This window comes from Neorhizobium sp. T25_13 (assembly GCF_002968675.1).
GTDB lineage: Bacteria > Pseudomonadota > Alphaproteobacteria > Rhizobiales > Rhizobiaceae > Neorhizobium > Neorhizobium tomejilense.
This window is the reverse complement of sequence record NZ_PVBI01000005.1, coordinates 111,873-472,086: the sequence shown is the minus strand read 5'-3', so window position 1 is coordinate 472,086 and position 360,214 is coordinate 111,873. Positions and strand designations below refer to the sequence as shown.

The following is a 360,214-nucleotide window of genomic DNA, read 5'->3' as shown; positions in this document are numbered from 1 at the left end:
CTATGATGCCACACCCCTTCGACATCCGAGCATGGCCGCGTGACCAGATACGGTTGGGTGATACCCATCGCCACTATCGGTGGGGGATATTGGCAATCTCCAAGGGATATCCTAAGAAGAGGCAGAGCGCAGACGCGGCGCTCCAGGGCTGGAAACCCTCAGTCTAGCGGTAATGGCTCCCACCGGAAGGGAACCATCCTTGACCTTAAGTTGGTCCGGGGGCCTTGGTTATGTCCAGGTTCCACCGAACTAAAAGCTTAGGGCCGACTAGACTCGGTTTCCAACCCCGGATCAGGGGGTCATGGAGGCAATGCTTGCGGGGGCGGACCGCAGGCCAATGCCTCAGGGGAAACGGCTATGTCTGATAAGCTCACCACTAGTAGACCGAAGGTCGATACAGAGGACGCCATCAGCGGTCCTCCCCGTGCGGGGTTATCCCCACTCGCGATAGTCGCTCTGAGCAGCCTTGGTGGGTTCGTGGCGTTAGCCCTGGTGCTCAACTCTACTCAGTTCGGATCAATCGGCAGGTATCAGATGATTGGTTCAGCTAATGGCCAGATGGTTGTTCGTATGGACACCACCACCGGCGAGCTTTCTGCATGCTTTGGGTTCGGTCTCAAACCTCCGCAATGTTTCCCCTGGGCGCATGACAAGCGGGCCTTCAAGACAGTCCCTCCCGCGCAAGCCGGTCAACAGGGAGGTCACGAATGAGAAAGACAGCGCCGCTCTTCTGTATTTCCTTACTGGCTTTAGCTTCGTGCTCAGCCGATGAGTTGGCGGATCGAAAGCACGCCTGTGCCGACTACGTTAAGTTCGAGGTGCTGAGTCAGGAGGATAGGTCTCAGTGCATCGCCGACGAGCAGACCTTCAAGGCCGCCGCAGACAAGATCGCTACTAGGATGGCGGAGAACGTTTATCCTATCTTGACGGAAACGGCTCGGCGCACGGCAGCATCGGTCAGCAGGATCAACCACGACGTATACTCAGAGCTTTCTAGCGACGTGGATTCCATTTCGGCATCCTTAGACGGTGAGGGATTGCCGCCCCATTTCTACGTCGATATCGAGCAGGTAACTTTCGCTCCGCCAACAGATAATGGCGACTCTCCGCATAGTGCTTGGCAGATAGGCGGCTCTCGTAGAAACATCGCGCAGGACACGTGGATGCTCGACATTTCCGGCGTCGGTCCGCACGACTTTGAGCAGGCTGACGAAGTGTGCTCGATGCTTGCCTATTCAAGCACGCTCCCCGGCTGTAGCGCTCGTGTTTTCGTAGACGCTGAACCCGGCTCGATCTCGCAGATGCCAGAATTGAAGGTGATGGCTATTAAATTCGCCCCACCGACAATTGACCAGGCCCGGGAAATCTTCCTCGAAAGCGAGATGAGCCGGTGGCCGCCGAGGCCAGCTAGTTAGTGCTGACCGCGTTCGAGCCTAAGGCGTCTTTTACTATGCGGAAGTAACTGGCACGACTTATACCGAGTTCAGTTTGTATCTGGGCGGGCGTTTTGCCATCGCGCTTCAGGGCGAGCACTTTGTCGGCTTGCCGTCTCGCGGTGGGTACCCTGCCTGTGTATTTGCCTTCTGCTTTGGCCTTGGCAATTCCTTCCTTCTGTCTCTCCAGCATCAGCTCTCGCTCAAACTCAGCGATCGACCCCAAGAGGTGCAACATGAGCTTTCCTGTTGGCGTTGAGGTATCCAGATTGAGGGCTAGTATCCGCAGCTCGACGCCTTTATCGCGTAGCCGCGTCGTGATCGCCATGAGGTCCGCCACTGAGCGGGCGAGGCGGTCAAGCTTGGTAACGACCAGAACGTCTCCCTCGCGAACGTAGTCCAGAGCGCGCTCCAATTCCGGGCGACTGCTTGCCACCGAGGAGATTTCCTCTCTGAAGATCTTGCTGCACCCAGCCGCCTGTAAATCACGGAGCTGAGATTCAAGGCCCGCCTTTTGGTCCGCTGTTGACGTACGGCCGTAGCCAATCATTGCACTCGTCATCGTCCCTCCTTGACGTCTCACTAGGGTCATAGTGGGGCGATAAATGAGACGATTAGTATCAAAAGTCAATAGTGCATTTTTGTGAGACTGGTTGAAGGCACCAAAAGCCAGACTCACAAGGGCTTGGCCTATTGAGACAGGGCGTCAGCCTGCTACTCTCGTCCCGAAATAGAATCCGATTACCACTAAAGCCAAGTCCTTCAGCACAAGCGCTGGGTTCTCGCTCAAGAAAGCAGCAACGCAGAAGGCACCAACTACGAAAAAGGCAAGCACCGTTTTCACGTCCACCTGAGCAAGCTGAGAGGTGAACTGCGCATCGAAGCCAATAGTTTTGCCAAACCAATAAACGACGAATGCGATTATTATGAGCTGCATGATCGGGCGGGCAAAAGTCCACACGGCCCCAATAGCTGAGGATAAATCATTGGCAAAAGATTGAACCAGTTGGTCCGGTCGCGGCTCGCCGTCCTCCCGCGTCTTCTGCTGAAATCTCAAGTATATTGAGAGAGCATAGAGCGCAATGTGTGCCAATCCCATAAATACGAGAGCCGTAATCAACCAACCTATTAGCGCGTTCGGCGAAAACTCTGACATTTACTCCCCCAAATCTTCGATATCTCGCCGATATCTCTATCTCGGATAGCGAATAACCCGCAATAGGTGACAGAGGCGCTTGTGATGCGGAACACAGCAGGCTGGTCAGTCCGGAGTGCAGCGAGGCGATCGGGGTCGGTGGGGTGTGTCAAGTAAGCGAAATCGGGTCCCATCGAGGGGTACCGGGGGGAAATCGCGCGGTCGCTGGCACGTAGGTGGCCTCTGAGATGGGCGACCCCCATATTTCATTCAGGCCACGGCGATCAACTCATTCCGAGGGCGGTAGATATCTTCAACCTGTTCGTCCAGAAGTGGCTTGATCCGCGATATCTCAGCGTCTAGGAGACCCTGTGTCCGGTCGGTAGAGCTCCACTGGCGACGCTGGCGGAAACGGCCCCCGGTGCCTCCCTCCTCGACAAACCCAAAGGCAGATAGCTCCGCACGATCGGCAAGGGTCTCGGCGAGTGATCCTTCGATACCATCACCCCCTTCAGCAGCCAGCCAATGAAGGTTTCTTAGCCTCTTTGAATATTGCACGATTCGACTAACGCTTCCGCTCGCGATCGACGTTGCCGAAAGCGGAATCCGCATGACGCTCTGGCCACCACCTTCCAAATAGTCCTCCGCCGTCTGCGAATTATAAATCCCCGCAAGGTAAAACAAGAAGTCGTCCCGGTAAAAGCCCCCAGCCACCATAGCAGCATGGAACCCACTTGCATCGGCACCGAGGTTGTTCGGCCCAGTTAGACTAAGCTCTTTCAGCGGGTTATCGAGACCCGTGTAGTGGAACTGTTGACTCTCTCCCCCGTGTGATTTCACCATCCAGTCGGCTGGCACGATAAAGGATTTAAGGCCGCTGTCAGGGTTGGTGCCCGTCGTGAAAACGAACTTTGGGCCAATTGCATGGCTTTCGTGTTCTCTCCACTGCGACATGGTGCCGTAACCGGGGTCTCTTCCCTCATGCACGTTTCGGGGAATTCGCAGGCTGGGTTCATAATAAAGCCAAGAGCACAAACGCTCATCAGGGTACCACGCGACCTCATTCGGGGCGCTCCCTGTGATCACTCGCCTAACTTTTCCGATGTCGAAAGTTAACCGTCTGTCATGGGCGTCCTGAGCCATCAGTGAAAGACGCGTGCGAGATTTTGCGGAGCTTGCGCGAATTGCGCTTGCGAAGTCATCAAGCTGCGCTTCTCTTCGGGCTAAATCGGCGACATCTGCAATTTCTATGAATCTCTGAGCCTTTTCCGCAATTTCTTCGCGCGTGTCACTTCGGAACAGCTCATCAAACGCAGTTATCAACCCCGGCCATTTTTTGATGAAAACCCTGCGGGGGCTTTCCCCCGAGAGGATATTGGGAAATTCTTCGACATCTCTGACAATGTCGGCTTCCGGAAACAAAATAAAGTTTCGCTTTCTTGTCGGCGTAAACTCAAGTCGAGCGGGCAAGTTCCCAGCCTCTAGAGCGATCAAGCGCCCGTCAAGTTCCGTTCCGTTAGTTGTTGTGTCTCCTGCGAGTGGCCGAAGATCGAAAACCCCAAAGCTTTCAACGTCGTCGGCTCGCGCCAAATCCCCTTGTCGCCGTTCGAGAACTATAATCACGAACTGGGTTCTCGGGCTGACATCGCGAAAAATCGAAGCACCAAGAATTACCAGCTGCCTTATCTTGTAGCGACGCAGCAAATCTTCCCGGAAAAAGCGGTAGGAACTGGCATAGCAAAAGCTGTCCGACACAACGAACGAGATTAGCCCTTGGTCGGCAACGTAATGATCAGCTGCCGCAAAAAACCAGGCATAATCATCTCGTATATTTCTCTTCCGGGCGCGGGCATTCAACCGTGACGAACGGAGCATAGCTGGGAAACGTTCGGCAACCTGCGCCAAGGTCTGGTTTGAATTATTGCGGTACGGCGGGTTGCCGATGACTAGCGGGAAATGCGCTTGTTGCTTTACCGTCTCGCTGAGGTCGATACGAGATCGAACAAATAACCGCGTGCTTTCGTCCGTCAGCAAGGGCATCATCGTTCGTAGCCGCGCCCCGTTTCGGGGGTCCAAAGCGTCCGTTGGATAAAGATGCAGAGTACCTACAGCCTCAGCCTCTTGACGATCCAGGTAGGCTAGCACTGCGAGGTAGACGTTGATCTGGGCGATGCCGATTGCTTGCGGCGAAATATCGAACCCGTAGAGCCTCTCCCAAAAACGCTCGAGTTTCGCATGGTGGAGCTGCCGGGCACCTTCAATAAGGAAAGTACCCGAGCCGACACCGGGATCGAGAGCGACAACGTCGTTTACCACATTCTTCTCTCGCAAGATCTCCATCGCAGTGCGCCACATATGTTTGACGATGGGGACAGGCGTATAGTATTGGCCTAGCTGCCTTCTCTTGCGGCGATCTACTCGCTGAGCGTATAGCTCAACGAAGCGGCCCAAGAGGTCTTCGTCCAGATTGGCGAAATCGTGGGATGAAAACATCGCGACCAAACGGCGGAAAGCTGCTCCATCAATTTGAGGAGCTAACCAGTCGTAAAACCGACCGGTTGCCGCAAGGTCTCTAATGGCGGGGTTCTCAACTTTCGACAGCTCAGCCATCCGACTGAAGAAAGCCGCAGGAAGATCAGCCAGTGAGGTCGTGTCGAACACCTGCGAGTGAAAAACCCAATGGTTTTCGGGGATGAGCGCCGGATTGACACCCACGCAGAAGTTATCTTCGATAGCCTTGATTGCGAACAAACGGCCAATGAGGGAATGCGCGCTCGCCGTTACAAACTCCGACCATTCATCTTGCCAATGGGTCGCGATGTAAGCCTGCGCGGCATCAAGAGACATGCCTCCGTGGGCCGCCATGGTGAAGACAACCAGGGCCCGCTGAATCTCCGGCGTTAGGTCGTCGAAAATTCCGGGCGCATTGATAGTCTGGATGAGAGCGCCAGCTCCGCCTCGCCCCTCGGTTCCGACAACGATATCGGCGAGATCGCTTGCGAAGACTTGTAGAGCGTCAGCACCGTCGATCGACCGAAGATCCAGGATGCTCGATAGTCGAGGTGGATTGATGGACGCCTTTGAAAGGTGGCTTTCACACCATTGTTCAAACGCGGTGGCTTGAGCGGGGACCGTAAGGTCAAACGAAATGCCGCTTGATACGATTGTTTGGCGAAGCGCTTGGTCTGTCGCCGTCTGGCCATTAGAAACTGCGTTCCTTGTTTCGACGGAGATCGGAACGATCAAAAATCTCTCGAAGGTGGTCAGAATGAAATATGAGACACGTGCTATGTGTGCGCTCACGTACGGGACCATCTTATCGAGCCACAATCCATCATGAACAAGAGCTTCGCTCAAAGATGAGAAGGCTGATATCTCGCCGGGCTTCTTAGATTCGATTACGACGTCGGCCGCAGACCCTACGTCCGCTGCTTCCCGCTCAGTGTACAGGGCAATGTCCGGGCGTTTCAATCGACTCGTCCCTGATGCCGTATCGATGACTCCAAACAAGCCAAAGCTGGCGAGGGCATTCTTTAGGTTGGACGAGAGGTCGTTTTCACTTCGATTAATCCCACCTTCACCCAACCGTTGGACAAGATGCAAATATTCAGAAAATGCGGACATCGAACAACCTTGAGATGGAATCGCCCATTAATGACGTTGAATCACAACTAGCCGTACGACACAATGTAATTCAGTCTTGGATAATGGCGCGACTCTACCCGTAGCTCCTGAGCCCACAATCAACCGGGATCCAAAACTGTAACCTGCTGAGACAAAACTATCGATTGAGTGAATTGATGGCGCTACTTTCGCCCCGGGAACTCAAAAGAGCCCGCCTGTGCCGGTCGCCTTGCGCCGCGCTTCCGCCGTACGCTCATCCCATACTTCCTGCCAGATGCGATAGGTAGAGCCCACCATGCCTTCCAGCTCGTCCAGCGAATAAAGGTCAACGCTATCATCGGTGAACAGCTTTACCGCCCGGTCGCCGTCATCGTCATCAGCACCGAAGCGGATGATAGCAAGGTTGATGTCTGAAAAATCGTCATCGGAGGCCCGAATGCGCTCATGCATCATGGAGAATGCAAAGCGCCGCGCTTCTTGGGTCAAACCTCGGGTTCGGCGAGGGTCTATAAAGACTGCATAGGGCTGCTGCTCTAGCACCAAGACCATAGGTAGCCAAAAGCTTACCTTGCGGCCAATTCCCATCGCCAGCGGGAAGAAATCATGGTGCCTACCTGTCACCCCGCCTGACGTGGCAAACGCGTGTAGCGCCTTAGCAATCTGTCGATTGTTCTTTAGCTCGGCACCTGCCTTGCAGACCCGGATTAAACGCTCATCAATCTTGTGGTAAGGTGTCGCCTCGGAGAGGCCGAACATCGCAGGCTGTATGTTGAAGAGGTCGCTGAAGCAAGAGCGAACATGCTTGTAGGAGAAAGTAGAGAAACCGGACTTCATTTGCCTTAGAGCAACCCGCTTCACGTCGTCCGAGAGGGGAGCTATCCGCGCCAGATCGGTGTCAGGCAAAAGGGGTGTCGTCACTTGGGTCTCCAGATAACGGTTCCGCACCAATCGAGACCTTGTGATGCCGGAATCGATCAATGATCACAGTATCAGAGATTCGCAAACCGAATGCAACTTCTGCCTTTGCGCGGTCCACCACATGCGACCATGGAGAGTCCTTTGCGTGAGAAAGGTCTACGAGACGGCCGGTGGGCATGCGACCATACGAATTGAGAACCTGCTGAAGCAAGCCGGTCAACCGAACATCGTTAGGGGTCGCTATCGCGCGAGGTCGGCCTGTGAGGATGTCTTGGCCTGTAGCCCGAGACGTGATTGCCGATGAACCGGCGTCCTTGAATGCGCGATAGGCGGACGGATGCACCGGACCATACTGCCATGCCTCGAAATAGCCTGAGACAAGTGGCGCCTTGGTCTGCATCAGGTAAATGCCATGGGCGAAGTAAAGCAGCTTTTGAAGGGAGAGGTTCGTGAGCTGAATGCCAAGCCTATCCGCCTCATCCAGCATGAGGTTCGCTACAGCCCGTGGGTCATATCCCCCGCTCATGACATAATGCTCATCTCTCCGGTTGGCCTGAAGTTTCGCCTAACGCGAATCAAAAAGCTACGCTGCTTCCGGTTAACATCCTCGATACCCACAGCGATGGGTACTCCCCGTGGGTACTTTCTTGGGTACCTGGTCGACTTGAGGGCTTGTCGCATCCCATTGATTTCAATGAAAAAAGTCGAATGCGAGGAGATTTGGTGGAGCTAAGCGGGATCGAACCGCTGACCTCTTGCATGCCATGCAAGCGCTCTCCCAGCTGAGCTATAGCCCCATCAGGGTGGTCCGGTATTTGCCGGTCCTGGGAAACTCCGCCGGGCGCCTGTAAGGGCTGCCCCGTTGGAGTGGCGGCTTATTACTTCCGGTTTACGGAGAGTGCAAGCCGTATTTTGTGCGCCCGGCAATTTTTATTGAATTGCCGGGCCTTAACTTGGAATATCGGATCAGACTTCGTCGTCGTCGCCGGTTACGCCGATGATGCCGGACATGTCGTCGTCGTCTTCATCTTCGTCGGCTTCCAGGAAGGTATCGTCGTCGTCATCGCCGATATCGACATCGTCGTCATCGCCGATATCCGGGATATCGTCGCCGCTGGCCGCTTCGTCGCCCTCTTCGAGCGATACGAGTTCGACTTCCGGATTTTCGGTATCGACTTCCTGGACGTCTTCTTCCTCGGCCTGTTCCATCTTCTTGGCGGCGCTGTGCTCCTCGAAGAAGGACAGCGGCCAGGATTTGCCGGAATAGGGGGAAACGACCGGATCGCGGTTCAGGTCGTAGAATTTTTTGCCGGTATCGGGGTCGGTTCGCTTGGTTCCGAGTTCCGCTTTTGCCACAGTCAGAGCCTCATGGGATGGCCGAATAGTTCGGCGCGCCGCTTGTATCGCGGCTTTATAGGGTGAAAATCTAAGCCGGTCCCCATAAAGCCTGCGCTCTTTGATGTCAAAGACAAACTTTTCATGGACCGCATAAGAGCGAAAGCGGTGACCGGTCGAAGGCTTTATGTTAGTCACGACGAGAAATTTCCGCCGCAAGGGGCCGGCCTCGCCGCCTCCCCGCTCGGGACTGATAAGAGGTTGAAAAACATGTACCAGCCGCCGCATTTTCGCGAAGAGGATCTCGGAACTCAGCATGCGCTGATCCGAGCCCATCTGCTCGGTCTGATGGTCACATCCGGGGCGATACGGGAAGCATGAGTTTGACGTCCAAGCCCGCAATCGTCATCGCCATCGACGGTCCCGCAGCCGCCGGCAAGGGCACGCTGTCGCGGCTGATCGCCGACGCCTATGGTTTCCATCATCTCGACACCGGGCTGACCTATCGCGCCACCGCCAAGGCGCTTCTCGATGCCGGCCTGCCGCTCGACGATGAGGAGATTGCCGGGAAGATGGCGCGTGAGGTCGAACTCGCCGGGCTCGATCGCGATATACTGTCCGCCCATGCGATCGGCGAGGCGGCCTCGAAAATCGCGGTCATGCCGTCGGTCCGCCGGGCTCTGGTCGAGGCGCAGCGTGCCTTTTCCCTGAGGCAGCCCGGAACGGTGCTCGACGGGCGCGATATCGGTACGGTCGTCTGTCCCGATGCGCCGGTGAAGCTTTATGTCACCGCGTCGGCGGACGTGAGGGCAAGGCGCCGTTACGACGAGATCGTCGGCAAGGGCGGCGAGGCGGATTACGGTGCGATCTTCGCAGACGTGAAGAAACGCGACGAACGCGACATGGGCCGGGCCGACAGTCCTCTGAAGCCCGCCGACGATGCGCACTTGCTTGATACCTCGGAAATGAGTATAGAGGCCGCGTTTCGGGCAGCGAAGACCATCATCGACGCCGTCCTGAAGAGACAATCGAGTTAGAATAGAATAGCCCGAAGTTCGGTCCCCGCGCCGGATTGCCTCCCCCGGATCATTCCGATGAGGGAGGCGGACCTGAACATTGGGCATGTGCAACACGAACCACCGGCGCTGTATGGGCCCGTATAGGGTACCTCAGGAGATTTCATGGCAGTATCTAACCCCACGCGGGAGGACTTCGCAGCCCTCCTCGAAGAATCCTTCGCTACCAACGATCTGGCTGAAGGCTACGTCACCAAGGGTCGCGTCACCGCGATCGAAAAGGACATGGCAGTCGTTGACGTCGGCCTCAAGGTCGAAGGCCGCATCGCGCTCAAGGAATTCGGCGCCAAGGGCAAGGACGGTTCGCTGAAGGTCGGCGACGAAGTCGAAGTTTACGTCGAGCGCATCGAAAACGCGCTGGGCGAAGCAGTTCTGTCGCGCGAGAAGGCTCGCCGCGAAGAGAGCTGGGTCAAGCTCGAACTCAAGTTCGAAGCTGGCGAGCGCGTTGAAGGCGTCATCTTCAACCAGGTCAAGGGTGGCTTCACCGTCGATCTCGACGGCGCCGTTGCCTTCCTGCCGCGTTCGCAGGTCGACATCCGTCCGATCCGCGACGTCACGCCGCTCATGCACAACCCGCAGCCCTTCGAAATCCTCAAGATGGACAAGCGTCGCGGCAACATCGTGGTTTCGCGCCGCACGGTTCTCGAAGAGTCCCGCGCCGAGCAGCGTTCTGAAATCGTTCAGAACCTCGAAGAAGGCCAGGTTGTTGACGGCGTCGTCAAGAACATCACCGATTACGGTGCGTTCGTTGACCTCGGCGGCATCGACGGCCTGCTGCACGTCACCGACATGGCATGGCGCCGTGTGAACCATCCGTCGGAAATCCTGTCCATCGGCCAGCAGGTCAAGGTACAGATCATCCGCATCAACCAGGAAACCCACCGCATCTCGCTCGGCATGAAGCAGCTCGAGTCGGATCCGTGGGATGGCATTGCCGCCAAGTATCCGGTCGGCAAGAAGATTTCCGGTACCGTCACGAACATCACCGACTACGGTGCATTCGTCGAGCTGGAGCCGGGCATCGAAGGCCTCATCCACATTTCCGAAATGTCCTGGACCAAGAAGAACGTCCATCCCGGCAAGATCCTGTCCACGACGCAGGATGTTGACGTGGTCGTTCTCGAAGTCGATCCGTCCAAGCGCCGTATCTCGCTTGGCCTGAAGCAGACGCTCGAAAATCCGTGGCAGGCATTTGCCTACAGCCATCCGGCCGGCACTGAAGTCGAAGGCGAAGTCAAGAACAAGACCGAATTCGGCCTGTTCATCGGCCTCGAAGGCGATGTTGACGGCATGGTCCACCTCTCCGACCTCGACTGGAACCGTCCGGGCGAACAGGTCATCGAGGAGTTCAACAAGGGCGACGTCGTCAAGGCTGTCGTTCTCGACGTGGACGTCGACAAGGAGCGCATCTCGCTCGGCATCAAGCAGCTCGGCAAGGACTCGGTCGGTGAAGCCGCCGCTTCCGGCGAACTGCGCAAGAATGCCGTCGTCTCGTGCGAAGTCATCGCCGTCAACGACGGTGGTGTAGAGGTTCGTCTCGTCAACCACGAAGACATCACCTCGTTCATCCGCCGCAACGACCTGGCACGCGATCGTGACGATCAGCGTCCGGAGCGTTTCTCGGTTGGCCAGGTCTTCGATGCCCGCGTCGTCAACTTCTCCAAGAAGGACCGCAAGGTCATGCTGTCGATCAAGGCTCTCGAGATCGCAGAAGAGAAGGAAGCAGTCGCTCAGTTCGGTTCGTCCGACAGCGGCGCTTCGCTCGGCGACATCCTCGGTGCGGCTCTGAAGAACCGCGGCAGCAACGAGTAATCGAAGCTTCTCTGAGAATCAAAAACCGCCGGATGCAAGTCCGGCGGTTTTTTCATGCGCAGTTTTTGGGATCGAATTACGTCCAGCCGGCCATGCGCCAGTAGAGGTCGTTGGCCCGGTCGGCATCTTCGACGGCTTCCTTCGAAGCGTCGTCGCCCTCGTCATCCTGGGCGTGGTCCTCGTCCTGACGCTCTTCGCTGAACGCTTGCTCGCCGGCCGAATGCTGCTGTTCGCCGTCTTCGTCGGTCTCCGAAATCGCCTTGGTCTTGCGCTCCTCGGGGTCCCGCTCGCGCTCTTCCGGTGGATAGGCGACGTAGGGCAGGGCAACGCCTTCGCGAAAGGCATGCGGCATGGCGATCGGGAGAGCGAGCTGTTCGGCGAGTACCGTCGCGGCCGTGGCCTGGCTGCTTGCGTTCGCGGAAGGACCGGTCGTGCTGCCCGTTGAACCGGTGCTGGCCGGCTCGTCGGTGGCCGGCGGCACGGATTTCGCCGCGGCGGCACTCGCTGCCTCGTTCGCCTGCATGGCTGATTTTCCGAAAAGCTCCTTGTCGGTCAGTTGCTGCAGCGCCTGCTGTTCCGGCAATTGCCTTGCCGCAACCGGCAGGCCCTCGAGAAGTTCGCTGGTGGCCTCGGCAAGCACTTCCGCGAGCCATACGGTCGTCGCCCCGTTCGCCATCTTCTCAGCGTTCGGCCCGCGAACGCCGTTTTGCTGTTCGAGGCCGCGCTGGGAAAGCCGGGCCAGGGCCGGACCATCGTAAAACACGGGTTGAGACATGCGCCGATCGCCGGCGGCGGCGCTTGCGGTTTGCCGGCCGTCGTCCGGGCGCGCCGGGGATGGGTTCTCCGTTGTCTCGTCGGCACGAGCGGCTGCAATTTCCGGCATCTCGCTCTCCGGGAGCTCGACCGCTCCCTGCGCGGATACCGACACGGATGCCGCGTCGAGATCGTTCTCGACGCTCATCTGAGATGCATTGTTGTCGGTTGGCGTCGGCAGGGCCTCGGCTTCCGCCGAAAGCATGGTCGGATCTGGAGTGGTGCTGGACGTTGCCGTCGAAACACGCGGTACATCCGGGTCCTGGGTATCCGCATTCGAGGCCATAACCTCAGGCGACGCTCCGTCGATCGCAGTTTCGGCGCCGGGTTGCGCGGCTTGGCCCTCGGCCTCTGGCGTGGGCGCGGGCACCGAAGCCTGGCCGGGTGCTGATGGCGCAGCATTTGCCGGCTGCGGCAAGGTGCTCGGCACCTGTTCCGCCCCGGCATTCTGCCGGTAGGAGCTGACGACGGCCTTTGCCACGAGGTCGCGCTCGAGCAGCTGCGCGGTCTCCAGCTGTATGGCGACGCGGGCGGCTTCGGGACCTGCCGGATTGTTGAGGATTTCAGTGAGCAGGCGCAGCGAAATGCCTTTGACGAGCTGGTTGAGCGTGCGCTCGAGGGCCACCTTTTCGGCCGGGTTCATCGCCTTGACCGCCTCGGAAAGGCGTTGGGCATAGTCCGCCAATGCCTCGCCTTCGCGGCGTGGGACCTTGATCAGCCTGCCGATGGTTTCGGCGAAGATGGAAAAACCCTGGGCGAGCTGGAGCTGCGCCGAAAGCGAAAGGATATCCAGCCGGCCTGCCGACATCGGCGAGGAACCGATCAACCCGCTATTCGCCGCGGTATTGGCCATGTCGATCCGCTGGCGCAGCATCGGTTGTTGCGACTGTGTCTGATAGTCGACGAATGAACTGGTACGAACCGGGGGCAGCATCGTCCGCTCCAATGTCTGATAGAGACGATAGGACAGCTCGGCTGAACGGGTTCTTGTCTTTTCGCAACGAGCGGCGTTGCGACCGGAACGCCTCATGGCGTCGCCAGTGCCGATACACAGATATGACTGTGGGGCAAAAAGGTTAACAACTCGCTAACGGGTTCCGCCTTCCGCTGGCAGCTCAGCGAAAATGATCCATTCCGATGCAGATGAGGGTGGGGCTGGGGGTTATTGCACTGTCACGCAGCCAACTTCTTCTTCAACAATTCATAGATGCCGATCTCGTCCACATGCACCGGCACAATGTCGGCATAGGATTGGTCGGCGTTCTCGGCTGCGAGCTCTTCGATCGCTTTCGCCGCCATTTCATTGGTCGGCGCTTCGTTTTCCGCCAGCACGGCGTCGGAGGATTCGTCCTTGCTGGAGCTATCGTCGGAAACGAGGCTGTCGGCAGCGTCGCCGGTATCGGAACCGGCAGCCTGTTCGGCGGCGGCAGCAAACAGGGCCAGTAGCGCCGTATCGTCCACGGATGCCGTGTCGGTCGCGCCATCGGCAGCCGGTTCGGCATTCGCCTTGTCATTCTTCTTTTCGATGACATCCTGGATTTTCTGGACGTCTTCGAGTTTCCTGCCGGCTTCGGCCGCCTCGATGTCGGCCTGGCGCTCGGCGCGGGTTTCGGCATCCTCGACACGGGTGGGATCGTAGCCCTGCGGGCCGATTTTCAGTTCTTCGAGCGTCTTCGGATCGGCGACATCCTCCAGCCTTTGCACGACGCGCTCGACTTCCGTGTCGAGCTTGCCGCCATTGGCCTTCCGGTTGAGGCCGTCCATGAGGCGCTGGTTGTCGTCGCCGTAAGGGTTCTTGATCGCCGAGAGCAGCGTGTCCATCGAGATGCCGATGTCTTCGAGGCCGAGATCTTCGACGAGTTCGCCGATCTTGTCCGGCATCATCTCTTTCAGCGTGTCTTCCAGCGCTCTTCCGAGCTTGTAGGACGAGCGCGCTTCGTCGGTATCGATGCCGAGCTTGGCGGCCAGGCGGTCGACGAGTTCGATCTTCAGTTCGTTGGGGTCTGTCTTGGTGACGCCGAAAAGAGCGGAGGTGATCTTGTCTCGGGCGCGCCGGGCGTCTTCGCTGGCGCTGATACGGGCTTCGGTAACCGGGTCGCTCTTCTTGCCGGTCCGCTGCTCTTCGTCCTTCTTGCGTTGCTCCTCGATGCCGTCGAGCATCGACTGCATCATATTGGTCGCGGCAAGCCCATAAGTCTGCTGGGTAGGAAGCAACATGGCCCGAAATCCGGTCTCGTCGAGAGGTATACCGCGGGCAAAATTAGATTCGAACAGTTAACGGAGCGTTACCGGACAACTAGAGGTTATGCCGCTCTTTCTCAGATTCGGCGGGCGAATATTTGGGCGGAGGTCCTTCGTGGACATCAGCTATGGGCGAAGATATCGGCCTCTTCCCAGCCCAGCAGGTCCAGCTTCGCCCGCGTCGGCAGGAATTCGAAACAGGCCTGGGCGAGTTCGGCACGCCTGTCGCGCACCAGGCGGTAGGTCAGCTTGTCGCGGAGCGCATGCAGGTGCAGCACGTCGGAGGCCGCATACTCCAGCTGCGCCGGAGAAAGGACCTCGGCCGCCCAGTCGGATTGCTGCTGCGCCTTGGAAACGTCGACATCCAGCATTTCCTTCAGATTGTCCTTCAATCCGTGCCGGTCGGTGTAGGTGCGGGTCAGCCGCGAGGCGATCTTGGTGCAGAATACGGGCGTCGTGGTCACGCCGAACGTATGGAAGAGAACGGCGATATCGAAGCGGCCGTAGTGGAAGATCTTCTGGCGCGTCGGATCGGCAAGCATGGCGACGAGGTTTGGGGCTTCGTTCTGCCCGGCAGCGATGCGGATCACGTCGGCGGAACCGTCCCCGGGCGAAAGCTGTACGACGCAAAGCCGGTCGCGGCGGGGCACGAGGCCGAGGGTTTCCGTATCGATGGCGATCGCCCCCGTATAACGCGCCGCATCCGCTGCCGGAATATCGCCTTCGTGATACCTGATCTCAGCCATGTCCGTCTCCATCCGTCTGTCTGCCGCGAATTCGCTATAAACCACGTTTTTCCCGAGCGATATGGTGATCTTAAGGGGGCGGCGCTGCAGGGGAGCAAAAGTTTCGCCGAGCGATCGGACCGGCCTCGGGCATTTGCTCAGCTCTGCACTCAGCGCATTGCTGCATTGCGGCAGATTGGGTTGGCGTGATTAAACGATTAGCCTATATCTTTGGTCATCGAGCGACGCACTCCTCCTCCCAGTGTTGCTCGATACGGATCGACGACATCCTCCTCCTCCCAGTTGTCGATCAAGTTTAAAGCCTGGCGCACCCTCCTCCCGCGCCAGGCTTTTTCCGTTTCTGGAGCAGGATTTCCCTTCAAAAAATTGTTTTTTGCGTAGCCGCCGCCGAGCTCTTCCTGCTGGTGGCGCTCGGCCTCGGCCTCGGCTTCCTGACCGGCCAGCCGCCGGCAGCGGGCTCCGGGCCTAGACCAGCGCCTTGATCGCCGAAATCACCTCGTCCTCGACATCGAGCCCCTGCTCGATCGCCCTCCGACGCGCGTTCTGGCCGCGCCGTCCGGGCAGGCGCACACCTTCTTCGGAAGCCATCTCGTGGGCGAGTTCGGCGATCCGCTCCGCAGCCGAAGCCGTGCTTGCGGAAGGATCGATGACAACAAGCGTCTGGCCAACCGAGGGCGGCGGGCCTTTCTCGTCCATGAACGAGCTTGCCTCGTAGGAGAAGTTCGAGCCGGTGAGGCCCGCCGAGAGAATTTCCACCATCAGCGCCAGCGCCGCACCCTTGGCACCGCCTGAGGGCGCCATCAAGCCCTTGTGGGCCGCGTGCGGATCGGTGGTCGGCTTGCCGTCGGCGTCGAAGGCCCAGCCTTCGGGAATGCTCTCGCCCTTCTGGCGCGCCGCCATGATCTTGCCGGCGGCGACGGTCGAAAGCGCGAGATCGATGACCAGCGGCTCCTCGCCGGCGACCGGTGTCGCAAAGGCGATCGGATTGGTGCCGAACAGCCGCTTCCTGCCGCCCCAGGCGGCCATGGAGGCGGGCGCATTGGCAAACATCAGCGCCACGAGCCCCTGCTCGGCAAACCGTTCCACGGTCAGCGCCATGACGCCCGCATGGTGGGAGCGATGGATGGCGCCAAGCGCGATGCCTTGTTCCCGGGCGATTTTCGGGAGTTCGGCGACTGCGATATCGAAGGCCGGGTAGGCGTAACCGAGCGCCGCATCGACGACAAGCACGGCCGGGCGCGGCCGGGTAACGATGGGTCTCGCCTGCCCGTCGACCTTGCCGGTGCGTGCCTGGCCGATATAGGCGGGAACGCGGCGCAGGCCATGACCGTACTGCCCGGCAGCTTCCGCGTGCACGAGCGCATGGGCGACGGATCGCGCGGTCTCGGCAAGAACGCCATTGGCTTCGAAAACGCTTCTGACGAGCGTTTCGGCGGCTTCGAGGGTCATGTGCATCGGGCAAATCCGGAGAGTTGTTGGGCGGTTGCCATACCTATGCCCGCCGCCGGAAATGCAATCAAGTTTCTACTGGTCACATGGGTGAACCATGAAAGCGCTCGGGCGTGCTATTCATTGGCATTCAATCGGCTGATCAAGGTGGCGGTGGGTGACAATGGAAGGCGGAGCCGGTATCGGGGAAGCACGTTGCACGGCGGAAAGGATATATTCGTCGATCTTCGAATTACCGGAAGAGCGCGAAAGTGATGCGCTGGTTATGTTACCGCTGCTATCGAAGTTAAAACGTACCCACGCCACGCCCTTATCGTTGCCGGGGCAGCGACGGACAGATCTGGCCAGCTTCCCCTCCACGCGAGATTTCCACTTGGCCGGTGAGACGGAGGGCGAGAAGAAACCGGTGGAATTCTGGCTCGCCGCCGTCCGCTCAGATTGTTTGACCTGCACCTTCGCCTCGGCCATGTCCGGACGGGCCTGCTGCTGCTGTTGCTTCGGCTTCTGGACCTTCTTCACCGGTTCCTTTTTGGGCTCCGGCTTTTTCGGCGGTTCCGGCGGCTTTTCCGCGACCGGCGGCGGCAGGGGCCGCATCGCCGGCAACGGCACTTCGACATTTTCCAGCGCCGCCGTCATCTGCTCGTCGATCGGCTTGATCTCCTCGATCGGTTCCGGCGGCGGTTCCACCATGGGCGGCTGCACCGGTTCAGGCTCGACCGGCTCGGCGACTTCCTGCGGCGGTGGTTCGACCGGCTGCTCGACGGGTTCGGCAACGGGCTCCGGCTGCGGTTCCTCGACCGGCTCCGGCTGCTCGCTCATCACCTGTTCCTGCTCCTGCGTGTTGGGAGAAATCTGGTCCTCCTCGGTATTGGCGGCTTCCGGCTCTGGCGCAAGCTCGATCATGATCGCCGCCGGCGGTGCGTTGTCAGCGGGCACTTCCGGTTGTTCGCGCATCAGATAGGCCGCGGCGCCGAAATGCACCGTCAGCATCAGCAGTCCGGCAACGCCCCACAGCGCCAGCTCGCCGACGCGTCCGCCCGGACCTGTCTGCGAGACGACGAGGCTCATGGATTGCCTCCGGTTGCCGGTACGGCGGGTGCGGCCGCAGGAGCATTTCCAGCGGGCGTCATCGCGGCTGGGGCGCCTGGGGCGGCCGGTGCCGGCAGCGTTTCAAGCCCGACCAGCGCGATCTTGAGGTAGCCGGAATCGCGCAGCAGGTTCATGACCTCCATGAACTGCCCGTAGCCGACCGCCTTGTCGGCGCGCAGGAACACGCGAGTGTCCTTCTTGCCCTCCGTAACGCGGTCGAGGGTCGCAGCGAGCTGCTCGCGCCCCACCGCGTCATTGCCGATATTGAGGCTCAGGTCTTCCTTGACCGTCAGGTAGAGCGGCTCGTCCGGCCGTTCGGCGGGCTTTGCGGTCGAGGCGGGAAGATCGACATTGACGTCCACGGTCGCCAGCGGCGCGGCCACCATGAAGATGATCAGCAGCACCAGCATGACGTCGATGAACGGCGTCACGTTGATTTCGTGATTTTCGGAAAGCTCGTCGCCGTGCTGTTCGCGGATGCCGCCGGCCATGTCAGCCTCCTGCCACCAGCGAGACCGGCGCCTTGCGGCTGCCCGGGGGAACCTTGCGGAAATCGAGGTCGCGGCTCACCAGCCGTTCCACACCCGCCGCGGCATCCGCCAGCAGCTGCCGGTAGCCGGTGATCGAACGGGCGAAGACGTTGTAGATGACAACCGCCGGAATGGCCGCAACGAGGCCGATCGCGGTCGCCAGCAGCGCTTCGGCGATGCCGGGCGCGACGACGGCAAGGTTGGTGGTCTGTGATTCCGAAATGCCGATGAAGGCGTTCATGATGCCCCAGACGGTGCCGAACAGGCCGACGAACGGAGCCGTGGAGCCGATCGTCGCAAGCACGCCGGTACCGCGCGACATGCGCCGGCCGGCATAGGCCTCAATGCGGGAAAGCGCCGAGCCGACCCGTTCCTTCACCCCATCGCCATGGGCATGGTCGAGGGCTGCTTCTGAAAGCTGCATTTCTTCTGCCGCGGACCGCAGCATCAGCGCGGCGGGGCCGCCGCGGCCACCGGCGGCGCCGACGGCTTCCGAAAGCGTGCGCGAGGTGCGGATGACCTTCAACGTGCGCCCGGCGCGGGCGCGGGCGCCTGCAAGTTCCAGCGTCTTCGCGAGCCAGACTGTCCAGGTCACCAGCGAGGCGAACGCAAGTCCGATCATCACCCCTTTCACGACCCAGTCGGCCGCCATGAACATGCCCCACGGCGAAAGGTTGTGCGGCAAGTCCGAACGCTGCTCAGGCTCCAGGAACTGCGTGAACATGTCGATCGGCTGGCGTGCCGCCGGCGGTTGGGTGGGTGCCTGGGCCGGGTTGGCAGGCGCGGGCTGAGCGCTGTTGCTCGGCGGCGCTTGCGTCGAAACGGCGGGTTGCGAAGCGGAAGCTTCCGGCTGTGGGGTGGTAGGATTGCTCGGTTGCGCGGCGGGCGGTACCGCAGTCGGCGAGGCTGCCGGCTCGTTCGGCGCCGTGCGGGAGGTTGTCGGCGCGGCCTGCGCGGCAGGGGCGGGGGCCGCCTGGGTCGGCTGCGCACCGGAAGGCGAGGCCGCCTGCGGCGAGGGCGGTGCTTGCGTCGACGCGTCCGGTGCAGGCGTCTGCGCCATCACCGTCGAAGCCGTCAGCACCATGGCCGCGAGAACGATCGGGAACCGGCTCCTGATTGGCTGGCGCATCGAAAAGGCGGGCTTCAGGGCAGCAGGCATGGCAGGCGATACTCCGGACTGTTCGGCATCGCGGACGGCGCCCGGGGGGCGCTGTTCGACAATGACGGAAACGGGACACCGGAACGCCGCCGGCGACTGCCGCCGGGTTCGCGATGTTGCAGCTACCGGATAATAAACATGAGTAGAAATGGCAACTAATAAATCTGCGAGATGCCGATCAAATTTATGCGTGTTGGGGCAATTGCCCCCTTCGCGCATGGGATGAGCGTTCCGTTACCCGGAGAACAGGGCGGTCGGACGAGGTTAGCGGGCCAACCAGCCGCCATCGACCGGCAGCACGACACCATGCACATAGTCGGATGCCGGCGAGGCGAGGAATACGGCAGCTCCGCCCAGCTCTTCCGGCTGGCCCCAGTGCCCGGCTGGAATACGGCTGAGGATCGCCGCGTTGCGGTCCGGATCGTCGCGCAGCGCCTCCGTGTTGTTGGTCGAGAAATAGCCGGGCGCGATGGCATTGACGTTGATGCCCTTGCCTGCCCATTCGCAGGCGAGCAGCCTGGTCAGGCCGGCAAGACCGCTCTTCGAGGCCGTATAGGAAGGGATGCGGATGCCGCCCTGGAAGGAGAGCAGGGAGGCAATATTGACGATCTTGCCGCCCTTGCCCTCGGTAATCAGCCGGCGTGCAAACGCCTGGGAGAGAAAGAACACGGTCTTCAGGTTCACGTCCATCACCGCATCCCAGTCGGCCTCGCTGAAATCGATCGCGTCGGCCCGGCGGATGATCCCGGCATTGTTGACGAGGATGTCGGCACGCCCGGTCCAGGCGACCGTTTCGCTGATGATCCGATCGACCGGCTCGAGCGTCGAAAGGTCCGCTTGGATCGACAGGCTGCGCCCGCCGGCCGCGCTGACCGCGGCTTCCGTCTCGGCCATCAAGGAGCGGCCGACCAGCGCCACATCCGCGCCGGCCTGCGCCAGCGCCACGGATATCGCCTGGCCGAGGCCCGTATTGGCGCCGGTGACGATCGCCGTCTTACCCGTCAGGTCGAATGAAATCGGCATGGTGTCCTCCTCGGAAACTGAAAATGCGGATATGGTAGATGCTTACCGTCGCGAACTCTCCGATAGAAGCTGAAAATTTTTGCCACGGCACAAGTCGATGCCGAAAGCGGATAAAAGCGTTGGATGTCCGGCGCGCTGGCGACGGCGTATCAGGCCACGAGCATGGCTGATGTAATGTCCGGCCGTGGTGTCGTCTCGCCCGAGGGCATCGGAAAACCCCGGCAATCCCATCAGCTTTTGCCGTCTCTCGAAATGGCATCGCATGACAAAATGATGCCGTCCTCGAGTTCCGTATCGGAAAGCACTTGGTCAAAATGCCAGGAGCCGCCCGTGAATGTCACGGACGGCTCCTGTAATTGTTCGGGCTGTTCGCCGGAGGTCACAGCGTGCGCGTGATATGCTCCACGCGGAAGCATTCGATGACGTCGCCTGCGCGCATGTCCTCGTAATTTTCGAACGCCATGCCGCATTCCTGACCCATCGGCACTTCGCTGACTTCGTCCTTGAAGCGCTTGAGCGTCTTGAGCTTGCCTTCGTGGACGACGACGTTGTCGCGGATAAGGCGGACGCCCGCTCCACGCTCGACCTTGCCCTCGACGACACGGCAACCGGCGACCTTGCCGACCTTGGTGATGTTGAACACTTCCAGGATCTCGGCATTGCCGATGAAGGTTTCGCGGCGTTCCGGAGACAGGAGGCCCGACATCGCCTGCTTCACGTCATCCACCAGATCGTAGATGATGTTGTAGTAGCGAATCTCGAGACCTTCGCGTTCCGCAGAGGCACGTGCCTGCGGGTTGGCGCGGACGTTGAAGCCGATGATCGCCGCGTTGGATGCCTCGGCGAGCGAGATATCCGACTCAGTGATGCCGCCGGCACCCGAATGAACGATGCGGGCACGGACTTCGTCGGTGCCGAGCTTGTCCAGTGCGCCGATGATCGCTTCGATCGAGCCCTGCACGTCACCCTTGATGACCAGCGGGAATTCCTTGAAGCCGGTATTCTGGAGCTGCGACATCATCTGTTCGAGCGAACCGCGCTGTCCGGACTGGCGGGCAGCCGCCTTGTCGCGGGCAAGCCGCTGGCGATATTCGGAAATCTCGCGAGCGCGGCTTTCGTTTTCGACCACGGCGAACCGATCGCCGGCAGCCGGCGTGGCGGACAGGCCGAGCACTTCGACCGGCATGGCCGGGCCGGCTTCCTTCACATGGTCGCCCTTGTCGGTGACGAGCGCGCGCACACGGCCCCACTGGTCGCCGGCAACGATGATCTGGCCGGGCTTCAGGGTGCCCTTCTGGACAAGAACGGTGGCCACGGAACCACGGCCACGGTCGAGCTGGGCTTCGATGACGATGCCTTCGGCCGTCCGGCTCGGATCAGCCTTGAGGTCGAGGATTTCGGCTTGCAGCAGGATGGCTTCGAGCAGCTTGTCGAGATTGACCTTGTTCTTGGCCGACACTTCGACGTCGAGCACTTCGCCACCAAGCGATTCTACGAACACTTCGTGCTGCAGAAGCTGCTGGCGAACCTTGTCCGGATTGGCTTCGTGCTTGTCGATCTTGTTGATCGCCACGATGATCGGAACACCCGCTGCCTTGGCATGGGCGATCGATTCGATCGTCTGCGGCATCACGCTGTCGTCAGCTGCGACCACCAGGATGGCGATATCCGTCGCCTGCGCACCACGAGCACGCATGGCCGTAAAGGCGGCGTGGCCGGGGGTGTCGATGAAGGTGATCTTCTGGCCGTTATGCTCCACCTGATAGGCGCCGATATGCTGGGTGATGCCGCCGGCTTCGCCGGAGACCACGTTCGCATGGCGGATGGCGTCGAGCAGCGAGGTCTTGCCGTGGTCGACGTGACCCATGATGGTGACGACCGGCGGGCGCGAAACCATTTCGCCTTCGTCGTCGGCAACGTTGAAGATGCCTTCTTCGACGTCGGATTCCGAGACGCGCTTGACGGTATGGCCGAATTCGCCGGCGATGATTTCGGCGAGGTCGGCGTCGATGACGTCGCCCGGCTTCATCATCTGGCCTTCCTTCATCAGGTACTTGATGACGTCGACGGCGCGTTCGGACATGCGCTGCGACAGTTCCTGAATGGTGATGGTTTCAGGCAGGATGACTTCGCGCATGACCTTTTCGCGCGTTTCCTGCATCTGGCTGCGGCGGAACTTCTCCTGCCGGCGGCGGGTCGCGGCCATCGAACGGCCACGGGCATTGCCGTCTTCGTCCGTGCTGACCGTGGTCACCGTCAGCTTGCCGCGGCGGCGTTCGTCTTCGGTCTTCGGGCGGGCCGGAACCTTGGCGGGAGCAGCGACGGGGACTCGGCCACGGCCGGGTGCGCCACGCGGCGGGCCGCGATCTTCGTCTTCTTCGTCAGCGCCCTTGCGGCGGCCGGCAACCGGCAGTGCCGCAGGTGCGGCGCCGGGAGCTGCAGGCCGGGGAGCCTGGGGACGCGTTTCGCCCGGACGGCCGGCAGGGGCGCCAGCGGCGCGCTCGGCCGGCTTTTCGGCGGCTACGGGTGCAGGTGTCTCAGCCGGGGCCTCGACCGGTTCGACCTTGGGTTCGGCAGCGCGGCGGGCAGCCTCGGCGGCTTCCTCGATCTTGCGGCGTTCTTCCTCGACCTGGCGACGTACCTCGTCTTCGGCGCGCTGCTTGGCCTCGATGACTTCGCGCGCCTGCGCTTCCATCAAAGCGCGGCGACGGGCTTCCATCTCGCCGGCCGAAAGGTCGTGCAGGACGGCTCCGCCCTGACGCTGCTGCGGACGCTGCGGCTGGCTGGATTGCTGCGGACGCTGCGGCTGGTTAGGCTGCTGCGGGCGCTGCGGCTGATTGGATTGCGGCGGGCGCTGGTTCTGCTGCGGCCGTGCGTTCTGAGAGCCCGGCTGGTGGACGCGCGCCGCCGGAGCGGCCGGCTGCTGCGGTGCTGGGCGCTGGGGAGCGGCCGGCTGTGCGACAGCCTCTACCACCCGCGGCGCGGGCGCCGGGGCTGCGGGCGTGATTACCGGCTTTTCGTCCAGCGGCCGGGTCGGCCGCCGCTTGACTGTTTCGACGACGACGGCCTTGGTGCGGCCGCGACCCATGTCCTGGCGGACGGTACCCTGGCTCATCCCAGATGGCTTCAGTGTAAGGGTCTTCTTTACGCCGAGTGTCTTATCGTCTTTGTTGTCGGTCATTCCGTTCCTGTTCCTTCGGACAGGAACGGATGGAAGCCATCAGAACCCGTCGTTTAATCCGTACATATCGATGTGCGTCCGGCTAAAGCCGGTGACCGCGTCATTGTTTCGGCATGTCAGCGACACCTTTTGTCTGGGACAGACCGCCCATGCGGTACTGTTCAAGTAGGTTTGCGCGCTTCACTACACCCTCACCCGCCTGCCCCGCAAGCGCGCAGGCATGGATAAAAGCATTCTGGCCCATCACTTCGTCCAATTCAGCGCTCGTGAAGAGCGAAAAGGACGGAATGTCTTCCCCGGTATTCGAACCGAGCTTCCAGGCCTTGCGGGCCTGGTCTATTTTTCTCACTCCGTCGGCGGCCGCATCGGCCGCATGGAACACTGCAAGCGCCGCGCCGGAGCGCACGGCGGCATCCACCTTCGTCGCGCCGGTGACGAATTGGCTCGCTTTGCGCGCCATGTTCATCATGCCGACGAGATCGGCGGCGAGCAGGCGATCCACCAGCGCGCCGAGATCCGCATCCGCCTTCGCCTCGGCCTTGAGGGCCCGGGCGAAAAGCTTTTTCTGGACCGCCCGGTCGACGAGCGACCGTTCGGCCTTGATCCAGCAGCCGCGGCCCGGAAGCTGACGCTTCAGATCGGGCACGACCTGACCGTTCGGGCCGGCCACAAAGCGGATCAGCGTTTCCGGTGATCCCGCCTCGCGAGTGACGATGCAGGTACGGTCGTTCACGACGATCTCGTCCAGGTCATCATCGACAGGTCCGTCTTCGTTCTCGTCCGGCTCATTCGCGAGCGGGATCATTCCTGCTCGACGGCGTCCGCCTCCTCCGCTTCAGCTTCCGGCTCGGCGGCACCCTTTGCGAGATCTTCCTCGGTGATCCAGCCTGCGGACAGGCGGGCCTGGACGATCATGTTTTCAGCTTCGACGCGGGAAACGTCGAACTTCGAGAACAGGCCTTCGAACTTCTTCGTCACGCCGTCCTTGCGTTCGCTCCAGCCGACGAGATCGTCGGCGGCGCAGCCGGCAAAATCCTCGATCGTCTTGATGCCGTCTTCGCCGAGCGCGACGAGCATCTGGCCGTTCAGGCCGTTGATCTGGCGCAGTTCGTCTTCGACGCCGAGCTCCTTGCGCTTGGCGTCCATCTCGCCTTCGATCCGCTCCAGGTATTCGCGGGCGCGGGTCTGGATTTCGGTGGCGGTGTCTTCGTCGAAACCGTCGATCGAGGAGATTTCGTCGAGATCGACGTAAGCCAGTTCCTCGACCTGGGCAAAACCTTCCGAAGCCAGCACCTGGCCGACCATTTCGTCGACGTCGAGGGCGTCCATGAAGAGGTTGGTGCGCTCGTTGAATTCCTTCTGGCGGCGCTCCGATTCCTCGGCTTCCGTCATGATGTCGATGTCCCAGCCGGTCAGCTGCGAGGCGAGGCGGACGTTCTGGCCGCGGCGGCCGATGGCAAGCGACAGCTGCTCGTCCGGAACCACGACTTCGATCCGCTCGGCATCCTCGTCGAGAACCACCTTGGCGACTTCAGCCGGCTGCAGTGCGTTGACGATGAACGACGCCGGATCCTGAGACCACGGGATGATGTCGATCTTCTCGCCCTGCAATTCGCCGACGACCGCCTGGACGCGCGAGCCGCGCATACCGACGCAGGCGCCGACCGGGTCGATCGACGAGTCGTTCGAGATCACGGCGATCTTGGCGCGCGAACCCGGATCGCGGGCGACCGACTTGATCTGGATGATGCCGTCGTAGATTTCCGGCACTTCCATGGTGAACAGCTTCACCATGAACTGCGGATGGGTACGCGACAGGAAGATCTGCGGGCCGCGCTGTTCGCGACGGACATCATATACGTATGCACGGACGCGATCGCCATAACGCATGTTTTCGCGCGGGATCATTTCGTCGCGGCGGATGATGCCTTCGCCGCGGCCGAGATCGACGATGACGTTGCCGTATTCGACGCGCTTGACGGTGCCGTTGATGATTTCGCCGACGCGGTCCTTGAATTCGTCGAACTGGCGGTCGCGCTCGGCTTCACGCACCTTCTGGACGATGACCTGCTTGGCCGACTGGGCGGCGATGCGGCCGAAATCCATCGGCGGCAGCGGATCGGCGATGAAGTCGCCGATCTTGGCATCGACGTTGCGGTCGAGCGCCAGTGCCAGCGGGATCTGCGTTCCGTAGTCCTCGGCGTGATCGACGACTTCCAGCAGGCGCTGGAGCCGGATTTCGCCGGTCTTGGAATTGATGTCGGCGCGGATGTTGGTTTCCGAGCCGTAGCGGGAGCGGGCAGCCTTCTGGATGGCGTCGGCCATCGCAGCCAGCACGATCTCGCGGTCGATGACCTTTTCGCGCGCCACTGCATCCGCGATCTGCAGAAGTTCAAGCCGGTTCGCACTCACTGCCATTGTCGTTGGTCTCCGTAGGTCAAACGATGAGGCCTTTCCTAGGGAAAGGCACAAGTCTCTGTTCGGTTTATTCGTCTTCTGCTTCTTCGTTCTGGTTCGCGGCCTGCGCCTTGGCGAGCTTGTCGGCCCGAAGCGCGTCGCGGATCAGATCGTCGGTCAGAATGAGCTTTGCCTCGGCCAGTGCCGAAAACGGGATCGTTACCCGTGGTTCCTCGCCATAGGCGACCTGGTCCCGCTCGATCGTGAAACCGTCCGCATCGCTTTCGGTGATCCTGCCGCGGAACCGCTTGCGGTTGTCGATCATGATCGACGTTTCGCATTTGACCAGATGGTTCAGCCAGCGGGTAAAATCCGACTTGCGGACCATCGGGCGGTCGATGCCCGGCGAGGACACTTCCAGATGATACTCCCGATCGATCGGATCTTCTACATCCAGGACCGGCGAAATCGCCACGGATACGGCTTCGCAGCCCTCGACATCCATGGTGCCGTCGTTGCGCTCGGCCATGATCTGCAGCGTCGCGCCGTTCTGGTTCAGCATCCTCACACGCACCAGGCGATAATCCATGGCGGTCAGGACTGGCTCGATGATTTCGGCGACCCTCAGGTCAAGCCCGGTCTCGATGATGAGCCGCGGCTCGTATTCGGTTTGCGGCATAAGCTCTCCGGCAATCATTGCCCCATAGCTGGGCCCAATGTCTGGGTTACAGTGATCGCCTAACAAAAAAGAGCGGGTCCGGTGGGGCCCACTCTTCATCGGACGATCAAGAATATGGGGTGCATATACGCTTTCAGGCCCCCGAATGCAAGAGTCGCATATTCCGGGGCTCCGGCGACTGGAATTTGCTTCCGTCGGGTCTATAACCGTTTGGTACGACGCACGAAAGAACGAGGACAAAGTGCCCGATCGGATATCGACCCTGGCTCCCTTCAGGCACCAAACCTTCCGAACGATCTGGATCGCCAGCCTCGCCTCCAATTTCGGCAGCCTGATCCAGGCGGTCGGCGCGGCGTGGATGATGACCTCGATCACCGATTCCGAGGACATGGTCGCGCTGGTCCAGGCTTCGACGGCGTTGCCGATCATGCTCTTTTCGCTGATCGCCGGCGCGCTTGCCGATAACGTCAACCGCCGCACGCTGATGCTGACGGCGCAGTTCTTCATGCTGGTCGTGTCGTTGACGCTGACGCTGTTTGCCTATCTCGACCTCCTGACGCCCTGGCTGCTCTTGGCATTCACATTTCTGCTCGGCTGCGGCGTGGCGCTCAACAATCCCGCCTGGCAGGCGTCGGTCGGCGACATGGTGCCCCGCGAGGTCCTGCCGGCGGCGGTGACGATCAACAGCGTCGGTTTCAACATCACCCGCAGCGTCGGCCCCGCGATCGGCGGGGCGATCGTTGCGGCCGCAGGCGCCGCCGCTGCGTTCGCTGCCAATTCCATGAGCTATTTCGCTCTGATCTATGCATTGATCCGCTGGAAGCCGGAAGGCCGTGACAATGCGCTGCCGCGCGAGACGCTTCTGCGGGCGCTTTCGGCCGGTCTCGGCTACGTCGTCATGTCGCCGAACATTCTCAACGTGCTGTTCCGCGGTCTTGTTTTCGGCCTTTCGGCAAGCGCCGTGTTGGCGCTTCTGCCGATCGTCGCGCGCGATCTGGTCTCTGGCGGCCCGTTGACCTACGGCATCATGCTCGGAGCCTTCGGGGTCGGTGCGATCGCCGGCGCAATGGGCAATTCGCGGCTGCGCGAAAAGCTGTCGAGCGAGGCGATCGTCCGCCTGTCCTTTCTGGGTTTTGCCGCGAGCGCCGCGATCATCGCCATGAGTTCAAGCACGCTGCTGACCGCGATCGTCCTGCTCGTGCCCGGCGCCTGCTGGGTGCTGGCTTTGTCGCTGTTCAACACGACGGTGCAGCTTTCGACGCCGCGATGGGTGGTCGCCCGCGCGCTTTCCTTCTACCAGACGGCGACGTTCGGGGGCATTGCCGGCGGAAGCTGGGTGTGGGGTATCCTGTCCGATACGTTCGGCGTCTCGATCGCGCTGACACTGTCGAGCCTGGTCATGTTGCTTGGCGCCGTGGTCGGCATGCGGCTGCCGCTGCCGCAGTTCAGCGATGCCAATCTCGATCCGCTCAACCGCTTCAACGTGCCGATGCTGAGCCTCGACCTGCAGCCGCGCAGCGGACCGATCGTCTCCCTGGTGGACTATACTATCGCCGACGAGGATGTGCCGGAATTCCTCACGCTGATGTCGCAGCGACGCCGTATTCGCATCCGCGATGGTGCGCGGCAGTGGGCGCTGATGCGCGATCTGGAACATCCGGAAATCTGGACGGAGACCTATCACACCGCCACCTGGGCCGATTACGTGCGCCACAACCAGCGCCGCACCCAGGCGGATGCCGAGGTCTGGGACGCGATCCGCATTCTTCATCGCGGCGAAGAAGGCCCGCGCGTCCACCGGCTGATCGAGCGTCAGACGATCCCTCCGAGCGACGATATTTTCCATAAATCGCCGCCCGACCTGCACCACTAGATCCCATGGTTTCTTTCCGAAAAGCCCACCGCTCCGATCTCCTCGCCATTGTCGAACTGCTCGCGGACGATGCGCTTGGCCAGGCTCGCGAAGTCGTGTCCGATCCGGTCGATCCGCGTTACGAGCAGGCCTTTGCAGCGATCGAGGCTGACGGAAACCAGCTTCTGGCAGTCGCGGTGAACCGGGAAGACAAGGTGGTGGGCTGCCTACAGCTCTCCTTCATTCCCGGCCTGTCGCGCGCCGGCATGTGGCGTGGCCAGATTGAAAGCGTGCGGATCGCTGCAAGCGAGCGCGGTAGTGGACTGGGATCGCAGTTCATCGAATGGGCGGTGGGAAAGTGTGTCGAGCGCGGCTGCAAGCTGGTGCAACTCACCTCCGACAAGGCGCGGCCGGATGCAATCCGCTTCTATGAGAAGCTCGGGTTCACCTCGAGCCACGAGGGCCTGAAGCGCAGCCTCTGACTAGCGGATCTTTCCCTTGAGCGACGGATCGGGAAAACACGTTGGAGCAAGGCCGTTCTTTGCCTGCCAGTCGCCGAGCGAACGGCGGGTCTTGTAGCCCGGCAGGCCATCGACATTGCCCACGTCATAACCCTTGGCGACCAGCGCCTTCTGCATGGCAAGCACGTCGGAGCGCAGCATCTTGCCGACATCGCCCCAGGGTGCCTGGAACGGTCCTGCGTCCGACGCGATCCGGTCGGCGAGATTGCCGATGAACAGCGCGTAGAGGTCGGAATTGTTGTATTCCTTGATCACGTAGAAATTCGGCGTGACGACGAATTCCGGTCCGCTGCGCCCCGCCGGCACCAGCATCATGCCGTCCGCCTTGAGATCTGCCGCGGGAAACGCCTTGCCGGAAATGCGGGTGATGCCGGTTGCCGCCCAGGCCGAGATCGGCTTGGCGAGATCCGGCCCCTCCTGCGCGCAGGAAACCTTTGCGGGGATCGTCACTTCGAACCCCCAGTCGCGGCCGCGTTGCCAGCCTTCCTTCTGCAGGTAGTGGGCGATCGAGGCAAGCGCATCCGGTACCGAGTTCCAGATATCCGGGCGACCGTCGCCGTCGAAGTCGACGGCATATTTCAGGTAGCTCGACGGCATGAACTGCGGCTGGCCGAGCGCACCCGCCCAGGAACCCTTCATCGTCGCCGCATCCACATCGCCCCGCTCGATCATTTTCAGCGCTGCGATCAGCTCTTCGCGGAACATGTCCTTGCGCGTCGACATGAAGGCCTTGGTCGCCAGAACCTGCACGGCGGAATAGGGCATCCGCGCCTTGCCGAAACCGGATTCGCGCCCCCAGATGGCGACGACGATCTCGCCCGGCACGCCATAGGCCGCCTCGATCCTCTTCAGCGTCGCCGAATAGGTGTCCGCCAGCCCGCGCCCGGTGGCGGCCAGCCCCTGCAGCCGCTTTTCGGAAAAATAGGCGCCGGGAGAGGAAAATTCCGCCTGGCTCTGGTCCTGCTGCTTCGGCGGCTCTGAACCCGGCGGCACCAGGTCCGGCAGGTCCCAATTGAGCGTCACGCCCTGGAAGGCAGCCTTCAGCGTCCTCTCGGAAATACCGGCCTTTTTGGCCACCGGAGCCAGATCGCTGCCGATCCACCGCTGGAACTGCTTCTCGACGTCGGGGCGATTCTGGGCGAGCGCGGGGAGGGGGAGCAGGGTTGTGAATATAGCGAAAGCCAACGCTACCGTTCGCCTGGAGATACCCCCCTCTGTCCTGCCGGACATCTCCCCCTCAAGGGGGGAGATCGGATGGGAGCGAAGCCCCATTCCCATTAAAAGTATGAGCCTGCCGAAGCTCCTTTCGATACGTTTAACGATACGGGAGAACGGCGCCTCTGGCCGATCTCCCCCCTTGAGGGGGAGATGCCCGGCAGGGCAGAGGGGGGTACGTCTCCACATACTCAATGCCTTCCTCTAAATCACCGTCCGCGCCCGAAGCGCCGCCGTCAGTGTGCCCTCGTCGAGATAATCGAGCTCCCCGCCGACCGGCACGCCATGCGCCAGCCTGGTGATCTTCACGTCGATGCCGGAGAGCTGGTCGGTAATATAATGGGCCGTGGTCTGCCCCTCGACGGTCGCGTTGACGGCGATGATGATCTCGCGGATGACGCCTTCGTTGACCCGGTCGATCAGCCCGCGGATGTTGAGGTCGTCGGGGCCGATGCCGTCGAGCGGCGAGAGCGTGCCGCCGAGCACGTGATAGGCGGTGTTCATCGCGCCCGTCCGCTCTAGCGCCCAGAGGTCGGAGACATCTTCGACGACGATCAGCATCGTCTGGTCGCGGCGGATATCGGTGCAGACCGTGCAGGGATCGACGGTATCGACGTTGCCGCAGCGCGAACAGATCTTCACCTTGTCATAGGCCTCGCCCATGGCGCTCGAAAGCGGCCCCAGCAGCTGTTCCTTCTTCTTGATCAGATGCAGCGCCGCCCGGCGCGCCGAGCGCGGCCCGAGGCCCGGGACCTTTGCCAGAAGCTGGATGAGTTTTTCGATTTCGGGGCCGGTGACTCGCTTTGCCATTTTCTCCCTTTAGCCCATATGCTCAAAAAACGGAATCGCGGAAGGGCCGCTTATGAAACTTCTCGCCGTCTGCCTCGGGCGCCCGGAAAGGCTGCCGGGCAAGAGCTTCAAGACCGGCATCTACAAGTCGGCCGTCAATGCCGCCGTCATGATCGACAGCCTCGGCCTCGTCGGTGATGCGGTCTGCAACACGAAACACCATGGCGGCGAGGATCAGGCGATCCTGCTCGAAGGCTCGCTGACGCTGGACTGGTGGGCGGTCGCGCTCGGCCGTGATTTTTCGCCCGGCACGTTCGGCGAAAACTTGACTATCGAAGGTCTCGACAACCGCGATGTCGCCGTCGGCGACCGTTTTCATATAGGCGAAGTCGTGCTTGAGGCGACGTGCGCCCGCTCTCCCTGCAACACGCTTGCGGTGAAGATGGGCGATCCGAAATTCCTGAAGACCTATAGTAAAGCCGCCCGCCCCGGCATCTATTGCCGGGTCGTTAAGCCTGGCATGGTCTCCCCCGGCGATCTCGTCCGCCACGAACTCTATGCCGGCGATCGCGTCATGATCGCGGAAATGCTGGCGGCTGTCGGCAGGAACCTGTCGGAAACCGAAAGAGCCCGCTTCCTGGCCGCACCCATCGGCCACCGTTGGCGGCCGACGTTCGAGACCTAGCGGGTCGCGATCGCCGCTGCCGCACTCGCCATGGCGCCTGCCGAAACCCGGTTGGCGATCTTCACGGCCCGAGGGCTCCTCAGGAACTGACGCGCCTTGGCGGCAAGCAGCACCCATGCGAGATCGACGACCACGAGCACCAGGAACATCGCGGCGACCAGTTCCAGCCAGCCGGTCAGCGTCACGCCGCCGAGATCGATGATCGAAGGCAGCAGCGCCACATAGAACATCATGATCTTCGGGTTGCCGAGCGTCACGGTGAGGCCGGCGAAAAACATCTTCAGCGCTGAGCGATTTTCCGGAAGGTCTTCGCCGGAGCCGGCGGGTTCGGTGAACCACATCTTCCATGCGAGATAGAGGAGATACGCGACGCCGATCCACTTGATGGCCACGAAGACGGCATGGAAGCTCTCGGCGATGGCGGCAAGACCTGCGACCGCAAACGAAAGCCATATGGCCTCGCCGACCCACATCGCCGCGAGAAACGGCAATACGTCGCGATACCCCTTGGACAGAACGCGGGCCACGAGCGCGGCTATGCTGGGACCAGGCGAACCTGCAGCGACAAAAAGTGCCGCCGCGAAAACCAGAAGTGATGTCAACGTCATCGGAACCTCCCTATTCCATCGGACCCAGGGTCAGAACGGCATCTATTGCCGGGGCGTCACGGATGGCGTGGCCGAAGCCGGGACGCCGGTGGAATATCAACCCTTTCCCGGAGAAAGGGTGACGATGCCGGAGCTAATGGAAACCTTCGGCCGGCGGCTTTCGGAGTCGGACCGGGCGCGATATCTCGCTGCTCCCATCCACTACAAGCTGCGGGCGATGTTGGAGCCCGGAATATAAGGGCAATGCACAGCGACAATGACGCCCCGTACTTACGCTGGCGAACGGCGATCTATTCCTGGCATGAATCTAGCCGAACAAAAGGCGGCAACAGAAAGCCATTTTTCCGCTCGTCCTTGGTTAGCAGATCCTTCCGCTTAACTTGGACGGCCATGTGCTTGCTGCAGGCGATGGAGAGGGCGGTCAAATTCCGAAGGCAATGTACGGCGTTTGATCACCGGAGGAAATGTCGGTGACCGGGATCAGGAACGGTGCCATCTGTTCATTGGATGTAGCCGGACCATTGACTTCTTTAAAGCATTCGTAAGCGACGGATTTGTCACTATTTTTCTTGACGGTAGGCAAGTCTAAATTGCACATGGGTATCACATCGCCGCATATGACAACGCCATCGATAGACCAAACCAGTTTGGATTTTCGCCAAGTTTCAAATCTTACCAGCTCCGCGTAGAATGGGTGTTCTCCAGCGCGCACCTTATAGAAGATTTTAGTGTCGTCGCCCGTATTAGACTGATCAAAGACATAAACACGCTTGTTACGATCGCACTGGCTCGCATTGACAACCGTCGGCGTGAATAGAGTAGCTGCGAGGCAAAGGCGAAAAACGCCGGCGATCTTCATGAAAAACCTTATGAGATCTGTGGAACTACTGGTGAAATATGAGAGCAATTCCAGCAAAAGTATGGCGCTGTTTTGCGCCGGGAATTGCTTGAAAACAAAGGGATAGAGCCTTTCCGCAATCCGAAGAAAGCAGGAATGCCTTAAAGACCGAATTGCGTGCTTTCAGAACGGCATCTTGAAGCCGGGCGGGATCGGCAGGCCGGCGGTCAGTTCCTTGGTCTTTTCGGCGGCGATCGCCTCGGCGCGCTCCTTGGCGGCCTTGTGGGCGGCGACGATCAGGTCCTCGAGGATCTCGACATCGTCCTCCTTGAACAGCGACGGATCGATCTTGAGGCCGAGCATGTCGCCCTTGCCGTTGAGCCGCACGGTCACCAGCCCGCCGCCGGATGTGCCTTCGACGTCGAGAGCGGCGATTTCCGCCTGCATCTGCTCCATCTTGGCCTGCATTTCCTTGACCTTGCCCATCATGCCCATGATGTCGCGCATCTGTCTCGTCCTCTTCTCTTATAGCTCGATGTCGTCGCCGGGCAGGATGTCGCCCTCTTCGGATTCCGCGGTCGCCGCCGCCGGCAGGTCCTCGGTCTCTGTCTCATCCTCTTCCGTCACGCGGATACGCACGTCGGTGATCCTGGCGCCGGGGAACTGGGCGAGGATCGCCGCCACGTCCGGGTCGGCGCGGGCGTCGGTGAACTGCGCTTCCCGCACGCTCTTTTCGGATTCGACCAGCGTCGGCTCGCCGGCCTCGTTGCTGAGCGTCACCCACCAGGTAATCCCGGTCCATTCCTCCAGCCGCGCCTTGAGGTCGCCGGCAATGGTCTTCGGCGCGTCGCCGGACAGGTTGATCTCCAGCCGGCCCGGCTCGATCTTCACCAGCCGCACGAAATTGCGCAGCAGCGCCTTTAGCCGCGGGTCGCGGTTCTTGGAGCAGAGATCGGCGATATCCGAGATCGAATTGACCGGGACCTTCGGCACAGGCTTTTCGGCCGGCTGTTCTTCCGCGCGGCCGACGGGTATTTCCCGCGGTACGGTATTCGGCACGGCCTGCAGCATCGCGGTCGGCCCACCGGCCGGTATCCGCGGGCTCGACATTTCGGTGCCGCGGGCATTGACCGGCGATTGCGGCGGCGAAACGGGACGTCCGCCGCCATTGCCGTTCGGTACCGGCGCCCGCTGGCCGTCGCCATTGGAAAATTCGGCAAGCCTGCGGGCGGCATCCTCGGGGGAGGGAAGATGGGCCGCATGCGTCAGCCGGATCAGCACCATTTCGGCCGCCCCCGCCGGGCGCGAGGAATTTTCCACTTCCGGAATGCCCTTCAGGAGCATCTGCCAGATGCGCGACAGCGTACTCACCGCCACGCCTTCGGCAAATTCGCGGCCGCGCACGCGCTCCACTTCGCTGATCGAAGGATCGCTGGCGGCGTCAGGGATATATTTGAAACGGGTGGTCAGATGGGTGAAATCGGCAAGGTCGGTCAAAACCACGACCGGATTGGCGCCAGCCTCGTATTGCTCCGTAAATTCCGAAAGCGCCGCCGTCACGTCACCGCGCACGATATGTTCGAAAAGATCGACGATGCGGGCGCGGTCGGCAAGTCCCAGCATGCCGCGCACGGTCTCCGTGATCACCTGGCCGCCGCCATGGGCGATAGCCTGGTCGAGCAGCGACAGGCCGTCACGCGCCGAACCTTCCGCCGCACGCGCGACCATGGCGAGCGCTTCCGGTTCAGCCGGAATGCCTTCCTTTTCCAGGATCGAGGTGAACAGGTGAACCAGGTCAGCGGCGCTGATGCGGCGCAGGTCGAACCGCTGGCAGCGCGACAGCACGGTGATCGGAACCTTGCGGATTTCGGTCGTCGCGAAGATGAATTTCACATGCTCCGGCGGCTCTTCGAGCGTCTTCAACAGGCCGTTGAAGGCCTGCGTCGAGAGCATGTGCACTTCGTCGATGATGTAGACTTTGTAGCGCGCTGAGACCGGACGGTAGCGCACCTGCTCGATGATCTCGCGGATGTCGTCGATGCCGGTATGGGAGGCGGCGTCCATCTCGATCACGTCGACATGCCGGCCTTCCATGATCGCCTGGCAGTGTTCGCCGGGGATCCTGAGGTCGATCGTCGGCTTGTCGATGTCGGATGTCTTGTAGTTCAGCGCGCGGGCGAGAATGCGGGCGGTCGTCGTCTTGCCGACCCCGCGAACGCCGGTCAGCATATAGGCCTGGGCGATGCGGCCGGTCTCGAACGCGTTGGTCAGAGTACGGACCATCGGCTCCTGACCGACCATCAGGTCCGAGAAATCCTTGGGACGGTATTTGCGGGCGAGCACCCGGTATCCGCTGCCTGCGGCGGGATTGGCGGCGGAGGTGCTTGAAGATGTGGGCCCGGTATTGCTCATTCAGTCCTGCCAGCCTGCGCGGGCCAATCCTGAGCACGGTCTTGACCGGGCCGGAAGCTGACCAAGATGGTAGTACAAGTAAAAGGGTGGGAGGCTGGCACGGCGACCCGTGCCTGGCTCGTTAGGGCTGCTTCCTTCCGGACCTGACCCGGTTGGCGAGTGGCTCGTCCACCACCAACCTCCCGCTTCCCATATCGTCAATAACGCTTCCAAATGCAAGCCAACCCTGTAAAAAACTGCTATCGAACAGAAAAACAAGGGAGGAAAGTTTGAGCGAATTCGAACTGGATGGCAGGATTGCCCGCGATTCCGATCTTGTGACGGTGCTGGGCCTCTGCCAGTTGCGCTTCCAGAACGACAGCCGCTGGCCGTGGCTGGTCCTGGTGCCGCAACGCGCCGGCATGACCGAGATCTTCGATCTTTCGCCAGCCGAACAGGCGCTGCTCTCGGTCGAGGTCAACAGGGTGGCCGCTGCCCTGAAGACGGTGACCGGCGCCACCAAGATCAATGTCGGCGCACTCGGCAATATCGTCCGCCAGCTGCATGTCCATGTCATCGCCCGGTTCGAGGAAGATCCGAACTGGCCCGGCCCGATCTGGGGTTTCGGCCAGCCGGTGCCCTATGGCGGGCAGCAGAAACAAGATTTTCTCAACAAACTGGTTGAAGCCCTTTCATGACAGCGAACCTTTTCGACACCGACGCACCCCATCCCGAACCGAGCAAGCTGACGGCCTTTTCCGGCAACAAGCTGGATCGCCGCGCCGAATACCGTGAGGACGATTGCGTCGAGAAGGCGCTCGCCGTGGAGGGCGCCCATATCCTCGCCTTCACCGGCAGCCGGTTGATCCTGAAGCACGACAGCCAGATCCTCGACCCGCTGTTTTCGCCCTACGAGCTCGCGGAACTCACGCCGGATTTCGACAACGCTGTGCTGCTCGGCTATCGCGAGACCGGCGAACCGCGCATCGCCGTGCCGATGCTGATCCCGGCGGAGGAACTGGCAAGCCACTACAAGCCGACCGAGGCGCGGGCGCTCTTTCGCGACCAACTCATCGAAGGCGAACTGCAGGGCGAGGTGGCGCAAGCCGTTGCACTGCTCAACTGGAATGCGGCCAACAAATTCTGCGGCAAATGCGGCTCGCCGACCGAAACCAGGATCGGTGGCTACAAGCGGGTCTGCACCCAGTGCCAGCACATGACCTTCCCGCGCACCGACCCGGTGGTGATCATGCTGACCGTCGATATCGAGCGCGACCGCTGCCTGCTCGGCCGCAGCCACCACTTTCAGGAAGGCATGTATTCGTGCCTCGCCGGTTTCGTCGAGCCAGGCGAAACGATCGAGGATGCGGTGCGCCGCGAAACCTTCGAGGAATCTGGCATCGAAACCGGCCGGGTCCGCTATCACGCCTCGCAGCCCTGGCCGATGCCGCATTCGCTGATGATTGGTTGTTACGCCGAGGCAAAATCCACCGAGATCAAGATCGATCCGCAGGAAATGGCCGATGTCCGCTGGTTCGAGCGGGCCGAAGCCGCCGCCATGCTCGATGCCGGCCCGGACGCTCCGGTTTTCGCGCCGGTCAAGGGAGCGATCGCCCACCGCCTGCTGCGCGACTGGATCGAGTGGAGCCGGTAGAACTATGACCGTCGCGAGGTCGGAGCGCCTGCTGGCTCTTCTCCAGACGCTCCGGCGCTACCGCCAGCCCGTCAGCGGCGCCAAGCTCGCCGCCGAGACCGGCGTCAGTCTGCGCACGCTCTACCGCGATATCGCCAGCCTTCAGGCTCAAGGTGCCTTCATCGAAGGCGAGGCGGGTCTCGGCTATGTGCTCAGGCCCGGTTTCATGCTGCCGCCGATGATGTTTTCGGAAGAAGAGATCGAGGCGCTGGTGCTCGGCTCCCGCTGGGTCGCAAAGACTGCCGATCCGCGGCTGGCCGCCGGCGCGGTTGATGCGCTCGCCAAGATCGCCGCCGTCCTGCCGGCAGATCTCAGGCAGGAACTCGACAGTTCGACGCTGCTTGTCGGAGCGCCGCGGCGAGGTGAGGACAGGGCCGATCTCGGCCTGATCCGAAAGGCAATCCGCGCCGAGCATATCCTTGAGCTCGCATATGAGGACGAAAAAGGGGCGCTGACCCATCGAAAAGTCTGGCCCTTCGCCCTCGGCTTCTTCGACAGCGTCAGGGTGATGGTTGCCTGGTGCGAACTGAGGCAGGACTTCCGGCATTTCCGCACCGACCGCATTTCCTCTGCGGCTTGGACGGAAACGCGTTATCCGCGCCGCCGGCCGGTCTTGCTCAAGGAGTGGCGAGAGGCTGAAGGAATTCCGGCCCAGCCATGAACACTACTGCCATTATCTGACAGTAGGCTGCGATAATCTACGGTCAGTCCCAACCAGGAGCAGTTCCCGGAAGAGGGAATTGCGTCACAAGGAGAACTGACATGGTCCATCCCGATTTTACCATCCTCTTCGTCGACAACCCGCTCGCCAGCGCGGATTTCTACCAGTCCCTCTTCGGCGTAGAACCCGTGGAAAGATCCCCGACCTTTACGCTCTTCGTGCTGAACACCGGCATGAAGCTCGGCCTGTGGTCACGCCACACGGCTGAACCGCCGGTGAAGGGCGAGTGCGGCGGCGGCACGGAAATCTGCTTCAGGCACGGGGACGCAGCCGGCGTGGACAAGACTTATGCCGACTGGTCGGGCCGCGGCCTGCGCGTACTCCAGACGCCGGTCGAGATGGATTTCGGCGACACGTTCGTCGTGACAGATCCGGACGGGCATAGGCTGCGGGTCTATGCGATGAGCGCACAGTAAGCGTAAACAGCCGTGGGGGTTGGGCGGGTGTGGCACCCGCTCTGCCCTGCCGGGACTCTCCCCTCGAGGGGAAGATCGCAACCCGACGTGTCCAGGCCGATCCTCGGGTTCAACACGAAGGCATTAGCGTGTCCCGTTTTCTACGGCCGCTCTCAGGCTCGCCTCTCACCCCTTCTGCAGCGCCCCGCGCATCGGGTGGCCCTTATACGTGCCGAGAACCCTGACCTTTTCCGAGAAGAATCGCAGTTCTTCCAGTGCCCGGCGCACGGGGGCGTCGTCCGGATGGCCTTCGATATCCGCATAAAACTGGGTCGCCACGAACTTGCCGCCGAGCTGGTAGCTCTCGAGCTTCGTCATGTTGATGCCGTTGGTCGCAAAACCGCCCATCGCCTTGTAGAGCGCGGCGGGGATATTGCGGACGTTGAACACGAAGGTGGTGACCAGCACCTCGTCCGGATCGTTCCGCTGCACCCATTTTTCGTCGCGGGAGAGCACCACGAAACGGGTGACGTTGTCGTCCCGGTCCTCGACATTCTCCGCCAGGATCTCGAGACCATAGAGATCGGCCGCAAGCCGCGGCGCCAGTGCCGCCATCGTCCGGTCGCCCTTTTCCGCCACCATCTTGGCGGAGCCGGCCGTGTCGCCTGCGACGACGGCCTTCCAGCCGTTCGAGCGGATGATCTTTCGGCACTGGCCGAGTGCATGGATATGGCTGTGGACGGTGCGGATTTCCTCGTGGGTCACGCCCGGCAGCACCATCAGCTGGAAGCGGATCGGCATGAAATATTCGCCGATGATATGCAGCCGCGATTCCGGCAGTAGGTGATGGATATCGGCGACGCGTCCGGCGATCGTGTTCTCGATCGGGATCATCGCCAGGTCCGCATCGCCGTTTTCGAGCGCCTGGAAGGCGTCTTCGAAAGTCGGGCACGGAAGCGGTTCCATGGTCGGGAACATGTCGCGGCAGGCCATGTCGGAATTGGCGCCGAAATCGCCCTGGAAGGCGATGCGATTGGTGAGTGCGTTCATGGGGTTATCCGTTACGAGGAGGCACGGGCAAACAGGATCGCACGGGCCTTTTCAAGGTCGGCGGGAGTATCGACGCCTAACGGAACCGAGTCAACGATCTCGGCATCGATGCGCATGCCGGCTTCGAGCGCCCTCAGCTGTTCGAGCGATTCGCGTTTTTCGAGCACGGACGGCCCGAGCGACACGAACTTTTCGAGCGCGGCGCGGCGATAGGCGTAGAGCCCGATATGGTGGTAGAGCGGCCCGTTGCCGTAGGGCGCGGTGGCGCGGGTAAAATAGAGCGCCTTCAACCGCGTTGCGGAAATCGGCGAGCCGACGATTTTCACCACGTTCGGATTGGTCTTTTCGTGTTCGTCGGTGATCTCGACGGTGAGGGTGGCGATGTCGGTCGAGGGATTGTCGAGCGGGCGCAGCGAGGCGCGCACCGCTTCCGGCTCGATCGTCGGCAGGTCGCCCTGAACGTTGATCACGAAGTCCATCTGCGCGTCCGGATCGGCCTTCTGGACGGCCTCGAAAATCCGGTCAGAGCCGCTTTGATGGTCCTGCCGGGTCATCACCACGTCGAAGCCCGCAGCGGCCACGGCGTCGTAGACGTCCTGGTGGTCGACGGCGACGATGATTCGCCCGACTTGCGCTTCCTCGGCGCGTTTTGCTACCTGCACGATCATCGGCAGGCCGGCAATATCAGCCAGAGGTTTTCCCGGCAGGCGGGTCGATGCCATTCGCGCCGGGATCAACACCAGCGTCCGGTCAAAAGCCGAATTCTTCATGAGAGACCCTTCTATTCCCGCGTAAACAGTGTCAAAAAGTCTCACGCGCGGGACGATAATCGTGTTGCAACAACCATGCAAAAGACATAGGTTCCGCGCGATTTCAAGATGGTCCGCTTTCCCACAAGCGGTTGCGAAGGAGCTTTTGCGGATGAACCCCAATGTCAACATGGCGGCAGGCGCCCTGCTTGCTACTGTTTTCGTCTTGATGTCGGTGTCCATTGCCTCGGAAGGCATTTTCCACTCCGAGGTACCCGAGAAGGCAGGATTTGCCATCGTCGCCGCCGAAGAGCCCGCAGCCGGTGAAGCCGCGGCACCCGCTGCCGCCGCCGTTCCGATCGCGCAGCTGCTGGCGAAGGCCGACGCCAAGGCCGGGGAAGCCGCATTCAAGAAGTGTCAGAGCTGTCATTCCGGGGAGAAGGGCGGACCGAACAAGGTCGGCCCCGATCTCTGGAGCATTGTCGACCGTCCTATCGCCGGACATGAAGGCTTTTCCTATTCGGCCGGCATGAAGGAGTTTTCCAAGGGCGGTGCCGAGCACTGGACCTTCGACAACCTCAACCATTTCCTGACCGCTCCGAAGGCTTTCGTGAAGGGTACGGCGATGGGCTTCGCCGGTCTGAAGAACGATGCCGAGCGCGCCAACCTGATTGCCTACCTGCGCACGCTGGCTGATTCGCCGGTTCCGCTTCCGGACCCGAATGCAGCCGCTCCGGCGCCCGCCACCAACTGATCGGCAATTCTCACGAATTTCAATCGAAATGCCCGGCGTCAGTCGGGCATTTTTGTTTTGGGCTTTCGTAATCGGAGATGCGGCTTGGCTCAGCCGAGCAGCCATGCCCAGAAGCCGACGGTGAAGACACCGAATGCGGTGGTCATGCTGATCACCGAGGCTGCAAGGCTATGGCCGGAGCGGAAGCGCTGGGCGATCAGCCAGGCATTGATGCCGGTCGGCACCGAGGCGGTCAGCACCAGCGCCGCGGTCCAGTCCTTCGGCAGGGCAAACAGATAACTTATCAGGAAGACGAGCGCCGGCAGCACCAGCAGCTTCAGCACCGCAGCGGCGCCCGAAAGGCCGATATCGCCCCGGATCGGATATCTGGTCAGCGCCATGCCGATCGATATCAGTGCAACCGGGCTCGCCGCGGCGGAAATCTGGTCGATGACGATGGCCGCCGCCGACGGGAGATGCAGGCCGAGGAAATTGAAGCCGACGCCGACGATGAGCGCGATCACCAGGGGGTTGCGGGCAAGGTTGGAGCCCACCTGCCCGAGGACCGCTGCGATGCCGCGCTTTTCGCCGCCGTCGACCTTGGCGGCCGCGCCCTCCATCAGGATCGTGCCGGCCACCATCATCAACGGCAGGTGGATCGCAAGCAGGATGGAGATCGCCACTAGGCCATCCTTGCCGACGACCTGGGCGACCAGCGGCAGTCCGATGAAGACGTTGTTGGCGAACGAGCCGGACATGCCGGCGATCACGCCGATCTTCGCATCCCGGCCAAAAACGCGGGTGGTGAGCATATGACCGATCCCCCAGGTCATGGCGACCCCGAGGAAATAGACGGTCCACAGCCGGAACGGCGAGGCTCCTTCGAAATGCGCATCCGCCAGCGTCCGGAAGATCAGCATGGGGACCGCGATCTTGAATACGAACTCGCCGAGCGCGTCGCCGGTCTCCTCCTTCAAGATCCCGGTCTTCGCTGTCATCCAGCCGATCAGGATCAGGATGAAGAGGGGCACGACATTCAGGAAGACGGAGGACAAGGGGCAGGCTTTCTGTGGAGACGTTTTTATGCGTCTAACGCATGTCGCGGCTTGCGACAAATGCGTTGGTGCAGAGAAACTGTTCGGCTGGAAGGCGCGGCGACGGCGCCCAACAAAAAAGCGGGGCAATCCCCGCTTTCCCTCCTGGTCTCGTCCAGGACATCCGGTGGTCGGCCGCCAGTTCATCCGTGGTCGGCAACACAACCGGATCGTCGAGTGTATAACCTGTGATCGTGACAGCAGAGTGACGGCCCGTGATCGGCCTTGGGAGACTTGGGGCAAAATGCCCCGGATTGCGGGCGTCGCGGTTATTTTCCCTTCCAATCTGGCCAAAACCCGAATACCGGTTTTCGCGACCAACTGCTTCCCAAGAGGATCAAGACCGGATGCCCAAGTTCGACGTGCTCGCCATCGGCAATGCCATCGTGGATATTCTCGCCCGCTGCGACGACAATTTCCTGAGCGACAATGCGATCACCAAGGGCGCGATGAACCTGATCGATGCCGAGCGCGCCGAACTCCTCTATTCCAAGATGGGTCCCGCAGTGGAAGCGTCCGGCGGTTCGGCCGGCAACACGGCAGCCGGCATTGCCGGTTTCGGCGGCAAGGCCGCCTATTTCGGCAAGGTTGCGGAAGACCAGCTCGGCAACATCTTCCAGCACGACATCCGTGCCCAGGGCGTACACTACCAGACCAGGCCGGAAGGCACCCACCCGCCGACCGCCCGTTCGATGATCTTCGTGACGCCGGATGGCGAGCGTTCGATGAACACCTATCTTGGCGCCTGCGTCGATCTCGGCCCGGAACATGTCGAAGAGGATGTCGTTGCCGAAGCCAAGGTCACCTATTTTGAAGGTTACCTCTGGGATCCGCCGCGCGCCAAGGAAGCGATCCGCGAATCGGCCCGCATCGCCCATGAGCATGGCCGCGAAGTGTCGATGACGCTGTCCGACCCCTTCTGCGTCGGCCGCTACCGTGCCGAGTTCCTCGACCTGATGTGTTCCGGAACGGTCGACATCGTCTTCGCCAACAGACAGGAAGCGCTGTCGCTCTACGAGACAGAGGATTTCGAACTGGCGCTGAAGAAGATTTCGCAAGACTGCAAGCTGGCGGCCGTGACGCTCAGCGAGGAAGGCGCGATCATCATTCGCGGCGACGAGCGCGTGAAGATCGACGCCTATCCGATCAGGGAACTGGTCGATACGACCGGCGCCGGCGACCTCTTCGCGGCCGGCTTCCTGTTCGGCTATACCCAGGACCGTTCGCTCGAGGATTGCGGCAAGCTCGGCTGCCTTGCGGCCGCCATCTGCATCCAGCAGATCGGCCCGCGCCCGATGGCGTCGCTCATTGAAGCTGCGAAGAAGCAAGGCCTCCTTTGAGGTTTGAGGCCTCGCAGGGAAGAGCTTATTTAAAGGCCTCGCCGGGATAGGCGCCCCAGATTTCGGCCTGGGCGATCCAGCCCTCGGCGCCGTTGGTTTCGGCGCGGCACCAATCGCCGTTGCATTCCTTGATCTGTAGCACGACCCCCGGCTCCAGCTTGGCGAGGACGGCGGCCGTCGCCTGCGGGTCGCGGCGCATGTTGACGTAGATATCCTTGCCCTTGCCGCGCATCCACGGGGCGGCGACCGCAGTCCGGTCGCCCGAGAGCAGGGCCTGGTTCACCCAGCCCTCTGTGCCCTCGGCGTCGCGGACCCGCCGCCAGTTTTCGTATTCCTGGATGATTTCCATCGGCGTGCCGGACTTCATATACATCCAGGACACCGCATAGTCCGTGCTCGGGCCGATGCGGATATTGACCTTCCTCGACTTGAGGCTGACGAAACGCGGCAGCGGCAGGCCACTCGGACCCTTGGCGGCACCCTGAGCGTAGCTCGGGGCGGGTGCGGACAGGGAGGCGACAAGCCCGAAGGAAAGAGCGATGAAGGAGCTGAGTATGGCGCGACGCATGTGTTTGGTTCCGGCTGAGCGATCTCGGGCTTTCGGGAACCTCGCGAGGTTTTGTTTGTCTTCGCTGACGGGTCTGGTAGAAAACGCCCTGGATGAATTGAATATCGCGCGACTTGGTTAAGGACCTCCTAAAGCAGGTCGCCCGAAAGCGGGTGCCGGTTTCGGGATAACGACATATGTCGAACAAAGCTTGAGGCACGCACCCCGGATACGTTCAGGTTCGTGCTTCAGGGCGTCAGGCAGAGAGTTTCATGACGGCGAAGAAGAAACCCAAGGTCTACATTACCCGTAAGCTGCCGGATGCGGTGGAAACCCGCATGCGCGAGCTGTTCGAGGCCGAACTCAATATCGACGACACGCCCCGGTCGCGCGAAGAGCTGGCGGCCGCCATGAAGTCAGCCGACGTGCTGGTGCCGACGGTGACCGACCGTATCGACGAGGCGCTGATCGAGGAGGCCGGGCCGCAACTCAAGTTGATCGCCAGCTTCTCCAACGGCTTCGACCATATCGACGTCGATGCCGCCGCGAAGAAAGGCATCACCGTCACCAACACGCCGAACGTACTGACCGAGGACACGGCAGACATGACCGTGGCGCTGATCCTCGCCGTCAACCGGCGGCTCGCGGAGGGTTCGCGCATCCTGACCGACAAGCCGGGTGAGTGGACGGGCTGGAGCCCCACCTGGATGCTCGGCCGGCGGATCTGGGGCAAACGTATCGGCATCGTCGGCATGGGCCGCATAGGCACCGCTGTCGCGCGCCGCGCCAAGGCTTTCGGCCTGTCGATCCACTACCATAACCGCAAGCGCGTCAGCCCCGCGACGGAAGAAGAGCTGGAGGCGACCTATTGGGACAGCCTCGACCAGATGCTCGCCCGCGTCGATATCGTCTCGGTCAATTGTCCCTCGACGCCGGCGACCTTCCATCTTCTGTCGGCGCGGCGCCTGGCGCTGATGCAGCCGACCTCGATCATTGTCAACACCGCCCGCGGCGACATCATCGACGAGGCGGCGATGATCCAGCTTTTGCGCGACAACAAGATCGCCGGCGCCGGTCTCGACGTCTACCAGAACGAGCCGGCGGTGAACCCGAAACTCGTCAAGCTCGCCCATCAGGGCCGGGTCGTGCTGCTGCCGCATATGGGCTCGGCAACGATCGAGGGCCGGATCGACATGGGTGACAAGGTGATCATCAACATTCGCGCCTTCTTCGACGGCCACCGCCCTCCGAACCGGGTGCTTCCGGGCCGCAACTGATCTTTTACCCCAGCCGCTTCTGCATCTCGATGGAGGTGATGCGGGTGAAGCCCGGATGAGAGTTTTCCGCCGTCTTGGCGAAGCCCCATCGTGCGAAGGCCGCGTGATTGGCGGTCAGTTCAATGCGGGTTTCGAGCCGCAGCGCCGGAAGGCCTCTTTCCCGGGCGATCGCTTCCGCCACCGACAGTAGCCGGCGGCCGATGCCCTTGCCCTGGCTGGCCGGGGCGACGGCGAGCTTGCCGATATAGAGGAAGCCCGGCTCCGGTTTGCAGAAGACGCAGCCGGCGAGCCTGCCGCCTTCGATCGCCGCAAACGCGATCTCGTCGCGGGCCTTCCGGGCGAGCGAGGCGAGCGTCAGGCGATGTGCGGAGGAAGGCGGATCGATGACGTCGTCCATATAGGCGAAGGAGGAGAGGATGAGTGCCAGAAGCTCGTCCCAGCGCCCGAAATCGTCGTCGATGCGGACAATCTCAACCGCGGCGTGCTCCATCACTCGGCGGCAGCCTTGGCCGTGCGGCGCTTGTATTTGATCATGTCGAAGCGAGCCGACAGCGAATCGTAGAGCATCAGCCGCCCGATCAGGGGCTCGCCGATGCCGGTCACGAGCTTGATCGCCTCCATCGCCATCAGCGTGCCGACCACCCCCGTCAGTGCACCCACGACGCCGGTCTCGGCGCAGGACGGGATCAGTCCCGCCGGCGGTTTTTCCGGAAAGAGATCGCGATAGCCGGGATTGAGAACGCCGTCCGGTCCCGTCTCGTACGGCTTCATCACCGTCACCGAGCCGTCGAACCGGCCGACCGCGCCGGTCACCAGCGGAACCCGGGTGGTTTCCGCGGCATCGGCGGCCGCATAACGGGTGTCGAAATTGTCGGAACCGTCGATCAGCAGATCGAACAGGGCGAGCTTGCGGGCCGCCCATTCGGCGGAAAAACGCTCCTCGAAATCGACGACGCGGACATGCGGGTTGAGCCGGGCGATCGCCTCGCGGGCGCTCCTGGTCTTCATCTCGCCGATCGTGCCGGTATCGTGGATGACCTGCCGCTGCAGGTTGGAAAGGGAAACGCGATCGTCGTCGATGATCCCGAGCGTGCCGATGCCGGCGGCGGCCAGATACTCGAGGATCGGCGCACCGAGCCCGCCGGCGCCGATCACCAGCACGCGGGCATTCTTCATCTTCTGCTGCCCCGCGCCGCCGATTTCCGGCAGCAGGATATGACGGCGGTACCGCTCGATCTCGTCTTGGCTCAATTTTTCCGGGGTCAGGCTTTCCATGATGCAATCATATCACTGGCCGCCGGGCCGCGTAAGGTGGATTTCAAACGCTGATGCCGCCATGCGCGACGGTAAAGAACTGTGCCCGGTCGGCCAGCGCGGAAAACATCGCCCGGTCCGTGCCGGTCATGAAGGACTGACCGCCGAGACCGTGAACGAGATCGAAGAGAGCAGCCCGCCGGCCTTCGTCGAGATGGGCGGCGATCTCGTCGAGCAGCAGGATCGGCGCGTAACCGGTCATATCGGCGGTGAGCCGCGCATGGGCGAGCACGAGGCCGATCAGCAGCGCCTTCTGCTCGCCCGTCGAGCAGCGCTCGGCCTCCATGTCCTTCTCGCGATGGCGCACCAGCAGGTCGGAACGGTGCGGTCCGTCGAGCGTGCGGCCGGCGGCGGCATCGCGGCCGCGGCCGTTGCGCAGCATGTCGAGATAGTCTTCTTCGAGATCGGCTGACGGGCGGTCCATCGCGCCATCCATGAAACCTTCGAGCGCCAGCACCGGCGTCGGGAACGGCGTCTCGCCGGAACTTGCCGATAGCCTTCTCAGAAGCCCGAGCATCTCCTGCCGGGCGGCGGCCATGGCGATGCCGAGACCGGCCATCTGCGCCTCGATGGCCGACAGCCAGGAAGGATCGAAACGGCCTTCCGACAATAGCTTGTTGCGGCTACGCATGGCGCGCTCGAAGTCGCTCGCCCGCCGGCCATGCCCGGGATCGAGCGACAGGACGAGGCGATCGAGGAAACGGCGGCGGTCCGACGAGGCACCGGTGAACAGCCCGTCCATCGCCGGCGTCAGCCACAGGACGCTCAGGTGGTCGGTAAGCTCCTCGGTCGATTTGGCCGGGGTGCCGTTGATCCTGAGCTTGCGGGTAACGCTTTCGCCTTCGCCCGGCTCGATGCCGGTGCCGATCGAAACCTCGCCGTCCATGCCGTCGACATCGGCAAAGATGGCGAACCCGCCGGCGGCGCCAACGCGCGTCACGTCGGACAGCACGGCGCGGCGCAGTCCGCGGCCGGGCGACAGGAAGGAAACGGCTTCCAAGAGATTGGTCTTGCCCGCGCCGTTCTCGCCGGTCAGCACCACATGCCGCCCGTCGAGCGGCAGCGCCGCTTCCGCATAATTGCGGAAATCGGTGAGCTTCAGCCGGGAAAGGGAGGTCTTCTGTGCCATCGGGAATCTTAGGGTTTCGTGAAACAGGAGCTAAGGGCTCGAAGCCTGGATGGCAAGCTTTTGCTTGGAGAGCGTCATCCCTCAGCCTAAGCCGTTCTCGGGGGGAGTTGGCGAGCCTAACTGCTTGTTGGTATCTGTCCGCCTTAAGCTGGACAAATTTCGGTGGGGCAGGCGGCGGCCTCGCTCGCGAACATCTTGAGAGAAGATTTCATTAGAATGGGCATTTTCAATGCAACTCTAATTTATAACTACCCAAAACTGAGGGGTTATGGCTAACAAGAAGTTAAAGGTTGGCTGTTAGAAATGACCATGCACGCATACGCATGTCATATCCGATTGGCCGCGTGGACCCTTTCAATTCCGGAGACCTCCCATGGAAGACCAGAACCACAAAGCCGATCTCGCCGAGCGCCTGGAATTTATCGGCCTTGGTCAGGAGCAGCGCCGGTCTCTGGCCGAGGTCCGGCCCGTCATCAAGGAAACGGTCGGCGACGCGCTCGATGCGTTCTACCGCAAGGTGAAGAGCAACCCGCACACTGCCAAATTTTTCTCCAACGATGCGCATGTCGCCCACGCCAAGAGCCGTCAGGCTGCCCATTGGGAAGGCATCGCATCCGGCAAATACGATGACAATTATGTGGAGGCGGTTTCCACGATCGGCCGCACCCATGCCCGGCTCGGTCTCGAACCGCGCTGGTATATCGGCGGTTACGCGCTGATCCTCGACGGCATCATCCGCGCCGTGGTGGCCCGCGAGATGACCGGATTGTTTCAGGCGAAGAAGGCGAAGGTTCTGTCCGAACATCTCTCGGCGGTGGTCAAGGCTGCGCTGGTGGACATGGACTACGCCATCTCGGTCTATCTTCAGGTGTTGAGCGACGAGCGCCAGAAAGCCGAGGCAGAGCGGGAGAATGCCAAGGCCGAGCAGGACACGGCGCTTGCCGCGCTCGATGGCGCCCTGAAGAGCCTTTCCGATGGCGACCTGACATCCGAACTCTGGCAGGAACTGGCGCCGAGCTTCGCCAAGCTGCAGCAGAACTACAATTCGTCGATCTCCGAGCTTGACGCGGCGATGCGCGAGATCAGCACTTCGGTTGAACAGGTGCGCGCCGAAGCCGGCGGCATTTCGTCGGCTTCCGAAAACATCGCCAGGCGCGCTGAACAGCAGGCTTCGGCGATTGAGCAGACGGCGGCGGCACTCGAAGAAATCACCACGATTTCCGGCCAGGCCGCGCAGCGGACCCGCGAAGTGCAGGAGATCGTGCGCGAATCCGCCTCAGAGACGGTTCGATCGGGCAAAGTGGTCGAAGAGGCGATTGCCGCGATGGGCGATATCGAGCAGTCCTCGCAGAAGATGACCCAGATCATCGGTGCCATCGACGAGATCGCCTTCCAGACCAATCTTCTGGCGCTCAATGCCGGCGTGGAAGCGGCCCGCGCGGGCGAGCAGGGCAAGGGTTTTGCCGTCGTCGCGCAGGAAGTCCGCGAACTGGCGCAGCGCTCTGCCGCCGCCGCCAAGGAGATCAAGGAGCTGATCGACCAGTCTTCGTCTGACGTTCACCGCGGCGTCGAGCTGGTCAACAGGACGGGGCAGGCGCTGGTCGGCATCGGCGGGCGGGTGAAGTCGATCGACGACCATATCTCGTCGATTGCCCGCTCGGCCCAGGAACAGGCTTCCGGCATCGAGGAAATCAATTCCGCGATCCGCAGCATGGACCAGATCACCCAGCAGAACGCCGCTCTGATGGAAGAGACCAATGCCTCGACCCGGAGCCTCGTCGGCATCAGCAGCCGGCTGGCGTCGCTGCTCGGCCACTTCAAGACGAAGGCCGTGCGCGAGACGCGTACCGAGCGTCCGCGGCTGCGTGCCTGATCTTCGGCCCGGAATCCGGTCCAGAATTCGGCCAGAAACATGGACCGGGCGGCGCCGGTCGGCTAGTGTCCTGTGGTTTTCCGAAGGAGGCCGCGACATGACCGACAGAGACCGCCCGTCCTGCATCGCCCATTGGGCCGAAGTGGAAAAGCCCGAGGAAGGGCATTACCGCGGCGACGACGAGCTGATGGGGTTCGGCGCGCCGCTGGCCCGCCATTTTGGCCTGACGCGGCTCGGCATCCATCATGAGCGGTTGCCGCCGGGGCGACGCACCTCCTTTCCGCATGCCGAAAGCGCCGAGGAGGAGTTCGTCTACGTGATCGAGGGAACGCCGGAAGCCTGGCTGGATGGCGAGGTCTATCCGCTGAAGCCGGGCGACTCGGTGGGCTTTCCGGCCGGCACCGGCTTGGCGCACACCTTCATCAACAATACCGATGCGGAAGTACGGCTGCTGGTGGTGGGCGAGGCTTCCACGCATGCGAACCGTATAGTTTATCCCAAGCATCTCGACATGAAGCCGATCCGCTCCGACTGGTGGGATGATGCGCCGGTGCGGCCGCTCGGACCCCATGACGGCATGCCGGACGCGGTTCGTGCCGAAAAAGCGGCCAGGAAGGCCGCGAAGGAAGATTCAGGTGAGTGACGAACAAAGACTGGTTAAGCTCGAGGAGCTGGCCGCCCATCAGGCCAAGGTGATCGAGGAATTGTCCGATCAGCTCGCCGAGCAATGGAAGGTGATGGAACAGGCACGTGCCAAGCTCGACCGGCTGACCGAGCGGTTCCTGTCGCTGGAGGAGACCTCGCTGGAAGCGCCGGCCGTCACCAGACCGCCGCATTATTGACCGCCCGGTTGCCGCTCAGGCGGCGCGGGGCATGCGCCGCCTGAGCGCGACATATTTCCTCGACCGATTGGACACGGACGGACGGATATTCCGGAGACCTACTGTGCCTTTAAGCCGTGCACGAGGTGGCGAACCACGAGGCGCAGCTGTTCAGGCGCAATCTCCAGCCGGTCGGTGAGCAGCCGTTTCCACACGAAGCTCGTTATGATCTCCATGGCAAGCTCGGGTACGACCCAATCGGCCACTTCGTCTCGGGCCTTTGCCCGGCGGAATATCTCGCCGCCCTGCTGGTATCGCTCGGCCATGTAGCCCGCGAGCGCCTTGCTGGCCGCCGGGTCGGTCTGGGCCTCGGCGATGACGGAGCGGAAAACCGCGCCTCCATGGCCGGTGTTCCAAAACTCGAGCAAGTCGCTCAGGAGCTGGAAGATATCCGTCTCGATCGCGCCGGTATCAGGTGCGATATCGACGAATTTCTGGCGGTGGTAGACATCCAGAAGCAGGATCGTACGCGTCGGCCACCACCGATAAATCGTCGGTTTGCCTGCGTGGGCTCGCCGGGCCACGGCCTCGATCGAAAACGATCCCAGCCCGCCCTCGACAAGAATTTCCTCCGCAGCCCGGAGAATGGCGTCCTGGCTGGCGGGGTTGCGCTGGGCGCCGATCGACGTGCGGCGCGCCTCCGCCGCCTTTTTCCCCGTCATGCGGACCCCCCAAGCAAAATTTTATTCGACATCACAAGAGTCCTACTTGAACGAAACGGCTCGTTTCGTTATATGAGCTCCATGGAAACGGACCGTTTCTATGGAGCTCATAGTGACCACAGCAACTTTAACCCTCAGTTCCGATAGCAGAAATCAAGCCATGGAGGCGCAATTGCAGACCGTACCCGCTCGCGTCAACCCTTCGAAGGCGCGTCTCGCCCTCGTAATGATCCTCGCCATCTATCCGTTGATCACCGTACTTCTCTATATCCTCGCGCCACTCACCGAAGGTTGGGCCGTGTGGCATCGAACGATCCTGATCGCGCCGATCATGGTGCTGTCGATCGTATTTGTCGTCTCGCCGGCAATCCAGAGATATTTCGGCTGGTTCGTGGCCCGCATGCCTTCGCCGACAAAATAAGCAGGTTTGACGGGTGTCAATCGGCATGCTGAAAATGCTGATAGAGAGGAAGAGGCCGGACCGTGCCGGCCACTTCGACAGGCAGTTGCATGACCCTTCCGGAATTCACCCTCGCCATCCTCCTGCTTCTCTGCACGCCGGGGCCGACCAACACGCTGATGGCGCTTGGCGGGTATGCGCGCGGCTGGCTGAGGGGCCTGCCCCTGATCGCCGGCGAACTCGGCGGCTATCTGCTGGTGATCGTGCCGGCGGCAACGCTTGCGGCGCCTTTCTTCGATGCCTATCCGCAGGCGCTGGTCTGGGCGAAGCTCGCGGCGGGTATTTGGGTTCTTTATCTCGGCTATCGCCTGTGGATGTCCGAAAAGCAGGCGAAGGAAGCGGTGGAAGTTTCCGTCCGCCAGGTCTTCGTCACGACGGTGCTGAACCCCAAGGCGCTGATCATCGCGCTCGTCATCATGCCGCATGGCAGCCTGCCGGAACTCGCGCCCTGGCTCGCGCTATTTGCCGGACTGGTAATCTGTGCCGCCAATGGCTGGATCGCCTTCGGCAGCCTGATGCGGCGAACGGAGCGTTTCGAGGTGAAGCCGATCGTCGTGCGCCGCGCTGCCGCTGCCTGCCTCGTCCTCTTCGCAATGATCCTCGCCAGCGGATCGATCCAGTCGCTGGCCTGACCCCCTCGCTTGCGATCGTCGATGTCGAGCACAATCCGGAAGAGATCGCCCGCCCCTGGAGGCGAACCGCGCGGGCCGGCATCTATGAGCCGCATATGGTGAGCGATCCGCGCAGCGGTGTCCACGACACCTTCTAGGCGCCCAACGAAAAAGCCGCCCGCAACGGCCTGTTGCGGGCGGCTTCAAAATTTAGGATTGAGAAGCTCAGCTCTCGAAGAATTCCTTCATCCGGGCGAAGAAGCCCGTCGATTCCGGATTGTTGTCCTTCGAGGACAGTTCCTCGAATTCCTGCAGCAGCTCGCGCTGCCGCTTGGTGAGCTTCTGCGGCGTCTCGATCTGGATCTGGATGTAGAGATCGCCCGTCTGGCTGGACCGCAGCACCGGCATGCCCTTGCCCTTCAGGCGGAACTGCTTGCCCGGCTGGGTGCCTTCCGGCACCGTCACGCGGGATTTGGTTCCATCCAGAGTGGCCACGTCGAACGTGCCGCCAAGGGCGGCCGTCGTCATCGAGATCGGCACGGCGCAATAAAGGTCTGCGCCGTCGCGCTGGAAGAACTGGTGCGGTTTCACCGACAGGAAGATGTAGAGATCGCCCGCAGGCCCGCCGCGCGTGCCGGCTTCGCCTTCGCCCTGAAGGCGAATGCGGGTGCCGTCTTCGATGCCGGCCGGGATGTTGACCGACAGCGAACGTTCTTCGGTGACGCGGCCCTGGCCGTGGCACTTGCCGCAGGGATCGGTGATCGTCTGGCCGCGGCCGTGGCAGGTCGGGCAGGTGCGCTCGACCGAGAAGAAGCCCTGGGATGCGCGCACGCGGCCGGAGCCCTGGCAGGTGCCGCAGGTCTTAGGCTGGGTGCCGGGCTTGGCGCCCGAACCGGAACAGACGTCGCAGGTGATCGAGGTCGGTACCCGGATCTGCGCCGTCTTGCCGGAAAAGGCTTCTTCCAGCGTGATTTCCATATTGTAGCGAAGATCGGCGCCGCGTTCGCGACCGCCGGTCGAGCGCCGGGCACGACCGCCGCCCATCATTTCGCCAAAGATATCTTCAAAGATGTCGGAGAAACCGCCGGCGCCCGCGCCCGAGAAGCCGCCGCCACCGCCCATTCCGCCCTGTTCGAAGGCGGCATGGCCGAAGCGGTCATAGGCCGCGCGCTTCTGGGGATCCTTCAAGGTCTCGTAGGCTTCGCCGAGCTCCTTGAACTTCTTTTCGGCTTCTGCGTCGCCCGGATTCTTGTCGGGATGATATTTCATCGCGAGCTTGCGGAAGGCGCTTTTCAGCTCCTTCTCATCGGCTGTCCTGCCGACACCCAGCGTTTCGTAAAAGTCTGCTTTTGCCATGGAGGTAACCGGCTCCGGAAAGGATTCCGGCTGCACGAAGGCAGCCGGATACTCAAGTCAACTATGGTCGAGGTCTGGCCATCAGGCAACCGGCGGATCAGGCGGACTTCTTGTCGTCCTTGACTTCCTCGTAGTCGGCATCGACGATATCGTCCTTGCCACCCTCGGAGCCTTCGCCGCCTTCGGCCTGCTGGGCCTCATAAATGGCCTGACCAAGCTTCATCGATACTTCCATCAGGACCTGCGTCTTCGCCTGGATGTCATCGGCGTCCGGCTCGGAGGCTTCGATGGCGGTCTTCAGCGAAGCGATCGCATCCTCGATCGCCTTGCGGTCGGTCTCGGAAACCTTGTCGCCATATTCCTTCAGCGACTTCTCGCTGGAGTGAACGAGGCTTTCGGCCTGGTTCTTGGCTTCGACGCCGGCGCGGCGCTTCTTGTCGGCTTCGGCATTGGCCTCGGCGTCCTTGACCATCTTTTCGATCTCGGCGTCGGAGAGACCGCCGGAAGCCTGGATGCGAATCTGCTGTTCCTTGCCGGTGCCCTTGTCCTTGGCCGAAACCTGGACGATGCCGTTGGCGTCGATGTCGAAGGTGACTTCGATCTGCGGCATGCCGCGCGGCGACGGCGGCAGGCCGACGAGGTCGAACTGGCCGAGCAGCTTGTTGTCCTGGGCCATTTCGCGCTCGCCCTGCGATACGCGGATCGTCACGGCCTGCTGGTTGTCCTCGGCGGTCGAGAAGACCTGGGACTTCTTGGTCGGGATCGTCGTGTTGCGGTCGATCAGGCGGGTGAAGACGCCACCGAGCGTTTCGATGCCGAGCGACAGCGGGGTCACGTCGAGCAGCAGAACGTCCTTGACGTCGCCCTGCAGAACGCCGGCCTGGATGGCGGCGCCGAGAGCGACGACTTCATCCGGATTGACGCCCTTGTGCGGCTCCTTGCCGAACAGCTGCTTGACGACTTCCTGGACCTTCGGCATGCGGCTCATGCCGCCGACGAGAACCACTTCATCGATTTCGGCGGCGGTGACGCCGGCATCCTTGAGGGCTGCCTTGCACGGTGCGATGGTGCGCTGGACGAGATCGTCGACCAGGCTTTCGAATTTGGCGCGGGTCAGCTTCAGGGTCAGGTGCTTCGGACCGGAAGCGTCGGCCGTGATGAACGGCAGGTTGATTTCGGTCTGCTGCGAGGAGGAGAGTTCGATCTTGGCCTTTTCGGCAGCTTCCTTGAGGCGCTGCAGGGCGAGCTTGTCGTTCTTCAGGTCGATGCCCTGGTCCTTCTTGAACTCGTTGGCAAGATATTCGACGAGACGCATGTCGAAGTCTTCACCACCGAGGAAGGTGTCGCCGTTGGTCGACTTCACTTCGAAGACGCCATCGCCGATTTCGAGGACCGAGATGTCGAACGTGCCGCCGCCAAGGTCGTAGACGGCGATCGTCTTGCCGTCCTTCTTGTCGAGGCCATAGGCGAGAGCGGCTGCCGTCGGCTCGTTGATGATGCGCAGCACTTCGAGACCTGCAATGCGGCCGGCATCCTTGGTTGCCTGGCGCTGTGCGTCGTTGAAGTAGGCCGGTACAGTGATGACGGCCTTTTCGACCTTTTCACCGAGGTAGGATTCAGCGGTTTCCTTCATCTTCTGAAGGATCATCGCGGAAACCTGTGCGGGGGAATAGTTCTTGCCCTGGGCCTTGACCCATGCATCGCCATTGTCGCCCTTGACGATATCGAAGGGGACGAGGCCCTTGTCTTTTTCAACCGTCGGATCTTCGTAGCGGCGGCCGATCAGGCGCTTCACGGCGAAGAGGGTATTGGTGGGGTTGGTGACCGCCTGGCGCTTGGCCGGCTGGCCGACGAGGCGTTCGCCGTCATCGGAAAATGCGACCATGGAGGGCGTGGTACGCGCGCCTTCGGCGTTCTCGATCACCTTTGCATCTTTGCCGTCCATGATGGCGACGCAGGAGTTGGTGGTACCGAGGTCGATGCCAATTACTTTTGCCATTTTCTTCTCTCTCCTTTAAGCGAACCATCGGAACCCCTCAAAGGCATTCCACTGACAGTTCCTCGACTGGGATGGTACGCAGCATCGGCTGCGGTCATGCGGCGTATATAAGGACGGGTTTTTAGGACTGCAAGGCGAGAAATCGCCCGGATCCTAGCAAAAAGAACAGTTTGCCGAGCAATACTGTCAATACGCTTCACTGCCCCATGATCAGGTCGAAAAGCGTTGTCTGCCGCGGCTGGTCTCTGGAGCCCGCAACGCCTACGTCGCCGGGCGGAACGGGGCCGCCGCCGATCGCTCCCGGCGGCACCGGAGCGGACGAATCATAGGGGCCGCGATACTGGCGATAATCACGGACCGGAACGTCGCCGGGCGGCACTACATCGCCACGGCGGCCGCGGTCGCCATAGACCGGCCTGTTGTCGTAGATCTGTCCGTTGTTCCTGTTGTCGTATCCCTGGTTGTCGCCATAGACGGGCCGCACGCGGGCGGGTTCCCGTTCGATCGAGGCGGAATCCTGGGCGGGAGGGCGCGGCGCCGGCGGATAGTCGGCGGGGAGTTCGTCCTGGGTTCGGCGGCCACCGGGCAGGATGCCGGAAATAATATCGCCGATCGTCGTTGACGGCGAATCCGGCTGGACTGCGGCCGGCGGCGGCAGATCAAGGGCGCGGCCGGTGCCGAACAGCGGCGTCGGCGTATAACCCTTCATCGCGGACGTCATATATTCCTTCCAGGCCTTTGCCGGCAGACCGCCGCCGGTTACCTTCTTCATGAAGGCGCCGTCGTCGTTGCCGAACCAGATGCCGGTCGTCATGATGCTCGTATAACCGACGAACAGCGCATCGCGGAACGATTGGGTGGTGCCCGACTTGCCGGCTGCCTGCCAGCCGTCGATCCTGGCGGCCTTGCCGGTACCCTCGTTGATGACGCGGTTCATCATGCCGTTCATCGTCGCCGCCACCGGCTCGCTGAGCACGCGCGGCGGGTTGGCGTAATCGGCCTCGTAAAGCACCTTGCCGTCCGGATCGATGATACGCTTGACGATATGCGGCGTCGCCTTATAGCCGCCGTTCATGAAGGATGCGTAGGCAGACGTCAGCTCGACCAGCGAGACTTCCGAGGTGCCGAGCGCGATCGAAGCATTTGCCTGGATGTCGGAATCGATGCCGAGCCGGTGGGCGAGGCTCACCACCTTGTCGGGACCGACCTGCATGGCCAGCTGCGCGGCAACCGTATTCAGCGATTGCGCGAAGGCCGAGGCGAGCGTCACCGGGCCGCGGTATTTCTCGTCGAAATTCTCCGGCGACCAGTTGCCGATCTTGACCGGTGTATCGTTGACCATCGAGTCCGGCCGGGCGCCGGCTTCGAGTGCGGCGGCATAGACGAAGGGTTTGAAAGCCGAACCCGGCTGGCGCTTTGCCTTGACGGCGCGGTTGAACTGGCTCGTCGCATAATCGCGGCCGCCCACCAGCGCCCGGATCGCGCCGGTCGCATCGACCGAGACGAGGGCCGCCTGCGAGGCGTTGAGCTTGCCGCCCTCCTTCTTGAGGACATCGTTCAGCGACTTTTCGGCGGCGGCTTCGAGGCGCATGTCGAGCGTGGTCTCAACAGTCACATCGACTTTCGGCTCACCGATCAGGCTCTTCACCTCGTCGACGACCATGTCGGCGGCATAATGCTGGGCGCCGGTCCAGTAGCGCTTCGCCTTGGCCGGCGGCTGCGACATGGCACTCTTGAGGTCGCTGTCGGTGATGTAACCTTCCTCGCGCATCGTGCCGAGCACGACCTGGGCGCGCGCCTCCGCTGCCTTCGGATCGCGGGCCGGCGACAGGCGGGAAGGTGCCTTGAGGAGGCCGGCAAGCGTTGCCGCTTCGCCGAGATTCGCGTCGCGGGCGGACTTGTTGAAATACCGCCGCGAGGCGGCCTCGACGCCATAGGCGTTCGAACCGAAGAACACCCGGTTCAGGTACATGGCGAGGATCTGGTCCTTGGTGAACTTGTGCTCCAGCCAGAAGGACAGGAGCACCTCCTGGATCTTGCGTTCGAACGTGCGGTCCGGCGACAGGAACAGGTTCTTGGCGAGCTGCTGGGTGATCGTCGAACCGCCCTGGATCGGCTGGCCGGTCAGGTTGTTGACCAGGGCGCGCGCCAGGCCCAACGGATCGACGCCGAAATGCGAATAGAAACGCCGGTCCTCGATGGCGATCACCGCCTGCGGCAGGTAGGGCGACATCTCCTCAAGCGCCAGGGCCTCGCCGCCGGTCGAGCCGCGATTGGCGACGACCGAGCCATCGACCGCGGTGATCTTCATGTTCGCAGGGCGGTCCGGGATCGACCAGGTACTGGCGGCCGGCATTTTAGCGCCGTAATAGAGCACCAGCCCGCCGACTGCGATGCCGGCCCAGATGCCGAGCACGAAACACCAGTAGACCAGCCGCTTGAGCGGCGAGAAGAGCCCGCCGCCCTGGCGACGGATGGAGGCTTTCCTGTCGCGGGAGGGACGGGCGCGTTCCGGGCGATCGGAACGCTCGTCGCTTTCGGCTTTCGATGGACGTCTGCCAGGCCGGCCGTTGCCCACGATCCGCTCATCTGCGTCGAGCCGCAAATCGCCACTCGGCCGCGAACCTTCGAACGACGGTTCAACGCGTTTGTCTGATTTGCCTCTGGCTGCCATGGTGAGCCGGCATACCCCCGTTACGCGCCTGTCAAAACAGGCTGTTACTCGAATGTCTGATCGCCCAAGCCTTTGGCTGGACTCTAAATGCGGCGATTTAAGGAGGCGTAAAGGACGCGCTTATTTGGCCGGGTCTTGAACCGCTTGACTTCCGTCTCCATTTATGAGAACAAATAGAGAACATTTGGAGGTACTGATGAGCAGAACCGAACAGGTGATCGAACGTGCAATGGCCGCAGTCGCGGCATCGAAGGCTCTCCGCGAGGCTGAAGCGCAGCGTCGGCGCGAGACGTTCCAGAAGATACAGATCGCCAACCAGCGACGCCCGAATATTCCCAAAGGAATTCAACTGCCGCTGGATCTCCATTGAAATGCCGCAACGCCCTGGAGGGCCGGGCGTTGGCCTATGTCACAAAAGCTGCCCGATACCGCATCCAACCTTAAAAAAATCCGATTCCTGATGGAACAAGGAGGCAAGATCCGCGTTACGACGGATTCCACCTTGGAGGAGGGGAGGACATGCAGAAAATAGTCGAGGCAGTCGTCCGAAATGGCGACCAGCGCGTCCCGGTCGGGCTGGTCAGCGTCAAGCAGGCACTTGAAATGCCTGAAAGGGGAATGCTGGAGTTCAGCCACCCCGCTTATGAAGCCGGGAAGACTGATATTTTCGTCAATCGCGAAACCCTTTCAAAACTGATGTAATCGCCGCGAAGCGATGAAACAGGCCGTATGAGGCAACCTGAAAACGCGAATTCGTGATTTCGGGTTCATCGCACTACGGGTTACCTTTGCACCCGCAACCACAGCGAAAGGAGAATGGCATGAAGACAGTTCTCGTAATCGCCGCCGTGCTCGGCCTGTCATCCACCGCAGCCCTTGCGGAATGCGCCGGCCACGACGTCACGGCTTCCGCCAAGGTGGACAAGGAAGTCACTACGGCAAGCATCGCGCCTCCGAAAGTGGACCCGCGCGAGGAAGCCGTCGTGCTAAAGCAGTCCGAAGGACAGGCTAAAGTCACCGAATAATGGTTTTGCCCGCGCCGGCCCTGTCGGCGCGGGTTTCCATTCCCTTCAGACAAAGGCCTGCCCTTTCAGATGGGAAGCTGGAGACGGAACCTCGCGTTCCGTTTGGGTGTTGTTTCCGAAAAGGAGACTTCAATGGCCAAAAAACCTCTCGCTGCCGGCTTTACCGGTGATGTCGCCGAAGAGACAGGCGTTGGTGCCCGTACGAAATCTGCCGTTCATCATGTCAAGGACGAGGCGGGCATGGTCGCCGCCCACGCCATCGACCATCCGGCCGCTACCGGCTCGGCAATTGCTACCGTCGGTCTGCTCGGCCTGGCGATAGGCTACATGCTTGGCATGTCGTCCGCCTCCCGCGACCGGCGCCGGTATCGCTGAAGGCGAGTGAGGTTTTCTTCGGGAATACTGGCCGCCCCGCGGAACCGTGGCTGGCCTCAGTCGTTGGTTTCCTGACAGGAAAAGGAGGCCATCATGCCCAATCGAGACCCTATCCCCGCTCCGAGCCCTCAGCCGCGCGGGCCGACACCGGCGGGCGGCGTACCCGATCGAACCCAGGAAAAACCGCCATTGACGCCTGCACAGGATCCGGGCGACAGCAAGAACCCGCAGGATCCGACGCTCAATCCCGCCCTGATGCCGACCGGCGATCCGGCGGGCATGGCATAAGCCGTCATTGGACCTTCATGCCTCGTCCTTAGACACCTGGAGGACCCGTATAGGTAGTAACCCGTACGGGTCCACCCTTATATTACACCCGTCTATTATTGTTATTGTCAATTTATTAGCCAAGGCTCAAAATCCTCCCTCCTGTGGCTTGTAGACCTTTTTGTTCCTCGGGCGCCGACAAGGCCGGCGCAAGTCTGTCGCAATAGAAGGCCGCTGGTAAGTTTCTCCAGCCGCCATTGTAGAGCAGGGCGAGGAGAATGGTCCGCCGGTCGGGCACCGTATGATCGGGAGGGTTATATGCCTACACAGATGGTTAGAAATCCTGTCAATCCGGACCAGCTCAGCTTGCTGCAGCAGGTCTTTGACCAGGCTTGCGCCGAACACCAGATCGACAAGGCGAGCCCCGATGCCGAGGCACTCGCGCTGATCCTCGTGAACTCCCTTCAAAAAGGCTCGGACGACAAGCAAAAGCTCTCGGCGCTGGCCGAGGCGCTGGCGAAAAGCCGATAGGTTCTTGCTTTAAACGAGGAACCTATCAGTCCTTCGGCAGTTGAACGGTCTCTTGAAAAACGCAAGGAGGCCGTAATGGCAGAGCCCGTCAGAAACCTGAACACCCCCGCGAAATCGAATACGCCCTCTTTCGATCACGAACCCGGCGAAAACGTCAGGACCGAGATCGCGACGCTGCGTTCCGAGATTGCCAACCTGCGCGAAATGCTCTCCGAAAAGACCGGTGCCGCCTATGGCAAGGTCACTGAGCGCGCCGGCAATGCTGCGCATTACGTACAGAACGAAGCAAGCTCGGTTGCCGGCACCATCCGCGAACATCCCGCCGCGACCACGACGCTGTTCACCCTGATCGGCGCGATCGGTTTTGCCATTGGCTATGTGGTTGCAACCGCTTCGGCGGAAAGCAAGCACGCCTGGTACGACCGTTACTTGAGCGGCCGCCTCTAAACCGGATCCTGACCGACATCGATCCAGGTCGCTGCGGTCAGGTCCGCCATACGGTCGGGGCTGATGCGCACAGCGGCATTGGTGGCGCCGGCCGCAGGCACGACTTCCGGGAATTTCCGAAGCGACACGTCGCAATAGATCGGGATCCGGGAAGGCAACCCGAACGGACACACGCCGCCGATGGGATGGCCGGTGATCTCGGCCGTCTCGTCACCGCCGAGCATGCGCGGCTTGGCGCCGAAATGATCCCGGAATTTGCGGTTGTCCAGGCGGCTGGTTCCCGACATCACCACGAGCACGATGATTTCCCCGGCGCGCACGCAGATCGTCTTGGCGATCTGCTCGGGCGCCACCCCGTGAGTGAGGGCGGCAAGCGGCACGGTGGCCGAGCTTTGCTCGGTAATGATGACGTGGACATCGGGGGCGTTGGCGGCGAAGAAGGCGCGGACGGATTCGAGGCTCATGCCACTCAAACTGGCTCAGGACGGCGCGGGCTGCAAGAGGACAAAGGAGCTATGCGACAATTGCAATGCTGCACTGCGATATCGTGACTGTTTTTTAAGCTTCGCTCCTGTATGTTCAATTCATCGACGGGCGCACTCCTCCTCCCAGCGCCCCAGATGGGACCGACAACACCTCCTCCTCCCAGTTGTTGGTCAGTTTCGGAAGCCCGGCGCACCTCCTCCCGCGCCGGGTTTTCTGTTTTACGCGCCTTGAAATCGCTGGCTATTTCGCCTTTGAAAGCGCGGCTTAATTTTCCCGATCTTGACCTTTTTGACCGGAGCCATTATCTGGTTCGCCATCGATATTTGTTTGATAGCCAGCACTATGCGCCTCGCGGCGTTTGCGACGATCTCTCTTCAAATACGAAACTTCAACGTTCCAAGCGCTCGAGCGTGGAATAGTCGGTCATATTTGCAAGGGAAAGGCATCGTTATGGCTACCGGTACTGTAAAGTGGTTCAACGCAACCAAGGGCTACGGCTTCATTCAGCCTGACGACGGTTCGCAGGACGTTTTCGTTCACATCTCCGCCGTTGAGCGCGCTGGCCTCGGCCAGCTCAAGGACGGCCAGAAGATCTCCTACGAACTCGTCAGCGACAAGCGTTCTGGCAAGGTTTCCGCAGACCGCCTCCAGGGCGCATGATCTGCTGAAGACCTCAGAGTCGAACTCGCGAAAGGCCGGCTTGTCCGGCCTTTCTGCTTTTCTGGAGCAGGCTCCTCCAGTGTTTAGAGCGATTCTAAACTTAACCCCTTGTAAACGGAAACCTTAGCTCCCATCTTGGGTTCAATAGCGTTTCCGACGCACCGCATGGTCGGGGCTCCAAAGGCCTGAGCGAGCATGTGTGTTACGGCAAATACGGGCGACCGTGCCGTCTTGAGGCAGTTTTCATATCCGCGTTAACGGGATGTTTACTTAACCGAGGGACGATGACCGCTAGAGCCGCAGTGATCTGAAAAGGTCGAAGAGCGGCCGCGTCGGAAATGCTTGTCCCATTTCGAGTGACCACGGATGTACTGGCACCAGTGAATGGGAGTGGAAAGGTCGGGCTTGCCCCGGCCTTTTTGTTTTTAAGGGCCTGACGCGGAGACGCGTCGGGCCCTTCTCCGTTTCAGGCCTGCAGAGGTCAGTCAGCCAGCGCCGCGATGATGCGCGCCCACGAGCGGATACCCTTGTGGAAGGAGCGCAGGTCGTATTTTTCATTCGGCGAGTGGATGCGGTCGTCGCTGAGGCCGAAGCCGACGAGCAGCGATTCCATGCCGAGCGTCTTCTGGAAATCGCCGACGATCGGGATCGATCCTCCGACGCCGACAACCAAGGCCGGCTTCGGCCACTCCTCGGAAAGCGCCGTCTTCGCCTTGGTGAGCACCGGCGAATCGTAACCGAGCTGGATAGCCGGCGAGCCGCCATGCGTCAGGAACTCGACCGAGCAGTCAGCCGGGATCTTCGAGCGCACATAGGCGCGAAAACTCTCGCGGATCTTTTCGGGGTCCTGGCCTCCGACGAGACGGCAGGACACTTTGGCCGACGCCTTAGATGCGATGACGGTCTTGAAGCCCTGGCCTTCGTAGCCGCCGCTGATGCCGTTGAATTCGCAGGTCGGCCGCGCCCAGAGCAGTTCGAGCAGCGAACGGCCCTTTTCTCCGGCCAGTTCCGACAAGCCCACCTCTCCCAGAAAGTCGTCGCGACCGCTGACCAGGTTTTCCCAGGCGGCCTTGATATTGGACGGTGTCTCCTCAATGCCGTCGTAAAAGCCTTCGAGCGTCACGCGGCCGTTATCGTCATGCAGTCCGGCGAGGATTTTCGACAGGATCTGGATCGGGTTTGCCGCAGCGCCGCCGTACATGCCGGAATGAAGGTCGCGGTTGGCGGCGGTGACGATGATTTCTTCGCCGACCAAGCCGCGCAGCGACGCGGTGATCGCCGGCGTATCCGCATCCCACATGCCGGTATCGCAGACGAGCGCGTAATCGGCCTTCAACTCGGCGGCATTGGCGTCGAGGAAGGGTTTGAGCGACGGCGAGCCGGATTCTTCCTCGCCTTCGAAGAGGATGGTGACGCGCACGGGCAGCGAGCCATGCACATCCTTGTAAGCCCGGCAGGCTTCGACGAATGTCATCAGCTGTCCCTTGTCGTCGGCAACGCCGCGGCCCGTCACCACCTTGCGGCCAGCACCGAGTTCCTTGACCTTGGGATCGAAGGGATCATCCTCCCAGAGATCGATCGGATCGACCGGCTGGACATCGTAATGACCGTAGAACAGCACGTGCGGCGCATCGGTGCTGACGCCCGGGTGGTGGCCGACGACCATCGGATGACCGGTCGTATCGCGAACCGACGCCTCGAAGCCGAGATCCTTCAGTTCGGCCACCAGCCACTCGGCCGCCTTGCGGCAATCGGATTTGAAAGCGGGGTCGGTGGAGATCGACTTGATGCGGACGAGGCCGAACAGGCGCTCGAGGCTTGCGGGAAGGTTCTGGTCGGCGCGGTCGAGGACAGCGGAAAGATCGGTCATGGGAAATCCTGTCTTTGAAATGCGAGACCTCGAGCCCAGGAGGCAAGAACGGCCCATCGTTTCGAATGCCCGACCTTGTTAGCAAGTCAGGGGCAGCGGAGACAATGGCAAAGACGCCAACGCCGTTGGCTTAGATCTTGCGTGCGTTCTCGACGATCATCCGCATGTATTCGATCATCAGCTCGCGCTCGAAGCGACGAAAGCCTGAGAACAGGGCCGCATCCGCTTCGGAGGCAGCTTCCACGGCCTGGACTTCTAGCTCGCGGCCGAGCGAGGTCAGCGTGATGATCTGTGCCCGGCGGTCGTTCGGATGGGGGGTGCGCTGAATAAGGCCGTCCCGCTCCATGCGAGCGAGCGTGTTGGCGAGCGTCGCCTGCTCGACCTCCAGCTTGTCGAGGAGCTGCTTCTGTGTCAGCCCGTCTTCCTGCCAGAGTTCGAGCAGGACGGGAAACTGGCCGGGGGAAAAGCCAAGCACCATCGCCCGCTTCTGCAAGGAGCGCGCAAAGCCTTTGGCGAGTTGGCCCGCCAGGTATGTCGCAGAATGCGAGCGGTCGAATCCCATGGCTGGTCTTCATCCCTCCCTGAACGAGCCCGTTTGCGAGCAATATCTGCCAGATATATCGCACGCCATGCTTTCGCCAAGCCTGTGCGAAGATGGGGTAAATGACAAGTCTTTCCTGCGAAAGAGCAATAAAAAACCGCCACGGCAGGGAGGGGACAGCCGTGGCGGTTTCTGATGGAAGGACAAAGGCCCGGAGAGGGGGATAGGCCTTTGTCCGGCCTGGTTCGGCGGGGGACATGCCGGCTGCCAGACTGCGGCGTGATCAATCGCCGGTGAGTAGGAAATGTGGGGTCGAACCGGGCTTTTCAAGAGAAAGCATATTACAAATCGGTAACGTTCCGGTGAGGGGCGGGAGGCTTCGCGGCAGCGAAGTTTTCATGGACGGATCAAATGCCCCACGCTATTCCTTGCGCCATGAAAAAAGGCGATCATCTTTTCCTTATCGACGGTTCCGGCTTCATTTTCCGCGCCTTCCACGCGCTGCCGCCGCTCACCCGCAAATCCGACGGCCTGCCGGTCGGCGCCGTCTCCGGGTTCTGCAACATGTTGTGGAAGCTGCTGACCGATGCGCGCGACACGTCGGTCGGCGTGACGCCCAGCCATTTCGCCGTCATTTTCGACTATTCCGCCAAAACCTTCCGCAAGGAGCTCTACGACGCCTACAAGGCGAACCGTTCGGCGCCGCCGGAAGAACTGATCCCGCAATTCGGCCTGATCCGCCAGGCGACCCGCGCCTTCAACCTGCCCTGCATCGAGACCGAAGGTTTTGAGGCGGACGACATCATCGCGACCTATGCCCGCCAGGCCGAGGCGACCGGCGCCGATGTGACCATCGTCTCGTCGGACAAGGACCTGATGCAGCTCGTGACGCCGAACGTCCATATGTACGACAGCATGAAGGACAAGCAGATCGGCGTTCCGGACGTCATCGAGAAATGGGGCGTGCCGCCGGAGAAGATGATCGACCTGCAGGCGATGGTCGGAGATTCTGTCGACAACGTGCCGGGCATTCCGGGCATCGGCCCCAAGACGGCAGCCCAGCTTCTCGAAGAATTCGGCGATCTCGACACGCTGCTTGCCCGCGCCGGCGAGATCAAGCAGGTGAAGCGCCGCGAGAACATCGTCGCCAATGCCGACCTCGCCCGCCTTTCGCGCCGGCTCGTCTCGCTTCGGCTGGACGTGCCTCTGGACCTCGATCTCGATGCGCTGGTGCTGGAGCCGCAGGACGGCCCGAAACTGGTCGGCTTCCTGAAGACCATGGAATTCGGCACGCTGACGCGCCGCGTCGCCGCCGCCTGCAATTGCGATGCCGATGCTATCGAACCCGCCGTCGTCAACGTCGAATGGGGCCAGGCCGCCCGCGGCCCGGACCTCGATGCCGGCGGCGTGGCAGCGGTCGACACCGGCGAGGCGGCGGCAGAAGCGCCCGCTCATCCCGCCAAGGCGCCGGTCGCCAAGGGCACGGAGGCGGCAACGCCGGCCGGACTTGCACAGGCCCGCATCGAAGCCTTTGCCAAGGCCAAACTCGATCCGAGCTGCTACGTGACCATCCGGGACCTGACGGTGCTGGACGACTGGATCCGCGCGGCCCAGGAAACCGGTCTCGTCGCCTTCGATACGGAGACCACGTCGCTCGATCCGATGCAGGCGGAGCTGGTCGGGTTTTCGCTGGCGCTCGCCGATAATATCGCCAATCCGTCCGGCCTTGAGGTCCGCGCGGCCTATGTGCCGCTGATCCACAAGACCGGAGTGGGCGATCTGCTCGGCGGCGGGCTTGCCGAAAACCAGATCCCGACCCGGGAAGCGCTGGCGCGCCTGAAGCCGCTTCTGGAGGACCCGTCGGTCCTGAAAGTGGCGCAGAACCTGAAGTTCGACTACCTGCTGATGAGGCGTCATGGCATCACCGTCGAGGGTTACGACGATACGATGCTGATGTCCTATGTGCTGGAGGCTGGCAAGGCGAACCACGGCATGGACGCGCTGTCGGAGCGCTGGCTGAACCACAAGCCGATCACCTTCAAGGAAGTTGCCGGCAGCGGCAAGGCGGGCGTCACTTTCGATTTCGTCGATATCGACAAGGCGACCGCCTATGCGGCGGAAGACGCCGACGTGACGCTGCGCCTGTGGATGGTGCTGAAACCGCAGCTGGCGGCCGCGGGCCTGACCCGCATCTATGAACGGCTCGAGCGGCCGCTGGTCTCGGTGCTCGCCCGCATGGAAGAGCGCGGCATCACTATCGACCGGCAGATCCTGTCCAGGCTTTCCGGCGAGCTTGCCCAGCGGGCCGCCGCCTTCGAAGACGAGATCTACCAACTGGCAGGAGAAAAATTCACCATCGGTTCGCCGAAACAGCTCGGCGACATCCTGTTCGGCAAGATGGGCCTGCCGGGCGGCGCCAAGACCAAGACCGGCCAGTGGTCGACCTCGGCCAGCGTGCTGGAAGACTTGGCTGCCGAAGGTCATCCCCTGCCGCGCAAGATCGTCGACTGGCGTCAGCTAACAAAGCTGAAATCCACCTACACGGACGCGCTGCCGGGTTACGTTCACCCGGAAACGAAGCGGGTCCACACCTGCTATTCGCTTGCCTCCACCACCACAGGCCGCCTTTCCTCTTCGGAACCGAACCTGCAGAACATCCCGGTGCGTACGGCGGAAGGTCGCAAGATCCGCACCGCCTTCATCTCGACGCCCGACCATAAGCTGGTCTCGGCCGACTACAGCCAGATCGAGCTGCGCGTACTTGCGCATGTGGCGGACATTCCGCAGCTGCGCCAGGCCTTTGCCGATGGGATCGACATTCACGCGATGACGGCCTCGGAAATGTTCGGCGTTCCGGTGGAAGGCATGCCGAGCGAAGTGCGCCGCCGCGCCAAGGCGATCAACTTCGGCATCATCTACGGCATCTCGGCCTTCGGGTTGGCCAATCAGCTGTCGATCGAACGCTCTGAAGCGGGCGACTACATCAAGAAGTATTTTGAGCGCTTCCCGGGCATCCGCGATTACATGGAAAGCACCAAGACTTTTGCCCGCGAGAACGGTTACGTCGAGACGATCTTCGGCCGCCGGGCGCATTATCCGGAGATCAAGTCTTCCAACCCTTCGGTGCGTGCCTTCAACGAACGTGCGTCGATCAATGCGCCGATCCAGGGTTCGGCCGCCGATATCATCCGCCGGGCAATGGCGAAGATGGAATCGGCGCTGGAAACGACCGGACTGAACGGAAAGGCCCGCATGCTGCTGCAGGTGCACGACGAACTGATCTTCGAGGTCGAGGATGAGGAGATCGACAAGACCTTGCCAGTGATCATCTCGACCATGGAGCACGCGGCCATGCCCGCGATCTCGATGCGGGTGCCGCTGAAGGTCGATGCTCGCGCCGCCAGCAATTGGGACGAAGCGCACTGAGCCTAAGGCTCAGTGTTCCTGCGGATAGAGAGACAGAAGCGCGGTCGAAAGCAGTTCGTCCGCATAGGTGCAGGCGGTGAGCCGCGCATCCTCCGGCATGTTCATCTCGTGACAGCGCTGGTGCACGGCTTCGAGAACGAGGTTGCTGATCCCGCGGGCGTGTTCGATGTCCGCGTTCTCGGACGTGTCCATGGCAAGCGCCAACGCCGTCATGGAGACGATTTCCAGAACAACGACGCGCGCTTCCAGATCGATGGCAGTTGCCCTATCGGGACGTTGCCCTTCGCGCGGCTTGCTCTGGCCCATGGCTTTTGCCTTTCCTAATATAAGGAAAGGAACATAGAGCCGGACCCGGGGCTTTAAAGAAGGATCGAACGTTTTTCGCTAACCAATCGGGTGACTCGCAAGGCAACCGTTGAGAGCCTCGACCAAGGCCCTGCCGGCCTCTTCCAGCGATCCGCTATTGTCGATCGTCACCACCTCGTAGTCGCCGGTCACGGTCAGCGAGCTGCGTTCGAGACGCCGAAGTATCTCCTCGCGCGTTTCCCGTCCGCGCGCTTCGAGCCGGGCCGCGAGCACGTCCAGGCTGGCGGTGATGTTGATGACCACCAGCGACGGATAGACATCCTTGAACCGGGCAAGCGCGGAACGCGAGCCGTTGGCAACGACCAGCTGGCCTCTTGCTATGGCCGCTTTCGTCTCGACGGGAATGCCGTATCGCAGGCCGTGGGCACCCCAGGAGACCGCAAAACGGCCTGCCTGTTCCAGAGCCTCGAATTCCGCTTCGGAAACGCCATCATGGTCTTCACCGCCGGCGGCCGCGTTGCGGGTGATGACGCGCCGTACGAAGACGACGTCATCGCGGCCCTCGAAGAACCGGGCGGCATAGGCCATCAGCGTGTCCTTGCCGGCCCCGCTCGGGCCGACGACCGCGACCATGCAGCCGCTTCGCTCTGGTTCCGTTGCTGTCGGCCTGGCGTCCATCAGGCGACCCGCCGGCCTTCCCGCCAGACGGCGCGGGAGACGGGAACCCCCTCCTCGTGATGGACGCGGACGATATCGGCACGCAGGCCGGTCGCGATCCGGCCCCGGTCGTCGAGGCTGACGGTGCGGGCAGGGGTCGATGTTACCATGGCGAGCGCCTTCGGCAGCGAGATGCTTTCAACCTCCGAGGCGAGCACGAAGGGCGCATGCAGCAGGCTGAGCGGCACGTAATCGGAGGAGAGCACGTCGAGCACGCCACGCTCGGCAAGGTCGCGAGCGGCGATATTGCCGGAATGCGACTTGCCGCGAACGATGTTCGGGGCACCCATCAGCACGCTCATGCCCGCTTCGTGCGAAGCCTTTGCCGCATCGAAACTGGTCGGGAATTCCGCCAGCCGAACGCCGTTGTCGATCGCTTCGCCCACATGGGAAAGCGTCGCGTCGTCATGGCTTGCGACTGTAATGCCATGCTCGGCGCAGATCTTGGAGATCGCAACGCGGTGCGGCGTCGCATTGCGTGCCGATTCTTCCTGGCGTTTGGCCACGAAAGCGGCGAATGCCTCGTCGCTGAGGCCGCGCTTCTTCTGGTAGTAGAGCGTGTATTGATCCATCGTCTGGAACTGCCGCTGGCCCGGCGCGTGATCCATCAGCGAGACGAGCCGGACATGCGGATCGTTCTCGAAGTCGACGAAATGCTCCATGCAATTGTCGGCGGAGACTTCGCAGCGCAGATGCAGGAAGTGTTCTGAGCGCAGGCGGCCATAGGCGGCGGCAGCGGCAATCGCGTCCGCCATGTCGCGCATTTCGCCATGGGCAAAGCCGCCGTCCTCATCGGCGCCCATGCGCAGGCAGTCGAAGACGGTGGTGATGCCGGAGGTTGCGATCTGTGCGTCATGGGCCTGGATCGCCGCCGTGGTGTTCCAGCGGACGCCCGGACGCGGCGAATAATGCTGTTCCAGATGGTCGGTATGAAGTTCGACTAGGCCCGGGATCAGATAATCGCCCTCGAAATCCTCGCCGGCATGGACATTGCCTTCCGAGATATCGGTGATCTTGCCGTTCCGGATCTGGACGGAACCGGAGATCACGCTGTCCTCGAGCACGATGCGGGCATTGGTGAGCACGAGTTCGGCGGTCATGATGCGGTCTTTCTGTTTTCGAAGGCGGACGCCAGCGGAAGCCAGCGATGGGCGATGAAGGGTGCGCCGCGCTCCGGCTCTACGAAGATGGCGAGCCCATCGACGGTCAGCGGCGCGTTGGCGAAATCGGCAAAGCGGCGGTCGAGCTCGCGGCGCATGATGGGCGCCTGCTCGGGCGGAACCTGCCCGGTCAACGTCATGTGGAAGCGGAACTCGTCCATGACATAAGGATAACCCCAGCGGTCGAGATTGGCGCGCTGGGCCGAGCTTAACATATCAGGTTTACGCCGCGCGATGTCGGCCTCAGACAACGGCGCGCGAAAATGTTCGAACTCTTCGACGACGCGTCCGGCAAAATGCTGGAGCTCCGGGTAAATGGTATCGGGAACCAGCGCGAAGAACCGCCCCAGTTGGCCGACGATGACGTTCGGGATGTCGAACGCCGTGGTCTCTGCGGCAAAGCGTTCGGCGGCCCTGATCAGCTCGGCTTCCGTCCGGTCCGGATGCAGCTCGAACGGCGCCTTGAGCGTCGCGTGAAAGGCGTAGCGCCGCGGATCGGCAGTCAGTTCATGGACGGTGTCGCGGGACAGGCCTTCGACATCGGGCGTCGGAAACGTCTCAGCAGTAAAGGCGTCATGGCCGAGCCAACGCGCTGCCGCCTTCGTCAGCGGATGGTTCTCGGCGGGCGAAAAATAGAGAGCGTAGCGCAAAACGGGGTTCCGGAATCAGGAGAAGGCCGGCCGACTTTACCTGTGCGCCGGCCCGCGAAACAGGACCCTCGGCTAAAAGATTTCCATGACAGAATGATGATAATCCGGCCGGTCAGGAGCCCTTTTTGCCCATGACGCGCGAACGCAGCGCATTGGAGAGATTGTCGAAGACGAAGACCACCAGAAGGATCAGCAGGACCATGTAGGCAACCTTGTCCCAATCGGCATTGGTCTTCATGGATTCGAGCAGCTTGAGGCCGATGCCGCCCGCGCCGACAGCGCCGATCGCGGTTGCCGAACGGGTGTTGGACTCCCAGAAATACAGCGATTGCGAGATGAAGATCGGCAGGACCTGCGGCACGACGCCGTAACGCTGCACGATGACCGGCGCGGCACCCACGGACTTGACGCCTTCGCGCTGCTTGTCGTCGACATTCTCCAGCGCTTCCGAATAGACCTTGCCGAGCGCACCGGTATCCGTGAAGAAAATGGCGGCGATCCCCGGGAGCGGCCCCGGCCCGAAGGCGCGGGTAAAGAACAGGGCCCAGATCAGCATGTCGATCGAGCGCAGGAAGTCGAAGAAGCGCTTCATCCCCCAGTTCATCGGCCGGCTTGTGGTGATATTGCGCGCCGCGACGAAGGCGAGCGGGAAGGCGATGAGGGTGGCGAACAGCGTGCCGACGAAGGCCATGACCAGCGTCTGCATCAGCTTGGAGAGAATATCGCCATGCTGCCAGCTGCTATTGTTCAAGAAGTTGTCGAGCGCCAGCGAGGGATTGGACTGGCTCGGGTCGAGCCGCTCGCCGAAGAGCATCAGCCCGGCCACGCTGGTGAAGCTGCGGCCCCAGAACGGCGATTGCGTGTCGAAGAAGAAATTCGCCCAGCCGAGGAAACGCCGCTGCACATAGACCTGGCTGTTGCGGATTTCCGCCTGGCCGGCAAAGCCGAATCGGACATTGACCTTGTTGCCGTCCTGCACCATGCGCGCCGGCGCACCGGCAGGCAGTATCGCCCGGTCCCCTTTGATCGCGACGGGATAGAGCTTGCCGTCGAGATAGACATCGACCTGGCTCGGGGTCACGTCGAGCCGGTCGTCGCTACCGAAGATCACCGTGTAGCCGCCGTTGGAGGTCGGCTTCAGCCAGTCGATCGCCGCGCCGTCCGGATATTGCCCGCGGCTCGTCCACTGCGGCACGACCTGGCCGTTCTGGAAGCGCAGGCGGGGCTGCGCGCGCCATGAATACCAGTCCTGCAGGTAGATCGCCGCGCGATCCCAGTTGCCGTTGACGAAGGTCGGGATGACGTTGAAGAAGGAAAAGCAGAAAGCGAGGTAGACGAAGACTGCGACGGCGGCGATCGCCAGGCCCCAGCGCTGCATGACGCTGCGGTGAAAGACTTCCGGATAGGCGGCGAGCAGGCGTTCGCGATCGGCGGCATTGACGGCGAGATTGGACATCAGGCAGCTCCCCGGCCGAATTCGAACGATTGCTTGCCGATCAGCCGGCGGCGCAGCCAGGCCGAGAACTGGTCGACGCAGATGACCGTAATCAGAAGTAGAATGATGATCGCATAGGTCTTGGCGGCATGGTCCCGGCCGATCGACAGGCTGAACACTTCCCCGATGCCACCTCCGCCGACGGCGCCGATAATGGTCGAGGCGCGCACGTTGATCTCGGTGCGCAGCAGCGTGTAGGAGACGAAATTCGGCAGGACCTGCGGCAGGATCGCGAAGCGGACGCGCTCCAGCCAGCTGGCACCGGAAGCGCGCAGGCCTTCGTCCGGCTTCATGTCGGCATTCTCGACCACTTCGAAGAACAGCTTTCCGAGCGCGCCTATGGTGTGGATCGACACGGCAATGATCGCCGCGATCGGACCGATCGACAGGATTGCGGCCAGCAGGCCTGCCACGACGATCTCCGGAAAGGCGCGCAGGATTTCCATGATGCGCCGCACCACCCAGCGCGTTAGACCGGCGCCGACGAGATTGGTGGAGGCGAAGAAGCACAGAAGGAAGGCACCCGTGGCGCCGAGGATGGTGGAAACGATGGCGATGTTGATGGTGATCGCCAACTGGTAGAAGAAGTTCGGAATATAGAAACTGTCGGTGATCCAGACGCGGTCGCTCGTATAGTCGAACTTGATCGATCCGTCCGCATAGGGCGACGGCAGGTCGAACATGGCGCGGAAGATTTCCAGCGGGCTGTTCGGCACGAAACTCTTCAGGAAATCGAAGAGATAAGGAAGGCGTTCGAAGAACTTGCCGGAATTGGCTTCGTTGGCGAAATCCAGCGACGCGCCGAGCACGATCAGGAAAACGACGATGGAGACGACGGTATAGATCCGCCGGGTCCGCACCTGTTGCTGATAATGATCGAGGATGGTGCGGGAGCTTTCCTGCAGCCCGCTGACTTGAGCGGGTCCGGCCACGTGCGCCATTCTGGGTATCCTTGTTGAACGAGCGGCGGCATCGTCATGATGCCGCCGCCAAGATATTGATCAGACGTTGGATCAGCCGCCGATGACAGCCTTACGAGCGTCGATGATGGTCTGGTAGAACTTCTGGTCGACCGGCGACCAGTCGACGTAACCGCCGCCCGTGAAGCTCTCGAAGCAAGTCTTGTCCTTCTTCGGCAGTTCGGCGAAGTAGGCGGTCACCTTCTTCTTCATGTCGTCCGAAAGCTTGTTGGAAACCATCAGCGGGCCGTTCGGGATGAGCGGCGACTTCCAGACCTGGACGATGTCGTCCATGTCGAGCAAGCCCTTGGAGACCATGATGTGCAGGTTGCCGGATGAGTAACCCTGTGCCCAATCGCCGACGGCCGAACCGAAGGTGGTACCGACGTCGAACTTCTTGTCGAGAATGCCGAGAACGAGGTTCTCATGGCCGCCGCCGAAGCCGGTTTCGGAGAAGTACTGCTTGACCGGCATGCCGACGTCCTTCGGCAGGGCGACGTTCGGCACGAGGTAGCCGGAGGTCGAGTCCGGATCGGCGAAACCGATCTTCTTGCCCTTGGCGTCGGCGAGCGTCTTGATGCCCGAATCCTTGCGCGCAACCATGATCGAATAGTAGCCGGTCGAACCGTCGGCCTGCTTGGTGGTCAGGACCGGGGTAACGGCGTTCGGGTCCTTGATGTAGATCGAAGCGTAAGAGGCAGCGCCCATGACGGCGAGGTCGATCGTGCCGCCGAGCAGGCCCTGGATGACGCCGTTATAGTTCGGCGAAGGGAAGAGCTTGACGTCCGAGGCGCCGGTCGCGGCGATCAGGCCCGGCTTGACGCATTCGGTGCGGCGGATCTGGTCGGCTTCGTTTTCGCCGCCGTCGAGGCCGATGCGCAGAACCGGTGCGCTCTGGGCGTGGGCCTGGCCAGCAACGGCGGCGACGGCGATCGTCGCCATCAGGATCTTGCGGAATGCAGACATGGAAGTCTCCTTTGGTGATTGGGTTGGTCAACCCGGAAAGGGCGTCAGTCTTCCGGCCGCGGATCGCAGCCGGAAACGGGTCAGCGCATGGCGGCGGCTTCGGTCACCATGCCGGATGTGTCGATCGCGACCGGAGCCTCGCCGCGGCGGGCGGGGGCAAGGCTGGTCGATGTCATGGTCTCGTCGATGCCGGCGCCATCCTTGTCGGAACCGTAGATCTCGCGCACCGCATTGGCGTTGAGCTGCTGTGGCGGGCCGTCGAAGACGACGCGGCCGCCCGCCATGCCGATGATCCGCTCGCAATAGCTGCGGGCCGTATCGAGCGTGTGCAGATTGGTGATGACGGTGATGCCTTCGCGCTCGTTGATGTCGCGCAGCGCATCCATGACGATCTTGGCGTTGAGCGGATCGAGCGAGGCGATCGGCTCGTCGGCGAGCATCATTTTCGGTGCCTGCACCAGCGCCCGGGCAATTGCCACGCGCTGCTGCTGGCCGCCCGACAGCGTTCCGGCCGCCTGCAGTGCCGTCTGTTCGATGCCGAGCCGCTCCAGCGCCGCCATCGCCATGACGCGCTCGTCGCGGCTGAAGATCTTCAGGAGACTCATCGTCGTCGAACGGTGATTGAGACGGCCGAGCAGCACGTTGGTCATAACGTCGAGGCGCGGGACCAGGTTGAACTGCTGGAAGATCATCGCGCAGTCGCGCTGCCAGTTGCGCAGCGCCCGGCCCTTGAGGGAGGAGACTTCGGCGCCGTTGAAATAGATGGAGCCTGAGCTCGGCTCCTGCAGGCGGTTGATCATGCGCAGCAGGGTAGACTTGCCGGCGCCGGAGCGGCCGATGATGCCGACCATCTGGCCCTGGGGAATCTCGACGTTCACGGCACTCACCGCGATACGATCGCCGAAACGGCGGGTGATGTCCCTCAATTCGAACTTCATGCTCTCTCGCCAATTCAGCTTTTTTTCTGAGAGCTCGATAGCGATGGTTGATGAAGTCTGAATGTCGGATTTATGTCGGTTTTATTATATTCCGGAAGCGCCCGCCGCGCTTCCGTTACCTGGCATGACGGGACACGAATTCCTCTGCCGAAAGTGACCGGAAATCGTCGAGAGCAGCCCTCAGTTTCAGGTGATCCCAGTCCCACCAGGCAAGCCGGTCCATCGCTTCGCCGATCGTTTTCGTGAAGCGCTCGCGGATGAGTTTTGCCGGCACGCCGCCGACGATCGTATAGGGCGCGACATCCTTCGACACGACCGCGCCGGCGCCGATCACCGCACCGTTGCCGACGGTGACGCCCGGCAGCACGGTGGCGCCATGCCCGATCCAGACGTCATGGCCGATCGTGACACGATTGTCGCGCCGCCATTCGAAGAAACTCTTCTCGTCTTCGGCATCGTCCCAGTAGCTGGCGGCGCGATAGGTGAAGTGGTGCAGCGTCGCCCGCCACGTCGGATGGTTGGTGGCGTTGATGCGCACGGAAGCCGCCATGTTGACGAACTTGCCGATCGTCGCACACCAGATCGAGCCGTCCTGCATGATGTAGGAATAGGCGCCGATCTCGGCCTCGCTGATGCGGCAGCGCTCGGAAACTTCGGTATACGGGCCGAGCGTCGAATTGCTGACGTTTGCCGTTTCGTGGATCGCGGGCTCGAGCCCGACCTTGGCGCTCATGCAGCAACTGCCTTTCGCGGAGAAAATTGGGATACGTCGAGAACGCGGTCGGCCACCGCCTCGCGCACTTCCTCGTCGTGGAAAATGCCGAGAAGGGCGACGCCCTCGCGTTTCTTGTCCGCGATCATGTCCACGACGACGCGCCGGTTGACCGCGTCGAGTGAAGCGGTCGGCTCGTCGAGGAGCAGGATGCGGTGGCTGGTGATGAAACCGCGGGCGATGTTGACCCGCTGCTGTTCGCCACCCGAAAACGTGGCGGGCGGCAGGGTCCAGAGCTCCTGCGGCAGGTTGAGTTTGGCCAGAAGCTCGGCGGCCTTGTCACGCGCTTCCGGGGCTGCGATGCCGCGGGCGACGAGCGGTTCGGCGACCACGTCCAGCGCGGAGACGCGCGGAACGGTGCGCAGGAATTGGCTGACATACCCGAGCGTATGGCGCCGCACGTCAAGCACCGTGCGCGGATCGGCGCGGGCGATATCGACGATCCGGTCCTTGTGATCGACGAGGATCTGCCCGGCATCGACGGCGTAGTTGCCGTAGAGCATCTTCAGGATCGAGCTCTTGCCGATGCCTGACGGGCCGCCGAGCACGACGCATTCGCCGCTCGCGACGGAAAAATTCACATCCCTGACGACCGGCAGCTTGATGCCGTCGCGCAGGTGCATAGTGAAGCTCTTGAAGACTTCGGAAACGACGAGAGGGGTGGCCATCGGTATTCTCCTCAGACCTGAAGGATGGAAGAGACGAGAAGCTGGGTATAAGGCTCGCGGGGATCGTCGAGCACCCGGTCGGTCAGCCCATGTTCGATCACATGGCCGTCCTTCATCACCATCATCCGATGGGACAGAAGGCGTGCAACCGCGAGATCATGGGTGACGACGATCGCCGACAGGCCGAGATCGTTGACGAGGCCGCGCACCAGGTCGAGCAGGCGGGCCTGGACCGAGACGTCGAGACCGCCGGTCGGCTCGTCCATGAACACCAGGCGCGGGCCGGTCACCAGGTTGCGGGCGATCTGCAGGCGCTGGCGCATGCCGCCGGAAAAGGCGCGGGGCTGGTCGTCGATGCGGTCGGTGCCGATCTCGACACGGGTCAGCCAGTCGCTCGCCGTCTCTCGGATATTGCCGTAATGCCGGTCGCCGACGGCCATCAGCCGCTCGCCGACATTGGCGCCGGCCGAGACCGTCATGCGCAGGCCGTCGGCCGGGTTCTGGTGCACGAAGCCCCAGTCGGTGCGCATCAGGAAGCGGCGTTCGGCCTCGCTCATATGGTAGAGGTCGCGGAATTTGCCGTCGCGCATCCGGTATTCCACACTGCCGGTCGTCGGCATCAGCCGGGTCGACAGGCAGTTAAGCAGCGTCGTCTTGCCGGAGCCCGACTCTCCGACGATGGCGAGCACTTCGCCCGGCCACAGATCGAAGGAAACGTCCTTGCAGCCGATCCGGCTGCCGTAGAATTTCGAGACGCCGCTGACTTTGAGAAGAGGGGTGTCGGTCATTCCGCTGCCTCCTTGGCAGGCGCCAGCATGGCGCCGACATGGCCGTGTTCGCGGCGGTCCTCGCAATTGTCGGTGTCCGAACAGACGAACATGCGGCCGCCCTTGTCGTCCAGCACCACCTCGTCGAGATAGACGTTCTCGGCGCCGCAGAGCGCGCAGGGTTTGTCGAAGGTCTGGATTTCGAACGGATGATCCTCGAAGTCGAGGCTGACGACATCCGTATGAGGCGGCACGGCGTAGATGCGCTTCTCGCGACCGGCGCCGAACAGTTGCAGCGCTTCCGACCGGTGCATTTTCGGATTGTCGAACTTCGGCGTCGGCGACGGGTCCATCACGTAGCGGCCCGCGACCTTGACCGGATAGGCATAGGTCTTCGAAATCCGGCCGTTATGGGCGATGTCCTCGTAGAGTTTTACATGCATGAGCCCGTATTCTTCGAGCGCATGCATCTTGCGGGTTTCGGTCTCGCGCGGCTCGAGGAAGCGCAAGGGCTCCGGGATCGGCACCTGGTAGACCAGGATCTGGCCCTCGGCGAGCTTGTGCTCGGGAATGCGGTGGCGGGTCTGGATGATCGTCGCGTCCTTGGTGTGGGTGGTGACGGCGACGTTGGCGACCTTCTGGAAGAAGGCTCGGATCGACACCGCATTGGTCGTGTCGTCGGCGCCCTGGTCGATCACCTTCAGCACGTCTTGCGGGCCGATGATCGCTGCCGTCACCTGCACGCCGCCGGTGCCCCAGCCATAAGGCATCGGCATTTCGCGCGACGCGAAGGGCACCTGGTAACCGGGGATGGCGATCGCTTTGAGGATCGCGCGGCGGATCATCCGCTTCGTCTGCTCGTCGAGATAGGCGAAGTTGTAAGTGGCGAGGTCCGTCATCTTGGAGTATCCTGTGACTGCATGAACCAACTAGAAGGAAAGGCTGTCATGGACGCCATCACTTCGAACGGATTGCTGGGCGTGGCCGTCTTCGCGGCCTTCGTCGCCTGCGGGATCATCATTCCCTTTTATGTCATCAAGCCGCCGAGAAACCGCGGCCGGGCCAACGCGAGCAGCGAGGGCGGCGGGGTCGGGGCCTACGGGAGCGGCTGCGACGGCGCCAACGCGGGCGGCGCCTGCGATGGTGGCGGAGGTGGTGACGGGGGAGGCGGCGGAGGCGACTGATCCGCCCCCGAACTGCGGCCGAACCGGCATCATTCGGCGGCCTCCTGCAGGCCATTGCCGCCATTGCGCGCCGTCTCGATGTCCGATCGCATCTTGCGCACAAGCGCAAGTTCGGCCTGGAAGTCGACGTAGTGCGGCAGCTTCAGGTGCTCGACGAAACCGGTCGCCTGCACGTTATCCGAATGCGAGATAACGAATTCCTCGTCCTGCGCCGGCGCGGTGATGTCCTCGCCGAGCTCTTCGGCTCGCAACGCCCGGTCGACCAGCGACATCGACATCGCCTTGCGCTCGCTCTGGCCGAACACCAGGCCGTAACCGCGGGTGAACTGCGGCGGCGCCTTCGACGAACCCTTGAACTGGTTGACCATCTGGCATTCGGTGATCCGGATGCGGCCGAGCGAGACGGCAAAACCGAGTTCTGCAACTTCGATCTCGACTTCCACTTCCCCGATGCGGACTTCGCCGACGAATGGATGGTTGCGGCCGTACCCGCGCTGGGTGGAGTAGCCGAGCGCCAGCAGGAAACCCTCGTCGCCGCGGGCGAGCGCCTGCAGGCGCAGATCCCGGCTCATCGGAAACTCCATCGGCTCGCGGGTGAGATCGCCGGCCTGATGGTCCTCGGAAAACTCGCCATCCGCCTCGATCAGGCCTTCATGGGCGAGAATGTCGGAGACCCGCATGATGTGCTCCGCCGGCGTGTCGCGACGTTCCGGCTCGTCGACCGGTTCGTCGGTGAGCAGAGAAGGATCGAGCAGCCGGTGGGTATAGTCGAACGTGGCTCCGAGAAGCTGGCCACCCGGGAGATCCTTGTAGGTCGCCGAAACGCGCCGCTCGACCTTCATGACTGCCGTATCGACCGGAACGGAGGAGCCGAAGCGCGGCAGCGTGGTGCGATAGGCCCGCAGCAGGAAGATCGCCTCGATCATGTCGCCGCGCGACTGGCGGATGGCAAGCGCTGCGAGCGCCCGGTCATAAAGCGAGGCCTCGGCCATCACCCGGTCTACGGCAAGGCCCAGCTGCTCGACGATCTGCTCGATGGTCACGGAAGGAAGCGAGCGATCGCCCCGACGCCGGTCGGCCAGCAGCCTGTGAGCATTGTTGATGGCGGCCTCGCCACCCTTGACGGCAACATACATGGTTCATTCTCCTGGCCATTACCGGCATCCCATCAAGATGCGGGAAGGTTTGGTCGTTTGGCCCCAAGCGGCGGCCCCAAGCTTAAAAAGTGGTCGACCGTTCATTGGGTGGCGATGCGTACGGTCCGCGGCAGGCACAACAGGTTTTTGCCAGCCGTCAGGATGACATCGACGCCCCGTGGGAAGAGCGCCCGGTTATCGGCCCACAGCCGCAGAAAAACTTCCGGAAGGCCCTTCACTAGGACAGTTGTCGCGTGCGGAATGCCAGGACCCGTCAGTGTCAGCGGCAGGCCTTCGCCAAGTGCTGCCACCTCGATCACTAGCGTCGTTGAACGGTCGGGATATTCCTGCGTGCCGGCCGAGAAGAGGCCGAACGAGGCAAGCGCCGCGCCGGCCTCCACGAAGGCGAAGCGGGCCTCGGCCTTCTCGCGGGTGATCGGCGCACCGGTGTGGAAGCCGATCCACTCGCCGACGGCGGACTTGAAAAGCCCGGCGCTCAGCCACACGGGCGTTTCATGGTCGCAGAGCGTCACGGCAATCGCCCCGGCCGCTCCTCCAAGCGGCTCCGGCTGGCCGACATCCGGTCCGACGGTACGGATCGTTCCCGGACGGGCCATGCTGTCCATCAGCATGCGGAACACGTCCTGGGATTCGAAGACCGGTTCTCTAAATCCGCCGGAAAGCGCTTGCGTCTTGATGTTCATCAGTCGTCCCCCCGTACCATGGTGAAGAAATCGACGCGGGTCGCGGCCGTCTCTTCCGCCTTCTGTTTATCTTCCGTTGCGATGCGGGCCTCTATCGGACGGAGCAACGTGGCCTCCACGAAATCGCGCGTGGCGTCCTCCTGCCAGAGCGCGTCGAAAATGGCTGCGAGCCGGACATTCGCCTTCGCGGTGCCGAGCGCTTGCGCATGGCCGGCAGTGCCGGATGCCAGAAGCACGGTCGCACGCGTCACGGTCGCCTCGCCAAGATTGAAGGGTGCGCCGCCGCCGCCGATGCGACCGCGGACCATCACCAGTCCGGTCTCGGGGCCGCGCACCGGCTTCACCTCCGGTTTGGCCGGAAGCTTTTCCCAGGCGGCATGCAGTTCGTTCGTCGTTGCGCGCGCAAGAAGCCCAGCGGCGCGACGGCGCGCGGCGGTTTCTGCATTCGGCTCGATTTGTTTCGCCAGGTCCATTGCCAAGCTCCTAAATGTCTATTGATATAGACAACCATACAAGTTATATGTACTACTAACTTTCTGATATAACAAGCGTGTGACATGGATACCGGGCAGACAAACGTTCACCGACAAAACGGCGTAGCGCTATGGCGGCAGATCGCCGACCGCATTCGCGCCTCGATCGCCAATGGCGACTACGACGCGACCGGCAAGGTGCCGCCGGAATTCACGCTGGCCGCGCGGTTCGGCGTCAATCGCCATACGGTCAGGAGCGCGCTTGCCGCCCTTGCTCAGGAGGGCATCGTTCGTTCGGTACAGGGGCGCGGTACGCTGATCGAGCGCAAGGAACGGCTGAACTTCCCGATCACGCGGCGCACCCGGTTCAGCGAGGGCATCGGCGACCAGGCGCGGGAAAAGGAAGGCCTGTTGCTGCATTCGGTCCAGGAACCGGCCACAGTCGACCTGTCGACCCGGCTGTGCATTCCTGAAGGTGCACAGGTGATCCGGCTGGAAACGCTGAGGAAAGCGGATCGCCGCCCGGTTTCCCGCTCGACGACCTGGTTTCCGGCCGACCGTTTCGGCGGCATCGGGGAGGCCTACGGCAAAAGCGGCTCGATCACGGTTGCATTCCGGATGCTCGGCCTTTCGGATTATCTGCGCGTCTCGACGGAAGTGACGGCTACTCATGCGGACGGCGCGGATCTTGCCGACCTGCAGCTATCGCCGGGAGCCATCATCCTCGTGGCCCGCGCGCTCAACACCGATACGGAAGGCGTACCGATCCAATACGCCGTCAGCCGCTTCCCGGCCGACATGGTGCAATTCACGATCGAAAATTGAAGTCGCCTATTCGGGCGGCCATTGGCGGGCGGTATGGATGATGCTTAAAATCCGCACCGCGCCTTCGCGCACGTCGTAGATCATCAGATAGCTGGGATGGGCGAGGAGCTCGCGCGTTCCAGAAACACGGCCGGGACGCCCCGAATAGGGATGGCGGGAGAGCTGGCCTGCCGCTATTGCAAACTGATCGTCCATGGCGACTGCGGCCATCGGATTTTCAAGGCGAATGTAATCGAAAATTGTTCTGCGATCGCGACGCGCTTGCGGCGTCCAGAGAAGCTTCATTGAGCGGACGATTTCCGCGCCTCTTCCCGTAAGGCAGCGAATTCGGTTTCGACGTCTTCTTCGGAAAGAAGGTCACCGGCATTCGCCGAATCTATCGCCTTCTGGACCTTTTGGCGAAACCAAACATCGTAATCCGCAGCTTCTTGCTGCTGCTTGATATAGTCGCGCATGAACTTGCGCAACAACTGCGCGCTTGTCTGATCGTCCGCTTTCGCAGCCTCGGTGAACGCGGCTTTCAGCTCTTCCTCGACGCGGAACGTGAATGTGGCCTCAGTCATCTTCAAACCCATGTGTTACGCTGTCAATGCAATGTAACACATGGATCTTCTGGAGGCAAAGCTCAGTGCGCGCCGGACATGTCGCCGAGAACGTCCTTAGAAGCGACGGTCGAATCGGCTTTGAGTGTGTAGACCATCGGCACCCCGGTCGCGAGGTTGAGCTTGAGGATCTCTTCCTTGCTGAGCCGGTCGAGAACCATCACCAGCGAGCGAAGCGAATTGCCGTGGGCGGCGACGAGGACCTTTTCGCCGCGCAGCACCCGCGGCAGGATTTCCGTCATGTAATAGGGCCAGACGCGGGCGCCGGTATCGCGCAGGCTTTCGCCGCCCGGCGGCGGGATGTCGTAGGAACGGCGCCAGATATGCACCTGCTCCTCACCCCACTTGGCGCGCGCATCGTCCTTGTTGAGGCCGGAAAGATCGCCGTAGTCGCGCTCGTTGAGCGCCTGGTCGCGAATCGTCTCGAGATCCGGCTGGCCGACCTTGTCGAGGACGATCTTCAACGTGTCCTGGGCGCGCTTCAGCACCGAGGTGAAGGCAATGTCGAACTTGATGCCCGTTGCCGCAAGCGCTTCGCCGCCGGCTTCGGCTTCCTGGATGCCGAGCGGCGTCAGATCCGGATCGCGCCAGCCTGTGAAAAGGTTCTTGAGATTCCAGTCGCTCTGGCCGTGGCGAACGAGGACGAGAGTTCCGCTCATGGGATGAATTCCTCCGGGAAGATTTTCAGGAAAGCCCGAGCACGTCGAGCATGGAATAGTGGCCGGGCTTCTTGTCGCGCGCCCAGAGCGCCGCGGCAACCGCGCCGCGGGCGAAGATCGAGCGGTCGCGCGCGCTGTGCGAGAGCGTCACCAGTTCGCCTTCGCCGGCAAGCACGACGGAATGGTCGCCAACGACCGAGCCGCCGCGGAGCGTCGCAAACCCGATCGTGCCGGTCGGACGGGCGCCCGTATGGCCGTCGCGCACCCGAACGGATTGGCTTGCGAGATCGACGCCGCGGCCTTGCGCTGCCGCTTCGCCGAGCAGCAGTGCCGTTCCGGATGGCGCGTCGACCTTGTGCTTGTGGTGCATTTCGACGATCTCGATATCCCACCCGGCAGCCGGCAAAGCCTTCGCCGCCTGCGCGACGAGCACGCCGAGCAGATTGACGCCGAGGCTCATATTGCCGGACTTGACGACGCGCGCATGACGGCCGGCCGCCTTGAATTTTTCCTCGTCCTCGACCGAGCAGCCGGTCGTGCCGATCACATGGACGATCCGTGCCTGCGCGGCGAGGACCGAGAAGGCGACGCTGGTCGCCGGCGTGGTGAAATCGAGGACGCCATCGGCATCGAGAAAAGCCTTCAAGGGATCGGAGGTTACGGGAACGTCAAGAGTTCCGACACCCGCAAGTTCGCCGGCGTCCTTGCCAATGAAGGGCGAACCCTCGCGCTGAACGGCCGCGTGCAGTGTCACGCCTGCTGTTTCATGGATGACCCGGATCATGGCCTGGCCCATCCGGCCTGCAGCACCAACCACCACGAGTTTCATGTCATTTGCGGTCATGCGCGGCGCAGTCCTTGCTTCGTCGGTCAGTCTTTTGGAGCGGTTACAGCTTGTCGGGGCGAGCGTAAAGGCCGCTTCCGCACTGCGCAAGCATCTCTTGCAGGTCGTATCCAGGAAACCGAGCCTCGCCCGCGACGATCATCTCGGGCCGCATCTAACGTTGCCAGCGGCGGCCATCCATGGAAAGACCGTAGGCGGAAGGCGTGCGGGCAAAGCTTGCAAGGCCGGCCAGCGCCGCCTGCGGATGGGTCACCACGAAGGTCGGGATCGTGCGCATCAGCTCCGTATGCGGCGCTTTATCCTCGAAGGCGGCGCGGAACTCCGGGCCTTTCAGCGCCGGAACGATCTTCTGCGAGATGCCGCCGGCGAGATAGACCCCGCCGCGCGCCATGAAGATCAGCGCCATGTCGCCGGCGACCCGACCGAGATAGGTGGCAAACAGCGAAAGCGTTTCGACGGCCTGGGAATTGGAACGGTTCAGGCCGTGGGCCGTGATATCCGCCGGATCGGAAAACGCCGGCTGCAGACCGTCGGCCGCACAGACGGCCTGGTAGATGTTGACGACGCCGCGCCCGCTCAGGATTTCTTCCGCGGAAACGCGACCCTCGATGCGCTTGAGGTGCGGAAAGATCTCGAAATCCCGTTCCGAGCGTGGGCCGACATCCACATGTCCGCCTTCGCCGGGAACCGGAAACCACATGTGCCGCGCATAGACGAGGCCTGCGACGCCGAGGCCGGTACCCGGGCCGAGCACCACGCGCGAGGCCATATGCGGCTCGCTGTTGGGCCCAAGCGTCTCGCGGTATTCGTCGGGCATGGCCGCGATGGCAAGCGCCTGGGCTTCGAAATCGTTGACGACGAGCACGTCCTCGAAGCCGAGATCGGCGATCATGCCTTTCGGCCGCACCACCCAGTCGCAATTGGTCAGGTCGATCTCGTCGCCATCGATCGGCCCCGCGATGGCAAGGATCGCCGAACGGGGCTTTACCGAACTCCTGTCGAGCACGATTTTCTGGATCGCGTCATCGATCGTCGGGTAGTCGGCGGTGCGCACGTTCGGGAACGGCTTCGGTTCCGCATCGGCGTCGTGGAGGATCGAGAAGCGGGCATTGGTGCCGCCGATATCGCCGATCAGGATCGGAAAGGGCAGCTTGTCGGTCTTCATGTTATCGGCCATCGGGAAGCTTAGTCCTTCTGAAAGTCGATGAGTTTTTCGGCGGTGGCGCGGTTGAGCGCCATCGGTATGTCATAGACCGTTGCAAGCCGCGTCAGCGCCTTGACGTCGACATCGTGGGGAAGCGCGCTCAAGGGGTCGATGAAGAAGACCAGCATGTGGACCTCGCCGGTGGCGATCATCGCGCCGATCTGCTGATCGCCGCCGAGCGGGCCGCTCTTCAGCCGCGTCACGTCGAGGCCGGGGCAGGCATCCTGAACCCGGCCGCCCGTCGTGCCGGTAGCGACGATGCGGAACCGCGAAAGCGCCACCTGGTGATGGCGGGCAAAATCCGCCATGTCGTCCTTCTTCTGGTCGTGCGCGATCAGCGCGATGCAGGGCTTGGCCGACATGATTGGGTATCCTCACCAGAACGATATTCAATCGATTTGTGACGCGTTCTAGCGTGCCGCTTCGCTCTTGGAAAGGTGGCGTCGAGACAGGCGTTTTCGATTGCCGGCCTCATCCGGAACTATTGCAGTGGACGTGGCGTCGGGATCGGCATGTCGTCGGAAGCAGCCGGCGGATCGTTGACGATCGCCTCGATGGTCTTTGCCGGTGCCGACGCGGCAGGCTGAGCCGTGTAGGCCACGGCGCTGCCGCCGAAGGTGGCGTCGTCTTCGGAGCGCGCGCGGGCGGCAAGCACGGCTGCGCACGCTTTCGGCAGATCCGAGAGCATGACTTGGCGAGGCTTGACCGGCTTCTTGTTCGGGTCTGGCTTCGGCGGCGGCGCCCACGGCTCCTTGCTGAACCACCAGGCGAGGGAATTGTCGCAGCCGTCGCCCTTGGTGACCGGCGCCTGGCTCTGGCAGGCCGTGGCGCCGGCCGGGCAGTGGATGCGGATATGGAAATGTTCGTCATGGCCGTAGATCGGCCGCACCTTGCCGAGCAGGCTTCGATCGCCGGTCCAGGTTTCGCAAAGCTTCTTCTTGATGGCCGGGTTGACGAAGACCCGCTCCACCTGCGGATAGCTCGCCGCCTGCATGACGACCTTGGCGTGGGTGCTGGTCCAGCGGCTGGGATCGACGGTCAGGAACTTGCTCTTGTCGAGCATGGAGGTGAACGGCAGGCTTTCGCGTTGCTGTGGGCTCAGAGGCTGGGCAGGCTTCGGCGTGAACCAGATATCGGCGTCGAGGCCGATCTGGTGTGAGGCATGGCCTGTGAGCATCGGGCCGCCGCGCGGCTGGGAAATGTCGCCGACCAGAATGCCAGAACCCCAGCCGAGCCTTGCGGCATCGCCGGAGAACCGTTCGAGCAATGAGATCATTGCCGGATTACCCCAGCGGCGATTGCGCGAGAGGCGCATCGCCTGCCAGGTCGGTCCGTCGGTCGGCAGCGCCACGGCACCGGACATGCAGCCCTTCGCATAGAAACCGAGCGGCTCCGCCTCCGCCATGCTCGGGAGCTTTACGGTGCCAAAAAGCTGTTTCGCCGGCGTGCCTTCCTGCGCTGCCACCGGCCCTACAGAGGTGCCGCAAAGGAAAGCGGTCACCGTCAGCCGCAAAATAGTACCCGAAATCGATTTCATGCCCATCCGCCGCAAATCACCTGATCGCCTCGAATCTACCGTGAAACAGGATTTTGGTGAAATGGAGATGGTGGAAGCCTTGCCGATTTCCGGGAGATAAACGCCGGATAAAACGGATGTGAGCGCCGAACTCCTGTTTTTCGCCGCCTTTTGTCCTATGCTTCACCGCAACACAGAAACTCGGAAGAGGTAACGAATGGTTCTGGCTCGGTTGAAGGTAGGTTTCGCGATCGTCCTGGCGACGGTTCTCGCAGCGTCGAACGTGCCGGCCCAGGAACCGAAATGGCGGCATGGCATGGCCGTTGTCGGTGACCTCAAGCTCCCGGAAGGCTTCAAGCAGCTCCCCTATGTCGATGTAAACGCGCCGAAGGCCGGCGAACTGCGCCTCGGTGATGAGGGCACGTTCGACAACCTCAACCTGGTGATCGACCGGGGTGCCGTGGCTTCAGGTGTCAGCCTGATCTACGACACGCTCATGAAGCGCTCGGAGGACGAGGTTTTCGGCACCTACGGCCTTCTGGCCGAGGCGGTGTCCTATCCGGACGACGTGTCTTCGGTGACGTTCCGGTTGAGGCCGGAGGCGAAATGGTCGGACGGGCAGCCGGTCACTCCGGAAGACGTGATCTTCAGCCTGGGGAAGCTGAAGGAGCACAGCGCCCTCTATTCCGGCTACTATCGGCACGTCACCGGTGCTGAAAAGACCGGCGATCGCGAAGTCACCTTCCGCTTCGACGAAAAGAACAACCGCGAACTGCCCTCGATCGTCGGCGACTTCCCGGTCCTGCCGAAGCACTGGTGGGAAGGCAAGGACGCACAGGCCAACCAGCGCGACATTTCCCGCACCACCCTGGAGCCGCCGATCGGGTCCGGACCCTACAAGATTGGTGCCGTTCAGCCGGGCTCCACCATTCGCTACGAGCTGCGCGACGACTACTGGGGCAAGAACCTGCCGATCAACCTCGGCCAGTATAACTTCCGGACGATCAGCTATACCTATTTTTCGGACGCCGACGTGGAATTCGAGGCCTTCCGGGCCGGTACGATCGACTACCGCCAGGAAAACAGCTCGAGCCGCTGGGTCACGCGTTACGATTTCGATGCGGTGAAGGACGGGCGGGTGATCAAGGAAGCACTGACCAATCCGTTCAAGGCCGTTGGCGTCATGCAGGCTTTCGTGCCGAACATGCGGCGTGACATCTTCAAGGACGCGCGGGTCCGCGAAGCGCTGAACTACGCCTACGATTTCGAGGATCTCAACAAGAACCTTGCCTATGGCGGCCTGAAGCGGGTCGATAGCTTCTTCTGGGGCACCGAGCTTGCTTCATCCGGCCTGCCCCAGGGAAAGGAGTTGGAGATCCTCAACGGGTTGAAGGACAAGGTTCCGGCAAGGGTGTTCACAACGCCGTATACCAACCCCGTCGGTGGTGACCCCAACAAGGTGCGTGACAATCTGCGCACGGCCGTCAGCCTGCTGAAAGGGGCCGGCTGGGAGCTGAAGGGCAACCGGATGGTCAATGCCAAGACCGGGCAGCCCTTGGGTTTCGAAATTCTCCTGAACAGCCAGTCGCAGGAGCGCACCGTGATGCCCTATGTGACAAGTCTCAAGAAAATCGGCATCGATGTCCGGCTCCGGATCGTCGACGCCTCGCAATATATCAATCGAATCCGCAGCTTCGACTACGACATGATGTACGGGGTTTGGGCTCAGACCATGAACCCCGGCAACGAACAAGCGGACTACTGGGGATCGGCGTCCGTCAGCCGGCCGGGATCACGCAACTATGCAGGCATCGCCGATCCAGCGGTGGATCAGCTGATCACCATGATCACCTTTGCCGAGAAGCGGGAGGATCAGGTGGCAGCCGTCAAGGCGATGGACCGGGTGCTGCTCGCCAACCACTACGTGGTCCCGATGTTCTATTCCGGCGAAGCGAGGATCGCCTACTGGAACCGCATCACGCATCCGCAGCGACTGCCGGAATACAGCACGGGTTTCCCCGACACATGGTCGGCCAGAAGCGCCGCGAAGTGAAGAATTGGGCGCGGACTTGCGCCGCCGACCGGCACCTGTTCCAAATGAACCCGTATGATTCGCACCGGAAAAGAGGAAAGAGCCATTTGATCGGCATTGGGATATGCGGTGAGACAAGCCCGGCAGCCACGGGCAGGGAGCTCTGATGGGCGCCTATATTCTCCGCCGTCTTCTGCTGATGATACCGACGATCGTCGGCATCATGGCGATTTCCTTCCTCGTCGTGCAGTTCGCGCCCGGCGGCCCCGTCGAGCAGGTGATCGCCCAGATCCAGGGCCAGGATACCGGCGACCGGCTTTCCAGCGGTGGCGGCGACCTGCTCCAGCAACAGGGCGGAGGCGAGGAAAGCCGTTATCGCGGCGCCCAGGGCCTCGATCCGGAATTCATCGCCAAGCTCGAGAAGCAGTTCGGTTTCGACAAGCCGCCGGCGACGCGGTTCCTCGAAATGATGTGGAACTACATCCGCTTCGACTTCGGCGAGAGCTTCTTCCGCAACACCTCGGTGCTCGATCTGATCATCGACAAGATGCCGGTGTCGATCTCGCTCGGCTTCTGGATCCTGATCGTCTCCTATCTGATCTCGATTCCCTTGGGCATCCGCAAGGCGGTCAAGGACGGCTCGACCTTCGACGTCTGGACCTCTGGCGTCATCATCATCGGTTATGCGGTGCCGAGCTTCCTGTTCGGCATCCTGCTGATCGTGCTCTTCGCAGGCGGTTCGTTCTTCGACTGGTTCCCGCTGCGCGGCCTGGTTTCCGACAACTTTGCAGAACTTTCCTGGTGGGAAAAGGTCATCGACTATTTCTGGCACCTGACATTGCCGTTGATCGCCATGTCGCTTTCGGCCTTCGCCACCACCACCCTGCTGACCAAGAATTCGTTCATCGACGAAATCAAGAAACAGTATGTGACGACGGCGCGCGCCAAGGGCCTCAACGAGCGGCAGGTGCTCTACGGCCACGTCTTCCGCAACGCCATGCTGATCGTCATCGCAGGGTTTCCCGGAGCCTTCATCTCGGCCTTCTTCACCGGCTCACTGCTGATCGAGAACATCTTTTCGCTGGATGGACTGGGGCGTCTCGGTTATCTCGCGATCGTCAACCGCGACTACCCGATCGTTTTCGGCACGCTCTACATCTTCTCGCTGATGGGCCTGTTCGTCAGCCTGATTTCGGACCTGATCTATACCTGGATCGATCCGCGCATCGATTTCGAGCGGAGGGATGTCTGATGGAGGCGACCGCCGCAAAGACCACCGTACAGACGGCACTGCCGCAGAAGCGGCCCTGGATCTCGCCGACCAACCGGCGGCGGCTCGCCAATTTCCGCGCCAACAAGCGCGGTTACTGGTCCTTCTGGCTGTTCATGGTCCTTTTCGTGCTCAGCCTGTTTGCGGAATTCATCGCCAACGACCGGCCGATCGTCGCCTCCTACAAGGGCGAGATCCTCTACCCGGTCCTGGTGGACTATCCGGAAGAGAGGTTCGGCGGCTTCCTGGCGACGACCGATTACCGCTCCGACTATATCCAGCAGGAAATCGAGACAAACGGCTGGATGGTCTGGCCGCCGATCCGCTATTCCTACCAGACGGTCAATTCCAACATCCCCCATTCGGCGCCGACCGAACCCTTCTGGCTGATGGAGAAGGCGGATCGCTGCGCCGCCTATCCGCAGAAGGATGGGGACCCGAACTGCATCCTCGGCAACCTGAACTGGCTCGGCACCGACGACCAGGCACGTGACGTGACCGCTCGCATGATCTACGGCTTCCGCATCTCCGTCCTGTTCGGCCTGGTGCTGACGATCTGCTCGGCAGTAATCGGGGTGACGGCCGGCGCGGTCCAGGGTTATTTCGGCGGCTGGACGGACCTGCTGATGCAGCGGTTCATCGAGATCTGGTCGTCCATGCCGGTTCTCTACATCCTTCTGATCATCGCCTCGATCCTGCCGCCGGGCTTCTTCGTCCTGCTCGGCATCCTCCTGCTTTTCTCCTGGGTCGGTTTCGTCGGCGTGGTGCGCGCTGAGTTCCTGCGGGCCCGCAATTTCGAATATGTCCGCGCCGCCCGCGCACTCGGCGTCGGCAACTGGACGATCATGTCCCGGCACCTGCTGCCGAATGCCATGGTCGCAACGCTGACCTTCCTGCCCTTCATCCTGTCGGGTTCCATCGCGACGCTGACCTCGCTCGACTTCCTGGGCTTCGGCCTGCCGGCAGGCTCTCCGTCTCTCGGCGAGATGATTTCGCAGGGAAAGAACAACCTTCAGGCGCCATGGCTCGGCTTCACCGCCTTCTTCACAATGTCCCTCATGCTTTCGCTGCTGATCTTCATCGGCGAGGCCGTGCGCGACGCCTTCGATCCCAGAAAGACGTTCGGGTGATGGCGGGTCGTAATTGCATGATCGATGGGCTAGATTGTCGGGGATATCAGCGAGCGTGACGCCATGAACAAGATCGTCAGAGAGCATTACCCGGTCGCCAACCTTCCCGAGGATCTGCGGGAGGGATTGGAGAGGGACGCGACTGTCAGGGTCGTTGTTGAGGTGGAGGAGCGCGGAGAACGTGATGATCTCGGTATGGCCGAGCGCAAACCCATTCCGGCAAAAGACCTCATGGAGCTGCGGCGCCGGCTGCTTTCGGACGGCAGGCCGTCAGTGTCTGCGGAGGAAGCCGTGGCGCAGATTCGCGAGTTGCGGGACGAGTGGGACTACTGATGGAGGATGTAGGTCGCATCTATATCGACACCAATATTTTCATTGCTGGATTTGAAACTAGAAGTGACCTTGCAGAACGGATCGCAATGCTCTTCTCCTCCGCATTGATCCAAACGCCTCCGCGTTTCGTGACCAGCGAGTTGACCTTAGCGGAACTGCTTGTGCGGCCCTATCGCAATCATGACGCCGTCTTGATCGATTTGTACTATAGTTTGATTTCTTCCAGTCCCTGGTTGGAGGTTTGGTCGGTTACCCGCGAAGTTCTCTCCGCGGCCGCGAGTCGGAGGGCCGGTGATTCCTCGCGAAAATTGCCGGATGCGGTCCATATCGCGACGGCTGGTCTTGCCGGTTGCTCCCATCTTTTGTCCGCTGACAAAGGGATAGGGCCGGCGCAGGGCGAAAGTCTGCCTTTTTCACGCCTCCAGCCGGATCGTCAGACAATCGAAAAACTTATCGAAAGCCTTGGCCGATGACAGAGCCGCTTCTTTCCGTCCGCGATCTCTCCGTCGCCTTCCACCAGGGCAGCGATACCTCGATTGCCGTCGATCGGGTCTCGTTCGATATCATGCCCGGCGAGGTGATGGCGCTGGTCGGGGAATCCGGCTCCGGCAAGTCGGTGACGGCGAATTCCATCCTCAAGCTGCTGCCTTATCCTTCGGCAAGCCATCCGTCCGGGGAGATTCTGTTCGACGGCAAGGACATGTTGAAGGCGTCCGAGCCGGAACTGCGCCGTGTGCGCGGCAACGACGTCACGATGATCTTCCAGGAGCCGATGACCTCGCTTAATCCGCTTCATTCGATCGAGAAGCAGATCGGCGAAATCCTTGAGCTTCATCACGGAATTGCCGGTCAGGCAGTGCGCATCCGCACGCTTGAACTGCTGAACCAGGTTGGCATACGCGAGCCGGAAAAGCGGCTGAAAGCTTATCCGCACGAGCTGTCCGGCGGCCAGCGCCAGCGCGTCATGATCGCCATGGCGCTCGCCAACCGCCCGAAACTGCTGATCGCCGACGAGCCGACCACGGCGCTCGACGTCACCGTGCAGGCGCAGATCCTCGATCTTCTGCGCGGGCTGAAGGGCGAGCACGGCATGTCCATGCTGTTCATCACCCACGACCTCGGCATCGTCCGGAAATTCGCCGATCGCGTCTGCGTCATGACCAAGGGCAAGATCGTCGAGACCGGCACGGTGGAGGAGGTCTTCACCAATCCGCAACACGCCTATACGCGCCATCTGCTCGCCTCCGAACCGCGCGGCGAGCCGCCGCCGACCGATCCCTCGAAGCCGGTGGTGATGGAAGGCAAGGACATCCGTGTCTGGTTTCCGATCAAGGCCGGTTTCTTGCGCAAGGTGGTCGATCATGTGAAGGCGGTCGATGGCGTCGATCTCGAACTGCGGGCCGGCGAGACGCTCGGCGTCGTCGGCGAATCCGGTTCCGGCAAGACCACGCTCGGTCTGGCGCTCGCAAGGCTCATCTCCTCCAAAGGCCGCATCGCCTTCGTCGGAACGGACATCGACAAGTTCTCCTTCAAGGAAATGCGTCCGTTCCGCGACCGTCTTCAGGTCGTCTTCCAGGATCCCTATGGGTCGCTGAGCCCCCGCATGTCGGTCGGCGATATCGTCGCCGAGGGGCTGAAGGTGCATGAACGGTCGCTCTCCGCCGATGGCCGCGACGAGCGTGTCGCCTGGGCCTTGAGCGAAGTCGGCCTCGATCCGGCGACCCGCTGGCGTTATCCGCACGAATTTTCCGGCGGCCAGCGGCAGCGCATCGCAATCGCCCGCGCCATGGTGCTGAAACCGCGTTTCGTGATGCTCGACGAGCCGACATCGGCGCTCGACATGACCGTACAGGCGCAGGTCGTCGATCTCCTGCGCGACCTGCAGAAGAAGCACGATCTCGCCTATCTCTTCATCAGCCACGATCTGAAGGTCGTGAAAGCGCTCGCCAACCACGTCATCGTCATGCGGCTCGGCAAGGTGGTGGAAGAAGGTCCCGCGGACCAGATTTTCCAGGCGCCGAAGCAGGATTATACCCGCGCCCTGATGGCCGCCGCCTTCAATCTGGAAGCCGTCGAAATCGAAGCCATCAACCAGTAATCACAGCAATCAAGGTCAATCAGTCCATGCCTGCCAAACATCCGGTCGTCGTTGATCTTAAATTCGAGCGCCGCGAGATCGATGCCGCACTCGCCAGCGCCTTCACCGGCCGCACGGTGCTGCACGCTTCCGATCCGGGAGCGGACATTTCAGAGGCGCGCTACGCGGTGATCTGGAAGCCGGACGCGGATCTGTTCCAGCGGGCGCCGAAGCTGGAGGTGTTGTTTTCCGGCGGCGCCGGCGTCGATTATATCCTCACCATGCCCGGCCTGCCGGATATCCCTATCGTTCGTTTCGTGGACGAAAGCCTGACGACGCGGATGAGCGAATGGGTCGTGCTGCAGGCCCTGAGCCACCTGCGGCAGGTACCGGCCTATCTCGGGCAGCAGCGCGAACGCCAGTGGCGCGAACTCTCCCAGCCGGAAGCAAAGGACCTGACCGTCGGCGTGATGGGCCTTGGCGTGCTCGGCCAGGACGCGGTCCGGAAATTGAAGATCATGGGTTTCGATGTGATCGGCTGGTCGCGCAGCAAAAAGACCATCGAAGGCGTCGAGACCTTCGATGGCGGCGAGCTCGATGCTTTCCTTGCCCGCACCGACATTCTTGTCGGCCTCCTGCCGCTGACGCCCGAGACGCGCGGCATTTTCAATGCCTCGCTGTTTGCGAAGCTTCGCCAGGGCGGGGCCTTGGGCAAGCCAGTCTTCATCAATGCCGGACGCGGCGGCAGCCAGGTGGAGAGCGATCTTGTTGCCGCGCTCGATAACGGCATCCTCGGCGGCGCGTCGCTGGATGTGTTCGAGAAGGAGCCGCTCGGTGCGGATAGCCCGCTCTGGACGACGGACAACGTCATCATCACCCCCCACGCGGCCTCCGCGTCCGATGTGAGGGCGCTGTTTCGCAATGCGGAGACCCAGATGGAGCGCTATGAGGCGGGCGACCCCTTGCAGCACGTCGTGGATCGCCGGGCGGGCTACTGAGCCCTCCTGCCGGAACATTCGTTTCCGCCGACCGTTTCTTGTGCATGAGCCGGGCATTCCGGCCGAACAAGGAGCGAAATCATGAACACTCGTTTCGATCCCCAGGAAGCCGAGCCCCGTCATCCGAACCCGATCGGCTCGCCGCCGGTTGTTGAGACCGCTACGGAAGCGCGGCAGGGAAGCTGGGGTGCACCGGTCCTGAAGGTGCTGATTGCCGGCCTTATTCTGGCAATGGTCGCCTGGGCCGGCGCCGAGTGGTACGGCCAAAGCACCGCGCCGCCGGACGAACAGACCGCTACGCCGCCAGCCGGAAGCACGACGCCCGCAAACCCCAATGCGCCGCCGACTGCCAATCCTTCTGCGCCGCCGGCCGCCGCGCCACCGGCAACCAACTCGCAATCCGGCAACTGACTGCATCATTCCTGATTTTTTCGGCCGCGATCCTTCGCGGCCGAATTGCGTCTGGACTTGTTCTGCATTTTTTTCGATAAAAATGCCCGGAGGTTGATCAGCCGCTGCCTCCATACGCATCGAAATCGGCGGAGCCGGCCCGGAAGGGCCGGGGCAGGGGCAGGCATGACCAAGACCGATATCGCGAGCAGGGTTTATAATCACACCTGGAAGCTCGACCCGATCATCCGCAGTCTGATCGATACGGATTTCTACAAGCTCCTGATGCTGCAGATGATCTGGAAGCTCTATCCGGACGTGGACGCCACGTTCTCGCTGATCAACCGCACGACCAGTGTCAAGCTGGCGGAGGAGATCGACGAGGGCGCGCTGCGCGAGCAGCTCGACCATGCCCGCACGGTCGGCTTGTCGAAGAAGGAGATGATCTGGCTCGCGGGTAACACGTTTTATGGCCGCAAGCAGATTTTCGAGCCGGAATTTTTGAACTGGCTGTCCACCTACAAGCTGCCGGAATACGAACTCTCGAAGCGCGACGGCCAGTACGAACTGACCTTCCACGGCAAGTGGATGGAAACGACGCTCTGGGAAATCCCCGCACTCGCGATCATCAACGAGTTACGCTCGCGTTCCGCGATGCGCTCGCTCGGTTTCTTCACGCTCGACGTTCTCTACGCGCGGGCCAAAGCCAAGATGTGGGAAAAGGTCGAGCGGCTGCAGGCATTGCCGGGCCTGCGCATTTCCGATTTCGGTACGCGCCGCCGTCACAGCTTCCTGTGGCAGCGCTGGTGCGTCGAGGCGCTCAAGGAAGGCATCGGCCCGGCGTTTACCGGCACCAGCAACGTCCTGCTTGCGATGGACTCCGATCTCGAAGCCGTGGGGACCAATGCGCACGAGCTGCCCATGGTGGCTGCGGCAATCGCAGAGACCGACGAACAGCTGCGCGCCTCCCCTTACCAGGTCCTGAAGGACTGGAACCGGCTTTATGGCGGCAACTTGCTGATCGTGTTGCCGGATTCCTTCGGCACGGCGGCGTTCCTGCGCGATGCGCCGGACTGGGTGGCCGACTGGACCGGTTTCCGCCCCGACAGCGCGCCGCCGATCGAGGGCGGCGAAAAGATCATCGCCTGGTGGAAGAAGATGGGCCGCAACCCTAAGGAAAAGCTGCTGATCTTCTCCGACGGGCTGGACGTCGATGCGATCATCGACACCTACCGGCATTTCGAAGGCCGGGTGCGCATGAGCTTCGGCTGGGGCACCAACCTGACCAACGATTTCGCCGGCTGCGCACCCCACGAGATTGCCGGCCTGATGCCGATCTCCATCGTCTGCAAGGTAAGCGAAGCGAATGGCCGTCCGGCGGTGAAACTTTCCGACAATCCGCGCAAGGCGACCGGAGATCCGGCCGAGGTGGAACGTTATCTGAAGTTCTTCGGCCAGGAAGACCGCGTCGATCAGGTCGTCCTGGTCTAGCCGACTGCTCGAACGGGAACAGGCCCCGCCGGAAGTGGCGGAGCCTGTCTGGGTTGGCTGGCTTAAGGGAAATGCGAAACCTTCGCTTACCGGATGACCTGCACGACGGTGTGGGTCTGCGGATCGACGATCACGCGCTGATTGTTGACCACCGTATAGGCGTATCTCGGGTTGCTGGGCACCGGTGTAACGACGACGCTCTGCGGCAGCGGCTTGCCGACCACGATCGGCTGCTCGACGATTACGGAAGCGGTCGGGGCGGGCTGTTCCTCGACGTAAGTGACGACTTCGCGTGGTGGCGGATCGATCGCGGTACCGGCTACGGCGCCGACGACCCCACCCACTGCGGCGCCGACTGGACCGCCGACGATCGCACCGGTAACGGCTCCGCCGGCTGCACCATTGACGGTGCCCTGCTGGGCTCCGGCCTGTGTGGCGAAGGAAGCGGCGAGAATGGCGCAGGACGCGAGAATGATCTTCTTCATGGGTCTTCTCCTTTTCTACTAACTTCCGAAGGGCTAACCCACCAGTTTTTGCGTGGTTCCTGTCTGCCGGTCACCTTTCGTAAGTGTCTGAAATCTTGAGCGAGGAGGTATTCGGGAGGTGTAGCCATGTTCCGCTTGCCGAACCTGAGCCGGCAACGTGGCCCTCACCGCCTCTGTGCGGCAAATCAATCACCAAGCGCCCCGTGCTGCGGCTCGACGCCAGGGGGAGCTAGATCAAAAATCGATATCCGGCCCCGCTCCTATTGCCAAGCGACGATCGGAGTCTATTTGCCTCCTTCAGTCCGGGAGGATCTGCCGTTGGAATATCGTTTCCTGATCGTCGAAGACAGTTTGCTGGTCGCGATGGATATCGAGGACGCCGTCCATCGAAGCGGCCATGACGTCGTCGGAATAGCACCCGACATGACCGTGGCGCTGAACTATACCCGCGACACGGATATAGCCTTCGTGGACGTGCGCCTTGCCGACGGCGAGACCGGCCCCGAGATCGCCAAGGCACTGGCGGAATACGGCATCGTGGTGATCATGATCACCGGCAATCCGGGCCTTGTGGCGGCGGGCGTCTCCGGGGTCCTCGGCGTGATGGCAAAACCGCTGACCGACCAGGCTTCGATGGACCTCATCCAGTTCGCCGTCGATCGCAAGAATGGCCGGCCCGGCGTGCCGCCGGCGCGGCTGCGGCTCTTTCACTGAAAGCGGCCTGATTGTTGGGCGGTTCAAATAACTTCTGTCCCTGAGATGACAGGGCCGGATATCCGCGCTATGGGATCGCCCCAGAGCGACAGCGGGTCATACATGCGTTACTTCATCACCGGGACGGCAGGCTTCATTGGTTTCCACTTGGCGCGACGCCTGCTGGAGGACGGCCACGAGGTTCTAGGCTTCGATGGAATGACGCCCTATTACAGCCTGCGCCTCAAGGAAGCCCGCAATGCCGGGCTCACACAATTCCCTGCCTTCCGCCCGGTCATCGGCATGCTGGAGGACAAGTCGCTGGTCGACAAGTCGGTCGAGGACTTCAAGCCGGATGTGATGATCCACCTCGCCGCCCAGGCCGGCGTGCGATACAGCCTTGAAAATCCCAAGGCCTATCTCGATTCCAATCTCATCGGCTCCTGGAACATCCTGGAGATTGCTCGCAACTACGGCGTCGGCCATCTGATGCTCGCCTCGACATCGTCGGTTTACGGCGCCAATCCGGATATTCCCTTCCGCGAAAGCGACCGCGCCGACGAACCCTTGACTTTCTATGCCGCGAGCAAGAAGGCCATGGAACTGATGGCGCACAGCTACGCCCATCTCTACAAGGTGCCGATTACCGCCTTCCGCTTCTTCACGGTCTACGGGCCCTGGGGCCGGCCGGACATGGCGCTCTTCAAGTTCGTCAAGGCGATCATCGAGGATCGCGAGATCGAGATCTACGGCGAAGGCAAGATGAGCCGGGACTTCACTTATATCGACGACCTGGTGAATTCGATCATTGACCTATCCAAGGTCTATCCCGGTGAGGACAATCGCGTCGCGGACATCGATACGCTCTCCCGTCAGGCACCGTTCCGCGTCGTCAATATCGGCGGCGGCCAGCCCTCGGGCCTCATCGACTTCGTCGAAACCATCGAACGGATCATGGGAAAACCGGCCAAGCGCAAGATGCTGCCGATGCAGAAGGGCGACGTGCCGAGAACCTTCGCCAGCCCCGATCTTCTCGTGGCGCTGACCGGCCGCAAGCCGGAGATCGGCCTGGAAGAAGGCGTCAAGGCCTTTGTCCAATGGTATCTCGACCATCGCCACGAGATCGACTGAGCCGATATTCGCCGAGGCGCCTCAGCCGCGTCCGAACTCGTCGACGATGCGGATGATGTCGTCCTCGCCGAGATAGGAACCGGTCTGCACCTCGATCATCTCGAGCATGATCTTGCCGGGATTGGCGAGCCGATGCACCTCGCCCTGCGGGATGTAGACGGACTCGTTTTCCCTGACGACCCGGGTTTCCTCGCCGATCGTCACTTCCGCGGTACCCTTGACGCAGATCCAGTGTTCCGAGCGGTGGTGATGTTTCTGCAGCGATAGCTTCTTGCCGGGCGTCACGAACAGCCGCTTCACCTGGAAACGATCGCCGTTGAGCACCGACGTATAGCCGCCCCAGGGACGATAGGAAGTCGGATGGGTTTCGGTCAACGCTGCAGTCGCCGTGGCCGCGGCGAGCTGCTTGACGATCTTGCCGACGTCCTGGCTGTCTTCCAGTCGGCCGATATAGACGGCGTCCTCGCTGGCGATGACGGCGACGCCATCCAGGCCCTGAACGGCGAGATGGCTGGTGCGCGACATCACGAGCGAGTTCCTGGTGTTGATCAGCGTCGTCTTGCCGGAGGTGACGTTGCCGGCCTCGTCGCGGGCGCCGAGCTTCCAGACGGCGTCCCAGCTTCCGAGATCGGACCAGGTGAATGACGAGGGCACGACCGCCGCGTTGGAGGTCTTCTCCATCAGGGCGTAGTCGACGGAGATATCCGGGCTCGCGGCAAATTCCTGCGCGTCGAGGCGGGTGAAGTCGAGGTCGCTCGAAGCCTTGGCAAGTGCGGCTCGCGCGGCCGCCTCGACCTCGGGCGCGAAGGCGGAAAGTTCACTCAGCACCTGCCCGGCCTTGAACATGAAGATACCAGAGTTCCAGACAAAGCCACCGGTCGATAGCATCTTCTCGGCCTCGGCCAGCACCGGCTTCTCGACGAAGCGCTTGACCTTGCAGGCGCCGGAAGGCAGCGCCTCGCCAATCTCGATGTAACCATACCCGGTGGCGGGTTCCGTCGGAGCAATGCCGAAGGTGACGAGCTTGCCGGCAAGGGCCGTCTGTCTGGCAATGCCGATCGCATCGAAATAGCCGGCATCCGCGGTAATCTCGTGGTCCGACGCAAGCACCTGCAGGATGGCATCCTCGCCGAAGCGGCCTTCGACAAAGGCGGCAGCGGCGGCGACTGCCGGGGCGGTGTTGCGGGCGACGGGCTCGAGCAGGATGCCGGAAAGCTTGATACCGAGCTCGCGGGCCTGTTCGGCCACCAGGAACCGGAAATCCTCGTTGGTGATGACGACCGGGGCCTCATAGAGCGTCTTGTCCGATACACGCGACAGCGTCGCCTGAAACAGGGTCTTGTCGCCGATGAACTGGATGAACTGTTTCGGCGCGCTTGCGCGAGACAGCGGCCAGAGCCGCGTTCCCTTGCCGCCTGCCATGATGACGGGGATGATCTTGCTATTCATTCCAATATCTCCGGCAGTTATCGTCCGATTATCGTTCAAATTTTTGCAGCCCAGGCGCGGATGAGGTTCAGCCCCTCGTGCAACAAGGCCTTCGCCGCGTCTTCCGTCCCGGCTTCCACATAACAGCGCATTTCCGGTGCGTTGCCCGATGGTCGGAAATGCACGATCCGGCCATCTTCAAGCACCACCCGCAGGCCATCGATATCGCTTTTCGCAACGACTGTCGAAATCGGCGCGAGGAAGGCAGCGAGATTGTCGTCGGATTGCCTGAGATGCGCCATCAGCGCGGCGCTCGTTTCCACGGGAAAATTCTCCAGCCGGTCGGCCGCCGCAAACGGCAGGCGGAAACCGGCGGCGATTTGGGACAGGGGCTTCTTCTCGCGCGCAGCCAGCACAAGTGTCGCCAGCACCGGCAGGAAACTGTCGCGGGTGGGAAGTGGTGAGAGCGTGCCGGTGCCGGTTTCGAAAGGCGAGGCGGTCAGAAGCCCGCCATTCGCCTCGAAACCCATGACGCCCGTCTTGCCGGCTTCGAGTGCTGCGAGCATGCCGGAGATGACGAACGGCGATCCGACCTTGGTGCGGGCGGTCTCGAAATCCCCAGCCGCCTCGATGCCCGAATTGGAGGTGACCGGCGTTACGACGACCTGCGCCTTCAGGGACTTTGCCGCAATCAGGCCTAGAAGGTCGCCGCGCAGCGGTTCTCCCGTCTCGTCGGAAACCAGCGGCCGGTCGCCGTCGCCGTCGGCAGAGATGATCGCGTCGAGCCCATGTTCATGCGCCCAGCCCTTGAGGAGGTCGATCGTCTCGATCGAGACCGCCTCCGTGTCGACCGGAATGAAGTCTTCGGAACGGCCAAGCGGCACGGCGTCTGCGCCATAGCCCTCAAGAACCCGCACCATGAGATCGCGGGCGACCGTCGAATGCTGATAGACCCCGACCTTGAGGCCGGCGAGCGCGCCTGCGGGTAGCATTGCCATATTGCGGGTGAGGAACAGCGTTTCGGCTTGCACGGAATGATCCGGCGCTTCGCCGGGCGTCGTGTCGATCTCGCTTCTGTCCAGTTCGGCAGCGATCGCGGTGATCCGCATCTCGTCCTTTTTGTCGATCTCGCCGTCGGGTCGATAGAACTTGATGCCGTTGCGGTCAGCGGGGATATGCGAGCCGGTGATCATCAGCGATGCGGCCTTGAGCTGAAGCCCGTAGAGCGCCAGCGCCGGCGTCGGCACCGCGCCGCAATCGATCGGCGAAAGACCGACGCGCTTCAGCGCCCCGATGCAGGTGGCGGCAATGTCGGGGCTAGACGGGCGGAAATCGCGGCCGACCAGCACGGCATCATCAGGTTTTGCCGCGCCCGTTTCCAGGAGATGCCGGGCAAAGGCCTGGGTGTAGAGCGATGAAGCCCGCCCCTCCAGGTCAGTCACAAGGCCCCGAAGACCGCTCGTTCCGAATTTCATGCGCTACCCATCAAGGAGACTCCAGGGATGATCGTCCTAGTGCATTTCCTATGAAGATAAAGTTGAAATTGGCAATACCCCAAATCGGCGGTGTACCGCCATAAGCTCTTTCCGCAAAGCTTGGCGAGCCAGTCCAAATGATGTTATCCTTTATGGCATGATCAGGCCTTGTTCCGGATATTTAGGCCCTGTTCTTGAGTTCGGCTGCTTCGGGTTCGAAGCTTGGGAGAGCCGTGATGCGAGCGAATATCGCAAAAAGCGTTGCCTTCGTGGTGCCGATTGCCGGCCTCGCGTTTCTCATGGCCGTGGGCGAGCCGGCCGACGAGGCGTGCCCGGGAAACCTCGCGTTTGAGAAATCCCGCCAGCTCGTTGAACAACGCCCCGATATCGTCGATGTCGCCTGGGGCAATCTTCGCTGGATCGCCAATTGCCGGTTCTCCATTGGCGGCCATGCCGACATCAACACCGACAAGGGCCTGGACCGTAGGGATTTCGAACTCGTGATCGCTTTCGATCCGCAGCTGCGCCGTTGGCAGCAGGTCAGCTTTTCGATCTCCCAATAATGCAGAGTGCGCCGCGAACCAGCCGACCCCGCAAGCCATGTCGGGGTCTAGCGGGTCGGGATCGATTTATCTGCCTCGACAGACGCGCGTGGTCTTGGTGACCCACCGCCCATGATGGCGGTACTCGACGCTCCGGACCCTGCAGTGCGGACGGTAATGGTGCCTGGAATACTGCCGGTAGTAGGGGCGATGGTAGCGATGGTACGGCCGATAGTGGTGTCCGGGCCGATATCCTCGATCGCCAATCGTTATGCTGAAACTATCGGCGAGGGTCGGGGCCGCGGTCGTGGTGAGACATCCAAGCCCGATGATGCAGGCGGCAATGAACTTTTTCATTCTCTCCTCCTTCGGATTGGCCGCTTGATTGGCGGTTTCCGTGAAGGTAGGCCGCGGAAAATGAACGAAGGCTGAGGGCTGCGTTCATGTTCCGTGAGAGTTGCCTGCCGCGGCAGAGCTTTCCGATGAAAACTCCGTCCGTATCGACAGCGAAACGCCCTGCGGCGGCGCCTGTCTCAGGCAGCCCGGCCCGATCTGGTGCGGGATTGCCCCCGATTGTCGATGCGGAACAGATTGACGATCTCGGCCAGGGCCTCCATTTCCCGGCTTGTCCTCTCGGTGGAGGCTGAAAGATCACCGACGAGCCGGTTGCTATGGGCATTGAGCTCGTCGAGATCTTTCATCGCGCTCGACAATTGCCGAAGGTTGGCACTTTGGTTGTTGCTCTCGCTGGTTATCTGGCTGGAAAGCGAAGAGACGAATGCGATGGACGAGACGATCTGGGAAAACTGCTCGCTCGCCTGGCGGACCAGTTCGGCACCTGCCTTCACCTCCGCCTGGCTTTTCTGAATGAGCGCTTTGACTTCGTTGGAAGCATTGGCAGTCGACTGGGCGAGGGAGCGCACCTCGGTTGCGACGACCGCGAACCCCTTCCCGCTTTCGCCTGCACGCGCGGCTTCGACCCCGGCGTTGAGCGCCAGCAGGTTTGTCTGGAATGCGACATCCTCGATGACCCCGATGATTTCGGAAATCTTGCCGGAGGAGACGGTGATCTGGGCCATGGCGCTTTCCGCGCCGTTCATGACATGGCTGCCGTTTTCAGCCATCTGGCTGGTATCCGAAATCACGCTGGTGGCCTCACCCGCACGCTTGGAGTTCTGGCCGACGGTTTCGGCAACAGCATTCGTTGTCACAGCCGTTGTCTGAAGCATCGACGACTGACGCGTAGACCGCCCGTTCAATTCCGTGGTTCCGCGCAGAATCTCGTCGCTGGATGCCGATACGGACGCGCAAGCATCGGCCAGTCGTGACACGACCGCCGAGAGACGGCTCGTCACCGCGTTCGCATTGTCCTGCAGCTCGGCAAAGGCGCCTTTGTGGACACCTTCGAACCGGATCGTCAGGTCGGCATTGGCAAGGGCATTCAGGACGCGGCTGGTTTCGTTGAGCCCGCCTTCGAAGCTCGATATCAGCGTATTGAGACTCTGGGCCAGCTCGTGATGTTCGGGACGGTCGAACGGGCCGTTGACGCGACCGGAGAAATCGCCCTCGGTGGCCTTGTTGACGACGCCGCGCACCTGGCTCTGCAGCAGCCGGGCTTCGGCCGAGACATTGGCGAGGCTGGTGGTCTGGGATTGCGCTTCCTTCTTCAACGTATCACGCATTCGGGCATTTTCACGGAACACGGCCAGGGCATCGATCATGGCGCGAATTTCCTTGGCGCCCCGACGTTTTGGCACGACGACCTCGATGTTGCCGCCCGCAAGCAGCTTCATCGACGCGGTGATCCGCACGATCGGACCGGCAATCCGCTGGGCGACGAACAGCAGAATGACGACGCCCACGACCGCGAGAGCGGCGGCGGTCGTCAGTTCGTTGCGTATCTCGGTCTCAAGCGTGTCGCCGGCTGACACAACCCTGTCGGACGCCGCCTTGTCCACGATCGTGTTGATGTCGAGAATCCTTGCCAATATGGCCGTGCGCGAGCGGGTAAGCTGCTCGGCCGTCGGAATAGCGTTCGCCCGATCGAGTCCGAGCATGATGCGCACATTGCTGCGCCATGCCGCATGCAGTTCGGTGAGATTTCTGACGTTGTCGGAAACGCCAGGCGACAGCGAATTGCGGCTGAATTCGGCAAGCGTCGCCTCCAAGGCGCCATTTGTCGTGTCAAACCGCTTCTTGACCTCTTCGACCGAAACAAACGTCGTCATCGCCAGGAGATTTGCGACCACGCCCGACACATTCTCGAACTGTGCTCCGGTCCTCGCAGCGAGCGTCTTGGCGGCAATCGCGTCTTGCACGACGCGTTCCACATGCGCCTGGCCGTCGATCGCCTGCGATCCGACGAGAGCGGCAGCTCCAAGGCCCGCGAGAATGGAGAGAATGAGGGGAAGAAGGATCTGGAATCGGACTGAAAGTGCCATGGCGTGCTACTCAGTTTGGTAATGTCGGCAGGAGCAAATCCTGCTGCTCGGGAGTGAGGGTCTTGAGGAAAGCGATCAGGTCTTCCCGCTCGTGATCGGTCACGAAAAATGGAGATATGTGATCCGAGCGTGACGGGCTTTCGGTACCGCCGCTTTCGTAGTGAGCAATTACGTCCTCCATGGTCGCCAGGCTGCCGTTATGCATATACGGGCCTCGATAGAGGGTGTTGCGAAGGCTGGGAGTCTTGAAAGCATACAAGGCTTTGGGATTGTTCGGCTCCACCTTGGCCCGCCCTATGTCGCCTGTGGGCAGCCCGGTATTGTGAAACTTGTGGTCGGTGAAATTCCAGCCCGTGTGACAGACCGAGCATTTTGCCTTGCCGGTAAACAGTTCAAACCCGCGCTTGGCACTGTCTGAGACCGCGGCCTGGTCGCCGTCCACCCAGCGGTCGAATGGCGACCACGCGGAAACAACGGTGCGTTCATAGGTCGCGATCGCCGCCAACAGCGTCTCCTGGGTAGCACCCTTGTCCGGGAATACCTGCTTGAACCAGCTATCGTAGTCGGAAATTGAGCGCAGATCGGCGACGATCTGGTCAAGCTTGCCATTCATCTCCGCGGGTGCCGTGATTGGCCCTGCGGCTTGCGCCTCGAGCGTTGGCGAACGACCATCCCAGAACAGCGAGGTGGTCCACGCAACGTTCAGGATTGTCGGTGCCTGCCGGGACAGATGGGTGTTGGCTGCACCCACCGGCGTCTTGACCGGCACTTCGAAGCCGAAGGACGGATTGTGACAGCTGGCGCAGTTCATGTTTTTCGCGCCCGACAGCCGCGGATCGAAAAACAACATCTTTCCAAGCGTCGCCAGCTGCAACGAATAGGGCGTCACCTTGTCGAAGGGGATAGCGAGGGGCCGCTTGAAATCGGCAAGATTGCCAGCGGTCGCGCCTTGCAATGACACGGCTGAGAGGAGGGCGATGCAGAGAACCGAACGGCGCATGGCTGAATTATCCAGAAGGTGAACTTAGCGCTCGATGACCGGATTAGCCTGGTTGGAGCCATCTGGTTGTCGTCTGAGAGGAAAGTAACCAAAAAGAGTAAAATCTTTGCATAATGAATTTCTAACTCAACCTATTATTGAAAAAGTGGCAATTGATAAGAAACGGCTTCAACCCGGCGTTCGTATCGGGCGGGGCGTATATCCAGTTGAAGGGCCTGACATGCCTCGGTTCGACAGCATCGCGTGATGCGCATCCTTGCGTCTTTTGCCTTCCATCCCCGGATGGCGATACGGCTGCAGACACACAACCGATGCCGGCCGAACCGAAAACTCTTTGGATGATGGCTCGAACAATTCCCGGAAATTTCGCGATGGTTCCGCGGAATGGGGCCACTGCTCGGCCCGAACACCATCCGAGCGGCGATGTGGAGCAATCAAGGGCATCAGCCCCCGGCCAGCAGGTACGCAGAAGAAAAAGTTATTTAGAAAGCCAATGGCGGACAAGGTGGCCGCCAAATTACAGTCCAGACTGGACCGCCTTTGTGCAATAATGCAACGAAATCAATATACCTTTCACTGCCGTTTGTACAATCGTGCCTTTACAATTCAGCCAAAGCCAGCTCAAAATGTGGGGTGAAACGTGGGGCACGGGGGCGGAAACGGCATTATGAAAAGGGGCAAGCATCCCGAAAAAGCGCTCAATGCGATGAAGGTCAACAAGGTGTCCGAGCCCGGGCGTTATGCCGATGGAAACGGGCTCTATCTTGTCGTTGACCCAAGCGGAGCCAAGCGGTGGCTTCTCCGGGTGGTGGTGCATGGCAAGCGGAAAGACATCGGACTTGGCGGCGCGGGCCTCGTGACCTTAGCCGAAGCGAGAGAGCGAGCGCTAGAGTATCGGAAGCTGGCCCGATCAGGCGGCGACCCGTTGGCGGCCAAACGTGCAGCAAGCAAGGTCGTGCCGACGTTCAAGGCGGCCGCCGAGACCGTTCACACTGAAAACAAGGCTGTTTGGAAAAATGGAAAGCACAACCAACAGTGGATCAACACGCTGACTGAATACGCCTTCCCGACCATAGGCGAGGTGAGGGTTGATCGAATTGACACGCCCGACATTCTTAAAATCCTAGCTCCCATCTGGCTGACAAAGGCCGAAACAGCGCGAAGAGTTCGTCAGCGCATTAGCACGGTGATGGACTGGGCTAAAGCAGCAGGTCATCGCGTCGGCGACAACCCCGTCGATGGCGTCGCAAGGGGCTTGCCGAAGCAGCCAAAGAAGGACGGTCACCACACGGCCTTACCCTATTCCGCCGTGCCTCAATTTCTCAAGGACATGAAAGCCAGCGACAGCGGTGACATCGCGAAGCTCTCGTTCGAATTTCTTATTTTGACAGCGACGCGAACTAGCGAAACGCTTGAAGCCAAATGGGATGAATTCGACCTGAAGGCGGCGCTTTGGACCGTTCCCGCAGAGAGGATGAAGGCAAAGCGAGAACATCGGGTGCCCCTATGTGACCGTTGCGTCAAAATCTTAGAAGCCGCGAAAACCCTCTCAACCGGTAGCGAATTCGCGTTCCCGGGCCGCTCTGGCAAGGCGCCGCAGTCGAATATGGTGTTCTTGAAGGTTATTAAGACGATGAAGGCGAAGACCACGGCCCATGGGTTCCGCTCATCATTTCGCGATTGGGCGTCCGAGGCCACGGCGTTTCCCCGTGAAATTGCTGAGATGGCGCTTGCCCACACTATCGAAAATAAGGTCGAAGCAGCCTATCGTCGCGGTGATCTTCTTGAAAAGCGCCGGGAGATGATGGGCGAATGGACGAAATACGTGACATTTTCGAATCTGACGAATTACGTGAAGCTGTAAGAGCGATCGAAGATCTGATTGCGAGGGGAAACCTTATTCGCGGGGCCTCGGATCAAAAAACCTTTAGAGAACTTGCCCTAGGCAACCGTTTTCACGCATCGGAAATTCTTAGAATCATGCTCGGCGAGCACCCTGTGTATCCGGGCTTACGGGAGGTGCTCGCAGCGGGTTTTGTGGGCTGGGTGCTTTTTCCTGACCTAAAGGAAGTACGGTATGTCCTGATGATACAGGAAGTTCTGTGGCACTTGGATGGGGCAGAAAGAAGGGCTGGGCTCGTAACGGAAAAATTAAATATAGAACGCGACATTGTTGCAAGGTATGTCCTAACGAGCTTCGACTTTCTCAAAGAAATATACAGCGAATTTGGTGGATATGAAGCTTTCACACGTATAAATAATATTGAAACAATGAACTCGATTATTAGCGTCGAAAAGAAAACGGTCGAAACCATCGTTCGTGCGCTGCTATATCTTCACCACGGAGCGGATTTATACAGAGATATAGAATATGATTTTGCGCCAAGTCTCAACCGTGCTGTAACTATATTATCCGAACTGAAAAAGGTTCCTGAGGAGTTTGCATATAGGGATCATTTTGTCTCGCGGTCATTGCTCCACAGGCGCTGGAGCGAGACGAAGCAGACGCTCGCGTTGGTGTATGCAGCATCGACAATAAGGGTCGGCAGGACGACTTTACTGCAAATCATCTTGAACCTGCAGTTTTCATACGGTGCCCACTCTAAGTTTCTTCAAGTTTGGGTTGGGCGAGCAAGGTACGTTTCAGATCATGTCTTTGGCAAAATGGGCGACGAGGAACTTCAAATTAAAACTGAACAGCTCCTTGCTGACATTCAACCCCAGCCCTTCAAGACTCCCGCCCTGCCAGCGCTCGAAACGAAAATTCTGACATCTCAATTCCGTAAGAAATTTAAAAATAACCCATCCAACTAGTTGAATTACTTCAAGTTAACTTATCCGCGAAATACGCGCTTGTTTATGTACAGGCGGATAATTTTAAACAGCCGCGGCTGCTGTCATCTTTGTTTCGTGTTCAACACACATCACGGAGAAACGACGATGACACGCATCTTAATCAACGTAATGAAGGGCGGCGAACTTTCCGCCCAAGTCGTGGAATTCCCCGCCACCGGGTACGTTCGCCTGAGGCAGATTCTCGGCCCCTACGGACCGCTGCCTATCAGCCGATCGGGGTTCTGGGCCGGGGTGAAGGACGGCAAGTTTCCCAAGCCCCGTAAAATATCGGCAAGGGTGACGGTTTGGCGCGCCGAAGACATCCATGAGCTGCTTGATAAGATCGAGCAGAGCGCGGCTTAGCCACTGAAATTCAGCAACTTCTGATCGGCAACGAAGCGCCGGTGGAATGAGCGTTGAGGCGCGATCCACCGTCCCTTCCCCTTTCTGCGCCGATACACATCAACCCCTTTTTGCCGCCGCCGCCGGAGAGCCCTCAGCCTTCGATCGCGGACCCGAGGCCAACGGAGTGATTATGGTTTCCTTGAAAAACCGACCAACACTGGACCAACAGATGGAGGCACACGACGCTTCCATCAACCGCGCTGTCAAACGACGAATTCCGAAATCCGAGCTCAGCGTCAAGTCGATACCGCGCCAGCAGATCCGCCGTAAGCGGCTTCTGGCCAACCGGGTGTCTGCGCTTCACGCCACGTGGAGCAGCCTCGATCGCGGTCGCCGCAGCGCGGCATGCCGCTTCGAGTGGGCACGGCTGCAAGTCTTCATGGCGGGGGAGGTGCTACCCCGCCTGCAGGAACTGGATACCGAACTAGTCTTTCTGACACTCGCTGATAAGCGCTGGCGAGTAGCGCCAACGGCCGCCGTCGATGCTTTCAAACGTCCTCGACGCAAGTTTCGGGCCGCGATCCAGTCGCTTCGCGAGGAAGGCTTCAAGCCGGTCTTTGTTGTCGCCTATGAAATATCTGGCGACCGCAATCTCGAAGCTAACTACGCTTTCGAACCGCATGCCCATGTCCTGATCGGGGGCGTCCCCGAACCGGCCTTGAAAGCTGCATTCAATGTGCGGCTCCCGCGCATTGCGCGTGGCCGCGACAAGCCGATTTCCGCACGATCGGTTTCGGCTTCCCAGATCGGGAACATCCTCGGTTACCTGACCAAAATGAAAGCTCAGGATCGGGTCGAATTCGTCCGCTCGGACGGACGTCGCGACCGCACATCGAACCGCATGACCCTCGAACAAGAAACTCTTTGGCTTCGCTGCATGGCGGCGACGCCGATTGCGCAGGTCATCCAATTCGGCGGCTTCGCCGAGTCGATGACATCGCGCTTCATCCATTGCGAAATGGCAACCATGATCGGAGATATGAAATGAAAGATGCAGTAACTCGTCACTTCGAAGGTCTACAAAGGTACGCCAGGAGGGTTAAGGGCGGCGGCGGCAAAAAGGGGTTGCCAACTGCACCTAGTAGTACTGCAAAGTCATCGCGTCCTTCCGAGAAAGCGGGCCTAGGCCCAGTTTCTGGGCAAGCAACGAAAGCTGCGGCCCGTGAGGCGAAAGCCGTACCCACAAAAAAGTCGGGCCTAGGCCCAGTTTTCGATGATGGAGAGAGCCCTAGCCGACCGTCGATAGGAGATTTGGTGGTTGAGTGTATGGATGGCGATGACGGGCTGCTCTACTATCTGTTTGCCGCAAAAGGCGGCAAGTTCGTGCTACCTCTTACGGAACTAGCCGCTACCCCGCAGAAAGTCCTAGTCGAACTCGCCAAGATCAGAGTTCGGGTGAACGGTAGAGCTGCCCGGGACCAACTCAACGCAAAAATCGAGGCGGCCGGGTCGAATAAATCAACCGTTGCGACGATCCAGGGCTACGAGCGAGTTACCCGCCCGCGATATTTTGTCTACGGCGACGGCCATGTGATTCTCGGCGAGCGTCGGCTTGTAGTCCACCCCCGAACCACAGGCAGCCAAGCTTTCGAGAGAGCTGGCGAGCTCGAAGCCTACGAAACCGGTGTCGCGCCTGTTCTACGCGATCAGGCTATCCCCCTCACCGTATTTTTCTTTGGGTTGTCGCAGGTGATCAAGCCCTTTGCGAAAGCCGCGGGGATCAACGCCGAAAACATGATGATGGATCTTGTCGGCAGGAGCACGAACTACAAGACGGCTCTTACATCGACCGTCGCTGGTTCAATATGGGGTAAGCCTGATCGGGTGGGTGGCTATGCCCACAGATGGAATATGTCGGCGCAGAAGATCGAGGAGTTCTTCAGGGAACACGACAATCACCTTCTGATTCTGGACGAGGCCACGCTCGCTGACAAGGATCCGAAGAAGCGAGGCGACGTGATCTTGAACGTTGTACATCGGCTTTCGTCGGGTGAGAGCCGGGCGAGAACGGGCGAGGCCATTACGGCACATTCGCTGAGCATGTTATCGAACTCGAACGAGCCGATGAGGACAATCCTAGCCGCCAGTGAGGACGTAACCGAAGCGTTGGAAGCGCGGTTGATATCCTTCAAACTTCCGACCCGCGAAACTGGGTTTTTCGACAGCGTTCCCGAGGGGTTTTCATCGTTGGGCGCAGCCATGAAGCAGATTTTCACGGTCACTCAAGCAAATCACGGGCTGTTGGCACGGAAATTAATCCTTGAAGTCCTTCGCTATGTTCACCGAGATCATGCTGGCTTGCTTGAGGTGATAAAGGGTGCAGTCGGCAAGTTTATGAAAGCCGCAGGCCAAGGTGAAGCTGAGATGGCGACGTTGCCATATCGGCGGGTGCAGTCATTCGCTCTGGCATACGCCACTGCGGTGATTGCATTCAAAACGAAGACCCTTCACAAAAAGCAGTGGGGCCGCGTCAAGCGCACCCTTCTGCGAGCTTGGAACGAGCACGCCAACGCGCTGGAGAGTGATGGCGATCTTCGCTTTAACGAGTACATGACCGATCCTTCTCACGTCTTCGCCGATGCGCGGGGAAGCGAAAAACCCGAGGTCTCGGACAAAGCTTTTAAGAAGATAGACGGAATCGTATTCACGGCGAAGGACAAGACGCTGTGCCTCGCTGTCCCTCTCCATGCAATCGGCAAGCTGAACTACTCGACTGCCAAGCTCAAGCAACTCAAGAAAGACGGGATTCTCCGGGCCGGAGGAAACCTCCAGAGCAAACTGCGGCTGCGCAGGGTCGGTCGTGAGGAAAGGCGCGACGTTTTTTACGTGTTCAGGGTGACCGCCATCAACTCTCAAACGCGGTTCAACGAATGAGCGAAAAACTCAGAATACGCTAAGATGTTGATTTTCAATAGAAAATGTGCATAATGGCGGCTGTTCGGCACTGAGGCCTTACCTTATTCAACCTTTGCCGAGCAGCCGATGAAAACAACAATTGAGCGCCCCCGTGGCGCTCTCATTCGTTTAGGAGCCGCCATGCACATGCCTTCAACAGCCCCGGTCGTTCAAAACTCCAAAAATGTGTCGCTACCGCACGTGTCGATCCTCAACGGGCCGCGACAAACATTGGTCGTCGCTCAGCCCCGCGCGAAGTCAACCGCGCCGACGAAAACAGGCGGCGCGCCGCATGTCCTGCTGGTTGGCCTTGATGATCAGGGTAAGCCACATGCCTCGTGGTTCGAGGAAAATCAAGCCGACGCCGCCGCAGTCGCCGCTGATATTATGGGAATGGCGCTTATCGGCGTGGCCTCCGACGAGCTCGCAGCGATCGCCTCGAAGCTGCCGCGTGGCAAACTGTTCGAGAGCGGCAAGGCGTTCGTGCCGTTCGTCAAGCGCACGGTCTACGACCAGCTCGCGACGTATTTCGATGAGGAGTTCGCGGCCTCGACCGCTGCCCGGGTCGAAGCTGCACAGGCGGCAGCAGCCGAAGGATATGCCAAGGCCAGCAAAGGCGAGGTGCCACCACGCCAGCCTGAGGACTGGTCGAAGATCGTGGTTGGCGATTTGGTTCTGGCGGAAGACGCACCATCGGAAGGCTGGTTCGAGGCCGAGGTGATCGAACAGGCTGCTAACGAGCAATTTCGTCTGAAGTGGCGTGATTGGCCCGATCTTCCGAATTTCACCCGGGGCATCACCGATATCGCCCTGCTGCATCCCAAGCATGTGGCCGCGTGAGGCGTTCATGCAGACGATCACGATATTGCCGATGATCGATATCGGTCCAGGCCCTTACAGCAACCTTCGGCAGCGCACGGCGATGAACCTCGACAGGACCCGGCTGATCAGCGAACTCAACGATCGGCTAAGAGAAACGTTCGCCGGCGGGCGGGTGATGCTGACGCGGTGCGTTCAAGGTCTCCCCGACGATGAGCGGGCGCAGTTGCTGCGAGCCGTGAGGGAGTTTGATGCCTTCGATGCGGCGAACGATCCGCAACGCGAACATGACTTCGGTCGCGTGCTGGTCGCAGGGCAAGGGTACTTTTGGAAGATCGACTATTTCGATAGCGACCTAGAGTACTTATCACCCGATCCAGCCGACCCAGCGGTGACGACGCGCGTCATAACAATCATGCGGGAGGACGAATATTGAGCCTCCTGCTTCAAGTGGACGTTGACCCCCAAAGCCGCGATCATTTCGCGGCTTCTTTTTTGTCAGGTGTTGCTCGGTTTTCGTCCTGCTCGCATTGCCGCAGGCCGGGGCCGGGCGGGGTCAACCTCAGCGAAAAAACGGCCGACCTTGACATCCAGGGCCGCTGCCAGAGCTTCCAAAACCGAAATAGTGACGTTCTCCTCGCCCCGTTCGATTCGGCCCACGTACGACCGGTCAATCGCCGCCTCAAGCGCAAGCCTTTCTTGAGAAAGGCCTCGCTCGACGCGCAGCTCGCGCAGATTCCAGCCGATGAGTTTGCGGGCGTCCATGATGGCGCACAAGGCCACATTGAGTGCTTGACAATCGACGGACTGTCAGTCCCATATTCGTTGCTACAAGTTCCACCTCGCAACCGAACAGATGCCTCTGAGGGAGGCGATCATATGCGGTTAGGCAAGGTATCTAAGGGAATTCCACGATGACCGCCTACATTGACGCCATGCGCCGCTACGTCGACTTCTCGGGGCGATCAACGCGAGCTCAGTTTTGGTCCTACCACCTCGCCCTCCTGGGGATCGCGGTGGGCACCTTCATCATCGACATCGTGATCAGCGGAGGCCGTGAGCCGCAGCCGCTGGTCTCCGCACTGGTCGTGATCGGCCATTACATCCCGTCGCTGGCGATCATCGTCAGACGCCTGCATGATTCCGGCAGCAGCGGCTGGCTGGTGTTGTTGTGCCTGATCCCCGGAATCGGGATCGTGGCCTTCATCGCGTTCGGCTGCTTCACACCGACCCCGGGGCCGAACCGGTACGGCCTACCCCTTCAGCCTCACTCGCAATCCGCCCCTGCTACCGCCCCAGCAGCATCTCAAGCCGCCAACGGGTCAGTGGTCGATCGCATCGAGAAAATAGCCGCGCTGCGTGCGTCTGGTGCGATCGATGACGCGGAGTACGCACAGCTGAAGAACCAGATCTTGAGCGGCATAGCTCGCTGACGGACGCTGCGGACCTTTGCCTTGCCGCCCGCTCGGGCGGCGTGCTCATTTGGAAATCAAAAAGTTCGGAAATTTGGAGGGACAATGAAAATCGCGATCGGTATTATTTCGATGTTTTTGGGGCTGCTGGTGCTACTGCAATCCTGCACCGTGGGCACGGCTTCCCATATGCTTGGGGAGCAAGCCACGGCCGATGCCGGTGCAGTCGGCATGCTGGTGGGTGTTCTCTACTTCGTCGGCGGAGCATTTTCGTTCGGCCTGCCGGTGGTGGCGATGGGCGTGTTCGCGGTGGCCTCGCTGCTGGCTTTGGCGGCCGGTGCGAGCGGAAACTTCAGCGACATGACAGTTTGGGCCGTGGTGGCCTTTATTCTCGCTGTAGGGGCATTTTTCTCGTGGCGTTCGGCCCGCAAGGGGAAGGTAGCGGCGAACAATGCGTAATGTCTCCAGTGCCGCTCTGATCTCGATTGGCTTGCTGGCCGGGGCAGGCAGTGTTCGCAGCGAGGACTTGCCCTATTTCGTTGGCAACGTCTGGGGCGTGTGGCAGCACCTACCCCCGAAAAATGCCAAACCCGACGACAAGCCTCATTGCAGGCTGGGAACCATGACGTGGCCGAACAGGGGGCTCAACTTCGTGTACGTCCTTACCAGCGCCGAATATATCGAGCCTTGGCTCCAGATTTATTCTGAGAATTGGGAGCTACCGATCGGCAACAAGACGAACGTCGATCTCATAACCATTGCCGGACGGCTGAGCTTCGAGCTGGCGGCGGAGAGCAACAATTCCCTGACTGGCTCAACCGACCCCAAGGTCGTCGGGAAGGACAAGTCTTTCAGTGTCGAAGTTGCCCTGTCCTACATGCTGGACTCGCGCCGCAAGGGCATCAGCACACGCATCACGTTCGCCGGTAGCGAGCCGGAATGGCATGTTCCGCCAATGGGCCAGTTTGAAACGTATCAGGTCAATGCCAATCTCAACGGCTGTATAGCCGACCTTCGTGGCAAAGCGGCTGATCTCTTCAGGCGCGGCAGCGGCAAAGCTGACGGCAAAACCTCACCCTTCGCGCAGTAGTTTTCCGACATCAGTGTCTATTGTTCTAGAGATGACGCGGAGTTACCAGAAATATAGCGAACGTTACTTATCTTGGATGTTGATCCTCACAGCAAAGCAAGATATATCTATACATATTACTTAAACCTCCTTGGTGAAATAATATTGCAGGCAGTGCATAATAACGACCCTATCGTTGATCACGGACAGGTTCTTGTTGTGACATCATCGTCGCCCGGCATTGTCTTGACATTCTGGCAATTGTCATATCGGATATTGTTCCACAAGCCAACGCGCCGCACGTTTCCTTGGCTACTATTCGGGGGTCTGAGATGACGCGTGCAATCTGCATCAAATGCGGGAATGAGAAACATGGCTCGTGGACACCCTGTCGAGAGTGCCGCTACCAGCCGTTCGGAGTTCCCGATGTCGCATGGTCGTTGATACTTTCGGACCATTACCTATCCGGGGATACACTGGACTGGATTGGCCAGTACATTGTGGCAAACAAGCGTCTTCCCCTGTTTGAAGCGGAGGAGATCAATACTCTCTATCAACGCGCGGAAGAGACCGTACTAGCTTCATCGCGGTCGTTGTCAAAGCGTGGATTGTTGCCTAAGACTTAGTAAGATTGCAACATATGCCAAACGACAGGGCGCACATGAGGAAGAGATATCTCGTAATTCTGGCCGTTATACTAGTCTTTCCCATGGCAGTTCTTGCGGAAGAAGAGCCTACGATGGAGGATCTTGTCAGGGATGCGAAGCAGAACTCCACGCTGAAACAAATGATATCGATGTCAGCTCAAACACTCCGGTGGGTGAACGCTAGGCTCAGTGAAGAGAAAAAGCCTCTTCTATTCTGCGAGCCGAGGGGTACAGCGATAACAGCGAACGACGCTCTTGCAATTATCGCATCCCAAGTCCGAGACTCAGAGTGGATCCGCAAGGACAAATCATCGAATATGCCCATGCATCTCCTCTCTGCCCTTGTCGAAAGATATCCGTGCTAATTCTGCTTCGCTGCGCGAGATAGAGCTTCATTGAAGCGAGCATCCCGGCTTGAATGACACGGTCTTTGTTTGCTCAAAGCCCTTGTCGTGGATATTTTTTCCCTTCTCCCTGAGGTCTGCTTTTATAAGTTTGCATGACGGGCCCTGGATTTCGATGGAGATATCCACCCGGACCTCATAATCGGTACCGATAGTAGAGTACTTCCCCATCCACTCAAACGGCTGGCGTTGCTCGTCGCGCAGAACGCTGGAGAGCGTCAAAATTCCGTCCCTGAAACTGCTTGAGGTAGACATTGTAATCTTGTTCGTCTCGCCGGGCTTAGAAGGGTCGCTGCATGAAATGCGGTCCGAGGTAGTTTTGCCGATGTCGAACAAGGGGCTGATAGATGACCACCTGCCATTGACCTTGCAGCCTCGTCCGAATGGTCCACCATATGCGAAAGTGTAGAATGTTTTCCCCTCGGATCGAACGGGCTGAATATATGCTCCGCCAGAAATTGGGTGTTTGTAGGCGTTGAAATTATTTTTCAGCGTGTTCCATGTATATTTATCGGTGTGGGTGGTGATATTCGATAGCTGAATATATTGAAACGCTGGCTTCGCAGTATCAGCTTGGGCGACGGACGTCGTGACCGCAAGCGCCGTAAGGGTGACGCAGAATATTCTCGTGCGGATGAATAATATCGATTTTTTCATCTTGCCCATACCGAAATTCGTTGCTCTGAGGGGGTGTGATCTATTTCAGCGTAGCGCGCAATTCTTCGAATACGAGACTGTCCTGTAACTTGTATAATCTTTGGAGGTGAAAGACTTATCCGCCGCACTGAGATTAAGTTCGAGCACCGCGCATTTGCCTCCTTCGATTTTTATTACTACATGAACCGACGCTACTACATCATTGCCCCAATGCGATGTGCGTTGCTTGGTTTTCATAGTGCTTGAAAGGGAAATCGTGTCGCCACTATGATTACTTGAAGACGCCATCGTGATTTCGGTCGTAGAGCCGGGCTCGATTGAATCTCTACAAACTAAACGATCTGATGTTTTGGATCCGATGTCATACAGCGGCGTGGCGTGAGAAAAACGCCCGTTAACCTTGCAACCGGCACTCCAGGGCGTCGAGTACCCAAGCGTATAAAAGGTTTTCCCGTCTATCCGCGTAGCAGTTATCATTGCGGGAGCAGATATCTTATCTCTTTGGACGAGGGGCCTATTTGTCAAAACCTCAAGATAGCGCCTTTCGGTCTGGACGGTTACATTTGGGATTTCAATTCCGTACCGTACCGGAAGAACCGACTCTGCCTTGGCAGGCACAAATTGTGTTGCCGCCAGCAACGCTGCGATGATGGCTGACGAGCTGATATTCGACATAAGGGGCCAGATGGGTCGCATAGGTTTCTCAGTAGCAGGCATATTTGCCGTTAACGAGCATGCAGTTGTTCTTTTGAGAAGGTATCATACTGCTACCTGAATTATTCTTGATCAACGCGTCGTTTGCCTTCCGTAATTTGGAGACTAGGCTTTCATTTCCTGCACGCGTCGCTGCATCTATCCCCATCCGGTAGGCAATGTTCGCCCGCGTCGGCTTTCCTGCTTTTTCGGCGTCGTACCCACTGCGCAGCCAATGCAAGGCATCCGCTATCTCGGCATTTTTCTGATTGATCTTTGCCTCTCGCTGATTTCCCGCAATCACCGCTTCGTCCGCGGCCTTTAGAAAGGCAATGCGCGCGCCATCAAACTTCCCGGCCTGCTGAAGTGCAATTGCTTGTCGATTGAGCTGTCGGCTATTCGTGCCATGTCGTTGTTCGTCCAGATCTGCCCTTCCGACATTATCGGTGGCTTGGGTTTGGCTGGCTAGGGATTGGACGATGGAAAGAATTGCTCCGCCTACTGCCAAGCCCGCTGCGATCTGCCCGCCGGTGACCTGACCGGAATTTCTGGTTCCCGAACCTCCGTTCCCCGATACGCAGGCCCAAGCATTTGTAGCAAGTTGCTTTCCCGGGCCGCAAACCGAATCCGCCAAGGCGAATTCTGACGTGGCGCAGGATGAAAAGGCGACAACAGCTGAAAAAAGATAGGTTAGTCGCTTCATTTTCAATCCCCCCGTAAGAACCCTATCGAGGACACAATTTATTACTACAGTCAATTCCCGCCGAACGTAAATTTAAACGCGTGGCCGGCACTAACGGTATTGGGTCTAGCACTACATTTCTTCACTAGTTCTGACCCTATCATGAGTCTATCCACGCGTGCGGTTTGTTGTCAGCGAGCTCCCTCGTATGCGGTCTGCTGGGCAGATGCCACGGTTGTGCTACAAGCTGGCTCGATAAGACGACAAGGCTCACACCCATGATACGGCTGCAACAGCGGGGCTTACTTGGATTTCTGGTAAATCCCTTCAATTCGACTGCCCGAATAATAGAACTTGATGGGCACCACCTTCGGGTCACGAGATTGGGCGAGACGTCGTCCATCTCTTTGGAAGCCATGACGTCGCCACCATCGGTGCGAAAGGGCTTGTTTGGTGCAACGCTGACGCTCTCAACAGCAGGAAGCGGGAACATTATCCTGCGCTGCGCCGGACACCCTGAAGCCCGTGATTTCTCCATTGAGGTCAAAAAAGCTTGGATTGACTTCAACCTTTCGGCTTTTGCTCGCGAGGCGGACCGCTTCTCCCGAGTTCATGCCGTTGTCGCCAACCTCTTCAATCCAACCTCCTATCCGGCGGCCTGCCATGTTGCACCCTTTCTTGCCGAAGCGAGAGCCCTCGATGACGCACTTCTATCGAAGCTCCAGCCAGATGCCATTGGCTCCGAGGCGGCCGCTGGTGTCGCATTGGTCAGAAAGTTTGCAAGCGAACCTCGATTAGGGAGAGCAAGTGCCATTGCAATATTCGTGACGGCTGCGCTGGACCGGTGGAAGGACTTCTTTGATACGATTGAGAGCAAGCCTCTGACGCCGGAACAGCGTCTGTCGGTCGTGGTGGACGAGGATGCAACATTGGTCCTCGCCGGTGCCGGGTCCGGCAAGACTAGCGTGATCACCGCGAAGGCAGCCTATCTGGTCAAGGCCGGTATACGCAAGCCGGAGGAAATCCTGCTGTTGGCCTTCGCGAAAAATGCCGCCAAGGAGATGTCTGAACGAGTGGAAGCGCGCTCAGGTGTTTCAATCGCGGCACAAACGTTTCACGCAATTGCCTATGACATCATCGGGATAGTGGAAGGGACAAAGCCCGCGCTGGCCGATCACGCCACCGATGACTTGGCGTTGAACAATATGATCAAGCAGATACTGAAAGACCTCGTTCTCACGAGACCGGAGGTGTCTAAGGCAATCATCCAATGGTTCGCCCACTTTCTGGTGGAGCCCAAGACCGAATGGGACTTTCAGACGAAACACGACTTCCACACCCACATGGAGCAGCAAGACCTGCGTACGCTGCAAGGGGAAAAGGTCAAGAGCTACGAAGAGTTGCAGATAGCTAACTGGCTTTACGAAAACGGCGTGGAGTATGAGTACGAACCCGTCTACGAGCACAAGACTTACGACACCGGGCGCCGTGAATATTGTCCGGACTTCCGCCTTACGGAAAGCGGCATTTATATCGAGCATTTCGGTGTGCGACGCCAGCAAATGTCTGATGGTAGCGAGCGGCTGACGACAGCTCCCTTCGTTAACCGCGAAGATTACCTTGCAGGCATGGAATGGAAGCGTCAGACCCACGCCGCACATGAGACGACCCTCATCGAAACCTACAGCTACGAACGGCAGGAGGGCCGCCTGCTGGCGGCCCTAGCCGAAAAGCTAGCCCCGCATGTAAATCTCCTGAACCCTCGCTCGGCTGAAACTCTCTACGACCACATTGTCGAGCTCAATCAGATCGATGCGTTCTCGCAGTTGCTCGGGACATTCCTGCGGAAGTTTAAAGGCGGTGGCTACAGCCTCGCGGCCTGCGACGCCAAGTCCGAGCGCATGAAACTAAGCAAGCGAGGCAAGGCGTTCCTTGCAGTATTTGAGCCTGTCTTTCAGGAATATCAGCAACGGCTTGGCAAGCGGATCGACTTCGAGGACATGATTCTCAGGGCCGCGCACTACGTTGAAACAGGCCGGTACGTGAGCCCGTTCCGCCATATCCTCGTCGATGAATTCCAAGATATCTCGCAAAGCCGAGCCCGGCTAGTGAAGGCTCTAAAAGCCCAGCACCCAGACGTTCGCATCTTTGCCGTGGGCGATGATTGGCAATCTATCTTCCGCTTTGCCGGGTCCGATATTCATCTCATGCGCCACTTCGGCGGTGAGTTCGGGGGAAGCTTCGATGGGCAATCCGGCATACACCGGACGGTCGACCTTGGTCGCACCTTCCGTTCCGTTGATAAGATCGCGTTCGCGGCTCAAGCCTTCGTTCTCAGGAATCCGGCGCAGATCCAAAAGCAAATAATTCCCGCCGGGATTGCGACAGAACCGGCGATCAAGATCATGATGACATCGAAGGGCGAGGAAGGACTGGGGGAAGTACTGGCCGCGATGTCCGCTAAGTTGGACGCCGGGCATACAGCCAGCGTGCTCCTTCTGGGGCGCTATCGGTTTATCGAGCCGGACATGCCGAATCTCCAGCGGCGGTTTCCAGGACTGCGTATTAGTTTCAAAACCATCCATGCTTCGAAGGGCCTCGAGGCCGACCATGTCATCCTCTTGAACGCAGACAGCGGCCGCACAGGCTTTCCCTCTGAGATCGTCGATGACCCCTTGCTTGCTTTGGTCTCACCTGAGGAAGAGGTGTTCCCAAACGCGGAAGAGCGGCGAGTGATGTACGTGGCGATGACGCGGGCGCGTCACAGCTTGACGATCCTTTCCTCCAATTCGAGACCCTCGTCTTTTGTCACTGAGCTCAAGAAAGATCCCGTCTATGGCGTTGCTGCGGCGGTCGGCGCCGAACAAGAAGCTTACCAGTGCGGTGAATGCAGCGGGCGGTTGCTGGGTGCACGAGGAAAAAATGGCCGCACCACATATCGCTGCGAGCACGTTCAGTATTGCGGCAATCTGCTGCCCGCCTGCCCGTCCTGCGGCGCTGGCACGCTACGTCGCGCGGCGGGATCGACTGAAGCTCGGTGTAGCTGTGGTGCCAGCTACCCAGCGTGCCCCGAATGCTCGGATGGATGGTTGATCGAACGAACCGGGAGATACGGCCCTTTCCTCGGTTGTGTTCGATACCCCACCTGTGACGGGAAAATGCATACTCCCCGCCCTGTTCGGCGCGAGCGGAAGGTCAAGTCTAAACTTTAGTGTACTCTTCGACAGGAGAACATCGCGTCCCTGCTGCGCCAATATTGGCAATGCAAGGATGAGCAGCGCAATGCAGCGAAAGGTCGCTCTCCCTGAGAACTAGCCTCTTGCGGGAAATTTCTACCTGCCATTTCTCCGCTCTGATAGCGCGATGGTAGGGAGGGAGCCTTCTGCAAGGTGATGTCCGGCGCCAGCCGCGCACTGTTAATTCAGCCTCGCTCACACGGCACAAAAAACATCACGGTCTCAGGCAAAGTTTTTCATGCTTCTTCACCCCTGACATGTCGCAGACGATGTGCTTGACTTGGAAGGGGTGGGAGCGGACGTCCGCCACGCTGGTTACCGCCTTGCCCGGAAGAATCGTGTCGGTTGTTCCCCATGTCTTACTTGTGCAGTCGTTCCCATCGCCGTTCATGTGGTAACACATCACCACCTGAATAGGTACAGAGCATCTATTCTCGATACGAACGTAGTCCCAATCGACCGCTCCTTTGCCAGCTTGGCTAAATTTTGCGCAGTCGCCACGAATTACCGGCGCTCGATTATCTTTCGCAGCATTCTTTTCGGGTTTGCTTGACCAAGGATCAAGGGTTGGGTCGCGATCTGCCTTGGACTGAAAGTTCTCTATTATTCGCTTGTTATCAGTAGCCGATTTCGTCGTATTAGATGGCGCCGGGATCTGGACGGCCGGTCTCGATGGCGATTTCGGAGGGTTACGTTTTCTAGCAACACATTGGTCCAACAGATCTGGATCAAGCCCCTGAGGTGTTTGCGATTCATCTACGCACTGACGGTGAATCATATCCGGCTTGTATTCACGCTCTGCTGCAGCGTTGCCAACGGTTAGCCACAGGGAAGCAATCGATATAAAAATCACGGGCCGTCTAAGGGTTTTTGAGAAGGTCATGTCGCGCACCTGCCGTCAAAATTCTTGTATCTTAAAACCGCTTTACTCAAAGTTCCCCTTCTTTCACAAATCTACTCTTAGCGTACTCGTAGTACTTCCGCCAAGAATCAAGAAAGCTACAAAACTCTTCCGCGTATCCATCTTTTCGGCATTGAGCAGCCGCATGCCTGTAAACTGATATTTCCTTAGCAAGGCGCTCAACCTTTGCCTTATCAGTCTTGGTCACTCCGTCTTTAATTATTACTTTGCTTTGCCTGACGTTATAAAGCACGTCCATTATTTCGGTCATAAACCGTTCCCCGTCATATTGGGGAGATTCCCCATAATAGGGCCTCAGAAATTTCGCAAACTCTTTGGCATCCAGGGGCTCGCTTGTAAAATTGTGAGGGTCCCTCGTACCCCCCGCCTGACACAAAAAGGCGCGCATTCCGCTATTCTTTGCTGCGGGGGAATCATCACGCTTGTCTAGGTAGTAGACAAGGGCGTTGTATTCCCACCAAATTCCATATCCCGACTTTTCGTAACCCCGCCCCTCTTCAAAGCATGGCATGCCCGGATAGCTCTCTTCGTTGTATTTTTTCAGGTATTGAGCAATACGCCTTGCACCCTTCAGGTCATCAACCTGAATATACTTTTGTGCAATGGTAAATAGATCCCCGAGGCACCCGTTGTCTTCCGATTTAAATCTTCCACATATCTTCAACGTCGCCCCTTCTTCATGACGATAAATACTTTTTATTTTGTTTTGGATTCCCTGATAAGGAGATATTATTTTGTATTCTTCGGCATCTGCTATTGTTGCAGTCAAAAATAGAAAAGCGGAAATTAACAATATTCGCATTTGTATTCCTCACTTGAATCTAAACTATACTGCGCAAAGTGGAGAAGTTCGTCAATAGCGAGCTGGAGGCGATGAGTGGCAAAGGCAGGCGATCTTCCTGAGGGGGCGAACTCTACCGCTTTTGGTACCGTAGTGACTGCTGCTTGCGTGAACCGTCCGCTGTCGAACCACCTACAGCCCCCGCTGTCACCTCGGGGTATACCCTCGCGTGACACGTCACCCGTTACCGCCCTTTATGTAACATCTGGGTTGACTACGCCTATTTGTGACAAGGTAGCCTCGGCTGTAAAGCTTGAGGTTACACATGGCCCGCATAGGCTACGCCCGCGTCAGTACCATCGATCAAGATTTACAGGTCCAACTTGACCGCCTCCGAAGCGAAGGCTGCGAGATCATACGGTCTGAAAAAGTTTCGGGCGCTAGCCGTGAAGGTCGCACTGAGCTAGAAACCATCATCGAGTTTTTGCGTGAAGGCGATGAACTTATAGTTACGAGGCTTGATCGCCTCGGGCGCGACACCCGAGATGTACTCAACATTGTTCACGATTGTCAGCAACGCAACGCATTCGTAACGATCCTCGACCCTCATGTTTCCACGCGCGGCGAAATGGGGCAAGTCATCCTGACTGTTCTCGGTATGGTCGCCCAGATGGAGCGCCGCTTCATAAAGGAGAGGCAACGCGAAGGCATTACGCGGGCAAAGGCCGCAGGGGTATATAAGGGCGGCAAATCCCGCTTCGATCATGACTGGATTAGGAAACTCCATATTAAGGGAGCGCGGCCGTCAGCAATTGCAAAGATTGTGGGATGCTCGCGGATGCAGGTCTATCGCGTACTTCGCGTGCTTGGCTAGTGTTGCAGGCTGGAAGGGCGCCACGTGTTTCGGCGACTCCTACTCGAAAGCACGCGAGCCCGCTATGCCAGTTTAAACTACGTTCTCACATCACTATTTTTGTTGATGAAGTCCGGTCTGCCTTGTCGATAGCTCCGTTACAAACTAGCGTTGTGCCCATAGGGGCGGAAGTACAATGGCTGCACGCAACAATCATATAATCACCCGCGATATTCGAGTTGGAAAGAATGCAGCGGAAGAGGACACCGAATTATTGTTCGACTGCTTCGTAGATAGCCGTGCGCTCAATGAGGCGATGGACCCCAACAGCAATGCTTCCATTATTTCGGGTCGGACCGGCTCAGGAAAAAGCGCCATCATCCAATATCTGCATCGCAGGGAAAAAACAGCGTACCTGTCTCCAATAGACATGGCGATGACGCATATTTCGAACTCAGATGTAATGCGTTTCCTCAACGATATCGGCGCAGATCTAAATTTATTCTTTCAAGCTATTTGGAAGCACGTTCTATTGGTTGAATATATTCGCCTGAAATACAGGATTGAAGATGAGACAAATTCACGAAAATGGGTAAATTCGATTTTTGAAAGATTCAGCACCGACAAGGGGAAGTCGAAAGCTGTCGCTTATCTGGAGAAATATTCTGGAAGTCTTTGGGTGACTATAGATGAGAACGTGCGCCAACTAACGGAGAGCTACGAAGGTCAAATTAGAGCGGAATTGGGCGTCGATGTAAGCAAGTTTGCTTCCAAGGCGGGGTACGGAGTTAACCTCAGTCAGCAGACTAAAAGTGAATACATTGCTCGCGTCCGCAAGATTATGAACTCGGAGCAGCTTCAGGATTTATCGAAGGTAATCTCGCTGCTCGCAGAGGGCTCGGCGTCGTCTATGGATATCCGATATATTCTTATCGATCATCTTGATGAGAGATGGGTGGACGAGGGAATAAAATACCGGCTGATTAACGCGTTGGTAGAGGCTCTTCCAAAGTTCAGGCCAATCAGGAACCTCAAGATCATCGTCGCACTTCGAACTGATGTGATTGAGCGATCAATTCAAGAAAACGAGGACAGCGCCTTTCAGCGTGAGAAATTCCGTGACAAGCTGATCGGGATCGAATGGAACCACAAGATGTTGAAGGAATTGATTGACAAACGGATAGGCCTCTCCTTCCGACGAAAATATTCTCCGCAAAGGCAAGTGCTATTTGATGATCTATTTGCGTCCAAGGTAAGAGGCCAAACCGCATTTGACTATATAATTGACAGAACCCTCCTGCGACCTAGGGATCTGATTTCTTTTACAAATGAATGCCTCGACGTTGCCGATCATAAAAGCGAAATTGCGCCAAGTGACGTTTATACAGCTGAATTAAAGTATTCTCAGTATCGATATGAGGCGTTATTGGACGAGTGGCGGGTGCCATTTCCAAATCTGTCGTCTATCACGGAGTTGCTCCGACGAAAGCGAAGCACTTTCAAGATTAGCGAGCTGGATGATCATGTTGTCGATAATGCAGCACTGGAGATCTCGGCAAGTAGGAAGGCGTCTGTAGACCCGCTCACCAAGGCGGCTGCCGTCTTGTGCGACAGCCCTTCCCCACACTCCCGACTTTCGTTCATAAAAATCGCGGTCTCAACGATGTATCGTGTCGGCGCAATAGGGCTAAAACTATCGCCTAGCGAACCAACTATTTACTCGCACAGAGATCGGCCCATCGTAGACGCCAATGAAATCACCGAGGACACAGGCGTGCGGGTTGTGAAGATGCTCTATGCGCATCTGAGAATTGATGACGGTGGGAGAAAGTAGGGAAGTTACATATCACTACCTGAGCTTATAGCCCAACGCCCTCAGCTCTTTTTGGATGGACCAACCTATCTCTTCAACGGATTTATCAAACGCTTTGTAAATAAGTCCATTTAGGTCGCTGGGCATCGTCATCTTTCCACGATGGAGACAGCAGGTTCGCTTGCGGCCGAGGCGGCCGACAAAATAACCGAACTCCCAAATCACATTCGGCCTCGCGCGATATTCTTTTTTTCGCTGATCATCAGCCTTTTCGTCGTCGGCGATCACGTATGCTATTTCGTCAGGTGTCATCAAGATGAATGCGTAGCCGACATCTGCGTGATCTTCGAACTTCTCTATTATAGTTCTACCTCCATCGACCTGCCGATGCAGTATAACAGGATCAAGGCCCATGTCTCTTAGCATGATTTCTAACTCATTCTTAGCGCCCTCGTCATGACCGTGCACGATAAATACCTTATTGGTAAGGTCGTGAGGGGCAACGGCCGTCTCCTTCCTAAGTATTTCTCCGAAGGCGTCATGTTCCAATATTTCCAACGCCGACTGTAGCGCCCCTAGGTAATGGGCGAGCGCATGAGCGAACTTGTCAGAGTCGTTTCCAATCAAGGTGACCTTAGAAGCACTGTGAAGTAGCGCAGTAGGAGCCGCATCGGGCCCGAACAGTCCCGAAATAGCGCCCGTCACTCGGGTCTTCCACGTTACCCAATCGGCCGTCAATGCCTCGGGATACCCGCTTCTGCTTTTCGCGGAAAAGTTATGGTAGTTGAATACTTTCCCTCGATCCAGCAATTGTTGGATCGTTTCTTTTGCTTCGTTCAATTGCGCCTCTTGCACTTTTGCTTCGAACTCCTGCTGGGATACATAATAGAAATTCCGGTGGCAATGATCTGCCCGAACTACACACGTTCCGGTTTGGTCGGCTGCGCTAAAAGATCATGGTATCGAAGCGGAGTTCGCTGGTCTGAGTGATCCACGGTAAAGACGTTGCTGAGGTAGGATATCACTTCACTTTGGTAGAAGGTCAGCCGGCGTCTGAATAAACGAGTACGGAGCTTTCCTTGTGCAGAGGTCGAAGGGTACGACATGAAGCCTGAGGTCATCGGCCAACCGGAAGGGCTCTTGGAATGAGGGGAACCCTTCAACTTCTGGATAGACGAGGAACATATCGCCGACTCCATTCAAAAACTTTTGGCCATAAGCAAAAAGCTGATAGAAATCAGCTTGACTGAGGCCATAGCCCCCCTTGCGGCTACCGTTAAGTCTTTTCCATTTAGCATCAACTACCCACCTGGACGGTCCATGGGTCACCAAGACGTCCGGCTTCAACTGAAACCACCTCTCGTTACCCATTGCGCACAGGTACTGATCATTCTGTTGCCAAAGAACTTGAAAACCTGCAGGAACCGCAGCTTTCAATGAGGAAAAAACGTAGCGCTCGAACAAACGCTCCATTGGAAAGAGCATGCTTACGCCACGATAGCCTCCGGCCACCGCGAAGGGCAGTCGATGATTCAGCAGGAGATCACTGAGCGATCGAATTCTTCCATAGTCCGCCAGATAGCGGCCTTTTCCCCATCTGTCCAAATCGGAACGGATATCATTGCTCTCCGGCACATCGTTAAGCATGAGCGAAAGCTCTCTGGCTCGGCGCCAATTTTGGCTAGAGACCGTATGCCGCAATACATGTTCGGTGGCCGATCGTACGATGCGATTTTCCGGCCGATCGAGAGAAAATTCGTCGAGCCGGACACTAAATTGGTGGAGTCCACCAGCCCCACAGCGGATCTGCGTCGCTACGTCCAACTTCCCTCGTAGGAAGCGCTCACGCCTGTCGAATATGGTGTAAGCGGACCTTAAGCCGCGGCGAAGCAGCTCCGACGCTTCATCAAGGAAAGCGGTTGCTAGCCATTCTGTCATCGGCAGGTCGAAGGCCGCAATTTCAGCATTTCCAGCAAGCCGCGGCTTAATGTTCATGCTCTCCGTTATCATGGTGATGAGTAGGCGGCGAGCAGCGCCCGCATCATCTTGCTCGGAGACATACTTCGGAAGGATTTCGATCTGCGTTCCACAAGGGGTTTGGACCACGCCGACGTAGTTTTGGACGCTGATGGTATCTGGCGCTTCTATCTGCACCAACGGGGGTGTCTCGCATTCGCCTCTTCCGTGTCGCAACAGCCAATCGAAGGCCGTCGTGGAAATAGATACTCGATCAAGCGAGGCAGGTACGTCCTTTGTCGTTAAGCGTGCGAACTCTCTAACCGTCAACATTCTGGCGGCCAATGATATCTTTGTAAGCCGTTGGGCGATCGAATGCTGTCTGATTGATGCACCATGTTTGATTGATCGCGACGCTGAGACTTTCAGTACCGAACAGCGATCCTGCGCTGCGCAGTCCTTCTACAATGAACTGATCTTGAGCATTGTCTTTGCGGTGATCGTTCAAGACAAGCCGGATGCGCTGCCAATCATCGAAGAAATATTCCTTTAGCAACGGGATGATCCGCCTAGCGAACAGGTACTTCAGTTGGGCGATATCATCCGCTGCCTTCAGCTGAATGAAATAGGCGTGACCAAGTCGGTGATCGCGATCAAGAAGCGCCTCAATCCGTGCATTCATTACTGAGAGCAACTCAGCCACATCCACGCCAGCGATTTGGATGCCTTCCAGTTGAGATGTATCAGGCTCCACCTCTTCGAACACAAAGCGACGGCGCAGTGCCATATCAATCGAAGCAAGCGAGCGATCGGCCGTGTTCATGGTCCCAATGATATGAAGTCCTACCGGAACACCGAAGCGAGATTTCGAGTAGGGAAGGATGGTCGTAAGCGCCTCCTCCGCCCCAAGGCGCTTCGATGGTTCGATGAGAGTAATCGCTTCGCCAAAAATCTTGGATATATTGCCGCGATTGATCTCGTCGATGATTAAAACCTTCTTTTGAAGGATCGCGTCTCTGTCGCTGGTCTGACGCTCTAACATTCTTTCAACAATAACGGGGATTATGTTGTTGTAGCCGTTGACGAGGAATTTCTCTAATCGGCAGTTCGGAACAAGGTCGAAGACACGTTTATCTCGTATATCCTGCACAGTTAATTCGCCGCGTCTCACCAATTCCGCCAACTCATTCAGCATTTCAAATGCAAAGGGTAGCCGCGACCCATTCGGCTTATCGAGCCAGAGAACCTCCTCCGTGCACTTGCTTACCGTATAGCCACTAGAGAATTGGTCGCCGACCTGAAATGGTCTGTGGGCGAGGTCGCAGAAGGACTTCAATACGCCGTCCTTCACCGTGTACCGAACCAAGCCTTCATCCGTTGTCTCCGCACGTAGCCCTTCGATAAACTCTTCATAGCTAAAACTCTGATGGAAGGTCACGAAGCGTATTAACCCCTCCTCCATCAGATCATCGAAGCGCTCCTTGAGCGCATCCCGATCACCCTCAGCACTGACCGCGAATTCAGGGTCGAGAATTGCAATGGCTCGATCTACGACGCAGTAAGTTTTGCCAGTACCAGGAGGCCCGTAGAGGATTTGATTAAGGGGAACCGCAGGCCCAATTTTGCCCGCGACCTCTGTGTCCGACAGGGTTGAGACAGCCGGTAGATCTTCTATTTCCTCGCTGGGTGCCCAAATTTCCTTGATGTCGCCTTGATAGAAATCGATAGGGCCACCGTGTTGAGTCTCTAACTCGCTTCTTACACGAGCGAGCTCGCGATCTTGATCGATTTTGCTCATTTTGCGCAAATCCCCTCGGTCGAGGTTGCCGAGAGCCAAGAGGACCTGCCGAATATGCCCCGGACTTGAAAAGCGCTCGAACGTCGCCGGAAAAACTAAATGAGGGAGGATATGTTTAAGTTGCCGCCTGCCATTGTCCGGCACCGCGTCCAACCAAGTCGCAAAGTCCCAAGGATCATCCAGGAGTGCGGCCCGCTCAGAGTCAGAAAGTTCTTTGTAAGCGATCATCGCTTTGATCAAGAAACTTAGTTCGCGCGCTCTATGGTTCATGAATCCCGGACCACCAGAGCCAAGCCCCCGAAGCACCTCATCGGAAAGAAGGTGCTGAACTTGATCCCCGTCCAGTACCTCGTGAGACCAGCTCCAGACATCTCGGATCGGCTCCCGTTTAGCCGCTGGCCCCATATTGATTGGAAACAGATAGAGGATCCACAGGATCTCGGCTAACAGTTTGCAGCAGCTGGGCGACGCGTCGCTGAACTGTCGTTTCAATTTAACGTAGAAACCATCCGCGCTAGCATCGGGCCTACCGTTGAAACACTGGTCCACTTCGGCAAGTCCATCGCTCGTCCAAAGCTTGTCATTACCAAAGAGCGAGAGGTCATTTTTTAGACAACGGTCGCGCCACATCGCAGCTGCGTCCAAAGTGGCCTCAGAATTTGGATGAAATGGACTGTATCGCGACATAGGTCCCCCTTGGCATGAGCGAATTCCATAGCGCAACTTAAGTTAACAGCGAGTTGATCAGGCAATCAGAAATTGAACTACGTGTGCCGCACTTTATGATTAACTTCTGTCGCGTACGCTGAGCGCGCCCTTGCCCCCACCCCGCAAGGTCATGCAGCGGCGGTCCTCTATCATGACCCCAATGTGGTCACTACGTCCTGCGAGTGGTGCGAAGAATGGAAGCCGCGCCGAATCGGAAGGAACTGCTCCGCCCAGAATTCTAGGCTGCAGCAGCGTGTTGCCCTCAATGAAAACGGGCTTCGTGAAATGTGGGGTAACTTGAGGGTTGCTTAAGCGGTCAAATGGAAAAAGCTAAAAAACACAATGGCTTGCCAAATTTAATGGCGGACAAGGTGGGATTCGAACCCACGGTACGCTTTCACGCACACACGCGTTCCAGGCGTGCGCCTTAAACCACTCGGCCACCTGTCCTTGGTTGCTTTGCGTCGTCTGAGAAGCAAAACGTTGGAACGGCCGCGATATATACCGATCAATTCCCCGGGATCAACCCGAATCTGAACGTTTTTTGACAGTGGGCGGGAAAACCTTTCTGGCCGCGTTGCCAAGCCTCGGCGCGCGGACTATTTCTTCTGCCATAAATGCCGTCGTGCTGCAGGCGGCGCGACCGTGATCAACGACGCGGGCTTGTTCGGAATGGCAGTCATACGGTTCGTCTTCCATCTGCTCAGCGGGCTTGCGCTGGCTGCCGCGATCGTTGCCGGCACGCTGGATTCCATCCAGTCTGTGTCGTCCTCGTCGGTGGTGCTGACCAGCCTCGGCAACGCCTGGCTTAATCTCGATCCGGAAAGCCTGACGCTCGCGGAATTCGTCGTGAGCACATATCTCAGTCAGGATATCTGGCGGCCCTTCGTGACACCGGTGCTGGCGCAGCCGGCATTCGTGGTGTTTTTGGCAATCGCCCTGATCTTCTGGATGGCCGGATATAGCAGGCCACATTTCGCAGGGCGGTTTTCCGCCTGAAGGGCTGGCCGTACCAGTTCCCCGGAGGCCGCGGCTAAAGCCGCGTGTTTGTGCAGTTTTTCCACAGCATTGTCGAAGTTTTCAGCAGGTTCGTTGTTTTTTACCAGTTGAAAAAAATCTCGTGAATTTTTCCGAAACCCGTGCAAGAGTGAACGAAGCCAGACCCTTGAAGAAAAAGGGCCGGTGGCCGCAGACATGCCCGGAGAACGGGATTGCGGGGGGACCTAACAGCTAAAAAACAGGGCTGCACGATGAAGAAAACCCTTTTGAGCCTCATTGCCATGGCTGCCATGTCGGCAACCGCGCTTGCCGCGGATATCAAGCCGGCGCTGGTCTATGGCACGGGCGGCAAGTTCGACAAATCCTTCAACGAAGCCGCTTCCGTCGGCGCCGAAAGGTTCAAGAAGGAAACGGGGATCGACTTCCGGGATTTCGAACCGACCAGCGACACCCAGGGCGAGCAGGCTATCCGCAACTTCGCAAGCCGCGGCTTCAACCCGGTGGTCGCCGTATCGTTCGCCTGGACCTCGGCCATGGAAAAGGTCGCGGCTGAGTTCCCGAACACCAAGTTCGCGATCGTCGATTCGGTCGTCGACCTGAAGAACGTCCGTTCGGTCCTCTACAAGGAAGAAGAGGGTTCCTACCTCGTTGGCCTTCTCGCCGGCATGGCGTCGAAGACCGGCAAGGTCGGTTTCGTCGGCGGCATGGATATTCCGCTGATCCGCAAGTTCGGCTGCGGTTATGTCCAGGGCGTCAAGGCGGCCAAGCCCGATGCGCAGGTCTTCCAGAACATGACCGGCACGACCGGTGCTGCCTGGAACGACCCGGTCCGGGGCGGCGAGCTCACCAAGAACCAGATCGATCAGGGCGCCGACGTCGTTTACGCGGCTGCCGGCGCGACCGGCCTCGGCGTGCTGCAGACCGCTGCCGACAACAAGAAGCTGTCGATCGGCGTCGATTCCAACCAGAACCACCTGCATCCGGGTTCGGTTCTGACGTCGATGGTCAAGCGCGTCGATCTTGCCGTCTACAATGCCTTCAAGGACACCAAGGAAGACAAGTTCACGGCCGGCATCCAGGCTCTCGGCGTCAAGGAGGACGGCGTTGCCTACGCGCTCGACGACAACAACAAGGCACTGATCACGCCTGAAATGAAGACCGCCGTTGAAAAGGCCAAGGCCGACATCATTGCCGGCACCATCAAGGTGCACGACTACATGTCGAACAAAGCCTGCAACAAGTAAGGTCGGGTTTCGAGGGGCGCAGGGCGATGATGATCGCCATGCGCCCTTTTTGCATATCAGGCGGAAGGGCGAACCATTGAGCCTCGATTCTCCTAAGGAGCACGCGATCGAGCTTGTCGGCATCGACAAGAAATTCGGTACGGTACACGCGAACAAGAACATCAATCTGACGGTCGCCAAAGGCTCGATCCACGGTATCATCGGGGAGAACGGCGCCGGCAAATCGACCCTGATGTCGATCCTCTACGGCTTCTACCAGGCCGACCACGGGGAGATCCGCATTTCCGGAAAGCCGGTGACGATCCGGGACAGCCAGGCAGCGATCGCCGCGGGCATCGGCATGGTGCATCAGCACTTCATGCTGGTCGAGAATTTCACCGTGCTGGAAAACGTCATGCTCGGCGCCGAAGGCGGCCAGCTCCTCGCCAAGGGCGTCGCGAGCGCCCGCAAGGAACTGAAGCGGCTGGAGGACGATTACGGCCTCGAGGTTGATCCGGATGCGGTCATCGAGGAACTGCCGGTCGGCAGCCAGCAGCGCGTCGAAATCTTGAAGGCGCTCTATCGCGGCGCCGACATCCTCATTCTTGACGAGCCGACCGGGGTGCTGACACCGCCGGAGGCAGACCACCTCTTCAAGGTCCTGCGCGTGCTGCGCGATCAGGGCAAGACGATCATCCTCATCACTCATAAGCTGCGCGAGATCATGGCGATCACCGACACGGTGTCCGTCATGCGCCGCGGCGAAATGGTCGCGACCCGCAAGACCGCCGAAACGACCGTCGAAGAGCTCGCCGAACTGATGGTCGGCCGCCGCGTCCTGCTGCGCGTCGAAAAGGGAGCCGCCCATCCGGGAGGGGTCCTGATGTCGGTCAGGAACCTGACGGTCAAGGACAGCCGCGGCGTCACCATGGTCGATGACGTCTCCTTCGACGTGCGGGCTGGCGAGATCGTCGGCATCGCGGGCGTTGCCGGCAACGGCCAGTCCGAGCTCCTCGAAGCGATCGCCGGCATCCGCAAGCCTTCGTCCGGCGAGATCTTCATCGATGGCAAGCCTGTCGCCGGGGTCGATCCGGCGGGCCTGCGTGATCTCGGGCTTGCGCATATCCCCGAAGACCGCCACCACATGGGCCTGGTCCTGAAATTCGAGGAATACGAAAACTCGATCCTCGGTTATCACCGCGATCCCAGATATGGCCGAGGGCCGCTCTTGGACCTCGAGGCGATGCGCAAGGATGCCGAGGAGAAGATCGGCAAATACGACATCCGCCCGCCGAATCCGCGGCTGCGGACCGCCAATTTTTCCGGCGGCAACCAGCAGAAGATCGTCGTGGCGCGCGAGATCGAGCGCGATCCGAAAATGCTGATCATCGGTCAGCCGACCCGCGGCGTCGATATCGGCGCCATCGAATTCATCCACAAGCGGATTATCGAGATGCGCGATGCCGGCAAGGCGGTGCTGTTGGTCTCGGTGGAGCTGGACGAGATCCGCTCGCTCTCCGACCGTATCCTGGTGATGTTCGCGGGCAAGATCGTCGGCGAAAAGTCGGGCGAGGCGGGCGAACAGACGCTGGGCCTGATGATGGCCGGGATCGCCGCATGACGCTTTCAGCAATGACCCATCCGGAGCATGGAATGATTGAACTTTCGGTGGCGGCACCGCGGACGAGGGCAGGGGCATGACCACCGCATCCGTTCCGCTTCCCGCCTGGATCAATTACGGCCTCATTCCGCTGCTCAATCTCATCCTGGCCTTCTTCTTTTCCGGTCTGGTCGTCTGGGCGATCGGCGAAAGCCCGTTCGAGGCGTTGCAACTGCTGTTGATCGGCGCGCTTGGCCGTGGCGAGGGCATCGGTTTCACGCTGTTCTACACGACGAGCTTCATCTTCACGGGCCTCTCGGTGGCGGTCGCGATCCATGCCGGCCTGTTCAACATCGGTTCGGAAGGCCAGGCCTATCTCGGCGGTCTTGGTGCGGCGCTGGTGGCGCTCGCCATGGACCGCTATGTGCCCTGGTATGTCACCATGCCTTTCGCGGTGATCGGGGCCGCGCTGTTCGGTGCGGCCTGCGCCGCCATTCCCGCCTGGCTGCAGGCCAAGCGCGGCAGCCATATCGTCATCACCACCATCATGTTCAATTTCATCGTCTCGTCGCTGATGAACTACATGCTGGTGCGCGTACTGATCGTGCCTGGCAAGATGGCGCCGGAAACCAGAACCTTCCTGCCTGGCGGCCAGCTTCCCAAGCTCGACTGGCTGATCGCCATGTTCGGCGGCAAGATCGGCGCGGCACCGCTCAACTTCTCCTTCCTGATCGCGCTGATCATGTGCTTCCTGGTCTGGGTACTGATCTGGCGCACGAAGCTCGGTTACGAAATGCGCACGCTCGGCATCAGCCCGACGGCTGCGAGTTACGCCGGCATCCGCTATTCCAAGATCGTCATGATCACCATGCTGATCTCCGGCGGCCTTGCCGGCATGATGGCGCTGAACCCGGTGATGGGCGCTTCCGCCCGCCTGCAGATCGAATTCGTCGGGGGCGCCGGCTTCGTCGGCATCGCCGTCTCGCTGATGGGCCGCAATCATCCGGCAGGCATCATCCTGGCGGCGCTGCTCTTCGGCATTCTCTATCAGGGCGGGGCCGAACTCTCCTTCGACATGCCGGGCATCACGCGTGACATGATCGTCGTCATTCAGGGCATGGTGATCCTGTTCGCCGGTGCCCTGGAATACATGCTGCGCCCGTCCATCGTCCGGCTCTACCAGCAGCTCACCGGGAAGTAGGCTCATGGATTATTTCGATATTTTCATCAGCATTCTCGGCTCGGCGGTTCGCCTTTCGATCCCGCTTCTGTTCACGGCGCTTGCCGGCCTCTTCTCGGAACGCGCCGGCATTTTCGACATTGGCCTGGAAGGCAAGATGCTGGCATCCGCCTTCGCGGCAGCTTGTGTCGCCTACTGGACCGGCAATGCCTGGTTCGGCCTGCTCGGCGGCATCGGCGTGTCGATCGTGTTTTCGTTCGTGCACGGCTTTGCCTCGATCACCAATCGCGGTAACCAGATCGTCTCCGGCGTGGCGCTGAATTTCGTGGCCGCCGGACTGACGATCGTGCTCGGCCAGGCCTGGTTCAGGCAGGGCGGGCGCACGGGGCAGGTGCCCCCTGAGGGCCGCTTCTCTTCCATCGTCCTGCCGGGCGCCGACATGATGCGCGACGTGCCGATCATCGGTCCGCTTTATGCCAACGTGATCTCAGGCAACAACATCCTCACCTATATCGCCTTCCTGATGGTGCCGATCTCCTGGTGGGTTCTCTACCGCACCCGCTTTGGGCTGCGCCTGCGCGCCGTCGGTGAAAATCCGGGTGCGGTGGATACCGCCGGCATTTCGGTTGCGTGGATGCGTTATCGCTCGCTGATCGTCGCCGGATTCCTCTGCGGTTTCGCAGGCACCTATCTGTCGATCGCCCAATCGGCCGCCTTCATCAACAACATGTCGGCCGGCAAGGGTTATATCGCGCTCGCGGCGCTGATCTTCGCCAAGTGGAAACCGGTGCCGGTCATGCTCGCCTGCCTGCTCTTCGGTTTCCTCGATGCGTTCGCCAATTTCATGCAGGGCAAATCGCTGCCGCTGATCGGCGAAGTGCCGGTACAGATCTTCCAGGCGCTGCCCTATATCCTCACCTGCGTATTGCTCGCCGGTTTCATCGGCACCGCCCGCCCGCCCAAGGCCGGCGGCGTGCCTTATACCAAGGAGCGCTGATCAGATGTCTCACGATCTTTTCGAAGCTGCCCGCGACGCGATGTCCAAGGCTCATGCCCCCTATTCGAAGTTCCCGGTGGGTGTGGCGATCCGCGCCGATGACGGCAAGGTCTATCTTGGCGCCAATATCGAGAACATCTCCTTCCCCCAGGGCTGGTGCGCCGAGCCGACGGCGATCGGCGCAATGATCATGGGCGGCGGCAAGAAGATCGTCGAGCTGGCGGTGATCGCGGAAAAGCTGGCGCTCTGCTCGCCCTGCGGCGGCTGCCGGCAAAAGATCGCCGAGTTCGCCTCCGCCGGTACGCGCATCTATCTCTGCGACGATCTCGGCGTGCAGAAGACCGTCACCATGGCGGAGCTTCTCCCTTATGCTTTCGAAACTGACGCGATCGGCTGAGGGGGCAGACATGAGGCAAGTCATCGATCTGCTCGTCGATCGCCTGGATGGCCTGGTGCCGCGCCACGCGGTCGTGCTCGGTTCAGGCCTCGGTTCGCTGGTGAACGAGGTGACGGAGGCCGTCCGCATCCCCTATGGCGCGCTCGACGGTTTCCCGGCGAGCGGCGTCACCGGGCATGCGGGTGAGATCGTCGCCGGTTATCTCGGAGCCGAGCCGGTCATCATGCTTTCCGGACGCGCTCATTATTACGAGCGCGGCGATGCCAAGGTGATGCGTTTTCCGATCGAGGTGATGAAGGGCCTCGGAGTCCAGTCGCTGATCCTGACCAATTCGGCAGGCTCCCTCAGGGAGGATATGCCGCCGGGATCGGTGATGCAGATTTCCGACCACATCAACTATTCGGGTATGAACCCGCTGATCGGCGAGGAAGGCGATGGGCGTTTTGTCGGCATGACCACCGCCTATGATGCAGACCTCGCGCTCGACATGCGCAATGCGGCGATCCGTTGCGGTGTCCCGCTGTTTTCCGGGGTCTATATGTGGTTCTCCGGACCGAGCTTCGAGACGCCGGCGGAAATCCGCATGGCACGCACGCTTGGCGCCGACGCGGTCGGCATGTCGACGGTACCGGAAGTCATCCTCGCGCGCTATTTCGGGCTCAAGGTTGCAGCCGCGTCGGTCATCACGAATTTCGGCGCAGGCATGACCGGTGCGGAGCTTAGCCACGCGGAAACCAAGGACATGGCCCCCGTCGGAGGGCAGCGACTGGCGGCTATTCTGAAAGAAATGTTGGCCTGATTACACGATGTATTTCAATCGGATACGTCCCGTGCGGCCATGCGTCCCGCCGGTGTGGCTTGCATCTAATCGTTTGAACGGTAAATATGATCAGGCGCATGACCCAGAAGTCGAACAGACTTTGATCGGACCTGCGTCGCCTTTGAATTTACTGGGTCCCTGACGCGGCCAACGGTCGCGCGGCGCAGTAACCAAGCCGGGGAGGCACTCGACATGGAACTCCTGAGCCCGCGCGAGGCGGCAGCCTTCGCGCTATCGCTTCTCGACCTGACGAACCTGCGCGACGATTGCGACAACGCCGCGATCGAGAAACTGTGCCTGCGCGCCCAGACGTCTTATGGCAACACGGCGGCGATCTGCATCTGGCCGCGTTTCGTCGCCCATGCGCGCCAGATCTTGGGCCCCGAGCATCCGATCCGCATCGCGACCGTCGTGAATTTTCCGTCGGGCGATCTGGCCGTCGCGACCGTGGTCGAAGAGACGCGGCAGGCGATCGAGGATGGCGCCGACGAGATCGACATGGTCATTCCCTATCGTAAGCTGCTCGCGGGAGACGAGGCCGCGGTGACCGAAATGGTCGAGGCCGTCCGCGCTGCCTGCCCTGATGCGTGCCTGAAGGTGATCCTGGAGACGGGCGAACTCAAGGACAGCGCGCTGATCCGCCGCGGTTCCGAACTGGCGATTGCTGCCGGCGCCGATTTCATCAAGACATCGACTGGCAAGGTCGCCGTCAACGCGACGCTCGAAGCTGCCGATATCATGCTGCAGGCGATCCGGGATTCGAAAAAGCGGGTCGGCTTCAAGCCTGCCGGCGGGATATCGACTGTTGCCGACGCCGATCTCTACTTCCGGCTGGCCGAAACGATCATGGCTCCCAACTGGATCATGCCGTCCACCTTCCGCTTCGGCGCATCCAGCCTGCTTGACGATATTCTCGGCGTGCTGGGCGGCGGCACCACTGTCCGCGCATCAAGCGGCTACTGACAGGATGATCCCGCAGGAGATCATCCGTCGCAAACGCGACGGAAAAGTCCTCGCCGGCGAGGAGATCGCAGCCTTCATCGCGGCCCTGACAAGAGAGGAAATCTCCGAGGGCCAGGCGGCTGCCTTCGCCATGGCTGTCTTCTTTCGGGGCATGTCCCGCGATGAGACGGTAGCGCTGACGCTCGCCATGCGTGATTCCGGGACTGTCCTGAATTGGGATGGCCTTGGCCGCCCGGTAGCGGACAAGCACTCGACCGGCGGCGTCGGCGACAACGTCTCGCTGATGCTCGCGCCGATCGTTGCCGCCTGCGGCCTTGCGGTCCCGATGATTTCCGGCCGCGGGCTCGGGCATACCGGCGGCACCCTCGACAAGTTGCAGTCGATCCCGGGTTACAGCGTCACGCCGGACGAGGTTTTGTTCCGCAAGGTGGTCGACGAGGTTGGCTGTGCCATTATCGGACAGACGAGCGACCTCGCCCCCGCCGACCGTAGGCTCTACGGCATTCGCGACGTGACGGCCACCGTCGAATCCGTGCCGCTGATTACCGCCTCCATCCTCTCCAAAAAACTCGCGGCCGGACTCGGCAGCCTCGTGCTGGACGTCAAGGTCGGCAACGGCGCCTTCATGGAAAGCCTAGGCGAGGCGGAAACGCTCGCCCGCTCGCTGGTCGAGGTGGCAAACGGCGCGGGCGTGAAGACGGCAGCGCTGCTGACCGACATGAACCAGCCGCTCGCCGATGCGGCCGGCAATGCGCTCGAAATCGTCAACTGTCTCGATTTCCTGGCCGGACTGAAAGCCGGTACGCGGCTTGAAGCCGTCGTTCTGGCGCAGGCCGCGGAAATGCTGGTTCAGGCAGGTGTGGCGCGTGACCTGTCGGCAGCCGAAGAGAATGCGCGACTGGCCCTGAGTTCCGGCGGAGCGATGGAGCGTTTCGCCCGCATGGTCCATGCGCTCGGCGGACCAGTGGATTTCTGCGAGCGGCCGGATGTCTATCTGCAGCGCGCGCCGGTGCGGTTGCGTGTGCCGGCGCCGCGCGATGGATACCTTGTCGCCTGCGAGACCCGCGCCCTCGGCCTGGCCGTGGTCGAACTCGGCGGAGGCCGCAAGCGGGCGGCGGATGCGATCGATCATCGTGTCGGCATCAGCGCGTTGTTGCCGCTTGGTAGCCCGGTGTCGGAAGGCGAGCCGATCGCCATGGTGCATGCCAGAACTGAAGAGGATGCCAGGCGGATCGCCGAGGATGTCGCGCGTTTCTACACGATCGCTGATGCTCCGGTCGCAGCCGCGCCGGTAATCCTCAAGCGCGTCGGCTGATCACTGGATCAGCTTCAGGTTCCCGCCTTCCACCTGGAAGGATTTCAGCTTCTTCAAGAAACTCATGCCGACCAGAGTGCCGGTCAGCGCCTTGTCGCGCAATACGAAGGCATCGATGTCCTTGACGCGGACGCCGCCGATCTCGATCCGGTCGAGGACCACGTGCGCCGCCTCGGTGCCGCCATTGGCGGTATTGACCGTGTAGCGGAAATCCAGGCCGTTGGCGCTGTAGCCCAGCTTGCGGGCCGTGCTCTCGTTGATCGCCACCAGGGACGCGCCGGTATCGACGAGGCCATCGACGGACTTGCCGTTCATCCGGAACGTGCCGTTGAAATGTCCGCGCCCATCCGCTTCCAGCGTCACGCTGCCGGATGTCACCGAGACAGGGATCGCCTTTGCGGGCGCTTCGACGGCGGCCATCGCCTCTGGCGGATGATCGGCACGCTGGATCATCGCTGGGATCTGTGTCGCCAGCAGCGCCGCAACGGCGGCAAAAATGACGGTGCGCAGGAGCATGAACAATCCTCTCGGCATGAACCGGATATCCGCTTCATGCATAACCGGAAAACCATAAGAAAACGGCCCGCGAAATCTTCGCAGGCCGTTCATTTAAAAGCTTGGTAAGCGAACTCTAAATTAATTACTTGGTACCGTACATGCGGTCGCCGGCGTCACCGAGACCGGGCACGATATAGCCATTTTCGTCGAGATGGCTGTCGATCGAGGCCGTGTAGATCTTCACGTCCGGATGCGCCGCGCGGAAGTTGGCGATGCCCTCGGGGGCTGCAAGCAGGCAGAGGAAGCGGATATTGTGCGCTCCGCGTTCCTTCAGCTTGTCGACTGCGGCGATCGAGGAATTGCCGGTCGCCAGCATCGGATCGACAACGATGATCAGCCGCTCTGCGATATCGTCCGGCGCCTTGAAGTAATATTCGACCGGCTGCAGCGTCTCGTGGTCGCGGTAGACGCCGATATGCGAGACTCGGGCCGAGGGCACCAGTTCCAGCATGCCTTCCAGAAGCCCGTTGCCGGCACGCAGGATCGAAGCGAAGACCAGCTTCTTGCCCTCGACGACCGGCGCCTGCATTTGCGTGAGCGGCGTCTCGATGGTTTCCATGGTCAGCTCGAGGTCGCGGGTTACCTCGTAGCAGAGCAGCATCGAGATTTCCCGGAGCAGCCGCCGGAAACCCGCCGTCGAGGTTTCCTTCTTGCGCATGATCGTCAGCTTGTGCTGCACCAGCGGATGATCAATGACAGTGACGCCGTTCATGAGCTTCCCCTTATTGTTTGCCTGTCTCTTCATTCAGGAAAAAGGCCGGTTCCGCAACCCATCAGGCGCGTATGGCGCCTCATCCCCAGCCTCTGACCCAGCCTGTGCGTCGAACCGGGCGATCAGCTTTGCCCTTGTCTCTTCGTCCACGAAGGCAGCTTCGATCGCCGTGCGCGTCATCTCATCGATCTCGTCATCCGGCATCCCCATGATCGCCGAAGCGATCTCGTATTCGCGGGCGAGCGAGGTGTGGAAGAAGGGAGGGTCATCGGAATTGATGCAGACCCGCACGCCGGCGGCCTTGAGACGTTTCAGCGGGTGGCTGTCGAAATCTGGAAACACATTCAGCGCGATGTTCGAGCCCGGGCAGACCTCCAGCACGGTGCCGAGCTCGACAAGCCGTTCCACGAGTGCCGGATCCTCGATCGCCCGGACGCCATGGCCGATCCGGGAAGGCTTCACCAGATCGAGCGCATCGGAAACGCTGAATGCACCGCAGACCTCGCCGGCGTGGATGGTCAGGCCCAGTCCGGCATCGCGGGCGATATCGAAGGCGCGGGCATAGTCGGCGACGCGGCCCATGCGTTCCTCGCCGGCCATGTTGAAACCGGTCACCAGCGGGTTTTTCGCCCGTGCCGCATATTCCGCGGCCGAGATCACCCGGTCCGGACCGAAATGCCGTTCGCCGGTAACGATGATCCGCGCCTCGATCCCGGTCTTTTCACGCGCCGCATGGATGCCGTCGCAGATGCCGGCAAGATAGGCATCGGCGCCGAGCCCGATCCGGTCTCCGTGATCGGGCGAGACGATGATTTCGCTGTAGATCGTGTTGGCGGCGGCGAGTTCCAGAAGATAGGTCTCGGTCAGCAGCGCGTAGTCGTCAGCCGTTCTGAACAGGCTGGCAACCGCATCGTAGCAGACGAGAAATTCGGAAAAGTCCGACCAGGCATAGGCACCGTCACGCAACACCTTGTTCGCATCGACGCCATATTTCCTGGCTTGGCTTGCCGCCAGTGCCGGCGGCGTGGCGCCTTCGATATGGCAGTGAATCTCGGCCTTGAGGAGGTGTCTGGTCAAAGGAAGCTCCATCCGTTGGGCCCGAGCGGGATCGAGAGATGCGTGGCTATGGTTTCGGCAATGTCCGAGTAGCTTGCCCTGATCCCGATCGAGCGGGAGCGGATGCCCGGCCCGAACGCCATGACCGGCACCCGCTCGCGGGTGTGGTCGGTGCCGCGCCAGGTCGGATCGCAGCCATGATCGGCAGTGAGGATGACGAGGTCGCCGGGTTTCAGCCGCCGATGGACGTCCGGTAGGGCGCGGTCGAAGGCTTCGAGCGCCGCGGCATAACCCGGCACGTCCCGGCGATGGCCGTAGAGCATGTCGAAATCGACGAAATTGGTGAAAACCAGATCGCCCAGTGCCGCCTCGTCCATCGCGGCAAGGGTCGCGTCCATCAGCGCCGCATTGCCGTTCGCCTTGATGACGCGCGAAACGCCCTGGTGGGCGAAGATGTCGCCTATCTTGCCGATGGCATGCACCGAACGACCGCCCCGGATCAGCCGGTCGAGCAATGTCGGCTCCGGCGGCGGCACGGAGAAGTCGCGGCGATTGCCGGTGCGCTCGAACGTCTCTGCCGTTTCGCCGAGGAAAGGCCGCGCGATCACACGGCCGATATTCATCGGATCGAGCAGCACTCGGACGGTTTCGCAGAGCCGGAGCAGCCGGTCGAGGCCGAAATAGGTCTCGTGGGCGGCAATCTGGAAGACGGAATCCGTCGACGTGTAGCAGATCGGCTTTCCGGTGCGGATATGCTCTTCCCCGAGCCGGGCGATGATTTCGGTGCCGGATGCGTGGCAATTGCCCAGAATGCCCGCAATGTCGCCCTCACGGCAGATGGCATCCACCAGTTCGGGAGAGAAGGCCTCGCCTTCGGTCGGGAAATAACCCCAATCGAACATCACGGGCGTCCCGGCGATTTCCCAATGGCCGGAGGGCGTATCCTTGCCGCGGGAAATTTCGTTGGCCGCGCCGTGCAGGCCGAAGATCCGCTCCGGCATCGGCATGCCGGCTGGATAGTCGCCGCTGGCAAGCTTGGCGATTTCCAGAAGCCCGAGCGACGACATGTTCGGCAGATGCAGCGGACCTTCCCTGAGGCCCGCCCGGTCGCCGACGCCGGCCGCGCAGAACTCCGCGATATGCCCGAGCGTGTTGGAGCCCAGATCGCCATACTCGTCCGCATCCGGGGCGCCGCCCACGCCGAATGAATCAAGAACGAACAGGAAGGCACGCGCCATCGGTCACCCGGAAGTTTGAATATCGCCAGCCGGCGGTTCTGCTGGCCGGCTCGAATCGGGATTCATATAGCCGCGTGCGCGTATTGGCAAAGGGGATAACGTCCGATGCGCTTCAGCAATTGGTGCAGTTGACACTGTCTCCGAGGCGCTGGCGGTAGAAATACTCCCGCGCAATGGTGAGGTCCTGTACCTCGCTCGGCAAAAGACCCGGCATGAACATCAGGAGTTCGTGGTGAACTGAGACCTCCGCCCGGACAAGGAAGGAATTGGCTATGTGCATATCGGCCGGTACCTGGACCGCGGAGCCGATCGCATAGGGCCTGCCATCTTTTTCGTCCCATGACCAGGCAACGGTCGGATTGCCAGTGGCATCGAGTGTCACCCCCGTGACTTTGATGCTGAGCGTGTTGGGCGTATAGGGCGCAAACAGACTTGCGGTCACATCCTTCATCGTCATGAGGATCGTCTTGTCGACGCTCGTTTCCCGGGTCACAAGATCTGCAATCGTACTTGCGCTATGCGTCACCCGTTTGGAGACGCTGAGTCCGATAGTGATCTCGAAGGACGTGATATAAAGGCTGAGAAGCAGCGGCGCGATCAGGGCGAACTCCACGGCGCCGACACCGCGCCGGTCAGCCACCAGCTGCTTGAGGCGGGTCAACACGCCCGGATATCGCTTATCGGGCTGGGACTTTTGCTGTTCCATCACGGATAGTCCTCGGCTCGGAAGGCGGATGTTTCGACGATCAGGAAATAGCTCGGGCGTCCGCCGCCCGCTGGCCGGACGTTGGTGATATAAGGCCGGATCAGATCGGTGATGACGTCCCAACGGTAATAGGCGCGCAGCATGTTGATGCTTTTCGCGGGGCCTGGCGCATAGGCGAAGGAAGACGTATCGAGTTCGCCGAAAGCGCTGCCGGAGGTCGAACGCGGAATTGTCGTCGGAATCAGTGCAAAACTGGCGAACGAGCGGACATCGAGCAGAAGTTTATCCGGCGTCGCGATTTCCTCCTCGCTGCACTTGATCATGATCGATATTTCGTCGCAGAAGGCGCGGCGGAATTCTGTTTGGGTCTTGTCGGTGCCGCGATTGAGCCCATAGGTGATATTGCCGGTCCTGAGCTTGCGCGCCATCGTGTCGACGGCATTGGCGACAAGCTGTTCTCCCGTATAGGCGATGAAAGTTTCGACGATCGCGAAGACGATCAGGAAATAGGGAATGGCCAGCAACGCGAATTCGATTGCGGCAGCGCCGTCCTTGGAGCGGGCAATCCGCCGCCACGCGCCCTTGTCTCTTATAGGCATAGGCGCCCTGCTTCTGGTATCGTCATAATCCTGGCACATGGTTTCCGTCCGACAGCCCGGCTTGAGCGTGCCGATCGTATGGGGGGATTATTGAGATTCCGTTGCAGCGATCGCCCGCAGTTTAACCACCTGTCCCCGATCAGGGCGTAGCGGTGTTCTTGAACTCGGCGTGCTGCTCGCAATTGGGTGTGCAGGAGAGGATGGAACGTTCGGTTTGCCGGAAGACGCGCACCGTGTTTCCTTCATCGATCGAAACGAGGACGCGTTCGTCAGCAATCGCATTGCCCTCGGCGTCCAGCAGCACGAGATTGGTCGTGCCGAAGCTGCGGCCGGTAAGGACGATCGTGGTGGAATCCGCAACGGTGGCATCAGCCACGTTCGAGTTGCCGACGATGACCTTGCTGACCGGCCTGTCGAGTTTCAGCACGCGCGCGTGGTTCATGAATACGCGCAGGAGGCCCTCCTGATCCTGCGCCGCAGACTGCCCCGCGCCCGCGAAGACGACACCGCAAATGGCGAGGAGTCGGACCATGGCGCTACGGAACAGCATTGGAGGGGCCTTCAGGTGAGATTGTTATCTGCGCAAGGATGGCCGCGATTGGTGAATGAAGGGTTAAGTGGCACAGAAGGCTGTTCTTGGTCTTGTCTTAACCACTGGCAATTGACCGGGATTGCAACCCATGGAAGCGAATTTCAGACTTCCTGCATGCAAATTAAGGCTCTGTAAAAAAATGCACATTAGCAGATTATGAGCAGAAGCGGGTGGTCGCTCGAATGCAAGTTTTGTTCTTTCCTCTTCGTTTACCACGCAACCGGCAATCCTCCGTTAACGGCTCGGTAACGATGTTCCTTAAGCCGATGGCAATCGTCCCTCTGTAGGTTTCAGTCATCCGAACAACGGAAAACAGTTGTCGGGAAGTGCTGAACAACAAATGTGGAGTAGGAGAGTTCCATGACCAAGATTTTCGCTCGTTTTATGAAAGATGAATCTGGTGCGACTGCCATCGAGTATGGTCTTATCGCAGCACTCATCTCCGTTGCTCTGATCGCCGGTGCGACCACCCTCGGCGGCGCACTGAACACCCAGTTCACCAACATCGCCGCGAAGCTTAACTGCGGCGCCGGCACCGCCGCCTGCTGATTGCAGGCGACAAATCTCAGAAGCCGGCTCGATCACCATCGAGGCGGCTTCGTCTTATTTCGTAGTTTAGCAGGGATTGCGGATCGCGCATTCTGCCCGTGCAAATCCTGACTGATGGCGGCGGATTCAGCAATGATCGTGATCACTCTGGCCATTCTTACAATCCTGCCGCTTTGCCTGGCGCTTGCCGCCATATCCGATCTCGTCAGCATGACGATCCCGAACCGGGTATCGGCGGTTGTTCTGGTGTCCTTTCTGGTCCTAGCGCCGCTCGCGGGGCTAACCTGGCCGGAAATCGGCATGAATCTGGTCGCCGGTCTCGCCGTGTTTGGCGTGTGTTTCGCGCTGTTTGCCTTCAATGTCATGGGCGGCGGCGATGCCAAGCTCCTGACCGCGACAGCCGTCTGGTTCGGCTTCAATCATTCGCTTCTCGTTTTCCTCGTCACCGTCGGTTATGTCGGCGGCGCGGTGACGCTTGTTTTTCTGCTCCTGCGCTCGCAGGCGGAGTCGGTCATGGCCATGGGCATCCCGCTCCCCTCATCCCTCGTCAACGCCAAGAAGATTCCCTACGGTATCGCCATCGCGATCGCCGGCTTCCTGACCCTCGAACTTGCGCCTATCCATCTCCTGGCCGTGAAGGCGTTTCAATAGAGGTTTCAGTGATTGAAAGATCGCGTTAACCAGAATTGTAAGCTTCTCATTAACTATAATTACACCATTGGAGGCCATTCTCCGGGAAGTTAGTGTTCCCCCAAGGAATGGCCATGAAGCCCACCCGTATCATTATTCTAGCGGTTGCCGTGGTGGCGGCGGGTCTCGCCGGCATGCTCGCCATGCGCCTTTCCGGCACGAAGGCCCCCGAACTGGTGGAAACCGTCATCCAGAAGGAGCCGACGGTCAAGGTGCTCGTTACGGCTGAGAACCTGCCCGTGGGCAGCCGGCTGAACGACAAGTCGATGGCATGGGTGTCCTGGCCCTCAAGCGGCATCGTCGACGGGTTCATCACCGATTCCACGCGCCCGAATGCCATGACCGAGCTTCAGGGCGTCGTCGTCCGCATGCCGATGTTCAAGGGCGAGCCGATGCGCGCCGAGAAGATCGCCGATTCATCCAGCCGCATCATGTCCTCGCTGCTCCCCTCCGGAAAACGGGCAGTCGCTACCGAAATTTCGGTTGCGACGGGCGCCGGCGGCTTCGTGCTGCCGAATGACCGTGTCGACGTCATCATGGTGCGCGAGAACAAGGACAACGGCAATTACATTACCGAAAACATCCTGAGCAACGTTCGTGTCCTCGCAATCGACCAGCAGGTCCAGGAGAGCGAGGACGGCAAGAAATCCGTCGTCGGCACGACGGCGACGCTGGAACTGACGCCGGACCAGACAAAGGTCATCGCCGTCGCCCAGCAGATGGCTCAGCGGCTGACGCTCGCGCTGCGCTCGGTCGCCGACTCGCAGGAAAGCGACACGGTAGCCCCGGACTATTTGCTGCATGGGGGGGATGGCAAGGCGGATATCCAGGTCATCAAGTCGGGGGCGATCGTCAAGAGCACGGCGACGGCGGAGCAGGCGAAATGAACGGAGCGTTCAAGTGAACAGTCTGAAACTCAAGATTCGTAGCTCGGCAGCGGCAGGCATGGCTTTTTGCCTCGCCTTTTCCGGCGTTTCGCTGAATATCACCCCGATCAGCCTTCAGCCGGCGCAAGCCCTTGCGGCCGAAAACAGCGTCGTCCGCATCACCGAAGGCGGCCCTGGCATACGCAAACGGCTCCAACTCGGCCTCAACAAGGCCCTGGTTGTCGATCTGCCGTCCGACGCCCACGACATTCTGGTCGCCGACCCGAGCATGGCTGACGCGGTGACGCGCACCTCCCGCCGTATCTACCTTTTTGGCAAGACCGTCGGCCAGACCAACATCTTCGTCTTCGGACCCAACGGCGAGGAAATCATCAGCCTGGACGTGGCAATCGAGCGCGATATTTCCGGTCTCGAGCAGAACCTTCGCCGGTTCCTGCCGGAATCGAACATCAAGGTCGAGATCATCTCGGACAACATTGTTCTGTCCGGCAGCGTCCGGACGCCGCAGGATTCGGCGCAGGCGGAAAAGCTCACCACCGCCTTCCTCAAGGGTGGTGAGGCGACCACCCGGAATATCACGGCTCAGGGCAATAACGGCGATGCGGACATCTTCGCCGAAATCCGACAGCAGTCCCAGATCGTCAACCTCCTGACGATCGAGGGTGAGGACCAGGTCACGCTGAAGGTGACTGTTGCGGAAGTCAGCCGGCAGGTGCTGAAGCAGCTCGGTTTCAATGGCTCCGTGACCGGTCCTAAAGGCTCGATTTCCTTCGCAAACCCCGCCAATCTCGGAAATGCCGTCGGCCTGGCTGCTCAAGGCATCATGTCCGGCAACATCGGCAATGTCGGTCTTTCGACTTACATGAACGCCATGGAACAGGCCGGCGTCATGCGCACGCTTGCCGAACCCAGCCTGACCGCCATTTCCGGCCAGCAGGCGAAATTTTATGTGGGCGGTGAATACCGCCTGCCTGGCCAGCAGGAAGTCGATGGCCAGGCGGGTACTGTCACCCAGACGGTCGACACGGTTGATTATGGCATCGAACTGAACTTCAAGCCTGTCGTTCTGTCCCCCGGGCGCATCAGCCTGGTGATCGAGACCAACGTGTCGGAGCCGACCTACGAAGGCTCTGCCGTGACGGGTAACGGCGCCTCGCTGCGGGTTCCGGGCAATACCTACATGTCGATCCGCAAGCGCGAGGCTTCGACCACGGTCGAATTGCCATCCGGCGGCTCCATCGTGATAGCCGGCCTGGTGCAGGACAACGTCCGACAGGCAATGTCCGGCCTTCCTGGTATTTCCAAGGTTCCGGTGTTCGGGACGCTCTTCCGCAGCAAGGACTTTATCCGCAACGAAACCGAACTCGTGATCATCGCGACGCCTTATCTGGTCCGTCCTGTTGCGCGCAACGAGATCGCCCGGCCGGACGACAATTTCAATCCGGAAAACGATGCAGCGACCTTCTTCCTGAACCGCGTCAACAAGATCTACGGCCGTAAGGAACCCGTCGCGGCGGGCCAGTATCACGGCGCCGTAGGCTTTATCTACAAGTGAGCGGTCATGGACATTGAAACCCAGAAAATACCGGCCGAAGGACAGGATGCCATGACCAAGGGTATAACCAGGTCCCGTCGCAGCGGGGTCGCCGCAGCCTTGGCGCTTGCCGTATCCGGCCTGCTCCTGTCGGCCTGCGGCAACAGCCAGCTCACCACCGGCTCCATCCCCGACGATTATCGCACCCGTCATCCGATCGTGTTGGCGGAAGGTCAGTCGACCCTCGATATTCCGATCGCCTCGGGTGATGTCCGCCTGACGACCGGGATGCGGGATACGGTCAAAGGATTTGCGCAGAACTTCATGGCGTCGCCGGCCGGCGTGATGCAGATCCAGGTGCCATCCGGCTCGTATAATTCCGGTGCAGCCCAGCATCTGGCGGGCGATATCCGCCGCGAGCTGACGCGTTCCGGCATCAAGCCGCAGCGGATCCTGATGAGCAGCTACGCTGCCTCGCCGAATGGCGATGCCGCGCCGATCCGGCTTTCCTACGTGACGACCAAGGCGATGACCGGCCAGTGTGGCGAATGGCCGGCAGACCTGTCGGACAACACGTTCGGCAACAAGAACTGGTACAATTTCGGCTGCGCCAGCCAGAACAATCTTGCAGCCCAGGTCGCCAATCCCACGGACCTCATCGCACCACGCGCCATAACGCCGATCGACGCCACCCAGCGCGCCAAGGTCATCAGCGACTACCGCACCGGCGGCACCGCCACGACGACGCCGTAAGCCAGTGAACCGGAGAACACGATGAGCGCGATCAACTACGAAATCCGCACTCCCGGCCAGGGTGAAGGGTTTGCCGAGGACGCCGATCGCCCGGGCGATTTCGATGCGCTGCGCCCGCTGCCGCGCATCTCTATCCATTCCTTCTGCGAAAGCGACGGAATGCAGCGCATGATGGACCGCATGGCCCGCGATCGCCGCATGGCCAAGGTCAACCTGCGTGTGACGATCGGCGGCACCAGTGCTGCCGCCAACATGTTTTCGTCCACCCCGACCCCGAACCTCATCATCCTGGAAACCGACGCCGAGCCGAAGAACCTGCTCCATGAGCTTACGCCGCTTGCGGAAGTGTGCGACCCCTCGACCAGGGTCATCGTCGTCGGCCGCTACAACGACATTTCGCTCTATCGCGAGCTGATCCGCAACGGCATTTCCGAATACCTCGTCGGCCCCGTGCCGATGCCTGACATGCTGGCTTCGATCTCGGCGATCTTTGTGGATCCCGAAGCCGAACCGCTTGGCAAATCGGTCGCCTTCATTGGCGCCAAGGGCGGCGTCGGTGCCTCGACCATCGCGCATAACTGCGCTTTCGGCATTTCGAACCTGTTCTCGACCGAAACCATCCTGGCCGATCTCGATCTTCCCTTTGGCACCGCCAATATCGATTTCGATCAGGATCCGGCCCAGGGCATCGCGGAAGCCGTCTTCGCGCCGGAACGCCTGGACGAAGTCTTCCTCGATCGTCTTCTGACCAAGTGCTCCGAGCATCTCTCGCTGCTGGCGGCTCCTTCGCTGCTCGATCGCGCCTATGATTTCGATCGCAACGCCTTCACGCCGATCATCGAGCTCCTGCAGCGCAGCGCGCCGATGGCCGTCCTGGATGTCCCGCATGGCTGGACGGAATGGACGCGGGCGGTTCTCTCGGAAGTCGACGAAGTGGTGATCTGCGCGGTTCCCGATCTCGCCAACCTGCGCAACACCAAGAACATGATCGATGCGTTGAAGAAGCTTCGCCCGAACGACCGTGCGCCGCATCTGATCCTCAACCAGGTCGGCATGCCGAAGCGTCCGGAGATCGCTCCGAACGATTTCATCGAACCATTGGAGATCGAGCCGATCGCCATCCTGCCGTTCGACGTGCAGTTGTTCGGCAATGCTGCCAATAGCGGCCGCATGATCTCCGAAATCGACGCCAAGTCGCCTGTCGCCGAAACCTTCTCCCAGATCGCCCACATCGTCACGGGTCGCGTTGCCATGAAGAAGGTGAAGAAGGGTGGCCTCGGCAAGATGCTCGGCATGCTCGGGCGCAAAAAGGCATAACACCAGGAAACCGGTATGTTTGGAAAACGCGGAAACGAGGGATTTGGGAAGAGCGGCAGCGTAGCGCCGCCGCTGCCGGCTGCACCTGCGCCTGCCGCGGCGCGGCCCGCCGCTCCGGAAATCCTTGCCGAGCCGGTGCGCGATCCGGTCACCCAGCGGCAGCAGATCTCTTCGCCGCCGCCACTTGCGCCGCAATCCACGGCCCGCAAGCGTCCGGCGCGCACGGAACTCTATTACGACACCAAAAGCCAGGTCTTCTCGGCGCTGATCGATACGATCGACCTTTCCCAGCTTGCCAAGCTCGATGCGGAAAGCGCGCGCGAGGAAATCCGCGATATCGTCAACGATATCATCACCATCAAGAACTTCGCGATGTCGATCTCCGAGCAGGAGGAACTGCTCGAGGACATCTGCAACGACGTTCTGGGTTACGGTCCGCTGGAGCCGCTGCTCGCCCGCGACGACATCTCCGACATCATGGTCAACGGCGCCGGGCAGACCTTCATCGAAGTCGCCGGCAAGACGATCGGATCCGAAATCCGCTTCCGCGACAATTCCCAGCTCCTGTCGATCTGCCAGCGCATCGTCAGCCAGGTCGGCCGCCGCGTCGACGAATCTTCGCCGATCTGCGACGCGCGCCTGCCGGATGGATCGCGTGTCAACGTCATCGCGCCGCCACTCGCCATTGACGGACCGGCGCTCACCATTCGTAAGTTCAAGAAGGACAAGCTGAACCTCGACCAGCTCGTCAGGTTCGGCGCGATCACCCCGGAAGGCGCCGTGCTTCTGCAGGTCATCGGCCGCGTCCGCTGCAACATCGTCATTTCCGGCGGTACCGGTTCGGGCAAGACGACGCTGCTGAACTGCCTGACCAACTATATCGACAAGGAAGAGCGGGTCATCACCTGCGAGGACACCGCCGAACTGCAGCTGCAGCAGCCGCATGTGGTCCGGCTCGAAACCCGCCCGCCGAACATCGAGGGCGAGGGCGAGATTACCATGCGCGACCTCGTCAAGAACTGCCTGCGCATGCGGCCTGAGCGCATCATCGTCGGCGAAGTGCGCGGACCTGAAGTCTTCGACTTGCTACAGGCGATGAACACCGGCCACGACGGATCGATGGGCACGATCCACGCCAACACGCCGCGCGAATGCCTGAGCCGTATGGAATCGATGATTGCCATGGGCGGCTATTCGCTGCCGGCCAAGACCGTGCGCGAGATCATCAGCGGTTCGATCGACGTCATCATTCAGGCGGCCCGCCTGCGCGACGGTTCACGCCGCATCACCCAGATCACCGAGGTGATGGGCATGGAAGGCGACGTGATCATCACCCAGGACCTGATGCGTTACGAGATCGACGGCGAGGACGCCAATGGCCGCCTGATCGGCAAGCATATGTCGACCGGTATCGTTAAGCCGCATTTCTGGGATCGCGCCCGTTATTACAACGAGGAAAAGCGCCTTTCTGCCGCGCTTGACGCGATGGAAAAAACCAAGAGCTGAGGAGCAGGGTTCCATGTTCGGGCTGGATATCAATGTCGTGGCGATCATCGCCCTCGTGGCGGTCGCCGCGGCGGCGGTCTGTTACGCGCTGTTGTTCTCCCGCATGGAAGTGGAAAAGAAGGCCGACAGCCGGCTCAACCGGGTGAAATCGGCAGAAACCGATCTCAACAAGGTCAAGGCCGCGCGCGACCGCGTGCAGGAGCTTTCCAAGCGCCGCAAGTCCATGCAGGATTCGATCAAGGACCTGGAGAAGAAGCAGGAAGAGAAGAACAAGAAGATGGCCGACGGCAGCTTGAAGGCCAAGCTGCCCCAGACCGGCCTGTCCCTGACGATGGGCCGCTTCTATATGTTCAGCGTCCTTTTCGGCGTCTTCGTTTTCCTCGTGGCCCTGATCGCCGGCCTGCCGCTGCTCGGCGCCGTCGGTGCCGCCTTCGTCAGTTCGGTCGGGCTGCCGCGCTGGATCATCGGTTTCCTGGTCAAGCGTCGCCAGAAGAAGTTTCTCGATGAATTTCCGAATGCGCTCGACGTCATGGTGCGATCGATCAAATCCGGCCTGCCGCTCAACGATTCAATGCGGCTGATCGCTTCCGACGGCCAGGAACCGGTGAAGACGGAATTCCGCCGCGTGATCGAATCCCAGCAAGTGGGCTTGAGCATTCCGGAAGCCTGCACGCGCATGATGATGACCATGCCGCTGCCGGAAGTGAATTTCTTCGCGATCGTCATCACCATCCAGGGCCAGGCCGGCGGCAATCTTTCCGAAGCGATCGGCAATCTTTCCAAGGTGCTGCGCGAGCGCAGGAAGATGAAGGCCAAGGTGCAGGCGTTGTCGATGGAAGCCAAGGCTTCGGCGGTGATCATCGGCGCTTTGCCCTTCATCGTCTCGCTGCTCGTCTATCTCACCTCGCCTCAGTACATCTCGATCATCTTCACCGATCCGCGCGGGCACCTGATCCTTTTATTTTCCGGCGTCTGGATGTCGATCGGCATTTTCGTCATGCGCAACATGATCAACTTCGACATCTGAGGGGATTGAGCGATGGGACTGGCAACGACGCTCACCGACCCGACCACACTGCTCGCCATCCTGGTGGCCGTGGCGGTTTTCGCGACCCTCTACACGCTGGCGAGCCCGTTCCTCGAAAAGGGAGACCTCGACAAGCGCATGAAGGCGGTCTCCACCGAGCGCGAACAGATCCGCGCCCGCGAACGCGCCCGCATGAATTCCGAACAGTCGAAGACGTCGCTGCGCGCACAGAACAATCAGTCGGTCCGGCAGATCGTCGAGCGCTTCAATCTGCGCAAGGCGCTGGTGGACGACAACACCGTCAACAGGCTTCGTGCCGCCGGCCTGAGGTCGCAGAACGCCCTCAACATGTTCCTGCTGGCCCGTTTCCTGCTGCCCTTCGTTTTTCTCGCAGGCGCCATCGTCTGGATTTTCGTGCTCGGCAACCTCGCCACCCGGCCGTTCCCGATCCGGATGCTGGCGGCGATCGTCATCGCCTATATCGGTTTTTATGCACCGAACATCTACATTTCCAACCGGGTGAAGAAACGCCAGCTTTCCATCAAGCGGGCCTGGCCCGATGCGCTCGACCTGATGCTGATCTGCGTCGAATCGGGGATTTCCATGGAGGCGGCGATGCGCCGCGTGGCCGAGGAGATGGCGCAGGCGTCGCCGCCTCTGGCCGAGGAAATGGTGCTGACGACGGCCGAACTCTCCTTCCTGCAGGACCGCCGCACCGCGCTCGAAAATCTCGGCATCCGCACCCAGCTCGATATCGTCAAGGCGGTTACACAGGCGCTGATCCAGGCGGAACGCTACGGTACGCCGATTGCCTCGGCGCTGCGTGTGCTTGCCCAGGAAGGCCGCGACGAGCGGATGAACGAGGCGGAAAAGAAGGCCGCGGCCCTGCCGCCGAAGCTGACCGTGCCGATGATCCTGTTCTTCCTGCCGGTGCTGATCGCCGTCATCCTCGGCCCCGCCGGTATCCAGGTCGCCGACAAGTTTTGATGACGTCGGCAGCAAGCGCCGAGGCGACGGTGAACGGCACCTGAATTCCAGCTTCAGACCGCATTCAGCGGCGATCGATCAATATCCCCCCATCGAGCGAAAGTCCCGTCCGTCAACGAACGCGGATCGGAGCGCTCACGTGATTTTGGAGGATACCCGATGCTGGCAAGACTCTGCGTGAACCTCGTCCTGATCGGCGGAATCATCACGGTGATTTCGCGCCTCATCTGAAGGCGTACCGATGGAGGACCATCCCGAAAACAGGAAAACCGGCGCAAGGCCGGTTTTTTGGTGGGATAATGGTAGCCTGGTCAATTCGTCTTGGGCTTGCTCTTGCCGTCCTTGTCGGCGAGCTTTGCCCAGGCATTCTGCTGGGATAACATCGAACGCAGGTAGGTGACGTTGGCGTCGGCCTGCTGCTGCGAGAGTTCCCGGCGGGCGATCTGTTCGGCTTCCGCGAAACGGCCCTGCAGGCCGACCACCAGCGCCAGGTTCTGGCGGACGCGGCTGTCGGCGGCGGGCTGACCGGCGGCATTGCGCATGTAGGTTTCCGCCGTCTTCAGGTCGCCGGAAAGCACGTAGGACATTCCCAGATTGGACATCACGCTCGGCTCGTTCGGCTGGGTCTCGAGCGCCATGCGGTATTTCTGGCGGGCCTCCGCCGAGCGACCGAGCTGGTCGAGCACGGCGCCTTCGGCCGAATAGAGCCGCCAGTCCGGATGATCGGGGGTCTGGGCGCGGTTGATGGTCGCGAGCGCCTGTTCGAGCTGGCCGGCACCGGCCTGCGCCTTGCCATAGGCCGCCAGCACGTCCCGATCGGCCGGGTGGGCGATAGCCACTTGCTGCATCACGGCAAGCGCCTGCCCATTCTTGCCCGTCATGCCGAGCACTGTCGCGTATTGCAGCCCGATCTGCTTGTTCTTGGGATCGCGGGCATAGCTCGTACCGACAGACTTCTCGGTGCTGGCGAGATCGTTCGCGTTCATGCCGTCCATGGAGGTGGCCGAGGCCCTCGGGATCGAGCCCGTCGTTTCTACATCCCGCTTCGTCGCGCAGCCGGTGACCGAGAGAACGGCGAGAATAGCGAGGGCGGCGGTCTGGGCGAGGCGGGTCTTGCGAAGCGTCACGGCTGCGGAAGCGGTCATGGGGTGCGGTCTCGTTCGGTCCGGTGCCACGCCTTCCGAATAGGGAGCGGGCATATGGCGCATTTCCACTCAAGCAATAAACTGTTAACCCTAACAGATCGTTAAGACGAGCGATTCCAGCAGCTTCCGAAGGCTCCCCATGACTCCTTATCAGTATATCGAACGCCCCTCTCCCTTCAGCGCGAAAGGGGCGGCGACCAGGCCGGTCCATGCCGTGACCCCCTCTGACCTGGAGGCTGGAAAGCTCGATTCGGCGGCACTCGCCTGGGCGAAGTCGGCGGGCTTCAAGGCGGAAGCAGGGGCAGTGCTTCTGTTGCCAACGGCCGGGCGTGAGGTGGGCAGCGCCCTGTTCGGCCTTGGCAGCGATCCTGCCGAGGCGCCGTTCGTTACCGGAAAACTCTCGAAGCTCTTGCCGGCGGGTGACTGGCATGTCGAGACCTCGGCGCTTGGCGATGCACATCTTGCTCTCGGTTACGGCCTCGGCACCTACGGTTTCAGCCGCTACAAATCAGACAAGCCGAAGGATGTGCGGCTTGCGATCCCGGGCACGGCCGATGCCGCCGATGTCGAGCGCCAGCTGGCTGGCGTTTTCCTGGCCCGTGACCTCATCAATATTCCGACCAACGAGATGGGGCCGATCGAGCTGGAAGCGGCCTTCCGGGCGCTTGGCGAACACTACGGCGCAACCGTCACCTCGATCGTCGGTGAGGACCTGCTCGCCCGGAATTTCCCGCTCGTTCACACGGTCGGCCGCGCCAGTGTCTCGCCCCCGCGCCTGCTCGAAATGCGCTGGGGAGAGAAGGGCCATCCGCGGGTCACCCTTGTCGGCAAGGGCGTCTGCTTCGATACCGGCGGCCTCGACATCAAGGGCGCTGCCAACATGGCGCTGATGAAGAAGGACATGGGCGGTGCCGCGAACGTCATGGGACTTGCCCTGATGATCATGGATGCCGGTCTCAAGGTCGACCTGCAGGTTCTGGTGCCGGCGGTCGAGAACTCCATTTCCGGCAATGCCTTCCGCCCCGGCGATATCTACAGGAGCCGCAAGGGCATCACCGTGCAGATCGACAATACCGATGCGGAAGGCCGGCTGGTCCTTGCCGACGCGCTTGCCTATGCGGACGAAAACCCGCCGGACCTGATGGTCGACATGTCGACGCTGACAGGAGCCGCCCGCGTCGCGCTGGGCACCGAGCTTGCGCCCTATTTCACCGACGACGAAGCGCTTGCCGGCAAGCTGATGGACGCGGGACGCACCGAAGCCGATCCGATGTGGCGCCTGCCGCTCTGGATGGGCTACGACAAGGACATCCGCTCCCGCGCCGCCGATATCACCAATTCGCCCTCGGGCGGGATGGCTGGCGCGATCACCGCGGCACTTTTCCTCAAGCGCTTCGTCACCGCCACCAGGAGCTGGGTGCATTTCGATATCTACGGCTGGATGGCGGCCGAAAAGCCACAGGCACCGGTCGGCGGCGAGGCGTTTGCGATCCGCGCGCTCTACCGCACGATCCGCGACATGGCAGCGAAATAAACCGGCTCCGAAACAAACCGGTAAGAACTTCGGCCTAAAATCCGTCGGATTGTGAAGCGAGGCCGGATTTTTGAACCGAGGTGGTGATGCCGGTTGAACTGACCGCCACGGAAGCGCTGGGCCTCTGGCACCGGGTATCGCTGGAGCAGGTGCGCCACGACGGCCGCGATCTGACATTGCGCCAGATGTCCATTCTGCTGCATATTTACCTCGTGCCGCCGCCGCATACGGTGCGTGGGCTGGCGGCGACGCTTGGCGTTACCAAGCCGGTCATCACCCGCGCGCTCGACACGATGGGCGAAATGGGCCTGGTGGACCGCCAGCGCGACGAGCGGGACCGCCGCAACGTGGTGATCAAGCGCACGGTGGCGGGTGCGCTCTATCTGGAAAAGCTGGGCGACCTGATCATCCGGGAGGGCCGCCAGTGAAGGGTTTGCCGCGAAGCGCCCGGAGGAAATTTTGAGATGACCAAGCTGCTCGACAGACGCCTGCATGCCTTCCGGCCCGACCTCGCGGACGAGACGCTGAAAGGCAGCGTCGAGGCAGGCCAGTTCGTCCGCGGCGAACCGGCACGCATCACCGTGCCGGTGGCCCAGCTTCGCCCGGCACCGGACCTTGCCCGAGGCATCGATACCGAACTTTTGTGGGGCGAAACTGTCCGCGTTTTCGACCGCGCCGATGGTTTCGCCTGGGTGCAGGCCGATCAGGACGGTTATGTCGGCTACCTGCCGGAGGCGATGCTCGGAAGCCTGGACGAACCCACCCACCGCATCGCCGTGCCCCGCACCTTCCTGTACCCGGAACCGGAGCTCCGCAAGCCGCCGGTCGGCGCTCTGTCCATGGGCAGCCGCGTCACCGTCGTCGGCGAGGCGGAAACCCGCGGCACGCGTTATTTCGTCTTGGCGAGCGGCGAAGCGGTGATCGCCCGCCATTGCCTCCCCATCGCCGAGACCTTGGGTGACGACTACGTCGCCGTCGCCGAAAAATTCATCGAGACGCCCTATCTCTGGGGTGGCCGTTCCGGTTTCGGTCTTGATTGCTCATCGCTCGTGCAGCTGGCCCTGATGATGACCGGCCAATTTGCCCCGCGCGACTCCGATATGCAGGCGTCGATGGGCAAAGAGATCGGCCAAGGGGAACTTCGCCGCGGCGACCTCGTTTTATGGAAAGGTCATGTCGGCATCATGGAGAATGCCGAGACGCTTCTCCACGCCAACGGCCACACGATGAGCGTCGCCCGCGAGAATTTCGAGGCGGCCGTTCAGCGGATCGGCTGGCTTTACCAGCAGCCCAGCGGCTATCGCCGCCTGGATAACCGCCGATGATCACGCAAACGTGGTCCCCGGCCCATGGATTGGACCTCCTGCCGTCCATATCTGTGAATCATCCGCCGTTTACGTGGATGAGGAGTCGATTGATGCTCAAAGGTGCATGGATACTGCCGGTCGTGATGCTCGTGGCGCTGCTTGTCGCCGCGGTGGTTCCGGCTGAGGTATTCGCGGCCGAGCCCCGGGCCTTCCCGAAGGATGTGCAGACCTACTTCCGTAACCTGCCCGGCGTCGTGCCGGAGGAGGAACACGCGAAGAAACAGGCCTATGAATGCACCAGCGATATCGAGAACGTCTATCGCAGCCGTGGCAGTTTCGACATTCTCTATGGCGACGTGATGCCGACCCGGATCTATCGCTGCAAGACGCCGAGCGGCGTAACCTATACCGGCACGCGCATGCCCAACACTCAGTGGGTCCCCGGTCTCCATCCGCACCATCTTCCCGAATAAGGCAATCTTTGTTCAAAGGCGGCGCAGCGGAAGACCGTATCTTGCGATGTCGGGCATGGGCGCTCTTGGCCCATTGACGACCCGCCGCCGCTGCCCCACTACTTTCTCACATACTGAACTTGGTACACCGGGAGGATGCAGGGTGTTCCACGCAAGCATGAATTTTGCGCTCGGCGAGGAGGTCGACGCTGTTCGTGAGACGGTCCACCGTTTCGCGCAGGAAAAACTCAAGCCTCGCGCCGACGAAATCGACCGCAGCAACGAATTTGCCCGCGACCTCTGGCCTGAACTCGGCGCGCTCGGCCTGCTCGGCATCACCGCCGACCCGGATTTCGGCGGCTCGGGGCTCGGTTATCTGGCCCACGTCGTGGCCGTCGAGGAACTGGCTCGTGCCTCGGCCTCCACGTCGCTCAGCTACGGCGCCCATTCCAACCTCTGCGTCAACCAGATCAACCGCAACGGCAATTCCGACCAGAAGGCGCGTTACCTGCCGAAACTCTGCTCGGGAGAGCATGTCGGCGCGCTTGCCATGTCGGAACCCGGCGCCGGTTCCGACGTCGTCTCGATGAAGCTCCGCGCCGAAAAGCACGGCGATCGCTATGTCTTGAACGGAACCAAGATGTGGATCACCAACGGTCCGGATGCCGATGTTCTGGTGGTCTATGCCAAGACCGATCCGGCCGCCGCCTCCAAAGGCATCACCGCCTTCCTCGTCGAAAAGGATTTCAAAGGGTTCACGACCGCCCAGAAGCTCGACAAGCTCGGCATGCGCGGTTCCAACACCTGTGAGCTGGTGTTCGAGGATTGCGAGGTGCCGGCCGAAAACGTCATGGGCGCCGAGGGTGGCGGCGTGCGCGTGCTGATGTCGGGGCTCGACTACGAGCGCGTTGTGCTTTCGGCCATCGGCATCGGCATCATGCATGCCTGCCTCGATGTGGTGATGCCGTATGTCCACGAGCGAAAGCAGTTCGGCCAGCCGATCGGCGAATTCCAGCTGATCCAGGCCAAGGTCGCCGACATGTACACGGCGATGAATTCCACCCGCGCCTATGTCTATGCCGTCGCCGCTGCCTGCGATCGCGGCGCCGTGACGCGCCAGGATGCCGCCGCCTGCTGCCTCTATGCCTCCGAGCAGGCGACCCAGCAGGCCCTGCAGGCAATCCAGATCCTCGGCGGCAACGGTTATATCAACGACAATCCGACCGGCCGGCTGCTGCGCGACGCCAAGCTGATGGAGATTGGTGCCGGCACGTCCGAAATCCGCCGTATGCTGATCGGCCGCGAGCTCTTCAAGGAAACCGCCTGATGGCTGTCATCCGGTCTGCGGTCAACCTGAGGAGCGAAGCCGCCGAAGCGAACCGCGCTGCGATGCAGGCAAAGCTTGCCGAGGTCGAGGCGGCGGTAGCGCTCGCCGAAGCCGGCGGTGGCGAGGAAGCGCGGGCGCGGCATGTGAAGCGCGGTAAACTGCTTCCCCGCGAACGCATTGCGCGTCTGCTGGATCACGGTTCGCCCTTTCTCGAAATCGGAGCCACCGCCGCGCACGGGCTTTACGGCGGGGCGAGCCCGTCGGCCGGCATCGTTACCGGCATCGGCCGGGTCGAAGGTCGCGAGGTCATGATCGTCGCCAACGATGCCACGGTGAAGGGCGGCACCTATTACCCGATAACCGTCAAGAAACACCTCCGCGCCCAGGAGATCGCCGAGGAGAACCGTCTCCCTTGCGTCTATCTGGTCGATTCCGGCGGCGCCAACCTGCCGAACCAGGACGAGGTATTTCCCGACCGTGATCACTTCGGCCGCATCTTCTTCAACCAGGCCCGAATGTCGGCGAAGGGCATCGCCCAGATCGCGGCCGTCATGGGTTCCTGCACCGCCGGCGGCGCTTATGTACCGGCGATGTCCGACGAGGCGATCATCGTCAAGGACCAGGGCACGATCTTCCTCGCCGGCCCGCCGCTAGTGAAGGCTGCTACGGGCGAGGAAGTCTCGGCCGAAGATCTCGGCGGCGGCGATGTCCACACAAGGCTGTCCGGCGTCGCCGATCATCTCGCCCGCGACGACGCCCATGCGCTCGCGCTGGTCCGCCGCGCCGTCGCCGGCCTCAACACCCGCAAGCCCGACACTGTCGCGCTGGCAACGTCCGAGGAACCGCTCTACGATCCCGAAGAGATCGCCTCGATCGTCCCGTCCTCCCTCAGCACGCCCTACGACATCCGTGAAGTCATCGCCCGCGTGGTCGACGGCTCGCGGTTCGACGAGTTCAAGGCGCGTTTCGGCATGACGCTGGTCTGCGGCTTCGCGCATGTCTTCGGCATGCCTGTCGGCGTCATCGCCAACAATGGCGTGCTGTTTTCCGAAAGCGCCCAGAAGGGCGCGCATTTCATCGAACTCTGCTCGCAGCGAAAAATCCCGCTTGTCTTCCTGCAGAACATCACCGGCTTCATGGTCGGCCGCAGATATGAAGCGGAGGGCATCGCCAAGCACGGCGCCAAGCTGGTGACCGCAGTTGCGACCACGTCCGTGCCGAAGGTCACGATCCTGCTTGGCGGTTCCTTCGGCGCCGGCAATTACGGCATGGCCGGCCGCGCCTATTCGCCGCGTTTCCTCTGGACCTGGCCGAACAGCCGGATTTCGGTGATGGGCGGCCCGCAAGCCGCCGGCGTACTGGCCACTGTCCGGCGCGAGGCGATCGAGCGCGGCGGCAAGACCTGGGGCGCGGACGAGGAAGCGGCCTTCAAACAGCCGGTGCTCGACCAGTTCGAGGAGCAGAGCCATCCGCTTTATGCCTCCGCCCGCCTCTGGGACGACGGCATCATCCACCCGGCCAAGACCCGTCAGATCCTGGGCCTGAGCCTCTCCGCCGCCCTCAATGCTCCGATCGAGGATACACGCTTCGGCGTGTTCCGGATGTGAGGGTTGGCTTGATGCAGCAGAGCACATCCAAAGACCCCCTCTGGCCTGCCGGCCATCTCCCCCACAAGGGGGGAGAAGACTCGCGGCACGGCCTCGCTTCAAATCCACCACCGGTGCGGCGGGGTAAGCCCCTCCCCCTTGTGGGGAGGGGTTGGGGAGGGGTTTACTCGTCCTGGTATCTCGGGGCTGCCCCATGCTGAGAAAAGTCCTCATCGCCAATCGCGGCGAGATCGCCTGCCGCATCATCCGCACCTGCCACCGCCTGGGTGTCGCGACCGTCGCCGTTTATTCCGACGCCGACCGTGACGCGCTGCATGTGTCGCTTGCCGGTGAGGCTGTGCATATCGGCCCGTCCCCCGCCGCCGAAAGTTATTTGCGCGGCGAGACGATCATCCAGGCGGCGTTGCGCACCGGCGCCGACGCCATCCATCCCGGTTACGGCTTCCTCTCGGAGAACCCGGATTTCGCCGATGCGGTGACATCCGCCGGCATCCGGTTCATTGGCCCATCGTCCGATGCCATTCGCGCCATGGGCCTCAAGGACGCCGCCAAGGCGCTGATGGAAAAGGCGGGCGTGCCGGTCGTCCCGGGTTATCACGGTGCCGAACAGGATCCCGACTTCCTCTCCAGGGAAGCGGAGCGCATCGGCTTCCCGGTGCTGATCAAAGCGCGCGCCGGGGGTGGCGGCAAGGGCATGCGGCGGGTCGAAAGCGCGGACGACTTCAGGGAAGCACTCGCCTCGGCGCAGCGGGAGGCTCTGGCCGCCTTCGGCGATCCCGCCTGCCTGATCGAGAAATACATCGCCCATCCACGCCATATCGAAATCCAGGTTTTTGGCGACGACCACGGCAATGTCGTACACCTCTTCGAACGCGACTGCTCGCTGCAGCGCCGCCACCAGAAAGTCATCGAGGAAGCACCGGCCCCCGGCATGCCGGAGGAGATGCGCCACGCCATGGGCGAGGCGGCTGTCAAGGCGGCGCTGGCAATCTCCTATTCCGGTGCCGGCACGATCGAGTTCATCGCCGACGCCTCCGACGGGCTGAAGGCCGACCGTTTCTGGTTCATGGAGATGAACACCCGGCTGCAGGTGGAGCATCCGGTGACCGAGGCGATCACCGGCGTCGATCTCGTCGAATGGCAGCTTCGCGTCGCGTCCGGCGAGCCTCTTCCGCGCCTGCAGGACGAACTTTTCATCAGCGGCTGGGCCTTCGAGGCGCGGCTTTATGCGGAGGATGCCGAGCGGGGTTTTCTGCCCGCCACCGGCAGGCTTGCCCATCTCGACCTGCCGGAGGAATTGGCGCGGGTGGACAGCGGCGTTCGCGCCGGTGACCGCATCTCGCCTTTCTACGATCCGATGATCGCCAAAATCATTACCCGCGGGCCGGATCGCCAGACAGCGCTCTCGCTGCTGTCGGCCGCCCTTGCCGAAGTTCGCGCCACCGGCGTGACCACCAACGCTGCATTTCTTCGCCGGCTAACGATCCAGCCGGATTTCGTCGAGGGCTTGCCCGATACCGGCCTGATCGACAGGCATCTGGCGGAATTGACGATCGGTCAGTCCCCGTCTCGCGAGGCCATGGCCTTGGCCGCTTTGAAACTTTCCGGTGCCCTCGAACCGAAGCACGGCAGCGATCCCTGGGACCGCTTATCCGGATTCCGGTTATGGGCCGAAGCTGCCGATTTCGTCGAATTGGACTACCGCGGCCAGCACGTGCCGGTGTCGTTCGGATCGATCGGAGAGGGTGTCTATGCGGCCATCGTCGATGGCAAGCCGGTCGATTTCCGTCTCTCTCGCCTGGGCGCCGAGGCTTGTCTTCTGGAGGCCGCCGGCCGGAAACATCGGGTCCATCTGGTCTCCGGCGAACGTGACGTGACGATCTTCGGCGATGGCGAAAGCTGGCACTTCGGCCTTATCGATCCCCTTGCCGGCGAGGATGAGATTGCCGCCGGCAGCGATCGCATCGTCGCGCCCATGCCGGGCCTCGTCAAACTCCTTCGTGCCACGCCGGGAGCCTCGGTCACAAAGGGCGAGGCCCTTGTCGTGATGGAAGCCATGAAGATGGAATTGACGCTTGCCGCCCCGCGCGACGGGACGCTTGCCGATGTCCTGGTGTCGCAGGGCGAACAGGTGATCGAAGGCGCAGTGCTGCTGATCCTTGAGCCGGAGCCCGAAGCTGGGGAGCCGAAGGATGGCTGATTTCGTCCGTATCCACGAAATGGGGCCGCGCGACGGGCTCCAGAACGAGAAGGGGCTCATTTCCACCGCCGATAAGATCCGGCTGGTCGACCTGCTTTCGGCCTGCGGTTTTGAAAAAATCGAGGTGACGAGCTTCGTGCGCGCCGACTGGGTGCCGCAAATGGCCGACGCCGCCGAGGTCATGGCCGGCATTACCCGCCGTCCGGGGACGCTGTACACAGTGCTGACACCGAACGTGCGGGGATATGCGGCGGCCGTCTCGGCCAAAGCGGATGAAGTCGCCGTCTTCGCCTCGGCCTCCGAAGGCTTCAGCCACCGCAACATCAATTGCAGCATCGCCGAGAGTTTTCAGCGGTTCGCGCCGCTGATCGACAGTGCCCGCCGCGACGGCATCCCGGTCCGCGCCTATGTCTCCTGCGCCGTCGATTGTCCCTTCGATGGTCCGACGCCGCCGGCGCAAGTGGCGCGGGTGGCAACGGAGCTTCATGCGCTGGGTTGCAGCGAGGTGGCGTTGGCCGATACGATCGGCACAGGCACGCCGGATCGGGTCGCAGCCATGCTTGATGCGGTCTTGAAGCACCTGCCGGCGGCACATCTCGCCGGGCATTTTCACGACACCAACGGCCGGGCGCTGGACAACATCACCGTCTCGCTCGAAAAAGGTCTGCGCGTTTTCGACGCTGCGGCCGGCGGGCTCGGCGGGTGCCCTTATGCGCCCGGCGCCGAGGGCAATGTCGCGACCGGCAAGACGGTCGATCATCTGCATGCGCTGGGGTTCGAAACCCGCATCGACCGCGACCGACTGACCGAGGCAGAGGCTTTTGCCCGCAGCCTGAGGGGAGTACGCTGATGGGCGCTTACGACACGCTGACGCTGGAACGGGATCTCCGCGGGGTGGTGACACTGACGCTCGCTCGGCCCGAGAAGCACAATGCCATGAACGCACGGATGATCGCCGACCTGGCCGACGCGGCCGGCAAGCTCGCAGCCGACGATGCGGTGCGCGTCGTGGTTCTCGCATCCGCCGGCTCCACATTCTGCGCCGGAGGCGATCTGCAATGGATGCGCGACCAGGCGGCGAGGGATCGTGCCGGCAAGATCGAGGGGGCGACAGAACTTGCTCTCATGCTGAAGGCGCTCGACGACCTGCCGAAACCGCTGATCGCCCGGGTGCAGGGCAATGCCTTCGGTGGCGGTATCGGCCTGATGGCCGTCTGCGACATCGTGGTCGCGGCTGACAGCGCCTGGTTTGCGCTCACCGAAACGCGGCTCGGCCTGATCCCCGCCACGATCGGACCCTACGTCGTGCGCCGGATCGGTGAAGGCAATGCTCGCCGGTTGTTCCTCAACGCCCGCCGTTTCGATGCGGCCACGGCCCGCGAGATCGGTCTCGTTTCAATCGTTCGCACCGCCGACGAACTCGCTGCGGCGGTGGAAGAGGAGGTCTCGGCTTTCCTCGATTGCGCTCCCGGCGCCGTCGCCAGCGCCAAGGGCCTTGTGCAAAATCTCGCCCGCCAGGCGATCGAAGATCCGGTCGGCTACAGCACCGGCTTGCTTGCCGACCGTTGGGAAAGCACCGAAGGCCGTGCCGGCATCGAGGCGTTCCTCAATCGGCGGCCGATGCCCTGGGCGGCGCCCAAGTCAGGCGGGGATTAGTCCCGGATCGGCTCCGGGACCAATCGAGCGTTATTGCTTGGGGATACCCGCCTTCTGGATCACGTCCGACCATTTCTGGATGTCGGCCTTCAGGCGGTTGCCGATTTCCTCCGGCGTGCTGGATCGGGCTTCGACGCCGAGATCCGCGAACCGTTTCTTGAGGGCAGGGTCGGCCAGGACTTCGACCAGCGTGGCGTTCAGCTTCTTCACCGCTTCCGGCGGCGTGCCCTTCGGCGCGAAGATGGCGTTCCAGGAGGTCACGTCGAATCCCTTGACGCCTTCTTCCGCGGCGGTCGGGACGTTCGGCGAGAGGCTGGAGCGCGCCGGGCCGGATGAGGCGATAGCGGTCGCCTGGTTCTGCTGCAGGGCAGCTTTCAGCGCCGTCTGGCTGTCGACGATCACGTCGAGTTCGCCGCCGAGCAAGGCGACCTGAAGATCCGGCGTGGCCTTGTAGGGGACGATCGTGAAATCGATCCCGGATGTCGACTTGAAGAGCTCAGCCGCAAGATTCTGGCTGCTGCCGACGTTGATCGTCCCGACATTGAGCGCGCCCGGCTTGGCCTTCGCGGCTTCCAGCACATCCTTGAGGGTTTTGAACTTGCCGTCCGATTTGGTGACGAACACGAAATCGAAATAGGCAAGGCTCGATACCGGCACGAAATCGGTGACCGGATCGAATTGCAGGTTCTTGAAGAGCGGAACGCTGATCGCGGTGCCGTTCGAAAGCAGAGCGAGCGTGTAGCCGTCTGCCGGCGCGTTCAGCGCCGCCCGGGCAGCAACGGAGCCGCCGGCACCCGGCTGGTTCATGATGACGATCTGTTTGCCGAGTTTCTTGCCGAGCGACTCGGCAACCAGGCGTGCCGTAATGTCGGCAATCCCACCGGGCCCGAACGGCAGAACCAGCGTGATGTCCCTCGACGGATAGGCGTCCTGCGCCATGGCGCCGGCCGGCAGCATCAGGGTCAGGGCGACAGCCAGAGATCTCATCCATCGCGCTGGCTGTCGGAACCGGCCTGCCGATCTCCCCGTAATTTTGTAATCCATTCTCTCCTCCTCCTCTAAGGCCGCTCAGGCGGCGAAACCGTATAAACGTGCGGGATTGTCGACCAGCAGCCGCTGCCGGTCCTCTTCCGTCAGCGCGAACTTCGGCACGAGATCCACGAGGTCGGCCTCGTCGACCGGCTCCTTGAGGTTCGGATGCGGAAAGTCCGTGCCCCAGAGGCACCGGTCGGGGCTTGCCGCCAGCAGCGCCTTCGCAAAAGGCACGGCCGTATCGAACGGAAAGCGGGAAATCCGCTCCGACCCGCAGACCTTGATCCAGCAGTTTTCCCGCCGCACCAGTTCCAGCAGCGTCTGGAACGCCGGCTGTTCGGTGCCCAGGCTGGTGTCGACGCGGCCCATGTGGTCGATGACGAAGGGCACCGGCAGTCGGGCGATCATGTCGGAAAGCGGCATGATGTCGGCGGCGTCGAGATGCAGCACCACATGCCAGCCTCGGCCCTTGATACGGTCGATCGCCCGGTTGAAGACGTCCATATCCGGCGCACCGCCAAGGTGGCGGACGAAATTGAACCGCACGCCGCACACGCCGCCATCGTCGAGCGTCTGGTAGGCGCGGTCGTCAAAGCTGTCGTCGACGATGGCGACGCCGCGGTAACGATCCGGCCGCCAGGCGATCGCGTCGAGCATGGCGCGGTTGTCGGTCCCGTGGCAGCTCGCCTGGACGATGACCGCACGGTCGATGCCAAGCCGGTCATGGAGTTTTGCCAGCGCCTCTTTCGGTGCGTCGTCCGGCGTATAACTGCGGCTGGGGGCATAGGGGAACACGGCGCCCGGGCCGAACACATGACAATGCGCGTCGCAGCTATTTACAGGCAGTATGAAGTTCGGTTTCCGCCGCGCGGTTGGCGTCCCGTGACCGCTCTCCTGGCGATGTTCGTTCAATTTCTCCTCCCATGCGTATTTCAGATTGCTGCGGATTGCCTGGTTCCGACGCTGAGGCTTCGAAAGCTCGCATAACTTGCTTCGACGAGTTGATCGACGGCGGCTTCCCGGTCGTTTCCGTCGACCGTTCCACCCGAAAGACGGGTGACGCGGTCGGGATTGATGAGGGCGTAATAGAGGGAGCCGAGCAGGAACTGGCTGCGCCAGACAAGCCCCTCCAATGGCGCACCCGGCACGCAGTCGGCGAGAGCCTTGATAAAGGCCCGGCTGGTCTCGTCGAACGCGTCTGCGATGATCGCCTGCGCATCTGGATTTCCCTCTGCAGACAGGACCGCCCGCATGCGGGTGAATTCGGCACCGCCGCCATCTCCCTCCGAGGAGGAGACGAAGGCCGGCACGACATAGGCGCGCAGGATCGCCATCAGCCGCTGATCCGCATCGCTGATCCGCAGGGCCTCGCCCAGCAGCTCGCGGCGGCGGGCGTTCATCGGCACCGTGTGGCGCTCGTAAACCTCCCGAAGCAATTTCGCCTTCGAGCCGAAATGATAGGTCAGGCTGCCGACATTGGCTCCGGACGCCTTGGCGATGTCCCGCAGCGAGACGGCATTGTAGCCGCTGCGGGAAAACAGGGTGACGGCGTTTCTGAGCAAGGCTTCCCTCAGGTTCGGTCGCATCGAGCATCCATTATCAACTGTACGCCCAATTTGTACAGTTGTACAAATTGGGCGTCAATCGAAATCGCGCACCGAGACGGCCGAGACAATTTTGCGCCGGGCGCGGGCTCCGGGAACCGATGCTTCCGAGGAAACGAGCTAGCGTTGTGGAAGCATGAAGCCGCCGAAAAAGGCGGCGAGCTCCGCGTGGGCATCGAGCGGCAGGACGTGCGCGACATACTGGTCCGGCCGCACCGCCACCATGCAGCCCTGTTCCCGGTCGATGCCGCGCAAGTCGAAAATGTCATGGCCGCTCTTGAGGTCGGGGCAGAACATCTTCTCGTAGTCGCGGAGCCCGTAGCGGCCCTTCCGGGGCAGCAGGAAAGTCGGCATGGTTTCGACGGCAAGCGTGCGATGGGCCTGTTGGAAGATGGCCCGGAAATCGATCACCGCGTCGATGTCGGCACCGGAAGGTGTATGCCTCTTCACCGGCGAGGAGGGGGAGTCCGCCAGGAAATCGCAAAGCGCCCGCAGGCGCGAGGTGGGTGCCGCACGATCCTCCGCTCCGGCAAACGCATAGATGCGCCAGCGGCCGTCCGCCTTCGCGACGTGACCAAGCTGCATCGGTTTGGCATCGACCAGCCGGATCACCGGCGCCGAATGGAACCGCGTGCCGATCGTCAACCCCCTGGCGAGATGCTGGTGGGTCGATTGGCCGGTGAGCACTGACGGCATGTAGCGGGTCGCCGTGCCCGCGGTATAGCGTCCGGACCGGACGAAATATCTCTGGATTTCCGCCGGCTCGACGCCCTCGCCGTCCGGATCATCCGGCGATTTCAGCGGTGCGCTCAGCATGGCCGACCATTCGCGGTCGAAATCGATCAGTTCCTTGGCGATGGTCTGGCGTTCGGCGGAATAGCTGTGCAGCAGCTCCGGTCCGCTCCGCCCCTGCAGCACGGCGGCCAGTTTCCAGCCGAGGTTGAACCCGTCCTGCATCGAGACGTTCATGCCCTGGCCGGCTTTCGGGCTATGTGTATGGCAGGCATCGCCGGCGATGAAGACGTGAGGCAACCGGTCGCCACTCCCGTCCTCCGGCACGTCGTCGAACTTGTCCGTCAGCCGTTGCCCGATCTCGTACACCGACCACCAGGCGACCTCCTTCACCTCAAATGTGTAGGGATGCAGGATCCGCTGCACGGCTGCGATCAGCTTGTCGACGGTGATGTTCCGGCTCGCAACCCGCTCATTTTCGTTGAGCTTGTCCAACTCGACATAGATGCGGACCATGTAACCGCCTTCGCGCGGGATCAGCACGATGCTGCCTTCGCCAGCGGACTGGATCAGCGCCTTCAGCCGGATATCGGGAAAATCGGTAACGGCCAGCACATCCATGACGCCCCAGGCGTGATTGGCGGAATCGCCGTGCAGTGCGCGTCCGATCGATTTGCGCACCGTGCTGCGCGCGCCGTCGCAGCCGACGACGTAGCGTGCCTTGACGGTTTCGATCGCACCTTCATGGGAGGGGTCGAGACGCTCCAGCCTCGCGGTCACCGGATAATCCGAAGCGACCGGGTCTGTCTCGACGTCGATCAGGCGCCGCGAATAATGCGGCTCGAGCCTGGAGGGCGATTTGCGCATGACATCGAGGAAGAAATCCTGCACCCGCGCCTGGTTGAGAATGACATGCGGGAATTCGGAAAGCCCATCCTCGGTATCGTCGATCCTGCCGCTGCGGATGATGTTTTCCCGCTTTGCGTCGTCGGGCTTCCAGAACGAGGTCTCGTTGACCCAGTAGGATTCCTGGAGCACCCGCTCGGCGAAACCGAAGGCGTGGAACATTTCCATGGTGCGGCAGGCGATACCGTCCGCCTGGCCGCGCAGCAAGGGGCCGGATCTCTGGTCGACGATGCAGGTCCTGATGTCGGGAAAGGCAGACAGTTGCGCCGCGAGCGTCAGGCCCGCCGGACCGCAGCCGACGATCAGGACATCGACTTCGGCGGGAAGCGGTCCTTTGTCGGCTGGCGTGCTCTGACGGTCCTCCGGGTGAAAGATTTCCGGGTCGCCGGGCTCGAACCCATTCAGATGGAATTGCATGGAACCAGTTTCCTCCGCATGTTTCGTTGGGCGCCCGCGGAAACGGATTCGGCGGGTTCCATATTGATCAGTATGCTGATCATCAGTATACGTGTCAAGCTTGCTGCGATTTTGGAGAATCTGGTGAAAGACAATGATGACATGCCGGGGCATCTGGCCCGCCGGTTCCAGCAGATCGCGGTGGCGGTCTTCCATGCCGAGGTGGAGCAAGCCGGGTACGACCTGACACCTGTCCAATATGCGGCGCTCGCGGCGATCAGCACCAATCCCGGGATTGATCAGGTGACGCTCGCCGGGCTGATCGCCTACGACCGCACGACCATTACCGGGGTCATCGACCGGCTGGTGCAGAAAGGCCTGCTGGTGCGCAATGCCAGCACCAGGGACAGGCGCGCCCGCGAATTGCAGATCACCGACGAGGGTCGCAAGACGTTGAGCGGCGTCGCGCCGGTGGTCGAGGCGGCGCAGGAACTCATGCTGCGCGGGCTGACGGCAGAGGAGGGCGACGAACTGCTGCGGCTTTTGCGCAAGGCGATTGCCGCCGGCAACGAGTTGAGCCGCGCACCGTTGCGCGAGGTTTCGGACACCGCCAAGGCCAAGCCGGCCACATGACCCGCTACGGACGCCGCTTCGAGCAAGGCGCTCCTCGGCTGCCAGACAAGCTGCGCACCCGATCCCGCTCGGTTAACCTTTTGTTGACCATATTGGTCGAGCCTCCTCTGTCGGCACGCCAGCCGTAACTTGGATACAGCAGGGAGAGGAGCATGACGCTCGTGACATTGCCCAACAAGATCGTGCGAAACAGCCACCACACCGTTCTGGTGATGCGCGACGGCAGCACATGCCAGGCCGTCTGCGTCGTCAACGACGGCAGGATCGGCGACGTCTGCTCCAAGCTCGGCCTTATCGAAAGCATCGCCAGCAGCAAGCTCGATCACGGCGAAGTGGCGTTCGACGGCCGCGTCTGGATCACCCATTCCGACATGCCGCGTCCACTGCATGCGAGCCGCCACTAGGTCTTCACCCTGCGGGTGAACGAAACATCCGGCCCCCGAGCATACCCAAGGGTCGGATATCGGGGAGGTATCAGCGGAAGAGGTCGAGAATACGTTTCGACTGTTCGTTGACGATGCTGAGGCCGATCGTCTGGAGCTGCTGCTGCACCTTCGTGGCGGCGAGCTTTACGGCGCTCTCTTCCATGTTGGCATCGACGAGGCGCCCGACGCCGCGGTCGATCGCATTCTGCAGCTTGGAGAGGAATTCCGTATTGGCGCTGATGCGGCTCGAGGTGGAGCCGAGCTTGGCGCCGGCGGAGGTGAGGCTCGAAAGCATGCTGTCGGTGGCCGAGATCATGCCGTCCAGTTCGTCTTCGGTGGTCGAATTCGAGATCTTGATTTCGCTGGCGGTGGCCGAACCCTGCGATCCCGTATCGAGGAGGTAATATTCGTAGGCGGTGCCGTTGTCGGTCGTGCCCGAATAGGCCTTGGTCAGAAGGCCGTCCGCAGCGTCGCCGCTGCTTGCCAGCGTCGTCGAGGCGGTATCGAAATCGATCGTGTTGAGGGCCGTAGTGCCGTCCGAGTTAGTCGACGAGGATGCCAGCAGCGACTTGACGCCCGGCGTCCCGGCGGAGCGCAGCCAGTTCTCGCCGTTGAAGGAGGACGATTCGGTGACCGTGCCCAGTTGCTCCTTGAGCTGGCTGATCTCCGCATTGATGGCGTCGCGATCCACGCCCGGCGAGCGTGCAAGGATGAGTTTCGCCTTGATCTCGGAAACGAGGCCGGTTGCGGCCTCCATGCCGAGCGATGCGGTATCGGTCAACGCGGCGGCAAGGCCCGATGCGTCCTCGACTGCCGAGAGCGACATGCCGCTGGAACGCATCGACGTGGCGATCGACCAATAGGCGGCGTTGTCGGATGCCGTATTGACGTTGCGCCCGGTTGCCACCTGGATCGTGTTACGCTCCAGCGCCTTGGCGGAGCCGGTCAGCAATAACAGCGCAGAAGCCGCCGACTGATTGTAAGAAATGCTGCTCATGAAGCGTCTCGCAGGTGGGAAGGACACGTTACGGGCTCAGGCAGTGAAGATCGGCGTCATGCCCTTGAGCCGTCGCCGCGTTGGCGCACGAACCCATCACCTGCAATCACCTTGCACGAGCGAGATTTCGAAGCATTTGCAGGATTTATTAAGGTTTTAATGATTGGCGGGTTTGTTGGCGGGAATGTGTTCAGATGCGGTAGACCTAAGAAATCACCGCTGCGTACTCTGGACTCAGAAGCCCTGAAATAAAAAGTCCGTCGCGGCGAGAATCTCGTCGCGATACGCGGAAAGGTCAGCAACGAGTTCGCCGAGATCCTGGGCCGGCACGGCGGCCATCCTTTGCGTCGCCATCACGTGCAGTTCGCCACGGATTGCAAAACGCGGGTTAAGACGTGGCATCGACCATGAAAGCTCCGCGACCGGATATAGCGGGACTATGACGCGAGTCTTGAGGTCATCCAAAAGGTCCGCCTGAAGGTCGAGCACCAGCAATTTGCTGGATGCCATTTTGTAAGCACGAAAACGCGCCATCAGAACTGGCGATACTTGGCGAGTGGCAAACCGTGTTTCTCGATATATTCATTTTCAAGCCGGATTGCCTCGGCATTCTCCAGCCGCCAAAGGCGTTCGCGCTCGGCCTTGATCGCCTTGGTTATACCTTCTTCGGCCGCCCGCGATACGTTTATCTTCAGCTCGCGGGCTTCGGACACAAGGTTGCTGTCCAGCGAAAGATTGGCTGCTTTTCGGGCGGACTGGGACATTCCGATCTCCAAGTTTATGCGCAAACTATATGCGCATAAACGGTCATTGGAAAGATCAGTCGTCCTTCATCTTCAAGGCCGCAATGAACGCTTCCTGCGGGATGTCGACCTTGCCGAACTGCCGCATGCGCTTCTTGCCTTCCTTCTGCTTGTCGAGCAGCTTGCGCTTGCGGGTGGCGTCGCCGCCGTAGCATTTTGCGGTCACGTCCTTGCGCATCGCCGAGATCGTTTCGCGGGCGATCACGTTGCCGCCGATCGCCGCCTGGATCGGAATCTTGAACATGTGCCGCGGGATCAGGTCCTTGAGCTTCTCGCACATGTCGCGGCCGCGCTTTTCGGCCGCGGAGCGGTGGACGAGCATGGAGAGCGCGTCGACCGGCTCGCCGTTGACCATGATCGACATCTTCACGAGGTTACCCTCGCGATAGCCGTGCAGATGGTAGTCGAACGAGGCATAACCCTTGGAGATCGACTTCAGGCGGTCGTAGAAATCGAACACCACTTCGTTGAGCGGCAGCTCGTAGGTGAGCATGGCGCGCTTGCCGACATAGGTGAGTTCGGTCTGGATGCCGCGGCGGTCCTGGCAGAGTTTCAGGATGCCGCCGAGATAGTCGTCAGGCGTCAGGATCGTCGCCTTGATCCACGGCTCCTGGATTTCCGAGATCTTGACCACGTCCGGCATGTCCGCCGGATTGTGCAGCTCGCGCTCGGAACCATCGGTCATCGTCAGCTTGTAGACAACCGAGGGTGCGGTGGCGATCAGGTCGAGGTCGAACTCGCGTTCCAGGCGTTCCTGGATGATTTCCAGATGCAGAAGGCCGAGGAAACCGCAGCGGAAACCGAAGCCGAGCGCTGCCGAGCTTTCCATTTCGAAGGAGAACGAGGCGTCGTTGAGGCGCAGCTTGCCCATCGCGGCGCGCAGATCCTCGAAGTCGGCGGCGTCGACCGGGAAGAGGCCGCAGAACACCACCGGCTGGGCCGGCTTGAAGCCCGGAAGCGCATGCGCGGTCGGCTTCTTGTCCTCGGTGATCGTATCGCCGACGCGGGTATCGGCCACTTCCTTGATCGAGCCGGTGAAGAAACCGATCTCGCCCGGGCCAAGACTGTCGACGGCGAGCATCTTCGGGGTCAGAACGCCGACGCGCTCCACTTGGTACTTGGCGTCGGTACCCATCATGCGGATGGTCTGGCCCTTGGTCAGCACGCCGTCGAGAATGCGTACCAGAACCATGACGCCGAGATAGGTATCGTACCAGCTGTCGACCAGCAGTGCCTTCAGCGGGCCTTTTTCGCCGAGTTCGCTCTTCGGCGGCGGCAGCTGGTGGACGATCGCTTCCAGCACGTCCGGAATGCCGAGGCCGGTCTTAGCGGAGATCAGCACGGCCTGCGACGCGTCGATGCCGATCACTTCCTCGATCTGTTCGCGGATGCGGTCTGGTTCGGCCGCCGGCAGGTCGATCTTGTTGAGAACGGTGACGATCTCGTGGTTGTTGTCGATCGCCTGGTAGACGTTGGCGAGCGTCTGCGCCTCGACGCCCTGGGACGCGTCGACGACCAGAAGCGAACCTTCGCAGGCCGATAGCGAACGCGAGACTTCATAGGCGAAGTCGACGTGGCCGGGCGTGTCGATCAGGTTCAGGATATAGGTCTCGCCGTTATTCGCCTTGTAGTGCAGGCGCACGGTCTGGGCCTTGATGGTGATGCCGCGTTCGCGCTCGATATCCATCGAGTCCAGCACCTGTTCCGACATGTCGCGCTCGGCAAGGCCACCGGTCGTCTGGATCAGCCGGTCGGCGAGCGTCGACTTGCCGTGGTCGATATGCGCCACGATCGAGAAGTTGCGGATATGGTCAAGCGGAGTGCGGGTGGAATTGGTGCTCATGGTCGCGCATATAGCAGCGCGAATCCCTGCCGCAAAGCGGAAAGATAACCTTTCGTTGAGGATAAAGCCCGGCAGCGTGGGCTATTTGGCAGGCTTTTCGGTCTCCGGACCGGTCATGACGGAGGCGTTCGGAAGCTGGGCGCTTCTGAGCCCGACATTCTCCCGTTCGTCGGCGGGCACGCCCACGCGTTCCTTGAGGCGCCAGATCACGTAAGTCCCATAGGCGATCGCCACCAGGATCACTGCGTAGATGAAGGTGTGCTGGCCGAAAGCAGGAGTGAGCAGGGTCACCCCGAGTGGCACGATAGTGGCTGCCGTCGACCAGGCGACCAGCAGTGTCGATGAGAGCGGCACAAAATCGCCGGGATCGGCGCGGTCGTTGGCATGCGCATTGGCGACCGAATAGACGGTCTCGACCGCGCCGCCGAAGACGAGGAAGACGAGCATCAGGACGATCATCATCGAGAAGGAGACGAACAACGCCGCGGTGCCCGCCGCAACGATCAGCGCGCAGGTGATCAAGAGCACGAAACGGCGGTCGATGCGGTCCGACAGCATGCCGAGCGGATATTGCACGAACAGCAGGCCGGTCTGCATCACCAGCATCAAAAGCGCGACATCCGCCTGCGCCACGTGGCTGGTGGTGGCGTAGATCGGCACGAAGCCCTGGATCACCATCGAGAGCCCGCCGGACGCGAGCACGCCGATCAGCCCGACCGGCGAGATGCGCCAGGCCATTTTGATGTCGACATTGACATTGGCCGGCGCAGGCGGGTTCGGCAGGCGGGTGAGGCCGATCGGCAGGATGGCGAGCGCGGTGACGAAAACCACCGCAAGCGGCGCCAGATTGCCATCCGTCGGAATACGGCCGAACAGCCAGGCGCCGGCGCCGAGCCCCAGCACGAAAGCCATGTAGAAGAACGACATAGCCCGGCCGCGCCATTCGTTGGAGGCGGCGTGGTTGAGCCAGCTCTGGGCGATGATGAAATTGACGTTGGACGCTGCCCCGTAAACGCCGCGCGCCAAAACCCACCAGATCGGCGGCGGGTTGGTGGCGATCAGCACGGCGGCGATGATCACCATCGCCATCGAGCAGGAGAATAGTCGCGCATGGCCGACCCGGCGGATCAGTGGCCCGCCGACGATGCAGCCGATCAGGCCGCCGAAGGCGAGCGTCGGGACGGCGGCACTGGCGGCCCAGGTGGAGCCGCTTTCCGTCAGTACGAAAGGAACATAGGCGGACATGATGCCGCTGCCGATGGCGGCGATCGTCATCGAAACGACGATGCTGGCGATGGACAGAGGCGACGCCGTCTCGGATGTCTGGCCGTTCATTTCGTCCCCCCGCAAGCGCGGGCGTTGGCAGTTTCCGCCGAATTGAAGCCCACTGCTAGCTCCATAGCCGATGGACCATGACAGGAGCTATCGCGGAAGCGCCATCGCTTGTAAAATTCGATAGTTCCACCATTTTCACGCTTGATTCCATCATAAGAGAATGCAATTCTCAAATCATGGAACTGACGGATCGTGACATCGAGAACGCGATCAGCGAACGACTGAAGCGCCTGCGCGCCCGGGCGGGATTGACGCTGGACGAACTGGCGAACCGCTCCGGTGTCAGCCGTGCGATGATTTCCCGGATCGAGCGGGCGGAGGCGAGCCCGACCGCCGCGCTGCTGGCGAGGCTGTCGGAGGCGCTCGGCCTCTCCCTCTCGGCATTCTTCGCCGATGACGAGCCACAGAATTCGCCGCTCAGCCGCAGGACGGAGCAGAAGCTCTGGCGCGATCCGCATACGGGCTATCTGCGCCGCTCGGTCTCGCCATCGGGCACGCCGTCGCGCGTCGATATCGTCGAGGTGGATTTTCCAGCCCATGCACGGGTCAGCTTCCCGCCGCGGGAGGAAAGCCGGGTGATGACCCAGCACGTCTGGCTCTTCGAGGGCGTGCTGGAAATGGTCATCGGCGAGACCGTCCACACGCTTCACCCCGGCGATTGCCTCTTCATGGATATCGGCGCCGCCTTCGACTTCCACAATCCGTCCGACAAGCCGGCCCGTTATGCCGTTATCCTCGACCGCGGCCGCTAATTCTTTTTAAGACGCCAGGAGCCTTTTCAAGATGACCGTCACCATTCGCATCCTCAATGCCGGCGAAACCCGCGCCACCATAACCGATCTCTCAGAGACCCTGTCCGACTGTGTCAACGGCGGGGCTTCGCTCGGCTTCATGCTGCCTTTCGAGCCGAAGGATGCGGTCGGCTATTGGCACGAGATTGCCGATGCGGTCGAAAAAGGCGGCGTCATCCTCGCGGTGGCCGAAGTGGAGGGCAAGGTCGTCGGCACGGTGCAGGTGGGCCTTGCCTCGAAGCCGAACCAGCCGCATCGCGGCGACCTGATGAAGCTCCTCGTGCATCGCTCCGCCCGAGGGCTTGGCCTGTCGCGCAAGCTGATGGAGGCCGTGGAAGCGGAAGCGGCACGGCGCGGCCGCACGCTTCTGGTGCTCGACACGGCGACCGGCAGCGATGCGGAAAAGATCTATCCGCGCTTCGGGTGGGAGCGGGTCGGGGTCATCCCGGACTATGCCATGTGGCCGGAAGGCGGTTTCTGCGCCACCACGCTGTTTTACAAGCGGGTTGCTTGAAGTCATTGATCTTTCACTTGGATGGATCAGCATTTTATGCGAGCTATCGTCCAAATGATGGGGGAGGTGTCGCATGCGGTCGCTCGTATACGTCCTGGCTGGCCTGTCGCTGCTCCTGAGCGGCGCAATCTTCGGCTTCTTTTATGCCTGGGTATGCTCCACCATGTGGGGGCTTGATGCGGCCGATCCGGTGGTCGCCATCGAGGCGATGAAGGCCATGAATTCATCGGTGCGTAATATGGTCTTCGCGCCGGCCTTCTTCGGCACCAGCCCACTCCTGCTCATCACAGCTCTTCTGGCCTTCTTTTTGGGGTGGCGAGGCCCGGCTGCGGCTTTCGCGCTGGCGGCCGTTGTTTATCTGATAGGCGGTCAGCTGCTCACCATGAGCATCAATGTGCCGATGAACGAGGCGCTGGCGGCAACCGCGATCCCGGCCGATGTCGACGGGGCGCGGCGCGTGTGGCAGGACTATTCGCAGCCCTGGCAGTATTGGAACGTCGTCCGCACCATCGCCAGCGGCGTCTGCCTCCTGCTTGCGGGGCTCGGGGTTGCGTTACTTGGGCGGGAAGAATCCAGGCGCAGCCGGTTTGGTTGAGCCCAAGAAAAACACCACGAAACTCTTCTGCCCCACCTCGCTTTCTTCTTGCAAATCACGTCATATGCACTGGCGCCGTTTGATCCGGCGCTTCTGAAGAGGGGCTTTATGTTTATACTCAATTCTGTGTCGGCCGTGCGCCGTGCAGCCGCGCTGACGCTTGTCCTGGCCACTTGCTCGGGAGCCGGCCAGGCCGTGTCTGCCGACGTGAGCTTCGTGATGCGCAACGAGCATCCGAACGCCGTCGAGGTCGAGCTTTACAGCCAGGACCGCAAACATGTCTGGCCAGGCGGCAACCAGGTCTACTATCTGGATGACGGCGAATCCAAGCAGATCCATCTCTCCTGCAAGCAGGGCGAGAACATCTGCTACGGTGCCTGGGTCTCCGGCGACAAGCAGACCTATTGGGGCACCGGTCCGGGCAACAAAGAGAGCTGCGAAGATTGCTGCTATGTCTGCGAAGGCGGCGAGACCGAGGAAATCAACCTGGTCGAGTAGGCAGGGACCGCAACAGGATCGGCCGCGCTGCCGGCCGATCCATTCTGTTCAGCGGAATTCTTCCGCGGCCGTACACGGGGCGATGGCTCAACGACGAAAACCCGAAGAGCACGCTTTTCGCTCAGCGGGCGGGTTTGAGGCTACGCTCGAAGGCTGACACGATGAGGCTCGTGAGTTCCCGGTGAATATCGGCCCGCGATCGGCTGGTGTTTTCGTCGCAGATCGGATCGGGCTCTTCGACGGATTTCAGGAATTCGGCCGCACCCGGTTTGCAGACGGGCAGGAAGCTGAAATGGTCGGCGCCGTTCACCTGCGCATAGCTGGCATTCGGGGCCTGTTTCGCCAGCGCGTCCGAAAGCACCGCGACCGGGATTTGCCCGGCGCTGCCGAGATTGATGAAGGCCACTGGAATATCGATGGCTCTCACGCTGCCGGCCGTGAAAGCCGTCGCAAGGCCGGGATCGACCATGACAGCCGTAGTGACGCGAGGATCGCGGTTCGATCGTTCGAAGCGTGTCCTGTCGATGCTTTCGAGATCCAATTTTTTGACCGTGACCTGTTCGCCATCGGCAAAACCGCGCCCGCCTCGGAACCAGGTGCAATCCATCATCGCCGGATAGTCGTCGCAATACCGTTTGTAGGCATCGAGATCGGCACGTGCACCGGCAAGCTCCATCGCCGTGCTGCCGCCGAGCGAGAAGCCGAGAACGCCGATATGCTCCGTGTCGATTGCCGCCTTCCAGGGAGCTTCGCCAGTCAATGCGGTGATAATGTCGGAAAGGTCCTGAGTGCGTTCCCAGATCTTCGGCGTCGCGGCTGGCGTGGAATCGCCGCTCGTGGTGCCGGGATGGTTGGGACCGGCAACGATGAAGCCCGCCTTGGCGAGCCTGGTGGCAATCCAGGCCATGCCTTCGGCGCGGGAGCCGGAGCCATGGGACAGCAGCACGAGCGGAAAGCGACCGCTTTCGAGGGACGCGTTCTTCGATGCAGGCGATCCCTCGAAAATCCGGTTGTCGCCGATGGACGTCGCTTCGCCGTCACCCTTTGACGGATACCAGACGGTTACCGCAAGTGCCCGGTCGTGTTCGGGCGAAACCACGCTGATCTTCCGGACGCCGACGGGATCTGCGGCAAGGGTGGGGGAACTGCTGATACCCGCCAGCAGAAGAGTAAAAAGGCGAAGGGTGGGTCGCATGGGAGCCTCGTTCGATCTGAGAAAGAAGGCTGATCCCTGGCAAGAGGATGGGCATGTTGGCGACCTCGATCACGTTCGAGGTCGTCCTCGAACGTGATCCTGTCCTGTCGCCTTAAATCCTGGCGCGCTTTTCCGTCAGGAAATAGAGGAAGGCGATGATCGGCAGGGCAAGTCCGAGCGAGGAGGCGAGCAGCCAGCCGCCTTCGGCAAAGGCCCAGGCGCCGACGGCGGAGCCGATCGCGCCGCCGCAGAAGAAGGTCGCCATGTAGAGGCCGTTGAGCCGGCTTCTCAGGTCCGCGCCGAGATTGTAGATCGACCGCTGGCCGATCACGAGTGTCATCGTCACCCCGAAATCGAGCAGGATGGCGGCAAGCGTCAGGAGCGCTAGCGCTACGGCGGAGCCTTCCGGTGCGATATGGGTGATCAGGAAGGCGACGGCGACGGCGGCGATGCCGAATATCGTCGCAGGTTTCCCGAGATCCCGGTCGGCAAGGCGTCCGGCGATCGGCGAGGCGATGGCACCCGCGACGCCTGCGAGGGCAAAAAGTGCGATGCCGGCCTGGCTGAGGTGGAAGGCGGGACCGGCGAGAACCAGCGGCGTCACCGTCCAGAACAGGCTGAAGGTGGCGAACTGGCAGGCCTGGTAGAATGCCCGGCGGCGCAGGACCGGCTGGGTTGCGTAAAGGCGGCCCATCGAGGCGAGCAGGGCGAAATAGGAGAGCTTGGTCTGCGGCATCCGCTTCGGCAGGCGAGCGGCAAGCACGAAGCCGAGCCCGATCATGACGGCTGCCGACAGGAAGAACACGACGTGCCAGGAGGAGAGTTCGGCAATGAAGCTCGAGACCGGCCGGGCCATCATGATGCCGATCATCAGCCCGCTCATGACATTGCCGACCACCCGGCCGCGATTGGCGTCGTTCGCCAGGCTGGCGGCGAACGGCACGATCATCTGTACGGCGGTGGAGCCGACGCCGATCGCCAGCGACGCGGCAAGGAACGGAATGGATGCGCTCGACAGGCCTGCGCCGAGCAGCGCCACGGTGGCCACGCCAATCATGGTGAGGATCAGCCGGCGGTTTTCGAGAAGGTCGCCGAGCGGCACCACCAGCAGCAGGCCGAGGCCGTAGCCGATCTGCGTCAGCGTCACGATAAGGCCTGTCGCATGCGCCGGAAGGCCGATCGAGGCAGCGATCGGGCCTGCCAGCGGTTGGGAATAATAGAGATTGGCGGCGATAAGCCCGCAAGCCGCAGCCATCACGAAGGTCATCGCGGCGGATAGTCCCGATGCCGCCGCCGGAGTGGCCATCGTCGCGGAATTGGTGGTCATTATATGCTCCTTGGGAGGAAGGATCGGATAGCAATCAGTCGAGAAGTTTCATGGCCGTATCGACCACGGAAAAGGCGCGGTCGCGGTTCGGGCCAGTCTTGCCCAGCACCCTCAAGCCCTGGGTGACGGAGAGCAGAAGGCGGGCAGTGGCTGCCGGATCGATCGCTGCCGGGATCGATCCATCCGCCTGGCCTTCGCGGATCAGGGTATCGAACAGGGCTTCGCTGCGGGCCATGGATCGGCCGACCCGCTCGGCGGCCTCGGTGTCGTAGACGGCAAGTTCGATCGCGGTTCCGACGACCAGGCAGCCGCGCCGCCCGCTTTCACCATGCGAGGCTTCGGCATAGAAGCGCAGCATGCGGGAAACCTTGTCGCGGCCGTTTGCGCCTTCGGCCAGCTCCTGGTCGAGAAGCGCGTTGCGGACCTGCTTGTAGCGGTCGAAACTCGCTAGAAAGATCGCCTTCTTGTCCTTGAACGCCTTGTAGAGACTGCCGGCGGCAAGCCCCATGGCGTCCTTCAGATCCGAAATCGAGGCGGCGTGGTAGCCTCTCTCGGAAAAGACGACGATCGCCTTGTCGAGCGCTTCTTCGATCTCGAATTCGCGGGGGCGGCCCGGCGGGCGCGTCGCGGTGTTGATATCCATGATGTCGGCTTGGTTAGGAAACGATCGTTCCCCAATAGGACCATGTTTGCGCTTCGTCAAGAGCAAAGCCCTGTTCGTAGCGGGTCGCTGTCGGACTTTGGGAGCGGTCCGGCAAACTAAAAGGGGAACACTTGGCACACCGGACGGTTACCTATCCGTCACCAACCCCAAAGCTGGAGGCAGATATGAGCAAGAGTGACGTGAAAGAGGCCGTAAAACGCGCCGAGCGCCAAGTGGAGAACACCAGTGCCGGTGGCCACCTCGGCGGCACCTATTACGGCCAGAACCCGGACGGCAAAACGGCATCGACGAATACCAATGTCGGCAAGAACCGCCCCAACACCGGCAGTAGCTAGGACGTCACCACGATCAACAGATTTGGAAAGCCCCGCCGCGTGCGGGGCTTTTTGTTGTAGGCTCCAAAAATCCGGTTGCGAAAAAAAATCGGTTGGGTCTGTCGGGGAGGAGGGGAGCCGAACGTCCTCGGTTCAAGGATGGACATCGCGATGCTGCGCAATCCGTCCGGATCTCGGAACCTGTGACTTAGGGGAATAGACATGAGTAGCAATTATCGTTGGGTGATCGTCGCTACCGGCGCCTTGATGGGCTGCGTCGCCGTTGGCACGATGTTCTCGCTGGCCATCTTTATCGAGCCGATCGCCAAGGCGACCGGCTGGTCGCGTGCCGGCATTTCGAGCGCCATGACGCTCAATTTCGTCGTCATGGGCCTCGGCGGCTTCATGTGGGGCACGTTGAGCGATCGTTTTGGCGCCCGCATCGTCGTGCTGATCGGGGCCGCACTTCTCGGTCTGGCGCTGGTGCTCGCCAGCCAGACACAAAGCCTCATCGCCTTCCAGCTGATCTATGGTTGCCTGATCGGGCTTTCCGCCAGCGCTTTCTTCGCTCCGATGATCGCCGTCACCATGTCCTGGTTCGACGAGCATCGCAGCCTGGCGGTCTCGCTGGTATCGGCCGGCATGGGCATGGCGCCGATGACCATTTCGCCCTTTGCCCGCTGGCTGATCACCGCCTATGACGACTGGCGCCTGGCGATGCTCTTCATCGGCATCGGCGCCTGGATACTGCTCCTGCCGACAGCCTTCCTGGTCCGCAATCCGCCGGCCGTGGCAGCCCCTGGCGGCGCCGCCTCCGAGCCCCAGGCCGAAGGTGCCGGCATGTCGCTGTCGCGGGTGTTCCGTTCGCCGCAGTTCCTGGTGCTCGGTTTTACCTTCTTCGCCTGTTGCGCGGCCCATTCCGGCCCGATCTTCCACATGGTGAGCTATGCGATGTTTTGCGGCGTGGCGCCGATGGCGGCGGTCAGCATCTACAGCGTCGAGGGCGCGGCCGGCCTCGGCGGTCGCATTCTGTTCGGCGTGCTTGCCGACCGGCTGGGCGTCAAACCGGTGCTGATCGGCGGGCTGATGATCCAGGCGGCCGTCATTGCAGCCTACACGATGGTGACCGATCTCGGCCAGTTCTACACCTTGGCGGTGATCTTCGGCGGCACCTATGGCGGCGTGATGCCGCTCTATGCGGTGCTGGCGCGGGAGTATTTCGGGCCAAAGATCATGGGCACCGTGTTCGGTGCTGCGACCATGCTGTCCAGCCTCGGCATGGCCTTCGGACCTCTAGCCGGCGGCTGGGCCTTCGATCATTTCGCAAATTATGATTGGCTGTTCTTCGGTTCGGCACTGGTCGGCCTCGGGGCCGTGGCGATCGCTCTCGCCTTTCCGCCGCTGCCGCGCCAGCCGGCGCAGCTCCAGGCCGCTTGAGCAACTCCCGGACTGTGAGCCACACAGCAAAGAGCCCGGAAAATTCCGGGCTCTTTGAAGTTCAGTGATCGGCTGGGGCCTTGCGGCCCTTGGCTCGAGCCGGGGCCGGAGCAGGCTCCGCCGCTTCGCGTTCGAGACGAAGCTGCCTCAGTTTCTCGGTTTTCTTTTCCCGCTGGGTCGCTTCCGCACTAATGATGGAGCGCGCGGTGTGATCTGTCGCAGCGGCTTTGTCACGCGCGGAAAGCTTGGTGGGATTGAAGAATTCGTCCTTGGTGGCGGCCATAATATCCTCCTTCCTGATGGGATGTCCGTGCGGCTGACAAATTATCCGCGCGCCGGACGGACCACTTTCTTGGGAGCCGGCAGGAGGCCTTCGCGCTGCATCTTCTTGCGCGCCAGCTTGCGGTAGCGGCGAACGGCTTCAGCCTTTTCGCGTACCCGCTTTTCGGAGGGCTTCTCGTAGGCGCTGCGCGCCTTCATCTCGCGGAAGACGCCTTCGCGCTGCATCTTCTTCTTCAGCACCCGGAGTGCCTGCTCGACGTTGTTGTCTCTGACTAGAACCTGCAAACTAAATCCTTTCCATTGCGGGCAGATCCCGCGTTCGATCAAAGTGTTGAATCACTTGCCAATGCGAATGCTCGACGGCTTCAGCCACGGTCCGCTCGGAGCGTCGGCGCAAGCCTCGTCCTTCTTGGCGGACGATGCGGTCTCGGAAGTGTCGATATCACTTTCAACGATCCGGCGCTCGAAATTCTCGCTGCCGAAACGTACTCTATATTGGTTTTCACCGCGATCGGCTGCCGGCAAAAGGCCCACGACGCGGCATGTCCGGTCGCCAGTGGCGGTCCGGGTAAGGCCTGCCTTGAGGACGATGTTATCGCCTATGGCATAGACATTTGCGCTCATCGTGTTCTCCTTGGACCGGCCGAAAGCCGGGGCAAAACAAAAAGGCCGGGCGTTACCCCGACCTCTTCCCGTCATTCAAGCCGTCGCTGCCAGTACATCCGTGGTCAGCCGAGGCGAATGACATCCTTATGCGGCCCGGAGGTTGTCGGCGGAGCTCTTGCCGGACTTGCGGTCGCGAACAATCTCGTAAGAGATCTTCTGACCTTCCGTCAGGGAAGACATGCCGGCACGTTCAACAGCAGAAACGTGAACGAAAACGTCCGTCGCGCCGTCATCAGGCTGAATGAAGCCGAAACCCTTGGTGCTATTGAACCACTTTACGGTGCCAGTATTCATAACGATTTCCTTTCAATCGTTAGAGATTGCGGACAGTATTCCGTCCGCTTTGATCGATATTTGAGAGGAAATCTGACTGAGCACCAGGCCCGTGAACAAAGGTCGCAAGCAATTTTCGATAGCGTCAATATAAGCTTTATCCGTTGATAATCAATGCTGCCACGGAGATTTAATTTTCCGGGCGCTCAACGGCAATGCCGATCTGCTCAATCAACGACATGATTTTACAATGCAATATTGAAAATAGCAACCGCTTTGGCCGGTTTGGAAGCCGATGCTGACGCATTGGCGACCGTTTTTCAAACGCCAAGCCCGGAGGGTCGCTCCGGGCTTGGGGCATGTCATACGATGGGACGGTCAAAGCGCGCCGGCGCGCTGCTGCGTCATCATATAGGTATCGTAGGAATATTCGGCGATTTGGGCCCAGAGGTAGGCATCCTTCTTGAATGCCTGCTGGCTGTCGTAGATTTTCTTGAAAGCCGGGCTCTTGGCCGAGAGTTCGGCATAGGTCTCCATCGCCGCCTTGAAGCAGACATCCATGATCTCGCGGCTGAAGGGCTTCAGTATCGCGCCTTCGGCGACGAGCTTCTTCAGCGCGGTGGCGTTGTGGGCATCGTAATTGGCAAGCATGCTCATGTTGGCCGCGGCGCAGGCGTCGGTGACGATCTGCTGGTAGCTTTTCGGAAGGCCCTTGAACTTTTCGAGATTGAAGAAGGCATGCATGGCCGGGCCGCCTTCCCACCATGCCGGGTAGTAGTAATATTTGGCGACCTTCACGAAGCCGAGTTTCTGGTCGTCATAGGGACCGACGAATTCGGTGGCGTCGATCGTGCCCTTCTCGAGCGCCGCATAGACGTCGCCGCCAGCGATCTGCTGCGGGGTGACGCCGACCTTCTGCATGACCTGGCCCGCCAGGCCGGCAATCCGCATCTTCAGACCCTTGAGGTCATCGATCGTGTTGATTTCCTTGCGAAACCAGCCGCCCATCTGGGTGCCGCTATTGCCGGCCGGCAGGGCATAGAGATTGCGCGGGGCCAGGAACTCGTTGATCAGGTTGTTGCCGCCGCCTGCCGTGAACCATGCATTGGTCATGCGGGCGTTGAGGCCAAAGGGAATGGCGGTGCCGAGCGCAAACGCCGGATCCTGGCCGATGTAATAATAGGAGCAGGTGTGGGCCATCTCGACCGTACCGTTGGCAACCGCGTCTGCTGCCTGCAGTGGCGGCACGATTTCGCCGGCCCCGAATGTCTGGATCGTAAACTTGCCGTCAGTGGCGTTCCTGACGCTGTCGGCGATCTGGTTGGCGGCGTTGAAGATGATGTCGAGGCTCTTCGGAAAAGAAGAAGTCAGTCGCCAGTTGACCCTGGGGCTTTCCTGGGCAATCGCCGGGGCGGCAAGCGCGGTTGCGGCAGCGGCGCCGACCCCGGCCGTGGCGGCCTGCTTGAAGAAATGTCTGCGATCCATGAAATCCTCCTCTAAGCGAAGTGTGCACGGCCTGTCCGGGCTCTCGGTTCGCTCATAATCCTTTCATTTCGGGAACGGCAAGGAAATTCCAAAAAGTCGCACTGGTGCCCGGTCGATCTTGAGGCCGACCGGGCAATTGCGCCCACGAAATCCAAGTTACCAGGGAAGAGTTTGGTCGTCGAAGAAATAGCCGGCGGTCGGGCCGTCTGGACCCAGCGTGGCAAGCCGCACCGGTACTTCGGCCGCCTGTTCGACGCTGCGATAACCCGAATGGCCGTTCATGTCGGTCTTGGTGTAACCCGGATCGGCCGCATTGACCTTGATGCCGAAGGGCGCCGCCGCCTTGGCGAACGACACGGTAACGGCATTGAGCGCCGTCTTGGACGAATTATAGCCCAGCGTATTGATCTCATAGAACTGGTTTTGCGGGTCGAGCAGAGCCTGGAGCGAGCCAAGTTCGCTGCTGAGCATGACGACACGTCCTGCGCCGGATGCCTTGAGCAGGGGCAGCGCCGCCTGGGTGATGCGGATCGGCCCGAACGTGTTCACCTCGTAAACCGCTTTTACGACCTCCATCGGTTCATCGAAGGGCTGGTGCGCAAAACTGTCGGCGATGCCGGCATTGTTGATGAGCGCGTCGAGATGGTCTGTCTGGCGGCTGAGTTCCGCGATGGCCGAGGTGACGCTTTCGTCGCTGGTGACGTCGAGCTGCAGGAGATGCGCGTCGAGCCCTTGGTCGCGCAGTTTCTGCGCCGCTTCTTCGCCGCGGCCGACATCGCGGCTGCCGAGCCAGACGCGATATCCCTCGGTAGCGAGCCGTCTTGCGATCTCGAAACCGATGCTTCTGTTGGCGCCGGTGACGAGTGCCGTCTTCTGTTTGGTCATGTGCAATGCTCCTGTGGTTGCCGGCCACAGATGGAGGCATGGATGGTCTGGGCGTGAGCCAAGAACTGCCGATTTCTTGCCTAATCCTCCCGACTGCGGTTCTTGCATCGGCGGTAGCTCTTGCGCCCGCGGCAGTCTGTTGGCATCTCAGGGTCATGACGAAGCCCATGGATGAAATCCGCGATCTGGTCTCGCGACATGCTATCGGCCGCCGCACCGAAACCGCGGTGCCGCGCCTTGTCATCATGAAGGGAACGAACCCGACCAGCCTGCTGCCCGGCGTTTACGAACCGATGCTTTGCCTTGTCCTGCAGGGATCGAAATGCGTGGTGATCGGCGACCAGGCGATGCATTACGACAGCGCGAGCTATTTCGTCTCCTCCGTCGAAGTGCCGGCCTCGGGGCAGATTGTCGATGCGAGCCCCGAACAGCCCTACCTTGCGCTCAGCCTGACGCTCGACATGGCAGCAATTGCCGAAATCCTCATCGACATGCCGGACGACGTCGTTGTTTGCTGCGGCGCCTGTTTCGGGGTGAGCCCCGTTACGCCGGAACTCGCCGAAGCCTTCCTGCGCTTTGCCCGGCTGGTCGAACGGCCGCAGGATGTTCGTGTGCTCGGTCCGCTGATCGAGCGGGAAATCCTCTATCGGCTGCTGCAAGGGCCGCAGGGGGCGGCGATCCGCCAGCTGGTGCGGCCGGAGAGCCGGCTTGGCCATATCCGTAGGGCGATCGGTCATATCCGCACGTATTTCGATGCGCCGCTGAGAGTCGACGAATTGGCGCGGGTCGCGGGCATGAGTGCTTCGGTCTTTCATCGCCACTTCAAGGATGTGACCGCCATGAGCCCGATCCAGTACCAGAAAAGCATCCGTCTGCACGAAGCCCGCCGCCGGTTGCTGGCGGAAGCGGGCGATACGGCGCGGGTCGCCTTTTCAGTGGGATACGAGAGCGTCACCCAGTTCAGCCGCGAATATGCCCGCCAGTTCGGCGCCTCGCCGGCCCGCGATGTCGGACGCCTGCGCGACAGGTCGGTTGGCGATATCGAACTGGTCGAGGGCTGATAAGTGAAAAGCCCGGAGGTTCGCTCCGGGCTTTGATGCTCAACCTCAACGATGATTACAGCGTGCCCTTGCGCTGCTGCACCATCATGAAGGTGTCATAGCTGTATTCGGCGATCTGGTTCCAGAGATAGCCTTCCTTCTTGAAGGCCTGCTGGCTGTCGTAGATCTTCTTGAAGGCGGCATTCTTGGCGTTGAGTTCAGCATAGACTTCGAGCGCAGCCTTGTAGCTGGCTTCGAGGATTTCCGGGCTGAACGGCTTCAGGACGGCGCCTTCCGAAACGAGCTGACGCAGCGCTTTGGCGTTGCTGGTGTCGTAGCGCGAAAGCATGTTCTGGTTGGCATTGGCGCATGCATCCTTGATCATGCGCTGGTAGCTCTTCGGAAGGGCGTTGAACTTGTCCTTGTTCATGAAGGCGTGGACGGCCGGGCCGCCTTCCCACCAGGCCGGATAATAGTAGTACTTCGCGACCTTCACGAAACCGAGTTTCTGGTCGTCATAGGGGCCGACAAATTCGGTGGCGTCGATCGTGCCCTTTTCAAGCGCTGCGTAGACGTCGCCGCCGGCGATCTGCTGCGGCGTGACGCCGAGCTTCTGCATCACCTGCCCTGCGAGGCCGGCAATGCGCATCTTCAGGCCCTTCAGGTCTTCGATCGTGTTGATTTCCTTGCGGTACCAGCCGCCCATCTGGGCACCGGTATTGCCGGCCGGCAGCGCGAAGAGATTGTAGCCGCCAAGGAAGTCGTTGAGCAGCTCGTTGCCCCCGCCGACCGAGAACCATGCATTGGTCTGGCGGGCGTTGAGACCGAACGGAACGGCGGTGCCGAGCGCGAACGTCGGGTCCTTGCCGATATAATAATAGGCGCAGGTATGCGCCATTTCGACGGTGCCATTGGAAACGGCGTCCGCTGCCTGCAGAGCCGGCACGATTTCGCCAGCGGCGAAGGTGTGGATCGTAAAGTTGCCGTCCGAGGCTTCCTTGACGCTTTCGGCGATGTCGGTGGCGGCGGACCAGAGGATGTCGGTGTTCTTGGTGAAGGACGAGGTCATGCGCCAGGTGATCTTCGGAGATTCCTGGGCAATGGCAGGCGCTGCGAGCGCGGTCGCTGCAGCGGCGCCCACGCCGACGGTCGCGGCCTGCCGGAAGAAGTTTCTGCGGTTCATGGGATTTATGCCTTCTAAACTTTGGGAGGTGCCCGGATTTTGGCCCGCGCGGCGCAGCTCATAATCCTTTCGTTTCGGGAACAGCAAGAAAAAAATCCAGAAGATTACGCTGCGGCGCAGCAAATCTTTCCGGATATTGCGTCAGCCGCTCCCACCGCCTTTAGATCGCAGGGAGAGCATAAATCCCTTGAAGTTTTCAGATGACGCTTTAGTTTAGAATAATTCTAATAGAGGTTTTCATGCTCGCCCGTCTCCTTACCAATTCCAAGCGCCCATTCGCCTCCCTCGACGAGAAGGAAATCCTGGCGCTCGCCATCGCTTCGGAAGAGGAGGATGCGCGGATCTATCTCGCCTACGCGGACAATCTCAAGGATCAGTTTCCCGCATCCGCCAAGGTGTTCGAAGACATGGCGGAGGTCGAGCAGACCCACAAGAACATGCTGATCGAGATGTTTCGCTCACGCTTCGGCGAGCGCATCCCGCTGATCCGCCGCGAACATGTGCGCGGTTTCTACGAACGCAAACCGGATTGGCTGACCCGCAACCTGTCGCTCGACACCATCCGGGAACAGGCGGAAGCCATGGAGCAACAGGCTTTTCGTTTTTATACCGAGGCGGTAAAGCAGGTTTCCGACGCCTCGACGCGGCAGCTGCTCGGCGATCTGGCGATTGCCGAACAGGGGCATGAGGATATCGCCCGCATGCTCGGCGACAAACACGTGACCGACGACGTGAAGACCGAGGAAGACGAGACCGCCCGCCGCCAGTTCATCCTCACCTATGTGCAACCGGGCCTCGCCGGGCTGATGGACGGTTCGGTCTCGACGCTGGCGCCGATCTTCGCGGCGGCCTTCGCGACGGGCGACACCTGGTCGACCTTCCTGATCGGCCTGTCGGCCTCGGTCGGTGCGGGTATTTCGATGGGCTTTACCGAAGCCGCGCACGACGACGGCAAGATTTCCGGACGCGGTTCGCCGATCAAGCGTGGGTTTGCCTCCGGCATCATGACGGCGCTCGGTGGCCTCGGCCACACGCTGCCTTATCTCATCCCGCATTTCTGGACCGCGACCATCGTTGCCGCGATCATCGTCTTCTTCGAACTCTGGGCGATCGCCTTTATCCAGAACCGCTACATGGAAACACCGTTCCTGAGGGCAGTCGTCCAGGTGGTGTTCGGCGGGTCGCTGGTGCTCGCCGCAGGCATCTTGATCGGGAATGGGTGAGAAACGGTCGGGCGGAGCCCGAGCAATCGATCCGGTGAATCGATTGCAGCTTCGAACGCCCTGAGCCCAAAGCGAAGGGCCGGGATCCGGTGCGGCACACTCCCTGAGCTCAAACGTGCGGTCGGTAGGCTGCTGGTGATGCCTGAACCGTTCCTCACTCAGCCGCTTGCGGCGCCCTGACCCGTGGCACCTCGAGCGAAAACACCGCGCCGCCGTCGTTGTGGGTAGTGAAATGCCCGCCGAGTTGCTTGACGAAATTGGCGATCAGCTTGCTGCCCATTCCGCCGGCCCGATTGAAGGCCTCGATGCCCGGCCCGTCGTCGCGAATGACAAGGCTCAGATTGTCGCCGTCTTCGCGGAGTTCGACGGAAAGCCTGCCGCCTTGACGACCGGCAAAGGCATATTTGAACGAGTTTGAAACGACCTCGTTGATGATCATCCCGAGCGGCAAAGCCTGTTCGCGATCGACGGTCAGCGGCTGCAGCCTGAGGTCGAGCACGACGGGCGTTTCGTAGCCCGAGGCTATGTCGGTGATCAGCTTGGTAGCATAGGGCGCCACCTCGACCTGTTCGAACTGATCGTTCTGGTAGATCTGTTCGTGCACGGCGATCATCGCGGCAATGCGCCTTGTCATGTCGTCGCGAGCATCGACCGGCAAGGCCTGCAGCCGCACGAGCGCCAACACCGCCTGGAGATTGTTCTTCACCCGGTGATGAATTTCTCGCAGCAGGAAGCGGTTGCGCTCCACCGCCTGCTCCAGTTCTTCGTTGCGGGCCGAAGTGCGATAGAGAAGGCGGTTGATCCAGAGGGCGCCGAGGACCAGCAGCGCCATCAACGGCAGCATGACCAGCGTGTCCGAAAGGAGATTGCGCCAGAACTGGTCGAGAATTTCCTGCCGTGCGATGGCCGCAAGGGCGATGAGCGGCCAGCCGGAGACCTTCCAGAAGGCGACGATGCGGGCATGGCCGTCGATCGGCGAGACCGGACTGTGGTAGAAGCCGGTGGGCATTTGGCGCGTCATCGGGTACCACGCGGTCGTACTGAGATCGATCGGGCGTGTTGTCGCCGGCCGTCGGGCCATCAGCCACCCGTCATCCCTGATGATCAAAATCGTAGAGTTCGGCCCGAGCCCCATCGACGCCCAGAAACCGTCCAGGCTCTCGTTCGGGATGGTAATGCTGGCAATGCCCCGGAAAATACCGTCTTGCTCGATCCGCCGCGCGACGGTGAAGGATGGCTTGCCGGCAGTTTCGTTTTCGAGCAGCCGGGTGAAAGCCAGCTCCTGGCCATCCCTCAGCCTGCTGAAATATGCACGCGCGCTGTGATCGTCGGATGCATTTCCAGGTGCATTCCCGCCGACACTGGAAAAGCGGACCACGCCGGTGTCATCCAGAAGCGAATATTGAAAACCCGCCGGCAGTTGTCCGACAGCCCGCGACAGGTCGACTGCAAGCCCGGGCGAACCATCGATCGGTCGATCTCCCACCTCGGTTCCGATACGCCGCAGGGCCTGGTCGCTTGCTTCGATCATCCACTCCAGGTGAGCCGCGACCACATGCGCGGACGAGAGCGCGCGAGCTTCGCCTTCCTTCAGGGCCGTCCGGTAGTTTTCGAGGATAATAAGGCCGGCGACCGCCAGCAGGGCGAGGGCGAACAAGCCGGTCAGCAGGATCGGGAGGGTGGGCCTCGTTGCACGGGCCGCGTGTGGCAAGCCTGGTTTCACATCGTCACGCACAACCCGCTCCGGTTTCAGAGATTCCCTCCTAGCAGGTTGGATGCATCGGGGAAATGTCTTCCGACAAGGCGACACCAAAAACATTCGCCCGCAACCTGGATGATGCGGGCGAATGTCAATCTGTACTCAAGGGTGCAGGTTATTTCAATGCACCGACCAGCAGGTCGCGGCCGTTTTCGATGGTGACCCAGCGTCCCGTGTTGAACGAGGCCTGACGCTTCAGGAAGGTGTAGGGCGTTGCAAACCAGGGCTTCACCTCGTTATCGAGGTTGTCGAGGATGAAATCCCCGTCCGACGTGCGCAACGTCAGGACCGCATGGCCTTCGCCGTCCGGCTTGCGGACAACGGTCATCAGGAGATCGGAAAGGGCGAAGCCTTGCGCCGCGAGTTCCTTGCGCTTCTCGAGCGCAAAGTCCTCGCAATCGGCGAAATTGCTTGGATAGCTCCAGACCTCTTCGCGGCCGTAGACCTCCTTGTCGGTCTTGGCGATGTAACGCGCGTTGACGGCCCGGTTGATCTGGCGGACGGCAGCCCAGCCTTTGGCGCTGACCTTGGGGGAGGGAGCGGAGCGGCTCTTGATAGAGCATTCCGTCGCATATTTATGACAGAATTCGTAATGGCCGATTGGCTGGGAGGTAACGGCACCGGTGACCATCGCGGCCATTGGCCTTGGAGCCGGAACTGCAGCACTCACTGGTACAAGTACGCTAACTAGGATCACGGCTATACGCCGCGCCTGCAAGGCTATCATCATGGACCCGTCCCTTCAAATCCTAATGAAACGTTAAGGGCGGACGGGAGAGAGAGTCAATCGGTGAGTTTTGTTAACGGCTCATCGCTCGCATTATGGTTAAGGCTGCAACATTTTTGTATCAGCCCAAAATTTAATCATTAAATATTAGGGCCGAGACCGCAGCCCGCAATTTTTCGATGTCCTGGGGCCTGGAGAGCCGGTGATCTCCGTCGCGGATCAGCGTCAGGACGACGTCGTCGGCCGGCAGGAATTCGACGAGCTTCAATGCGTGGGGGTAAGGCACGTCCGGATCCTTCATGCCCTGCAGGATGTGGACCGGGCAGCCCGTCTCTATGATGCCCGTCATGACCAGGTTACTGCGGCCGTCTTCTATGAGGTCGCGCGTATAGATATTGGGCTCCGGGCTGTATTCGGAGCGTTCCTCGAGATAACCGCGCTCGGCAAGCGACTGCCGTTCGGCTTCGGTGAGATTGGGCTCGATGAGTTCCGCCGTGAAATCCGGCGCCGGCGCAATCAGCACGATGCCGTCGACCTTCGCAGCCTTCTTGCGCTTCTTCAGTTCCTGCACGAGGCGCAGCGCGATCCAGCCGCCCATCGACGAGCCGATCAGGATGACGCGTTTCGGCTTGATGTCGTCAAGGACGGCGATTGCTTCTTCCAACCAGCGCGAGATCGTCCCGTCACGGAAGGCGCCGCCGGAAATGCCATGGCCCGAATAGTCGAACCGGATCGCCGCGAGCCCGAGTTCGCCGGCAAGCGCGTCGAGTTCGGCGGCCTTGGTGCCCGTCATGTCCGACCGGTAGCCGCCGAGCCAGACGAAGGCAGGCCCCGCCTTTTTCTTGCGCGCGGCCCGGTGGATGACTGCGATCTCCCGCGCAAGCGTTCCGGAGCCGACGGTGATCGTTTTGCGGATGAGGTTGGCTGCGTCGGTCATGGTGGAATCCTGAGGTTTTGCCGCGCTTATAAAACAGATTCTTAGGCATAGGACAGCAGGTGATTTTTTCGCGCGGCTATGCTATTGACTTCGCCGTAGCGATCACGACATTGCCGTCGGCCGCAAGCCGGACGCTGTCGATGTGTCGCTGCGGTGCCGAAACAATCTAGGAGAATACGACCATCCGCAGACCATTCAAAACCGATGCCCCTGTTAAGGACGGGCCGCGCTCCAACCGGGAAATTCGCATTCCCAAGGTCCAGCTTATCGATGCCGAAGGCTTGAACCTTGGTATCGTTCCGACCGAGCAGGCTCTCAAGATGGCTGAGGACGCCGGCCTCGATCTCGTCGAGATCTCGCCGAACACCGAGCCGCCAGTGTGCAAGATCCTCGACCTGGGCAAGCTGAAATATGCGAACCAGAAGAAAGCGGCAGAAGCCCGCAAGAAGCAGAAGATCGTCGAAATCAAAGAAATCAAGATGCGTCCTAACATCGACACGCATGACTATGACGTGAAGATGAAGGCGATGAACCGCTTCTTTGAAGAGGGCGACAAGGTCAAGGTGACGCTGAAGTTCCGCGGTCGCGAAATGGCCCACCAGGAACTCGGCATGAAGCTTTTGCTTCAGGTGAAGGACGATACTTTGGAAATTGCCAAGGTGGAAGCTGAGCCGAAGCTCGAAGGCCGCCAGATGATGATGGTGCTGGCGCCGAAATAAGCGCCGCACCGGATGCCTTTTCGACGGACCGGCTGGCTTGGCCGCCGGATTTTCGTCATGTCTTCTTTCCCATTGCGCTTTTGACCGACTGCGGTTATAAGCGCGCGTTCCGAACGGTCCGGCAGGGCATGCCGTGGCTGTTCTAAATGCTTGAAACCAGCATCGTCTGTGGTTTCGATACAAAACTGGAGTAGCAAAATGCCCAAGATGAAGACGAAATCGGCTGCCAAGAAGCGGTTCAAGATCACCGCCACCGGCAAAGTCGTTGCAGCAGCCGCTGGCAAGCGCCACGGCATGATCAAGCGGTCCAACAAGTTCATCCGCGATGCGCGCGGAACGATGATCCTTGCCGAACCCGATGGCAAGAAGGTTATCAAGAACTACCTGCCGAACGGTCTCTGAGACCCTCGTCACTTTTGGATCAGTTAAGGAGATCATGACATGGCACGCGTAAAACGGGGCGTCACTTCCCGCGCCAAGCACACCAAGACGTTGAAGGCAGCCAAGGGCTTCTACGGCCGCCGCAAGAATACGATCCGGGCCGCCAAGGCTGCCGTCGATCGTTCGCGTCAGTTCGCCACGCGCGACCGTCGCGTCAAGAAGCGCAATTTCCGCGCCCTGTGGATCCAGCGTATCAACGCGGCCGTCCGCGAATCCGGCCTGACCTACGGCCGCTTCATCGACGGTCTCAACAAGGCCGGCATCGAAGTCGACCGCAAGGTTCTCTCCGACATGGCAATCCATGAGCCGGAAGCATTCGGTGCTCTGGTTGCCGCTTCGAAGAAGGCTCTTGAGTACCTCAAGGACGCCGGCACCACCAACGAGTTTGAAAGCGCGGTTCGTTAACCAGCGCTTCCCAAGCTTAATTAGCTTTACTGATTTTGGGAAACCCGCGCTGGTTACGGCTGGCGCGGGTTTTTCTTTTGGCATCCCCGCAAGTCATTCCCCAAACAGCCGTCACGACCTCGCCATGCATCTCGCCGAGCATCAAACGGAAGAAACCATGTCCGATCTGGAAAACCTGAAAACTTCGCTCCTGGCGGAAATCGCCGGCACCAGTGACGAGGCGGCGATCGAGGCCGTGCGCGTCGGCGCTCTCGGCAAGAAGGGCTCCGTCTCCGAGCTCCTGAAGACGCTGGGCTCGATGTCGGCGGAAGAGCGCCAGACCCGCGGCGCGGCGATCAACGCGCTGAAGAACGAGATCACCGACGCCATCGCCGAGCGCAAGACGGTGCTGAGGGATGCGGCGATCGAGGCGCGTCTCAAGGCCGAGACGGTCGACATCTCGCTGCCGGTGCGCTCCTCGCCGGCCGAGCGCGGCCGCATTCACCCGATCAGTCAGATCGTCGACGAGATCACCGCCATCTTCGGCGACATGGGCTTCTCGATCGCCGAGGGCCCGGATGTCGAGACCGACTACTACAATTTCACGGCGCTCAACTTCCCGGAAGGTCATCCGGCCCGTGAGATGCACGATACCTTCTTCTTCCAGCCCGACGAGGATGGCGAGCGCAAGGTCCTGCGCACCCATACTTCGCCGGTGCAGATCCGCACGATGGAAGCGCAGAAGCCGCCGATCCGCATCATCATTCCCGGCAAGACCTATCGCCAGGACAGTGACGCGACCCACTCGCCGATGTTCCATCAGGTCGAAGGCCTGGTGGTCGACCGCAAGTCGCATGTCGGCAACATGCGCTGGATACTCGAAGAGTTCTGCAAGGCCTTCTTCGAGGTCGAAAGCGTCACCATGCGCTTCCGCCCGTCCTTCTTCCCGTTCACCGAGCCGAGCTTCGAAGTGGACATCCAGTGCGACCGCTCCGGCCCGATCGTCAAGTTCGGCGAGGGCACCGACTGGATGGAAATCCTCGGCTGCGGCATGGTGCACCCGAACGTGCTGCGCGCCGGCGGGCTCGATCCAGACGAGTTTCAGGGTTTTGCCTGGGGCATGGGCCTCGACCGCATCGCCATGCTGAAATACGGCATGCCGGACCTGCGCGACTTCTTCAACGCCGACGTCCGCTGGATGAACCACTACGGTTTCCGCCCGCTCGACATGCCGACTTTGTTCGGCGGCCTGAGCGCGTAAGGGAGAAACGACGATGAAATTCACACTCTCCTGGCTGAAGGATCATCTGGAAACGGATGCGCCCCTCAATGAAATTTGCGATCGCCTGACCGCGATCGGCCTCGAAGTCGAGGATGTCGACGACAAGGCCGCCTACAAGCCGTTCGTCATCGCCAAGGTTCTCTCGGCCGAAAAACATCCGTCCGCCGACCGGCTCAAGGTGCTGATGGTGGATGCCGGCGACGGCAAGCCGGTGCAGGTCGTCTGCGGCGCCCCCAACGCACGCGCCGGCATGATCGGCGCCTTCGCCAAACCTGGAACTTACGTTCCGGGGATTGATGTGACGCTCGCTGTCGGCAATATCCGCGGCGTCGAAAGCCACGGCATGATGTGCTCGGAAAAAGAACTCGACATGTCCGACAATCACGACGGCATCATCGATTTGGCCGAGGATGCGCCGGTCGGCACGCCGTTCGCCTCCTATGCCGGTCTCGACGATCCGGTCATCGAGATCAACCTGACGCCGAACCGTCCGGACTGCACCTCGATCCACGGCATCGCCCGCGATCTGGCGGCCTCCGGTCTCGGCACGCTGAAACCTCAGGCAAAGCCAGACTTCAAGACCGAAGGCCAGACCTCCGTCGATCTCAAGATCATTCTCGACGACGAGCGGCTCTGCCCCGGTTTCGGCCTTCGCCTGGTGCGCGGCGTCAGGAACGGTCCGAGCCCGCTGTGGATGCAGCAGCGGCTGAAGGCGATCGGTCTTCGCCCGATCAACGCGTTGGTCGATATCACCAACTTCATGACCTTCGACCATGGCCGGCCGATGCACGTCTTCGATGCCGCCAAGGTAAAGGGTGACTTGACAGTTCGGCGCGCGTTGGAAGGCGAGACGGTGCTGGCGCTGGATACGCGCGAATACAAGCTGAACCCCAGCAACGTCGTTATATCAGATGAAAACGGCGTGGAATCGATCGGCGGCATCATGGGCGGCGAACATTCCGGCTGCGACGAGAACACCGTCGACGTGCTGATCGAATCCGCACTCTGGGACCCGATCAACATCGCAAAGACCGGCCGTTCGCTCGGCATCATCACCGACGCGCGCTACCGGTTCGAGCGCGGCGTCGATCCGGAATACATGGTTCCCGGCCTCGACCGCACCACCCAGCTGGTGCTGAAACTCTGCGGCGGCGTGGCCGCGGAAGCGAAAGTCGTGGGTTACAAGGGCCATCAGCCGAAGATCGTTGATTTCCCTTATGCGGAGGTGAAGCGCCTGACCGGCCTCGAAGTCTCGACCGAGGAAAGCCGTCATATCCTGACGCGACTTGGTTTCGCGGTCGAAGGTTCCGGAGAACGCGTTTCCGTCACCGTGCCGTCCTGGCGTCCGGATGTCGACGGCAAGGCCGACCTCGTCGAAGAAGTCATGCGCATTCATGGCGTCGACCAGATCAAGCCGGAGCCGATCGAGAAACTCTCGAGCGTCAATGCCAAGATCCTGACAACCCTGCAGATCCGCACCCGCACCGCCAAGCGGGCGCTTGCCTCGCGCGGCATGCTGGAAGCCGTCACCTGGTCGTTCATTCCGGAAGATCAGGCAAAGCTCTTCGGCGGAGGCGCCCGGGCGCTGAAGCTGGCGAACCCGATTGCATCAGACATGTCCGACATGCGGCCGTCGCTGCTGCCGGGCCTGCTGTCTGCGGCGCAGCGCAATGCCGACAAGGGCTTTGGTGACGTGGCGATCTTCGAGGTATCCGGCACTTACGAAAGCGATAGGCCGGAAGGCCAGCGCCGCGTCGCCGGCGGCATTCGTCGCGGCACGGCTACGATCAACGGCACCGGCCGCCTCTGGTCGAACACTGCCAAGGGCGGCGGCAAGCCGGTCGACGTCTTCGACGCCAAGGCCGATGCGCTGGCGGTGCTCGAAGCCTGCGGCCTGCCGATGGGCAACGTCCAGATCGAGAAGGGCGCGCCGGAATGGTATCATCCGGGCCGCTCCGGAACCATCAAGATGGGTCCGAAAGTCGTGCTCGGTTATTTCGGTGAATTCCACCCGAAGACGCTCGGCGCTCTTGATGTCTCCGGCGCTCTCTGCGGCTTCGAGATTTTCCTCGACGCCATGCCGGAGCCGAAGAAGAAGGCGACGCGCACCAAGCCGCCGCTCGAGCTTTCGCCCTTCCAGGTGGTCAAGCGCGACTTTGCGTTCGTGGTTTCGAGCGATGTCGAGGCTGGCGCGATCGTCAAGGCGGCATCGACCGCCGACCGCAAGCTGATCACCGGCGTCAACGTCTTCGACGTGTTCGAAGGAGCGACGCTTGGCGAGGGCCGGAAGTCGATTGCAGTCGAAGTGCTGATCCAGCCGGTCGAGCGCACGCTGACCGACGAGGATTTCGATACGCTGACGGCCAAGATCGTCGCCAATGTCGAAAAGACCACTGGCGGTACCTTGCGCGCCTGAAACGGGTGGCCTCAATCACCTCTGAAAGATAGCCTGCCTCGCGGATGATGTGGGGCAGGCTTTTTTGTTGGAGGAACGATGCGCACACCGGGATCGATGAAAGGGCTCGAGGAACTCGGCCGAGTGCGGCTGTCGAAGAACTTCTTCTTCCGCGATTTCCTGTTTTCGGAGATCGCCAATTTCTACGCCATTCCGAACATTCCCGAAGACCCGGATCTGGCGATCGAGGCGGGCCGGCGCCTTTGCGAGGAACTGCTGGAGCCGCTGCAGGCGACGTTCGGGCGGTTGCACCTGCGCTCCGGTTATCGCTGCGCTGAGGTCAACGAATTCGGCAACAAGAACAATCTCAATTGCTCCTCCAATGCCAACACGGCGGCCGACCATATCTGGGATCGGCGCGATGCCAAGGGCTTCATGGGCGCTACCGCCTGCGTCGTCTTCCCATGGCTGGTCGACAACTATCACGACGACGGCGACTGGCAGAAGATGGCTTGGTGGATCCACGACCACCTGCCTTATTCGTCGATCATGGTCTTTCCGAAACTCTGGGCGATGAACATCCAGTGGCACGAAAAGCCCGCCCGGCGCATCCGCAGCTTCGCCGAACCGCGGGGCGTACTTACGAAGATCGGGATGCCCAACAACGAAGGTGATCATTCCGAGCATTACATCGGGTTTCCGGCCGTTAAACGGTAAGCGGCGGCGGACCGTTTAGGAATGAAGGTGATAGAGCTTGTTGACGATCACCCAGCGACCGTCGATCTTCAGAAGCGAGAGATAGTCCGAGAACCGCATGCCGGCGAACTGATCGACGACCTTCACCGTCGCGGCGTCGCCGGTGACGTCGAGTGCTTCGATCTGGATCAGTGGCTGGGTGTCAGCGGGTGCTGCACCTTCCGAGGTAACCGCCCCGATGAAATCGTCGAGCGACAGCCATTCGACCGCACCATCGTAATTGCCGATGATACACGCTTTGGGGTGGAACGCCTTTCGGAGCGCCGCCTCATGCGCAAACGTCATTCCGTCCACATAGAGATGGATCACCGCCTGAACGGCCCGCTCCTCGGACATCGATCTTCTCCCATCGTTAGCGCCAGCATACTAACACGAAAAGATGGAAGCCCGAGGTTGCGTTAGCAAGTGCAAATTTAACGATTGGTCCAGGCCATCGCCTGTGCCGCATAGCGGGTCCCGGAGAATTTTTCCGGCGCCAGCAGATCACCGAGCGTCTTCAATTCGTCTGCCGAGAGCGAAATTTCGGTGGCGGCGACATTCTGCTCCAGATGCGGGATTTTTCTGGCGCCCGGGATCGGCACGATGAAATCGCCCTGCGCCAGAACCCAGGCCAGCGCCAGCTGCGCGGCGGTGACGCCCTTCTGGACTGCCATGTCCTCGAGCATCTTCACCAGGGCGGCATTGGCGGCCATGTTTTCGGCGCTGAAGCGCGGCAGCGTGTTGCGGAAGTCGTCCGGACCGAAATCCTCTGGCTTCTGGATCTTGCCGGTGAGGAAACCGCGACCGAGGGGGCTGAACGGCACGAAACCGATATCGAGCTCGCGGCAGGTGTCGAGGATCTCGCCTTCCGGCTCGCGGGTCCAAAGCGAATATTCGCTCTGCAGCGCGGTGATCGGATGGACCGCGTGGGCGCGGCGGATGGCGGCGGCACCCGCTTCGGAAAGGCCTAGCGCACGCACCTTGCCTTCCTTGACCAGTTCGGCCATCGCCCCCACCGTATCCTCGATCGGCACGTTCGGGTCGACGCGGTGCTGGTAGAAAAGGTCGATCACCTCGACCCCGAGGCGTTTCAGCGAGGCTTCCGCCACCTCGCGCACATGTTCCGGCCGGCTGTCGAGGCCGGACATCGCCCGGGCGTCGGAGGCATTCGGGTCGATCCTGAAGCCGAATTTGGTGGCGATGACGACCTTGTCGCGGAACGGCTTCAACCCCTTGCCGAGCAATTCCTCGTTCTTGAAAGGGCCGTAGACTTCTGCCGTGTCGAAGAAATTGACGCCGAGATCGACGGCGCGGTGCAGCGTCCTGATCGCTTCCTGCTCGTCCTGGCCGCCGTAACCGTGGCTCATGCCCATGCAGCCAAGGCCGACGGCGGAAACGGTCAGTTCTTTTCCGAGCTTCCTCATTTTCATGAGAGCCTCCTTTTGTGATCGCAGAAAACTGACGGGCGCCTTGGGGGGCCCGTCGGATTGATCAGGCACCGGCCTCGTTGAGCAGCTTCATCTGGTCGGCCGAGAGCGTCAGGTTGCCGGCGGCGATGATCGCGTCGAGCTGGCCGACGCTGGTGGCGCTGGCGATCGGCGCGGTGACGCCGCGGGTCCGGATCAGCCAGGCGAGCGCGATCGAGGCGGGCTCGGCATTGGTCTCGACCGAGATCTCGTCGAGGGCTGCGAGGATGCGCAGACCCTTGTCGTTGAGATAACCGAGCGCCCGGCCGCCGCGTGCCTTGCCTTCGGTATCGGCCTTGTCGCGGTACTTGCCGGTCAGGAAGCCGGAGGCGAGGCCGTAATAATTGATGACGCCGATTTCTTCCTTCACGCAAAGATCCGCAAGCGGACCTTCGAACGTGTCGCGGTCATAGAGATTGTATTGCGGCTGAAGCACGTCGTAGCGCGGCAGGCCGGCCTTCTTGGCAGCGTCGAAACTATCCTGCATCATCTTGGCGTCGAGGTTGGAGCAGCCGACCGCCCGGATCTTGCCCTGTTCCTTCAGCTTGGCGAAGGCGCCCAGCGTTTCCTCGTAAGGCACGGTCTCGTCCGGCCAGTGGGCGAGATAGAGGTCGATATGGTCGGTCTGCAGGCGTCGCAGCGAATTTTCGACCTCTTCGAGGATCCACTTCGGTGACAGGTCCTTCTTGCCCTGGCCCATGTCGGAGCCGACCTTGGTGACGATGACCGCCTTGTCGCGGGAAACGCTGCTGCTCTTTAGCCATTTGCCGATGATCGCCTCGGACTCGCCGCCGACATGGCCGGGCACCCAGCGATTGTAGCTGTCGGCCGTGTCGATCGTGTTGAAGCCGGCATCGAAGAACCGGTCAAGGATATCGAACGACGTCCTCTCGTCGGCGGTCCAGCCGAATACGTTGCCGCCGAGAACGACTGGGGAAATGGAAAGACCGGTCCGGCCGAGTGCGCGCAGCTCCATGATATTCCTCCAAAATTTTTTAAGTGAGTGGATGAGCCTGGGAAAGGAGCCTGAGATTAGCCGATGTTCCGCCGCCGACCAGTCCCTATTTTGGGCGGACGATCACTTTTTCAAGCGTCGCATCCGGCCTGCCGTTGCGTGGGTGTCGGCAGGCCAATAAGGTGCGGCAACAATGCCATAGGGAGGCTCACATGCTGCGTTTCGGAATCTTGTCGACTGCCAGGATCGGCCATGAACAGGTGGTGCCGGCGATCCAGGACGCGGAAAATTGCGTCGTCACCGCGTTTGCCAGCCGCGATCTTGCCAAGGCGCGGGCACTCGCCGACCGTTTCGGCGCCCCGCATGCCTTCGGTTCCTACGACGAGATGCTTGCGTCCGACGTCATCGACGCGGTCTATATTCCGCTGCCGTCCAGCCAGCATGTCGAATGGTCGATCAAGGCCGCCGAAGCCGGCAAGCACGTGCTGTCCGAAAAGCCGATTGCGATCAAGGCGAGCGAGATCGAGGACCTGATCAAGGTGCGCGACCGCACCGGCAAGCTGATCTGCGAAGCGTTCATGGTCACTTACGCACCGGTCTGGCTGAAGGTGCGCGAACTCCTCAGCCAAAAGGCGATCGGCGAGCTGAAGCATGTCCAGGGCTCGTTCAGCTATTTCAACCGCGATCCGTCCAACATGCGCAACATCCCGGAACTCGGCGGCGGAGCGCTGCCGGATATCGGCGTCTACCCGACGATCACGACGCGTTTCGTCACCGGCCAGGAACCGCAGCGGGTGCAGGCGCGGGTGGAGCGCGATCCCGGCTTCGGCACGGATATCTATTCCAGCGTGAAGGCGGATTTCGGTTCGTTCGAAATGACCTTCTACATCGCCACCCAGATGGCTGCCCGGCAGCTGATGGTCTTCCACGGCACCGAAGGTTACATCGAGGTCAAGTCGCCGTTCAATGCCGGGCGCTGGGGTGCGGAGGAAATCGAGCTCACCAATCAGAACCACGCGATGTCGCAGATCTTCCGTTTCCCGGATAGCCGGCAATACAAGCGCCAGGCGGAGGCTTTTGCGAAGGCCGCCAAGGGCGAGTCGATCGAAGTCGTGACGCTTGAGAATTCGCTGGCGAACCAGAAGTTCATCGACGCCATCTATCGCGCCGGCGGGCACGACGGCTGGGAAGCGGTCTGAACGACATTATTGCCGGAAGACAAAGCGAGAATAGCCGAAGAAGCTGTAGGCCATCGCGGTGAGCGAAGCGAAGATGACCGCAATAACCGGCTGCAGGAGTGGCGCGCGGTACATGAGTGCCGAATAGATAGCGTAGTTGACGACCGCCGACGTCGTGCCGACCGCCCAATAACGGAAGCCTTCGACGGCAAGCGAATGTCCGGAGGAGCCAAAGGTAAGGCTCCTATTGACGAACCAAGTGAAGGCCATGGCGGTCATGATCGCTGGAATGCGGGCGAGAAACGGGCCGAAGCCCCAGATCCCGATCAGGACATGAGTAAGCCCTGCATCGAGGAGAAACCCGCCGCCGCCTGCGATCAGAAACCAGAAGAGACGTTTCATGCGGCCGTCTTGCCGACTTTGCTGCGCCGGACGGGTAGGATTTCAGGCGGCGTCGCTTCGGCCTGCTGAGGCAGGCTCATATAATGGATGCGCAATTGCTCGGCCCGGCCCCGCGAGACGGAGTCGAGGATCAGCCCGGCGGTGAAGATCAGCATCGAAACCAGCATCAGCACCAGCGAGAAGACCCAGGTGGGCATGCGCTCCACCAGGCCAGTCTGGAAATAGGCGACCAGCACCGGCGCCATGAAGACCAGGCTTGCCGTCATGAAGGCGCCGCTGATCAGGCCGAAAAACGCGAAGGGCCGCGTCTCCTTCATCAGCATGGCGAACATCCAGAGGATCTTGGCGCCGTCCTTGAAGGTCGAGAGCTTGGAATGCGACCCTTCCGGGCGCCTTCCGTAATCGAGTTCGATCTCGCAGACCGGCAGCTTGAGCAGCGAGGCATGCACCGACATTTCGGTCTCGATCTCGAAGCCGCCTGAGACCGCCGGAAAGCTTTTCACGAACCGGCGCGAGAAGGCTCGGTAGCCGGAGAAGATATCGGTGAAGTCAGGCGCGAACATCGTCCGGTAGAGGAAGTTGAACAGCCGGTTGCCGGCCGCATGACCCTGCCGCCCGGCATCCGCGTGCACCCCGCGGCGGGTGCCGACCACCATGTCGGCGCGCTCGGTCAAAAGCGTGCGGACCAGTTCTTCCGCATCCTGCGGCGCATAGGTGCCGTCTCCGTCCGCCATGATGTAGATGTCCGCATCGATATCGGCGAACATCCGACGCACCACGTGGCCCTTGCCCTGCCGCCGCTCGCGCATCACCAGGGCGCCGGCAAGCATGGCCTGCAGTGCTGTGCCGTCCGTGGAATTGTTGTCGTAGACAAAGATCCGGGCGCCCGGAAGCGCCTCGCGAAAGCCGCGCACCACGCCGGCGATGGTCATGGCTTCGTTATAACAGGGCAGCAGGATTGCGATGTCGAAATGGCCGGTCAGGGCGTCGGTCATGTTGTTCACTCGATACACTGAAAACCGAACGCGGGAGTCTCCCGTGCCGCAGGCTTTACTATTTCTTGGGAAGGTTAAGGCTAGGTTTCCTCGACCCTCGAAACAGGCGAAAAGTCCGCACCAAGATGACGGAAAACATGGCAGACAGATCCTTATCGAGGGCGGCGGGCCAGCCCGCCGTGCCGCTATTGTCGCGGCTCCTGCCTGCGGTGGCTCTTTATGCGGTCGTCACCGCCGCGATAGCCCTCGCGTTTTTCCTCTCGGACGCCAAGGATTACGTCGGAGCCGACAATGACGACGTCATGCGGCTCGTCGAGATCAGGGATTTTCTCGGCGGCCAGAACTGGTTCGATCTGACCCAGTACCGGCTCGGTCTCGAGGGTGGCACGCTGATGCACTGGTCGCGATTGATCGATCTGCCGATGGCGCTGCTGATCCGGCTGTTTTCGCTCTTCCTCACGCCAGACAAGGCCGAAGCCGTCGTTGTTACGATCTGGCCTCTTCTTCTGGTGCCGCTTATGCTTCTACCGCTCGGCTTGGCTGTCCGCCGGCTGGCGGGCGTCGCGGCCATGCATATCGCATTCGGCCTCGGTGCGCTCTTCGCCCTCGGTTGCGTCCGTTTCAAGCCCGGTTCCATCGACCATCACAATGTCCAGCTCATGCTCGTCATGTGGATCGCCGCCATGCTGGTCGATCCGCAGAGGCGGGCATCGAGCTATATCGTCGCGGCCGTTGCCTGTGCGCTGGCACTGGCGATCGGTGCCGAAACGACGCCTTTTGTTGCTGTCGTCTGTGTCTGCGTCGCGCTTCAGTGGGTCTGGCACGGCCAGATGTTTTCCCGACCGGCCCGTTTCTTCGGCCTGTCGCTGGCGCTGTCCGTCTCGGCAGCCTTCTTCCTGACGATCCCGCCGCGTGCCTATGCGGTGGTCACCTGCGACAACTTCTCGCTTGGCTTCTATGCCCTTTCCGCTCTCGGAGGAGCGGCGCTGTTTCTCCTCGCGAGCCTGCCGAGACAGCCAGGTCGCATCGTCCGCATCGCCCTGGCCGGCGTCACCGGCGGTCTCCTTCTTCTGACCACCCGCATCATCGCGCCGCAATGCCTCTCCGATCCGTTGAGCACGCTCGACCCGCTATTGGTCGAGCTTTGGTTGAACGGCGTGACGGAGGCGCGTTCGTTTCTGGCCGAGGCCCGGACCGAGCCGGAAATGGTTGGCGGATTCTACGCGGTCGGGCTTTTTGCGATCGTGGTCTGCCTTGTCCGCAGCCTGAGGCGGGAAAAGACGGAACTCCATCTCGTGCTTCTGGCGCTGATCGGGACGTCATGGGGGATCGCGCTGCTGCAGGTGCGTGGCGCTTTCTTTTCCAACATGCTGGCCATCCTGCCGTTGTCGCTGCTGATCACTGACCTGCGGCGCACCTCCGCGGCCGATCCGAAAAATCCCAGTGCCGCCTTTGCCTATATCAGCGCGGTGCTGATGTCCGTGCCGGTTGTCTGGGCCCTGGGCGGCGTCCTTGCGGTGCATGGCTGGAAACAGGCGGCCGACATGCGGGCGCTTTCGAGTGCCGGCATGTTCGATGGCGAAAGCGGCGAATGCGGCGATGCAGTGGATATGGCCGTGTTGAACACATTGCCTGCGGGCGTCATAGCCGCGCCCTCGAACAGCGGAGCGGATATCCTGCGCTGGACCCCTCACAGGGTCCTGACCGCACCCTACCATCGCAACCAAAAGGGCATGCTGACCGAACTTTATATCGGTCTTGCCCAGCCGGGCGAAGCGAAGGCCTTCATAAGAGGGGCCGGGGTGACGGCGCTCGCCTTCTGCAAGACCGATCCGCAGACGGATGGCCTGATCAGGCGAAAGCCGGACGGGCTCTATGCCAACCTCGCCCGCGGCCAAGTGCCCGATTATCTGCAGCCCTTGGGACAACCGAGCAAAAGCGGTTTCCGTCTCTACAGGGTGCTGCCGGATAAGAATTGATTGCGGGGATGAAATGCGCTCACGCCGTGCGGCGGGTATTCAGGGCGAAAAGGCCGGTGAGGAACCCGATCAGGCCGGCATTGTAGCCGAGGATGGCAATCAGCAGATTGAAATAGGACGTGGGGCCGGGTGATATGGCGGTCGCAAGCGCAAATGTCGCGGTGATCATGACAGCGATAAAAGCAATCGAGAACGCGGACCGCATCATGCCGACGCAAATGCCAATCGATGCAGCGGTCAGGAAAAGCACTCGGATATCTCCTCATCGGCCTCAAGGGAAACGAACGTATTAGCAATCTGCTAATAAATGCTTTCGCCCCAATGCGTGGCGGGGTCAATGCACCCGACGACGATTTCGATACGATCTGATTCGATGCAGCCAAGCCATGTTCAGTGGCTCTGGTCTTTGCCTGAAGCGCCGCGATCCACAAGATATGGCGTCAATGAGCTTGGCAGTTCTCCTCGCCAGACAAGCCGGACGTGGTAACCGGAGACCGGACAGGTGAGCGCGACGACCTCGCCCTCGAATTCGGCCGTTTCCCCGGTTGGTTTTCGGATGATGCCGTCACCCGAGACGGGATCGAACGTGACGCCGATCTCGCCGAGCACGGACATTGCCTGCGGCCTGTCCTCGAAGCGGAGCAGCAGGGTTTCACACCGCATTGCCGCCCGCCGCTTTTCTCAAACGAGGCCGGCGATCGCCACCGCCGTCGTGCCGGTCGCAAACACGCGGGTCACCCGCAACGGAAGCAGGCCGCCGGCCGGTACATTCGAGAGCGTCAGTGTCTCGCCGGACAGCATGCGGACGGACAGATGGCCGCCAGTCCCCACATAGAGCGCGCGCGTTGTCTCCGGCAGGTCGGCGCTGTCGCTGGGCGTGATCGCAAATCCGGAGGCGGCGGGGCCGGAGAGCGAGGCTTGGGTATTGGCGAAACGGTCTGGCATGGACGAAATCTCCTTGAATATCGTTCGCCTTCATTGTCGCTCTCCTCTCTCCAGCGGGGAAAATGCGAGGCTTAAAAAAGCGCTGTACCGGAGGTTTTCTGTTTCTCCCAGAAAAGGAAATGTGGCGTGCCTGGCAAAAGAAAAGGCGCAGCGTCAAATGCTTGGCTGCAAAGGAACGAACGGCCAGGCTCCATCGCATTGTCGGATGGGTCTTTCGAAACGGCCGTTTGCGGGCCGCATCATCCCCGTTTCTGCCGTCTGGGAATGGTGAAATCGCCGCGCTCTTCCTTTAGAAGAAAAGGATGACCAGTTTGCTCGACAACGATTCGCCCACGAACCTCACCGAGTTTTCGGTGTCGGAACTGTCCGGCTCGATCAAGCGCACGGTAGAGAACGCGTTCGACCATGTGCGGGTGCGTGGCGAGATATCCGGTTATCGCGGCCAGCATTCGTCGGGCCACGCCTATTTTTCGCTGAAGGACGATCGCGCCCGGATCGACGCCGTGATCTGGAAGGGCAGCTTCCCGCGGATCAAGTTCCGCCCCGAAGAAGGGATGGAAGTGATCGCGACAGGCAAGATCACGACCTTCCCGGGCTCCTCGAAATACCAGATCGTCATCGAGAACCTGGAGCCGGCGGGTGTCGGCGCGCTGATGGCGCTGCTCGAAGAACGTCGGCGCAGGCTTGGTGCCGAGGGCCTGTTCGACCAGGCCCGCAAGCGGCCACTGCCCTTCCTGCCCCGGGTCATTGGCGTGGTGACCTCGCCGACCGGGGCGGTCATCCGTGATATCCTGCACCGCATCGCCGACCGTTTTCCGGTGCATGTCATCGTCTGGCCGGTCAAGGTGCAGGGCGAAGGGTCTGGCGACGAGGTGGCGGCCGCGATCCGCGGGTTTAACGCGATCGTGCCTGGCGGACCGATCAGGCGGCCGGACGTGCTGATCGTCGCGCGAGGCGGCGGCAGTCTCGAAGACCTCTGGAGTTTCAACGACGAGGCGGTCGTGCGCGCCGCGGCGGACAGCCAAATCCCGCTGATATCGGCCGTCGGCCACGAGACCGACTGGACGCTGATCGACCACGCCGCCGACGTCCGTGCGCCGACGCCGACAGGTGCCGCCGAAATGGCGGTGCCGGTCAAGGCGGACATGGAAGCGCAGCTCGCCAATCTGACGGCCCGCCTGCGGGGCGGCGCCAGCCGGCAGATGGACCTGCGCCGCCAGTCGGTCAGGGCACTGGTCCGCGCGCTGCCGTCCATCGACCAGTTGCTGGCTTTGCCGCGTCGTCGTTTCGACGAGGCGGCGGCTGGTCTCGGCCGCGGGCTGGAGCGCACGACGGTGGTCAAGCGCCGCAGTTTCGAGCGGGCATCGTCGGGACTGCGTCTTGAACTTTTGACCAACCGCCTTGTCCAGCAGCGGCAATTGCTGGCCGATCGGCTGACGCGCAGCGACCGTTGCCTGGAGCGGCAATTGCTGAAGGAGAACAACCGCGTCGCCAAGGCCGGCGCTTCGCTTTCGGCGCTTCCCGCAAGGCTGCTGGGTCATCTGCAGCGCGAGCGCCAACACCTCACGTCGATGGCCCGTCATGCGGATACGGCGATCTCGCACACGCTGATACGCAGCCGCGCGGCAATCACCGCACAGGATCGTGTTCTGCAATCGCTCTCCTACAAGAACGTGCTGAAGCGCGGCTTTGCCGTCGTGCGGGGCGAGGACGACCGGCCGCTGACGCGGGCCGCGGGCATCGGCGAGGGGCAGGGTATCTCCGTGGAATTCGCCGATGGGCGGATTACGGCGGTGACGGGCGAGGGTGGCGATCCTGCGGTTCCGTCCGCCGTGCCGTCTCAGCCCAAAAAGCGGCCGTCGAAATCGGAGCCGGGCGGAGACGCGCCGAAACAGGGTAGGCTCTTCTAATGCATGTCCTCCTAGTGCTTGCCCATCCGCTACCGGACAGTTTTGCGCATTCAGTTGCCCGTCTGGCGCGCGAGACGCTGGAGGCGAACGGCCACACGGTCGATCTGCTCGATCTTTATGCGGAGAGCTTTGATCCGCGGCTGACGGAACGCGAACGGCGCGGTTATTTCGATGTGCCCTACGACACATCGGAGGTGGCGGACCTGGTGGCGCGGCTGCAGAAGGCAGAGGCGCTGATATTGGTCTTTCCGCAATGGTGGTTCAACCTGCCGGCGGTGCTGAAGGGTTTCTTCGACCGGGTCTTTGCACCAGGCGTCGCCTTCCGCCACGACAAGGCCGGCGGAAGGATCGTCCCGCTGCTCACCAACATCCGCCATTTCTGGGTCTTCACGACAACAGGTTCGCCCTGGTGGGTGGTGAAGTTCTACATGGGCGATCCCGTGCGCCGCCAACTCAAGCGCGGCATCGCTGTCTTCTGCAACAGAAAAGCCGAGTTCCGCATGCTGGCCCTGCATGACATGGACCGCGCCACGGCAGAAAAGCGCGGGCGGCATCTGGAGCGCGTCAAGGCCGCGCTCCAATCCTTGCGATAGTCAGCGCACCCGCATGCCGGCCTTCTCGTCGAAATGCAGCGGCTTGTCGAATTTCTGAAGCGGCGCCTCCGGCACCGAACCGATCGTCACGCCGAATTGCCAGTCCGGCGGGCATATAGCGATATAACGGGCATATCCGCCGACACCGCCGCCGAATTTCGGATAGCCGATTGCCACCAGCGCACCCGTTTCCGGCACCTTGTCGAGGTTCGCCACGCCTTCCGCCTGCGCGAACCCGTTGTGCATCAGCCAGTGCTCTCCTTCGAGGTTCGGTGTCGTATCGGTATCGAGCGGCTCGTGGCCGTGAAACAGGATCTTTCGCTCGAGGTGCAGGAATTTCAACGCATCGAGGCTGACGCCGGGAAACGGCTTCGTCGTGGAAAGCGAGGGATCCTGCCATTTCTTGTACCAGCCGGATCGGACGAACACGACCGAGCCTTCCGGGATCCTGCCGTTCTTCTTCTCGAAATCGGCGATGTCGGAGACCTGCAGGTGATAACCGGCATCGGTCTTCACCTTGTCCTCGATATTGACGACGACGAGCGGCCGCACGGCATAGGTGGCTGGAAGTTCGTCGATCGCCGCATATTCCGGCGCCCAATGGGCCGGCGGATCGAGCTGCGTACCGAGCTGGTCGGTGGCGAGATTGTAGGTGGATGCCGCGAAACCATGCTTCTCATAGGTGAAGGTGTCGCCCTTCTTGGCATAACCATCCAGATCGACGCCGGCTGCGGCCTGACCGAAGGCCGATTTGCCGAAGCCCGCCCATACGGGGATATTCGGCGTGATCGTGTGGGTGAGGTCCACATATTTGGCGCCCTTCAGCGTCTCGTTATAGACCTTCCAGAGACCGGGCTCCTGGGCGGAGACGCTGGTGACGGGCGCAATGGCGAGAAGTGCCGCGGCGAGCGATGCAGCCAGACGCATAAGAGAAATGGGCATGCTGTTTCCCTCTTTTCGGATTGTCCTGATCAGCGTGAGCCGACACATGGAGGGTGCCGGCGCGCTCAGTTTCCTGCCGTAAAAGAGGGAAAGTCAACTAATTGGCGAAATCAGGCCCACTCGCCCTTGCGCATGACCGGCACCTTCGAGCCGTCGGCGCGCAGGCCGTCGATGTCGACCTTGTCGGAGCCGATCATCCAGTCGATGTGGATCAGGCTCGAATTGCCGCCCTGGGCCTTGATCTGATCCTGGCTGAGCGATGCGCCGTCAAGGAAGCATTTCGAATAGCATTGGCCGAGTGCGATGTGGCAGGAGGCGTTTTCATCGAACAGGGTGTTGTAGAACAGGATGCCGCTTTTGGAGATCGGCGAGGAATGCGGCACCAGCGCCACTTCGCCCAGCCGGCGGGCGCCTTCGTCGGTATCGAGCACCTTGTTCAGCACTTCCTCGCCCTTCGAAGCCTTCGCCTCGACGATCCGGCCGCCTTCGAACTTTACCTGGATATTGTCGATCAGCGTGCCCTGGTGGGAGAGCGGTTTGGTGCTGGAAACATGGCCTTCGACCTTCAGCGCATGCGGAGTGGTGAAGACCTCTTCGGTCGGAATGTTCGGGTTGCAGGTAATGCCGTTCTTGGCTGTCGAGGCGCCGCCATGCCATTCGTGGCCGTCGGCAAGCCCGACCGTCAGATCGGTGCCAGGGCCAGTAAAGTGGAGTGCGGAAAAGCGCTCGCCATTGAGCCATGTCGAGCGCTTTTTGAGATTGCCGTTGTGTTCGGCCCAGGCTGCGATCGGATCGGCGAGATCGACGCGCGAGGCGGCGAAGATCGCGTCCGCCAGCTTGCCGACCGCGACGTCTTCCGGGACGTCCGGGAATACCTGGCGTGCCCAGGAGGGGTTGGGATAGGAAACGATGTTCCAGTTGATGTCGAAATTGGCGATCTTTTCGAGCGCTGGCTTGTAGGCAATGGAATTGGCCTTGTTGGCGCGCGCCACTTTGGCGGGGTCCTGGCCGGAGAGCATCATCGGGTTGTCGCCGGAGATGGCAAGCCGCGCGGCGCCGTTGGCATAGGCCTTGGCCATGCCGTCGTAGAGCCAGTCGGTCGCCTTGTCGAAGCTTGCATCGGACGCGTATTCGTAGCGCGCGAGCGTCGTCTCTTCGTCGGAATAGAAGGTCGAAACGATGCCGGCGCCGGCGATATACGCGTGTTTGGTGAGGAGCCGCACGAGCGGCAGGGCGGCGAGCGGTGCCGTGATCACCAGATCCTGGCCCTTCTCGAGGCGCAAGCCCACCTTGATGGCGACTTCCGCCAGCTTTTCGAGCTTTTGAGGATCGACGACTGTTTGAAAATTCGGCACGATTGTCATGTTAGACCTCACCTGATTTCTGTGATCGAAGAGACTTAAAGAGGTTTGGGGCAAAATTGAAGCTGAGGGAACCATGTTCATGAAAACCGCCTTGCTGTGTGCCGTCCTCTTCGGCGCCTCGGCTTCTCCTGGTCTCTCGGCCGACTTTGCGGCGACCATGTTCGATCATCAGGTGGCCATCGCATCCGATGACGACGAGGAGAAACTGACGATCGACGGCAGGCAGGTCCATTCCAACCGGTTCCTGCTGATCGACAATGTCGGTCTGGTCGCGGGTGTACCGTTCGTCGTGGTGGTGAGTTCGGACGGCGGCAACGCCTGCCCGGGTTCGCCCCTGATCGTCTCGTTCCCGCAGGATGAGGAGCCGCGTGTCGATGAACCGATAGACGATTGCCGCGGCGCTGCCTCGATCACCATAGAGGACGATCACCTTCTGCTTGCGACGCAGGCGGTTGCCGGCCAGCCGAGCCTGCGCTGGACCTGGACGCCCGAAAAAGGTTTCGCCGAGGCCGGCAAGGTCGCCTTCCAGCCGAGCGCGACGATGGGGTGGGATGACATGAAAAAGGCGGAGCACCCGTCCGACCTCCTCGGCATCGGGCCGATTGCCGAGGCGGCAGATGCAATGCTCGGCGAGCATAAGCAGGAGTTCGAGAATTCCATCACCGGGCCGGGCAGCGGCGCCTACAAGAACGGTTTTTATATCGGCGAGGCCTGCATGCCGCATATGTGCACCGAGGCCGAGGCATTGATCGCGGCGGATATTTCCGCCAGAAAGCTCTATCTCGCCTGGAAGCCCGAGGGGAAGAAGATCATCCTGCGTCCAGCGGTGCGCAGATGGCCGGCCCCGGCGCTCGCCGCTCTCAAGGAGTGGTCGGCAAAGTGGCCGTGACAGTGGGGCGATGCCTTTTCAACGCGACAGCGCGGCTCTGACCGCGGCGGTGTTGCTGGCATGAACCTCCTCGTAGGGCGCGAAATAGAGCACGGCGCTCGAGGCGATTTCCTCCTCGACGAAGGATTTCAAGGAGGGATCGATATCCTGACCTGCGGCGATAGCGCCTGCCAAGTGCCGCAGATAGGCGCGGTTGGCGTCGATCAGATCCGGCCCATAACCGCCCGACGCAATCCGCTCCGCATCGCCATGCGCCGGCAGGATTTTTGCGATCGGCCAGGATGCCATCCGGGCGAGCTCCGCGATATGCGTGCCGATCTCGGCGGCTTCCGAAATATAGGTGATGGTGTCTTCCAGGGTGTCGCCGGCAAGCAGAAGCCGTTCGTCCGGCATCCAGACCACGTTGCCGTCAGCGCTGTGGATGGCGAAATGATGCAGTTCGATCCGGCGAGAGCCGACCGTCAGGTCCAGCCGGCCATCGAACAGGGTAGTCGGCATGGCGAGCGGTGAGATCGGCGGGTTGGCGCTCTCGATCTTCTCTCGGTTTTCGTTCAGCTTCTCGGCCGTCAGCGTCAGCGCGATGATTTCGCAATCGGAAAAGATCGCGTTCCCGGCAATATGGTCCTTGTGCCAGTGACTGAGCACGACGCGGATCTTGGCGACGCCGAGCCCCTCCAGATGGGTGCGGATCGCCTTGGCGTGGTCGAGCGAGATATGGGTGTCATAGACCAGCGCCTCACCCTGATCGACGATTGCATAGGAGGCGACGCCGAGCGAGTAGGCGCCGTCGTCCAGCCAGTTCGCGGTTTTCGCATGCAGCCGTTTGCCAGGCACCCGCCCATCGTAATAGGCAAAGATCCCGGGATAGGGCTCGAGAATTCGAAGGGTCGAGGTCATTGCACTCATGATAGCCATCACGCCACCAGCGGCGCGGCGACCGCCTTCAGTGCATCGCGGGCCGCCTTCGGGTCCAGCCGCACCTGCAATCCGCGCTGGCCGCCATTGATGAAGACATGCGGTTCGTCGAGCGCGGTGATCTCGATCGCGGTCGGCACGAGCTTCTTCTGACCGAAGGGGCTGATGCCGCCGACATGATAGCCGGTTGCCCGTTCCGCATCGGCGGGCTTCATCATGCTCGCAGATTTGCCACCGAATGCGGCCGCGAGCTTCTTCATCGAAACCTCGTGGTCCGACGGCACCACGACGCAGACCGCCTTGCCGTCCACCTCCGCCATCAGCGTCTTCAAGACACGACGCGGCTCCTCGCCGATCGCCTCCGCCGCCTGCATCCCGATCCGGTCCGCATTCGGATCGTAGTCATAGGTGACGGTGGCGAAGGCGACGCCTGCCTTTTCGAGCATCTGCGTAGCGCGGGTTGTCTTGGACATGGCTGGTTACTGATCGGGCTGCGAATGGACACGGTCGAGCTTGTCCAGAAGGGCGAGTCCGCGTTTCTTGTCCCCTTTCGCAGCACGCAGGCGAAAACGGGTCTCAATATCGAATTCAGCAAGCGCCCTCGAGGAGAATTCCTCGAAAAGCTTATTGATGCTGGTCCCCCGTGCTGCGGCCAGCGCTTTGAGGCGTTCATGCTGATCGGAAGGAAGCCGGATAGTCAAAGTGCTCATGTTTTCTTTCTCCAAGCCAGGAACTCACCAGCGGTGAAGATCTTCAGTTTCGGAAACGCGAGCTCTGCCTGGGCGAAGTCCCGCTTGTTCGCTGTTATGATGACCTCCGCACCGCCGCCGACCGCCAGTTCCATGACATGGTTGTCCGCCTCATCACGAAGGTTGGGCCGCCAGAGAAAATAGATAGGCACCCATTGGCAGCATGACAAAAAGGCATCCAACAGTTCGGTTCTCTCCTCAGCGGAAAGTGGTGCACGGCCGAAAAGGTGGTCGCGATGACAGACATCTTCATATTCGGAAAAAAGCGCATTCGCCATCAACGGAGTAATCTGTTCAAGCAAGCAAAGCCTGACGACCTGACGGGGGCTGCCCTCCGCATTCATGATGGCAGATACGAATATGTTCGTGTCGATGACGACCTTCATGAAATGATAGCATATATGCTATCATCTCTCTGTCAACGGATCAGCCGATTTCCTCTTCATAAACCTCCGGCTTGAAACCGACGATCAGCTTTCCGTCCGCTTCCAGCACCGGCCGCTTGATCATCGAAGGCTGGGCAAGCATCAGGGTGATCGCCTTCTCGCGGTCGAGGTCTGCCTTATCTGCTTCATCGATTTTCTTGAACGTGGTGCCAGCCCGGTTGAGCACGATCTCCCAGCCGGCGCGGTCCGTCCAGGTATCGAGATGAGCACGGTCGATGCCCTCGGCCTTGTAGTCGTGAAAAGTGTAGGTGACGCCCTTGCGGTCGAGCCAGTCGCGCGCCTTCTTCATCGTGTCGCAGTTCTTGATGCCGTAGATCGTGATTGCCATCGAAGCCTCTTCATATCGGCTCGACCGATACCAAGGGCACCCCCTGCCGTGCAAGCCTTTCGCCGTGGTTAACGGTTGTTATGTGACAGTTGCATGGCTCCCCTGTTCCGTTGTGCATTGCACAAAAACAGCACAGGCATCATATTTTAGCAGAACGAAAAAGGAGAGTTTCACATGTCCGTACAGAAAAGAATCCGTGGCAGCGCCATTGGCCGCGCCTTCGCAGTTATGAGCGCCGCAATCTCGGTTTCGGCTGCCGTGGAAAACCACCGCCGCCCGAACAACCGCGACCTGACCACCCTCGGCATCGACCCGAAGGCTTTCGATCGTCTCGGCTGATCAGTTCTTTCCCGGCCTTGCTTGGCTGGGAAGGGGCTTTGCATCTCAGCCTTAAGTATAAGGCTTTGCCGAATACCCGCGGAAACTGTCCGTTAACCATGCCATCCTATATTCTCCTAATATTCCGGGAGATGTGGATTTGGTCGGGCAGGTTGTCAGGGAAGAAGCGCCGTCGGGGCCTGTGTCTGTCGACGGCGATGTGTTGAAGCGGTCCGTCGCCAAGCTGGCGAACGAGGCTTCCGCGCTCGGCCTTCATCTGGTCGATATTGCCGGTGCTATCCAGGATACGGCTGCGCAATCCTCCGCACATGCGACATTGCTTGGTCGCCTGACGCAGTCCGCTCAATCGATCGCGGACGCCAACGGCCACGTTGCCCGCTCCCTTCAGGAATCCGACAAGCTGACGGCGAACGCGCGCAAGGTGCTCGGCGAGCAGGCTGAACAGCTTTCCGGCTCGATCACCGCGATCGATCACATGGTCCATGCGTCCCAGGAAATCGGCGCCGAGATCAAGCTGTTTTCCACGGCGCTCGGAGACGTCGGACGGTTGGCAGATGCGATCGGCATGATCGCCAGGCAGACAAACCTTCTGGCGTTGAATGCCGCGATCGAGGCGGCGCGTGCGGGCGAAGCCGGCAAGGGTTTTGCCGTGGTCGCGGCGGAGGTACGCGCGCTGTCGCTGCAAACCTCCCAGACCACGAGTTCGATCCAGGCCACGCTCGATCAGTTGAACAGCCGCATCGACAAGCTGGTAACGGCCGGCGAAGGTGCCAGCCAGTCGGCCGAGGGCGTCAAGACGACAGCGATGAAGGTTCAGGGCTCATTCAAAGGCGTCGAAGGCGTCATGACTCAGATCCTCGACAAGGCGTCCTCGCTCGCCGGAACGACCGAAACGGTCGACAGGCAATGCGGCGAGTTTGCCTCGTCGATTGCTTCCGCGGCAAGCGCGATCCTGAAATCCAATGACCAGTTGCAGCAGACCTCCTCCCGCGTCGGAGAGGTGGTGACGATTTCCGAGCGGATGATCCAGACGACGGCGAGCGCCGGCATCGAAACCCCGGACACTCCCCATATACGTGCCGTCATGGACTACGCCGCCGAGGTTTCCTCCGCCTTCGAGGCGGGCGTAAAATCCGGCCGCATCGATCTTGGCGCCTTGTTCGACCGGCAATATGTCGCGATCCCCGGTAGCGATCCCGTCCAGTACATGACGCGCTTTACGGAGTTCACCGATACCGTGCTGCCGCCTATCCAGGAACGGGCGGCCGAAGGCGATGCCCAGGTCGCATTCTGCGCTGCCATAGATGAAAACGGCTACCTGCCGACCCACAATCGAAAATTCTCGCAGCGTCAGCGTCCGGGCGACGTGACCTGGAATACCGCCAACTGCCGCAACCGGCGCATCTTCAACGACCGCGTGGGCTTGGCGGCCGGCCGCAACAAGGAGCCTTTCCTGCTGCAGACCTACCGCCGCGACATGGGCGGCGGTGAGTTTGTGCTGATGAAGGACATTTCCGCCCCGATCACCGTCAACGGGCGCCATTGGGGCGGTCTGCGTCTCGCTATCAAGGTTTGATATCGGGAGGCGGGTCGGTCATACCGCGTAGGCCGCGTCCAGCGCTGCAATATCGATCTTCTTCATCGAGAACATCGCCTGCATGACGCGATAGGCGCGGGCGCTATCGCTATCCGTCAGCATTTTCGGCATCCTGGCGTAAGTGACCTGCCAGACCAGCCCGAAACGATCCGTCAGCCAGCCGCAGGGCTGTTGCTGGCCGCCCTCGACGAGCTTGTCGTAATAGTGGTCGATCTCGTCCTGCGTCTCGCAATGGACAAGGAAGGAAACCGCGCCGTTGAACTTCGCCAAAGGTCCGCCGTTGATCGCCGCGAAATTCTGGCCCTCGAGCTCGAAGCCCATCGCCATCACCGAACCCTTGAGCCCGGGACCGGCATCCCCAAAACGCGAGACATCGGTGATCCTCGAGTTCTCGAATACCGAGACATAGAAATTGACGGCTTCTTCCGCGTTGTTATCGAACCAGAGATGCGGAACGATCTTGTGCTTCTGGATGGCCATTGTTCTCTCCTCAAAAGGGCGATCGTCCATAGGACGCTCAGGCGCCCGCCGATCCGACTCGCCTGGCAGAATTCTTTCAGATCATCATGCGGAGCTGTTCCGGCCGCGTCGGATAGGCAGGAGCATTCGGATCGAAGCTCCATCTTCCGAATTCCTCGTGCCGCGTCTCGCCGCAATGGCTGTAGACCAGCATGAACTCGCCGGCGATCCAGGCATAATTCCGCTCGATGGGCATGGGTTCTATGCGCCCGCAGCCATAGATCAGCGTTACATGCGGCGTAGTGTCCGCCATCCAGTAGTTCGGAAGGTTGTGGCGGGCGAGAGCGCGGCGCAGCATCTGCGCGAACTGGACGACCACCGGATTGCCCCTGGCGCGATAGAGGGCGAGATGACGCTTGCCTCCGAACAGGGCGCTGCTGTCGAGCGTGATCGGGACAGGTCTCGCCTGGAGGCTGGCTGCGACCATCTTGGTTGCTTCGATAAGCGGTATGGGCGGCTCTTCGAACTGCTCCATGCAGAGCAGGCTCATATGGAGAAGATCGGCGGGATAGGCATCGCGGGTATTCTCGTTCGCGGCGTGGATCATTGCGTCGCCATGCATGACGAGACCGAGGGGATTGGACGGCTTCAGCACGAACATGAGCTTGCTCTTGCGCCGGGCAGGCGGGGCCGGTTTCGAAAGCCAGCCTTCGCCAAAGGGGAGCGAAGGCTGGCCAGCGTGCTTGCGCAAGCTCATCTTGCTACCGTCATAGTAATGCGACCTCATGCCGTTGAACGAAATCTAGCGGGACTCCCTGGATGAGTAAAGAACAAATGCGGAACAATTGCAATCATGGTTAATTCGCGAGCCGGCCCGGCAACGGCTTGAGCTGATAGGCCTGCCAGAAGAAGCTGTCGGCGGCAGCCTGATCGTAGGAGAAGTTGCGGGCTTCCTTGATCTTGCCGTCCTCGATGCGGAAGGCGAGCACCCAGACCGTATCGACATTGGCGCCGTCACGGTTCGACCAGCCCCGATGCATGTCGATCACCCAGTTTTCGTCGGCCATCAGTGCGATGAGTTCCGCGCGAAAGCCGGCCTTTCCGAGTTGCTGGAAGAACGCGGCGACTTCCGCCTTGCCGCGTTTCGTGCCTGCGAGCGGGTGGTGGCCCGGAATATGCCATTCGATGTCTTCGGCGAAGAAGGATGCCACCTTGGTCATGTCGCCGCTGCCGTAGGCGGCATAATAGTCGGTGATGACCTTGCGGTTCTGTTCGGGGCTGGCGGCCATGGCGGGCACTCCTGAAAAGAGGATGGCGGTGACGAGCAGCGCTCGGAAGCTGGTTTTGAACATGGGTTCCTCCTCAAGGCTCAGCGGATTTTCGGGGCGCGTTCGGCCGCACGTGCAACGAGCCCTCGGTCGCCGGCTTCATGCGTCGCAGTCATGGTCAGCGCGGACACTTTCCAGGCGGCGTCAACCTTGACGAGTTCGTAGCGGTAATGGCCCGTCAGTACCCAGAGATCGGTCCCGATACGATGGGTGGCCTGGAAATCGGCCTCGGCGGTTGCTTTCGCACCTTCAAGGCTCGTGACCCTGTGATTGGTCACGACGTGCTGCGTCTCGTCGAAACCCGGCAGGAAACCGGACCATTGCCGGATTATGTCGTCGGCCGCCTGGGTCGTTGGCGTGCCTCCCCAAAGGCTCGTGTAATCGAGCGTCACCTGGTCTGCAAAGGCGCGACGTACCCGGTCCCATTGATGCCGGTCGGGGCCGGTCGCGATGTCGGTGATCGTGTCCATGATCGCCGCACGGTCCTGGGGAGCGATCTGCCCAGACGCGTTGGCGCGGGTGAAATGCGCTGCTGCGGCGTCCGTCGCGATGGTCACCGGTTGCGACCGATTGTAGAAATCGAACTGGCTGATACCGTCGAGCCAGAGCTCCGATTTTTCACCCGGTAGCAGTGCGTAAAATGCATGCGCGCCCTGCGGCACGGCGGCTCCCTCCGAATGGACGATCAAGGTGGGCTTGTCGAGCTTCGCCCCGAGCGAAACGGAATCGTAGGTCAGCCACGGCTCCCAGGAGGCGAGATTGAACCGGTTGTCATATTGCGGGACAAGGCCCCGATCCGCCTCTGTGTAATAAGGGATCCGATACATGAGCGAAGTCTGGTCGGTCATGCTAGCAGCGGTGATGGTCCTCGGCTGGCCCCGATCCTCGGAGGTCTCCGCCTCGCGTGACGTGGCGATCAGCTTGGAAACACCTTCCCGTCCGCCATAAACGTGCTCGACGATCTGTCGGTTGTGCAGCCAGGGCGCGATCAGGGCGACGGCAGCGAAATTCGCGTTGCCCGTCGCCGCCGCTGCCATGTATCCCGCCGAGGCGCAGATGCCGAGCCCGTTGATATTGACCGCGTCCACTTCCGGCAGTGTCGCCATGAACGCGGCGGCCGCAGCGATGTCGCGGGTCTTTTCGGCTGGATCCTCCTTGAAGCGAATTTCACCGCCGGACTGTCCCCAGCCGCGGTGATCGAAGGCGAGTGCGGCAAAACCGCGTTCCGCCATTTCGCGGGCGTAGAGGCCGGACATCTGCTCCTTGATCGAGGTCCAGGCGCCGCTGACGACCACACCCGGACGTCTTTCTCCGGATCGGTAGTCCGGCGGCAGATAGAGCGTGCCGGCGAGCGTCGCGCCTCGGTTCTCGAAGGAAACCCTACGGGTCTGGATATCCTCCGCGATGGCGGCAGAACCCATCACCGCGATGCAGAAGGTTGAAACAGCTGCGGCTTTCATGGCGTTTCTCCTGTCTCATGTCGAATGACGGGAGGTTGGCAGCTTTGCCGCGGCGGCACAGGCGCGGTTCTTGGCGTTCGTTATGCGATTATTGCTTCAATTGGCTCTGAAGGCAGCGGGCGTCGTGCCCGTCTGGCGACGGAAATGCTGGCCGAACCGCGAGACGTCTTCATAACCGACGCGCGCAGCAACGGCGGAGATCGGCAAGGGGGTCGTCTTCAGGAACAGTTTCGCCAGCTCCATCCGTTCATGAATGACATATTGATGCGGCGATCTGCCGAGCGCCTTGGTAAATGCCCGCACGAAATGAAAACGGCTCATTGCCGCTTCGGCTGCCATGTCTTCAAGTGACAGATTGGCGGTGAGGTTGTCGTGAATGTAGTCGAGCGCACGGTGCAGCCGCCGGTCGTCGATGCCGACAAGCCTCGGTTGGGCCGGGGCCAGGACCTGGGCGAGGTGGGCCGCGAGCGCCAATTGCATCGTTTCGTGGTAGAGCGCCGACGCATGACCGGCGATCGAGACTGTTTGGTGAGCAAGCTGCGCCAGCAACGGGTCGAAGGCGCCGACGACCGGCCGGAAGTCCGAATGTTCGAAGCCCACATCGGCGAGCAGGTTTTCGGGTATTTCGAGCCTCAGGAAAGACAGCGCCTCGTCGTATTCGCAGATACCCGTCGCACCGGCCGGCAGGATCCAGCCTTCGCCGGCTTTCAGCGGCAGATGTAGCCGTTTGTCAGAGCCGATGGCGATCCTGTGGCGCTCCTGATCGACGAGAAAAAGCCCCAGCGCCAGGCGCGATATCGCAAAGCGTCCGCCGCCGGGAGGCGTATGCAGCCTCTCCGCCGTCAGTCGCGCCAATGCTTGCGATCCGCTCATGGGGAAAAATTTAAGGAGCGGCCAGGGAACTTCAACCAGCAGTTCTGTGAGAACTTCGCCTTTGCAGGCAAGAAACAGGTTGAATCCTTGGGCCTAAGGCACGATTTTAAGGTCAAATCGCAATGCGGAGGTTTCCTCATAACAACGCATCAATACCTGATTTTTCAAACCGCAGCCGGCTTCTGCGGCATCGCTTGGAATGAGGTCGGTATCACTCGTTTCCAACTGCCCACCAAAAGCGCGGATTCGACCGAGAAGCTGTTGCTGCGCCGGCTGTCTGAAGCCGAGCCGGGCACGCCGCCGGCCGAGGTTCTGGAGGCTGTCGACGCCGTGAAGCGTTATTTTGCGGGCGAAGAAGTCGATTTCTCGAAGGTCAAACTCGATCTCGAAGGCCAGGACGATTTCTTCAAGCAGATCTATGCCGCCGCCCGCCGGATCGGCTGGGGGCATACGACGACCTATGGCGCGATCGCCAAGGAACTCGGCGCCGGTCCTGAGGCCGCTCGTGATGTCGGCCAGGCGATGGCGAAAAACCCCGTGGCGCTGATCATCCCATGCCACCGCGTGCTCGCCGCCGGCGGCAAGATCGGCGGATTTTCGGCTCCGGGCGGCTCGACGTCGAAGACCCGCATGCTGGAACTCGAAGGCGTGCGCCTGGCGCCACCGGAGCCGGCACAGCAATCCCTGGGGTTCTGAAGCCCTCAACGACAAGACAGCAGGCACCGTCTCCGCGACGGCAACCCAGTTCGTGTCATGTTGCCGGGCTCCCCAGCCCCTCCACCAGCGCGCTCAAGGCCGCATCCAACGGGGCCGATCCCACCTTCTCGGGCACCAACAGCCCATCGATCGTAAGCATGGTCAAGCCGTGGATGAGCCCCCAGCCGGCTGCCGCCTGACCTTCTATGGGCCGCTTGCGAATGCTGCCTGCGGCTTGGCCGAGCCGGAGGATTTCGCGGAGAATATCGAATACCGCCAGCGCCCGCTCATTGAGATGCATTCCCACCGCTTTTCCCTCCTCCGCGCTAAACATCAGGCGGTAGAGAGCCGGGTTCTCCGTTCCGAACGCGAGGTAGGCCCGAGCTATCGGAGTGATTTCGTCGCGCAGAGTTTCGGGCGCTTCAGGCTTCGCAGCCGACAGGGATTCGCGCAGCCGGTCGAACCCGATCATGGCGAGTTCTGCCAGCAGCGCGGCCTTGTCGGGGAAGTGCTTGTAAGGTGCCGCATGGCTTACGCCAGCCCGGCGGGCGACTTCCCGCAGCGTGAATTGCCAGCCCTTCTCCTCCGCAAGCATATCCAACGCCGTCTCGATAATCGCACGACGGAGATCACCGTGGTGATAGGGGCGGCTGGGTGTGTCCTGCATGGTTCCTCTAAGTTTCCCGTGCTTACATTGTTGACAGTGACTACTTAAGCGCCTATGTCAATGGCATAAGTTTCTCCTGTCTACATTGGAGTGGGTCATGAACGCAACCGCAAATACCACCGACGCTGATCGGCTAGGCACTCTCCTCGCGGCCCAGCGTGCTGCGTTCCTGCGTGACGGGGCGCCCTCGCTGGCGCAGCGACGCGCTGATCTGGTCAGGTTCAGGGCCACCTTAATTGCACACCGCAAAGCGATCGAAGATGTCATCAATGCCGATTTCGGGCATCGCTCGAGATATGAGACGGCGATCATGGAGGTTGGAGGGGTCGCCGAGGGCACGAAATATCTGATCCGCAACCTTCGCAAATTCATGGCGCCGACCCGCCGCCACGTTGCTCTGCACATGCGGATGGGCAAGGCCCGGATCGAATATCAGCCGCTTGGCGTCGTCGGCGTAATGTCGCCGTGGAACTATCCGGTGAACCTCGCGCTGATGCCGGCCGCAACAGCGATCGCGGCCGGAAACCGGGTGATGCTGAAACCCTCGGAGTTCACGCCCGCCACCAATGTGCTACTCGCAAAAATGTTCGGCGAGATATTCTCCGAGGATCAGTTCGCGATCGTGACCGGTGATGCGACTGTCGGGGCCGCATTCACGGCCCTGCCGTTCGACCATCTCGTCTTCACCGGCAGCACCGCAGTGGGGCGGGCGGTGATGAAGGCTGCCAGCGACAACCTTGTCCCGGTCACCCTCGAATTGGGAGGCAAATCGCCGGTCATCGTCGCCAAAGGCCATTCCCTCGACCAGACGGCGGCGTCCATTGCTTTCGGCAAGCTGCTCAACGCCGGCCAGACGTGCATCGCTCCCGATTACGCACTCGTCCACGAAGACGACGTCGACTCGTTCGTCGAGGTGTATGACCGGAAAGTGGCGTCCTTCTATGCGGAGGGGCCGACGAGTGAACACTATACTTCCATCATCAACGAGCGGCACCTCGCTCGACTTCAAGGCCTGATCGAGGATGCGAGCGCCAAGGGAGCGCGGATCGTCGAGGTCGGCAACCGGCCCGGCGAGGCATCCCGTCGCCCCAACACGCTGGCGCCAACCGTCGTGCTTGGCGTCACGGACACCATGCGCATCGCTCATGAGGAGATCTTCGGCCCGGTCTTGCCGGTCTTTCCCTACCGCGACATCGGCGATGCGATCGCCTATGTGAATGCCCGGGCTCGGCCGCTCGCGCTCTACTATTTCGGTGCCGACGATCAAGACCGGCGCATGGTGCTGAGCCGAACAACCTCAGGCAACGTCACTATCAACGGGACGATCATGCACATCGCCCAGGATGACTTGCCCTTCGGCGGTGTCGGGCCCAGCGGCATGGGCGCTTACCATGGTGTCGAGGGCTTCCGTACGCTCAGCCATGCCAAGGGGATCTACGAGCAAGGTCGCTGGAACCTCTCAAACCTGCTCCACGCCCCGTTCAGGCAGCCGATCGATATCATCCTCAACATGATGCTTCGGTGACCAGCATGCCGTCATCCGATCAATCCCGGGAGCATCAGCACATGACCACCCACACACCGTTATCGCTACGCGGCTCATGCGAATGCGGCGCCTGCTCGTTCGAGGTGCACGCGTCGCCGAAAGCCAGGTTCCGGTGCCACTGCCTGATCTGCCAAGCGTTCAACGATAGACCGTTCGCGGATGTTGTCGCTGTTCGTGCCAGGGACGTAGTGCTGAAAAACGCCGCCAATATCTCGTTCAGGAAATACCGTCCGCCGCCGAACTTCAATCGCGGGGTCTGCCGGACTTGCGGCAAGCCCGTTGTCGAGGTTGCGGTTGCCGGGCCGTTCAAGGTGATGTTCATCCCGGCCAGCAATTTCAAGTCCGAGGCCCAGCTGCCGCCGGTTGGGATGGATATATTCTATCACCGTCGCGTGCTGGACATGCCCGGTAGCTTGCCCAAGTACAGCGGCTATTTCGCGAGCGAATTCGCAGTCGGAAAAATGATCATGAGTGGCTTGTAGCGGGCCGGCAGCGACCTGCCCGGCGTCAGTCGCGCGATATGGACAGCCCTGCGAGAAGCGGAGCGTATGCGGCGAGCCTGCGGGATACGAACTCCGTGAAGAGTTGCACGCGCTTCGTCTTGCGTGTCTCCCCCTGTGTGAGAAGCCAGAGCGTTCCGTACATGTGCAGCTCGGTGCCCGGCACCCTCACCAGGTGGGGGTCGGCATCTCCGACGAAGCACGGCAGCGTCGTGATCCCGAGCCCTTGCCGCACGGCAACGACCTGCGCCTCTGCGTCCGTGGTCCGAAATGGAACCCCCGTGGTTCGAACCTCACCTTCGCTGGCCCAATCCGGAATTCCATGAATGCTGATGACGACCCACCGAATGGGATCAGGCGCGCCCGCACGCCATGCGGCCAGTCGATCGCGGGACATGTAGACGCCGCCGAACACCTCCGGTCCCTTCAAGCCGTGAAGATTGAGTGGCAGGGTCTTGCGGTCGTAGACGACGCGGATCGCCACGTCGGCCTCTCGGTTGGTCAGATTTGCCAGATCGCCGGACGACAGGATTTCCATCTCGATGTCCGGATGCAGACGCGCGAAATCGGCGAAATCCGGCATCAGCAGGTGTGTCGCAAGCGGTGGAGCCAGCGTCACCCGCAGAAGCCCGCGTACGCTCTGGTCGCGCCCGAAGACGCGCGTCTCCAGCTGGTGCGACGACGCTTCCATCTGGTGCGCGAGTTCGAGGACCTCCTCTCCCGCAGCCGTCATGCGGTAGCCTGAAGGCAGCTTTTCGAACATCTGCGCCCCGAGGCGTTCCTCGAACTGAGCGATGCGTCGCAGCACGGTCGAGTGATTGACCCCGAGGCCTTCGGCGGCAGCCCGCACTGAGCCTCCGCGCGCCACGGCAAGAAAATATCGAATGTCATCCCAGTCGATCATGGTGCAATCCGGCACCGCGCGGTGCGTCTTCCCAAAGTCCCTATCCGACGCTTCGTACAGCAATGCGGGCGGCTATCATAGCTATTGTCGATCAGCACGGCCCAGTTCCGAACGGCGGACATTGATCGTCGCGGCTGGCGTCAGTCTTCCAGCCGGATCGATTTTGCACCACCGATGTGCGCGTTTCCACACTCAGAAACTGATGCTGGCAAACCTATTTCGAGGGTCTCGGGGGCGTCCCCGAACGACCAAAGGATGCATGACATGAACAGACTGAATGGAAAAACCGCCGTGATCACCGGCGGCGCTACCGGCATCGGCCTCGCCGCTGCAAAGCGCTTCATCGAGGAGGGCGCCTTCGTCTTCATCTTCGGCCGTCGGCAGGAAGCGCTCGACGCCGCTGTGGCCGACCTCGGCCCCAACGCCCGCGCGGTCAAGGGCTCGGTCTCCAATCTGGCCGACCTCGACCGGCTTTACGCGGCGGTGAAGGCCGAGCGCGGAACCCTCGACATCGTCTTCGCCAATGCCGGGGTGGGAAGCCAGCTTCGGCTCGGCGAGATCACCGCCGAGCACATTGACGAAACCTTCGACATCAATGTGAAGGGTACGATCTTCACGGTCCAGAAGGCGCTGCCGCTGATGGGCGGGGGCGGTTCGATTATCCTGACCGGATCGAGCGCCGGCACCACGGGCGCCCCGGCATTCACCGCCTACAGCGCGAGCAAGGCGGCAGTGCGCAACCTCGCGCGGACCTGGGCGGAGGACCTGAAGGGCACCGGCATTCGGGTAAACGTGCTGTCGCCTGGGGCGGCGGCGACCGAACTCGCGAAGGAAGCGCTGGGCGAGGAGGGCCTGAAGGCCTACGGCTCGATGACTGCGCTCCAGCGAATGGCCGATCCGGCGGAGGTTGGGGCGGTTGCCGCCTTTCTCGCGTCGTCTGACAGCAGCTTCATGACCGCTAGCGAGGTCGCTGTCGATGGCGGCCTTGCGCAACTCTAACGCCGCTACGCCCGGCCAAGCGCTCCATTCGATTATTCGGACCGCCGCAGGGCTCGATAAATAACCCAGGGCCGTTGAAGGCTAAGTAATCAATATCAACACGGATCGGAGAAGTATTGTGAGCTACGCAATTGTAGGATTCGGCAAGGTAGGCCAGGCCCTCGCCCAGGCTTTCGCCCGTAAAAACATCGAGGTGGCCGTCGCGAGCCGCCGTCCGCCCGAGGCGTTGGCGCCGCAGGCTCGGGCGATTGGACTTAACGTCGTCGCCAAATCGCTGCGGGATGCGCTCGAGGCCGACACGATCATCCTGGCGGTCCCGTTCGGGGAGCATCGCGAGGTTGCGAAGGCCCTGCCGAGCTGGAAAGGCAAGACAGTCATCGATGCGACGAACACGTTTGGCGTTCCCCCTGAAGAGCTGGACGGCCTCCCGTCCTCCGCCTTCGCCGCAAAATCGTTCACCGGCGCCAGGTTCGTGAAAGGCTTCAATCACATGATCGCAGCCACCCTGGCTACCGATCCGGTCGTCGAGGGCGGCCACCGGGTCGTCTTTCTGTCTGGTGACGACGAGGACGCGATCGCTCCCGTGGCGGATTTGGCCAAACAGCTCGGGTTCGCACCCGTCAAGCTCGGAAAACTCAACGAGGGTGGCGCGCTGGTGCATGCACGCGACCGCACCTGGGGCCAGCTCATCTTCCAGGATTTGTACAAGAAGGAGCAGTGATCGATCTACGACCGTGTGATCGACACCGAGAACCGGTCGCGCGCGGCTGAAAAGTTGTAGACGGCTTCTCGCGAATGGCTTCATAAACAGGAGCGGCTAAAGCTGTCAGCTCGCAATCAGCGATCCTGATCCAGTCGATTGTGCACTACAACGCCAATAGAGCCCGACATCGTGAACTGCTTCGTCGCAGCTACCACCTTAGAAAGCGTCGGCCGGCAAAATACCCCGCAACGGCCACAATGAGTATAGCGATTGGATACCAGGTTGCGACGAACAACGGACTGTCGTCGGGACAATTGGAGGCGTAAAGGGTGGCTGCAATACCGGCGGATGCCAATGCCGCGATTGCCCCGGCTTGACCGGGGTGATCCGGCGCACCATGGCGCATCACCAGAAAGAGGAACATGGTCGGCGCTAACGAGAGGATCGGGATGACCGTCAGGCAATGCAACGCATTGTGGCCCAACAGTCTGGTTCCCCAAAGATCGGCCGGGGTGACGACCATTTCGATGGTAGCGGCGGCGATCAACAGCGCTGGTGCCAGCAGCAATAACCAGCGCCGAGCCGTTGCGCTCTCCCCTGGACGGATAAGGCTTTCCATCAGCGATGCCGCCACAAAAAACAGCGCCAAGGTGGCAATGAACTTGAATGCGAAGCGCGCAGTCAGGATGGCTTGAGCAAAATCAGGTCGAACACCCAGGACCGAAAAGAACACCAATCCCGCCACCAATGCGCCAGCAGCTGTCGCCAGAGCAAGCGCCCTCGAGAGGTTGACGGGCCGCCGTGTGTCCTCCGATATCAGATTGATCAGGTCTTCCGTGTTCACTTAAATACTCCGTCTGCGGCTGGCCTGACGAGGACGGTCCCATTCTGTCAAGCGATCTTGCACAGGATTGGCAATCCTAGCATGATCAACGATGGTGCCATATCCGCAAGCGGATCTCGACCTCACGTTCGACATAACGCCATTCTTCGGTCGCCCGCAATCGAAAGAGCATGGCATCGAATTGAGGGGCACTTTCCTCCGCGAATTCGAACCAGGTGAGAAAATCGAAAGGCTCGCCGAGATCTCGACTGTGATAGAGGCGTCGAGCGACCGCCGGCAAATAGTCCATCCCGATCTGAAAATGCGCCGACCTCTCCTGAATGATGGCCCGGCGCTCGTCCTGCGCAAGAGACCACCAAAGGTCCGACTTGCGGATCGGGATCAAGACCGCGAGGCACGCCGTTGCGCGGCCCAGCGGTGGTTGGCGTTCTGCAAGCCGATCGAGCTCGACACGGGTCGTGTATCGCGCGCTGCCAGCTGTTCCGCGCAGAACCCAGGCCACCGGATCGGGTAATATGACCTGATTGGTGTCCATGACACTAAGACGAGGCGCAACATCCAGACCCTTGCCTGCAATGGCGCGCGTTGCCTCTACCTGCCATTGACCATCTTCACCAGCCACGAAGTATGTCGGTTTTACCATCGTGACCTACCAGCGCAACAGTCGGTGGCCAAGCAAAGCACCGGTCCCGGCAACTATCGAAATGGCAATCGGATACCAGAGCATTACAAAGAGCGGGCTGTCATCATCGCAATTGGCTGCGTAGAATGTCGCCGCGATCCCTGCCGCTACGAGCCCGGCAACAGCTCCCGCGACCGCCGGTCGGGTGGGGGCAGCGTATCGAAGCGCGTAGAGAAAACAGGCAAGAGGACCCACCGATAAGAAGGGGATAATCGTCAGGCAGAGGCTGGAATTATGCCCGATCATGCGCGTCACCCATGTCTCAGACGGCATGACCAACAGTTCAAGGATCGCCGCTGCAATCATCGACAGAGCGGGAACCAATAGACCGAATGCCGTCAACTGAACCGGGACCCCCGGTTTTCCGATCCGGAACATGACCATCCCACCGGTCAGGGTGACAGATCCCGTGATCAGGAATTTGAACAGGAAGCGGCTCGTCTCGATGGCCGTACCGAAGTCCGCACGCAAGCCGATGACCGCGAAGAATGAAATGGCGGCGATCAAAGTGGCGGCAGTGGCAGCATGCATCAGGGCATGATCAAGATTCAGTCGAACCGGCGTATCCTGCACGAGCAGTTCGATCAACTCCTCAGTCTTCATGTCGCCCGCCCCGAATAGAGAGCAGCCAACCCCTTCAATGCCCTATGTAGGGAAACACGTACCGCCACCTCTGTCATTTCCAGGCGATCGGCGGTTTCCCGAATACTCGACCCTTCAATCGATATCGATTGAACGATTGTTCGTTGCGGATCCTTGAGCTTGCCCAGAATCTGTTCGATATCGATGCGATCGGAGGCTGCGATGCGTTCGTCTGTTTTGAGTGTAGCAATGACGTCCTCAAGCGGTACTGACTGCCTGCCACGGCGCCGCAGGCTATCGACCACCTTGTTGCGAACGATTACCGATAGCCATGGCCCCAATGGCCGTGACGGATCCCATGTCCCGCGCTTGAGATGGATAGTAAGCAGTACTTCCTGAACCACGTCCTCAGCCTCGCTGGCCGGCGCACCGAACTGGTCACAACGCTTCCGCGCCATCACCCGTAAATGTGGTGTGAAGGCCGTCAGGAATTTGTGATAGGCGTGGCTGTCGCCCGCAATCGCTAAACGCAGCCAGGATGCCCATTCCTTTTCACGCGCCAGATCTGTCATCCGACATATCCTTCTTCGGTGGTTCTCGTGCAATTGTTACAGAGACCAGCCAGATTTTTTTGCGTGTGGGATATCGGGCCAAAGCGTGCAAGGGTTTGAACGTTCATGTCATCGATCATGAGATAAGATTGTCTGACTGTGATTGGGGTTCCAGCAGTGCAAAAATGGGCCGGATAAGACCTTCCAGAAGGTCTCTTTCAGGACGCGTGCGCGCAAGCACACGAATACCAAGCAGTGTGCCGAGGAGCGTGCCGGCCATGTCCGACGCTTTTTGGCAACGATTGATCGATCCGTCTTCCTGGCCCCTTTCGACGCAGCTCCTGAAGAAAGCCTCGACCTGCACCAGGACTTGAGCCACCACACGCTGAAACTCATCATCATGTGGCGCGACCTCAAGCGCGGAATTGACCAACATGCAGCCTTTCCGCTTGGTATCGCTCAACGACCGCTCAATAATTTCGTTGAAAAATGCGCTGATCGCCTCGCGCGGCGGCTTCGTTTCGAACCGGCCGACACGGTCGCCGAAGCTCCGTTCGACATAAAAATCGAGGGCTTTGCGATAAAATGCGTGCTTGTCGCCAAAGGTATTGTAGATGCTCGCGGTGGTCAGCCCGATTGCCTGGGCCAGATCACGGATTGAAGTTGCCTCGTAGCCGTGTTCCCAAAACCGCTCGACAGCCAGCAGCAACACATTTTCTTCATCAAATTCTCTGGGTCTGGCCATATATCCTGTCTCCCAGAGCATTGATCGGAACAGCCGACATGCCCAAGGTTATTGCCAATCCATTCTAGAACATACGATCTAAAACTCAACCCTATGTGATTCAGCCTTCGGCGACTTTCTAGTTAAAAAACCTCGACGTCAGCCTGTTAAGGCCGGAGAGCAGCCCGACAACGGCAACCCCGAAGATCACGTATCGCAGCTCCTCGAACGGGGTGCCGCTCAGATAATCCAGACCATACAGCCATGCGAGGATGATCAGGATGGTAGCAATCAGCGCCAGCAATAGACCGAACAGATGGCGCCAGGCTCTTTTCACGCCCAGGGTCATGCACCAGGCTCCTCGCTGAAACTGTCGACCTTGAAAATCAGCAGATTATCGCGGCGTTCGATATTGCCTTCAAGCACCACCGGTAAACCGGCCTTGTCGAGCAAGGCGGCTGGCATCGGTCCTCCGTCCTTTGAAGCGAGAAGAAAGAAGATGTGGCTGTCCACAGGTGCAGTGGAAACGAAGACCGGTGGAACGCCTCCAGAAATACACAGATTGGCGCAGGCCTTGTGCGCGAGGCCCATTCCCGGCTTCATGGCGCCAGCACTGCATTTCCCGTCGCAGATCTCGCCCGTCAAACGCCACCGACCGAGATTCTCCACCGCGGATGTGACCGGCAGGGCCGGCATTTGCGGTTTGGCTGCTTTCAGGTCGTCTTCGCCGCCGATCAGCAGCATGACCAGGTCTCCGCGCTTAACGAAGATGCCACCTGCCTGGGCGGCTTTGCCCGCAAGCGGCAGCGCCCTGTCGTCCACCCCGAACTTGCCCGCGCCCGCCAGCATGATAGCGCGCGCGGGTTTTGTGCCGTCGGCGGGAATGCGCAGTATCGGATAGGGCCTTACCTCCATTGTGCCGATCAGATGCTCTCCGGAGAGCTCATCCGCATAATTGCCCGCGCCTGGACTTTCGGTATTAAGGGACAGCAACGCCGAAGTCGTCGCCATGGCGGCAATGAAGAACACGATGAACCCGATCATCAGCCCCCTGACATCGGCTGGGACTTTCTTGAAGTAACCGACAAAAAATCCACCTTCTAAAGGTTTCAGCATCAAACCGTCCCTTCCTTTTTCGGCGCGGCAGCCGCGGGAAGCAACTCCGCGGGGATGGCCAACGGTTCCACCTTTGTGCCAAGAGGCAAGGGTTCCGGATCGACCAGAATGCCTGAGCCCTCCAGGCGAAGGCGATATTTGCGGATCCGCTCGCGGAACGGCGGTGGCGAACAACCGTCCTCGGGCCGATATTGATAGCCATGCCATGGGCAGGTGATAAAGCCGATGACGACCTTGCCTTCGCCGATGGGGCCGTTCTGGTGCGAGCAGATATTGGATACGGCTGAAAGACCACCCTTTGAACGGAAGACGGCAATGCGTTCGCCGCCCGGTGCCATCCCGATGATCGCCCTGCCTTCGGCAATCTCGTTGACGTCACCGACGATCACCCAAGGCGCCTCGGGGGCCTTTTTCGACGCAGTCGCGTCAGCCGATGTCTCTCGCCGACCTGCGATGAGGTGCAGGACGCACAGCGTAGCCAATCCGCCGAGCGACAAAAATGCCAAAGCAAGATCCCGGCGATCGATCAGAGCGCCGAGCGCCACATGCAGGATGACCGCAGCATAGGCGAAGTAGACGCTCATGTGGATCGCCTTCCACACCGGCGGCGTCAGGAAGGAGAGCCAGAAATCGTGGCTGGTTACCGCAAGGATCGCCAGAATGACGAGCGCGAAGACGCCGAAGAGTTCGAAAGGAAAGCCGGCGATGCTCGTAAAGCTGGTATTGCTGGTGAAGAGCGCCGTGAGCTGTGGTGTTGGGCTAAAGGAGAAATACCATCCGAGCACATAGTAGGCGTGCGTGGCTGCGATGATCGCGGTCATCACGCCAAAATGGCGGCGATTGTAGAGGAGCGGAACGAAACGCGCATCGATCCGCGCCAGTGGCCCGATTGCGAGGACGATGGTCAGCATCAGCAAGGCCAGAGACCCGAAGGCACGCATCCGCTGGATCGGCAGGTCGGTATCCCGGAGTGCGGAGGATATGATTGGTCCCAGCCGCAGGAAAATAAGGATATAGATGAAGATCCCGGCCAGCATGACCGCGTCATAGATGACCTTGGTCTTGTTCCAGATGACTGGCTTGTAGGATAGGCTCACGGTTGCTTATCCCTCTGTGTTGCGGTGGCATCCAGGCGCACAGCCGGCGCATCGGTCGGCAGTTTCGGAACGCTAGCAAAGATAACAATAAGCATGATCGGGATAACGACCGCGATGCCTGTCCAGATCACTGTGTGCGCGCGACGGTGACGGCGTTGCATGCTAGCGTTCTCCCCTGGAAAGTCTGGTCCACCGCCAGACGACCAGCGGCCAGAGGAGAACGAGCCCGGGGATAAGGAGCGGCCGGACCGCATAGGCGTCACGTGCCCCCGGATCGACCTTGTCGAATCCGAACAGCAGAAAGGCGGCGGCGATGGCAAGACCGATGCCGGCCCAAAGCATCAATCCTGCGGAGACGGGATCGGAGATCGAAACCATGGGACCCTCAGGTGCGGCCGGTCGCCGGTATGGCCGCACCGGTGACGATGCCTGCTGCAGGCGAAATGAGGAACCCGATGAGCTTGGCGATATCCATTGGCTGAACCCAACTGTCCCTCTTCGCATTCGGCATCGCCGACCGGTTTTGCGGCGTGTCGATCGTGCCCGGCAAAATACAGTTGGCGGTAATGCGCTTGTCGCGGTTTTCCGCGGCGATCGCTTCCGTAAGCCGGATCACCGCCCCCTTCGATGCGGCATAGGCGGCTTGATTGGCGCCGGCCTTTAGTCCCGGCGCTGCCGCGACATGGACGATGCGGCCGTAGCCTGCCTGCTGCATCGGTTTCAGGGCCGCTGCACTAATTGCATAAGCCGTTCTGGCATTCATCTGAAACAACCGGTCCCACTGGTGCATGCCCGTCTCGTCGACCGGTCCTGTCTGGAAGCCGCCGACGGTATTGGCGAGCGCGTCGAGCCGGCCAAATCTCGCGAACGTTCTTTCGACCGCTTCCTGGCATGACGTCAAATCGGCGAGATCCATGCCGCCGATCACTAGGATTTCGTTACTCTCGGGCAGGCTCTCTGCCAATTTTTCCAAGGCTTCCGAATTGTGCTCAACGCAGACGAGCCGCGTACCGTTTGCCGCAAGCTCCCTGATGACGGTGCTTCCAAGGTTTCCTGCTGCGCCCGTAACCATGACAACGGGGCTTGTTCCTGTTGCTTCACTCATGATGGTCCCGCCCTTTCGAGTTGAGGTCGCCTGCAAAGGCCAGCCCCCGTAATTCGCGGCAGCACATGGTTTTGTTACATGCGTTTTTAGAAAATTCCCGCCCGCTATGCGACGCGAAGAAATCTTGATGTGGCTGCGAAAAAAATCAGGACCGGCTGTAACGAACCACCTGACGCGACCGTAAAGGTCTTCGTCGGACGAAGGGTAATGGGATCTCGAGGGTTCTGATCGGCGTCCTCCTGAAGGAGTAAACGAATGAAGCGCGATGCCTACGGTCTCATGACCAGCACTGACAGCAACGAGGCACAACGGGCATTCGAGAATGCCGTCTTTGGTCTGGCGGCGCATCGGCCAAGTACTGGTGTGGCCATCCAGTCAACATTGGCTGCCGACCCCCATCACGTTGCCGGCCATGCGCTGAAGGGCTTTGCAAATCTGATATTGGCGCGGTCGGAGCTCGACGAACCGGCTGCCAAGGCACTCGTTGATGCGCAGGCGGCGCTGGTGGTCCAAGGCGGAGGAACCGGTGACGAGCGCACCCTTGTGAAAGCACTGGAGGCCGCCGTCGAAGGCTCGTTTTCGCGTGCGACGGACATTCTCGACGACGGTTTCGAGGATCGGTCGGTGACGTTCTTGCCCTTTAAGATTTCGCAGGCTCTGCGTTTCATGCTTGGAGATGCCCGCGGCATGCTACGGGCCAGCACGCGTGCAGTTGCCCGCCTTGACACCAGCACGACGGCGAGGGGCTTTATACTCGGTTGCCACGCGTTTTCGCTTGAAGAGCATGGTCGGTATGCCGAGGCGCTTGCCGCGGGGCAGCTCGCGGTTGCCCTGCAGCCCGATGATTCCTGGGGCCTTCACGCCGTCTCGCATGTCTTCGAGATGCGGGGCGATACGGCAGAAGGCATTGACTGGCTCGAGGCGAACCGCAAGGCCTGGTCGCGCTGCAACAATTTCTCCTTTCATATGGCTTGGCATCTCGGCCTGCTACACCTGGAACGCGGCGATCATGATCGGGTGCTGCAGATCTACGACGACGACGTTCGCCCACAGCAAACCGACGATTTCCGAGACATGGCCAATGCCGTCTCGCTCCTGTGGCGGATGGAGCAATCGGGAGCTCATGTCGGTGATCGCTGGACCGATCTGGCAGAAATAGCCCATCGTCGAAAGGCCGACACGACCTTGATTTTTGCAGCTCTGCATAATCTTGCCGCCATGGTTGCCGTTGGCGACCGCGATGGAGCTGTGGAGCTTGTATCGCATATGGAAGCCAAGGCGCTTGGCACGGATGACCAGGGCCGCGTCGCCGCCGAGATCGGTGTACCGATGGCGCGCGTTCTCACGGGTCTCGATGCTCCGGCGGACCGCCACATGCTCGAACGCATGGTGGCGAACCTGCCGAGGATCGGCGGCAGCAACGCACAGCGCGACTTCTTCGTCCTCGCGCTCGCCAGGGCGATGGCGAGCGATGGCAATAATGTCGGTGTTTCGCGTATCGGCCAGATTCGCCAGCGGCTGAAGGCCGACGACCGATTATTCAAATCCATCGAACATTCGGTTGGCATGAGTTTGTCTGCCTGATCTCACCTCAAAGAAAGGAAAACCACGATGTCCATGATGGAAATGCAAAAGACAAGCGTCTTCCCTGAAATTCAACCGAGCCTTGGCAGGACGATTATTCTTTCCGGACTTGCCGCCAATATTACCTGGGAAATCTGGGCACGGCTGATCACGCCGCTATGGGTTGGCGGACCACTGGAGCCGGCTGCACTCGTTCAATCGGTGTTCGGATTCAACAATCTGTTGCTGGCCGAAGCGATCCACGCGATCGTCGGCATCGTTTTTTATCCGATCGGCTACCTGTTCATCGCACGGCCATTGCAGCGGCTGATCGTCCCCAAACTGCCATTACTATTGACAGGTATCGGCTTCGGCATCGGCCTTTGGATATTCGCCCTTTACGTCATGGCACACCTGTTTGGCGGCCAACCGGCATTTCTCGGTTTTGTTACTCTGACCTGGGCGTCGCTGATCGGCCACATGCTGTTTGGTACGGTTGTCGCGTTCGTCGTCCGCCGCATGGAACGCTAGACCTGTGGGGACTAGGCCTGCCCGGTTCCGTGAGCCACCGGGCAGGTTTTCCAAGCGCCCAAGGTTTTAGTTACCCGTAAGCGCTGAGCACTGCCCACCACATCAGATTCGAGAGATTTATAGTGACCGCGGAAAGTTTCGTAACGCCGAGAGTTGCCGACATCGTCGCCAGGACGCTTCATGCCCATGGCGTCCGTCATGCCTTTGGCATGCCGGGCGGAGAAGTGGTCACGCTGATCGACGGCCTGGAGACCTCAGGCATCGCCTTTCACCTTACACGCCATGAAACCGCAGCGGCGATCATGGCGGCAGGCGCAAGCGCGATGACGCAAAACCCGGAGCTTCTCGTGACGACGGTAGGCCCGGGCCTTGCCAATGCGGTCAACGGCATCGCCGACGCTGCCCAGGAGCGCGTCCCTTTGATCGTCCTATCAGGCATTGTCGACCGTCCGACCCGCGCGCGTTACACCCATCAGGTGATCGACCATGCGCAGTTGCTGCGACCGCTGGTCAAGGCTTCTTTCGAAATCGAGCCCGAGAGCGCTGCTTCCACGGTCGCTCGTGCACTCGCGCTTGCCATGACGGAGCCGATGGGTCCCGTCCATCTCGACCTGTCTCCAGCGACGGCTGCCGCGGTCTCGCCAACCTTGAATGTCATTTCGCCTCCGAAGCTTCTGAAGCCCTCGGTAACAATGACGGATCCGGCCGTTCACACACTTTCCGAAAGGATTGGCCGGGCGCAACGACCGCTTTTTATCGCTGGTCTTGACGCCGTGCGAGATCATGCCGGTCCGGCACTCCAGCATCTGGTCGAAAAAATTGGCGCGCCGGTCATCACGACATATAAGGCCAAGGGCATCATCCCCGAGAACCACCCGCTGTCGCTTGGCGCCGCCGGATTGTCACCGCTGGCGGATCAAATTCTTCTGAACCTCGTCCGGGATTCGGATCTGGTCCTGTCAGTTGGATATGACCCAATCGAAATGCGGCTCGGCTGGCTGGATTTCGTCGGAGATCCAGCAAAGCTTGTAGAGATTTCCGACACTGCCCCGGACCACGGCATGCATCATGCCGGCACCAGAATCCAGGCTGCACCTCGCTCTTTTCTACAGGCGCTGGCCGATATTCACGCGGGGCACAAGACCTGGACGGCTGGCGAACCCGCCGCCGTGAAAAACGAACTTGCCCGTTTATTCGCAAGCAATGGCAGTTGGGGACCGCACGCAATTATCGAGGCCCTCAATGCCGTCGCCGGTCAGGAAGCAATCGTCACCGTCGACAGCGGAGCGCATCGCATTCTCCTGTCGCAAAAATGGGTTGCTCAGCGGGCGATGTCATTGCTGCAATCAGCGGGCTTTTGCACCATGAACGCGGCCTTGCCGCTTGCGATCGGTGCCAAGGTCGCCGATCCATCACGTCCGGTTTTCGCCGTGATGGGCGACGGAGGTCTTGAGATGGGAATCGGCGAGCTAGCCACGCTACGCGATCTTAATCTGCCTATCACCATCGTGCTTTTTCAGGATCGCAGCCTGGCGCTGATTGCGCTGAAGCAGGCATCCGCCGGTCTGAAATCGGCCGGCGTCACGCTCGGCGAAACTGACTTTGCAGCCGTCGCACGAGGGTTCGGCGGCTATGGCGTCAATGTGGAGAATTGTGATGACTTCCGTAACGAGCTTGAGGCAGCCGGTAAACGCCCAGCCTTCAGTCTCATCGCCTGCAGGTTCGACGCAAGCGCCTACAACGGCGCCTTCTGATCCCGCCCAGGCGGCACCACCGGCCGGTCACAGGACAAAGCGTCCGCGGGATCCGCGCCTCGATTTCTTTCGCGGCGTCGGCATGCTTATCATCCTGCTCGCTCATATCCCTAACAATAATTGGGCGCTCTGGATCCCGGCCCGCTTCGGCTTTTCAGACGCGACCGAGATGTTCGTCTTCCAATCAGGGATGGCTTCTGCCGTCGCTTTCGGATCGACTTTCGACCGCAACGGTCCGGTCGCCCTCATAGCGCGCGTGGCGCAACGCATCTGGCAGATCTTCTGGGCTCACATCACCGTCTTCATTGCCGTCACAGCCATCATGGTCGTCGCGGGGACACGATACGATGGCGTTACCTACGTCGAAAGCCTGAACCTCGTGCCGTTCATGCAGAACCCGGGCCAGCTGCTGGTCGGTCTGCTGACCCTGACCTACGTGCCGAACTATTTCGATATTCTGCCGATGTATATCGTCATTCTAGCATTGATGCCGGCGATGATCCTTGCGTCAAAAATCCACCGCTTCCTGCCGTTTGCCGCCATGATCACCCTGTGGCTCGCCACGCAATTCGAGCTGACACAGCTTCCGGCCGAGCCATGGTCGGATCGCCCCTGGTTCTTCGATCCGTTCGGCTGGCAGCTCCTGTTCTTCACCGGGTTTTTCCTGATGCGCGGCACCCTGCCAGCGCCCCGTTTCGATCGCCGGCTGATGGGGCTGGCCGTCATCACCTTGATAGCAACAATTCCTTTTGCCTGGGTACGGTTTCAGGAGATGCATCCGTTTTTCCAGATGACCGCTGCGCGGATCGCTCCGCTGACCGACAAGACCGATTTCGGCCTGCTGCGCTTCGTTCATTTCATGGCGCTCTGCTACATCGCCGTACATCTCGTCGGCAAGAAAGGCTCCCGGCTGCGCGGCCCTGCAGTGCGCGTTCTGACGGTAGTTGGCCAGCAATCGCTCGCCGTCTTCATCACCGGTGTTGTGATTGCCCAGCCGATCGGTATTGCGCTTGATCATGCCGGTCGCACCGCTTCTGCCGAGGCAATTGGAAACCTGACTGGCTTCGGCGTGCTTATAGGAACCGCCTATCTCGTACGCTGGTTCAAGAGTTCCCCCTGGAAATCGTGAGAATCCCGAATGTCTGACCATCGAAAACCCGCCAGCCTCGAAGGTCTGCGCATCCTTGACCTGTCGCGGATTCTCGCCGGACCGACCTGCACGCAGCTGCTCGCCGATCTCGGGGCCGATGTCATCAAGGTCGAGCGCCCTGATACTGGCGACGACACGCGCAGTTGGGGGCCGCCCTTCGTGCCGGATGGCGATGGCGGCGACAGCGATCTCAGCGCCTATTTCCTGTCCGCCAACCGCAACAAGCGATCGATAGCCATCGATCTCGCCAGCGATGAAGGTGTTGCGCTTGTCGAGCGGCTGGCGGCTGTCTCGGACGTGGTGATCGAAAACTACAAGCCGGGCGATCTCGACCGCCGCGGACTCGGCTATGAGGATATTAGCAAGATCAAGCCGGATATCATCTGGTGTGCGATATCCGGTTTCGGCCAGACCGGACCCTATGCCGAGAGAACCGGCTACGACTTCCTTGTCCAGGCGATGGGCGGCATCATGAGCATCACCGGCGAAAGCGATACGGCCGGTGGCCGGCCCCTCAAGGTCGGCCTTGGCATCGCCGACGTGATGTGCGGCATGTATGCGACCGTCGGCATCCTCGCCGCTCTGCGCCATCGCGACCGCACGGGCGAAGGCCAGTATATCGATCTGGCGCTTTATGACAGCCAAGTTGCCTGGCTTATCAATGCCGCGACGAACCATCTGGTTTCGGGAAAGGTGCCAGGGCGGATCGGCAACCGGCATCCCAACATCGCTCCCTACCAGACCTTTACAACGGCTGCTGGCGAAATCGCCATCGCAGTCGGAAACGATCAGCAGTTCGCCCGCTTCTGTACGGCGATCGGCTGTCCCGGTCTGGCGGGCGACGAGCGGTTTCGCCGCAACCGTGATCGCGTTGTTAATGTCGATGCACTGGACCGGCTTGTGACCGAGGCTCTACAAGCCGACACCGCCGAAAGCTGGGAGCAGCGCCTTGTCCATGCCGAAATCCCTGCAGGCCGGGTCGCCACGATCGATCAGGTCGTGGCCAATCCGCATACCCTGGCGCGTGAAATGATCATGCCAATGGAAACCGTGGACGGACAAACCGTCCGCCTGCTCGGCAACCCGCTCAAAATGTCCGCAACCCCGGTTCGTTTCGATCGGGCGCCGCCGCATGTCGATCAGGATAAGGACGCTATCCTTCGCGAACTCACGATGCTCGAAGCTGCTCGCCGAACTTAAACTGTCGCTTGATCGTGTCGCGCAAATTGTCTTGCCGATGACGAAGAGCGACGTGCCGACAAAGTTGAGGGCAAGCGCCGGCGGGCGTCGCTGTCATCAACCTGAAAAGGTCCCTATCCGCAAAGGGTCGGATAGGTAATTCAAGTCGGCATCGGGACTTACGGATCAGGTTGCACCCTGACCTTGCCCCAGTTTGCGTCGGCCTTTTTGATATACCCGCTGACATCCCCTCTCCACGTCTTGAGGACGCTGTCGTTGTAGTTGAGGTAGAGCTTGTTATCGACCACGGTAAAGGCTTGGGGTTCGGTCGACGCCTTGTAGCCCTGCGCCGTCCCAAAAGCGCAATAGCCGCCATACTGCGGAGCAAAATACCCGGGGTTGGCGGTGAATGCATCGCGATGTGCGGCGGATGCAAAGTGGAATGTCGCCTCTTGGTAGGTTGCCTTATATTTATCCGACCCTTTCACCGGCTTATGGTCTGTGAAATAGGCGACGGGATCATAGCCGTTGATGGCCACACCATTCGTCGTAAAAATCTCCGCGGAATAGCCGACAGAGACGAAGGAAAGTGTGAAAGCCGCTGCAAGCGGCAGTATGGGGCCAAATGAGATCATCATGATGTTATCCTCCTGTTGAACGAACCCGACCTGCCTTGTTCGTCACGGGATGCGTAGACGTTACATTCAGGCTGTTCACACCTTTGTGTGGAGAGGGAACGACCGATTACCAACAGGCCAAGTCCTTACGCGCCAGGGTCTGAGGCAGTCTGCGCAACCTTTGCGACAAACTCGAATGAGTGATTACTGTCTCGTTCCCACGGCCAGAACCGCAGTCGAGCGCAGCACAACCCGGTTGTCCTTCGCAATCCGGTCGACCACCGTTACGACCGCCTCATCCACCCGGCGATGTTCATTGTCATCGAGCGTGGCATAAGCACCCATGTAGCCGTGCAATTCCCGAACGTCGTCAAGATAGGACTGGCCAGCAGGCTCTTCCCAGACGACCTCGATCTCTTTGATCTCGAGCGCAGAAAGGCCTGCTCCCTTGAGCTCCGCGCCCAGTCGGTCCAGGTCCGCAAGCGTTGTGAACCCTTCGGGCACCGCCGGCGGTGCCATATTCGGGTAAACGGCACGAAGCGCTTCCGCCATAACCAGAAATGGCCCACCCCCAGGCAGCTTACGCCACGTCGCAACGCATGCTTTGCCGCCCGTGAGGGCGTTGACGACTTTCGTGTCCTCAGTCGCGGTCGAGAATCTTGCTGGCCAGCGCCGCGTTCTGGTCGCGATGCGCCCAGGCTACCATCACGCTCAGCGCGAAGAGCACGATCGCGGGGATGGGCGAGCCCGGCAGCACGAAGAGATGGGTCAAGGTGGCGCCGACCATGATCGCGGCGAGCAGAAGCGCACCGAGCGAGGCCACAGCCGGGACGAATAGCGCGACCGCGCCGATCAGCTCGAGTGTTCCGGTGAAATACCGAAACCATTGCCCGAGCCCGATCTGCTCGAAGTTCTGAACCAATATCGGCAGGCCGTAGAGGTTGGCACTGCCGGCGGCGATGAAGGCCGCGGCAAGGAGAAGCTTGACGCTCCACAGTCCGATTTGACGCCAGCGCGGCGCCGCTTCATTCTTTATCGCCGGGCTGTCTGAATTCTGCATGGTAACTCCTGGTATGGAACAATCAATTCTACGGCTGCGCATGCGTCTGTCTGAACATGAGTTCATTGCGAACACATCGAGAGCGCAACCTTCAATTCCAGCTCCCGGATTTTGCGGTCCTTCTCGGACACTTGCCTGATCATCTGCTCCATGCGGGCGTTCGGCGCACGCGATATCTCCCAGAATGCCACGGTGAAAATCACAGGTACGGTGGCGGCAGTTTTATCGTCGATAGCTGCCAGTTGATCTGACTGCTGCGATGGGCTTTCCGTCGCGACACGGCCCCAAATATGGAGAGTGCAACCGGCGCCTGTATCGCAGCGAACGAAGGCCTCCACCGCCGCTTCGTGTCGGACAATGGTACGGCGAAACGCCGTGCTTTCGACGTGTATGCGAAACGTGGATCCATCGATGACATGGGGAAGCATCGCAACACTCGAGACGGTCTCGAACACGATACCGTGGCGTATCCGGGAAAAATCGATCGCTAACGCCCGCTGCGTCTGAACCAGATGAGCAATGCTCGGAGTGATAGCCTGCCCCCAGATAGCCGCACCTTCTCCGAAATGATGAACGATGGCATGGCCGATATTTGGACATGTAATTGACTGCAGCATGAGGGGTTCCTTTGTCATCCTCGAACGATCCGTCAGCATCGCGTCGGATCAGGTTTGCGACCTTGCTGCCTGCTAATTCGTGGGAATGCAGGCAGTTGTTACAAAGGATCTTCGTTTTTTTGCAGCCCGGTGTTCATTTGGGAAAGCCCACCGCTGTCAGGCCAGCATCAAGCATATCTGCCCGTGCCTCATGGCCACCGTTATGGATGCACATGACATTGTCGCCCCGAATGCAGTCCGGGACATCGTCGCACTCGATGTTATCCAGCGTGACTTTCTTCGCAGCCTTCATGTCGCATTTGGCGCGCTCACGCAGAACGGCCAAGCTTTTGAGCGCATCGCCCTGATGGAATTTGGTGCCAATCGCCCGACCGGCGAGCGGAAATGTCTGATCAGCGGTCCCATGAAAATGTACCACTGGAGGAAGATCGGCGACGCAGTCATCCGGTTTTGGAAGAGGATTCCAGAACACGCCGGAGAAAGTCACCATCGCCGCGGTTTTCTCCCCTTGCTGGCAGGCGGTGTACCAAGCCATCGATGCGCCGATGGAAAAACCCCCGATCACCGTCTTGTCCGGGGTAAAACCGTAGCGTTGCCGCAGGTCATCAAAGACATTCGCGATGAACGCTTTCTCATCGCGACCCTGGCGGGGGGCGTGAGGAAACGCCCAACTTCCGTCGATGCCATCGACGGCTACATAGGCCAGATGATGCGCGAGCGTCATTTCGACCAGGGAACGTTGCTGCATCTGCAACCCGGCGGAGCTTTTGAAACCATGGAAATAGACAAAGACGCCGCGAATGTCGCCATCTTGCGGCAACGCGATCCGATAGTTTCCCTCCTTGACCGGACAAGCAGTCTGCGCTTCGCAAGGCATTGCGGAAGAAACAGTAAGAGGCATGACGGCGATGAGGAGGAGAGCAGCGAGCAGGCATGTGCGCATGAAGATATCACCGGTGCTTATAATGATAAGTCTGTCAGAGTCCTGATGAGTGGCGAGCAGTTTGCAAGGCTATGATTTCACCTGGCCCATACGTCTGCCAGCTTTCTTCGAGCCATGCAGTGAATTTTCCTTCGACGATTACCATCGTTTCCCGGTTGCTGTGGCGACACCACGTCCTCCGCGGCAGATTCATAACACCACTGGGAGCAAGTCATCTCTCACGTTTGGAGCGCACATCGGAGGTCAATTCGAATTGGACCGGTCGGTCGTCTTCTGCTGCACTACAGCCAAGGTGGAAGCCCTCACGACGACCAATCGGGAATTGGCGGGCTATGGCGTATACATAGGACGGTTACGTTGTCGTTGAACTAATCGCCGCGCGCGTGCTTGGTTCACGGAAATCGTGAGCGCAGCGAGCGGTCGTCTTCGGGAATTGTGGCGTCCGCGACGGCTACTGCCACTCCGGCGGGCCCCAGACAGCGAAGGGCATCCTACCGATCGGTAAAGATTTTGACAGATTAGCTTCGACTAATCTTTACTGACCGGTAGTTCGGCGGATGCGGTCCACATAGCCAAGCTGCTCTCAACCAACGCCTCAAGCTCCCGTTGGCTTGCGCCGGCCCCTCCCTGCATGAGGATGCCGTGCATCAGGGATTGGACAAAGCGCACGAGACCTTCGACATTGACGGTCGGCAACAGGTCGCCGTCGCGCTTGGCCCGCTCGAACCGGGCCGCGAGCAAGTCGCGCCCGATGGCCTGGCGCCTGAGAACTTCGTTGCGAATGGGCTGCGCCTCATCACCGCCTTGCATTGCGTTAAGAACCATGAGGCAGCCGCGCGGTTGCCCCTCTGCCTGTTGATCGCGTAGCGCTCCCCTGAGCAGCGCTTCGAAAACGCCTCGCGCCGTCGGAGCCTGGAGCGCTTCAGTTAGGTAGTCTTTACGAAGTGACTGATAGAGATCGAGGGCCTTGAAAAACAAGGCTTCTTTGTTGCCGAATGCGGCGTAGAGACTGGGTCGAGTGATTCCCATCGCCTCAGTGAGATCATTCAACGATGCGCCCGCGAAACCCTTGGTCCAAAAGACCTTCATGGCAGCATCGAGCGCTGTGTCGGCGCTGAACCTTCGCGGGTCGCGGCCTAACTCGCCTGCCGGTGCCGCCCCCCTCGTTGAAGCGCTCGCGGCGGCCGCAACGTCGCCGATCGCCCGCCAGGCCGCCATCGCCTGTTCGGCACCCTCTCGCAAGTCGTCGTGCGGCGCGCCGCTGGCGGCTTTCATGGCGAGACCGCCGAGAACTGACGTCACATAGCTCGCCAGCCCCGAGGCATCAGCGTCCACAGGGAGTTCGCCACTCCGTTTCGCTTCTTCGAACCGGTCTCGCAGTTTCAGTTCTGCCAATTGGCGGCGATGAAGCAGGGCAGCGGGAATGTCGGCATTCTCACTGCCCATTGCCAAGCCCGCATGAACGAGTATGCGGCTGGACTCCTGCGCTGGCGAGGTTGTCAGCAAGCGCTTGACAACTTCTTCGGCCGTGGGGCCTGTGAGCGCCCACTCCCAGTGCTCGTCCTCGCGCGCACTACAGCGGCCGAGAACAGCGTCGAAAAGCCCGCGCTTGCTTCCGAAAGCCGCGTAGATGCTGGGAGAGTTCAAGCCCATTGCGGCCGTCAGTTCCGCCATGGTTGAGCCGTCGTAGCCCCGGCGACCGAAGACGTCCGCCGCGCGATCTAGCACTTCGCTTTCTTCGAACGCGCGGGGGCGGGCCATTGACAGTACTCCATTCTGTAACGTACATAACATAACAGGCTTTGGTCATCCGCCAATCGCGACGTGAGACACGGGCCATTTTGTAGCAGGTGTTAGGCCTGCCTGGCTAGATAGTCAGCAAACTAGGAGGTAAACATGAGTTCGTTCCGCTTCGAGCAACACGGTGCGGTGGGCAAACTGATCTTGCTCGGTGATGCAGACAGCGAGCCAGGGTCCGACTTTCCCTCGTCGCTGCGGGCCGCCGTTCGCCAGGCATATGCAAGCGACATCCGCGTCCTTCACTTGACGTCCGCGTCCGGCAACATCGCCGTGGCAGACGATCTGGGCGCCATCGGTGACAAGGGCTCGAAATTTCTCGAAGCGTTTGCGGCCGACATCCTGGCTTCGATCCGTCTCATCGAGGAACTGCCCGTCCCCACGGTTGCTTCGGTAGCAGGGATGGCCTTGGGCGGCGGTTTCGAACTGCTCCTGGCGTTCGATTTCCTGGTCGTCGCAGAGTCGGCGATGCTCGTCCTCCCGGAAGTGTCGGTCGGCGGCATTCCAATGGCAGGCGGGGTGCAGCGGCTCGCCGATCGCGTCGGCAAAACACTCGCTACTCGCTTCGTCCTGCTTTCGGAGCCAATTTTCGGAAAGGTCGCGGTCGATCTGGGTATCGCAACCCATTCAGCGCCTGACGGCAAGTTGGAGGAGGTCTCCGACGAACTCGTGCGGCATCTCGCGACAGGGCCGACCCTCTCTTACGGCAAGGCGCGTACGCTCATCCGCACCTGGGCTAGCGGAGGTGTCTCGGCTGCCGACATCATCTCCACCCAGCTCGGCGCTGGCATCCTCGACACCAAGGATGGCGCAGAGGGAATGGCCATTGCGGTCGCGGCTGTCCGCAAACATGAGCCGATCCCGAAGATCCAGTTCCACGGGAAGTAACTCGATCCGGTGCTGACATCAATTCTCAGAGTCAGGCAGCGGCTAGTCTGCGACCTGAATCGGAGACGGATGACTGAGAGTCCCAAGTAAAGCCGGACACCATCTCGACCGCACGCGAACTATTATCGGACTGTGTACCTCAAAGATCGATCTCAGCGGTCGCCGCATCGCGTGCGTCAATTTCACAATTCAAATGGAGCATGAAAGATGACTTTCGTGGATCGGAATAAATCGCTGAAGCAGACCTTTGTAGAAACCAATGGCGTCAAGCTGAACGTTGTCGAGCAAGGGGAGGGCCCGGCTGTGCTGTTCGTCCACGGCTTTCCTGACGGATGGCGGGGCTGGCGCCGGCAGATGGCGGCAGTCGCGGCCGCGGGCTACCGGGCGATATCGTTCGATACGCGTGGCTATGGCGATAGCTCCAAGCCTGAAGACGCCGCGCTTTACACAGTTCTCTACCATGTCGGAGACCTTGTCGGCATCCTCGCGAAACTCGGGATCGAGCGCGCGACCCTGGTCGGCCACGACTTCGGTGCGACGGTGAGCTGGAACGCGGCGGTGATGCGTCCGGATCTGTTTGACGCGGTCTTCGGCCTCAGTGTCCCTCCGGTGCTACCGGGTGCGGGGCCCAGCATGCTCGAAATGCTGAAGGCCGCCGGCAAGGAGGGAGCCTTTTATATGTTCCGCCACATGAAGCCGGAGGCCGACCAGGAGTGGGCGGATGCGGCCACGACTTTCCCGGGCGCTCTCTATTGGATGTCGGGGTTGCCCGATGCTTCCGAAGCGTGGGGTCCGATGGATCCAAGCAAAGATATGCACCGGCCATCCCCGATCGGCATCCCGCCCTTCGCTGACCGCGAGGACGCCGAGACGATGATCGCAGGCTTCCAGCGTGATGGCTTCCACGGTCCACTGAATATCTATCGCGGCATGCAGCCCTATTTCGACCAAGCAAAAGCATTTGCCGGGGCGAAGATCCAACAGCCAGCCTTCTTTGCGTATGGCACAGCAGACAGCATGGTTAAGATGCGAGCTCTGAACGAGGAGGATCTCAAGCCGGCCGTGCCAAACCTCCAGGGGTTCCTACCGCTTGAGGGCGTCGGGCACTGGCCACAGCTCGAGGCGTCTGAGGCAGTGAATGAGGCGCTGGTCGCCTTTCTCAAAAAGAGGAAGGCTTGAGCCGTGACGACGATTTTTCGTTTGGATGCAAGCATTCGTGCCGTCGGCTCTCAAAGCCGCGCTCTAGCTTCAACGCTTGAGGACTCTATGCGAACGCAACTGGCAGAGCTGGATGTCGTGAGGCGGGACGTTGGCCTTTCACCCCTGCCTGCAACAGCTTGGGCCCGTGCCGTGCAGGCTGGTCCAAAGGCGCTCAGCGAACGCACGACGGAGGAGGTGGAGGCGGCAGCGCTGGCAACCAAATTGGCCGATGAGATGCTGGCCGCAGATGCCTTCATTTTTTCGGTTCCGCTCTACAATTACGCGGTTTCGCAACACGCAAAGGCGTGGATTGACCTTCTGGTCACCGAACCGCGTTTCACCGTTAAAGTGGCGTCGCCGATCTCGAAGCGTCCCGCCTATCTGATCTCAGCGCGTGGAGGCGCATACGGCCCTGGCATGCCGAAGGAAGGCTGGGACCACGCGACGCCCTGGCTTAGGCGCATCTTTGAAGACAACTGGGGATTGGACCTCCAACTCATCGATGTCGAGCTGACCCTCGCTGATGTTAATTCCACTATGGCCTCTTTGCGGGACCTCGCGGCGTCTAATCTTAAGCAGGCGCACGCCGCCGCCAAGCAAGCGGGAGAACAGCTGGCGGCGCGCATTACAAAATCGCTGGTGGCTGAGCCGGGGCGGTGATCGCTGCGAACTGCAGGTAGGTCCTCAAGTCAGAGCTTCCAGACGCAGCGCTGACCAAGATGAATGAACGGCAAGTTTCGGGATTATCAACCAAAGCGCCCAACGGCCGAGTTGAGGGCGCAAGCTTGTGCACGCCAAACTGCACTCCGGCCCTCTAGACCCACTTTACGTCATCCTGGAAGTACGCGCAGATCGGACGTGCGAAGCAGAATGGAGAACGCCAGCTCAATGGCAGTGAAATACGAACGAAGGACAATTACGCGACAGCGAAAACCACCGCCGAAACTACGCTATTGCCCGTTTGTATCCTTCACTCCCACTCGATCGTGCCGGGCGGCTTGCTGGTCACGTCATAGACGACGCGGTTGATGCCGCGGACTTCGTTGATGATGCGGGTGGCCGTGCGGCCGAGGAAGTTCATGTCGTAGGGATAGAAGTCCGCGGTCATGCCGTCGACCGAGGTGACGGCGCGTAACGCGCAGACGAAGTCGTAGGTGCGATAGTCACCCATGACGCCGACCGTCTGCACCGGCAGAAGCACGGCGAACGCCTGCCAGATCGTGTCGTAGAGGCCGGCCTTGCGGATTTCGTCGAGATAGATCGCATCGGCCTTGCGCAGGATATCGAGCTTTTCGCGGGTGACGCCGCCTGGGCAGCGGATCGCGAGGCCCGGACCGGGGAAGGGATGGCGGCCGATGAAGCTCTCCGGCAGGCCGAGTTCGCGGCCGAGTGCACGCACTTCGTCCTTGAACAGTTCACGCAGCGGCTCGACCAGCTTCATGTTCATGCGTTCGGGAAGGCCGCCGACATTGTGGTGGCTCTTGATCGTTACCGAAGGTCCGCCCGAGAAGGAGACGCTTTCGATCACGTCCGGATAGAGCGTGCCCTGGGCCAGGAAGGCCGGAGAACCCTTGCCATCGGAAGCGATCTTTGCGGCTTCCGCCTCAAAGACTTCGATGAACAGGCGGCCGATCGTCTTGCGCTTCACTTCCGGATCGGAAACGCCGGCAAGCTGGGTCAGGAACAGGTCGGACGCATCCACATGGACGAGCGGGATATTGTAGTTGTCGCGGAACATGCCGACGACCTGCTCGGTCTCACCTTGGCGCATCAGTCCGTGATCGACATAGATGCAGGTCAACTGGTCGCCGACCGCTTCGTGGATCAGGACCGCCGCGACCGAGGAATCGACGCCGCCGGAGAGGCCGCAGATGACCCGTTCCTTGCCGACCTGTTCGCGGATTTTGCGGATCATCTCGGCGCGATAGGCCGACATCGTCCAATCGGACTTCAGCCCGACGATCTTGTGCACGAAATTGGAGAGCAACTTGGCGCCGTCGGGCGTATGCACCACTTCCGGGTGGAACATGGTGGTGTAGTAGTGCCGGCTTTCGTTGGCCGCGATCGCGAAAGGCGCATTCTCCGAAGTCGCGATGACCTCGAAACCGTCCGGGAGCTGCGTGACGCGGTCGCCATGGCTCATCCAGACGGGATAGCGGCCGCCGACTTCCCAGAAACCTTCGAACAGGGGGCTCTTCGCCTTGATCTCCACGTCGGCGCGGCCGAATTCCGCTGCATGCCCGCCCTCGACGACACCGCCGAGCTGGGTTGCGAGCGTCTGCTGGCCGTAACAGATGCCGAGGATCGGAACCCCGCTGTCGAACACCGCCTGCGGTGCGCGGGGGCTGCCTTCGGTGGTGACCGATGCCGGGCCGCCGGAGAAAATCACGCCCTTGGGCTGGAGCCTCTCGAACGCAGAGCCTGCGTTCTGGAAGGGATGGATTTCGCAGTAGACGCCCGCTTCGCGGATGCGACGCGCGATGAGCTGCGTCACCTGGCTGCCGAAATCGATGATGAGGATGCTGTCGGGATGAGCTATCTGGGTCATGGCGAGCCTTTAAAGAAACTTCGCCTTTCTGGCAACGGGGAACGAGGCGAAAATCGCGCCATCAGAGGACGATGGCGCCATCTTCCAACCCCTCGAACAGGCTGTCGACCGCATCCGCCAGCTTTTTGTCGATCACATGCAGGTATTCGGTCCAGTCGCCGACATGCTTCAGTTCTTCCTTGCCGTCGGAAATGCCGCGCAGGCCGATCAGCGGCAGGCCGAAAAGCTGGCAGCAGCGCAGCACCGCGAATGTCTCCATATCGACCATGTCGGCGCCGACGAGATCATAGGCGGCACCGGAGACGATGTTGCCGCCGGTCGATAGCGAGGCTTCCCTGACGCCGGGAATGCGCAAGGGAAGCGGCATGATCGCCGGATGGTCGAGGAAGGGCGTGCGGCCTTTCTCGAACCCGAGCGGCGAGGCGTCCATGTCGCGATAGGCGACCGATGAGGCCTGGTAGATTTCGGTCTGCTCAAGATTGCGGGAACCGGCCGAGCCGAGCGAAACGACGAGATCGGGCAGGTCGTCCGTCGCCTCCAGGCGTGTCAGCGCATGGGACAGCAGGACGGCTGCCTCGACCGGGCCGACGCCGGTCATCAGCGGCTTGATGCGGGATTTCAGCGCCGGGCCATATTCGGCGTCGACGGCCATCACGAAGAGAATGGATTTGCCGCCGGCGAGGCTCGGCTCGCCGAGAGGAAGAGAAGAAGTCATCCGGTTACGTCCTCTCGGCCTCGTATCACCATCATGGTGCCGGTCATGGAAGCGATGAGTTTGGCGGGGCCATCGCCGATCGCGTAAGCACGGCCATCGGCGACTATTATCGTCGAGCCCGGCTTGGTGATCTCGCCGCGGAACAGAAAGCGATCGCCGCGGCCGGGTGACATCAGGTTTACCTTGAACTCGATGGTGAGGATCGAGGCTTCCGGTTCGATGACGGTATAGGCGGCATAACCGCAGGCGGCATCAAGCGCCGCGGAAATCACGCCGGCATGCAGGAAACCGTGCTGCTGGGTAAGCTTGATGTCGAAAGGCAGCTCGATCTCGACTATCGCCTGTTCGACGCGTGTGAGCTCGGCGCCCAGCATCGCCATCGCGCCCTGTCGACCAAAACTCTGGCGCACCCGTTCGCGGAAATCGCCCGTGTCTCTCCCGTCCATGTTCCCGCCCCTTTCGCAGATGCGAAATTGGCATGGCGGGCGATGTTCGGCAAGCCGTACGATGGAGCGTGCTTAATTCATGAGAACGATCGACAGGTTGAGGAGCGTCGCGAACGCGACCCAGAGCGCATAGGGCACGAAAAGCCATGCAGCCCTTCGGTTTTCTCGCCAGCTGGCGACGATGAACAGCAGGATCGAGACCAGCAGCGGCACGATGACGACGAGACCGAGAAGAGGGCTTTGCAAGCCGAAGAAGGCCGGCGACCACAGAAGGTTGAGCGCGGCCTGGACGGCAAAGAGAACGAGGCGGCGGCTGTTGTTCTCATCATACCATGTCTCGGAAAGTGCGACGCCGATCAGGACGTAAAGGATCGTCCAGACCGGCGCAAAAATCCAGCTTGGCGGATTGAAGAAGGGTTTGTTGAGCGATTGATACCACTCGCCGGGCTGGTTGCTTGCGCCGCTCAAGGCGCCGAGTGCGACGCAGGCGACGATGAAGAGGATCATAACGACGGTTTTGTTCATGCGGCCCCAACTAGGGCGCTTCCGCAGCGGGGAAAGGTCAGCCCAGCCGGACGATATGCTGATCCCAGGCGACTTGGCTACGTGTCTCGTTGAACCGTCCATCATAGGACGAAACGGCAATGCCATGCGCGGCCGGCGCGACACCGGCGGCCTCGCGGATGGCCTCTTCCTTCACCACGGCCCCGGTTTTCGCGTCGAGCGTGACTGCGGCCCCGCCGACCGGGGAGGTAAGGCCAACGACGTTGTCACGACGGTTGACGGCGATGGCACCGACGTAGTTGCCAAGGCGGACGGTTGTTTCCTCCGGCAGCGAGACGAAGGACAGGTCCTCGCCCTTGGCAAACCAGCCGGCGAGCGGCGGCAGGGCGTTGCGCGCACCTTCCCATTGGCAGGCAAACCAGATCCGGCCGTTGTCAGTGATGTCGAGATGGCGCGTGGAGAGCTGTTTCAGCGAAGCGGGCAGGCGGTGCCGCTGGATGAGGTGGCCGGTCTTCGCATCGAGCAGAACCAGCGACGGTTCCATGCGATCGACATTGAGCTTGGTGCGGCCGAAATCCGGATGAGTCTCGATACCGCCATTGGCGATGACCAACAGCTTGCCGTCGTCGGAGACGGTCATGTCATGGGTGCCGATGCCGTGGGCGTCGAACTCGGCGATGCGGCGGAATTTGTCTCGCGCGTCGTAGACGCCGATCATGCCGCGATTGCCGTCGAAATCGTTCTCGCTGGCATAGAGCCGGGTTCCGTCTGGTGAAAAATGGCCATGCCCGTAGAAATGCCGGCCTTCCGGGGAGGTAATCATCACCGGTTCGGTCTGCCGCGACGGATCGAACACCATGGCGAACGTGCCGGGACGGCGGGCGAAGGCGACGGTGCGGCCGGTGGCGGTGCTATAGGCCATGCCGTGGGCGCGGGCTGGAAGGGCGACGCGGTCGATGATCTCGCCGCGTTCCGAAACGGTGGCGACGCCGAACGAGCCGTCCGGCGCGCGAAAACCCGAGGCATAGACCGCATCCGCACGTTCGAGAGCCATCAGCGAGCGGGGCGCTAGCGCGGCGGTAAAGGTGATCCCCGCCGCCTTCAGGAAACCGCGCCGGTCGATTGCTTCGCCGCGCCACATGGTCTTAGTCGCCGTCGGCAAACGAGAAGCCGGAGCTGAGCCCGATCGCGCCGCCATAACCGTCGTTCAGCTTGGTGATCACGTCCTTTCCGTCCGCGAGCAGCGTATCGAGCTTCTTGCGCTCGACGGCATCCTCGACCGCCTTTTCGAGATCCGGCGTGATCTTCGCCGAAAGCTCGATCATCGATTTCAGCTTCGCCTGGGGGGCGGCGACGATCGGCCGGTCCTTTTCCTTCAGCAGTTCCACCATCCCGGATTTTTCGAGCAGGGCCGAAAGGCCTTCGAGATTGCCCTTGATGGCCGTCCAGGTGTTCTCCGAGCGCCAGAACAGTGCCTGTTTCGGGAACTTCGCCTTGTCGGCACCCTTGTAGAAGGTCTCGATCCGCTGGTCGCGCACCGCTTCAGCACCATGCACGAGAATGCCGAGCAGCGCCGTGATCGCCTCGCCGCCGGTGCGGAAATTGAGGTTGTCAGGCCCCGGCTGTTCCCACGTCTTCCGGATACCGTCGGGCGCGTCCCAGATATCGGAAAGCTCCTTGGCGACGTTGGTGATATTGCCGGCGACGGCCGCGCCATAGCGGCAGCGGTAACTGTCCTTCGCGTTCAGAAGCTCGTCGGAGCCCGTGCCGGCAAGCACGTATTCCAGCGCCCCGAAACCCTGCATGGCGACACTCTTGGTGCCGAGCGTGGCGGGATCGGTGGCGGTCTCGTCGACCTTGGAGAGGACCGATTGGACCTGCTTCAACCCGGTGCTCTTGCGGTCGGGATAAAAGAGGATGCGCTCGAAGCGGTTCTGCTCGATGACGGGACCGACACGTACCACCTCGATATGCGCCCAGCTGACCACCGCGTCGCGGAAGGCGCTTTTGGCGGCATCGTAGTTCGTCTTGGAGGGCGCTTCGCAGAGCGCCTTCATCGCCGTCGTCATCTTGCCCGCCGATTCGTGGAACGCGTCGTAACCGGGTCGGATGAACCCGTCCACCGCCGCCGTCATCACCCTGGTGACGTCAGCCATCGGCAGATTCACCGAGGGAGCAGGTTCACCTTCCTGCGCGAAGGTAGTGGCGGGAAGCAGCGAGACGAGTCCGGCAAAAAGGATCTTGCGCATCAGAGCGACTCCAGGAATTTGAGGAGGGCGGCACGGTCTTGTCTTCCGAGCGCGGCGAAGGCATCGCGGGCCTTCTGCGCCTCGCCGCCATGCCAGAGAACGGCTTCGGTCAGGTTTCGCGCCCGACCGTCATGCAGGAAGAACGTGTGGGCGTTGACGGTCTCGGTCAGGCCGATGCCCCAGAGCGGTTGCGTGCGCCACTCGCTGCCAGTGCCAACGCCCACCGGCTGGCCGTCGGCAAGGCCTTCGCCCATGTCGTGCAGCAGGAAATCCGAATAGGGCCAGATCAGCTGGAAAGCCTGCGCCTTGTTGCCGGCATCGCGGCTGGTCACGAACTTCGGCGTGTGGCAGGCGGTGCAGCCGGCCCGGTAGAACAGCTCCTTGCCCTTCAGAACCGTCTTGTCGCCGATATCGCGGCGGACCGGTACCGCAAGGTTTTCGGAATAGAAGGTGACGAGCGGCAGGACAGGATCCGGAGCTTCGACCGGCCCGAGCCGCTGCTGCACGCCGGTCGGCATGGCGAGGCACGCAGCCTCCGCCTTCGTGCAGTCGCCGTGGTCGAACGGATTGTCGGGAGTGGAGATGCCGAGGTCGCCGGCAAAGGCGGACGAGCTCTGGTCGCGGACCGAGGCATTCTGCGCCTTGAAGCCGAATCGGCCGAGTTTCAGCTCGCCGGTCTTGTGGTCGCGCACCATGGCCGGCTTGCCGGAGATCCCGTCGCCGTCCTTGTCGTCCGGGTCGGCCCGGCCGAGAATATCGGCATCGTGGATCGCCTGGATCAGCCCCATGCCGATCATCGGCGGCGCGATCCGTGGCGAAAGCGTCACGTCGCCTTCCATCGCACCGTAGCCGAGGTCCGTGACCGAATAGGTCGGCTTGCGCAGGTTGACCACTTCGCCGTCGCCAAGCTTGACCGGGATTTCCTCGTAGGAAACCTGCATCCGGCCTTCGGAGGCGAGGCCGGACACGGCGAGGTCCTGCAACTGCTCGCCATAGACCGCGTCGGGGAAATTGAGCTTCCTGTAGTCGGCAACAGCTTCGCGCTCATCGTCGGTGCGCGCCGGGCGGGCGAGTCGGAAGAACATCGAGGTCGCGTCGGCACCGCCTTCCGGCGGGTGGCCGCGGCCATCCTTCAGGTGGCAACTCTGGCAGGCGCGGGCGTTGAACAGCGGCCCCAGCCCGTCGGATGCCTGCGTCGAGGACGGCGCCGAGACCCAGAGTTTTGTAAACAGCGCATTGCCGAGCTTGAACGTCCCTTCTTCCTCGAAGGTGATGTTGGCGGAGAAATGCGAGAAGGCATCGCCATTGACATCGGCGCGGCTGGTCGTGGCCCCGCCCGACATGGTCTCGAACTGCTCGGGCTTGGAGAAATCCGCCGTCGGGCGCGTGACGCTCTCGACGCGTTTCTGGTCCTTCGGATTGAGATCCGTGCGGATGGTCGGGAAAAGCGCATCGCCGCCGATCGCGATCAACGGCATGAGAAAGAGAGCGCCCGAAAGGATCGGCAGCAGGAAGACGAAAGGCTTGGGCGTTCTCATAGGGCTACCGGGCCGCAGGCTGAAGATCAGCCGCGGCCCGCCTTTTCATTGCTTATTTGAAGACGGCGTCAGGATTATCGAGGCTGTCGGAACCTTCAAGCTCTACTTTTCCAAGCTTCAGCGACGCAATGACGCGCTCGACGCTCTTGCTCTGGTCGATCAGGCCATCGATCGCCTTCTGGACGACCGCATTGCCCTCGGCATTGCCTTCGCCGATCATCTGGTCGTAGGCCTCGACCTTCTTCGCCCGGTCGGCCATGGCGTTCATGGCCGCGAGCGTCGCATCCAGCTTGCCGAGCATTTCGGTATCGAGCGCCTTGTCATTCGCGGCAACCAGCTCGGAGAGCGAGGGGCCGGTCATCTTGGTGCCGTCGACGCGGATATATTCGCCCGTATAGGCCGACTTGATGCCGATCGCATCGTAGAGATGCGAGTTGTAGGTGTTGTCGGAGAAGCAATCATGCTCTTCTTCCGGGTCGTGCAGCAGCAGGCCGAGCTTCATGCGCTCGCCGGCAAGCTCGCCGTAGGAGAGCGAGCCCATGCCCGTCAGGATGGCGGTCAGGCCCTTCTTGGAATTGGCCTTGACGTTCTTGGCCGCCTTGCCCTTCGAGGCCCAGGCGGTGACCATGTCCTTGATATCGGAGACGAGCAGCGCAGACGCAGCTTTCAGGTATTCGCCGCGACGGTCGCAATGTCCGTTGCTGCAATTAGCCTTGTCGTAGTCCGTATAGGGACGCTTGCCGGCGCCAGGTCCGGTGCCGTTCAGGTCCTGGCCCCAGAGCAGGAATTCGATGACATGGTAGCCGGTTGCGACGTTCGCCTCGATCTCGCCGGCCTCGTTCAGGCTGCGCAGCGTCTTGGCGTCGAACTTCGAAAGGTTGAGCGTCTTGCCGTTGACCTTGATCTTCGGGTTGGCAATGACGTTAGCGGTATAGAGTGCGTTCTCGTCGCTCTCCTTGCCGTAGGAGGCGTCGACATAGTCGATCAGGCCTTCATCGAGCGGCCAGGCATTCACCTTGCCTTCCCAATCGTCGATGATCGGGTTGCCGAAACGATAGACTTCCGTCTGCTGGTAGGGAACGCGGGCGGCGATCCATGCGTCCTTGGCAGCCTTCAGCGTCTCTTCGCCGGGCTTGGCGAGGAATGCGTTGATCGCCTTGTCGAGGGCCTGCGCTGTTGTCAGCGAGTCCTCGTATTTCGCATGCGCCAGCTCGGCATAATGCTTGAGGACGGCAGCGGATGTGGTGGTGGCCTGCGCCTCTGTCACGACGAACGCCGCGGAGGCGGCGAAAAGCGCCAGGGCGGCGCCGAGAACGGTCTTGCGGATCATGTCCCTCTCCTTCACGGCCCGGATCTCTCCCCGGCCGTCAAAGGGTTCATCGCGCAATTGGAAACTGGTGTCAAACTATCTAGTTTAGAATAATTTGAAAGTAGAACTCGACTTTGATTTTGATCCTGTCGCACTCAAACTTTGCGTTGCATGCGACAGAAAAAGAATCCGTCCGTATCGGTACTTGCGGGCGTCAAGGTTACGGTCAGTGCATCTTTCGAGCGAGGCCGCGGCGCGTCCTTTCCGAAAATGCCGTCCCAATGCTCCGCTGCGGGTGCGATGGAAAACTCCGGGTTTTCGGCGCAGAAGCGCGAGACCTGGGCATCGTTCTCCTCCGGCAGGATCGAGCAGGTGACATAGAGAAGTGCACCGCCCGGCTTCACGAAGACGGCGGCTTCGGAAAGCGCTTCCTGCTGCTGGGCGATACGCTCGTCGAGGTTTTTGGGCGTGAGCCGCCATTTGGTGTCCGGGCGGCGGCGCCAGGTGCCGGTGCCGGTGCAGGGCGCATCGACCAGGACCGCATCGAGCTTGCCTTTCAGGGCGTTGAGCTGGCGCGCGTCGTCATGCACCTGCACATTGCGGGTGCCCGCGCGCCGCAGCCGCTCGATGATCGGCGCCAGCCGCTTGCGGTCGGCGTCATAGGCGTGGATCTGGCCCTTGTTGTGCATGGCGGCCGCCATGGCGAGCGTCTTGCCACCGCCGCCGGCGCAATAATCGAGAACCTGGTCGTGTTCGCCCGGCTGCACGAGTTCGGCGACGATCTGCGAGCCTTCGTCCTGGACTTCGAACCAGCCTTTCTGGAACGAAAGCTCGGCGGTGACGTTGGGCAGGCGGGACGCTCCTTCGCCGGCGGCAATCCGGATGCCGTTGCGGGCGATGCGCGAAGCCTTTGCGTTCGAGCGTTCCAACGCCTTGACGACCTTGTCGCGAGACGCCTTCAGCGTGTTGGCGCGCAGATCGAGGGTCGGGCGGTCGGCCAGTGCCTTGGCCTCAACAAGCCAGTCCTCGCCGAAATTGGCTTCGAAGGACGGCTGGATCCAGTCGGGTATGTCGCCCTGCACATGCAGGGGCGCATCCTTGAGATTGCGGGAAGCGAGCGACGAGAGGTTCGCCTCGGTCAGAGCCGGCGGTGCGAAACGGTCGTCGGTGAACTCGGCCTGGAGCGCGTCGGGCGTGAAGCCCCATTGCCGGATGAGGACCGCGTAGGCGAGGGCCGCCGGGCTTTCGTCGTCCATGAGCCAGGCATGCGACAGACGCATGCGCAATGCGTCGTAGACGATGTTGCCGATTGCGGCACGATCGCCGGAACCGGCGAAACGATGGGCAAGGCCCCAGTCCTTGAGAGCATCGGCGACAGGGCGCCTGCGCGTCTCGATATCGGCCAGCACCTCAATGGCTCCGGCAATTCGTCCGCCCAATCGCATGTCGCTCTCCGTGTCGGTTGCACCCGTGTGGCACGGGTCGTAACCGTGATCGCGCGATAGGGCAATAGGCGGCCTAAACCGTCTCTCCGGCCAGCCTCAGCCTTCGATCGCTTTCAGGCCCTTGCCCGGGACCTTCTGATCGCCGGCGTCGACGATCTGGTAACAGACCTGGGCGGTGCCGGAGCTGATCATGCCGATGTTCTTGGCGGCGGCCTTGGAAACGTCGATCACCCGGCCGCGGATGAATGGCCCGCGGTCGTTGATGCGAACGACGACGCTTTTGCCGTTGCGCTTGTTCGTCACGATAACCTTGGTGCCGAATGGCAGCGTCCGGTGTGCTGCCGTCATCAGAGAGGGGTTCATTCGCTCCCCGGATGCGGTCTTGGATCCGAGGGCATACCAGGATGCGTGACCGCATCCAGGCGCAGCATTGGCCTGCGCGGCGCCGAGAGTTGCAAAAGCAGCAATGGAGGCCGCGGCGAAAGTCGAGCGTCGAATTGTTGTCAAGTCGGTCGTCCCCGTTCGTTTTGTCCCTGCACGTTGCGTGCAAAATGGCTAAGCGGGGCGAAAAGTGGCGAAAAAGTGGGACTCTCGATCACGGAACGTTACAGTCTGTAACATTTGTGATTAGATTGCCGCCGATATTTTTAAGAAGCCAGCTAAGCTTCTTCGGAATAAAACCTTTAAAAACAGTCAGAAAGAGGAATATGGTTCCGGTAAGACTCGGAGAGAGTCTGCGATCACGTAAGTCGCAGAAAAAAATTTGTTGCTTTGCGAGATTCCTTGCCTCATTTGGGCAAATTTTGTGATCTCAAGCCTCAGGTATTAAGAAATTATAACCGGAAAGGCGCCAGAAGATGGAAATTTCAACCGTTTCAAAATGGGAATTTTATCCTCGCCAGCGGCCCGAAGACCACATTTCGGCAAGCGACATGCGGTAATTGGGGAACTGGAACTGGAACCCCGCAGCTCGGATCTTGGCATTCGAAACCCGCTTGTTGGCGCCGTAGAAAGAGCGCGCCATCGGCGTCATGTCAGCGGTCTCGAAGTCCAGTTCCGGCGGGGGCTCGACACCCATCAGCCGTGCCGCTTCGACGATGACATCCTGCGGCGGGCCTGGCTCGTCGTCGGTGACATTATATATTCCGCCGACATTGCCCTTGGCGAGGAAGAGCGCCGCGCCGCCGATGTCTTCGACGCGGATGCGGTTGAAGACCTGATCTTTCTTTATGATGCGCCGCGCTGCGCCCCGTGCGAGATTGACGAAGGCGTTGCGGCCGGGCCCGTAGATGCCGGCGAGGCGCAGGCTCGCCACAGGCCGGCCGGCTGTCCGCCCTTCGGCAGCCCAGGCATCTTCCGTATCGACCCGTTCGATCGACCGGCCGTGGATCGGGCTGCCCGGTGTCTCCTCGGTGACCCAGCCGCCGCCGTGATCGCCATAAACGCCGACGGTCGAGAGATAACCCACCCATTCGAGTTTCGGGCAAAGCGCGCGTAGCTTTCCGGACGCGAGCTTGAGCAGCGGATCGCCCTCGGTGCCGGGCGGGATCGACTGTACCAGGTGCGTCGTCTCCCGAAGCTCTTTCAGCAGTTCTTCGCTGAACGGGCTGCCGTCGAACACGAAGGCCTTGATGTCACGGGCCGCGAGCTCCAGTGCCTTGTGGGCCATTCTGACCGTGCCGGAGACCCGATGGCCTTCGGATTTGAAGGACTCGGCGATTGCCTGGCCCGAATAGCCGCATCCGAAGATCATCACATTCATCAGGCCGCTCCCGCCAATCGCCATTCTTCCAGCACTTCCGTATCCTCTTCGGCGCCGCGTGCCTCTGCAAACAGCGCGAAGTCCATATCCGTCATCAGGCGCTTCAGGGCCCATATGGCCATCCCGCGCACCGTGGGCGAGGGGTCGCCCGCAAGTTCGAGACACTGCTCGATGAGGCTGGCATCGCCGGAATTGCCCGCGGCGATCAGCACGTTGCGGATAAACCGGTCGCGGCCGATGCGTTTGACCGGCGAACCGCTGAAAAAGGTCCGGAAGGCCCCGTCGTCCAAGGTCAGCAGAAACGCGATCGACGGCTCCTTCAAGTCTTCGCGCGCCTGCAGTTTCATCTCCGAGGCGCTTGCCGCAAACTTGTTCCAGGGACAGGCGGCAAGACAGTCGTCGCAGCCATAGATGCGATTGCCGATCTGCGGTCGGAATTCCGGATCGATCGGACCTTTGTGTTCGATCGTCAGATAGGAGATGCATCGGCGCGCGTCGAGCCGATAGGGAGAAGGAAAGGCAGCCGTCGGACAGGCGTCGAGACAGGCCCGGCAGGAGCCGCAATGGTCGGTCTCGGGCGCGTCTATAACAAGGTCGGTCGTGGTGAACAGGCTGCCGAGGAAAAGCCAGGAGCCATGGGTGCGGCTGACGAGATTGGTATGTTTGCCCTGCCAGCCAAGCCCAGCGGCTTCCGCCAGCGGCTTTTCCATCACCGGTGCGGTATCGACGAAGACCTTCACGTCCTCGCCAGCCCGTGCCGCAAAGCGCGTGGCGATCTCCTTCAGCCGGCCCTTGATGACGTCGTGATAATCGCGGTTGCGCGCATAGACCGAGATCGCCGCCTTGTCGGGTTTTTCGAGAACGCCGCGCGGATCTTCGTCCGGCCCGTAGTTCAGCCCGAACATCACGATCGAACGCACCTGCTCCCACAACACCTTCGGATCGGCGCGGCGCAGCCTCGTCTCCGCCATCCAGTCCATGCTGCCGTGATGCCCGTCGGCCAGGAAAATCTCCAGCCGCTCCGGCGCCTGCGGGATGCTGTCCGGGCCGGTAACATGGCAGAGATCGAAGCCCTGCGCCTTCGCTTCCTCGCGGATGAAGGCGGTCAGCTTCTCCCGCCGCCGGAGCGCCTTTTCTTCCTCCCGCGAGGTCGCGTCAGAAATCAAGGTCCGCATAATGAGATACCGGGGTGAGGCCGCGGATGCGTTCGGCAAGCATCGGCCGGAAGGAGGGTCGCGATTTCAGCCGCTGATACCAGTCCTTGGCGACCGGCGTCTCCGACCAGTCGATCTCGCCAAGATAATCGAGAATCGAAATCGAAGCGGCGGCGGCGAGATCGGCATAGCTCAGGCGGTCGCCCGCAAGCCACGGCCGTGATCCGGCAAGCCAGGAGAGGTATTTCATATGTTGGCGGATGTTGGCGCGGGATGTGCGCAGCACCTTCGAGTCCGGCGCGCCACCGCCCTGGGCGGTTGTCATCTGCAGCTTGTAAACCCGCTCCCGGGTCAGCGGCCGGGTTACATCCTGCTCCATCTTCTGCAGGAACCATTCCGTCAGGCGCCGGATCTCGGCGCGCTGCCACGGGTCTTCGGCAAGCAGCCGGCGGTCGCGCTTCAGCACGCCGTGGGTTTCGTCGAGGAATTCCAGGAGCACGGAAGGGCCACAAAGCACTCTCATGCTGTCGTCGACATAGACCGGGAGCGTGCCCGCAGGATTGAGCGTCAGGAATTCCCGCCGCTTTTCCCACGGCTGCTCCTCGAGCAAGTCCGCCTGAAAGCCGTATTCGGCGAGAATCAGCCGGACGAACCGGGAGGCCGAAGACATGGAATGATGATAGAGCGTGGGCATGGATACTTGAACTTCACGAACTTCGTATAGGAGGGGCAGGGGCGCCTCGCGCGCCCGCCTGACATATGGCAGCTATATGGATTTGGTAGTCCCAAGACAAGCAACGGCTCATAAACTGCTTAAAACTGCCCTTATCTGCTCAATAAAGGATTAAGAATGGCGGATCAGTCCATCATCAGTGCGCTCATCCTCGGTTTGATCGAGGGGCTCACTGAATTTCTTCCCGTTTCCTCGACCGCCCACGTTCTTTTGGCTGGTCATTTCCTCGGTTTCCAATCCCCCGGCAACACTTTCGCGGTCCTGATCCAGCTCGGTGCGATCCTTGCCATCCTGCTGGTTTATGCCCGCAAGCTGCTGCAGATCGCGGCCGATCTGCCGACCAGTCCCAAGGCGCGCAGGTTCGTGGCAACGGTGCTGATCGCGTTCCTGCCCGCGGCGGTGATCGGCGCTTTGGCCCACAGCTTCATCAAGGCCGTGCTGTTCGAAACACCGATGCTGATCTGTGTCATGCTGATCCTCGGCGGCTTCGTGCTGCTTGTGGTCGACAGGATCAAGTTCCAGCCGAAATACCACGACGTGATGGATTATCCGCCGTCGCTCGCGTTCAAGATCGGGCTGTTCCAATGCGTGGCGATGATCCCCGGGACCTCGCGTTCCGGCGCGACGATCGTCGGTGCGCTTCTGCTCGGCGCGGACAAGCGCTCGGCGGCGGAATTTTCGTTCTTCCTCGCCATGCCGACCATGCTCGGCGCCTTCGTGCTCGATCTTTATAAAAACCGCAATGCGTTGAGTTTCGACGACGGCGCCGTGATCGCTGTCGGTTTTGTCGCCGCCTTCGTCACCGCGATCGTGGTGGTGCGATCGCTGCTCGATTTCGTATCGAGCCGGGGCTATGCGCCGTTCGCCTACTGGCGAATCGTCATCGGCGCCGCGGGCCTGATCGCCCTGCTGCTGGGAGCGTAAAAAGAAGGCGGCTCAAAAGGCCGCCGACTTCCCGATCATGTCAGTGATGGATGGATGCCGTGCTGCACGGGTCGACGCCGTATGCGGGCGTGCATTCGCTCTTGCCGGCTGCGCCCGTCGTCGGGGCCATGAACGAGCCCGCGAGGATGATCAGCGCTGCGCATGCAAAAAAGAGGGCGATGGGCTTGCCCATGGAGGAATGCCTTTCGATGGAAGATTTTATCGTCACGGTTGCGCCGCTTGTTTGGTGAGGGAGGATCTATGGGTTGGATTAGAAGAATTCAATAAAGGATTTTGCTGAACCGGCCGTTAACGCGACTGCATCGGCCACTGCGACCTTTGTGCCACAATCCTTGCCCGAAACATGAGCGACAACAAAGGGGTGCCCGAATTTTCAGCGGGCACTGCCGGCATGCCGGAGCGAAATCAATCGCGTGATATGGTTAACGAATGTCAGGCGGCGCGGCCGGAACCGGTGTACTGCCCCTGCGGGCGGTACTGCACAAGGTAGGATGGCAGGATCGAAGAGGCGAGTGTCGGGCGGATGCCTATCCCCTGCAGCGTGCGGCCTTCCGTGACGGCGGCATCGGAAACCACGTTGTCGATCTTCAACAACTTCACCTGGTCGCTGGTGATCGGCGGCTGGACGAAGGGGATCAGAGACGCGATGCTGCCGATCAGCGAGGCGATGCCGAAGGGCAGCGAGACGAGCGCATTGCTGCGATTGGTGACACGCAACATCGTCTCGAGACACTGGCGGAAGGTCATGATCTCGCCACCGCCCAGCTCATAGATTTTCCCCGTTGCGATCGTGCCGTCGACGGAGCGTGCGACGGTTTCGGCAACGTCCTCCACATAGACCGGCTGGAACTTCGTCTTGCCGCCGCCGATCAGCGGCAGGGCGGGGAAGGTGCGGGCCATGGAGGCGAACTTGTTGAAGAAGCTGTCTTCCGGCCCGAACATGATCGACGGCCGCAGGATCACGGCATCCGGCAGCGTCGAAAGGATCGTCGCCTCGGCGCGGCCCTTGCTGCGGGCATAGGACGATTCCGAGTTGGCATCGGCGCCGATCGCGGAAATATGGGTAAGCCTGGCGCCGGCCGCACGTGCCGCATCGACAACCGCGCGAGCACCAAAATCTTGGACCGCATCGAACGTGTTGCGGCCGCTCTCGAACATGATACCGACGCAGTTGACCACATGCGAAGCGCCTTCGGCGGCCTTCAGGACCGACTGGCGGTAGCGAAGGTTCGCCTGGACCAGCGAGATCTGGCCGACATAGCCGGCCGGCAGCAGGAAGCCTGCGAGATCCGGGCGGCGGACGGCAACCCGGACGCGATAACCGCGCTTGGCGAGCGCACGAACCACATGCCTGCCGACAAAGCCCGACCCTCCGAAAACGGTGACGAGCGGCGGAAGGTTGTTGATGGTCATGGCGTGCTCCGGGAGCCTGTGGGACGAGATGAGTGCTGTTTAACCGAATCGCGGCACGGGTGGAAGTGTCTCCACTGCCGCACCGGCTGCGACAACCGGTTCTTAAAGGCCGTCGAGCACGACGATTTCGCCATCCGCCACTTCCTGACGGATCTTGATGGCGATCGCATATTCCGGCGAATTGTAGCAATCGACGGCGGCCTGCATCGACGGGAATTCGATGATGACGTTGCGGGCGCGGGATTTGCCTTCCATCGCCGCCATCGCACCACCGCGGGCGAGGAAATTGGCGCCGTATTTCTCGAAGGCGGGCGTGGCGGCTGCGATATAATCCTTGTAGCGTTCCGGATCGCGGACATCGACGCGAGCGACCCAGTATCCCTTGGCCATGGTATTTCCTCCAGCGTGTTTTCGGTTGCGATGACTTCAGGCAAATTCCGGGGCGAGTCAATATGACAGGCTTTGCGCCCTATCCTGCGGTCCGCCGGAACTCATCCCGGATCACGGCAGGGAGAATCCGTCTCCGGCAACGAATAGTCGTCAGAGCACGCCCTGCATCTCGGCGAGAATTGCCTGTGCCGCAGCCTTCGGATCCGGCGCCTTGACGATCGGGCGGGCGACGACGAGATGGCTCGATCCGGCCCGCAACGCGTCCGAAGGCGTCATGACCCGCTTCTGGTCGCCCGCTTCCGAACCCGCAGGGCGGATGCCGGGCGTGACGATCGCCATGTCGGGGCCGACGATCTTGCGCACCGCAGCCGATTCCTCTGCCGAGCAGACGATGCCGCCCATGCCAGCGGCCAGCGCCTGTTCGGAGCGTCGTAGAACCAGCGTATGCGGATCGTATTCGTAACCTGCGTCGACGAGATCCGTCTCGTCCATCGAGGTCAGGACGGTAACCGCAAGCAGGCAGAGGTCGGAACCTTTTGCTGCCTCGACCGCGGCCCGCATCGCCTTCGGATAGGCGTGCAGGGTGAGCATGGTCATGCCCATCTTGACGATGTTCTCGACACCCTTCGCGACCGTGTTGTCGATGTCGAGCAGCTTCATGTCGAGGAAGACTTTTTTGCCATCCTTTGTGAGATCGCGTGCAAGTTCGAGACCGCCGGCGAATACGAGCTGATAGCCGATCTTATAGAAGGAAACGGTGTCACCGAGCGCGGCGACCATCTTTTCGGCTTCGCCGATGGTCGGAATATCGAGGCCTACGATGAGGCGATCACGAGCGTTCATGCCTGGAACCCTTCCCATTTTTCGATGGGCGTCCAGTCGCATGAGAGCGTCCGATCCGCAAGGGTGAAGCAGAAGAGATTTCCGCCGCCACCCGGCTGGTCCCGGTCGCGGGCGATCGGCGAGCCGGTGAGGTGGCATTTCAACAGCGTTCCAACGCCGCCATGGCCGACGAAGGCGATCGGCACATGTGGATCGTGATCGGCGAGAATTCTGGTGACTGCCGAAACGATGCGGCTCTGCGCGTCCACGGCGCGCTCCCAGCCCTTGAAGCTCTCTTCCGGGTGGGCGAAGAACCAGTTGGCCGCATCCTCGAACTGCGGCGGCGGCAGAAAACCCGTCGCCGACCGGTCGTTCTCGTGGGTATCTTCAGCGATCTCGATCGAAATGCCCGAGGCGAGGCCAAGGATTTCCGCAGTCTCGATCGCCTTCACCTCGTCGCTGGAGACGATCCGGCCCAGTTTCCTTGCCCAATCGGATTTGGCGGCCTCGCGGGCGCGGGCGGCGCCGAGGTCCGAAAGCCCCCAACGGGGCACTGGAATGTCGGGATCGATCCGGACCTGCGGATGAGTGATGTAGAGGCCGAACGTCATGGTCAGCCGCGGCTATAGGTCCAGAGCTGCGCCGGCGGGATGTTCCGGACGACGAAATCGTAGTGCTTGATCCGGTAACGGTCGGGCTGGGCGATGATTGGCGAGACCGGTCCGTAGGTGATCTGCATCACCGGCCGGCCAGCCGGGATGCGGTTGAGCAGGTCTTCGAGCAGTGCGATGCGGCGCTCCATCGGGAAGCTCAAAAGCGGGATTGCCGAAATAACGCTGTCGAAGGTCTTGTCCTTCAAGGCGCCGAGCGTGCGCTTGAGGTCGAAGGCGTCGCCGTTGATAAAGTTGACACCCGGATAGGTGCGAACAAGGTGCTGGAAGAAATCGGTCGAATATTCGATGGAGACCAGGTTTTCCGGCGAGACGCCATGCTTCAGGATCGCCTTGGTGATGATTCCGGTGCCGGGTCCGAGTTCGAGGACGGGCAGGCCGGAGGCCGTATCGATGACGCTTGCCATGCGTTTGGCGGTGACGGAGGAGGTGGGGCAGATCGCGCCGACCCGTTTCGGGCCATCGATCCAACCCTTGAAGAACCGGATCTCATCATCGAACTTGCGGCCAAGCCGCTCCTTCAAGCGCAGTTCCATTTTCTTATCCTCTCCCATTTTGCCCCATGTGGAACCCCAATGCCGCAAAAGCAAGGAAAAATGTCGCACCTGGGAAACTCGTATGAAAAAGGCGGCCGTGGTTTCCGGCCGCCTTCATGATTTAAACGCGCATCGGCATCAACACATAGAGCGCGTCGTCGCCCGCCGTGTCGCGCACCAATGTCGGGGAACCGGCATCCGCCAGCATGAAGATCGCGTCATCGCCCGAAAGCTGGGCGGTAATGTCGAGCAGGTATTTGGCATTGAAGCCGATTTCCATCGGGTCGTTGTCGTAACCGACCGCGACCTCTTCCGTGGCGCTGCCGGAATCCGGATTGTTGACGGTCAGCATCAGCTGGCCGTCGGTCAGCGACAGTTTCACGGCGCGGCCGCGCTCGGAGGAAATGGTCGAGACGCGGTCGACGGCCCTGGTAAAGCTCTGGCAATCGACGCGCATTTCCTTGTCGTTGCCGGTCGGGATGACCCGCTGGTAATCAGGGAAAGTGCCGTCGATCAGCTTCGAGGTCATCACGACCGAGCCCATTGTGACGCGGATCTTGGCGTCCGAAACCTCGACCGTGACAGCCGCCTCCGGATCGTCGACCAGTTTCTGCAGCTCGCCGACCGTCTTGCGGGGAATGATGATGCCCGGCATTCCTTCCGAGCCCGACGGTGCCTGCACATCGGCGCGCGCCAGGCGGTGACCGTCGGTCGCGACCGCGCGAAGCTTCAGGTCCCCGTCGGCTTCGATCGTGTGGAAGAAGATGCCGTTCAGGTAGTAGCGGGTCTCCTCGGTGGAGATCGCGAACTGGGTGCGGTCGATCAGCATTTTCAGATCGGTCGCCTTCAGCTTGAACGTATGCGTGAAGCTGCCGGCGGTAAGGTCCGGGAAGTCCGATTCCGGCAGGCACTGCAGAGAGAACTTCGAGCGGCCGGATTGCACTGTCATCGAGCCGCCGTCCGGGTTGGTGGCGAGCAGCACCTCCGAACCGTCCGGCAGCTTGCGGACGATTTCATAAAGCAGGTGCGCCGGAACCGTCGTGGCTCCGGCAGTCTCGACCATGGCCGGCAGGACCTCGGTGATTTCGAGATCGAGGTCGGTTGCCTTCAGGTCGAGGCTGGCGCCCGACGCGCGCATCAGCACGTTGGAAAGGATCGGGATCGTGTTCCGCCGCTCCACCACGCGATGCACGTGGTTCAGCGACTTCAGAAGGTTGGACCGCTCAAGAGTAATACGCATGGACGCAATCGCTTTCGACCGTGGCGATCCGGCAGGGCCGGACCCCTGATATTCTGCCGGCTTTGGACCAGCCGGATGATGTGGACCGGCAAAATGGCAGACAACCCCTTCGAAAAGCAAGAGGTGAACAAGGCGTTAGCAAGTCATTTCACATCTGTCTCATGCACTGCACACAGAAAATATGCGTTCTCAACAGCTTGCCCGTTACTTGCCGAAGCCGGCCGGCTTGCCCATAAAGGCTCATGACCATCCATCTGCGCGTGATACCCCTTGACCGATGAACCGAAGAGCAGCCAGCGCGGCTATCGCGTCGCCAATACTTTCGTGCCCGCGCGACCGCTGGAGCCGGCGCTTTATCTGGTCGCAACCCCGATCGGCAATCTCGGCGACATCACGCTGCGGGCGCTCGAAACGCTCTCAGGTGCCGATGTGCTCGCTTGCGAGGATACCCGGGTAACCCGCGTGCTGCTCGACCGTTACGGCATCGTCAACCGGCCCTACGCCTATCACGAGCATAATTCCGACGAGGTCGGGCCGAAGCTCATCGCGGCGCTGCAGGAGGGGAAATCGGTGGCGCTGGTCTCCGATGCCGGCACGCCGCTCGTCTCCGATCCCGGTTACCGGCTCGGTCAGATGGCGATCGAGGCCGGCCATAAGGTCGTGCCGATCCCCGGCGCCTCGGCGCCGCTCGCAGCCCTCGTCGGTTCCGGCATGCCGTCCGATGCGTTCCTGTTTGCCGGTTTCCTGCCGGTCAAGGACAAGGGTCGGCGGGACCGGCTGGCCGAGCTTTCGAAAGTGCCGGCGACTTTGATCTTCTTTGAATCGCCGCATCGCATCGGCGCAACGCTTGGCGCCGCCGCCGAAGTGCTCGGGCCGGGCCGACGCGCGGCGGTCTGTCGCGAATTGACAAAGACGTTCGAGGAGTTTCGCCGTGGCACGTTGGAGGAGCTTGCCGCCTATTACAATGACGACCGCGTCGTGAAGGGTGAGATCGTGCTGCTTCTGGCGCCGCCCGAGGCAGAGGAGCCGCCCGGGGAAGTCGAGGTGGACGTGTTGCTGCGCCAGCTTTCGGCCTCCATGCCAGCCGCCAAGGCTGCCGCCGAAGCTGCCCGCGTGACCGGACTTCCGCGCAAGGATCTCTATCAGCGGCTTCTGAACCTGAAAGGCGAGGCGGGTGGCGGAGATTGACCCGGGCTTAAGGCGCCGCAAGGTCGGGCGGCAGAAGGCTCAGCGGCAAAAGGCTCAGCGATGGGGCCATGCCTCGGAATATCTCGCCGCGCTTTATCTCCTGGTCAAAGGCTATCGAGTCCTTGCGATCCGTTACCGCACCAAGCTCGGGGAGATCGATCTGATCGTCCGCAAAGGCGATCTGGTGGCCTTTGTCGAAGTCAAGGCGCGGGTCGGCGAACAGGAGGCGATCGATGCCGTCGGTTACGTCACCCAGAGCCGAATTCGAGCCGCGAGCGATGTCTGGCTTTCAAAGCGGCAGGATGCCGCGAGACTGTCTCGGCGTTACGACGTGATCGTGGTGCTTCCGGGCCGTCTGCCGCGGCATTTTGCGAATGCTTTCTGACGCTGATGTGAAATTATTGCATAGGTGTGCAATGTAATATTCCTGACATAAAACTGTTAAGGGCCTGTCACAGCCTGGCCCTATTGCGGTCCTCACCCCAACAAAGGTGGAGAGGACCTTAAAATGTTCAAAAAGCTTTCGATGGCCGCGATCGCGGTCGCACTGTCCGCGACCTCGTCGCTTGCTGCGACCGAGGTCACCTGGTGGCATGCCATGGGCGGCGAGCTCGGCAAGAAGCTCGAAGAGATTGCTCAGAAGTTCAACGAGAGCCAGAGCGACTACAAGGTCGTTCCGGTCTACAAGGGAAGTTATCCGGAAACGTTGACCGCCGCGATCGCCGCGTTCCGTGCCGGCCAGCAGCCCGCCATCGTTCAGGTCTTCGAAGTTGGTACCGGCACGATGATGGCCGCCAAGGGCGCCGTCTACCCGGTCTACAAGCTGATGGCCGATGAAGGCGAACCCTTCGACACGAAGACATTCCTGTCTCCGGTCACCGGCTACTATTCCGATACCAAGGGCAACATCCTGTCGCTGCCCTTCAATTCCTCCACGCCGATCATGTATTATAACAAGGACGTCTTCAAAAAGGCCGGCCTTGATCCCGAGGTTGCCCCGAAGACCTGGAAGGAAGTCGAGGAATTCTCGAGGAAGATCGTTTCCTCCGGCGCTGCCAAGTGTGGCCTCACCTCGGCCTGGATCACCTGGGTCCAGACCGAAAACCTTTCGGCGCTGCATGACAAGCCTTTCGGCACTCTGCAGAACGGTTTCGGCGGTGTGAAGTCTGAATTCAGCTTCAACGGTCCTCTGCAGACCAAGCACTGGGCAAACCTGAAGAAGTGGCAGGACGAAGGCCTGTTCAAGTATGGCGGTCCGGTCGGTGGCGACCAGGCGGCGACCATGTTCTATTCCCAGGAATGCGCCATCACGATGAACTCCTCCGCAGGTCGCGCAGGCGTCATCAACAACGCCAAGACCTTCACACCGGGCTTCGCCCCGCTGCCTTACTACGACGACGAGATCAAGGAGCCGAAGAACTCCATCATCGGCGGCGCCACCCTCTGGGTGCTGAACGGCAAGGAAAAGGCGACCTACAAGGGCGTAGCCAAGTTCTTCAGCTATCTCTCCAAGCCTGAAGTCCAGGCCGATTGGCACCAGTTCACCGGTTACCTGCCGATCACCAACGCTGCATACGATCTCGGCCAGAAGCAGGGCTACTACGCAAAGAACCCGGGTTCCGACATCGCCATCAAGCAGATCACCCGCGGTACTCCCTCGGAAAATTCGAAGGGCGTGCGGTTCGGCAACTTCACCCAGGTCCGCACCATTGTCGACGAAGAGTTCCAGGCACTCCTCGCCAACAAGAAGGACGCCAAGCAGGCGCTCGACACCGCGGTGCAGCGCGGCAATGCGCTTCTGCGTGAATTCGAGGCTGCCAACTCGAACTGATTGTTTCGATTGCTGCAGGAAGGACCGGCTGTCGCCGGCCCTCCCTTGCTTGCTTGCTTGTTACGTTGTGGTGAGGGACCGGTGGATACCAAAAGAACAACCTTCAACAACCGCCTGCTGCCCTATCTGCTGCTCGCGCCCCAGCTCGTTATCACGCTCGTCTTCTTCATCTGGCCTGCCGCGCAGGCGGTGAAATCCTCCTTCGAGCGGGAAGATCCTTTTGGCTTCTCGACCGTTTTCGTAGGGTTGACCCACTATCGGCAGTTGTTTGCGGACCCGAATTATCTGGATGCGCTCTGGCGCACCGCCGTATTCGCGGTATCCGTCACCGTTCTTTCGATGATGCTCGGCCTCGCATTCGCGGCTGCGGTCGATCGCCTGGCGCGGTCCGCGAAAATCTATACCACCCTGCTTGTCTGGCCTTATGCCGTCGCACCTGTCGTGGCGGGCGTCCTGTGGTGGTTTCTCTTCAATACCTCCACCGGCCTGCTGCCCTTCTTCCTGGAGCGCCTGGGCATTCGCTGGGACCATGATCTCAATGGCACGCATGCCATGATCCTGATCATCATCGCGGCAGCCTGGAAGCAGATCTCCTACAACTTTCTTTTCTTCCTGGCCGGGTTGCAGTCGGTGCCGCAATCGCTGATCGAGGCAGCCGCCATCGACGGTTCGGGCCCGGTGAGGCGCTTCTTCACCATCTCTCTGCCGCTTCTGTCGCCGACGACGTTTTTCCTGTTCATCATCAACGTGAACTACACGATGTTCGACACCTTCCCGATCGTGGATGCCACGACGGGCGGCGGGCCTGCCCAGGCGACAACGACGCTCGTCTACAAGGTCTACCAGGACGGTTACGTTGGTCTCAACATCGGTTCGTCCTCGGCGCAGTCGGTATTGCTGATGTTGATCGTGATGCTGCTGACCTTCGTTCAGTTCCGCTTCGTCGAACGCCGCGTCCAGTATTGAGGAACGATCATGGTTGAAAATCGCCCCTTCCTGACCTTCCTCACCCACGCTTTCCTGATCCTGGGATTTCTGATGGTCGCGCTACCGGTCTATGTCGCGATCGTGGCATCGACCCATGACGTCTCGACGCTGATGAGCGGGCCTGTCCCGCTTCTGCCGGGATCGCATCTCATCGAGAACTATTCGACCATTCTGACGAGTGCCGCTGCGGCTCACGGCCTGCCCAATTATTCGCACATGGCGCTGAACTCTCTGATCATGGCACTGGCGATCACGATCGGAAAAATCTCGATCTCGATCCTTTCCGCCTTCGCCATCGTCTACTTCCGGTTTCCGTTCCGGCTGCTGGCATTCTGGATCATCTTCGTGACCCTGATGCTGCCGGTCGAGGTGCGCATCATGCCGACATACAAGATCGTCGCCGACCTCGGCATGCTGAATTCGTGGGCCGGTCTGACCGTCCCGCTGATCGCATCGGCCACGGCGACCTTCCTGTTCCGCCAGTTCTTCATGACGGTCCCCGACGAGCTTCTGGAAGCGGCCCGGGTGGACGGGGCAGGCCCTATGAAGTTCTTCCGGGACATCCTGCTGCCGCTCTCGCGCACCAATATCGGCGCGCTATGCGTCATCCTCTTCATCTATGGCTGGGTTCAGTACCTCTGGCCGCTCCTGGTGACTACCGACCCCGGCTATTACACGCTGATGATGGGAATGAAGCGCATGGTCACCGTGCAGGACGGTGTCATCGAGTGGCAGTTGGTCATGGCAGGTTCCGTTCTCGCCATGCTTCCCCCCATCCTCGTCGTGGTTTTCATGCAGCGGTTGTTCATCCGCGGGCTTACTGAAACGGAGAAATAACATGGCTGGAATTCACATTTCAGAAGTTTCGAAGATTTATACGGGCGGCGTGAAGGCGGTAAGCTCCGTCTCCATCGACATCGTCGACGGTGAGTTCATCGTCCTCGTCGGTCCCTCGGGCTGCGGCAAGTCCACGCTGCTGCGCATGGTTGCAGGGCTGGAAGCCATTTCCGCAGGCGAGGTGAAGATCGCCGGACGAGTCGTCAACCAGATCGAGCCGGCCGAGCGCGATATCGCCATGGTGTTCCAGAACTATGCGCTCTATCCGCATATGACGGTCTATAACAACCTCGCCTACGGTCTGAAGAACCGCGGCACGCCGAAGGCCGAGATCGACGCCCGTGTCGCCGAAGCCGCCCGCATGCTGGAGATCACCCAGTATCTGGAGCGCAAGCCCCGCCAGCTGTCCGGCGGCCAGCGCCAGCGCGTCGCCATGGGCCGCGCCATCGTCCGCAAGCCGGCGGCCTTCCTGTTCGACGAGCCGCTCTCCAACCTCGATGCCAAGCTGCGTGTTTCCATGCGCGGCGAGATCAAGCGCCTGCAGCGCCGGCTTGGCACCACGTCGATCTACGTCACCCACGACCAGCTCGAAGCGATGACGCTGGCCGACCGCCTCGTTGTTCTGAACGGCGGCCAGATCGAGCAGATCGGTGCGCCGCTGGAAGTCTACCACGCGCCGGCCTCCACCTTCGTTGCGAGCTTCATCGGCTCGCCGGCCATGAACCTCGTCAAGGGCGAACTGCATGGCGACAAGCTGGCGATCGGCCCGGCGATGATCGCCCTCAACGGTTTCGCGCCGACCTCCGGTGCCGTCACCGTCGGCGTCCGCGCCGAGGATCTGCGTATCGCCCGCGACGACGAGGAGGCTCTGCCCTTCCGTCTCGAATACACCGAGGAGCTTGGCGCCCAGCGCCTGATCCACGGCACGGTGGGCGACCAGCAGATCACCGCCGCCGTTTCTCCGGAGATTGCGCTATCACCGGAAATGCGCATTGCCGTCGATGCCAAACGCCTGCACTTCTTCTCGATCGAAACGGGCAAGCGCCTGCCGGGCAACGTTCCGGCAGAGGCAAAGCTCGCGCCGGTCGAGCCGGTTATCTGAGGGCCCAATCCGAAATTGAGGCCGATCGTTAAAATTCTAACATCGGCCTGAAGAGCGGGCTTACTCTTTGCCGCTAGCATCTCCCGGAATTGACAGCTTCCGGGGGAAACATGAGTTGGCACGTCCTCGCCGCGACCGCAGCGGCAATTGCATTTCGGTCCAAGTCCTACGCACCTGAGAAGCCGAAGGTGAAGCCGTTTATCGGCGCTTGTCCGCATTCTCTCGAAATGAAGCCGATGCCGATCGAGCCCACCTGGGTCATCGCCGGCGATCCGCAGGCGCGTGCCGGTTCTCATTCCACCGCCGAGGACGATTGCGCGACGACCGGTGTATGGGAATGTACGGCGGGCGAGTTCCGCTGGTACTTCCACTGGGACGAAACGGTGGTGATCCTTGAGGGCGAAGTGCATGTGACTGCCGAAGACGGCACGCAGCGCGTTCTCCAGGCGGGCGATGTCGCCTATTTCAAGGGACGGACCTGGGCCACCTGGCGCATCGACAAATATCTGAAGAAGGTCGCCTTCATCCGCCGGCCTTTCCCGAAGCCGATCGCCATGCTTTTCCGCCTGCGCAACATGTTGCGGGCAAAGACGCAGGTCGGCATCTCCGCGTGATATCGGCCCGATTGCAGTTGCCTTTGGAGGCCCGCCATCCTACATCAGGCGGGCCAATCCTAGGGGGCTGAAGTCATGGCGAAAATCCGCAAGGTCGCGTTCCAGATGGACCATATTTCCGGCATCAGCATTGCCGGCGATTCCACTTTCGCCATGGCGCTCGAAGCGCAGGCGCGTGGGTTCGAGCTGTTTCACTACACTCCCGATCGCCTGACCATGCGCGACGGCAAGATCTTCGCCGCTGTCGAACCGCTGCAGGTTCGCGACGTCAAGGGCGATCATTTCACGCTTGGGGAGAAGGAACGCGTTGATCTGTCGGAGATGGACGTCGTTCATCTGCGCCAGGATCCGCCCTTCGACATGGGCTATATCACCTCGACCCATCTGCTCGAGCGCATCCACCCGAAAACGCTTGTCGTCAACGACCCCGCCTGGGTGCGCAACTCGCCGGAGAAGATTTTCGTTACCGAGTTCGCCGATCTGATGCCAGCAACGCTGATCAGCCGCGATCCGGGCGAAATCGCCCGCTTCCGGGAAGAGATGGGCGATATCATCCTGAAGCCGCTCTACGGCAATGGCGGCGCCGGGGTTTTCCATTCCGCCCGCGACGACCGCAATTTCACGTCGCTGCTCGAAATGTTCGGCCAGATGTATCGCGGCGAACCCTATATCGCCCAGGCCTATCTGCCGGCCGTGCGCAAGGGCGACAAGCGCATCCTTCTGGTGGACGGCGAGCCGGTCGGCGCGATCAACCGGGTTCCCGCCGAACACGACAGCCGCTCCAACATGCATGTCGGCGGCCGCGCCGAGGCGACCGAGATCACGCCGCGCGAGAAGGAAATCTGCTCCCGCATCGGACCCGCCCTGCGCGAGCGCGGCTTCATCTTCGTCGGCATCGATGTGATCGGCGATTACATGACCGAGATCAACGTCACATCCCCGACGGGCATCCGCGAAGTCAAGAAGTTCGGCGGCGCCGACGTCGCAGGCCTCCTTTGGGACGCAATCGAGGCAAAACGCGCCTGATGAAGGCCAGGCGTTTCGGATACGGATCGCCTTTGTTCTCGCGATACAACCGCCCGCAACCCGTTTGCAGCGGATGCGTGAAATTGTTCGGTTAATGTTCTTGTTTCATTCCTATTTCTATGCCAGATTGCAATTCCTGGCACGGAAAGCGTGTATCGCTGGTGTCCCGGACATGAAGTTAGGGGCGGGGTGGTTATGGTTTCGCGCGTCAGCACAGTCGCATTCCAAGGCATAGAAGGCGTTCCGGTCGACGTGCAGGTCATGGTCGGGCCGGGCAAGATCAACATGCATATCGTCGGCCTGCCGGACAAGGCGGTGGCCGAGAGCCGCGAGCGGGTGCAGGCGGCGTTGCACGCCTCCGGCCTCGCCATGCCGCCGAAGAAGATCACCGTCAATCTGGCACCGGCCGACCTTCCGAAAGAGGGCTCTCATTTCGACCTGCCGATCGCGCTGGCATTGATGGCGGCGCTGGGCGCCGTTCCCGGAGATGCACTCACCGGTTATGTGGTGCTTGGGGAACTGAATCTCGACGGCACGCTTGCGCCTGTGGCCGGCGCACTTCCGGCGGCAATCGCCGCCAACGCGCTGGGAAAGGGGCTGATCTGCCCGGCCGACAGCGGCGCGGAAGCCGCCTGGGCGGGGGCCGAGATCGATATCGTCGCGCCACGAAGCCTGATCGCGCTCGCAAACCATTTCCGCGGCACCCAGGTCATCTCCCGGCCGCAGCCGGCAATTCGCGCCCTGCCTGCCAATTTGCCCGATCTCGTCGACATCAAAGGCCAGGAATCGGCCAAGCGCGCACTGGAAGTCGCCGCCGCCGGTGGACATAATCTTCTGATGGTCGGCCCTCCCGGCTCCGGCAAATCCATGCTCGCCGCCCGGCTGCCGTCCATCCTGCCGCCGCTTTCAGCCGCCGAACTGCTGGAAGTGTCGATGATCCATTCGATCGCCGGCCAGCTTTCCGGCGGCAAGCTCTCCGACCGCCGGCCTTACCGCACGCCGCATCATTCGGCCACCATGGCAGCGCTGGTGGGTGGTGGCCTGCGCGCCAGGCCCGGGGAGGCATCGCTTGCCCATCACGGCGTGCTGTTCCTCGACGAATTCCCGGAATTCTCGCCACAGGCGCTGGACGCGCTCCGTCAGCCGCTGGAGACCGGTGAGTGCATTATCGCCCGCGCTAATCATCGGGTTTCCTATCCCGCCAGCATCCAGCTCGTCGCCGCCATGAACCCGTGCCGCTGCGGGATGGCGGGCGAACCCGGCCATACCTGCGCACGGGGGCCAAAATGCATGTCGGACTACCAGGGGCGCATTTCGGGGCCGCTGATGGACCGTATCGATATCCGCATCGACGTGCCGGCAGTCTCGGCCGCCGATCTCATTCGCCCGAGGCCGGCGGAAAGCAGCGCGGATGTCGCCAGGCGCGTGGCGGCTGCGCGTGACAGACAGCGGGAGCGGTTCGAACAGGCCGGTTATCCGCGCGTGCTCACCAATGCCCGCTGCTCGACGGCCCTGATCGAGAAGATCGCCGAACCCGATCCCGGCGGTCTCCAGTTGCTGAGGGATGCGGCCGAAAAGCTCAAGTTCTCGGCCCGCGGATACCATCGGATATTGAAAGTCGCCCGCACGCTCGCCGATCTCGACGGCAAGGATACGGTCGGCCGCATTCATCTCGCCGAGGCGATTTCCTATCGCATGGCCGGCGAACGGCTGGCGACGGCCGCGGCGTGAGGCAGAAGGTTAGGGATGGGGTTGCGAGGGCCGGGAGATAGCGATGAATTTGCTCTGCGGCCAGGGCGGGTCGTCACCGATGACCAGGCTCCACTTAGGCGGACCGCCTCTTAGGCAGACGCGGATAGCATACCCTTCCGTCGTCATCCTCGGGTCAAGCCCGAGGATGACGACCTGAAAAAGTGCAGCTAACCACCCAACCCTTCAAACAGCGCCGTCGACAGATAGCGCTCTGCGAAGGAAGGGATGATGACGACGATGGTCTTGCCGGCATTTTCCGCACGGCTGCCGACTTCGATGGCTGCTTGCAGCGCCGCACCGGAGGAGATGCCAACCGGTACGCCTTCGAGCCTGGCCACCAGGCGGGCCATCTCCATGGCCTCACCGCTGTTGACGGTGATGATCTCGTCATAGATGTGCGTGTCCAGGATCTTCGGTGCGAAACCTGCGCCGATGCCCTGGATCTTGTGCGGGCCGGGCTGGCCGCCGGAGAGGACGGGCGATTCTTCCGGTTCGACGGCAATGATCTTGAGTGCCGGGTTACGCTCCTTCAGCACCTGGCCGGCACCGGTGATCGTGCCGCCGGTGCCGATGCCGGAGACGAAGATGTCGATCTTGCCATCGGTATCGTTCCAGATTTCCTCGGCTGTCGTCTTGCGATGAATTTCGGGGTTGGCCGGATTTTCGAACTGCTGCGGGATGATCGCATCCGGAAGCGAAGCGGCGAGTTCTTCCGCCTTGGCGATCGCACCCTTCATGCCTTTCGGGCCTTCGGTCAGCACCAGTTCGGCACCGAGGAGGGCGAGCATCTTGCGGCGTTCGATCGACATGGTCTCCGGCATGGTCAGGATCAATTTGTAGCCCTTGGCGGCGGCGGCGAAGGCGAGCGCGATGCCGGTATTGCCGGACGTGGGCTCAACCAGCGTCGTCCTGCCAGGCGCGATCTTGCCCTCGGCCTCCAGGCTTTCGATCATCGCCACCCCGATACGGTCCTTAACCGAAGCGATCGGGTTGAAGAATTCGAGCTTGGCCAAAAGATTGGCCTTCACGCCCTTTTCCTTGGCCAGCTTGTCGAGGCGCACGATCGGCGTGTCGCCGATGGTTTCGGTGATCGAGGAATAGATTCGGCCGCGGCCCGGCTTTCTGGTCTCTGGCATAGTGCTCTCCCTGAGTTTGGAGAGAAGTTAGGGCGTGTTCCCCACGAATGCCAGCAAGGCGGAACCGGACGGAAAGAGAAATGGAAATTTTGTTCCCGTAAGTGGTCGGGAACGAAAACGCCTTTGCGTTCAAAGACCGGTCGAGCCGAAGCCACCGGCACCGCGGGCAGTCGTGGAGGTTTCCGTAATCTCGGTTACCCGAGCCTGGGTCACCGGCGCGATCACCATCTGCGCGATCCGCATGCCGCGGGTGATGGCGAAATCCTCGTCGCCGAGATTGATCAACAGCACCTTCACCTCGCCGCGATAATCACTGTCGATCGTGCCCGGCGTGTTGAGGCAGGTGATGCCGTTCTTGAAGGCAAGGCCTGAGCGCGGCCGTACCTGCGCCTCGAACCCTTCCGGAATTTCGAAGATGAAGCCTGTCGGCACCAGCGCCCGTTTGCCGGGGGCGATCGTCAGCGGCATGCCGTCCTCGACGGCGGCGCGCAGGTCCATGCCGGCAGCGCCCGCGGTTTCATAGGCCGGCAGATCGAGGCCGGCGCCGTGCGGGAGGCGGACGAGATTGAGCTTTGGCGAGGAGGGGGCGTGAATGTTCATCATGTCATTTGTCGACCCACGGTCGCTCCGGTCAAACACGAATTGAAAGTTATCCACGGAGTCGTTAGATACGCGGCAACGTAAAGGATCGAGAAAAAAATGCCCGAAACGATTGCCGAGGCGGTTTCCCGCCGCCGCACATTCGCAATTATTGCCCATCCGGACGCGGGCAAGACGACGCTGACCGAAAAACTGCTGCTGTTCGGCGGCGCGATCCAGCTCGCCGGCGAAGTGAAAGCCAAGAAGGACCGTATCCAGACGCGGTCCGACTGGATGAAGATCGAGCGCGAACGCGGCATCTCGGTCGTCACCTCGGTGATGACCTTCGAATATGACGGCAACGTCTTCAACATCCTCGATACGCCCGGCCACGAAGACTTCGCCGACGACACCTACCGCACGCTGACGGCGGTGGATGCCGCGGTCATGGTCCTCGACGCCGCAAAAGGCATCGAGCCGCGGACGCTGAAACTGTTCGAAGTCTGCCGCATGCGCGATATCCCAATCATCACCTTCGTCAACAAGATGGACCGCGAAAGCCGCGATCCCTTCGAAATCCTGGACGAGGTCGAGGAAAAGCTGGCGCTCGATACCGCTCCGATCACCTGGCCGATCGGTCGTTCGAAGACTTTCTGCGGTTCCTATAACCTGGCCGACAACACGGTTCGTGGCTCGGATACGGACGTCAAGGCAACCCCTGTCAACGGACCCCAGAGCGTCGCCGACCGCCTGCCGGAAAACGAACGTGCGGCCTTCGTCGAGGAGACCGAACTGGCGATCGAGGCCTGCCGGCCGTTCGACCGCAAGGCTTTCCTCGAAGGCCACATGACGCCGGTCTTCTTCGGTTCGGCTTTGCGGAATTTCGGCGTGCGCGATCTCATCGATGCGCTGGGCGATTTCGCCCCGCCGCCGCGAGACCAGGTGGCGGACATCCGCACCGTGCATGCGACCGACGACAAGATGACGGCCTTCGTCTTCAAGATCCAGGCGAACATGGACCCGAACCACCGCGACCGTATCGCGTTTGCGCGCATCTGCTCGGGCAAGCTGGAGCGTGGCATGAAGGCGCGGCTGTCGCGCACGGGCAAGCAGCTCGGGCTGACCGCGCCGCAGTTCTTCTTCGCGTCCCAGCGCCAGTTGGCCGATACCGCCTACGCGGGCGACGTGGTCGGCATCCCGAACCACGGCACGCTGCGCATCGGCGATACGCTGACCGAAGGCGAACAACTGGTGTTCCAGGGCGTGCCGAACTTCTCGCCGGAAATCCTCCGCCGCGTCCGGCTGGAGGATGCCATGAAGGCGAAGAAGCTCAAGGAAGCACTGCAGCAGATGGCGGAAGAGGGCGTCGTGCAGCTCTTCTCGCCGGAAGACGGCTCGCCGGCCATCGTCGGGGTCGTCGGCGCACTGCAGCTCGACGTCTTGAAGGAACGGCTGCAGGGTGAATACGGCCTGCCGGTCTCCTTCGAAATGTCGCGCTTTTCGATCTGCCGCTGGATCTCGGCCGAAAATCAGGCGGATCTCGACAAGTTCCTGACGGTAAAGCGCGGCGATATCGCCCGTGATCTCGATGGCGATCCGGTTTTTCTGGCGCAGGACAGTTTCTCGCTGCGCTACGAGTCGGAGCGTTATCCTGCCATCAAGATGGTCGCGATCAAGGAATATCAGGTCGCCAAGGCGGCGTGAGACTGCTCACGCCGCGGCAATGATCTCGATCTCCACCAGCCAGTCGTCGCGCAGCGTCTCGACGACGATGGCGGTCGTCGGCACGAGGCGGCCGCCGAGTGCTGAAAGCCGCGCATTCTGGTTTGCCTCCACATAGGAGGCGTGCCGCAGATAGCTGGTCAGCCGCACGATATTGTCGGTCGTCATCCGCGCTTCGGCAAGAATTCGGTTGAGGTTCGACCAGATCAGGCGGAGTTGGCTTTCCAGGTCGGCGCCGGTCGCTCCGCTTTCGTCGAGGCCCATCGTGCCACTGACGAAAAGAAAGCGGTCGGGGCTGCGCACTTCCATGGCGTGCACATAGTCCGGCGTCGCGGCATAGACGCCATCCTTTGGGTTATGGGCGATCATCTTCATCTTGCTTCCTCTGGAATTTCATCTGGTAATGCCGCATTCTTGCCGAATACTATTCGGCAGAAAAGCTGAAGAGGCGATGGGATGGAAAATACAGAGGATGTTCGGCCGAAGCGGCGAGGACCTGCTCCGCTTGACGCTTTTGACCGAAGGATATTAGCAGCACTCGCCGCCGATGCGGACCGGAGCTATGCGGCGCTGGGAGAAATCGTGGGCCTGTCACCGCCTGCGGTGCATGAGCGCGTCAAGCGATTGAAGCGCTCGGGCGTGATCCGCGATACGGTAGCGCGGCTGGATGGCACGGCGGTCGGCAAGCCTCTCACGGCCTTCGTGCATGTGGAGGCGGCGGGCTGGGGCAAGAGCGAGCGGCTCATGCAGATTGCCCGTTTTCCGGAAGTGGAGGAACTGCATTCCGTGGCCGGCGACGCGAGCGTGATCCTCAAGGTGCGGATGGAAAATCCGCAGGCGCTGGAATTCCTGCTCGGCCAGATCCATTCGCTGCCCGGCGTGCGCGGCACCCGCAGTTATGTCGCGCTTTCAACTTATCTAGACCGGCCGGTTCAGGCGGAGGTCACGACGGACTGGCCGAACGTGCCCCTGCCGCCGGAATGATCAGCCGAACTTGACAGCCGTCGTGTTGGAACCGCAGACCAGCACGCAGACGCGTTCATCCGGGCCGGGAACATATTTGCCGCAAAGTAGCGCGGCGAAGGCTGCGGCACCGCCGGGTTCAGCAACGATACGGGCGCCGGCCCACAGTACCTTCTGAGCGGCGAGAATCTCGTCGTCGGTCACCAGGATCGGCGGCTGGAGGAATTTCTGGGCAACGGGGAACATCAGCTCGCCAACCTGCTTCGGCGCCAGCGAATCCGCCGCGATGCCGCCGGCCGGCGCATCCACGGGGCGGCCGGCCTTGAAGGCTTCGTGAAGCGTCGGCGCACCGTCGGATTCCACCGCGACGATCTTCACCCGGCCGCGGAACCAGGAGGCGATGCCGCCGATCAGACCGCCGCCGCCGACGGCAACGATCAGCGTCGTCATCTCCGGCAGGCCGTCTTCGATCTCCTTGCCGAGCGTGCCCTGGCCGAGCAGGGTTTCCACCTGGTCATAAGCATGGGCGGCGATTGCACCGCTCGTCGCCACATAGGTCTGGCTCGCCGCCAGTGCATCGTTATATCGGTCGCCGCCGACCACCAGTTCCGCGCCATAGGAACGAATGAGGTCGATCTTCGCCTGCGAGGCCACGCTCGGCACGAAGATATGCGCCGGCACACCGAGCCGCATCGCCGCATAGGCGACGGCCGCCCCGTGATTGCCGCCGGACGCGGCGACGACGCCGGCCGCCGGGACATTGCGCGTCAAAAGGTTGGTGAAGGCGCCGCGAGCCTTGAACGAGCCGGAATGCTGCAGCAGCTCGAGCTTCAGGTCGATCGGCAGCGGTGCCCCGCCGAAATCCCGCATGTCGACGCGCATCACCGGCGTGCGGCGGATATGCGGACGGATGAGCGTTTCGGTTTCCGCAATACGTTCTGGCGTGACGGTGTGTTCGGTCGACATGATGGCCTCTTGGGAATGGAACGGCCATGGGTAGCCGCCAGGCCGCCGAAATGAAAGTCCTTTTAGGCGGCGATCCGTTCGCTGAGAAAGTCGACGACGGCGCGCACCGCCGGAAGCTGCCCGCGTCGATGCGGCATCAGGATCGTTGTGGTGATGCTGCCGGCCGTCCAATCGGGCAACAGGCGGATCAGCCTGCCCTCGGCAAGCGCCTCGCGGCAGACGGAAGTCGGCAGGCAGGTCAGGCCAAGGCCTGCCATCGTTGCCTTCATGATCACCAACGGCTCGTCGGCGGAAAGCACGGATCTGGGTGTCACGACGACCGCTTCGCCATCCTCGGAGGCCAACTTCCAGACCATGTCCGTCGGGCCGGCGGTGACCGCCCTATGCCCGGCGAGATCCTCCGGCCGTAAGGGTTCGCCATGGGTGCGAACATAATCCGGTGAGGCGACGACGAAAAAAGGGTCGGTCGCAAGCTTCTTCTGCAGCAGCGTCGAATCCGGCAGCGGCGCCTGGTGGCTGCGTACCGCGATATCGAAACCTTCCTGGACGATATCGACGAACCGGTCGCTGACATGCAGCGAAAGATGCAGTTTCGGATATCGTGCCGAAAGCTCGGCCAGATGATCGGCGAGGATGAATTGCGCGGTCGGCACCGCAGCCGTCATTCGCACGATGCCGCTCGGCTCGCCGAGATGGGTACGCACGATGGTTTCCGCCATCTCCGCCTCGATCACCGATGCCTGCGCGTGCCGGAAGAAATCCCGGCCGAGATCGGTCAGCGAGAAACTGCGGGACGTCCGCTGGATCAGCCGCACGCCGAGCCGGTCCTCGAGTTCCGCCACGCGTTTGCTGACGGTGGATTTCGGCACGCCGAGCCGCCGCCCTGCCGCGGAAAAGCCGCCGTGCTCCACCGCCTGCACGAAGAAATAAAGATCGTTGAGGTTGGGCAAAGTCATCCTCATCTTCCATGCTTGTAGACTTAAAGGCGGAAAATTGGCGTCTACCGCGCCGGCGTCCACGAAATCATATTGATGGTGTCTCAAAAATTCAATCCAGGGAGTATGAAATGACACCGATCCTGTTTTACGGCGTTCCGGAAGGATGTTCCTTCGGCTCGATCGTCGCGCTCGAATGGACCGGCGCGCCTTATCGGCTGTGCCGCGTCGAAATGCCGGCCGTGGTTTCGAGCGAGGCCTACAAGCCGGTCAATCCGATCGGCGAAACACCGTCGCTGATGCTGCCGGATGGCCGGGTGATGAGCGAGAGCATGGCGATCCTCAACCACATCGCCGCGCGCACGGTGGGGAAGGGCTGGGGTTTCGATCCGAAATCGGAAAAATTCGACCGGCTGAACCAGATGCTGGCTTTCCTCAATACCGCTTTTTTCAACGCCTTCGGTCCGCTCTGGCACGCGGTGGAGCACGAACTCGACCCGCAGGCCAAGCAGGCGCTTCGCACCTACGGTATCGCCAAGGTCGAGAAGGCGCATGCGCAGCTCGAAACGCTCTTGGGTGGACGCGAATGGCTGCTCGGCGACGAGAAGAGCTTTGCGGATGCCTATTTCGCCGGCATCGCCCGCTGGAACGATTTCCACCAGGTCGTCGACCGGAGGCAGTTTCCGGGGCTCAATGCGCTCTACGAGCGTCTGCAGCAGGACCCGGCGGTGCGGTTCGCCTGGGCCATCGAACATCAGGAAGAAGCGCTGACGAGCGGACAGTTCCTCGGCCATGTGAGCCTCGACGAAGCGCTCGGATCTCTGAAGCAGGCGGCGTGATCGCCAATATTCATGCGCAGTCATGGCGTCCTTGGGACGCCATGACTGCGGTGACCTTCAGGGTTTTGAGGAGCTTATGCCGCCGTGAGATCCTTGAGGAAGTCGTCGCACCAGCGGGTGACGTCGTGTTCGAGGAGATGTTCCATCATGCGGCCCCAGCGCTCCTTGCGCTCCTCGATCGGCATGTTGATGCCGCGTGCGATCGCGTTTGCCGTGCCTTCGATGTCATAAGGATTGACCAGCAGCGCTCCACGCAGTTCCCGCGCAGCACCCGCAAAACGCGACAGCACCAGGACGCCCGGATTTTCCGGATCCTGTGCCGCGACATATTCCTTGGCGACCAGGTTCATGCCGTCGCGTAGCGGCGTCACGAGCCCGATTTTGGCGAGCCGATAAAGGCCCGCCAGAACGGGCCTGCCGATCGAGCGGTTGATATAGCGGATAGGTACCCAGTCGACCGTGCCGATCGCACCGTTCACGCGGCCTGCCTGCTCGGCCACCATGCGCTGCATCTGCTCGTATTCCGGCACTTCGGAGCGGGATTTCGGGGTGATCTGCAGATAGGTGACGCGGTTGTGATGGGCGGGGTTGGATTTGACGAAGTGCTCGAAGGCATCGATCCGCTGGGTGATGCCCTTCGAGTAATCCAGCCGATCGACGCCGATGATCAGGTCGCGCCCTTCGATACTCTGTTTGGCCTTGCGAACGATGATGTTGCTCGCCGCTTTCTTTGCGTATTCGGCAAAGGCGGCAGTTTCGATACTGATCGAATAGAAGCCGCCCTTGAAGGTGCGTCCGTAGGAGGTGAGCTTTCCGCCCTCAAGCGCCTCGCCGATGCCCTCGCGCACGAGCCCGCCCGCGAAATTCGCAAGATCATGATCCGTCTGGAACCCCACCAGATCGTAATACGACAGCCCTTTCATGATCTCCTCGTGAACGGGCATGGTGAAAAGCACGTCAGCCGGCGGCCAGGGAATGTGCAGGAAGAAGCCGATCTTGTTCTTGAGGCCCATCTGGCGCAGTTCCGCGGCAAGCGGGATCAGGTGATAGTCGTGTATCCAGATGACGTCGTCTTCCTGGATGAGCGGCGCCAGCTTATGGGCGAAGAAGCGGTTGACGCGGAAGTAACCGGCCATTTCCTTGCGTCCATATTCCGCGAGATCCATCCGGTAATGACAGATCGGCCAGAGCACGCGGTTGGCAAACCCGTGGTAATATTCCTCGACATCCGTCTTGGTGAGATCGGTGAGCGCATAGGTGATGTTGCCATGCTGCTGCATGTCGAGCGGCGCCGGTTCCTTCGCGCCGCTGGATTTGCCGGACCATCCCATCCAGATGCCGCCGTGCTCCTCCAGGGCGGCCTGCAGCGCGACAGCCAGCCCGCCGGCTGGAGCATCGCCGCTTTTCTGCGGCAGGGAGACACGGTTCGAAACGACGACAAGTCGGCTCAAGATATTGTCCTTTCAGCTCACGCGGCGTCGGGCTTGACACCACTCGCAAGCGCTTTGATTGCCGCGCGCAAGGCAGCGGCCGAGGGGAGGGTGGATTTGGCTTGCGTGTCACCCGGTGTCTCGGTGATACGGATGGAATGGCCGCCGAGTTCGTTGGCGGTGCGGAACATCGCCTCGTCGGTCACGTCGTCGCCGATGGCGATCGGCTTGCGGCCCTTGAAGGGCGGTTGATCGAGAAAGGCCTGCAAGGCGTGGCCCTTGCTCGCCTGGGCCGGCCGGATTTCCATCACCATCTTGCCGTGCTGGAGCGTGAAGTCCGGGCCCGCCATATCGAGGTAGCGGGGCATGGCTGCCTCGACCGCTTCGCGTTGCTCCGGCGCCTGGCGATAATGGGCGGCGACGGCCGCACCCTTGTCCTCCACCAGAACGCCCGGCCATTGACGGGCCTCGCGGACAAGAGCCGCCTTCAGATCCTCGAACGCGGCGCTGACCTCGACGCGGCTGATCGCCCCGGAGGGATCGCGGCGCTCGGAGCCGTGCAGGCCGGCGATCGGGAACTTATACGGCGTGAAAAGTTGGTCGGCATAGGGAAGAGCCCGGCCCGTGACCAGCGCCAGCGCGCCGCCAAGCCTCATGGAAAGACGATGCAGGTTGTCAGGTAGCTCCGCCGGTACGACGATCGCATCCGGTGTTTCGGCAAGCTCGATCAGCGTACCGTCGATATCGAGAAACAGCGCCCATCCCCCGGGTTCGAGCATGAGCCTGGCGAGAACGGGATCCCCCGGAAGGGGCGCTTCTGCTGTAGCTGGGCTCGACTGTTCTTTACGCGACATGAGCCTCTATCTAGGCCGCCAAATTCCGGCGGCAACCTCGAAAGATCACGCCTTGTCGCAAAAAGTGATACATTCTTTAGCAAGAAACCGGCATGTAACCCTCGAATTCATGTTTCATTAAGCCTTTGTAGAGACCCTGAAGTTCCTGGATTTTCGGGCCGCGGACGGGCGGCAATGTCGGAGCAGAAAGACCCCATGTGTCGTTGGGCAGCCTATCGCGGCGAACCTCTTTATCTCGAAGAACTCGTCTCCTCGCCGGCCCATTCCCTGATCGAGCAGTCTCATTGCGCCACTCGCGCCAAGACCGCGACGAATGGTGATGGTTTCGGCATTGCCTGGTATGGAGACCGGCCGGAACCCGGCCGTTACCGCGACATCCTGCCTGCCTGGTCCGACTGCAATCTGAAGAGCCTGGCGCGGCAGATACGCTCACCGCTCTTCCTCGCCCATGTCCGGGCGGCAACCCATGGCGCGACGCGGCGCGACAACTGCCATCCGTTCGTCCAGGGCCACTGGTCATTCATGCATAACGGCCAGATTTCCGGCTTCGAGCGCATCCGCCGGCATATGGAAGGCATGCTCTCGGACGCGCTGTTCGATGCCCGTAACGGTACGACGGATTCCGAACTTCTCTTCCTGCTCGCCTTGCAGTTCGGCCTGGATACCGATCCGTTCCAGGCCATGGAAAAGGCGATCGCCACGGTCGAGGACCTGTCGATCGAAAAATCGGGTGAGGCATTGGTGCGCTTCACCGCCGCCTATTCGAACGGCCGGGAACTCTACGCGGTGCGTTACGCCACCGACCACAAGCCGCCAACGCTCTACGCGGCGCCGATGGGCGGCGAAACGGGTTATTGCCTCGTATCCGAGCCGCTGAACGACGAGGTCGATACCTGGGTGGAAATCCCGGACGGCAGCGCCGTCGTCGTTGATGCCGATGGCATGCAGGTCACGCTCTTCCGGCCGAAGGCGCTGTCCGAAGCGGCTTGAAATCTATCCGAGCTTCGAGGCGATCAGTGCCGCAAGGCGCTCCGCCACCTCGTCCTTGTCGAGATCGGGCCATTCGTCGACGCCTTTGGCGCTGATGATCTTCACCCGGTTGCGGGTGCCACCCATGATGCCGGTTTCCGGCGACACGTCGTTGGCGACGATCAGGTCGGCGCCCTTGCGTTCCAATTTCGAGCGGCCGTTCTTTTCGACGTCCTGGGTCTCTGCAGCAAAGCCGACCACGATCTTGGGCCGCTTTTCGTGATGCCCCACGGTCTTCAGGATGTCCGGGTTTTCGGTCAGCAACAGGGGAGGCGGGGCCTCGCCGGGCTGTTTCTTGATCTTCTGGCCGGCCGACGAGGCGACGCGCCAGTCTGCGACCGCCGCCACCATGACGGCGATATCGGCGGGCAGGTGGGAGATCACCGCCTCCAGCATTTCCTCGGCGCGTTCCACATGGACTGTCTTCACGCCGACCGGATCGGGTATGGTCACCGGTCCGGAGACGAGCGTCACATCCGCGCCAAGTTTCGCGAGCGCCGCGGCAATCGCATGGCCCTGGCGGCCGGAGGAGCGGTTGGCGATATAACGCACCGGATCGATCGGCTCATGCGTCGGGCCCGACGTGACGATCACCTTTTTGCCGGCAAGCGGCTTCGGTGCGCCATCCAGCAGTTTGACGGCTGCGGTGACGATTTCCAGCGGTTCGGCCATGCGGCCGGTGCCGCTCTCGTTGCTTTCGGCCATCTCGCCCGCCATCGGGCCTATGAAATGGATGCCGTCAGCCTTAAGCGTCCCGACATTGCGCCTGGTCGCGGGCGCTGCCCACATTTTCGGGTTCATGGCGGGCGCAACAAGAACCGGCCGGTCGGTGGCAAGCAGCACGGCGCTCGCAAGATCGTCCGCCAACCCATGCGTCATCTTGGCCATCAGGTCGGCACTGGCGGGTGCGACGATCACGAGGTCGTTGTCGCGGGCGAGCCTGATATGGCCGACATCCTGCTCGTCCTCGCGGGAAAACAGATCGACATAGACATGGCTGGCGGATAGAGCGCCGACCGCGAGCGGCGTGATGAATTCCTGGGCCGCCCTGGTCATGATCGGACGAACCAATGCGCCCCGCTCGCGAAGCCGGCGGATGAGATCGAGGCTCTTATAGGCCGCGATGCCGCCGGAGATGATCAGAAGAATGCGCTTGCCGGAGAGTTCCATGCCATTACCCGATGCCAGAATGGCGGGAAGCTAAGCCTTTGGCCGCCGAGTTGCAATTGCCTTCCCACTGACGGCGCCACGGAACAGTTGCAGCTGACGGGAGTTCGGCTGCAAAGGAGAGCCGTCATGAAAAAGAATTTTATTCCGAAGAAGATAGCAGGGTTCAAGGTGCCGAAATCCGTGCGCAGGTCGTCATTGCTGCGCAACATGCTGGCGAGCCGCACCGGCCGGCCGATGCTGGCGAGAGCGCTCGTCGCCGGTGCCAATGCTGCCGCCACCGCCCTGACCGACGAGCGGGCCGATGTCCGCAAGCCCGGCAAGGCAAGCGGCCGCAGACGCGCCCTTGCCGCAAGCGTGGCAGGTGAGGCGATCGAGAGCGCGACTGCCGCAGCCATCGATGTCATTACCAGTCCGACGCGCCCGCTCTTCAAGGCAAGCGCCAAGGCGAAGGAGGGTCGGATTTTCCCGGAACCGGTCACGCACTGACGCGGAAGCATTCCGAACATCTTGCGCTAGATTCTGGACTACGTTACTCCTGTTTGCGGCCGGATGCGGCCAGCCGCCCGCGGCGCTCTCAAGCGCCAAGGTGAACGCATCCACCGCCTCTCATCCTTTGCCAATCCGGCCAGCGATGACGAACGGATCAGCAATGCGGGCGCTGATTGGGGGACCTGACCGGTCTTTGTTCGTCTGTTGAAAGGATGATGAGATGCGCGATTTCCGCGATGCAAAACTGATGGCGAAAAGCCTGCGCGAGGCGCTTGCCGAACGTAAGGTTGACCTGACGCATAGCCAGGTCCTGGAACTGGTTGCGGCGCAGTTCGGTTACGACAACTGGAATATCCTTGCTGCAAAGATCGACGCGTCAGAACCGCAGCAAAGGAAGCCGGTTGCGGTGTCGATCCAGCCGGCAATCCCGATCTTCCGGATCTTCTCCGTCGACAAAGCGATGGAATTCTACCGCGATTTCCTAGGCTTCACCGTGGACTGGGAGCATCGCTTCGGCGAAAACTTTCCGCTCTATTGCCAGATCTCGCGAAGCGGCATGCTGATGCACCTCTCCGAGCATGCGGGCGATGCGTCGCCGGCAGCCAGGGTCTTCGTGCCGATGACAGGCGCGCGCGCTTTCCAGCAGGAGCTGATCGGCAAGAACTACCCCTATATGAAGCCAGGGCTCGAACAGGCGGATTGGGGACTGGAAGTGACGGTCACCGACCCGTTCAGCAACCGCATCACCTTCTGCGAGCGGGAGATCAAGCCGCAGGGCTGACCTGGAGGCCTCAAGGCCCAGCGGGACGCTAGATCTTCTTCCTGGCCGTTGCGAGCGGTTCGGTCGTCAGCTTGAAATCCGTCATTTCCTTCGGCGTCAGGTAATAGAGCCGGTCCGGCGGCGTTTCGAGCGCATGGATCCAGAGGCCCGCGCCGATGCCCATCTGGTCGAGATGGCGGGCGACCCGCGCGGTGGTTGCCTGCGCGGCGGACATCGCCTGTTCCGCCGACGGCCGGTCCTTGGCTCCGTTGAACACCTGGTGCACGCCGATCACCGCATCCTTTTCCGCCAAACGCCCGACGCCGCCGGCAAATACGATCGGGCAGGAAGAGGCGCAGAGCGCTTTCGACGCGACCTTCGTGTCGAGCTTCCTGTCGCGGATCAGCTTCGACATGGCGAGGGCATCGTCAACCGAGCCGCCGGGGGAGTTTAGCGTCACCGTCTTCACATATTCCCCGCGCGTTTCGATCTCCTTGGAGAAGCGGGCGGCGGCGCCCGGGTCGATTGTTCCTTCCGCGAGCAGCACGCCACCCGTGGTGAGCTCAAACGTGATCGGCTTTCGCAGCACTTCCTTGGGGCTGGCGGGCTGCACCGGCGGTGCGGCGGGCACGCCTTCGGTCAAGGCCGGCGGCAGTACGGGCTGGTCCTCATGCATCGGATCGAAGCCGGGCAAGGCGGCGTTCATTATCGTCATGTCGCGAATATCGACGACGAGGAAAACCGCCGCGGCCGAGAGCAGGATATAGAAGGCGCCGCGCATCAGCACGCCCTCATCGAGCTTGCTGATCGCCTCACCGATCCTCATGCGACCGGTCCCGGCTGCGTGACTTGAGGTCGATGGCGGTGATGTTGTTCGGTTCGGTCTCCGGCGACGATTCCGGTGTTGATTCAGGTGCCGGCTGCGGCCTTGGCGCTAATGTCCTGTCGTCGGCTTCCGCCTTGGCGACCGCCTGCTCGATGTTCACCCCGCTCGCCGTGACGGCACGCTGGACTTCCAGTGCTCTCAGAAGCTCGGCCGCGGTGATCCGTTCGGCGAAGGGCAGGTTTTCCTCCTGGCGGCGGATCGCGCCATGCACGGTGGCGAGAATGAACACCATCACGCCGGGCAGAAGGTCGATGGAAATAGCGCCGGCCCAGGCGGGAATGAAGTCCTGCGCATGGTGCAGCACGGCTTCGGCGGAAGAGAGCGGCACGAAGCGACGCTCCTGCACCGGCGGCCGGGCGAGGATTTCGTCGGCGGCCTTGGCAAGCGCCTTGGACTGCGCCGTGACCGAGGTGCGGACGGTGTCCATCACCTGGTTCTGTCGGTTGACGAGATCGGCAGCGCCGCCATCCGGAACCGGCGCAATGAAGCCGAGCGACAGGTCGTCTGCCGCGCGGCGGATCGACGGTGCGATCGAGGTCTGCGCGAGCGAGGTGATGACGCCGGTCAGCGCCACGGCTTCCGTGGAGAACTGGTTGGCGCGCGGCTCGATCGTGCCCGGCGCCGATACCAGCGAACGCATCGTCTCAAGCCGCTTCTGGCCCTGGGAGAAGAGGTCGTCCACCTGCTCGCGCGAGCCGTTGATGTTGGCTGTAAGCGACTTCATCTGCGCCGACATCTGGCTGAGAAGCTGTACGACGCTTCCCGATCCGGTCGTGCCGGTGAGCGAACCGGACTGGCGCTCGACGCCCGCGAGTTGGGAGAAACGCTCGGACGCGCGCTGGATATCCGGCAGCAGGCTTTGTGCCCCGAGCGCGTTCTGATGGGCTCGGTCGAGATCGGCGGTATAGTCCTCGACCGTTTCGGAAAGATGCTGCTCCACGGCTGCGGAGCCGGCAAGCGCCGCCGCGTTCAGCCAGCTCGACATGGCAAGGATCATCGCAGCGCCGACCGCCATGACGCCGAGCATGGCCGTCCGCCCGGCACGGGTGGTCACATGCGGGTAGAACCGGGCCATATAGGACCAGAAGGCATAGATGCCGACCGAGACCGAGGCGGAGTAGATGACCGCCGCAAAGAACACGGCCGTCGGCGACCCATCGAGAATGCTGCGCGCACCGAGATAGGTGTAGACGCCGGATGCCAGCGCCAGCACGGCAAGCGCGAAACGGGTCATCGTCTCGACGGCCGCGACGCCGTCATGCAAGCGTTGAGTTGCGCCTAGCGCCATGAAACGTCTCCGGAAGGCCAAGTCCCAAAAGGAATGTATTCCTTAACAGAGAATGAAGAACTCGGCGGAATAAAGGCCGCTTTGGAGTTGCAATATGGCGAAAGCCCTTGTGGAGCAGGGTTTTCGCATCATCAGGAGACCGGACAAACCTCAGCTGAGCGTGAAGGCGAGATACAGCAGCGACAGCGCGATGATCCAGAGCGCGATGCGCCCCGAGCGATTGTGTCGCGCCTCCGACCTGCCAATCGCCTCTGTCGTCTCAGGATCGAAGCGCAGGCCGTGCTCGCTCATATAGACGAGTTCCTGGTGTAGCGTCTCCGTCTTGGCAGCGATTTCCGGCAGCGCCTCGGCAAGCTTGACGGCGGCTTTGACGCCATCTCGCAGGTCCGAGACAATGCGTTTCGGTCCGAGATTGTCGCGGATCCACTGGCCGACGACCGGCTCGGACGCCTTCCACATGTTGAATCGCGGATCGAGCATGCGCGACACGCCTTCGACCACGACCATGGTCTTCTGCAGCAGGATCAGTTCGGTGCGGGTCCGCATCTCGAACAAGTCGGTCACCTCGAAGAGCAGCGCCAGGAGCCGCGCCATGGAGATCGTTTCGGCCGGCTGGCCGTGGATCGGTTCGCCGATTGCGCGGATCGCCTGGGCGAAGCTCGCCACGTCGTGATGCGCCGGCACGTAGCCCGCCTCGAAATGCACTTCCGCGACGCGCAGGTAATCGCGGGTGATGAAGCCGTAGAGGATTTCGGCGAGGAAGCGGCGCTCCTTTTTGCCCAATCGCCCGACAATGCCCATGTCGACCGCGACGATGGTGCCGGCGGTATCGACGAACAGATTGCCGGGATGCATGTCGGCATGGAAAAAGCCGTCCCGCAGCGTGTGGCGCAGGAAAGACTGGATCAGCACCTCGGCGAGCTTTTCGAGATTGTGGCCGGCGGCGCGAAGACCCACAACGTCCGACATCTTGACGCCGTCGATCCATTCCATGGTGATCACGTCGCGGCCGGTGCGTTCCCAGTCGACCAGCGGCACCCGGAACCCGGGATCCTCCTTGGTATTCTCGGCAATCTCCGAAAGCGCCGCGGCCTCCAGGCGAAGGTCCATTTCCACCTTGGTGGTCTGTTCGAGCGTCCGCGTCACCTCGATGGGCCTCAAGCGGCGGCTGGAGCGCATGAAGCGTTCCTGCATGCGCGCCAGGAGATACATGCTTTCGATGTCGTGGGCGAAGCGCTGGCGCACGCCCGGGCGCACCACCTTGATGGCCACTTTCCTGTCATTGACGACGCCGGGATGGACCTGGGCGATCGAGGCCGCGGCGATCGGCTCGTCGAAGGAAGAATAGAGGTCGCCGATCGTTCGCCCAAGCGATGCCTCGACCGCCGCTTTCGCAATCGCGGTCGGGAAGAAGGCCATCCGGTCCTGCAGCATGGCGAGATCGACGGCCCAGTCGACGCCGACCACATCCGGACGGGTCGCCAGGAACTGGCCGATCTTGACATAGGAAGGCCCCAGCCGGTCGACGGCGCGGGTCAGGCGCTCGCTGCGTGCCTGCGTCTTGGAGCGAAACCGCGCCAAGGGCTCGACCAGTGCCTTGATGAGGCCGACGGAAGGCGGCATGTCCTGGGTCGGCAGCGCCGATACCACGCCCTCACGCACAAGAACCCAGCCGACGCGGGCAAGCCGGAAATAAGCGCCGATCGTGCTCATGCGTTCAGAGCTTCCAGCCGGAATGCAGCGCCGCGATGCCGCCGGTATAATTGGTGTAGGTCACGCGCGAAAAACCCGCATTGCGGATCATCGCCGCGAAATTCTCCTGGTTTGGGAATTTTCGGATCGATTCCACCAGATATTGATAGGGCTCGGCCTCGCCGGTGATCATCCTGCCGAAGCGCGGGATCGCCTTGAACGACCATTCCTCGTAGAAGCGCTCGAGAAGCGGCATCTCGACCTCGGAAAATTCCAGCACCAGCAGCCGTCCGCCGCGCTTCAGCACCCGATAGGCCTCCTTCAGCGCCACGTCGATATGCGGCACGTTACGGATGCCGAAGGCGATCGTATAGGCGTCGAAGGAATTCGCCTCGAAGGGCAGCGACTCGGCATTGGCCTCGACGAAGGCGACGTTTTCGGAAAGACGTTTCTTCTCGGCGCGTTCGGCCCCGACGCCAAGCATCGAGCCGTTGATGTCGAGCACGGTCACATGCGCCTTGCGGTCGGAAGCCTCGACGATGCGGAAAGCGATATCGCCCGTGCCGCCGGCCACGTCCAAGGTTTTGTAGCCGACGTCCTTTCTCGGATTGAGCGAGGCGATCAGCGCATCCTTCCAGACACGGTGCATGCCGGCCGACATGACGTCGTTCATCACGTCGTAGCGTTTGGCGACCTTGTGGAAGACGTCATTGACGAGGCCCTGTTTCTCGCCATCCGCGACCTTGCGGAAGCCATAGGACGTTTCCATCCCGCCGTCGGCGCTGGTACGGGCTTCAGTCATCGGTGAACTCCTAACGTCTCTCTTCTGGCCGGCGACCATAGCGAAATCGCTCATCGCACGCTATCTGTGGCGCGTGTCTTTACATGGGTGCGACATCCGGTCCGGTCTATAGACCAGGCGCGATGTCGTTGAAACAGGAAGTTAGTCGATCATGCCCGAATTGCCAGAGGTGGAAACCGTCCGGCGCGGTCTCGCCCCGGCAATGGAAGGTGCGGTGATCGCCAGGCTGGAACTCAATCGCCCGGACCTGCGCTTTCCACTCCCGGAGAATTTCGCCGATGCCGTCAACGAACGTCGTATCGCCTCGCTCGGCAGGCGCGCCAAATACCTGCTGATCGACCTGGAGGAAGATCTGACCGTGATCAGCCATCTCGGCATGTCGGGATCGTTTCGGATCGAGAACGAAGCGCTCGGCGAGTTCCACCATCCGCGCTCGAAGGATCAGAAACACGATCATGTCGTCTTCCATCTGAGACAGAAGGAAGACCTGCTGCGCGTCATCTATAATGACCCGCGCCGCTTCGGCTTCATGCAGCTTTGGAAGCGCAGCGAGCTCGATCTTTATCCGGCCTTTGCCGAGCTCGGGCCGGAGCCGACCGGCAATGCCCTCGATGCGGACTATCTGGCGGCGAGGTTGGCGGGCAAGAGCCAGCCACTCAAGGGCGCGCTGCTCGACCAGACGGTGATAGCGGGTCTCGGCAATATCTATGTCTGCGAGGCGTTGTGGCGCTCGCATCTTTCGCCGAAACGCGCCGCCGGCAGTGTCGTGACCAAGACCGGCAGGCCGAACAAGGAGCTGGTCCTCCTCAACCAGTCGATCCGGGACGTCATTGCCGATGCGATCGCTGCCGGAGGTTCGTCGCTGAGAGATCATATCCAGACGGATGGCTCGCTTGGCTATTTCCAGCACTCCTTCTCCGTCTATGACCGGGAAGGCGGCGCTTGCCGCACACTGGGCTGCAGCGGTACCGTCGCGCGCATCACCCAGGCGGGCCGCTCCACATTCTATTGCCCCGTCTGCCAGAAATAACGGCTGTCAGAAGCAGAAGAGCTAAGAGGAGACATTCGATGAGCTACGAAACCCTGCTGACCGAAACCCGGGGCGCCGTCGCGCTCATCACCCTCAATCGCCCCAAGGCGCTGAACGCGCTGAACTCGACAGTCATGGCCGAATTGACCGAGGCGCTTTCCGCATTCGGCAAGGACGAGGCGATCGGGGCGATCGTGCTCACCGGCTCGGAAAAGGCGTTTGCCGCCGGCGCCGATATCAAGGAAATGCAGGACATCGATTTCGTCGAGGCCTATGTCAACGACTTCATCTCCGGCTGGGAGGCGATCGCCGCGACCCGCAAGCCGATGATCGCCGCCGTCTCCGGTTTCGCGCTCGGCGGCGGCTGCGAGCTTGCCATGATGTGCGATTTCATCATCGCCTCCGAAACCGCGAAGTTCGGCCAGCCGGAGATCACACTCGGCGTCATTCCCGGCATGGGCGGCTCGCAGCGGCTGACCCGGGCGGTCGGCAAGGCGAAGGCGATGGATATGGTGATGACCGGCCGGATGATGGATGTCGCGGAAGCCGAGCGGGCAGGGCTGGTGTCGCGGATCGTTTCGCCGGAGCGGCTGATCGACGAGGCGGTCGAGGCGGCAGCGAAGATCGCCTCCTTCCCGCGCGCCGCGGTGCTGATGGCAAAGGAGGCCGTCAACCGTTCCTTCGAGGGCACGCTTGCCGAAGGCCTGCGCTTCGAACGGCGGCTTTTCCATTCGCTGTTTGCGACCGCCGACCAGAAGGAAGGCATGGCCGCCTTCGTGGAAAAGCGCAAGCCGCAGTTCTCCAACCGGTAAATCGCGCAAAAGCGGATGGTCATCCGCCAAATGCGCGTTGACTGGGGCAGGTATTCCGGTTATATGCCCGCCCACAGTTGGGAAAGCCTGATCATGGCTTCCTCTATTGCTCCCGAATTGCTGGATTGATGGTCGCAAGGACCGGCGCGGCAACGGCGGAGTTTGGTTCGAATTCGTAGAGAGGCATGAAATGGCCAATACAACTTCGGCGAAAAAAGCGACCCGCAAGATCGCTCGCCGTACCGCAGTCAACAAGTCCCGCCGCTCGCGCGTTCGCGGCTTCATCCGCAAGGTCGAGGAAGCCATCGCTTCCGGCGACATGACCGTTGCTGCAGAAGCCCTCAAGGCTGCCCAGCCGGAAATCCAGCGCGCAGCTACCAAGGGCGTGCTTCACAGCAACACGGCATCCCGCAAGGTGTCCCGTCTTGCTGCACGTGTGAAGGCCCTTTCGGCCTGATCATTTCACAAACTGTATCATAATGAAGCCTGGTCCTCTTGACCGGGCTTTTTGTGATTCTCTCAGGCCTCCTTATATTTATCCGGCTCATTAACAATTTCGTGTCATCGGCGTGACAGAAAATAGTTATTTTAATCAGTGGGTTACTGGAGGTCTATGAGTCTGTGGGTGACTTTGGTGATGGCTAAAAGCCCCCAGATGGAGTCAAGCAGATTTTTATTTTTTCTGTGAACGATCGTTCAGAATGTATGTCATTTTTGAATCCCATTGATTCAACAGCGATTCTCCATGAATGCCTCTGTGACATTCAAATCACGCTCGCGGAGTCAACGCCCGCCTCTTAATTTTGCGTAAAATTCATCATTGATCTTGGCATTTGATCCTGCCTAAATGCCTTCAGCAAGGGGCGCGGGGATTACTTCAGAGGGCTGCCGAGTACCGTCACATGTTGGACGGCAGGTAGACTTTTACCCTTTGCAACGGGATAAATTCTCCCGTTTTCCTGATAACCATCGGTTGCGATCCGGAAATTGGCATTTCCGGAAACGATCGGTTTTTGTCAACGCGATCCGGTCCCAGTGTCCGGATGAAGGAGGTGGAAGAGGTTCGGACGGCTCACGATGAGGATGAGGGCGTTCGTATATGTGGGGTGGCTCCCGCAAGCGCAGACCGTTCACGAGGCGGGCTGGGCGTGACCTTCGATCGGCTGCGAGGACGAGAGAAGGTTTTGAAACAAAGGGGACGGGCGGCGACGGTTCTCAATGATTGGGAATGGTTTGCTATGCCTTGAAACGAAGTTTGTTCTGGCGGCGGTAACGAGAACCGCCAGGCTACGAGATTTGGAAGGCGGCGAATTATGCATATGAATACTATATCAGCCCGTGCAGGTAATGGGGATCACGCGCGGCAGGCATTTGATTCAAGTTGCTCCCAGGCGGCAGGGGAAACGACAGAAATGAAGCATAATGCTCTTTTTGAGCGGTTTAGTGCGCGTTTGAAAGCACAGGTCGGTCAGGATGTTTATGCAAGCTGGTTCGGGCGTTTGAAGCTGCATTCCGTCTCAAAGAGCGTTGTTCGGCTCACGGTACCCACCACTTTTCTGAAGTCCTGGATCAACAATCGTTACCTCGATCTGATCACCACCATATTCCAGGCGGAAGACGCCGAGATCCTGAAGGTGGAAATCCTGGTGCGCAGCGCAAGTCGCAGCATCAAGGCGCCCGTGGCAGGTGAAGAGCGCAGTCTGGCTCCGGAACCTGCTGTTGTTGCTTCGTTTCCGCGTTCTCAGGGCCCTCGCGAGATTGGCAAGATCGCCACTTTCCCGTCGCCGTCCGCTGCGCCGACGCGTTCTACCCAGGCTCCCGGACCGCTGTTCGGCTCTCCGCTCGACAGCCGCTTTACCTTCGACACCTTCGTGGAAGGCCCGTCGAACCGGGTAGCGCTTGCTGCCGCGAAGACCATCGCTGAAGCGGGCGCCAGTGCTGTCCGTTTCAATCCGCTCTTCATTCATTCGGGCGTCGGCCTCGGCAAGACGCACCTTCTGCAGGCGATTGCCAATGCCGCCGTTGGCAGCGAGCGCATGCCGCGGGTCGTCTATCTGACGGCGGAATATTTCATGTGGCGCTTTGCGACCGCGATCCGCGACAACGACGCGCTGACGCTGAAGGACTCGCTGCGCAATATCGATCTGCTGATCATCGACGACATGCAGTTCCTGCAGGGCAAGATGATCCAGAACGAGTTCTGCCATCTCCTGAACATGCTGCTCGACAGCGCCAAGCAGGTGGTGGTTGCCGCCGACCGGGCGCCCTGGGAGCTGGAATCGCTCGATCCGCGCGTCCGCTCGCGTCTGCAGGGCGGTGTGGCGATCGAAGTCGAGGCGCCGGACTACGAGATGCGCCTCGAGATGATCAAGGGCCGCCTGGCGACTGCCCGCCAGGACGATCCGTCGCTGGATATCCCTGCGGAAATCCTGAGCCACGTCGCACGCAATGTGACCGCCAGCGGTCGCGAGCTGGAAGGCGCGTTCAACCAGCTTCTGTTCCGCCGCTCCTTCGAGCCCTCCCTGTCGATCGAGCGTGTCGATGAGCTGCTCGCCCATTTGGTGGGCGCAGGCGAAGCCAAGCGCGTCCGCATCGAGGACATCCAGCGCATCGTCGCCCGTCATTATAATGTGTCGCGACAGGAACTGGTCTCCAACCGCCGCACTCGCGTCATCGTCAAGCCGCGCCAGATCGCCATGTATCTGTCGAAGACGCTGACGCCGCGTTCCTTCCCGGAGATCGGCCGCCGTTTCGGCGGCAGGGACCACACGACCGTCCTGCATGCCGTCCGCAAGATCGAGGAATTGATTTCGGGTGACACGAAGCTCAGCCACGAGGTAGAACTGCTGAAACGGCTGATCAACGAGAACAACGCTTAAAATCCATGTTTCTGCTCTCTGTCGCAACGATCTGGGCCGTGGCGTGCATAACGCCAGGGCCCAATACGCTTCTGGTCATGCGTTATGCGCTGACCGCGCCGCGCCGCGTGCCGATCCTGGCGGCGATGGGGACCATTACCGGCACGCTTTGCTGGGGTTTCGCCGGCTGGCTGGGGATCAATGCCCTCTTCCAGGCGGCTCCCTTCGCCTATGTGGCGCTCAAGATCGTCGGCGGGCTTTACCTCGTCTGGCTTGGATTGAAGATATTCCTGGATGCGCGAAAGTCGCGCCAGTCGGCTGATATCGTGGCGGCTCGTATCGAGGTGCCGCTCAAGACCGCCTACAGGATGGGGCTGGCAACCAACCTTGCCAATCCGAAATCTGCGCTCTTCGTCGCCAGTCTTTTCGCTGCGACCATGCCGGCCGGCACGCCCTTCCTGTATGGCCTGGCGGCGATTGCCGTCATGGTCGCCGTCTCGACGGTCTATTATACCTTCCTGGTCGCGCTGATCACCCACCGAACCGTGGCCGCAGCCTATCTGAAGGCGAAGAAGAAGATCGATCTGGGCGTCGGCATGGTTTTTGTCGGCTTTGGCACCAAGCTGCTGATGTCGCAGCGCTGAGGATCATCAATGGCTATCGAAAAGGATCCGACGGCCAGCTTCTACAGCGAAAACGCGGTGACCTACGCGGCGCATTCCGCACCGAGCACGCACCGCCTCGATAGCTTCCTGTCAAAACTCGCACCTGGTGCCGCCATCCTCGAACTCGGCTGCGGCAGCGGGCGGGACAGCGCGGTGATGATCACGCGGGGTTTCGACGTCACGCCCACGGATGGCACGCCGGAGATGGCGGAGGAGGCTGCCAGACATCTGGGCAAGCCGGTTGGCGTGCTCCGTTTCGGGGAGATCGATGTTGTCTCGGCGTTTGACGGCATATGGGCCAATGCGTGCCTCCTGCATGCGCCGCGGGCGGAGCTCGGGGGCATTCTCGGCCGCATCCACAAGGCCTTGCACCCGGGCGGCGTCTTCTACGCGAGCTTCAAGGCTGGCGAAGCCGAAGGTTATGATGGCCTCGGACGTTATTATAACTATCCGTCCAAGGCTTGGCTAAGCGCGGCCTACGGGGCTTCCGCCTGGGCTTCTGTCGATATCGATGAGGTGCACGGCAGCGGTTACGACAAAAAGCCGACCGACTGGCTGCATGTGCTGGCGGTAAAAGCCTAGAGGCCGGATTTCAGCAAGCCAGATCGGCAACCACTGCGTCGAGGATCAGCATGCCGGACGGCGTGCAGCGCAGACGCGAATTGCCGAGGCGTTCGATGAAGCCGTGTTCCAGCAGCCGCTCCTCGCGGATCGGGTCCGGGTCCCGGCCGGAAAGCTGCTGCCAGCGGGCGAGATCGACGCCTTCCCGCAGGCGCAGGCCCATCAACAGCAACTCGTCGGCCTGTTCCTCGAAGCCGAGGATTTCTTCGTCCAGCATGCCGTGCCCGACACGCTCCACCTGTTCCAGCCAGGTTTCGGGACGCCGTTCGGTGGAGGTCGCGATCTTGTTTCTGCCGCGCATCAGGCGCCCGTGGGCGCCCGGTCCGATGCCGGCATACTCGCCATAGCGCCAATAGGTCAGGTTGTGGCGGCTTTCAGCACCGGGGCGGGCGTGATTGGAAACCTCGTAGGCCGGCATGCCGAACCGCTCGGTAATTTCCTGCGTCGCCTCGTAGAGCGCTGCGGATTGGTCGTCATCCGGCACGATCAGCTTGCCGGCCTTGTGCAGGCCATAGAAGGGCGTGCCTTCCTCGATGGTGAGCTGGTAGAGCGACAGATGGTCGACCGCGTAGGATATCGCTTCCTTCAATTCCGCTTCCCAAGCCTCGACCGTCTGTTTCGGTCGTGCATAGATGAGGTCGAACGACATGCGCGGAAAAATCTCCCGCGCCAGCCTGATCGCCTTCAGGGCATCGGCAACGTCATGCAGCCGACCGAGGAACTTGAGGTCCGGATCGTTGAGTGCCTGCACGCCGAGCGAGACGCGGTTGACGCCGGCAGCGCGATAGCCTCGGAAACGGGTTGCCTCGACGCTGGAGGGATTGGCTTCCATGGTGATCTCGATACCGTCAGGAACATGCCAGTGCTTGGCGATGCCGTCGAGTATCGCCGAGACCGTGGCAGGATCCATCAACGAGGGCGTGCCGCCGCCGAGGAAAATGCTGGTGACGGTTTTCGGGCCGCTCATCCGCCGCATCACTTCCATTTCCTTCAGAAAGGCGGCGGTGAAGCGCGGCTGGTCCACGGGCTGGTGGCGCACATGGCTGTTGAAATCGCAATAGGGGCACTTGGCCGCGCAGAACGGCCAATGCACATAGATGCCGAAGCCCGGTTCGCCGGTATCGGGCAGAAGGGTATCGGGAAGGAGAGGGGCGACTGAATTCAAAGCGCCTCAAGCCTCCAGGCAGGTTTCGACGAAACGCTTGAAGGCCCGCGCGCGGTGCGAAAGCGCTTCCGGCTCGCCGGGTTTCCAGCCATGTTTCTGATCACTGCTCATTTCACCGAAGGTAATATCATAGCCCTGCGGTTGGAAGACCGGGTCATAACCAAAACCCTGGGTGCCGCGCGGCGGCCACGCCACGGTGCCTTCCACCTCGCCGCGGAACATTTCCGTGTGTCCATCCGGCCAGGCGAGACAAAGCACGCTGACAAAGCGGCAACCACGCTGCTCCGGCTTGGTCGCACCGCGCTCCTCCAGCGCCTTCTCGACCTTTTCCATCGCCATCTGAAAGTCGCGGCTGCCATCCTCACGCTCCGCCCAGTTGGCGGTATAGACGCCTGGTGCGCCGTCGAGCGCGTCGATGACGATGCCAGAATCATCCGACAACGCCGGCAGTCCGGAGGCTCTGGCGGAGGCGAGCGCCTTGATCGCGGCGTTTTCCTCGAATGTCGTGCCCGTTTCGTCGGGCTCTTCGAATTTCAGCTCGGCGGCGGATTTCGCGGAAAAGCCGAAGGGACCGATCAGCTCTGCAATCTCGCGGATTTTTCCGGCATTGTGGCTGGCGACGACGATCGTTTTCGTATCGAGCTTGCGCATTACAATTCCTATTCGATATTCCAGAGCCTCGGCTCTGCGCATTCCAGGCTGTTGCCGGCCGGATCGCGGAAATAGATTGAGCGGGCACCGTTCGGCCAGCGGAAATCGCTTTCGATGGCAATGCCTGCCTTGTTGAGCTTTTCCTTGAGCAAGTCAATCGCCTCGCTCGTCATGCGAAAGCAGATATGCCCGGGTCCCGTCGCACCATGGGGCGGAACCGGTAATGCACCGGCCGGTGATGGCTTCACCGTCTCGGCAGGATTGAAGATCAGCAGGATGCCCGGCCCGCAACGGAAGAACACATGCCTGTTGCCGGCGCGCAGAACCTTTTCAAGCCCGAGAATGCCGCCGTAGAAGGTCTCGGCGGCATCGAGATCGTCAGCATAAAGTGCAGTTTCGAGAATGCCTTCGATCAAACAGCACCTCTTTCAGCGAGTGTCAGGCAATCGCCTGCTTCTGCATCGCCACCAGTTCCTGCGTGCCGTCCTGGGCCAGTGCCAAAAGCTTCAGGAATTCCTCCTGGCTGAAAGGCTTGCCCTCGGCCGTGCCCTGCACCTCGACAATGCCGCCGGTGCCGGTCATCACGAAATTCGCATCCGTTTCCGCAGCCGAATCCTCGATATAATCGAGGTCGATAACCGGCTGGCCGGCAAAGATGCCGCAGGAGATCGCCGCGACATGGTCCTTCAGCACCTTGTCAACCTTGGTCATCGAGCGGGCTTCCATCCACTTCAGGCAGTCGTAGAGCGCAATCCAGCCACCGGTGATCGAAGCGGTGCGCGTGCCGCCATCCGCCTGGATAACGTCGCAGTCGATGGTGATCTGCTTTTCGCCGAGCGCTTCCAGATCAATGACGGCGCGCAAGGAGCGGCCGATCAGGCGCTGGATTTCCTGGGTGCGGCCGCCCTGCTTTCCGGCAGCGGCTTCGCGCTTCATGCGGTCGCCTGTGGCGCGCGGCAGCATGCCGTATTCGGCGGTCACCCAGCCCTTGCCGCTGTTGCGCAGCCACGGCGGCGTCTTTTCCTCCAGGCTCGCGGTGCACAGCACATGCGTGTCGCCGAACTTGACGAGGCAGGAACCTTCGGCATGTTTGGAGAAATTGCGCTCCAATGAGACCTTGCGCATCTGGTTCAACTGTCTGCCTGAAGGCCGCATGCTTCACTCCCTGGATTTCTGTTTCCGCCTTCTACGGCCCCGGCCAGGCTTTTGCAAAGAAAAAGGCCTAAGGCGCTCTGCGGGCGATTGATTATGCCCGTGGCGATTTTCCCTTTGGAGAAGGCGCGGCGAATGACTATATTTTGTCGAAAGAACAACGGAACGGTGAAGTTTTAGATGGGATTTTCGGCATCGACGGGTAGGGACAGCGGCTCTGTGCTCGATGACCGTTCGCGCGAAATTTTCCGCCGCATCGTGGAAAGCTATCTGGAGACCGGCGAGCCGCTCGGCTCTCGAAACCTTTCCCGCCTGCTGCCCATATCGCTGTCGCCCGCGTCGGTGCGCAATGTGATGAGCGATCTCGAGGAACTCGGGCTCATCTACTCCCCGCATATCAGCGCCGGCCGCCTGCCGACCCAGTCCGGGCTTCGCTTTTTCGTCGATGCTTTCATGCAGGTCGGAGACCTCTCCGCCGAGGAGCGTGCCAATATCGACCGGCAAATCCGGCCCGCGGATCGCGATCAGCCGATGGAAAGCCTGATGGCGGAGGCGAGTCGCATGTTGTCGGGCGTCTCGCGCGGCGCCGGGATCGTCATTACCACCAAGAGCGACCCGGTCCTGAAGCACGTCGAGTTCATCCGCCTCGAGCCGACCAAGGCGCTTGCGGTGCTTGTCGGGGATCATAACCAGGTGGAAAACCGTATCATCGAACTTCCGGCCGGCGTGACGTCGTCGCAGCTGACCGAGGCGGCCAATTTCCTCAACGCCCACCTGAGCGGCCAGACGCTTCCGGAACTGCGCGGCCAGCTGAAGACGCTCAAGGATCAGGTGCAGGGCGAGCTCCATGCGCTCTCGCAGGAACTGGTCGAGCGCGGCCTTGCGGTCTGGTCCGGCGACAGCGAGGAAGGCAAGCCGACCCAGCTCATCGTCCGCGGCCGGGCCAATCTGCTCGAAGGCCTGGCGGATGTGGCCGATCTCGATCGCCTGCGGTTGCTTTTCGACGATCTCGAAAAGAAGGACAGCCTGATCGAGATCCTCGATCTCGCCGAGAAGGGACCGGGCGTGCGAATCTTCATCGGCTCGGAAAACAAATTGTTCTCCCTGTCGGGCTCCTCGCTCATCGTGGCGCCCTATCGTGACGGCGAAGACCGGATCGTCGGTGCCGTCGGGGTCATCGGGCCGACGCGGCTCAACTATTCGCGCATCGTGCCGATGGTGGATTACACCGCGCAGCTGCTTGCCAGGCTGTCGCGCTGAATTCGCGACCGAGCCGCCCCAACTTTCCCAGCAAGCCTTGATTTTTTCACTTTAAACCTCGATATCGGGCACAAATCCAAGCCCGTAAATCCAAGCCAAGAATAACCGGAGACCGTCATGACCGACGAAACCAACAAGAACGGACCTGACGCAACTGCCGCGGAGAACACCGTGGAAGCCGTAGCATCTGCTCTTGAGGACGCGGCCAACCAGAAGAATGCCGAGGCGCCTGCCGCCGAACCGGATCCGCTGGAATTGCTGAAAGCCGAAAATAATGAGCTGCGCGACCGCTTCCTGCGGCTGGCGGCCGAAATGGACAACCTGCGCCGCCGCACCGAACGCGAAATCAAGGACGCTAAGTCCTATGCGGCGGCCGGCTTTGCGCGCGACATGCTCGCCGTTTCGGACAATCTTCGCCGGGCGCTGGACGCCGTGCCGACCGAAATGCGCGCCACGGCGGATGCCTCGCTGACCACGCTCCTGGAGGGCGTCGAGATGACCGAGCGCTCGATGCTGTCCGCTCTGGAGCGCCACGGTGTGAAGAAGATCGATCCTGAAGGCCAGAAGTTCGATCCGAACTTCCACCAGGCCATGTTCGAGATCCCGAACCCCGCCGTCCCGAACAATACTGTCGTTCAGGTCGTCCAAGCCGGCTTCACGATCGGCGAACGCGTGCTCCGGCCTGCCATGGTCGGTGTCGCAAAGGGTGGCCCGAAGGCGGAAGCCTCCGCGGAAGCCGCCGGCGAAAAGAACGCCTGACCTCTACGATTTGCCGGGCGGCCTCGCGCCGCCCGGCCTGTTTTGTCTGAGCGCCTACCAGGCCTCCGGTTCCCGCACCATGTGAATGATATTGGCGGGGCTGGTGATCCAGCCGCCTTTGAAGCCTTCCGGCAGCGGCTCGATCGTGTCGCAGCGTACGACGCCCGATTTCTCAAGATGCGCTGCCGCATCGTCGAAATCACCCGTAAACAATTCCAGCCATATCTCGGCCTGGCTCATCATCGGCGCCTCGTCGATCCAGAGCTTGTTCGGCCCGAGTTCGAAACCGATGGCGGGTGCCTTGTCGATGAACTCCTTGAGGCCGATCGTGTCACGGTAGAATGCGATCGTCGCCTGATATTGATGCGACGGGACCTTCATGGCGATGTCGATGCCGCCGTATAGCCTGTCCGTCATGGCATTCTCCTCCTCTTCACCGTGGAAAACCGGAACCGCGATATGCGAGTTCCTTGCTGGCAGGCAAAATATGTTATAAAAACATAACATGTCAAGCGAAGCGGATATCGACGCAGTTTTCAAGGCGCTTGCCCACCCGAGGCGGCGGTTGATCCTCGATGAATTGAAGGGCCGGCCGCAAACCACCGGCAGCATCTGCGAGACCTTCGCCGACATGGATCGCTGCACGATCATGCAGCATCTGAAAGTGCTGGAAGAGGCCGATCTGGTGATTGTCAGGCGCGAGGGCAGGGAGCGCTGGAACTACCTCAATTCCCTGCCCATCAAGTCCATCAACGATCGCTGGATCGGCGATTATGCCGCCCATGCGGTGAGACTTATGGATAGGCTGAAATCGGATCTGGAAGGGTAGCACGCAAACAAAACCGCCCGGCGCTTTGTCAGCGGCCGGGCGGTTCGTTTCGTCCCCACGAATGTGTATGCGGTCAGGCGGCGTGGTTTGCCTGCTCCTCGTTGAGGAAGGCATAGATCGCCGAAGCGGAATCGGTCTTGCGCAGCTTGGCGACAAGGTCCTGGTCGCGCAGCACGCGGGCGATGCGCGACAGAGCCTTCAAATGATCGGCGCCGGCGCCTTCGGGTGCGAGCAGCAGGAACACCAGATCGACCGGCTCGTCATCGAGCGCTTCGAAATCGACGGGCGCTTCAAGACGCGCGAAAATGCCCTTGATCGACGAGATGCTGTTGAGCTTGCCGTGCGGGATGGCGATGCCGTGGCCGACGCCGGTGGAGCCGAGCCTTTCGCGCTGCAGGATGATGTCGAAGATTTCTCGTTCGCTCACGCCCGTCAGCTTGGAAGCCTTGGCCGCCAGCTCCTGCAATAGCTGCTTTTTGGAATTTACCTTTAGGGCAGGAATAATCGCATCTTGCTGCAGCAAATCTGCCAATGCCATTCTCGTCATCCTTCGTGCCGCAAGAGCTTGTGCCCTAGGCGAAGGGGAGCGCCGTCTCCGACGCTCTCCCCAGGTGTCAGTTCTTGATATTGGTGGAATCGATCCAGCCAATATTGCCGTCATTGCGGCGGTACACAATGTTCAGATGTTCCTTGCCGGGGCTGCGGAACAGAAGAACAGGTTCGTCTGTCATATCAAGTGCCATGACGGCGCTTGCGACCGTCATCGTCTTCAACTGCTTCGAACTTTCCGCGACAATAGTCGGCGCGAAATCCTCGGGCACTTCCTCCCCTTCATCCGGTACGCTGTCCATAACAGTGTAGGCAACTTCCGCAAAACCATTCACATGGTTGCCGGCATGATGATCCTTGAGCCGCCGCTTGTAGCGGCGCAGACGTTTTTCGATCCGCTGCGCTGCGGCGTCGAAACTGATCTGCGGATCATTCGCCTCGCCAGCCGCATGCAGGACGATCCCGGTATCGAGATGCACCTTGCAGTCGGCAGAAAAGCGCGAACCAGCCTTTTCCACGATGACTTGGCCTGAATAGCCTCCGTCGAAGTATTTTGTAACCGCTTCTCCGATTTGGTCCTCGATCCTCTGACGGAACGAATCGCCAATTTCCATATGCTTACCGGATACACGCACACTCATGGAGTTCTTCCTTCTTGTCGTGACTTGCGTGTTCCAGTCTACGCCAAGCCGTCCCCTCATCCAAGCCGTTCACACGCCACCGCGCTAAATTGCTGCAATCGATGCCTGTCTGGATGATGGGATAGGTTTCGTGCCATGTCCCGTGCAGTTGCGGCGGGCTTCTAGCGCCCGATGTTTTAAATGTCAACGGCGGCCGGTCTCGGGTTTTCTGCGTAGGCCTGTGGAAAACCGCCTGTTTCGGCCGCGTTTCAGTATGCCGCGACCCCGGCGATCGCACGCTTTTCGCGGCGGCGCTGAACGGAGGAGGGGATGTTCATCGCCTCGCGATATTTAGCGACGGTCCGGCGCGCCAGCTCCACGCCGCCGCGTTTCAGGCTGATTACGATATCGTCGTCCGAAAGCACCGCCTCCGGCGTCTCCTGGGCGATGAGCAGGCGAATCCGGTGGCGCACGGCCTCGGCCGAATGGCTGTCGCCGCCTTCCTCCGCCGAGCCGATCGACACCGTGAAGAAATATTTGAGTTCGAACAGGCCCCGCGGCGTCAGCATGTATTTGTTGGAGGTGACGCGGCTGACCGTGGATTCATGCATCTTGATCGCTTCGGCAACGGTCTTGAGGTTGAGCGGCCGCAGGTGGTCGACGCCGTGCATCAGGAAGGCATCCTGCTGGCGGACGATTTCGGTCGCCACCTTCATGATCGTCTTGGCGCGCTGGTCGAGGCTGCGCGTCAGCCAGTTGGCGTTCTGCATGCAGTCGGAAAGGAAATTGTGATCGTCGCCGTTTTTCGGGCAGTTCTTGGAGACCGTCTGGAAATAGGTATGGTTCACCAGAACGCGCGGCAGGGTGTCCGGATTGAGCTCCACCATCCAGCCGCCGTCGGGCGATGCCCGCACGACGATATCCGGCGAAATCGTCTCCGACATGCCGCGCTCGAAACCCGCGCCGGGCTTCGGGTTGAGGCCGCGAATTTCCCCCAGCATGTCGATCAGGTCTTCGTCGTCGACACCGCAGATTTTTCGAAGCGAGGCGAAGTCGCGTTTGCCAAGCAGATCCAGATGTCTGATCAGCGCATCCATGGCCGGGTCGAGCCGGTCCTTTTCCCGAAGCTGGATTGCCAGACATTCGCTGAGCGATCGCGCAAAGACGCCCGGCGGATCGAGTGTCTGCAGCGAGTGCAGGATGGCTTCCACATTCTCGGCGCTTCTGCCGAGGCGGGCGGCGATCTCCTCGATGTCGCCCAGCATGTAACCGGCCTCGTCGAGCTGATCGACGAGATGCTGAGCAATCAGGCGGCTGGCCGCATCGACGATCAGGAAGGGAATCTGCTGGTTCAGGTGGTCGCGCAGCGTCACCTGGCCGGCGACGAAATCATCCAGGTCGTAGTCCTCGCCGGACTCGCCGCCCGGCATCGATTTCCACTGGCTGAGAAGCTCCGGCGCATCGGCGCGCCGCACCGGGCTGTCGTCCGGGAAGACGTTTTCGAAGCCCGTATCGAGCCCTTCGCCGAGCCTTTCGGCGCTGATGGAGGAGGAGCCCTCATACCAGTCGCTGTCCACTTCGGCGGCGGCCGAACTCTCGCGGCCTTCTGTCGGGGCAAAGTCGTCGGCGGTTTCGAAGCCTGTTTCCGCGTCGTTTTCGCTCTCGCTTGACGTAATTTCGAGCAGCGGGTTCTTTTCGACTTCCTGGGCGATGAACTGGTTGAGCTCGAAATGCGTCATCTGCAGCAGCTGGATGGATTGCATCAGCTGCGGCGTCATCACCAGCGATTGGGTTTGGCGTAGGAAAAGATTAGCGGATAAACCCATGGCGGACGCGAAACTCCCCTGCAATCCCCTTGAACCACCCGGTCATGGAGTGGTGGACGCTCGACTTCGCCGAGCCCCACAAGGCCAAATTTGCATCTGGCACAAGAATTGCTTTTTTGAAAGATTTGGTCAAGCGCTGCAGTGCGGGAAAGTAAATTTCTTTGTCACGCTGCAACGACCAATTCGCGCCTAGAGGCTGAACTTGTCACCGAGATAAAGACGGCGAACATCCGGGTTGTTGACGATATCGTCTGCCCGGCCATGCGTGAGTACTTCGCCCGCGTGGATGATGTAGGCCCGGTCGATCAGGCCCAGCGTCTCGCGGACGTTGTGATCCGTTATCAGAACGCCGATCCCGCGCGCCGTCAAGTGGCGTACGAGGTTCTGAATGTCGGAGACCGAAATAGGATCGACGCCGGCAAAAGGTTCGTCGAGCAGCATGAAGGCCGGGTCGGTCGCAAGCGCCCGGGCGATTTCGAGGCGCCGGCGTTCGCCGCCGGAAAGCGCCACGGCCGCCGATTTCCGCAACTGGCTGATGTGGAACTCTTCCAGCAGTTCGTCGAGCTTGCTCTCCCGCTTGTCCCTGTCGGGCTCGTGCACTTCCAGCACCGCGCGGATGTTTTCCTCGACGGTCAGGCCGCGGAAGATCGAGGCTTCCTGCGGCAGATACCCCACGCCCAGGCGGGCGCGGCGATACATCGGCATGTGGGTGACTTCGTTGCCGTTGATCGCGATCATGCCTTCGTCCACCGGCACCAGGCCGGTGATCATGTAGAAACAGGTCGTCTTGCCCGCGCCGTTCGGCCCGAGCAGCCCGACGGCCTCGCCGCGGCGCACGACCAGTGACACGCCGTTGACGACGCGACGGGTATCGTAGGTCTTCGAAAGACCATGCGCGACCAGCGTACCCTCGTAGCGCGCTTTATCGCGTACGACGAAGGGTTCGGGCGCGGACGGCTTCCTTGCCGACAGACTGGGGAGGAACGGTATTTTCACGTCAGATGTCTATTATTGCTTTGGTCGCGATTTCGGGTCGAGCAGGATTTCGACGCGCCCGCCACAGGCGTCGAGCTTGGCCTGGCCGGTTTCCATCAGTACGGTGAGTTTGCAACCCTTGAAGACGTTGGGGCCTTCGGAGAGCACGACCTGCTTGCCGGAAAGCACGAAGGTCTGGGATTTCATGTCGAACTCGCCCTTTTCGGCGGTCGCCTGCTGCGTTCCCGAGGTCAGGAATACCGTCTCGTCAAGGAAGATCTTGTCGATATTGGCGCTGCCCGAGGTCACCGAGCCACCTTCACCCGTATAAAGAACCGTCATCTTGCCGGCCTTCATCGTGGTCGTGCCCTGCACGACCTGGACGTTGCCGGTAAAATAGGCCTTCTTTTCCTGCTCCTTGATCTCGAGCTGGTCGCTCTGGATCTGGATCGGCTGGTCGCCGGAAAGCTTCAGGCCTTCCATCTGGCTGGTGGTGGTCTGGGCATGTGCGGTCGCTGCCAGACAGGAGATAAATCCTGCCGCGATCAGAACTGCGGTATTGCGTGTAAGAAGGCGGCGATTGATCATGACGGCCGGGCTCTACTTGCCTTGGTTGCGGATGGTGGCTGGATCGAGATGGAGGCGAACCTGGCCCTTGAAGGTGATGGTACGCCCCTTATCCGTTATCTTTAAAGACTCTGCAACAATAGAGCCTTCTTTCATGGAGATATCGACGTGCTCGGGTGATTCCATCACACCTGCGTTAATATCGAGGTGCGCGGACTTGAAGCGGGCGGTGATCCCGTTGCTCAGATTGACGTCGAACGGGGAGTTGAGATCGAGCATGTCGGTGCCGCGGTCGAAGTCGGCGACGGTCGCGGTCACCCGCGCGATCACGTCGTCGTTGACCGGGACGGCGGCCTTGACGTCCTCGAGCGTGATCATGTTCGAGTTCTGGATATCCTGCAGCGCGCGGTTGGCGGTCATCGAGTAGCTGATGCCGTCTTTGTTGCGGCCAGAGATCGCCGGCCGTTCCATGACGATCTTGCCGTTTTCGATCCGGGCGTTTTCAATCGAGAGGTTCTCCGGCAGATAGGCGCGGATGATCGAGACCCCGATGAAGGCAGCCGAAATCACGCCGGCCAGGATCGGCAGCAGTATCTTGAGCCTGCGCACGATGGCGGAATGCGCCAGCGCCGCCTGATAGGCATCCGGGCGCGGCTCCAGCGCCGACGTAAAGCCTGCCGTTTTTCGAATATGCTGCAGCATGAGTGCCGGATAGTTCCTTACTAGCCCATCTCCGTTCTCATCCCGGTTGTGCCGGATGGAGCGGTTGTGAGCTTTGCTTTGTCCGCCAATATGGTTTTGATTCAATCAACAAACAATAATGGACAACATAAAAACGTGATGTGGTCTGCTGCAAAACACGCTAGAGAGCCTATTTAGCAACGGCGGTTCAGCTCGAAGGGTGATTTCATGGATCAAATGGCAATTGCGGACCGGCGTTCCCTGCGCCGCAAGCTGAGTTTCTGGCGGATCGTCGCACTTGTTTTCCTCGTCGGCATCGGGTTCGCGCTTTACCGTGTCGTTGCCGGCGACGGTGTCGGATCTGCGGTGCCGCATGTCGCCCGCATCCAAATCTCGGGCATGATCATGGATGACAAGGATCTGCTGGAGCGCCTCGACAAGATCGCCGAAAGCAGCCAGGCCAAGGCGCTGATCGTCTCGATCTCTTCGCCGGGCGGGACGACCTATGGCGGCGAGCGCATCTTCAAGGCGATCCGGAAGGTTTCCGAAAAGAAGCCCGTCGTTTCCGATATCCGCACATTGGCCGCCTCTGCCGGCTACATGGTCGCCATGGCCGGCGACCAGATCGTCGCGGGCGAAAGCTCGATCACCGGCTCGATCGGGGTGATCTTCCAATACCCGCAGATCGACGAGGTGATGAAGAAGATCGGCGTCTCTCTGCAGGAGATCAAGTCTGCCCCGCTGAAGGCCGAGCCGTCGCCCTTCCATCCGGCAAGCGAGGAAGCCAAGACGATGATCCGCAACATGGTCATGGACAGCTACGCCTGGTTCGTCGATCTCGTTGCCGATCGCCGCAAGCTGCCGCGCGACGAGGTTCTGAAGCTCGCGGACGGCACGATCTTCACCGGCCGCCAGGCGCTCAGCGCCAAGCTTGTCGACAAGCTGGGCGGCGAGGAGGACATCCGCGCCTATTTTGAATCGCGCGGCGTTTCCAAGGACCTGCCGGTCGTTGATTGGAAGGAGCGTAATTCCTCCTCGTCCTTCTGGTTGGCGAGCGCCGTCAGCGAGTTGTTCAAGCTCTCCGGTTTCGGCCAGGCAATCACTCCCGACGCCCTTCGCACCTTCGGCGCAGACAAGTTGTTTCTTGACGGTCTTGTCTCCGTTTGGCAGGTTGGGCGCGGTTGAAAATCTAAACTTTTCAGGGGGCAACCGTGATCAAGTCAGAACTGGTGCAGATCGTCGCGGCTCGCAATCCGCATCTCTACCACCGCGACGTCGAGAACATCGTGAATGCCGTGCTCGACGAGATCACAGATGCCCTGGCAGGCGGAAATCGTGTCGAACTACGCGGCTTCGGCGCGTTTTCCGTCAAGAACCGTCCCTCCCGGTCCGGCCGCAATCCGCGCACCGGCGAGAGCGTTTTCGTCGAGGAAAAATGGGTTCCTTTCTTCAAGACAGGCAAGGAACTGCGCGAGCGCCTGAATCCGGGTCTTGACGACGAAGAGGATTGATCCCTTCGACGCAGCTTCCGTCGCCCTTGAAACCCCACAAAGCGCGCCTATTCTGCAACAGACGCTGGTAAAACAGCAGACAGTCTGCTGCCGGAGATTCACATGGATAAGTTCAAAAAGATCGTCTCGCTCGTGGTCTTCGTGCCGCTCGGCATCGTGATGATCGTGCTCGCCGTCGCGAACCGCCAGGCGGTGACCCTGGCGCTCAATCCCTTCCGGCCGGAAGACGGCATGCTGGCGGTGAGCGCACCGTTTTTCCTGTTCCTGTTCCTGGCCTTGCTGATCGGGATGTTCATCGGCTCGTTCGTGACCTGGTGGAGCCAGGGCAAGCACCGCAAGCAGGCTCGTGTCGAAGCGCGCGAAGCGGTCCGGTGGCAGAACGAACACAAGGCCGCCGTCGCTGGACGGCCGGCCTCGGCGCAACTTCCTTCGAAGTAAATTCAGGCGAAGTAACTTAGGCTTGCGCGGCCTTGGCGACCACGGCCTTGTTGAAATCCGCGAAGAACTGGCCGGCGAGCTTCTGCGAGGTGGAATCGATCAGCCGCGAGCCGAGCTGCGCGATCTTGCCGCCCACCTGAGCCTTGGTGGAGTAGCGCAGCAGCGTATCGCTGCCGTCTTCGACCAGAGTGACGGTCGCGGAGCCCTTGGCAAAACCGGCGATGCCGCCCTTGCCCTCGCCCGATATCGTGTAGCTTTCCGGCGGGTTGATGTCGGAGAGTGTCACTTCGCCGGAGAAGTTCGCCGAAACCGGGCCGACCTTCAGTTTGACGGTCGCGGAGAGCTCGGTCGGAGACTTCTGTTCGAGCGTCTGGCAACCGGGGATGCACTGGCGAAGGATTTCCGGGTCGTTCAACGCCGCCCAGACCACGTCGCGGGGTGCTGCAATACGTTCTTCGCCGCCCATATCCATGCGATGATCCTCCATCCGCCGTTGCTAGCCTTATTGCAAGGGTGGTGATCTTTGCCAAGGGGGACAAAAGGCGGACAGGCCGGGTCATCAATAAAACACGCCGCCATCGGCTCCCCGGCTTTGAAGAATGGCGAGCAAATGCTATCTGCTGCCGCAAGTCTCAAAATCCAGGCGGATGAACGTATTGAAGAACAAGGAAAGGCGGCCGGGTGAAAAAGCCCGGAGCGAGGCGGGCAACCGGTCCTCCCGCGGGCACGCCACCGCAAAACCGGCGGCAGTCAGGCAGGCCCCACGGCCGCCGGAAAGGGCCGCCAAACCCGCGCCGGCCGCAGTACCGGCGGAAACCCGTCCGCTTTTGCCGCGCAGCGGCGAGCGGCCGCCGGAGCGCGTGCCGATCATTCTCGAATCGTTCGGTGCCGGTGACTTTCACCTGATCGATAGCGGCAACGGCCTCAAACTCGAGCAATACGGTCCTTATCGCATTGTCCGGCCGGAAGCTCAGGCGCTCTGGCAACCGTCTCTTCCCGCCCACGTCTGGGAAAAGGCGGATGCGCTCTTTACCGGCGACACGGACGAGGACGGCATGGGCCGCTGGCGGTTCACCAAGGAAGCGCTGGGCGAAACCTGGCCGCTGTCGCTACTCGGCACCGATTTTCTCGGCCGCTTCACGTCCTTCCGCCATGTCGGCGTCTTCCCGGAGCAGATCGTTCACTGGGAGTGGATGAAGAACCGCATCGAGGAGGCGAAGCGCCCGGTGAAGGTGCTCAACCTGTTCGGCTACACAGGCGTCGCATCGCTGGTCGCGGCGGCTGCCGGGGCGGAAGTCACTCATGTGGATGCTTCCAAGAAGGCGATCGGCTGGGCGCGGGAAAATCAGTCGCTCGCTCGTCTCGACAAGGCGCCGATCCGCTGGATCTGCGAGGATGCGATGAAGTTCATCCTGCGCGAGGAGCGTCGCGGCAACCGCTACGACATCATCCTTACCGATCCGCCAAAATTCGGCCGCGGCCCGAACGGCGAAGTCTGGCAGCTTTTCGATCATCTGCCGCTGATGCTCGACATCTGCCGCGAGCTGTTGTCACCGAAGGCGATCGGCCTTGTCCTGACCGCTTATTCCATCCGCGCCAGCTTCTATTCCATCCATGAGCTGATGCGCGAGACGATGCGCGGCGCCGGCGGCGCCGTGGAATCGGGCGAGCTCGTCATCCGCGAGGCGGGGCTGGACGGCAAGACGCCGGGCCGCGCGCTTTCCACTTCCCTTTTCAGTCGCTGGGTGCCGGTATGAACGACGATTTTCAGAAGTCCGGACCACGGCGGGTCGGCCAGGTGAAGGAAGTCACCTCGCTTTCCAATCCGATCATCAAGGACATCAAGGCGCTCACCAACAAGAGGGACCGCGAAGAGAGCGGCACCTTCATGGCCGAAGGCCTGAAGCTCGTCATCGACGCGCTGGAGCTCGGCTGGGAAATCCGCACGCTGGTCTATGCCAAGGCGGCCAAGGGCAAGACGCTTGTCGAGCAGGTGGCGGCAAAGACCGTCGCCCATGGCGGCCTGGTGCTGGAAGTCAGCGAGAAGGTGCTCTCGTCGGTCACCCGCCGCGACAATCCGCAGATGATCGTCGGCATTTTCGAGCAGCGCTGGAAAAGGCTCGACGATCTGCGGCCGGGCAGGGACGAGACGCTGGTCGCGCTCGACCGCGTGCGCGATCCTGGCAATCTCGGCACCATCATCCGCACCGCCGACGCGGCCGGCGCGACCGGGGTCATCCTGGTCGGCGAATGCACTGACCCGTTTTCGCTGGAAACCGTGCGTGCCACCATGGGCTCGGTCTTCGCGGTACCGGTCGTCAAATGTTCGCCGGAAGAATTCCTGATCTGGCAGAAGCGCTCCGGCACCCAGGTCGTGGCGACCCATCTCGCCGGCGCCGTCGATTATCGCACCGTGGATTACTCGAAAAAGCCGGTCGTGCTGCTGATGGGCAACGAGCAGTCCGGCCTGCCGGATAGCCTCGCCAGGGCTGCCGATCGCACCGTTCGCATTCCTCAGCAGGGCAGGGCGGACTCGCTCAACCTCGCCGTCGCGTCCGCCGTGATGCTCTTCGAGGCCCGCCGCCACCTGCTAACCCTGGACGAGAAGAAATGACCGCACGCGTAGCCCTTCTTTCGCGGCCTCTGGTGGCTCTGATCGTCATCGTCATCGCCGTCATTCTCGATCAGGTGGTGAAGATCGCCGTCGAGAATTATCTTCCGATGCAGGAGGCGGTTCCGCTTCTGCCGGTGCTTGCGCTCTACCGAACCTACAATCTCGGCGTCGCCTTCTCACTGCTGTCCGGCATGGAGCGGGAATTCATCGTCGGCATGCGGGTGCTGATCGTCGCCTTCGTGCTCTGGCTCTGGCGCCGCACCCCGAAGGAGCGTCCTTTCGCCCACAGCGGCTTCGCGCTGATCATCGCGGGCGCGATCGGCAACCTGATCGACGGCTTCGCCTATGGCCACGTGATCGACTACATCCTGTTTCACACCGAGACGTGGTCCTTCGCGGTCTTCAATCTGGCGGACAGTTTCATCACCATCGGGGCAGGCCTGGTCATCCTCGACGAGCTGTTCGGCCCGAAAAAGGCTGATCAGTAAAATTTTACCTGATTGCTCTAAGAATTGGGAAAGAAACCCGGTTAGTCTTTCCCAATGCGAGATATCGCCGACATACATGAACGGATCTCGAAGGCGTTCGCGTCTCCCGCCGCGGCCGATATGGCCGAACCGGTGCCGGAAAAGGTCGTGCCCGCATTGGGGTTGCGGCAGGATGAAGAAAAGAGGGCGCCGCGCAGCATCTTTGCCTCGCTCTTTTTCCGGATATCCGAGTGGCGCCGCCAGCGCACGGTTCCCCGGCTCCAGCATGCGTTGAGGAATGCAGAGGCGGCCAGCGCTGCGAAATCCCGGCAGATCGCCACCGTGGTCCATGAAATCCGCACGCCGCTCAACGGCATTCTCGGGATGACGCATCTTCTCGGCCAGACCAAGCTGACGGCGGAACAGCAGAACTATCTGAGCGGCATTCGCCAGTCCGGTTATGCGTTGGCGCAGCTCGTCGAAGACCTGCTCGATTATTCGACGCTGGAAGCCGGCCGCTTCCGGCTCAACAACCGGGCGGAAAATCTCCGCCACCTCATCGAAAATGTCGTCGAGATGCTGGCGCCGCGCGCCCACGAGAAGCGCATCGAGATCGCCGCGACGATGACTGCCGATCTCCCCGACCTTCTCGATCTCGATCCGGGCCGCATCCGGCAAGTGCTTTTCAATGTTATCGGCAATGCGGTGAAATTCACCGCTCATGGCGGCGTGCTGGTGCGGGCGGCGGTAGAAGACGGCAACGTCGCCATTGCCGTCATCGATACCGGTCCCGGCATGGCGGTCGATGAACTGACGCGGGTTTTTGGTGAATTCGAACAGGCTGGGTCTGCCGAGGCCCGCAGTGGCGGCACCGGTCTCGGTCTCGGCATCGCCTCGCGCATTCTGACGGAGTTCGGCGGATCGCTTTCCGTCGCCAGCCAGAGGGGGACCGGCAGCACGTTCACGATCCGCTTCCCTCTGCATTTCGCGGAAACGGCGCAATCGGGTACCGGAGAACGCAATCAGTTGCTGGCCATCTCCCGGGTTCTGCTTCTGGCGCCGGAAGGACCTGCCGCCAAGGCGACGGTCGCGACGATCGAAACGCTTGGCGGGCGCTGCCGGCATGTCGCCAACACGGCCGACGCCCAGATGCTGATCGACCGCGCCGAGACAGGTCTGCTGCCCTATACCGACCTGATCGTCGATCACCGGCTGGCCTCCGATTATGCAAATGAAAAGGCGCATGCGCCGCTCCACCGCATCCTGCTCGTCAACCCGGAGGAACGCGCTTCCCAGCCGCAGGATTTTTTCGACGCCTGGCTTATCCGGCCGCTCCGGGAAAAATCCCTGATCGACGTCTTGAGCGGCCGCCTGCGCGGCTTCGGCACACGCGACGCGCTGAATGACAACCAGGCCATGCCCCCGCCGCCCGTTATCGAAAGACATGGGGAAGGGCTCGAGGTGTTGCTCGGTGAGGACGATCCCGTCAATGCGCTGATCATCCGCTCGGTTCTTACAAAGGCCGGACACCGGGTCCGTCTCGTCGACGACTTCCCGACGCTGATCGAGACGGTACTCAACCGGGACATGCCGCTCGATCTCATCATTTCCGACATGTATATGCCCGGAGGAGATGTTTTCAATCTCCTGGCGGCGCTGCGTGCCGAGGAGCAGGAGGGCGCCCGCCCTCTGGTCCCGGTGATCGTGCTGACAGGCGAGAGCCGTGAAGCGACGCATCGCGAGGTGCTTCTGAATGGGGCCAGCCGCGTCTTCGCAAAGCCGGTCGATCCGCTGACACTTCTGGAGGAGGTCCGAATTTTGGGAGTTCTCTCCACCGAGCGCCAACAGGCGCGTTGACGCGACCATCCCTGGAACCTATTGTGACAGCGAATGTCACGTTCTTGTCGCAGAGAAGTGATTTAAGGCGGTGATCGAACCGGGACGGGGAGAATCACCTTGGCAATCGAACTCCTGAACCGTGAAGTGATACCTGAAACAACCCAGGCGCCGGCCTCTGCTCCGGTAAGCGGCGATGTCTTCGGCCGCATTGGCACGCTCGAAACGCGGCTTGCCCGCAGCGAGCGTGAAATCGATGCCGCGCAGGCGGTTCGCTACCGCGTTTTCGTCGAAGAAATGCACGCGACCTTGAGCCCGGACGCCATGCGCCGCCGCCGCGACGTCGACGCCTTCGATGCGATCTGCGACCACCTTCTGGTCGTCGACAACGCAATCGAGGGTGATATCGAAGATCAGATCGTCGGCACCTATCGCCTGCTCCGCCAGGAAGTGGCGCTGGCCAATAACGGCTTCTATTCGGCGTCGGAATTCGACATCGAGCCGCTGCTTGCGCGTCATCCCGACAAACAGTTCATGGAACTCGGCCGCTCCTGCGTGCTGCCGGACTATCGCACCAAGCGCACCGTCGAACTGCTCTGGCAGGGCAATTGGGCCTATTCGCTGAAGCACGGCATGAACGCGATGTTCGGTTGCGCGTCCTTCCCGGGCGTTTCGCCCGAAGAACACGCCATGGCGCTGTCTTTCCTGCACCACACGGTTTCGACCAAGGGCGATTGGGCGGTTTCGGCACGGCCGGAACTCTATCGTTCGATGGACCTGATGCCGATGGAAGGCGTCAACACCCGCAAGGCACTCTCCCTGTTGCCGCCGCTGATCAAGGGATATCTGCGCCTCGGTGCCATGGTGGGCGACGGTGCGGTCATCGACCACGCCTTCAACACCACCGACGTGCTGATCGTCCTGCCGATCGCCTCGATCTCGGACCGCTACATCACCCACTTCGGCGCTGATGCGGGACGGTTTGCGAGCTAACGGACAAGCCTTATGGGACCGTCGTATTGTGCGACGGTTTCATCCGAAGTCAGCAGCAGCATGCCTTCGGAAATACTCTGTGCGATGAGAATCCGGTCGAACGGATCCTTATGGATCGGAGGTAGGTTTTCCACAGCAAGAGCATGTTCGGTGCTCACGTGTAATTCCTGAAATCCATTGTCGAGCAAAGCGCGATGTAAAACGCGCGGACTGATATTGAAACCACTACGATTGAGCGCTCGTTTGATAGTCAGCTCCCAGAGGCTGGCGGCACTGAAGAAAAGCTCATTTTCCTCATCTTCGATGATGGCACGCATTTCGTCGGTGAGCTTTGGCGCGTCGTCGGCGAACCAAGCGAGGATATGAGAATCCGGGAGAACTCTCATTTCCCGTAAAACATCTCTTCAATTTCCTTGGCGAACATTGTGTCAAAATCATCTGGAACGGATGCGTAGCCTTTTAGAAAGCCGGCCCGTCGCTTCTTCTTCGGCGCTTCCGCCAGCGGCACGACCTTCACCATCGGCTTGCCGGCCTTGGCGATGACGAACGCTTCGCCCTTTGCCGCCTCTTCGACGAGGCGCGACAAATGGGTCTTGGCTTCATGGATGTTGACGGTTTTCACGGAGCAAGTCTCCAAGTGGACTTAGTTCACTGAACTTAGTCCACTTGGGTCCCGTTTACAAGAAACTCACGTTCCGGCGTTGTAGGCCGCGATCGCCGCCATGTTGACGATGTCGCTGTCCTTCGCCCCCATCGAGGTGATCTGCACCGACTTGTCGAGACCGACAAGCAGCGGGCCGATCACCGTCGAAGCGCCGAGTTCCTGCAACATGCGGGTCGAGATCGAGGCGGAATGGATCGCCGGCATGACCAGCACGTTGGCTGTGCCCGAGAGCCGGCAGAACGGATATTGCTCCATCCGGTGCGAATTGAGCGCCACGTCCGCGCCCATTTCGCCGTCATATTCGAAATCCACGCGGCGCTGGTCGAGGATCTTGACCGCCTCCCGAACCCGTTCCGACCGTTCGCCGATTGGCTGGCCGAACGTCGAATAGGCGACGAGCGCGACACGCGGTTCGTAACCCATCCGCTTTGCGACGCGGGCGGCTTCGACGGCGATGTCAGCAAGATCCTCGGCATTCGGCATGTCGTGGACAGCCGTGTCGGCGACAAAAATCGTCCGGCCGCGCGCGATCACCAGCGATACGCCGATTATCTTGTGCCCCGGCTTCGGATCGATGCAGCGGCGGACGTCCTGGAGCGCCGTCGCATAATTGCGGGTCGTGCCGGTCACCATCGCATCCGCATCGCCGATGGCGACCATCGTCGCGGCAAAATGGTTGCGGTCGTTATGGATAAGGCGCTGGACATCGCGGTGGAGGAAGCCTTCACGCTGCAGGCGGGCATAGAGGTGGTCGATATAGGCATCGACACGATTGGAGAGGCGTGCATTGACGACCTCGATGCCGGGACGGTCGAGATCGATGCCGGCCTTTTCCGCCGTCGCGCGGATGACGTCGTCACGCCCGAGAAGGATGGCAGTGCCGAGCTTCTGGTTGGTGAAGGAAATCGCCGCACGCATGACCTGCTCTTCTTCGGCCTCGGCGAAGACAACCCGTTTCGGGAAGCGGCGGACGCGCTCGTAGATGCCTTGTGTGGTCGCGGCGATCGGATCGCGGCGGGCGGAGAGTTCTGAGGCGTAGGCGGCAAGATCGGCGATGTTCTTGCGGGCGACGCCGCTTTCCATCGCCGCTTCGGCAACGGCGACCGGGATCGCCGAGATGAGGCGCGGATCGAACGGGACCGGGATGATGTATTGCGCCCCGAAACGGGGGCGGTTGCCCTGGTAGGCGGCGGCAACATCGTCAGGCACGTCTTCGCGGGCGAGATTGGCGAGCGCGTTGACGGCGGCGATCTTCATCGCGTCGTTGATCTGGCTGGCCCGCACGTCGAGCGCGCCACGGAAGATATAGGGGAAACCGAGCACGTTGTTGACCTGGTTCGGATAGTCCGAACGGCCGGTCGCCATGATTGCGTCGTCGCGGATGCGGGCGACTTCTTCCGGCGTGATTTCCGGATCGGGGTTGGCCATCGCGAAAATGATCGGCCTGTCGGCCATGGAGCGGATCATCTCTTCGGTAAAGGCGCCCTTTTGGGAAAGGCCCAATACGACATCCGCGTCCTTCATGGCCTCGGCGAGGGTCCGCTTGGCAGTGTTCACCGCGTGGGCGGACTTCCACTGGTTCATGCCTTCGGTGCGGCCCTGATAGATGACGCCCTTGGTGTCGCAGAGGATGATATTTTCCGAATTGAAGCCCATCGCCTTGATGAGTTCGACGCAGGCGATTGCCGCAGCACCAGCGCCGTTGCAGACGAGCTTGGTGGTCTTGAGGTCCCGGCCGGTCAGCTCCAGCGCATTGATCAGGCCGGCAGCGGCGATGATCGCGGTGCCGTGCTGGTCGTCATGAAAGACCGGGATGTCCATCAACTCGCGCAGGCGGCTCTCGATGATGAAACATTCCGGTGCCTTGATATCCTCGAGATTGATGCCGCCGAAAGAGGGGCCGAGGAACCGCACGCAGTTGATGAACTCGTCGACATTCTCCGTATCGACTTCAAGGTCGATGGAATCGACGTCGGCGAAGCGCTTGAACAGCACGGCCTTGCCTTCCATCACCGGCTTCGAGGCAAGCGCTCCGAGATTGCCGAGGCCGAGGATCGCCGTGCCGTTGGAGATGACCGCCACCATGTTGCCGCGCGTCGTGTAGTCATAGGCGGTTGCCGGGTTTGCGGCGATTGCCAGGACAGGCACGGCGACGCCTGGCGAATAGGCGAGCGACAGGTCGCGCTGGGTAGCCATCGGCTTGGTGGGATTGATTTCGAGTTTACCCGGGCGGCCTTCCGAATGGAAATCGAGTGCTTCCTGTTCGGTCACGGAAGCCCGCGCACGTGCGGCCTTCCCCGTGGCCTTGTCCTTAGCAGGCATGTCTCCTCCAGCTTTTTGTGGGCAGCCGTCCTCTAGGCCGCGGCAGATGTTGTCTTTCAGGTGCCTTCATCGATAGTGTCGCAAGTTCCAGCGCGCAACAAAAAATCGGTTCCGTGACCCAGTTTGAAAGATTCCCCATCGAAGCCCTGAATACTGCCGAGCTTGCCTCGGAGGAAAGTCGCGCGTCGGCAACGCCGATGATGGAGCAATATATCGAGATCAAGGCGAACAATCCGGGTTCGCTGCTCTTCTACCGCATGGGCGATTTCTATGAACTCTTCTTCGAGGATGCGGTCGATGCGTCGCGTGCGCTCGGCATCACGCTCACCAAGCGCGGCCAGCATCTCGGCCGCGAAATCCCGATGTGCGGCGTTCCGGTGCATGCTGCCGACGACTATCTGCAGAAGCTGATCTCGCTCGGTTTCCGCGTCGCCGTCTGCGAACAGGTGGAAGACCCGGCGGAAGCCAGGAAGCGCGGCTCGAAATCGGTGGTGAAGCGTGACGTCGTCCGGCTGGTGACGCCGGGCACGATCACCGAGGAAAAACTTCTTTCGCCCTCCGAGTCGAACTACCTGATGGCGCTTGCCCGCATCAAGGGTGCCGCCGAACCGCTTCTGGCACTCGCCTGGATCGATATCTCGACCGGCGTCTTCCGGCTGGCGGAGACCGATCAGTCCCGGCTGCTCGCCGATATCCTGCGCATCGAACCGCGTGAACTGATCCTGCCGGATACGATGTTTCACGACGCCGAGCTCAAACCCGTCTTCGATGTGCTCGGCAAGGTCGCGGTGCCGCAGCCGTCCGTGCTCTTCGACAGCGCCAGCGCCGAGGGCCGCATCACCCGTTATTTCGGCGTCGGCACGCTCGACGGGTTCGGCAATTTTTCGCGTGCAGAGCTCGCCGCCGCGGCGGCAGCCGTCGCTTATGTGGAAAAGACGCAGATCGCCGAACGTCCGCCGCTCGGACGCCCCGAGCGCGAAAGCGGCGCCTCGACGCTGTTCATCGACCCCGCCACCCGCGGCAACCTGGAACTGACCAAGACCTTGTCGGGGGAGCGTGAAGGCACGCTCCTGAAGGCGATCGACCGCACGGTGACCGGCGGCGGGGCTCGCCTGCTCGCTGAACGGCTGATGTCGCCGCTGACGGATCCCGACCGCATCAACCGACGTCTCGACTCCATCTCCTTCCTGCTCGAAGAGCCGTCGCTCTGCAGTGAACTGCGCTCCGGGTTGAAGCACGTTCCGGACATGCCGCGCGCCTTGTCGCGCCTGGCGCTCGACCGCGGCGGCCCACGGGATCTCGGCAGTATCCTGCAGGGGCTGGAAGCGGCCCGCGGTGTCGCGGGCTTCCTTGACCGTGCCATGCTGCCCGAGGAGCTGGGGCAGGCGCTCGACGACCTCAAGGCCTTGCCGCTTCATCTGGAATCCATGCTCGGCAATATGCTGGCGCAGGAACTGCCGCTCCTGAAGCGCGACGGTGGCTTCCTCGCCGACGGCGCTCATTCGGAACTGGACGAGGTGAGGGCGTTGCGCGACCAGTCGCGCCGGGTCATCGCCGCGCTCCAGCTCCAATATGCCGAGGAGACGGGCATCAAATCGCTGAAGATCAAGCACAACAACGTGCTCGGTTATTTCATCGAGGTGACGGCCGGCAATTCCGGCACGATGACCGATACGCCGGAGGGCAAGGCGCGCTTCATCCATCGTCAGACCATGGCAAGTGCGATGCGCTTCACGACGACGGAACTTGCCGATCTCGAAAGCCGAATCGCCAATGCGGCCGACAAGGCGCTAACCATCGAGCTCGAAGCCTTCGACAGGATGGTCGCAGCCGTGACCTCGGAGGCGGAGGCAATCAAGGCCGGCGCCCGGGCGCTGGCGGTGATTGACGTCGCGGCAGGCCTTGCCATGCTCGCCGACGAATGGAGTTACCGCCGGCCGGTCGTGGATGCCTCGCGCATGTTCGCGATCGAAGGCGGCCGCCATCCGGTGGTGGAGCAGGCGCTGCGCAGACAGTCCGTCGGCCCGTTCATCGCCAATGACTGCGATCTCTCGCCGCATAATGGCGGTGAGTTCGGCGCGCTCTGGCTGCTCACCGGTCCGAACATGGGTGGTAAGTCGACCTTCCTACGCCAGAACGCGCTGATCGCCATCCTCGCCCAGATGGGTTCCTTCGTTCCGGCGACGTCCGCCCATATCGGCATTGTCGACCGGCTTTTCTCCCGCGTCGGCGCTTCGGACGATCTGGCCCGCGGCCGCTCCACTTTCATGGTAGAGATGGTCGAGACCGCCGCCATCCTCAATCAGGCGAGCGACCGTTCGCTGGTCATCCTCGACGAGATCGGCCGTGGAACGGCGACCTTCGACGGCCTGTCGATCGCCTGGGCGGCAGTCGAGCACCTGCACGAGGCGAACAAGTGCCGTGGCCTCTTCGCCACCCACTTCCATGAGCTGACCGTGCTTTCGGAAAAGCTGAACCGGCTTTCCAACGCCACGATGCGGGTGAAGGAATGGGATGGCGAGGTGATCTTCCTGCACGAAGTCGGCCCCGGTGCTGCCGACCGTTCTTACGGCATTCAGGTCGCGCGGCTTGCAGGCCTGCCCGACTCGGTGGTCGCCCGTGCCCGCGACGTGCTGACCAAGCTCGAGGATTCCGACCGTAAGAACCCCGCGAGCCAGCTGATCGACGACCTGCCGCTCTTCCAGGTCGCGGTCCGCCGCGAAGAAGCCAAGCGCGCCGGGCCTTCCAGGGTCGAGGACGCATTGAAGGCCATCAACCCGGACGACATGACCCCCCGCGAGGCTCTGGACGCGCTTTATGCGCTGAAGAAGCAGCTCAAGGCCTAACGTTTCGACAGCGGTTTCCATTGATGTGCCGCATCAAAGCAGTCGACCCACCTGCCTTTCGACCCGGAACGTGATAAAGGCCTCCGAGATCATGATCGAGGCCGTTTCATCGGGTATCCTGCGTGTTGTCCGTTCCCTTGCCTTTTCTTGCCGGCCTCGTCTTCGCGCTGACGCTTTATCGCAGCCTGAAGGGCGTCGAACTGCCCGGCACGCGGCGTTATTTCCATGCCTTCCTTGTGCTTTATGCATTTCAAGGCGTCGGCGTAGGGCTGCGCTTCGGCTACGGCGTCAATGGATTGGTGCCCTTACTGCCGATCACCGCGTCCATTATGCCGCCGCTTGCCTTCCTGGCGTTCCGCGGCCTGACCGCAAAACCCCTCGATCGGCCCTGGTTGCACGCCGTGGTGCCCGGTGTCGTGGCCGTGGCGGTTGGCTTCTTCCGCGATCTTGTCGACCCGCTGCTGCTGGTGATCTTTTTCGCCTATGGCGTTGCGCTTTACCGTCTGACCCTTTCGGGCGACGACGTGATGGCGGAGGCCTCCCTGCAGCGGGTTCGCCCAGCCGTGCGCGCCGCCCGATTGACCGCGGGCCTGATGCTGTTCTTCGCCGTCAGCGATGCCGCACTGGCGGTTTACACCGATATCTACGGCTCAGGCGATGTACCGTTGGCTGTCACAATGATGAACCTCGCGGCGATAGCCGCCGTGATCGTCTATTATTTCGCCCCCGATTTCTCCCGGCCCAAACAAAGTGCCGTTTCCCCCGCACTCAAGCCGACTGAAGAAGACAAGGCCACGTTATCCCGTATCGAGGCGGCGCTGGAGGAGGGCGAGCTTTACAGGAGCGAAGACCTGAGCCTTGCCAAGCTTGCCCGCAAGGCGAGGCTTCCGGCCCGCGAGGTCTCTGCCGCCATCAATCGGGTCACGGGGCTGAATGTCTCGCAGTTCGTCAACGACCGCCGCATCGCTGAAGCCTGCCGCCTCTTGCGAGAGACCGAGCGGACGGTGATCCAGATCATGCTGGACGTCGGATTTTCGACGAAATCGAACTTCAACCGTGAATTCCGTCGGGTGACGGGGACGAACCCCAAGCAGTGGAGGGCGGAGGCAAGGGCCGCGCAAGACGCCGGTGCCAGAAAAACATCGGCTTGAAGTTCGACGCAGGAAGCAACAACTTTGAAACGTCCGATGATGATAATCGTTGGTCAAGGTGCCTCAAAACGATTATAGCCTCCCTCCGCAGGCCGGGCACCGGCAGGATAACATGGCCAGACACGACATCGATTTTTCTGAACTTCTCGACGTGGCCCGTCTTCGGGCCGATTGCAGGGCGATCGTCACGGACAAGGATCGCCCTCAGCTCGAATTGCGGGCGGCGCTTCTGCCGTTGCTGCGCCGGGCAAGCGTCGAGGGCCGCGAAAAGGCCCGCCAGCTCCTTTCCAAGGACGGCAGCGGGCTGAATTGCGCCCGCCGCATCTCCTGGCTCCAGGACCAGCTGATCCGCGTTCTCTACGAGACGATTGCCGAGGGCCTCTATAGCGAGGGCACGGATATCGCCGTGGCGGCCGTCGGCGGTTACGGCCGCGATACGCTGGCGCCGGGTTCGGACATCGATCTCCTGTTCCTGCTGCCCCCCCGAAATACCGAGACCATGCGCAAGGCCGTCGAGTTCCTGCTCTATGTGCTGTGGGACATGGGCTTCAAGGTCGGCCATGCGACCCGCACCGTCGAAGAATGCATCCGTCTTTCCAAGACGGACATGACGATCCGCACCGCCATTCTCGAAAGCCGTTACATCTGCGGCCGCGAGGCGCTGGTGAATGACCTCGAGAGCCGTTTCGACAAGGAAATCGTTGCCGATACCGGTCCGGAATTCATCGCCGCCAAACTTGCCGAGCGCGACAATCGCCACGAGAAGGCCGGCGATACGCGCTATCTGGTCGAGCCCAACGTCAAGGAAGGCAAGGGCGGCCTGCGCGACCTTCACACCCTCTTCTGGATCGCCAAATATTATTACCGGGTTCGCGAAACAACCGAGCTCGTCAAGGTGGGCGTTCTTTCCCGGGAGGAAGCGCGCTCGTTCGAAAAGGCCGACGACTTCCTTTGGGCGGTGCGCTGCCAGATGCATTTCCTGACCGGCAAGGCCGAGGAGCGTCTCTCCTTCGACATCCAGCGCGAGATCGCAGAGAGCCTCGGTTATCACTCGCGCCCCGGCCTCTCCGCGGTCGAGCGCTTCATGAAGCACTATTTCCTCGTGTCGAAGAATGTCGGCGATCTGACCCGCATTCTCTGCGCCGCGCTGGAGGAGCAGCAGGCGAAGGCGGCACCCGGCCTCACCAACCGCGTCATCTCACGCTTCACCAAACGTCTCCACAAGATCCCCGGCACCGTCGAATTCGTCGTGGACCGCGGCCGCATCACGCTTGCCGATCCGAACGTCTTCAAGCGCGATCCGGTCAATATCATCCGCTTTTTCCATGTGGCCGATATCAACGGGCTGGAACTCCATCCCGATGCGCTGAAGCGCATGACCCGCTCGCTCTCGCTGATCGACAACGATGTGCGCGAGAACGAGGAGGCCAACCGGCTTTTCCTCTCGATGCTGACCTCGCGGCGTGATCCCGCGCTGATGCTGCGCCGGATGAACGAGGCGGGCGTGCTCGGCCGCTTCATTCCGGAATTCGGCAAGGTGGTCGCGATGATGCAGTTCAACATGTATCATCACTATACGGTCGACGAGCATCTGATCCGCTCGGTCGAGGCGCTCTCGGAAGTGGACAAGGGCAAGGCTGCCGATATCCACCCGCTCGCCAACAAGGTGATGCCGAGCGTCGAAGAGCGCGAGGCGCTTTACGTTGCCGTGCTGCTGCACGACGTCGCCAAAGGCCGCCAGGAAGATCATTCGATCGCAGGCGCCCGCATCGCGCGCAAGCTTTGCCCGCGTCTCGGCCTCAATGCCAAACAGACCGAACTCGTCGTCTGGCTGATCGAAGTGCATCTCCTGATGTCGATGACGGCCCAGACCCGCGACCTGCACGACCGCAAGACGATTACCGACTTCGCCGAAAAAGTGCAGTCGATGGACCGGCTGAAGCTGCTCTTGATCCTGACCATCTGCGATATCCGCGCCGTCGGCCCGGGTGTGTGGAACGGCTGGAAGGGCCAGCTGCTGCGCACGCTCTATTACGAGACCGAGCTGCTGCTCTCGGGCGGCTTCTCCGAGGTGTCGCGCAAGGAGCGCGCCAAGGTTGCCGAGGAGGAGCTCGTCAAGGCATTGGCCGACTGGAGCGCCAAGGACCGCCGCACCTATTCGAAACTGCATTACCAGCCCTACCTCCTGTCGGTCTCGCTGGACGACCAGGTCCGTCACACGAAGTTCCTCCGAGACACGGACAAGGCAGGCCAGGCGCTTGCCACCATGGTGAGAACCGATAGCTTCCACGCCATCACCGAGATCACCGTCCTGGCGCCGGACCATCCCCGCCTGCTGTCGATCATTGCCGGTGCCTGCGCCGCGGCCGGCGCCAACATCGCCGATGCGCAGATCTTCACGACCTCGGACGGGCGGGCGCTCGACACCATTCTGATCAACCGCGAATTTCCGGTGGATGAGGACGAATTGCGCCGCGCCGGCACGATCAGCCGGATGATCGAGGACGTGCTGTCGGGCAAGAAGCGGCTGCCGGAAGTCATCGCGACGCGTGCCAAGTCCCGCAAGCGCAACAAGACCTTCACCATTCCGCCATCGGTCATTCTCTCGAACGGCCTGTCGAACAAGTTCACGGTCATCGAGGTGGAATGCCTCGACCGCACCGGCCTGCTTGCGGATATCACCGCCGTGCTCGCCGATCTCTCGCTCGACATCCATTCGGCACGCATCACCACCTTCGGCGAAAAGGTCATCGATACCTTCTATGTCACCGATCTCGTCGGCCAGAAGGTCGTCAACGAGAACCGCCAGGGCAATATCGCGGCGCGGCTGAAGGCTGTGATGTCCGAGCAGGAGGATGAACTGAGAAGCGGCATGCCGATGGGCATGATCGCGCCAGCCCCCAATCCGGACCAGGCGTCCCAGCCGCGCAAGTCCAAGGCCAGCGTGTGAGTTTCGTCCGATGAGCCTTTCCCGATGAGCCTAGTCCGGAAATTCGCGACAGTCGGCGGAGCGACCCTCGGCAGCCGGATTTTCGGTTTTGCGCGCGAGACCTTCATGGCGGCAGCGCTCGGCACCGGCCCGATGGCCGACGTCTTTTATGCGGCCTTCCGCTTTCCGAACCTCTTCCGCCGGCTGTTTGCCGAGGGCGCCTTCAACGCCGCCTTCGTGCCGCTGTTTTCGAAAGAGATCGAGGCGAACGGCGTCGAGGGCGCCAAGCGCTTTTCGGAAGAGGTTTTCGGCGTTCTCTTTTCCGCCTTGATGATCATCACCATCGTCATGGAACTGATGATGCCATGGCTGGTGGAATGGATCATCGCACCGGGCTTTGCCGACGATCCCGAAAAGACCTCCATCACCATCCGCTTAGCAGTGGTGATGTTCCCCTATCTGATGTGCATGTCGCTGACGGCGATGATGAGCGGCATGCTCAATTCGCTGCATCACTTCTTTGCGGCCGCCATCGCTCCGGTCTTCCTGAACGTGGTGATGATCGCGGCGCTGCTCTACGGCCTCTGGACCCATGCCGATCCGCTGACCATCGCCTGGTATCTCTCCTGGAGCGTCCTGGCCGCCGGTATCCTGCAGCTCGCGGTGGTTTATGCCGGGGTTCGCCATGCCGGCATCAACATCGGCTTCCGTCGCCCCAGGATGACGCCGAACGTGAAGCGCCTTCTGGTGCTGGCCGTGCCGGCGGCCGTCACCGGCGGCATCACCCAGATCAACCAGATCATCGGCCAGGCGATCGCGTCCGGCAAGGAAGGCGCGATCGCCGCCCTCCAGTATGCCGACCGCATCTACCAGCTCCCGCTCGGTGTTGTCGGCGTCGCCGTCGGTGTCGTGCTCCTGCCGGAACTTGCGCGCGCCTTGAAGGGCGGGCACCTCAAGGACGCCGCCAATACCCAGAACCGCTCGATCGAGTTTGTGCTGTTCCTGACGCTTCCGGCCGCAGCCGGGCTTTGGATCCTGTCGGATGCGATCATCCGCGTGCTTTACGAGCGCGGTGCCTTCTCCGCCGAAAACACCTCGGTCGTCGCCGGAATCCTTGCGATCTATGGCATAGGCCTGCCGGGCTTCGTGCTGATCAAGGCGCTGCAGCCCGGTTTTTATGCCCGCGAGGACACCAGGACGCCGATGCGTTTCACAATGCTCTCGGTCGTCATCAATTCAGGCCTGGCGATTTCGCTTTTCCCGCTGATCGCCGAGCGCGGCATCGCGACGGCCGAGGCTGCGGCGGGCTGGACGAATACCATCCTGCTGTTTTCGACGCTCGTCTGGCGCGGCCATCTCACCTGGGAATGGGCACTCGCGAGGCGGACGGCCCTGCTGCTCGTCTCGACCGCGATCATGTCCGCAGCGCTGATCTATGCGCTCCGCCATGCCGGCCCGTGGCTGGTCCCGGACGCCCTGCTGATCCATCAGGTCGCAGCGCTCTCCTGCCTGCTTGTCCTGGCGATGGCCGTCTATTTCGCCTGCGCCTTCCTGATCGGCGGCGCCGACATCGGCATGATACGCCGGAACATCAAGCGGAAGCCGAAGGCCTAGCCCCGCTTGCGCCGCCCGCAATATGCCCACCGGCGTTTCGGCCCGACATCCACATGGACGATGCCGTTGCAATAGCGGCCGATGCCGCCGATGCCGGGTGCGCTGGCCGCAGCGGCGAGGATTGCGCGTTCCGATACCCCCGGCACCCGGATGTCGGCCGCATAACAATGACTATGCTGCGACCTGCCCGAATGCGGCCGATGACCGGACGTGACCATCGGTTTGTGGCCGGTCTGTCGCGCGATATGCGCAAGGATGGCCCCCAGTTTTTCCGGAAAGCAACTCGTGCGAACGCTGACCCGCTGCACGGTGAAGAAGGCTGAATAATCGTGTTTGAAGGAGGTACTTCTTCGCTTTTGGCTTTCGCCAGCTTCTGCGGTGACATTCAAGCCTAGCGCCAATAGGCAGGAAAGCGCGACGCGAAATATGATGCGCATGGGGATCCCCCGAGGACAGACCGTGTCGTTCATGACCGGTTAACCGTGGTACGCTTGGGTATTTCCTTTCCAAAAGGGGCGCGAATAAGGAGACTTTTGCTCAGAAATGGGATTGTGGCTGCCTAAAAGACTAACATCCGTTAACCTATTCGGAGGCACCCCAGGAAAGATTTTTCCTTTAGGAGTATTGACGTAGGCGAGATGCTCCCGAAGAGGTAGCCCTTTCCCGGCCCTACCTCGAATGGTTATGGTGGTGGTTCTTTTGTCGCTGTAGTGTTTTGGGAGGCGCCCTTAAGCGGTCTTCCACCCTTGCCAGGACCGCCGTCGCCCGCAATTTCCGGTCGGCTGAAATTCAATCGAGTCCGGAGTTTTTTGATGCCCGTCCAATCGCTGTTTCTGGTGGCCCTGATCGTCGACGACTACGACCGGGCCAAGGATTTTTATTGCGGCGGCCTCGGCTTCGATTGCCTGGAGGACAGCGTGCAGCCGGAGGGCAAGCGTTGGGTCGTGGTGAAGCCGAAGGGCAGCGAGGGCGCGGCACTGCTGCTGGCTAAGGCCGTCACCGACACGCAGAAGGCGGCAATCGGCAACCAGACCGGCGGCCGGGTCGGCTTCTTCCTGAAGACCGACGATTTCGCCCGCGATCATGCCGCCATGACCGCCAAGGGCGTCCGTTTCCTCGAGGAGCCGCGCCATGAGGTTTACGGATCGGTGGTGGTGTTTGCCGATCCCTATGGCAACACCTGGGATCTGATTGAACACGCGGCTCGCTGATGCTCTTGATCCTCCGCGCTTCGCCGTGCATAAGCCCGCGCGTTAGCAACATGACCCTTCGGGTCTGGGGCCCTCCACCAGCCTAATTGAGGACGATATGAATACCTTCAAGCCGCTTGTCTTTTCCGGCGTCCAGCCGACCGGCAATCTCCATCTCGGCAACTACCTCGGCGCGATCCGCAAGTTCGTGGCGCTGCAGGAAAATAACGACTGCATCTATTGCGTCGTCGATCTGCACGCGATCACCGCGCAGCTCGTCCATGACGACCTGCGGGGACAGATACGCTCGATCGCCGCCGCCTTCATCGCTTCGGGTATCGATCCGAAGAAACATATCGTCTTCAACCAGTCGGCCGTGCCGCAGCATGCGGAGCTTGCCTGGGTCTTCAATTGCGTCGCCCGCATCGGCTGGATGAACCGCATGACCCAGTTCAAGGACAAGGCCGGCAAGGACCGAGAGAACGCCTCGCTCGGCCTGCTCGCCTATCCGAGCCTGATGGCCGCCGACATTCTGGTCTACCGCGCCACCCACGTGCCGGTCGGCGACGACCAGAAGCAGCACCTGGAACTTGCCCGCGATATCGCCCAGAAGTTCAACATCGACTTCCAGGAGAAGATCCGCGCCGCCGGCACCGGCGTCGACATGGTCGTTGGGGAGGAGCCGATCCATGGTTTCTTCCCGCTGGTCGAGCCGTTGATCGAGGGGCCGGCGCCGCGCGTCATGTCGCTGCGTGACGGCACCAAGAAGATGTCGAAATCCGACCCGTCGGATCTGTCGCGCATCAACCTGATGGACGAGCCGGAAGAGATCGCCAAGAAGATCCGCAAGGCCAAGACCGATCCGGAGGGCCTGCCGAGCGAACTCGAAGGCCTCAAGGGCCGCCCGGAGGCCGATAATCTCGTCGGCATCTATGCAGCACTTGCCGACAGGACCAAGGCCGACGTTCTCGCCGAGTATGGCGGCCAGCAGTTCGCGGTCTTCAAGCCCGCGCTGGCCGACCTCGCCGTGCACGTGCTCGCGCCGATTACCTCGGAAATGCGTCGCCTGATGGACGACACGACCCATATCGACGCCATCCTCAAGGATGGTGGCGAGCGCGCCCGCGCCCGCGCCGAGAAGGTCATGGGAGACGTCTTCGACATCGTCGGCTTCCTGCGCTGAGATTATCGGCCCTTTCAGGCCACGCAAAGATTGCATACCCGTCACGACATTCGTGGCGGGTTTTCATTTTTTCCGGTTGGTATAAGTTCCGCATCACGACTGCTTGGGTCGTCTACATGCGAAGGAGGGGCGGCATGGTATCGAAACGGCTTTCGCGGCTTGAAGGGCACCGGCGCAAGTTCATGGCGGTCATCGACGGCACGCCGGAATGTGAAAAGGCGGTCCACTACGCCGGGCGCCGCGCCAAGAACTCCAACGGCGGTCTCGTCCTGCTTTTCGTCATTCCCGAAGGCGATTTCCAGCAATGGCTGGGCGTCGAGCAGATCATGCGTGCCGAGGCCCGCGAAGAGGCCGATGCGGTGATGGCCAAGGCCGCCCAGAAGGTGCGCGATACGATCGGCATCGATCCGGAAATCGTCATCCGCGAAGGCAACGCCAGCGAACAGATCATCCAGCTGGTCGAGGAAGACCGCGATATCGCGGTCCTCGTGCTGGCGGCCGGCTCAACCAAGGAAGGGCCGGGACCCCTGGTGTCCGCCGTTGCGGCCTTCCCGATTCCCGTCACCGTGCTGCCCGATACGCTGACGGCCGAGGAAATCGACGCCCTGGCCTGATTGCGGACTTGATCTTGCACAGGCAAAGGAGCACTTGAACGAAAAGCTGATACGGCTTATCTTCTTTTGAAGAGTTCTAAATTTGCGAGGGGCGCCGGGCCCCAGGAGAGACGAGATGTTCATTCAGACGGAAGCCACCCCCAACCCGGCGACCCTGAAGTTCCTGCCCGGCAAAGTCGTCATGGAAAAAGGCACCGCCGATTTCCGCAACGCCGGCGAGGCGGAAGCATCTCCGCTGGCCGAGCGCCTGTTCGGCATCTCCGGCGTCACCGGCGTTTATTTCGGTTACGACTTCATCACCGTCACCAAGGACAGCGCCGAATGGCAGCACCTGAAGCCGGCGATCCTAGGCTCGATCATGGAGCATTTCATGTCCGGCGCGCCGGTCATGGGTGGCACGTCCACGCTTGCTGAAGCATCCGACGTGGAAGGCGAGTTCTTCGACGAGGACGACGAAACCATCGTCGCGACGATCAAGGAACTGCTCGAAACCCGCGTCCGCCCGGCCGTCGCCCAGGATGGCGGCGACATTACCTTCAAGGGTTTCCGCGACGGCACGGTCTACCTCAACATGAAGGGCGCATGCTCCGGCTGCCCGTCTTCCACGGCGACGCTGAAGCACGGGGTGCAGAACCTGCTCAAGCATTTCGTTCCGGAAGTGCAGGCCGTCGAAGCGCTCTGAGCCCGTCGGCACCGTTGAATGATTGTTCTCGCCATCGATACCGCCGGGGTGGATTGCTCCGCAGCGCTCTATGACAGCGCCGCGGGCAAAGTGCTGTCTGAAGTCACCGAGACGATCGGCAAGGGCCATGCCGAAAGGCTGATGTCGGTCATCGACGAAGCGCTCGCTGCAGCCGGTCTTCCCCTCAAAGCCGTCGAGCGTGTTGCAGTCGTCATAGGCCCCGGCTCTTTCACCGGCATTCGCGTCGGCGTTGCCGCCGCCCGTGGTTTCGCGCTCGCGCTCGGTGTCGAATCGGTCGGCGTAACAACGCTCGAAGCGTTGGCGCTCAAGTTTCTGGGCGAACACCCTGGCCAGCCGGTCGTTGTCGCCATGGATGCCAAGCGCAACGAGGTCTACACCCAGGCGTTTTCCGCCAACGGGGAAGCGTTGAGCCAACCCGCAGCACTTTCGCCAGAGGACGCTTCGGAACTTGGCCAGTCCCTCTCGGCGGTGATGACCGGCTCCTGGGTAGAGCACTCCCTTGGCAAGGGAGTTGCCGAACATGACGGGCGGGATCGCTTCGACATCGCCGTGGTCGCCCGCATCGCCGCTGAAAAACCTGTGGATGCGCAACGCCCCAAACCATTGTATCTTCGAGGACCAGATGCGAAACCGCAGACCGGTTTTGCCCTTGCCCGTTCGTGAATGTACAGACTGCGCCGATGCTCGATGATTACCTGACCTGGAAGCCGTATTTCGAAGTTGTGCCGATGGAGGCGAGCGATTGCCTGGAGATCTCCGAGCTGCATGGCCAGCGATTTCCGCGTCAGTGGAGTGACGGGGAGTTCCAGAACCTGCTCCTGCAGCAGAATGTCTTCGGTTTCGTCGCGCGTCAGACCAATGCGTTTTTCTCCAAGCCGCTCGGCGGTTTCGTTCTGTCGCGGGAGGCAGCCGGCGAGGCGGAGATCCTGACGGTCGCCGTCAACGAGAAATTCGGTCGGGTGGGGCTCGGCTGGCGTCTGATGCAGGCCGCCCTGCGCGAGGCGGCGGCGCGTGGTGGAGAGAGCATGTTCCTGGAAGTGGAGGCGGCGAATCGCCCTGCGGTCGAGCTTTACCGCAAGCTCGGTTTCCAGAAAGTGGGCGAGCGCCCCGCCTATTATGCCGGGCCGGACGGGACGCGATCCACGGCGCTTGTCATGAGCCGAGTTCTTCGTTAGTCCGTTAGTTTCTACAGGAACGTTTCGAAGGCCAAGACGACATGACAGACCTTTCCAAGACCCTGGAGGAGCTGTGTGCCGAGAAAGGCATGCGAATGACGGATCAACGCCGCGTGATCGCGCGCATCCTGCAGGAGTCCGTTGACCATCCGGATGTCGAGGAACTCTATCGCCGGTCCTCCAAGGTCGATCCGCGTATCTCCATCTCGACGGTCTACCGCACGGTAAAATTGTTCGAGGACGAAGGGATCATCGAACGTCACGATTTCCGCGACGGCCGCTCGCGTTACGAGACCGTGCCCGAGGAACATCACGACCATATGATCGATCTCAACACCGGCAATGTCATCGAGTTCCGCTCGGCCGAAATCGAGGCGCTGCAGGAGCGCATCGCCCGGGAGCACGGGTTCCGTCTCGTCGGCCACCGGCTGGAGCTCTACGGCATCCCGCTGGACAAGGACGATAAGTGATTACTTGGGCGCGGATCGGCTTCGTTTTCGTTGCTCTTTTCGCAGTTACGCTGGTCCTGTTGCCGTTTCAGCTCCTCGGCCTCGCCTTCGACCTCAAGATCCGCCGCTATATCCCGCGCTACTGGCATAAGACCGCCTGTTTTCTGCTTGGCATCCGCATTCACGTCCACGGAACGCTGGATCGCCGCCGGCCGCTGATGCTTGCCTGCAATCATGCCTCGTGGAAGGACATTCTCGTGCTCGGCGCAATCGCCGACGTGGTCTTCATTGCCAAGATGCAAGTGTCGGAATGGCCGGTCTTCGGCACGCTCGCCAAGCTGCAGAAAAGCATCTTCGTCGCTCGCGAGCAGAAGCGCCGCACCGGCGATCAGGTGAACGAGATCGCCGAGCGCATGGCAGCCGGCGAAATCGTCGTGCTTTTTCCCGAGGGGACCACTTCCGACGGCAATCGCCTTCTGGAGATCAAGTCGTCATTGTTCGGCGCTGCTGCCGCCGCGGTGCAGCGCACGCCGGAAGGTGTCGTGCATGTCCAGCCGGTGGCGATTGCCTATACCCGCATCCACGGCATGGCCATGGGCCGTTACCATCGGCCGATCGCGGCCTGGCCGGGTGATATCGAACTCGTGCCGCATCTGCTCGGCGTCCTGAAGGAAGGGGCGCTCGACGTGGACGTCGCCTTCGGGGAAACGGTCGATTTCCGCGCCGGCGACAACCGCAAGCACCTGAGCATGGCCGTGACGAGCCGGCTTCGGCGCATGCTGATCCGCCATCTGCGGGGCCGTGACTACGAAGCGCTCTAGGAAACGCTTCATTTCCGGGTCTTCTTGCGGTATGGAGCGAGCCATGAACGAACACGTCTCCCTTTCCGTGCCGGCCGACGAGCCAGCCCAGCGCCCGAATTCCCGCAAGGTCTTCATCAAGACCTACGGCTGCCAGATGAATGTCTATGATTCAGGCCGCATGAGCGATGCGCTGGCGGGCGAAGGCTACGTGCCGACCGAAGAAATGGGCGAGGCCGACCTCATCCTCCTCAATACCTGTCACATCCGCGAGAAGGCCGCCGACAAGGTCTATTCGGCGCTCGGGCGTCTTCGCGACATGAAGAAGGCACGCGCTGCCGAAGGTCGGGAGCTGATGATCGGCGTCGCCGGTTGCGTCGCCCAGGCAGAAGGCGAGGAAATCATCCGCCGTGCGCCGGCCGTCGACGTGGTGATCGGCCCGCAGACCTATCATCGCCTGCCGGAAGCGCTGAGGCGCGCCCGCGGCGGCAAGCCTGTCGTCGACACCGAATATGCGGTCGAGGACAAGTTCGAGCACTTGCCGGTTACCGAGAAGGCGAAGATCCGCGCCCGCGGCGTCACCGCTTTCCTCACCGTTCAGGAAGGCTGCGACAAGTTCTGCACCTTCTGCGTCGTCCCCTATACGCGCGGGTCGGAAGTTTCTCGTCCCGTCCAGCAGATCGTCGACGAAGCCTTGCGGCTTGTCGATGGCGGCGTGCGCGAGATCACGCTGCTCGGCCAGAACGTCAATGCCTGGCGTGCGGAAGGCCCGAAGGGCGGCGAATGGAGCCTCGGCGACCTGCTTTATCGCCTGGCGGAAATCCCGGGCCTCGCGCGTCTGCGCTACACGACCAGCCACCCGCGTGACATGGATGACCGGCTGATCGAGGCCCATCGCAACCTGCGCACCCTGATGCCCTACCTGCATCTGCCGGTCCAGGCCGGTTCGGACCGCATTCTGAAAGCCATGAACCGCCGCCACACGGGTGCCGAATATCTGCGCCTGATCGAGCGCATCCGTGAAGCCCGGCCGGATATCGCCATCGCCGGAGATTTCATCGTCGGGTTCCCCGGCGAGACGGATCGGGACTTCGAAGATACGCTGCGCCTCGTCGAGGATGTAAACTACGCCCAGGCCTATTCCTTCAAATATTCGACCCGTCCTGGCACGCCCGGCGCCGACCTCGGCGATCAGGTGCCGGAAGAGGTGAAGGCGGAGCGGTTGGAAAGATTGCAGGCCCTGCTCTTGAAACAGCAGGCCGAATTCGCCAAATCCTGCGTTGGAAAAGTCATCGACCTGTTGCTGGAAAAGCCCGGTCGCATGCCAGGACAGATAATCGGACGTTCTCCCTGGCTTCAATCTGTGAATGTTGATGCAAAAACATCGCAAATCGGTGACATTATCCAGGTACGAATCAGTGGAACCGGCCCGAACAGCTTGTTTGCCGACCCGGCAGAGAGTTTAATAGGAGCCTGAGCTAACATCGAGGAGCTTGCCCTACTTGAACGGACGTGAATTGGTTTCTTCATCCGCGCGCCAGCCCCGCACCGCCGCTACCGACGCCAATCACTTTGTCCTGACGTTCGAGAACAATAGGTTCGCCAGCGAGCTTTTCGGGCAATTCGATCAAAATCTCAAACTTCTCGAAGAGCGGCTTCACATCGATGCCAGGGCACGCGGCAATTCGGTGGCTATCTCCGGTGATCTGACGGCGACCAACCAGGCGCGCCGGGCGCTGGATTTCCTCTACGAGCGCATCCAGAAGGGCGGCTCGGTCGAGACCTCCGACGTCGACGGTGCGATCCGCATGGCGCAGGCGGCCGACGACCAGCTGCAGCTGCCGACGATGGAGAAAAAAGCCAAGCTCTCGATGAGCCAGATTTCCACCAAGAAAAAGACGGTAGTCGCGCGCACCCCCACCCAGGACGCCTATATGCGGGCGCTGGAACGGTCCGAGCTCGTTTTCGGCGTCGGCCCGGCCGGTACCGGCAAGACCTATCTCGCCGTCGCTCATGCCGCCCAGCTTCTGGAGCGCGGGGCTGTCGATCGCATCATCCTGTCGCGTCCGGCCGTCGAAGCCGGCGAGCGCCTGGGCTTTCTGCCCGGTGACATGAAAGACAAGGTCGATCCCTATCTGCGGCCGCTCTATGACGCTCTCTACGACATGATGCCGGGCGACAAGGTGGAGCGGGCGATCACCGCCGGCGTCATCGAAATCGCGCCGCTCGCCTTCATGCGCGGCCGTACGCTCGCAAACGCCGCCGTCATCCTCGACGAGGCGCAGAACACCACGTCGATGCAGATGAAGATGTTCCTGACCCGTCTCGGCGAAAATGCCCGGATGATCATCACCGGCGACCCGAGCCAGGTCGACCTTCCGCGCGGCGTGAAATCCGGCCTCGTGGAAGCGCTGCAGATCCTGAAGGGCGTCGAGGGCATTTCGGTGATCCGCTTCAAGGATACGGACGTGGTCCGCCATCCGCTGGTCGGCCGCATCGTCCGGGCCTATGATGCGCAATATGCCGTCCACGAGGAGAGCGAGGAAGGCGACCGGTAACGGTCGGCTCCAAACCTTATGCCCCAACTCGACATACAGATCAGCATTGAAGACGAGGGCTGGCCCGAAGAGCCGGCCCTTTTGGCCTTAAGCGAAAAAACGCTTGGCGCGGCGACCGAATTCCTGGCGGGCCAGGAAAAACAGCCATTCCCAAAAACCGCCCCGGAATTGTCGCTGGTCTTTACCGACGATGCGGCGATCAAGGAAATCAACGCCGAATGGCGCGGCAAGGACAAACCGACCAACGTGCTGTCTTTCCCGGCTTTTCCGCTCGAACCGGGCAAGATGCCGGGCCTGATGCTCGGCGATATCGTCATCGCTCGCGAGACGGTTGAGCGGGAAGCGGTTGATCTCGATAAAAGTTTCGAGGATCATCTGACCCATCTGCTCGTCCACGGTTTTCTGCATCTGTTCGGCTACGACCACATGCAATCGGACGAAGCGGAAAGAATGGAAGCGTTGGAGACTCGCATTTTGGCCACTCTTGGCCTATCTGACCCCTATGCGGGGCAAGACCCGATAGTATAGTCTGGACCAATGAACGACTTTTCGACAAACCCGACCCGTGAGGGCAAGGACGCCGACTCAAGTTCCTCGGAAGAGGGCAGTAGTCCGTCTCGAGCGGAAGCCCAAAAACACCAAAGCTCTTTCTGGTCGCGCGCCGTGAGGCTACTCAGGCCGTCGCAGGGCGAGAAGCTCCGCGAGGACCTCGCCGATGCGCTGATGACCGACACCAATATCAGCAATGCCTTTTCGCCCGAGGAGCGGGCGATGCTGCACAACATTCTCCGGTTCCGCGAGATCCGCGTCGAAGACATTATGGTGCCGCGCGCCGATATCGAGGCGGTCGACATGACCATGACGATCGGCGAACTGATGATCCATTTCGAGGAAACCGGCCGCTCGCGCATGCCTGTCTATAGCGACACGCTCGATGACCCGCGCGGCATGGTCCATATCCGCGACCTCCTGTCCTATCTGGCCAAGCAGGCGCGCAACAAACGCCGCACCAGCGCGCGCGCCGCACCCGCCCAGCCGATGCCGCTTGCCACCGACAAGCCGGAAAAGGCTGAAAAGACGGTGCGCACCCCGCGGCCTGCCTTCGATCTCGGTCGCGTCGATCTCGAGCAGACGGTTGCCGAAGCCGGGCTGATCCGCAAGATCCTGTTCGTGCCGCCCTCGATGCTCGCCTCCGACCTCATGCAGAGCATGCAGGCCGCCCGCACCCAGCTCGCGCTCGTCATCGACGAATATGGCGGGACCGACGGCCTCGTCACCCACGAGGATATCGTCGAAATGGTGATCGGCGACGTGGAGGACGAACATGACAATGAAGAGGTCATGTTCTCCCGCACCAGCGAGGACGTCTTTGTCGCTGATGCGCGTATCGAACTGGAGGAGATCGCCAAGGCGATCGGTTCCGATTTCGACATTCGCGACCGTCTCGAAGACGTTGATACGCTGGGCGGCCTGATCTTCTCCGCGCTCGGCCGTATTCCGGTGCGTGGCGAAGTGGTGCAGGCGGTGCCCGGTTTCGAATTCCATATCCTGGAGGCCGATCCTCGCCGCATCAAGCGCGTCCGGATTCTGCGCAAGCGGACGCTCGCGCGCCGCCGTCAGAAGGGGGAGGGCGAAATGCTGCTCACTGATCAGACGCCGACGACTGCCCTGCTGCCGGCGCCATCCGCTCAGGATGCCGACCGGCGCAATCACCAGGCTGAATGATCCCTGAGGTGTCCGCCTCTTTGACCTCACGACAAGCCCGCCATTTTTTGAAAGACTGCAGCCGCTGATTCGGGGGCGGAAGGGAACATAGATGGAGCGGCTGGCGGGCAGGATCATGCTTCTCTGGGGCTTCCCGCGCGTCGTCGTCGCTTTTCTCGCAGGAGCGATCGGCGCGCTCGCCCTGCCGCCCTTCGGCTTTTTCGCAGCACTTTTCATCTCCTTCACGCTGCTCGTCTGGCTGATGGACGGTTCCACCGGCAATCCGGATGGGGGACGGTTCGCGCGGTTCCGGTCGGCCTTCTGGATCGGCTGGGTCTTCGGTTTCGGCTACTTCGTCGCCGGCCTCTGGTGGCTCGGCAACGCGCTTCTGGTGGAAGCGGATGAATTTGCCTGGGCGCTGCCGTTCGCGGTTCTTGGCCTGCCTGCCTATCTCGCCCTATTTTACGGTCTCGCGACGGCGATCGCCCGCATCTTCTGGTCGGATGGTTTCGGGCGGATAGCCTCGCTCGCCTTCGGCTTCGGTCTTGCCGAATGGCTTCGCGGCTTCGTCGCCACCGGCTTCCCCTGGAATGCGGTCGGATATGGGGCGATGCCCATGCCGCTGATGATGCAGTCCGCAGCCGTGCTCGGCATTTTCGGCGTGACGGTTGTCGCCGTCTTCGTGTTTTCGGCCCCCGCCTTGATCGGCACCAGAAAGGGCATGCGGACCGGACTGACGCTCGCCGTCCTGCTATTTGCCGCCCATCTGGGTTATGGCGCCTACCGCCTGCATATCGCCGACGCCGCGCCGGCTCCTGCCGCCGACAACCAGCCGGTCGTCCGCATCGTTCAGCCGGTCATCGACCAGGCGCGGAAACTGGACGATGCCGAACGAGCGGCGATCTTCGAGGAACATCTGGCGCTGTCGGCTTTGCCGCCCGAGAACGGTGGCAAGCGGCCGGACATCATCGTCTGGCCCGAAACCTCGGTGCCCTTCATTCTGACCCAGAACCCGGATGCGCTGACCCGCATCGCCGAGGTACTGCAGGATGGCCAGGTTCTGATTACCGGCGCGGTCCGCTCAGAAGATGCAGGCGCGGGCTTCGCGCCGCGTTTTTACAATTCCATCTATGTGATCGACAGCCAAGGCCAGATCGTATCGGCTTCCGACAAGCTGCATCTCGTCCCGTTCGGGGAATATGTCCCCTACGAGGATCTCCTGCGCAATCTTGGCATCCCCGATGCCATCGCCATGCCGGGCGGCTTCAGTGCCGCGCCGGTACGGGCCATGCTGACGCTGCCGGGGGGCAGGACCTTCTATCCGCTGATCTGTTACGAGGCGATCTTTCCGGACGAGATCGGGCCGGACGTGGAGCGGGTGAGCGCGCTTCTGAATGTTACCAATGACGGCTGGTTCGGAGCGACGCCGGGGCCGTATCAGCACTTCCAGCAGGCTCGAATCCGCGCCGTCGAAAACGGCCTGCCGCTGATTCGCGGAGCAAATACCGGCGTTTCAGCGGTTGTTGACCCCTTCGGGAGGCTGATCCGGGGTTTGGACTATAATCAAAAAGGCGTGATGGACGCAACCTTGAGCAGTATTTCAATCCCGCATTGGGATGTGAATGCTCGGGAACAGCACTTCTGGTTGGTTCTTGCGCTGATGTTGTTGATTGCAGCCATCTCGCGCGCTGGTTTTAATTTCCGGACGAATTGACCAAAAACCCCTAAAATTGCATAGTGGTCGCAGCCTTTCGTCTCGCCATATGCTTCAAACGTTGAGCCTGTTGTGACCAGCCGCACGAAGTGTATCTCCACACGCAGACCGGGTTGTGAGGATTGAACAACAAACGTGTCAGGACATCGTTATGATTGAAAACAAAAAGAAGCCGAACCCGATCGATATTCACGTCGGGAGCCGAATTCGCCTTCGCCGGACCATGCTCGGAATGAGCCAGGAAAAGCTCGGTGAAAGCCTTGGCATTACGTTCCAGCAGATTCAGAAATACGAAAAAGGCACGAACCGCGTCGGCGCAAGCCGTCTGCAGAACATCTCCAGCATTCTCAACGTGCCGGTCTCCTTCTTCTTCGAAGATGCGCCGGGCGATCAAGGCGGTCAGGGCGGCATGGCGGAAGCCTCAAGCTCCAACTATGTGGTCGATTTCCTCTCCTCCTCCGAAGGCCTGCAACTGAACCGGGCCTTCGTGAAGATTTCGGACCCGAAAGTTCGCCGGCGTGTGGTAGATCTCGTAAAGGCCCTGGCAGCGGATGCCGAGGTCGAATAAGGCTCATTGATATCAACACAGAAGCGGCCTCCGGGCCGCTTTTTTTGTTGCCCGCACCGGAGCATCGGGGTGTTGCGGGAATGTCAGACTTGTAGACATAAAGATATATTTATGTCGTTGTACGCTTGTGTTTGTCGATGGAAATCACTAACACAGGTGCGTTCGTTTCTTTGAGGGGAATCCCGTAATGCGCGCAAGTTATCTGTTCACCAGCGAGTCCGTTGCCGAGGGCCATCCGGACAAGGTTTGTGATCGTATCTCCGATGAAATTGTTGATCTTGTGTACCGCGAAGCGGCCAAGACCGGCGTCGATCCCTGGACCGTGCGCATTGCCTGCGAAACGCTGGCAACCACGAACCGTGTCGTCATTGCCGGCGAAGTCCGCCTGCCGCCGAGCCTGATGAAGAAGGACAAGGACGGCAAGGACGTCATCAATCCCTCGAAGTTCAAGTCAGCTGCCCGCAAGGCGATCCGCGACATCGGTTACGAGCAGGACGGCTTCCACTGGAAGACGGCCAAGATCGACGTGCTGCTGCATTCCCAGTCTGCTGACATCGCGCAGGGCGTTGACAGCGCTGCCGACAAGCAGGGCGATGAAGGTGCCGGCGACCAGGGCATCATGTTCGGTTACGCCTGCAAGGAAACGCCGGATCTCATGCCGGCGCCGATCTATTATTCCCACAGGATCCTGCAGCTTCTCGCAATCGCCCGCAAGAAGGGCGAGGGTGACGCCGGCAAGCTCGGCCCGGATGCCAAGAGCCAGGTGACTGTACGCTACGAGAACGGCAAGCCGGCCGCGGTCGACTCGATCGTTCTTTCCACCCAGCATCTCGACGAGAGCTGGGACTCCAAGAAGGTTCGCGAGGTCGTCGAACCTTACATCCGCGAAGCGCTCGGCGACCTGCCGATCGCCAAGGATTGCAAGTGGTACATCAACCCGACCGGCAAGTTCGTCATCGGCGGCCCGGATGGTGATGCGGGCCTTACCGGCCGCAAGATCATCGTCGACACCTACGGCGGCGCGGCTCCCCACGGCGGCGGTGCGTTTTCCGGCAAGGACACGACCAAGGTCGACCGTTCGGCCGCTTACGCTGCCCGTTATCTGGCGAAGAACGTCGTTGCTGCCGGCATTGCCGACCGCTGCACCCTCCAGATTTCCTACGCAATCGGCATCGCCCAGCCGCTGTCGATCTATGTCGACCTGCACGGCACGGGCAAGGGCGTGACGGAAGACCAGGTGGAAGCCGCCATCCGCAAGGTCATGGACCTGTCGCCGACCGGTATCCGCCGCCATCTCGACCTCAACAAGCCGATCTATGCGAAGACTTCCGCTTACGGCCACTTCGGCCGCAAGGCTGGCCGCGACGGTTCCTTCTCCTGGGAGAAGACCGATCTGGCAAAGCCGCTCAAGGATGCGCTGAAGGAAGAGACCCTCAAGGCTGCCTGATCGGCCTTTACGGATAGCTCCATAAAACTGTAAAGCGGGTGCCTCCTGACGGAGACGCCCGCTTTTATCATGAGAGACCAGCCTATGACCGAACCGCAGCACCCGAGCCGCAGCACCGAAGCCTTCTTCGGGCGCCGCAAGGGTAAGCAGCTCCGCGAACGCCAGGCGGAGGGGATGGCGACATTGCTGCCCGCGCTGAAGCTCGATCTTCAGGCGCCAGCGCCGGCGGTGCTTTCGGAGATATTTCCGATACCGGTCGAGGAACTGCGGTTGGAAATCGGTTTCGGCGGCGGCGAGCACCTGGTCCACCGTGCGCAGGAGAACTTAAAAACCGGCTTCATCGGCGTCGAGCCCTTCGTCAATTCCATGGCGAAGCTTCTGTCGCGCGTCGACGAACTGGGGCTCAAGAATATCCGGGTCTATGACGACGACGCCACGCAGGTTCTGGACTGGCTGCCGGATGCATCGCTCGATCGCATCGACCTGCTCTATCCGGACCCGTGGCCCAAGCGGAAACATTGGAAAAGGCGGTTTGTGTCTGCGGTCAATCTCGACCGCTTCCACCGCGTGCTGAAGCCGGGCGGTCTGTTCCTGTTCGCATCCGACATCGACACCTATGTCAACTGGACGCTGATCCATTGCCGCGACCATGGCGGTTTTCAATGGCAGGCGGAGCAATCTTCCGACTGGCTGACGCCCTTCGCTGGCTGGCCAGGGACGCGATACGAGAACAAGGCCCGCCGAGAAGGTCGTTCCTCGGCCTATCTGACGTTCAGGAAAGCCTGAAAGGTCAGTGCAGGCTGACGGTCTTCAAGTCGTCTTCAGCGGCCTTGAAGAAGGTGCTGGAGCGATTGTCGGTCAGGAGAATCGGCGTGCCATCTGCGCCGAACAGGGCCCAAAGATCGAGACTGGGATCGATATCCGGGGCTTCAGGGAAGCAGCGGGACACTTCTTCCGACCGCATCTTGCGAATGTATCCGACCTCTCCAGCGCCCAGATGAGCAAGTTCGGACTGCGTCAAACGCGTATTCGCTTCTTTCAGGAGCATTCCAGCCTCCAGCATTGAGGGGCAACGGCATTAGCGCCATTGACCTACTCTGAGACGGAAATGTTAATTTTTCGCACCATGCGTGCGGGCTCGGGGCGGATAAGGTCGACCGACAGCAAGCCGTTCTTGAGCGAGGCGCCGGAAACCTGCATTCCATCGGCCAGCACGAACATGCGCTGGAACTGCCGGGCAGCAATGCCGCGGTAAAGATAGTCGCGCTCACCCTGCTCCGTCTGACGTCCGCGTATGACGAAGTGGTTTTCTTCCGTCGTCACCTCGAGCTCGGCTTCGGAAAAGCCGGCGACGGCCAGCGTGATTCGCAGTCGCTCAGGGGCCCCGGAAGCGTCAGCGCGGATGCGTTCGATATTATAGGGAGGATAACCGTCGTTCGCCTTCGCAAGGCGTTCGAGTGTCTTTTCCATGGCGTCGAAGCCCAGAAGCAGGGGGCTCGCAAACGGCGTCATTCGGCTCATCGGACAGTCCTTGCAACAAGCGACCATGTTGGCGCCCGCCGGGCGGCCCGCCAACTCGTTCGTTATATGGGAGGTTACGGCGGCGACCGCAAGGATGAGCGCCGGGCTGATGGTCACGGCTGCTCGATGCCGGTTATGCGGCACTTGACAGAATGTCAGGTTGTGGACCACTACCCGGAAAAAAGGAGCATTCATGCAGCGCAGGAAAATTATCATCGATACCGACCCGGGTCAGGACGATGCCGCGGCGATCATGCTTGCCTTTGCGAGTCCCGACGAGATCGAGGTGCTTGGTCTCTGCGCGGTCGCCGGAAACGTGCCGCTTTCCTACACCAGCCGCAACCTCCGGATCGTCTGCGAACTCTGCGCCAGGTCGGATGCGCCGGTTTACGAGGGCGCGCTGAAGCCAACCATGCGCCCGCAGGTCACCGCCGAGCACGTGCACGGCAGGACCGGCCTCGACGGTATCGAATTGCCCGAACCGACCATGCCGGTGAAGGATATCCATGCGGTCGACTTCATCATCGACACGTTGCGCACCGAGCCTGCCGGAACGGTAACGCTCTGCACGCTCGGGCCGCTCACCAATATCGCGCTCGCTCTCGAGAAAGCGCCGGACATCGCGGCGCGCGCGAAGGAACTGGTGATGATGGGCGGCGGCTTTTTCGAAGGCGGCAACATCACGCCGGCTGCCGAATTCAACATTTATGTCGATCCCGAAGCGGCAAAGACCGTGTTCGCCTCGGGCATGCCGATCGTCATGATGCCGCTCGACGTCACCCACCAATTGCTGACGACCAAAGCCCGTGTCGAAAAGATCGCCGCGCTCGGCACCCATCCGGCGGAGGTCCTGGTCGCGTGGCTCGCCTTCTTCGAGCGCTTCGATATCGAAAAATACGGCTCCGATGGCGGACCGCTGCACGATCCCACGGTCATAGCCTACCTCATCAAGCCCGAACTCTTTTCCGGCCGCGACTGCAATGTCGAGATCGAGACGCAATCGGACCTGACGGTCGGCATGACTGTGGTTGACTGGTGGCACGTCTCCGGCCGCAAGCCGAATGCCAAGGTGATGCGTCACGTCGATGCCGACGGCTTTTTTGAATTGCTGACGGAGCGGGTCGCCCGGCTCTGAGGCGGAATAAGCCGATAAAGAAAAAGCCGCCGGTTGCACGGCGGCTTTTCTGTGTTTTCACCTGAAGCTGCGATCAGAATTCCTGCCAGTCGTCGGATGCGACGGCGGCCGAACCGTGGGAGATCGCAGCCCGTGGCGCCGGCTTGGCGCGCGGGGCCGGTGCGGGCGGGGTCGGCCGGGTTGCCCGCATGGTCTGGGCGACCTGACGCAGCGCGTGAGGCGCGCTTTGGGTGTGGCCTGTCGCATGCGCCGAAACGCGGAACCGGGCGACCAGCGACTTCAGCGTTTCCGCTTCCGTGCTCAGCACCGTGCTCGCGGCGGTGGTCTCTTCCACCATCGCGGCATTCTGCTGGGTCACCTGGTCCATCTGGTTGACCGCCGAATTGACCTCCTTGAGGCCGACGGCCTGTTCGCTTGCCGACGCGGAAATCTGGCGGATCAACCCGTTGATCTGCATCACCTGCACGGCAATCTTCTGCAGCGTGTCACCGGCCTTGCCGACCAGTTCCACCCCATCGCTGACCTGGCTGGTCGATGCGTTGATGAGCGCCTTGATCTCCTTGGCGGCGGTGGCGGAACGCTGGGCGAGTTCGCGGACTTCCTGCGCGACGACAGCAAATCCCTTGCCCGCCTCGCCCGCGCGGGCAGCTTCGACGCCGGCATTGAGGGCAAGCAGGTTGGTCTGGAAGGCAATCTCGTCGATGACGCCGATGATACGGGAGATTTCCTGCGAGGACTGGGCGATGCCGTGCATCGAGGCGACGGCCTTCTGCACCACTTCGCCGGATTTTTCCGCATCGTCGCAGGCGAGGTTGACCGTGGCGGCCGCGGAGCTGGCGTTTTCGGCGCTCGAATTCACCTGCGCGGTGAGCTCGTTGAGCGCGGCAGCGGTCTCCTCCAGGCTTGCTGCCTGCTGCTCCGTCCTGCGCGACAGGTCCTGAGCGCTGGTGGTGATTTCGCGGCTGCCATTGCCGATATTGTAGACGGTGGAGCTTACCGTCGCGATCGTCTCCTCAAGACTTTCCAGGGCCTTGTTGAAGTCGACCTTCAGCTTGGCATATTCGCCCGGGAAGTCGTCCTGGATGCGATAGCCGAGATTGCCGTTGGAGAGCTCCGCCAGGCCATTGGCAAGCGAGGTGACGACGCACTGCTGCTGCTGGGCGTTCGCTTCGCGCTCGCCTTCGGAACGGTGGCGCTCGCTTTCCGCCGCATGGCGCTGGGCCTCCGCTTCCGTTTCAAGCCGGCGGCCGTCCGCCAGCGTGTGGCGGAAGCCTTCGAGCGCTCCGGCCAGCGAGCCGATCTCGTCGGTGCGGTCCTGGCCCTCGACCGGCTGCTCGAACCCGCCCTTGCTCAAGGTGTCGACGCTGCCGAGCAGCGCCCCCAGAGGCCGCCGCACGAAGACGGTGCTGCCGAAATAGAGGGTCGCGACGCAGGCCCCCATGATGACGATCCCGCCAAGCACCATCATCAGTGTCTGGTCCTGAACCGGCGCGGCAATCACGCTCTGCGGCACGTCGAGGATGATCGCCCAGGTGGCGTTGAGGTCCGGAACCGTGAACGGATAGACGACGCGTTCAAAGGGTTCCGCCGCATCGGCGGTCAGGTTGTCGAGCTGGACCGGCTGGTTCGACTTCAGCGCGGCCAGCAGCTCGCTCGTTTTCTCGCCTTCTACGGGCTTCATCAGCTTGTCGGGATTGACAGGGACGATCCATTTGCCGCCTTGCGACACCAGGAGAACCCGGCCGGAACCGAACGGCCGCATCGCCTGGAGCTTCTTTGTCAGGGTCGCCATCGACACGTCGAGGCCAGCAACACCGAGGAGCTTGGAGCCGGACATGACGGGGTAGGCCACGGAGCTCATGGCGACAGCATCGCCCGTCGTGCTTTCGATATAGGGCTGGGTGAGCGAGCCTTTCTTCGAGGTTGCCGCAAGCGAATACCATTCCGCCTGGGTGTCGATATCGAAGACGCTATAGGCGATATCGCCGGTGCGGCTCTTGGTCCAGTAGGGGGCAAGCTCCCCCTTCTTGTTGGCGCCCATCTCCTTGTTGCCGACGAGTTCCGCGTTCTTCCCGTCGAATACGCCCGGAACTTCGGCAAACCAGCTGCCATAGGCAAAAGCATTCTGCTCCAGGTTGGCCTTGAGAGCGTCGGTGACGCCCTTGCGGTCGAGATAACCCGCGGCATGGCCGCGGCCGATTACGCCGGCCATCGAGCGTGCCGCGCCGGCAAGCTGGCCCATGTCGACGGCCACCTCGTTGGCGATCGAACGCGCCTCGGCCTGCGCCTGCGCCATGGTCAGCGTCGACACGCGATTGCGGGTTTGGGAAATCAGGAAGAAGTTGGAGAGAACCAGAACGCCGGCGATCACCAGGCTCGTTACCAGTATGAGCTTCGTGGAGAGCGACTTGACCTTGAGCGAAAACATCGATTGCCTCGGAGTGCGGACAGGGTGAGGCTCCTTCATGGAGCGGCCGCGAGGCGGATCGAATCTCGTCCCCGCAGAGATATCCGCGACCCTAAAAGCGATATGTTAATGTTGACTAAAATTGCAAATGCTTGCTCTGCCGCAACGGCGAAAGTAGGGGGAAATACTCGATCGGAGCAGCTTAGACCCTGGCGTCGACCGCCTCTGCGGGCGGGATCGATGGCTGGGCGCCGCGGCTGAGGCAGGCGAGCGAACCGGCCACCGCGGCGCGGCGGAGCGCTTTCGCAAAATCGAGCCCCTGTTCGAGGCTGGCGGCCAGATAACCGCAAAACGTGTCGCCGGCGCCGACCGTATCGACAGGTTCGATCTTCAATCCTTCGGCCGTGACAATCTCTCCGTCGCGGATCGCGACCACGCCGTCGCCGCCGAGCGTGACGACGTATGTCTGGCCGGTTTCCGCGTCCAGTTTTTTCAACATCTCCTGACGCGCCGCAGCGTTGGGAATCGGGCTTCCGGCCAGCAGTTCGAATTCCGTTTCATTGGCGACGACGATATCCGCGAGCCGGGCCAGCCGGGCCGCATCGCCGGTCAGCGGCGCCGTGTTGATCACCGTCAGCACGCTTTTGGCGCGCGCCGCCCTGAGCGCCGTCTCTACCGTCTCGGCCGGGATTTCGAGCTGCAGCATCAGGATGTCGCCGGTCTTCATGGCTTCGACGGCCGCCTCGGCCTGCGCCGTGCTTACCGTACCGTTGGCGCCGGCCACCACCGCGATCATGTTTTCGCCCGTGCCCCCCACCAGGATCAGTGCCGTGCCCGTTGGATCGGTTACGCGCGCGACCGCGGAGAGATCGACTTTGGCGTCATCGAGAAGTGCCAGCGCCGGTGTAGCGAAACCATCTTCTCCAACGGCTCCGATCATATGCACGGCGCTTCCGGCACGGCGTGCAGCGAGCGCCTGGTTGGCACCCTTGCCGCCGGCAGCCGTCGCAAAGCTTGATCCCGCAACCGTCTCGCCTGGCTGGGGTAGGCGCTCGGTCGTGGCGATGAGATCCATGTTGATGGAGCCGAGGACGGTGATCATGGCGGACCTGCGTGCTTGATTAAAAGTCGCGCGACACTGCCCGAGAGGATCACTCCTCGTCAACTACCCGCAGTTTGAGAAGACCGGTACGGCTTTCGACCACTTTCGCCTGTGGCAGGTCGCGGGCTGCCCCGGCCTCCGCCGGAGCCTCCAGTTCGAGAGCCTCGATCTTGGCGCCGCGGCGGTTGAGCTTGTCGGTGGAGGTGAGGATCTGTTCGACATCCTTCTGCGCCGCGAAGAAATGTGTCTGCAGTTTGCGGGTGCGGTCGTCGAGGCGGGAAAGATCCTCGATCAGCAGTGCCACTTCACCCTGGATGAGATGTGCCTGCTCGCGCATCCGCTGGTCCTTCAGCACGGCCTGGATGACCTGGATGGACAGCATCAGCAGCGAGGGCGAGACAATGACGATGCGGGAACGTTGCGCCTTCTGCACAGCGCTTTCGAAATGCTCGTGGATCTCCGCGAAGATCGATTCCGATGGCACGAAGAGGAAAGCCATTTCCTGCGTTTCGCCCGGTATCAGGTACTTTTCCGAGACATCGCGGATGTGAACCTCGAGGTCGCGCTTGAAGGCCTGGGCGGCGGCCCTTCTCGCTTCGGGTGCCGCAGCCTCGCGAAATGCGTTCCAGGCTTCGAGCGGGAATTTGGCATCGATCACCAAGGGCGGAGCGCCGTTCGGCATCCTGATCGTACAGTCGGGCCTGGTGCCGTTCGAGAGCGTAGTCTGGAAGCCGTAGGCGCCCATCGGCAATCCGTCGGCAATGATCGCTTCCATTCGGCCCTGGCCGAAGGCGCCGCGTGTCTGCTTGTTCGACAGGATCGCCTGCAGGCCGACGACGTCCTTTGCCAGCGTTTGAATATTGTTCTGGGCGGCGTCGATCACCGCCAGCCGTTCCTGCAGCCGCTGCAGGTTCTCGTGCGTCGACTTGGTCTGTTCGGTGATGCTAGCGCCGATCCGGTGCGTCATGCCGTCGAGCCGCTGGCTGACCGACTGGTTCAGTTCCGTTTGCCGCGTCGAAAGCGTCTCCGCCATTGCCGACAACCGACCCTGCATCTCGCTTTGCGCTCTCAGAAGTTCGGAAAGCCGGGCCTCGCCTTCCATCGCCCGCAAGGCCGCATCCTCCTGCCGCCGAAGCGATGCCCGGCGCGCCAGAAACAGCCATAACAGCAGCAATACCGCTCCACACATTACCGCCGCGACGGCAGCGCGCGGATCGTCGAAGAAACGGGAAAGGCTGGCAACAAGATTATCCATGGCGGGAAACTAACAGAATTTTGCCACTTGAAAAGATCAAAACGTGAACATTCCGCTTCCTCCGGCCGTAATTTCTATTCCTTCGGAAAAAAAGATGGGTTATGGGAAGCCATGACGATCAAGCCTCTGATTATTCTGCCTGACCCGATCCTGCGTCAGCTTTCCAAGCCGATAGAGCGTGTTGACGCCGAGCTTCTGAGGCTCGCCGACGACATGCTGGAGACCATGTATGACGCGCCGGGCATCGGCCTTGCGGCGATCCAGATCGGCGTGCCGCGCCGCCTGCTGGTCGTCGACATTGCGCGTGAGGGCGAGGAAAAGCAGCCGCAAGTCTTCATCAATCCGGAGATCGTCAAATCCTCCGACGACATCTCCGTATATGAAGAAGGCTGCCTTTCCATTCCGGAATATTATGCGGAGGTCGAACGGCCGGCGACCGTCAGCGTCAAGCATCTTGGCCGCGACGGCAAGGAATATGTGGTAGAGGCCGATGGCCTGCTCGCCACCTGCCTGCAGCATGAGATCGATCACCTGAATGGCGTGCTTTTCATCGACCATATTTCCCGCCTGAAGCGCGAGATGGTGATCAAGAAATTCACCAAGGCTGCCAAGTCCAAGGCGGTCTGAACCGTCGCTCAGGCGATCCGAGTTAAGAAGGCGCGGTCTCTTGAGACGCGGAACGTCCATGTCTCTTCGCATCATCTTCATGGGAACCCCGGAATTTTCCGTGCCGACGCTGCAGAGCCTCAAGCACGCGGGCCACGAGATCGTCGCAGTCTATACCCAGCCGCCGCGCCCGGGTGGCCGCCGCGGGCTCGATCTGGTGAAGTCGCCGGTGCATCAGGCCGCCGAACTGCTGGGCATCCCCGTTTTTACGCCGGTGAATTTCAAGGATCCGGAAGAGCGCGAAAAATTCCGCGGGCTCAAGGCGGATGTTGCCGTAGTCGTCGCTTATGGCCTGCTGCTGCCGGAAGCGATCCTGACGGGCACACAACTCGGTTGTTACAACGGCCACGCTTCGCTCCTCCCACGCTGGCGCGGTGCTGCGCCGATCCAGCGGGCGATCATGGCGGGTGACAAGAAGACCGGCATGATGGTCATGCAGATGGAAAAGGGCCTCGATACCGGCCCCGTTGCGCTGACGAGGGAAGTGGAAATCGGCGAGAACATGACGGCGGGCGAACTGCACGACAAGCTGATGCTGGTCGGTGCCCGTGCCATGGTCGAGGCGATGGAAAAGCTCCAAGCCGACGACTTGCCGCTGACGCCGCAATCGCCGGAAGGCGTGCTTTATGCCGCCAAGATCGACAAGGGCGAGACGCGTATCGATTTTTCGAAACCCGCAGCGGATGTGCATAACCACATCCGCGGTCTGTCGCCTTTCCCGGGCGCATGGTTCGAGGCGGAGATCAACGGCAAGCTGGAGCGTGTGAAGGTTCTTCTGTCGGAAATCGGCGAGGGGCAGGGCGAGCCCGGAACGGTTCTTGACGACGCACTGACCCTTGCCTGCGGCGCGGGTGCGGTGCGGCTCCTCAAGTTGCAGAAGGCCGGGGGCAAGCCCCTGGCCGCGGCGGAGTTCCTGCGCGGTACGCCGCTAGGGCCTGGCACGAGGCTCTCCTGATGCCGCGATTCCGCATGATCGTCGAATATGACGGCACGCCTTATGTCGGCTGGCAGAAGCAGAAGAACGGCCATTCGGTACAGTCGGCACTTGAAACTGCCATCCTGTCCTTGACCAAGGAGAGCGTGGTGGTCAAGGGCGCCGGCCGCACCGATTCCGGCGTTCATGCACGCGGGCAGGTGGTGCATGTCGATCTGTCGCGGTTGTGGCAGCCACACCGGCTGCGCGACGCGCTGAACGCCTATCTGGGCATGGCCAGGGAGAAAGTCGCCATCATCGGCGTGCAGGTCGTCGATGATACGTTCGACGCCCGCTTTTCGGCTGTCCGGCGATACTATCTCTACCGCATCATTTCACGCGCCGGCCCGCTGGCGCTGGATGCGAAGCGCGCCTGGTGGGTCACCAAGGATCTGGATCATGAGGTCATGCATGCCGCCGCTCAGACGCTGGTCGGAAAGCACGATTTCACGACCTTTCGTTCGGTTCATTGCCAGGCGAAAAGTCCCGTCCGCACGCTGGACATGCTGGATGTCACGCGCACCGGCGATCTGATCGAAATCCGCGCGACGGCACAGAGTTTCCTGCACAATCAGATACGCTCGCTCGCAGGCACGTTGAAACTGGCCGGTGAAGGCCGCATGACGCCGGCGGATGTCCGCGCAGCACTGGACGCCCGGGACCGCAAGGCCTGCGGGCCGGTGGCGCCGCCGGAGGGACTTTATTTCATGCGCGTCGACTATCCAGGCGACCCCGTAGAGCCCTGAGCGCTGGTCTCATCAGAGCGGATAGATTCCGAGGAAACGCTGCAGGGCTTCGGTCAACAGCATGCTCGGCACGATCAGCACGAGCACCAGCGTGGTGATCATCAGCGGCTGCGGCCCGCAGATCATCCGCATCACCCGCGACACAGCGACGATCATGACGATCAGCAGTGCGAAATGGACAAGCGCCAGGACGGTATCGAGGCTGGATGGCAACAGGAAGCGCAGGCTCAGCAGGCCGTAGAGATAGGCAAACGGAACCGAGAGCCAGTTGACGCTGACGACGACCGCCGGAAACTTTCGGGCAATGCCGAGAAGCGAGCAGAGTACGCCGGCAAGGATCAGCGGCACCAGCCAGTTGAAGATTTCCAGCATCGCCATGCGGAGGAAGAAAATTCCGCCGATCCGCGCGCCGGGCGGCATGCCTTCGAGCAGATAGTCGCGCCACCAAAGCCAGGAAATGAACGCTCCCGGCAGGCACCAGACGAACGCCCAGAACGAGCGCATCATGCCGCGATCGGAAATGTCGAGCAGGCGGAAACCCTGCGCATCGCCGCGGATCAGCAGCCAGAGACCGCTCAGATAAACTCTGACTTCAGGATAGGAGGGCAAGGCTGCCTCCCCGCAAAACGGCGAAATCACGCATCAGGTTAACGAAACCCCCATGATCTTCTCCAGTTCGCGCGCAACGATAATTTCGGCCAGAACCACAAGCCCAACGGTCGCAACTCGTATCATCACCGGGCCGCCCATGACCGTTCTCAGAATGCGCCACATGAGAAAAAGCGCCGCGATCAGAACGGTTGCCGCCAGCGCGATCGAGCCGTAGCCGGCAAGGCCTGCGAGGGCGCCATGTTGATCGGAAAGGAAGGCGAGAGGCGCCAGGATGACATAGGTCGCATAGGCGAGCGGTACGGTAAACCAGTTGCGCGCCACGACCAGAATCCGCACGAGCGGCATGAAGCGCAGAATGAAGCCGAGGGCGATGAGCGCCACGGTTGGCACGACCCATTGGGCCGCTTCGAGGACCAGCATCTTCAGGAAAAAGATGAAGGAATAGTCCTCTCGTTGAGGGAAATGGCGAAGGTATTCCATCCGCCGGAAGATCCAGCCGACAATTAGCGCCGGCGCGCACCAGGCGACTGCCCAGAACGAACGTAACACGCCCTCGTCCGAAATATCGAACGGCCGCAAACCGCGCGCATCGCCGCGGATCAGCAGCCAAAGGCCGCCGAGGTAGAGCCTGACTTCATGATAGGAGGGCATTATCGAACCAGCGGGAGATAAAGGTCCCATAGATTTGGGTAAGCGTCTCCAGATCGGCAAGTGCCACGCGCTCGTCGACCATGTGCATGGTCTGGCCGACCAGGCCGAATTCGACGACCGGGCAGTAATCCTTGATGAACCGGGCATCCGACGTGCCGCCAGTGGTGGAAAGCTTCGGCACCTTGCCGGTCACGCTCTCGACAGCGCCGGAAAGCGATGCGATCAGAGCGTTGTTGCGAGTCAGGAACACGTGGCTTGGGCGTTCCGCCCAGGTGATCTCGTAACGCGCCGGTTCCCGATCCGGGCGAAGCGGGCTGCCGACCGCCGCCGCATCCAGCCGTCGCACGATCTCCGCCTTGACGGTGTCGGCCGTCCAGGTGTCGTTGAAGCGGATGTTGAATGCGAAACCGGCCTTTGCCGGAATGACGTTGGTCGCCGGATTGCCGACATCGACCGAGGTTACTTCCAGGTTGGAGGCGGGAAATTCCGCCGTGCCGCCGTCGAAGGGCGGGTCCATCAGGGCAGATGCAAGCGGCAGGAGGCCGCGCACCGGATTGTCGGCCAGATGCGGATAGGCCGCGTGGCCCTGGACGCCGAAGACGGTGACCTTGCCAGAGACCGAGCCGCGTCGGCCGATCTTGATCATGTCGCCGAGCACATCGGGATTGGTCGGCTCGCCGACCAGGCAGGCATCCCAGGTCTCGCCCCGTTCAGCGGCCCACTTCAGCAGCTTCTCGGTTCCGTTGACCGCCGGGCCTTCCTCATCGCCGGTGATCAGGAAGGAGATCGAGCCTTTTGGCGCGCCATGTTGCTCTATATGGCGGGCGACGGCGGCGACGAAACAGGCGATACCGCCCTTCATGTCCACCGCGCCGCGGCCGAACAATTCATTGCCGACAATCTCGCCGGCAAACGGCGGCCGGCTCCACGACGTTTCATCCCCCGGCGGCACCACGTCCGTATGCCCGGCGAACATCAGATGCGGCGCATCGGTGCCGAGCCGGGCATAAAGGTTCTCGATGTCCGGCATGCCGGGCTCCGTCGCCACCATGCGCTCGACCTTGAAACCGAGCGGAAGCAGCATGGCCTCCAGCGCTGCCAGCGCGCCGCCCTCGGCGGGTGTCACCGAAGGGCAGCGGATGAGCGTCTGGAGATTGGCGATGGGATCGGCACTGGACATGGGATGGGATCAGTCGCGCAGCAGTTCGTTGATACCGGTCTTGGAACGGGTCTTTTCATCGACGCGCTTGACGATCACGGCGCAATAGAGGCCGGGGCCTGGCTCGCCGTTCGGGAACGGCTTGCCCGGCAGCGTGCCGGCGACGACCACCGAGTAGGGCGGCACTTCGCCATAGCTGATCTCGCCGGTGGCGCGGTCGACGATCTTGGTCGACTTGCCGATGAACACGCCCATGCCGAGCACTGAACCCTGGCGGACGATGCAGCCTTCGACCACTTCCGAGCGGGCGCCGATGAAGCAATTGTCCTCGATGATGGTCGGGCCTGCCTGCATCGGCTCCAGCACGCCGCCGATGCCGACGCCGCCGGAAAGATGCACGTGCTTGCCGATCTGGGCGCAGGAACCGACGGTCGCCCAGGTGTCGACCATGGTGCCTTCATCGACATAGGCGCCGAGGTTGATGAAGGAGGGCATCAGGACGACGTTTTTGGCGATATAGGCCGAGCGACGCGCGACCGCGTTCGGCACGGCGCGGAAGCCGGCGGCGCGGAACTCGCTCTCACCCCAGTTCTCGAACTTGGAGGGCACCTTGTCCCACCAGGTGGAGGCACCGGGGCCATTCTTGACCACTTCCATGTCGTTGAGGCGGAAGGACAGGAGCACCGCCTTCTTCAGCCACTGATGCACCGTCCACACGCCGTCTTCGCCCCGGCTTGCAACTCGCGCCCTACCACTGTCCAGCAGGTTGAGCGCTTCTTCGACCGCGTCGCGGATCTCTCCCTTGGTCGAAACCGTTACGGTGTCGCGGTTGTCGAAGGCCGTCTCGATAGTCTTTTCGAGAGAAGAAAAGTCGGGGCTGCTCATGGGAAATCCTTAAACGTCACTCTGTATCGTGATGGTGGGAGAGGTGGCCATTTGGTGTCATTTGATCTAAGCGACCGCCACTCAAGCGTCAATGTGAATTGGCGTCAATGCATTTGACGCCGGAAGGATCATGCGAATGGCAAAGGCGAAGAAGGACGGGCCGCGGCGCAAGGACGGGGTCTGGGATCCGCTGAAGGACAACAAGGCGGACAAAAACGACGCCGCAGTCCAGCCGAGGACGCCGCAGACGGAATCGCATTCCTATCGCCTCGCCTATGCGGATGACGAGTTCCTCAGCCGCGAAGAGCTTCGCCCCGTGCGGCTTCAACTCGAGCTGACGAAGACGGAAATGGCATTGGCCGAGCGCGGCATCAGATCGACCGTCGTGCTGTTCGGCGGCGCGCGCATCCCGGCTCCCGGCCAGAGCGCCTGGGCCGCCCGCAACGACACCCAGCGCCAGAACCTTGAAGCGGCTTCGGTTTATTACGACGAGGCGCGCAAGTTCGCGGCCCTCTGCGGCAAACACTCGGCCGGCTACAATCATCAGGAATACGTGGTGGTGACCGGCGGTGGCCCCGGCGTCATGGAGGCTGGCAACCGCGGTGCGGCGGAAGCCGGTGCCCCGAGCATCGGGCTCAACATCATGCTGCCGCACGAGCAGGCACCCAACCGCTTCGTAACGCCGGAACTCAGCTTCAACTTCCACTATTTCGCCATCCGCAAGATGCATTTCATGATGCGGGCGAAGGCAGTCGTTGTCTTCCCCGGCGGGTTCGGCACCCTGGACGAAATGTTCGAGGCGCTCACCCTCATCCAGACCAAGCGCATGGAGCGCATACCGCTCATTCTGTTCAGCGAATCCTTCTGGCGCGGCATCATCAACTTTGGCGCGCTCGCGGAATTCGGGACGATCGCTCCGGACGACCTGAGCCTCATCAGTTTTGTTGAAACCTCGGAACAGGCTTGGAAGATCATCTCGGATTTTTACGAGCATTGAGGGCCTGATTGAAAGTCCGGACGTTCGCGATTAGATTGTTGGTAGAGGATCGTACCAATGAGCGATGAAGTCGTAGACCTGAATTTTCTGGCTAAGCTTGGACAGCGGACGAACGATGAGATTCGTGCGCTTCGCAAGGAAGTTGCTGAAATCAGAACCCTGACGATTCAGACTTATGAATTTTCGAAGCGCCTGGAACGACGTCAGGCGGAAATTCGGGATGATCTTGAGCTTTCCATCAAAATCGAACTTGGCGGGGCTTTATCCCACATGCAGTCGACGATCGAGCACTCTCTTGTCCGGATCGAGGACAAGGTGGAAGAGGTTGCCGACCGGGTGACTGCAGTCGAGCACAGACCTTCCTGATCCGAAAAATAAAAGAACCCGCCCCTTGGGGAAGGGGCGGGTCCTTTGGACGACTGTCGGAGCTAGTTCCAAGGGGGCGGAGAACTAGAGGGGGCGGTCCGGCAGGTCGTCGATGGAAATGGTTCCATCCTTGCTGGTATCCAT

377 protein-coding genes, 2 tRNA genes, 1 other RNA gene and 2 pseudogenes (1 of these 382 running past the window's edge) are annotated in these 360,214 nt (G+C 61.1%); 180 read left to right on the top strand and 202 right to left on the bottom strand.

Annotation, left to right across the window (positions count from 1 at the left end):
* Positions 1-707 precede the first annotated feature (707 nt).
* Positions 708-1,415 (top strand): hypothetical protein, encoded by a 708-nt coding sequence (locus C5J22_RS15155; protein WP_105438861.1) that lies wholly within the window; start codon positions 708-710, stop codon positions 1,413-1,415.
* Here C5J22_RS15155 and C5J22_RS15150 read toward each other — a convergent pair.
* The 7 genes from C5J22_RS15150 to C5J22_RS15120 form a co-directional block, all read right to left on the bottom strand.
* Positions 1,408-1,995: a recombinase family protein gene (locus C5J22_RS15150; protein WP_105438860.1), complete on the bottom strand. Its 588-nt coding sequence runs from the start codon at positions 1,993-1,995 to the stop codon at positions 1,408-1,410. The two genes, C5J22_RS15155 and C5J22_RS15150, sit on opposite strands and share 8 nt — an antisense overlap.
* Before the next feature lie 144 nt (positions 1,996-2,139).
* A complete protein-coding gene (locus C5J22_RS15145) occupies positions 2,140-2,589 on the bottom strand; it encodes a hypothetical protein (protein ID WP_105438859.1) in 450 nt (149 codons plus the stop codon).
* Between the two features lie 249 nt (positions 2,590-2,838).
* Positions 2,839-6,192, bottom strand: coding sequence for an N-6 DNA methylase (locus tag C5J22_RS15140; protein ID WP_105438858.1), 3,354 nt, complete (start codon positions 6,190-6,192; stop codon positions 2,839-2,841).
* A 201-nt stretch (positions 6,193-6,393) separates the two neighbouring features.
* Positions 6,394-7,110 (bottom strand): hypothetical protein, encoded by a 717-nt coding sequence (locus tag C5J22_RS15135; protein WP_105438857.1) that lies wholly within the window; start codon positions 7,108-7,110, stop codon positions 6,394-6,396.
* A complete protein-coding gene (locus tag C5J22_RS15130; protein ID WP_105438856.1) occupies positions 7,088-7,636 on the bottom strand; it encodes a Panacea domain-containing protein in 549 nt (182 codons plus the stop codon). The genes C5J22_RS15135 and C5J22_RS15130 overlap by 23 nt, the downstream gene beginning before the upstream one ends.
* Before the next feature lie 195 nt (positions 7,637-7,831).
* Positions 7,832-7,907, bottom strand: a tRNA-Ala gene (locus C5J22_RS15125).
* Between the two features lie 169 nt (positions 7,908-8,076).
* Positions 8,077-8,466 (bottom strand): TIGR02300 family protein, encoded by a 390-nt coding sequence (locus C5J22_RS15120; protein ID WP_037080075.1) that lies wholly within the window; start codon positions 8,464-8,466, stop codon positions 8,077-8,079.
* 249 nt (positions 8,467-8,715) lie between these two features.
* Between C5J22_RS15120 and C5J22_RS31655 the strand changes: the two are divergent.
* The 3 genes and pseudogenes from C5J22_RS31655 to rpsA form a co-directional block, all read left to right on the top strand.
* Positions 8,716-8,811, top strand: a pseudogene (locus C5J22_RS31655) (FMN-binding negative transcriptional regulator); the annotation flags it as partial.
* An 11-nt stretch (positions 8,812-8,822) separates the two neighbouring features.
* Positions 8,823-9,482: a (d)CMP kinase gene (cmk, locus tag C5J22_RS15110; protein ID WP_105438855.1), complete on the top strand. Its 660-nt coding sequence runs from the start codon at positions 8,823-8,825 to the stop codon at positions 9,480-9,482.
* A gap of 144 nt (positions 9,483-9,626) precedes the next feature.
* Positions 9,627-11,333, top strand: a complete 1,707-nt coding sequence (rpsA, locus tag C5J22_RS15105; RefSeq protein WP_046602871.1) for a 30S ribosomal protein S1 — start codon at positions 9,627-9,629, stop codon at positions 11,331-11,333.
* 76 nt (positions 11,334-11,409) lie between these two features.
* Here the strand turns inward: rpsA and C5J22_RS15100 are convergent, their stop codons facing one another.
* The 12 genes from C5J22_RS15100 to rimP form a co-directional block, all read right to left on the bottom strand.
* Positions 11,410-13,080, bottom strand: coding sequence for a hypothetical protein (locus C5J22_RS15100; RefSeq protein WP_172746631.1), 1,671 nt, complete (start codon positions 13,078-13,080; stop codon positions 11,410-11,412).
* A gap of 239 nt (positions 13,081-13,319) precedes the next feature.
* Positions 13,320-14,363, bottom strand: a complete 1,044-nt coding sequence (locus tag C5J22_RS15095; RefSeq protein ID WP_105438853.1) for a hypothetical protein — start codon at positions 14,361-14,363, stop codon at positions 13,320-13,322.
* A 146-nt stretch (positions 14,364-14,509) separates the two neighbouring features.
* Positions 14,510-15,133 carry a ribonuclease D gene (locus C5J22_RS15090; protein ID WP_046669081.1) on the bottom strand — a complete coding sequence of 208 codons (624 nt, stop codon included), beginning with the start codon at positions 15,131-15,133 and terminating at the stop codon, positions 14,510-14,512.
* A gap of 465 nt (positions 15,134-15,598) precedes the next feature.
* Positions 15,599-16,588, bottom strand: coding sequence for an Ldh family oxidoreductase (locus tag C5J22_RS15085; RefSeq protein WP_105438852.1), 990 nt, complete (start codon positions 16,586-16,588; stop codon positions 15,599-15,601).
* Positions 16,589-16,702: 114 nt separating this feature from the next.
* Positions 16,703-17,650 carry an energy transducer TonB gene (locus C5J22_RS15080; RefSeq protein WP_105438851.1) on the bottom strand — a complete coding sequence of 316 codons (948 nt, stop codon included), beginning with the start codon at positions 17,648-17,650 and terminating at the stop codon, positions 16,703-16,705.
* Positions 17,647-18,162 (bottom strand): TonB system transport protein ExbD, encoded by a 516-nt coding sequence (exbD, locus tag C5J22_RS15075; RefSeq protein WP_105438850.1) that lies wholly within the window; start codon positions 18,160-18,162, stop codon positions 17,647-17,649. The genes C5J22_RS15080 and exbD overlap by 4 nt, the downstream gene beginning before the upstream one ends.
* Before the next feature lies 1 nt (position 18,163).
* Positions 18,164-19,261: a tonB-system energizer ExbB gene (gene exbB / locus C5J22_RS15070; protein WP_371412618.1), complete on the bottom strand. Its 1,098-nt coding sequence runs from the start codon at positions 19,259-19,261 to the stop codon at positions 18,164-18,166.
* 363 nt (positions 19,262-19,624) lie between these two features.
* Positions 19,625-20,383, bottom strand: a complete 759-nt coding sequence (gene kduD, locus C5J22_RS15065) for a 2-dehydro-3-deoxy-D-gluconate 5-dehydrogenase KduD (RefSeq protein ID WP_105438849.1) — start codon at positions 20,381-20,383, stop codon at positions 19,625-19,627.
* Positions 20,384-20,762: 379 nt separating this feature from the next.
* Positions 20,763-23,564, bottom strand: coding sequence for a translation initiation factor IF-2 (infB, locus tag C5J22_RS15060; protein ID WP_105438848.1), 2,802 nt, complete (start codon positions 23,562-23,564; stop codon positions 20,763-20,765).
* Positions 23,565-23,664: 100 nt separating this feature from the next.
* Complete coding sequence (locus C5J22_RS15055; RefSeq protein WP_105438847.1) at positions 23,665-24,369, bottom strand: RNA-binding protein; 705 nt, start codon at positions 24,367-24,369, stop codon at positions 23,665-23,667.
* Positions 24,366-25,982, bottom strand: coding sequence for a transcription termination factor NusA (gene nusA / locus C5J22_RS15050; protein WP_105438846.1), 1,617 nt, complete (start codon positions 25,980-25,982; stop codon positions 24,366-24,368). The genes C5J22_RS15055 and nusA overlap by 4 nt, the downstream gene beginning before the upstream one ends.
* 67 nt (positions 25,983-26,049) lie before the next feature.
* Positions 26,050-26,640, bottom strand: a complete 591-nt coding sequence (gene rimP, locus C5J22_RS15045) for a ribosome maturation factor RimP (RefSeq protein ID WP_038592094.1) — start codon at positions 26,638-26,640, stop codon at positions 26,050-26,052.
* 241 nt (positions 26,641-26,881) lie between these two features.
* Between rimP and C5J22_RS15040 the strand changes: the two genes are divergently transcribed.
* Together C5J22_RS15040 and C5J22_RS15035 are read left to right on the top strand one after the other, a co-directional pair.
* Entirely contained in the window at positions 26,882-28,513 is a 1,632-nt protein-coding gene (locus tag C5J22_RS15040) for an MFS transporter (protein ID WP_105438845.1), read from the top strand.
* 5 nt (positions 28,514-28,518) lie between these two features.
* Entirely contained in the window at positions 28,519-28,974 is a 456-nt protein-coding gene (locus C5J22_RS15035; RefSeq protein WP_105438844.1) for a GNAT family N-acetyltransferase, read from the top strand.
* Here the strand turns inward: C5J22_RS15035 and C5J22_RS15030 are convergent, their stop codons facing one another.
* Positions 28,975-30,243, bottom strand: a complete 1,269-nt coding sequence (locus C5J22_RS15030; protein ID WP_205837186.1) for a lytic murein transglycosylase — start codon at positions 30,241-30,243, stop codon at positions 28,975-28,977.
* Positions 30,244-30,432: 189 nt separating this feature from the next.
* Positions 30,433-31,038 carry a recombination mediator RecR gene (recR, locus tag C5J22_RS15025; RefSeq protein ID WP_046638126.1) on the bottom strand — a complete coding sequence of 202 codons (606 nt, stop codon included), beginning with the start codon at positions 31,036-31,038 and terminating at the stop codon, positions 30,433-30,435.
* Between the two features lie 52 nt (positions 31,039-31,090).
* Here recR and C5J22_RS15020 point away from each other — a divergent pair, with 52 nt between their 5' ends.
* Positions 31,091-31,702 (top strand): MOSC domain-containing protein, encoded by a 612-nt coding sequence (locus tag C5J22_RS15020; RefSeq protein ID WP_105438842.1) that lies wholly within the window; start codon positions 31,091-31,093, stop codon positions 31,700-31,702.
* On the opposite strand, the gene C5J22_RS15015 is transcribed toward C5J22_RS15020, so the two are convergent.
* Complete coding sequence (locus tag C5J22_RS15015) at positions 31,699-32,310, bottom strand: LysE family translocator (protein WP_105438841.1); 612 nt, start codon at positions 32,308-32,310, stop codon at positions 31,699-31,701. The genes C5J22_RS15020 and C5J22_RS15015 overlap by 4 nt on opposite strands.
* A gap of 37 nt (positions 32,311-32,347) precedes the next feature.
* Between C5J22_RS15015 and C5J22_RS31650 the strand changes: the two are divergent.
* Positions 32,348-32,548, top strand: a pseudogene (locus tag C5J22_RS31650) (MOSC domain-containing protein); the annotation flags it as partial.
* Between the two features lie 183 nt (positions 32,549-32,731).
* Here C5J22_RS31650 and C5J22_RS15005 read toward each other — a convergent pair.
* The 4 genes from C5J22_RS15005 to ffs form a co-directional block, all read right to left on the bottom strand.
* Positions 32,732-33,169 carry a hypothetical protein gene (locus tag C5J22_RS15005; protein WP_245440390.1) on the bottom strand — a complete coding sequence of 146 codons (438 nt, stop codon included), beginning with the start codon at positions 33,167-33,169 and terminating at the stop codon, positions 32,732-32,734.
* A 162-nt stretch (positions 33,170-33,331) separates the two neighbouring features.
* The gene (locus C5J22_RS15000; protein ID WP_038547916.1) at positions 33,332-33,655 is read right to left on the bottom strand and encodes a YbaB/EbfC family nucleoid-associated protein; all 324 of its coding nucleotides are present in this window, start codon (positions 33,653-33,655) and stop codon (positions 33,332-33,334) included.
* Between the two features lie 18 nt (positions 33,656-33,673).
* A complete protein-coding gene (locus tag C5J22_RS14995) occupies positions 33,674-35,560 on the bottom strand; it encodes a DNA polymerase III subunit gamma/tau (RefSeq protein WP_105438840.1) in 1,887 nt (628 codons plus the stop codon).
* 86 nt (positions 35,561-35,646) lie between these two features.
* Positions 35,647-35,743, bottom strand: an RNA gene (gene ffs / locus C5J22_RS14990) — signal recognition particle sRNA small type.
* A gap of 86 nt (positions 35,744-35,829) precedes the next feature.
* Between ffs and C5J22_RS14985 the strand changes: the two genes are divergently transcribed.
* From C5J22_RS14985 to C5J22_RS14970, 4 genes are all read left to right on the top strand, one after another.
* Entirely contained in the window at positions 35,830-36,237 is a 408-nt protein-coding gene (locus C5J22_RS14985) for an HIT domain-containing protein (protein ID WP_105438839.1), read from the top strand.
* A complete protein-coding gene (gene nudC / locus C5J22_RS14980) occupies positions 36,234-37,193 on the top strand; it encodes an NAD(+) diphosphatase (protein WP_105438838.1) in 960 nt (319 codons plus the stop codon). Before C5J22_RS14985 ends, nudC begins: the two co-directional genes overlap by 4 nt.
* Before the next feature lie 4 nt (positions 37,194-37,197).
* Positions 37,198-37,893, top strand: coding sequence for a YafY family protein (locus C5J22_RS14975; protein WP_105417003.1), 696 nt, complete (start codon positions 37,198-37,200; stop codon positions 37,891-37,893).
* 101 nt (positions 37,894-37,994) lie between these two features.
* The gene (locus tag C5J22_RS14970; RefSeq protein ID WP_105438837.1) at positions 37,995-38,369 is read left to right on the top strand and encodes a VOC family protein; all 375 of its coding nucleotides are present in this window, start codon (positions 37,995-37,997) and stop codon (positions 38,367-38,369) included.
* 165 nt (positions 38,370-38,534) lie between these two features.
* Here the strand turns inward: C5J22_RS14970 and C5J22_RS14965 are convergent, their stop codons facing one another.
* Both C5J22_RS14965 and C5J22_RS14960 read right to left on the bottom strand, forming a co-directional pair.
* Positions 38,535-39,398 (bottom strand): prephenate dehydratase, encoded by an 864-nt coding sequence (locus C5J22_RS14965; RefSeq protein WP_105417007.1) that lies wholly within the window; start codon positions 39,396-39,398, stop codon positions 38,535-38,537.
* A gap of 11 nt (positions 39,399-39,409) precedes the next feature.
* On the bottom strand, positions 39,410-40,168 hold the full coding sequence (locus C5J22_RS14960; protein WP_046667193.1) for a 3-deoxy-manno-octulosonate cytidylyltransferase: 759 nt from the start codon (positions 40,166-40,168) through the stop codon (positions 39,410-39,412).
* A gap of 151 nt (positions 40,169-40,319) precedes the next feature.
* On the opposite strand from C5J22_RS14960, the gene C5J22_RS14955 reads away from it, so the two are divergent.
* The gene (locus C5J22_RS14955) at positions 40,320-40,901 is read left to right on the top strand and encodes a cytochrome c family protein (protein WP_046667194.1); all 582 of its coding nucleotides are present in this window, start codon (positions 40,320-40,322) and stop codon (positions 40,899-40,901) included.
* 89 nt (positions 40,902-40,990) lie between these two features.
* Here the strand turns inward: C5J22_RS14955 and C5J22_RS14950 are convergent, their stop codons facing one another.
* Positions 40,991-41,935, bottom strand: coding sequence for an AEC family transporter (locus tag C5J22_RS14950; RefSeq protein ID WP_172746630.1), 945 nt, complete (start codon positions 41,933-41,935; stop codon positions 40,991-40,993).
* 386 nt (positions 41,936-42,321) lie between these two features.
* Between C5J22_RS14950 and C5J22_RS14945 the strand changes: the two genes are divergently transcribed.
* Positions 42,322-43,314, top strand: a complete 993-nt coding sequence (locus tag C5J22_RS14945; RefSeq protein ID WP_105438836.1) for an adenosine kinase — start codon at positions 42,322-42,324, stop codon at positions 43,312-43,314.
* A gap of 25 nt (positions 43,315-43,339) precedes the next feature.
* Here the strand turns inward: C5J22_RS14945 and C5J22_RS14940 are convergent, their stop codons facing one another.
* Positions 43,340-43,882, bottom strand: a complete 543-nt coding sequence (locus C5J22_RS14940; RefSeq protein ID WP_105438835.1) for an SH3 domain-containing protein — start codon at positions 43,880-43,882, stop codon at positions 43,340-43,342.
* A gap of 251 nt (positions 43,883-44,133) precedes the next feature.
* Here C5J22_RS14940 and C5J22_RS14935 point away from each other — a divergent pair, with 251 nt between their 5' ends.
* Positions 44,134-45,138 (top strand): D-glycerate dehydrogenase, encoded by a 1,005-nt coding sequence (locus C5J22_RS14935; RefSeq protein ID WP_105438834.1) that lies wholly within the window; start codon positions 44,134-44,136, stop codon positions 45,136-45,138.
* A gap of 4 nt (positions 45,139-45,142) precedes the next feature.
* Here C5J22_RS14935 and C5J22_RS14930 read toward each other — a convergent pair whose 3' ends face one another.
* From C5J22_RS14930 to recF, 3 genes are read right to left on the bottom strand one after another with little or no spacing between them, the layout of a single operon-like run.
* Positions 45,143-45,628: a GNAT family N-acetyltransferase gene (locus C5J22_RS14930; protein ID WP_105438833.1), complete on the bottom strand. Its 486-nt coding sequence runs from the start codon at positions 45,626-45,628 to the stop codon at positions 45,143-45,145.
* Entirely contained in the window at positions 45,628-46,413 is a 786-nt protein-coding gene (locus tag C5J22_RS14925) for a molybdopterin-synthase adenylyltransferase MoeB (RefSeq protein ID WP_105438832.1), read from the bottom strand. Before C5J22_RS14925 ends, C5J22_RS14930 begins: the two co-directional genes overlap by 1 nt.
* Before the next feature lie 43 nt (positions 46,414-46,456).
* Positions 46,457-47,581 carry a DNA replication/repair protein RecF gene (recF, locus tag C5J22_RS14920; protein WP_105438831.1) on the bottom strand — a complete coding sequence of 375 codons (1,125 nt, stop codon included), beginning with the start codon at positions 47,579-47,581 and terminating at the stop codon, positions 46,457-46,459.
* A 373-nt stretch (positions 47,582-47,954) separates the two neighbouring features.
* Between recF and C5J22_RS14915 the strand changes: the two genes are divergently transcribed.
* From C5J22_RS14915 to C5J22_RS14905, 3 genes are all read left to right on the top strand, one after another.
* A complete protein-coding gene (locus C5J22_RS14915; protein ID WP_105438830.1) occupies positions 47,955-49,454 on the top strand; it encodes a globin-coupled sensor protein in 1,500 nt (499 codons plus the stop codon).
* A 97-nt stretch (positions 49,455-49,551) separates the two neighbouring features.
* Positions 49,552-50,097, top strand: coding sequence for a cupin domain-containing protein (locus C5J22_RS14910; protein ID WP_105402312.1), 546 nt, complete (start codon positions 49,552-49,554; stop codon positions 50,095-50,097).
* Positions 50,090-50,296, top strand: a complete 207-nt coding sequence (locus C5J22_RS14905) for a SlyX family protein (RefSeq protein WP_105438829.1) — start codon at positions 50,090-50,092, stop codon at positions 50,294-50,296. The genes C5J22_RS14910 and C5J22_RS14905 overlap by 8 nt, the downstream gene beginning before the upstream one ends.
* A 98-nt stretch (positions 50,297-50,394) precedes the next feature.
* On the opposite strand, the gene C5J22_RS14900 is transcribed toward C5J22_RS14905, so the two are convergent.
* The gene (locus C5J22_RS14900) at positions 50,395-50,997 is read right to left on the bottom strand and encodes a TetR/AcrR family transcriptional regulator (protein WP_105438828.1); all 603 of its coding nucleotides are present in this window, start codon (positions 50,995-50,997) and stop codon (positions 50,395-50,397) included.
* A gap of 172 nt (positions 50,998-51,169) precedes the next feature.
* Here C5J22_RS14900 and C5J22_RS14895 point away from each other — a divergent pair, with 172 nt between their 5' ends.
* Positions 51,170-51,418 (top strand): hypothetical protein, encoded by a 249-nt coding sequence (locus C5J22_RS14895; protein WP_105417633.1) that lies wholly within the window; start codon positions 51,170-51,172, stop codon positions 51,416-51,418.
* A gap of 89 nt (positions 51,419-51,507) precedes the next feature.
* Positions 51,508-52,089: a LysE family translocator gene (locus C5J22_RS14890; protein ID WP_205837185.1), complete on the top strand. Its 582-nt coding sequence runs from the start codon at positions 51,508-51,510 to the stop codon at positions 52,087-52,089.
* Between the two features lie 204 nt (positions 52,090-52,293).
* Here the strand turns inward: C5J22_RS14890 and dnaJ are convergent, their stop codons facing one another.
* The 3 genes from dnaJ to C5J22_RS14870 form a co-directional block, all read right to left on the bottom strand.
* The gene (gene dnaJ, locus C5J22_RS14880) at positions 52,294-53,424 is read right to left on the bottom strand and encodes a molecular chaperone DnaJ (protein WP_105417033.1); all 1,131 of its coding nucleotides are present in this window, start codon (positions 53,422-53,424) and stop codon (positions 52,294-52,296) included.
* Between the two features lie 97 nt (positions 53,425-53,521).
* Positions 53,522-55,423, bottom strand: coding sequence for a molecular chaperone DnaK (dnaK, locus tag C5J22_RS14875; protein ID WP_105417035.1), 1,902 nt, complete (start codon positions 55,421-55,423; stop codon positions 53,522-53,524).
* Between the two features lie 196 nt (positions 55,424-55,619).
* Positions 55,620-58,097, bottom strand: coding sequence for a transglycosylase domain-containing protein (locus tag C5J22_RS14870; RefSeq protein WP_105438826.1), 2,478 nt, complete (start codon positions 58,095-58,097; stop codon positions 55,620-55,622).
* 196 nt (positions 58,098-58,293) lie between these two features.
* Between C5J22_RS14870 and C5J22_RS31180 the strand changes: the two genes are divergently transcribed.
* From C5J22_RS31180 to C5J22_RS14840, 7 genes are all read left to right on the top strand, one after another.
* Positions 58,294-58,467: a hypothetical protein gene (locus tag C5J22_RS31180; RefSeq protein WP_172716916.1), complete on the top strand. Its 174-nt coding sequence runs from the start codon at positions 58,294-58,296 to the stop codon at positions 58,465-58,467.
* Between the two features lie 149 nt (positions 58,468-58,616).
* Positions 58,617-58,799 (top strand): hypothetical protein, encoded by a 183-nt coding sequence (locus tag C5J22_RS14865; protein ID WP_046638101.1) that lies wholly within the window; start codon positions 58,617-58,619, stop codon positions 58,797-58,799.
* 119 nt (positions 58,800-58,918) lie between these two features.
* Positions 58,919-59,122, top strand: a complete 204-nt coding sequence (locus C5J22_RS14860; protein ID WP_105402320.1) for a hypothetical protein — start codon at positions 58,919-58,921, stop codon at positions 59,120-59,122.
* A gap of 132 nt (positions 59,123-59,254) precedes the next feature.
* Positions 59,255-59,497 carry a hypothetical protein gene (locus C5J22_RS14855; protein ID WP_105438825.1) on the top strand — a complete coding sequence of 81 codons (243 nt, stop codon included), beginning with the start codon at positions 59,255-59,257 and terminating at the stop codon, positions 59,495-59,497.
* Positions 59,498-59,590: 93 nt separating this feature from the next.
* Positions 59,591-59,785, top strand: coding sequence for a hypothetical protein (locus C5J22_RS14850; protein WP_105402322.1), 195 nt, complete (start codon positions 59,591-59,593; stop codon positions 59,783-59,785).
* 297 nt (positions 59,786-60,082) lie between these two features.
* Positions 60,083-60,295 (top strand): hypothetical protein, encoded by a 213-nt coding sequence (locus tag C5J22_RS14845; protein ID WP_172716915.1) that lies wholly within the window; start codon positions 60,083-60,085, stop codon positions 60,293-60,295.
* Between the two features lie 75 nt (positions 60,296-60,370).
* On the top strand, positions 60,371-60,742 hold the full coding sequence (locus tag C5J22_RS14840) for a hypothetical protein (RefSeq protein WP_105417041.1): 372 nt from the start codon (positions 60,371-60,373) through the stop codon (positions 60,740-60,742).
* Here C5J22_RS14840 and C5J22_RS14835 read toward each other — a convergent pair.
* Positions 60,739-61,206 (bottom strand): YbaK/EbsC family protein, encoded by a 468-nt coding sequence (locus C5J22_RS14835; protein ID WP_105438824.1) that lies wholly within the window; start codon positions 61,204-61,206, stop codon positions 60,739-60,741. The genes C5J22_RS14840 and C5J22_RS14835 overlap by 4 nt on opposite strands.
* 472 nt (positions 61,207-61,678) lie before the next feature.
* Here C5J22_RS14835 and C5J22_RS14830 point away from each other — a divergent pair, with 472 nt between their 5' ends.
* Positions 61,679-61,888, top strand: a complete 210-nt coding sequence (locus C5J22_RS14830) for a cold-shock protein (protein ID WP_007754264.1) — start codon at positions 61,679-61,681, stop codon at positions 61,886-61,888.
* A gap of 481 nt (positions 61,889-62,369) precedes the next feature.
* Here C5J22_RS14830 and C5J22_RS14825 read toward each other — a convergent pair whose 3' ends face one another.
* Positions 62,370-63,758, bottom strand: coding sequence for a M20/M25/M40 family metallo-hydrolase (locus C5J22_RS14825; RefSeq protein ID WP_105438823.1), 1,389 nt, complete (start codon positions 63,756-63,758; stop codon positions 62,370-62,372).
* A 130-nt stretch (positions 63,759-63,888) separates the two neighbouring features.
* The gene (locus C5J22_RS14820; RefSeq protein ID WP_046602923.1) at positions 63,889-64,320 is read right to left on the bottom strand and encodes a MarR family winged helix-turn-helix transcriptional regulator; all 432 of its coding nucleotides are present in this window, start codon (positions 64,318-64,320) and stop codon (positions 63,889-63,891) included.
* 414 nt (positions 64,321-64,734) lie between these two features.
* Here C5J22_RS14820 and polA point away from each other — a divergent pair, with 414 nt between their 5' ends.
* On the top strand, positions 64,735-67,725 hold the full coding sequence (gene polA, locus C5J22_RS14815; protein ID WP_105438822.1) for a DNA polymerase I: 2,991 nt from the start codon (positions 64,735-64,737) through the stop codon (positions 67,723-67,725).
* Between the two features lie 9 nt (positions 67,726-67,734).
* On the opposite strand, the gene C5J22_RS14810 is transcribed toward polA, so the two are convergent.
* The 12 genes from C5J22_RS14810 to C5J22_RS14755 all read right to left on the bottom strand — a co-directional run bounded on the left by C5J22_RS14810 (position 67,735) and on the right by C5J22_RS14755 (position 78,022).
* Positions 67,735-68,031: a hypothetical protein gene (locus tag C5J22_RS14810; RefSeq protein ID WP_105438821.1), complete on the bottom strand. Its 297-nt coding sequence runs from the start codon at positions 68,029-68,031 to the stop codon at positions 67,735-67,737.
* 78 nt (positions 68,032-68,109) lie between these two features.
* A complete protein-coding gene (gene phnN / locus C5J22_RS14805) occupies positions 68,110-68,709 on the bottom strand; it encodes a phosphonate metabolism protein/1,5-bisphosphokinase (PRPP-forming) PhnN (RefSeq protein ID WP_105438820.1) in 600 nt (199 codons plus the stop codon).
* Entirely contained in the window at positions 68,709-69,848 is a 1,140-nt protein-coding gene (locus C5J22_RS14800) for an alpha-D-ribose 1-methylphosphonate 5-triphosphate diphosphatase (protein ID WP_105438819.1), read from the bottom strand. Before C5J22_RS14800 ends, phnN begins: the two co-directional genes overlap by 1 nt.
* The gene (locus tag C5J22_RS14795; RefSeq protein ID WP_105438818.1) at positions 69,845-70,558 is read right to left on the bottom strand and encodes a DUF1045 domain-containing protein; all 714 of its coding nucleotides are present in this window, start codon (positions 70,556-70,558) and stop codon (positions 69,845-69,847) included. The genes C5J22_RS14800 and C5J22_RS14795 overlap by 4 nt, the downstream gene beginning before the upstream one ends.
* Positions 70,559-70,670: 112 nt before the next feature.
* Complete coding sequence (gene phnE, locus C5J22_RS14790) at positions 70,671-72,014, bottom strand: phosphonate ABC transporter, permease protein PhnE (protein WP_105438817.1); 1,344 nt, start codon at positions 72,012-72,014, stop codon at positions 70,671-70,673.
* Positions 72,014-72,994 (bottom strand): phosphonate ABC transporter, permease protein PhnE, encoded by a 981-nt coding sequence (gene phnE / locus C5J22_RS14785; RefSeq protein WP_105438816.1) that lies wholly within the window; start codon positions 72,992-72,994, stop codon positions 72,014-72,016. The genes phnE (C5J22_RS14790) and phnE (C5J22_RS14785) overlap by 1 nt, the downstream gene beginning before the upstream one ends.
* A gap of 72 nt (positions 72,995-73,066) precedes the next feature.
* Complete coding sequence (phnD, locus tag C5J22_RS14780) at positions 73,067-73,978, bottom strand: phosphonate ABC transporter substrate-binding protein (RefSeq protein ID WP_105438815.1); 912 nt, start codon at positions 73,976-73,978, stop codon at positions 73,067-73,069.
* An 80-nt stretch (positions 73,979-74,058) separates the two neighbouring features.
* The gene (phnC, locus tag C5J22_RS14775; RefSeq protein WP_105438814.1) at positions 74,059-74,916 is read right to left on the bottom strand and encodes a phosphonate ABC transporter ATP-binding protein; all 858 of its coding nucleotides are present in this window, start codon (positions 74,914-74,916) and stop codon (positions 74,059-74,061) included.
* A 115-nt stretch (positions 74,917-75,031) separates the two neighbouring features.
* Complete coding sequence (locus C5J22_RS14770; protein ID WP_105438813.1) at positions 75,032-75,649, bottom strand: DapH/DapD/GlmU-related protein; 618 nt, start codon at positions 75,647-75,649, stop codon at positions 75,032-75,034.
* Entirely contained in the window at positions 75,646-76,356 is a 711-nt protein-coding gene (gene phnL, locus C5J22_RS14765) for a phosphonate C-P lyase system protein PhnL (protein ID WP_105438812.1), read from the bottom strand. Before phnL ends, C5J22_RS14770 begins: the two co-directional genes overlap by 4 nt.
* Positions 76,357-76,367: 11 nt before the next feature.
* The gene (phnK, locus tag C5J22_RS14760) at positions 76,368-77,144 is read right to left on the bottom strand and encodes a phosphonate C-P lyase system protein PhnK (RefSeq protein WP_105438811.1); all 777 of its coding nucleotides are present in this window, start codon (positions 77,142-77,144) and stop codon (positions 76,368-76,370) included.
* Positions 77,141-78,022, bottom strand: coding sequence for an alpha-D-ribose 1-methylphosphonate 5-phosphate C-P-lyase PhnJ (locus C5J22_RS14755; protein WP_105438810.1), 882 nt, complete (start codon positions 78,020-78,022; stop codon positions 77,141-77,143). The genes phnK and C5J22_RS14755 overlap by 4 nt, the downstream gene beginning before the upstream one ends.
* Positions 78,023-78,070: 48 nt before the next feature.
* Here C5J22_RS14755 and C5J22_RS14750 point away from each other — a divergent pair, with 48 nt between their 5' ends.
* Complete coding sequence (locus C5J22_RS14750; protein WP_105438809.1) at positions 78,071-78,307, top strand: hypothetical protein; 237 nt, start codon at positions 78,071-78,073, stop codon at positions 78,305-78,307.
* A 29-nt stretch (positions 78,308-78,336) separates the two neighbouring features.
* On the opposite strand, the gene C5J22_RS14745 is transcribed toward C5J22_RS14750, so the two are convergent.
* The 3 genes from C5J22_RS14745 to phnG form a co-directional block, all read right to left on the bottom strand.
* On the bottom strand, positions 78,337-79,443 hold the full coding sequence (locus C5J22_RS14745) for a carbon-phosphorus lyase complex subunit PhnI (RefSeq protein WP_105438808.1): 1,107 nt from the start codon (positions 79,441-79,443) through the stop codon (positions 78,337-78,339).
* Between the two features lie 101 nt (positions 79,444-79,544).
* The gene (phnH, locus tag C5J22_RS14740; protein ID WP_105438807.1) at positions 79,545-80,147 is read right to left on the bottom strand and encodes a phosphonate C-P lyase system protein PhnH; all 603 of its coding nucleotides are present in this window, start codon (positions 80,145-80,147) and stop codon (positions 79,545-79,547) included.
* On the bottom strand, positions 80,147-80,620 hold the full coding sequence (gene phnG, locus C5J22_RS14735; protein WP_105438806.1) for a phosphonate C-P lyase system protein PhnG: 474 nt from the start codon (positions 80,618-80,620) through the stop codon (positions 80,147-80,149). Before phnG ends, phnH begins: the two co-directional genes overlap by 1 nt.
* 84 nt (positions 80,621-80,704) lie before the next feature.
* Here phnG and phnF point away from each other — a divergent pair, with 84 nt between their 5' ends.
* Positions 80,705-81,445, top strand: coding sequence for a phosphonate metabolism transcriptional regulator PhnF (phnF, locus tag C5J22_RS14730; protein WP_105438805.1), 741 nt, complete (start codon positions 80,705-80,707; stop codon positions 81,443-81,445).
* A 6-nt stretch (positions 81,446-81,451) separates the two neighbouring features.
* On the opposite strand, the gene C5J22_RS14725 is transcribed toward phnF, so the two are convergent.
* From C5J22_RS14725 to mepA, 7 genes are all read right to left on the bottom strand, one after another.
* Positions 81,452-81,730, bottom strand: coding sequence for a type II toxin-antitoxin system RelE/ParE family toxin (locus C5J22_RS14725; RefSeq protein WP_105438804.1), 279 nt, complete (start codon positions 81,728-81,730; stop codon positions 81,452-81,454).
* Positions 81,727-82,020, bottom strand: coding sequence for a CopG family ribbon-helix-helix protein (locus C5J22_RS14720; protein WP_371412614.1), 294 nt, complete (start codon positions 82,018-82,020; stop codon positions 81,727-81,729). Before C5J22_RS14720 ends, C5J22_RS14725 begins: the two co-directional genes overlap by 4 nt.
* Positions 82,021-82,070: 50 nt before the next feature.
* Positions 82,071-82,706, bottom strand: coding sequence for a 2,3-bisphosphoglycerate-dependent phosphoglycerate mutase (locus tag C5J22_RS14715; protein WP_038592256.1), 636 nt, complete (start codon positions 82,704-82,706; stop codon positions 82,071-82,073).
* Between the two features lie 25 nt (positions 82,707-82,731).
* Positions 82,732-83,550, bottom strand: a complete 819-nt coding sequence (dapB, locus tag C5J22_RS14710; protein ID WP_105438803.1) for a 4-hydroxy-tetrahydrodipicolinate reductase — start codon at positions 83,548-83,550, stop codon at positions 82,732-82,734.
* A gap of 154 nt (positions 83,551-83,704) precedes the next feature.
* Entirely contained in the window at positions 83,705-84,727 is a 1,023-nt protein-coding gene (locus C5J22_RS14705; protein ID WP_105438802.1) for a glucokinase, read from the bottom strand.
* 8 nt (positions 84,728-84,735) lie between these two features.
* The gene (locus C5J22_RS14700) at positions 84,736-85,116 is read right to left on the bottom strand and encodes a methylglyoxal synthase (protein WP_105438801.1); all 381 of its coding nucleotides are present in this window, start codon (positions 85,114-85,116) and stop codon (positions 84,736-84,738) included.
* 119 nt (positions 85,117-85,235) lie between these two features.
* Positions 85,236-86,291, bottom strand: coding sequence for a penicillin-insensitive murein endopeptidase (gene mepA, locus C5J22_RS14695; protein WP_105438800.1), 1,056 nt, complete (start codon positions 86,289-86,291; stop codon positions 85,236-85,238).
* Positions 86,292-86,487: 196 nt separating this feature from the next.
* On the opposite strand from mepA, the gene C5J22_RS14690 reads away from it, so the two are divergent.
* The 9 genes from C5J22_RS14690 (at position 86,488) to pncB (ending at position 95,991) form a co-directional block, all read left to right on the top strand.
* Positions 86,488-88,323, top strand: a complete 1,836-nt coding sequence (locus C5J22_RS14690; RefSeq protein WP_105438799.1) for an extracellular solute-binding protein — start codon at positions 86,488-86,490, stop codon at positions 88,321-88,323.
* Between the two features lie 145 nt (positions 88,324-88,468).
* A complete protein-coding gene (locus tag C5J22_RS14685) occupies positions 88,469-89,554 on the top strand; it encodes a microcin C ABC transporter permease YejB (RefSeq protein ID WP_105438798.1) in 1,086 nt (361 codons plus the stop codon).
* Positions 89,554-90,702 (top strand): ABC transporter permease, encoded by a 1,149-nt coding sequence (locus tag C5J22_RS14680; protein ID WP_105438797.1) that lies wholly within the window; start codon positions 89,554-89,556, stop codon positions 90,700-90,702. Before C5J22_RS14685 ends, C5J22_RS14680 begins: the two co-directional genes overlap by 1 nt.
* A 63-nt stretch (positions 90,703-90,765) precedes the next feature.
* Positions 90,766-91,035 carry a hypothetical protein gene (locus C5J22_RS14675; RefSeq protein WP_105438796.1) on the top strand — a complete coding sequence of 90 codons (270 nt, stop codon included), beginning with the start codon at positions 90,766-90,768 and terminating at the stop codon, positions 91,033-91,035.
* On the top strand, positions 91,035-91,508 hold the full coding sequence (locus C5J22_RS14670; protein ID WP_105438795.1) for a PIN domain-containing protein: 474 nt from the start codon (positions 91,035-91,037) through the stop codon (positions 91,506-91,508). The genes C5J22_RS14675 and C5J22_RS14670 overlap by 1 nt, the downstream gene beginning before the upstream one ends.
* On the top strand, positions 91,505-93,133 hold the full coding sequence (locus C5J22_RS14665) for an ABC transporter ATP-binding protein (RefSeq protein WP_105438794.1): 1,629 nt from the start codon (positions 91,505-91,507) through the stop codon (positions 93,131-93,133). The genes C5J22_RS14670 and C5J22_RS14665 overlap by 4 nt, the downstream gene beginning before the upstream one ends.
* A 26-nt stretch (positions 93,134-93,159) precedes the next feature.
* Complete coding sequence (locus C5J22_RS14660) at positions 93,160-94,110, top strand: glyoxylate/hydroxypyruvate reductase A (RefSeq protein ID WP_105438793.1); 951 nt, start codon at positions 93,160-93,162, stop codon at positions 94,108-94,110.
* An 81-nt stretch (positions 94,111-94,191) separates the two neighbouring features.
* Positions 94,192-94,521, top strand: a complete 330-nt coding sequence (locus C5J22_RS14655; RefSeq protein WP_105438792.1) for a hypothetical protein — start codon at positions 94,192-94,194, stop codon at positions 94,519-94,521.
* A 165-nt stretch (positions 94,522-94,686) separates the two neighbouring features.
* Positions 94,687-95,991, top strand: coding sequence for a nicotinate phosphoribosyltransferase (pncB, locus tag C5J22_RS14650; RefSeq protein ID WP_105438791.1), 1,305 nt, complete (start codon positions 94,687-94,689; stop codon positions 95,989-95,991).
* An 86-nt stretch (positions 95,992-96,077) separates the two neighbouring features.
* Here the strand turns inward: pncB and C5J22_RS14645 are convergent, their stop codons facing one another.
* Positions 96,078-96,476 carry a DUF1236 domain-containing protein gene (locus C5J22_RS14645; protein ID WP_105438790.1) on the bottom strand — a complete coding sequence of 133 codons (399 nt, stop codon included), beginning with the start codon at positions 96,474-96,476 and terminating at the stop codon, positions 96,078-96,080.
* Positions 96,477-96,794: 318 nt separating this feature from the next.
* Between C5J22_RS14645 and C5J22_RS14640 the strand changes: the two genes are divergently transcribed.
* Together C5J22_RS14640 and C5J22_RS14635 are read left to right on the top strand one after the other, a co-directional pair.
* Complete coding sequence (locus C5J22_RS14640) at positions 96,795-97,190, top strand: response regulator (protein ID WP_046667243.1); 396 nt, start codon at positions 96,795-96,797, stop codon at positions 97,188-97,190.
* Between the two features lie 102 nt (positions 97,191-97,292).
* A complete protein-coding gene (locus C5J22_RS14635; protein ID WP_105438894.1) occupies positions 97,293-98,300 on the top strand; it encodes an NAD-dependent epimerase/dehydratase family protein in 1,008 nt (335 codons plus the stop codon).
* A gap of 21 nt (positions 98,301-98,321) precedes the next feature.
* On the opposite strand, the gene C5J22_RS14630 is transcribed toward C5J22_RS14635, so the two are convergent.
* Positions 98,322-99,749 carry a mannose-1-phosphate guanylyltransferase/mannose-6-phosphate isomerase gene (locus tag C5J22_RS14630; RefSeq protein ID WP_105438788.1) on the bottom strand — a complete coding sequence of 476 codons (1,428 nt, stop codon included), beginning with the start codon at positions 99,747-99,749 and terminating at the stop codon, positions 98,322-98,324.
* Between the two features lie 35 nt (positions 99,750-99,784).
* Positions 99,785-101,203, bottom strand: a complete 1,419-nt coding sequence (locus tag C5J22_RS14625) for a phosphomannomutase (protein WP_105438787.1) — start codon at positions 101,201-101,203, stop codon at positions 99,785-99,787.
* A gap of 236 nt (positions 101,204-101,439) precedes the next feature.
* Between C5J22_RS14625 and C5J22_RS14620 the strand changes: the two genes are divergently transcribed.
* A complete protein-coding gene (locus C5J22_RS14620) occupies positions 101,440-101,766 on the top strand; it encodes a hypothetical protein (protein WP_105438786.1) in 327 nt (108 codons plus the stop codon).
* 512 nt (positions 101,767-102,278) lie between these two features.
* Here the strand turns inward: C5J22_RS14620 and C5J22_RS14615 are convergent.
* The gene (locus C5J22_RS14615) at positions 102,279-104,186 is read right to left on the bottom strand and encodes a methyl-accepting chemotaxis protein (protein ID WP_105438785.1); all 1,908 of its coding nucleotides are present in this window, start codon (positions 104,184-104,186) and stop codon (positions 102,279-102,281) included.
* A gap of 10 nt (positions 104,187-104,196) precedes the next feature.
* Positions 104,197-105,186, bottom strand: coding sequence for a cytochrome-c peroxidase (locus tag C5J22_RS14610; RefSeq protein ID WP_105438784.1), 990 nt, complete (start codon positions 105,184-105,186; stop codon positions 104,197-104,199).
* A 667-nt stretch (positions 105,187-105,853) separates the two neighbouring features.
* On the opposite strand from C5J22_RS14610, the gene C5J22_RS14605 reads away from it, so the two are divergent.
* The 7 genes from C5J22_RS14605 (at position 105,854) to C5J22_RS14575 (ending at position 112,576) form a co-directional block, all read left to right on the top strand.
* Positions 105,854-107,050, top strand: coding sequence for a site-specific integrase (locus C5J22_RS14605; protein ID WP_245440387.1), 1,197 nt, complete (start codon positions 105,854-105,856; stop codon positions 107,048-107,050).
* The gene (locus C5J22_RS14600) at positions 106,999-108,000 is read left to right on the top strand and encodes a hypothetical protein (RefSeq protein WP_172746629.1); all 1,002 of its coding nucleotides are present in this window, start codon (positions 106,999-107,001) and stop codon (positions 107,998-108,000) included. Before C5J22_RS14605 ends, C5J22_RS14600 begins: the two co-directional genes overlap by 52 nt.
* Before the next feature lie 126 nt (positions 108,001-108,126).
* Positions 108,127-108,384, top strand: a complete 258-nt coding sequence (locus C5J22_RS14595) for an AlpA family transcriptional regulator (protein ID WP_245440386.1) — start codon at positions 108,127-108,129, stop codon at positions 108,382-108,384.
* A 172-nt stretch (positions 108,385-108,556) separates the two neighbouring features.
* Positions 108,557-109,414: a hypothetical protein gene (locus C5J22_RS14590; protein ID WP_172746628.1), complete on the top strand. Its 858-nt coding sequence runs from the start codon at positions 108,557-108,559 to the stop codon at positions 109,412-109,414.
* The gene (locus C5J22_RS14585; RefSeq protein ID WP_105438781.1) at positions 109,411-111,300 is read left to right on the top strand and encodes a DUF927 domain-containing protein; all 1,890 of its coding nucleotides are present in this window, start codon (positions 109,411-109,413) and stop codon (positions 111,298-111,300) included. The genes C5J22_RS14590 and C5J22_RS14585 overlap by 4 nt, the downstream gene beginning before the upstream one ends.
* Before the next feature lie 108 nt (positions 111,301-111,408).
* A complete protein-coding gene (locus tag C5J22_RS31175; protein ID WP_172746627.1) occupies positions 111,409-112,161 on the top strand; it encodes a hypothetical protein in 753 nt (250 codons plus the stop codon).
* A 7-nt stretch (positions 112,162-112,168) separates the two neighbouring features.
* Positions 112,169-112,576, top strand: a complete 408-nt coding sequence (locus tag C5J22_RS14575; protein WP_245440385.1) for a DUF3768 domain-containing protein — start codon at positions 112,169-112,171, stop codon at positions 112,574-112,576.
* A gap of 62 nt (positions 112,577-112,638) precedes the next feature.
* Here the strand turns inward: C5J22_RS14575 and C5J22_RS14570 are convergent, their stop codons facing one another.
* A complete protein-coding gene (locus tag C5J22_RS14570; protein ID WP_105438890.1) occupies positions 112,639-112,905 on the bottom strand; it encodes a helix-turn-helix domain-containing protein in 267 nt (88 codons plus the stop codon).
* Between the two features lie 149 nt (positions 112,906-113,054).
* On the opposite strand from C5J22_RS14570, the gene C5J22_RS14565 reads away from it, so the two are divergent.
* The 4 genes from C5J22_RS14565 (at position 113,055) to C5J22_RS14550 (ending at position 115,633) form a co-directional block, all read left to right on the top strand.
* Entirely contained in the window at positions 113,055-113,573 is a 519-nt protein-coding gene (locus C5J22_RS14565; RefSeq protein WP_105438889.1) for a DUF805 domain-containing protein, read from the top strand.
* 84 nt (positions 113,574-113,657) lie between these two features.
* A complete protein-coding gene (locus tag C5J22_RS14560) occupies positions 113,658-114,011 on the top strand; it encodes a hypothetical protein (RefSeq protein WP_105438779.1) in 354 nt (117 codons plus the stop codon).
* Positions 114,004-114,642 (top strand): hypothetical protein, encoded by a 639-nt coding sequence (locus tag C5J22_RS14555; RefSeq protein WP_105438778.1) that lies wholly within the window; start codon positions 114,004-114,006, stop codon positions 114,640-114,642. The genes C5J22_RS14560 and C5J22_RS14555 overlap by 8 nt, the downstream gene beginning before the upstream one ends.
* 619 nt (positions 114,643-115,261) lie before the next feature.
* Complete coding sequence (locus C5J22_RS14550; RefSeq protein ID WP_105438777.1) at positions 115,262-115,633, top strand: hypothetical protein; 372 nt, start codon at positions 115,262-115,264, stop codon at positions 115,631-115,633.
* A gap of 27 nt (positions 115,634-115,660) precedes the next feature.
* On the opposite strand, the gene C5J22_RS14545 is transcribed toward C5J22_RS14550, so the two are convergent.
* Both C5J22_RS14545 and C5J22_RS14540 read right to left on the bottom strand, forming a co-directional pair.
* Complete coding sequence (locus C5J22_RS14545; RefSeq protein WP_105438776.1) at positions 115,661-116,338, bottom strand: hypothetical protein; 678 nt, start codon at positions 116,336-116,338, stop codon at positions 115,661-115,663.
* A gap of 694 nt (positions 116,339-117,032) precedes the next feature.
* The gene (locus tag C5J22_RS14540; RefSeq protein ID WP_172746626.1) at positions 117,033-117,725 is read right to left on the bottom strand and encodes a hypothetical protein; all 693 of its coding nucleotides are present in this window, start codon (positions 117,723-117,725) and stop codon (positions 117,033-117,035) included.
* 362 nt (positions 117,726-118,087) lie between these two features.
* Here C5J22_RS14540 and C5J22_RS14535 point away from each other — a divergent pair, with 362 nt between their 5' ends.
* Complete coding sequence (locus tag C5J22_RS14535; protein ID WP_245440384.1) at positions 118,088-120,916, top strand: UvrD-helicase domain-containing protein; 2,829 nt, start codon at positions 118,088-118,090, stop codon at positions 120,914-120,916.
* A 238-nt stretch (positions 120,917-121,154) separates the two neighbouring features.
* Here C5J22_RS14535 and C5J22_RS31170 read toward each other — a convergent pair whose 3' ends face one another.
* The gene (locus C5J22_RS31170) at positions 121,155-121,823 is read right to left on the bottom strand and encodes a hypothetical protein (RefSeq protein WP_172746625.1); all 669 of its coding nucleotides are present in this window, start codon (positions 121,821-121,823) and stop codon (positions 121,155-121,157) included.
* A gap of 46 nt (positions 121,824-121,869) precedes the next feature.
* Positions 121,870-122,664 (bottom strand): hypothetical protein, encoded by a 795-nt coding sequence (locus C5J22_RS14525; protein WP_105438772.1) that lies wholly within the window; start codon positions 122,662-122,664, stop codon positions 121,870-121,872.
* Between the two features lie 304 nt (positions 122,665-122,968).
* On the opposite strand from C5J22_RS14525, the gene C5J22_RS14520 reads away from it, so the two are divergent.
* Positions 122,969-123,517 carry a recombinase family protein gene (locus C5J22_RS14520; RefSeq protein WP_105438771.1) on the top strand — a complete coding sequence of 183 codons (549 nt, stop codon included), beginning with the start codon at positions 122,969-122,971 and terminating at the stop codon, positions 123,515-123,517.
* Between the two features lie 175 nt (positions 123,518-123,692).
* Positions 123,693-125,330 carry a P-loop ATPase, Sll1717 family gene (locus C5J22_RS14515; protein WP_105438770.1) on the top strand — a complete coding sequence of 546 codons (1,638 nt, stop codon included), beginning with the start codon at positions 123,693-123,695 and terminating at the stop codon, positions 125,328-125,330.
* A gap of 15 nt (positions 125,331-125,345) precedes the next feature.
* Here the strand turns inward: C5J22_RS14515 and C5J22_RS14510 are convergent, their stop codons facing one another.
* The 4 genes from C5J22_RS14510 to C5J22_RS14495 all read right to left on the bottom strand — a co-directional run bounded on the left by C5J22_RS14510 (position 125,346) and on the right by C5J22_RS14495 (position 130,221).
* Complete coding sequence (locus C5J22_RS14510; protein ID WP_205837184.1) at positions 125,346-126,149, bottom strand: TIR domain-containing protein; 804 nt, start codon at positions 126,147-126,149, stop codon at positions 125,346-125,348.
* 186 nt (positions 126,150-126,335) lie between these two features.
* Positions 126,336-127,463, bottom strand: coding sequence for an McrC family protein (locus C5J22_RS14505; RefSeq protein WP_245440395.1), 1,128 nt, complete (start codon positions 127,461-127,463; stop codon positions 126,336-126,338).
* A gap of 121 nt (positions 127,464-127,584) precedes the next feature.
* The gene (locus tag C5J22_RS14500; protein ID WP_245440383.1) at positions 127,585-129,708 is read right to left on the bottom strand and encodes an AAA family ATPase; all 2,124 of its coding nucleotides are present in this window, start codon (positions 129,706-129,708) and stop codon (positions 127,585-127,587) included.
* A gap of 423 nt (positions 129,709-130,131) precedes the next feature.
* Positions 130,132-130,221, bottom strand: a tRNA-Ser gene (locus tag C5J22_RS14495).
* 222 nt (positions 130,222-130,443) lie between these two features.
* Between C5J22_RS14495 and C5J22_RS14490 the strand changes: the two genes are divergently transcribed.
* From C5J22_RS14490 to deoA, 9 genes are all read left to right on the top strand, one after another.
* Positions 130,444-130,770, top strand: coding sequence for a hypothetical protein (locus tag C5J22_RS14490; RefSeq protein WP_105402484.1), 327 nt, complete (start codon positions 130,444-130,446; stop codon positions 130,768-130,770).
* 251 nt (positions 130,771-131,021) lie between these two features.
* Entirely contained in the window at positions 131,022-132,014 is a 993-nt protein-coding gene (locus C5J22_RS14485) for a BMP family protein (RefSeq protein WP_105438766.1), read from the top strand.
* 76 nt (positions 132,015-132,090) lie between these two features.
* Positions 132,091-133,614 (top strand): ABC transporter ATP-binding protein, encoded by a 1,524-nt coding sequence (locus C5J22_RS14480; protein ID WP_105402354.1) that lies wholly within the window; start codon positions 132,091-132,093, stop codon positions 133,612-133,614.
* A gap of 76 nt (positions 133,615-133,690) precedes the next feature.
* Complete coding sequence (locus tag C5J22_RS14475) at positions 133,691-134,794, top strand: ABC transporter permease (RefSeq protein ID WP_105438765.1); 1,104 nt, start codon at positions 133,691-133,693, stop codon at positions 134,792-134,794.
* A gap of 4 nt (positions 134,795-134,798) precedes the next feature.
* Complete coding sequence (locus tag C5J22_RS14470; RefSeq protein ID WP_046638057.1) at positions 134,799-135,770, top strand: ABC transporter permease; 972 nt, start codon at positions 134,799-134,801, stop codon at positions 135,768-135,770.
* Between the two features lie 4 nt (positions 135,771-135,774).
* Positions 135,775-136,167: a cytidine deaminase gene (locus C5J22_RS14465; RefSeq protein WP_105424666.1), complete on the top strand. Its 393-nt coding sequence runs from the start codon at positions 135,775-135,777 to the stop codon at positions 136,165-136,167.
* 10 nt (positions 136,168-136,177) lie between these two features.
* The gene (locus C5J22_RS14460; RefSeq protein ID WP_105417102.1) at positions 136,178-136,966 is read left to right on the top strand and encodes a purine-nucleoside phosphorylase; all 789 of its coding nucleotides are present in this window, start codon (positions 136,178-136,180) and stop codon (positions 136,964-136,966) included.
* 213 nt (positions 136,967-137,179) lie between these two features.
* Positions 137,180-137,950 (top strand): deoxyribose-phosphate aldolase, encoded by a 771-nt coding sequence (deoC, locus tag C5J22_RS14455; RefSeq protein ID WP_105438764.1) that lies wholly within the window; start codon positions 137,180-137,182, stop codon positions 137,948-137,950.
* A gap of 4 nt (positions 137,951-137,954) precedes the next feature.
* A complete protein-coding gene (deoA, locus tag C5J22_RS14450) occupies positions 137,955-139,265 on the top strand; it encodes a thymidine phosphorylase (protein ID WP_105438763.1) in 1,311 nt (436 codons plus the stop codon).
* On the opposite strand, the gene C5J22_RS14445 is transcribed toward deoA, so the two are convergent.
* The 7 genes from C5J22_RS14445 to C5J22_RS14415 form a co-directional block, all read right to left on the bottom strand.
* Positions 139,266-139,781, bottom strand: coding sequence for a TIGR02281 family clan AA aspartic protease (locus tag C5J22_RS14445; RefSeq protein ID WP_105438888.1), 516 nt, complete (start codon positions 139,779-139,781; stop codon positions 139,266-139,268). It abuts the gene before it with no gap.
* A 124-nt stretch (positions 139,782-139,905) separates the two neighbouring features.
* Positions 139,906-140,535, bottom strand: a complete 630-nt coding sequence (gene upp, locus C5J22_RS14440; protein ID WP_046667258.1) for a uracil phosphoribosyltransferase — start codon at positions 140,533-140,535, stop codon at positions 139,906-139,908.
* A 33-nt stretch (positions 140,536-140,568) separates the two neighbouring features.
* The gene (locus C5J22_RS14435; RefSeq protein WP_105438762.1) at positions 140,569-141,612 is read right to left on the bottom strand and encodes an adenosine deaminase; all 1,044 of its coding nucleotides are present in this window, start codon (positions 141,610-141,612) and stop codon (positions 140,569-140,571) included.
* A complete protein-coding gene (locus tag C5J22_RS14430; protein ID WP_105438761.1) occupies positions 141,609-142,829 on the bottom strand; it encodes a phosphopentomutase in 1,221 nt (406 codons plus the stop codon). Before C5J22_RS14430 ends, C5J22_RS14435 begins: the two co-directional genes overlap by 4 nt.
* 112 nt (positions 142,830-142,941) lie before the next feature.
* Positions 142,942-143,535 (bottom strand): TadE/TadG family type IV pilus assembly protein, encoded by a 594-nt coding sequence (locus C5J22_RS14425; protein WP_105438760.1) that lies wholly within the window; start codon positions 143,533-143,535, stop codon positions 142,942-142,944.
* Positions 143,535-144,173: a TadE/TadG family type IV pilus assembly protein gene (locus C5J22_RS14420; RefSeq protein ID WP_105438759.1), complete on the bottom strand. Its 639-nt coding sequence runs from the start codon at positions 144,171-144,173 to the stop codon at positions 143,535-143,537. Before C5J22_RS14420 ends, C5J22_RS14425 begins: the two co-directional genes overlap by 1 nt.
* A 100-nt stretch (positions 144,174-144,273) precedes the next feature.
* Positions 144,274-144,684, bottom strand: coding sequence for a pilus assembly protein N-terminal domain-containing protein (locus C5J22_RS14415; protein ID WP_245440381.1), 411 nt, complete (start codon positions 144,682-144,684; stop codon positions 144,274-144,276).
* A 402-nt stretch (positions 144,685-145,086) separates the two neighbouring features.
* Between C5J22_RS14415 and C5J22_RS14410 the strand changes: the two genes are divergently transcribed.
* From C5J22_RS14410 to C5J22_RS14370, 9 genes are all read left to right on the top strand, one after another.
* The gene (locus C5J22_RS14410; RefSeq protein ID WP_105438758.1) at positions 145,087-145,275 is read left to right on the top strand and encodes a Flp family type IVb pilin; all 189 of its coding nucleotides are present in this window, start codon (positions 145,087-145,089) and stop codon (positions 145,273-145,275) included.
* 138 nt (positions 145,276-145,413) lie between these two features.
* Positions 145,414-145,926: a prepilin peptidase gene (locus C5J22_RS14405; protein ID WP_105438887.1), complete on the top strand. Its 513-nt coding sequence runs from the start codon at positions 145,414-145,416 to the stop codon at positions 145,924-145,926.
* A 113-nt stretch (positions 145,927-146,039) separates the two neighbouring features.
* A complete protein-coding gene (gene cpaB / locus C5J22_RS14400; RefSeq protein WP_105438886.1) occupies positions 146,040-146,852 on the top strand; it encodes a Flp pilus assembly protein CpaB in 813 nt (270 codons plus the stop codon).
* 13 nt (positions 146,853-146,865) lie between these two features.
* Positions 146,866-148,407, top strand: coding sequence for a type II and III secretion system protein family protein (locus tag C5J22_RS14395; protein ID WP_105438757.1), 1,542 nt, complete (start codon positions 146,866-146,868; stop codon positions 148,405-148,407).
* A gap of 51 nt (positions 148,408-148,458) precedes the next feature.
* Positions 148,459-149,139 (top strand): CpaD family pilus assembly protein, encoded by a 681-nt coding sequence (locus tag C5J22_RS14390; protein WP_105438885.1) that lies wholly within the window; start codon positions 148,459-148,461, stop codon positions 149,137-149,139.
* 21 nt (positions 149,140-149,160) lie between these two features.
* Positions 149,161-150,456: a CpaE family protein gene (locus C5J22_RS14385; protein ID WP_105438756.1), complete on the top strand. Its 1,296-nt coding sequence runs from the start codon at positions 149,161-149,163 to the stop codon at positions 150,454-150,456.
* A gap of 15 nt (positions 150,457-150,471) precedes the next feature.
* Complete coding sequence (locus tag C5J22_RS14380; RefSeq protein ID WP_105438755.1) at positions 150,472-151,962, top strand: CpaF family protein; 1,491 nt, start codon at positions 150,472-150,474, stop codon at positions 151,960-151,962.
* 13 nt (positions 151,963-151,975) lie between these two features.
* On the top strand, positions 151,976-152,989 hold the full coding sequence (locus tag C5J22_RS14375; RefSeq protein WP_105402369.1) for a type II secretion system F family protein: 1,014 nt from the start codon (positions 151,976-151,978) through the stop codon (positions 152,987-152,989).
* A gap of 12 nt (positions 152,990-153,001) precedes the next feature.
* Entirely contained in the window at positions 153,002-153,976 is a 975-nt protein-coding gene (locus C5J22_RS14370; RefSeq protein WP_105438754.1) for a type II secretion system F family protein, read from the top strand.
* A 311-nt stretch (positions 153,977-154,287) separates the two neighbouring features.
* Here C5J22_RS14370 and C5J22_RS14365 read toward each other — a convergent pair whose 3' ends face one another.
* Positions 154,288-155,121, bottom strand: coding sequence for a tetratricopeptide repeat protein (locus C5J22_RS14365; protein ID WP_105438753.1), 834 nt, complete (start codon positions 155,119-155,121; stop codon positions 154,288-154,290).
* Between the two features lie 139 nt (positions 155,122-155,260).
* Here C5J22_RS14365 and C5J22_RS14360 point away from each other — a divergent pair, with 139 nt between their 5' ends.
* From C5J22_RS14360 to C5J22_RS14320, 9 genes are all read left to right on the top strand, one after another.
* Positions 155,261-156,655 carry a M17 family metallopeptidase gene (locus C5J22_RS14360; protein ID WP_105438752.1) on the top strand — a complete coding sequence of 465 codons (1,395 nt, stop codon included), beginning with the start codon at positions 155,261-155,263 and terminating at the stop codon, positions 156,653-156,655.
* Positions 156,656-156,741: 86 nt separating this feature from the next.
* Positions 156,742-157,083, top strand: coding sequence for a helix-turn-helix domain-containing protein (locus tag C5J22_RS14355; protein ID WP_037079769.1), 342 nt, complete (start codon positions 156,742-156,744; stop codon positions 157,081-157,083).
* A gap of 36 nt (positions 157,084-157,119) precedes the next feature.
* Positions 157,120-157,980: an NlpC/P60 family protein gene (locus tag C5J22_RS14350; protein ID WP_105438751.1), complete on the top strand. Its 861-nt coding sequence runs from the start codon at positions 157,120-157,122 to the stop codon at positions 157,978-157,980.
* Positions 157,981-158,072: 92 nt separating this feature from the next.
* Positions 158,073-158,435, top strand: a complete 363-nt coding sequence (locus C5J22_RS14345) for a hypothetical protein (protein WP_105402374.1) — start codon at positions 158,073-158,075, stop codon at positions 158,433-158,435.
* 157 nt (positions 158,436-158,592) lie between these two features.
* Positions 158,593-159,741, top strand: coding sequence for an isovaleryl-CoA dehydrogenase (locus C5J22_RS14340; protein WP_305778783.1), 1,149 nt, complete (start codon positions 158,593-158,595; stop codon positions 159,739-159,741).
* Positions 159,741-161,348: a carboxyl transferase domain-containing protein gene (locus C5J22_RS14335; protein WP_105438749.1), complete on the top strand. Its 1,608-nt coding sequence runs from the start codon at positions 159,741-159,743 to the stop codon at positions 161,346-161,348. The genes C5J22_RS14340 and C5J22_RS14335 overlap by 1 nt, the downstream gene beginning before the upstream one ends.
* 193 nt (positions 161,349-161,541) lie before the next feature.
* On the top strand, positions 161,542-163,548 hold the full coding sequence (locus C5J22_RS14330; RefSeq protein ID WP_105438748.1) for an acetyl/propionyl/methylcrotonyl-CoA carboxylase subunit alpha: 2,007 nt from the start codon (positions 161,542-161,544) through the stop codon (positions 163,546-163,548).
* Positions 163,541-164,398, top strand: a complete 858-nt coding sequence (locus C5J22_RS14325; protein WP_105438747.1) for a hydroxymethylglutaryl-CoA lyase — start codon at positions 163,541-163,543, stop codon at positions 164,396-164,398. Before C5J22_RS14330 ends, C5J22_RS14325 begins: the two co-directional genes overlap by 8 nt.
* Entirely contained in the window at positions 164,398-165,204 is an 807-nt protein-coding gene (locus tag C5J22_RS14320; RefSeq protein WP_105438746.1) for a crotonase/enoyl-CoA hydratase family protein, read from the top strand. The genes C5J22_RS14325 and C5J22_RS14320 overlap by 1 nt, the downstream gene beginning before the upstream one ends.
* Positions 165,205-165,234: 30 nt before the next feature.
* On the opposite strand, the gene C5J22_RS14315 is transcribed toward C5J22_RS14320, so the two are convergent.
* The 4 genes from C5J22_RS14315 to C5J22_RS14300 all read right to left on the bottom strand — a co-directional run bounded on the left by C5J22_RS14315 (position 165,235) and on the right by C5J22_RS14300 (position 169,895).
* Positions 165,235-166,191 carry a tripartite tricarboxylate transporter substrate binding protein gene (locus C5J22_RS14315; protein WP_245440380.1) on the bottom strand — a complete coding sequence of 319 codons (957 nt, stop codon included), beginning with the start codon at positions 166,189-166,191 and terminating at the stop codon, positions 165,235-165,237.
* A gap of 81 nt (positions 166,192-166,272) precedes the next feature.
* On the bottom strand, positions 166,273-167,148 hold the full coding sequence (locus tag C5J22_RS14310; protein WP_205837182.1) for an amidohydrolase: 876 nt from the start codon (positions 167,146-167,148) through the stop codon (positions 166,273-166,275).
* A 20-nt stretch (positions 167,149-167,168) separates the two neighbouring features.
* Positions 167,169-167,822, bottom strand: a complete 654-nt coding sequence (locus tag C5J22_RS14305; RefSeq protein WP_105438744.1) for a TetR/AcrR family transcriptional regulator — start codon at positions 167,820-167,822, stop codon at positions 167,169-167,171.
* Positions 167,823-167,960: 138 nt separating this feature from the next.
* Complete coding sequence (locus tag C5J22_RS14300; RefSeq protein ID WP_105438743.1) at positions 167,961-169,895, bottom strand: FAD-binding monooxygenase; 1,935 nt, start codon at positions 169,893-169,895, stop codon at positions 167,961-167,963.
* A 123-nt stretch (positions 169,896-170,018) separates the two neighbouring features.
* On the opposite strand from C5J22_RS14300, the gene C5J22_RS14295 reads away from it, so the two are divergent.
* Positions 170,019-170,507 carry a MarR family winged helix-turn-helix transcriptional regulator gene (locus tag C5J22_RS14295; RefSeq protein ID WP_105428957.1) on the top strand — a complete coding sequence of 163 codons (489 nt, stop codon included), beginning with the start codon at positions 170,019-170,021 and terminating at the stop codon, positions 170,505-170,507.
* A 152-nt stretch (positions 170,508-170,659) separates the two neighbouring features.
* On the top strand, positions 170,660-170,911 hold the full coding sequence (locus C5J22_RS14290; protein WP_046667282.1) for a hypothetical protein: 252 nt from the start codon (positions 170,660-170,662) through the stop codon (positions 170,909-170,911).
* Positions 170,912-170,981: 70 nt separating this feature from the next.
* Here the strand turns inward: C5J22_RS14290 and C5J22_RS14285 are convergent, their stop codons facing one another.
* From C5J22_RS14285 to C5J22_RS14265, 5 genes are all read right to left on the bottom strand, one after another.
* Positions 170,982-171,929, bottom strand: coding sequence for a flagellin (locus C5J22_RS14285; protein WP_105438742.1), 948 nt, complete (start codon positions 171,927-171,929; stop codon positions 170,982-170,984).
* A 234-nt stretch (positions 171,930-172,163) separates the two neighbouring features.
* Positions 172,164-172,463 carry a CcdB family protein gene (locus tag C5J22_RS14280; protein WP_038548227.1) on the bottom strand — a complete coding sequence of 100 codons (300 nt, stop codon included), beginning with the start codon at positions 172,461-172,463 and terminating at the stop codon, positions 172,164-172,166.
* A complete protein-coding gene (locus C5J22_RS14275) occupies positions 172,463-172,693 on the bottom strand; it encodes a type II toxin-antitoxin system CcdA family antitoxin (RefSeq protein WP_105438741.1) in 231 nt (76 codons plus the stop codon). The genes C5J22_RS14280 and C5J22_RS14275 overlap by 1 nt, the downstream gene beginning before the upstream one ends.
* Positions 172,694-172,748: 55 nt before the next feature.
* Positions 172,749-174,575, bottom strand: a complete 1,827-nt coding sequence (lepA, locus tag C5J22_RS14270; protein WP_038592419.1) for a translation elongation factor 4 — start codon at positions 174,573-174,575, stop codon at positions 172,749-172,751.
* A gap of 81 nt (positions 174,576-174,656) precedes the next feature.
* Positions 174,657-175,910: an MFS transporter gene (locus tag C5J22_RS14265; RefSeq protein ID WP_105438740.1), complete on the bottom strand. Its 1,254-nt coding sequence runs from the start codon at positions 175,908-175,910 to the stop codon at positions 174,657-174,659.
* A gap of 176 nt (positions 175,911-176,086) precedes the next feature.
* Between C5J22_RS14265 and C5J22_RS14260 the strand changes: the two genes are divergently transcribed.
* The 4 genes from C5J22_RS14260 (at position 176,087) to C5J22_RS14245 (ending at position 178,308) form a co-directional block, all read left to right on the top strand.
* Entirely contained in the window at positions 176,087-176,662 is a 576-nt protein-coding gene (locus tag C5J22_RS14260; RefSeq protein ID WP_105438739.1) for an XRE family transcriptional regulator, read from the top strand.
* A 31-nt stretch (positions 176,663-176,693) separates the two neighbouring features.
* On the top strand, positions 176,694-177,215 hold the full coding sequence (locus C5J22_RS14255; RefSeq protein WP_105438738.1) for a GNAT family N-acetyltransferase: 522 nt from the start codon (positions 176,694-176,696) through the stop codon (positions 177,213-177,215).
* Positions 177,216-177,288: 73 nt separating this feature from the next.
* Positions 177,289-177,810 (top strand): DUF1772 domain-containing protein, encoded by a 522-nt coding sequence (locus tag C5J22_RS14250; RefSeq protein ID WP_105438737.1) that lies wholly within the window; start codon positions 177,289-177,291, stop codon positions 177,808-177,810.
* A 108-nt stretch (positions 177,811-177,918) separates the two neighbouring features.
* On the top strand, positions 177,919-178,308 hold the full coding sequence (locus tag C5J22_RS14245; protein WP_105428955.1) for a hypothetical protein: 390 nt from the start codon (positions 177,919-177,921) through the stop codon (positions 178,306-178,308).
* 121 nt (positions 178,309-178,429) lie between these two features.
* On the opposite strand, the gene C5J22_RS14240 is transcribed toward C5J22_RS14245, so the two are convergent.
* The 3 genes from C5J22_RS14240 to C5J22_RS14230 all read right to left on the bottom strand — a co-directional run bounded on the left by C5J22_RS14240 (position 178,430) and on the right by C5J22_RS14230 (position 181,473).
* The gene (locus tag C5J22_RS14240) at positions 178,430-179,503 is read right to left on the bottom strand and encodes a serine aminopeptidase domain-containing protein (RefSeq protein ID WP_105438736.1); all 1,074 of its coding nucleotides are present in this window, start codon (positions 179,501-179,503) and stop codon (positions 178,430-178,432) included.
* 112 nt (positions 179,504-179,615) lie between these two features.
* Positions 179,616-180,809: an MFS transporter gene (locus C5J22_RS14235; RefSeq protein ID WP_105438883.1), complete on the bottom strand. Its 1,194-nt coding sequence runs from the start codon at positions 180,807-180,809 to the stop codon at positions 179,616-179,618.
* Positions 180,810-180,864: 55 nt separating this feature from the next.
* Positions 180,865-181,473 carry a TetR/AcrR family transcriptional regulator gene (locus tag C5J22_RS14230; RefSeq protein ID WP_105438735.1) on the bottom strand — a complete coding sequence of 203 codons (609 nt, stop codon included), beginning with the start codon at positions 181,471-181,473 and terminating at the stop codon, positions 180,865-180,867.
* A gap of 185 nt (positions 181,474-181,658) precedes the next feature.
* On the opposite strand from C5J22_RS14230, the gene C5J22_RS31165 reads away from it, so the two are divergent.
* Both C5J22_RS31165 and C5J22_RS14225 read left to right on the top strand, forming a co-directional pair.
* Positions 181,659-181,829, top strand: coding sequence for a hypothetical protein (locus C5J22_RS31165; RefSeq protein WP_172723891.1), 171 nt, complete (start codon positions 181,659-181,661; stop codon positions 181,827-181,829).
* 201 nt (positions 181,830-182,030) lie between these two features.
* Positions 182,031-183,245 (top strand): MFS transporter, encoded by a 1,215-nt coding sequence (locus C5J22_RS14225; RefSeq protein WP_105438734.1) that lies wholly within the window; start codon positions 182,031-182,033, stop codon positions 183,243-183,245.
* A 61-nt stretch (positions 183,246-183,306) separates the two neighbouring features.
* On the opposite strand, the gene C5J22_RS14220 is transcribed toward C5J22_RS14225, so the two are convergent.
* The 6 genes from C5J22_RS14220 to C5J22_RS14195 all read right to left on the bottom strand — a co-directional run bounded on the left by C5J22_RS14220 (position 183,307) and on the right by C5J22_RS14195 (position 186,836).
* The gene (locus C5J22_RS14220) at positions 183,307-183,528 is read right to left on the bottom strand and encodes a hypothetical protein (protein WP_046603001.1); all 222 of its coding nucleotides are present in this window, start codon (positions 183,526-183,528) and stop codon (positions 183,307-183,309) included.
* Between the two features lie 41 nt (positions 183,529-183,569).
* Complete coding sequence (rpsU, locus tag C5J22_RS14215; RefSeq protein WP_038548258.1) at positions 183,570-183,812, bottom strand: 30S ribosomal protein S21; 243 nt, start codon at positions 183,810-183,812, stop codon at positions 183,570-183,572.
* A 51-nt stretch (positions 183,813-183,863) separates the two neighbouring features.
* Positions 183,864-184,151: a hypothetical protein gene (locus C5J22_RS14210; protein ID WP_046630247.1), complete on the bottom strand. Its 288-nt coding sequence runs from the start codon at positions 184,149-184,151 to the stop codon at positions 183,864-183,866.
* 126 nt (positions 184,152-184,277) lie between these two features.
* Positions 184,278-184,487: a cold-shock protein gene (locus C5J22_RS14205; RefSeq protein WP_007770461.1), complete on the bottom strand. Its 210-nt coding sequence runs from the start codon at positions 184,485-184,487 to the stop codon at positions 184,278-184,280.
* Between the two features lie 357 nt (positions 184,488-184,844).
* Positions 184,845-185,951 carry a TRAP transporter substrate-binding protein gene (locus C5J22_RS14200; protein ID WP_105438733.1) on the bottom strand — a complete coding sequence of 369 codons (1,107 nt, stop codon included), beginning with the start codon at positions 185,949-185,951 and terminating at the stop codon, positions 184,845-184,847.
* 156 nt (positions 185,952-186,107) lie between these two features.
* Complete coding sequence (locus C5J22_RS14195) at positions 186,108-186,836, bottom strand: SDR family oxidoreductase (RefSeq protein ID WP_105438732.1); 729 nt, start codon at positions 186,834-186,836, stop codon at positions 186,108-186,110.
* A gap of 167 nt (positions 186,837-187,003) precedes the next feature.
* Here C5J22_RS14195 and C5J22_RS14190 point away from each other — a divergent pair, with 167 nt between their 5' ends.
* Positions 187,004-187,897, top strand: coding sequence for an AraC family transcriptional regulator (locus tag C5J22_RS14190; RefSeq protein ID WP_245440379.1), 894 nt, complete (start codon positions 187,004-187,006; stop codon positions 187,895-187,897).
* A gap of 55 nt (positions 187,898-187,952) precedes the next feature.
* Here C5J22_RS14190 and C5J22_RS14185 read toward each other — a convergent pair whose 3' ends face one another.
* Entirely contained in the window at positions 187,953-189,059 is a 1,107-nt protein-coding gene (locus C5J22_RS14185; protein ID WP_105438882.1) for a TRAP transporter substrate-binding protein, read from the bottom strand.
* Positions 189,060-189,298: 239 nt separating this feature from the next.
* On the opposite strand from C5J22_RS14185, the gene mbfA reads away from it, so the two are divergent.
* The gene (gene mbfA, locus C5J22_RS14180; protein ID WP_105438730.1) at positions 189,299-190,282 is read left to right on the top strand and encodes an iron exporter MbfA; all 984 of its coding nucleotides are present in this window, start codon (positions 189,299-189,301) and stop codon (positions 190,280-190,282) included.
* A 154-nt stretch (positions 190,283-190,436) separates the two neighbouring features.
* Here mbfA and C5J22_RS14175 read toward each other — a convergent pair whose 3' ends face one another.
* The 3 genes from C5J22_RS14175 to C5J22_RS14165 all read right to left on the bottom strand — a co-directional run bounded on the left by C5J22_RS14175 (position 190,437) and on the right by C5J22_RS14165 (position 193,705).
* Entirely contained in the window at positions 190,437-192,017 is a 1,581-nt protein-coding gene (locus C5J22_RS14175; protein WP_172746624.1) for a sensor histidine kinase, read from the bottom strand.
* Positions 192,018-192,156: 139 nt separating this feature from the next.
* A complete protein-coding gene (locus C5J22_RS14170) occupies positions 192,157-192,771 on the bottom strand; it encodes a transglutaminase-like cysteine peptidase (RefSeq protein ID WP_046667300.1) in 615 nt (204 codons plus the stop codon).
* A gap of 130 nt (positions 192,772-192,901) precedes the next feature.
* A complete protein-coding gene (locus tag C5J22_RS14165; RefSeq protein WP_105438728.1) occupies positions 192,902-193,705 on the bottom strand; it encodes a carboxylesterase in 804 nt (267 codons plus the stop codon).
* A gap of 182 nt (positions 193,706-193,887) precedes the next feature.
* On the opposite strand from C5J22_RS14165, the gene infC reads away from it, so the two are divergent.
* The 6 genes from infC (at position 193,888) to C5J22_RS14135 (ending at position 199,643) form a co-directional block, all read left to right on the top strand.
* Positions 193,888-194,424 (top strand): translation initiation factor IF-3, encoded by a 537-nt coding sequence (infC, locus tag C5J22_RS14160; RefSeq protein ID WP_038548290.1) that lies wholly within the window; start codon positions 193,888-193,890, stop codon positions 194,422-194,424.
* Positions 194,425-194,622: 198 nt separating this feature from the next.
* On the top strand, positions 194,623-194,826 hold the full coding sequence (gene rpmI, locus C5J22_RS14155) for a 50S ribosomal protein L35 (protein WP_007751830.1): 204 nt from the start codon (positions 194,623-194,625) through the stop codon (positions 194,824-194,826).
* Between the two features lie 39 nt (positions 194,827-194,865).
* Positions 194,866-195,270 (top strand): 50S ribosomal protein L20, encoded by a 405-nt coding sequence (gene rplT / locus C5J22_RS14150; protein ID WP_046627769.1) that lies wholly within the window; start codon positions 194,866-194,868, stop codon positions 195,268-195,270.
* A gap of 157 nt (positions 195,271-195,427) precedes the next feature.
* On the top strand, positions 195,428-196,510 hold the full coding sequence (pheS, locus tag C5J22_RS14145; RefSeq protein ID WP_105438727.1) for a phenylalanine--tRNA ligase subunit alpha: 1,083 nt from the start codon (positions 195,428-195,430) through the stop codon (positions 196,508-196,510).
* 13 nt (positions 196,511-196,523) lie between these two features.
* The gene (gene pheT / locus C5J22_RS14140) at positions 196,524-198,947 is read left to right on the top strand and encodes a phenylalanine--tRNA ligase subunit beta (RefSeq protein WP_105438726.1); all 2,424 of its coding nucleotides are present in this window, start codon (positions 196,524-196,526) and stop codon (positions 198,945-198,947) included.
* A 78-nt stretch (positions 198,948-199,025) separates the two neighbouring features.
* Positions 199,026-199,643: a hypothetical protein gene (locus tag C5J22_RS14135; protein ID WP_105438725.1), complete on the top strand. Its 618-nt coding sequence runs from the start codon at positions 199,026-199,028 to the stop codon at positions 199,641-199,643.
* Positions 199,644-199,658: 15 nt separating this feature from the next.
* On the opposite strand, the gene C5J22_RS14130 is transcribed toward C5J22_RS14135, so the two are convergent.
* The 3 genes from C5J22_RS14130 to C5J22_RS14120 form a co-directional block, all read right to left on the bottom strand.
* Positions 199,659-200,018 (bottom strand): nuclear transport factor 2 family protein, encoded by a 360-nt coding sequence (locus C5J22_RS14130; RefSeq protein WP_046630269.1) that lies wholly within the window; start codon positions 200,016-200,018, stop codon positions 199,659-199,661.
* A 77-nt stretch (positions 200,019-200,095) separates the two neighbouring features.
* Positions 200,096-201,091, bottom strand: a complete 996-nt coding sequence (locus tag C5J22_RS14125; protein ID WP_105438724.1) for an aldo/keto reductase — start codon at positions 201,089-201,091, stop codon at positions 200,096-200,098.
* A 61-nt stretch (positions 201,092-201,152) separates the two neighbouring features.
* The gene (locus C5J22_RS14120; protein WP_105438723.1) at positions 201,153-202,103 is read right to left on the bottom strand and encodes an aldo/keto reductase; all 951 of its coding nucleotides are present in this window, start codon (positions 202,101-202,103) and stop codon (positions 201,153-201,155) included.
* 191 nt (positions 202,104-202,294) lie between these two features.
* Between C5J22_RS14120 and C5J22_RS14115 the strand changes: the two genes are divergently transcribed.
* On the top strand, positions 202,295-203,281 hold the full coding sequence (locus C5J22_RS14115; protein WP_105438722.1) for a Gfo/Idh/MocA family protein: 987 nt from the start codon (positions 202,295-202,297) through the stop codon (positions 203,279-203,281).
* Positions 203,282-203,287: 6 nt separating this feature from the next.
* Here C5J22_RS14115 and C5J22_RS14110 read toward each other — a convergent pair whose 3' ends face one another.
* Together C5J22_RS14110 and C5J22_RS14105 are read right to left on the bottom strand one after the other, a co-directional pair.
* Entirely contained in the window at positions 203,288-203,662 is a 375-nt protein-coding gene (locus tag C5J22_RS14110; protein WP_105438721.1) for a GtrA family protein, read from the bottom strand.
* Positions 203,659-204,657, bottom strand: a complete 999-nt coding sequence (locus C5J22_RS14105; protein WP_105438881.1) for a glycosyltransferase — start codon at positions 204,655-204,657, stop codon at positions 203,659-203,661. The genes C5J22_RS14110 and C5J22_RS14105 overlap by 4 nt, the downstream gene beginning before the upstream one ends.
* A gap of 137 nt (positions 204,658-204,794) precedes the next feature.
* Here C5J22_RS14105 and C5J22_RS14100 point away from each other — a divergent pair, with 137 nt between their 5' ends.
* A complete protein-coding gene (locus C5J22_RS14100; protein WP_245440378.1) occupies positions 204,795-206,636 on the top strand; it encodes a hypothetical protein in 1,842 nt (613 codons plus the stop codon).
* Positions 206,637-206,655: 19 nt separating this feature from the next.
* Here C5J22_RS14100 and C5J22_RS14095 read toward each other — a convergent pair whose 3' ends face one another.
* The 3 genes from C5J22_RS14095 to C5J22_RS14085 form a co-directional block, all read right to left on the bottom strand.
* Complete coding sequence (locus tag C5J22_RS14095) at positions 206,656-206,886, bottom strand: hypothetical protein (RefSeq protein ID WP_105438719.1); 231 nt, start codon at positions 206,884-206,886, stop codon at positions 206,656-206,658.
* Between the two features lie 140 nt (positions 206,887-207,026).
* Positions 207,027-207,299: a hypothetical protein gene (locus C5J22_RS14090; RefSeq protein WP_105417191.1), complete on the bottom strand. Its 273-nt coding sequence runs from the start codon at positions 207,297-207,299 to the stop codon at positions 207,027-207,029.
* 18 nt (positions 207,300-207,317) lie between these two features.
* Entirely contained in the window at positions 207,318-207,581 is a 264-nt protein-coding gene (locus C5J22_RS14085) for a hypothetical protein (RefSeq protein WP_046603024.1), read from the bottom strand.
* On the opposite strand from C5J22_RS14085, the gene C5J22_RS31160 reads away from it, so the two are divergent.
* From C5J22_RS31160 to C5J22_RS14075, 3 genes are read left to right on the top strand one after another with little or no spacing between them, the layout of a single operon-like run.
* On the top strand, positions 207,580-207,852 hold the full coding sequence (locus C5J22_RS31160) for a hypothetical protein (protein WP_172746623.1): 273 nt from the start codon (positions 207,580-207,582) through the stop codon (positions 207,850-207,852). The two genes, C5J22_RS14085 and C5J22_RS31160, sit on opposite strands and share 2 nt — an antisense overlap.
* A 31-nt stretch (positions 207,853-207,883) precedes the next feature.
* On the top strand, positions 207,884-209,491 hold the full coding sequence (xseA, locus tag C5J22_RS14080; protein WP_105438718.1) for an exodeoxyribonuclease VII large subunit: 1,608 nt from the start codon (positions 207,884-207,886) through the stop codon (positions 209,489-209,491).
* Entirely contained in the window at positions 209,491-210,084 is a 594-nt protein-coding gene (locus tag C5J22_RS14075; protein WP_105438717.1) for an NAD(P)H-dependent oxidoreductase, read from the top strand. Before xseA ends, C5J22_RS14075 begins: the two co-directional genes overlap by 1 nt.
* On the opposite strand, the gene C5J22_RS14070 is transcribed toward C5J22_RS14075, so the two are convergent.
* Positions 210,085-211,026 carry a cyclase family protein gene (locus tag C5J22_RS14070; protein ID WP_245440377.1) on the bottom strand — a complete coding sequence of 314 codons (942 nt, stop codon included), beginning with the start codon at positions 211,024-211,026 and terminating at the stop codon, positions 210,085-210,087.
* Positions 211,027-211,136: 110 nt separating this feature from the next.
* On the bottom strand, positions 211,137-212,390 hold the full coding sequence (locus tag C5J22_RS14065; protein ID WP_105438715.1) for an aminopeptidase: 1,254 nt from the start codon (positions 212,388-212,390) through the stop codon (positions 211,137-211,139).
* A gap of 79 nt (positions 212,391-212,469) precedes the next feature.
* Between C5J22_RS14065 and C5J22_RS14060 the strand changes: the two genes are divergently transcribed.
* Entirely contained in the window at positions 212,470-213,279 is an 810-nt protein-coding gene (locus tag C5J22_RS14060; RefSeq protein ID WP_172746622.1) for a hypothetical protein, read from the top strand.
* Between the two features lie 18 nt (positions 213,280-213,297).
* Here the strand turns inward: C5J22_RS14060 and C5J22_RS14055 are convergent, their stop codons facing one another.
* Genes C5J22_RS14055 through C5J22_RS14035 form a run of 5 tightly spaced genes read right to left on the bottom strand, consistent with a single transcriptional unit; the run spans position 213,298 to position 215,717 of the window.
* The gene (locus C5J22_RS14055; protein WP_105438880.1) at positions 213,298-214,185 is read right to left on the bottom strand and encodes an MBL fold metallo-hydrolase; all 888 of its coding nucleotides are present in this window, start codon (positions 214,183-214,185) and stop codon (positions 213,298-213,300) included.
* Between the two features lie 8 nt (positions 214,186-214,193).
* Positions 214,194-214,667 carry a Cys-tRNA(Pro) deacylase gene (ybaK, locus tag C5J22_RS14050; RefSeq protein WP_105438713.1) on the bottom strand — a complete coding sequence of 158 codons (474 nt, stop codon included), beginning with the start codon at positions 214,665-214,667 and terminating at the stop codon, positions 214,194-214,196.
* A gap of 6 nt (positions 214,668-214,673) precedes the next feature.
* Positions 214,674-214,904 (bottom strand): ribbon-helix-helix protein, CopG family, encoded by a 231-nt coding sequence (locus C5J22_RS14045; protein WP_105438712.1) that lies wholly within the window; start codon positions 214,902-214,904, stop codon positions 214,674-214,676.
* A complete protein-coding gene (locus tag C5J22_RS14040; protein WP_105438711.1) occupies positions 214,901-215,329 on the bottom strand; it encodes a putative toxin-antitoxin system toxin component, PIN family in 429 nt (142 codons plus the stop codon). Before C5J22_RS14040 ends, C5J22_RS14045 begins: the two co-directional genes overlap by 4 nt.
* Positions 215,330-215,369: 40 nt before the next feature.
* The gene (locus tag C5J22_RS14035; RefSeq protein WP_105438710.1) at positions 215,370-215,717 is read right to left on the bottom strand and encodes an ArsC family reductase; all 348 of its coding nucleotides are present in this window, start codon (positions 215,715-215,717) and stop codon (positions 215,370-215,372) included.
* Positions 215,718-215,891: 174 nt separating this feature from the next.
* Here C5J22_RS14035 and C5J22_RS31155 point away from each other — a divergent pair, with 174 nt between their 5' ends.
* A complete protein-coding gene (locus C5J22_RS31155; protein WP_172746621.1) occupies positions 215,892-216,056 on the top strand; it encodes a hypothetical protein in 165 nt (54 codons plus the stop codon).
* A gap of 133 nt (positions 216,057-216,189) precedes the next feature.
* Positions 216,190-217,632: a methyl-accepting chemotaxis protein gene (locus tag C5J22_RS14030; protein WP_105438709.1), complete on the top strand. Its 1,443-nt coding sequence runs from the start codon at positions 216,190-216,192 to the stop codon at positions 217,630-217,632.
* An 18-nt stretch (positions 217,633-217,650) separates the two neighbouring features.
* Here the strand turns inward: C5J22_RS14030 and C5J22_RS14025 are convergent, their stop codons facing one another.
* The 5 genes from C5J22_RS14025 to C5J22_RS14000 form a co-directional block, all read right to left on the bottom strand.
* Positions 217,651-218,133: a VOC family protein gene (locus tag C5J22_RS14025; RefSeq protein ID WP_105438708.1), complete on the bottom strand. Its 483-nt coding sequence runs from the start codon at positions 218,131-218,133 to the stop codon at positions 217,651-217,653.
* Positions 218,134-218,209: 76 nt separating this feature from the next.
* Positions 218,210-218,869: a 2'-5' RNA ligase family protein gene (locus tag C5J22_RS14020; protein ID WP_172746620.1), complete on the bottom strand. Its 660-nt coding sequence runs from the start codon at positions 218,867-218,869 to the stop codon at positions 218,210-218,212.
* Between the two features lie 100 nt (positions 218,870-218,969).
* Positions 218,970-219,464 (bottom strand): nuclear transport factor 2 family protein, encoded by a 495-nt coding sequence (locus C5J22_RS14015; RefSeq protein WP_245440375.1) that lies wholly within the window; start codon positions 219,462-219,464, stop codon positions 218,970-218,972.
* Positions 219,465-219,481: 17 nt separating this feature from the next.
* The gene (locus C5J22_RS14005) at positions 219,482-220,900 is read right to left on the bottom strand and encodes a nuclear transport factor 2 family protein (protein ID WP_172746619.1); all 1,419 of its coding nucleotides are present in this window, start codon (positions 220,898-220,900) and stop codon (positions 219,482-219,484) included.
* 96 nt (positions 220,901-220,996) lie between these two features.
* Complete coding sequence (locus tag C5J22_RS14000) at positions 220,997-221,755, bottom strand: AraC family transcriptional regulator (protein ID WP_245440374.1); 759 nt, start codon at positions 221,753-221,755, stop codon at positions 220,997-220,999.
* 156 nt (positions 221,756-221,911) lie between these two features.
* Between C5J22_RS14000 and C5J22_RS13995 the strand changes: the two genes are divergently transcribed.
* Positions 221,912-222,469 (top strand): methylated-DNA--[protein]-cysteine S-methyltransferase, encoded by a 558-nt coding sequence (locus tag C5J22_RS13995; protein ID WP_105438876.1) that lies wholly within the window; start codon positions 221,912-221,914, stop codon positions 222,467-222,469.
* A 55-nt stretch (positions 222,470-222,524) separates the two neighbouring features.
* Here the strand turns inward: C5J22_RS13995 and C5J22_RS13990 are convergent, their stop codons facing one another.
* Entirely contained in the window at positions 222,525-223,136 is a 612-nt protein-coding gene (locus C5J22_RS13990; protein WP_105438706.1) for a TetR/AcrR family transcriptional regulator, read from the bottom strand.
* 97 nt (positions 223,137-223,233) lie between these two features.
* Here C5J22_RS13990 and C5J22_RS13985 point away from each other — a divergent pair, with 97 nt between their 5' ends.
* Together C5J22_RS13985 and C5J22_RS13980 are read left to right on the top strand one after the other, a co-directional pair.
* On the top strand, positions 223,234-224,661 hold the full coding sequence (locus C5J22_RS13985; RefSeq protein ID WP_105438705.1) for a coniferyl aldehyde dehydrogenase: 1,428 nt from the start codon (positions 223,234-223,236) through the stop codon (positions 224,659-224,661).
* A gap of 41 nt (positions 224,662-224,702) precedes the next feature.
* A complete protein-coding gene (locus C5J22_RS13980; RefSeq protein WP_105438704.1) occupies positions 224,703-225,164 on the top strand; it encodes a GFA family protein in 462 nt (153 codons plus the stop codon).
* 25 nt (positions 225,165-225,189) lie between these two features.
* On the opposite strand, the gene C5J22_RS13975 is transcribed toward C5J22_RS13980, so the two are convergent.
* The gene (locus C5J22_RS13975; protein WP_105438703.1) at positions 225,190-226,086 is read right to left on the bottom strand and encodes a LysR family transcriptional regulator; all 897 of its coding nucleotides are present in this window, start codon (positions 226,084-226,086) and stop codon (positions 225,190-225,192) included.
* A gap of 264 nt (positions 226,087-226,350) precedes the next feature.
* On the opposite strand from C5J22_RS13975, the gene C5J22_RS13970 reads away from it, so the two are divergent.
* Both C5J22_RS13970 and C5J22_RS13965 read left to right on the top strand, forming a co-directional pair.
* The gene (locus C5J22_RS13970) at positions 226,351-227,085 is read left to right on the top strand and encodes an SDR family NAD(P)-dependent oxidoreductase (RefSeq protein ID WP_105438702.1); all 735 of its coding nucleotides are present in this window, start codon (positions 226,351-226,353) and stop codon (positions 227,083-227,085) included.
* A 118-nt stretch (positions 227,086-227,203) separates the two neighbouring features.
* Positions 227,204-227,806, top strand: coding sequence for an NADPH-dependent F420 reductase (locus C5J22_RS13965; protein ID WP_105438701.1), 603 nt, complete (start codon positions 227,204-227,206; stop codon positions 227,804-227,806).
* A gap of 190 nt (positions 227,807-227,996) precedes the next feature.
* Here the strand turns inward: C5J22_RS13965 and C5J22_RS13960 are convergent, their stop codons facing one another.
* The 10 genes from C5J22_RS13960 to C5J22_RS13915 form a co-directional block, all read right to left on the bottom strand.
* The gene (locus C5J22_RS13960; protein ID WP_105438700.1) at positions 227,997-228,632 is read right to left on the bottom strand and encodes an NrsF family protein; all 636 of its coding nucleotides are present in this window, start codon (positions 228,630-228,632) and stop codon (positions 227,997-227,999) included.
* Positions 228,633-228,717: 85 nt separating this feature from the next.
* Positions 228,718-229,275, bottom strand: coding sequence for a chlorite dismutase family protein (locus tag C5J22_RS13955; protein ID WP_205837180.1), 558 nt, complete (start codon positions 229,273-229,275; stop codon positions 228,718-228,720).
* Positions 229,276-229,281: 6 nt separating this feature from the next.
* Entirely contained in the window at positions 229,282-229,917 is a 636-nt protein-coding gene (locus tag C5J22_RS13950; protein WP_105438698.1) for an NrsF family protein, read from the bottom strand.
* A complete protein-coding gene (locus C5J22_RS13945; protein ID WP_105438697.1) occupies positions 229,914-230,468 on the bottom strand; it encodes a sigma-70 family RNA polymerase sigma factor in 555 nt (184 codons plus the stop codon). The genes C5J22_RS13950 and C5J22_RS13945 overlap by 4 nt, the downstream gene beginning before the upstream one ends.
* Before the next feature lie 115 nt (positions 230,469-230,583).
* Positions 230,584-231,192 (bottom strand): TetR/AcrR family transcriptional regulator, encoded by a 609-nt coding sequence (locus C5J22_RS13940; protein ID WP_105438696.1) that lies wholly within the window; start codon positions 231,190-231,192, stop codon positions 230,584-230,586.
* 118 nt (positions 231,193-231,310) lie between these two features.
* Entirely contained in the window at positions 231,311-231,520 is a 210-nt protein-coding gene (locus C5J22_RS13935) for a hypothetical protein (RefSeq protein ID WP_105424609.1), read from the bottom strand.
* A complete protein-coding gene (locus tag C5J22_RS13930) occupies positions 231,517-232,287 on the bottom strand; it encodes a hypothetical protein (protein WP_105438695.1) in 771 nt (256 codons plus the stop codon). The genes C5J22_RS13935 and C5J22_RS13930 overlap by 4 nt, the downstream gene beginning before the upstream one ends.
* The gene (locus tag C5J22_RS13925; protein WP_105438694.1) at positions 232,287-233,384 is read right to left on the bottom strand and encodes a Rieske 2Fe-2S domain-containing protein; all 1,098 of its coding nucleotides are present in this window, start codon (positions 233,382-233,384) and stop codon (positions 232,287-232,289) included. The genes C5J22_RS13930 and C5J22_RS13925 overlap by 1 nt, the downstream gene beginning before the upstream one ends.
* A 162-nt stretch (positions 233,385-233,546) precedes the next feature.
* The gene (locus tag C5J22_RS13920) at positions 233,547-233,762 is read right to left on the bottom strand and encodes a hypothetical protein (protein ID WP_105438693.1); all 216 of its coding nucleotides are present in this window, start codon (positions 233,760-233,762) and stop codon (positions 233,547-233,549) included.
* A 7-nt stretch (positions 233,763-233,769) separates the two neighbouring features.
* On the bottom strand, positions 233,770-234,489 hold the full coding sequence (locus C5J22_RS13915) for an SDR family NAD(P)-dependent oxidoreductase (RefSeq protein WP_172746618.1): 720 nt from the start codon (positions 234,487-234,489) through the stop codon (positions 233,770-233,772).
* Between the two features lie 255 nt (positions 234,490-234,744).
* Here C5J22_RS13915 and C5J22_RS13910 point away from each other — a divergent pair, with 255 nt between their 5' ends.
* The 5 genes from C5J22_RS13910 (at position 234,745) to C5J22_RS13890 (ending at position 240,687) form a co-directional block, all read left to right on the top strand.
* Complete coding sequence (locus C5J22_RS13910) at positions 234,745-236,073, top strand: tetratricopeptide repeat protein (protein WP_105438691.1); 1,329 nt, start codon at positions 234,745-234,747, stop codon at positions 236,071-236,073.
* 27 nt (positions 236,074-236,100) lie between these two features.
* Entirely contained in the window at positions 236,101-236,583 is a 483-nt protein-coding gene (locus C5J22_RS13905) for a hypothetical protein (protein ID WP_105402438.1), read from the top strand.
* A 122-nt stretch (positions 236,584-236,705) separates the two neighbouring features.
* A complete protein-coding gene (locus C5J22_RS13900; protein WP_105438690.1) occupies positions 236,706-238,337 on the top strand; it encodes a thiamine pyrophosphate-binding protein in 1,632 nt (543 codons plus the stop codon).
* Positions 238,258-239,466: an OpgC family protein gene (locus C5J22_RS13895; RefSeq protein ID WP_256386131.1), complete on the top strand. Its 1,209-nt coding sequence runs from the start codon at positions 238,258-238,260 to the stop codon at positions 239,464-239,466. Before C5J22_RS13900 ends, C5J22_RS13895 begins: the two co-directional genes overlap by 80 nt.
* Before the next feature lie 9 nt (positions 239,467-239,475).
* Complete coding sequence (locus C5J22_RS13890; protein WP_105438688.1) at positions 239,476-240,687, top strand: CaiB/BaiF CoA-transferase family protein; 1,212 nt, start codon at positions 239,476-239,478, stop codon at positions 240,685-240,687.
* Between the two features lie 158 nt (positions 240,688-240,845).
* Here the strand turns inward: C5J22_RS13890 and C5J22_RS13885 are convergent, their stop codons facing one another.
* The 6 genes from C5J22_RS13885 to C5J22_RS13860 all read right to left on the bottom strand — a co-directional run bounded on the left by C5J22_RS13885 (position 240,846) and on the right by C5J22_RS13860 (position 245,664).
* The gene (locus tag C5J22_RS13885; protein ID WP_172746617.1) at positions 240,846-241,304 is read right to left on the bottom strand and encodes a YHS domain-containing (seleno)protein; all 459 of its coding nucleotides are present in this window, start codon (positions 241,302-241,304) and stop codon (positions 240,846-240,848) included.
* 183 nt (positions 241,305-241,487) lie between these two features.
* On the bottom strand, positions 241,488-241,835 hold the full coding sequence (locus tag C5J22_RS13880; RefSeq protein ID WP_205837179.1) for a hypothetical protein: 348 nt from the start codon (positions 241,833-241,835) through the stop codon (positions 241,488-241,490).
* A gap of 88 nt (positions 241,836-241,923) precedes the next feature.
* A complete protein-coding gene (locus C5J22_RS13875) occupies positions 241,924-242,343 on the bottom strand; it encodes a DoxX family protein (RefSeq protein WP_105438687.1) in 420 nt (139 codons plus the stop codon).
* A 62-nt stretch (positions 242,344-242,405) separates the two neighbouring features.
* Complete coding sequence (locus C5J22_RS13870) at positions 242,406-242,960, bottom strand: hypothetical protein (protein WP_105438875.1); 555 nt, start codon at positions 242,958-242,960, stop codon at positions 242,406-242,408.
* Between the two features lie 133 nt (positions 242,961-243,093).
* The gene (locus tag C5J22_RS13865) at positions 243,094-243,903 is read right to left on the bottom strand and encodes a PHB depolymerase family esterase (protein ID WP_105438686.1); all 810 of its coding nucleotides are present in this window, start codon (positions 243,901-243,903) and stop codon (positions 243,094-243,096) included.
* Positions 243,904-244,431: 528 nt separating this feature from the next.
* Positions 244,432-245,664 carry a TetR/AcrR family transcriptional regulator gene (locus tag C5J22_RS13860; RefSeq protein ID WP_105438685.1) on the bottom strand — a complete coding sequence of 411 codons (1,233 nt, stop codon included), beginning with the start codon at positions 245,662-245,664 and terminating at the stop codon, positions 244,432-244,434.
* Positions 245,665-245,799: 135 nt separating this feature from the next.
* On the opposite strand from C5J22_RS13860, the gene C5J22_RS13855 reads away from it, so the two are divergent.
* The 3 genes from C5J22_RS13855 (at position 245,800) to C5J22_RS13845 (ending at position 248,448) form a co-directional block, all read left to right on the top strand.
* On the top strand, positions 245,800-246,588 hold the full coding sequence (locus C5J22_RS13855) for an enoyl-CoA hydratase/isomerase family protein (protein ID WP_105438684.1): 789 nt from the start codon (positions 245,800-245,802) through the stop codon (positions 246,586-246,588).
* Positions 246,589-246,795: 207 nt separating this feature from the next.
* Positions 246,796-247,767 carry an alpha/beta fold hydrolase gene (locus tag C5J22_RS13850; RefSeq protein ID WP_105438683.1) on the top strand — a complete coding sequence of 324 codons (972 nt, stop codon included), beginning with the start codon at positions 246,796-246,798 and terminating at the stop codon, positions 247,765-247,767.
* Between the two features lie 3 nt (positions 247,768-247,770).
* Positions 247,771-248,448, top strand: a complete 678-nt coding sequence (locus C5J22_RS13845; RefSeq protein ID WP_105438682.1) for an FMN-dependent NADH-azoreductase — start codon at positions 247,771-247,773, stop codon at positions 248,446-248,448.
* A 310-nt stretch (positions 248,449-248,758) separates the two neighbouring features.
* Here the strand turns inward: C5J22_RS13845 and guaA are convergent, their stop codons facing one another.
* The 13 genes from guaA to C5J22_RS13780 all read right to left on the bottom strand — a co-directional run bounded on the left by guaA (position 248,759) and on the right by C5J22_RS13780 (position 262,152).
* Complete coding sequence (gene guaA / locus C5J22_RS13840) at positions 248,759-250,336, bottom strand: glutamine-hydrolyzing GMP synthase (RefSeq protein WP_105438681.1); 1,578 nt, start codon at positions 250,334-250,336, stop codon at positions 248,759-248,761.
* A 61-nt stretch (positions 250,337-250,397) separates the two neighbouring features.
* On the bottom strand, positions 250,398-251,051 hold the full coding sequence (locus tag C5J22_RS13835) for a 5'-methylthioadenosine/S-adenosylhomocysteine nucleosidase (protein WP_105438680.1): 654 nt from the start codon (positions 251,049-251,051) through the stop codon (positions 250,398-250,400).
* Positions 251,048-251,497 carry a PaaI family thioesterase gene (locus C5J22_RS13830; protein ID WP_105402451.1) on the bottom strand — a complete coding sequence of 150 codons (450 nt, stop codon included), beginning with the start codon at positions 251,495-251,497 and terminating at the stop codon, positions 251,048-251,050. The genes C5J22_RS13835 and C5J22_RS13830 overlap by 4 nt, the downstream gene beginning before the upstream one ends.
* 72 nt (positions 251,498-251,569) lie before the next feature.
* A complete protein-coding gene (locus tag C5J22_RS13825; RefSeq protein ID WP_105438679.1) occupies positions 251,570-252,022 on the bottom strand; it encodes a TspO/MBR family protein in 453 nt (150 codons plus the stop codon).
* A 37-nt stretch (positions 252,023-252,059) separates the two neighbouring features.
* Positions 252,060-253,142, bottom strand: a complete 1,083-nt coding sequence (locus tag C5J22_RS13820) for a DUF1513 domain-containing protein (protein WP_105438678.1) — start codon at positions 253,140-253,142, stop codon at positions 252,060-252,062.
* Positions 253,143-253,146: 4 nt separating this feature from the next.
* Entirely contained in the window at positions 253,147-254,250 is a 1,104-nt protein-coding gene (locus tag C5J22_RS13815) for an imelysin family protein (protein ID WP_105438677.1), read from the bottom strand.
* On the bottom strand, positions 254,250-255,788 hold the full coding sequence (locus C5J22_RS13810) for a di-heme oxidoredictase family protein (protein WP_105438676.1): 1,539 nt from the start codon (positions 255,786-255,788) through the stop codon (positions 254,250-254,252). Before C5J22_RS13810 ends, C5J22_RS13815 begins: the two co-directional genes overlap by 1 nt.
* 52 nt (positions 255,789-255,840) lie before the next feature.
* A complete protein-coding gene (locus C5J22_RS13805) occupies positions 255,841-257,118 on the bottom strand; it encodes an imelysin family protein (protein ID WP_105438675.1) in 1,278 nt (425 codons plus the stop codon).
* Between the two features lie 134 nt (positions 257,119-257,252).
* Positions 257,253-258,542: an RsmB/NOP family class I SAM-dependent RNA methyltransferase gene (locus C5J22_RS13800; protein WP_105438674.1), complete on the bottom strand. Its 1,290-nt coding sequence runs from the start codon at positions 258,540-258,542 to the stop codon at positions 257,253-257,255.
* Between the two features lie 96 nt (positions 258,543-258,638).
* The gene (locus C5J22_RS13795; protein ID WP_105438673.1) at positions 258,639-259,049 is read right to left on the bottom strand and encodes a septal ring lytic transglycosylase RlpA family protein; all 411 of its coding nucleotides are present in this window, start codon (positions 259,047-259,049) and stop codon (positions 258,639-258,641) included.
* A gap of 382 nt (positions 259,050-259,431) precedes the next feature.
* A complete protein-coding gene (locus C5J22_RS13790; RefSeq protein ID WP_105438874.1) occupies positions 259,432-260,304 on the bottom strand; it encodes an SDR family oxidoreductase in 873 nt (290 codons plus the stop codon).
* A complete protein-coding gene (queG, locus tag C5J22_RS13785) occupies positions 260,304-261,479 on the bottom strand; it encodes a tRNA epoxyqueuosine(34) reductase QueG (protein WP_105438672.1) in 1,176 nt (391 codons plus the stop codon). Before queG ends, C5J22_RS13790 begins: the two co-directional genes overlap by 1 nt.
* The gene (locus tag C5J22_RS13780) at positions 261,460-262,152 is read right to left on the bottom strand and encodes a glutathione S-transferase family protein (protein ID WP_046667341.1); all 693 of its coding nucleotides are present in this window, start codon (positions 262,150-262,152) and stop codon (positions 261,460-261,462) included. The genes queG and C5J22_RS13780 overlap by 20 nt, the downstream gene beginning before the upstream one ends.
* A 156-nt stretch (positions 262,153-262,308) precedes the next feature.
* Between C5J22_RS13780 and C5J22_RS13775 the strand changes: the two genes are divergently transcribed.
* Entirely contained in the window at positions 262,309-263,115 is an 807-nt protein-coding gene (locus C5J22_RS13775) for an undecaprenyl-diphosphate phosphatase (protein WP_105438671.1), read from the top strand.
* Positions 263,116-263,155: 40 nt separating this feature from the next.
* On the opposite strand, the gene C5J22_RS13770 is transcribed toward C5J22_RS13775, so the two are convergent.
* From C5J22_RS13770 to dnaN, 7 genes are all read right to left on the bottom strand, one after another.
* Positions 263,156-263,308, bottom strand: coding sequence for a hypothetical protein (locus C5J22_RS13770; protein ID WP_007763306.1), 153 nt, complete (start codon positions 263,306-263,308; stop codon positions 263,156-263,158).
* 260 nt (positions 263,309-263,568) lie between these two features.
* Positions 263,569-264,549: a complex I NDUFA9 subunit family protein gene (locus tag C5J22_RS13765; RefSeq protein WP_105438670.1), complete on the bottom strand. Its 981-nt coding sequence runs from the start codon at positions 264,547-264,549 to the stop codon at positions 263,569-263,571.
* A gap of 102 nt (positions 264,550-264,651) precedes the next feature.
* The gene (locus tag C5J22_RS13760; RefSeq protein ID WP_105438669.1) at positions 264,652-264,939 is read right to left on the bottom strand and encodes a DUF1330 domain-containing protein; all 288 of its coding nucleotides are present in this window, start codon (positions 264,937-264,939) and stop codon (positions 264,652-264,654) included.
* 150 nt (positions 264,940-265,089) lie between these two features.
* Positions 265,090-265,782, bottom strand: coding sequence for an orotidine-5'-phosphate decarboxylase (pyrF, locus tag C5J22_RS13755; RefSeq protein WP_105438668.1), 693 nt, complete (start codon positions 265,780-265,782; stop codon positions 265,090-265,092).
* Positions 265,779-266,372: a histidine phosphatase family protein gene (locus C5J22_RS13750; protein ID WP_105438667.1), complete on the bottom strand. Its 594-nt coding sequence runs from the start codon at positions 266,370-266,372 to the stop codon at positions 265,779-265,781. The genes pyrF and C5J22_RS13750 overlap by 4 nt, the downstream gene beginning before the upstream one ends.
* Positions 266,373-266,374: 2 nt before the next feature.
* Complete coding sequence (gene pmtA / locus C5J22_RS13745) at positions 266,375-266,968, bottom strand: phospholipid N-methyltransferase PmtA (RefSeq protein WP_105438666.1); 594 nt, start codon at positions 266,966-266,968, stop codon at positions 266,375-266,377.
* A gap of 121 nt (positions 266,969-267,089) precedes the next feature.
* Complete coding sequence (gene dnaN / locus C5J22_RS13740) at positions 267,090-268,208, bottom strand: DNA polymerase III subunit beta (RefSeq protein ID WP_105438665.1); 1,119 nt, start codon at positions 268,206-268,208, stop codon at positions 267,090-267,092.
* Positions 268,209-268,478: 270 nt separating this feature from the next.
* Between dnaN and rsmI the strand changes: the two genes are divergently transcribed.
* The 9 genes from rsmI to C5J22_RS13695 all read left to right on the top strand — a co-directional run bounded on the left by rsmI (position 268,479) and on the right by C5J22_RS13695 (position 277,524).
* Positions 268,479-269,396, top strand: a complete 918-nt coding sequence (gene rsmI / locus C5J22_RS13735) for a 16S rRNA (cytidine(1402)-2'-O)-methyltransferase (RefSeq protein WP_105438664.1) — start codon at positions 268,479-268,481, stop codon at positions 269,394-269,396.
* The gene (locus C5J22_RS13730) at positions 269,383-269,781 is read left to right on the top strand and encodes a YraN family protein (protein WP_105438663.1); all 399 of its coding nucleotides are present in this window, start codon (positions 269,383-269,385) and stop codon (positions 269,779-269,781) included. The genes rsmI and C5J22_RS13730 overlap by 14 nt, the downstream gene beginning before the upstream one ends.
* Positions 269,782-269,904: 123 nt before the next feature.
* Positions 269,905-271,227, top strand: a complete 1,323-nt coding sequence (gene ugpB / locus C5J22_RS13725) for a sn-glycerol-3-phosphate ABC transporter substrate-binding protein UgpB (RefSeq protein WP_105438662.1) — start codon at positions 269,905-269,907, stop codon at positions 271,225-271,227.
* A gap of 81 nt (positions 271,228-271,308) precedes the next feature.
* Positions 271,309-272,193, top strand: a complete 885-nt coding sequence (ugpA, locus tag C5J22_RS13720) for a sn-glycerol-3-phosphate ABC transporter permease UgpA (protein ID WP_046667349.1) — start codon at positions 271,309-271,311, stop codon at positions 272,191-272,193.
* A 9-nt stretch (positions 272,194-272,202) separates the two neighbouring features.
* Positions 272,203-273,051: a sn-glycerol-3-phosphate ABC transporter permease UgpE gene (ugpE, locus tag C5J22_RS13715; RefSeq protein ID WP_046630345.1), complete on the top strand. Its 849-nt coding sequence runs from the start codon at positions 272,203-272,205 to the stop codon at positions 273,049-273,051.
* 1 nt (position 273,052) lies between these two features.
* On the top strand, positions 273,053-274,153 hold the full coding sequence (locus C5J22_RS13710) for a sn-glycerol-3-phosphate import ATP-binding protein UgpC (RefSeq protein ID WP_105434595.1): 1,101 nt from the start codon (positions 273,053-273,055) through the stop codon (positions 274,151-274,153).
* A 110-nt stretch (positions 274,154-274,263) separates the two neighbouring features.
* On the top strand, positions 274,264-274,767 hold the full coding sequence (locus C5J22_RS13705) for a cupin domain-containing protein (RefSeq protein ID WP_046609561.1): 504 nt from the start codon (positions 274,264-274,266) through the stop codon (positions 274,765-274,767).
* Positions 274,768-274,842: 75 nt separating this feature from the next.
* Entirely contained in the window at positions 274,843-275,793 is a 951-nt protein-coding gene (gshB, locus tag C5J22_RS13700; RefSeq protein ID WP_046630351.1) for a glutathione synthase, read from the top strand.
* 195 nt (positions 275,794-275,988) lie between these two features.
* Complete coding sequence (locus tag C5J22_RS13695) at positions 275,989-277,524, top strand: YifB family Mg chelatase-like AAA ATPase (RefSeq protein WP_105438661.1); 1,536 nt, start codon at positions 275,989-275,991, stop codon at positions 277,522-277,524.
* 188 nt (positions 277,525-277,712) lie between these two features.
* Here C5J22_RS13695 and cysK read toward each other — a convergent pair whose 3' ends face one another.
* A complete protein-coding gene (gene cysK, locus C5J22_RS13690) occupies positions 277,713-278,681 on the bottom strand; it encodes a cysteine synthase A (protein ID WP_105404239.1) in 969 nt (322 codons plus the stop codon).
* A gap of 129 nt (positions 278,682-278,810) precedes the next feature.
* Positions 278,811-279,281: a dUTP diphosphatase gene (gene dut, locus C5J22_RS13685; protein ID WP_105438873.1), complete on the bottom strand. Its 471-nt coding sequence runs from the start codon at positions 279,279-279,281 to the stop codon at positions 278,811-278,813.
* A gap of 99 nt (positions 279,282-279,380) precedes the next feature.
* On the opposite strand from dut, the gene C5J22_RS13680 reads away from it, so the two are divergent.
* Positions 279,381-280,964, top strand: a complete 1,584-nt coding sequence (locus tag C5J22_RS13680; RefSeq protein ID WP_105424578.1) for a peptide chain release factor 3 — start codon at positions 279,381-279,383, stop codon at positions 280,962-280,964.
* A 6-nt stretch (positions 280,965-280,970) separates the two neighbouring features.
* On the opposite strand, the gene C5J22_RS13675 is transcribed toward C5J22_RS13680, so the two are convergent.
* Positions 280,971-281,357: a RidA family protein gene (locus tag C5J22_RS13675; RefSeq protein ID WP_105438660.1), complete on the bottom strand. Its 387-nt coding sequence runs from the start codon at positions 281,355-281,357 to the stop codon at positions 280,971-280,973.
* 81 nt (positions 281,358-281,438) lie between these two features.
* Here C5J22_RS13675 and C5J22_RS13670 point away from each other — a divergent pair, with 81 nt between their 5' ends.
* Positions 281,439-281,966, top strand: a complete 528-nt coding sequence (locus tag C5J22_RS13670) for an Lrp/AsnC family transcriptional regulator (RefSeq protein WP_105438659.1) — start codon at positions 281,439-281,441, stop codon at positions 281,964-281,966.
* On the opposite strand, the gene C5J22_RS13665 is transcribed toward C5J22_RS13670, so the two are convergent.
* Together C5J22_RS13665 and C5J22_RS13660 are read right to left on the bottom strand one after the other, a co-directional pair.
* Positions 281,967-282,911 (bottom strand): threonine/serine dehydratase, encoded by a 945-nt coding sequence (locus tag C5J22_RS13665; protein WP_105438658.1) that lies wholly within the window; start codon positions 282,909-282,911, stop codon positions 281,967-281,969.
* A gap of 62 nt (positions 282,912-282,973) precedes the next feature.
* Positions 282,974-283,867 carry a LysR substrate-binding domain-containing protein gene (locus C5J22_RS13660; RefSeq protein ID WP_105438657.1) on the bottom strand — a complete coding sequence of 298 codons (894 nt, stop codon included), beginning with the start codon at positions 283,865-283,867 and terminating at the stop codon, positions 282,974-282,976.
* Between the two features lie 110 nt (positions 283,868-283,977).
* Here C5J22_RS13660 and C5J22_RS13655 point away from each other — a divergent pair, with 110 nt between their 5' ends.
* A complete protein-coding gene (locus tag C5J22_RS13655) occupies positions 283,978-284,685 on the top strand; it encodes a glutathione S-transferase family protein (protein WP_105438656.1) in 708 nt (235 codons plus the stop codon).
* A 74-nt stretch (positions 284,686-284,759) separates the two neighbouring features.
* Here C5J22_RS13655 and otsA read toward each other — a convergent pair whose 3' ends face one another.
* Positions 284,760-286,136, bottom strand: a complete 1,377-nt coding sequence (gene otsA / locus C5J22_RS13650) for an alpha,alpha-trehalose-phosphate synthase (UDP-forming) (RefSeq protein ID WP_105404232.1) — start codon at positions 286,134-286,136, stop codon at positions 284,760-284,762.
* Between the two features lie 17 nt (positions 286,137-286,153).
* Positions 286,154-286,969, bottom strand: coding sequence for a trehalose-phosphatase (otsB, locus tag C5J22_RS13645; RefSeq protein WP_105438655.1), 816 nt, complete (start codon positions 286,967-286,969; stop codon positions 286,154-286,156).
* 195 nt (positions 286,970-287,164) lie between these two features.
* Between otsB and C5J22_RS13640 the strand changes: the two genes are divergently transcribed.
* Complete coding sequence (locus C5J22_RS13640; protein WP_105438654.1) at positions 287,165-287,959, top strand: class II glutamine amidotransferase; 795 nt, start codon at positions 287,165-287,167, stop codon at positions 287,957-287,959.
* A 3-nt stretch (positions 287,960-287,962) separates the two neighbouring features.
* Here the strand turns inward: C5J22_RS13640 and coaBC are convergent, their stop codons facing one another.
* Complete coding sequence (coaBC, locus tag C5J22_RS13635) at positions 287,963-289,168, bottom strand: bifunctional phosphopantothenoylcysteine decarboxylase/phosphopantothenate--cysteine ligase CoaBC (protein ID WP_105438653.1); 1,206 nt, start codon at positions 289,166-289,168, stop codon at positions 287,963-287,965.
* Between the two features lie 126 nt (positions 289,169-289,294).
* Here coaBC and C5J22_RS13630 point away from each other — a divergent pair, with 126 nt between their 5' ends.
* Together C5J22_RS13630 and C5J22_RS13625 are read left to right on the top strand one after the other, a co-directional pair.
* The gene (locus C5J22_RS13630) at positions 289,295-289,654 is read left to right on the top strand and encodes a hypothetical protein (RefSeq protein ID WP_105438652.1); all 360 of its coding nucleotides are present in this window, start codon (positions 289,295-289,297) and stop codon (positions 289,652-289,654) included.
* A gap of 223 nt (positions 289,655-289,877) precedes the next feature.
* Positions 289,878-290,438, top strand: coding sequence for a glyoxalase superfamily protein (locus C5J22_RS13625; protein ID WP_105438651.1), 561 nt, complete (start codon positions 289,878-289,880; stop codon positions 290,436-290,438).
* Between the two features lie 28 nt (positions 290,439-290,466).
* On the opposite strand, the gene C5J22_RS13620 is transcribed toward C5J22_RS13625, so the two are convergent.
* From C5J22_RS13620 to ubiE, 4 genes are all read right to left on the bottom strand, one after another.
* Positions 290,467-291,243: a hypothetical protein gene (locus C5J22_RS13620; RefSeq protein WP_105438650.1), complete on the bottom strand. Its 777-nt coding sequence runs from the start codon at positions 291,241-291,243 to the stop codon at positions 290,467-290,469.
* Positions 291,230-292,591, bottom strand: a complete 1,362-nt coding sequence (locus C5J22_RS13615) for a hypothetical protein (protein ID WP_105438649.1) — start codon at positions 292,589-292,591, stop codon at positions 291,230-291,232. The genes C5J22_RS13620 and C5J22_RS13615 overlap by 14 nt, the downstream gene beginning before the upstream one ends.
* 150 nt (positions 292,592-292,741) lie before the next feature.
* Positions 292,742-294,304, bottom strand: a complete 1,563-nt coding sequence (ubiB, locus tag C5J22_RS13610) for a 2-polyprenylphenol 6-hydroxylase (RefSeq protein ID WP_105438648.1) — start codon at positions 294,302-294,304, stop codon at positions 292,742-292,744.
* Positions 294,305-294,308: 4 nt separating this feature from the next.
* Positions 294,309-295,085, bottom strand: coding sequence for a bifunctional demethylmenaquinone methyltransferase/2-methoxy-6-polyprenyl-1,4-benzoquinol methylase UbiE (gene ubiE / locus C5J22_RS13605; RefSeq protein WP_105438647.1), 777 nt, complete (start codon positions 295,083-295,085; stop codon positions 294,309-294,311).
* Positions 295,086-295,236: 151 nt separating this feature from the next.
* Between ubiE and mutM the strand changes: the two genes are divergently transcribed.
* The 6 genes from mutM (at position 295,237) to C5J22_RS13575 (ending at position 301,032) form a co-directional block, all read left to right on the top strand.
* The gene (gene mutM / locus C5J22_RS13600) at positions 295,237-296,115 is read left to right on the top strand and encodes a bifunctional DNA-formamidopyrimidine glycosylase/DNA-(apurinic or apyrimidinic site) lyase (RefSeq protein WP_105438646.1); all 879 of its coding nucleotides are present in this window, start codon (positions 295,237-295,239) and stop codon (positions 296,113-296,115) included.
* A 38-nt stretch (positions 296,116-296,153) separates the two neighbouring features.
* The gene (locus C5J22_RS13595; RefSeq protein ID WP_105438645.1) at positions 296,154-296,927 is read left to right on the top strand and encodes an enoyl-CoA hydratase; all 774 of its coding nucleotides are present in this window, start codon (positions 296,154-296,156) and stop codon (positions 296,925-296,927) included.
* Between the two features lie 190 nt (positions 296,928-297,117).
* The gene (gene rpsT / locus C5J22_RS13590; protein WP_038594489.1) at positions 297,118-297,384 is read left to right on the top strand and encodes a 30S ribosomal protein S20; all 267 of its coding nucleotides are present in this window, start codon (positions 297,118-297,120) and stop codon (positions 297,382-297,384) included.
* Positions 297,385-298,240: 856 nt separating this feature from the next.
* Positions 298,241-299,806 (top strand): chromosomal replication initiator protein DnaA, encoded by a 1,566-nt coding sequence (gene dnaA, locus C5J22_RS13585; RefSeq protein WP_105404222.1) that lies wholly within the window; start codon positions 298,241-298,243, stop codon positions 299,804-299,806.
* Positions 299,807-299,844: 38 nt separating this feature from the next.
* Positions 299,845-300,429, top strand: coding sequence for a LysE family translocator (locus C5J22_RS13580; RefSeq protein ID WP_245440372.1), 585 nt, complete (start codon positions 299,845-299,847; stop codon positions 300,427-300,429).
* A gap of 9 nt (positions 300,430-300,438) precedes the next feature.
* Positions 300,439-301,032, top strand: a complete 594-nt coding sequence (locus tag C5J22_RS13575; RefSeq protein ID WP_105438644.1) for a bifunctional 2-polyprenyl-6-hydroxyphenol methylase/3-demethylubiquinol 3-O-methyltransferase UbiG — start codon at positions 300,439-300,441, stop codon at positions 301,030-301,032.
* A 10-nt stretch (positions 301,033-301,042) separates the two neighbouring features.
* Here the strand turns inward: C5J22_RS13575 and hemW are convergent, their stop codons facing one another.
* Genes hemW through rph form a run of 4 tightly spaced genes read right to left on the bottom strand, consistent with a single transcriptional unit; the run spans position 301,043 to position 304,042 of the window.
* A complete protein-coding gene (hemW, locus tag C5J22_RS13570) occupies positions 301,043-302,236 on the bottom strand; it encodes a radical SAM family heme chaperone HemW (RefSeq protein WP_105438643.1) in 1,194 nt (397 codons plus the stop codon).
* Positions 302,237-302,242: 6 nt separating this feature from the next.
* Complete coding sequence (gene rdgB, locus C5J22_RS13565; protein ID WP_105438642.1) at positions 302,243-302,887, bottom strand: RdgB/HAM1 family non-canonical purine NTP pyrophosphatase; 645 nt, start codon at positions 302,885-302,887, stop codon at positions 302,243-302,245.
* An 8-nt stretch (positions 302,888-302,895) separates the two neighbouring features.
* The gene (locus C5J22_RS13560; protein WP_105438641.1) at positions 302,896-303,303 is read right to left on the bottom strand and encodes a VOC family protein; all 408 of its coding nucleotides are present in this window, start codon (positions 303,301-303,303) and stop codon (positions 302,896-302,898) included.
* A 22-nt stretch (positions 303,304-303,325) separates the two neighbouring features.
* A complete protein-coding gene (rph, locus tag C5J22_RS13555) occupies positions 303,326-304,042 on the bottom strand; it encodes a ribonuclease PH (protein ID WP_105438640.1) in 717 nt (238 codons plus the stop codon).
* Positions 304,043-304,219: 177 nt separating this feature from the next.
* Here rph and hrcA point away from each other — a divergent pair, with 177 nt between their 5' ends.
* Positions 304,220-305,299, top strand: coding sequence for a heat-inducible transcriptional repressor HrcA (gene hrcA, locus C5J22_RS13550; protein WP_037079489.1), 1,080 nt, complete (start codon positions 304,220-304,222; stop codon positions 305,297-305,299).
* A gap of 117 nt (positions 305,300-305,416) precedes the next feature.
* Positions 305,417-306,058 carry a nucleotide exchange factor GrpE gene (grpE, locus tag C5J22_RS13545; RefSeq protein ID WP_105438639.1) on the top strand — a complete coding sequence of 214 codons (642 nt, stop codon included), beginning with the start codon at positions 305,417-305,419 and terminating at the stop codon, positions 306,056-306,058.
* Positions 306,059-306,112: 54 nt separating this feature from the next.
* On the opposite strand, the gene C5J22_RS13540 is transcribed toward grpE, so the two are convergent.
* Positions 306,113-306,475 (bottom strand): VOC family protein, encoded by a 363-nt coding sequence (locus C5J22_RS13540; RefSeq protein ID WP_105438638.1) that lies wholly within the window; start codon positions 306,473-306,475, stop codon positions 306,113-306,115.
* Positions 306,476-306,563: 88 nt separating this feature from the next.
* Between C5J22_RS13540 and C5J22_RS13535 the strand changes: the two genes are divergently transcribed.
* Complete coding sequence (locus C5J22_RS13535) at positions 306,564-306,887, top strand: helix-turn-helix transcriptional regulator (RefSeq protein ID WP_105404214.1); 324 nt, start codon at positions 306,564-306,566, stop codon at positions 306,885-306,887.
* A 73-nt stretch (positions 306,888-306,960) separates the two neighbouring features.
* Here C5J22_RS13535 and ptsN read toward each other — a convergent pair whose 3' ends face one another.
* The 6 genes from ptsN to lptC all read right to left on the bottom strand — a co-directional run bounded on the left by ptsN (position 306,961) and on the right by lptC (position 312,126).
* Entirely contained in the window at positions 306,961-307,425 is a 465-nt protein-coding gene (gene ptsN / locus C5J22_RS13530; RefSeq protein ID WP_038539110.1) for a PTS IIA-like nitrogen regulatory protein PtsN, read from the bottom strand.
* Positions 307,426-307,501: 76 nt separating this feature from the next.
* Entirely contained in the window at positions 307,502-308,077 is a 576-nt protein-coding gene (hpf, locus tag C5J22_RS13525; RefSeq protein ID WP_105404212.1) for a ribosome hibernation-promoting factor, HPF/YfiA family, read from the bottom strand.
* A 248-nt stretch (positions 308,078-308,325) separates the two neighbouring features.
* The gene (gene rpoN / locus C5J22_RS13520; RefSeq protein ID WP_105438637.1) at positions 308,326-309,882 is read right to left on the bottom strand and encodes an RNA polymerase factor sigma-54; all 1,557 of its coding nucleotides are present in this window, start codon (positions 309,880-309,882) and stop codon (positions 308,326-308,328) included.
* Between the two features lie 189 nt (positions 309,883-310,071).
* Positions 310,072-310,878, bottom strand: coding sequence for an LPS export ABC transporter ATP-binding protein (gene lptB, locus C5J22_RS13515; RefSeq protein ID WP_371412008.1), 807 nt, complete (start codon positions 310,876-310,878; stop codon positions 310,072-310,074).
* 12 nt (positions 310,879-310,890) lie between these two features.
* Positions 310,891-311,445, bottom strand: a complete 555-nt coding sequence (locus tag C5J22_RS13510) for an LptA/OstA family protein (RefSeq protein ID WP_046630413.1) — start codon at positions 311,443-311,445, stop codon at positions 310,891-310,893.
* 12 nt (positions 311,446-311,457) lie between these two features.
* Positions 311,458-312,126 (bottom strand): LPS export ABC transporter periplasmic protein LptC, encoded by a 669-nt coding sequence (gene lptC / locus C5J22_RS13505; RefSeq protein ID WP_105404210.1) that lies wholly within the window; start codon positions 312,124-312,126, stop codon positions 311,458-311,460.
* Between the two features lie 207 nt (positions 312,127-312,333).
* Between lptC and sppA the strand changes: the two genes are divergently transcribed.
* The 3 genes from sppA (at position 312,334) to C5J22_RS13490 (ending at position 314,054) form a co-directional block, all read left to right on the top strand.
* Positions 312,334-313,290: a signal peptide peptidase SppA gene (sppA, locus tag C5J22_RS13500; RefSeq protein ID WP_105438636.1), complete on the top strand. Its 957-nt coding sequence runs from the start codon at positions 312,334-312,336 to the stop codon at positions 313,288-313,290.
* Positions 313,291-313,316: 26 nt separating this feature from the next.
* On the top strand, positions 313,317-313,616 hold the full coding sequence (locus C5J22_RS13495; RefSeq protein WP_007759833.1) for an integration host factor subunit beta: 300 nt from the start codon (positions 313,317-313,319) through the stop codon (positions 313,614-313,616).
* 102 nt (positions 313,617-313,718) lie between these two features.
* Positions 313,719-314,054, top strand: a complete 336-nt coding sequence (locus C5J22_RS13490) for a lipopolysaccharide assembly protein LapA domain-containing protein (protein ID WP_105438635.1) — start codon at positions 313,719-313,721, stop codon at positions 314,052-314,054.
* Positions 314,055-314,070: 16 nt separating this feature from the next.
* On the opposite strand, the gene C5J22_RS13485 is transcribed toward C5J22_RS13490, so the two are convergent.
* The gene (locus C5J22_RS13485) at positions 314,071-314,526 is read right to left on the bottom strand and encodes a carbon monoxide dehydrogenase subunit G (protein ID WP_046630421.1); all 456 of its coding nucleotides are present in this window, start codon (positions 314,524-314,526) and stop codon (positions 314,071-314,073) included.
* 175 nt (positions 314,527-314,701) lie between these two features.
* Here C5J22_RS13485 and C5J22_RS13480 point away from each other — a divergent pair, with 175 nt between their 5' ends.
* The 5 genes from C5J22_RS13480 to C5J22_RS13460 all read left to right on the top strand — a co-directional run bounded on the left by C5J22_RS13480 (position 314,702) and on the right by C5J22_RS13460 (position 319,964).
* Positions 314,702-315,811 carry a class I SAM-dependent methyltransferase gene (locus C5J22_RS13480; protein ID WP_105438872.1) on the top strand — a complete coding sequence of 370 codons (1,110 nt, stop codon included), beginning with the start codon at positions 314,702-314,704 and terminating at the stop codon, positions 315,809-315,811.
* Complete coding sequence (locus C5J22_RS13475) at positions 315,808-316,668, top strand: RNA methyltransferase (protein ID WP_105438634.1); 861 nt, start codon at positions 315,808-315,810, stop codon at positions 316,666-316,668. Before C5J22_RS13480 ends, C5J22_RS13475 begins: the two co-directional genes overlap by 4 nt.
* Positions 316,665-317,156: a signal peptidase II gene (gene lspA, locus C5J22_RS13470; protein ID WP_105438633.1), complete on the top strand. Its 492-nt coding sequence runs from the start codon at positions 316,665-316,667 to the stop codon at positions 317,154-317,156. Before C5J22_RS13475 ends, lspA begins: the two co-directional genes overlap by 4 nt.
* Positions 317,157-317,210: 54 nt before the next feature.
* On the top strand, positions 317,211-318,992 hold the full coding sequence (locus tag C5J22_RS13465; RefSeq protein WP_105438632.1) for a hybrid sensor histidine kinase/response regulator: 1,782 nt from the start codon (positions 317,211-317,213) through the stop codon (positions 318,990-318,992).
* Between the two features lie 99 nt (positions 318,993-319,091).
* Complete coding sequence (locus C5J22_RS13460) at positions 319,092-319,964, top strand: GNAT family N-acetyltransferase (protein ID WP_105438631.1); 873 nt, start codon at positions 319,092-319,094, stop codon at positions 319,962-319,964.
* Here C5J22_RS13460 and C5J22_RS13455 read toward each other — a convergent pair.
* The 3 genes from C5J22_RS13455 to C5J22_RS13445 all read right to left on the bottom strand — a co-directional run bounded on the left by C5J22_RS13455 (position 319,961) and on the right by C5J22_RS13445 (position 322,950).
* Complete coding sequence (locus C5J22_RS13455) at positions 319,961-320,350, bottom strand: type II toxin-antitoxin system VapC family toxin (RefSeq protein WP_105438630.1); 390 nt, start codon at positions 320,348-320,350, stop codon at positions 319,961-319,963. The two genes, C5J22_RS13460 and C5J22_RS13455, sit on opposite strands and share 4 nt — an antisense overlap.
* On the bottom strand, positions 320,347-320,586 hold the full coding sequence (locus tag C5J22_RS13450; RefSeq protein ID WP_105438629.1) for a type II toxin-antitoxin system Phd/YefM family antitoxin: 240 nt from the start codon (positions 320,584-320,586) through the stop codon (positions 320,347-320,349). The genes C5J22_RS13455 and C5J22_RS13450 overlap by 4 nt, the downstream gene beginning before the upstream one ends.
* A 66-nt stretch (positions 320,587-320,652) precedes the next feature.
* Positions 320,653-322,950: an NADP-dependent malic enzyme gene (locus C5J22_RS13445; RefSeq protein ID WP_105404200.1), complete on the bottom strand. Its 2,298-nt coding sequence runs from the start codon at positions 322,948-322,950 to the stop codon at positions 320,653-320,655.
* 197 nt (positions 322,951-323,147) lie between these two features.
* Here C5J22_RS13445 and mutS point away from each other — a divergent pair, with 197 nt between their 5' ends.
* From mutS to murJ, 4 genes are all read left to right on the top strand, one after another.
* Positions 323,148-325,796, top strand: coding sequence for a DNA mismatch repair protein MutS (gene mutS / locus C5J22_RS13440; protein WP_245440371.1), 2,649 nt, complete (start codon positions 323,148-323,150; stop codon positions 325,794-325,796).
* Between the two features lie 122 nt (positions 325,797-325,918).
* Positions 325,919-326,947, top strand: a complete 1,029-nt coding sequence (locus C5J22_RS13435) for an AraC family transcriptional regulator (protein ID WP_172746616.1) — start codon at positions 325,919-325,921, stop codon at positions 326,945-326,947.
* A gap of 112 nt (positions 326,948-327,059) precedes the next feature.
* On the top strand, positions 327,060-329,897 hold the full coding sequence (locus C5J22_RS13430) for a [protein-PII] uridylyltransferase (protein ID WP_105438626.1): 2,838 nt from the start codon (positions 327,060-327,062) through the stop codon (positions 329,895-329,897).
* A gap of 24 nt (positions 329,898-329,921) precedes the next feature.
* Complete coding sequence (gene murJ / locus C5J22_RS13425; RefSeq protein WP_105438625.1) at positions 329,922-331,490, top strand: murein biosynthesis integral membrane protein MurJ; 1,569 nt, start codon at positions 329,922-329,924, stop codon at positions 331,488-331,490.
* Here the strand turns inward: murJ and C5J22_RS13420 are convergent.
* Positions 331,487-331,927, bottom strand: coding sequence for a DUF882 domain-containing protein (locus tag C5J22_RS13420; protein WP_046667417.1), 441 nt, complete (start codon positions 331,925-331,927; stop codon positions 331,487-331,489). The two genes, murJ and C5J22_RS13420, sit on opposite strands and share 4 nt — an antisense overlap.
* A 375-nt stretch (positions 331,928-332,302) precedes the next feature.
* On the opposite strand from C5J22_RS13420, the gene C5J22_RS13415 reads away from it, so the two are divergent.
* The 16 genes from C5J22_RS13415 (at position 332,303) to trmB (ending at position 346,381) form a co-directional block, all read left to right on the top strand.
* Positions 332,303-332,701: a VOC family protein gene (locus tag C5J22_RS13415; protein ID WP_105438624.1), complete on the top strand. Its 399-nt coding sequence runs from the start codon at positions 332,303-332,305 to the stop codon at positions 332,699-332,701.
* Positions 332,702-332,798: 97 nt separating this feature from the next.
* On the top strand, positions 332,799-333,863 hold the full coding sequence (gene trpS, locus C5J22_RS13410) for a tryptophan--tRNA ligase (RefSeq protein WP_105438623.1): 1,065 nt from the start codon (positions 332,799-332,801) through the stop codon (positions 333,861-333,863).
* A gap of 134 nt (positions 333,864-333,997) precedes the next feature.
* Positions 333,998-334,477: a universal stress protein gene (locus tag C5J22_RS13405; RefSeq protein ID WP_038539180.1), complete on the top strand. Its 480-nt coding sequence runs from the start codon at positions 333,998-334,000 to the stop codon at positions 334,475-334,477.
* 115 nt (positions 334,478-334,592) lie between these two features.
* The gene (locus C5J22_RS13400) at positions 334,593-335,159 is read left to right on the top strand and encodes a NifU family protein (RefSeq protein ID WP_105438622.1); all 567 of its coding nucleotides are present in this window, start codon (positions 334,593-334,595) and stop codon (positions 335,157-335,159) included.
* A gap of 18 nt (positions 335,160-335,177) precedes the next feature.
* Entirely contained in the window at positions 335,178-335,843 is a 666-nt protein-coding gene (tsaB, locus tag C5J22_RS13395) for a tRNA (adenosine(37)-N6)-threonylcarbamoyltransferase complex dimerization subunit type 1 TsaB (protein WP_105438621.1), read from the top strand.
* A gap of 17 nt (positions 335,844-335,860) precedes the next feature.
* Positions 335,861-336,355 (top strand): GNAT family N-acetyltransferase, encoded by a 495-nt coding sequence (locus tag C5J22_RS13390; protein ID WP_105424817.1) that lies wholly within the window; start codon positions 335,861-335,863, stop codon positions 336,353-336,355.
* A gap of 41 nt (positions 336,356-336,396) precedes the next feature.
* Positions 336,397-336,825, top strand: coding sequence for a Fur family transcriptional regulator (locus tag C5J22_RS13385; protein ID WP_046603134.1), 429 nt, complete (start codon positions 336,397-336,399; stop codon positions 336,823-336,825).
* A complete protein-coding gene (locus tag C5J22_RS13380; protein ID WP_105438620.1) occupies positions 336,822-337,625 on the top strand; it encodes a 1-acyl-sn-glycerol-3-phosphate acyltransferase in 804 nt (267 codons plus the stop codon). The genes C5J22_RS13385 and C5J22_RS13380 overlap by 4 nt, the downstream gene beginning before the upstream one ends.
* A 43-nt stretch (positions 337,626-337,668) precedes the next feature.
* A complete protein-coding gene (gene miaB, locus C5J22_RS13375; RefSeq protein WP_105438871.1) occupies positions 337,669-339,081 on the top strand; it encodes a tRNA (N6-isopentenyl adenosine(37)-C2)-methylthiotransferase MiaB in 1,413 nt (470 codons plus the stop codon).
* Between the two features lie 25 nt (positions 339,082-339,106).
* Positions 339,107-340,162, top strand: a complete 1,056-nt coding sequence (locus C5J22_RS13370; protein ID WP_105438619.1) for a PhoH family protein — start codon at positions 339,107-339,109, stop codon at positions 340,160-340,162.
* 18 nt (positions 340,163-340,180) lie between these two features.
* Positions 340,181-340,690 carry an rRNA maturation RNase YbeY gene (ybeY, locus tag C5J22_RS13365; protein ID WP_105438618.1) on the top strand — a complete coding sequence of 170 codons (510 nt, stop codon included), beginning with the start codon at positions 340,181-340,183 and terminating at the stop codon, positions 340,688-340,690.
* A 9-nt stretch (positions 340,691-340,699) separates the two neighbouring features.
* Positions 340,700-341,887: a hemolysin family protein gene (locus C5J22_RS13360; RefSeq protein WP_105438617.1), complete on the top strand. Its 1,188-nt coding sequence runs from the start codon at positions 340,700-340,702 to the stop codon at positions 341,885-341,887.
* 91 nt (positions 341,888-341,978) lie between these two features.
* Complete coding sequence (gene lnt, locus C5J22_RS13355; protein ID WP_105438616.1) at positions 341,979-343,580, top strand: apolipoprotein N-acyltransferase; 1,602 nt, start codon at positions 341,979-341,981, stop codon at positions 343,578-343,580.
* A 151-nt stretch (positions 343,581-343,731) separates the two neighbouring features.
* The gene (locus C5J22_RS13350; protein WP_037079404.1) at positions 343,732-344,148 is read left to right on the top strand and encodes a helix-turn-helix domain-containing protein; all 417 of its coding nucleotides are present in this window, start codon (positions 343,732-343,734) and stop codon (positions 344,146-344,148) included.
* 187 nt (positions 344,149-344,335) lie between these two features.
* Complete coding sequence (gene metK / locus C5J22_RS13345; RefSeq protein ID WP_105438615.1) at positions 344,336-345,595, top strand: methionine adenosyltransferase; 1,260 nt, start codon at positions 344,336-344,338, stop codon at positions 345,593-345,595.
* Between the two features lie 84 nt (positions 345,596-345,679).
* Positions 345,680-346,381 (top strand): tRNA (guanosine(46)-N7)-methyltransferase TrmB, encoded by a 702-nt coding sequence (gene trmB, locus C5J22_RS13340; protein ID WP_105438614.1) that lies wholly within the window; start codon positions 345,680-345,682, stop codon positions 346,379-346,381.
* Between the two features lie 4 nt (positions 346,382-346,385).
* Here trmB and C5J22_RS13335 read toward each other — a convergent pair whose 3' ends face one another.
* Together C5J22_RS13335 and C5J22_RS13330 are read right to left on the bottom strand one after the other, a co-directional pair.
* Positions 346,386-346,643, bottom strand: a complete 258-nt coding sequence (locus C5J22_RS13335; RefSeq protein ID WP_046630469.1) for a DUF1150 family protein — start codon at positions 346,641-346,643, stop codon at positions 346,386-346,388.
* Positions 346,644-346,687: 44 nt separating this feature from the next.
* Positions 346,688-347,116 carry an Hsp20 family protein gene (locus C5J22_RS13330; protein ID WP_105438870.1) on the bottom strand — a complete coding sequence of 143 codons (429 nt, stop codon included), beginning with the start codon at positions 347,114-347,116 and terminating at the stop codon, positions 346,688-346,690.
* 193 nt (positions 347,117-347,309) lie between these two features.
* On the opposite strand from C5J22_RS13330, the gene C5J22_RS13325 reads away from it, so the two are divergent.
* Positions 347,310-348,251, top strand: a complete 942-nt coding sequence (locus C5J22_RS13325) for a nucleoside hydrolase (RefSeq protein ID WP_105438613.1) — start codon at positions 347,310-347,312, stop codon at positions 348,249-348,251.
* Between the two features lie 73 nt (positions 348,252-348,324).
* Here the strand turns inward: C5J22_RS13325 and C5J22_RS13320 are convergent, their stop codons facing one another.
* The 3 genes from C5J22_RS13320 to C5J22_RS13310 all read right to left on the bottom strand — a co-directional run bounded on the left by C5J22_RS13320 (position 348,325) and on the right by C5J22_RS13310 (position 353,015).
* Positions 348,325-350,679, bottom strand: coding sequence for a methyl-accepting chemotaxis protein (locus C5J22_RS13320; protein WP_105438612.1), 2,355 nt, complete (start codon positions 350,677-350,679; stop codon positions 348,325-348,327).
* A gap of 181 nt (positions 350,680-350,860) precedes the next feature.
* Complete coding sequence (locus tag C5J22_RS13315) at positions 350,861-351,760, bottom strand: ribokinase (protein WP_105438611.1); 900 nt, start codon at positions 351,758-351,760, stop codon at positions 350,861-350,863.
* Between the two features lie 49 nt (positions 351,761-351,809).
* Positions 351,810-353,015, bottom strand: coding sequence for a DNA recombination protein RmuC (locus tag C5J22_RS13310; RefSeq protein ID WP_105438610.1), 1,206 nt, complete (start codon positions 353,013-353,015; stop codon positions 351,810-351,812).
* 111 nt (positions 353,016-353,126) lie between these two features.
* Here C5J22_RS13310 and def point away from each other — a divergent pair, with 111 nt between their 5' ends.
* Genes def through truA form a run of 3 tightly spaced genes read left to right on the top strand, consistent with a single transcriptional unit; the run spans position 353,127 to position 355,400 of the window.
* Positions 353,127-353,642, top strand: a complete 516-nt coding sequence (gene def / locus C5J22_RS13305; RefSeq protein WP_105438609.1) for a peptide deformylase — start codon at positions 353,127-353,129, stop codon at positions 353,640-353,642.
* Positions 353,643-353,700: 58 nt separating this feature from the next.
* Positions 353,701-354,636: a methionyl-tRNA formyltransferase gene (gene fmt / locus C5J22_RS13300; protein ID WP_105438608.1), complete on the top strand. Its 936-nt coding sequence runs from the start codon at positions 353,701-353,703 to the stop codon at positions 354,634-354,636.
* A complete protein-coding gene (truA, locus tag C5J22_RS13295; RefSeq protein WP_105438607.1) occupies positions 354,636-355,400 on the top strand; it encodes a tRNA pseudouridine(38-40) synthase TruA in 765 nt (254 codons plus the stop codon). The genes fmt and truA overlap by 1 nt, the downstream gene beginning before the upstream one ends.
* A 12-nt stretch (positions 355,401-355,412) precedes the next feature.
* Here truA and C5J22_RS13290 read toward each other — a convergent pair whose 3' ends face one another.
* From C5J22_RS13290 to dapD, 4 genes are read right to left on the bottom strand one after another with little or no spacing between them, the layout of a single operon-like run.
* Positions 355,413-356,009 carry a hypothetical protein gene (locus tag C5J22_RS13290; RefSeq protein WP_105438606.1) on the bottom strand — a complete coding sequence of 199 codons (597 nt, stop codon included), beginning with the start codon at positions 356,007-356,009 and terminating at the stop codon, positions 355,413-355,415.
* A gap of 33 nt (positions 356,010-356,042) precedes the next feature.
* Entirely contained in the window at positions 356,043-356,663 is a 621-nt protein-coding gene (locus C5J22_RS13285) for a hypothetical protein (protein ID WP_105438605.1), read from the bottom strand.
* Positions 356,647-357,843, bottom strand: coding sequence for a succinyl-diaminopimelate desuccinylase (dapE, locus tag C5J22_RS13280; protein ID WP_105438604.1), 1,197 nt, complete (start codon positions 357,841-357,843; stop codon positions 356,647-356,649). The genes C5J22_RS13285 and dapE overlap by 17 nt, the downstream gene beginning before the upstream one ends.
* Before the next feature lie 9 nt (positions 357,844-357,852).
* The gene (gene dapD / locus C5J22_RS13275; RefSeq protein WP_105438603.1) at positions 357,853-358,707 is read right to left on the bottom strand and encodes a 2,3,4,5-tetrahydropyridine-2,6-dicarboxylate N-succinyltransferase; all 855 of its coding nucleotides are present in this window, start codon (positions 358,705-358,707) and stop codon (positions 357,853-357,855) included.
* 136 nt (positions 358,708-358,843) lie between these two features.
* Between dapD and C5J22_RS13270 the strand changes: the two genes are divergently transcribed.
* Positions 358,844-359,704, top strand: a complete 861-nt coding sequence (locus C5J22_RS13270; RefSeq protein WP_105438602.1) for an LOG family protein — start codon at positions 358,844-358,846, stop codon at positions 359,702-359,704.
* A gap of 57 nt (positions 359,705-359,761) precedes the next feature.
* On the top strand, positions 359,762-360,070 hold the full coding sequence (locus C5J22_RS13265) for a hypothetical protein (RefSeq protein WP_105438601.1): 309 nt from the start codon (positions 359,762-359,764) through the stop codon (positions 360,068-360,070).
* Between the two features lie 84 nt (positions 360,071-360,154).
* On the opposite strand, the gene C5J22_RS13260 is transcribed toward C5J22_RS13265, so the two are convergent.
* Positions 360,155-360,214 carry the 3' end of a calcium-binding protein gene (locus C5J22_RS13260; RefSeq protein WP_105438600.1) on the bottom strand. Its footprint extends 597 nt past the window's final position, so the window shows 60 of its 657 coding nt (coding positions 598-657); its start codon lies beyond the right edge, outside the window; it ends in the stop codon at positions 360,155-360,157.

Excerpts from the sequence above, each read along its gene's own strand:
- C5J22_RS15155 (WP_105438861.1), top strand. The coding sequence starts at position 708 with ATGAGAAAGACAGCGCCGCTCTTCTGTATTTCCTTACTGGCTTTAGCT.
- C5J22_RS15150 (WP_105438860.1), bottom strand. The coding sequence starts at position 1,995 with ATGACGAGTGCAATGATTGGCTACGGCCGTACGTCAACAGCGGACCAA.
- C5J22_RS15145 (WP_105438859.1), bottom strand. The coding sequence starts at position 2,589 with ATGTCAGAGTTTTCGCCGAACGCGCTAATAGGTTGGTTGATTACGGCT.
- C5J22_RS15140 (WP_105438858.1), bottom strand. The coding sequence starts at position 6,192 with ATGTCCGCATTTTCTGAATATTTGCATCTTGTCCAACGGTTGGGTGAA.
- C5J22_RS15130 (WP_105438856.1), bottom strand. The coding sequence starts at position 7,636 with ATGAGCGGGGGATATGACCCACGGGCTGTAGCGAACCTCATGCTGGAT.
- cmk (WP_105438855.1), top strand. The coding sequence starts at position 8,823 with ATGAGTTTGACGTCCAAGCCCGCAATCGTCATCGCCATCGACGGTCCC.
- rpsA (WP_046602871.1), top strand. The coding sequence starts at position 9,627 with ATGGCAGTATCTAACCCCACGCGGGAGGACTTCGCAGCCCTCCTCGAA.
- C5J22_RS15100 (WP_172746631.1), bottom strand. The coding sequence starts at position 13,080 with ATGCTGCCCCCGGTTCGTACCAGTTCATTCGTCGACTATCAGACACAG.
- C5J22_RS15095 (WP_105438853.1), bottom strand. The coding sequence starts at position 14,363 with ATGTTGCTTCCTACCCAGCAGACTTATGGGCTTGCCGCGACCAATATG.
- C5J22_RS15090 (WP_046669081.1), bottom strand. The coding sequence starts at position 15,133 with ATGGCTGAGATCAGGTATCACGAAGGCGATATTCCGGCAGCGGATGCG.
- C5J22_RS15085 (WP_105438852.1), bottom strand. The coding sequence starts at position 16,588 with ATGCACATGACCCTCGAAGCCGCCGAAACGCTCGTCAGAAGCGTTTTC.
- C5J22_RS15080 (WP_105438851.1), bottom strand. The coding sequence starts at position 17,650 with ATGAGCCTCGTCGTCTCGCAGACAGGTCCGGGCGGACGCGTCGGCGAG.
- exbD (WP_105438850.1), bottom strand. The coding sequence starts at position 18,162 with ATGGCCGGCGGCATCCGCGAACAGCACGGCGACGAGCTTTCCGAAAAT.
- exbB (WP_371412618.1), bottom strand. The coding sequence starts at position 19,261 with ATGGCGCAGACGCCTGCACCGGACGCGTCGACGCAAGCACCGCCCTCG.
- kduD (WP_105438849.1), bottom strand. The coding sequence starts at position 20,383 with ATGCCGATTTCATTCGACCTGACGGGTAAGACGGCGATCGTCACCGGC.
- infB (WP_105438848.1), bottom strand. The coding sequence starts at position 23,564 with ATGACCGACAACAAAGACGATAAGACACTCGGCGTAAAGAAGACCCTT.
- C5J22_RS15055 (WP_105438847.1), bottom strand. The coding sequence starts at position 24,369 with ATGATCCCGCTCGCGAATGAGCCGGACGAGAACGAAGACGGACCTGTC.
- nusA (WP_105438846.1), bottom strand. The coding sequence starts at position 25,982 with ATGGCAGTGAGTGCGAACCGGCTTGAACTTCTGCAGATCGCGGATGCA.
- rimP (WP_038592094.1), bottom strand. The coding sequence starts at position 26,640 with ATGCCGCAAACCGAATACGAGCCGCGGCTCATCATCGAGACCGGGCTT.
- C5J22_RS15035 (WP_105438844.1), top strand. The coding sequence starts at position 28,519 with ATGGTTTCTTTCCGAAAAGCCCACCGCTCCGATCTCCTCGCCATTGTC.
- C5J22_RS15030 (WP_205837186.1), bottom strand. The coding sequence starts at position 30,243 with ATGTCCGGCAGGACAGAGGGGGGTATCTCCAGGCGAACGGTAGCGTTG.
- recR (WP_046638126.1), bottom strand. The coding sequence starts at position 31,038 with ATGGCAAAGCGAGTCACCGGCCCCGAAATCGAAAAACTCATCCAGCTT.
- C5J22_RS15020 (WP_105438842.1), top strand. The coding sequence starts at position 31,091 with ATGAAACTTCTCGCCGTCTGCCTCGGGCGCCCGGAAAGGCTGCCGGGC.
- C5J22_RS15015 (WP_105438841.1), bottom strand. The coding sequence starts at position 32,310 with ATGACGTTGACATCACTTCTGGTTTTCGCGGCGGCACTTTTTGTCGCT.
- C5J22_RS15005 (WP_245440390.1), bottom strand. The coding sequence starts at position 33,169 with ATGAAGATCGCCGGCGTTTTTCGCCTTTGCCTCGCAGCTACTCTATTC.
- C5J22_RS15000 (WP_038547916.1), bottom strand. The coding sequence starts at position 33,655 with ATGCGCGACATCATGGGCATGATGGGCAAGGTCAAGGAAATGCAGGCC.
- C5J22_RS14995 (WP_105438840.1), bottom strand. The coding sequence starts at position 35,560 with ATGAGCAATACCGGGCCCACATCTTCAAGCACCTCCGCCGCCAATCCC.
- nudC (WP_105438838.1), top strand. The coding sequence starts at position 36,234 with ATGACAGCGAACCTTTTCGACACCGACGCACCCCATCCCGAACCGAGC.
- C5J22_RS14975 (WP_105417003.1), top strand. The coding sequence starts at position 37,198 with ATGACCGTCGCGAGGTCGGAGCGCCTGCTGGCTCTTCTCCAGACGCTC.
- C5J22_RS14970 (WP_105438837.1), top strand. The coding sequence starts at position 37,995 with ATGGTCCATCCCGATTTTACCATCCTCTTCGTCGACAACCCGCTCGCC.
- C5J22_RS14965 (WP_105417007.1), bottom strand. The coding sequence starts at position 39,398 with ATGAACGCACTCACCAATCGCATCGCCTTCCAGGGCGATTTCGGCGCC.
- C5J22_RS14960 (WP_046667193.1), bottom strand. The coding sequence starts at position 40,168 with ATGAAGAATTCGGCTTTTGACCGGACGCTGGTGTTGATCCCGGCGCGA.
- C5J22_RS14955 (WP_046667194.1), top strand. The coding sequence starts at position 40,320 with ATGAACCCCAATGTCAACATGGCGGCAGGCGCCCTGCTTGCTACTGTT.
- C5J22_RS14945 (WP_105438836.1), top strand. The coding sequence starts at position 42,322 with ATGCCCAAGTTCGACGTGCTCGCCATCGGCAATGCCATCGTGGATATT.
- C5J22_RS14940 (WP_105438835.1), bottom strand. The coding sequence starts at position 43,882 with ATGCGTCGCGCCATACTCAGCTCCTTCATCGCTCTTTCCTTCGGGCTT.
- C5J22_RS14935 (WP_105438834.1), top strand. The coding sequence starts at position 44,134 with ATGACGGCGAAGAAGAAACCCAAGGTCTACATTACCCGTAAGCTGCCG.
- C5J22_RS14930 (WP_105438833.1), bottom strand. The coding sequence starts at position 45,628 with ATGGAGCACGCCGCGGTTGAGATTGTCCGCATCGACGACGATTTCGGG.
- C5J22_RS14925 (WP_105438832.1), bottom strand. The coding sequence starts at position 46,413 with ATGGAAAGCCTGACCCCGGAAAAATTGAGCCAAGACGAGATCGAGCGG.
- recF (WP_105438831.1), bottom strand. The coding sequence starts at position 47,581 with ATGGCACAGAAGACCTCCCTTTCCCGGCTGAAGCTCACCGATTTCCGC.
- C5J22_RS14915 (WP_105438830.1), top strand. The coding sequence starts at position 47,955 with ATGGAAGACCAGAACCACAAAGCCGATCTCGCCGAGCGCCTGGAATTT.
- C5J22_RS14910 (WP_105402312.1), top strand. The coding sequence starts at position 49,552 with ATGACCGACAGAGACCGCCCGTCCTGCATCGCCCATTGGGCCGAAGTG.
- C5J22_RS14900 (WP_105438828.1), bottom strand. The coding sequence starts at position 50,997 with ATGACGGGGAAAAAGGCGGCGGAGGCGCGCCGCACGTCGATCGGCGCC.
- C5J22_RS14890 (WP_205837185.1), top strand. The coding sequence starts at position 51,508 with ATGACCCTTCCGGAATTCACCCTCGCCATCCTCCTGCTTCTCTGCACG.
- dnaJ (WP_105417033.1), bottom strand. The coding sequence starts at position 53,424 with ATGGCAAAAGCAGACTTTTACGAAACGCTGGGTGTCGGCAGGACAGCC.
- dnaK (WP_105417035.1), bottom strand. The coding sequence starts at position 55,423 with ATGGCAAAAGTAATTGGCATCGACCTCGGTACCACCAACTCCTGCGTC.
- C5J22_RS14870 (WP_105438826.1), bottom strand. The coding sequence starts at position 58,097 with ATGGCAGCCAGAGGCAAATCAGACAAACGCGTTGAACCGTCGTTCGAA.
- C5J22_RS31180 (WP_172716916.1), top strand. The coding sequence starts at position 58,294 with ATGAGCAGAACCGAACAGGTGATCGAACGTGCAATGGCCGCAGTCGCG.
- C5J22_RS14865 (WP_046638101.1), top strand. The coding sequence starts at position 58,617 with ATGCAGAAAATAGTCGAGGCAGTCGTCCGAAATGGCGACCAGCGCGTC.
- C5J22_RS14860 (WP_105402320.1), top strand. The coding sequence starts at position 58,919 with ATGAAGACAGTTCTCGTAATCGCCGCCGTGCTCGGCCTGTCATCCACC.
- C5J22_RS14855 (WP_105438825.1), top strand. The coding sequence starts at position 59,255 with ATGGCCAAAAAACCTCTCGCTGCCGGCTTTACCGGTGATGTCGCCGAA.
- C5J22_RS14850 (WP_105402322.1), top strand. The coding sequence starts at position 59,591 with ATGCCCAATCGAGACCCTATCCCCGCTCCGAGCCCTCAGCCGCGCGGG.
- C5J22_RS14845 (WP_172716915.1), top strand. The coding sequence starts at position 60,083 with ATGCCTACACAGATGGTTAGAAATCCTGTCAATCCGGACCAGCTCAGC.
- C5J22_RS14840 (WP_105417041.1), top strand. The coding sequence starts at position 60,371 with ATGGCAGAGCCCGTCAGAAACCTGAACACCCCCGCGAAATCGAATACG.
- C5J22_RS14835 (WP_105438824.1), bottom strand. The coding sequence starts at position 61,206 with ATGAGCCTCGAATCCGTCCGCGCCTTCTTCGCCGCCAACGCCCCCGAT.
- C5J22_RS14830 (WP_007754264.1), top strand. The coding sequence starts at position 61,679 with ATGGCTACCGGTACTGTAAAGTGGTTCAACGCAACCAAGGGCTACGGC.
- C5J22_RS14825 (WP_105438823.1), bottom strand. The coding sequence starts at position 63,758 with ATGACCGATCTTTCCGCTGTCCTCGACCGCGCCGACCAGAACCTTCCC.
- C5J22_RS14820 (WP_046602923.1), bottom strand. The coding sequence starts at position 64,320 with ATGGGATTCGACCGCTCGCATTCTGCGACATACCTGGCGGGCCAACTC.
- polA (WP_105438822.1), top strand. The coding sequence starts at position 64,735 with ATGAAAAAAGGCGATCATCTTTTCCTTATCGACGGTTCCGGCTTCATT.
- C5J22_RS14810 (WP_105438821.1), bottom strand. The coding sequence starts at position 68,031 with ATGGGCCAGAGCAAGCCGCGCGAAGGGCAACGTCCCGATAGGGCAACT.
- phnN (WP_105438820.1), bottom strand. The coding sequence starts at position 68,709 with ATGGACGCCAGGCCGACAGCAACGGAACCAGAGCGAAGCGGCTGCATG.
- C5J22_RS14800 (WP_105438819.1), bottom strand. The coding sequence starts at position 69,848 with ATGACCGCCGAACTCGTGCTCACCAATGCCCGCATCGTGCTCGAGGAC.
- phnE (WP_105438817.1), bottom strand. The coding sequence starts at position 72,014 with ATGTCCAATCTCGCCGTCAATGCCGCCGATCGCGAACGCCTGCTCGCC.
- phnE (WP_105438816.1), bottom strand. The coding sequence starts at position 72,994 with ATGGCGCACGTGGCCGGACCCGCTCAAGTCAGCGGGCTGCAGGAAAGC.
- phnD (WP_105438815.1), bottom strand. The coding sequence starts at position 73,978 with ATGTCTGCATTCCGCAAGATCCTGATGGCGACGATCGCCGTCGCCGCC.
- phnC (WP_105438814.1), bottom strand. The coding sequence starts at position 74,916 with ATGAAGTTCGAATTGAGGGACATCACCCGCCGTTTCGGCGATCGTATC.
- C5J22_RS14770 (WP_105438813.1), bottom strand. The coding sequence starts at position 75,649 with ATGAGCGCCAAGGTCGGGCTCGAGCCCGCGATCCACGAAACGGCAAAC.
- phnL (WP_105438812.1), bottom strand. The coding sequence starts at position 76,356 with ATGGCCACCCCTCTCGTCGTTTCCGAAGTCTTCAAGAGCTTCACTATG.
- phnK (WP_105438811.1), bottom strand. The coding sequence starts at position 77,144 with ATGACCGACACCCCTCTTCTCAAAGTCAGCGGCGTCTCGAAATTCTAC.
- C5J22_RS14755 (WP_105438810.1), bottom strand. The coding sequence starts at position 78,022 with ATGACGGACCTCGCCACTTACAACTTCGCCTATCTCGACGAGCAGACG.
- C5J22_RS14750 (WP_105438809.1), top strand. The coding sequence starts at position 78,071 with ATGGACGCCATCACTTCGAACGGATTGCTGGGCGTGGCCGTCTTCGCG.
- C5J22_RS14745 (WP_105438808.1), bottom strand. The coding sequence starts at position 79,443 with ATGTATGTTGCCGTCAAGGGTGGCGAGGCCGCCATCAACAATGCTCAC.
- phnH (WP_105438807.1), bottom strand. The coding sequence starts at position 80,147 with ATGAACATCAAGACGCAAGCGCTTTCCGGCGGATTTAGAGAACCGGTC.
- phnG (WP_105438806.1), bottom strand. The coding sequence starts at position 80,620 with ATGGACCTGGCGAAACAAATCGAGCCGAATGCAGAAACCGCCGCGCGC.
- phnF (WP_105438805.1), top strand. The coding sequence starts at position 80,705 with ATGGATACCGGGCAGACAAACGTTCACCGACAAAACGGCGTAGCGCTA.
- C5J22_RS14725 (WP_105438804.1), bottom strand. The coding sequence starts at position 81,730 with ATGAAGCTTCTCTGGACGCCGCAAGCGCGTCGCGATCGCAGAACAATT.
- C5J22_RS14720 (WP_371412614.1), bottom strand. The coding sequence starts at position 82,020 with ATGGGTTTGAAGATGACTGAGGCCACATTCACGTTCCGCGTCGAGGAA.
- C5J22_RS14715 (WP_038592256.1), bottom strand. The coding sequence starts at position 82,706 with ATGAGCGGAACTCTCGTCCTCGTTCGCCACGGCCAGAGCGACTGGAAT.
- dapB (WP_105438803.1), bottom strand. The coding sequence starts at position 83,550 with ATGACCGCAAATGACATGAAACTCGTGGTGGTTGGTGCTGCAGGCCGG.
- C5J22_RS14705 (WP_105438802.1), bottom strand. The coding sequence starts at position 84,727 with ATGGCCGATAACATGAAGACCGACAAGCTGCCCTTTCCGATCCTGATC.
- C5J22_RS14700 (WP_105438801.1), bottom strand. The coding sequence starts at position 85,116 with ATGTCGGCCAAGCCCTGCATCGCGCTGATCGCGCACGACCAGAAGAAG.
- mepA (WP_105438800.1), bottom strand. The coding sequence starts at position 86,291 with ATGAAATCGATTTCGGGTACTATTTTGCGGCTGACGGTGACCGCTTTC.
- C5J22_RS14690 (WP_105438799.1), top strand. The coding sequence starts at position 86,488 with ATGGTTCTGGCTCGGTTGAAGGTAGGTTTCGCGATCGTCCTGGCGACG.
- C5J22_RS14685 (WP_105438798.1), top strand. The coding sequence starts at position 88,469 with ATGGGCGCCTATATTCTCCGCCGTCTTCTGCTGATGATACCGACGATC.
- C5J22_RS14680 (WP_105438797.1), top strand. The coding sequence starts at position 89,554 with ATGGAGGCGACCGCCGCAAAGACCACCGTACAGACGGCACTGCCGCAG.
- C5J22_RS14675 (WP_105438796.1), top strand. The coding sequence starts at position 90,766 with ATGAACAAGATCGTCAGAGAGCATTACCCGGTCGCCAACCTTCCCGAG.
- C5J22_RS14670 (WP_105438795.1), top strand. The coding sequence starts at position 91,035 with ATGGAGGATGTAGGTCGCATCTATATCGACACCAATATTTTCATTGCT.
- C5J22_RS14665 (WP_105438794.1), top strand. The coding sequence starts at position 91,505 with ATGACAGAGCCGCTTCTTTCCGTCCGCGATCTCTCCGTCGCCTTCCAC.
- C5J22_RS14660 (WP_105438793.1), top strand. The coding sequence starts at position 93,160 with ATGCCTGCCAAACATCCGGTCGTCGTTGATCTTAAATTCGAGCGCCGC.
- C5J22_RS14655 (WP_105438792.1), top strand. The coding sequence starts at position 94,192 with ATGAACACTCGTTTCGATCCCCAGGAAGCCGAGCCCCGTCATCCGAAC.
- pncB (WP_105438791.1), top strand. The coding sequence starts at position 94,687 with ATGACCAAGACCGATATCGCGAGCAGGGTTTATAATCACACCTGGAAG.
- C5J22_RS14645 (WP_105438790.1), bottom strand. The coding sequence starts at position 96,476 with ATGAAGAAGATCATTCTCGCGTCCTGCGCCATTCTCGCCGCTTCCTTC.
- C5J22_RS14635 (WP_105438894.1), top strand. The coding sequence starts at position 97,293 with ATGCGTTACTTCATCACCGGGACGGCAGGCTTCATTGGTTTCCACTTG.
- C5J22_RS14630 (WP_105438788.1), bottom strand. The coding sequence starts at position 99,749 with ATGAATAGCAAGATCATCCCCGTCATCATGGCAGGCGGCAAGGGAACG.
- C5J22_RS14625 (WP_105438787.1), bottom strand. The coding sequence starts at position 101,203 with ATGAAATTCGGAACGAGCGGTCTTCGGGGCCTTGTGACTGACCTGGAG.
- C5J22_RS14620 (WP_105438786.1), top strand. The coding sequence starts at position 101,440 with ATGCGAGCGAATATCGCAAAAAGCGTTGCCTTCGTGGTGCCGATTGCC.
- C5J22_RS14615 (WP_105438785.1), bottom strand. The coding sequence starts at position 104,186 with ATGGCACTTTCAGTCCGATTCCAGATCCTTCTTCCCCTCATTCTCTCC.
- C5J22_RS14610 (WP_105438784.1), bottom strand. The coding sequence starts at position 105,186 with ATGCGCCGTTCGGTTCTCTGCATCGCCCTCCTCTCAGCCGTGTCATTG.
- C5J22_RS14605 (WP_245440387.1), top strand. The coding sequence starts at position 105,854 with ATGAAAAGGGGCAAGCATCCCGAAAAAGCGCTCAATGCGATGAAGGTC.
- C5J22_RS14600 (WP_172746629.1), top strand. The coding sequence starts at position 106,999 with ATGGACGAAATACGTGACATTTTCGAATCTGACGAATTACGTGAAGCT.
- C5J22_RS14595 (WP_245440386.1), top strand. The coding sequence starts at position 108,127 with ATGACACGCATCTTAATCAACGTAATGAAGGGCGGCGAACTTTCCGCC.
- C5J22_RS14590 (WP_172746628.1), top strand. The coding sequence starts at position 108,557 with ATGGTTTCCTTGAAAAACCGACCAACACTGGACCAACAGATGGAGGCA.
- C5J22_RS14585 (WP_105438781.1), top strand. The coding sequence starts at position 109,411 with ATGAAAGATGCAGTAACTCGTCACTTCGAAGGTCTACAAAGGTACGCC.
- C5J22_RS31175 (WP_172746627.1), top strand. The coding sequence starts at position 111,409 with ATGAAAACAACAATTGAGCGCCCCCGTGGCGCTCTCATTCGTTTAGGA.
- C5J22_RS14575 (WP_245440385.1), top strand. The coding sequence starts at position 112,169 with ATGCAGACGATCACGATATTGCCGATGATCGATATCGGTCCAGGCCCT.
- C5J22_RS14570 (WP_105438890.1), bottom strand. The coding sequence starts at position 112,905 with ATGGACGCCCGCAAACTCATCGGCTGGAATCTGCGCGAGCTGCGCGTC.
- C5J22_RS14565 (WP_105438889.1), top strand. The coding sequence starts at position 113,055 with ATGACCGCCTACATTGACGCCATGCGCCGCTACGTCGACTTCTCGGGG.
- C5J22_RS14560 (WP_105438779.1), top strand. The coding sequence starts at position 113,658 with ATGAAAATCGCGATCGGTATTATTTCGATGTTTTTGGGGCTGCTGGTG.
- C5J22_RS14555 (WP_105438778.1), top strand. The coding sequence starts at position 114,004 with ATGCGTAATGTCTCCAGTGCCGCTCTGATCTCGATTGGCTTGCTGGCC.
- C5J22_RS14550 (WP_105438777.1), top strand. The coding sequence starts at position 115,262 with ATGCCAAACGACAGGGCGCACATGAGGAAGAGATATCTCGTAATTCTG.
- C5J22_RS14545 (WP_105438776.1), bottom strand. The coding sequence starts at position 116,338 with ATGGGCAAGATGAAAAAATCGATATTATTCATCCGCACGAGAATATTC.
- C5J22_RS14540 (WP_172746626.1), bottom strand. The coding sequence starts at position 117,725 with ATGAAGCGACTAACCTATCTTTTTTCAGCTGTTGTCGCCTTTTCATCC.
- C5J22_RS31170 (WP_172746625.1), bottom strand. The coding sequence starts at position 121,823 with ATGACCTTCTCAAAAACCCTTAGACGGCCCGTGATTTTTATATCGATT.
- C5J22_RS14525 (WP_105438772.1), bottom strand. The coding sequence starts at position 122,664 with ATGCGAATATTGTTAATTTCCGCTTTTCTATTTTTGACTGCAACAATA.
- C5J22_RS14520 (WP_105438771.1), top strand. The coding sequence starts at position 122,969 with ATGGCCCGCATAGGCTACGCCCGCGTCAGTACCATCGATCAAGATTTA.
- C5J22_RS14515 (WP_105438770.1), top strand. The coding sequence starts at position 123,693 with ATGGCTGCACGCAACAATCATATAATCACCCGCGATATTCGAGTTGGA.
- C5J22_RS14490 (WP_105402484.1), top strand. The coding sequence starts at position 130,444 with ATGGCAGTCATACGGTTCGTCTTCCATCTGCTCAGCGGGCTTGCGCTG.
- C5J22_RS14485 (WP_105438766.1), top strand. The coding sequence starts at position 131,022 with ATGAAGAAAACCCTTTTGAGCCTCATTGCCATGGCTGCCATGTCGGCA.
- C5J22_RS14475 (WP_105438765.1), top strand. The coding sequence starts at position 133,691 with ATGACCACCGCATCCGTTCCGCTTCCCGCCTGGATCAATTACGGCCTC.
- C5J22_RS14470 (WP_046638057.1), top strand. The coding sequence starts at position 134,799 with ATGGATTATTTCGATATTTTCATCAGCATTCTCGGCTCGGCGGTTCGC.
- C5J22_RS14465 (WP_105424666.1), top strand. The coding sequence starts at position 135,775 with ATGTCTCACGATCTTTTCGAAGCTGCCCGCGACGCGATGTCCAAGGCT.
- C5J22_RS14460 (WP_105417102.1), top strand. The coding sequence starts at position 136,178 with ATGAGGCAAGTCATCGATCTGCTCGTCGATCGCCTGGATGGCCTGGTG.
- deoC (WP_105438764.1), top strand. The coding sequence starts at position 137,180 with ATGGAACTCCTGAGCCCGCGCGAGGCGGCAGCCTTCGCGCTATCGCTT.
- deoA (WP_105438763.1), top strand. The coding sequence starts at position 137,955 with ATGATCCCGCAGGAGATCATCCGTCGCAAACGCGACGGAAAAGTCCTC.
- C5J22_RS14445 (WP_105438888.1), bottom strand. The coding sequence starts at position 139,781 with ATGCTCCTGCGCACCGTCATTTTTGCCGCCGTTGCGGCGCTGCTGGCG.
- upp (WP_046667258.1), bottom strand. The coding sequence starts at position 140,535 with ATGAACGGCGTCACTGTCATTGATCATCCGCTGGTGCAGCACAAGCTG.
- C5J22_RS14430 (WP_105438761.1), bottom strand. The coding sequence starts at position 142,829 with ATGGCGCGTGCCTTCCTGTTCGTTCTTGATTCATTCGGCGTGGGCGGC.
- C5J22_RS14425 (WP_105438760.1), bottom strand. The coding sequence starts at position 143,535 with ATGGAACAGCAAAAGTCCCAGCCCGATAAGCGATATCCGGGCGTGTTG.
- C5J22_RS14420 (WP_105438759.1), bottom strand. The coding sequence starts at position 144,173 with ATGTGCCAGGATTATGACGATACCAGAAGCAGGGCGCCTATGCCTATA.
- C5J22_RS14415 (WP_245440381.1), bottom strand. The coding sequence starts at position 144,684 with ATGCTGTTCCGTAGCGCCATGGTCCGACTCCTCGCCATTTGCGGTGTC.
- C5J22_RS14410 (WP_105438758.1), top strand. The coding sequence starts at position 145,087 with ATGACCAAGATTTTCGCTCGTTTTATGAAAGATGAATCTGGTGCGACT.
- cpaB (WP_105438886.1), top strand. The coding sequence starts at position 146,040 with ATGAAGCCCACCCGTATCATTATTCTAGCGGTTGCCGTGGTGGCGGCG.
- C5J22_RS14390 (WP_105438885.1), top strand. The coding sequence starts at position 148,459 with ATGACCAAGGGTATAACCAGGTCCCGTCGCAGCGGGGTCGCCGCAGCC.
- C5J22_RS14385 (WP_105438756.1), top strand. The coding sequence starts at position 149,161 with ATGAGCGCGATCAACTACGAAATCCGCACTCCCGGCCAGGGTGAAGGG.
- C5J22_RS14380 (WP_105438755.1), top strand. The coding sequence starts at position 150,472 with ATGTTTGGAAAACGCGGAAACGAGGGATTTGGGAAGAGCGGCAGCGTA.
- C5J22_RS14375 (WP_105402369.1), top strand. The coding sequence starts at position 151,976 with ATGTTCGGGCTGGATATCAATGTCGTGGCGATCATCGCCCTCGTGGCG.
- C5J22_RS14370 (WP_105438754.1), top strand. The coding sequence starts at position 153,002 with ATGGGACTGGCAACGACGCTCACCGACCCGACCACACTGCTCGCCATC.
- C5J22_RS14365 (WP_105438753.1), bottom strand. The coding sequence starts at position 155,121 with ATGACCGCTTCCGCAGCCGTGACGCTTCGCAAGACCCGCCTCGCCCAG.
- C5J22_RS14360 (WP_105438752.1), top strand. The coding sequence starts at position 155,261 with ATGACTCCTTATCAGTATATCGAACGCCCCTCTCCCTTCAGCGCGAAA.
- C5J22_RS14355 (WP_037079769.1), top strand. The coding sequence starts at position 156,742 with ATGCCGGTTGAACTGACCGCCACGGAAGCGCTGGGCCTCTGGCACCGG.
- C5J22_RS14350 (WP_105438751.1), top strand. The coding sequence starts at position 157,120 with ATGACCAAGCTGCTCGACAGACGCCTGCATGCCTTCCGGCCCGACCTC.
- C5J22_RS14345 (WP_105402374.1), top strand. The coding sequence starts at position 158,073 with ATGCTCAAAGGTGCATGGATACTGCCGGTCGTGATGCTCGTGGCGCTG.
- C5J22_RS14340 (WP_305778783.1), top strand. The coding sequence starts at position 158,593 with ATGAATTTTGCGCTCGGCGAGGAGGTCGACGCTGTTCGTGAGACGGTC.
- C5J22_RS14335 (WP_105438749.1), top strand. The coding sequence starts at position 159,741 with ATGGCTGTCATCCGGTCTGCGGTCAACCTGAGGAGCGAAGCCGCCGAA.
- C5J22_RS14330 (WP_105438748.1), top strand. The coding sequence starts at position 161,542 with ATGCTGAGAAAAGTCCTCATCGCCAATCGCGGCGAGATCGCCTGCCGC.
- C5J22_RS14325 (WP_105438747.1), top strand. The coding sequence starts at position 163,541 with ATGGCTGATTTCGTCCGTATCCACGAAATGGGGCCGCGCGACGGGCTC.
- C5J22_RS14320 (WP_105438746.1), top strand. The coding sequence starts at position 164,398 with ATGGGCGCTTACGACACGCTGACGCTGGAACGGGATCTCCGCGGGGTG.
- C5J22_RS14315 (WP_245440380.1), bottom strand. The coding sequence starts at position 166,191 with ATGAGATCTCTGGCTGTCGCCCTGACCCTGATGCTGCCGGCCGGCGCC.
- C5J22_RS14305 (WP_105438744.1), bottom strand. The coding sequence starts at position 167,822 with ATGCGACCGAACCTGAGGGAAGCCTTGCTCAGAAACGCCGTCACCCTG.
- C5J22_RS14300 (WP_105438743.1), bottom strand. The coding sequence starts at position 169,895 with ATGCAATTCCATCTGAATGGGTTCGAGCCCGGCGACCCGGAAATCTTT.
- C5J22_RS14290 (WP_046667282.1), top strand. The coding sequence starts at position 170,660 with ATGACGCTCGTGACATTGCCCAACAAGATCGTGCGAAACAGCCACCAC.
- C5J22_RS14285 (WP_105438742.1), bottom strand. The coding sequence starts at position 171,929 with ATGAGCAGCATTTCTTACAATCAGTCGGCGGCTTCTGCGCTGTTATTG.
- C5J22_RS14280 (WP_038548227.1), bottom strand. The coding sequence starts at position 172,463 with ATGGCGCGTTTTCGTGCTTACAAAATGGCATCCAGCAAATTGCTGGTG.
- C5J22_RS14275 (WP_105438741.1), bottom strand. The coding sequence starts at position 172,693 with ATGTCCCAGTCCGCCCGAAAAGCAGCCAATCTTTCGCTGGACAGCAAC.
- lepA (WP_038592419.1), bottom strand. The coding sequence starts at position 174,575 with ATGAGCACCAATTCCACCCGCACTCCGCTTGACCATATCCGCAACTTC.
- C5J22_RS14265 (WP_105438740.1), bottom strand. The coding sequence starts at position 175,910 with ATGAACGGCCAGACATCCGAGACGGCGTCGCCTCTGTCCATCGCCAGC.
- C5J22_RS14260 (WP_105438739.1), top strand. The coding sequence starts at position 176,087 with ATGGAACTGACGGATCGTGACATCGAGAACGCGATCAGCGAACGACTG.
- C5J22_RS14255 (WP_105438738.1), top strand. The coding sequence starts at position 176,694 with ATGACCGTCACCATTCGCATCCTCAATGCCGGCGAAACCCGCGCCACC.
- C5J22_RS14250 (WP_105438737.1), top strand. The coding sequence starts at position 177,289 with ATGCGGTCGCTCGTATACGTCCTGGCTGGCCTGTCGCTGCTCCTGAGC.
- C5J22_RS14245 (WP_105428955.1), top strand. The coding sequence starts at position 177,919 with ATGTTTATACTCAATTCTGTGTCGGCCGTGCGCCGTGCAGCCGCGCTG.
- C5J22_RS14240 (WP_105438736.1), bottom strand. The coding sequence starts at position 179,503 with ATGCGACCCACCCTTCGCCTTTTTACTCTTCTGCTGGCGGGTATCAGC.
- C5J22_RS14235 (WP_105438883.1), bottom strand. The coding sequence starts at position 180,809 with ATGGCCACTCCGGCGGCGGCATCGGGACTATCCGCCGCGATGACCTTC.
- C5J22_RS14230 (WP_105438735.1), bottom strand. The coding sequence starts at position 181,473 with ATGGATATCAACACCGCGACGCGCCCGCCGGGCCGCCCCCGCGAATTC.
- C5J22_RS31165 (WP_172723891.1), top strand. The coding sequence starts at position 181,659 with ATGAGCAAGAGTGACGTGAAAGAGGCCGTAAAACGCGCCGAGCGCCAA.
- C5J22_RS14225 (WP_105438734.1), top strand. The coding sequence starts at position 182,031 with ATGAGTAGCAATTATCGTTGGGTGATCGTCGCTACCGGCGCCTTGATG.
- C5J22_RS14220 (WP_046603001.1), bottom strand. The coding sequence starts at position 183,528 with ATGGCCGCCACCAAGGACGAATTCTTCAATCCCACCAAGCTTTCCGCG.
- C5J22_RS14210 (WP_046630247.1), bottom strand. The coding sequence starts at position 184,151 with ATGAGCGCAAATGTCTATGCCATAGGCGATAACATCGTCCTCAAGGCA.
- C5J22_RS14205 (WP_007770461.1), bottom strand. The coding sequence starts at position 184,487 with ATGAATACTGGCACCGTAAAGTGGTTCAATAGCACCAAGGGTTTCGGC.
- C5J22_RS14200 (WP_105438733.1), bottom strand. The coding sequence starts at position 185,951 with ATGGATCGCAGACATTTCTTCAAGCAGGCCGCCACGGCCGGGGTCGGC.
- C5J22_RS14195 (WP_105438732.1), bottom strand. The coding sequence starts at position 186,836 with ATGACCAAACAGAAGACGGCACTCGTCACCGGCGCCAACAGAAGCATC.
- C5J22_RS14190 (WP_245440379.1), top strand. The coding sequence starts at position 187,004 with ATGGATGAAATCCGCGATCTGGTCTCGCGACATGCTATCGGCCGCCGC.
- C5J22_RS14185 (WP_105438882.1), bottom strand. The coding sequence starts at position 189,059 with ATGAACCGCAGAAACTTCTTCCGGCAGGCCGCGACCGTCGGCGTGGGC.
- mbfA (WP_105438730.1), top strand. The coding sequence starts at position 189,299 with ATGCTCGCCCGTCTCCTTACCAATTCCAAGCGCCCATTCGCCTCCCTC.
- C5J22_RS14170 (WP_046667300.1), bottom strand. The coding sequence starts at position 192,771 with ATGATGATAGCCTTGCAGGCGCGGCGTATAGCCGTGATCCTAGTTAGC.
- C5J22_RS14165 (WP_105438728.1), bottom strand. The coding sequence starts at position 193,705 with ATGACCGACGCAGCCAACCTCATCCGCAAAACGATCACCGTCGGCTCC.
- rpmI (WP_007751830.1), top strand. The coding sequence starts at position 194,623 with ATGCCCAAGATGAAGACGAAATCGGCTGCCAAGAAGCGGTTCAAGATC.
- rplT (WP_046627769.1), top strand. The coding sequence starts at position 194,866 with ATGGCACGCGTAAAACGGGGCGTCACTTCCCGCGCCAAGCACACCAAG.
- pheS (WP_105438727.1), top strand. The coding sequence starts at position 195,428 with ATGTCCGATCTGGAAAACCTGAAAACTTCGCTCCTGGCGGAAATCGCC.
- pheT (WP_105438726.1), top strand. The coding sequence starts at position 196,524 with ATGAAATTCACACTCTCCTGGCTGAAGGATCATCTGGAAACGGATGCG.
- C5J22_RS14135 (WP_105438725.1), top strand. The coding sequence starts at position 199,026 with ATGCGCACACCGGGATCGATGAAAGGGCTCGAGGAACTCGGCCGAGTG.
- C5J22_RS14130 (WP_046630269.1), bottom strand. The coding sequence starts at position 200,018 with ATGTCCGAGGAGCGGGCCGTTCAGGCGGTGATCCATCTCTATGTGGAC.
- C5J22_RS14125 (WP_105438724.1), bottom strand. The coding sequence starts at position 201,091 with ATGAAAATGAGGAAGCTCGGAAAAGAACTGACCGTTTCCGCCGTCGGC.
- C5J22_RS14120 (WP_105438723.1), bottom strand. The coding sequence starts at position 202,103 with ATGGAGCTGCGCGCACTCGGCCGGACCGGTCTTTCCATTTCCCCAGTC.
- C5J22_RS14115 (WP_105438722.1), top strand. The coding sequence starts at position 202,295 with ATGCTGCGTTTCGGAATCTTGTCGACTGCCAGGATCGGCCATGAACAG.
- C5J22_RS14110 (WP_105438721.1), bottom strand. The coding sequence starts at position 203,662 with ATGAAACGTCTCTTCTGGTTTCTGATCGCAGGCGGCGGCGGGTTTCTC.
- C5J22_RS14105 (WP_105438881.1), bottom strand. The coding sequence starts at position 204,657 with ATGACCGACGCCCTGACCGGCCATTTCGACATCGCAATCCTGCTGCCC.
- C5J22_RS14100 (WP_245440378.1), top strand. The coding sequence starts at position 204,795 with ATGGCAGACAGATCCTTATCGAGGGCGGCGGGCCAGCCCGCCGTGCCG.
- C5J22_RS14090 (WP_105417191.1), bottom strand. The coding sequence starts at position 207,299 with ATGCGGTGTGAAACCCTGCTGCTCCGCTTCGAGGACAGGCCGCAGGCA.
- C5J22_RS31160 (WP_172746623.1), top strand. The coding sequence starts at position 207,580 with ATGGACGAAATCTCCTTGAATATCGTTCGCCTTCATTGTCGCTCTCCT.
- C5J22_RS14085 (WP_046603024.1), bottom strand. The coding sequence starts at position 207,581 with ATGCCAGACCGTTTCGCCAATACCCAAGCCTCGCTCTCCGGCCCCGCC.
- xseA (WP_105438718.1), top strand. The coding sequence starts at position 207,884 with ATGACCAGTTTGCTCGACAACGATTCGCCCACGAACCTCACCGAGTTT.
- C5J22_RS14075 (WP_105438717.1), top strand. The coding sequence starts at position 209,491 with ATGCATGTCCTCCTAGTGCTTGCCCATCCGCTACCGGACAGTTTTGCG.
- C5J22_RS14070 (WP_245440377.1), bottom strand. The coding sequence starts at position 211,026 with ATGCCCATTTCTCTTATGCGTCTGGCTGCATCGCTCGCCGCGGCACTT.
- C5J22_RS14065 (WP_105438715.1), bottom strand. The coding sequence starts at position 212,390 with ATGACAATCGTGCCGAATTTTCAAACAGTCGTCGATCCTCAAAAGCTC.
- C5J22_RS14060 (WP_172746622.1), top strand. The coding sequence starts at position 212,470 with ATGAAAACCGCCTTGCTGTGTGCCGTCCTCTTCGGCGCCTCGGCTTCT.
- C5J22_RS14055 (WP_105438880.1), bottom strand. The coding sequence starts at position 214,185 with ATGAGTGCAATGACCTCGACCCTTCGAATTCTCGAGCCCTATCCCGGG.
- ybaK (WP_105438713.1), bottom strand. The coding sequence starts at position 214,667 with ATGTCCAAGACAACCCGCGCTACGCAGATGCTCGAAAAGGCAGGCGTC.
- C5J22_RS14045 (WP_105438712.1), bottom strand. The coding sequence starts at position 214,904 with ATGAGCACTTTGACTATCCGGCTTCCTTCCGATCAGCATGAACGCCTC.
- C5J22_RS14040 (WP_105438711.1), bottom strand. The coding sequence starts at position 215,329 with ATGAAGGTCGTCATCGACACGAACATATTCGTATCTGCCATCATGAAT.
- C5J22_RS14035 (WP_105438710.1), bottom strand. The coding sequence starts at position 215,717 with ATGGCAATCACGATCTACGGCATCAAGAACTGCGACACGATGAAGAAG.
- C5J22_RS31155 (WP_172746621.1), top strand. The coding sequence starts at position 215,892 with ATGTCCGTACAGAAAAGAATCCGTGGCAGCGCCATTGGCCGCGCCTTC.
- C5J22_RS14025 (WP_105438708.1), bottom strand. The coding sequence starts at position 218,133 with ATGGCCATCCAGAAGCACAAGATCGTTCCGCATCTCTGGTTCGATAAC.
- C5J22_RS14020 (WP_172746620.1), bottom strand. The coding sequence starts at position 218,869 with ATGAGCTTGCGCAAGCACGCTGGCCAGCCTTCGCTCCCCTTTGGCGAA.
- C5J22_RS14015 (WP_245440375.1), bottom strand. The coding sequence starts at position 219,464 with ATGTTCAAAACCAGCTTCCGAGCGCTGCTCGTCACCGCCATCCTCTTT.
- C5J22_RS14005 (WP_172746619.1), bottom strand. The coding sequence starts at position 220,900 with ATGAAAGCCGCAGCTGTTTCAACCTTCTGCATCGCGGTGATGGGTTCT.
- C5J22_RS13990 (WP_105438706.1), bottom strand. The coding sequence starts at position 223,136 with ATGCAGGACACACCCAGCCGCCCCTATCACCACGGTGATCTCCGTCGT.
- C5J22_RS13985 (WP_105438705.1), top strand. The coding sequence starts at position 223,234 with ATGAACGCAACCGCAAATACCACCGACGCTGATCGGCTAGGCACTCTC.
- C5J22_RS13980 (WP_105438704.1), top strand. The coding sequence starts at position 224,703 with ATGACCACCCACACACCGTTATCGCTACGCGGCTCATGCGAATGCGGC.
- C5J22_RS13975 (WP_105438703.1), bottom strand. The coding sequence starts at position 226,086 with ATGATCGACTGGGATGACATTCGATATTTTCTTGCCGTGGCGCGCGGA.
- C5J22_RS13970 (WP_105438702.1), top strand. The coding sequence starts at position 226,351 with ATGAACAGACTGAATGGAAAAACCGCCGTGATCACCGGCGGCGCTACC.
- C5J22_RS13955 (WP_205837180.1), bottom strand. The coding sequence starts at position 229,275 with ATGGTAAAACCGACATACTTCGTGGCTGGTGAAGATGGTCAATGGCAG.
- C5J22_RS13950 (WP_105438698.1), bottom strand. The coding sequence starts at position 229,917 with ATGAAGACTGAGGAGTTGATCGAACTGCTCGTGCAGGATACGCCGGTT.
- C5J22_RS13945 (WP_105438697.1), bottom strand. The coding sequence starts at position 230,468 with ATGACAGATCTGGCGCGTGAAAAGGAATGGGCATCCTGGCTGCGTTTA.
- C5J22_RS13940 (WP_105438696.1), bottom strand. The coding sequence starts at position 231,192 with ATGGCCAGACCCAGAGAATTTGATGAAGAAAATGTGTTGCTGCTGGCT.
- C5J22_RS13935 (WP_105424609.1), bottom strand. The coding sequence starts at position 231,520 with ATGACCCTGGGCGTGAAAAGAGCCTGGCGCCATCTGTTCGGTCTATTG.
- C5J22_RS13930 (WP_105438695.1), bottom strand. The coding sequence starts at position 232,287 with ATGCTGAAACCTTTAGAAGGTGGATTTTTTGTCGGTTACTTCAAGAAA.
- C5J22_RS13920 (WP_105438693.1), bottom strand. The coding sequence starts at position 233,762 with ATGGTTTCGATCTCCGATCCCGTCTCCGCAGGATTGATGCTTTGGGCC.
- C5J22_RS13915 (WP_172746618.1), bottom strand. The coding sequence starts at position 234,489 with ATGAGTGAAGCAACAGGAACAAGCCCCGTTGTCATGGTTACGGGCGCA.
- C5J22_RS13910 (WP_105438691.1), top strand. The coding sequence starts at position 234,745 with ATGAAGCGCGATGCCTACGGTCTCATGACCAGCACTGACAGCAACGAG.
- C5J22_RS13905 (WP_105402438.1), top strand. The coding sequence starts at position 236,101 with ATGTCCATGATGGAAATGCAAAAGACAAGCGTCTTCCCTGAAATTCAA.
- C5J22_RS13890 (WP_105438688.1), top strand. The coding sequence starts at position 239,476 with ATGTCTGACCATCGAAAACCCGCCAGCCTCGAAGGTCTGCGCATCCTT.
- C5J22_RS13885 (WP_172746617.1), bottom strand. The coding sequence starts at position 241,304 with ATGATGATCTCATTTGGCCCCATACTGCCGCTTGCAGCGGCTTTCACA.
- C5J22_RS13880 (WP_205837179.1), bottom strand. The coding sequence starts at position 241,835 with ATGGCGGAAGCGCTTCGTGCCGTTTACCCGAATATGGCACCGCCGGCG.
- C5J22_RS13875 (WP_105438687.1), bottom strand. The coding sequence starts at position 242,343 with ATGCAGAATTCAGACAGCCCGGCGATAAAGAATGAAGCGGCGCCGCGC.
- C5J22_RS13870 (WP_105438875.1), bottom strand. The coding sequence starts at position 242,960 with ATGCTGCAGTCAATTACATGTCCAAATATCGGCCATGCCATCGTTCAT.
- C5J22_RS13865 (WP_105438686.1), bottom strand. The coding sequence starts at position 243,903 with ATGCGCACATGCCTGCTCGCTGCTCTCCTCCTCATCGCCGTCATGCCT.
- C5J22_RS13860 (WP_105438685.1), bottom strand. The coding sequence starts at position 245,664 with ATGGCCCGCCCCCGCGCGTTCGAAGAAAGCGAAGTGCTAGATCGCGCG.
- C5J22_RS13855 (WP_105438684.1), top strand. The coding sequence starts at position 245,800 with ATGAGTTCGTTCCGCTTCGAGCAACACGGTGCGGTGGGCAAACTGATC.
- C5J22_RS13850 (WP_105438683.1), top strand. The coding sequence starts at position 246,796 with ATGACTTTCGTGGATCGGAATAAATCGCTGAAGCAGACCTTTGTAGAA.
- guaA (WP_105438681.1), bottom strand. The coding sequence starts at position 250,336 with ATGACCCAGATAGCTCATCCCGACAGCATCCTCATCATCGATTTCGGC.
- C5J22_RS13835 (WP_105438680.1), bottom strand. The coding sequence starts at position 251,051 with ATGACTTCTTCTCTTCCTCTCGGCGAGCCGAGCCTCGCCGGCGGCAAA.
- C5J22_RS13830 (WP_105402451.1), bottom strand. The coding sequence starts at position 251,497 with ATGGACGGGAGAGACACGGGCGATTTCCGCGAACGGGTGCGCCAGAGT.
- C5J22_RS13825 (WP_105438679.1), bottom strand. The coding sequence starts at position 252,022 with ATGAACAAAACCGTCGTTATGATCCTCTTCATCGTCGCCTGCGTCGCA.
- C5J22_RS13820 (WP_105438678.1), bottom strand. The coding sequence starts at position 253,142 with ATGTGGCGCGGCGAAGCAATCGACCGGCGCGGTTTCCTGAAGGCGGCG.
- C5J22_RS13815 (WP_105438677.1), bottom strand. The coding sequence starts at position 254,250 with ATGCGCAAGATCCTTTTTGCCGGACTCGTCTCGCTGCTTCCCGCCACT.
- C5J22_RS13810 (WP_105438676.1), bottom strand. The coding sequence starts at position 255,788 with ATGAGAACGCCCAAGCCTTTCGTCTTCCTGCTGCCGATCCTTTCGGGC.
- C5J22_RS13805 (WP_105438675.1), bottom strand. The coding sequence starts at position 257,118 with ATGATCCGCAAGACCGTTCTCGGCGCCGCCCTGGCGCTTTTCGCCGCC.
- C5J22_RS13800 (WP_105438674.1), bottom strand. The coding sequence starts at position 258,542 with ATGCGATTGGGCGGACGAATTGCCGGAGCCATTGAGGTGCTGGCCGAT.
- C5J22_RS13790 (WP_105438874.1), bottom strand. The coding sequence starts at position 260,304 with ATGAATGTGATGATCTTCGGATGCGGCTATTCGGGCCAGGCAATCGCC.
- queG (WP_105438672.1), bottom strand. The coding sequence starts at position 261,479 with ATGCGGACCTTGATTTCTGACGCGACCTCGCGGGAGGAAGAAAAGGCG.
- C5J22_RS13780 (WP_046667341.1), bottom strand. The coding sequence starts at position 262,152 with ATGCCCACGCTCTATCATCATTCCATGTCTTCGGCCTCCCGGTTCGTC.
- C5J22_RS13775 (WP_105438671.1), top strand. The coding sequence starts at position 262,309 with ATGGCGGATCAGTCCATCATCAGTGCGCTCATCCTCGGTTTGATCGAG.
- C5J22_RS13770 (WP_007763306.1), bottom strand. The coding sequence starts at position 263,308 with ATGGGCAAGCCCATCGCCCTCTTTTTTGCATGCGCAGCGCTGATCATC.
- C5J22_RS13765 (WP_105438670.1), bottom strand. The coding sequence starts at position 264,549 with ATGACCATCAACAACCTTCCGCCGCTCGTCACCGTTTTCGGAGGGTCG.
- C5J22_RS13760 (WP_105438669.1), bottom strand. The coding sequence starts at position 264,939 with ATGGCCAAGGGATACTGGGTCGCTCGCGTCGATGTCCGCGATCCGGAA.
- pyrF (WP_105438668.1), bottom strand. The coding sequence starts at position 265,782 with ATGAACGCTCGTGATCGCCTCATCGTAGGCCTCGATATTCCGACCATC.
- C5J22_RS13750 (WP_105438667.1), bottom strand. The coding sequence starts at position 266,372 with ATGACGTTCGGCCTCTACATCACTCATCCGCAGGTCCGGATCGATCCC.
- pmtA (WP_105438666.1), bottom strand. The coding sequence starts at position 266,968 with ATGGAACTGCGCTTGAAGGAGCGGCTTGGCCGCAAGTTCGATGATGAG.
- dnaN (WP_105438665.1), bottom strand. The coding sequence starts at position 268,208 with ATGCGTATTACTCTTGAGCGGTCCAACCTTCTGAAGTCGCTGAACCAC.
- ugpB (WP_105438662.1), top strand. The coding sequence starts at position 269,905 with ATGTTCAAAAAGCTTTCGATGGCCGCGATCGCGGTCGCACTGTCCGCG.
- ugpE (WP_046630345.1), top strand. The coding sequence starts at position 272,203 with ATGGTTGAAAATCGCCCCTTCCTGACCTTCCTCACCCACGCTTTCCTG.
- C5J22_RS13710 (WP_105434595.1), top strand. The coding sequence starts at position 273,053 with ATGGCTGGAATTCACATTTCAGAAGTTTCGAAGATTTATACGGGCGGC.
- C5J22_RS13705 (WP_046609561.1), top strand. The coding sequence starts at position 274,264 with ATGAGTTGGCACGTCCTCGCCGCGACCGCAGCGGCAATTGCATTTCGG.
- gshB (WP_046630351.1), top strand. The coding sequence starts at position 274,843 with ATGGCGAAAATCCGCAAGGTCGCGTTCCAGATGGACCATATTTCCGGC.
- C5J22_RS13695 (WP_105438661.1), top strand. The coding sequence starts at position 275,989 with ATGGTTTCGCGCGTCAGCACAGTCGCATTCCAAGGCATAGAAGGCGTT.
- cysK (WP_105404239.1), bottom strand. The coding sequence starts at position 278,681 with ATGCCAGAGACCAGAAAGCCGGGCCGCGGCCGAATCTATTCCTCGATC.
- dut (WP_105438873.1), bottom strand. The coding sequence starts at position 279,281 with ATGAACATTCACGCCCCCTCCTCGCCAAAGCTCAATCTCGTCCGCCTC.
- C5J22_RS13680 (WP_105424578.1), top strand. The coding sequence starts at position 279,381 with ATGCCCGAAACGATTGCCGAGGCGGTTTCCCGCCGCCGCACATTCGCA.
- C5J22_RS13675 (WP_105438660.1), bottom strand. The coding sequence starts at position 281,357 with ATGAAGATGATCGCCCATAACCCAAAGGATGGCGTCTATGCCGCGACG.
- C5J22_RS13670 (WP_105438659.1), top strand. The coding sequence starts at position 281,439 with ATGGAAAATACAGAGGATGTTCGGCCGAAGCGGCGAGGACCTGCTCCG.
- C5J22_RS13665 (WP_105438658.1), bottom strand. The coding sequence starts at position 282,911 with ATGTCGACCGAACACACCGTCACGCCAGAACGTATTGCGGAAACCGAA.
- C5J22_RS13660 (WP_105438657.1), bottom strand. The coding sequence starts at position 283,867 with ATGACTTTGCCCAACCTCAACGATCTTTATTTCTTCGTGCAGGCGGTG.
- C5J22_RS13655 (WP_105438656.1), top strand. The coding sequence starts at position 283,978 with ATGACACCGATCCTGTTTTACGGCGTTCCGGAAGGATGTTCCTTCGGC.
- otsB (WP_105438655.1), bottom strand. The coding sequence starts at position 286,969 with ATGTCGCGTAAAGAACAGTCGAGCCCAGCTACAGCAGAAGCGCCCCTT.
- C5J22_RS13640 (WP_105438654.1), top strand. The coding sequence starts at position 287,165 with ATGTGTCGTTGGGCAGCCTATCGCGGCGAACCTCTTTATCTCGAAGAA.
- coaBC (WP_105438653.1), bottom strand. The coding sequence starts at position 289,168 with ATGGAACTCTCCGGCAAGCGCATTCTTCTGATCATCTCCGGCGGCATC.
- C5J22_RS13630 (WP_105438652.1), top strand. The coding sequence starts at position 289,295 with ATGAAAAAGAATTTTATTCCGAAGAAGATAGCAGGGTTCAAGGTGCCG.
- C5J22_RS13625 (WP_105438651.1), top strand. The coding sequence starts at position 289,878 with ATGCGCGATTTCCGCGATGCAAAACTGATGGCGAAAAGCCTGCGCGAG.
- C5J22_RS13620 (WP_105438650.1), bottom strand. The coding sequence starts at position 291,243 with ATGAGGATCGGTGAGGCGATCAGCAAGCTCGATGAGGGCGTGCTGATG.
- C5J22_RS13615 (WP_105438649.1), bottom strand. The coding sequence starts at position 292,591 with ATGGCGCTAGGCGCAACTCAACGCTTGCATGACGGCGTCGCGGCCGTC.
- ubiB (WP_105438648.1), bottom strand. The coding sequence starts at position 294,304 with ATGAGCACGATCGGCGCTTATTTCCGGCTTGCCCGCGTCGGCTGGGTT.
- ubiE (WP_105438647.1), bottom strand. The coding sequence starts at position 295,085 with ATGACTGAAGCCCGTACCAGCGCCGACGGCGGGATGGAAACGTCCTAT.
- mutM (WP_105438646.1), top strand. The coding sequence starts at position 295,237 with ATGCCCGAATTGCCAGAGGTGGAAACCGTCCGGCGCGGTCTCGCCCCG.
- C5J22_RS13595 (WP_105438645.1), top strand. The coding sequence starts at position 296,154 with ATGAGCTACGAAACCCTGCTGACCGAAACCCGGGGCGCCGTCGCGCTC.
- rpsT (WP_038594489.1), top strand. The coding sequence starts at position 297,118 with ATGGCCAATACAACTTCGGCGAAAAAAGCGACCCGCAAGATCGCTCGC.
- dnaA (WP_105404222.1), top strand. The coding sequence starts at position 298,241 with ATGCATATGAATACTATATCAGCCCGTGCAGGTAATGGGGATCACGCG.
- C5J22_RS13575 (WP_105438644.1), top strand. The coding sequence starts at position 300,439 with ATGGCTATCGAAAAGGATCCGACGGCCAGCTTCTACAGCGAAAACGCG.
- rdgB (WP_105438642.1), bottom strand. The coding sequence starts at position 302,887 with ATGCGCAAGCTCGATACGAAAACGATCGTCGTCGCCAGCCACAATGCC.
- rph (WP_105438640.1), bottom strand. The coding sequence starts at position 304,042 with ATGCGGCCTTCAGGCAGACAGTTGAACCAGATGCGCAAGGTCTCATTG.
- hrcA (WP_037079489.1), top strand. The coding sequence starts at position 304,220 with ATGGGATTTTCGGCATCGACGGGTAGGGACAGCGGCTCTGTGCTCGAT.
- grpE (WP_105438639.1), top strand. The coding sequence starts at position 305,417 with ATGACCGACGAAACCAACAAGAACGGACCTGACGCAACTGCCGCGGAG.
- C5J22_RS13540 (WP_105438638.1), bottom strand. The coding sequence starts at position 306,475 with ATGACGGACAGGCTATACGGCGGCATCGACATCGCCATGAAGGTCCCG.
- C5J22_RS13535 (WP_105404214.1), top strand. The coding sequence starts at position 306,564 with ATGTCAAGCGAAGCGGATATCGACGCAGTTTTCAAGGCGCTTGCCCAC.
- ptsN (WP_038539110.1), bottom strand. The coding sequence starts at position 307,425 with ATGGCATTGGCAGATTTGCTGCAGCAAGATGCGATTATTCCTGCCCTA.
- hpf (WP_105404212.1), bottom strand. The coding sequence starts at position 308,077 with ATGAGTGTGCGTGTATCCGGTAAGCATATGGAAATTGGCGATTCGTTC.
- rpoN (WP_105438637.1), bottom strand. The coding sequence starts at position 309,882 with ATGGGTTTATCCGCTAATCTTTTCCTACGCCAAACCCAATCGCTGGTG.
- C5J22_RS13510 (WP_046630413.1), bottom strand. The coding sequence starts at position 311,445 with ATGATCAATCGCCGCCTTCTTACACGCAATACCGCAGTTCTGATCGCG.
- lptC (WP_105404210.1), bottom strand. The coding sequence starts at position 312,126 with ATGCTGCAGCATATTCGAAAAACGGCAGGCTTTACGTCGGCGCTGGAG.
- sppA (WP_105438636.1), top strand. The coding sequence starts at position 312,334 with ATGGATCAAATGGCAATTGCGGACCGGCGTTCCCTGCGCCGCAAGCTG.
- C5J22_RS13490 (WP_105438635.1), top strand. The coding sequence starts at position 313,719 with ATGGATAAGTTCAAAAAGATCGTCTCGCTCGTGGTCTTCGTGCCGCTC.
- C5J22_RS13485 (WP_046630421.1), bottom strand. The coding sequence starts at position 314,526 with ATGGATATGGGCGGCGAAGAACGTATTGCAGCACCCCGCGACGTGGTC.
- C5J22_RS13480 (WP_105438872.1), top strand. The coding sequence starts at position 314,702 with ATGAACGTATTGAAGAACAAGGAAAGGCGGCCGGGTGAAAAAGCCCGG.
- C5J22_RS13475 (WP_105438634.1), top strand. The coding sequence starts at position 315,808 with ATGAACGACGATTTTCAGAAGTCCGGACCACGGCGGGTCGGCCAGGTG.
- lspA (WP_105438633.1), top strand. The coding sequence starts at position 316,665 with ATGACCGCACGCGTAGCCCTTCTTTCGCGGCCTCTGGTGGCTCTGATC.
- C5J22_RS13465 (WP_105438632.1), top strand. The coding sequence starts at position 317,211 with ATGCGAGATATCGCCGACATACATGAACGGATCTCGAAGGCGTTCGCG.
- C5J22_RS13455 (WP_105438630.1), bottom strand. The coding sequence starts at position 320,350 with ATGAGAGTTCTCCCGGATTCTCATATCCTCGCTTGGTTCGCCGACGAC.
- C5J22_RS13445 (WP_105404200.1), bottom strand. The coding sequence starts at position 322,950 with ATGCCTGCTAAGGACAAGGCCACGGGGAAGGCCGCACGTGCGCGGGCT.
- mutS (WP_245440371.1), top strand. The coding sequence starts at position 323,148 with ATGATGGAGCAATATATCGAGATCAAGGCGAACAATCCGGGTTCGCTG.
- C5J22_RS13430 (WP_105438626.1), top strand. The coding sequence starts at position 327,060 with ATGGCCAGACACGACATCGATTTTTCTGAACTTCTCGACGTGGCCCGT.
- murJ (WP_105438625.1), top strand. The coding sequence starts at position 329,922 with ATGAGCCTAGTCCGGAAATTCGCGACAGTCGGCGGAGCGACCCTCGGC.
- C5J22_RS13420 (WP_046667417.1), bottom strand. The coding sequence starts at position 331,927 with ATGCGCATCATATTTCGCGTCGCGCTTTCCTGCCTATTGGCGCTAGGC.
- C5J22_RS13415 (WP_105438624.1), top strand. The coding sequence starts at position 332,303 with ATGCCCGTCCAATCGCTGTTTCTGGTGGCCCTGATCGTCGACGACTAC.
- trpS (WP_105438623.1), top strand. The coding sequence starts at position 332,799 with ATGAATACCTTCAAGCCGCTTGTCTTTTCCGGCGTCCAGCCGACCGGC.
- C5J22_RS13405 (WP_038539180.1), top strand. The coding sequence starts at position 333,998 with ATGGTATCGAAACGGCTTTCGCGGCTTGAAGGGCACCGGCGCAAGTTC.
- C5J22_RS13400 (WP_105438622.1), top strand. The coding sequence starts at position 334,593 with ATGTTCATTCAGACGGAAGCCACCCCCAACCCGGCGACCCTGAAGTTC.
- tsaB (WP_105438621.1), top strand. The coding sequence starts at position 335,178 with ATGATTGTTCTCGCCATCGATACCGCCGGGGTGGATTGCTCCGCAGCG.
- C5J22_RS13390 (WP_105424817.1), top strand. The coding sequence starts at position 335,861 with ATGCTCGATGATTACCTGACCTGGAAGCCGTATTTCGAAGTTGTGCCG.
- C5J22_RS13385 (WP_046603134.1), top strand. The coding sequence starts at position 336,397 with ATGACAGACCTTTCCAAGACCCTGGAGGAGCTGTGTGCCGAGAAAGGC.
- miaB (WP_105438871.1), top strand. The coding sequence starts at position 337,669 with ATGAACGAACACGTCTCCCTTTCCGTGCCGGCCGACGAGCCAGCCCAG.
- ybeY (WP_105438618.1), top strand. The coding sequence starts at position 340,181 with ATGCCCCAACTCGACATACAGATCAGCATTGAAGACGAGGGCTGGCCC.
- C5J22_RS13360 (WP_105438617.1), top strand. The coding sequence starts at position 340,700 with ATGAACGACTTTTCGACAAACCCGACCCGTGAGGGCAAGGACGCCGAC.
- lnt (WP_105438616.1), top strand. The coding sequence starts at position 341,979 with ATGGAGCGGCTGGCGGGCAGGATCATGCTTCTCTGGGGCTTCCCGCGC.
- C5J22_RS13350 (WP_037079404.1), top strand. The coding sequence starts at position 343,732 with ATGATTGAAAACAAAAAGAAGCCGAACCCGATCGATATTCACGTCGGG.
- metK (WP_105438615.1), top strand. The coding sequence starts at position 344,336 with ATGCGCGCAAGTTATCTGTTCACCAGCGAGTCCGTTGCCGAGGGCCAT.
- trmB (WP_105438614.1), top strand. The coding sequence starts at position 345,680 with ATGACCGAACCGCAGCACCCGAGCCGCAGCACCGAAGCCTTCTTCGGG.
- C5J22_RS13335 (WP_046630469.1), bottom strand. The coding sequence starts at position 346,643 with ATGCTCCTGAAAGAAGCGAATACGCGTTTGACGCAGTCCGAACTTGCT.
- C5J22_RS13330 (WP_105438870.1), bottom strand. The coding sequence starts at position 347,116 with ATGAGCCGAATGACGCCGTTTGCGAGCCCCCTGCTTCTGGGCTTCGAC.
- C5J22_RS13325 (WP_105438613.1), top strand. The coding sequence starts at position 347,310 with ATGCAGCGCAGGAAAATTATCATCGATACCGACCCGGGTCAGGACGAT.
- C5J22_RS13320 (WP_105438612.1), bottom strand. The coding sequence starts at position 350,679 with ATGTTTTCGCTCAAGGTCAAGTCGCTCTCCACGAAGCTCATACTGGTA.
- C5J22_RS13315 (WP_105438611.1), bottom strand. The coding sequence starts at position 351,760 with ATGATCACCGTCCTCGGCTCCATCAACATGGATCTCATCGCCACGACC.
- C5J22_RS13310 (WP_105438610.1), bottom strand. The coding sequence starts at position 353,015 with ATGGATAATCTTGTTGCCAGCCTTTCCCGTTTCTTCGACGATCCGCGC.
- def (WP_105438609.1), top strand. The coding sequence starts at position 353,127 with ATGACGATCAAGCCTCTGATTATTCTGCCTGACCCGATCCTGCGTCAG.
- fmt (WP_105438608.1), top strand. The coding sequence starts at position 353,701 with ATGTCTCTTCGCATCATCTTCATGGGAACCCCGGAATTTTCCGTGCCG.
- truA (WP_105438607.1), top strand. The coding sequence starts at position 354,636 with ATGCCGCGATTCCGCATGATCGTCGAATATGACGGCACGCCTTATGTC.
- C5J22_RS13285 (WP_105438605.1), bottom strand. The coding sequence starts at position 356,663 with ATGCCCTCCTATCATGAAGTCAGGCTCTACCTCGGCGGCCTTTGGCTG.
- dapE (WP_105438604.1), bottom strand. The coding sequence starts at position 357,843 with ATGTCCAGTGCCGATCCCATCGCCAATCTCCAGACGCTCATCCGCTGC.
- dapD (WP_105438603.1), bottom strand. The coding sequence starts at position 358,707 with ATGAGCAGCCCCGACTTTTCTTCTCTCGAAAAGACTATCGAGACGGCC.
- C5J22_RS13270 (WP_105438602.1), top strand. The coding sequence starts at position 358,844 with ATGGCAAAGGCGAAGAAGGACGGGCCGCGGCGCAAGGACGGGGTCTGG.
- C5J22_RS13265 (WP_105438601.1), top strand. The coding sequence starts at position 359,762 with ATGAGCGATGAAGTCGTAGACCTGAATTTTCTGGCTAAGCTTGGACAG.